This window comes from Brenneria sp. g21c3, assembly GCF_040240345.1.
In the GTDB taxonomy this organism is placed as follows: domain Bacteria; phylum Pseudomonadota; class Gammaproteobacteria; order Enterobacterales; family Enterobacteriaceae; genus Brenneria.
This window is the reverse complement of sequence record NZ_JBEIAB010000003.1, coordinates 28,544-467,808: the sequence shown is the minus strand read 5'-3', so window position 1 is coordinate 467,808 and position 439,265 is coordinate 28,544. Positions and strand designations below refer to the sequence as shown.

Sequence of the window (439,265 nt, the reverse complement as noted above, 5' to 3'; positions counted from 1 at the left end):
GGGCTGTTTTTTTATGGTGACTATAAAGCGTATGCGGGAACTGCCTGCAAACTGGCGGAGGAAATATTTCAGGTATTCGGCTGGCGTCATCCCAAATGGATAAACTTAAAGAAAATAACGGCGAAGCGGGAAAAGGAATTAATGCGTCAGGGGAAATGGTATTCGCCGAAGGATACCAGCAAGCCGCCGCTGCCCAGCGCGAAATTATTATGGGATGATGAGTATTGGCATTATTACTGACATTTGGCTACAGCATAAAAATATCACCCGCCGCCAGAGAGTCTGGCGCTGAAGGGGGAAGAGCCGATTTTAAACGACGCGGATTATGTGCAAGGGATGATAGACGGCCAGCCGTTTATGGGTTGGGTAGGGAATAGCGACGTATGGCATTCGATATTGAAAATATCGACGCTAACTCTTCATCCACCGCTCGCGCGACAGCCGATATAACATTATCGATTTAAGCGGATGTCCGTCCGGCACCCGTGGATAGTCGAAATCGTCGGCGGCATCATGCGTCATGCCCAGCTTGCTCATGACGCGGCGTGAGTTCACATTGGCGGCGACGGTGGTGGCGACGATTTCATCCAGCTTCAATTGCTGAAAGCCGAATGCCAGCGCGGCGCGCGCGGCCTCCGGCGCATATCCTTTTCCCCAGTATGGACGGGCAATGCGCCAGCCTATCTCGACGGCGGGCGAGAAGTGCGCTTCATAGCCGACACGGACAAGGCCCGTCGCTCCGATAAAATCGCCGGTGGTTTTATCCTCCAGCGCCCAAAAGCAAAAGCCGTGGGTCGCCTGATGCGCGATTTGCCGATCAATCCATCCGTTGCTGTCGTCTGGCGTCGGTAGCGGCAGAAGAAATTCCATCGCCTGCGGATCGGCGCAAATCGCGGCGAAGGGGGCGCGATCGGCCGCTTGCCACTGGCGCAGAATTAATCGTTCTGATAACAAGGGTTGCATCATTTGAATGTCCAATTGAGTTCGTACAGCTTATTCATTCACGCTGATGTCATGTTTTTTCAGCAAACCGCGTAGCTGATGATAGGTGAGTCCCAGCAATTCCGCCGCTTTACGCTGATTGAAGCGCGCTTTGGCCAGCGCCTGTTCCAGCAGCGTCTGTTCCTGAACGCGCTGCCACTGTTTCATATCCAATGGGAAATCAGGTAAATCGCCCGTCAGCGCCGACGGCGCGTGATCCTCGCTCAGCGGCGTCTTTTTGCGAAAGGGATTGATAATAATGCTGTCCAGCGGCAGTTCGCTGCCGCCGTGCCGATAAACCGAACGTTCAACCACGTTCTTTAGTTCGCGGATATTGCCCGGCCAGGGGTAGGCGAGCAGCGTGTCGCGCGCATGCGGGGTGAAGCCGGGAAACAGGGGAAGATGCAGCTCACGGCACATCTGAATGGCGAAATGTTCAGCCAGCAACATGATGTCTTGCTGACGTTCACGCAAAGGCGGTAGCTGGACGACATCAAACGCCAGCCTGTCCAAAAGATCGGCCCTGAACTTTCCGCTGGCCGCCAGCGCGGGCAGGTCGTCATTGGTGGCGCACACCAGCCGGACGTCCACCTGTAACGATTGCCCGCCGCCGACGCGTTCCAGTACGCCATATTCAATCACGCGCAGCAGCTTTTCCTGTACCAGCATAGGCGCGGTGGCCAGTTCATCGAGAAACAGCGTGCCGCCGTCGGCGCGTTCAAAACGACCCAGATGGCGTTTCTGCGCGCCGGTAAAGGCGCCCGCTTCATGACCGAACAGTTCCGAGTCCAGTAGATTCTCGTTCAGCGCGGCGCAGTTGAGCGAAATAAAAGGGCCTTGCCAACGGGGCGAGAGATAGTGGAGACGGCTGGCGATCAGCTCTTTACCGGTGCCGCGTTCGCCAATGACCAGCACCGGCTTATTGAGCTGCGCCAATTGCGAAACCTGTTCCAGCACTTCAAGAAAACTGTTTGCTTCGCCTAAGAGATTCTCTTTTTCCTGCGCCATGAGCATCCACCGTGTGATTTTTACCAACAGTTGGTTTATTTGACTAATCTATCGGGTATTGAAAAATAGTCAAAACTTTCCATCCCATATTTTTCAACACGTTATGAACAAATAAAAATTGGCACGCTTCTTGAAAGACTCTGTGCGACTTAAGTTTGCCATATCACCACTGACGGTTGACCGCGGGGTGAGAATAAAATCAGGCGTCATCAGACGCCGGAAATCATTAAGAGGATGTGATTATGGGTATTTTTTCTCGTTTTGCCGACATCGTGAACGCCAACATTAACGCCTTGCTGGATAAAGCCGAAGATCCGCAGAAGCTGGTGCGGCTGATGATTCAGGAAATGGAAGATACGCTGGTTGAGGTGCGTTCCACCTCGGCTCGCGCGCTGGCGGAAAAGAAACAAATCGCCCGCCGCATCGAACAAGCCCACACGCAACAGGCGCAATGGCAGGAAAAGGCCGAGTTGGCGCTGCGTAAGGATAAAGACGATCTGGCCCGCGCCGCTCTGATTGAAAAACAGAAGCTGACGGATCTGATCGCGGTGTTGCAGCACGAAGCGGAAAGCGTGGAAGAAACGCTGGAGCGGATGAAGCGCGAAATCGGCGAGCTGGAAAATAAACTGAGCGAAACCCGCGCCCGTCAGCAAACGCTGACGCTGCGCCACCAGGCGGCATCCTCGTCACGCGATGTGCGTCGTCAGTTGGACAGCGGTAAGCTGGACGAAGCGCTGGCGCGTTTTGAACAGTTCGAACGCCGTATCGATACTATTGAAGCGGAAACGGAAAGCGTAGGGCTGGGTAAGCAAAAATCGCTGGATCAGCAATTCGCCGAATTGAAAGCGGATGATGAAATCAGCGCGCAACTGGCGGCGCTTAAAGCTAAAGTAAAACCAGCAGAATAACCGGGCGGGCTGTCGTCGAGGTCGGCGGCAGCCATACCTTGTCCGTCGCTTTCATGCCGTCGGCGAATATCGTCAGCGACGCGAAGGGTGACGGGCGACCCGGCAACATAATAATTAAGGAGACACGATGAGTGCTTTGTTTCTTGCCATACCGCTGACCATTTTTCTGATTTTTGTGGCGCCGATATGGCTTTGGCTGCACTACAGTCAGCGTAAGCAAAACAATGCTCAACTGGGACAAGGCGACATGCAGCGTTTAACGAAGCTGACGGAAGAGTCCCGTCGCATGCGTGAACGTATTCAGGCACTTGAAGAAATTCTGGACGCGGAACATCCGGACTGGAGAAAATCACAATGAAAAATACATGGTCAGGTAAAACCTTATATCGCATACCGGAAGAGGGGATGTTGAAAGGCGTCTGCGCCGGGCTGGCCCGCTACTTCGACGTGCCGGTTAAATTGCTGCGCGTGATTGCGGTACTGTCGCTGTTTTTCGGCCTGTTTTTCTTTACCATCGTGGCGTATATCGTCCTGACTTTCGTGCTGGATCCCGCGCCGGCGGGCAGTTTCAATGACGAGACGCCATCCCGGACGCCGAACCAACTGCTGAATGAGGCCGATGCCACGTTGAGCGCCAGCGAACAGCGTTTGCGCAATATCGAACGTTACGTCACCTCCGATACGTTTGGCGTAGAGAATCGCTTTCGCCAGCTTTAATACTCGCTCATGGCCGACGGCGCCATGGCGTCTTGAATATGACGACGTCGATATTATCCGCTTGTCCAACGGGCCGAATGTCAGACGATAATATCGCGTCGTATCTTATCTTGCCTGCAACATCGGCGGCGACGCCGGATTGTGGGCTATCCTAAATTCGTGTACAACCGCATCATTCGTTTCAACTCATTTAAGAAGGTGCTTCATGGATGATTCATGGTTTGCGATCGGCCTGGTTATTGTGCTGCTCTACGTCATCTTGATGCCGATCATCGTGGCGGCGGCATACAGGCGCGGTACGCATAACCAGCGGCAAACCGAGCGACTGGAACAAACCGTCGCCCAACTGCGTGCCGAACTGACCCGCGTCTCGGCGCGGGTTACGCAGTTGAACCAGCCGTCTGTCGCAGTTAAAGGCGCGGAAGATGCGCAGGCGAAGGCGGCGGCGCTGGTGAAATCGGCGATGGCGATGAGCCGGCCGCCGATGCAGCGGATGACGAAAGCGCCTGAAAACGCTGCGATCATCGCCGAGCGCAGCGACATTCAGCCTGTCGCCGCCGTGGCGGCGGCGCAGGCCGACGATGCGCCGACTCGTGATGTCGAATCGCATTCCGGCGTGATTGCTGCTCTGGCCGGCTGGCTGTGGCGCGGCAATCCGTTGGCCAAGATTGGTATTTTGCTGCTGTTTTTCGGCCTGGCGTATTTGATGAAATACACCATCGAGCGCGATATGCTGGCGCTTGAATGGCGGCTTGGGATCGCGGCGTTAATCAGCGGCGGTTTGTTGGCGTTTGGCTGGCGCCTGCGTCATCGACAACGGCTATATGCCCTGATATTACAGGGCGGCGCGGTCGGGGCGCTGTATATCACGGTCTTCGGCGCATTTCGTCTCTATCTGCTGCTGCACTATACGTCGGCTTTCGCGCTGCTGTTAGTGATTTGCGCCGCCAGCGTCGGGCTGGCGGTAGTACAGCGCTCATTAAGTCTGGCCATGTTGGCCAGCGCCGGCGGTTATCTGGCGCCGCTCCTGTTATCGGCAGGCGACGGAAGCCATGTCGTGCTGTTTTCCTATTATCTGCTGCTGTCGCTGGGCATTCTGGCCATCAGCGCGCGTCAGTCCTGGCGAGAGCTAAATCTGCTGGGGCTGATTTTTACCTTCGGCGTGGCGATGCTCTGGGGCGCGGGTCATTATCAGCCGGATGACTACCTCAGCAGTCAGCTATTTCTGATCGTCAATATTCTGATCTTCGGCGTGGGCGCGCTGCTGTTTTCCCTGCGTCAGCAGCAGGCGGGCAAGCAGATTGTCGATGGCATTTTGCTATTTGCGCCGCCGTTGCTCGGTTTCGGCATTCAATATCTGATCACGCAACGCTGGACCTATGGCCCGGCGCTGTCGGCGCTGGGCTACGGGCTGTTTTATCTGGCGTTGGGCGCGCAGCGCCGGGCCGGAACGCCGCGCATGGGATTGTTCTCGCTGGCGCTGGGCGCGTGCTTTCTGACGCTGGCGGTGCCGTTGGCTTTTTCCGCCCAATGGACGTCAATGACCTGGCTGTTGGAAGGATTGTGCGTATTGTGGGCCGGGCTGTACCAACAGCAGCGGCGTATGGGCTGGAGCGGCGCGGCCATTATGCTGCTGGGGGTACTGTCCGCCGGGTATGCGCTGTTTTTCGAGACGCTGTCGACCTCGTCATTTTTGTTCATCGCCGGCATTATGGCGATCGCCGCGCTGTGCGCCAGCCTGTGCTGGCTACGCCATCGTCAGGTGGAAACGCACTGGCGCGCGCTGAGCCAGGGATTTTTTATTCTGGGTATCGTTAGCTGGCTAGCCTGGCTGCTGTATGCGGTCGACCGCTCGCTGACGGCCTGGCAGTTACATTCGTTGCTGTATACGCCGCTGGCGCTGCTGAGCGTCGCGGCTTCCGCGCTCGTCTGGCACGCCGTGGGGAAACGTCTCGACTGGGCGGCGCTGCGTCACGGCTGTTGGTTGCTGTGGGGCGCCATCGCCCTGGCGCTGTCACAGCAAATTATCGATGTCGATTATCCGTCGTTCCTGCAACTGAATTTCGGCGGACAGCTTATCGCGCTGGGAAGCTGGCTGATCAGTTTCGCAATCGCCTACTGGCTGCTTTATCGCCATGAAAAAACGCTGCCGTTACGGCTGACGCAGGGATTTCACCTTTCGCTGTTCTGGCTGCTGGTCGGTTTTCTGTTTTTGCTGGCGTCGCAGTATCTGTATCCGTTAATCCCGGCCTCGGTGGAAGAAGGGCGGCCGGTGCTGACGTTTGCGCTGCTGTCGGTCATCATCATCGCGTCACCGCTTGTGGCCGCTGACCGTCTGGGCTCCGTTGTATAACCGGATCGGTCTGACGCCGCTGGTCGCGGTGCTGTTTACGCTGTTGGCCGCCGCCAATCTGCTGGACGGACAGATTGCCGGGTCCGCGGGCAACGCATTTTATCTGCCGCTGGTTAATCCATTGGAGGCCGGCATGGCGCTTAGCGTAGCCGCGCTGATCCTCTGGCAGCGCCGCATGCCGGCCGCGTCCGCGCCGGATAGCGTTCTGCGGGCGCGATGCCGTTTGGCGCTGTGGCTATTGAGTTTCTGGTTGCTGAACGGCGTGCTGCTCAGGTCGCTGGCCTGGTATGGGCCGATCCCGTGGTCGGGCGACGCGCTGTGGGATTCTCGTCTGGCGCAAACCAGCTTCGCGCTGTTGTGGACGCTGTCGGCGCTGGTCTGCATGGTATGGTCGACGCGCCGACAGCTCAGAGGCGGTTGGTTAGCCGGGGCGCTATTGCTGGCGATCACCATCGGCAAACTGTTTCTGGTGGATAGCGCCGGGGGCGGCGGTCTGGCGCGCGCGGTAGCCTTTATCGGCGTGGCGATCCTTATCTTGATTGTCGGCTATTTTGCGCCATTGCCGCCTAAACAGCGGCCAACCGCCGAATAAAACCAAAAAAGGGGTCATGGTTTATCCAATGAAGCGATTACAAAATGAGATTAATTCACTGGTTAACCGCAGCGTGGATCGCCATCTGCGGCTGGCGGTCACCGGGTTAAGCCGCAGCGGAAAAACCGCGTTTATTACGGCGTTCGTCAATCAGTTGCTCAATGTACACAGCGGCGCGCATTTACCGCTGTTCTCCGCCGTGCGCGAAGGGCGCTTGCTGGGCGCGAAACGCGTGCCGCAACGCGATCTCGGCATCCCGCGCTTCGCCTATGACGAAGGCATGGCGTCGTTGTACGGCACGCCGCCCAGTTGGCCGACGCCGACGCGCGGCGTCAGCGAAATTCGCCTGGCGCTACGCTATCGCTCCAATGATTCGCTGCTGCGCCATTTCAAAGATACGTCCACGCTGTATCTGGAAATTGTGGATTACCCGGGAGAATGGCTGCTGGATTTGCCGCTGCTTGAACAGAACTATCTGGGCTGGTCGCGCCAGATGGCGGGGCTGCTGCAAGGGGATCGCGCCGAGTGGGCCAAACCCTGGCTGACGCTGTGCGAATCGCTCGATCCGCTGGCGCCGGCGGATGAAAATCAACTGGCGGCGATTGCGCAGGCTTATACCGACTATTTGATTCGCTGCAAGCAGGAAGGGTTGCACTTCATTCAGCCTGGGCGTTTTGTCCTGCCGGGCGATCTGGCCGGCGCGCCGGTGTTGCAATTTTTCCCGTGGCCGCAGGTGGATAAATTAGGGGAAGCCAAACTGGCGCAGGCGGACGTCAAAACCAATATCGGCATGCTGAGACAGCGTTTTGATTATTATTGTCAGTCGGTGGTGAAAGGATTCTATAAACATCATTTCATCCGATTCGATCGCCAGATCGTCCTGGTGGATTGCCTGCAACCGCTGAACAGCGGTCTGCATGCCTTCAATGATATGCGTCTGGCGTTAACCCAGTTGATGCAAAGTTTTCATTACGGCAAGCGCACGCTGTTCCGCCGCTTGTTTTCGCCCTGCATCGACAAGCTGATGTTCGCCGCCAGCAAATCGGATCACATTACCGCCGATCAACATGCCAATCTGGTGTCGCTGCTTCAGCAGTTGGTGCAGGAGGCCTGGCAGAATGCCGCTTTTGAAGGCATCAGCATGGACTGCGCCGGCATTGCTTCGGTTCAGTCGACGCAAAGCGGCCTGGTTGATCATCAGGGGCAGAAAATTCCGGCGCTGAAGGGCAACCGCCTGAGCGATGGTCAGCCTTTGACCATTTATCCCGGCGACGTTCCCGCCCGACTGCCCGGCGCCGCGTTCTGGCAGGATCAGGGCTTTCATTTTGATCAGTTTCGTCCGCGGGAAATGACGGTGGACACCCCGTTGCCCCATATCCGTCTGGATTCGGTAATGGAGTTTTTATTGGGAGATAAATTGCGATGAACGAACCACTGAAACCGCGTATGACTTTTGATCAGGCCTCGCCGGCGGAGCCTCAGCCGCAGTTGCGCGCCGGCGTAGCGTTTGACGAACAGGATGCGCAACATTTCGCGCCGGTCAGCCGCGAGCAGGAAGTGCCGGAAGAAGGGGCGGCGGAAGAGGCGGTCAGCGTGGCTTTGCGTCCGAAACGCAGCCTGTGGCGGCGCATGGTGATGGCCGGGGCGGCGCTGTTCGGCGTCAGCGCCATCGCGCAGGGGGTGCAATCGCTGCATTCTTCCTGGGTTCAGCAGGACTGGATCGCGCTCGGCGGCATTGCGGCCGGCGGCCTGATTGTCGCCGCCGGCGTGGGATCGATCGCCGTTGAGTGGCGGCGCCTTTACCGTCTGCGCCAGCGCGCGGAAGAACGGGATGTCGCCCGCGATCTGCTGCATAGCCACGGTATCGGCCGCGGGCGCGAGTTTTGCGAAAAACTGGCGCGCCAGGCGGGATTGGATAACGGACACCCCGCGTTGCAGCGCTGGCAGGCGTCATTGCACGAAACGCACAATGACCGCGAAGTGATTGAGCTGTACGCCCGTCTGGTTCAGCCGGTGCTGGATAGCCAGGCGCGGCGGGAAATCAGCCGTTCCGCGGCCGAATCAACCCTGATGATTGCGGTGAGTCCGCTGGCGCTGGTCGATATGGCCTTTATCGCCTGGCGAAACCTGCGCTTGATCAACCGTATCGCATCGCTCTACGGCATCGAACTGGGTTATTTCAGCCGTATCCGCCTTTTCCGGCTGGTGCTGCTGAATATCGCTTTCGCCGGCGCATCCGAACTGGTGCGGGAGATCGGCATGGACTGGATGTCGCAGGATCTGGCGGCCAGACTGTCGGCGCGCGCCGCGCAGGGGATCGGCGCCGGCTTGCTGACCGCCCGCCTGGGTATAAAAGCCATGGAGCTGTGCCGGCCGCTGCCCTGGCTGGACGACAAACCGCGTCTGGGCGATTTCCGACGTGAACTCATCGGGCAGGTGAAGGCCACGCTGCAAAAAACAAAATAGCGGCTATCCGGCGCTGGGGGGTGAATCATAAAAGCGCTGACGGCAAAGATCAGCGCCAGACGATCGCCGCCAGCAATTCCAGCGCCGCGCACGCCAGCAGCGCATAATCGCCGCGATTAAAGCGATAAATTCTTATCGGCGTGCGGCCTTCGTCGCCCCGATAGCCGCGTGACTCCATGGCGACGGCCAGATCTTTCGCCCGCAGGATCGAGGTGACAAACAAGGGCATCAGCATCGGAAAAACGCCCTGAAAACGGATAAACAGATTTTTACGGTGAAACCCGCCGCCCCGCGCCAGCTGCGCCTTGCGGATTTTATCGAACTCTTCCAGCAATCCGGGCAGGAAGCGTAGGGCGATCGAGAACATCATCACCGCCTCGTGTACCGGAAAGCGCCACTTCTTCAGACCGCCGAGCAATATTTCCAACCCTTCCGCCAGTTGCACCGGGGCCGTTGTTCTGACCAGCAGCGCCAGCAGCAGCACGATACCGGCTATCTGTTCGCACATCATCACGCCGCGCCACGCGCCCGGCGAGGAAAACGTGATCCCGCCCCATGTCACCAGTTCTTCGCCCGGCAGCGGCGTCAGCATGGCCTGATAAATCATGGTGGACACAAAGAACATCGACAAAGACAACAGCGTCAGCAACAGCATTTTCCAGGGGAGTCTGGCGATCCCCCATAGCGTGAGCAACAGCAGGATCTGGAGCGTCTTAATTCCCGGATGTTGCGTGAGCAGCAGCGCCGTACCGGCCAGCAGAACGGCGATAATCTTCATGCGCGGATCCCGCCGATCCAGCCAGGAGGATTGCTGCTGATAAAGCAAACTGTAGGCGTTCGACATTACGGCTCCTGTACGAGGTTTTCGCGGCGCACGTTGCGGCTGCGCAGCCGGATTATGGCCTCCGCCGCCTGCTCGGGCGTCAACCAGCCCGCCGACGGATGCCCGGCCTCCCGCAGCATCCGGGCGACAATCAGCGCGGGCGGCTCCTCCCAGCCGAAAGTCCGGCGCAATCGGGGATCGGCGAACAGCGCGTCCGGCGAGCCGTCAGCCTGGATCGTGCCGTTTTTAATGCATAGCAGCCGTTCGGCATGCCGGGCTATTTCCTCCAACTGATGGCTGACCCAGATCACCGTCAGATTCTCATCCCGATTGAGGCGATGCAGCAATTGAAACAACGCGCTGCGCGATTGCAGATCCAAACCGGCGGTGGGCTCATCGAGAATCAGCACTTCCGGCTCCAGCACGACGACGCCTGCAATAGCCACCCGGCGTTTTTCCCCGCCGCTCAGTTCGAACGGGCTGCGTCGACTGAACGCGGCGTAATCCAGTTGGACGGCTTCCATCGCCTGGCGCACCTTCTCGGCTTTTACCTGTTCATCAAGGCGCAAATGCCGTAATCCAAAGGCGATATCATCGAACACCGTCGAGGCGAATAACTGGTGTTCGGGATACTGGAAGATAAACCCGATACGGTCGAAATATTCCATTCGGCGCCCGGCGTGGGGATCGACGTCCCCCAGCAGGATCTGTCCGGCGCTGGGCGGCATAAAACCTTTCAGCAACTGCAACAATGTCGATTTTCCCGATCCGGACTGACCGGCCAGCGCCAGCATTTCTCCCTGCGCAATGGTCAGCGAAATATGCTCCAGTACGGGAGCGCCGCTCATGGGTTTATTTCTGCGCCGTTTGCCATAGCCGAAGGCGACATCGTTTAACGTGATTTTCATAATAGCCCCGACAGTTGCCGCTCGTTCATATCAGGCGGCGCCGACAGCCCGCGCTGTCGCAGCAAGGCGGCGAGATGGAGATAGTAGGGCAGTTCCAGCCCGCAGGTCTGCAACAGCGCGAGTTGCGTTTGCAGCGCCGACGGCGGCGCGTCGGCCAGCAATCGTCCCTGTTCGAACAGCAGCCAGCGATCGGCATCCAGCACTTCCTCAAGATGATGAGTGATATAAATCAGCGCAAAAGGCGTCTGTTTTCTCACTTCATGCAGCGTGGCGACAAACTGGCGTCTCGCCACCGGATCGAGCATCGACGTCGCCTCGTCCAGAATCAGATAGCGCGGCGCCAGCGCCAGGATGGCGGCCAAAGCCAGTTTCTGTTTCTCGCCGCCGGAAAGCTGCGACACCGGCCGATCCTCCTCCACATCCAGACCCGTCAGCCGGATAGCCCAGGCAATCCGGCCGGCGATCTCCGGCTGGGGCCAGCCGATATTCGACAGGCCGAAAGCGATATCCTCGCCCACGGTGATGCCCACCTGCTGGTTTTCCGGGTTCTGAAAAACAATCTGCACGGCGCGGCGGATGGCGGGGATCGCCTCGCGATCCGCGGTGGAATGACCGTCGACGGTCACCTGTCCCTGCGTCGGCAGTTCGATCCCGTTCAGTAACCTGGCCAGCGACGATTTTCCTGAGCCGTTGCGGCCGAGCAAGGCGACGAACTCGCCGGGATGAATCGCCAGCGAAGTTTGCGACAGCGCGGCCTGCGGCTCGCCATAATAGTGAAAAGCGACATCTTGAACGTCAATCATAGGGACTCATCTTGCGGCGTCAGACGGGCGATAAGCCTTTGCCCGGCATGGCGGGAACGAGGGTCGACCGGCCCGTAAACGCTATCCGCGATGGCCGGATTGAACACGCCGTCTGCGGTTTTCGGAATTTGCCAGAAGAAATCGAGGCGTATTCCGGCTTCGCTAATCAGCGTCTGGAACTCCTGCATAAACACGCCCTGACCCGGATCGCAGGAGGGGCTGCCGGCAATCGCCAACCCGCCGGCGATGGCATAACCGTTATCCTGATAAACCTTCAGTTGCTCAATTACCGGCGACAGGATTTTACGGCTATGAGCCCGGAACTCGGGGGTGTCGTATCCCTCTACGGTCATCGGCGGGCGCGTCGGGCCGAGAAAGGTAAACTCCGGGCAGGGAAGCTGAATAATGCCGTAGCCCTGTTCATACATCCAATCCACGGCCGATTTCATCATACCGCGGCTGCGCGCCAGACTGCCCACCACGGCATTCTGGTTGATGACGCAGTGGGAAGTGACGATCACCGTTCTACTGCGTTGCACGAGGCTGATCCTTAACCGGTGAGACGGGACGTCTGAGCAACGACGGCGGCAGGTTTTTCACTACATAATAAACCAGCAGCGCCGAGAGGATTTTATCCACCAGGTTTTCCGCCAGACGGGGCAGAAACGCCGCGGTGAACAAACTGGAACCGGCTTGTTTCAGCCACAGTACGGCGACATCGTGCAGTCCGCCGGTGAGGCCGCCGAACAGGCCGATGGCGATGACCGTCCCCACGGCGGGGCATAGGAAGCCGAGCAGAATGCCGGAAAACAGCGCGGATGAAAGTTGAAAACCTTTTTTCCGCGCGCTGTAGCCGACAACCACGCCGACGAGAATATTGACCAGCGCAAAAGGAATGGCGGTATAGCTGGTTGTCACGCCCAGCACCAGATTGGTCAGCAGCCCCACCAGTCCTCCCCACAGCGGCCCGAATAGCGCGGCGATAAACATGGTGCCGATCGTATCAAGAAACAGGAAAGGAATTTTCAAATGGTCGACGACGCTGCCGGCGATAACGTTAATCGCGACGGCCAGCGCGCCGAAAGTAATGGCAAGGTTTTTTTGATTCATGCTTAACGCCCCTGGTAGGAATGACCTTGATGACAAAGATATTCAGTGGAATAACGCGCGCGATAACGGCGCACGACATTGTTTGGTTGTTGTTGTTATTTCGCCGTTCGCGGAAAAAACGGCTGAACGACATTAAGCGCGATTCTATGAATTGCCCGTTGGGCTGACAAATACAAAAACCGGCATAGGTTATGCGTCGTTTTATAAAGCCAGACCAGGGTTATTCGCCTGCAATGGGAGCACGGCGTTGCCGTGGGATTGAGGAAGTGCTTCAGTCGGTATCGCCGCGGGCGAAACTTTGCCGACGCGGTTATTTTCCGTTCTCTGGACGATTATTTTCGGCGTAATGTTTCCGGTATTGCAAAGGGGTATGGCCGATCATTTTCTTAAAGCAGGTAATAAAATAGGGGCTATCGGAAAAGCCGGCCTGATGTGAAATTTCGTCAATCGATTTATTACTGTGGCGTAATAATTCACTGGCGGCTTTTATTCTTCTGGTTAGCAGATATTCATGAATCATTTCTCCGGTTTGTTGTTTAAAACGCCGGGAAACATAACTTCTGGATAAATTTAAAGAGCCTGTCAGCGTTTCCAGACTAAATTTTTCCGTATAATGTTCTTCAATCCATTGCATGACTTGCGCCGAGATACTGTCGTCGATGATGTCCTTATTGACCGCTTGGGACGGCAACAGTGTGAGGATTTGCAACATCAGGCAGGCAATCTCTTCCAGTGAATAATTACCGTCTGCGCCCATGCGGCTAAAGCGGGAGAACAGGGTATCCAGTACGCTGCCGATATCCGCCAGTTCGTAGACCGAGGCGCGGCTATCCGAATGACAGAGCTGCTGCAACTGCGCACGTTTTTGCGGGAAATCATGCAAAAAGTTATATAGCACGACATTGTCCAGATGGATAATGGTTCGTCGATAACGATCGCGCTGGCTATCTTCCACCATAACCTTGTGCAGCTTAAACGGCGGGAAAACGAAAAGCCGCCCCGGCTTCATAGTATATTGTTGATTATCAACAATAATAATTCCATACCCTTCCTCAACGAACAGCATTTCCAGACACTGATGCCAGTGATGATAACGCACCGAATTCGCATAAAGTCGGCTGAATGAAATGTAACGATCAAAAAGCGAGATCAGTTCAAGATGTTCAGGTGAGTTGAAAAGCGTCATAGGACAATATAATGAAGTTTTTTGTCGAATTATTTTAAATTGATTCACTATTTGTTTTTTCCATCCGACAGTCAATCAGACAGAATATCGTTATGTGACATTGCTAACATTTGATGGATAAAAAAAGCCGCTAAGCTCTTTTCGGACTAGTCATTATCGCGCAAAAAAACAGGTATTTTTTACGTCGGTTATCCTATTTCCGTAGCGTAAAAATTTATTTCCTTTTTTAGATTCTATACGAATCAACGGTATTCTTATGCGTAAAGAAAATAGTGCGGCACAGGCTTGCCGGTCGCAACGGCAGTCCGTCATTGACTCATTAAATTCGATGCTGGCGGCGGTTGATAACTATTTTATCAATGGCGAAAGCGGCATTCTTTTCGGGCGGACCTGCGCCCATTACGGTCCTGAAATCGCGAAAATGGAAGGATTATCCCGAATTCTCTGGGGCATATTTCCGTTACTGTCTTCCGGGGAGCCTTGTCCGTACTGGGAAAAATACCTGACGGCCATTCGTCATGGCACCGATCCGTCACATCCTGAGTATTGGGGCGAAACCGGACCTTACGATCAGCGGCTGGTGGAAATGGCCGTCTATGGCCTGGGATTATCCCTGATGAAAGATCGTCTGACCGGGCAACTGAGCGAGCAGGAACGGTTAAATCTTTATCGCTGGCTTAATCAAATCAGCCAGGCAGAAATGCCGGATAGCAACTGGAACTATTTTGCCATCATGGTGCAACTGGGGTTTAAGCAGGCGGGAATGCCCTGGGATAAAGCGGCGATTGAGATGCGTTTCGCCAAAATGGAAGCTTACTATCTGGGAAACGGATGGTATTCGGATGGGCCTGGACGGCCAAAAGATTATTATATTTCAATGGCTTTTCATTACTACGGTTTGATTTACGCCACGCTGATGCGCAGCGACGATCCTGAGCGGGCGAAGATGTTACGATCGCGCGCCGCCACCTTCGCCGATGATTTTATTTACCTGTTTTCAACCGACGGTCTGGCCGTCCCCTTTGGCCGCAGCCTGACTTATCGGTTTGCCGAAGCCGCGTTCTGGAGCGCGGCGGCCTTCGCCGATTTAGCGGTACTGCCTGCCGGCGAAATGAAAGGTCTGATCCTGCGCCACCTGCGCTGGTGGATGGCTCAGCCCATTTTTGATCGCGATGGCATTCTCACCATTGGCTATGCCTACCCGAATCTGGCGATGGCGGAAGATTACAATTCGCCCGGATCGCCATACTGGGCATTTAAGCTTTTCCTTATTCTGGCATTGCCGGAGGCGCATCCTTTCTGGCAGGCCGATGAACAGCCGTTGCCGCCTTTAGATCTTCAGCGAACGATCAAAGAGGCCGATCAAATTCTGGTGCGGGACGAACATTCCGCGCATGTTTATATGCTCACTTCCGGCCAGCTTGAATTGAATAACTACGTCAATACTGAAGCGAAATACACCAAATTCGCGTATTCCAGTCATTTTGGCTTCACCGTGGAGCGGGGGCGTTACGGCATCAAGCATGCGGCCTGCGATTCCATGTTGTTATTGGCGGACGGCGACGACTATTTCAGAGGACGACGCGATTGCAGCGAGGTAATTACCAATGATGATTTTATCTTCTCCCGCTGGTCACCGTGGGCGGACGTACGCATCTCGACCTGGCTGATCCCCTGTCAGGGTTGGCATGTTCGGGTTCACCGCATCGAAACCGCCCGGACGCTGGATTCGGTGGAAGGGGGCTTCGCGGTGATGGCCAATCAACGCACCCGGATTAACGCCGGCGCGCGGGAATGCCGTATTCAGGCTGAAAACGGCATTAGCCTGATAGCGGACCTCAGTCAGGCGGTTTTACGCCGCGCAGACCAGCTTATTACGCCCCCCAACAGCAGCATCATGTTCGCCGAATGCGCCGCAATCCCGATATTAACCGCACAACTTAGCCCCGGCGTTCACTGGCTATGCGCCGCCGTGGCGGCTCAGCCGCGGCAGGAGGCGTGCTTGCCGCTGCCGCCGGAAATCGCCATTTCCGCTACCGCGCTGACCGTGCGTCAGAGGTCGATGGAAAAAAATATCGCTATTCGCTGAGCGCCGCCGACCGAGTCGGTTTACCACTAACCTATTGCAGGTGGATATAAAAATGATCACTGCCGAAAATAAAGCAAGTTATTACAAGATGAGCGCGGTTATATTCCTCTATTTTTTTACCTGGTCGGCGAGCGTGGGGCTATTAGCCATCTGGCTGGGCGAAAAGTCGGGCTTAAGCGGTTCCGTCATCGGAACGGTGTTTGCCGTTAATGGCATTTTCTCGGTTATCTTAAAACCGGTATACGGCTACATCATGGATAAAATCGGCATGAGCAAAGCCTTGCTGTATTTCATCGTCGTGATGTCCGCATTGATGGCGCCGTTTTTTGTGTATGTTTATCAACCGCTGCTGCTCAGCCACACCATGCTGGGGATTATTGTCGGGGCCATCTATCTCAGTTTTGCCTGGTATGCCGGGGTTGCCGCCTGTGAGTCCTATGCCGATCGCTACAGCCGGATGAATGGTCTGGAATTCGGTCAGGTGCGGATGTGGGGATCGCTCGGCTGGGCCATCGCCGCGTCATTCTCCGGCGTGCTGTTTAATATTTCCCCCGCCTATAACTTTATCCTCGGCAGTATTGCGTCCGTCATTATGCTGCTGGTGCTGCTCACGCTGAAAGTGGATAGCGCCAGCGAACAGGCGCTTACCGTGTTATCCAGGGAAAAAATTGTATTTGCCGATGTGGTGGCGCTGGTGCGTACCGGTAAATTCTGGGCCTTCTGTCTGTATGTGGCGGGCGTCGTCTGGATGATGTTTATTGCCGAGCAGCAATTCTCACGTTTCTTTGTGACGTTTTTCAGCACCAGAGAGCAGGGGAACGCCATATTCGGCTATCTCAGCACCGTTCAGTCCGGGCTGGAATTTCTGATGTATATGGTGATCCCTTTTATTGTTAATTACTTCGGCGCCAAGAAAGGGCTGCTGTTTGTCGGCGTACTGGTCGGCGCGCGCCTGATCGCCTCCGGATTAAGCGACAGCCACCTGATTATTTCGGTCATTAAACCCCTCTATGGCCTGGAGCAGTCCATGCTGCTGGTTTCCGTCTTCAAATATATTGCCGAGCATTTTGATAAACGGATCAATTCCACCATGTATCTGCTGGGCTACCAGGCGATGATTTATGTCGGCAACGTGGTGATCTCCTCGCCGGCCGGCATCCTCTACGACCGCATCGGTTTTGAGCGAACCTACATCATTATGGGCGCGATTGCGCTGGTCTTTACGCTGATTTCCGCATTCACGCTTTCCGCCTGTCATAGCCGACGTCATCCGGCGGTGCTTCCGGAGCAGGATGAGGTTATCGATAAGCCTCCGGTGCTCAAACATTAATCTCTATTTTATTCAACGTGAAAGGGGAGAAACCCATGGCTGTTGATGTGACTAAAGAGCCGCTGAAAACCGCGACATCCGCGGAGATTGACCGTACTGCCTTACAAAACGACCTGAATCGCGCACGCGCGCGGGTACTTGGCATTATCGACCGTAATATGCAGCGCTTCGGCGAGCGTTTTCCCGCTGAAACCGGCGCCGACGGCTACTATCCGCTGACTGAAAATGTTGAATGGACGACCAGTTTCTGGACGGGGCAACTCTGGCTGGCATGGGAAATGACGGGGGATGAAAAATATCGTCATCTGGCGGAAAAGCATGTCCGCTCTTTCGGCGCCAGGATCGCAGGGCGCCGGGATACGGAAACGCACGATCTCGGCTTTTTGTATACCCTGTCCTGCGTGAGCGCCTGGCGGCTGACCGGCGATCGTGAAGCGCGCGGATTCTCCCTGCTGGCGGCGGAAGCGTTGCTGGAACGTTTTCACCCTAAGGCGCAGATTATCCAGGCCTGGGGCGACCTACAGGATCCCGAACTGGCGGGAAGGATGATTATCGACTGCAATATGAATCTTCCTCTCCTGTACTGGGCCTCGGAACAAACCGGCGACAGACGCTTTGCCGATGCCGCGACGGCGCATGCCCATCAGGCCGCCCGTTACCTGATACGGCCGGATGCCTCGACTTATCATACCTACTATATGGACACCGCGACCGGGAAACCCCGCTTCGGCAATACACAGCAAGGCTATGCCGACGACTCCTGTTGGTCGCGCGGGCAGGCGTGGGGAATTTACGGCTTTTTGCTCAGCTATCGTTATACCGGCGAGAAAGAGATGGTCGAACTGGCAAAATGTCTCGCCAATTACTTTCTCAACCGCTTGCCGGAAGACGGCGTCTGTCATTGGGATCTGGCGCTGCTAGGCACCGAGGCGTTGCGTGACAGCTCATCGGCGGCCATCGCGGTGTGCGGTTTGCTGGAATTGGTGAAACAACTGCCGGTTTCCGATCCTGACCGGGCGGTCTATGAACAGTGGGCGCTGTTTATTATGACGTCGCTTAACCGGCATTATCTGGCGCAGGAACATGATCCCTGCGACGGCGTGCTGAAACACTCGGTTTATCATCTGGCCAGCAATAAAGGCGTGGATGAATGCAGTAGCTGGGGAGATTATTTTTATGTGGAGGCCCTGACCCGATTGTGCATGCCATGGAAGCCCTATTGGTGATGTTTTTTTCAACCGCATTGGGAAACGCGGCGCACCGGGCGTGCGCTGCTTGCCGGGTTGTCAACTTTTGCTGACACTTTACTTCATCCGAAGCGGATGAAAGGGTATTATCGGTAATTATTGCCCTGTCGCATAAGTTGAGGAAGGTAGTCATTGATGCGTCTGGAAGTTTTTTGTGAAGACCGTATTGGTCTGACCCGCGAATTGTTGGATCTTCTGGCGTCACGCAATATTGATTTGCGCGGCATAGAAATCGATCCTATCGGCCGGATTTACCTTAATTTCGCTACGCCGGATTTTGATGATTTTCGTGTATTGATGGCGGAAATTCGCCGTATTAAAAGCGTCAGCGATGTTCGCACCGTGGCCTTTATGCCTTCGGAACGTGAACACCGGGCGTTGAACGCGCTATTGGAATCAATGCCGGAAGCGGTGTTATCCCTCGACATGAAAGGTAAGATTGAGTTGTCTAATCCCGCGGCTGTCCGTCTGTTTGATAGTACGGCGGAAAAGCTGCGCAATCTGACCATATCAAACCTGGTCGCCGGATATAATTTCACCGATTGGCAGGAGCAGGGTAGCCAGTCTGTTACGCAGCGCGTGGTGATCCACGGACAGGATTTCCTGCTGGAAATCACGCCGATTCATCAGCAAGACGATGAGGGTAAAAAATCGCCGGCCGGCGCGCTGGTTATGTTGAAATCCGCAGCGCGGATGGGACGGCAATTACAGGATTTATCCGTCAATGACGATGGCGCATTTGATCATATCGTGGCGGTCAGCCCTAAAATGCGCCAGGTGGTCGAACAGGCGCGTAAGCTGGCGATGCTGGATGCGCCGTTGCTCATCGTCGGGGAAACCGGCACCGGTAAAGACATGCTGGCCCAGGCCTGTCACTTGCGCGGCCCGCGCGGCAAGCAGCCGTTTTTGGCGTTGAACTGCGCGGCATTGCCCGATGACGTCATGGAAAGCGAACTTTACGGATACGCGCCGGGCGCCTATCCCAACGCGCTGGAAGGTAAAAAAGGCTTTTTCGAGCAGGCGAACGGCGGGTCGGTGCTGCTCGATGAAGTCGGCGAGATGTCGGCGCAGATGCAGATCAAACTGCTGCGTTTTCTCAATGACGGGACGTTTCGCCGGGTCGGCGAAGATCACGAAATCCATGTCGATGTCCGGGTCATCTGCGCGACGAAGAAAAATCTGCTGGAAATGGTGCAACGCGGCGAGTTTCGTGAAGACCTCTATTACCGCCTCAATGTGCTGACCCTGACGCTGCCCCCGTTGCGTGAACGTCCGGCCGACATCATGCCGCTGACGGAACTGTTCGTGGCGCGCTTTGCCGATGAGCAAGGCATTGCGCGGCCAAAACTGACCGCCGATTTGCGCCACGCGCTGCCGCAATACGGCTGGCCGGGTAATATTCGTCAGCTAAAAAATACCCTCTATCGCGCGCTGACGCAGTTGGAAGGCCATGAACTGCGGATGCGGGATATTGAATTGCCGGCGTTTTCGGTTGATATCCCGCAAAGCGAGGAACTCCTGGAGGGATCGCTGGACGATATCAGCAAGCGTTTTGAACGTTCGGTGTTAATCCGCTTGTACCAAACCTATCCCAGCACGCGAAAACTGGCGAAACGGCTGGGCGTCTCGCACACGGCAATTGCCAATAAGCTGCGGGAATACGGCCTGGGCGGACGAAAAGCCGCCGGCGACGAAGAGGAATCAAACGACTAGAGCGTCGGTATAACGCGTCGGGCAAAAGGCTTGCCCGACGCGATGACGACGGAAGAGGAAACCTCACGCCGGATTTCGACGTTACGCTGTAACTTAATCCTTGTTGCCGATATCGGCGGGAATCAGAGAGTACATGGCGGCGTCGATCGGACGTCCGCCGACAATAAGCCGGTTTCTGGCGATACCCTCGAAGCGCGCGCCGACCTTTTCCGCAATGCGGCGACTGGGGCGGTTATGTTCTCCCGCCACAATTTCCAGACGGGTTAGCCCCAGTTGGCCGAAACCGAAGCGAATGATGATTTCCGCCGCTTCCTGCGCGATCCCTTGCCGCTGCGCGGATTGCCGCACCCAATAGCCGATATTGCCCATCTGATAGATTGGCTGAATATTATTGATGCTGACAGCGCCGACCAGTTCGCCTGATGTCTGATTAAATATGCCGAAGTCAAAGGCGGTTCCGGCCTGAATATGACGCTGGCTTTGCATCACCCACTGCGTGCATTTGGCGGCGTCATACTCCTGGCTGCACCAGGACAACCAACGGCCCACGGTTGCCAATGATTCCTGCGTCGCGTTCACAATATGCGGAATATCATCGGCGGTATAAGGACGGATGAGCAACCGTGGCGTGGTTAAAGAAAACATAGAGCTAATCTCCATTGATAAAAAAGAAATAACCTGCCGGGGGATCCATTCGTTCAGGCAGGAAAATCAAGCTGCGACAACTTTTCCAGTAGCTGTTTATCTTGCTCTTCGCTCGGCATATATACCAGCATACGATCGCCATTGTTCGACGCGCTCCACCAGTTAATCTGTCGCAACGAAATCATGCCCAACTGCGGATGCAGGAAACGTTTTAATTTATCGTTGACGCCTTGAATCTCGTAGCGCTGATGCCATAACTGGCGGAAAGTTTCAGATTCATCCAGATAGCGTTGCAGTTGTTTTTCCCACACGGGATCGCCGCTGTGCTCCGCCATCCTGGCTCGAAACATGGCGACCATATCGCGTAAAAAATCTTGTAAATCAACCAGCTTAGACTGCCAGTCGGCATTTTTGAACGCCAGATAAATGCAGTTGCGATCTTCCGGCGGGATGTTGGCCAGATCGATATTCGACAATCGGCACCAGGCGTCATTGAACCCCAGAATGCTGAAGCGGGCATTGACGATCACGGCGGGAAAGGGATTGAGCCGATCGAGAAGCAACTGATGGTCTTCCGTGAGTTTTTCACAACTGGCGCGCACCGTCGGCGAATAGGGCAGACTGGCCAGCATAAACAGATGGCGCGTCTCTTCCTCGTTGAACTGCAACGCTTTGGCGATAGACGACATGGTCTTGGCGGAGGTGCGGATAGGGCGACCCTGTTCCAGCCAGGTGTACCAGGTAATACCCACATCCGCCAATAGCGCGACATCTTCCCGCCGCAGCCCCGGCGTGCGCCGCTTGCGCGGGATCGATAAACCGAGTCGCGCCGGGTCAAGGCTTTCGCGGCGCGTGCGTAAGTAGGCGCCCAGAATTTTGCGATTATCCTGGCCCGCGCTGTTGGCGGAGGACTCGCTTAGGGTCGTCGTCATCAAGGTTCTCCTGATTAGACAGGTAGTATTTATACCAGGATAAACAAGAACTGGTACCCGTTTAATTTACCTGTGATGCTAGCGCTCAAGGGTGATGAAAACAATGGCGATGAAATACAATGGGTACGAAAGAATGAAACAGCTTCAACTTGCGCCAGGCCTGGGCCGTATCGGCCTGTTCGTGTTATTAATCGGGCAGCTGTTGCCGATGATTGATTTTTCCATCGTCAACGTGGCGTTGGAGTCGATGGCGCGAAGCCTGTCTGCCAGCCCCGCGGAGCTTGAGCTGGTGGTGTCGGTCTATGGGGTGGCTTTTGCCGTATCGCTGGCGATGGGCGGTCGTCTGGGCGATAACCTGGGGCGCCGGCAGGTGTTTATGTTCGGTATCCTGGTGTTTGCCGTCGCATCATTACTCTGCGGGGTGGCGCAAAGCGTGTGGCTGCTGCTGCTGGCAAGAACGTTGCAGGGGATCGGCGCGGCGCTGATCGTACCGCAAATACTGGCGACCATTCATGTGTGCCTGCGAGGGCGGAAACATGCCCGCACGCTGGGGATCTACAGCGCTATCGGCGGGTTGGCGTTTATTATTGGTCAGGTGCTGGGCGGCGTACTGCTGAAACTGGATATCGGCGGCTATGGCTGGCGCAGCGTTTTTCTGGTGAATTTACCCTTTTGCTTGCTGATATTGCTCTGCTCGCCGCTGTGGGTGCCGGATACCCGGGGTGAAAAACGCGTATCCATCGATCTGCCCGGCACGGTTTTACTGGCATTGGCGATTGCCTGTCTGTTGTTCCCGCTGGCGTTAGGGCCGCTCTGGCACTGGCCGTGGCCCTGTATCGCCGCACTGATGGCGAGTATCGGTCTGTTTCCTCTGTTGTGGTGGGTGGAGCGCCGGCAGGAACAGCGGCGGCAGACGCCGTTGCTGCCGCCGACGCTGTTGCGTTTGCCCAATGTCCGCTTTGGACTGGGGATCGCGGTGCTGTTTTTCTCCGGCTGGAGCGGCTTCATGTTCACCGTCGCCTACGTATTGCAATCCGGCGCCGGTTTTTCGCCGTTGCAGTCAGGCAACAGCTTTATCGGTCTTGGACTGGCTTATTTTATCTCGTCATTTCTTAGCGGCCGGGTGACGGAACGGCTGGGGAAAACCCGCACGCTGCTTATCGGCTGTGTTATTCAGATGAGTGGTTTGCTGATACTGATGGCGACGTTAGCGATAATGTGGCCGACGCCGACGATTTTCGGCCTGCTGCCCGCGACGATGCTGGTCGGCTTCGGCCAGGCGTTTATCGTCAGCAGTTTCTTCCGTATCGGCTTATCCGATATCCCGCGCTCGCATGCCGGTTCCGGCAGCGCGCTGTTGTCCACGGTGCAGCAGGCCTCGTATGGCATGGGGCCGATCATATTAGGTACGGTGCTGGCGCAGATGCTGCATGCCACCCATGGCGACTATGCGACGGCGCTGATTGCCTCGCTGGGCGTCGAGTGGGGCATGATGTTGGTTTTGGCGGCGGGCGCAGTACTAATGCTGCGTCGGGAGCAGCGGTTATCGCAAACGGCGTGCAGGCTGACGAATCTTTAAGCGTCTAGGCATTCAGGCGCACTACGGCATAAAAAAATCCGCTAGCCTTGCGGCCGGCGGATTTTTAGCGGTCGGAAACAGAGCTGAGGCTTTACGGGATTATTTCAATGCCGCCAGCGCGTTATCATAATCCGGCTCGGTGGTGATTTCGTTCACCAGCTCGCTATAGATGACATTGTCGCTCTCATCCAGGATGATCACGGCGCGAGCCGTTAACCCTTTCAGCGCGCCGTCGGCAATGGCGACGCCATAGTTTTCTTTGAACTCAGCGCCACGCAGCGTGGAAAGCACCACGACGTTGTTCAATCCTTCCGCCCCGCAAAAACGGGCTTGCGCAAACGGCAGGTCGGCGGAGATGCACAATACGACCGTGTTATCCAATTCCGAGGCCAACTGGTTGAATTTGCGCACGGACGCGGCGCAAACGCCGGTGTCGATGCTAGGGAAGATATTCAGGATTTTACGTTTGCCAGCATAGCTGCTGAGAGAGACGTCTGACAGGTCTTTGGCAACCAGTGTGAAGGCTTGGGCTTTGTCGCCTTTTTTCGGGAAAGTGCCGGCCAGCGGCACTGGATTGCCTTGAAAATGTACGTTCTGTGACATGTATGCGTCCTCTAATTACAGGTGGTTAACATGCTGCTCAGTTTAAGGTAACGTCGGCAACATTGGTATCAAAATTATGACATAACAATGTGACCATTGCATTGAGGTAACATTCGCTGGCGGCATCCGACGATATCGGCGGCAGCTCCGCGGTAACACAGGGCAGCCGCCGATCGGCGCACCAACTGCCGAAAGAGCCGGGCGTGTCGTAACCGACGTCGCGAACCAACGGCAAGTCGAACTGCCGCGCCAGCCACTGCCCCAAAGGCGAAAGGTTCGGATCATCAATACACGCGAGAGGCTCATGAAAAGAGACAACCCAGGCGGGATTAAGTTTCTCAATCAGGTCGCAAAGCGCCTTTGTTTCCGGTTCGGAAGCCGGCGTTTGCCCGGCGGATAACGTCACATCCCGTTGGTCGGCGTCGCTATTCCAGCGATATACGGTATCACCCGGCCGCCAGTTGCCGGCGGGGAAATTGCGATTCAGATCGACGCCGTTGGCATTGGATCGTAAGCCCAACTGACAGCCATCGGGGTTAACCGCGAGCACCACATGATGTTTACGCTGCCCCGGCAACAGGGTGCGCAACGCACAAGACAGCGTGATGATGGATGCCGTTTCTTCCCCGTGCGTTCCCGCGATTATCAGTCCGCTGTCGCGCTGCGGCAATTCGGCCGGAAAATAGAGTAGCGGCGCGCCCAGCAGCGATTTCCCATAAGGCTCTCCCAGCGAAAGAAGATTGCCGCGCAAATGGCGAGCACGCAGGGCGATAGTGTTATTGGCCATATCTCCGCCTATTGATGTCTGCAACCCTCTCATCATAACGGCTGAGATTGAAAATAGCATCTATGCCGCGGATTTCGCCGAATACGGCGATATGCATGGTTAGCGCTGGCCGCTATGCGGGTTTTCTGACTATTATATTATTTAGTAACCTCATCATTCTCCGAGATAAATTATTATGCGATTTGCTCATTCTGCATTATATGCCGCGCTGTTGGCGGCCGCCGCGAACGCCGGCGCGGCGCAGGTTCCGGCTGGCACCCAGTTGTCCGAAAAACAGGAAATAGTTCGTCACATTAAGGATGAGCCCGCATCGCTGGATCCGATAAAAGCGGTAGGTCTGCCGGAAGCGCAGGTCGCGCGCGATCTGTTTGAGGGGCTGGTCAATCAGGATGAGCACGGCAATATTATTCCGGGCGTCGCTCAACGTTGGCAAACCAGCGATAACCGCACCTTTATCTTTACCTTACGTAATGATGCGCGCTGGTCTAACGGCGATCCGGTGACGGCGCAGGATTTTGTCTATAGCTGGCGGCGTTTGGTCGCGCCTGAGAATTCGTCGACGTTCGCCTGGTTTGCGCGTTTGGCCGGAATAACGAACGCCGGCCAGATCATCGATGGCAAACTACCGGCCGAACAACTGGGCGTGACGGCGATTGACGACCATACGCTGAAAGTACAGCTCAGCAGACCGGTGCCTTATTTTGTCAGTCTGACGGCCAATTTCAGCCTGTTCCCGGTTCATCAGGCGACGATAGAAAAATACGGCCGCGATTGGACGAAGCCCGGTAATCTGGTGGGCAACGGCGCATTCAAATTACAGGAGCGGGTCGTCAACGAAAAACTGGTGCTGGCGCCGAATGCGTATTATTGGGATCACGCCAACACCCAATTAACCAAGGTCACTTTCGTGCCGATTAATCAGGAGTCGAATGCGACCAAACGCTATTTGGCCGGCGATATCGACATTACCGAGTCGTTCCCCAAGAATCAGTATCGGAAGCTGTTGAAGGATTTGCCTGGTCAGGTCTATACGCCGGAGCAACTGGGAACCTATTACTACGCCTTTAATACCCAGCGCGCGCCCACAAGCGACGTGCGCGTGCGCAAAGCGCTTTCCTATACGATCGATCGCAAAATCATTGCGGAAAAGGTATTGGGAACCGGTGAAAAACCCGCCTATCACTTAACGCCCGACGTGACCGCCGGTTTCAAGCCGACAAAGAGCCTGTTGCAACAATATTCTCAGGCGGAACTGGATGCGCAGGCCAAGGCGCTGATGGCCGCCGCCGGCTACGGCCCCGGTAAACCGCTGAAACTCTCGCTGTTGTATAATTCATCGGAAAGCCACCAGAAGATCGCTGTCGCCGTGGCGTCAATGTGGAAAGCTAAATTGGGCGTCGAGGTAAAATTAGCGAATCAGGAGTGGCAGACATATATTGATAGCCGCAACAGCGGTAATTTTGACGTAGTGCGCGCGTCATGGGTCGGGGACTACAATGAGGCCTCCACTTTTTTGTCGCTACTTACCTCGCAGCACAGCGGCAATCTGTCCCGATTCAAAAGCGCCGATTATGACCGCTTGCTGGAAGAAACGAGCAATCAAACCAATGCGCAGGCGTTGAATGATGATTACAACCGGGCCGAACAAATTCTGATGGAAGAGGCGCCGATTGCGCCGATCTATCAATACACCAACGGACGTTTGATTAAGCCCTGGGTTAAAGGTTATCCCATCGCCAACCCTGAAGATGTGGCGTACAGCCACACGCTTTATATCATCAAGCACTGAAATAAACGCCTTGCCCCGTCTCTCCGCTTCGTTCCCTGATGGGGGATGAGGTGGGAACTGCGCTTTTTCGGTTTGGTGCCGGAGGAGAGATCCGAGGCGCGTATTACTGTGAATCAGCGAGAAAATAACGGACAAGATGTATGGATCCTCACCGGAGGCGAATGTGGAACCCTTTGAAGGAAAAGAACTGCAAAATACCGGTGCCGTTTACGCCTATCAGTTAAACGGCAAAGGCGGGATCGTCCCGATAGGCCATGATGAGGTCGTGACCAGCGCCACGCCTTGCTGGTTGCACCTTGATTCGACGAAACCGGATAGCGCGAACTGGCTGACTGAAACCAGCCTGGTGCCGGACAGCGTGCGCGATGCGCTGTTGGGCGAGAGCGTTCGGCCCAGAGTGACGCGTCTGGGCGAGGGGACGATGATTACGTTGCGCAGTATCAACCGCAATGAAAACGCGCGGCCGGACCAACTGGTCGCCCTGCGAATTTTTATTACCGATACGCTGATCATTTCTACCCGCAGACGCAAACTCTCGGCTATCGATGAAGTGCTGGAGGATTTGCATGCAGGACATGGTCCGACCGATAGCGGAAGCTGGCTGGTTTCCATTGCGGAGGCGCTGACCGACCACGCCAGCGATTTTATCGATGATTTGCATGAAAGCATCATCGTGCTTGAGGAAGATCTGCTGGAGCAGAAAACGCCGCAGCAGGGCGAACTGGCGCTGATCCGCAAACAATTAATCGTATTACGGCGTTATATGACGCCGCAGCGCGATGTTTTTTCTCGTCTTTCCGTGGAGAAATTCCCCTGGATACAGGATGACGATCGTCGCAGAATGCAGGAAATCTCCGACAGATTGGGCCGCGGGTTGGAAGATCTGGATGCCAGCATTGCGCGCACCACCGTGTTATCGGATGAAATCACCACGCTGATGACCGACGCCATGAACCGGCGAACCTATACCATGTCGCTTATGGCGATGGTTTTTTTACCCACGACCTTTTTAACCGGCTTATTCGGCGTCAATTTGGGCGGAATGCCAGGCAGCAGTTCCCCGTTTGGATTCGGCGTATTTTGTCTGATGTTGGTAGGATTAGTCGTGGGCGTTGCCTGGTGGTTAAAACGTAGTAAATGGTTATGAGAATAGGATAAGCGTTATTGTGTAATCCCTCACAGATGTCCTGCGGGAATTGAAAAAAAGCCGTCTATATTGAGCGATATCAACATTTTTCGCGCTATTGTACGGCACTATCATTCCCGCAGGTGAATGCAACGTCAAGCGATGGGCGTTGCGCTCCATATTGTCTTACTTCCTTTTTTGAATTACTGCATAGCACAATTGATTCACACCATGCCGACGATTTCGTCGGCATTTTTTTACGTGCCAATTTCCCCCCAGTCGCCGCGTTTTGGCGATTTTCCGCACAGCTTCTATGCTTAATGGGTAAGCGCCGGATCCGCTAAGCCAGTCTGACCGAGATTGCAGTAGCGGAATTTGACGTCATTTCATCCAACGCCGAGGAGAGAGGTATGTCTATTCAGAGCGCGGCTGAATATCCGCTTGTTGATACGATCCCCACCGACCCGATCCCTATCCCGGATCCATTGCCTAAGCCGCCGCCGATCCCGGATCCCGAACCTAAACCGATTCTCGACCCGCCGCCGCACCGCTGATCAACGCGTTATTCCCGGGCCTGCGCCGGCATTCCGCGCGCAGGCAACCGGTCGGTTTGCTCAAGGCTATTTGATTTCCAGCACGTCGAGCCGGGTCGGCGCCGCCGCTTCGTCGTCGTCATCGGGTTGCCAGCCCGCCGGTTGCAGGGGGAGCTCTTCACGGTCAAAGGCCAGGTCGCCGCCGTCAATGACTTCGCCGCCGTGATGGATGCTTTTGAAATCAAACAGCGCGTGATCGGCAAGGTGGGAAGGCACCACATTTTGCATCGCGCTGAACATGGTTTCGATACGACCGGGATAGCGTTTATCCCAATCGCGCAGCATGTCTTTGATTACCTGGCGCTGTAAATTGGGCTGCGAGCCGCAAAGATTACAGGGGATAATCGGATACTGGCGCGCTTCGGCAAAACGCTCGATATCCTTTTCACGGCAATAGGCCAGCGGACGAATAACCACATGTTTGCCGTCGTCGCTCATCAGCTTGGGCGGCATACCTTTCAATTTCCCGCCGTAGAACATGTTCAGAAACAGCGTTTGCAGTATGTCGTCACGGTGGTGGCCGAGTGCGATTTTGGTGGCCCCCAGTTCGGTCGCCGTGCGGTACAAAATGCCGCGACGCAGGCGTGAGCACAGCGAACAGGTGGTTTTGCCCGCCGGAATTTTCTCTTTAACAATGCCGTAGGTGTTCTCTTCGACGATCTGGTATTCAATGCCGATGCCGTCAAGATACTGCGGTAAGACATGTTCAGGAAAACCGGGCTGCTTCTGGTCAAGATTGACGGCAACCAGTGAAAAGTCGACCGGCGCGCTTTGTTGCAGGTTCCGCAGAATCTCCAACATGGTAAAACTGTCCTTACCGCCCGACAGGCAAACCATAATGCGGTCGCCTTCTTCAATCATGTTGAAATCGGCGATAGCCTCACCCACGTTACGACGCAGACGCTTTTGAAGTTTATTCAAATTGTACTGCTGCTTTTTGTTAACTTGCTGCTGTTCTTCCATTTTTACGTGCTCGTTTTGGCCGGTGCGCCACTGGGTCGATAGTTGTCGTGCAGGTTTTTAACCAACATGCATAAGTATGGCGTGTATGGTACGGATTACGACGACGAATGCCAGATCGTTTTACTTTTGGCGCGGCGGTTAGCTGTTCATCAGCCATGCATCAAAAACCGCATCGGCTGTTTTTTCGGCGGCGTAATAGACCAGCCGCAGGTGCCGTTCTTCGTCAATGGTGAGCGTTGTGTGCTCAAAGACGATCTCGCCAATATCCTCGATCATCAAGGCGCGCGCTCCGGTACATGACCCCTGAACGTCCTGCTGGTGCCAGTCACGCTTAAAATCAGGTGAGATCTTCTCAAGATTTTTAACCAATTCATGAATGTCATGCGCTGCCGGCGCGCGGGCGAAGTCGCGTTTGAAACTGGCTAAAATAAGCGGCGCCTGCTGCTCCCAGGGATAAAACAGCCTTTGCGTCTCCGGATTGATGTACAGCATCCACAGTAGATTTCGCTGCTCCGCGGGTTGAGATGAAAAATGAAAAACGCGGTCCGCGGCGTGGTTCCATGTCAGCACATCCCAGCGCAGATTGAGTACATACACCAAACGGAGGGGTAAATCGGCAATCAGACGATGTACCAACGGGGGAACCTCGCAAACCGTTTTACCATTTTCGGCCGGCGGGCGCTGATGGGCGAGCAGGTACAAATGGCGACGCTCTGCGGCATCCAGTTTAAAAATAGTCGCCAGGCGGTCCAGAAAATAACCGGAAGCGCCAATGTCGCGGCCTTGTTCCAGCCATGTGTACCATGTCAATCCGACGCCCGCCAATGCCGCGACTTCTTCCCGTCGTAATCCCGGCGTTCGACGACGAGCGCTCGTCGGCAGCCCGACATCAAGTGGGGAAATGCGTTCTCTGTGTTTGCGCAAGAATTCTGCCAAATCGGCGCGGGTACGTGGTGCCGCCATCGTATTACCTTTAGTAATAGCATAATTGCTTAAATTGTAACCCTATAAGCGTTCGCGGAATATAGCGTCTACGTTATTGGCGAATCTATATTCGGAGAGAATTATGCAGCAAAAAAACCATCAAACGCTGGTTTACTTCATTTCGCTGGGAGCGTTCGCGCTGGGTATGGCGTCGTATGTAACGGCCGGACTAATCCCGTTGATTGGGCAAAGTTTTTCAATTCCTGTAGCCATTGCCGCCCAGTTGGTTACTGCATTTACGCTGGCTTATGGATTAGGTTCGCCATTAGTGGTCGCCATTCTCCCGGCGGGCAGACAACGAGAAGGGCTGCTGTGGTCGCTGGCGTTATTTGTCTGCGCGAATGCGGCGAGCGCGCTGGCCGCCAATATGACGATGTTACTGATATTTCGCGCGCTGGCCGGTATCGGCGCCGGCGTCTACCTTGCGACCGGCATTGCAACCGCAGCCGCGCTTTCCGGTGCTAATGCGCGCGGTAAATCGATTGCGATTCTGATGGGCGGAATGGCAAGTGGCACAGTGCTGGGCGTGCCGTTAAGTTTGATCGTGGCGAACAGGGCCGGATGGCAATCTGCGCTGTGGCTGATTGCCGGATTAGGCTTGATAACGTTGATCGGGCTTTGGCGCAAACTGCCACCGGTTTTTCCTGCGACCGCAGAGGTATCCATCAGCCGGAAATTGTCGATTTTACGCGATCGCAACGTGTCGGCGATTTTACTGGTGTCTTTTCTGGCCGCGATCGCCAGCCTGGGAATGTATACCTTTATGGCGCCGTTCATGATGTCCTATCCTGATGTGCGCTCGGTCGTTCCGTGGCTCTGGCTATGGGGCGTCGGCGGCATCCTGGGAAGCGTTCTTATTGGCGCGCTGACCAATCGAATAGGCGGGCCAACGCTGACTCTGGCCATCATGGGAATCTTAACGCTTTCGCTGTTTGCAATGCCCATCGTGATGCAGTGGAGCCTGTGGCTGATGATTATTCCCGTGACGCTTTGGGGCATGGTAGGGTGGGCATTGCAGGTTCCGCAAAATCATGAACTTATTCGCGTCAGAGAAAACACCGGCGACGGCAATTTGGCCGTGGCGCTGAATGAATCCGCGCTTTATCTCGGCAGCGCGGTCGGGGCGTCGGCCGGCGGTCTGATATTATCCTTTAATCTGGACGTGTTCCTGTTGCCGATTATAGCGGCGGGATTGGCGTTTATCGGCATGCTGATTCAGATTGGCATCAGAAAAAAATCGGCGCCCGACGCGCTTTATTGATCTTTTACCGTATTCTCGCATTTATCGGTGTGACAGTGAAATAAGGTGTGATAAATAGGGTGGGTCAAAGCCATTAATCGCTTCACACAATAAAACGATCCGGAGCCAGAGAATGAAATATTATCACTGGTTATTCACTGCCGCTGTCCTGGTATTGGCTGGTTGCAGCAATAGTGAAGAAACCACCGCCGTCACGCCGCATCATTCTACATTGAATAATAACGACGCCACCCTGTCGCTGAAAAGCGATTCGCCTGCGGATGCGAGTTGTTCATTAATGGGCGGCACGATGGCGCTATCCAGGCAGTTAAACGGCGCCAGCGTGGGAACCTGCCAGTTGGCCAATGGCAAACGTTGCGATGAGCGGTCATTAATCAACGGTACCTGTCCCGCCGGTTGATCCCTGCGAAAGCGCCAGGCCGCCGCAGGGAGGGTAACGTCTACGGATTCAACAGGTTAGGGCATTCCTCATCCTTGCTTATCTGACGCAGGTTTTGCAGTGTGGTCTGCGAAATACTGGTCAGCGCCTCTTCCGTCAGGAAAGCCTGATGGCCGGTAAACAATACGTTATGACAGGCGGACAGACGGCGGAAGACATCATCCTGAATCACGTCGTTGGATTTATCCGCGAAGAACAGGTCGCGTTCGTTCTCATAGACGTCCATTCCCAGCGCGCCGATTTTCTGTTGCTTCAGCGCGTCAATCGCGGCCTGCGAATCGATTAAGCCGCCGCGGCTGGTATTGACGATCATCACGCCGTTTTTCATCTGCGCGAACGCGCTCTGATTCAGCAGATGGTGGTTTTCCGGCGTCAGCGGGCAGTGAAGCGAAATCACATCCGAGCGGGCATACAGCGTTTTCAGATCCACGTATTCCGCGCCCAACTCCAGAGCCTGTGGGTTCGGATAGGGATCGAACGCCAGCAGACGCATACCAAAGCCCTTCAGGATCCGCATGGCGGCGATACCGATTTTCCCGGTGCCGATGATGCCCGCGGTGCGGTTGTGCATATTGAATCCGATCAATCCTTCCAGCGAAAAGTTGGCGTCGCGGGTACGCTGATAGGCGCGGTGGATGCGGCGGTTCAGACACATCATCATCCCCACGGCGTGTTCGGCGACGGCTTCAGGCGAATAGGCCGGCACCCGAACCACTTTTATGCCCAGTTCTTTGGCGGCATCAAGATCGACGTTGTTAAAACCCGCGCAACGCAATGCCAATATTTTTATTCCCAGCTCGGCCAGTTCAGTCAACACCTCGCGGCCGCCGTCGTCGTTAACGAAAATGCACACGGCCTGACAGCCCGCAGCCGTCGTGGCCGTACGCGTGGTTAACATAAAATCAAAAAATTCGATTTGATAGCCAAACTGCTGGTTAACCTGCTCTAAATACTTACGATCGTATTGTTTAGTACTGTAAACTGCCAATTTCATAGCGTGTTTCTCCGCAAAGTCCTTTGGTTAAGCTATCAGAAAATACTGAAGAGACAAACTATTGCTTGACTAACAGTCACCCGACAACAGTGATAGAAGGGCAATAAAATTCGCCAGGCCGCCAAACGGCTGTCTACTATAGGAAGGGAACGGGATTAACGCCCTATAATTTAGCGGAAAATTATCGATTTTGGTTTTGCCTGAAACAGGATGCTCAACATTTCCTAATGACTAAAAAACACTCGCTGGTCGGCTTTGCGCTGGTCGTTCTGCTGCTGATGGTTTCCTGGCGAACCCTGCCGCAATGGCTGCCTCGTTTGCTGGAGATCTGGCTGCCGCCGGAGATGTCGCTAACGCTCAATTCCCCTCCCGTCTGGCATGACGGCGGGTTGCAAAGCGATGGCTATAGCCTGAACGTCGGCGACTGTCGGCTGGTCGACGCGCGCAATATCACGCTGCACCGGCAAGCCGGGCGCTGGCGCGTCGGTATGGATGCGGTCACGCTGGACAGCGATTGCCTGTCGCAGCTCTCTTCAGCGGAGGATCCCGCGCCCTCGCTGCTCTCACAATGGCAGCGTCGGCTGCCGGCGGCGGATATCGCGATCGACGTTTTCACGCTGCTGCCCTGGCGGGAGTATGCGGGACGGATACAGTTAAGCACCGACGGCGATAGGCGCCAGACGCTTAACTATCAGGGCCAGCGGCTGTCCTTGCAGGCTGAGCTGAATAATCGACGCCTTATTTTGCGCGACGGCATGTTGGCGACCCCGGCAGGCGATTCCCGGCTACAGTTCGCCGGCGAGTTGGATCTGGCCGATTCGCTGGCGCAGCCCCCCGAACAAGGCGCGCTGACGGGGCGACTGGAGACCGGGCAAACGCCGGAGTCGGTATCGGCGTCGCTGCGCTGGCAAGGCGCGCAGGGTTCGCTGGCATTGAACGCGATCGGCGACGATGAACCTTTGCTGCTGTTGCCGTGGCGACTGACGCAGGAAACCATTCAGATTGATAACGGCGTTTGGCGCTGGCCGTATGCCACGCAACCGCTGTCCGGCCAGGTATCTGTCTCATTGCAACACTGGCGTCAGGGATGGGATAAAACCCAGATCGGCGCGCGGATGAATATGCTGACGCAGGGACATAACGGGAAAGCCAACGCGGTACTGGTGCTGGGGCCGGGCAATCTGGGGTTGATAAATAGCCAACTGCGTTTTCAGTTGACCGGACAGGCTAACCTCGCCGACCTGTCGCTCACCGCCACATTACCGGGCATGATCCGCGGATCGGTGTTAAATCCTGAATTGGCGATTGCGCCGGGCGCGTTATTACGCGCCTGGGGGATGCTGGCGCCGCAGGTACGGCTTGAGGAGGCGCGTTGGCCATTGGCCGGCGTGCGGGTAAGCTCGGCCGGGGTTAATGGCCGGCTACAGGCCATCGTCAAAGCGCGGGACGCGTATTGGGGACGGGGCAACCTGCATCTGGACGGGCTGGCGCAGGATTTCTGGCCGGATCGGGGACAATGGCAGTGGCGTTACTGGGGACGCGGACAATTGCCGCCGTTAAAAGCCAAATGGGACGTAGCGGGACGCGGCCGCTGGCAGGGGACGCTGATTGAGGTTCAACAGCTTTCCAGCGGGCTGGATCGACTGAGCTATGGATTGGTGACGGCGCATCAGCCCCGGCTGACGATTACGGAACCGCTGCGCTGGCAGCGTATTCCGTCGGACGCGCATTTTCAGGGCGCGCTACGGCTGGCGACGGAGCAGGTGGATTTCAGCAACGGCGGTTATCTGCCGCCGTCACGGGTCACGCTTAAGCTGGATGGACGCAGTCCCGACGATTTTCTTATGCAGGGACAGTTACAGGCGCAGGATATTGGTCCGGTTACGCTGCGCGGCCGCTGGGACGGCACGCGTCTGCGCGGAGGCGCATGGTGGCCGCAGCAACCGCTTACCGTCTTTCAACCGCTGCTGTCGCCACGGCTGAAAATGAATATCCGGAGCGGGCGGTTTTACGCGCAGTCCGCCTTTTCCGCGGCGCGCGGAGAAGGGTTCCGCGCCGGCGGACACTGGGTGGTGAAAAATGGCGGCGCCTGGTTGCAGGACGGCGAAGTGCGCGGCGTCAATTTCATTCTTCCTTATCGCCTACAGGATCAGCGTTGGCAATTAGGCGTAAAACAGCCGGTCACGCTGCGCATCGATACGTTGGATAACCTGTTTCGGATGACCGATATTCGTGTCGACCTGCAAGGGTTTTATCCCTACGGCGAAAAGCGGCCGCTGCGGCTGTCGCAGGCGCGTATGGACGTCTTGGGCGGTCATATCGGGTTATCCGATTTGCGGTGGCCGCAACATGAAGACGCTATATTGAAAGTGGAAAGCGTTGAACTCAGCGAACTGATGACGGCGTTAAAACAAAAGCAGATCGCCATGTCCGGCAAGGTGAGCGGCGTATTGCCGCTTAATTTTAATCACCCGACCATGCTGGTTCAGCAAGGGCGGGTCACCAACGACGGCCTCCTGACGCTGCGCCTGGATCAACAGTTGGCCGACGAGTTGGAAAGTAAAAACATGGCCAGCGGCGCCGCCATCGGTTGGCTGCGCTATCTGGAAATCGGCCGTTCCTATGCCGACGTCGAACTGGATAACCAGGGCGCGTTGCGCTTGACTGCGCAGATTCAGGGGAAAAACCCGACGCTCAGCGCCGACCGGCAGGTCGTGCTTAATTACCGCCATCAGGAGAATATTTTCCAGCTATGGCGCAGTTTACGTTTCGGCGATAACTTACAGGAAACGCTGGAGCAGCAGGCGAATGAATAACTTCAGGATTGGATGATGAAAACGCTGTATACATTGCCGGGAACATTCTGTGTCCTGTTTTTACTGGCGGGTTGCATACCGCGCATAGAAGTGGCGGCGCCGAAGGAGCCGATAACCATCAATATGAATGTGAAAATCGAGCATGAGATTCATATCAAGGCCGATAAAGAGGCCGCTCAACTGCTGGAAAAATCGACCCGGACTTCCGGGGAAGAGATCAAAAATCGACGGGAGTGATTTTGACGGACGCCGGGTAGCGGGCGGGATAATCGGCGAAAAAAAGCGCGCCGACCGGCGCGCAATAACATGCTAAATAGGAAAAAGAGCTAAGGTAACAATGATGATTTTGGCGTTAAGCGCCGGCTAACTGCGCTAGCTGCGCTTTAGCGTCGGCAACGGCTTTTTCCGCGACGTCCGGACCGTAAGCGATGCCTTCGGCGAAAACAAAGTCAACATCGGCGATACCGATGAATCCCAGGAACAAACGCATATACGGCTCCAGCAGATCGGTCGGCGCATCTTTATGGATGCCGCCGCGGCTGCTCAGCACGATAGCGCGTTTGCCGCTGACCAGACCTTCCGGCCCTTGCTCGGAGTAGCGAAAGGTCACGCCGGCGCGGGCAATCAGATCAAAGTAGTTTTTCAACTGGGTCGGGATGCTGAAGTTATACATCGGCGCCGCAATAACAATGATGTCGTTTGCCAGCAATTCGGCGATCAGCTCATCAGACAACGTCAAGGCTTCCTGTTGACGCGGCGTCAGCGGCGCATCGGACGGGCGCAGCGCGCCGACCAGTTCGCCGTCAAGTACCGGAATCGGCTGGGCGGCTAAATCACGCACAGTGATGCTATCGCCGGGGTGAGCGGACAGCCACTGCGCGCTGAAATAATCAACCAATTGATTTGATTGAGAAAGACTCGCCATAATACTTGATTTTAAAACCAATACGTTGCTCATGCCAATTCCTTATCGATTGAAGTCGGTCTCATTACTGTCAGTTGCCGATGGCGCTTATCTTATGCGGCCGTTTAATCGCTTGAAAGTGCAATATTTCGAGTGCGTCGTTCGAATTTATTGAATGAGGGCGAAAGCCCGCCCGGTTATAGCTCCGGTCGCGAATGTGCTACCATGCCCGCCGAAAAACTGAAAGACATCATGGCGTAAGATCATCCCGCCGATGAAGCAAGCAATAAGGAATAGCAACGTGAAATCACCTCTCAACGCATTATCTTCGCAGCTCAGTGAGTTAATGCTCCGCGATGGGCATCGCCTGCGCCGTCGATTACAGGGCGCCGGGAAAGTCGGCGACCCGAAAACGCAGCTCGCCATCGCACAGGAAATTGAAGGTGAGATCGCCGTCGCGCGCCAGCGGGTGGAAAACCGGCGAGCCAGCCGTCCCGCCATCCGTTATCCGGAACAGTTGCCCGTCAGTCAGAAAAAAGACGATATCCTGAATGCGCTGCGCGAACATCAGGTCATTATCGTGGCGGGGGAAACCGGATCGGGTAAAACCACGCAGCTACCGAAAATATGTCTGGAGCTGGGACGCGGCGTGCGCGGGCTGATCGGCCACACGCAACCCCGGCGTCTGGCCGCCAGAACGGTGGCCGATCGTATCGCCGCCGAACTGGAAACGCCGCTGGGCGGCTGCGTGGGTTACAAAGTCCGTTTTAACGATCAGGTGGGCGACAATACGCTGGTGAAACTGATGACCGACGGTATTCTGCTGGCGGAAATTCAGCAGGATCGATTGTTGATGCAGTATGACACCCTGATTATCGATGAAGCGCACGAACGCAGTCTGAACATTGATTTCATTCTGGGCTATTTACGCCAGTTGCTGCCGAAACGCCCTGATTTAAAGATTATTATTACCTCGGCCACCATCGATCCCCAGCGTTTTTCGCGCCATTTCGCCAATGCGCCGATTATCGAGGTTTCCGGACGAACCTATCCGGTCGATGTCCGCTATCGTCCGGTGGTGGAAGAGGCCGAAGACAGCGACCGCGATCAGCTACAGGCGATCTTTGACGCGGTGGATGAACTGGGGCGCGAAGGGCCGGGCGATATCCTGATTTTTATGAGCGGCGAACGGGAAATCCGCGATACGGCCGATGCTTTAATCAAGCTGGATTTGCCCCATACCGAGATCCTGCCGCTGTATGCGCGTCTCTCGAATCAGGAGCAGAACCGGGTATTCCAGTCGCACCACGGCCGCCGCATCGTGCTGGCGACTAACGTGGCCGAAACCTCGCTGACCGTGCCGGGCATCCGCTACGTTATCGATCCCGGCACGGCGCGCATCAGCCGTTACAGTTTTCGCACTAAAGTACAGCGCTTGCCGATCGAACCCATTTCCCAGGCTTCGGCCAATCAGCGAAAAGGGCGCTGCGGGCGTGTGGCCGCCGGGGTCTGTATCCGGCTCTATTCCGAACAGGATTTTCTGTCGCGCCCCGAGTTTACCGACCCTGAAATTTTGCGCACCAATCTGGCGTCCGTCATTCTGCAAATGACGGCGCTGGGGTTGGGCGATATCGCGGCGTTTCCTTTTGTGGAAGCGCCGGATAAACGCAATATCCAGGATGGCGTGCGGCTGCTCGAAGAGCTGAGCGCGATTACGCTGGACGAAAATGGCCACTATCGCTTAACACCGCTGGGACGGCAGTTGTCGCAGTTGCCCATCGATCCGCGTCTGGCGCGCATGGTGCTGGAAGCGCGTCGCACCAGCTGCGTGCGCGAGGTGATGGTGATTACCGCCGCGCTGTCCATTCAGGATCCGCGCGAGCGGCCGCTGGATAAGAAACAGGCGTCGGATGAAAAACATCGGCGTTTCGCTGATAAAGAATCCGATTTCATGGCGTTCGTCAAGCTGTGGGACTATCTGCGCGAACAGCAAAAAGCCTTGTCTTCCAGTCAGTTCCGCCGTTTATGCCGCAGCGATTATCTGAACTATCTGCGCGTGCGCGAGTGGCAGGATATTTACACGCAGCTGCGTCAGGTGGTGAAAGAGCTGGGCTTGCCGATCAACAGCGAACCCGCCGATTATCGCAGCATCCACTGCGCCTTGCTGACCGGCCTGCTGTCGCACGTCGGCCAGAAGGATATCGACAAACAGGAATTCAGCGGCGCGCGCAATGCGCGTTTCGCCATCTTCCCCGGTTCAGGGTTATTCAAAAAACCGCCTAAATGGACGATGGTCGCCGAGCTGGTGGAAACCAGCCGACTGTGGGGACGTATCGCGGCGCGCATCGAGCCGGAATGGATTGAGCCGTTGGCGCAGCATCTGATTAAACACAGCTATAGCGATCCGCACTGGGAAAAAGCGCAGGGCGTGGTGATGGCGCAGGAAAAAGTCACGCTGTTCGGCTTGCCGATTGTAGCTGCGCGCAAGGTGAATTACAGCCAGATCGACCCGGTATTGGCGCGAGAGCTGTTTATTCGCCATGCGCTGGTGGAAGGCGACTGGCAAACCCGGCACGCATTTTTCCGCGCTAATTTGAAATTGCTGGCGGAAGTGGAAGAGCTGGAAAATAAATCCCGCCGTCGCGATATTCTGGTGGATGATGAAACGCTGTTCGCCTTTTACGATCGGCGTTTGCCGCACGATATTATTTCGGCGCGACATTTCGACAAGTGGTGGAAAACCGCCAGCCATGAGGATGCCGATCTGCTGAACTTTGAAAAAAGTATGCTGATCAAAGACGGGGCGGATAGCGTCAGCGCGTTGGATTATCCGAACTTCTGGCGTCAGGACAGTCTGAAACTGCGTTTGTCCTACCAGTTCGAGCCAGGAACCGACGCCGACGGCGTCACGGTGCATATTCCGTTGCCGATCCTTAATCAGGTGCGGGAAGAGGGATTTGAGTGGCAGATCCCCGGCGTGCGGCGCGAGTTGGTTATCGCCCTGATCAAATCCTTACCCAAACCGATACGGCGTAATTTCGTGCCGGCGCCGAATTATGCCGACGCGTTTCTGGCACGGGTCGAGCCATTGCAAAAAGGTCTGCTGGATGCGCTGGAGCGCGAGCTTCGACTGATGACGGGCGTCACCGTGCCGCGTGAAGAGTGGCATTGGGAACAGGTGCCCGATCATCTCAAAATGACGTTCCGCGTACTGGATGATAAAAACCGTACCCTGCGGGAAGGTAAAGATCTCAATGCGCTGAAAGAGCTGCTTAAAGACAAGGTGCAGCAGACGTTGTCCGAGGTGGTTGACGACGGGCTGGAGCAGCGTGATTTGCATGTCTGGAGCTTCGGCTCGCTGCCGGATTGCTTCGAACAGAAGCGCGGCGGCTATTCCGTGAAGGCTTATCCGGCGCTGGTGGATGAAAAGGACAGCGTGGCGATCCGCTTATTTGATACGCCGCATCAGCAACAGCAGGTTATGCGTCAGGGATTGCGGCGCTTGCTGCTACTGAATATTCCGTCGCCGATTAAGTATCTGCACGAAAAACTGCCGAACAAGGCGAAGCTGGGTCTGTATTTCAATCCTTACGGCAAAGTGCTCGATCTGATTGATGACTGTATTGCCTGCGCGGTCGATAAACTGATTACCGAGTTCGGCGGGCTGGTCTGGCAGGAAGATGAATTCACGCGTCTGCATGAAAAAGTGCGCGCCGAGCTTAATGATACGGTGGTCGACATCGCCAAACAGGTGGAGCAGGTCCTGACGGCGGTCTTCGCGATCAACAAGCGGCTGAAAGGTCGGGTTGATATGGCGATGGCGCTGGCGCTGAGCGATGTAAAGAGCCAGCTCGACGGCCTGGTATTCCGCGGTTTCGTTACCGCCAACGGCTGGCGGCGCCTGCCGGATGTGCTGCGTTATTTGCAGGCGATCGATCGCCGGCTGGAAAAGCTGGCGCTGGATGTGCATCGCGACCGAGCGCAGATGCTGAAGGTGGAGCGGGTACAGCAGGCCTGGCGGCAGTGGTTGAATAAACTGCCGGTCGAACGCCGTGACGACGACAACGTCAAAGCGGTGCGCTGGATGATTGAAGAATTGCGCGTGAGCTATTTCGCCCAGCAGTTGGGAACGCCGTTCCCGATATCGGACAAGCGGGTGTTGCAGGCGATGGAGCAGATTGACGCCTGACCGCGCGGCTTAAGGCGACGCCTGTCGATTTTCGTGGTATGGCGCATTGCCCGTGAATGAACGGGCAATGCCGGGTGTACTCAGGGACGTTGTGCGGCGCCGTTGTCGAAATTGACGACAGGCGCCTGTTTGATGGCGGCTTCATTTTCCGGCTGGAAGCTGGGTTTCGGGCTGTAGCCCATTATCTTGGCGACCAGCACGCCGGGGAACTGACGAATCTGGGTATTGTAATGCTGCACGGCTTCAACGTAGCGACCGCGGGCGACCGCAATGCGGTTTTCCGTGCCTTCCAACTGCACCATCAGATCTTTATACAGGCTGTCTGCTTTCAGTTCGGGATAGCGTTCGCTGACGACCAGCAGACGGGAGAGCGCGCCGCCCAACTGGGCCTGCGCCTGTTGCCACTGTTGCAGCGCGGCGGGATCGTCCGGTTTCTGATTGATCTGCTGGGTCGCGCCGGCCACTCGGCTACGCGCCTCGGTGACCTGGATCAGCACCTCTGACTCATGATTGGTATAACCTTTTACCGTAGCGACCAGATTCGGCACCAGGTCGGCCCGCCGTTGATACTGATTGAGCACTTCCGCCCAGGCGGCGGTCACTTTTTCATCACTGCTTTGTATGTCGTTATAGCCACAGCCTGAGAGCAGGAAAACGCTGAGGACAAGCAAAAAAATACGGCGCATATCACTATCCTTGCTAAGAGAATTAAAATGGAATCCGCTGTGAAGTTTATCTTATCTGGCGAAAAAGGTTCAAATAACCCACATCATCCCCCAACAGGGGCATCGTGCCGCGCGATATGCCGCCGTTGATTGCAATGCCGCACCGCGCTGGAGGATAATGCCGCCTTCTGATGGACGCTTTTGCCGCTCCCGGCAGAGGAAGGTTCGCTCGCCCGTAGCCAAAAAGGAATGCGTTACGTGATTGTAAAGATTCGAGTTTTACCCGCCGGTTTATTTTTTCATGCACTGGTGTTGCTGCTGCTGAGCGTGGTGTGGCTGCCGGACGCGAACGCCGCCGAAGACAAGATCCTCGATTTTAACGTTCGGGTCGATATCAACATTGACGGCAGCATGCTGGTAACCGAATCGCTGCACTTCAACCATGGCGGCGAGCGGATTCGGCACGGTATTTTACGTATACTGCCTTCTCACTGGCGACCCCCTTACGGCGAGCGACTATTGGCTGACTATCAACTGCTGGACGCCACGTTGGACGGACACTCCGAATCCCATCATGAAGAGCGGAACGCTGAGAGCGTCATCTGGCGTTTTGGCCACGCAGATCGTGAACTGGCGAAGGGAGAGCATACCTATGTAATTCGTTACAGTGTAACGAATGGGCTTATTCGCCGTGACGGCCGGTATGAACTGATGTGGCATGTAACCGGCGATGGCTGGCCGTTTACCATTGAGCGGGTTAATTTCCATATCAATCTGCCGGAAGCTCAATGGTATATCAATCGTGAAGGGCGGGACCGACGATTACAGGTTCTCGAATCCGGTACGCGATTCGATAATGTGACCGTGACGCCATCCGGCGCTATCACCAACAACAATTTTCTGGCGCCGCATCAGGGCATGATCGTTCATGTAGCATGGCCTGAAAAGGATTTTCCCACCCCGCCAAGTTTCACGATAAACGATGCCGTGGCGTCATTAATCGCAACGCTGACATGGGTATTGGAATTTTTGCTGCAAATACCGACCATTATCGCGTTGGCGCTGAGACATGCTCTGGTGCCTGATCGCGATATGCTCTATCTGTTTATTCCAACAGGCCTGCTGATGATCTATTGCCTGGGTTATCGATTGTCCCGTCCTATGCCTCGCGTTGTCAGGTTACCGCTGGATAAAAAACATCTGCCGCCGGAAGTGACGCCGGGACTGGCGTCGTATGTGATGGAGGACATTCATTGCATGAGCGCCTTTACGGGCGATCTGCTCTGTTTGGTGGATAAGGGACTGCTGCGCTGGGAACCGGGCAGCGAAGAGCGGGCGAAAGCTCGCCTGATCGTTCTTCCGGACCGGAATGAAACGGTCGCCGCGCTGACGCCGGCGTTGCAATTATTATGGCGAACCTTGCAAAAGCAGAAAAATGGCGTGATCGAACTGTCCGTTCGAAATCAACTGGTACCGGCCAATCAGGCGATGAACGAGTATTACTCCCAACATTACGCCCGCAAGCTGTTTTATCGGCGCAGCCGATTCAGTTGGGGAGGCTTCTTCTCCGCGTTGTTATCGTTGTGTATCAGTCTGTTTTACGCCGACGACTTTGACACTACCCTGATGATGCTTTTCGCCCTGGTGGTTGTCGGCATTCTGTTTGCGCTGCTGCATATCTCTCTGCATGAATGCGAACAAGAGGCGCGCATTCCCGGCGGCAGTCCCTATTCGGCGTGGGGTAAAATGAGCCTTCTCCTGCTGAGGAACATACTTTTGACGCTGCTGTTTTGTTTTATCTTTATCGACAACCAGCTTGCCAATATGCCGGCCGGCGCGCTATTAGGGATGCTGTCACCGCTGTATTTTTCCTTGTTCTATTATTATTTCATACTGCCGCCCTATACCCCGGAAGGTGAACGGTATCTGGCCAAGGTGGCGGGATTGAAGGCGCTCTTGCGGGAACTCACGGCAACATCGGCGGCGGGGGCGCTTTCCGCGGCGATGGCCGAACAACGGCAAAGCCTGTTGCCTTATGCGCTGGCGCTGAATCTGGATAATGCGGAGCAATCCGAGCTGGTGCGTCAACTGGGGGAACATTGCCGCTGGGCTGACCAGAATGGCCCGCTGACCTGGGCGCAACTCAGCGCGCTTAACGTAATGGTGACTTCGGCCGCTGTCACCGATTCAGACTCGCCGATGAGCAGCGGCGGGGACGGTGGCGGTGGCGGCGGCGGTGGTGGCGGCGGTGGTGATGGTTGGTAAGACGTGTCGCCGGATCATGGCATATACATTATTCAGGAGAGAATATAAATGAAATGGATAGGCGCGTTGCTGTTATGTTGCCTGACCCTGTGCGTAGCCAGAGCGGAAACCGTGCCGGTGCCGGCGTTGCATCAGCGCGTAACGGATTTGACGCAAACCCTGAGCGCAAGCCAGCGACAGCAGCTTGAAAGCGAACTGAGGCAGTTGGAACAAACGACTCACGCCCAGTTGGCGGTGCTGATATTGCCTACCACCGGCGATGACTCCATCGAACAGTTCGCCATTCGGGTGTTTGATCAGTGGAAACTGGGGGATAAAACGCGTGACGACGGCGTGTTGCTGCTGGTGGCGCTTCAGGATCGAACCCTGCGTATTGAGGTCGGTTATGGTCTGGAAGGCAAAATCACCGATGTGCAGGCCGGACGCATTATTCGCGATACGATGACGCCGCTCTTTCGCCAGAACGATTATTTCGGCGGCATTCAGCAGGGCGTGCAGTCCCTGGGCGCGTTGATTAACGGCGAACCGCTGCCGGCGTCGTCTGAATCACCGGCCGACGACTATTATCCGCCATACAGCGACGTCGGTTTCAAACTGTGGTGTATCGGCATGATAATGTTGCCGCTGTGGGTTTTCCCGAGGAGTAATTATTTTTTACGCGCCTTGAAGTCGGCAGTGACGCTAACCGTCGTCGGCGTACTGTTCAGCCTGATTTTCGGCCGGGGGATCCATAACGCCTACGATATCTTCCGTTTTATCACCATGCTGATTGCCTCTTTTGTTCTCCTGCTGATAGGACAGCCGCTACTGAGCCTGCTTGCGCAGATGAAGATAAAAGGCGGCGGAAGCGGCGGGGGCCGCAGAGGAGGAGGCGGCGGCGGCGGGTTTAGCGGCGGAGGTGGATCCAGCGGCGGCGGCGGCGCCTCCGGCCGGTGGTAAAGAATATGGATGAGCGCGCAGAGCACGCCATGACGCGATCTGTGCGGAACGAAAAAAAATCTCCTTAGCGCGGGAACCAAACTGGACTTGATGCCACACACTCAGCGTTAATCATCAATCCGGACGTCGCCGCGCAGGACTATTCCCCCGTGAACGGGAGAGTCGGTGTCCTGTCGTTGCGCGTTGTTTCTCAGTAAAATAAGGAGAGAGTTATGGGATGTATATCCTCCACCAGCCGTACTTACAGTCCACCGGTCGGCAACACGCCGACGGCCACGCCGGCCAGAGCCGCCGCGCAGCAGCATGCGGATCCTGCCCGTACGCAGCAATGGAATGCGCTCTATCGTGCTAGCGGGCAGTTGGCTGATGAAATGAAAGATCTTTTCAAAGATCATAGAAATTCCGAAACGGCGGATCAACTAAGACTCAGAGCGAATGATTTACACATTGCCGTCGCCAACCGGGAAATGCCGCTGGATACATTTTGGCAAGAGATAAACAACATACGCAGAGAGGCGGAGCGCATTAGAGCCCCGGATGCCCAGACCAGCGGCGATAACCTGGATAATATGGATTACGGCTCACGCCGTTTTGATTTTTCCGGCCCGCTCAGTCTGGACATGATGGCCAATAGCCAACTGGGACGGTGATGACAGGCGGCGACGGCTTGTCACGCCGATAAGCCGTCTTGCCGCCCCGCGTATCACGGCTTGCCGCTTACTCAGACCGGCTGAATATCTCCCCTGAAACGCAGATAGACCGCCTTGATTTCATCTTCGCCATACTTTTGTTCCAGACGTTTAACGATGAAATGTCCTTTCGCCATGTTTTGATAATGGTTGATAAACAGCGTATTAATGGCGGCGCCGCTCGCCGCGCCGATAACCGGCACGATTTGCGCGGCCATTTTTTCCGTAATGGTGATGCCCAGTCGCGTGGCTACCGCATCGATCACCCTGGCCAGCGTTTTCCCCGCCTGCGAGGTCGTGATTTTCGCCGATGCTTTTTCCGCGCCTTTTTTACTGGCGATATCGATAAGCTCACGCGAGGCATGTTTGGTGATGTCGGCCAGCACCGCGCGCGAAGCATAATAAGCGGACTCGGCGGCGTCATCATTACTGGCGCGACCGCCAAGCGCAAACACTTCCACACAGGCGGCCTTGACCGACAGATCCGCCAGCGAAAAACCTTCGCCGCGGGCGATATCGGCGACTGAACGCATCATAATCGTGGTGCTGATAGGCAGTTCGATAAGTAAGCCGGCCGCGCCAAAAAAACCGCTGACGGCGCCGGACGTGGCGGCGGCCAGCTTATGCGTTTTAGGCGACGATGCTCTTTTCGGATCGTCGTTCATGGTATAGAGCGCGGCATCAACCGATTTATGCAATGCGCTATGCACCACGCTCTGCACCTTATTTTTCACCAGGTTAGGCAGTTTGGACAAACTCCATTCAATCGGCCCGCCCACCAGATTCGCCAGTTGTATGGCGATTGAAGGCGCCTCAAGCAGGGTAATGGCCTGTTGCAGGTCATTGATATCTTGTTGATTGTCAAAAATGCTCATAAAAAGCCTACGCAACTGAATTCAGGGTGTCTGGTTTCACCCTTTATACTCTTCTTGCGCTCATCTATATAGGTTTGGTTTTTATGCCGTTATCCGCGCTTCATGATGATGGAGCCACGCGATGAAATCCTCCGGCAGCAGCGGCCGGGAGAAATAGTAACCTTGCACCTCATCGCAGCCGAAACTGTCGAGGTAATCCAGCGTCTCGTTATCTTCCACGCCTTCGGCGAGAACCTGGTAATTTAATTTGTGCAGCATGTCGATAATCGATTCAACAATGGTGCGACTATCCAGATCGTTTTTAATATCCTGAATCAGCGACTTATCCAGCTTGATTGTCGTGGCCGGAATATTCTTCAGGTAATTTAAATTACTGTAACCGGCGCCGAAATCATCCAGAGATAGGGTAAAGCCATGTTGTTTGAGTTCGATAATGGTGGCCAGCGCCTTAGAGCTTTCCACAATTTTTTGCGTTTCAAGACATTCCAGTTCAATATCCGACGAGGTTAAACCATGAGCCTCAAGGTTGTTAATTAACCGCGCAGTGAAATTTTCTTCAGCGAAATTACTGGCGGCGACGTTGACGGATATGGGAAATAATATCCCGGCCCGACGCCATATTGTTACCTGACGCGCGGCTTGCCGAATAACCCATTCCGTTAATGGCTGCATTAAAGTGGTGCCTTCCGCCAACGGAATAAACCTATCTGGAAAAACGTTGCCTAACTCAGGTTGATGCCAGCGCAGCAGCGCTTCCGCGCCAATCACCTTGCGGGTGCGGATATGCAGTTTCGGCTGATAAACCAGATATAGTCCGGGCTTATCATGCTGTAATACATCGGTAAGCTCGTTGAGCAGGGTAAAAGCCAACTGCTGAGCCTTGTCGCTGCTTTCATGATAAGCGCGCTGGCGCGTATTGTTGTTAATCGCATCGTACAGCGCGCTCATTGATTCACGCAGGATGCGCTGCGGATCGCTCACCGGAATTTTAAATTCCGTATAGCCGACGAATAATTCCAGTTTCAACGGAATATGGCTGATAATGCTTTCCTGGATACGGTCGGCGCACTCGTCGAGTTTCGCCAGGATCTGTTCTTTCCGCTCCGCTTTGATCAGCAATGCATAGCGGCCTAATGCCGTACAATAAACATTTTCCCGGAAATTGAAGGACAAACGCAAAAACATGCCGATGTCTTTCAACATGGCTTCCACCGTCGGCATTCCCAGCGCGCGGCTCATCTGATACGCATAAGAAACATCAATGCATTCAATGAGAAATAAAAAATAATTCTCATGGATGTCCGTCATGTGGTTAATGTCTTCAATCAACTGCTGACGATTTGGCAGCATCGTCACCGCATCAACCAGGCCGATCGCATTACGGTAATTAATCAATGACATGGCGATGTTTGCTAAATTTTTAAGCGTGTGCAGTTGGAACATGCTGAAAGTACGGGGTACGTAATCGATGACGCACAACGTACCGATGGCGTAACCTTCTTCGGTGAAAAGGGGAATGCCGGCATAAAAGCGAATATAGGGCGCGCCTGAAACGTAAGGACTTTTTTTAAAGCGCTCGTCCCTCATCGCATCCTGACAGATAAGAAAACAGCCGGTCTGCGCCGTGAATTGATCGAAGGAGCCTAATTTTTCCATTTCCTGCAAGGCGAAATTGGTTTTCGCCTTGACGTGCTGTTTGTGGGAACCGCTCAATGTCACCAATGACGTGGGCATTTTCAATACCTGGCAAGCCAGCGCGGTGAGCTTATTAAGAATCTCATCTTGAGAGATATCAAGATCCTGTAATGTATCTAGAGTCTGCATGCGTTTTTTTTCATCATGGCTCAAATGTCTCAACATGCTGGCTCCTCCTGTCCTGCAACCATAGCTATTGTAAAATTAAATTAAAGCTATCCTTACACAATAACATGTATGGATAATAATAGGGTAGTCGATTCCAGAGCTATAGCGGACAGGGGTCTCTTTAACGGAATAAATAAAAGAAAATTTTGCTTAATGGCAATGAAAATAAAGTTAAATCAATAATTTCCTTGCTGATAATAATTGGCATTAATATTTATTTTTTATATAAACCGTTATGCATTAATGAGTTGCGTGTTAATGGTTCGTGCGTTTTTCGACACTCGTCGGACGTCGTTATTTACGGCGATAATAATGCATAAAATAGGGGGTTATTCGGACGAATGATTTATCCCTGGTTGTGCATCAGTGAAAAAGAATTTATTTGAGTTGTAAAATATATTGCGCTACGGCGTTAATAATGTAGCTGAGCTCGCCTGTTTTTCCAACGTATCGCGAATGGCTGTAACGGAAAGCGCGTGATTATCCGCACTGGCGCGATCGCTGGGCGCGGGCGCGGAGCTTTGAATGGCGACGATAACCCATCCCGATGCGGCGTGCAGCATCAAGGGGGAACCGCTATCGCCGGGTAACGTATCGCATTGGTGCGATAACACTGCTGGTTGCGCCCAGCCGGTTATCAGACAATCCTGATGACGATAAAGAGTGTCCTGATGATCTTCCGGATAGCCGGCCTGTGTGACGCGCTGACCATAGAGACCCAATGACAGCGCTAATTCACGGCGGCTGCCAGACCATAGGGGGAGCGGCGCAATATCCGGCGGCGTGTGTTTAAGCCGAATCAAGGCATAGTCCCACGGCGCCGCCGGCGGGGGAACAATCCAGCCGTCGCCATCCGCTTCCAGCGTTCGGGCGAGTTTCTGGTTTACCCATGCCTCAATCTCCGTTGTTTCATACTGCCAGCCCTTGTCCGTGGCGAGAAAACGCAGCGCGACAGGCCGGTCTGCTTTGCCGTCAGGCGGCACCAGCATGCAATGACCGGCGGTCAACGCCAGATGCGGCGAAATTAAGGTGGCGGTACACAGATTACCGCTGGCGGTTTCTAGCTGGCCGATGGCCTGCCAGGGCCACTGCGCCGCATTGGGTACCGGATCCCGATCGTCATGATTAAAAAATAGCATTTGCTGCGCGGCATCGGCATCGGCATCGGAGTCAGCCCGACAAAAGAAGGCGATAAAAGGTAATGAACATAACAACCAGGCTGATATGCGCATGTTGAGCCTTACGTTAAAAGTCAGCGTATTACACAAATTAAGTTAAATAACTATAGATGCATTTTATGAGAAAGCGGTCAGGTCCAATGCTGTTTTTTTAACGTGGAGAGCGGCCGTAACCTAATGAACTATAGAAAGAAGAGCAGGGTGATAAATCCACAGACGAGCACCAGAGATAACGTGATTTCAAATGAGTAACGACGTGGCATCATCTGATATCCCATGAAAGACAGACCCGGCCGATATTAATACCGTGGCGGGTTTTGATATTAGCTGAAACGGTTATCGGATCGGCGCGGCGATCGGAACCTCATCATGGGATGAGGCTATTGTCCGTCACCGCGCAATGACGCCAATGATCTATCAAGCAGCCGGCGTGGTCGTTGCTGGTTTGGCCGTTTTCGCTTTCTTCGCTGCTTTTTTAGCCGCTTGCGCCTTTTGTTCGGCGGGTTTGGCCTTCTTCACATGCTTTTTCGTCGCCTGCGCCTGCTGTTCTGTCGCCTTGGCTTTTTTCACATGTTTTTTATGCGCGGCTTTAGCCGGCGCGGAGGTGGTCGACGTCGCCGTAGCTTGAGCGGGAACGCTGGATTCGGTGCCGGCGGCAAAGGCGACAGAGGACAGACCCAGAGCAGCACCCGCGATCATAACCAATACTTTATTCATTATCATTTCCTCATTACTCGTTCAGGTTTCGTGACCCGAATCCGGGTCGGTGAAGAGAGAATAGAGAGAAATTAAATTCGCTTCCGTAAGTGATTGGTTTCGGCTTGTAACCGAATGTACAACCGCCGGTTGAGCGGAGAGGCGCGGATTATGCATACCAGAAGGGTTCCGACCGCCGGGCGTGCGCGGCGGTCGGTATCCGGCTGAGATTATTGCACTTCGACCAGGCGAAGCAGGATGGCGGATTCAGGATCGAGGATGGGCAAGGCGATACCGGCTTTTCCCAGCCAGTCGCCGCTCAAGGTCATCGGCTGCTTCAGCCAGGCCGGATATGTTTTCATGGTGTTATTCCGGTCCTTGTGCATACTCTCGGGCATATCCAACACCTCAAGACGGTATTGCGCCTGCGATTTCAGTCCGGGGATTTGCAAACTGCCGCACAAGGCATATTCCGGCAGGGCGAGCTGGCTGATCAGTACGACCGCCTGTCGCTGATCCTGCGCGACGACCGCATTGATCAGGGTGCTTTTATCGGCATGATCGATACGCAGTTGAACGCCGCTATGCAACAGGGAACGTAACTGCTTATGCAAGGCGATATAGCGGGCGAAAGCCTGCTGTTCCGACTGCGGTTCAGTGACCGGGTCAAGTTCAACGCCCATATGCCCGAACAATGCGGTCAAACCGCGGAAATTGATGCTGTGTCGCCGGGACGTGGTGTGACAGGGGCTGCCGCCGATATGCGCGCCCATCACTTCGAGCGGGAAAAAGTAACTCATTCCGCGCTGGATTTGCAGCCGATCGAGCGCATCATTACTGTCCGACGGCCAGAAGCGATGGCAACGCTGCAATATTTCATAATCGACCCGACCGCCGCCGGACGCGCAGGATTCAAACTCCACGTCCGGGAAGCGGCTATTGAGTTGATCAAATAACCGGTACAACTGTTCGGTTTGCCGTACCTGCGAAGGATGGCCTAAATGTCCGGGCTGCACCACTTCACGGTTGAAGTCCCACTTGACGTAATCTATGCGGTGTTCGCTCAATAGCCAGTCCAGACGAGCCAGCAGATAGTCGTAAACCTGTGGATTGGACAGATCGAGCAACATTTGGTTGCGCCCGACCAACATCGGATAACCCTCCAGCTTCAATACCCAGTCCGGGTGAGCGCGGAACAGATCGGAGTCTTCATTGATCATTTCCGGCTCCACCCAGATGCCGAATTCCATGCCGTGCGCTCTGACCGCATCAATCACCGGTTGCAGCCCGTGAGGATATTTTTCCGCGTCGATGTACCAGTCGCCCAGCGAGCTGAGATCGTTATTGCGGCCTTTAAACCAACCGTCATCGATGATGAAGCGTTCAATACCGATTTTGGCGGCGTTCTCCACCATGCGAATGATGTAATCCGGGTCGTGCTTAAAGTAGATCCCTTCCCAGGTATTCAAATGAACGGGGCGGGGCTTATTCGCCAGCGACGGCACAATCCGGCGGCGAACATATTGGTGAAAATGCCGGCTCATGCCGTTCAGGCCATCGGCGGAATAGGCGGCATATACCCAGGGCGTGCTGACGCTTTGATCGGTTTCCAGCGTAATTTCACCGGAAAAATAGAGCGCCTCCGCCTGTACCTGACGACGGCCGTCGCTTTTGCTGTCGGCGCGCAAACGATGGTTGCCGCTCCAGGCCAGATGCAGCCCCCAGACTTCGCCTTGCTGTTCGCTGAACCCGCTTTTGCCCACGACAAGCCCCGGAAAGTATTCGTGCGAGGTTCTGCCGCGGCGGTTTTCCTGAATATAACCGCCGTGCTCCAGCTTAAGCGAATGGCGCTGGAACTCTTTAATCCAGCGGCCGTTAAACGCCATGATTTCATTGGCGCGCGCCGGCAACGGCAGCGTAACGGCCAGACGGTCGACGCGATACGGCCCGGGACGAATATTGGTCAACGTATTGCGGGTTTTCAACACGCCGCTATCCGCACAAAGCTGTAATTCGCTGACCAGCCGCAAACCGGCGATCGCATCCTCGCTGATAATCGTCAGCCCGTTATCGGTAATCGAATGGCTCAGCGTGGTGAAAACCGGCGACCAGTCTTTACCGTTACGGTTGCCTTCCATCCCCGGCGAGCTGAATAGCCCGCGCCCGGTTTCAGGACAAATCGTCAATGGCGCGTCGTTATCCAAACGGCTGTTAGGCACCGGACGGGTTAAGGCTTCTATCATCTCCGGTCGATAATTTTCCAGATGTTTGCCCCAATAGATAATTTCCACATACGGATGGCAGCGTAAAATAACATCTGAATCATGACTGGATAACCTGACAATATTATTCATAACAGCTCCAAAGAAAATTAACGCATTTGTCAGCGGCGGACGCTGGTTTTTTCGTCATAGAGATGGATGTGTTAAAAACGGGATTTATCCGCCGTCTGAACCATCTGCTTATCACTTTTGCAATAAGAACGAATAGTTTCAACGACGCCATGCCCGGAAAGCGTAAAGGCTGAAATCACGGTAAACGCCAACACAATGCAGCCCAGAACCAGATAGGTATCCTGGAAGCCCATATGGTCGTACATACGACCGGCAAAAACGGACATGAAAATCATTGATAACTGCTTGCTGAAGCAGAAACCGATTAAATAAACCGTCGCGGAAAAGCGGACTTCAAATACCTGGGTAATATATTTAAAAGAGCCGACCAACAGGAACGGCACTTCAAACATATGCAATATTTTCAGAATGACGACTTCGACGGCGGAGGTGGCGAACGCCGAGCCGATAATGCGTATCGACATAATGGCGCCGGCGAGCAATAGCGCGTTTTTACTGCCGATGCGAGAAATGATGACCGGCGCGAAAAACATGACGGTCGCATTCAGTAATTCACCGCCGGTCGTGACAAAACCGAATATTTCAGTACCTTGCTGCTTGGTGGCGAAGAAGGAGGTGAAAAAGTTGGCGAACTGCTGATCGAACACATCGTAAATGCAGGGTACGCCCACGATATAGAGAATGAAGAACCATAATGCCGGTTTTTTCAGCAGCTCAACGGCATTTTTCAAATTGAATGCGGGTTTATTGGCGCCCAGTTGATCGACGACATAGGCCGTCGACTGCTCATCGGGGCGGGATAAAAACAGCAATACGGCCAGCACCAGCGCACAGCCGGAAGCCATCCAGAAGATCAGTTCATTATTGACGGTATAGAGCATCCCCACAACGGTGGCGCACAATGCCCAGCCGATGCAGCCGAACATGCGGGTACGGCCGTATTCAAAATGACTGTGCCGGCTGACCTTTTCGATATAGGCCTCGATCGCGTGAGAACCGCCGGTGAACACAAATCCCAGGTAGCAGCCGCCAATCAACGCGCCAATAAAAATATTGTATTTTAACAACGGGCTGAAAACATAAATAAAGAAAGGCGCGAACAGGATCAGCAACCCGACGATGATCCACATCAGGTTTTTTCTCAGGCCGAGCTTGTCCGACAATGGCCCCATAATGGGTTGGAAAGCCAGAGCGAATAAGGAAATACTGCCGAAGACAATCCCGGTGTCGGTCTTGCTTAAATTATTAATATCATGCAGCCATATGGGAAAAAACGGATAGTAGGAGGCCATGATAAAAAAATAGAAGAAGAAAAAGAGCCCGAACAACCAGAAATTGCGGTTCCCCCGATAGGATTTTTCTTCGCTTACTTCGTTCATAAACACCTCATGATGTAGCTGGTCGCGCAAGGGTAAGAAGGCCGGCGCTTTCATCGTGGCGAAATGTGCGCGGCATTGGTCATTCTAAGTACGATTTCGCCGTTTATGCGCATGTCGCCGTTGGCAACGTTCGGCATTAAACATACATCCGAAACGTTTAGATTTTGAATCTAAACGTTTCGGATCTGTGATGAGCTTAAAAAATTTGGCTGTTTTGTTATTTTGGGCGACCGGGGTCAGTGCGGAAAATGCTAGAATTGGCCGCAGTCGGGCTTCTGGCGGCAAGAGAAAGGGCGGCGCCGGTCGCAGACGCGGTAACCTATTGAGCTTATTTATATTGAATGGTATATCAAGAGCGTTTTCCTTCCCTTAAACATCGGATGCCGGGTTGAATATGTCATTAAAAAAGATCGCCAGCGAACTGGGAATTTCCTCTACCACGGTCAGCCGCGCACTGAATGGTTATGATGACGTCGCGCCCGCGACGCGGGAACGGATCGTGGAAGCCGCCAAACGTTTAGGCTATCAGCCCAACCTGACGGCCCGGCGGCTGAAAATGGGGAAAACCGATGCGGTGGCGCTGGCGTATCCGTCCCGCCCGCGGGTGCTGAACAATTCGACCTTTCTGGAAATGATTGGCTGGATCAGCATCGAACTGGCGAAATTCGGTATCGATTTGCTGCTTATTCCTGACGAACCCAACGAAACGCACCAGTCATTGACTCGTCTGGTGCAAACCCGACGGGTAGACGCGCTGTTGGTTGCCCACACCAGGCCTGACGATCACCGGCTGAAGTATCTCCAGGCGCAAAATTTTCCTTTTCTGGCGCTCGGGCGCAGCAATTTATCCCAACCTTATGCCTGGTTTGATTTCGACAACTACGCCGGTTCCGTCATGGCCGTAGAGCGGCTGGTTGAATTGGGACACCAACGCATCGCCTTTTTAAGCACCAACGCCCAGCTCGCCTATGTGGAGCAACGCCTGCAAGGCTATTCGGATACGCTGGCCCGTTGTTTATTGCCGCAACCGGAGAATTACATCCAGAAGGCCGAGCCTAATCGGCCCGGCGGTTACTACGCCACTCAGCGGCTGTTGGCGCTGGATGAGCCGCCGACGGCCATCATCACCGACTGCAATATGCTGGGTGAAGGCGCGGCCAGCGCGCTACAGCAAGTCGGCCGGTTGGGCAAGCAGGGCGTATCCCTGATCGTTTATGACGGTCTGCCGGATGATAACCTGATCGACGTCGCGATAACGCCGATTATTCAAAACACCCGTACCAACGTGGGTAAACAGATCGCCGCCATGATCCGGCGCCTGCTGGACGGCGCCGATCCGCAGCAGGTTCAGGTTCTATGGCAGCCGGAACTGGGGCGGGGCGATACCGATTGTCCGCCTGTCTGAGCCGTCAGCTATGCGCCGCAGTCTGCGGCGCGGCGGCATGTTTGATCGGCCAGGAAAAGCAAAATCCGGCGCCGCCCAGCGAGCTATTATCCACGCTGATGGTGCCTTCGTGCGCCCGGACGATGGCGTGAACAATAGCCAGACCGAGTCCGCAACCGCCGCTGCTGTTTTCAATTCCCGCTTCCAGCCGGACGAAAGGCTCAAAGATTTGTTCCCGCCGCGCCGGGTCGATGCCCGGCCCGTCGTCCTCAACGTAAAGACTGGCGGTATGGTGGCCGTCCGACAGCAGACTGATGTGCAGGCGGGTGCGGCAGAAACGTAATCCGTTGTTGACGAGGTTATTCAACACGCGCTCCATCAAACGCAGGTCGAGATAGCCGAAATTCGTCCGATTGGGGATAGCCAGCGTGATGCGTTTATCGGGATGGATAAGCCGGAAGTCATCGACTTTGGTTTGTAACCAGCCGGGGAGGTCGATTTCGCTGAGGTGCAGCGTCACCTGCGGCCGGTCTAATCGGGCATAGGTCAGCAGTTCGTCGATCAGCGCTTCAAGCTGGCCGATATCCCGATTTAATGCCTGCTGTTCTTCTTCGGTTAAATTTTCACTGATGGCGAGCCGATAGCGTAAACGCACCAGCGGCGTACGTAATTCGTGAGCGATGTTATCGATAAGCTGCTTTTTACTGGCGATCAGTTGATTCAGGTTATCCGCCATCAGATTAAATGCGATACCGAGACGAAACAGGCTGGAGGTATCGTCAAAATGGATACGCTCTTCAAGATGCCCATCGCCGAAGCGCTGCGCCGCATTTTCCAGTTGCAGCATCGCCTTCCAGTGAGGCCGCATCCACAAGAACACCGGCAGCGCCAGCGACAAACCAATCAGCATGACCAGCAACAGATCCAGCAGGCGCATTTCATGCAGAAAAAACAGATAGGGGATCGGCCCGACCGCCAGCACATAATGGCTGCGGGGAATGCGTTGAATAAACGTATATTCATTGTCGAGCGCGACGATCTCGCCCTGATTCAGCCGCTGTTGCGCGCCGGGACTCAACGCATATTTATTCAATGGTTCGATTTGCAATTGAAACGACAGGTTTAAATCCAACTGGCTGATGGTCTTGTGCCAATCGCGCGGCGGGATGGTGCGCAGTTCATTGCGGATCAGATAGAGCGAGCTTTTCATCAGATCGTCCATGGACTGTCTTCCGGCGCGTTCAGCGGTGACTTTGTAGACCAGCCCGACCAGCAGCGTCATGACCACAAAACAGGCGAACAACAGCAAAAAAAACTGGATAAACAGTTTTTTCATGACGCCACGCTTTCCCAGGTATGGGGCGCGAACAGATAGCCCTTGTTGCGCACGGTCTTGATACGGAACGGCTCCGTCGGATTGTCGTAGAGCTTTTTACGCAGGCGGGAAACCGCGACATCGATGCTGCGATCCATGCCATCGTAGCTGACGCCGCGAAGATTTCTCAGCAGCGCATCGCGATCCATGATATTTCCGGCATGGGTCGCCAGTTGCCAGAGTAGGTCGAAATCAGCGGTTGATAACGCGATGTTTTCCTCCCCCAGCGTCACTTCACGGTTAACGGGGTCGATGCATAGCAGACCAAAGTGCAAAGGTTTGTGAACCTGCAACGGCGCGGCGACTGGCTCTATCCCCGCCTGCGGCGCATTGCCGTACTGGCGGAAATGCAGACGCAGGCGAGCGAGCAGAACCGCGGGCGGGGTGGTTTTCAGAATATAATCATCGGCGCCCATTTCCAGCGCCAGAATATGATTCATATCGCTATCCAGCGAGGTCAGCAGGACGATCGGGCCGCGGTATTGCGGACGCAATTCACGGCAGATCGTCATGCCGTCCTTGCCCGGCAGCATGATATCCAGCAGCACCAGGTCGGGCCGCTGCTGTTCGATAAACGCCAGCGCCCGATCGCCGCGCGCTTCGACCCTGACCTCAATATCATGCTTGCCGAGATAAGCGGCGATCAGCTTACCGACTTCTGCATCGTCTTCTATAAAAACAATTTTATACATGGCGCCCGTGTTCCCCAAAACCGCTGCGGCTAGCATAGATCGATGACCTGGCAAGCTCCAGCCATGAAGCGTAAACGGGTGTTAACTGCCTGGCGATTAATGCATCAACGCAGCGCGCGGCCGCCATCCAATCCCAGGGTCTGGCCGGTGATATAACGGCTGGACATCAGGTAATCCACCAGTCGGACCACTTCCTCTTCGCCCGGCGCGATTTTCATCAGCGATTTATCCAGCGCCTGCCGTCGATATTGCTCATTATCATGCTCATGAAACATGATCAGCGCGGGCGCGATCGCATTAACTTTCACTTCCGGCGCCAGCTTGCGGGCAAAAGAACGGGTCATATTGTCCAGCGCCGCTTTACTCGCGGCATACGCGATATGCTTATCGCTGCCTTTTGCCGCCACATAGTCGGTGAGATGAATGATATCGGCGCCGGCGACACCCTGACCGCGCAGGCAGGACTCCAGTAACTGGTTGAGCAGGTAGGGCGTGTAAACGTGGATTTGCAACATTTCCGCCAGCGTCTTTTCCGGTGGTATCGCCGAACTTTCCGCCTGCCAACTACTGGCGTTGTGGATAATCCCCCGCAGTTGCGGCGCCAGCGCTTTCACCTGTTCGGCAAAGGCGTAAATTTGCTCTGTTGTGGAAAAATCGGCCGGCAAACAGACGGCGCCCAGTTGCGTTAATTCCTCAAGCTCGGGATACGGCGTACGCCAGCTGACGATCACCGGAATGTTTTTCGCCAGAAATGAACGCGTCAGCGCCAGTCCGATGCGCCTGATGCCGCCGGTAATCAATACGGGAGCGGAAGAAAAAGTTGCCACAATCAATACTCCAAACTGACTGGTAAAATCGCACTAAACCATGCCACTATACTGGAATAAACGGTTTCGCATGCTAAGGTTTTATCGCAAAACCGTGCGCGGCAAAGAGGAGATAGGGGATGGCGAAGTATCACCCCGACGAGCCGGCATATTTCAACGAAAGAATATGCATCGACTATACAGATTATCTGGCAGCATTGTGTAAGAAGCACTGGCGTTTTATTGACGCCATCTACGGCGTTTGGCCGTTTTTCGGCATGGTGACCAAGACACCGTTATCCCGGCAAAAAGTATCCTTCAAAGATCGTCTTAAAATGCTTGCCATGCAAGTTCTCTCCACGCAGGTCAGCGATGAGATAAATATCGCCAGACTGATCGAGCTGGCGCGGCAGCAAGGCCTACAGACATTTGATATTCAACTGCCTTATCCGTTGACGAATGAGCAATTGGGCGTCATTGATGAGGAGTGTCATGATTCGCTGGCATTGACCCAGCAGGATGAGTGTTTGTCCGTGCGGATTGTGACGGAGCCTAACGCGCTGGTGAAATAAACCGGCACGCCTGTCAGAGGCGTGCCTTTTATGCTGCTAACCTCGCCGGTAGCGTCTCACTTACCTATTTCGGCGCGTTCAACGCCTTCGTTTCCCCAACGGCGTCCAACGCCTGAGCCAGAGAGCCGTAAAAACTGAGGCGGCCGTCAATCGGATGAACATTGGCGCGCGCCAGCGTTTTCAGTGGTTGAAATGGAATATCGGTGATAATCAGATGTTTTCCTTCCGGCAACGCGTCGCTGAAACGCAGCAGGGCATTTAACCCACCGGCATCCAGCACCGGGACGGCATCCCACTGGAGGATGATCGTTTGGTAATCCTGACAACGATTCATTAAGTCGCTGAAGATACGCTCGGCCGCGGCAAAGAACAGCGGGCCGTTGACGCGCAGCACCAGTTGATCGGGTGACTGGGTACCCGGCAGTTCGCTCAGCCTGGTCATTTGCGCAATGCGGCGCATAAACAGCAGCGACGCCAGTACAATCCCGATGGTGATGGCGACGACCATATCAAACAGCACGGTCAGCGACATGCAGAGCATCATCACGATAATATCGTCTTTCGGCGCATGGCGCAGCAGATCGACCACCTTGTGCGCTTCGCTCATATTCCAGGCGACCATCAGCAACAATGACGCCATGGCCGCCAGCGGCAGGTAGGACAGCCAGGGGGCCAGAACCAGCAGCGCCAGCAATACCAGCAGGGAGTGGACGATGGCCGAAACCGGCGATGTCGCGCCCGCGCGCACGTTCGCCGCGGAACGCGCGATAGCGGCGGTGGCCGTAATCCCGCCAAAGAACGGGGCGATGATATTACCGAAACCCTGACCAATCAGTTCGGCATTGGAGTTGTGTTTCTTACCCGTCATGCCATCCAGCACCACGGCGCACAACAGGGACTCAATCGCCCCCAGCACCGCCATCGAAAAGGCCACCGGCAGCAGGGCGGAAATGCTTTGCCAGCTCAGTTCCATCGCCTGACCGCCCGGCGCGGTCACATTCCAGGGCAGCACCAATTGCGGCAGAATCGGCGGGATCCCTTGCCCCTGCGTGCCGTCGGCCAGCAGGTAGCTGAAACGGGAACCAATGGTGGCGACATGAACGCCGAATAACGACAGGATGCCCATGACGGCGACGCCCGCCAATAATGCGGGCAAATGCCCCGGCAAACGAATCCCCAATTTGGGCCAGCCAATCAGCACCGCCAGCGTGACGATGCCGATCAGCGTATCGCCGATGTGCAATGTGGGCATTGACTGCGCCAACGCAACCACTTTGCCGACATAGTGCTCGGGCACCACTTCCATATGCAGACCGAAAAAATCTTTAATCTGCATCGTCCCGATGGTAATGGCGATCCCGGAAGTAAAGCCCAGCGTCACCGACAGGGGAATGTATTCGATCAAGCGCCCGAAGCGGCATATTCCCATCAGCAACAGGAAGACCCCGGAGAGCAGGCTGGCGATCAGCAATCCGGAAAGCCCGTATTGTTGGGAAACCGGATAGAGGATCACGACAAAAGCGGCCGTCGGCCCGGAGACGCTATAGCGGGAACCACCGCTGATCGCAATGATAATCCCGGCGATTGCCGCGGTATACAAGCCGTATTGAGGAGGGACGCCGCTGGCTATCGCCAGCGCCATGGCTAAAGGAATAGCGATGATACCAACCGTAATGCCGGCAATAATATCTTGGGTGAAGCGTTGTAATGTATATTTTTCGCGCCAGCACGCGTCAATAAGCGCGCTGAACGGTTTGATGCCGTTAATTCCATGCGTTTTCATCTAAGGAAGAACCACGTAAAAAAAGAAAAACAAAATGGCGGGCCGGCTGGGTCCGTCGTAGATAGATAAGCACTATATACGATACGCCTGATGTTCCTGGAAAATCCAGATATACATCAAGAGATGCTTGTTATGATGGCCGGCAATGCAAAAATGCAATGCCGGCAAAAAAGAAGGGGTTAAAGCATGATGGTCATCAGGTAGGCGGCGAATAACGCCAGATGCGCGCTGCCGCTCAAGACGTTGGTTCTGCCGGTTGAAAACGTAATATGGCACAGCACCAATACCGCCAGCATTACGACGATATGCGGTAAATCCAGTCCGAAATTCAACGTGCGGCCGGTCAGCATGGCGATAACGGTGACGGTAGGCACCGTCAATGAAATGGTCGCCAACACAGAACCGAAGAACAGATTCATGGCGCGCTGTACCTGATTTTTCAGCACGGCGCGGATAGCGCCCAGTCCTTCAGGCGACAGGATCAACAGAGCGACCAGGAAACCGGTGAACTGGGCCGGCGCATTCATCTCCGTCAGCAGGGCTTCCAGCGGTTGAGAATCCATTTTGGTTACGCTGATAACGGCGATCAGGTGAATCAATAACCACGCCGTATGCCATAACGAACTGTGTCCGGACGGCTTACCATGATGCGGATCGTCGGCGTCGCCTTCATCTTCATGTTCGTAAACAAACAGACTTTGGTGGGTCCGGGTTTGAATCAGCAGAAACACGCCGTACATCGCGGCGGAAATCAGCGCCACAATCAGCGATTGAGCGACGCTGAAGTTCCCCTCGGGCAAGGCGCTGGGGAAAACCAGCACAATCACCGCCAACGGGAAAATGGCCATCAGATACTGTTTGATGCCGCTCAGGTTAACGTACTGCGTTGCAAATTTGCGTCCGCCCAGCAGCAGCGCGAAACCAACCAGACCGCCGGTGACAATTACAATAATCGAGTAGAGCGTATCCCGCATGAGATCGGGACCGGCATCGCCGGTCGCCATTAAGGCCGAAATCAGGCTAACCTCAAGAATGACCACCGACAGGCTGAGGATCAATGACCCATAGGGTTCACCCAGGCGGTGGGCGAGCACATCGGCATGACGAACAACGCTAAAGGCGCTGAACAGAATACCGGCCAGAGCCAGCATGTTGATACCCAGAATAGAGAGGAAATCTTGCGTGTCCCCCCACAGGAACAAAACGATCAATGCGACGATCGGCAGAATAAGTGAATATTCCTGATGGCGGGTTTTGACAACCTCAGAGTGAGACTTCATTACGGGGGTTCTCCTTATCCAGCGGAATTATGCGCTATGGCGAAAACAAAATGTCATCAAAAATTTATTTTTAGCTATCAGGTTACAGAAAAGTAGTCATATCGTAAAAAGAAGGTATAGATTAACAGATTCTGCGGCTTCTCGCGGTTTTTTTACGGATTTTTACGCTTGGGGCCGGTAATTAAAGCGAACGGTCGGGATATTGTTATCTTCTTTCTATCGCAATAATATTAAATATGTTTTTTGTGGTTAATTTTTATGATTAATCCTGCCAGCAGGGAATTTATCGCAAGGTTTCTTTTGATTTGGCCCATTTCATTAAAAACCATCACTCTAACGGCTATTAGGATTATGTTTTTCATCTCAACCGGCATGATGACGGCGCTGAACGGCGATTCGCTGTTGCCCCGCGTTCCGACAAAGCCCGACATTCGGACCGACATCCGAAAATAGTCAAATCAGTTTCCGCCGTTACCAGTGTAGATTAATTCGGAGAACTCTGACTGAAACGACAGTTTTCTCTGGGTTCTGCCGTATTGTTCAGCTTTCTCCTCTATTTCCGGCGTGTTAGAGGCATTTTGATCTCTGTTGGGTTGCGAACGCCGGGCATGAATTATCATAACGGCCCCCAGCCGTGCGCTTTTTCATTTTTTGCGGACGAGATCAAACTTGATTGCTGCACAGGAAATGAATAATCTCGTGTCATTACTGCCTAAAAAGCAGTCAAGCAACAGTGTTGGGTTTTAAGGATGGAACGATAACATGCCTGATGGGCGGTAAATAGAATGATCTGGGAGTGGTAAGTCGTGTTAACACGTGATTTTTTGCAAAAAGCAGATTGTAGAACAGCGTTTGGATGTATTGAGGATACGTTATTACTCACGCCGCAACAGCGCGCGGAATCGCTGGAAAAGACGTTGGCCTGTCGTCCCGACAATGGCCCGATCTGGGTATTCGGCTATGGTTCTCTGATGTGGAACCCGGTTTTTGATGCGGAAGAAGCCTGTCTGGCGACGCTGCATGACTGGCATCGGGCTTTTTGTCTGCGCCTGACGGTCGGGCGGGGGACGACGAATCGCCCAGGCCGCATGTTGGCATTGGTGCCGGGCGGAAAAACCACCGGGCTGGCTTTTCGTTTATCTGAGTCTTCGTTGCGTGAAGATTTGGAGCTGTTATGGAAGCGGGAAATGCTGACGGGGTGCTATCGTCCCGGCTGGTTTGAGCTACAGCAACAAAATGGTGACACTGTCACTGCACTGGTTTTCGTGTCCGCCCTGGATCATCCGCTCATGGAAGACGACATCTGCATTAAACAGGTGGCTCCGCTTATTGCCCAGGCCAGCGGACCGCTGGGTACCAACGCGCAGTATCTGTTTGCTCTGGAGCGAGAATTGAAAACCTACGGCATGGAAGATGACGGGCTATGCGAACTGGCCCGGCAGGTTCGTTTGCTGCAACAAGCGGCGGAGAACGACGAGGCAAAGCCGCGTTAACACGGGTTTTCAATCTTTACGTTGAGGTTGGGATAGCTGCGCACTAAAAGAGTCTCAGACTGATGGCAAAGCCGATAATACGCCATTGTCATCCACCTCTACGTCCCGTCATGCGCCGGTGACGATGGTCAACTGATGGCTATCCTCTGATGTTCCCGGATGGCCATTCTGATGCGGGCGTTACCGACGAGCACGGTGTGACGCAATGGCATTTTGCTGAATCCGACGAATAATGTTACATATATTAATGGATTAATTATGGCTGTTTACCATCTCAGTACGCGAATTAACTCTAATGTCCCGGCAAGTTCCCTGCTGTATGATCTGTATATTTATCGCATGGACTCCGACAGAAATAAATATCCCCTGGTGGATGTGAAGCAACAGCCGTTTCAGGCTAATTACGAAACACAGAGTCATATGACCGGAAATATCAATGAGTCGCTCTCGACCATTTATATTATGGAAGTCAATATTTACCGGAAAACCATGTTACATACGCACTGTGTTACCCCTATTCCGTTTACTAAAATGTACACACTGGAAGAATTTTCATCAGGCAAAGCCTGGTCTCCGGTTAAGCGTGAGAACCCTTGTTATTTTGTGTCAAATGGCACAATGAAGCCTGAGAGCCAGGGTGGTGAAACAAAGAAAATTAAAATTACCATCCCGGAGCGTCCATTTATTGCGAAAGAGTATCCAATAGGGTCACCACAAGATCCGTTTGAAAAGAATAAAATTGAGTCTGATATTAATAACCGATTTTATCATCAGTCTTATCCATTTCAGGCGAGTGCCAGTGTGTGCGGTCCAGCTGCATTTTTTTACTGTCTGCAAATGGATCGCCCTGATGTGTATGCACAAGCTGCGAGGGAGTTGTGGCGATACGGGAAAACTAAAATCGGTAAACTTGAGATAGCCCCCGGTGAGGGATGTCGCAATCCTGAGGGTAATTTTTATGATAACATATCAGGTCTTGATTGGATGACTCTGGCAGGACTCAGGGATTCAGAGAACGCGATATTTAGTTTTGATACCCTTGATTCTCCTGTTGCCGGTGTCACTTTGTGGCAAGCGTTGACGGAATGGTTTGAGAAAGCTGGTTATGAAAAGGTATTCAGTAATGTCGGAATCACTCAGGCAGGCACTCAGGGTATTAGAGATTTAAATAAATGCGTAGAGCAAGGCTATAAAGTCGTTACGTTAATAAATGATGGGCTTCTTGAAGGTAGTACAAACTATACAACGTTACCTACACACTGGATTGTATGGGATGGTTCTGTAACGCAAGATAGTAATGGTCATGTTCATTTGAAACTATTTTCCTGGGGAAAATCAATCAATTGGGTTAAAAAAGGGGAAAGCTTACAGTTTTTTATTAATAGGTTCTTTGGGGGGATGGTTTTTAAACCATTAAAATAGCCATGAAGATAGTTGTTGTGGTTTTCATCTTATTTATATTATCAGCGTGTGTTTTACATGCTGATGTTACTCCTGATGGTAATGTTCTCAATGATGCGATAGTCGGAACGCCTTATGTCAGTGAAATAAATATAAATGGTGGGGCTGTATTTTCTCTGGATTCTAACAGAAAAGAAAAGTTTGTAGGTGAAATAATCCCATCCGATACAGGATTAACTTTGAAGTATTGCAATGACTCTCCTGCTCACAATTGCGTCAGGGTTCAGGGTGTACCTGTTAAATCCGGCGTTGTTAACGTACGAGTATCTGGCGGGTTGTTTGGTACTAATGTAGCGATAGGCGGTAGGTTTGATAAAACCTATAAAATTTTGATCAAGCAACCAAGTAGATCTTTTTGAGATCGTTTGTATGTAAACTCAAGATACGAGCCAAATATCCGTAAAAGAATACCGGTCACCTTAAGTAATCAGTATTATCCTGTAGCGGTACTCACTGGATTATATGAGAAGATCCAGTCATGCAAGATTCTAATGGAAGCCCATCATAAAAAAGCCAGCGAACCATCGTTATCCACGCGGTTCGCTGACGGTATTTCATTCTTGACGCGGCGAATTACCAGCCTACGCCCACGCCCATGGTGTACAGCGTATCGTTGACATTACCCTGTTTGCTTTCGGTTCGGGTGCGCGTCACCTTCATATTCATCGAAGACCAGTCGGTCAGCTTGAAACGCAGGCCGGCATCGGCTTGCAAATAAAGCGGCGCGGTAGCGTCGAAGGAGCGACCCAGTTCACCGCTGGTGAAGGCTTCTACCGATTTACTAAACAGGAAACGGTTGTAAGCCCATTTAATACCGCCTGAGTAGAAGTCGTCTTTATCGTTATCCTGATAAATATAGGCCTGAGTACCGACCAGCGTCGTCAGCGAGAAGGCGCCTAGGTCGTTATCCCAGAACTGATAACCAGGACCCAGCGCGAATGAACGGTTGATCTTGATATTCTCAATCCAGTCACGCTTGTATTGGTAACGTCCCTGCCAGTACCAGTGTTCGTCGATGAATTTATCCAACGCATATTCGCCGCCGGCATTCTTGGTGCTTTCGACCTTGTTTTCTTTTGCCAGGTGGTAGCTGGCGTCAATATTGTGGCGCCAGGTTCCGTGACGGGCTTGCGTGCTGAGCGTGGCGTCATAGTTATCCGTTGTCGTCGAACTTTTCTTGTGCGACATCCCGGCATCAATATTGCCTTTCCAGGATAAGTCCGTTACCAGCGGCTTCTGGGCAACGATGGATTTGATCTCAGAAAGCTGCAATGTTTGCGGCCCGGCAGCGTCGTTGGCAAGCGAGGGCATGGCGATAATCGCGCGATTTTCCCCAGCCTTAACCACCGGATACAGCGAGCCTTCCTTATAGCGTTCGCCCTGAATCACCAGACCGTGATCGGTTTCGAAGGTTTTTACCTTATCCCATGAAACAGAGATTGAACCGGCATAATCGGTGGTAATGAACAATTTACCGCCGTCGAGCAGTGTGATCTTACCGCTGATCTGGTCGCCATTGGTCAGCCAAATGGTGTCGGCATGGCTTTGGGTAATACCTGCGGAAGCAAGCGTGATAACCAGACTCAGGGAAGATATTGCGTGTTTGGATAGTGTCATTTTGCCAGATAAACAGTAGTGACAAGTGTTGGAAAGCCGTCATTTAAGACGTACCGCCGATGATTCATTAACCGGTTCAAACCGGAATGGGGAACATTAACAGGAATTGAAAGGATGCTCTAGCCCAAAACGGGGGTTGATTAGAATGTAAATAGTTATAAAAGATGCGATTGATTATTAACAGCTATAACGCGAGGTCTATCACATTTCACGTTATAGCTGCTACAAGACTCAGGTTGCGCTCTGTGAGCAGGATGACACATTGCGATTCAGGTAACGCTCAGTCAGACATTGTCGAACACGAAGAACAATCTGTTCCTGGAACAGTACGCACAGCGCTACGGTGGACAGCAGGAAAATAATATAGCCCGTCATCGATAGCTGAACCTGCCCGGCGGCGGCGACACAGCGATCCCACTCGCTGAAACACGCCAACGGATTGCCGCGCACCAACTGTTCAACCGTACGGAATAAGTTAAACAGCGGCACATGCAGTGCGAAAATGGATAACGACGCGGCGCCCAAGCGTGGCGACCAGTGGCGCAACCATTTGCTGTCGGGTTCCCGCGCCAACGCGCAGAGGCAGACCAGCATGACCTGCGCAGGCAACAGCAACCCGTTATGCAGCAGAAAGTACCAGTAGGCTTCGCCATGGGTGTACAACCAGGTGCCGATAACAAAGTTGACCACGATAAACAGGACCAGGCCGTAATACCGTCCTCTGGTCAGCGGTTTTGTGCTTTTTTGACGATAATTGCGAAAGATGGCATAGCCCAGAATACCAGCCAGAAACTCAGGCAGACGGAAGATCGGTCCGCGCTGTAACAAGCCGGTATAAGGCATCCCATATTGCTGTTGCCAGATCACCCAAATCGGCGGCAGCAGATAGAGCAGGAACACGATCCCCATCCACACCCAGGGATGAAGGCTTCTTAGCAGCCGGGGCGCCAGCAGGGGAAACGTCAGATAGAAAAAGAAAAGCGTAGAAAGCGACCACAGCGGGGCATTGAAGGTCAGGAAGTAGGGGTTCCACGCTTGTAGCATCAATAACTGCAACAGACTGTTAAATGCCAGTTGGGTGTTTGTCATGTAGTGGCGCAAGGTTTGCGGATCGACATTCGGATCATTGGTGTCGTAAATCACGAAACGGGCGCTGGCCACTTGCCCTTCCGGCGGAATAGCGAGCCATTGCATCAGGGTCACAACGGCGATGGACGCCAGCAACGCGATAATATGAATCGGATAGAGATTAAAGAAACGTTTTGCCCAGAACCGGCGGGCGGGTTCACGTAAGCGGCCGTCCCTGATATAGACATGCGCCAATAAAAAACCAGACAGTACAAAGAATGTGCTGGTGGCAAAAAATCCCATGCTGGTGAGCTCATCCAGAAACGGCACGCGCGCGCGTTGAGGATAAGTATGGATCGTATGATAAATCATCACATAGCAGCCGAGCAGAAATCGCAGCCATTCCAGCCCGATAAATCGTTCTTTACTGACTTCCTTCATGTTGTTCCTCAGTCAATCCTGTTGAAACAGCGACAAAGTGCTGTAATAAACAGTTTAGCCGAGGGGCATATCGCCTTACTTAGGATTACTTCTATAATCAACGGCAAATAACCACTTCGTTTAGGAAAGGTTTACAATTGGATAACAGCTATCGCGGGAACATCCATAGTCGATAATATAATCAACCGGTTAGTTAAACGCCTTCTCGTCTCCCCGAATGATAATTCTTGTCTATACTTACAACCGCGTGTCCTGCACCAATAATTTTGTAGATAAACTCATCGGTGCTGTTTGCTGTTGTCCGACGGAGGGCGGGGAGTAGAGCCCTCCATAATAAAAGCGAGGTTAATATGGGAATTTTGTCCTGGGTTATTTTTGGGTTGATTGCAGGTATTTTGGCTAAGTGGATCATGCCTGGTAAAGACGGAGGTGGTTTTATCCTGACGGTGGTGCTGGGGATTATCGGTGCCGTGGTCGGGGGCTATATCAGCACGTTCTTCGGTTTTGGTCGCGTCGACGGTTTCAATTTCGGCAGCTTTATCGTCGCGGTGATTGGCGCGATTGTCGTACTGTGGATATACCGTAAAATCCGCGGCTAAGTCAGTTCGTTCCGTGAGAAAACGCACGCCACTTCGGCGTGCGTTTTTTGTCGGTCTTGTATCAGTGGGTTTTTACCACATCCAGCGCGCGCAGATGTTCCGGGTGCCAGGATAACGTCACTTCGCTACCGGCTTTCCAATGCGGTTGAATTTCACTGGCGGGCAGTTTCACCATAAACTGCGGCTGACCGGCGACTTCGGTCATCATGCGTACATGATCGCCCAGATAAATAAACTGTTGGATGCGCGCCTTTACCTGTTGGGCGCCGGCGCCGGGGTTGTCCGCATTAATCCGAATGCGTTCCGGTCGAATACATAGCGTGATTTTTTTACCGGGCGAGCTAGGGCGAACCTTCAGCGCCTGAAGCTGGGTACCGTCATCCAGCGTGGCGCGATAGAAATTACCGTCCGAACCGGACTGAGTGGCGATCAGCGTATTGTTTTCACCAATAAACTGCGCCACAAAAGCATTTTCCGGTTTTTCATAAATATCGCTCGGGCTGTCCATCTGCTGAATCACGCCATCGTTGAAGACGGCCACGCGGTTGGACATGGTCATCGCTTCGCTCTGATCGTGGGTCACATAGACCACGGTTAGCGCCAACGACTCATGCAATTCTTTGATTTCCAACTGCATATGTTCACGTAACTGTTTGTCCAATGCGCCCAGCGGTTCATCCATCAGCACCAGTTTAGGTTCGAAAACCAGCGCGCGCGCCAGCGCCACGCGTTGCTGCTGGCCGCCGGACATTTGCGCAGGGTAGCGATCGGCCAGACTGGTCAGCTTGACGCGATCCAGAACGCGGTCGACTTTCTCTTTGATGTCAACCTTGCTCAAACGGCGGATAGACAAGGGAAACGCCAGGTTTTCGGCCACGGTCATATGTGGAAATAGCGCGTAGTTCTGAAAGACCATCCCGATGCCGCGTTGGTGCGGCGGCAGATTATGCAAGGGCGTATCGCGCAGGAAAATCTCTCCTTGCGTCGGCGTTTCGAACCCGGCAAGCATCATCAGACTGGTGGTTTTCCCCGATCCGGAAGGGCCGAGCAGGGTAAGAAATTCGCCTTCTTGAATATCCAGGTTCAGGTTTTTTACTACCAGGCGATCACCGTCGTAGGTTTTCTGAATGTTCTTGAAACTGACATAGGTTCTCATTATTCCATTTCTCGCGGTAACGTGTCTTAACCTGACTTATGCATAAATCATGCCTGTTTGGTTAAATCGAGCGTGGCGAATGAGTTAAAACCGATAGGGCAAAAAAAGGCCGCCTGCTTTGCCCCATTATGGTGATGCAAGCCAACAGCAAAGCACTATGATGGTGCGTGGAAATAAACCGCTTAACGGGGCGGATTTGTGGATATTTGTGCATGAATGCAGTCGACAATCACCGCGAATGACTCGGCCATTTTACGCTCTTCCACACAGGCATATCCCAGCAGCAGCCCCCGATCTCGGGTTTGGCGCAAATAGTAGCTGGAAAGCGGTCTGACCATGACGCCGCGTCGCAGAATCTGCGCGCTCAGCAGCACATCATCGATGCCGGCGGGCAGTCTGAGCAGCATATGCAGTCCGGCGTTGCTGTTATCGCCGATATAGTCCGCGCCGAGATGTCGTTCGATAAGCTCGGTCAATATGGCCCGACGTCGGGCGTAGAGTAACCGCATGCGGCGGATATGGGCGGCATAGTGTCCCTCGCGGATAAACTGACCGAGCGTCGCCTGCGTCAGCCAGTGGCCGCCGCGGTAAAGCTCCGAGTGCGCGACTTTCAATTCTCTGGCCAGCTGCGGCGGCAGCACCATATAACTGACGCGCAGCCCCGGATATAGCGTTTTGCTGAAGGTGCCGATGTAGATCACCGGGGATTGGGTTTGCAGTCCTTGCAGCGCGGGGATGGGATTGCCGGAGAAGCGAAACTCGCTGTCGTAGTCATCTTCCACCACCCAGCAGCCATGTTCCTGCGCCAGCGTCAGCAGACGCTGCCGCCGCGCCAGGCTCATCACCGCGCCCAACGGGTATTGATGCGACGGCGTCACGCAGATCAGGCGCGGGATCGACTGGGATGAAACGGTATCCGGCGGCGCCATTCCCAGCTCATCCACCTCAATTGGCGCGACGCGCAGCCCGTTAATCGTCAGCAGATTACGCGTCCCCCAATAACAGGGATCTTCAATCCAGGCCAGATCGCCGGGATTACAAAGCATCTTCGCCAGCAAATCCATCGCCTGGTGCGTCCCTTCGGTAATCAGAATCTGTTCGGGGGTACATTCGACGGAACGCGCGACGCGCAGGTAATCCACTAGGGCCAATTGAAGCTCGGGACAGCCGCCGACGGGCGAATATGACAGTTGTTCAGGCTGCACCCGGCGGGTCAAACGGGTTTGTATCCGGCGCCACAGGTCATGGGGAAAACTGGCGATATCGGGAATACCCGGCATGAAGGCTCCCCATTGGCGGGCGGAAGCGCCGGCATACCCCAACAGATGCGTTCCGCGGCGCGACAGCTCCTGCATGGGCTGACGCGGAAAAATTTCGCTGTCATCGCGCACGGGCGCCATATTGCCGTCAGGCAATTGCTGCGTGACAAAGGTACCGCTTCCGGTTCGCGCCTCCACATACCCCTCGGCCAACAGTTGTTCATAGGCCGCCAGCACGGTATTGCGGGATAGCGACAGCTCATGCGCCAGATCGCGTGAAGAGGGCAACCGGCTGCCGGCGGTAATGGCGCCATCGAGAATGGCCAGTCGGATACTGTCATAAAGGCGCTTATTCAGCGTGCCTTCCTGCTGATTACTCAAACGCTGAAGTAATAAATCGGTTAAGAGCGAACGCAAAAGTGGATCCCTTAAATATTAAAAACTGGCTCTGGATTATAGAACCATCTAGCGCATAAATAGCAACAGAAAGATGTGAGGCGACCAATCACATCACGGTCATAGCGCCGTCATCGGTGAGTTGGGTGAGTTCTTTGAATCGGAGCAGAAAATGAGTAATAGCGAATTAAATCAACGACGTCTGGCTGCCACTCCGCGTGGCGTGGGAGTAATGTGCGATTTTTATGCCGCGCGTGCGGAAAATGCCACGTTATGGGACGTCGAGGGACGCGAGTTCATCGATTTCGCCGCAGGGATCGCTGTGCTGAATACCGGTCATCGCCACCCGAAAATCCTGGCGGCGGTGCGTGAGCAATTGGATCGCTTTACTCATACCGCCTATCAGATTGTGCCTTACGGCAGCTATGTCGAACTGGCTGAGCGCATCAACGCGCTGGCGCCGATCAAAGGAGCGGCGAAAACCACGTTCTTCACCACCGGAGCGGAAGCGGTGGAAAATGCGGTAAAAATCGCCCGCGCCTATACCAAACGTCCCGGCGTCATCGCCTTCGGCGCCGCATTCCATGGCCGTACGCTGCTGACCCTGACGTTAACCGGCAAAGTCGCGCCGTACTCTACCGGCTTCGGCCCGTTCCCCGGTTCTATTTTTCACGCCTTGTACCCGAATGCGCAGACGGGCATTACCGTTGAACAGTCGCTGGAAAGCATCGACCGCCTGCTGCATACCGATATCGCCGCCGATCAAGTGGCGGCAATTCTGCTGGAGCCGGTTCAGGGCGAAGGCGGATTCAACGTCGCGCCGCCTGAATTCATCAGCGCGTTACGCAAACTATGTGACGAGCACGGTATTCTGCTGATCGCCGATGAAGTACAAACCGGTTTTGCCCGTACCGGCAAGCTGTTTGCGATGGACTATTACGCAGAGCAGGCTGACCTGATTACGATGGCGAAAAGCCTCGGCGGCGGCTTCCCGATTTCCGGCGTAGTAGGCCGCGCCGACGTGATGGATGCGCCCAGTCCCGGCGGATTAGGCGGCACCTATGCCGGTAATCCGCTGGCGGTGGCCTCCGCGCTGGCGGTACTGGACGTCATCGAAGAAGAGAAGCTGTGTCAGCGCTCGCAACATCTGGGCGCGGCGCTGGTGGAAACGCTGGAAAAGGCAAAACAGCAGTGTCCGGCATTGGTGGCGATTCGTGCTCAGGGTTCAATGGTGGCGGCCGAGTTCAACGATCCGCAGACCGGCAAACCTTCTGCTGAAATTACGCGCAAGTTCCAGAAAGAAGCGCTGGATCAGGGGCTGCTGCTGCTGACCTGCGGCGTACACGGCAACGTCATTCGTTTCCTGCATCCGCTGACCATTCCTGACGATCAGTTTAGTAAAGCACTAAGCATTCTGACTCGGGTGCTTACTCAGTAAGAGGAATATATGCAACTGAATCAAAAAACATTATTTCGCCAACACTGTTTAATCGACGGTGAATGGCATGACAGCCAGAGCGGCGAACATCTTGAAGTGGTCAACCCGGCCAACGGCGAGGTGTTGGGCGTCATCCCGCTAGTGACCGCGTCACAAACTACCCAGGCGATCGCCGCCGCACAACGGGCGCAGGCCGAGTGGCGCAAGCGTACCGGGAAAGAACGCGCGGCCGTGCTGCTGGCCTGGTCGCGCCTGATTACAGAAAATCAGGAAGATCTGGCGGCGCTGTTGACCGCGGAACAGGGCAAGCCGCTGGCGGAAGCGCGCGGTGAAATCGGTTATGCCGCATCGTTTATCGACTGGTTTGCCGAAGAAGCCAAACGCGTTGAAGGCAGCGTACTGCAATCCCCGCAGGGTCAGCAGAGACTGCTGGTGATTAAACAGCCGATCGGCGTTTGCGCGGCCATTACGCCGTGGAACTTCCCGGCGGCGATGATCACCCGCAAAGTGGCTCCCGCGCTGGCGGCGGGCTGCGCGATGATTGTCAAACCGGCCGAACAAACGCCGTTTACCGCACTGGCGCTGGGGGAACTGGCGCAACAGGCGGGGATCCCGCGCGGCGTGCTCCAGGTGATCACCGGGGATGCGCAGTCGGTAGGCAAAACGCTGTGCGACAGCCCGGTGGTGCGAAAACTGAGCTTTACCGGCTCAACGGAAGTCGGCCGTATTCTGATGGCGCAAAGCGCGCCGACGGTGAAAAAGCTGTCGCTGGAACTGGGCGGCAATGCGCCGTTTATCGTGTTCGACGATGCCGATGCGGATCTGGCGGTGAAGGGCATTCTGGCTTCGAAATTCCGCAACAGCGGACAAACCTGCGTCTGCGCCAACCGCATTTATGTACAAAAAGGCATTTACCCGACGCTGGTTGAAAAGCTGGTTGCCGAGGTCGAAAAACTCAAGGTGGGCGACGGCACCCAGCCCGGCGTGACGCAAGGCCCGTTGATTGACGACGATGCCATCGACAAGGTACAGCAGCATATCGCCGATGCGCTGGCGAAAGGCGCAACCTTGCTGCTCGGCGGTAAGCCGCATGAGCTGGGCGGAACCTTCTTCACCCCGACGATTATCGGCGATGTCACGCGCGATATGCGTTTTGCCCGCGAAGAAACATTCGGCCCGGTGGCGCCGCTGTTTCAGTTTACCGATGAAGCCGAGGTGGTCGCTCTGGCCAACGATACGGAATTCGGGCTGGCGGCATATGTCTATACGCGCGACGCCGTGCGCCAATGGACCGTACCCGAAGCGCTGGATTACGGCATGGTCGGTATTAACACCGGGTTGATTTCAAATGAAGTCGCCCCCTTCGGCGGTGTGAAACAGTCGGGACTGGGACGCGAAGGATCGCGTTTCGGTATCGAGGAGTATCTGGAAATGAAATATCTTTGCGTCGACCTTTCCAGCTAGTCCGGGTAACGGCATGAGGGGGGATAACAGCTACGATGAGGATTTTATTGTATTTGTTTAGCAAACCCCTCATGCACTTTAACGGTGCGGACCGATAAAGGTAACGCACTGTTAAAGGGAGATACTGGCAACAGAAAAATTGTCCAAACGTCGGGTTGCTTATTCCCACGCGTTGTTCAGCCATCCTCGCCAGCCATTACGCCAAACCTTCATAAACACCCAATGTGGCACAGTTTATGCTTAATCGTTATGTATGCTGCATCAAGGATTTGGTGCTTGCTTGCCTGCTTTACGTTGACTAACACACATCAGGAGCCGAACTATGTTGAAGAAAATTGCCGTATCCGCGTTTCTCGTCGCAATGGCCTGTCAGGCGCAGGCGGAATCCATCACTGTGATCTCCTTTGGCGGCACCAATAAGGACGCACAGGACAAAGCATTTTACAAACCGTTCGCCGCCGCCGGTCTGGGGACGGTTCAGGCCGGCGAATACAACGGCGAAATGGCGCGTATTCGCGCCATGGTGGAAACCGGCCAGATTGGTTGGGACGTGGTAGAAGTGGAAGGCCCGGAATTGCTGCGCGGCTGCAACGAAGGTCTGTTTGAACCGCTGGACTGGAAAAAACTGGGCGATGAGTCGCAGTTCGTCAAAGGTTCGGTATCAGAATGCGGCGCGGGGATCTTCCTCTGGTCAACGGTATTAACCTATAACGCGCAAAAACTGCAACAGGCGCCGAAAAACTGGGCGGATTTCTGGGATGTGAAAAACTATCCGGGAAAACGCGCGCTGCGTAAAAGCGCTAAATTCACGCTGGAAATCGCTCTGCTGGCCGACGGCGTAAAACGTGAAGACCTGTATAAAGAACTGGCGACGCCGGCCGGCGTTGACCGTGCGTTCAAAAAACTGGATCAGATTAAATCCAATATCCAATGGTGGGAATCCGGTGCGCAGCCGCTGCAATGGCTGGTTTCCGGCGACGTGGTGATGAGCTCGGCCTACAACGGTCGGGTTGCCTCCGCGCAAAAAGAAGGGCATGACTTCCGCATCGTCTGGGCCGACAGCATTTACGATCTGGATAGCTGGGCGATTGTGAAAGGTACTAAAAACAAGGCGCTGGCTGAAAAATTCATCGCCTTCGCCAACCAGCCTGAAAACCAGAAAATCTTCGCCGAAAACATTCCTTATGGTCCGACCAACATCAAAACCACCAGTCTGATCGCGCCGGAAATCGTCAGCAACCTGCCCACCGCGCCAGAGAACCTGGCTAAGGCGCTGCAAGTTGATACCGAGTTTTGGATCGATCACGGTGAAGAACTGGAACAGCGCTTTAACTCATGGGCTGCTCAGTAATTAAGTAATAGTTCTACCCGTAAAAAGCATAAATGGAGATACAGGCTATGACCCAGAGCGAAATGGCGGCGACCATGCCGCCAGCCGACGAAAAAGAAGGGAACGCCAAACTGAAACAGCAATTACATCAGGCGCAGGCGGTATATAAAAAACGATCCCTGCTGCTGATTGCGCCTTTGTTTCTGTTCATTATGGTCAGTTTTCTCTTCCCGATTATTTCGATTCTGGGGAAAAGCGTCGCTAATCCGGAACTGAGGGAAAATATGCCAGCCACCATCGCCGCAATGCGGCAATGGTCTGGCAACGAAGTACCGGATGAACGCGTATTTCAGGCCGTGATTGACGACTTACGCGCCGCGCGCAGCGGCGGTAAGCTTTCGCAGATTACCAAACGTTTGGGGTATGAAGGCGCCGAGTACCGCACGCTGATTACCCGCACAATACGCAGTCTGCCTGCCGAGGGCAGCGGCGACGTGCGCGGCAAACTGATCGGCGATCAGCCGCTGTGGGGCGAATTATCGACCTGGCAGACGCTGGATCGCGCATCCCGACCCTTTACCAGTTATTACCTGCTTGCGGTTTTTGATCACAAGGTGGATGCCAAAACCCAGGAGATCGTGCGCCAGTCGCCCGATCAATCTCTGTATGTCGATGTGTTATTGCGTACATTGCTCATGGCCGGCGTCGTCACGCTGCTGTGCGTCGGTCTGGGCTATCCGCTGGCGTATTGGCTGGCGAAACAGCCGTCCAACCGGGCCAACCTGTTGCTGATTCTGGTGCTGTTGCCTTTCTGGACGTCATTGATTGTGCGCACCGCCAGCTGGATTGTGTTGTTGCAGTCCGGCGGGTTGATTAACCGCGCGCTGATGAATATCGGCCTCATCGATCAACCGCTGGTGCTGGTATTCAACCGCATCGGGGTTTATATCTCGATGACGCATATCCTGTTGCCGTTTTTTATCCTGCCGCTGTATGCCGTGATGAAGGGGATTTCGCCAAACTACGTTCGCGCGGCCGTTTCACTGGGCGCGCATCCGTTTATCGCCTTCTGGCGCGTCTATGTGCCGCAAACCTATGCCGGGGTAACGGCGGGAGCGCTGTTGGTATTCATGATGGCGATTGGCTACTACATCACGCCGGCGCTGTTGGGCGGGCCAAGCGATCAAATGCTGAGTTACTTTGTCGCCTTCTTTACCAATACCACCATGAATTGGGGAATGGCCGCCGCATTGGGAACGCAGTTGCTGATCATCGTCACGCTGCTGTATGTGGTTTATATCCGCGTGACAAAAACCAATGCCGAAGTTGCGGCGCGTTAATATCCGCGCCGCGTAATAACGCTTTTTGATGCGATTGATATATCTGATGGCGTTCAAGGGCGGTAAGCCTTGCCGTTTCGCTGCCGCGACTTGATTGATAACGGGTATAGATAAAGGGAAAACGAATATGAGACAGCAGGGTGAGACAGTTATCCGCTTGTGGAATACGTTCTTTAATTTTTACGGCGCGGCCATGCTCCTGTTTCTGATTGTGCCGGTGCTGGTCATTGTGCCGCTTTCATTTAACGCCGGGTCATTCCTGAGCTATCCGTTGAGCGGCTTTTCACTGCGCTGGTACTATGAATTCTTCAACTCAAGCGAATGGCTGGGCGCATTAGGCAACAGTTTGCTGATAGCGCCGCTGTCGACGCTGCTGGCGACCGTTCTTGGGGTATTGGCGTCGGTCGGGCTGGTGCGCGGCGAGTTCAGGGGGAAATCCCTGGTGATGGCGGTGCTGATATCGCCAATGATCGCGCCGGTGGTTATCGTCGCCGTCGGCATGTTTTTCTTTTTCGCCAAACTCTCTTTGCTGAACAGTTATATCGGCCTGGTGCTGGCGCATGCCATGCTGGGCGTGCCGTTCGTCGTCATCACCGTGACCGCCGTGCTGAAAAACTATGATCAAAACCTGACGCGAGCGGCGGCCAGCCTGGGCGCGCCGCCGTTACTGGCTTTCCGTAAGGTGACCTTTCCGCTGATTGCGCCAGGCGTGTTTTCCGGCGCGCTATTTGCGTTCGCCACCTCGTTTGATGAGGTGATCGTCACGCTGTTCCTCGCCAGCCCGCGCCAGCGTACGCTGCCGTTGCAGATGTTTGCCGGTATCCGGGAAAACCTTGACCCGACGATCGCCGCTGCGGCCTCCATGATGGTCGGCGCGGCGTTGATCTTGCTGATTGTGATGGAAATCTTACGTCGCAGATCGGAACGACTGCGCGGCGGCCACTAAATCCGACCCGTATCAGGGCGCGCGGATCCGCGTTAATGGCGGTCGGCATGCCGACACGGAGTCGAATGGAGTCTTTATCTATGAGCCGGCAAAAAACAGCGATTGCTGATGATTTGATGACGCAGCCGGTACCGCAGATGTCTTGCCGGCAGGCGGCGGAGATTGTCTGGCGGTTGTACGGCCTGCGCGGCCATATCGAACTGTTGCAGGGCGAGCGCGATCTGAACTTCCGCCTGACGGTAACGCCCGAACGTCGCTACATGCTGAAGGTCATTAATGCGGCGGAACCTGCCGGGGTCAGCCACTTCCAGACAAACATCTTGTTGCATATCGCCCAATATGCGCCGGATCTGCGGGTTCCGCGCATCGTCATTACGCAGCACCAACTGGCCGAACCGCAGGTTGAAGCCAATGGCGTTTCTCTGCGGGTGCGGTTGGTCAGCTATCTGGATGGCATTCCGCAACATGCGGCGTCGCCGTCGGTTGAACTGATGCGCGAGTTGGGGAAAAATCTGGCGCGACTGGATCTGGCGTTACAGGGGTTTTCGCATCCCGCCGCGCATCGTCCGCTGCTGTGGGATATCAGCCGGGCAGAGCAGGTACGGCCTTATCTGGCCTTTGTCGACGATCGGCGGCAGCATCAACACATCACGCGTATTTTTGATCGTTACGACGAGTTTGTGGCGCCGCGGTTAAAAATGCTGCGTCAGCAAACCATTCATAACGATCTCAATCCGCACAACGTATTGGTGACCCGGAATAATCCGCAACAGGTGGCGGGAATCATTGATTTTGGCGATGCTCTGCATGCGCCGCTGATTGCCGAACTGGCTACCGCGCTGGCTTACCAGATCGGCGACGGCGACGATCCGTTGGAATACGTGCTGCCGTTTCTCGCCGCCTATCATCAGCAGTTGCCGCTGTCGGCGGAAGAAATCGCCTTGCTGCCCGATCTGATCGCGACGCGTATGGCATTGGGTATCGCCATCCCGCAGTGGCGTTCGTCGTTATACCCTGAAAACCGCGCTTATCTGCTGCGCAACCAGTCGAGATGCTGGGGCGGTCTGAGCCGGCTGGCTAATTATTCCTATGAACAATGTTATGCCCGTTTGCAGCAGGCGGCATCATGATCTGACCTGGCGGCAAAATCCTCGTCGCTTGCCGTCAACGCCGATACGTAATCCGGCTGCCCGACCCTCATCGCGGCCATTGCCGCGAGCGCAAAAATCACCTCATCATTTCTAAAAAATAGAAAGCTAACTTGCTTTTTTTATCATTGACGCAAAGCTCGTTTCTCTCTACCTTTTAGAGAGCGATTATTTTATTATTAATTGATTTATAAACATATTTAGTCTTTTGTTGCCACAACGGCATCTTAAGGCAACGCAATGCGCAATGTTTTTAACTCCATTAGCTGTGTTATGAATAGGGATCTTGCCACATTCAAGGCGTTATCAGGACTATGTCATGAGAATCGATAAAATTGTTTTGCGCAAGATGAAAATGGCGTTGAAGACGCCATTTACCACCAGCTTTGCCACACAAACCGAAAAACATTTCTCCATTGCTGAAATTCACGCCGCAGGGCAGGTCGGTTACGGCGATTGTTCCGCCATTGCCTTACCGTTTTATAATGAAGAAACCAATATCACCGCCTGGCATATTATGCGGGATTTTCTTATTCCGATGCTTAAACAGGCCGGCGATATTCAGCATCCTTCACAGGTAAGAGAAATTTTTTCCCCGGTAAAGCGAAATAACTGCGCCAAGGCGGCGATTGAAGGCGGAATATGGGATCTCTACGCCAGGATTAAGGGTATTCCGCTGCACCAGGCCATCGGCGGCACAAGAAATAAAATAGAAACCGGCGTCAGCATCGGTATTCAGGAAACGCCCGATAAACTGGTGAATGTCGTCGACGATTTTCTACGCGAAGGCTATAAGCGGATAAAGATAAAAATAAAGCCCGGTCAGGATTATGACTATATTCTGGCGCTGCGGCAGGCTTTTGGCGATATTACGCTGATGGCGGACGCCAATTCGGCTTATACGCTGAATGATATCGACTTATTTAAACGTCTGGATAAATTCAATCTTATTATGATTGAACAACCGCTGGCGCATGACGATATCGTCGATCATCGCAAACTTCAGGCAGCCATCACGACGCCAATTTGTCTGGATGAAAGTATCGCGTCGGTTGAAGATGCGCGCAAAGCGATTGAGCTGGGCAGCGCGAAAATTATCAATATCAAGATCGCCCGCGTCGGCGGCATTACCGAAACCATTCTGATTCATGATTATTGTCAGGCGCACGGTATTCCGGTGTGGTGCGGCGGTATGCTGGATACGGCGGTGGGCAAAGCGCACAATATCGCCGTGGCCACCTTACCCAATTTTATCTACGCGCACGATATTCCGCCATCCTCCCGCTATTGGCACCAGGACTTTATGCTGCCGTTGGTGGAAATAGACCCGGACAGCTGCGTGGCGGTGCCGGATAAACCGGGGATCGGATTCGAGATTAATCCGCCGCTGTATGAAAAATACAGTTACGGACAGGAAACCTTTTTATTTTGATGACGGCGAATTATCCCGACACCAGGGGAAAATAACGCTTAAAATGGACGGATGCGCAATGGCGTTTTTTCTTGCCGGCAATTAATTCAGGCAGAGCGCCGCTTAGCGCGGAAATTCAATATAACGATAAAACACGACTCAAACAGGACGAAGGGTAACCCATCATGATATTAAGAAAAGTTATTCCATTGCTGCTGGCGCTGGGCATATCCCAAACGCTGGCGGCTGAACAACCGAAAGAGATTACCATTGGCGTTTCGCCCGGCCCTTATGGCGATATGGTTACCAAGGCGATTAAACCGCAACTGACGGAAAAAGGGTATGAGGTCAAGGTGCGCGAGTTCAGCGACTATATTCAGCCTAACCTGGCGTTGGCGAATAAAAGCATTGACGCCAACCTGTTTCAAAACCGTCGTTATCTGGACCGTTTCAGCGCGGATAAGGGGCTGAAACTGGCGGAAGTGATTACCGTACCGACCGCCAGCATGGGTTTTTACTCCAATAAAGTCCGCTCGCTGAACGAACTGAAAGCCGGGGATGTGGTGACGCTGCCTAACGATCCCTCCAATCTGGCCCGTTCGCTGGATTTTCTGCAAAAATATGGTCTGATTAAAATCAACCCGGCCATTACCCCGACCAAGGCGTCACTGCGGGATATCATCGACAATCCTAAAGGATTGGTCTTCAAACCGCTGGAAGCCGCGCAACTGCCACGCGCGCTGGGGGGCGTTACCGGTTCATTGATCAACGCTAACTTCGCCATTTCCGCCGGCCTGAATCTGTCGGATGCCATCCAGCTGGATGTCTTGCCCGAAGACCTGAAAAATATGATTGTGGTGCGCGCGGAAGACGCCGATAAGCCTTTCGCCCATGATCTGAAAGCCGCCGTGCAATCGCCGCAGTTCGCCGCGTTCTTTGACGATAAAGACTCCATGTTTCATGCCTTTCAGAAACCTGAATGGATGAAAGCCGCGCAGGCGAAATAAGCCGTTAGCCCAGGCGAGGCCGGATGGCCTCGTCACGCCGCACCCTTTATTTTCCCGCCGTTGCCCAGCCTGGTTCCCCCAACTCCCACAACAGCCCGGTCATGATGGCCAACCCTTCGCGCGCCACCGATTTCAGCAGATGTTCATTCACCGCATGTTGTCCGCAAGCCGGATAAGAATGCGGGATCCATAAGGTGGGCAGGCCGAGGATATCGGCAAAAACGTCATTGGGCAGCGAGCCGCCCAGATTAGGCAGCAGCGCCGGCGGCTTGCCGCTGATCTGCCGCATCACCGCCAATGTGCGGTTTACCAGCGGATCGTCCGGATCGAAGCGGGTGGCCGGCGAAGCGCTGAGCATCTCAATGTCCACATTGGCGCAGCCATGCTTATCCAGATGCGCCCGCAGATGCTCGGTCAGCCGCCGCCAGTCGGTGCCTACCACAAAACGTAGCTGGCATAGGGCCGTCGCGTCGGCCGGGATCGCATTAACCGGTTTATCAGGATTGCCGGCGATAAACGAGAGCACTTCCAGCGTATTCCAGCCAAACAGGCGCTCGGCGGGGGTGAGTCCTTCGGCGCCCCAATCGCGATCAATCTCAGGGTCGCCCGCGCTGCCGCCCGGCGCGACCGAGCTGAGAATGCGTCGCATCGATGGCGTCAGCGGCGGCGGCAACAGCGTTTCGATGCGCATTCGCCCCCGGCCGTCCACCAGACTGCTGATGGCGTTCGCCAGTTGGGTGGCGGGATTGCTTAACAGCCCGCCCCAGTTGCCGGAGTGATAAGCCTGATTACGCGCACGAATGCTGAGTCTGAAATTGATGCAGCCGCGCGAGCCGAGAAATAAGGTCGGGCGGTCGGCATTAAGCCGGGGGCCGTCGGAGGCGATAAAGATATCCGCGGCGAGCTGCGGTTTATAACGCCGACAGATAGCGGCCAGGCCCGGCGAACCAATCTCTTCGCCCATTTCAAACAACAGCTTGCAGTTGAATCCCAACTGGTTGCCGCGCGCCTGATAAACCTGCTCAAGCGCCATCAGGTTAATGGTGTGCTGACCTTTATTGTCGGCGCTGCCGCGGCCGTACCAGCGGTCGCCTTCTTCCGTCAACGTCCAGGGGTGCAGCCCCTGACGCCAGTTTTCGCCATCGCCGAACACCACGTCGCCGTGACCGTATGACAACAGCGTGGGCAGATCGGGGTGTTCTATGCGTTCGGCCATCAGGAACGGAATCGGCGGATCGAGCGGGTGTTCGACCAGGGTGACGGTAAACCCCATCGCCTCAAGGGACGGGCGGATCTCATCGTCCAGATAAGCGCGCAGTATGGCGCGACTGTGCGGATCCTGACTTTCACTGGCGCAGGCGACGCGGCGGGCCAGAATATGTTTAAACTCGCCGCGATCGAAACGATCGCAGGCTTGTTGGATAATGTCAGCGCGGGTCATGGCTTCCTTGACGGATAACAGCGGAACTGGCGGGTAATAAAGGGATAAGCTAGTTAAAGGAAAAAAGACCTTTGCAACAATAATAAAATTTGCAACCAAGCTTTGCTTTTAATATAAACCTCATACCTTTTCCGGCAGAGAGCGACTTATCACGATGCTGCACAGTTCTGAAATCCGTTATTTTCTGGTGGTGGCGACGACCGGTTCGCTCAGCGCGGCCAGCGAACACCTATTTGTAGCGGTATCGGCAATCAGCCGGCAAATCCAGCGGCTGGAAGAGCGGCTCGGCGTGCCGCTGTTCGAGCGCCATGCCCGCGGCATGGTGCTGAATGACGCCGGCCGAATTCTGGAAAACCATGTGCGTAAAAGCATGATGGATATGGATTTGGCGGTGGCGGAAATTCAGGGGCTGAAAGGCAGCCGCCGCACGCTGCTGAGGATTGGCTGTACCGAAGGCATGGCGTTTGACTCGTTGCCGACGTTGTTTTCCCGCTTTCGCCGACACGACGCCGATATGACCTTTCATCTCAGCGTAGGGTCGGCAATGCAGGTATCCCAGATGATCCGCAACGGCGAGGTGGACATCGCCCTGCAATTCTCGCTGGCGCCGGAGCAGGGGGTTAACGTCGAGCTATCGCTGCCGGCCCCGCTGATGCTGCTGATGTCGGCGCAACACCCGCTGGCGGAGAAAGCGGTTCAACTGGCGGATTTGGAGGGCTTTCCGCTGGCGCTGCCGGATTCGTCTACCACGCTGCGGCAGTTGTTCGATCTTTCGTGTCGCATGAGCGGAACCTTTCTGGAGCCTGCGCTGTGTTGTAATAATTTCACCACCCTCTATCACTATGCGCTGCAAACGCCGCTGGCCGTCACCGCCTGTAGTTTCTACTCGGTGATGTATAAATATTTACAGGATCCCATCCGGCTGAAATTGTTAAATATCAAACAGCTCGATCAGCGCTCGTTACAGATACAAACCCTGGCGGGAAAGCACCATCCTGCGCCGATGCAGACGTTTCTGGATTTTATGATAAGCGAAATGCAGCAGGGCGAAGCCCATTACCTGAATACGCCGGAGCGCTAGTCAGTCAGGAGAATGCAGGGTAGATTTCTCTTATCGCGGACAGATTTGTCCGCAATGGGAGAAAGAATGGATAGCCTGAGTAGTTTAACCGTGTTTGTACAGGTGGCCGAAGCGCGTAGCTTCGTGCTCGCCGGTCGTTCGTTAGGCATTTCGGCGTCGGCGGTGGGAAAGAGTGTCGCGCGTTTAGAGGCCCGGCTGGGCGTACGCCTATTTCACCGCAGTACCCGCAGCATGACCCTGACCGCCGAAGGATCGCTTTTCCTTGAGCGTAGCCGGCGCATTCTGTCAGAAATTGAGATTGCGGAGCAGGAGCTGTCGCAGGTCGCGGCGGTTCCCAGCGGAAAATTGCGCGTCAGCCTGCCCGTGGTGAGTTCGCTGCTATTGCCGGTGTTGGGCGACTTCATGCGGCAATATCCTGAAATTGAACTGGATCTGGACTTCAGCGATCGTCAGGTCGATGTGGTCGAAGAGGGATTTGAAGCGGTGGTGCGCACCGGCAACTTAACCGATTCCCGCCTGCTGTCTCGTAAGCTGGGTGATTTTAAGATGCTGCTGGCCGCTTCGCCGGATTACCTCGCTCGGGTCGGCATGCCGCAGCTACCCGCCGATCTGGCGCGACATACCTGCCTGCATTACCGTTTTCCCAACAGCGGCAAGCTGGAAACCTGGCCGCTGGCCGATGAAAACGAACTGCAAATCCCCATCTCGATGGTGTGCAATAATATTGAAACCCGCGTGTGTTTCGCGTTGCAGGGACTGGGCATCGCCTGTCTGCCCGACTTTTCCGTACAGAAAGCGCTGGCTGACGGCCAACTGCGCACCGTGCTGGACGACCATGTCGAACGCTCGGTCAGTCTGCATGTCGTCTGGCCCTCCGGCCGCTACATGACGCCCAAACTGCGCGTCTTTATCGATTTTCTCTGCGCAAACGTCTTTATTCCACGCCAATCAGTCTGCGCAGGCGCCGACTAAACGCCTCCCGTCGCCGTTCCCCTCTCACCGCCAACCGGCCGTTCGCGCGCGCCGGTTGGCGGAACCAGCGCGCTCCACGATGGCGCAACGTTGCTCGTTCGTCGTGCAAATTACCGTGCAATCGGCTGAGAAAATAAAAATAACATAATTAAATCAAATTGTTAAAAACTGGCATGATTTTAGCTTACTTGAATTCAATCTTGTATACTAGATGGGATTCAAACTATGTCACCAACGACAGGGCTTACTCTTCAGGCGTGGAGACAGTACCATCAGCAGCACGCCGAGGCGGTCGGCGAAACGCTGGAAAATCTGCTCGCGAGCCTTTCCACCACGGATCCGGCCTGGATCTATCTGATCACCCCGCAGCAATTACACGACCAGATTGCGCCGTTACTGGCTATTTACGCGGAAAATCCGGCTTCATTGCCGCTCTTCGGCGTGCCTTTCGCGGTCAAAGACAATATCGACGTGGCCGGCTGCCCGACCAGCGCCGCTTGCCCGGATTTCACCTACGTCGCGCAACAGGATGCGACCGTCGTCGCCAGACTCAAAGCGGCAGGGGCGGTGGCGATCGGCAAAACCAACCTTGATCAATTCGCCACCGGCTTAGTCGGCACCCGCTCGCCGTTTGGCGCCGTCGCCAATACCTTTAACGCGCAATACGTCAGCGGCGGTTCCAGCTCCGGCTCGGCGTCGGTGCTGGCTCGCGGCCTGGTCGGTTTTTCGCTGGGAACCGATACGGCCGGTTCCGGTCGCGTTCCCGCCGCGTTCAATAACATTGTCGGCCTGAAACCGACCAAAGGCTGGCTATCCGCCGCCGGCGTGGTGCCGGCCTGTCGTTTGAACGACACGATTTCCATTTTCGCCTTAACCGTCGAGGATGCTTTTCAGGTTGCCGACATCGCCGGAGGATACGACGCCAGCGACGCTTACTCGCGGGTTAACCCGGCGTTGGCGCCGGCCGCGTTGTCCGCCGCGCCGCGTTTCGCCGTCCCCGCCACGCCGATCTTCTTTGACGACCATCTGGCGCAGCGCGCATGGGAAAGCGCCTGCGACAGGCTGAAAAGCATGGGGGCGACGCTGCATCCCGTTGACTTCGCGCCATTCGAGCGGCTTGCCGAGCAACTTTATCAAGGCCCCTGGGTGGCGGAGCGCACCGCCTCGGTCGGCGACATGCTGCAACAGCCGCAGAAGATGGATCCGGTGGTCTACAGCATCATCGCCAGCGGCGAACGCTTCAGCGCGGTCGACGCGTTTAAGGCCGAATACCTGCGGGCGGAATTAACCCGCCGCATTCAGCAAACGCTGCAACCGTTCGACGCGCTGGTCGTGCCGACCACGCCGACCATCCATACCCTCGCCGAGATAGCCCAGGAGCCAATTCGCTACAACTCGCAGTTTGGCGTTTACACCAATTTCACCAACCTTGCGGATCTGGCGGCGCTGGCGCTGCCCGGCCCCTTCCGGGCGGACGATTTACCGGCCGGCATTACACTGATCGCGCCCGCCTGGCACGACCGCGCGCTGGCGGCGTTCGGTCAGCAGTGGCAAGCCGGCCAGACTCTCGGTCTCGGGGCGTTAGACCACGCACAACCGGCGAACCCTCAACCGTTGCCGCCGTCGCCGCACCATGTTCGCGTGGCGGTGGTCGGCGCCCATCTGAGCGGAATGCCGCTTAATCATCAGTTAACCAACCGCGACGCGGTTTGGGTCGAAGAAACGCAAACCGCGCCCTGTTACCGACTGTACGCGCTGGCTGATACGCGGCCGGCGAAGCCCGGTCTGGCGAAAGCGGCGCAGGGCGGATCGATCGCCGTCGAGCTGTGGGATATCCCGCTGGCGCGCTTCGGCGAGTTCGTCGCGGAAATACCGGCGCCGTTGGGCATAGGCACGTTAACGCTGGCCGACGGTCGTCAGGTGAAAGGGTTTATATGCGAACCGGCGGCGCTGAGCGATGCCGTGGATATTACCGGGTTCGGCGGCTGGCGCAATTGGCTGGCTCATCAGGAGACGTCTCATGTTTAACACCGTATTAATCGCCAACCGTGGCGAAATCGCCTGTCGGGCCATTCGTACCCTGAAACGCCTGGGCGTAACCAGCGTCGCGGTTTATTCCGACGCGGATAAAAACGCGCAGCATGTCAAAGATGCCGATATCGCTATCCCGCTTGGCGGCGAGAAGGCCGCCGACAGCTACCTGCGCATTGACAAAATTCTCGCGGCCGCGCAACAGACCGGCGCGCAGGCCATCTGGCCGGGATACGGTTTTCTGTCGGAAAGTCTGCCTTTTGCCGCCGCCTGCGAAGAAGCGGGGATCGTGTTCGTCGGCCCCACCGCGCAACAGATCGGCGAGTTTGGGCTGAAGCACCGGGCTCGCGAACTCGCCGCGGCGGCGGGCGTCCCCATGACGCCGGGTACCCCGTTGCTCGCATCTTTGGATGAGGCGCTGGCCGCGGCGGAAAATATCGGCTATCCGGTGATGCTGAAAAGCACCGCCGGCGGGGGCGGCATCGGACTGACCCGCTGCGCCGACGCCGAGGCGCTGCGCGCCGCCTGGGAAAGCGTTCGCCGTCTGGGTGAGCAATTTTTCAGCGATGCCGGGGTTTTTCTCGAACGTTGCATCGATCGCGCCCGCCACGTGGAGGTGCAAATCTTCGGCGATGGCAAAGGAAAGGTGGTCGCGCTGGGAGAACGGGACTGCTCGCTGCAACGCCGCAATCAGAAAGTGGTTGAGGAAACGCCGGCGCCGAATATCCCCGCCCGCACGCGGGCGGCGTTACTGGCATCCGCCGTCAAGCTGGGCGAACTGGTCAACTATCGCAGCGCCGGCACGGTGGAATATATCTACGACGCGCAGCACGACGCGTTCTTTTTTCTGGAAGTGAATACCCGTCTACAGGTTGAACACCCGGTGACGGAGTGCGTCACCGGTCTCGATCTGGTGGCCTGCATGCTGCAAGTCGCGGCCGGCGATCCGCTCGACTGGCGACGACTGGCTCAGGCGCCTCGCGGCGCGGCGATAGAAGTGCGCCTTTATGCGGAAGATCCGCTGAAAAACTTTCAACCCAGTCCGGGCGTGCTGACCGACGTCCATTTCCCCGACGACGTGCGGGTCGATGGTTGGGTCAGCACCGGTACCGAGGTCTCCGCCTACTACGATCCGATGATCGCCAAGCTGATCGTTCATGGGGAAAACCGCGAGCAAGCGTTGGCGAAAATGCAACAGGCGCTGAGCGCCACGCGACTGCACGGCATCGCCACCAATCTTGATTACCTGCGTCAGATTGTCGCCGCCGAGGCTTTCCGCAGCGGCAATATCTGGACGCGCCTGCTCGACGGTTTTACGCCCGCGACGCCGATTATCGAAGTGATTCAGCCGGGAACCTGGAGCAGCGTGCAGGATTATCCCGGACGTCTCGGCTATTGGGATATCGGGGTGCCGCCGTCAGGCCCGATGGATGATTTCGCTTTCCGTCTGGCGAATCGCATTGTGGGCAACGACGCCGGCGCCGCCGGTCTGGAGTTTACCTTGCAAGGCCCGACGCTGCGATTTCACAGCGATGCGGTGATCGCCTTGACCGGCGCGGATTGTCCGGCCGAACTGGATGGCGCCGCCGTGGCCTACTGGCGGCCGATTGCGGTCAAAGCCGGGCAAACGCTGACGCTGGGGCGAGCGCAATCCGGCTGCCGGACTTATCTGGCGGTGCGCAACGGCATCGATGTGCCGCAATATCTCGGCAGTCGTTCGACCTTTGCGCTGGGGCAGTTCGGCGGCCACGCCGGCAGAACGCTGCGCGTCGCGGATATGCTGGCCATCTCGCAGCCGGCACTGGCGGCCTGCGCCACGCCGGCGCCGGTCAGCGCGCCGCAGGCCATCGATGCGGCGTTGATACCGACATACGGTAATGAATGGCGCATCGGCGTCCTTTACGGGCCGCACGGCGCGCCGGACTTTTTCACCCCGGAAGCGATCGACGAATTTTTCGCCAGCGAATGGCAGGTTCATTACAACTCCAACCGCCTGGGCGTACGGCTGGTCGGGCCGAAACCAAGCTGGGCGCGCGCCGACGGCGGCGAAGCGGGGCTGCATCCGTCCAATGTGCATGACTGTGAATACGCGGTCGGCGCGGTGAACTTTACCGGCGATTTCCCGGTGATCCTGACGCGCGACGGGCCGAGTCTGGGCGGTTTTGTTTGCCCGGTCACCATCGCCAAAGCCGAACTGTGGAAAGTCGGGCAGGTGAAGCCGGGGGATCGCATTCGTTTCCATCCGATCGGTTTTGATGAAGCGCTGGCGCTTGAGACCGCGCAGGCCGACAGCATTAAAACCTTAACCACCGCGCCGTCGCCGGTGTTTGACGCGCCCTCGCTGCAAGCGACTGCGCAGGGCTCGGCCGCTGTGCTGGCGGCCATCAAGGCGACGGACGCCGCGCCGACCGCGGTTTACCGTCAGGCCAGCGACAACTATGTGCTGATCGAGTACGGCGACAACGTGTTGGATCTGGCGCTGCGGCTGCGCGTTCACCTGTTGATGAACGCCCTGCGCGAAGCGAACGCGCCGGGCATTGAAGAACTCTCTCCCGGCGTGCGTTCGCTGCAAATCCGCTATGACAGCCGGATCCTCAGCCAGCAACGATTAATGGCGCTGCTGCTGGAGCTGGAGCAAGGTCTGGGCGACGTAAGCCGGATGAAAGTGCCGTCGCGTATTGTGCATCTGCCGATGGCCTTTGAAGACAGCGCCACGCTGGGCGCGGTGGCGCGTTATCAAGAAACCGTGCGGGCAAACGCCCCCTGGCTGCCGAATAACGTCGACTTCATTCAACGCATCAATGGATTAGCCGACCGCGAGGCGGTGCGCGACATCATTTTCGACGCCAGCTATCTGATCCTCGGGCTGGGGGATGTGTATCTTGGCGCTCCCTGCGCGGTGCCGATCGACCCGCGCCATCGTCTGTTGAGTTCCAAATACAACCCCGCGCGCACCTTCACCGCCGAAGGCACCGTGGGGATCGGCGGCATGTACATGTGCATCTATGGCATGGACTCGCCGGGCGGCTATCAACTGGTGGGGCGCACGCTGCCTATCTGGAACAAATTTCTGAAAAACGATCGCTTCTCGGCGGGCGAGCCCTGGCTGCTGCGCTTTTTCGATCAGGTGCGTTTTTACCCGGTCAGCGAAACCGAACTGGACGCGCTGCGCGAGGATTTCCGCGAAGGCCGCGCCGACATCGTGATTGAAGAAAGCGAATTCGATTTCGCCGCGCACAACCGTTTTCTGCAACAGCACGCGACGGATATCGCCGAATTTCGTCAGCGTCAGGCGGCGGCGTTCGAAACCGAAGTGGCGCTGTGGCAACAGGCAGAGGACGCGGAAGCGCCGCCTGATGACGCGCCGTTAATGGCGGCGGAAGACGATGACGACGCGCAACAGATTAGCGCCGATATGAACGGCAACGTCTGGAAAGTGCTGGTGAAACCCGGCGATACGGTCGATATCGGCCAGCCGCTGATTATCGTCGAGGCGATGAAGATGGAATTGACGATCCACGCGACGCAATCCGGGCGGATTAAACGCATCGCCTGCCAGCCGGGACGTCCGGTGAGCCCCGGCGATCCTCTATTGTGGCTGGAACAGGAGCAAAGCCAATGAAAACCGATACGCGTAAAGGCGGCAAGGGGCGGCCCGAAGCCCTGGCGGAACGCGTCTATCAGACGCTGAAAAACGACATTTTCGACTTTCGTCTGATGCCGGGCGATCGCTTCAGCGAAAGTGAAATCGCCGAACGCATGGAAGTCAGCCGTACGCCGGTGCGCCAGGCGCTGTTCTGGCTGGAGCGTGAAGGGTATGTCGAAGTTTACTTCCGCAGCGGCTGGCAGGTCAGACCGTTCGATTTCGAATATTTCGAGGAACTGTATGATTTTCGTATCGTGCTGGAGCGCGAAGCCGTACGTCGCCTGTGCGGCATGCCGCCGGGACGCTGCGCCGAATTGCTGGCCGATCTGAAACGGTTCTGGATTGATGACCCGCGGCTGGATGACGGCCAGACCGTTTCCCGCCATGACGAAGATTTCCATATGCGCATGGTGGCGGCGGCCGGGAACCGTGAAATGCAACGGGTTCACGCCGAACTGACCGAAAAAATCCGCATTATCCGCCGTCTCGATTTCACCCGCGAGGATCGCGTTGACGCCACCTACAGCGAGCACGCCCGTATTTTGCTGGCGATATTGCAGCAACACACCGAGGAAGCTCAGCAAATTCTGACCGCCCACATCTCCGAAAGTAAGGCCGAGGTGCGGAAAATCACGCTGCATATGTTGCAGCAGGCAAGACCACTGGCTGTTTCACATCAATCTTCCAACACTTTTTAAGGGCCAAAAGATGAAAAGACGTTCATTGATCAAAGTATTCGCGCTCTCCGCCACGGTCGCCGGTATGGGGCTCGCCTGGGGCGCGCAGGCGGCGGATACCATCAAAATCGGCATCATGCATTCGCTCTCCGGTACGATGGCGATCTCTGAAACGCCGCTGAAAGACGTAGCGCTGATGACGATTGACGAGATCAACGCCAAAGGCGGCGTGCTGGGTAAAAAGCTCGAACCGGTGGTGGTCGATCCGGCCTCCAACTGGCCGCTGTTCGCGGAAAAAGCTCGGCAACTGCTCACGCAGGATAAGGTCGCCGTGGTGTTTGGCTGCTGGACCTCGGTATCGCGTAAATCCGTCCTGCCGGTCTTTGAAGAATTAAACGGCCTGCTGTTTTACCCGGTGCAGTATGAAGGCGAAGAGATGTCGCCGAACGTGTTCTATACGGGCGCGGCGCCTAACCAACAGGCGATCCCCGCGGTGGAATACCTGATGAGCGAAGACGGCGGCGCGACAAAACGCTTCTTCCTGTTGGGAACCGACTACGTCTACCCGCGCACCACCAACAAGATCCTGCGCGCCTTCCTGCATGCGAAAGGCGTTCAGGACAAAGATATCGTGGAGGTGTATACGCCGTTCGGCCACAGCGATTATCAGACCATCGTGTCCGATATCAAGAAATTCTCGACCGGTGGTAAAACCGCCGTGGTTTCGACCATCAACGGCGATTCCAACGTACCCTTCTATAAAGAGCTGGCCAATCAGGGCATCAAGGCGACCGACGTTCCCGTGGTGGCCTTCTCGGTCGGGGAAGAAGAGCTGCGCGGGATCGACGCCAAACCCCTGGTCGGGCATCTGGCGGCGTGGAACTACTTCCAGTCGGTCGATAATCCGACCAACGCCAAATTCGTCGACAGCTATCGCGCCTACGCCAAAGCCCGCAATCTGCCGAATGCCGATACCGTGGTGACCAACGACCCGATGGAAGCGACCTATGTCGGGCTGCATATGTGGGCGCAGGCGGTGGAAAAGGCCGGTTCGACCGACGTGGATAAAGTTCGCGCGGCGATGGCCGGACAAACGTTCGCCGCGCCCGACGGCTATACGCTGACCATGGATCAGACCAACCATCACCTGCACAAACCGGTGATGATCGGCGAGATAGAAGGCAACGGCCAGTTCAACGTGGTGTGGGAAACGGAACAGCCGATTCGCGCTCAGCCGTGGAGCCCTTACATCGCGGGTAACGATAAGAAGCCCGATCACCCGGTGAAATCAGCGCAATAGCGGCAATGCTGAAGGGAAATAAGGTTAAACACTCTCTTTTTACATGACGGGCATTGCGATGATCATTCGTCAATTACGTAATTTGTTTCTGTCACTGTGCTTAGCGACGCCACTGGCGGCGCTGGCCGGCCCGGCGGCCGACTTTGCGGCGGCCAGCCGCAGCCAGCAGGCGGAAATGCTACAACAATGGGCGATTGCGCCGGACGCCGCTCGCCTGCCATTGTTGCAGGCGCTGCATCGCGAATCGGTGGTGATCGACCAAAACAAACGGCCGTTCAGCGAGACGCAGGGCGAACTTGTCCCGCTGGAAGGCGATGCGCAGCCGGCGGGCGGCACCAAAAAGCTGTTTATGAACAACCGCCTGCGCGTGCTGATCGCCGGCGCGCTGGCGTCCCATCGACTGGTAAGCGATAACGCGGCGACCCGCCTGCATGCCGCGCGGATGCTGCAAAACGAAGCCGTGGCCGCGCAACTGCCGCTGTTGACGCAACGTTTAAGCGCCGAGCAGGACGGCGCCGTCTCCGCCGCGCTGAAAATCGCCATCGCCAGTTTGCAGTTGACGGACGCTAACCCGCAGGCGCGTCTTGACGCGGTGCGGCAGTTAGGCGAAACCGGCGATCCGCAAATGCAGGCGCGCTTACTGAAACTCACCCAGCCGCAGAACGAGCCGGATGCCGACGTCAGGGCGGCGGCGCTCGAAAGCGTGGGAAAAATCAAACGCAGCCTGATTCTGGGCGATCTGCTCGGGCAGGCGTTCAGCGGCTTATCGCTGGGGTCGATTTTGCTGTTGGCGGCGCTGGGGCTGGCGATCACTTACGGTCTGCTGGGCGTGATTAACATGGCGCACGGCGAAATGCTGATGCTGGGCGCCTACGCCACCTGGCTGGTGCAAGCGCTGTTTCAACGCGTTGCGCCCGAATGGCTGGCGTATTACCCGTTATTGGCGCTGCCGGCCGCTTTCTTTATCACCGCCGCCATCGGCATGGCGCTGGAACGCACCATTATCCGCCATCTTTATGGCCGTCCGCTGGAAACGCTGCTGGCGACCTGGGGAATTAGCCTGATGCTGATTCAACTGGTGCGGGTGTTGTTTGGCGCGCAAAACCTGGAGGTGGCCAATCCGACCTGGCTGTCCGGCGGCTTACAGGTGCTGCCTAACCTGGTGCTGCCTTATAACCGTATCGCGGTGATCCTGTTTGTGATCGGCGTGCTGCTGCTCACCTGGCTGCTGCTGAATAAAACCCGTCTCGGCCTTAACGTGCGGGCGGTGACGCAAAACCGGGCGATGGCCGACTGCTGCGGCGTGCCGACCGGACGCGTCGACATGCTGGCTTTCGGGCTGGGCTCGGGCATTGCCGGACTGGGCGGCGTGGCGCTGTCGCAATTGGGCAACGTCGGGCCGGAGCTGGGACAGGGTTATATCATCGACTCCTTCCTGGTGGTGGTGCTCGGCGGCGTGGGGAAACTGGCCGGAACGGTGGTCGCCGCCTTTGGACTGGGCATCATCAATAAAGTGCTGGAGCCGCAGATCGGCGCGGTACTTGGCAAGATCCTGATTTTGATCCTGATCGTATTGTTTATTCAGAAACGACCGCAAGGATTGTTTGCATTCAAAGGGCGGGTAATTGACTGATGAGACAACCCATTACGTTAACCATCGCGAAAAAAGCGCCGCGGCTGACCACCGGCATCGGTATCGCCGTACTCTCAGCGCTGTTGATACTGCCGTTTTTCTCCCTGTTGCCGCCGGATCACGCGTTGGCGCTGTCCACCTACACCCTGACGCTGGTCGGCAAGATCCTCTGCTATGCGATTGTCGCCGTCGCGCTGGATTTAGTGTGGGGATACGCCGGGCTGCTTTCCCTCGGCCACGGTCTGTTTTTCGCGCTGGGCGGCTATGCCATGGGCATGTACCTGATGCGGCAGGCCACGGGCGACGGGCTGCCGGCCTTTATGTCGTTTCTGTCATGGAGCGAGCTGCCGTGGTTCTGGATCGGCACTCAGCATTTCGCCTGGGCGCTATGCCTGATTGTGCTGGCGCCCGGACTGCTGGCGCTGGCGTTCGGCTGGTTTGCCTTTCGCTCTAAAATCAAAGGCGTTTATTTCTCCATTATGACGCAGGCGCTGACCTATGCCGGCATGCTGCTGTTTTTCCGCAATGAAACCGGTTTTGGCGGCAATAACGGATTCACCGGTTTTACCACGCTGCTCGGCTTTCCGGTGACGGCGACCGGAACGCGTATCGGGCTGTTCATCGCCACCGTACTGCTGCTGTTTCTCAGTCTGGTTATCGGCTTTGCGCTGGCGCGCAGCAAGTTCGGCCGCGTATTGACGGCGGTGCGCGATGCGGAGAACCGGCTGATGTTTTGCGGCTACGATCCCAAAGGCTTCAAACTGTTCGTGTGGACGCTGTCTGCGGTGCTGTGCGGTCTGGCGGGGGCGCTCTATGTGCCGCAGGTGGGCATTATCAACCCCAGCGAAATGTCGCCGACCAACTCGATCGAGGCCGCCATCTGGGTGGCGCTGGGGGGCAGGGGAACGCTGATCGGCCCGCTGCTTGGCGCCGGGATCGTCAACGGCGCCAAAAGCTGGTTTACCGTGGCCTTCCCCGAATACTGGCTATTCTTTCTCGGGCTGATTTTCATTCTTGTCACGCTGTTCCTGCCGCGCGGCGTTATTGGCTTGCTCAACCGGAGGAAACATGACTGAGCCACTGTTTACCCAGCCGCAACCGTCGGATCGCCATCGTCATCAAACCGACCCGGTGCTGCAACTGGATAAAATCAACGTCAGTTTCGATGGTTTTCGCGCCCTGACCGACCTGTCGTTGCAAATCGGCGTCGGCGAGCTGCGCTGCGTGATTGGGCCGAACGGCGCCGGCAAAACCACGCTGATGGATGTCATTACCGGCAAAACGCGGCCGGACGACGGGCGGGTGTTCTACGATCAGCAGACCGATCTCACTACGCTCTCGCCGGTGGAGATTGCCCGTGCCGGCATCGGGCGAAAATTTCAAAAACCGACGGTATTTGAGGCGTTAACGGTGTTTGAAAATCTGGAAATCGCCTTAAAAGCGGAGAAATCGGTATGGGCCTGTCTGCGCGCCACGCTCAGCGGCGAGCAGCGCGACCGTATCGATGACATGCTGACGCTGTTGCGCCTCGGCGCTGAACGACGCCGTTTGGCCGGATTGCTGTCGCACGGTCAAAAACAGTTTTTAGAAATCGGCATGCTGCTGGTACAGGAGCCGCATCTGCTGCTGCTTGACGAACCTGCCGCCGGCATGACCGATGCCGAAACGGAATATACCGCCGAGTTATTTCGCAATCTGGCGGGGAAACATTCCTTAATGGTGGTGGAGCACGATATGGGGTTTGTCGAAACCATCGCCGATCGCGTCACCGTATTGCATCAGGGGCAGGTACTGGCGGAAGGTTCACTGCGTGAAGTGCAGGCCAATGAGCAGGTTATCGACGTTTACCTGGGACGCTAAAATGTTACAGATATCTGAACTCAATCAATATTATGGCGGCAGTCATATTCTGCGCGGCTTATCGTTCGAAGCCAGAACCGGCGAGGTAACCTGCCTGCTGGGGCGCAACGGCGTCGGTAAAACCACGTTGTTAAAGTGCCTGATGGGCTTGATTCCCGCCAAATCGGGCAGCATTCGCTGGCAGGGGAATGCGATCAATCACCGCAAACCGCATCAGCGGGTACAGGCGGGCATCGCCTATGTACCGCAGGGACGGGAAATTTTTCCACGGCTGACGGTGGAAGAAAATCTGCTGCTTGGCTTGTCGCGTTTTTCCGGCGCGCAGGCCAGAAGCGTACCCGACGAGATCTATCAGCTTTTCCCGGTGCTGCAAGAGATGAAACAGCGGCGCGGCGGCGATCTGTCCGGCGGTCAGCAACAGCAGTTGGCCATCGGACGGGCGCTGGCCTGCAAACCGCAACTGTTGATTCTGGACGAACCGACGGAAGGCATTCAGCCGTCGGTGATCAAGGAAATCGGCGCGGTGATCCGCAAACTGGCGCAGCGCGGCGATATGGCGATCCTGCTGGTCGAACAGTTTTACGATTTCGCCGCCGAACTGGCGGACAGCTATCTGGTGATGTCGCGCGGGGAGATCGTACAGCGCGGACGCGGCAAGGATATGGAAAAAGACGGCGTTCGCCATCTGGTCGCGATTTAACGCCATATCAGGCGCGGGAGCAGAAAAAACGCCGTTCGTTGCGTGGGCAATGAACGGCGTCATCCTGGCGATTAGAGATAGATGGCATCGCGCAGTTCGGTTACGAAGTCGCCGTCCATTCCTTCATACAGGGTATTGGTGAGCGCCACAACGCTAAGCCCCTGTTGCGGATCGACAAACCACGAATGCCCGTAAACGCCGCCCCAGCGCCAGGTTCCCACCGATTCCGGCGAGTCCGCCGCCGCCGGATCGCGCAGTACCGAAAATCCCAGCCCGAAGCCAAGTCCGGGCGAGTCGGGGATCGCATAGCCGCCGGTCTGATCGCGTCCCATCTCCGCCGCCAGCTCGGCGGAAATCAGCGGCGCGCCGCCCTGACGCAGGGTATCCAGCAATGTCATCACATCATCGGCGGTGCCGACCAATCCGGCGCCGCCGGAGGGATAGGCCTGCTGGTTAAGCGCGCGGGCAGGGGAATAACGCACGCCGACGTTCTCTTCTGAGAACGGCACGATTTCCCCTTCCTGAAGACGATGGGGGACAGGCGCGTCATTGACATAGGGCGTGGCCAGACGCTGCGCATCGCGGCAATAAAAATCGGTGTCGTCCATATGCAGCGGGCCGGTAACCAGCGCGCGTACGGCGTCGCCGAGCGGCTGGTTGCAAACACGCTCTATCACCGCGCCCAACACATCAATCGCCAGCGAATATTGCCAGGCGCTGCCCGGCGCAAACGACAGCGGCACGCTTGCCAGGCGACGAAGATTTTCCGCCAGCGTGATATCCGCGTCATCCAGACCGTCGGAAATACCGGCGCGGGCGTAAGGGCCATTTTCATCGCTTTCATGAAAACGGTAGTTCAGCCCGGCGGTGTGACTGAGCAACTGACGCGTGGTGATTTCAGGGGCTTCGCCGCTTGCCAGCCGCGGCTGAAAATCCGGCAACCAGCGACGGATATCTTCATCCAGTCCCAGCTTGCCTTGCGCCACCAACGCCATGGCCGCCGTCGCGACAATCGGCTTGCTGACGGACGCCAGGCGAAACAGCGTATCCTCCGTCATCGGCCGCCCGCTTTCCCGGTCGGCCAGACCGGCCGCGCCGCGATAAGCCTCTTTACCCTGTTGCCGAACGATAACCACGGCGCCGACAAGGCGCTGTTCGGCAATGGCTTGTTCTATAACGGTATTCAGACGCGCGGACAACGCGCTAGCCGACGGCGATATCTCTGACATATTAAGCTCCTGACATAGACTGTAATAGCGATAACGCACTATAGATTAGTGGGAAATCGGAGAAAAGAGGAGGGTGTTCCGTTGTCAGCGGACAAAGTTATCCGCAATAACAACGGCGAGAAAGTCTTCGCTCGTCTGCGCGCCGCCTATAGCTAGAGTTCAAAACCCGGCGCGACGACTTTCGGCTTACATTCCGCTGGCTTCGGGGTGCCGGCAGGAATATTTTTACAATCCGTCGCAAAAGGATTAAGGGCATCGCGATTGAGATAGAGGATAAACAGCACCAGAATAATCAGAGGGATCAGGATACGTTTTCTTTTCATGGTTACGCTTCATGCGGGATGCAACGGGATCGGCTGTGTTGCATAATTGATGTAAATGTTAATCGTCTGGGTAAATCCTACCGCGTTAACCCGCTTTTGTCTTTAATACATTAGTTTCAATAGCGGCCGGTCGGCGTGTCGAATCCGACGCGCGCTTCTGTCGCCTTTGTCTCTTTTACAACAATTAGTCGCGTTATTGTCCCCAACCCCTCGCGCCGCTTCAGAGCGAGGTTAGTAATTTTCTCTATTTATCAAATTATTACCTTTTCCCCTGAGAGTGGTATGCCCCCTGCAAGATATAGCGGGACATTCACTGTAAAGAGGAAGACACCATGGCAATACGTCAGTGTGCGATTTATGGCAAAGGCGGGATCGGTAAGTCCACCACCACGCAAAATCTGGTGGCGGCGCTTGCTGAACTGGGTAAGAAAGTGATGATTATCGGCTGCGACCCGAAGGCCGACTCCACGCGCTTAATCCTGCATGCCAAAGCGCAAAACACCATTATGGAAATGGCCGCCGAGGTGGGATCCGTCGAAGATCTCGAACTGGAGGATGTGTTGCAGATCGGCTACGGCGGCGTGCGCTGCGCTGAATCCGGCGGCCCGGAACCCGGCGTCGGCTGCGCGGGGCGCGGGGTGATCACCGCCATCAACTTTCTGGAAGAAGAGGGCGCCTATGAAGACGACCTGGATTTTGTCTTCTACGACGTGCTGGGCGACGTGGTCTGCGGCGGGTTCGCCATGCCGATTCGCGAAAACAAGGCCCAGGAAATCTACATCGTCTGCTCCGGCGAAATGATGGCGATGTACGCCGCCAATAACATTTCCAAAGGGATTGTGAAATACGCCAAATCCGGCAAGGTTCGTCTGGGCGGCTTGATTTGTAACTCCCGTCAGACTGACCGGGAAGATGAGTTGATCATCGCGCTGGCCGAAAAACTGGGTACCCAGATGATTCACTTTGTGCCGCGCGACAACATTGTGCAGCGCGCTGAAATCCGCCGCATGACGGTGATTGAATACGATCCCACCTGTACCCAGGCCGACGAGTACCGCACGCTGGCCAGCAAGATCGTCAACAACACCAAGATGGTGGTGCCGACGCCGGTCACCATGGATGAGTTGGAAGCCTTGTTGATGGAGTTCGGCATTCTCAGCGAAGAAGACGAATCCATCGTCGGTAAAACCGCGGCAGAAGAGGCGCAGTCCGCCTGAGGAAACAGCTATGACAGACACCATCATACAGCAGAATCAGGCGCTGATTCAGGAAGTGCTTGAAGTCTTCCCGGACAGAACCCGGAAAGAACGCGCCAAACACATTATGACCGTTGAGCCGGGCATGGAGTCGGTAGGCAAATGCATTATCTCCAACCGCAAGTCGCAACCGGGCGTGATGACGGTGCGCGGCTGCGCCTATGCCGGCTCCAAAGGGGTGGTTTTCGGGCCGATCAAGGACATGGCGCACATCTCGCACGGCCCGATAGGCTGCGGCCAGTATTCCCGCGCCGGGCGACGCAATTACTACACCGGGATGAGCGGCATCGACAGTTTCGGCACGGTGAATTTCACCTCGGATTTTCAGGAGAAGGACATCGTATTCGGCGGCGACAAAAAGCTGCGCAAGCTGATTGACGAGCTGGAACTACTGTTCCCGCTGACCAAAGGCATCAGTATCCAGTCGGAATGCCCGGTCGGGCTGATCGGCGACGACATTGAAGCGGTGGCGCGCGAAGCCAAAGGCGAAATCGGCAAGCCGGTGATCCCGGTGCGTTGCGAAGGATTCCGCGGCGTATCGCAGTCGCTGGGACACCATATCGCCAATGACGTGATCCGCGACTGGATTTTACCCGCCCGGGACGACCAGCCCTTTGCCGCGACGCCGTACGACGTCGCCATTATCGGCGATTACAACATCGGCGGCGATGCCTGGTCTTCGCGTATTTTACTGGAAGAAATCGGGCTGCGGGTCGTTGCGCAATGGTCCGGCGACGGCACGCTGATGGAAATGGAAAAAACGCCCAAGGTGAAGCTTAATCTGGTGCATTGCTATCGCTCGATGAACTATATCTCGCGCCATATGGAAGAAAAATACGGTATTCCCTGGATGGAATACAACTTCTTCGGCCCCACGCAAATTGCGGCGTCGCTGCGCAAAATCGCCGGCCAGTTCGACAGCGTCATTCAGGCGAACGCCGAAGCGGTGATTGCCCGCTATCAGGCGCAGACGGAGGCGGTGATCGCTAAATATCGGCCGCGGCTGGAAGGGAAAAAAGTGTTGCTGTACGTCGGCGGCTTACGTCCGCGCCACGTTATCGGCGCCTATGAAGATCTCGGTATGGAAATTATGGCCGCCGGTTATGAGTTCGCCCATAACGACGACTATGACCGCACTTTGCCCGATCTTAAGGACGGCACGCTGCTGTTTGACGATCTCAGCACCTATGAACTGGAGGAGTTCGTCAAAAGGTTGAAGCCGGACCTGGTGGGGTCGGGCATCAAGGAAAAATACGTGTTCCAGAAGCTGGGGATGCCGTTTCGGCAGATGCACTCCTGGGACTATTCCGGTCCTTATCACGGCTATGACGGCTTTGCGATTTTCGCCCGCGATATGGACATGACGCTGAACAACCCTTGCTGGAACCAGTTAACCGCGCCCTGGCTGAAATCCGCCTGAGGCCTGATGACCCTTTGTCCCGTCAGTTCACCGATTTGTGGCGCGGGAGGAGAATACGATGAGCCAGAATACCGAAAAAGTGAAACCCTGTTATCCGCTGTTCGAACAACCGGAATACCAGGCGCTGTTCGCCAGCAAAAGCGAGTTGGAAGAAGGACACAGCAAGGAACGCGTACAGGAGGTTTTTGCATGGACCACCACCCCCGAATACGAAACGCTGAATTTTCAGCGTGAAGCGCTGACGGTCGACCCGGCGAAAGCCTGTCAGCCGCTGGGAGCGGTGCTGTGTTCGCTGGGATTTGAGAAAACCTTGCCCTATGTACACGGCTCTCAAGGGTGCGTCGCCTATTTTCGCACCTATTTCAACCGCCACTTTAAAGAGCCGGTGGCCTGCGTCTCCGACTCCATGACCGAAGACGCCGCCGTATTCGGCGGCAACAACAATATGAATCAGGGGCTACAGAACGCCGGCGCCTTATATAAACCGGAGGTGATCGCCGTGGCCACCACCTGTATGGCGGAAGTGATCGGCGATGATTTGCAGGCATTTATCAGCAACGCGAAAAAAGACGGCTTTGTGGCCGAGGGCATTGAAGTGCCTTATGCGCATACCCCCAGCTTTATCGGCAGCCATGTGACCGGCTGGGACAATATGTTCGAAGGGTTCGCCCGCACCTTTACCCAGGGCGTCGAAGGATACCAGGTCGGCAGCAACGGCAAAATCAATCTGGTCGCCGGTTTTGAAACCTACCTCGGCAATTTCCGCGTACTGAAACGTATGATGGCGCAGATGGCGGTGCCGTGCTCGCTATTGTCCGACCCGTCGGAGGTGCTGGATACCCCGGCGGACGGCCATTATCGCCTGTATTCGGGCGGCACCACGCAGGCCGAAATGCGCGATGCGCCCAACGCCATCGATACGCTGCTGCTGCAACCCTGGCAGTTGGTCAAAAGCAAAAAAGTGGTCAGGGATGACTGGCAACAGCCTTGCACCGAGGTCGCCATTCCTATGGGGCTGGCCGGCACCGACGACTTTCTGATGACCGTCAGCCAGCTCACCGGCAAACCCATTCCGGAAGCCTTGACGCTGGAACGCGGCAGGCTGGTCGACATGATGCTGGACTCGCACACCTGGCTGCATGGCAAACGTTTCGGCATCTACGGCGATCCCGACTTCCTGCTGGGGCTGACCCGTTTTTTGCTGGAGCTGGGCTGCGAACCGGCGGTGATCCTCTGCCATAACGGCAGCAAGCGCTGGCAGAAAGCGATGAACAAGCTGCTGGCGTCATCGCCGTACGGCAAGGAGAGCGAAGTGTTTATCAACTGCGATCTGTGGCATTTCCGCTCGCTGATGTTTACCCGACAGCCGGACTTTATGATCGGCAATTCTTACGGCAAATTCATCCAGCGCGATACCAAGGCCAAGGGCGACCAGTTTGAAGTTCCGCTGATCCGCATCGGCTTTCCGATCTTCGATCGCCACCACTTGCACCGGTCGACGACCTGGGGGTACGAAGGGGCGATGACGATGTTGACCACGCTGGTGAACGCGATTCTGGAAAAACTGGACGATGACACGATGGCGCTGGGTAAAACCGATTACGGTTACGACCTGGTGCGCTAACCGGGTTAGCGCTTCCCCCGGCAAGGGGGAGGCCGGTAAAGGCGCTTTTTCCGCTCCGCAGGAGGACGTATGGCCAACATCATTCTTCGTCAGCGCGCTGACGGTATCCACTGTTATATCGCCAAAAAAGATCTGGAGGCCAGAGTCACTTTCCTGGAGTTCGACCAACCCGACCGCTGGGGCGGTCGGATTGAGCTGGAGAGCGGGCAGGCGTGGTTTATTGCGCCGCTGGACGCGAAACCGACGCTGCCCGTCACCTTGCGCGCCAAAAAATATGAAGACTAACCGTCGATGACGACAAATACCGGAGATGCTCATGAGCCTGACTCGGGATGATTTACTTTTCTGGCGGCTATTCGCCCTCGCGCAACTGCTGCCGGAAATCGCGCCCGCAACGTTACTCAACTGGCTGGAAACGACCTGCGACGAGTCCCTGACGCTGGAGCGGCTGTCCGCGCTGTCGCTTGAGGAACTGTCCCGCCATTTACCCGTTGATAACGGCGTACTCACCGTTGCCCGCTGGCAGCAAATCATGGATTGCCTGCACGGCAACCTTCCGCCTCATTTAACCGCACAGTTCGAACGTAAGCAGGGGCAGCAGTTACAGGTAGCCTTTGCTTCCAGCAACGGTCTGACGATTAACGGCCATTTCGGTCAATGCCGCCTGTTCTTTATCTACGCCTGGGATCGCCAGGGGCCGTTCCTCAGCGGATTACGGCGTTATCAGCCGCGGGAGGGCGACGACGGCAATGAAGGAAGATTGCGGCTGCTGACCGACTGCCACCTGCTATTTTGCGAGTCGATCGGCGGGCCGGCCGCGGCGAAAGTGATCCGGCACAACATCCACCCGATCAAGGTTCCCCCGGCGACCGCTATCGACCAGCAACTCCAGGCGCTGCATAGCATGATTACCGAGCATATGCCGCCCTGGCTGGCGAAACGATTGGGAAAAGATAATCCGCTGCAACAGCGGCAGTTTGGTTTTTGATCTGACGGCGGGCGAGGCCATCGCTCGCCCGTTATTCTTACGACCATCGATAAGGAGGCTGTTCTCAGGAACCGTCGCTGCCGTTGCCTCGTCAGTCGGCGGGAATGACGGCGATCGTCAATATCAAAACGGCAAAAAATTACTTTTACATGGCTAGCGTTACGGGAAACGAGTGAGCTAATTAATACTATCAGGAAAGGATATTGATAGTTCACATGGCTTTTCCGTTGAAAAGGCAACTGTCTCGCCATGTTTGTTGCTCAAACCTTCGTAAGTTTTACCATCACACTCATTTGTTAATAGATATCTGACGAGAGGCAATGGATTGCCATCCGGATCGCCGACCGTAAATCGCTCGACATAGTCATAGCCATTAACTTGGGGTAATAAAACAACATCGTTGAGCGAAATGTCACCTTTCACAACAAACAGCCCGATTTTATCGTTTACGCCTATAGCGCCAACGGCCTGATCTTTAGTTCCTTGAACAATATGAGCGCCTGGCGGTATTTTTATTATTTCATGGCCATTAAAATCAATGCGGTAGTAACCTGTATCCACATAGAATCCCTTGTCTTCAATGTCTTTTTTGGTTAAATCAAAAGAAGACGTACACCCGCTTATCAATACAACCAATAAACATATTATTTTTTTCATCGACTAAATCTCGCTAGATCGGCGGGCAAGTCCGTCGCGCCGCCTGTTATTATGACAAAGTTCGTATCATCTTTACTATGGCTTTATTTTTATAATAAAAACCTTTTTAAATGGCGGCACATTCTACATCATCGAATAGTCAAAAGGTACTCTTTGCTAAGGACCTCGCTGGGCGTAAACATCGTATTGACTGTTTGAACATAGACCCCTATTCGCAGATCACCTTTATTATGTGGAATCCCGGATATGACAAAATTATTGTGATACCCGCAGTCCCTGGCACATTGAATGTTAAAATCAGGAGAAACCTTTAATCCCGTATTTGACGGTGTCAATCTTACTTCCGTGTTTTTTTTAGTAAAATAGAACATATCGCCACTAGAGAAATTAGCATGTATTTCTACAGAGTAATGTTCGCCAACTTTTGCGTCGGGTAACTTATCCGTCTCGGGATGAAAAGTTACATTATTTGAACAAGAAGATATAAAAAATGAAAACAAAAAAACAAGAATTATATTCATATTATTAACTCATTGGTTTGAAAACCAACGCTCCAAAAAATCGTTTAACCAAAAACGAAATATCTGAATTATCTTTCACTTGATTATCAATAGATCCCCATGAAAATAGCCTTAACTGTATATTCCTAATATCGCTAAATCGGCGGGCAAGTCCGTCGCGCCGCCTGTTATTATGACAAAGTTCGTATCATCTTTACTATGGCTTTATTTTTATAATAAAAACCTTTTTAAATGGCGTTGCCTTGGTATACATTCCGCCAATTACCCCACCAGTTAAATTAATTTTTATCTCGCCAGCCATAACTGGGATTCCTTTAACATCCACACAATTATAATCTACAAATAGCCTTGTGTTTTTGTTTGTTTTTTCATTTGATAATTTACACGGAGTCGCCAGCAATCCAGAATCACCAGGTTCCAATGGAATAATATCGGGAAGGTTGATTACATGGCCACCATCAATCGTCACTCTCGATGAATATATCTTCCCCACCTGAGCATCCTCCAAACGACCTCCCTCTGGCATAAACGACAGATTTGTACTGCATGCAGAAAGAAATAGAGATACAAAGGTGTAAAAATATTTTTTCATAATTATGTCAATGGTTTAAAAACCAACCCTCCAAAAATTCGACTAGCAAACATATCCATTGTCATATTTGGCCTTACATAATTTTTAATTTGCCCCCAAGAAAATAAATCAAGAGACACGTAACCATTGTTTACCTTTGCCTCCCCATCCCATACAACCCAGTGGGTTGGATAAATAATTGGGTTGGATGAACCACCAACTAATAAATTATCACAAATTAAAGTAACAACTTTACATCCTTTTTGAATATAGTTGTTTAATAAAACCACTTCCTGAGTCTTTATCCTATTTATACTCACGTTGTCAAAGATTTTTTCATAGCCTATTTTTTCAAACCACTCAGCTAATGCATTCCACATAGTTACTCCGGCTACAGGGGAACTAATAGAATTATAGCTGAGAATCGTATTTTCCGAATCCCTAAGGCTCGCCAGTGTTATCCAGTCTACTCCTAAAATCATAGGGTATGGTATCTGGGACATGGTATCGTAGAATGAGCCTGATGGATGACGACACTCATCACCCGGAGCTATTTCTAATTTTCCTATTTTTGCCCTTCCGTATAGCCACAAATCGCGCGCTGTTTGTGCGTAAACGTCAGGACGATCCATCTGGAGACAATAGAATAAAGCGGCGGGTCCACATAAGCTTCCCCATCCTTGAGTAGGGTAGTTCATCTTATTAAATCGGGCTTGTATCTGCTCTTCAATTAGATTTTTCTCGAAAGGATCTAGATAACTACCGACTGGATATTCTTTCGCGATAAAGGCTCTTTCATGTCTTGATATTTTTAAAATTTTTGTATTATCCCCCTCACTGACTGGCCGAGGTTGTCCGGCTGTTTCAAAATAGCAGGGGTTTTCACGCTTAATTTCTGAATATGCTTTATTCATACTCAGTTCCTGCAATGTGTACATTTTCCTGAAAGGTGTTGGAGATACACACATCGTTTTCAACATAGTTTTCCGATAAAGTACGACCTCCATGATATATATAGTGGATAGTGCGTCTCTGGTTTCCTGCGTTGCATGCTTTTGCGTTTCATAGTTTCTCGTCAATGGTTGTAGCTTTACATCAAGAAGAATATATTTATTCCTCTCGGAATCCATCCGGTAAATGCACAAATCATACAAAATTGAATCAGGAGAAACATTAGAATTTATTCTGGTGCTTACATTGTAAATTGGCATAAATCAATCCATTAAAATATGCAGGTTAATGTTGTCAGTTGTTTCAGCGAAGTGCCACCTGGTGTATCCCTGCTCGTCAGTAATATCCGCTTCGACGCTACCGTCAGGGAAAATAATGGTGTATCGACAGCCCGCCAGAACTTGGCCATTATCATCTACGCACAAGTGACGAATATGGTGACGAGAATCCCTATTCTGAATTTTCTGTAACTGTAAGGAGGAAGTATTTGTGTTACGGGATATCAGAGAACCGGGTGCAGTACTGGTGTACTGCGAGGCAGATCCATACACATAATGATCGGAGCAACCGCAGGCCACTCGGTCACCTGTTGCCGCATAGGGTTGTTTTTCACCCCAGTCAACACCTGACGCAATAATTGGGAAAGCCCCTTTACACTTGCTGCATGTGGCCTTGTCACCTGTCTGCGCAATGGGTTTATTACCCTCATACCAACTCGCTGTCGCTAATACCACAATCCCATAACTAGTTTTGTCTCCCAGACACACCAAAGCTCTCGCCATTACTGATCCCTCATTAATGAAATGGTTATGTAACCAAGAGCATCATACATTAATCACGACTTAACCAAAAGCGCCTGTCGATAACCCCATATTTCCCCTTTTCCGTCATATCGAAAGCCGAACACAACCGATTGAACAGGCGACACATTCAACGCACGCTCTGCGCCTGTTCAAGGAAGTTATGCGGCCAATTAGCCCTCAATCCCCCGAGTGATGTTCATTGCCGCAATCGCAGCCCCAGTTTTTCAGTTTGGACGTTTTGCCAATGCCGGGATTCAGGCTATTGGTCGGATCGTTTTGCTGATAAAACGCCTTCAACTGCGGCTTGGCTTTGTACAGATGACCGACGTTATGTTCGGCCGGGTACTCCGCGCCGCGCTGGTCGAGCAGGGCCAGCATTTTCTCTTTCAGCTTATGGATATCCACGCCTTTCTTCACGATGTAATCCTGATGGAAAACGTGGCACATGAAGTGGCCGTAATACAGCTTATGTACCAGCATGTCGTTGATTTCCGCCGGCAGGTGCTCAAACCATTCCCGATCGTTGCGCCGCAAAGCGATATCCAGCGGCAGGATATTTTCCACCTCTTTGCTGTGTACCGCGTGATAGCGGATCGCGGCGCCCGCCGCGGCAAAACGATGCAGAAAGGCCTTGGCGCCTTCTTCCTGCGTGCAGACGAAAAATTCGCCGTCGGCCTCGCGGAAATAGTGTTCCAGCCAGCGATGCGCTTCATCAATGCCGTCGCCGGCCATTTTCAGCATCAGATGGTGTTCAAAGCGGTCGCGATAGGTTTTCATCCGGGCCGGCAGCGGGGAAGGCAGCAGACGACTAAGGAACTGCATGGTGCGATCCACCAGATGCGACGGCAGAAAAGGCATTTTTCCGAAGATGGCGTCCATCCGGCCTTTCAGGTTAAAGAACATCGGCATTTTGTCGGTGCCGAGTTTGTCGATCATCAGAAAGGTGTCTTTACCGTATATTTCTGCGATATCAAACATATCGCGGTGCAGATATTCGCCGGCGATCGGCAGGTTTTTAAACTCGGCGAGGATATGACGACGCAACTCGGTCAATACCTGCGGCTGATTGGTGCCGATATAGAACACCTGCTGGGATTTTTCCGCCGGAAAGGTATCCAGTCGAACGGCGAAAACCGACAGTTTGCCGGCGCAGCCCGCGGCCTCAAACAAACGCCGTTCATCGGCATTAAAACGGGAAGGGGTATCGGCATCCACATCGCGGACACGCTCGACGTACTCATGGTCGGATGCCTGCCGTTCGTCGTAAGTCACATCCTGAGGCTGGTATTGCTGCGACTCCAGTCGGGTCAGGATCTCTTCCGGCGAATCGCCCAGATTAATCCCCAAATGGTTAATCAGTTCGACCTGTCCCTGTTCGTTAACCCGACCGTAAAGCGCCATTTCGGTGTAGGCCGGGCCGCGATGCACCAGCGAACCGCCGGAGTTGTTGCAAATGCCGCCAATGACCGAGGCGCCGATGCAGGAAGAACCGATAACCGAATGCGGCTCGCGTCCCAGCGGTTTCAATACCCGCTCCAGATGCCACAGCGTGCTGCCCGGCAGCGCCACAACCTGTCGCCCCTTATCCAGCAACTGGACTTTATCCAGCCGCAGGGTGTTGATGATCACGATTTCTCGGTCATAACCGTCGCCGCTCGGCGTGGAGCCTTCAGTCAGGCCGGTATTGGCCGCCTGCATCAGCACGATACGCCCGGCCTCGATGCTGGCTTTGAAGACCTTCCACTGTTCAAGCAGCGAGGCGGGAGAGACCACCGCCAGCGCATCCCCCTGACCGGAACGGAAGCCTTTGCGATAACGCTCGGTTTTATTTTTATCGGTCAGGATATGAGATTTGCCGACAATGCCGGTCAGGGTGCGGATGAGCGTCTGGGAATCAACGGAAGAGGAATTTACCGGGGATGTTGCATAGTCCTGCATGACAGTCTGTCCTGTTGTTTAATCTAATGAATACGATAAAAAGCATAGTATTAACTGTGAATCTTGCTTATAGATATTCCGCTTACCGGTTACATACAGCATCTTATTCTGTCGGCGATGCCGACGACTCGCTCAGCGCATTCCACCTGACAATCATTGTTGGTTTTGTCGGACAACCGACAATGACAATTCATTTAAAATCAATTGACTAACATCTGGCGCGCCAATTGCAGCAGGGTTTACCGAGCCACATTACGTGCCGAGGTGAATCATGAGAAGTAGTGAGATTGCGGCGTTAATGGATCAACCCGCCTGCGATCATAACGGCGGTCATAAATCCGGCTGTAGCGCGCCCAAACCCGGTACCGCAGCGGGCGGCTGCGCGTTCGACGGCGCGCAGATCGCGCTGTTGCCGATTGCGGATGTCGCCCATCTGGTGCATGGGCCGATCGGTTGCGCGGGCAGCTCCTGGGATAATCGCGGCAGCCGCAGTTCCGGGCCGCTGATTAACCGGCTGGGTTTTACCACCGATATGAGCGAGCAGGATGTGATTATGGGTCACGGCGAGCGGCGCTTGTTTCATGCGGTGCGCCACATCGTCGAGCGTTATCATCCGGCCGCGGTGTTTATTTACAACACCTGCGTTCCCGCGATGGAGGGCGATGATATCGAGGCGGTATGCCGGGCCGCGGAACATGTCAATCATATCCCGGTGATCGCCATCGATGCCGCCGGGTTTTATGGCAGCAAGAATCTGGGCAACCGCATCGCCGGCGAGATGATGGCGAAAAAGGTGATCGGTCGGCGCGAACCCGCGCCCTGGCCGGACGATTTCGCCATCCCGGCCTCGCAAGGTCACAGCATCGGTCTGATTGGCGAGTACAACATCGCCGGCGAGTTCTGGCATGTGCTGCCGCTATTGGATCGGTTGGGGATCCGCGTGCTGGGCAGCCTCTCCGGCGACGCGCGTTTCGCCGAGATTCAGACCCTGCACCGCGCCGAAGCCAATATGCTGGTGTGCTCGCGCGCGCTGATCAACGTCGCCCGCCATCTGGAAATGCACTATGGCACGCCCTGGTTTGAAGGCAGCTTCTACGGCGTGCGGGAAATGTCCTCCTCGCTGCGAACGCTGGCCGGCCTGCTGGACGATGATGCGTTGCAGGCCAGAACCGAGCAGTTGATCGCCCGGGAAGAGCAGACCGCCAGGCTGGCGCTTGAACCCTACCGTCAACGGCTGAAAGGCAAGCGCGCCCTGTTGTATACCGGCGGCGTGAAATCCTGGTCGGTGGTGTCGGCCTTACAGGATCTGGGACTGGACGTGGTGGCGACCGGCACCAAAAAATCCACCGAGGAAGATAAAGCCCGTATCCGCGAACTGATGGGCGACAACGCCGTCATGCTTGAGGACGGCAACGCCCGTCTGTTGCTGGATACCGCCTATCGCTACAACGCCGACATCATGATTGCCGGCGGACGCAATATGTATACCGCCTATAAAGCCCGCCTGCCGTTTCTGGATATCAATCAGGAACGGGAACATGCCTTTGCCGGATATCTGGGGATCGTCGCGCTGGCTCGTCAGCTTTGCGCGACGCTGGAAAGTCCAATCTGGCCGCAGGTCAATCGCCGGGCGCCCTGGTATAGCTGAAGAAGGAGATCGTCAATGGCTCATGTTTTAAAATCGACAAAACCGCTGGCAACCAGTCCGATAAAAAGCGGACAGCCGCTGGGGGCTATTCTGGCCGGCATGGGGCTGGAAGGATGCATTCCGCTGGTTCACGGGGCGCAAGGGTGCAGCGCCTTCGCCAAGGTATTTTTCATTCAGCATTTCCATGATCCCATACCGCTGCAAACCACCGCCATGGATCCGGTCACCACCATTATGGGTTCGAACGATAATATCCTGGCGGCGCTGGCGTTGCTGTGCGAACGCCATAATCCCAAAATGATCGTGGTGCTGAGCACCGGTCTGTCGGAAGCGCAGGGCGCCGATCTGGCCTTCGCGCTGCGTCAGTTCAGAGCCGAATATCCCAAATATGAGTCCGTCGCCGTGGTCACGGCCAGCTCGCCGGACTTCTACGGTTCAATGGAGAACGGTTACGCCAGCGTGCTGGAGAGCGTGATTGAACAGTGTGTGCCGGCCGCGCCGCCCGCCAGCGTCATACGCAAAAAGCGGGTGAATCTGTTGCTGGGGCATATGCTGACGCCCGGCGACCACGAACAAATCCGCAGCTATGTGGAAGCGTTCGGCCTGCAACCGATCGTACTGCCCGACCTCGCGGCATCGCTGGACGGCCATCTGGCGGCAGGCGATTTTTCGCCATTGACCCAGGGCGGTACGCCGGTTCGTCTGCAGGAACAGATGGGGCAGAGCGCGTCGACCATCGCCATCGGCGTGTCGTTGCAACGGGCTGCCAGGTTATTGGAAAGCCGCAGCCACGCCCCCGCGCTCTGGCTGCCGCATCTGATGACGCTCGATCGGTGCGATGCCTTTATCCATCATCTGCACAAGCTGTCAGGCCGCGACGTGCCGTCCTGGATTACGCGTCAACGCGGTCAATTGCAGGATGCGATGATCGATACCCATATCTGGTTACAGGATAAGCGGCTGGCGATCGCGGCGGAAGGCGATCTGCTGGCCGCCTGGCTGGACTTCGCCATCAGTCAGGGCATCCGGCCTGAGTGCGTGGTCGCCCCGGCGAACCAACCGGGCCTGTCGTCCTTGCCGGTGGCGGAAGTGCAGATTGGCGATCTGGAAGATGTCGATAAAAAGTTACAATGTCACTCATTCGACATGCTGTGCGCCAACTCGCACGCGGCGTCGCTGGCGCAGAAATATCATCTGCCGCTGGTGCGTATCGGTTTCCCGCTGTTCGACCGCATCGGCGAATTTCGCCGTCTGCGCCAGGGCTATGCCGGCATGCGCGATACGCTGTTTGAGCTGGCGAACGCCATGCGTCAGGCGCATCACGAACTCCCGGTTTATCACTCGCCGTTAAAGCAGATATTCCCGCCGGCCGCCACGCAGGAACCCGTCATGGAGATAAAGCCATGAAACATTTAACCCGCCAGTTGGCGATCCCGTCGGCCGACAGCTGGATTATCCGTATCGCCTTCGCCAGCGTTGATTTGCGCGTCGTCGATCAACATTTCGGCTCCTCGCCGCGCCTCGCCATCTATGGCGTGCGTCGTGAGGAGGTGCAACTGCTGGAGGTGGCGGATTTCACCGTTTATCAGGGCCACAACGCGGACAAACTCATTAGCCGCATCAGCGCGGTCGAAGGGTGCTTCACCCTGTACTGCACGGCCATCGGCGATACGGCGTTCAGGCAACTGCTGGGGATCGGCGTACGCGCGGTCAACGTGGCGCGCAATACCCCGATTGCCATGCTGCTGGCCGATGCTCAGGCTTTGTGCGACGACGGCCGGGTCAGAAAATCGCGGCGTAAAAAAGACGCCAACCGTTTCAACGCGATGATGCAGGAAAGCGGCTGGTTCGAAGAGGAGTAAGGCTTGTCGCCTGTGCGACAAAACCGACAATTACCGCCGTTTATGCAACAGCGCAACAATAACGCTCAGCGCTATCCTGTTGATAAAAGATGATTTTGTGACTGGCATCACATTTGCTCAATGATAAACGTCAGGTACAGGAGCCCAATCATGATTCACATCGATGCAACGACCTTAAGCCAACTCCGACAACGCCAGTCGCAGCGTCGTCCGGCAACCGCCGGTCTGGCGCTGATTGTCAGCGGCGATGCCTGTCGAGGCTGGTCGCTGCGGATGATATGGCGCGATCGGGCATTACCCGGCGATGAATGCCGCGAAATAGACGGTATGCGGTTTTTCGCCTCGGCGTTGCACTGGCGGCAGTTGGCGCAGGCGCGCATCAGTTCGGATACGCAAGGTGTCTGGGTTGAATTTCAGCCGCCGGGATGTCGGTGTGAAAGCGGGTCGTGCGCATAGCCGCATTATAAATGCCGTACATAAACGGGAGTAAGAGCATGTGGAATTATTCTGAGAAGGTAAAAGAACATTTCTTTCATCCGCGTAACGCCCGTGTGGTTGAGCAGGCGAACGCGGTCGGCGATGTCGGTTCGCTCAGCTGCGGCGACGCCCTGCGGCTGATGCTGCGGGTTGATCCCGGCAGTGAAGTGATTCAGGAAGCCGGATTTCAAACGTTTGGCTGCGGCAGCGCGATTGCCTCCTCATCGGCGTTGACCGAATTGATTATCGGCAAGACGCTGGACGAAGCGTCTCGCGTCACCAACCGCGAGATCGCCGATTATCTGGACGGTCTGCCGCCGGAAAAAATGCACTGCTCGGTGATGGGACAGGAAGCGCTGCGGGTGGCGATAGCCAACTATCGCGGCGAGACGCTGGAAGACGACCACGAAGAGGGCGCCCTGATCTGTAAATGTTTCGCCGTGGATGAAGGGCAAATCAAGCGCGCGGTGCTCACCAACGGGCTGACCACGCTGGAAGAGGTGATCCATTACACCAAGGCCGGCGGCGGCTGTACCGCCTGTCACGAAAAAATCGAACAGGCATTGAGCGCCATTCTGGCCGACGCGGCGGCACAGGCGCCGGCCGGGCAGCCGCCGCAAGCGCAAAAAAACGAACGCCGGCTGACCATTGAAGAGGTGATTAACAGTCTGCGGCCGCATATCCAGATGGACGGCGGCGATATCAGGCTGGTCGACGTCGCCGACAACGAGGTGCGCGTGGCGCTGTCCGGCAGTTGCAACGGCTGCATGATGACCGACATGACGCTGGGCTGGCTGCAACAGAAACTGCTGGAGCGGCTGGGTTACTTCATCCGCGTGACGGCGGATACGCCGGCTCCCGCCGAAGTCATTTTTCAGACGTCAGACAGCTAAGGAGCCGCACATGAAACCGATTTATCTGGATAACAACGCCACCACCCGCCTGGATCCGATGGTGCTGGAGGCCATGCTGCCGTTTTTACGGGATCAGTACGGCAACCCGTCGTCGATTCACGACTTTGGCGAACCTTCCCGCCGGGCGCTGGCCAGAGCGCGCGAACAGGTGGCCAGCTTTCTCGGCGCCCGCCACGACAGCGAGGTCATTTTCACCTCCTGCGCGACGGAAGCCACCTCCACCGCCATTCTTTCCGCGGTGGAAGCCTTTCCCGCGCGGCGGGAGATCATCACCACCGCCGTAGAACATCCCGCCACGCTGGCGGTGTGCGAACATCTGGAGCGGCAGGGCTACAAAATTCACCGTCTGGGCGTTAACGAGCAGGGCGCGCTCGATCTGGACCTGTACCGGGCTTTACTGCATGACGGCGTCGCGCTGGTGACCGTTATGTGGGCGAATAATGAAACCGGGGTGTTGTTCCCCGTCGAACAGATGGCGCAGTCGGCGCACGAGCACGGCATTCTGTTTCACTGCGATGCCGTGCAGGCGCTGGGGAAAGTGCCGGTGGCGCTCGCCGACTCAAGCATCGATATGCTGTCGTGTTCGGCGCACAAAATTCACGGTCCGAAGGGTACCGGCTGCCTGTGGCTGCGGCGCGGAACCCGTTTTCGCCCGCTGTTGCGCGGCGGACATCAGGAACGCGGCCGCCGGGCCGGTACGGAGAACATCGCCGGCATCGTCGGCATGGGGATGGCAAGCGAATTGGCCGCGATCCATTTGCCGATGATGGCGGCCAGCATCGCGCCGCTGCGCGACCGACTGGAAAGCGGATTACAGACCATCGCCGGCACCCGCGTGATGGGCGGCGGCCAGCCGCGCACGCCGAATACCCTCAACATCGCGTTTGAATTTATTGAAGGGGAAGCCATTCTGCTGATGATGAATCAGGTCGGGATTGCGGCGTCCAGCGGCAGCGCCTGTACCTCCGGTTCGCTGGAGCCGTCTCACGTCATGCGCGCGATGAACATTCCCTATACCGCCGCGCACGGCAGCATCCGCTTTTCTCTGTCGCGCTATACGCGTGAAAAAGAGATCGACTACGTACTCGCGCAGCTTCCGCCGGTGATCGATCGTTTGCGTGCGTTATCGCCATACTGGCAGCAGGGAAAACCCGGTGAATTCACGCCGGCCTGGGGTTAACCGGGGAGATTCCGCCGATGAAAACCATCGTCGTTAATGACACCACGTTGCGTGATGGCGAGCAAAGTCCCGGCGTGGCCTTCAGCGCCGCAGAAAAACTGGCGATAGCCGTATCGCTGGCGCAAGCGGGCGTTCCCGAGCTGGAAGTGGGGACGCCCGCCATGGGCGAGGAAGAGTGCGCGCGCATTTATCAGATTCGCCAGGCGCTGCCGGATATCACGCTGATGGCCTGGTGCCGGCTCGATGAAAGGGATATTCGGCAGGCCGCGCGTCTGGGCGTGAACTGGGTGGATATTTCGCTGCCGGTTTCCGCCTGTCTGCGCCAATTCAAAGTCGGCCTGCTGTGGTCGGAAATGTTGCAGCGGCTCAGCGACCTGATCCAGTTCGCCCTGGCGCAGGGGCTTCAGGTTTGCGTCGGCGGCGAAGACGCCTCGCGGGCCAGCGAGGAAGACATGTCCGCCGTCGCCCAGGTGGCGACGGCGGCGGGCGCGGCGCGAATGCGCTTTGCCGATACCCTGGGATTGCTCGATCCGTTTTCAACCACGCAACAGATCCAGCGGTTGCGGCGCCATTGGCCGGGCGAGTTGGAAATTCATGCCCACAACGACTTTGGCATGGCGACGGCCAATACGCTGGCGGCGGTGCGCGCGGGCGCCACCCACGTCAGCACCACCATTCTCGGGTTGGGCGAGCGGGCGGGCAACGCCGCGCTGGAGCAGGTGGTGCTGGGGCTGTCGCATACTCAGTTGGGCGAAACCCATGTGGATACCACGCAACTGACGGCCTTGTGCCAGCGGCTGGCCGCCGCCGCCGGCGAAAATATTCCCTATCGGCAGCCGCTGGTCGGCGAGCGGGTGTTTACCCACGAGTCCGGCGTCCATGTCGCGGGACTGCTGCAAGGCGTGGAAAGCTACCAGAGCATTCCTCCCCGGCTACTGGGGCGAGAACACCAGTTGGTGCTGGGAAAACATTCGGGCCGGCGCGCGCTGGCGGCGATTTTTTCTCAGCTTGGCCTGCCGGTCAGCGACGCGCAGATCCCGCAGATTCAGCAGGCGCTGCGGCTGTTTGCCGAAACGGGCAAGCGCCCGCCCACCCGGGACGAGCTTTGCCGACTTTATCAGGGAATAAGCGAGATACCGGTCAGGGCGCTTAACGTTGTTTGACGGAGGAAAAGTATGGACTGGTTTAATGAACTGCCCGGAATAAGCCAGTTGGAGAGCGCGGAGGATTTCCTGCGTTTCTTTGCCATTCCGTTTGATGAGCAGAGCGTGCGGGTTAAGCATTTGCATATTCTGCATGCCTTCAACCGCCGTTTACGGCAATACCGGCCGGCCGACGAGCCGAATATCACGCCGCCGCAACGTCGGCGCTATCGGCTGGATCAGGTGCGTTCTATGCTGCTGGCGAGCTATGCGCACGTCGTCGGCGGCGAACTGCGGGAACGCTCGGAATTGCAGATCTATCAGCGCACCGCCCGCTGTTTTATCCCCTGGTTGTTACTGGATGAAGGAGAAAACGCATGAAGCCGCGTTTTGAATTTGGCGAAGCGGTGCGGGCGATCCGCACGATACGCAATGACGGAACCTTCCCGGATAGGGCGCGCGGCGAACTGTTGGTGCGACGCGGTACGGTGGGATATGTACGTGAGTGGGGAACCTTCTTGCAGGATAACATCGTCTATCAGGTTCATTTTCTGGCGGACGATCGCATCGTCGGTTGCCGGGAGCAAGAACTGCTGCCCGCGTCGGCGCCGTGGGTCGATGGCGCATTTCAATATGGCGACTGGGTTTGCGCCGCCATGATGCTGACCACCGACCGGCAAATCCGCGTGCAAATCGGGGATGTCGGTCAGGTGATGGGGGTAGAGCGCGACAAGGATCCCATGCAGTTTATCGTGCTGTTCGGCGGCACGCTGTTACAGGTGCCGGAACATGCGCTGGAGGCGGTTGACCATGACAACAATCTGTAATCCGCATGTCCTGGCGATGTGGCAACGCTATTGCCGACTGAAGCTATCGCTGTCTCTGTATCATTGCCTGCCCTGGCAGCTTGGAAGTGAACAACAAAGAGCGTTTAGCGGACAACTGGCGCGGCAATATCGGCTGGAAGCGGCAATCCGTGAGCAGGCGGAACGGCTGGGGATTAAGGCGGATCAGGACGATATGATGACGGCGCAGTATGTGTTGCGCAGCGTCTTCGATGATGAACCCTCCTGGCATGCTGCGCTGAACCGCGCCGGCATCGACGAAGCCGGGCGGCGGCAGGCGCTCGCGCATGAAGCGATCCTCGCCGCCACGTTGGAAAATGTGGCCGACCGGGCGCCCAGGGTCAGCGAGCGGGAAATTGATGTGTGGTATCAACACAATAGGCATCGTTTTCAACATCCGGAGAAACGCCTGGCGCATCATTTGCTATTGGTGGTTGATGAGGCGCAGGCCGATTGTGACAGTGTCACGGTAACCGAGCGCATCACCGCGCTGCAACGCCGTTTACAGATCGATCCGCGCCGTTTTCCCCGTTTGGCCGGCCGATTTTCTGAATGTCCGACGGCGACGGAAGGGGGAAAGATCGGCTGGGTGACCCGAGGCGTGCTCTATCCGGCGTTGGATACGGTGTTATTTTCCCTTGCCGCCAACGATATCAGCCCGGTGGCGGCAAGCCCGATGGGGCTGCATGTTTTATGGTGCGAAGCGATTCGGCCGGCCGGCGAACTGCCGAAAGCGGACGCGCTGGCGCAAATCCGCCGACAGTGGCAGGAAAAGCGCCGCCAACAGTATCAGCGCCAGTGGCTGGCGGAGATTTTGCGCTAATGCTTTTCGCCGGCGCAAGGGATAACGGCTATCCGCAGGTAAGCCGTAACTGGCGGACAATCTGGATGAACAGGTAAACAGTCAAGCCTCTACTACAGGCGTACCATGCTTGCTAATTTCCACCGGCTCACGCTGAGCTTTCATCAGCAAATCACCAAATTGGTTCTTAGCGAGTTGTGCGGGAATCGTTTCCATACCTCACCTACCGTCTAAAATGGCTCGAATAGCCATTTTGGCTAAAAGTGCATAAAGTCACCAGTAATCAAAAAAGGGGCGACCGTTTCTATCAATGCGCAAGAAATTTGCCCCGTAGTAGGCAGATACGGGGTTTGCATCAGCTCATGAAATCAAATCGCCGCCTGAAGCTCGCTGACCCAGCGGGTGACGCGCTCTTCCGTCATAGCCTGCTGATTGTCCTGATCCAATACCAGCCCGACGAAACGACCGCCCTCCAGAGCGCTGGATTCGGTGAAGGCGTAGCCTTCCGCCGGCCAGGCGCCGACCACCGTGGCGCCGGCTTCGCTGACGATGTCATACAGCTCGCCCAGCGCGTTGACGAAGGCGTCGGGATAGCTTTCCTGATCGCCCAGGCCGAACAGCGCCACCGTTTTTCCGCTCAGGTCGGCGTTCGCCAGCTCGTCGGCAAATTCGGCCCATGACTCGCTCATGCATTCCGCCTCCAAACCGGGAAGCTGCCCGTCCCCCAGCGTCGGCGTGCCGAGGATCAACACATCATAAGCCAACAGGTCGGCTAATGACGCCCGATTAATGTTCACCGGGTCATCCGCCCGATCGCCCAACTTTGCCTTGATAAGCTTCGCTACTTTGCGGGTTTTGCCGGTGTCGGTACCGAAAAAAATGCCGATAGTGCTCATGGTTACATTCTCCTTAAAGGACGCCTGAAAAGGCCATTCAACTACTCGTCGTCGTCCGCCTCTTGGGCGGCGCGTTCAATCGGTAGATAGATTTCCACCCGATCGCCTTCGTGTACTTCGCTGTCGGCGGGGCAAAGACGGCCATAAATCCCCATGCGGTGCTTGTCAGGATCCAGCCACGGATACAGCGCGGACAGCGGCGAAGCCAGAAAGGCTTCGCGCAACGTGACGGGGGCCGCCATCTCCATCTCGACGCAGCGGCTTTCGTCACCGCTGGCGTGGGCTATGGTGAATTTCATCCGTGGCAGCCTCCGCATCCCGTAGAGCAGCCCAAACCGGCCGCGGATTCTTTCTTGAGAACGTCGCGGCCATAGCGCAGCACCTTCACGCCGCGGATCCCGGCCAGCATGAAGCCCATGACCAAAAAACCGCCCGGCGGCAACAGCATCAGCAGAAAACCGCCGTAGTTCGGCAACAGGTGAACTTCCAGAAAATGGAAATGCGGCCCCAGCAGTTGTTCCGCGCCGCTAAACAGCGTGCCGCTGCCGATAATTTCCCGAATCGCGCCCATCGAGGTGAGTCCGAGCGTAAAGCCCAGGCCCGTCGCCATGCCGTCCAGCGTGGCGGCAAACGGCGGATTATGCGCGGCGAAGGATTCGGCGCGGCCGAGCAGGGCGCAGTTCGCCACAATCAGCGGAATAAACAGGCCGAGGATCTTATGCAAATCGTGCATCCAGGCGTTCATCGACAGGTCGAGCAGCGTGACCAGGCTGGAGATAATCAGGATATACACCGGGATACGGATCTGATGCGGGGTAATTTGACGCAACAGCGATACCAGCAGATTGGCGCCGGCCAGCACCGCCATGGTCATCACGCCCATGCCGAAACCATTGGTGGCGGTGGTCGTTACCGCCATCAGCGGACACAAGCCCAGAATCTGTACGAACGTGACGTTATTGGTCCAGATCCCGCTGATGAGAATATCCCGATAGGCGGGGCGCGCCGCCGGCGCGGTTGCAGTAATTTCACTCATTGGCTTTTTCCTCCGTCAGACCGAGCAATTCGGCGCGATGGCGTTGAAACAACAGCAGCGTTTGATGAACGCTTTTCACGACCGCGCGCGGGGTAATGGTGGCGCCGGTGAAAGCATCGAATTCGCCGCCGTCTTTTTTGACATGCCACTGCTTCTCCGCGGTGTTTTGCAGCGATTTCCCGTTAAAACCCAGGATCCAGCCGCTGTGGCTCAGTTCGATTTTGTCGCCCAATCCGGGCGTTTCGGTATGCGAGATAGTGCGTACGCCGGTAAGCTCGCCGTTGGCGTTGACGCCAATCAACAGGCTGATGACGCCGCTGTAGCCTTTTTCGGCGCCGAACATCACTACGCCGCTGGGCCGGCCTTGCAGCGTGGCGCGGTAAACCCGCACCGACTGCCCCTCCAACTGCAAGGTGACGTCGCTGTCGCTCAGCGCATTGTCATGCAATTCAGAGGGGAAGACGGCCGCGAGCTGGCGCTGGGTATCTTCCTGATGACGCAATTCAATCTCGTTATAGGTCGCCCACCAGACGCCGCCGATCATCAGGCTGATCAGCAGGGTAAAAACGCCAAGTAATAAACTCAGGTTCAGCGGATGGCTGCGCGGCGGCCAACGCAGCCCGCCGTAAGAGGCTGAAGCCATGTTATTTCTCCTTCTGAGTTTGATATCCGTAGGCGCGCGGGCGAGTCCAGCCATCAATCAACGGGGTCACCGCGTTGACCAGCAATACCGCAAACGCCACCCCTTCGGGATAGTTGCCGAAGCTGCGGATAGCCCAGACCAGCAGTCCGGCCAACGCGCCGTAATAAAGCCGACCGCGCGGGCTGCCGGGGCCGGTGACCGGATCGGTGATGATGAACACCGCGCCCAGCATCAATCCGCCGGTGGTCAGCTGCGCCAGCGGCGGCAAGATGGATTGCGGCGCGATCAGCCATTGCAGCGTGCCGGGCAGCAGGCAGCCAACCAGCATGGCGACCGGCGCATGCCAGCTAAAGACCCGTTGTTGTAATAACCACAGGCCGCCCAGCGCCAGCAACAGCGTGGAGGTTTCGCCGAAACTGCCGTTGTGGATGCCGATCAGCGCATGTTGCAGTGAAAACGGCGCCTGCGCGTGTTCCCGGAACGCGCCGAGCAGCGTGGCGCCGGTCGTCCCGTCGGTGCTCAGGGAGTACACCGCGCCGTGCCAGAATTCCGTCGGGAGCACCCAGTGAGTCATCTGAACCGGAAAGGCGATTAGCACCACTACGCGCGCCAGCATCGCGGGGTTGAACAGATTTTGCCCCAGTCCGCCGTAAATATGTTTCCCCAGCAGAATGGCGATCGCGCAACCCAGCGCGCCCAGCCACAGCGGGGCATGCGGCGGCAGGCTGAGGGTAAACAGCAGCGCGGTCAGTAATGCGCTGCCGTCGAAAACATGGCCGAGCGATACCGGATTGACGCGCAGACAGATGGCTTCGCACAGCAGGGCGGTAACGATGCCGGCGACCATCAGCATCAGCGCCGGCGCGCCGAACTGGATAATACCCAGCAGCACGGCGGGCATCAGCGCCAGATTGACTTTGACCATCAGGTTTTGCGTGCTGAGGCCCTGATGGACGTGAGGAGATGTCAGCATGAAGAGCCCTCCATAGGAGCGTCAGGGGTGGTCTTACGGCGGCGGGACGGTCTGGCCGCTTTCGCGGCGGCTTTTTCCGCCGCCTCGCGCGCCAGGCGTTCCTGTCGCCGCAGGCTATTGGCGCTGGCGCGCAGCAATTTCTGTTGCTGGCGTTTTTCCAGCCTGAGCTGCTGTTGCCCCCAGTCAAAGAACTGCGTCAGCGGCAATACCGCCGGGCAAACCCATGAACAGGAGCCGCACAGCAAACAATTGTTCAATCCCAGATCGCGCGCGTTATTCAGCGCGTCTATTTTCAGTTCGGCCAGCATGGCCAGTGGCGCCAACCCCATCGGACAAGCATCGACGCAACGGCCGCAGCGTAAACAGGCGCTGGCGTGGGGCTGGGGAATTTCGTCTTCGGTCAGCAGCAGCAGACCACTGGTGCCTTTGGTGATGGGCGCATTGATGTCGGTCGTCGCGCGTCCCATCATCGGCCCGCCGAGAATGATGCGCGCCGGGCTGCTCTTCATCCCGCCGCAGGCGGAGATAATGGCGCTGATGGGCGTGCCGATGGGTACCAGCAGGTTGCCCGGCTGCTCAATCGCCCGGCCGCTGACGGTGATGACCCGATGGGTTAACGGCTGACGAAAACGAATGGCATGGAAAATAGCGATGCAGGTGCCGACATTCTGCACCAGTACGCCCATTTCGGGGGAACGTCGGTTATGCGGAATCTGTCGGCCGGTTACCGCTTCAATCAGCTGTTTGGACGATCCCATCGGATAAAGCGAAGGCAGGGCGACCACATCGATGTCCGCCTCATCCCGACACAAGCCATCGAGACGCTGGAGCGCCTCGCGTTTGTTGTCTTCAATGCCGATGTAGACATGCCGGGCTTTCGTCAACTGCTGCAAATAGCGAATACCGCCGAGCAGAAACTCGGCCTGCTCCTGCATCATTCGTTCATCGGCGGTGATATAGGGTTCGCATTCGCCGCCGTTGATAATGAGGTATTTGATTTCATGACGCATCGCCAGCCGCAGCTTATCCGCCGCCGGGAACATCGCGCCGCCCATGCCGACGATGCCCGCCTGCGCGATTAACGACAGCATCCGTTCTTCAGGCGTGTCCTCCGCGATCTCCAGCAGCGAGGCAGGGGCGGCGGACGGCATAACCTGCAACTGAATATAACCGGATTCGCCAGCGACGATTTTGGCGACGACGGCATTCGCCGGGCTATGCAATGGGGCGGACATCCGCCCGAACGGTTGCGCCAGGCGCTGGCCTTGAGTGACAACGTCACCCAAGCTCACCTCGGGGATGGCGGCGGCGCCGGTATGCTGGCGTAAGGGCAGCGTCAGCTTGTCCGGCATCGGCAGGTGACGGATCGCCAGATCGCGCGTTAATGATTTGTGGCTGTAAGGACGAATGCCGCCGTGAGGCGTCGTGAGGGCTTTAAGCATAATCAGGCTCCTGCCGGAACGGTAAACCCGGTTTGGCGACGGTAGGGGTAAGATGAGGATCGGCGCAAAGCTGAATACAGTGGTTCGGACAGGCGCTGACGCACGCCGCGCATCCGGTGCAGTCTTCGCTGAGCACGCCGTGTAACTGACGGGTCGCGCCGACGATCGCGTCAAAGGCGCATTGTTTTAAACAGCGCCCGCAACCGTCGCAGTCGGACGCGGCGATCACCGCCACCCTCGGCCCCTGAACGCTGTTTTCATCCAGGCTGACGCCCATTAACGCGGCGATACGCTGCGCCACCGCGCCGCCGCCGGGCGAGCAGATGGTGACCGCCGCTTCGCCGCTGGCCATGGCGACGGCGGCCTGACGGCAGCCGGGATAACCGCATTGGCCGCACTGTCCGTTCGGCAATAGCGCGACGATGTTATCCACCATCGGGTCGCTTTCTATCTTCAGATAAATCGCGGCATAACCCAGCAAAGCGCCAATCAGCGCGGATACCAGCGGGATGGCGAGTAAGGTCAGTATCAGCATCTCCGTCCCCCTTATGACGACAAGCCGGCAAAGCCGGTGAAGGCCAGCGCCAGAATGCTGGCGGTAATAAAGTTGAGCGGGGTGCCTTTAAACAGCAGCGGGGGCAATGCGACGGCCTGCCGTTCGCGCAAACCGGCAAAAATGATCATCACCAGCGAATACCCCAGCGAGGCGCTGAAGCCGAACAGCACGCTGTGGGTGAAGCTGAGATGATCCTGAAGGACCAGCAGCGCCACGCCGAGCACGGCGCAGTTGGTGGTAATCAGAGGAAGAAAGATACCCAGCGTGCGATAAAGCGTCGGACTGTATTTCGCTATCACCATTTCGATTAGCTGGACCAGCGACGCAATCACCAGAATCACCGACAGCAGACGCAGATAGCCGAGATCGAGCGGCATCAGGATCCAGGTTTCAATTACCCAACCCAGCGCGGCGGACAGGGTGATCACCACGGTGGTCGCCATCGACATGCCGATGGCGGCCCTGACCTGATTGGTTACGCCCATAAAGGAACAGAGCCCCAGAAAGCGCGCCAGCACAACATTATTGACCAGAATATTGGTCAGCATGATTAACAGTATCTCTTTCATTTATCCCCCTGAGGTCGTGATAACCCATGGGGTATTGCGAAAGCCGTGCCAGTTTATGCGGCACAATAAATGTTCAATCAGCGTGCAGAAACCTGCGCCAAAAATGCGCAAACCCATCAGTATCCCTGATGTGATTGCACTCACAGACAACGCGAAATCCGCCGGATAAGGCCCAAAACCCCCATCAAGATCAAGGTTTATGGCTTTTTCCGCACGGAAGGAATGATTCTTGCAATTTTTTTATGGTTATTTCGTGTCGTCGGCTGGCTGTCCTGCAATCTGACAATTTGTCATGAAGCCGACAGAATCCGTAATGCAAACCGGAGGGGCCCGGATGAGTTCATCATTAATCCTGGACGATGTGCAGTTGATTACCTCCTCTTTCGGGGGAAAAGGGTTGCATGCGACCGTCTTTCATACCGTGGTCGAGCAATCCTCCGTCGCGATTTCCATCACCGATCCGCAGGCGAACATCCTGTATGCCAACCCGGCGTTCGCTGAAATGAGCGGTTATACGCTGCAAACCCTGATCGGCGCCAATCACAACCTGTTGTCCAGTCATCAAACGCCGGAGTCGGTTTATCGCTCCATGTGGGAGACGATTACCGCGGGCGACTCCTGGAGCGGCCAGTTGATTAACCGCCGTCGTGATTCGTCGCTTTATCTGGCCGAGATCACCATTTCGCCGATCGTCAATGCGCAGGGTGAAATCGAACACTATCTCGGCATGCACAAGAATATCAGCGAGCGTTACGCGTTAGCGCAGCGAGTGCGTAATCAGATGACGCTGATTTCCGCCGTGCTGAACAATATTCCGGCGGCGGTGGTCGTGGTCGACGGCCAGCAAAAAATCGTCATGGATAATCTGGCCTATAAAACCCTCAGCGCCGACTGCGAAGGCCGGGAGCCGTTGGTATTGCTCGATTGCCTGAACCAGACGGAACCTTCCGCCATGCTGCCGCTGACTATCCGCGGCGCCCGGCGCTGGTTTACGGTAAGCAGTTGGCCGCTGCACGCGGTTAATGAGGAAGCCAGCCTCTATTTCACCGACAACGCGCCCCCGCGGCAACTGGTGGTGATCGTCGATTGCACGGAGCAGCAGCGGCAAATGACGCAGGAGCGACGCACCCAACTCGAACGACAAATTAATATGAACAAGATGATGGCGGCGATCCGGGAAACGCTGGATGCGGCCTTAATTCAGCTCAGTTGTCCGCTGAATATGTTGTCCGCTGCCCTGCGCCTGAATCCCAACGCCGACAGTATCGCGCTGCGCTCGGCATGGAATGAAGGAAAAGAAGCCATCGCGCGCCTGACGGCATGCCGCCCCGCGATGGATCATGAAGCGCCGGACAGTTGGCCGGTGAGCGGCATGCTGACCGATCTGGCGGAACTCTACCAATCTCGTCTGAACAATGCCGGCCGGCTGCTCTGGTCCTGTTCCGACCCCGATTTAACCCTGCGCGCTCAGCGCACCTTGGTGCTTACCGCGCTCAGCCTGTGGCTTGACCGCTGCCTGACGCTGCCCCCGCGGGAGGACGGCGAAGCGGTGATCGAAATCCGCGCCGGCCGGCAATGTCATCGCCTGTGTTTTTCCATCAGCGACAACCTGCCGGTAGCCGTGCAGGATACCCCGCATCCGATGGCGGAAATTCTGGCGACGGGACAGTGCATGGAGCTGCGTCTGATTCAGATGATCGCGTCGCAGCTGCGCGGCGCCGTCAGCGTAGAGAATGTGTCATCGGGCGCCACACGGATGACGCTCGCCCTGCCGCTTGAGGGTTTATGCCTCGCCGGCGCCGAGAATTTGGGGGGATGAAAAAATGACTCACTTTCCAACGACAGAACGCATCGCCCGCCGCCTGGATCTTCAGCAACAGGTGGTCGCGCTGCATAAAATCAGCGTGGCGCTCAGCCATTCGCTGGATTTGCAACAAACGCTGGAGTCGATGATTGAGGCGCTGCACGATCATGCCTTTATGCAATACGGCATGGTGTGCCTGTTTGATAAAGATCGGTCGTCGCTGTTTATCGAGGCCTTGCAGGGCGCGGACGCCCAGGTTATCAAAGGCGGGCGCGGCGTGCGCTATCGGGTGGGCGAAGGGATTTTAGGTTCCGTCATGAGCCAGCGTTCTTCTCTGGTTCTGCCGCGCGTCTCGGACGATCCGCGTTTTCTCGATCGGCTAAATCTTTATGATTACGCCCTGCCTTTTATCTGCGTACCCATTCCGGGGCCGGACGAAATGCCATTGGGCGTGTTGGCCGCGCAGCCGATGGAGTTGCATGAAGATCGCCTGCCGTCCAGCACCCGATTCCTGGAAATGGTGGCCAACCTGATTGCGCAAACCGTGCGTCTGGTCAGCCATGCCAAAGGGGAGAGCGAGGCGCTGCGCACCGAACGCGACAGCCTGCGCAGAAAAGTGCAGCAGCAGTACGGTTTTGACAATATCGTCGGTAAAAGCCAGCCGATGCGGCACATTTTCGACATGATGCGTCAGGTATCGCGCTGGGACACCACGGTATTGATCCGCGGCGAGAGCGGCACCGGTAAAGAGATGATCGCCAACGCCATTCACTACAACTCACCGCGCGCCGGCACGCCTTTTGTGAAATTCAACTGCGCGGCCCTGCCGGATTCGCTGCTGGAAAGCGAACTGTTCGGCCACGAGAAAGGCGCGTTTACCGGCGCGGTTAAGCAGCGCAAAGGGCGTTTTGAACTGGCGGACGGCGGCACGCTGTTTCTGGATGAGATTGGCGAGAGCAGCGCCTCGTTTCAGGCCAAATTGTTGCGCATCCTACAGGAAGGCGAAATGGAACGGGTGGGCGGAGACGAAACCCTGCACGTGGATGTGCGCATTATCGCCGCGACCAACCGTAATCTGGAGGAAGAGGTGCGCGCCGGCAACTTTCGCGAAGACCTTTATTACCGTCTGAATGTGATGCCGATTTTCCTGCCGACGCTGCGGGATCGGCTGGAAGACGTGCCGGATCTGGCGCAGTTCCTGTTAACCAAGCTGAGTAAACGGCAGGGGCGCGAACTGCATATCAGCGACGGCGCGTTGCGGCTGTTGATGAACTATGACTGGCCGGGCAACGTGCGCGAACTGGAGAACTGCCTGGAGCGCGCGGCGGTAATGGCCGAGGACGGATTGATCGACCGCGATGTGATCCTGTTCAACTATAAGGAGAATGCGCTGATGCCGCTCAATCGCGGCAAAGCCAATGACCTGACGGCCAGCGCCGGCGGCGAACCCAATATCGAAAATATTCAGGATGAACGGCAGCGTCTGATCGCCGCCCTCGAGCGCACCGGTTGGGTTCAGGCCAAAGCGGCGCGGTTACTGGGAATGACGCCCCGGCAGGTGGCCTACCGTATTCAGATTATGAATATCAATATGCAGCGCATATGAGACGAAGCCGGCGTCCGCCGCGGCGACCACGGCGGAGGCGGCATCCCATACCCATGTCGTATTCGGTACATTGTCCGACAATGTCGGTTATGAATCAGCGACGCCAACGGCTAACGCTTTATTTAACCTCTGTTTTTTATTTTTTCCGCCCGGCATGGCGTTTGCACGAAAGTGATGAGGTTCGCTCATTACCGGGGTTTAAGCATATGGCAAACAACGCAGCATTTTCAGGCAAACGTTCATGCGGGCCGATGAACACCGCACACTTTACACCTTTACAGGCGGATAAGGTTTCCCGCCACCCGTGTTACTCGCCGCTGGCGCATCATCGCTATGCGCGCATGCATCTGGCCGTGGCGCCCGCCTGCAACCTTCAGTGCAATTACTGTAACCGGAAATATGATTGCAGTAATGAATCCCGTCCCGGCGTGGTCTCCGAGCTGCTGTCGCCGGAGCAGGCGATTGCCAAAGCCAGATATGTCGCCAGCCAAATTCCCCAGCTTTCGGTGATCGGTATCGCCGGCCCCGGCGATCCGCTGGCCAATATCGCCCGGACGTTCAAAACGCTGGAAGGACTGCGGGCGGAAATGCCGGATATCAAACTGTGTCTGTCGACGAACGGGCTGATGCTGCCTGATGTGGTCGATCGTCTGATCGACGTCGGCGTCGATCACGTCACGGTAACGGTGAATGCGATTGATGCGGTCATCGCCGAAAAAATCTACCCCCACCTGTGGTACGAGGGCGACAAACTGCACGGGCGCATTGCCGCCGACTTGCTGATAGAGCGGCAGGGCGAGGGCATCCGCAAGCTGGCCGAGCGCGGCGTCATGGTAAAGGTCAATTCGGTATTGATTCCGGACATCAACGCCGCACACCTGCATGACGTCAGTTTGCAGGCGCGCCAGTGGGGCGCGGTGCTGCATAACGTTATGCCGCTGATCGCCAGGCCGGAACACGGCACGCGCTTTGGTCTGGAAGGCATGCGCGAGCCGGATGCGGATGAGCTGGGCGAGGTGCGCAGCCAGTGCGGTCGCCATATGCCGCAGATGGCGCATTGCCGTCAGTGCCGCGCCGATGCCATCGGCATGCTGGGAGACGACCGCAGTCAGGAGTTCCCGCTCGCTTCGTTGCCGCAACACGCCGAACCCATGCTGTCGTCGCTGTTTCGCCGGGCCAGTATTCAGGCCAGCATCGCCTCGCAGGGCGAATCTGAAGAGCCGGACGCCTGTCTGGTGGCGGTGGCGAGCGGCAAAGGCGACGTGATCGATCAGCATTTCGGCCACGTCGATCGTTTTCATATTTTCAGCATTTCCCGCGCCGGCATCATCCCGCTTGGCGAACGGTTTACCCAACGGTATTGTCAGGGCGCCGCTGACTGCGGGGAAGAGGAGCCGGAAGCGCGCCTCGAACGGGTTATCGCGCTGCTGTCAGACGTCAGGGCGGTATTCTGCGCCCGCATCGGCATGACGCCCTGGCAACGTCTTGAGTCCGCAGGCATCGAACCTTATATCGACGGCGCCTGGCAACCGGTGCGTGAAACGCTGGAGCAGTGGCGCGCCGGACGCCTTTCGTCGGAGTCGGAGGCCGGTCGCAAGGGGGTGGCGTAATGGCGCTGATGCAGACCCCGGATGGCTGGTTACGCTATCTGGTCGACAATCACCTGCGCGGCCGATCCCGCTTTCCGACGCAGATGAATCTGGATGACGCCGCCTGGCAGGCGTTATTGCAGCGCGTCGGGCTGACTGAAACGCCGCGCCCGCCGCGCTGGCGCCAGCGGGATGAACTACTGAGCGGTTTACTGGCGCCGCGTCGGCAGGAGTGCGAGCAGCTTGCCGACTGGCTTGAGCAATATATGGCGCAGCCCGCCGCGCCGATGCACCGGTTAATCGCCGGCGCCTCCATGGGGTTTAATCACCTGTGGCAGGATCTCGGGTTGGCGTCGCGCTCGGAGCTGCGTCAGCTCATGAGCGTCTGTTTTGCACCGCTGGTGGATATGAATGCTAACAACATGCGCTGGAAAAAGTTCTTTTATCGTCAGATTTGCCTGGCCCAGGACGGCGAGTTGATTTGCCGTTCGCCCTCCTGCGAAAGCTGTAGCGAGATTAGCCTCTGCTTTTCACCGGAATAACGGAAAACAGGCATTTGGGTTGATAGCCGCGAAATCGTCGCGCTGGCAAATTTTGTTCTGCCACGCGAATAGATTAAAGTATCTATTCATCGCCAAGACTCAGGTAAATAGAATGTCGAATAAGAAGCATGTTAAATTAACCCTGTTTATTTTAACACTGTTGATACTACTCTTTATATGCATCTACTTTTGGCCGGCGTTGCTTGCCACAACATTAAGCATTCAAATTTATTTACACCGTTATTTGATCATGTATCTGTTACAGATACAAAATAACAATTTTTCTTACAGTATATTACTGTTGGTCGCCAGTTTCTTATATGGCGTTTTACATGCCATCGGACCGGGTCATGGAAAATTTGTTATCTCATCCTATCTGAGCGTTTCCGATGAAAATGCCGCGTCAGCCAGACTTATTTCATTTCTTGGCGCCATCGTGCAGGGGATTGCAGCCATTCTCTTTGTTTATGCGCTGGCGATATTATTTAATTTCACCATTGGCGATCTCAGTCAAAGCCGTTGGTATGTTGAGAAAATCAGCGCTGTGTATATCGGTATTTTTGGCGCAACTTTATTACTGCGAAGCTACAAAGCAAGACCGAAAACGGCCGCGCTTAAAATAAAAAAAATCATGCCGGCGTCGCGGCATCGCCCTGAAATACTGCTGATGAGAAAAACAGCCGGCGAGGCGGGTAACGGCTCGGCCTGCGGTTGCCGACATCATCATGGGCTGCCTTCGGGCATGCTCCCGCGCGATCTTAAATCCGCCCTGTGGGTTATTCTGGTTATCGGCAGCCGCCCTTGTACCGGCGCCATTGTTTTGCTGGTTTTTTCCAATGCCGTGGGGATTATTAATTGGGGCATCGCCGCTGTTATGTCGATGGCGTTGGGAACGTCGCTTGCGGTCACCATGCTGGCGACCCTGGTGATTAAATCCAGAGATAAAGCCATTTTATTATACGGCAGTGAAAATCACGCCGGTTTTGGCAAAATAAAATACCGGATGCTTGCGGTCTCGGGAGGGCTTTTGCTGCTTATGGCCGTTCTGCTCTTTTCATCCACGGTGCCGGTCAGTATGAACGGCGATTTTATCGCCGCCGGCTGCTGAATTTATTTCGCGTCTGGATATCAGGCTAAAGCCCGCGTTATTTACGCGGGTCAGACTGTTGACAAAACCTATAATACGCCTTGTCATCCTCCGTTACGCCCAGTCATTCCCGCCTTCGCAGATACTGTGTTAAGCATTTGGCCTATATTCACCTTGTTTTTCTCCTCCGTCATGCCCGCGCAGGCGGGCATCTCTGCAACGCAAGGCACACTGTGGAATAACGGGTTGGGGAGGGTTTGTCATTAATCTCACACACGTTATTTACGCGGGTTTTATTTATCAGACCAGGGACGAACGATTATTTTAGCGCTGATAAATTCATTAGCTTGGTAATAATATTTTTTGGGGCGCCAGCCGGCTCACGTCGCAGACGAGCTAATTTTATGCGGGTGTCAGCGCGGTGGTGTGTCACGCGCCGCCGCGAAGGCCTCGGTGTGATCGGCCGGCGCGGTGTTGATGTGAGTCTGGGCCTTAACAGGCTCGGCGATCCGCGGCCCGTACAGAGCTACGAGCCAGTGCCGACGCCGCCGCTGAGCACTCCTGCGCCGAGGGCGAGGAATAAGAGAAGTAATAAGTCAACCTGGGCCGTCGCTCGCAGCCGCAAGAAGTGGCACCAGGACATCGCTAATCGGCGTCGGGACGCCATGAACCCGACCGCGACGCGCGATAACACCGTTGCGGATATCCCATTCGAGTGGTCGGCCAGCTTCTCGATCCGTGAGGATTGAGGTACCCATGTCCGCAGGCGCCGCCTGGAACTTATCGAGGATCTCCTGCGGCACTTCGTCGCCAAGCTCAACGCCTTCTGCGCGGGCCACGGCCAGACATTCCTGCAAATAGGCGAGGGTGAGCTTAGCAATGTCAGAACGGCCGAACATTCCCGAGCGGCGATGCGTAAGCGCCATGAGTCCGGCCACCGCGTTCTGCAACAGCTTACGCCAAGCCAGGGAACTGAAGTTTGCCGCCAAGTCTACGGAGCACCGAGTGCCTTCTAGCGCTTCTGCCACCACGCGGGAAGCCGATGCGTCCGGCAGGCTGAGGCGCATGTCGCCGCGCAAGCGCACAGAGCCATCTGATTGTGCCTGAGCGGGAAACCACACAACAGCAGGAACGATTTGTCCGTAATGCGCAGCGATCTTATCCAACTGTTCGACTCCGTTCTGCAAAACGCACACAACTGTTTCTGGACCGGCCAACACCGAGAGCCATTCTTCTGCCGCCTCGATTTGTGTCGCCTTGACTGCCAGAAAAACAAGATCAGCGGTGCGAGCGATCTGTTTGGGATTCGTCTGAACCGGACCGGGGACGGTGATAAAGCGGTCGCCATCTTGCAGCGTTAAATGATCGCGGGAAGTACGTCCACACAGCAGCGGCATACGGCCGACTTCGTGCAGCGCCGCCGCGACCGTGGTGCCGATGGCGCCTGGGCCTACGACGGCGACAACAGTATTGATTTTAGTGTTCATGAAAGCGGACTCCTTTAACGGCATCTGTCCACGTGATGGTTGTACCCTTCACGCGGTGTAGGTAATATATTACACATGAAGAAAGATATTGGTAATATAGTTTCAGAAGGCCGGCAACGGTTGCAGCAGTGGCTCGGCGGCATTCAAGCCCGCAGCGGCGACCTCGCCGCAAGCGAGGCGAAAGTTGTCGACCTCTTGCTCGCCGATCCTTTATTTGTCGGGGAAAGTACGACCGCGCAGGTTGCCGCCCGTGCCGGCGTTTCTCCGCCGACGGTGATTCGCGCCGCGCGTGCGCTCGGATTCACCGGATTCACCGAACTCAAGATCGAGTTAGCTCGTGCTCGCGGCACTGCCCGGTTCTTCGCCCCCCCTGATGCGCTCACTGCCGATGCGACGTCAGCGTCAGTGCTGGACACATCCATTCGTGCAGGTACCGATGCACTGACCGCGCTCAGCGGGCCATCGAACTCTCCGCGCTTGATAAAGCGGTCGGTTTACTCCAGCACGCGCGCCAGGTATTTGCATTCGGTGCTGGTCCTTCCTCGACGGTTGCCGCCGATGCGGTCTTCCGTCTGCGTGCAATCGGCGTGATGACAATTGGCATTCCGGATTATTTGTCGGCGATGATCGCGGCGCGTCTCCTCGGCCCAGAGGATGTCGTTATCGCCGTCAGCTCGACCGGCCGCACGGCTTCAACACTCGCCATCGCCGATGCGGCATCCTCGGCCGGAGCCTCGCTTATCGCGGTGACCAACCAGTACGACACACCACTGGCGACACTCGCCGATGTCGCGCTTGTCGTCGGCGGCGCGCCACTACCGGCACAGATGGCCGCTGCCGGGAGTCGGTTGGCTCAGCTCGTCGTTATCGATGCGTTGGTCGCATCCCTGGCTCTGCGCGATCAAGAGCGGAGCCGCCTGGCCGAGCGGGCGGGCATCGATCTGCCCGACATTTCCTGATAACGGAAAAACACGCTTTTTGGTCGATGACCATGGAACCGTCGCATTCGCCGCTCTACTCAGATTGAAACGGATATAACGATCTTGAGCAGGAGAGAGGAATGGTTTTCGGCAGAATACATGGCGTGTCGACACAGCATATCGGTGCAGGCAGCGCCTCCGGCATGGAGAATACGGGACGCGCGTTGCAGCAATCTTCCGCGCAGCGGAGTTCCCGCGCCGCGGCGGGCTCGCTGGTAGAGGAGGGGCGGCATGCCCGCGCCCGCAAGGATATCAGCGCATCGCCGCCGCCCGCGCAGGATGAAAAACCGGCGCGTCAGCGCGGCCGCGGCAGCAAGCTCAGCAATCTGTTGCACAGTCTGCCGTTTACCCGAAAAAAGCAGGCCGCGCCTGAACCCTCGGTCAAGGCCGATAATACGCGAAAACCGGCCGACAACAGTTTACTGGCGAAAATGATGGACGAGCGGCCGACGAATTTGCTGCGTGAATTCGCCGAACGGCCCAGCAGGGAAGAAGTGCGGCATTATCAACAGAACTTCGATAAGGTGCGGCAAAACATTCTGGCGCGCATTGCGCAGACCTCATCCGCCGGGGAAAGCAGCGGGGAAAGCCGTCAGACCGAGGCGAGCGGTTCATCCCGCTATTATACGCCGCCGCTGTCGCCGAGTTCGTCCGGCTACCTGTCCGCCGAATCGCTGGATTTGTCCGACGAAACGCCGTTGGATGACGACGGCGAAGTGGATCGTCTGCTGCGAGAAATGACTGAGCGTCAGGCCGGCAAATCGCCAAAGGTGTTCGACCCGACGCTGGAACCGCCCAGACAAGAAAAATTCAAACCTCAGTTGTCCACTATCCGTGAAAAATCCTATGAAGGCGTGGAGAACGCCGCATCCAGCCGGACGGACGCGCCATCGCCGGGGATAAGGTTGAACGAAAAAGGCCGTATCGCCATCGACGAAACGACGCCGCCGACATTACGGCACCTGTTGCAGGAAACATTGGCCAAGGGCAATCCGCGTTTTCTCGCGCAGGCTGACCAGCAAACCGAGCGCGGGGAACACCGGCAGATGCTGCTGGGGGGCGAGGGCAAACTGTTCGCCCTGACGCGATCGGCCAATACCTTTACCGCCTTCCATTCCAGCGTTCCCGGTACGGATAAAAAAGCGCTGACGCATGGCAACGCCCGTTACAGCATCCAGATGGATGACCAGGACGAAACGGTCAGCATCCGCACGCAGCATAAACGTCATCCGACCGACGTGGCGACCTCATCCCTGCCGCTGCCGGGGCGCCTGCATGAGGGGGCGCTGACCGGCATCTATCGTCATCCCGCCACGGCGGAGCATCCGCAGGGCGAACAGGTACGTCTGCACGATGGCAAACTCCACGTGCTGAATGAAGATCTGGACGTCTGGCAGAAACAGAGCGACATCGCTTTCAATAAGCTTGCCGCCGGCGCGGATAACCGCCTTTATGCGGTGCGGGACAAGCATACGCTGACCAATCTGACCGATAACGTAAACACCAGGGCATTTGACGGCGATATCACCGCTTTCGCGGTGAACAAACGCGGTCAGGCGGCGGTACTTACCGATAAGAATGAGCGCGCCCAGCTATACTTTATGCCCTCGCTGGATGCGCCGCCGGCGCACGTTACCCTGCAACTCGCCGATCCGGCGCTGGCCCTGACGCGCGGCAGCGAACATATCGACGCGCAAACCATCGGCATGGCGGATAAACAGTTCTTTGTTTCGGACAGCGAGGGAAAACTGTTTGTCGGCGACTATCCGCCGCCCGGGCAACACGAACAGAAAATGACGCCGGCGCCTCAGCCGGCGCTGGAAAAGGCTTTTTCGGGACATTATCGCATCGACGGTTTCGCCAGCGATGAGAACGGCCGCTTGCACGCGCTGGTAAAGGACAACCTGAAGCAAACGCATGCCTGCCCGCTAGGCGCGGATAATCAGTTTACGCCCGGCTGGAACCTGACGGACGCCCTGGTGCTGGATAATCAACTGGGTCTGACGCACATTCAGCCAATGGAACAGGAAACCGTCGACCTTAAATACCAGGGTAAACTGACGTTGCAGGAAGGCGCGCTGTATTACCTGGATGACCTGACCCAGGCCTGGACCAAAGCCGAGGATGGCTGCGCCCAACTGAAGAAAGGGAGCGACGGGCAAGCCTATCTTCTGAAAGACGGCGAAGTAAAAAAAATCAGCATTAATCAACATAGCAATACGCTGAGGCAGGGAACGGATAACGTTTTCTCGCTGGCGCATGCGCGCAATAAACCCAACGTGGGCAACGCGCTGCTGCCCGAGGCGAAAAGCGACAAGGCCACGGCGATGGCGGTAATTAATCCGCATAAGTTTTTGCTGTTGTCCGCTCAGGGTGAGATCCACTTTCATCAGGTAAAACCGGATACCCGGCGATCGCAGCATCCGGTTCAGGTGCTGCCTAACATCGGCATCAACGGCGAAATAAAAGACATTGCGTTGGATCGCCGGCAAAATCTCTACGCGCTGACCCGACAGGGGGACGTTTTCACGTTAGCCAAATCTCAATGGCAGGATCCCGCCGGCCGCGAGCAGGCCACCTGGCAAATGGTGCCGCCTCCGCATGGGCGCCGCGGTGAGATAACCGATATCCGCAATGACGACTCGGGCAATCTGCTTGTCTCACGGGGAGAAAACAATCATAGGTTAACCGATACCGGCTGGCAGTCGTCGGATAGCGCGCAGCAGGCGGATCGATCGCCGATAGCGCCGCGCGCCTCGGATGCCGTTTACAACCGCCTGAATACCGCCAATAAGCGCCTTCGTCTTCCCGGCTCCGGTTTAACGGCCCAGGGCGCGGTAATGAAAGGCGGATTTTCCGGCGCGGAAAGCAGCGCGGTACAAAGCAAGTTCTCCTCCCGCCTTAGCGCGCATGTGTTTTCACCCACGCTATCCATCCCGAGGCCGGTTAAAAATCTGGCTTACGCCGTGCAGCATCAGTGGCAGGGGCGCGAAGGCTTAAAGCCGGTGTATCAGATGCAAAGCGCGTTGATCAAACAACTGGAAGGAACGAACGTTCGCAAAACGGGCGATGCGTCATCGACGGAAGACTTGCGCACGCGGCTGGAGCGTCTTGATTTAGGCGAGGCGGGCAAAGATCTGCTGACGCTGTTGCAACGTTTCCGCAACGAGCTGGAAGAGAGCGCGACGCAGGCGCTGACCCGGCTGGGACAGCATAAAGGCATCGTCAAAGACAGCGGCGAACTGAACGAAAAATTCAAACCGTCCGCGCTGAAATCCGTCGCGCAATCCCTGAATCCCAACCGTTCCGGCCACGATCTCAGCAAATCCCTGCTGCATGCCTGGCACTCGGCCCCGGCGGCCAAAGACAGTAAAGTGGAAAAGCTGTTGTCCGCTTTTGTAGATAAACAGGTGGCCATCAGTCATCAGAAGGCCGACGTCATGCTGGGGCGCCAGCGCGATCCGAACGATCGCAACGCATTGCTCAAGTCGCGCATTATTCTGGATACCCTGACGCTCAAAGATCTCCACCAGTTAGTCGACAAAGCTGAACTGTTGTCCGGCAAAGCGCCGGATGAACGACAGCTGCGCCAGCTGCGGCAAGATATTACCCGGTTGCGCGATGGCCAATACAACCAGAATCCGATTAAACAATTCACCGATATGGGATTTACCAGCAACGCGCTGCTGGAAGCCAACTATGACGGGGTGAAGGCATTTCTTAACGCTTTCCGCAAAGAAGATCACGGATTGAACGTCACGTCGCGCACGGTATTGCAGGCGGGGCATCAGAATGAATTGGAAACGAAACTGCTGGATACGCTGAAGTCGATGAAAACAGGCGACATCATCAGTTTTGATCGCAACTACGGCGGCGGCGCCAGTTCATCCTACGTCTTTCTGCTGAAAAATTCGCCGGTCCCCGTCGTGCCGGGCGGCGGCATGACGTTCAACCGCGCGTATGGGCTCAGCATCGCGCGCATGGATAACAGTTTCTACGTCGAATTCAACCGCCGGGGGGACAACGTCGGCAATCTGTCCATGTCGACCGGTTTTAACCTTCTGCCGACCTTTCTGCCGCAATCGATCAGAGAAAAAGTCAGCGCCATCAAGATTAACGACCATTACGACTTTATGCCCGACGTGCGTATTAACGGTTCGATAGCGGGTACGATGGCCAGCGGCGACCAGAAAGGACTGTCTTTCATGCTAACGGACGACGAACTGCCCGATTTTATTCAAGGCCTGACGCAGGGAACGTTGAATCCGACGGAGTTTATGCAGAAAGGCGCTCAGCACCTTGTGCGGGATGGGAACAAAATCAGCTTCAGCCTGGACATCAGCAGCTCGCTGGAAGCCCGTGCGGCGGTCAATCTGCGGCCGAATGTTATCGACCCGTCGACATCGCAAGCGTCGCCGCCGTTCCCAGAGATGGTAACGCGCGCGGCGGCGGGCATCGGCGGCAATCTGAACATTCTGTCCGCCAAACACGAGCGCTCGACGGCCGAAGGGGAAAACGCCATCAATAAAGCGTATACCGACAACCGGGTACGCTTCTTTAACCGGGTGGATGCCGACGCGCATGCCGGTATTAACGCGGGCGCTATTTTCCCGATTGAAGACGGCAATGCGCAAGATCCGAACGATCTCATGACGTTGTTTGTCGGCACCACGGCGTCGGCCAGCGTCTCTATAGATAGCTCGGTGAATAAAATGGTCGATATGACGATGAAACGCGCGGAGCCGGTTATCGACGCCGACGTTACCGAACTGGCCGCGCAGCTGGGAAATCATTTTAAAGACAGCGTCAGCCGTCAGGTGCTTGCCGCCTTACCCGAAATCAAGGACATCGGGGAAAAACTGCAAATCCTGAATAATCATTTCAGCGCGCAGGAAATCAACAGCGATGAGCGCTACGCCGCGTTGAACGGCGTCAAATCGGCATTGCTCCAGCACCAGCTCGCCCAGGATGGCGGCATGACGCTGGCGTCGGCCTCGATCAGCACCACCTATGGCAATCTGTCCCGGCTCGATAATAACGGCATCATCCATTCGCTGCGTAAATTCCTGGATTCATCGCTGCCGCCCAGCAACTCGGATCGGATTAAAGCCCTTATGACATCCACGCCAGAACTCAGCAGAGCCATTGAAAGCATCAAGTCATTGCCCGGCATCAGCGCCACGGTCAACCTGGAATTAAAAGAACCGCTAAAACAGCAACTTATTGAGGGGATTCAACAAAAGAAAATCGAGCATCAGGATATCGCCAACTTGTTCAACGACCGCAATAACCTGCGCTTGAGCGGCATCTTCTTTTATCAATCGGCCAAAAAACGGGAAGGTTTTGATACGCCGACGCTGGTCTTTGGCGGCAGCAGCAGCGCAAGCGTCTCCATGTCGAAAAACATCGGTACCATTGCCTTTCAATACGGCCGGGATCAGAGCGTGCCGCACGGATTTACGCTGGACGGCGATATCGCCAAAGCGAATCCGGCTCTGGCTGATGTGATGTATCAATTGAAAAACGAAGGCATGGAACTGAAGAGTTAACCCATCGCTCGAAAAACAGGAGGAGAGCAAATGACGCAGTATCAACAACGGGTTGAAAGCTGGTTGAAACACCTTTCTCAACGCTATCGGACGACTTTGACGCTGCGGGACGGCGTATGCGCGCTGTGCGACGCCAACGGCGGGGAGGCGGCGATTATTGAAGTGCCGGACCAGAGCGATAGCTTGTTATTGCATTGCCAATTGCCGGTATTGCCGGAAGAGATCACCGAGACGGTTTTGCGCTTGTGTCTGCAATTGAATTTTGAAATGAATGCCATGCGCGGCTGCTGGCTGGCGCTGGATGAGTATCAAACGCTGCGTCTGTGTTCGCAACACAGCGTCGATATGATGAACGAGCAGACATTTACCGCGCTGATTGAAGGATTTATGCAACAGGTCGACGAGGTGGGCGCGTTTTTACGCGACGTACTGATGCGTGTTGACGCGGCCTGATGATGCCGATGAATATCAAGCGCCAAAGCGATTCCATCCCGCGGCGGCGCTTATTCAGGCGGCGATGGCAATGGCGCTCGCCGCAATTTCGAAAGAAATAAGCCGTCCGCTGATATTTCCCGGATAAGGAATATTGACTGATTTAATGTTCATCTTTCTCGGAGATGTAATAAGAGACGTCGGCATTAACCATTTTTTCGGCGATACCGGTCGCCATTTTTTTCTCTACCGCCTGACCGGCATTGATCAGCGCTCTGTTATTTTCGCTATAGAGTATTTTTTTACGCTCATCCTCGCTATATGAGGTGCAGGTCTTATATATTGCATCAAACATATTGTTATAAGTATTATTCATTTGTTGCAATACATTTAATTCATCCGGTTTTATGTAATCACGATTGTTATTAGAGGTGGCCGACGGGTGGAGCATGAATGATGATCCCGCCATCGCCAGACGCTGTTGCGCGGCGCAATAGAAGATGGTCGCCGCCGAGGCGACCATTGACATATTCACCGTGGTGACCGGCGTTGGCGAGCTTTTTATCGCCTCATAGGTCATATAACCGTTATCCATATCGCCGCCGTAACTGTTGATATAAAAATAGATATTTTTCAGATTAGGGTAGGTGGCATTAATCTCATCCAGCGCGGACATGACATCGACGGTTTTACCTTCAGTGACATTGCCGATATAGACGATTTTGGCGTATTCCACATTGCCATTCTTGATATTGGGTTTTTTAATGACGGAAACATCCGCGAAGGCGGGCGATGGCAGTAAGGGCAATAAAAAAATAGAGATTGTTTTAAACAGGGACCAGGCGTAATTATTCTTCATAAGGGGGCTTTTCCGTTGGAAATTTTAAGTCAAACAAAAGTAACGATTATTGATCCTCAGCGAATGGCGCGCTAAATTGGCGTGATTGCCGATAGAAACGTCAGCAACGGGAATACTATCCGTATCCTGGAGCATGCGATCGTGCCGGCGATTGTACGCGCTTTATCACGTTAATGCTGGAAAAACGTATCGCCGAGTCAGTTGCAAGTATCGCCGCTCAGCTGGGCAAACGGTGGCGATGCGGATACTCTGCGGCACCATAATCACTTTTTATGAGGATGAATTAACGCTTGAACGCTCAGTGCAACAGATTCCATTCTCTGGCCTGATTGATCGCCTGAATTCGACCTCTGACCCGCAGTTTTTCATACACTTGCTTCAGGTGCCATTTTACCGTTTCAACCGAGATCCCCAACGAACGGGCAATCCCTTTATTGGAATAACCGTCGGCAATGAGCTGGAGCAATTGTTGTTCCCGTTCGGTCAGCCGGTGCGACAGCGATTGCGGGATATCCTCCGCCGGAAGTTCGCCGCCCCTGGCGGCCTGCTGCAATAACATGGCGGCCATTCTGGCCCATTCGGCGTACGGGGACGGCGTCTTGCATAATTCGCAGAGCAACGGCAACAGGTCAGGGCCGGCATCCAGCAGGCTGCGCTGAAGTTTTTGCTGCACAGCACGCTGTAACGCCGGTTTGAAGATCTCAGCCGCGCGGACTTCCTCGCCCGCGCGCAGCAGGGCGACGGTCTGCATAATTCTTAACCGCACGGCCGACAACCACTCGGCGCATTGCTCCTGTTCGCCGGCCAACGGATCGATGATATCGGCCGCCGCCAGGGGTTCGCCAACGGCAATCAGCAGGCGGCTGCGACTGATACGAAAATAATGGGAAATAGCGTTCAGGCCCGGAGCATTGTTTCCCGGCCCGGCTTCATCCGCCAACGTCTGCAACTGGTCGAGTAAAAGTCTGGCCCCGTCGATATCCCGCTGCCGCAGACGGACGGCCAGCCGTTCGGCCAGCAACGGCGCGCGCGCGCGCGACCAGCCCCGGCTAATCGCCAATTGTTCAGCATGCAGCAGCAGACGATCGGCATCGTCCGGCTGCTTGTTTAACTGCGCCTGGCGCGCCAGAACGATATAGCAACGGCTAAGGCCGTCAGGCGGGCAGAAATTATCGATCATCTCCAGTCGCAGGCTGAGCAATGCGTCCACCCGGTCCACATCCCCTTGCTCCCAGGCAATTTCAGCCAGAATCGGGGCGAGTGTCGCGCCGCTGCTGGAATTCTCCCCGGTATGCCGTTCGGCATACCGCAGCGCCTGGGATGCCAGACGCTCGGCCTCAGCCATATTGCCCTGACGCAGATAGCCCTGGGCCGCAACAAACGCACGGTAAACCTCAACGAACAGATTCCTGTTCGCCACGTTGGCGCCAGGCAGGCGGCGTTGCACATTCAAAGCCTGTTCCGGGCGTAAATCAACCAGATGGCAATAGCTGAGGATGTTGCACACCAGACCATCCACCCAAACATCGCCGCAGGGTACTTCGCGTAATAACGGCTCCGCCAGGGCGATACTTTGCGGAATATTTTCCGCAAAGGCTTCGCAAATGGCCCGCACCACCCGTAGCTTCACCCAGACGCTGTGCGCCAGACCGTCGCGGTTGGCCGCCGCCAGTACGTCGATGGCATCAAGTAACTGACGGGAATCGTTAAAACGAAAGTGATGCGCCAGCGCCCAGGCCAGATTGATCTGTAGATCGATGCGGGAAGGCTCCAGATTGGCGGGCAGATAGCGCATCCAGCGCACCAGCGTATCAATATCGCCTTCCTCCGCCAGCGACTGCGCCCCAATCTCGGCATGCTTGTTGCCGGTTTTGCCGGCGGCCAACGTGTGTCGCACCGCTTCGGACCATAAATTCTGAGCGGCGAACCAATTACCGGCCCGTTCGTGCAAAACCCGGATGTCTTTATCCGGCGAGTTTTGCAGCCGGTTGAGCAGCGTATCGCGCATCAGCGGATGATAACGAAACCAGGATCCGCCTTCGCCCAGGGCGCAGAGAAACAGATTATGCCGCTCTATCCAGGCCAACATGTCCTCGCTGTCGCTGCGCCCGGTGACGGCATTGCACAAGGCGGGGTTAAGACGGTTGAGAATTGCGGTGCATAACAGGAAGTCGAACACCTCCGGCGGCAGTGGTTTGAAAATGATCTCTTCCAGATAGCGGGTAAGGGTACGGGAACCTTCGCTCAGGCTACGTATAAAGCAACCGGGGTCAGTGCGCCAGTCGGCCGACAGGGTGGCTATCTTCATGCCGGCTATCCAGCCTTCGGTCAAGGAGATAAGCCGCTGAATATCCTGCTTTCTGACGGTTTTCGGCGCGGAATCCATAAAATAGGCGCTGGCTTCCTCAAAGGTGAAACGCAGATCGTTATCGTAAATTTCCGCCAGTTGATCCTGAATCCGCAGGCGGCTCAGCGCCAGATGCGGTCGGAAACGACTTCCGATTATCAGGTGCAAAGAAGAGGGCGCATGATTAAGCAGATACGTGAGCCCGTCGTGTATTTCGCGATGGCTGATGTTGTGGTAGTCATCCAGAATCAGGTACAGCGGATGCGGACATAGGTGTAATTGATTGATCAGCTCCGCCACAAACAGCGAAAAATCGGCGGGTAACTCACCCTCCAGATAACGTTGGAAAGCCGAACTCCAGTCGCAAAACAAGGGCCGCAGCGCTTCCAGCAGATAACGCATAAATAGCAGCGGCGTGTCGTCGTCTTCCTCAAGGCTGAGCCAGGCCGATGCGCCGCCCTGCCGCCGCCGGCAGTGATACCACTGCGCCAATAGGGTGGTTTTACCGAATCCCGCCGCCGCGCAAACCAGCGTCAGAGTGCGCGATTCCGCCTCGTCAAGCCGTTGCAATAAACGATCTCGCTGCAACGACATCCCCGATGAGCGCGGCGGCGTCAGTTTGGTGAGGATCAGCGGTAGCTTGAGAGTAAAGCGAAAAGGCTCTTCATTAACGAATTCCGCCAACGGGTAATGTATGGGGAGCAAAAACGGCATACGCGCCAATATCCCTTTATTTAATAAGTGTTTTCAAGGTGCTTAACGAGAATAAACCGAGCCGACCCGCTATAACGGGTCCCACCTGACGGCCCCCCCCAACCGGGGGGTATACCCTGTTTGTTCGCTCCTATACAGTAAACCTTCTTCCGCCAAGAGAGCAGGAACAGGGGTTCTGCGTTGCGAATGGCCGTACCGTCGGGAAACGACTGAGAGCGGAGCCGTTAAACAACGGCTGTTACAGGCTTAGCGCAAGATGCGCGAATCATGAACCTGAAGAACGTCTGCCCGCTGAAAACAGCAGCGGCGTATTCCCGGATTCAGACACACAGGACGTCGCAGTCAGCGTATGCGATAACCTGACCTATGCCGATTATATCGGGTCAACTCGCCAGGGTCACGACCATTGTGTCGCGCATCGACTTGGATTTGAGGCGACGAATGAACATGTCGCTCAGGGATTATCGCTCATCCCTGGCGGTCGAAAGTAATACACCCGGTCATTCCCACGACGAATGGCCGGGTATTGCATCAGTAACTATTGTTTTTTTTTTGATCTGCAAAGAGGTGAGTTCAGAGTATGGCTATCGAAAATAAAGTAGCGTTAGTAACCGGCGCCGGGCAGGGTATCGGCCGCGGTATCGCATTACGTCTGGCCAAAGATGGCGCATCGATAATGCTGGTCGACGTTAACCGTTCCGGTCTGGATGCGGTAGCCGCGGAAGTTGAAGCACTGGGGCGTAAAGCAGCAACATTTGTTGCCGATATTTCCGACCGTGCTCAGGTTTACGAAGCTATCGATCTGGCTGAGAAACAGTTAGGCGGATTCGATATCATCGTTAACAATGCGGGTATCTCCCAAGTTCAGGCGCTGGCCGATGTCACGCCGGAAGAGGTTGAACGCATCACGCGTATCAACATTCAGGGGACGCTCTGGGGTATTCAGGCCGCCGCGAAAAAATTCATCGACAGAAAACAGAAGGGCAAAATCATTAATGCCAGCTCCATTGCCGGTCATGATGGCTTCGCTTTACTCGGTGTTTATTCCGCCACCAAATTCGCCGTGCGCGCCTTGACCCAGGCGGCCGCCAAAGAGTATGCCAGCCGGGGCATCACGGTGAATGCATACTGCCCAGGGGTTGTCGGTACCGGTATGTGGGAACATATGGATCGCCGTTTCGCGGAAATTACCGGTACGCCGGTGGGTGAAACCTATAAAAAATACGTGGACGGTATCGCGCTTGGCCGCGCCGAAACGCCTGATGACGTGGCAGGTCTGGTATCCTACCTGGCCGGCCCTGACTCTGACTATGTCACCGGTCAGTCCATCCTGATCGATGGCGGCATCGTTTACCGCTAAGCCTTTTCCCAAGCCGCTTTCTTACGAAAGCGGTTTTTCCGCTACGCCACTCGCCATGTCTCGCTGATTTCGTCAAATACCCAGATTCGTCATACGCGCGGCGTTATTTCTGCTCGTCGCCATAATAAAGCTTGCCTATCTTGATCAGTTGCCGTCCCTGGGATTTACGGTGAAGGTTGGTATCCCTCAGCGAATAGACGCAGCCGCAATACTCCTGCTGATAAAACCGTTCGCGCTTGCTAATCTCAATCATGCGCGAAGATCCGCCTTGTTTGCGCCAGTTATAATCCCAGTACGTCATCTGCGGATAATGCGCGGCGGCACGCTGCCCGCACTCGTTGATTTGCTGCATATTCTTCCAGCGGGAAATCCCCAGCGAACTGCTGATGACGCTAAAACCGTTTTCCCATGCATAAAGGGCGGTACGCTCGAAGCGCATATCGAAACACATTGTGCAGCGAATACCTCTTTCGGGCTCCCATTCCATGCCTTTCGCCCGTTCAAACCAGTTATCCGTGTCGTAGTCCGCATCCACAAAAGGCACGCCGTTTTTCTCGGCGAACCGAATATTCTCGTCCTTGCGAATGAGATACTCTTTCTGCGGATGAATATTCGGATTGTAAAAAAAGATGGTGTATTCGATGCCTGAGGCCTGAATCGCCTCCATGACTTCACCGGAACAAGGCGCACAGCATGAATGCAGCAATAATTTGTCCGCGCCTTGCGGCAACTCGAGTTTTTGGCGTTTAAAATCGATCATAGTCCAACGATGCGCAACGGTAGAGAGTAGCGGGCCAGTATATCGTTGGATAAAAGCAAAGTCGAAAATGGCCGTTGCCGCACGGCAAAAATCCACGCAACTGCGTGGATTTTATGGGGTTTGTTAATCTTCATGAGACGCTCTGAAACCTCACGAGACAACAAAAGTGATTAGACGTTGAACAAGAAGTTCATCACATCGCCGTCTTTCACGATGTAGTCTTTACCTTCCGAACGCATTTTCCCTGCTTCTTTCGCGCCTTGCTCGCCTTTGTAGGTAATGAAGTCTTCATAAGCGATGGTCTGGGCGCGGATGAAGCCTTTTTCAAAGTCGGTATGAATTTTACCCGCCGCCTGCGGGGCGGTGGCGCCGACGGGGATTGTCCAGGCACGGACTTCTTTCACCCCGGCGGTGAAGTAGGTTTGCAGGTTCAGCAATTCATAGCCCGCGCGGATAACCCGATTCAGACCCGGTTCCGTCAAGCCCAGCTCAGCCATAAATTCGTCGCGATCTTCATCATCCAGCTCGGCGATATCGGATTCAACCGCCGCGCAAACCGGCACCACGACAGACCCTTCCGCGGCGGCGATGGCCCGAACCTGATCAAGGTACGGATTATTTTCAAAACCGTCTTCGTTCACGTTGGCGATGTACATGGTCGGTTTCAGGGTCAGGAAGCTCAGATAGCGGATCGCCGCTTTGTCTTCCGCGCTGAGATCCAGCGAGCGCAGCATTCCCGCCTTTTCAAGCTGCGGCAGACATTTTTCCAAAGCTTCCAACTCGGCTTTAGCGTCTTTATCGCCGCCTTTTGCTTTTTTCTGTACGCGATGAATAGCGCGTTCGCAGGTATCCAGGTCGGACAGGGCCAGTTCGGTATTGATAACGTCAATATCGTCGGCCGGGTTAACTTTGCCGGAAACGTGAACAATATTGTCGTTTTCGAAGCAACGCACCACGTGACCAATGGCTTCCGTTTCACGAATGTTGGTCAGAAACTGGTTGCCCAGGCCTTCACCTTTGGATGCGCCTTTCACCAGCCCGGCGATGTCGACAAACTCCATGGTAGTAGGGAGGGTACGCTGCGGTTTGACGATCTCGGCCAGTTTATCCAGACGCGGATCGGGCATCGGCACCACGCCGGTATTAGGCTCAATGGTACAAAACGGGAAGTTGGCCGCTTCAATACCCGCTTTGGTCAGCGCGTTGAACAGAGTGGATTTACCGACGTTAGGCAGACCGACGATGCCGCATTTGAATCCCATGTTTATATCACCTTAAATTACTTATTAATCAGACAATTATTTTCAATCGCCTGTCAGAATGACAACTATTCCGGCTGATTATACACGGAATGTCCGTTTATCTCGATCCGCCATCGGCATCAGGCGGTGATTTATGCCGCTTTAAATGCGTGTAAGCGGTTCATGGCTTTCATCATATCTTCTTTTAACAGAATGTCGGTGCAGCGGATCGCTTCGTCAATCGCGTCATCAATCAGCGTTTGTTCGCTGACGGGCGGTTTCCCCAACACAAAACCGGTGACTTTATTTTTATCGCCCGGATGGCCGATGCCGATGCGTAAGCGATGGAAGCCAGGATTATTGCCCAGCTTGCTGATGATGTCCTTCAATCCGTTGTGGCCGCCGTGACCGCCGCCGAGTTTGAGTCTGGCTACCCCGGGCAGCAGATCCAGTTCATCATGCGCCACCAGAATTTCATCCGGTTGAATCCGGTAAAAAGTCGCCAGGGCCGCCACGGCCTTGCCGCTCAGGTTCATAAAGGTCGTGGGGACCAATAACCGGATATCATGCCCGGCCAGATTGAGGCGTGAGGTATAGCCAAAAAATTTGCTTTCTTCTTTCAGCGGCTGACGATGAATTTCAGCCAGACGGTCAACGTACCAGGCCCCGGCATTATGGCGGGTCGCCGCATATTCGGCGCCGGGATTGGCCAAACCAACAATTAACTTAATGCTGCTCACGATAATATTCCAGATTGCGCGCGTATATCGATATCACGCCGCGTGATTTAAATAGCGTTGAGGGACGTTAGTTTACACATATCCTTTTCTGACTTGAAGTCGCGGCATACCCGGCGTCAGCGTCGTTGTAATAGAATTATGCAAAATAGTTCCGCTGGGTAATTATTAAAATCTTTGTCTGTTTATTGGTATAAATGTAAAAAAAGATTACTTTTACTCTGTTATCTGTGATCCCTCACGCAATCATCCGACCACGTACTTGTCTATAATTACATCAACACAGGGAAGCCTCATTCATCCACAGAGTTTTCTGGAGGTGACAAATGAAACGTAAAAGTGCAACCACGCTGGGTAATGCGTTGATGGGCATTGGTATGTTTTTAATGATCGGCGGCATTGCTTATTGCATCATCAGCCAGTTCGCCAAACTGAACCTACCGCAATTTATCGCCTATTTGGATCTGATCACTATTTTTGCCGGCGCGATATCCTGGTTGGTCGGTGCGCGTATCAGCGGTCGTGAAAAAGTGGCCGATCGTTACTGGTGGGTAAAACATTTTGATAAACGTTGTCAGCGCCAGCGCCATTCGTAGCGCAATATTGCTGACTTGTGCCGAATTTTAAAAATCCGCTATAAGCCTTGGCTGTGGCGGTTTTTTTTATTGCACATGATGGAAATAAATTAAGCCACCTTTTACGGGTGGCTTAATTTTGCGTAAATAGCCAATAACCAGCTAAAAACGATTAATGCTCAAACATGGCGGAGATGGACTCTTCATTGCTGATGCGACGAATCGCTTCAGCCAACATGCCTGACAGCGTCAGCGTACGAACATTTTTCAGCGATTTGATTTTATCTGTCAGCGGAATGGTATCGCAGACAATCACTTCATCAATAACTGAGTTTTTAATATTGTCGTAGGCATTACCTGAGAAGATCGGGTGCGTCGCATAAGCAAATACGCGTTTGGCGCCACGTTCTTTCAGCGCTTCCGCTGCTTTACACAGCGTGCCGCCGGTATCGATCATATCGTCGACCAACACGCAGTCGCGGCCGGCGACATCGCCGATGATATGCATCACCTGAGACACGTTGGCGCGCGGACGACGTTTATCGATAATCGCCATATCGGTGTCATTCAACAGCTTGGCAATGGCGCGGGCGCGAACGACGCCGCCGATATCCGGAGAAACCACAATCGGATTATCCAGCTCCTGTTGCAGCATATCTTCCAGCAGGATAGGGCTGCCGAAAACATTATCGACAGGGACGTCAAAGAAGCCCTGAATTTGTTCTGCGTGCAAATCGACGGTCAGTACACGGTCAACGCCGACGCTGGACAGAAAATCAGCCACCACTTTAGCGGTGATTGGCACACGGGCGGAACGAACCCGACGATCCTGGCGAGCATAGCCAAAGTAAGGAATAACGGCAGTGATACGCCCGGCGGAAGCGCGGCGAAGCGCATCCACCATGACAACCAGTTCCATCAGGTTATCGTTGGTCGGCGCACAGGTGGACTGGATGATGAAAATATCACCACCGCGTACATTTTCATTGATTTGCACGCTGACTTCACCATCGCTAAAACGACCGACAGCGGCGTCGCCAAGGCTAGTGTACAAACGGTTGGCAATACGTTGTGCTAGTTCCGGGGTGGCGTTACCAGCAAAAAGCTTCATATCAGGCACGAGAAGAACCTCAGGCTTGCGTCCAGAGAAATATTGTACCCGCTATAATATCCGTGAGCGGGGAGCAACAACAGGCACAATATGCATACGGGTGTATGAATTAGGCTTGATAAAACACAGCCCAAGCAGACTGGGTGTTATCAAAACCTAACATTGCCCGGAAAGCGTACGTTGCAACGGAGAGACGTTAACGCCTCGCGCCACAAAACCATTTAACCATTCCGGGGCCTGGTCAAGCACCTGGCGGGCTTCGGGCTCGGTGTCGAACTCAGCGAACACACAAGCACCTGTTCCGGTCAGGCGCGCCGGGGCGTATTCTAACAGCCATGAAAGTAGCTGTTCAACCTCACGAAAACGTTTTCTTGCGATAGTCTCACAATCATTGACGAAGGTCTGTTTTAGCAACTGGTCCAAAGATCGCACTGGCGAATTCCGTTTTAGCTGAGGATCGCCGAAGATCAACGGAGTAGGGATGCTGATCCCCGGATGCGCCACCAGATACCATTTTTCCGCCGGGAAAGCCGGCGTCAACTTTTCGCCGACGCCTTCGGCGAAGGCCGCATAGCCATGGATGAAGACCGGCACGTCGGCGCCGAGCCGCAGGCCGAGCGCCGCCAGCTCGTCCGCCCGCAGATTACAGCCCCACAGGTGATTCAGCGCAACCAGCGCCGTGGCTGCATTCGATGAGCCGCCGCCCAATCCTCCGCCCATCGGCAGGCGCTTATCAATACGGATATCCGCGCCCAAAGGCGCGTGGCGATCGTTACGGCTGCGGCAATGTTGTTGCAGCAGGCGCGCCGAGCGGATAATCAGGTTCTGCTCGTTATCCACGCCGGCTATCGGCGTGAGCAGTTCGATACGCTCATCCGCACGCGGAGTAATCGTGAGCGTATCGCCATAGTCCAGAAACTGAAACAGGGTTTGCAGCAGGTGATAGCCATCCGCCCGCCGCCCGGTGATATAAAGAAATAAATTCAGTTTGGCGGGAGAGGGCCATTTCTCAATCAGATTGGACTGCATAGGTTATTTTACCGTCCAGTTATCCATTTTTAACTTGATGCGCTGTTCGCCCTGAGTGAGCTCCAGACTCTGCGGCAGCGGCGGGTTCACCTTTCGGCTGTAACTCTGGTAGCTGACGTTCCAGCTTTGATCGCCCTGACGATAGGTCACTTTATTCAGCAGATATTGGTCGTCGAGGGTGAAATCGCTCGCATCGCCCGGCAAGCCGAGGATCCACTGGCGCAGATTATTCAGCGGGATCGCCATCCCCGTTAGCTGTTGCACCATCTCTTCGGCATCTTTGCCGACATAACGTTTACCCTGATTGTCCGCAATCTGCACGCTGCCCGGCTGCGCGCTCAATTCCAGCTCCGTGCTGCCGAGCGGATTGGTCAACAGCAGACGAAAGCGCTGGGATGACGACTCTTCCCAGAAAAAACGCGCATATAGTTTCTTGCTATCGGAGATATAGGCAAAGGAGCCGCGCGTCTGATATTGGCTCAATTGCTGCACTTTTTGCTGATGTTGCCGCCATTCGGGCGAGGTCGGATTCTTGCCCGGCGACACAGGTTGGTGAAGGCCGCAGGCGGTCAGCAATACACTGGCCAGAGGCAGTAGCCGCAGGCAACGGAGGGTATTTAATGGCATGTCGGTCAAATCCTATCAGGCAGATTGAATATCACAAAAAGGTCACGCTAACGGGCTTGTCGCTCAGCGTCAATGTTTGGCGTTTTCAGCGTAGAGTATACACCCAGGATGAACAGCATCACGCGCTGTCGCTTTTCTTGCTTCCCGGCATCAAGTAGAATGCGGGGCAAGAAATCCATACTAACACCGGTATTACTCAAGAATTGTTCAATGACGCTGCTCGCGCTTGGTATTAATCACAAAACGGCTCCGGTTTCTTTGCGGGAACGCGTTTCTTTCTCGCCGGATACGCTGGGGCAGGCTTTGAATAGCCTGCTACAACAACCTATGGTGCAGGGCGGCGTACTGCTGTCCACCTGTAACCGCACCGAACTCTACCTTAGCGTGGAAGAACAGGAAAATCAGCGTGAACGGCTGATTGACTGGCTGTGTGAATACCATCATCTGGATCCGGATGACGTCAGCGACAGTCTATACTGGCATCAGGATAACGCGGCCGTCAGCCATTTGATGCGCGTCGCCAGCGGCCTGGATTCACTGGTGCTGGGCGAGCCGCAGATATTGGGGCAGGTGAAGAAGGCCTTTGCGGAATCATTGCGCGGACATACGGTGTCCGGCGAGCTTGAACGCCTGTTCCAGAAATCGTTTACCGTCGCCAAGCGGGTGCGCACTGAAACCGACATCGGCGCCAGCGCGGTCTCCGTCGCGTTTGCCGCCTGCACGCTGGCTCGCCAAATCTTTGAATCCCTTGCAGATGTTAATGTATTATTGGTCGGCGCCGGAGAAACCATCGAACTGGTCGCCCGCCATCTGCGCGAACATCAGGTACACGGCATGGTGATCGCCAACCGTACTCGCGAACGCGCGCAGGCGCTTGCCGCTGAAGTCGGCGCGGAAGTCATCACGCTCGCCGAACTGGATGAGCAACTGGCTAATGCCGATATCGTCATTAGTTCCACCGCCAGCACATTGCCGATTATCGGAAAGGGGATGATGGAAAGAACGCTGAAAGCAAGGCGTAATCAGCCAATGTTGATGGTGGATATCGCCGTGCCGCGTGATATTGAACCGGAGGTCGGCAAATTACCCAACGTCTATCTGTATAGCGTTGATGACTTACATGCGATCATTCAGCATAACCTGGCGCAGCGCAAAGCCGCCGCAATCCAGGCGGAATCGATTGTTCAGCAGGAAAGCTCCGACTTCATGGCCTGGCTGCGGGCGCAGTCCGCCGTCGAAACCATTCGCGATTACCGGGAACAGGCTGAGGCGCTGCGTGCGGAATTGACGGCCAAAGCGCTTACCGCCATTCAGCAGGGGAGCGACGTGGAAACGGTCATGCAGGAATTGACGCACCGTTTAACCAATCGCCTGATCCATGCTCCCACCAAATCTCTTCAACAGGCCGCCCGTGACGGCGATCTGGACCGTTTACAAATTTTACGCGACAGCCTTGGGCTGGACTAGCATTTATCTCTCTTAACAGGATTTAACAGCCCGCATGAAGCCTTCTATTGTTGCTAAACTGGAAGCGTTGCAAGAACGCCATGAGGAAGTTCAGGCATTGCTCGGCGAGTCGAGCTTGATCGCTGATATGGATCGCTATCGCGCCTTGTCCCGTGAATATGCGCAGCTTACTGATATCACTCGCTGCTTCCAACAGTGGCAGCAGGTACAGGAAGATATGCAAACCGCTGAAATCATGCTCGACGATGCCGAAATGCGCGACATGGCGCAGGAAGAATTAAAACAGGCAAAAACCGCCGCCGAAGAGCTGGAGCAGCAGCTTCAGGTTCTGCTGTTGCCGAAAGATCCGGATGATGAGCGCGGCTGCTTTCTTGAAATCCGTGCCGGAACCGGCGGCGATGAAGCGGCGATCTTCGCCGGCGATCTATTCCGCATGTACAGCCGCTATGCGGAGACCCGCCGCTGGCAGGTGGAAGTCATGAGCGCCAGCGACGGCGAGCATGGCGGTTATAAAGAAATCATTGCGAAAGTATCCGGCGACGGCGTCTACGGCCAGCTCAAGTTCGAGTCCGGCGGGCATCGCGTACAACGCGTGCCGGCGACCGAATCACAAGGGCGTATTCATACCTCGGCGTGTACCGTCGCGGTGATGCCGGAAATACCGGAAGCAGAACTGCCGGAGATCAGTCCCGCCGATTTACGTATCGATACTTTTCGTTCATCCGGGGCCGGCGGTCAGCACGTCAACACCACCGATTCCGCCATCAGAATTACCCACTTGCCGACGGGCATTGTGGTCGAGTGTCAGGATGAGCGTTCCCAGCATAAGAACAAAGCTAAAGCGCTGTCGGTGCTGGGCGCGCGTATCCGCGCCGCCGAAATGCAGAAACGTCAGCAGGAAGAAGCCTCGACGCGCCGGAACCTTCTCGGCAGCGGCGATCGTTCGGATCGTATCCGCACCTACAACTTTCCGCAGGGAAGGGTGACCGATCACCGTATCAATCTGACGCTCTACCGGCTGGATGAGGCAATGGAAGGCAAGCTGGATATGCTGATTCAGCCCGTCGTCCAGGAATATCAAGCCGACCAGTTGGCCGCGCTTTCAGAGCAAGAGTAATGAATTATCAGGCCTGGCTGACATCGGCTATTACGCGTCTCGCAACGGGGGAAAGTCCGAAACGGGATGCGGAGATATTGTTGCGCTTCGTCACCGGTAAAACGCGAACCTTCTTGCTGGCGTTCGGCGAAACCCGGCTGACGGCGGAACAGTTGCAGCGATTGGATGCTTTACTGGCGCGGCGGATTAACGGCGAACCCATCGCCTATCTGACCGGAGAGCGCGAGTTCTGGTCGCTGCCGCTTGCGGTATCGCCGGCCACGCTGATCCCGCGTCCCGATACCGAGTGTCTGGTTGAACAAGCGCTGCAACGGCTGCCTGCCGCGCCGTCTTCCATACTGGATTTAGGCACCGGCACCGGGGCGATAGCGCTGGCGATCGCCAGCGAGCGGGCGGATTGCCAGGTCACCGGCGTAGACGCGCAGCCCGATGCCGTCACGCTGGCCAAACATAATGCCGAACGATTGGGCATAACAAATGTTCGTTTTTTATTGAGCGACTGGTTTTCATCGCTGCCGAACCAGCATTTCACGCTGATCGTCAGTAATCCGCCCTATATTGATGCCGATGACCGCCACCTGTTTCAGGGGGACGTTCGTTTCGAGCCAAGCAGCGCTCTGGTGGCGGCCGAGAACGGATTGGCCGATTTGCGCGCCATTATCGAACAGGCCGCAAGCCATTTACTGCCTGACGGCTGGTTATTGCTGGAGCACGGCTGGCGGCAGGGCGCCGCAGTACGGCAGCTATTGCAGGCTCACGGATTCGAGCGGATAGAAACCTGTCGGGATTACGGCAATAACGATCGCGTATCGCTGGGGCTGTGGCCAAAAGCGATCGATAAATAATTTTTCAGGAGGCTACGCGGGTGGCGCTATTTTTAGGATTTGCATATCTGCACATGGTGACGGTCGGCGTCAGCATTTGTTTGTTCGTGCTGCGTTTTTTTTGGTTATGCCGACAGTCCGCCCTATTGCGGCAACGATGGGTTAAGATACTGCCCCACATCAACGATACGTTATTATTGCTGACCGGCGTGGGTTTACTCGTCATTAATCATATTTATCCGTTTACTGTCGGACAAAGCTGGCTGACGGAAAAACTGTTTGGCGTTATTATTTATATTCTCCTTGGCGCGGTTGCCCTGGGGAAACGCCCGCGTAGTCAGAAGATACGCTGGCTGGCGTTTATACTTGCCTTGGTATGCTTCTGTCTGGTTATGCAGATTTCGCTGACCAAGTTACCGTTGCTGATGGAATAACTATGAGTTCTATTGCTGATTTTGAATTCAATCGTTCACAGTTAAGTGAAGGTGTCGTACTCGTTTCACAGGCGATTCGCCGTGATTTCCCCGCCCAGGATGTGCGGAAAAATCTGCAACAGTTGGTTGACGATGCCCGCGCGGTTATTCCCGAGGATCTTGAACAGGATTTGCAGCTTGAGAAGCTGATTGAGCTGTTCTTCCATACCTGGGGGTTCGGCGGCGCCAGCGGCGTTTATCGGCTTTCCGATGTCCTGTGGCTGGATAAAGTGCTGGAATCCCGGCAGGGCATGCCGGTGTCTCTGGGCGTGATATTTTTGCATATCGCGCACGCGATCGGGCTGCCGCTGATGCCGGTCATTTTCCCCACCCAGCTTATTTTACGCGCGGACTGGCTGGATGAGGAGATGTGGCTGATCAACCCGTTAACCGGCGACACCTTGAGCGAACATGTGCTGGACGTCTGGCTGAAAGGCAATATCGGTCCTTCATCGCAGCTGATGGATGAAGATCTGGATGAAGCCGAGAATATACTGATTGTACGTAAAATGCTCGACACGCTGAAAGTGGCCCTGATGGAAGAAAAACAGATGGAGCTGGCGTTGAAGGCCAGTGAAGCGGTGTTGCAGTTTGAGCCTGACGACCCGTATGAAATCCGCGACCGCGGCCTGATTTATGCCCAGTTGGACTGTGATCATATTGCGCTGTCCGACCTGAATTATTTTGTCGAGCAATGTCCGGAAGATCCGGTGAGTGAAATGATCAAAGTTCAGATTCACTCAATAGAGCAAAAACACATCGTCCTGCATTGATAAATGCCTATTTATACCCGCCCGATTGCAAGAGGTCGCCAGGCGAAAACTTGCCGGGCGGCGGGTATGTTCAACGTTGATTTATCCGATATTAAGGTAAAAGTATGAAGAACAAAGTGGTCAAGGTAGGGGACATTTCCGTTGCCAACGATCTGCCTTTTGTCCTGTTTGGCGGCATGAATGTCCTTGAATCACGGGATATGGCGATGCGCGTCTGCGAGCATTACGTTACGGTAACGCAGAAACTGGGTATTCCCTACGTGTTCAAGGCTTCCTTCGATAAAGCCAACCGTTCCTCCATTCATTCTTACCGCGGTCCGGGTCTGGAAGAAGGAATGAAGATTTTCCAGGAACTAAAACAGACCTTTGGCGTAAAAATCATTACCGACGTACACGAATCATATCAGGCGCAGCCGGTGGCGGATGTCGTCGATGTGATTCAGTTGCCGGCTTTTCTCGCTCGCCAGACCGATCTGGTTGAAGCGATGGCGAAAACCGGCGCCGTTATCAACGTTAAAAAGCCTCAGTTTGTCAGCCCCGGACAAATCGGCAACATCGTCGATAAATTTATCGAAGGCGGCAACGATCAGGTGATCCTGTGCGATCGCGGCAGCAATTTCGGTTACGATAATCTGGTCGTGGATATGCTGGGCTTCAACGTCATGAAGCAGGTTTCCAACGGTTCGCCGGTCATTTTCGACGTCACGCATGCGCTGCAATGTCGCGACCCGTTTGGCGCCGCATCCGGCGGTCGGCGCGCGCAGGTAACCGAACTGGCCCGCGCCGGTATGGCCGTGGGTCTGGCGGGATTATTCATCGAGGCGCATCCCGATCCGGCCAACGCGAAATGCGACGGTCCTTCCGCATTGCCGTTAGATAAGCTGGAACCTTTCCTGCAACAGATCAAAGCCATTGACGATCTGGTCAAAAGTTTCCCGGAACTGGATACCAGCAAGTAGATTTTCAGGCATAAAAAAACCCGCGTTATGCGGGTTTTTTTATTCGTTTGCGGTTACTTGTACAAATCAGCGCTAATGGTCATATTCGTGCCATTATTTTCCCGCTGTCTGGTGATGTGGTAGTATTTGGCGCCTTTTTTGGCTGCGCGTTTTGCCACTGCTTCGGACACCTGCGGCATTGTGGTAAAGCTGCCGCGGAAAGTAATGGAATCGAAGGGGATCATCTGCGCGGCGGTCGCTTTGTTAAGTTCTTCAATTTTAGTGCCGTCGGCAAGCGTGACGGTGTAACGCCCACCTCTTGACGACTGCGTTTCAAAGAAGTTGCCGATGTTGCGGCTTGGGCTATCCGAGTTTGCCACGCCTGGAATTTCCACCTTGGCGGCTTCTGTGCCGCCGGCAGCCAGCGCGGCTCTGCCGGCTTCGGAATCGGCCGGGATGGCATCCGGGCGTTGGAGCTGGCGCTTAGGCGCATCGGCTTTGTATATGTAGGCTGTTACCTTCTGGTTGCTCCCGCCGGCGTTAATATCAACCTGACGCACAATAAAGAAAGCGTCGGCATTTTTTTCTTTTGCCGCTTTGCCAATGGCTTCGTTAATCTCCGGCTGGTTGGGGAAGGAACCGCTGACGGTAACGGTATCGTACGGTTCCAACGCATAGGCGGTATCTTTTGGCAATTCTTTTACGCCATGAAAAGTGCGGTACTTCACTTCATTACTGGCCTTCGGCGCATCTTTATGATAGAGGTCGACGATAACGTTCCACCGGTCGTAGGAATTGGTGTCCATCATATCCTGAACATAGAATGCGTCGGCGCCGAGCTTATCCGCACGTTTTGACGCCGCGGCAACCGCTTCGTTGATGGCGCTGAACCGACCTATGAATGAAATTCTCTTAAAGGGCTGTAATGACGCGGCCTGTTCTGGGGTGAGTTCCCGGGCCGCCTGTACTGAAAATGCCGATAATGAGAGTAGTGCGGATACAATAACTGTCGTCTTGAACTTCATAAAAGGATCCTTTCGCCTGGCGCGTTTGGTTTATAACATGCTTGGCAATCAAGATGTAATGGAATAGCCCTGGATTATCGCACGGAATAACGACGCATGCTTTAGCATTTTGCAGGGTATCTCAACCTTCGTTTCCCAGGTCAGGATTAAAGAAAAACGTCAATAATAACGGTTAATGATTGTTTCACTATCATAAGGGATATTTATTCGGGCCTTGTGCTTAACAAGCCCGTAACACGCGATTTTTGTGAAACACCCCAGAATAATTTATCAATAATAATGCTACAAAAGCGGCAAGCGAACGTGATTTTCGACCAAAAAAAACCGATGCTGACTATAATAACTCGGCTTTTAGGTGAAATTCGTTTTATATATGGATCATCGCTCACATTTTCAGTAGGTTATATATCCACTTGATTTCAGGTCGCTCCTCTGGCGATGATGAACGCATCCTTGGTTGAGCGAATATAGGCTATTATCGCCATTGCAGTTTGCAAGATACCGGGTAGTCGGTTAATCAGGTCAAATATAGAGACAGGGTGAAATAAATCTCGGTCGATTCATACCACCGGAGTAGGGTGACTATAATAACCTTCGTTAAAAATAAGCAAAAAGGGAATCAGTATGCGTATTGGTGTTCCAAGAGAACGGTTGACCAATGAAGCAAGAGTTGCAGCAACGCCGAAAACGGTCGAACAGTTGCTGAAACTTGGCTTTGAGGTCTCGATAGAACGTGGGGCTGGGAAACTTGCCAGTTTTGAAGACTCGGCGTATGCGCAAGCGGGCGCCTCACTGGCAGACACCGGTGAAGTCTGGCAGTCCGATATTGTCCTGAAGGTCAATGCGCCGCTGGAGGAGGAAATTGAACTCACCCGCGCGGGGAGTACGATTATCAGCTTTATCTGGCCGGCCCAGAATCCTGAGTTACTGGAGAAACTGGCCGCGCGTCAGGTGACGGTGCTCGCAATGGACTCTGTTCCCCGCATTTCACGCGCCCAGTCGATGGATGCGCTTAGCTCAATGGCGAATATCGCCGGCTACCGCGCCATTGTAGAGGCCGCTCATGAGTTCGGTCGTTTCTTTACCGGTCAGATTACCGCGGCCGGCAAAGTGCCGCCGGCCAAGGTCATGATTATCGGCGCCGGCGTTGCCGGTCTGGCGGCTATCGGCGCAGCAGGAAGTCTGGGCGCGATTGTCCGCGCTTTTGATACCCGTCCTGAAGTTAAGGAACAGGTCAAGAGCATGGGCGCCGAATTCCTGGAGCTCGACTTTGAAGAGGAAGCCGGCAGCGGCGACGGTTATGCCAAAGTCATGTCGGAAGCCTTTATCAAAGCGGAAATGGAACTGTTCGCCGCACAGGCAAAGGACGTGGATATCATCGTCACCACGGCGCTTATCCCGGGCAAACCCGCTCCGCGTCTTATTACCAAAGAGATGGTTCTGAGCATGAAGCCCGGCAGCGTGATTGTCGACCTGGCCGCGCAAACCGGCGGCAACTGCGAGCTGACCGTCGCCGATCAGGTTACGATAACGGAAAACGGCGTCAAAATTATCGGTTATACCGATCTGCCCAGCCGTCTGCCGACCCAGTCTTCTCAGCTGTACGGCACCAATCTGGTTAACCTGCTGAAGCTGCTGTGCAAAGAGAAAAATGGCGAAATCGACGTTAATTTTGAAGACAACGTGATTCGTGGCGTCACGGTCATCAAAAATGGCGAAGTCACCTGGCCGGCGCCGCCGATTCAGGTTTCGGCTCAGCCGCAACAGGCCAAACCCGCCGCGGCTGCCGTCGCGAAAGAAGAGAAAAAACCGTCTTCTCCATGGAAGAAATACGCTTTCATCGCCATTGCCATCCTGCTGTTCGGCTGGTTGGCGAATGTCGCACCGAAAGAGTTTCTGTCTCACTTCACCGTATTCGCGCTCGCTTGCGTGGTAGGGTACTACGTCGTATGGAATGTCAGCCATGCGCTGCACACGCCATTAATGTCGGTAACAAACGCGATATCGGGAATTATCGTCGTCGGGGCATTGTTGCAAATCGGTCACGGTGGATGGGTGTCTTTCTTTTCCTTCATCGCCGTATTGATTGCCAGCATCAATATTTTCGGTGGTTTCACCGTCACTCAGCGCATGCTGAAAATGTTCCGCAAAAACTAAGGGGTAACACATGTCTGGTGGATTAGTTACAGCTGCATACATTGTTGCCGCGATTTTATTTATCTTTAGCCTGGCCGGTTTGTCCAAACACGAAACTTCCCGTCAGGGGAATATTTTCGGTGTGGTCGGGATGGCGATTGCATTAATCGCCACTATCCTGGGGCCGGATACCGGCAACGTCGCCTGGATTATCGTCGCCATGGTGATCGGCGGCGCAATCGGCGTTTATCTGGCGCGCAAAGTTGAAATGACCGAAATGCCGGAGCTGGTCGCCATTCTTCACAGCTTCGTGGGTCTGGCCGCCGTACTGGTCGGGTTTAACAGCTTTCTCGACCACGGCGAGATCACCGACCCGGTACTGGTGAATATCCATTTGACGGAAGTCTTTCTGGGGATCTTTATCGGTGCGGTAACCTTTACCGGTTCGGTTGTCGCTTTCGGCAAGTTGCGCGGCATCATTTCGTCCAAACCGCTGACGCTGCCTCATCGCCACAAAATGAACCTGGCGGCGCTGGTGGTCTCTTTCCTGCTGCTGCTGGTGTTTGTTAATTCCGACAGTGTGGCGTTGCAGTCCGTCGCGTTACTGTTTATGACGGCGATTGCGCTGGTATTCGGCTGGCATTTGGTGGCTTCCATCGGCGGCGCCGATATGCCGGTTGTCGTTTCCATGCTGAACTCCTATTCCGGTTGGGCGGCGGCGGCGGCGGGCTTCATGTTAAGCAACGACCTGCTGATCGTAACCGGTGCTTTGGTGGGTTCCTCCGGGGCCATTCTGTCTTACATCATGTGTAAGGCGATGAACCGCTCCTTCATCAGCGTGATTGCCGGCGGTTTTGGTACCGACGGTTCGTCCACCGGTGAAAGCGAAGAGATGGGCGAATACCGCGAGGCTTCAGCGGAAGAAGTCGCTGAATTACTCAAAAACTCAAGTTCGGTGATCATCACGCCCGGATACGGCATGGCGGTCGCGCAGGCGCAGTATCCGGTACACGATATTACCGCCAAACTGCGCGCTCGCGGGATCAAGGTTCGCTTTGGCATTCACCCGGTTGCCGGTCGTTTGCCGGGCCATATGAACGTTTTGTTGGCCGAAGCGAAAGTGCCTTATGACATCGTATTGGAAATGGACGAAATCAATGACGATTTCGCCGATACCGATACCGTATTGGTCATCGGCGCCAATGACACCGTGAACCCGGCTGCTCAGGAAGATCCGCACAGCCCGATTGCCGGAATGCCGGTGCTTGAAGTGTGGAAGGCGCAGAATGTTATCGTGTTTAAGCGCTCGATGAACACTGGCTATGCCGGCGTGCAGAATCCGTTATTCTTCAAGGAAAACACGCAGATGCTGTTTGGCGACGCCAAAGACAGCGTGGAGGCGATTCTGAAAGCGCTGTAATTCTTTGCGCTAGGCAGACTAAAAGGGGCGATCATCATCGCCCCTTTCTTTATTCCAGGCATTCAGAACGCCATACTAATTTTTATCCTCGTCGTTTTCCCCTTCCTGCGTGATCGGGCTGACGAAATCATCAGGTTTGATCGCCAGCAAATCGCATTTCAGATGGTCAATAACGTGCTCGACGGTATTACCGATAAACGCCGCGGAGAGTCCGGTTCGGCCCAGCGATCCCAGGACCACGACGCCGGCTTGCAGGTGCTCCGCCAAATCGGGGATCACCTCTTCAGGCAATCCTTTCTCCACATGTGTTACCCGTTCATCCAAATTGAATTTCTGACGCAACGCCTTCATCGCAATCAGGTGTTGACCGCGGATGGCATCGTTGTAAACGCTGGGGTCGAAATCGGGCAGTTCAATGGCGATATTGATCGGCGTGACCGGGTAGGCGCCGACAAGGTGGACCTCCGTCTGATTAACCTGTTTCGCCAGCTCCAGCGTTTCTGATACCAGCTTAATGTTCAAAGGATCGTGATAGGGATCTTCGCTGGAGAGGTTAACGGCGACCAACGCCCGGCTTTCTTCCGGCCAGGGCTGATCCTTCACCATCCAGACGGGACATGGACATTTACGCAATAGCTGCCAGTCGGTAGGGGTGAAAATAACGGCTTCCAGCCGATCGTGCTGATGCGCCATTTTCAGCAACAGGTCATGTTGCCCGGCAATCACCTCCTGAATAATGGCTTCAAATGGCTTATTGTGCCAGACCACTTTGATTTCTATCGGAACGCCGGCATCAAGATAATATTTGCATTGTTCCCTAATCCACTCGGTGCGCTGTAAAACCACGCCCTGACGCATTTCCGTCCGTTCGTCAGGGGACAGAAGGGTAGTCATTTCATAAGAGAAATCATAAATCGGCAGGAATGCCTTGATGCGCCCGCCAAGTCGCTGAACCAAATAAACCGCCCGCCGAAGCGCCGGTTGGTCATCCTGATTCGGGTCAATAGCTACAAGCAAGTTCTGATACTTTGCCATAGGTCCTCCAAACAGCTGTTAGTCCACAGTCTGTAAATCAAGAGTACCCCAAGGACATCGTTTTGAACAATATCGTTTTGAAAAACAGCGGTGAAAGGCCGGAACGATGTAATAAGCTATTCACCGCTCCGGCGGCAGGTCAGGCTCTGTTAGGCGAAGAGCCGGCGAGTTCGGAAAGCGCGCTAAGATTTTCAATGGTGATGTATTTACCTTTTACGGCAAGGATCTCACTTTTCTGAAAACGGCCCAGTAAACGGCTGATGGTTTCTACCGTCAATCCCAGATAATTACCGATATCGCCACGCGTCATGGTCAGGCGAAACTCGCGCGGAGAGAAACCGCGTTCGGCGAACCGACGAGACAGGTTATAAATAAAAGCCGCCAAACGTTCTTCGGCATTCTTTTTCGACAGCAGCAGGATCATATCCTGGTCGCCGCGGATCTCGCCGCTCATCAAGCGCATCATTTGCTGGCGCAGGTTAGGCATTTTCCCGGAAAGATCGTCCAGCGTCTCAAAGGGAATTTCGCAGACCATTGAGGTTTCCAGCGCCTGGGCAAAGCTGGGATGCTGCGCGTTGCCGATGGCATCAAAGCCGACCAGGTCGCCCGCCAGATGAAAACCGGTGATCTGCTCATCGCCCTGTTCGGTGATGGTATAGCTCTTGATGGTGCCCGAACGGATAGCATAGAGAGATTTTAACTCATCGCCGGCTTTGAAGAGCGCTTGTCCTTTCTGGATAGGCTTTTTCCTTTCAATGATATTATCGAGCTGATCGAGCTCGTGTTCATTCAAAGTAAATGGAATGCATAGTTGACTGATGCTGCAATCCTGACAGTGGATCGCACAACCGCCAGACTGGATGCGGCGGATAATTCGCTTTTCCGGGATCATAGACTTTGCTCAGGCGATAATTGATATTGGTCAATTTTAACAGCTTTTATCGCCGGTGATAAGTCCGATAACCTTTCCAATGGCTCAATAAGGCGCGAACTAAGGAGTAATTTAACTTTATGCCTGATAAAGATACATTTTCGCGCGCGGATTTTTGGCGTAACGATATCATTTATAGCGCGAATATATTCTGTTGCGGGAAATAGCCTTCATGCGTGAGCAACCACTGTTTACGATGAACGCCGCCGGCATAGCCGGTTAATGCCCCCTGCGCGCCGATAACGCGATGACAGGGAACCACAACGCCGATCGGATTGGCGCCATTCGCCATCCCCACGGCGCGGGAAGCCGTCGGTCGCCCCAGTCGCGCAGCCAGTTCGCCATAACTTATTGTTTCCCCGCAAGGGATTTGCCGTAACGCGCGCCAGACCTGTTGCTGAAATTCCGTGCCGACCGAGACAACGGGGATGGTATTAATGACATTTAAATCGCCGGCGAAATAACGTTGCAGCTTATCGGTTAATCCACCGGGATTATTCTCAGGCAGTAACGAGAAGGGATCATTCTTATAACATCGATTCAGCGAACGATATAATTTTTCTTCATATTCACGCCATTCAACCGCCCGCAGGCAATTATTTTCATCGGCAACCAGCATTAATTCCCCGATAGGGGTTGGCATCGTATCCAGAAAAAAAACCTGCACAATCATTCCTTACCGATTTAATCAGACGCGCATGCCGGCAGCGCTGAATGCCTTATGTGAACGCGCTATTCGGCCAATGCCGGAGCGGATGTCGTTGCCATACCGCCACGACATCCGCCCATCATAACGCGAGATGCGATAACGGGTTACTCAATCACGCCGCAGGCCAGACGTGCGCCGCCGCCGCCGAGTTTTTCCGGGCTGTCGGCGTAGTTATCGCCGCCGGCATGGATCATCAGCGCGTGGTTTTTCACCTCGGACAGCGATTTTATCCGCGGCGCCAGCACCGGATAGGAGGCGGAGCCATCGGCGTTAACCACCAGTCCGGGTAAATCCCCCAAATGACCCTGGTCGGTATATGGTCCCAGATGCTTGCCGGTTTTTTCCGGATCGAGGTGTCCGCCAGCCGCCAACGCAGGCACGGATTTGCCGTCCTGCTCCCCGGCGGCGCAACTCGATTTTTCATGAACATGGAAACCATGGATGCCCGGCGTCAGCCCGGTTAGCTTCGGCGTGAAGAGTAGGCCATAAGGGGTTTCCGTTATCGAGACCTCTCCCAATTCCTTGCCGTTGCCGTCCGGCAGCGCTTCGTTCAAGGTTACCGTAGTGCCGGCGGCGAATGCGGAACAGGAAAAGAACACGCCTGTCAGGATAAGTGCCTTCAGTTTCATTGTCTTTTGCCTCTGTTGTTATTAAATCGATTACGATTGAACCGGTTGATTGTCCCACGGCGCAATATCGCGCTACCGGAATAATCATCTTGGTATGAAATAATAGTTGAGCCGGGAAAGGCGTCAACTCAGGGAGGCGACCATGGGGATAAACTCGGCAAATTAGCATCATCGGCCAACGAACAACGGATTGCCCCCGGAAACGCCGGGGGCAGGCAGGGTTACTTCTCGACGGGTTTGATCAGCGTTAATATCTCGCCCAATTGTTGATGCTGTTCCGCACTGACTTCACGTCCGGCGGAATACCCGGTGTTTTGTATAATCATTTCATTCAGGCCGACCAGCCAGTCATAGATATAAAAAGCCGTATTGTTGGTCGGCGTTAGCGAAAGCTTGGTCAGGCGCTGTGACGCGCCCCAGTTCAGCGCCTGTTTTTCCGGCTTGGCGAAGATTTTATGACCGCGATTAATCCGGCTGGCGGGGCGCAGTGATTCATCCATTTGCTGGAACCCCAGCCAGGCGACAAAATCGCCCAGCACCGTCAGCACGCGTGACACCTGCCGATCCGCCTTATTTTCGCGGTGAATGCCCAGTTGATCCGAATCCACCAGCATCCCGATCAGCGCGTCTTCGATATTCATGCGAATGCTGGCGGTGATCAATTCTTCCACCAGCATTTCAATCGTCGCCTTCGTCACGCCCAACAGTTCGACCAGCGGACCGTTTTCCGGCAAACCGCGTAAATGATTTATCCAATAGCGATAAACGTTGTGCGCATATTCGGCTTCGTAACCATGATCAATTTCATGAATCGCAGATACGGGTTGATCGACCTCGACGGGTTCATCGGCAAACAGATCGATTTCGATCCCGACGCTAAAAGGATCGCCGCCGGTTAAAGGCGCGCTGAGCTCTTCCACATTCTGATGAGGATTGCCGTAGGGTTGAGCCTGCTGTAGCAGATAAAGCCGACGCAGCTCATCGCGCGAGGGCAACAGCCGTTCCAGCAACTCGCCGTGTACGCCGGTGCGGGTTTGCAATGATTTAAGCAACGTTTCGGCTATCTGCTGTTTCCTGGCCGGATCGTCGGCGCCCGGCGGCTGATACCAATTCCCCAACAGATTATCGCCCAGTTCGCGTTGTATTTCGCCGAGTTGCTCGCTGATGCGGCCGAGCTTCACCTCGCGGTGAACTTCCGCGCCCAGCCAGGCCGCCATACGGCTGACGCCACGTTTATCCATCGCCAGCATGGTACCCCAGGCATCGCCGGGATTGCCGACATAACGCTGCACGGCCGCGTCATGGTTCTGTCCATGAGTAATGCGGCGATCAAACTTGGTCACCGCCCAGATGAGGCCCGGTTTACGACGACTCCGAATCTGGGCGTTTTCGCCCTGAGTCTGTTTCACCCAGTGATCCAGCGCCTTGCCCACGACTTTGACATCGGAACGTCTGCCCGCGGCGGTGCATACCATCAGCAGATTCATTTCATGATTATCGGTATAGCGTTCAAGCAAATAGGCCCGTTTGGCGCGCAGCAACGTGGACGCCAGCGGATGCGCATCGGGGCTGCCTTGTTCTGCCGTTTGAGGCTCGTCGGCCATTTCCGGCGTATCGCCGAAACCCGGGAAATCCAGAATATCGACCTGCTCAAACAAGGGCTCGCGCGGGGGAGCATGCAACGGGATCAGCAATTCAGCGGTCAGCATGGCCAACTCGGCCTGCGACAGTTCGACCGCCTTTCCCGCCCGGCCATTCAAGATGGGACGAACTAACACGCCGGGATCGTTAGCCGAATTCAGTCGCGCCAATGCCGTGCCGTGAATGATGCCGTCAACCGGACGCAGCGCTTCATCGGCCAATATCCGCAGCGGGGCCAGTACCTTATGGGCGCCGGAAAGGTGTTGCAATGTATGGGAAAAGTGGCGATAGGCCGCCGTCAGCGCATTGTCGCTGCCCCAAAGCACTGAGAATAACTGGGCGCGATCGTCAACGCTCAGATAGGGCGCCAGTTCTATCGCCAGCGGCCAGAAGCGCGTTTCCAGTTGCTTTTGTCGTTTGGCGTCATGACGAGCCAGATAGTCCCACAACGCGACAACCTCATCCGCATTCATGCCGTCGACCGGTTCCGGCTGACGGTGCATCAACAAGGTTCTCAGGTGTTCGTCGATGAATTGCTCGTCTAATTCTTCAAACGCTTCATCCTGATTAACATCGTGCAGAAAAGCATTGGCGATAATCTTGCCAATATCGACCTCGCTGAGCAGCAGCAGTTGAACGGGAAAGGTTTTGTTTTTTACGCCCGTCTGACGGCTAAAGCGGGTGACCAGCGCGGCAGACCGGTTGGTTGGATTGATATGGGTAAGAAAATCAAGCTGTTGTCCTTCAAAAAACGTCTCCAGCTTGCCATTCTCTCCGGCGGCCAATGAAGAGATCAGATAAGATTTCCCGGCTTGCGACAGGCCGAAAAAACCAATGGCGATATCTTTCAGCGCCACATCCGACAAGTGCTTTGCCTTGTCGCGGTTACGGCGCAGTTTAACGATTAGCCGATCGGCTTCAATATCCAGCCGCGGCGCATTTTGTCGGGTAGTTTCGATCCAGTCGATCGCCCGCTCAACGCCTTGGGCTACGGCCTGTAGCTGGCTATTGAGTCGGCTTGACAGTTGTTTGGGCGTTAATGGTTTCATTTTCTAAATACACTCCCACTATCGATCCAATAATGGGTTGCTCCTGAACCGTTGTCGGCTAATGTGTTCAATTTGAGGCGCAAATGTTGGGGCGGCACGCGGCTACCGTCATCCAGAACCGCATCGGCAATCTCAAAGCGTTCCGGGCTGTTCTGGTCATCGCCTCCGGTCACCGACAGCCTGACGCGCAGGATACTGTCGCCGACCACTTTTCTTGCCAGCTCCTGATCGATAATCGACAGGGTATATAAAGGCGACGCCGGCCAGCGTTCGTTATCCAACTGGCGGAATCCCAGACAGAGCGATCCACGAATCTGGAAGCTGGCGTCCGGGTCAAGCGCGAAGGCCGGATCATCCAGATCGATATCGCTGTAGTAGACGTTATCGGCGGCCAGCGCGTTATTGCCGTCCATCATGCCGAGATAACGAATGGTCGAATAGGGCTGGAAGTCGCCGACTTTGAAATAGAAGCCCGGCAGACGCAGGTCGAGCGCCAGCAGGCAGAGCATGGCGCCCACCGCCGCGGTGGATTTCGGATTATCGATACGGCCCCGTTTATTAAACGGATACCAGTCATTGGTGTGATACCCATCCAGCGACAGCATGCGGTTAATCGGCAACGGTTGTAAATGGCGGAACAGCGCCTGGATCCCAGGGAAACGGGAAGGGCGTCCGGTTAACAACAGTACATCGCAGGAGTAGAGCGAAACGACCTCAGACATCAAACGCAGGTTTTGGGTGATATTCATCCGGTTGGATAAAAACTCCGCATGCAGTTTGCTCAACTTGAGGATAAGCGGCACCTGGAGAATATCAAACGACGTGTTATCCACCGGCAGTTCGCGCTGAACCTCGGTGTTGATGTACTCCAGCACTTTTGCCGTCGGATGCTGCGCCAGCAATTCGCCAAAGGTTGATTCTATTTCAGCGCTGATATCCAGCGGGTCGAATCCTTCGTAGGCTTCCAGAATCGCGCGGCCGATAGGGATGAAAATCTGCAACGTGACTTGCTGACGTAACGTCAGCTGTCCGTCGATGCGTCCTTCGTTGCCGAACAGCTTGGTCATCAACTCATCGGGATTAGCCAGACCGGCCGTTTTCAACTCGGCCTGCAATGCCGGTAAAACATACAGCTGGATGACATCCAGCAGAATATCGTCGCCCGCGACCTTAAACCCTTCGCGGAACAACAGACGTGGAATGATTTTGACATTATTGCCGATGCCGTCATCCAGCAGGTATTGGGTGATCGCCAGGTCCGTCGTGCCGCCGCCGATATCAATCGACGCGATGCGTAAGGTTTTTCCGGCGGGTTCATCCTCCGACAGCTCTTTATCCGGACGCGCCATGCTGGCGAAAAAGTCTTCGGCGCGACCGCCAAAATTGACCTGCGCTTCGTTATACAGATAGACCATTTGTCCGCAGGTGGCCTCGTCCCACTCGATTTGCACCTCCGGCACCGGCACCCGGCTGCGCAGCTTATCCTCCGGCGTGGTGAAATCGTCATCTAACGGATGCCAGCCCATTGATTTCCATACCAGACCGATAGCCTCATTCATCCGACGGCGAAATATTTCACGCTCCGGCTTCGGCATTGCCGAGGGCAGGGTAAGGATAATATTGCGAAGCTGACGAGGCGCCGCGGAGTGAATCATCTTCAGTCGCTGGGCGGCGCTGTTCATTTGCATCAGCGCCTGGAGCAACAGTTCAGACAACATAAATGTCATGACCGAACTGCGGCTATAGTGCGGCGAGAAAACCGGCAAGCGCTCTTCAAGCGGCTGATCGTACAGCGGCTGGCCTTCATCATTCAGCAAAATAGTCAGCGGCATCGCCGTCGCCAGCGGCTCGTTCATCGCAGTCGTTTCCGACGATTGACTGAAACGCCACCCCGGCGCATAGCTCTCTTCATCCCACAGATAGCGGCGCGGACTGGAAATGCCGGTGGAACCTTCAGAACCTTCACGCAGCAACGCCATTCGGCTGGCTTCGCGGCCTACGCGCGTCATCGACGGCCAGATAAACGCATCATCGCGGCCGCTTTCCACGGAGAAATTTTGCTTGCCGAATCTGGCCTGTGCAAATTCAACCCGGCTTTCAAACAGCTCGTTATACAGATAATGCGGCTGACTCAGATCACGCAGTTGCAGTTCGTATGTCTGTTTCAAACCATTGCTTTCATCCGCATGATCTTCAACTAAAATGCCGCAGGTATGCGAGTTGCCGACATCCAGAATCAGGTCAACGCTGACGGCCGGCTCCTGAAGCGTGCCGGTATTGATGCGGATTTCGGGGATTGATAGCTGATTGCCCAGCATATCCAGCAGGTTCATATAATGCGCCTGATACTCAAACCCGCGGATGGCGGCTTTGATCTCCCCGATAGTGCGACTTTCCCGTTCCGCCGCCTGCTGGGTAAAGACCTCTCTCAGCCAGCCATCCACCCAGGTCTGATCAAGAAACTCGCCCAACTCATCACTGTGATAGGCCAGCGCAAAGCTGCCGCCGGTTTTGATGTCATTGGCGTTCGGCGCCAATGATTCGTACGCGTGTCCCTCCGGATAAACCTTGGTGTCGAAGGCCAAACAGATCCGATGGGTATTGCCGTCCTGATCCGGGGCGTCCAGCGCCAATAGCTGCATCCGCGCCCAGTTATCCGGCCCTCCCATAAAGGTTCGCGGCGGGTTAAATCGGAAAAAGGGCAGCGGCAACCAGATTTTTTCCAGCAACTTCAGCGACTGCTCCAGCGGAATGCTCAGTTCCGGCCTGACCACTTCAGGCGCCGCGCCCGTCGGCGACGGAAGCAAATATTTATCCGTCTGGGGGTTATAGACCAAACGCAACAGCGGTCCATTGGCGCTTTTGCGCACATACTTATTAGGAGAGTCGGTAGATAATTCCGGTTTCAAGGCAAAATCCAGAAATTGAATGCCGCTGTCCTGAATAAGCGTAATTCTCTGTTTGTAATCGGTGATCGTCGCCAGCATTATCGTTTACTCTCGCGCTTTATCGTCATGGGGAAGACCGCATCAGCGTTATAGCGACCGGTACACTCAGCGATGTCCGCCGTACCCTGTTTACACACGATAGCAGGCATCTGATACCGCGTATTATCGCTGCACCGCGCTCTGTATCGGCTATTGATAACCAGATTGCCGGAGCTCATCAGTCCGGCTTCAATATCCGTCCGGCAGGTTACGCCGTCGCCGTGCGTAATTCTTGCCGTTCCCTTGCCATTTCTGATCTGATATATCAGGCTCGGCGGTCGACCGGTAACCGGCGTTTTCGCATCTATCGATACCCGCCAGCTTCCGTTAAGGAAGTTGACCGATCCCATTCTTACCGCATCCGCCGGCATGACCAACTCGCCTTTACGCGCCGTAACCGGCGTTTCCTGAATCACGGCCGGCTCCACGGGCGCGGCTTCAGCCGCTTTGGGCTCATCACTCGCCGCGGGAGCCGTCTCGTCCGGCTCGGCGACAGGTTCAGGCTGCGCAACGGCGGCAGCCGGCGCATCAGAATTTTTGCTTTCTACATCGGGCTTAGGCGGCTCTGCTTCAGGCTGTGCGACAGGCGCGACCTCGTTCACCGTCTGTGGTGCCGGTGTCGGCTCGGCGGGCGAAGCCGGCAACGCGCGTTTTTCAGGTTTGATAGTCGCGGCCAACGCTGGCGGCTTCGGGGTATCCTCCCGACCGGCAATCCATCCGCGGATTTGTTGAGAAAGCACGGCCAGCAGGGCCACGGCAGGAAGAACCCACCAGAAACGCAACCATGGATTGCGTCGCGCGGTAGTAACAGATTCGCGGGCAGGGCGCTGTTCCGGCTTGTCCGCCGGTTCAGGTTCTGTTGCCTGTTCGGTCAGCGGTTCTTCATAAGCGGAAAGCGGGGATGCGATCGGCTCCACCGCTTTTTCGACCTCACGTAAGCAATCCAGCGCATCAGCGCGGGATTTTTTATCCAGATTGACGAATCCCCAGAAGGTTAAAACCGGTTTGCCGTCAACCAGATAAACATGATTCGCGCCGGGGAACTGAATGGCTTTCGCCAACAGCACGCCGAAAAGTTTTTGGCCGGGTTTTTCCGCTTCTTGCGCCCGTTGACTGATGTCGGCGACGGCGGACTGATAGGTTTCCAGTAATTTCAGCGCGGCGGCACGTTCTTCTTCGCTGGCGGCGATCCAGGACGTGACCTTGCCGGCGATAGGCGCATACCAGTCAATACGGTCGCCACGCTCGTTAGGTTGGGGAATAGCCAGACAATCTGCAATCTGTTGCTGTTTTCTGAGACGTAATGTTTCCCGTAATTGAAGTGCGGAGGCATAAACTGGCTGTCCATTTTCGCCCAGAGCCAGAAAATCATCCAAACTCCCGCTACGTAAAAATAATTTTGTCACGCAAAAGAGACCTTTTGTAGTAGATACCCAGGGCAGAAAATAGTACGTAATCTGCGACAGGCTATACTTTAGTGCTAATGATGGCGAATCAAATGCTTAAAGAAGGGGCAAAACTGATAAATATTTAAGGCATAGATGATGAATCAGCGTTTTTTTCATCGCCAGATCAATGATTCCCCAGCCGTGCCGCGCGGCTATCGCTATTGATAACCAGACTCGTCGCATAAGCGAAAAGAGAACTTGGCGGGTTCCGACTGCCGCCGTAACGCGTTAGTATGAATAGGATTTTTATAGAAAAGGATAAACGATGTTCATAATCAGTCTTACTTATAATCAGCCGATTGAAACGGTGGAAGCACACCTGGAAAACCATATTGCCTGGTTGAAGAAATATTATGCGCAAGGCGTGTTTGTCGCCTCCGGCAGAAAAGTGCCGCGTACGGGCGGCGTGATTTTCGCTAAAACGATGGAACGTTCGGCGCTTGAGTCGGTGCTAGCCGAAGATCCGTTCAATGCGGTTGCCAGCTATGACATCATCGAGTTTGCGCCGTCGATGACGAGCGACGAACTGACCGGATTAAAAACCATCTGATTCGTGGTTTACTCAGGCGGTAACCTTGGTTGCCGCCTGAGTGCCACCGATTTGCTAAAGCCTCTTTCCGCTATAGGCTAGCGGCGTCCCCGGCAACTGGTGTTGGCCGACCAACTGTATGTAGCGGAAATATCCGGCTTGAATTTGTTTTTCTTCTTCTCGGCGCGAACCCGTTTAGCGGCGGCTTCCCGTTCTTTCATCAGATTATCAATGTAATCATCTTTAATATGATTGCTTTCCGAATTGGTCAGCGGACGGCCATGTTTTTTTCTTTCCTGGTCGAGCAAGGTTTTAAGTTGACGTTGTTCTTGTTCCGTCATGTCTTTCTGAGTCAGTCTTGGCATAGGAATCGACCTGATTGATGGCTGGAGATTTCATTGTAAAGGAAAACCGCGTCAGGCTCAGGAAAATCATGCAAGACTTCTAAGCCGCCGTAAATTAAGGCAAACTGACCCAGTGGTTTTGTCTGACGCTCGGGTGCGGACTGTCAGGCGCCATGATTCTCTCGCCGGCAATGGCTGCGTTATGCCCTTTGCGGGTTTGGTTCAATTGATAAAATAATATTCGGAATACTATTCAGCTATGCAAAATATCGCTTTTCGAGCCGATGTCGTCGGCAGTTTTCTTCGTCCCGCGGCGCTCAAACAGGCACGCGCCGACTTTCAGGCCGGTAAAATTTCTGAGGATCAGCTTCGCCAGGTGGAAGACGAGGCGATCATCGATCTGGTCGCCAAGCAGAAAGCTGTCGGCCTGAAAGCCGTTACCGACGGCGAATTTCGCCGCAGCATGTGGCACTCGGATTTTTTCTGGGGATTCGACGGCATCGAGCGCAAGTCGTCGGACTACCGCGTGAAATTCAATGAAGTCACCACCAAATTCGATACATCGCGGATTGTCGGCAAGATTCGCTTTACCAGCCATCCCTTTATCGAGCACTTCAAATTTCTGAAGTCCGTTGCCTGTGATGATGTTATCGCTCGCCAGACCATTCCCTCTCCATCGCAGTGTTACTGGGAGTTCTTCCGTCCGGACAACTTACAGGAAACGCTGCAACAATACCCGGACCTGGCCGATTTGCAGAAAGACATCATCCAGGCCTACCGCGATGTGGTTCGTGCCTTTTACGCCGCCGGCTGCCGTCATTTACAGTTTGACGACTGCACATGGGGATTCCTGGTCGACCCGAAGAAATTCAATGAAATGAAAGGGCTGGATATCGATTTTGATACCGTCGCCCAGCTTTATCTGGATATCAACAACCAGGTTCTCGCCGACAAGCCGGAGGATATGGTGATCAACACCCACATTTGCCGCGGCAATTACTCGTCGGACTGGTGGACTTCCGGCGGCTACGAGCCGGTCGCGCCTTACGTGCTCAACAAGGAAAATGTCGACGCGTTTTATCTGGAGTACGACACCGATCGCGCCGGCGGCTTCCAGCCGTTAGAAAAAGTGGGCGAGGGCAAAACCGTCGTCTTGGGCCTGGTAACCTCAAAATCGCCGCTACTGGAAGACAAAGAGCAACTCAAGGCGCGCATCAGCGAGGCATCGAAATTCGTTCCGCTTAAGCACCTTTGTCTGAGTCCTCAATGCGGCTTTGCATCGAACGAAGAAGGCAATACTCTGACGGAAGAGGAACAATGGGCCAAGATCCGCCTGATCGTGGAAGTCGCCAACGAGGTCTGGGGTGAATAATCCCGACGCAATTGTTCCAGACAACATATTAAAGTCGTAGCAATAATGGGCGTTGGCGAATTCTTTCGACTCGGCAACGCCTGCATGAATACATTCTCTTTCAGTCTGGTAGTTATACGAAGTTATTAATCACCAGATAGCTTATTAGAAGCCAGCGCCCCATTGCCCTCCGCACGATACGTTTTGAGATAAATATCACATAACACTTAATGATAACGTTAACATTGTGATTAACATTTACTTTCTCAAATTTAGCCATATGAGCCTTTCAAAGGTTAACGTTAACATGATTATGGAATCCCTAATTTGAGAGCTGGAAAATGAATAATACTTTTTACAAACCTAAAGGTGGTTGGGTAGGCGATCTTATTCCGTTTAGCCATGACAATAAATTCTGGCTTTATTATCTTCATGACGAAAGAAAAGGAAAACATGAAGATGATTATGGTTTTGGAACCACATGGAATTTATTAGTGACGACTGATGGAACCGATATTAAAGATCATGGCATTGTATTACCGACAGGGGGAATAGACGATATTGATCTAAGCTGTTATACCGGCTGCGTATTAAAAGGGCATGATAACCAATTTCATATGTTTTATACCGCGGTGAACTGCGATAACCCGAAATATTGTCATGAGGGCAAACCTCTTCAGTATGTAATGCATGCCACAAGTGATGACCTTATTCATTGGGAAAAGCACTACGAAACCGCTTTTGGCGCTGATGGCGACATTTACGAAATATATGATTGGCGCGATCCCTTTGTTTATTATGATGAAAAAGAACAATGCTACTATATGCTTCTCGCCGCGCGCCAGCAGGGTTCGAGTCAGAAAAACGGCGGGTGCATCGGTTTATGTAAATCAACCGATCTTTGGCATTGGGAAATTTGTCCTCCTTATTATGATCCTAAAGCCTATTTAACCCATGAGTGCCCAGACTTGTTCAAAATGGGGGATTGGTGGTATCTGATATATTCCACATTCAGTGAACGATTTGTCACCCATTATCGCATGGCAAAATCGCCAGATGGCCCCTGGACTGCGCCGGTCGAGGATTCTTTTGATGGTCGTGGATTTTATGCGGCTAAAACCGCAGAAATCAACGGCCAACGATGGGCTTTCGCCTGGGTTCCGTCACGTCGTGGCAATAATGATTACGGCCAGTGGGAGTGGGGAGGGCAGTTAGTCATGCATCAATTAACGCAACTTCCTGATGGCCGTTTAAGCGTAAATATTCCTTCTGCTATCTATAATAGTTTTTGTAATGAAAATGCCGTCATAAGTGACCTTGCTGAATTTTTACCGGAAGCGCAATTTATTCTAAATGGAGAGTATCAAAAAGATTTTCTCCCTTTAAAGCATATGCCTGAGAAATGTATCATTGAGGCGGACATCGCATTCAGTTCTGGCATCAGACATTTTGGTTTAGGCATCAGGCAGGATGACGAATACGCTAATGGATATTATTTCCGCATTGAGCCATTCTACAACAGGGTGGTTTTTGATATGTGGCCTCGTCGTGAAAAAGGGGTAAATCAATGGTATGTTGATGGGGATAAACCTTTTTTGATCGAACTAGAGCGGCCTTATCTTTTAACAGAAAAGAAGTGTATCCATCTTTGCTTAATGATAGATGATGAATCATGCACTTTATATATCGATAGAAGCGTGGCGTTAACGACGAAAATTTATAACCTCAAAGGGACTAATTGGAGTTTCTTTGCATTTGATGGAAATATTAAAGTTTCCAATATTAAGCTATTGACCAATTGAGATTTTATATGGTTTATTGAATCGGATTTTCTTTCTCCCCCTTCATGTTATTGAAGGGGCGGGTAAATAATTATCAATCCCAGGCGGATATATTATGTCTATTCTTAAAAACCCTCGATATATAGAGGCGGTAGGTTATTCTATATTTTTTTATGCCGCCCTAAGTTTTGCAACAACTTTTTATGCTATCTGGCTTAGCTCAAAAATAAACTTAACCGCATCACAGACCGGATTCGTTTATGCTTTAAATGCATTTGTCGCCTTGTTTTTCATGATCATCTATGGGTTAGGGCAGGACCGTCTTGGCGTTAAAAAACTATTACTTTGGGTGCAAAGCGTTGTGATATTGGGCTGCGGCCCCTTTTTTATATATGTCTATGAACCCTTGTTGAAGAGCCATTTTTATCTTGGCACGTTATTGGGTGCGATATATCTGAGCATCGCTTTCTTTTCTGGCATGGGATTAATCGATTCCTATGTTGATCGCCTAAGCCGTATTTACAAATTCGAGTTCGGCATGGCGCGTATGGGAGGAAGCCTATCTGCCGCTATTGTGGCATTTATCGCAGGAAGATTTATTGCGATCGATCCACACATCAATTTCTGGTGTATATCAGCAGCGGGCTTTGCATTGATTTGTATCAATTTGGTTTATAAAGCGGATACATCTTTGAAATATGAAAAAGAGGTGGAAAAACTAACATTAAAAGAACAATTTTCTATATTTAGACAGCGTCGTTTCTGGATTTTCGTTATCTATATTTTTGGCACTTACAGTCTATACAATGTGTATGATCAACAATTATTTCCGGTTTTTTATACTCATCAGTTCGAAGATATCAATACCGGTTACAGGCTTTACGGTTACCTTGGATCTCTTCAGGTTTTTCTGGAAGCAGGCATGATGTGCGCAGCGCCATTTCTGGTCAATCGATTAGGAGCAAAATACTCACTGGTACTGGCTGCGTTTTTTTCCGCACTGCGGATCATACTTTCCGGGTATTTTACGTCGATCGTCCTTATTTCATGCATGAAGTTATTTCACGCGTTTGAGATATCTATAATCCTTGTTTCAGCGTTTAAATATATCGCTATGAACTTCGACCGTCGTCTTTCTGCGAGTGTGTTCCTGATAGGATTTCAAATAGCAGGTTCCGTTGGAGTGATAAGCTTGTCGTCGTTTATTGGCGTTATCTATGACAGATATGGTTATCAGTTCTCATTTTATATCTTAGGCGCTGTTGTTTTAGCCTTTATGTTTTTTGCCATGTTCTTTTTGAAAAATGATCCGCATCCACAAGAGAAGTCTTTGCATAAAACGACAGCTTAGGCCATTGCATTACGGCATCGTAAAGTGCTCAAGTCAGTAACTAATGCTGCTACTGAAATTTGACCGGAGCAATACATAGCAATAGGATAAAAACAAGCCACGACGCGTTCAGAAAAAGCGCACAATATTAAGGGCTGGTTTCTGATAGAGGATCGTCATTTATGTCATTAAAAAATACGGGCTATGAACAATACGACATCTTCTAGGTAATTCATTTACTTAGAGGATTATTTATGTCTGTAAAGAGCAGGGCGCGCGACCGTCTTCCCAATGGTCGCATGAAGTCTTATCGTCGCGTTGGCCGTCGTTTTGCCAGTTGCGCAAGATGGTTTGATAAATCGCCGTCCTGGTATCGCAATCTGATGATGACCCGACCAGAACGTCGTGAAGTGAAACGACGATTGACCGAAGTCCGTCATGGCCGTGATCCTGACGGGATCGCATTTCCGGTCAGCAACAAGCCGTTTGCGTATTGGTGGTGACCACGAAGTTTTTAAAGACCAGATAAAAACCGACTAACCATTTACTTCAAACGATAACGCCGGTCAGTGACAAAACATGTTTTTGTTGCTGTCCGGAATTCGGCGCGGCAGCATTCCTGCGAGGCGAGTTTATGAAGACGTTCACGACACATCGCGAACTGAAGAAGAGTTATTAAAATATCCCGTGTTGCGGGCCGCTTATGAGGCTGAGAGCCAGAACCCGGATTTGGATTACCAAATTATCCGGCATCGCGATGACGGCACTGAGGAAGTCGTGTTTGATTCAGCGCATCGACACGACCAATGACAGCACCGGAATACCAGTTCCCGCCCAGGATTACCTGGGTTCGCATAATGTATATTATGTTAAATTAACTATGGCAGCCGATCGGCGGCGTCATATTTCACCGCTACTCCCTGTACCCTGTAAATCATTGTTGGAGTGATTTTTGACATCCCCTTAGGTGTATTAGCTCAGATTTGACCTGACACAGCTATGGCACAAAGCCAAACCTAATCTGACAGGTAGCTCTGTGCCAACAACGGACATTGCTGACAAATTGATTTTATTCAATCGAGAACAAGTCATATCATCATAAAACTTGTTAAAACAGATGGAAATTAACTTTTGGACATCACTATTAGCGCCGCGCAACCTGACCATTACTCGTCACTCCGCGCCATTGAATTAGCTGCTTTTGAAACACTTCGTGAAGCAGGTGCTGTTACAGGCCAAGCGGTCGCAAATAGCCTAAAGGAATTTTATGATTTCAGCCGCGACGGTTTACTGCTTGCAGCCTTTACGCCGGAGTCAATCCCTGTGGGATTTATAGCTGGCAATTTCGAAGACATATGGCTGCACATTGCTGAAATTGATGTACATCCAAACCTACAGGCTCGCATGCCCTGTGAGTATGTGACATCGTAGTACTCTTTCCGGGAAGATTCACCCTGCCTGATTTTTTCTAATATCATGCGGATATCATCACCTCCAGTACAAAATTTGATTGACGCATTTCATCACGCTCAGTACCATTAATTTACTTTCACGTCCGACCTCATTATCTGGCATGCAATGCCTACAGGGATTGATTCATAGCTATGGACTTTGATACTCCAATTTATATCGGCGCTTTTTATTTATCGATTATTTGCATTGCCCCTTTAGTTGTCGCTGTTTTGCACAAGTACCATCAAAAAACCGGCAAAAGCCATACTCCCTTTTATGTTTACAGGATATGCCAATTTTATTGGGCAATAGTAATGGTGCCATTTTTATTGGTATTTTTGTTGTTTTTGATTAATACATTAGGCTTAGTATGAAAGTAAAAAAACTGATGAAGAAAACAGGTGTTTGTCCCTTTTGCAAAAGCAGTCTTGTAAAAGATAATGCTTCTGAATGTGGCTGTGGCGCGCAAGTTTTTCAAAACACTGGGAAAACTGAATTCTTTTCATGGGTTGTTTTTAGTCTTATTGCTATAGGCGCATTTTTGCTGGCTGTGCAACTTCGTATCTATCTGAGCGCGACTGCGGGAATCATGTACCTCCTGCCTATCATTTACATGATAAAAAAACACAAAGACTTAACTCGTGAATATTACAAAAAAAGGTTGTTTTGGATAAGGTGAGGAATATACAGGCTGCATAGCATCGGTTCATAAAATGTTTGCAGAGCCGACGAAAACAAAATCTTTACATTTCCGCCTGCCCGGTCATTTTCACCCTCCATTCAAGCCATCGCCATGATGCTATAATGCTATAATGCATAGAATCGTATAGCGGACTCATCCTCTTTGCCGGGCAATTTGGGAAAGATATCTACGCGGGTAAAAACCAATATGTTCACTGGTCTTAACAAAAACGAAGAAAAAAAACTGGCTACTCTTGAGCAGCTTAGAATAGAAGACAAAACAAAAGATCAGGCATTGGGTGATTTCGCAGAGCTGGCCCGCAAAGTCATGAGCGTATCAGGCGCTTTCGTCACCGTTTTTGACGGTCAGTATCAACACGTAAAATTCGCGATTAATGCGCCCTTCCCGCTTGAAAGCATGCCGATAACCGAAACGATGTATCAACATGCCGTCGATACCGATAGCCCGGTGATATGTCCAGACACGCGCGCTGATACGCAGTTTAGCAATCACCGGCTGGTTAAAGAAGGCGCCATCGGATTTTATGCCGCGGCGCCATTGAAGACTCGGGATGGATTTGTGCTTGGTTCGCTCTGCGTTATCGATAAACATCCCTTTATGCCCTCTCAAGACCGCATTGACAACTTTCTGCACATCGCCAACCTGGCCGGTGTTTACCTTGAGGCCAGAAACTCTATTGGGTTTATTGACGCCTTGACCAATTTGCCCAATAGACGCCAACTCCTGCGCGATATTGAAAAACTAGCGGAAAAAAACGTCAATGACTCTTATAGCCTGATAATTTTCGACTGCATCGACATGCCTCAAGCCTATGAACTTTCTAGATATTTAGGGCTTTTCGCCGTTGAGAAAATGCTCAAGGACTTCAGTTCATTATTACGCCTTCGACTTAACCTGAAAAAAGAAACGGTGTTATATACCTTTGCGCCGGGTCGGTATGCGGTGCTGTTAAAATCGCGTAATGCGGAAAATCTCATCCAAAAAGCGGGCGCGTTGCCGCCAACGCAGAGCAAAATCACCACCGATATCGACATTACGCTTAATACGCATGCCGGCTATGTGTCGTTTAAACCTACCGCCGCCTCACCCGCGGAGATTTTTCGTCAGGCGATCAGCGCACTGCATGAAGCGATAAAACGGGACATTCCTGTACAAAAATTTGATATAGAGTTAGATAAAAGAAGAAATGATGAATTCAGGCTTTTGTACGACCTGAGCGAAGCAATAAAAACTGAAGGTCAGCTTTATCTGGTTTACCAGCCTAAAGTGTCGCTGTCAGACGGTCATATCGAAGGCGTGGAGGCATTGTTACGTTGGCAACATCCGTCCAAAGGCAATATTCCGCCCACAACGGTCGTCGCCCTGGCGGAAAAAACCAGTCTGATATCTGCGATTACCCATTGGGTGATTACCACCGCGCTTTCACAACTCAAAGAATGGAGAAAAGCCGGCATCGGTATTCCCATTTCAGTTAATGTGACCGTTCGCGATTTATCCAAAGCCGGCTTTGCCGACCGACTGGAGGAACAAATCCTCGCATCCGGCCTTACCACAGCGGATTTGCGTATCGAATGTCTGGAAACCGAAAAAGTACTGGAAAGCGATATCGCGCTGAATGAACTCGACGTTCTCAAACTGAGAGGCGTTAAGATATTGCTGGACGATTTCGGCGCCGGATATAGCAACATCAATTACCTGCGCCGTATCCCCCTTGATATCGTTAAACTTGACCGTTCCCTTATCAGCCTTATCACGACAGATACCGGTAGCCGAATTATCGTACGTAATATCATCGTGATGCTTAAGGAGTTGGATTACCTGGTTCTTGCCGAAGGGGTTGAAGATGAGGAAACGGCGTTGATGCTCAAAACGTTTGGCTGTGACGAAGCGCAGGGTTACTTTTTCTCAAAACCCGTTTCAGCCAAACAGATTGCGGCCATGTTTTCAGTTCATGAGTAGCCATTCTCACAAAACTACAAGGCCATCTTTTTGCTGGTCGCGCTTCAGTATTCAAGGCGCCCTGCCGTTACGTTTCTCATAAATTTGCCTAAAAGATAATTTATGCATACAGTTAAAGGTAAGGGTTAAGCCAATTTTCATCTTATTATCAGACTGATAGCGAGAATCAGTCTGAGATAACGACTCAACGCAGCGCGGTACACTCATCGTTATTATCTGTTTACCCCAATAACTTATGGAGCGCGAATGTCAGAATTGAGTTCCAATCTGATGATTTTCAGCGACCTCGACGGTTCGCTGCTGGATCACGATACCTACAGTTGGGAACCTGCGCGTCCGTGGCTGGAACGATTGGCGCAGCACAAGATCCCCGTCATCATCACCACCAGTAAAACAACGGCGGAGGTCGAACAATTACAATGCGATCTTGGACTCAGCCATCTACCTTACATTGCTGAAAATGGCGCGCTGATTGCACTACCGCCAGACTGGCATTGGCATCCGAATTATCCACGCAAGATTTTTGGCGCCGACTACGCTTTCATTTGCGCCCGGCTCAATCAATTACGCGACGAGTACGATTTCAGCTTCAGAGGCTTTGCCGATATGAATGCCGCAGAGGTCGCCAGGTTGACGGGCTTATCGGTGCAGGATGCCGAACTGGCCCGCCGACGTGAAGCCTCTGAGCCCATTCAATGGCTGGGCGATACCGATTCTCTGGCCCATTTTCGCCGGATATTGGCGCAGACAGGGTTATCCCTGACCCAGGGCGGACGCTTTTATCATGTCATGGGCGAAAAGGTCGGTAAGGGAAATGCCGTTAACTGGATAAAAAAACAGTACACGGATAAAAATGATAATCCCGTGCTGACGATGGGTCTGGGCGACGGGCCGAATGATGTTTCCTTGTTATGTGCAGTAGATAATGCAGTAATCATTAAAGGTAAAGTAAATCAAATTGTTACCTTGCCAGAAAACTTTACAGGCCGGTTATATCGCACGCGGGCCACCGGGCCGACAGGCTGGAGTGAAGGTCTTGCATACTTTATTGGTGATTAATTTCATCGACGATATCAGGCACATATAGCCTAAATTCAAGTCGCGGGAAGGCGGCGGAGACAGGCATACATTGTATGGGAGAGCATCATGAGTGAGTTTTATCAGGATGGAATAATTACCAACTTTCACAATCTGACCCAACGCAGCGTGGAAGAACTTGAATACGAGCTACAGGTCTTTTCCGGACAAAACAGCATGGGACTTATCCTTCCGTCCCTTTTTTCCGAGCTGGAAGGACCGGCGCTGGATAATATTATCGACCTGTTGTCCAAAGTGTCTTATCTCGGCGAGATCGTCATCGGTTTGGATCGCGCCGATAAAGAACAGTTTCAATTTGCGCGCCAGTTTTTCTCGCGCCTGCCGCAGCGTCACCGCATCCTATGGAATGATGGCCCCCGCCTGAAAGCATTAAGCGATGAACTGGCGGATAAATCGCTGGCGCCGACGGAGCCAGGCAAAGGCCGCAACGTATGGTTTTGCGTCGGTTATACGCTGGCGTCGCGTCGTACCACCTGCGTTGCGCTGCATGATTGTGACATTGTCACTTACAATCGCGGCATGCTGGCCCGCCTGCTCTACCCGGTGGCGAATCCGCATTTCCATTATGACTTCTGCAAAGGCTATTACGCGCGCGTCGCCGACGGCAAACTCAACGGACGCGTCGGTCGCCTGCTGGTCTTCCCATTGCTGAAATCTTTGCAAAAGGTTTACGGCAACTCAGACTATCTGGAGTACATGCGCAGTTATCGTTACCCGTTGTCCGGCGAGTTCGCCATGCGGACCCATATTTTGAACAATCTGCGTATTCCCAGCGACTGGGGCCTGGAAATCGGCGTTCTGTCGGAAATTCACCGGGGTACGGCAACCAGCCGTATCTGTCAGGTGGATATTGCCGACAACTATGACCATAAGCATCAGCCGATGTCGGAAAATGATCCCAGCGCGGGGCTGCAACGTATGGCGAGCGATATCACCAAAGCGCTGTACCGCAAGCTGGCGATTTTAGGCGTCAATATTACGACGGATTCATTCCGCGTCCTGCGGGCGACCTACTACCGAACCGCGCTGGATATGATTGATGCTTTCGAACACGACGCCCGGATGAATGGGTTGCATTTTGATCGGCATACGGAAGAATCCGCCGTCGAATTATTCTCTGATGTGATTACGCTTTCTGGTCAGGTTTATACCGAGAGCCCTGGGGATAAACCCTTTGTTCCAAGCTGGAACCGTGTCCAGTCCGCTTTCCCTGACATCCTTGAGCGGCTTTACGATGCCGTGGAAGCAGATAATAAAGATGCGTAAACGTCCTCGTCTCTATCTCTCATAATGAAAGAACAGCCGCTTCGCGGCGGCGGTTCATCGAAGGTCAATGAATATGCGGTTAGCATTCAAGCAGGATTGCTATCCTTCTTCTTTGCCTTCCATAGGGGTCGTGACTTTAACTATACTGGCTTTATCTATACTCACATTAAGCACAAGCAGCCGCCTTCCATTTGGCAACGCTGATTTGTCGCCTCACTCACTTAGTTGACGATTGAAACGCACGCAAAGGAAACTACAGCATGATTATTTTTGTTACCGGGGCAACGGCTGGATTTGGTGAAGCCATCACGCGCAGATTCATCAAAGAGGGCCATAAAGTTATCGCAACCGGCCGTCGTCAGGAACGTCTGGACGCGCTGAAAGAAGAATTGGGCGAATCGCTGCATACCTTACGACTGGACGTGCGCGAACAGAAGTCTATCGATCAGGCCCTCACCTCGCTTCCCGCCGAATGGCGTGATATCGATGTTCTGGTGAATAATGCCGGTTTGGCCTTAGGGCTGGAATCAGCGGACAAAGCCAATGTGAACGACTGGGATGTGATGATCGACACCAATAACAAAGGGCTGGTTTTTACGACCCGCGCGCTGTTGCCGGAGATGGTCAAACGTAATACCGGACATATCATCAACATCGGCTCCACCGCCGGAAACTGGCCTTACGCCGGCGGCAATGTCTATGGCGCGACGAAAGCGTTTGTCCGGCAATTCAGTCTTGGTCTGCGGGCCGATTTGTTCGGCACTCAGGTTCGGGTCACCAATATCGAACCGGGTCTGGTCGGCGGAACGGAATTTTCCGCCATACGCTTTAAAGGCAACGAAGACAAGGTGAATAAGACCTACGACAATACCCATCCGCTTACGGCTGAGGATGTCGCCGAATCCGTATTCTGGGTAGCGACGTTGCCAGGTCACGTCAACATCAACTCGTTGGAAATGATGCCGGTCAGCCAGTCTTTTGCCGGGCTGAATGTTTATCGCGAAAATTGAAACCGGTATGGCGCGAGGCCGTTTTTCGCGCCGCCCCTTCCTTCTCACCGCTTGCATCAGCGGTTATAGAGCCGTTGATGAGAAGAGTGATACACTCCATCGCACAGGCTGTTCTTCCCGAACCTTTCTCATGCGGCCATGGGATTGCCGCGAAGGGTTCCTTTTGTCTTTACCGGCAGAATTTGCCATAGTAATAAGGTTTTTGCACTGATACCCAATGGCTCTCCAGGTGCGCATCCGTAACCAGAATGATGTCGGGTATATCCTATTTTTCAAGGTGAAACATGAACCCATATTCCTTTACCGCTTTGATTCGGGCCTTGATCCCACTATCCCTGATAATGGTTTCCGCCGCCTGGCAACCCGCTCAAGCCGATACCCGTCATATCGTTATTGAGTCAGATAATACCTTATCCAAGGAAGCCGCTCGGCAGAGCAGCGAACAGTGGAATTCAACCCGTACCTTGCGCAATAAAGTCAACTCACGCGTCGAGAAAGAGTTCGATAAGGCTGAAAAGTCGATAGATGGTGAAGAGAAGTGTAACGCCAGCTATAACGTCAATGCCTATTGGGAAGCCAATACCTCACGTTGTCTTGATCGTCGGACAGGTCGCCCGGTTACGCCCTGATTTTTAGTCTACGCTTTTAATGTAACTTTCATCTGCCCGCACGGTATAACAATGGGCAGAAATTTATACAGCTAAAAGGGTGATAAAATGAAAAAAGCAATGGTATTTGGCGCGGCGATGTTGGTCATAGCGCCGCTGGCCGCGCAAGCGTCTTGCGAGAGCGTAAAAGCGGATATCGCACAGAAAATCATCAACAACGGCGTGCCTGAATCGGGTTTTACGCTTGATATCGTGCCTAACGATCAGGTCAATCAGGCTGGCGGTCAGGTGGTGGGTCATTGTGAAAACGACTCGCAAAAAATCATTTATATCCGCCACGCTGATGGCGAAACAAGCGCAGACAGCGCCACTTCCCCGGATGAGAGTCAGCCGGCGACCACCGAATAACCCCTTCGTGTTTTTTCTGTTTTCGTTTCAGAGCGCGTTTTTCTTCTCTCTGAAACGAAAATCCGTTCCCGTCTCAAGCACGCACGCTGATTAAACGCGGTGATTGGCGGGGATCATCCAGGCGGCAAACAGCGTCACGACCGCGATCAGCGCGGAAACAATAAAAACCCAATGTATTGAGAATGAAACCTGCCAGGCGATAGATTCCAACTGCGTCGCGCTCATCATGCCGCGGCTATGGACATCCATCAGCGTTTGCAGTGGATCGGCCATCTCCGGCAAACGAAAATGCAGGTTGATATTCAGCGTCGCCCCGAGAATGGCCGTTCCCAGCGCCGACCCGAGCATGCGGGTAAACATGGTTGACGCGGTTGCGATGCCGCGGATGGAATAGTCCACCGCGTTTTGTATCGAGACCAAAAAGGTGGTGTTGCTCAGCCCCATACCGGCGCCGATAGTAAATGCGGCGACGCGAGCCCAGTTCAGCGATTTATCCGGCGCGAGCGTTAACAGCATCAGACTGCCGGCTATCAGCAGCAATCCCCCGCAGACGGCGGTAAACCGATAGGATGTCCAGAGCATTAATCTGCCACCCAGCGTACTGGCCAAAGGCCAGCCAATCGACATCAGCGCCAGAATACTCCCCGCCTCCAGCGGCGAACGGCCCATCACGCTTTGAATAAAGGTCGGCAGAAAAGCGCTGACGCCCATCATGGTTGCGCCAATCAACAGCCCGCCCAGATTTCCGGCGACAATCACCCGGTTACGCCACAAGGCCAACGGGAAAAGCGGTTCCGGCGTTCTGGTTTCCTGTCTGAATAATAAAATGCCGCCGACCGCGGCGACCGCCAGTAACGGGATGACCCATACTCCCAGGATTTCAGCCTGCAATAACGCCATCAACAGGCTGGCGACGGTAATGGCAAGGTAGAATGCGCCAATCCAGTCCAACTGATGCTGCCGTACCTGGCTAATCGTCGGCAAGTAACGGGCTAATAAAAACATCGACAAAAATCCAATAGGCACGTTAACCCAAAACACCAGGGCCCAGGTGAAATGCTCAACGATAAATGCCCCCATCAGCGGGCCGACGATCGCCGAGATCCCCCATACGCTGGATAGATACCCTTGTATTTTAGGGCGCTCCCTCTTGCTATACACATCGGCGACGATGGTAAAGGCGATGGGCGTGATGGCGCCGGCGCCCAAGCCCTGTATGGTGCGAAACAGTATTAACCATCCCATATGGTTGGAAAAGCCGCACAGCACCGAGCCCAGCAGAAAAATAACCATGCCGATAAAGAAAATGCGCTTGCGGCCGAATAAGTCGGCCAGCCGACCATAAATAGGAATACTGATGGCCTGCGTCAGCAAATAACCGGCAAAAACCCATCCCAGGAGTGAGAAACCGCCTAAATCCGCGATAATCGTCGGTAGCGCGGTGGCGACAATGGTAACTTCAATTGCCGCCGTAAACATGGCCAACATACAGGCGATTAAAACCCAGTGGCGATGCTTTACAGGAGAGTGATCAGAATTATCGACTGTTTTCATTAAACTTTTTTGCCTGGCGGATAAACTCTGTTGTTGAGTATACCAGTTGTTGCCCGTCGGCGACCCTCTGCTTAAGGTCAGAAAAAATAGGACAGGGAAATTTAAAAAGGAGAGTGATGGGCGCAATATCGGAAATATAAGGTGCAGCGATGCTGACTACACCTTGAAATCATTCGGCGGACAATGCGCGGAACTAATAAGTTAATCCTGAAAGATCGATATAAGAAGATAAGTCACGCTGTTCGGCACGCGGTAAATAAGGCAATTCCCCTAATTGTGGCGCGGGAATTTTTTTACGCAATACGGTAATGATATCCGCGTAATTCGCTAACCCTGGATTAATTCTATTCGCCACCCAGCCGGCCAGCGGCAAACCATCATTAATAATGGCTTGCGCCGTTAATAACGCATGACTGATGCAACCCAATTTAATCCCCACCACTAAAACGACCGGCAGTTGTTCCTGAACCACCCATTCAGAATAAGGGCGCAGATCGTTGAGCAGCGTGCGCCAACCGCCGCTGCCTTCTACGACCACGACGTCGGCAAGCTCGCTTAAATGCTGCAATCCCTGAGTCATGGCGCTGTAATTAATCGCCTGTTCGCTGGCGCTGATTTCAACCTCGCGCAATGCGATGGGATTGATCATCTCGTAAGGAAGTTCGATAGACGACGCCGCCTGTAAAAGCTGCGCATCTTTATGATGTAATCCCTCTTCCGTTTCCACACACCCTTTTGCTATTGGTTTATAGCCCGCCACTGATTTTCCCGTCATTGCCAACTTTTGCAATAACGCTTTGGATACCACAGTTTTACCAACCGCCGTATCAGTTCCTGTGACAAAAACGCGTTTCAACATGAGAAAACTCCGGAGGGAACCTGAAAAATAACAAGCACTACAAAAAATGCTATCCAATAGCGAAAGTCTAGGCGATACGCCCTTCAGGCAGCTTGCGTTAGCTCAATGTTTTGTTGCTCTGCGCCGGCGGACGGGAAAATGCCAATATCAAAAGAGATTGAAAAATTAACCCTGCAACAATTTCACCAGTAGCGAGCCGTTATACAAGGCGTCTTTAACCAGCGCCGCGCCGGGCATGGTGCCTTGATTATAAAACTGCGTCGCTTCTACCTTAATGTTGTGGCTGTATGGCGGGAAAGATTGCTGATGAATGCATCCCATAATAGCCGGGTATAAAATATCCGCGGCTTTATTTAGCGGCGAACCGACCAGAATTTTATCGGGATTAAATAAATTAACCATAATGGCGACGATTCGGCCGACGTTATTACCCACATCATTAATAATATCTTTAGCCAACTGATCGCCTTTCAATGCCGCTTCGCAAAGGCTGTCGACCGTCAATGGCGTCCCATGCAGCGCCGAACTCATCGACACGCTCAGCCGCTGCTGCGCCAGATCTAACATGCTTTCCGTACTGGCGACCGTTTCAAGGCAACCATGATTACCGCAATAGCAGCGCTTGCCATAAGGGTCGACCTGCGTATGCCCTATTTCGACCAGGTTACGGCTGCCCGCATGCAAAATCCGTCCGCCGGTAATGACGCCCGCGCCGACATTATGGTCAATCACAATCTGAATGACATTCTGGCAACCGCGAGAAGCGCCATAGAGCGCCTCCGCCATCGTCCAGGCGCAGATATCATGTTGGACGAAAACGGGTAAACCGGTGCGCTGTTCCAGCGCCGGCCCGATCGCCATCTCCTCGACGTCATAAAACGGCATGCGATGAATAATGCCGGTGGCGGCGTCGATCATGCCGGGCGCGGTAATCGCAATGGCGGTAAGGCGTTCCAGACGATTTTGGTAGCGAATAAAAAACCGATCGATCTCCTGCAAAATACGTTGCAACAGCGGCTGCGGGTGTTCTGCGGGAAGCGGCAGGCTGTCTTCGACAACCAGCTGACTGCTCAGATCGCGCAGCGCCAGCGTAATCGTATTGTGACTGATGCGCGCGGAAAGGTAATGCCAAGCCTGAGTATCCAGAACCAGCCCGATGGCCGGACGTCCCCGACTGCCGATATCCTGGAATTCCGTTTCCTGCACCAGATGCGCCTCCAGCAGTTCGCGCACTATTTTGGTGATGCTGGCTGGCGCCAGCTGGGCGCGTTTAGACAGTTCAATACGTGATATCGGGCCATAATTATCGATCAGTCTGTACACCGCACCGGCATTCGTTTGTTTAATCTGATCGATATGTCCTGGCTGACCGTCGGCAATCACAAAACTGGCTCCTACTTTTCATCGCTGACACTGCTGATGGGGACCGGTTATACCCGCTATCCTTCAAGTTACAGCCTGGAGCGACAACTCGAAATCTATCAGGTATGTATAATCTATTTTTCACGCTGCAAAATAAAAAAACTGCGGTTATGTTGGGGCTTTTCGCCAAAGCCGTCAAATATTTGATTCGTTATGTGATTTAACGCACATATTGAAAATATTATCGATTAAGCATCAGCGAGATCAGCGTCTCCGCCGCCGTTTTTAACGCCCGGTGTTTTGCCGTAACCAGCCAGACTTCCGTAATCGCATCGCTTTCCGCTAATTGTAAATATTTCACGCCATCGACTTTGATGCGCATAAACGAAGCGGGAAGAATGGATACGCCCAGCCCGGATGACACCAGACCGACTATCGTCATCGCCTCGCCGACTTCCTGAGTAATGTAGGGCGTGATGCCGTATTTTTTCAGCAACGTCAGGGTTTCATCATACAAAGCCGTACCGACCTCGCGCGAGAAAAACACAAAAGGTTCATTCTCCAACTGACGAATGCTGATCGGCCCTTTGGCCTGCCTGGCCAGCGGGTGCTCCTCATGTACCACCGCAACCAGCGCTTCGTGCAGCAAGAGCTGATGGTCAAGCGCATCCGGCAACGGATTATTGCGCATCACCCCAATATCGAGTTTACCGTTCAGCAATGGCTCGATTTGCTGTTTGGTATTCAGCTCAATCATCTGGATATGCACTTGCGGAAAAGACTGGCGAAAACGAAGTAAACTGCGAGAAACCTTTTTAATAAAAGGCGCGGATGAAGTAAAACCGATGGTCAGTTCGCCGATTTCCCCGCGCTGAATGCGCGCGGCCCGCTCCGCCGCCTGATTAACCTGCGCAATGATTGACCAGGCTTCTTTTAAAAACATTTCGCCCGCCGGCGTCAGGCGGACATTCCGGTTATTGCGCTCTAATAACTTTGCGCCGACCTGCTCCTCCAAAATTTGTATTTGTTGGCTGAGAGGCGGTTGAGAAATAAGCAGTTTTTCCGCCGCGCGGCCAAAATGCAGCTCTTCGGCGACGGCAATAAAATAGCGAAGATGACGTAATTCAATATTCATATTTTATAAGTATTAATTATGATGATTAATATATTATACAAAAGAATATTGCTCTTCTATGATCGCGCCATCTTTTCCCTTCTTAACCTGGAATTATTTTGAGTACCCCCTCGACAACAGCATCAGGCAATATGTCTGTCTCGATCCTTGATGATGTAGAACCCCAGTCGCCAAAACCTACCGCTAACGGAAAAACACCTTATATCAAACGCGGCACGCCGCAGTTTATGCGCGTCACCCTGGCCCTGTTTTCGGCCGGACTGGCCACCTTTGCTTTGCTTTACTGCGTGCAGCCGCTGCTGCCGGTGCTTTCTGACGCGTTTTCCATTTCTCCGGCCGCCAGCAGCCTGTCGCTTTCGGTGGCGACGGCGACCATGGCCTTCGGCCTGCTGTTTACCGGCCCGCTGTCCGATACCGTCGGACGTAAAAACGTGATGGTCGTGTCGCTGCTGCTGGCATCCATTTGTACGTTAATTTGCGCCTTTATGACCAGTTGGCACGGCGTGCTGATCATGCGCGCCATGATTGGTCTATCGCTCAGCGGCGTGGCGGCCGTCGCCATGAGTTACTTGAGCGAAGAGATCCACCCTAGCGTGCTGGCCTTTTCCATGGGGCTGTATATCAGCGGCAACTCGATTGGCGGCATGAGCGGGCGACTGGTCAGCGGCGTATTGAGCGACTATTTTCCCTGGCGGGTCTCCGTCGGCGCCATCGGCGTTCTGGCGTTAATTTCGGCGCTGGTCTTCTGGAAGATTCTGCCGGAATCGCGCCATTTCCGGGCCGGTTCTTTGCGCCCCAAGGCGTTATTGCTGAATGCGAAACTGCACTGGCACGATGCCGGACTGCCGCTATTGTTTTTAGAAGGCTTTTTGCTGATGGGGTCGTTCGTCACCCTCTTCAACTACATCGGCTACCGGTTATTGGCTTCACCCTATCTGCTCAATCAGGCGATCGTCGGCCTGCTGTCAGTGGTTTATCTGACCGGCAGCTATAGCTCGCCGAAAGCAGGCGCATTAACCGCTCGCTATGGCCGCGGTCCGGTATTGATGATCTCCATCAGTATCATGCTGCTGGGTCTTCTTATTACCGCACTAAGTCCCATGCTGTGCGTTTTACTGGGCATGATGTTGTTTGCCGCCGGCTTCTTCGCCTCGCACGCGGTCGCCAGCGGTTGGATTGGACAGCGGGCTCGTCGGGCTAAAGGCCAGGCGTCCTCCATGTATCTCTTTTCCTACTATTTTGGCTCCAGTCTGGCCGGCACGGTCGGCGGCATGTTCTGGTACTCGTATGGCTGGGCGGGCATCACCCTATTTTTGGCCGCCTTACTGATCATCGCGCTACTGGTCAGCTTCCGTCTGAAACAACTGCCCTAACCTCGCCGATTCGCCATAAATCCCTGTTCAGCGACCAAAACACGGTTGCTGATGCCGGGGATTAGTTATATAACCATTAGTATGTTGTAACTAAAGGCATCGACAATGGGGAACGGTAAAACTATGGATCGCTACTCGCTGATTGACCGCATGAACCGCTGCTTCGCTTCGCTGGAGGAAAAATTGGCGCAGATGCCGCCTTTGTTTTCCTCCTTTCGCTTACTGGCCGGGCGCGTTTTTTCATTACCTGATATTGAAAAAGGCGCCGAGCACGACGCGATAGAACACATCATGGTTCAGCAGCATGTCGGCCAGGCGGCCTGCGAATCAGGGTTGGCGCATTTCCAGCGGCTGTTTATCCACCACTATCCGGAAACCATTAGCAGCAAAGCCGCGATTCGGCTCCCCGGCGCCCTGTGCTTTTCCGTCGACCTGCATCAGTATCAGCAGGCGCAACGGCTTATCGCCGAAATCAATGCGCTGAAAAAAGAACTGGAGCACATTATCACCGTTGAATCCGGCCTTGCCCCCGAACAGCGCTTTGAATTTGTTCACAATCACCTGCCGGGACTGATCACGCTCAGCGCCTACCGCTCGATAATGCTGGTCGTCAACCCGGCGTCCGTACGTTTCGGCTGGGCCAATAAACACATCATCAAGAATATGACCCGCGCCGAGCTGCTGAATAAACTGGAGAAAAGCCGGAAAGCCGGCAAGAGCGCGGCGCCGTACAGCAAGCAACAGTGGGCGGAATTCGTTGAACAGGAGATAGAGCAAGTATTGCGATTGCCCGAACAGGCGGTATTGAAGATAAAACGACCGGTGAAAGTCCAGCCGATCGCCAGAGTATGGTATCCGGAACAACAAAAGCAGGTGCAACATCCCTGTCCTTCCCCCCTGCTGGTCTTGTGCCGACAAGAATCCGCAGGCGCCGTTCCGGTTATCGGCGAATTGAATAACTACGATGCCGGCAACATAAAACATAAGCATAAACCGCAGGCGACACCGCTGAGATTGCTGATCCCCCGGCTGCATCTGTATACCGACGCCGTGTAAACGACCGCCGGGATCGTCACTGAGACCGCCTATCGCCAGCCGGCGATAGGCGGGATTAATCAGTTTTTCAGACTGCCGACCATATCCTGCGGTCGTACCCACTCATCAAACTGCGCATCGGTAAGATACCCGAGCTTCAGCGCCGATGCTTTTAAGGTCAGTCCTTCTTTATGCGCCTTTTTCGCGATTTCGGCGGCTTTATCGTAACCGATGTGGGGATTAAGCGCCGTCACCAGCATCAGTGATTCATTTAACAGCTGATCGATACGCTCGCGGTTCGGTTCAATGCCAACCGCGCAATGTTCATTAAAGCTTTTCATGCCGTCGGCCAGCAGACGCACCGATTGCAGGAAATTATGGATCACCATCGGGCGATAAACATTCAGTTCAAAGTTCCCCGATGCCCCGCCTATATTCACCGCGACGTCATTCCCCAGCACCTGACAACACAGCATCGTCAGGGCTTCGCACTGCGTCGGATTCACTTTGCCGGGCATAATCGAACTGCCGGGTTCATTTTCAGGAATACTCAGTTCGCCGATGCCGCAGCGCGGCCCGGAAGCCAGCCAACGCACGTCATTGGCGATCTTCATCAATGAGGCCGCCAGCCCTTTCAACGCGCCGTGTCCATGCACCAGCGCATCGCAGGTGCCTAATGATTCAAACTTGTTCGGCGCGGTGACAAACGGCTGCCCGGTCAGCTTCGCCAGTTCGGCGGCGACCCGGACGGCATATTCAGGGTGCGTATTTAATCCGGTGCCGACCGCCGTACCGCCCAGCGCCAGTTCGCACAAATGCGGTACGCTGTTTTCAATGTGCGTCAGGTTGTGTTGCAACATGGCCGCCCAGCCGGAAATTTCCTGACCCAGCGTTAACGGCGTCGCGTCCTGCAAATGGGTGCGCCCGATTTTTACGATATCTTTGAACCGTTCGGCCTTCGCCGCCAGCGTGCGCTGCAATACGGTCAACTCGGGAATAAGGTGCTCGTTAAGCGCCAGTACGGCCGCCACATGCATCGCCGTGGGGAAAACATCGTTCGAGCTTTGGCTTTTATTCACGTCGTCGTTGGGATGAACCAGGCGGTCGCTGCCCCGTTCTCCGCCCAATAACTCGCTGGCGCGGTTCGCCAGCACCTCATTCATATTCATGTTGCTTTGGGTGCCGGATCCGGTTTGCCAGATGGCCAGCGGGAACTCACCCGCATGCTTGCCCGCCAGCACCTCGTCGGCCGCCTGGACAATGGCGTTTCCGCGCTCGTCGGGCAGCAATTTCAAATCCATATTGACGCTGGCCGCCGCACGCTTTGTCTGCGCCAGCGCAAAGATCAGCGCGCGCGGCATTTTCTCTTCGGAAATACGGAAATGCTCCAGTGAACGCTGTGTCTGCGCGCCCCATAAATGTTCGGCAGGAACTTCAATCGGCCCCATTGAGTCTTTTTCAATACGCGTGGTTGTCATAACCATTTCTCCTTAGCATGACAGAATAATGAAGAGATCGGCATCGCCGTTCAAATGAAAATAAAAAGAATAATGACAATGCGAATCATTACGGCATGAGCTGACACAAACGCTGATTTAATGGTCAATTCTGCCGAAATCGTCCCGGAAAAGTGTTCCTTAAACGTCTGGGATAAGAGATTACCCCTACCGGCCCCGTCTGGAATAGTGGCACATAAAACATTAACATGATGTGAGCGAAAACCATTTATTTACCTGTTGCCGATTTGTTAACTATTTAAATTATGTTAATCAAAAGGTTACTTAACGTCAGGAAACCAACATGCAAAAAATGCTCAACCGTGTCCAGCACTACGCCTGGGGAAGCAAACACGCTTTAAGTGAGCTGTATGGTATTGATAACCCTAATAATTTACCAATGGCGGAATTATGGATGGGCGCCCATCCCAAGAGCAGTTCCCATGTCATTGACGAACAAGGCAACGATCGCAGCCTGCGTGAAGTGATTGCCGAAGACCTGACCGGGCATCTCGGCGCCGACGTGGCGCGGCGTTTTGGGGAATTACCGTTTTTATTTAAGGTTTTATGCGCCGACCAGCCTCTTTCCATCCAGGTTCACCCGAGTAAATCCTCAGCGGAACAAGGATTTGCGAAGGAAAATGCCGCCGGTATCGCGCTGGATGCGGCGGAAAGAAACTACAAGGACGCCAATCACAAGCCGGAATTGGTGTTCGCCCTGACCCCGTTCCAGGCCATGAATGGCTTTCGAGAATTATCTGAAATTGTCGCCTTATTGCAGCCGGTCGCCAGCGCGCATCCGTCGATTGCCGCCTTTTTACAGCAACCGGACGGTAAAAATCTCTCCATGCTGTTCGCCAACCTGCTAAGCATGGAAGGCCAGCAAAAAAGTCAGGCATTGGGCGTATTAAAAGCGGCGCTGAACAACCAGCAGGGCGAACCCTGGGCAACCATTCGCGATATTACCCGGTTTTATCCGGACGACAGCGGGTTATTTTCTCCGCTGTTGCTCAACGTCATTACGCTGCAACCGGGCGAAGCCATGTTCCTGTATGCGCAAACGCCGCACGCCTATTTGAACGGCGTGGCGCTGGAAGTGATGGCGAATTCGGATAACGTGCTGCGGGCGGGGTTAACGCCGAAGTATATCGATATCCCGGAACTGCTGGATAACGTGCAATTTGTCGCCAAACCGGCGGCAAATTTATTGACCGCCCCCATTCAACAGGGAAATGAGTTAAGCTTTCCGATTCCCGTAGACGACTTTGCCTTTTCCCTGCACCATCTGAACGGTGAGGCGCAAGCGCTCGGCCAAAATAGCGCCGCCATTGTTTTCTGCATTGACGGCGAGGCATTACTGCAAAAAGACGATCGGCACATCAGACTTAAACCAGGCGAGTCCTGTTTTATTTCAGCTAATGAAACACCGGTGTTGGTTCAGGGACAGGGGCGCATCGCTCGTGTATTTAATCGGTAATTACCGAGACAGATCGCTCGCCCGGAAGCATCCGGGCGAGTTTTAAAAAAGGATGAATAAAAATGAAGAAGTCATTAGTTGCCGCCGGCGTCATTATCGCTTTGGGCGCGGTCTGGACCGGCGCTTCCTGGTATACCGGTAAACAATTGGCTCAGAATATTGACGAGTTTACCGACAATATTAACGCGCAGATTAAATCCGCTTACCCCGATGCCGCGATAAAAGCGGTGTATCGTGATTATCAGGGCGGTATTTTCAGCAGTAAAGTCACTTTCGTTATGCAATACGACGGTTCGGACAAATGGCAAAAACCCCTGGCGCCGGGCGAGGAAATCGTCATCAACAATACCGTTTATCACGGCCCTTTCCCGTTGTCGCAACTCAAAAAGTTTAATCTGATCCCCGCGATGGCCGCCGTACATGCTGAACTGGGAGATACGCCGGTGATCAACCCGCTGTTCGAACTCACGCAGGGCAAACCGTTCTTCACCTCCGAGTCGCGCGTCGCCTACAGCGGCGCTATCGGTTCCGATATCAGGCTGTTGCCGATTGAATTTCAGGAAAACGATCAGAAATTTTCTTTCAGCGGCGCTCAACTCTTGCTGGACACCACCAGCGATTTTCGCGGTAACAAACTGTCGGGCGCTATCAACAATCTACTGATAGAAAAGAAAAATCCCTGGGATGAATTGGAAAGCTTCACGCTGAAAGATCTCGCGCTGAACGTCAACAATCACAAGGGCAAGTTTGACATCGGCATCGGCGACGGCAAAGTGACCGCCAAATCGCTGACGGTAGCCGTTGAAGGCCGCGAGCCGGTCGCGCTCAACAATATTTCGATACAAAGCACTGTGACGGAAGATGATAAAAACCTGGCGGGCAACACCACGATAGGACTGGAATCGTTAACTTTCGGCGATCGCAACCTGGGATCCGGCAACCTCAGCATTCACTTCTCCCAGTTTGACGGTGAAGGAACCAGGCAATTTGCAACCGATTATCAGAAAACGCTGCAACCGTTTTTGCAAAGCGCGGCCAAGGAAGATCCCCAGGCTTACCAGCATCAGGTGATGATCGCTTTCCTGCAAAATTTACCTAAATTGCTGAAAGGCAACCCCAGCGTCGCCATCTCTCCGCTTAGCTGGAAGAACAGTAAAGGCGAAAGCACCTTTACGCTGACGCTGGATATGACCGATCCGCTTCAGAACAGCGCCGCGGCCGCCGATCCGCAAGCGTCGGATGAAGAGAAAATCATTCTTCAGTCCGTCAAAAAACTCGATGCCAAATTGAATGTGCCGTTAGAGATGCTGGCCGAATTGATGGTTCAGGCGGAAAAACCGTCGGTAAATGCTGACGAGCAAGAACAGGCCCGGGAAATGGCGCTTCAGCAAGCGAATATGATGGCAAGCATCGGCCAGATGAATAGCGTGACCGTCACGAAAGATAATGCGATCACCAGTTCATTGCAGTATGCAGACGGTCAGATTGATTTTAACGGTCACAAGATATCATTATCAGATTTCATCGCCCCGTTTATCGGCCTTCCCGCTGAAGACGACAATTAAGCCTTTTATCCCCCGTAGATAGACAGCAGCCAGCGACGGTAATCGCGCCGTCGCTGGCTGTTCCCGCCCGAACCGGTTTTTATCGTTGAGCGACGCCGTATGCAAAAATTGAAGATATTGATGGAAGCGCGCCAAACGACGATCTACTTCATCGCCGTCGTCATGGCGATATTGATTGCGCTATTACGACCCGAAACCGCAAAGTTGGCGGCGGCGATCAATCCGGCGCTGACATTGATGCTCTTCGTGACTTTTTTACAGGTGCCGCTGGCGTCGCTAAAGCGGAGTTTGACCCAGCTACGGTTTCTTGCCGCGCTGCTGGTCGCCAATTTTATCGTTATTCCCCTGTTTCTCGCGCTCCTTGTGCCTTACTTGCCCGCCGATCCGCTGATTCGGCTCGGCATGCTGCTGGTGTTACTCGCGCCCTGTATTGACTACGTGGTGACCTTTTCTCATCTTGGCCGCGCGGATGCCTCACGCTTGCTGGCCGCCACGCCGCTGCTGCTGATGGTACAAATGCCGGCGTTGCCCTTTTATCTCAGCCTGTTTTTAGGTCAGGACGCCGCCGGGCTGATTCATATCGCGCCGTTTTTCCACGCGTTTGTCTGGCTTATCGCCATCCCCCTGTTGCTTGCCGGGCTGATGCAATGGGGCGCGCGCCGTTCTCCGGCGCTGGATAAATTGGCCGACGGACTCGGTTTGCTCCCCGTTCCCGCCACGGCGGGGGTATTGTTCGTCGTGGCGGCCGCCGTTATTCCGCAGCTAAAAACCAACTGGCCTCTCGTACTCACCGCGATCCCCATCTACCTGTTATTCGCCATCGTCGCGCCGGCGGCCGGCTGGCTGATCGGCAGACTCTTCCATCTGGCGCCCGCCGACGGACGCGCCGTCGCCTTTAGCGCCGCCACGCGTAATTCGCTGGTCGTGTTGCCGTTGGCTTTGTCCATTCCCGGCGCAATCCCGATACTGCCGGCGATTATCGTAACCCAAACGCTGATGGAGCTGTTAAGCGAGCTGGTTTATATCCGTCTGATCCCCAAACTGACCGGATATCAAGCCGACCGGCAACCTTCAGGCCGTTGATAAACTTGATGGGTTTGCAGACTTTTTTGCTTAACAATTGGCAATTTACCGCCATTTGTTTTTATACTTCACCGCATTCGGCCGGGCTGTTGTCCGACTTACCCATACCACGATGGTTATTAATACAACTAATTGCAAAGAGTACACCATGATTGATACGCGACTCCCACTGACGGATATTCACCGCCACCTTGATGGCAATATTCGTGCGCAGAGCATTTTGGAACTGGGCCGCCAGTTCAATATTTCACTCCCTGCCAACGACCTGGAGTCACTTCGCCCGCATGTGCAAATCACGAAACTTGAGCCGGATTTGCTGAGTTTTTTGCAAAAGCTGGATTGGGGAGTCGCCGTTCTCGGCTCACTGGACGCCTGCCGCCGTATCGCTTATGAAAATGTGGAAGATGCCGTCAATGCCGGGCTGGATTACGCGGAGCTGCGTTTTTCCCCCTACTATATGGCGATGAAGCATAACCTGCCGATTGCCGGCGTGGTCGAAGCGGTGATTGACGGCGTAACCGCCGGCTGCCGCGATCATGATATCGTGATTCGTCTGATCGGTATTTTGAGCCGCACCTTCGGCACCGACGCCTGCCAACAGGAGCTGGATGGCCTGCTGGCTCACCGCGACCACATTGTGGCGTTAGATCTGGCGGGCGATGAGCTGGGCTATCCCGGCGATCTGTTCTCATCGCATTTCAAACAGGCGCATGACGCCGGCTGGCATATTACCGTTCATGCCGGCGAAGCGGCGGGGCCGGAAAGCATCTGGCAGGCCATTCACCAGCTAAAGGCCGAGCGCATCGGTCACGGCGTCGCCGCCATTGTCGATACCGACTTGATGAGCTACATGGCCGAAAACACCATCGGCATTGAGTCCTGTCTGACGTCGAACCTGCAAACCAGCACGGTGACCGCGCTGGAGCAGCATCCGCTGGTGCATTTCCTGCGTTACGGCATTCCCGCGACGATTAATACCGACGATCCGGCCGTACAGGGCATCGAGATCAGGCATGAATACGAAGTGGCGGCGCCGCTGGCGGGATTAACCGCCGCAGAAACCCGTCAGGCGCAAGAAAATGGATTACGTATCGCGTTTATCAGCGAACAGGAAAAGCAACAATTGCGTGAGAAAGTGCTGCGTAAACGAGGTTTGGCTTCCTGATCCAGTCTGAAGGCCGGGAGGCGGGAAACACCGCCGGCCTTCAGCGGCACTATTGCTCGCTTGCCGGCGCCGCGGCACGCTCCGCTTCGGCGCGTTTTAGCCGGTTGGCGTAACGTTGAGCCAGCGCCGCACACACCATCAACTGAATTTGATGGAAAATCATCAACGGCAGCACCATCACCCCCACCGCCGATGCCGGAAACAGAACGCTGGCCATCGGAATGCCATTGGCCAGACTTTTCTTCGAACCGCAGAATACGATGGTAATCTCATCGGCGGTATTGAACCCCAGTTTGCGCGCCGCCAGCGTATTCGCCACCAGCACAATGGTCAGCAACACGATGGAACACACGACCACCGCCAGTAAAGACCAACCGTTGATCTGCCCCCAGATCCCCTGAACGACGGCCTCGCTAAAGGCGACGTAAACCACCAGAAGAATCGATGACCGATCGGTAATATTAATTAATTTGCGGTGACGATCGACCCATCCGGCAATCAGCGGGCGGGATAAGTGACCGATGACAAAAGGCACCATCAACTGCATGATAATCGAGCCGATGGCGTGCAACGTATCCGTCTGGGCCTCGCCCTGCGTATGCATCAGCAGGCCGACCAATATCGGCGACAGAAATACGCCCAGGATACTGGAGGCCGAAGCGCTACAGATGGCGGCCGCGACGTTGCCCCCGGCCATTGAGGTGTAGGCGATGGCCGACTGCACGGTCGCCGGCAAGGCGCACAGATAAAGAAAGCCGAGATACAGCGCCGGCGTTAACACCACCGGCACCAGCAGGCTCATGCCAACGCCCAGCAGCGGGAACAGGATAAACGTACTGGCGAATACCACCAGATGCAGCCGCCAGTGTCCCATCCCCGCCGTGATGGCCTCGCGCGACAGTTTGGCGCCGTGCATAAAAAACAGCAGCGCGATGGCGGCGGTCGTCAGGTACTCAAAAAAGATTTTTGCCGCGCCCTCGCACGGAAAAAATGATGCCGCCGCCACCACCGCAACCAATATCAGCAAAAACTTATCAATTCTTAATCGTTGTAACCACGCCATATTTACCCCTTTATCCCGGTATGTTCCCCGCCGCAGTCCAAATTTTCAACGTCTTGTCGTCCGCCGCTCAGCGCCGGCGAACATGAACACCCTATTTAAAACAATACAGGCGATCCTAAGATCGCCTCAGACTGTTAACAAACCTATCTGCCAAATCGGAACGGTGAGAATGGAATAGAAGAGTAAAGCGTCCGCGCCAGGGACGGCGCGGTTCGAGCTTACAGGGATGTACTTGCAGCGTCTTTACGATCTATCCATTCTCACCGCTCGACGCACTTGTCACCAACCTCACAGGCGATCCGGAGATCGCCTGCTTAAACCAAACAGTAATGTCTGTGGTAACAATTGGCAATGCTAATTATTTTTTAACGTCATAACCCGTTTCTGCTCGTGAGACGCCAGACCGAGTTCAATCAACTCCATCACCTGAATCGCCTGATGCACCGTCACCGGATTGTCCCCTTTGCCGGTTAACGCATCGCGGATGGCGGAATAGTAAGCGGCATAGTCGCCGGGAAGCGTCGATACGCGCTGCTCGACCGCCACGCCGTCGCGATGCAGGGTCAGCACCCCGTCCTCTTTGTCCTCGCCCCAATTGTCCAGCGGCGGACGCTGGCCGTTTTTCAACTGTTGTTCCTGCGTATCAAGGCCGTATTTCACAAAGCTGCCGCGCGAACCGTGGACGATATAACGGGCGGTTGGGGCGAGCGCCAGCATGCTGGCATGCAATACCACCCGCCGCTGGGGATAGATCAACACGGCGTGAAAATAGTCCGTCGCTTTACTGCCGGGCCTGAGCTGCGCCAGATCGACCTGAATCGCGACCGGCAAACCAAAAAGCTGCAACGCCTGATCCAGTAAATGCGGCCCCAAATCGTACCAGATACCGCTCCCTTCGCTGCCGTTCTCGCGCCAGCGCTCGCGAACCTCCGGACGATAGCGATCAAAATGGGACTCCATATAGACGACATCGCCTAACACGCCGGTGTGAAATAGCTGCTTCAATGTCAGAAAATCGCTGTCCCAGCGCCGGTTATGAAATACGGAAAGCAGTTTCCCCGCGTGTTCGGCCAGCAGATTCAACTCATGCGCCTGTGACAATGTCACGGTAAAAGGCTTGTCCACCACCACATGCTTGCCCGCCGCCAGCGCCTGTTTAGCTAATGGAAAGTGCGTGTCGTTCGGGGTGGGGATAACGATAAGATCGATCGCCTTATCGTTAAATAACGTATGGGGATCGCTCGCCACGTTGACATTGGCCCAGTCGGCATGGACTTTATCGGCGTCACGGCTGGAAACCGCGACCAGTTCCATACCCGCCGTTCCGGCAATCAATGGCGCATGAAACGTTTTGCTGGCATAACCGTATCCCAATAACCCAACACGAATTACGTCACTCATGAAGATTCCCCTTAGCATTGACGTTGTGATTTCATCACAAGTATATACCCAATAAATTTAGAGGAATCGGGTTATCTTGACGATATCTCCGCCGTGCGGTGAATGCCAACGGCGCCGGGGGCGGCCTCTTCCCATATCGGCGTCTCTTTTCTGGCCGCCGGATAGTTGATTTCGCTGCGGCTGCGACGGAAATCGCTCGGACTGACCCCCACGCGTTTGCGAAATACGCGGGAGAAATAGAGCTGATCGTCATAACCGACCACCCTGCCGATGTTGGCGATGGACTCCTGCGTGGTTTGCAGCAGCAGCTTGGCCCGGATCACCCGCTGGTCTTCACGCCAGCGCAAGATATTAATCCCGACCTGCTCGCGGAACAGATGCGCCAGCCGCGATGGCGACAGGCACACATGGCGGGCGACCTCATCAATGCGCAATTCGCCGGCCAGATTGCCGGTAATAAACTGGCAGGCTTCAATCACCCGCGGATCCATGATTTTTTGCGGACTCTGCGGATCTTCCTCCATCGCCCTCAGCAGCAGACGCTCCAGCAGGTTCATCCCCAACTCTTCCGAGAAACGCCGTCCCGAGCGCTGAGTCTGCTCAATATTGGCGAATAGCCGATCGAACTCCAGCAACAGCTGATTATTCGGCAGGCTCAAACAGCCGACGCCGCAGCGCCGGGTATGCCACTCCAGCCAATCGGCCCAGTACGCCCGCGGACGAAAATAGACCCAGCGGTGATACCAGCAGTCGCTGTCGGGCGCACGGCCGTAAAAGTGTTTTGATTTGGGCGGAAACAGCAGTAAATCGCCCGGACGGCAATAAAAGGCGTCGTCGCCGGCAAAAACCTGTCCTTCCCCCTTAATCGTGAGATTAATGATGTAGCCTTTCATGCCATCCGGGCGATCGATGAAGAAGTCGAGCGGTCCGCCCGCCAGGATGGGCGTTAATCCGGCGACCAGGTAGGCGTTAAACGAGTAGCCTGGCAGCAACGGATTAGACTGGGATTCCTGCGCCACACGGTGATACATCCAACCTCCGGAACACCTGGTGAGAGAATGAAATACAGGTTTTACCCCGTCACGCGGCTTATACCGTTTTCTTCGCCAGCTGTTTGTAGCGGTCGAAGATCACCGCGGCCAGCAGAATCAAGCCGCGCACCACGTATTGCGAGAACGGCGAAATATTCAGCAGATTCATGGCGTTTTCCACGGTCCCCAAAATCAGCACGCCGGCGACGACATAAGAAATTTTGCCGATGCCGCCCTTCAGCGACACCCCGCCCAGCACGCAGGCGGAAATCACGATCAGCTCATAACCGATCGAGGTCATCGGCTGACCGCTGGTCATCCGCGACGCCAGAATGATGCCCGCCGCCGCGGAGACCAGACCGGAAAGCGCAAAGATGATGATTTTGGTGCGGACCACCGGCACCCCCGCCAGACGCGCGGCCTCTTCGTTTCCGCCTATCGCCAGCGTATTGCGTCCGAAGGTGGTTTTATTGAGCAGCAGCCCAAACAGGATCATACAGGCCACGGTGATCCAGATCGGCGCCGGCAGCCCCAGCCAGTTGGCATAGCCCAGTTCAAAGAAACGCTCGTCTTCGATACCGACCGCTTTGCCGTCGGAGATAATGTAGGCCAGCCCGCGCGCGATCTGCATCGTCGCCAGCGTGGTGATCAGCGCGTTAATCTTCAGTCGCGCAATGATAAAGCCGTTAATCAAACCGAAAGCGATGCCCAGCAACAGCCCGGCGCCGACGCCGATCCACAAACTTTGGCTGATGTTGATCACCACCGCCGTGGTCACGCCGGCGCAGGCGATAATCGATGCGACGGACAGGTCAAAATCGCCGGACGCCAGGCAAAACAGCATCCCGCAGGCCACCATGCCTGACATGGATATCGCCAGCCCCAACCCTTTCATATTGATAAAGCTGGAGAAGTTCGGGACGAAAATCGCGCAAGCGACAAACAGCACGGCAAACACCACCAGCATGCCGTAGTTATCCCAAATACGCGCGATGCTCATCCCGTTTTGCCGCTTTCCAGCGCGCGCAGACGCGACCGTTGAATCCGTTTTACTTACTGGCATGGTTTGCTCCTTTACGGTCAGGCGACCGCAGCTTCAATATCAGGGGTTCGTAACATGGCCAGACTCAGCACGCTCTGCTCAGTGGCTTCATCGTGCATCAGCTCGCCGGAGACCGCGCCTTCACGCATCACGATGATACGATCGGCCAGCCCAAGCACTTCCGGCAGATCGCTGGAAGCGAAAAGCACGGCGATGCCTTGCTTCGCCAGTTCATAAATGACGTGATAGATTTCATGTTTGGCGCCGACGTCAATCCCGCGCGTTGGCTCATCCAGCAGAATGACTTTCATCTCTTCGGATAACCAGCGCCCCAGAATCGCCTTCTGCTGGTTGCCGCCGGAAAGATTCATCATCAGTTGTTGCGCGCTGGGGGTTTTGATGTTCAACGCCTGGATCCGTTGCCGCGCATTCTCCTCCTCCCAGCGATTGTTAATGATGAAGCCGGCCTTCAGACTCTTGCGCCGCGCGCTGATATTAATGTTGTCGCGTACCGAATGAACGGCGATGATCCCCTCCGCCTTGCGATCTTCAGGACACAGCATGATGCCCTGACGGATCGCCTCAATCGGCGAATTAACCGCTAATGGCTTGCCGTCCAGCAGTACCTGCCCGCTGGTGATGCGGGTCGCCCCGAACAGCCCTTTCAGCAGTTCGCTGCGTCCGGCGCCCACCAGCCCGAATAACCCGACGATTTCTCCCTGACGCACTTGCAGGGAAACCGTGGACTTCACCCCCGGCGCCTTCACATCTTTCAGGGTCAGCCGCGCTTCGCCGCAGGTACGCGGCGCGTAGCCATAGATATCGCCCAGGTTTCTGCCCACCATCGCCTGAACCAGCGATTCATGGTTCACCTGCGCCATATCGTCAAAGGTGCGGACATAGCGGCCATCCTTAAACACGGTGATGGCGTCGCTCAGGGCGAAAATCTCTTCCATACGGTGCGAAACGTACAAAATGACGCGCCCTTCGCTGCGTAACTCGCGGATTACCCGGAACAATTGTTCGATTTCCCGCGCGGACAGCGAACTGGTGGGTTCGTCAAAGGCGATGATTTTGGCGTTGCGCGCCAGCGCTTTGGCGATTTCCACCATTTGCCACTGGCCGATGGACAGGTATTTAAGCGGCGTATCGGGATCGATATCCAACCCCAGATGATCGAGTTGCAGTTGGCTTTCATAACGCATCAGCGAATAGTTAACCACGCCGTATTTATGCGGAAACTGGCCGAGATAGATGTTTTCCGCCACCGTCATTTCCGGCACCAGATGCAATTCCTGATAAATAATGGCAATCCCCTGATTCAGGGCATCCATCGTATTGTTGAACTGCGCCGGCTTACCCTGAATATGGATTTCCCCGGTAGAAGGCAAATAGTTACCGCTCAAAATCTTTAATAGCGTGGATTTACCCGCGCCGTTTTCCCCCATCAGGGCATGGATCTGCCCGGCATAACAGGAAAAGCTGATGTCCGTCAGCGCCTTCACGCCGGGAAACGCTTTGCCGATGCCATGAAATGATAAATAGGGTGACTGTGCCGTCATGGCCATTTCCTCATGGTTAAAACGGTTGCTGTCAAAACGGCGGAGACTCGCTCCGCCATCTCCTGACTTACCCGCCGCGCGGCCGAAACGATCGAGATATCATCACCGCGCCGGTATTACAGCAGGCCCTTTTTCTCCAGCTCGACTTTGAAGTTTTCCCGGGTGATCAGCACCACGTCGGTGACCTCGGTGAATTTTTCCGGCTCCACGCCTTTGGCGACCCAGTCGTTCAGCATCTGGATGCTCTTATAGCCGTGGATATCCGGGCTTGGCAGCAGCGAGCCATAAAAGCCGGTGGCCTGGCCCTTCGACAGTTCGCTCACCGCATCCACGCCGTTGATGCCGATACCGATCACGTTGGCCGCTTTAAAGCCCTGACCTTCGGTGGCGCGCACGCCGCCCAGCACGGTGTTATCGTTCATGCCGACGATCAGCCAGTTCTTCACCTGCGGATGCTGAACCAGCATGGAGTTGGCGGCGTCGAATGCGCCGGGGATATCGTTGGATTTGGTCGGCACCTGATAGATGTGTTTTTCCGGGAAACCGGCCGCTTTCAGGGCTTCCATCGAACCGGTTGTCCGACGGCGCGCGGTGTCCAGCTCATTGGAGGTAATCGCCATCACGGCGGTTTCATCCACCTTCCAGCCGCGGTTGTTCATCTCTTTCCACAGCTCCTGCCCCTGACGCTCGCCGATTTTGGTCGCCGCCATCATCACCAGCGGTACCGACGCCATCGGTTCGCCTTTGGCATTGACGAACTGGTCGTCCACCGCGATGACTTTCAGATCGTAACTGCGCGCTTTAGCCACAATGGCCGGCCCCAGTTTGGGATCGGGCGTACAGATAACGAAGCCTTTCGCGCCGCTGGCGGCCAGGCTATCAATGGCGTTAAGCGTTTTTTCGCCATCCGGCACGGCAATTTTGATCACGTCGAAGCCAAGATCCTTGCCGGCCTTATCGGCAAACTTCCATTCCGTCTGAAACCAGGGCTCCTCTGGTTGTTTAACCAGAAATCCCAGTTTCAGCGTTTCAGCGATAGCCGATTGTGACATAACGGCGGCCAGCCCAATCGTCGCCAGCACCTTAGTGAATTTATGCATGATGTTCTCCGGTGTATTTATCGTTTTACACGCCGATGACGCTGAAACGTGTAATCGTTTCCAGTAGGGCATTTCCGGTCTGGATAAAGGAAAAACACGGCGTTGATGCAATTCCTTTCCTCCACAGCATTCAGACGCCCTACCTTTTAGCTGTTATTTTTCACCAGAAGATAGAGCGTTATCACATCCCGAAATAATGACAGGTTTGTACATATATTTAGCGAATTTAACCGGTTGTTAACTTTTGACGGGCATCACAAAATGACCGACAGCGGCAGAAAAATGCATACTTCCAGCTAACGCCTCCTCACCCCCGGCGTTGTCTCTCTTTATCGTTACAGCACGACAAAGAGGACGAACAGGAGCAAGCGATGAGTGCGGATGCGATTACGATTGGACTCGACTTCGGCAGTGATTCGGTGCGCGCGTTGGCCGTGGACTGCCAGACCGGAGAGGAATTGGCGACGGACGTGGTTTATTATCCCCGCTGGCGCGCCGGGAAATATTGTCAACCGGCCGCCAACCAATTCCGCCACCATCCTCTGGATTATATTGAATCGCTGGAACAGGCCATTCGCGCCGCCGCCGGACGACTCAGCGCGCGACAGCGTCAACGGATCGTCGGCATCGGCGTGGATTCAACCGGCTCCACGCCCGCGCCTATCGACGCGCAGGGCAATATCCTGGCGCTGCGCCCGGAATTCGCCGATAACCCGAACGCCATGTTCGTACTGTGGAAAGATCACAGCGCGATAGAAGAAGCCGAGGAAATCAACGCGCTGTGCCGCAGCGGCCGGTTCCCCGACTACACCCGCTATATCGGCGGCGTCTACTCCTCGGAATGGTTCTGGGCAAAAATCCTGCACGTCTCGCGTGCGGATGCCGCGGTGCGTCAGGCCGCCGTCTCCTGGGTTGAACTCTGCGACTGGGCGCCGGCCCTGCTTTCCGGCACGCATGCGCCCGGCCAGATCAAACGCGGTCGTTGCAGCGCCGGGCATAAATCGCTCTGGCACCCCGACTGGGGCGGCGTGCCGCCGGAAACCTTCCTGCGCGCGCTCGATCCCTGTCTGAGCGAAAACCTGCAATACCCGCTGTTCACCGATACCTGGACCGCCGAGCAGCCGGTCGGCGTCATTACGCCGGAGTGGGCGCAACGGCTTGGTCTGCCGGAAAACGTGGTTATCGCCGGCGGCGCGTTTGACTGCCATGTCGGCGCCGTCGGCGCCGGCGCGCAGCCGTATACGCTGGTGAAAGTGATCGGCACCTCCACCTGCGACATTCTGATTGCCGAGGAAGATCGGATTGCCGGGCGAACGATTAAAGGTATCTGCGGCCAGGTGGACGGCAGCGTGGTACCCGGCTACATCGGGCTGGAAGCGGGACAATCCGCCTTTGGCGATATGTACGCCTGGTTTGGCCGGCTGCTGAACTGGTCATTGCAGCAGGCCGCCGACGATCATCCGGCGATTACGGCGCAGTTGCAGGCGACGCAGGCGCAACTGCTGGAGCGGCTGACGCAAGCCTGGGCGGCGAACCCGACGCTGGATCACCTGCCCGTGGTGCTCGACTGGTTTAACGGTCGCCGGACCCCCTTCGCCGACCAGCGGTTAAAAGGCGTGATTACCGATCTCAATCTGGGTACGGATGCGCCGACGCTGTTTGGCGGTTTTATCGCCGCCTCGGCCTTCGGCGCCCGCGCCATCATGGAGTGCTTTGAAAATCAGGGCGTGCCGGTCGAGAACATTCTCGCCCTTGGCGGTATCGCCCGCAAATCCCCGACCATCATGCAGGTTTGCACCGATGTGATGAATCGCCCGTTGCAAATCGTCGCCTCCGACCAGTGCTGCGCGCTGGGCGCGGCCATCTTCGCCGCCGTGGCGGCGGGCATTCATGCCGACATTCCCGGCGCGCAACGCCACATGGCCAGCGGTATTGAACGCACGCTGACGCCGGACGGCCGACGCGTCGCACAGTATCAGCGGCTCTACGAACGTTATCAGCAGTGGTGCCGCATCGCCGAGCCGGCTTACCGCGCGACCCGGCAGGCGCAAGCGTGAATCTCGGTTAATTACTTTCGCTTCCCGTTGGGAATAAACAGGAGTCATCATGGATCATTTCAAGCAGCTTGAAGTCTGGTTTGTTATCGGCAGCCAACACCTGTATGGACCGGAAACCTTACGTCAGGTCAAGGAGAACGCGGAAAACGTGGTCGCCGGTCTGAATCAGCAGGCCGGACTGCCGGTAAAACTGGTGCTTAAACCGCTGGTGAAAACGCCGGACGAAATTCTCTCGCTGTGCCGGGACGCCAATTATCAGGATAACTGTATCGGTCTGCTGACCTGGCTGCATACCTTCTCGCCCGCCAAGATGTGGATCGGCGGGCTGCGCGTTCTGCACAAGCCGCTGCTGCAATTTCATACCCAGTTCAACGCGGAAATTCCGTGGGACACCATGGATATGGATTTTATGAATTTGAATCAGACGGCGCACGGCGGCCGGGAGTTCGGGTTTATCGGCGCCCGGATGCGTCAGTCGCACCAGGTGGTTGTCGGCCACTGGCAGGATAAACAGGCCCATGAACGTATCGCCAAATGGATGCGGGTGGCGGCGGCGCTGCGGGAAAGCAAGCAGCTGAAACTGGCGCGTTTCGGCGACAATATGCGTGAAGTGGCGGTAACGGAAGGCGATAAGGTCGGCGCGCAGATCCAGTTCGGTTATTCCGTCAGCGCCTGGGGATTGGGCGATTTGGCCGGCGTGGTCGATGCCGTCGCCAAAGGCGATATCGATGCGCTGGTTGACGAGTATGAAGCCAGCTACCACTTGACCGATGCGGTAAAACTACACGGCCCGAACCGGCAAAATCTGCTGGATGCGGCGCAAATCGAGCTGGGATTGAAACGTTTTCTGGAACAGGGCGGCTATAAAGCCTTTACCACCGATTTTGAAAATCTGTATGGGCTGAAGCAGTTGCCGGGGCTGGCCGTCCAGCGATTAATGCAGCAAGGCTACGGGTTCGGCGGCGAAGGCGACTGGAAAACGGCGGCGCTGCTGCGCATTATGAAAGTGATGGCGCAGGGGTTGCCCGGCGGCACCTCGTTTATGGAGGACTACACCTACAACTTCCAGGCACACAATAATTTGGTGGTCGGCTCTCATATGCTGGAAGTCTGCCCCAGCATCGCCCGGGAGCAAAAACCGATTCTTGACGCCCAACATCTGGGGATCGGCGGCAAGGCCGATCCCGCGCGGCTGATTTTCTCCACGCCCGCCGGTCTTGCGCTCAATGCCAGCGTTATCGACATGGGCGATCGTTTCAGAATGCTGGTTAACGTGGTGGACGCCATTGAACAGCCGCGCCCGTTGCCCAAGCTGCCGGTCGCGCGCGCCATCTGGCAAGCGCAACCCTCGCTGGAGGTCGCCGCCGAGGCCTGGATTCTGGCGGGCGGCGCGCATCACTCGGTATTCAGCCAGGCGCTGGATGCGGACTATCTGCGTCTGTATGCCGAGATGCAGAATATTGAGCTGCTGGTAATCGACAACGATACCCGCCTGCCTGCGTTCAGGGACGCATTGCGCTGGAACGAGGTGTATTACAAACTCTGTAGCCGCTAACGGAAAAGCGCCGGGCCGCACGGACGCGGCGAACAAAGCGCGCAGGAAATAATGACGATTTGCGGATTAAAACAGTAGGTTAGAATTTATATTTCTTTTTTTATTATCCTATAGACAGCGCCTATCTCTTGCATATACTTAATCCCCCAACATCATAACTATTAGCTCATTAATTATGACTGCGCATGACTACTTGCTTAAGTTTCGGAAGGTCAGTACGATGGAAAGTCTGGAAAAACTCTTCGATCATCTCAACTACTCCCTGACCGACAGCCAGGAAATAATCAATATGTATCGGGCCGCGGATCATCGGCGGGCGGAGCTGGTTTCCGGCGGCAAGCTATTTGATTTGGGTTGCGTTCCCAAGTCGGTGTGGCGCTATGTGATATAAGTCCGAACGGTGATAATGCTAATGAATAATTATGCTTATTCACCGTTTTCCGTTGATATCGTCATGATCTTTCCGTTCCTTTATATGGGTTCAGCGCCCCTATTCATTCAGGTTTCGTCCATATCCTTACTTTAGGTGTGTTGTCGAAAGCCTGACAATACCTGATAATGTGCGGGTTTTGTTTTTTTAGGCAGAGTAATGACCGAATACGCACTGTTATTTGTTAGCGCCCTTCTGGTAAACAATTTCGTTCTGGTGAAATTTCTGGGGCTGTGTCCGTTTATGGGCGTATCCAAACGCCTGGAGACGGCTATCGGCATGGGATTGGCCACCACGTTCGTGATGACATTGGGCTCGATGTTTTCCTGGATAGTCAACGCGTTTGTCCTGGAGCCGCTCAATATCGTTTACCTGAGGACAATGGCGTTCATTCTGGTATTGGCCGTCGTCGTGCAGTTTTCGGAACTGGTGGTGCGTAAAACCAGCCCGGAACTTTACCGCCTGCTGGGCATTTTTCTGCCGTTAATCACCACCAACTGCGCCGTGCTGGGCGTGGTGCTGCTCAATGTCAACATGTCCCATGGTTTTCTTCAGTCGACGCTGTACGGTTTCGGCGCGGCGGCCGGCTTTTCTTTAGTGATGGTGCTGTTTGCCGCCATCCGCGAGCGTCTTACGGTTTCCGACGTTCCCGCCCCCTTCCGCGGTTCGTCGATCGCGCTGATTACCGCCGGGCTGATGTCGCTGGCTTTCATGGGCTTTACCGGTTTGGTGAAATTCTAATGACGGCTATTTGGATCGCCATTGCGGCTCTCAGTTTACTCGCCCTGTTTTTCGGCCTCGTTCTCGGCTATGCGTCGCGTCGTTTTCAGGTCGAGGAAGATCCTGTCGTTGAACAGGTCGAAGCCATGCTGCCGCAGAGCCAGTGCGGCCAGTGCGGTTATCCCGGCTGTCGCCCCTATGCCGAAGCCGTCTCGCTGAATGGCGAAAAAATCAATAAATGCGTACCCGGCGGCGAAGCGATGATGCTGAAGCTGGCCGAGAAGCTGAACGTCGATCCGCAGCCGCTCGACGGGGACGACGCCGTGCGCAAACCCGAGCGACAAGTCGCCTGGATTGACGAAGCAAACTGCATCGGCTGCACCAAGTGCATTCAGTCTTGTCCGGTAGATGCCATCGTCGGCAGCACCAAAGCGGTACATACCGTCGTCAGCGACCTCTGCACCGGTTGCGATCTGTGCGTCGCGCCCTGCCCCACGGACTGTATCGAACTGCGCCCCGTCGCGCCGACTCCCGACAGCTGGAAATGGGATCTCAACGCCATTCCGGTTCGTGTTATTCAAGTAGAACACCATGCTTAAGCTGTTTACCGCCTTGAAAAAAGATCGGATCTGGGATTTCAACGGCGGAATTCATCCGCCGGAAATGAAAACCCAATCCAGCCAGGTTCCGCTGCGCGCCATACCGCTACCGGAACAGTTTATCATTCCGCTCAAACAGCACCTCGGGCCGGAAGGCGAACTTTGCGTCCAGGTCGGCGAGCAGGTACTGCGCGGCCAGCCGCTGACGCGCGGCAAAGGCCGGACATTGCCGGTCCATGCGCCGACCTCCGGCACGGTGAGCGCGATTCGTCATCACATGACGGCGCACCCTTCGGCATTGCCTGAATTAAGCGTGCTCATCACCCCGGATGGCGAAGACCGCTGGTGTGAACGCCGCGCGCTCGGCGACTACCGCACGCAGTCCGCGGAGACCCTGCTCGCCCACCTGCATCAGGCGGGTATCGCCGGTTTGGGCGGCGCCGGTTTTCCAACCGCCGCCAAGTTGCAAGGCGGGATGCGCGGCATCGAAACGTTGATCATCAATGCCGCCGAGTGCGAACCCTATATCACCGCCGACGACCGGCTGATGCAGGAACATGCGGATGAAATCGTGCAAGGCATCGATATTCTCGCTTATCTGCTACAGCCGCAGCGTATTCTAATCGGCATCGAGGATAATAAGCCCGAGGCCATTGCCGCGCTGCGGCAGGCATTGCCCGCACATTCGACCATCGGTCTGCGCGTTATTCCAACCAAGTATCCGTCCGGCGGCGCCAAGCAGCTCACCAAGATTCTGACCGGCAAGGAAGTTCCCTTTGGCAAACACTCCGCCGCGATTGGCGTATTGATGCAGAATGTCGGCACCGCCTTTGCCATCAAACGCGCGGTTGTCGACGGCGAACCGCTGACCGAGCGCGTCGTCACGCTGACGGGCGAAGCCTTGCGACAGCCTGGCAATGTCTGGGCCAGATTAGGCACGCCCGTGCGTCATTTACTGAAACATGCCGGATTCCACATCAGCCGGCAGCCGATGGTGATCATGGGCGGTCCGTTGATGGGATTTACGTTGCCGTCGCTGGATGTACCCATCGTCAAAATCAGTAACTGTATTCTGGCGCCCTCCCATTCGGAGATGGAACCGGTCGCCGAAGAACAGTCCTGCATCCGTTGCAGCCAGTGCGCCGATGCCTGCCCCGCCGGGTTGTTGCCGCAGCAATTGTACTGGTTCAGCCGTGGCCAGGAGCACGAAAAAGCGCGCGATCACTATCTGTTTGACTGCATAGAGTGCGGCGCCTGCGCCTATGTCTGCCCCAGCAATATTCCGCTGGTGCAATATTACCGCCAGGAAAAGGCGGAAATCCGCGCCATTGACGAAGAAGCTCGACGTTCTGCGCAAGCCAAGCGCCGATTTGATGCGAAGAAAGCGCGGCTTGAGCGCGAAAAACAGACGCGGGAACTGCGCCATCAACAGGCGGCGGCCGGTATTTCAGAAGGTGATAAACAGGCGGTTCAGTCGGCGCTGGCGCGAGTGCGTGATACGAAGTCGTCGCCCGTCATTGAAGTGATCCCCGGCCAACAGCCGGATAACCGCGCGGCTATCGCGGCCCGCGCCGCGCGTAAGGCGCAGGCGCGCGCCAACCAGTCGGCTTGCGCTAAACCCCATACGGCAGACGAGACCGACCCGCGCAAAGCCGCCGTGGCCGCCGCCATCGCACGGGTAAAAGCCCGTAAAGCCGCGCAGCAGACCGCAGGCGACGATAGCACGCCGCCGACCGCCCCGGCGCAATCGCCCGAGCAACCCGCCGACCCGCGCAAAGCCGCCGTGGCCGCCGCCATCGAGCGGGTAAAAGCCCGTAAAGCCGCGCAGCAGACCGCAAGCGACGATAGCACGCCGCCGGCCGCCCCGGCGCAATCGCCCGAGCAACCCGCCGACCCGCGCAAAGCCGCCGTGGCCGCCGCTGTCGAGCGGGTAAAAGCCCGTAAAGCCGCGCAGCAGGCCGCAGGCGACGATAGCACGCCGCCGTCCGCCCCGGCGCAATCGCCCGAGCAACCCGTCGACCCGCGCAAAGCCGCCGTGGCCGCCGCTATCGAGCGGGTAAAAGCCCGTAAAGCCGCGCAGCAGGCCGCAGGCGACGATAGCACGCCGCCGTCCGCCCCGGCGCAAACGCCCGATCAGCCCGTCGACCCGCGCAAAGCCGCCGTCGCCGCCGCCATCGAGCGGGTAAAAGCCCGTAAAGCAGCACAAGCTTCATCGAAGTCTCAAGAGGAATAAATGGCTTTCAAGATTGCAAGTTCACCGTTTACACATAATCAGCAGCGCACTCAGCGCATTATGTTGCTGGTGATCATAGCCTGTATTCCCGGTATGCTGGCTCAGTACTCTTTCTTTGGCTACGGTAACCTGATTCAGGTTTGTCTGGCCGCGGTAACCGCCATTGCCGCGGAATCAGTGACATTGTCACTTAGGAAATTTAACGTTCGGGCGAATCTGGCTGATAATTCAGCGCTACTCACCGGCATTCTGCTCGGTATCAGTCTTCCGCCGCTGGCGCCCTGGTGGATGGTGGTTATCGGCACTCTATTTGCCATCGTGATCGCCAAACAACTCTATGGCGGTCTGGGACAAAATCCGTTCAATCCGGCCATGATCGGCTACGTGGTGTTACTGATCTCGTTTCCGCTTCAAATGACAAGCTGGCTGCCCCCGGCCCCGTTGCAAAGTCTGCCGGTCAGTTTCTATGACGCGCTGGTCGCTATTTTTACCGGGCATACGCCGTCCGGGCATTCGGTGCAACAACTGATGCAAAGCGTTGACGGCATCAGTCAGGCGACGCCGCTGGATACGTTTAAAACGGCGCTGCGCGCCGGTCATCAGCCAGAGCAAATTCTGCAACAGCCGTTATTTTCCGGCGCGCTGGCGGGGGTTGGCTGGCAGTGGGTGAATATCGGTTTTCTGGCCGGCGGGCTATTCCTGCTGCAACAGGGAACCATTCGCTGGCATATCCCGGTCAGCTTTCTGCTGACCTTGGTGCTGTGCGCCTCGCTGGCCTGGATGCTGTCGCCAGAAAGATATGCGCCGCCGATGTTGCATCTGTTCTCCGGCGCCACCATGCTGGGGGCGTTCTTCATCGCCACCGATCCGGTGACAGCCTCCACCACTAATAGAGGCCGGCTGATTTTCGGCGCGCTGATCGGCCTGCTGGTCTGGCTAATCAGAACCTACGGCGGTTATCCTGACGGCGTCGCCTTCGCGGTATTGCTGGCGAATATCACCGTGCCGCTGATTGATTATTACACCAAGCCCCGCGCTTACGGCCATCACCGCTAAGGAGTCGCTATGTTAACCACGATGCGCCGCCATGCGACAACGCTGGCGCTTTTCGCCGCCGGCACCACCGCCTTAACGGCGGTCGTCAACAGCTTGACGGCGCCGACTATCGCGCATCAGGCCGCGCTAGAGCAAAGAAAGCTGCTGGATCAGGTTATTCCGGCGGACAGATATGACAATGATCTGCTGCAAGAGTGTTACACCGTCACAGACCCGGCGCTGGGATCAGCGTCCGCGCACCGGGTATTCATTGCCCGCAAAGCCGGCGAACCCGTTGCGGCGGCCGTGGAAAGCACCGCCCCGGACGGCTATTCGGGCGCGATCAACCTGCTGATTGGCGCGGATTTTATGGGTAATGTGCTGGGGGCGCGCGTGACCGAACATCATGAAACGCCGGGATTAGGCGATAAAGTCGATGTGCGCATTTCAGACTGGATCACGCGTTTTAGCGGACAACGCGTACAGAATGACGCCGACCCCCGATGGGCGGTAAAAAAAGAAGGCGGGCAGTTCGACCAGTTCACCGGCGCGACCATTACGCCGCGGGCGGTGATTAATAGCATCAAACGCGGCGCGCTGTATCTGGAAACGTTGCCGTCCCAACTGTCTTCCCTACCTGCCTGCGGAGAGCGCCAATGAGTGAAGCGAAACGCCTTTTAGTCGAAGGATTGTGGAAAAACAATTCGGCGCTGGTGCAATTGCTTGGGCTTTGTCCCCTGCTGGCGGTGTCCTCCACCGCCACCAACGCGCTCGGACTCGGACTGGCGACGACCCTGGTGCTGGTGCTGACCAATGCCTCGGTTTCGGCGCTGCGGCGCTGGGTTTCCGCTGAAATCCGCATCCCGATCTATGTCATGCTGATCGCCGCCGTGGTCAGTACGGTACAAATGCTGATCAATGCTTATGCCTACGGCTTATACCAGTCGCTGGGCATTTTTATTCCGCTGATCGCCACCAACTGTATTGTTATCGGACGGGCGGAAGCCTATGCGTCGAAAAACCCGGTGGGACTTTCCGCGATCGACGGCCTGGCCATGGGCTTAGGCGCCACCAGCGCGCTGTTTGTTCTGGGGGCGCTGCGTGAGATTGTGGGTAACGGCACCCTGTTCGACGGCGCCGATTTATTGCTGGGCGACTGGGCCAAAGCGCTGCGCATCGAGGTCGTTCACCTGGACTCGCCGTTCCTGCTCGCCATGCTGCCGCCCGGCGCCTTTATCGGCTTAGGACTGATGTTGGCGGCGAAGTATGTGATTGATGAAAAAATGAAGCAACGTCAAGCCAGGATCGCCGCAGGCGCCGGGAACTCGCCTTCGAATGTGTCTGGGGAAACATTATGAACCAACAAAAACGGATTGAAATTTTAAGCAGACTGCGAGCCAACGATCCGCATCCCACAACCGAACTGAAATACACGACGCCGTTTGAACTGCTGATCGCCGTGCTGCTTTCCGCGCAGGCCACCGATGTCAGCGTGAACAAGGCGACGGCCAGGCTCTACCCCGTCGCCAATACGCCGGAAGCGATGCTCGCGCTGGGCGTCGAAGGGATAAAAAGCTACATCAAGACCATCGGGCTGTTTAACAGCAAAGCTGAAAACGTGATAAAAACCTGCCGCATGCTGATTGAAAAACATCAAAGCCAGGTACCCGAAGATCGCGCCGCGCTGGAGGCCTTGCCCGGCGTGGGGCGCAAAACGGCGAATGTGGTGCTCAATACCGCTTTCGGCTGGCCGACAATCGCCGTCGATACGCATATTTTTCGCGTCTGCAACCGCACCGGCTTTGCTCCCGGCAAAAACGTCGAACAGGTTGAAGAAAAGCTGCTTAAAGTGGTGCCGACCGAGTTTAAGGTTGATTGCCATCACTGGCTGATCCTGCACGGCAGATATACCTGTATCGCCCGCAAACCGCGCTGCGGCTCCTGCCTGATTGAAGATCTGTGCGAATATAAAGAAAAGGTCTACGCGTAGCGGTTATCTTGCAAGAAACGGATACCCGCCGGTTTAATGCCGCGCGGGGCCGGCTGGCCCCGCCGTTCCGCCGATTATTTGATCGGCAGCGTAATATCCTTGAACATGGCTTCGATTTCTTCGTTCGAACGCAGCGCCACGGCGGTATCCACCACATCGCGCGTCAGATGCGGCGCAAAGCGATGAATGAAGTCATACATATAGCTGCGCAGGAAGGTGCTGCGGCGGAAACCGATTTTAGTGGTGCTATAGCTGAAGATCTGACTGACGTTGATCTTCACCAAATCGGTTTCTATTTGCGGATCAACGGCCATATTGGCTATCACGCCGATGCCCAGCCCGAGACGCACATAGGTCTTGATGACATCCGCATCGGTTGCGGTAAACACGATACGCGGCGTCAGGCCGGCGCGATTGAAGGCGGTATCCAGTTCCGAGCGCCCGGTGAAGCCGAAGGTGTAGGTCACGATCGGATAAGCGGCCAGCTCCTCAATTGTGACTTCCGTTTTCGACGCCAAAGGATGATCGGGTTTGACCACCACGGCGCGGTTCCAGTGGTAACAGGGCAGCATGATTAAATCGTCATAGAGATGCAGCGCCTCGGTGGCGATGGCGAAATCCGCCGAACCTTTGGCCACCGCTTCCGCAATCTGCGTCGGCGAGCCCTGATGCATGTGCAACGATACCCGCGGATAACGCTCGATAAAGCCTTTGATCACGCTAGGCAATGCATAGCGAGCCTGAGTATGCGTCGTGGCGACATACAGCGAACCTTTGTCCGGGTAAGTATGCTCGCCGGCGACGGCCTTGATGGCATCGACTTTTGACAGGACTTCACGCGCGATACGAATGACTTCCTGCCCGGCAGGCGTCACCTGCGTCAGATGCTTGCCGCTGCGGGCAAAGATCTGAATGCCCAGTTCATCCTCTAACATTCTCACCTGTTTACTGATGCCAGGCTGAGAGGTGTACAACCCTTCCGCGGTAGAAGAAACATTCAGGTTGTGATTAACAACTTCAACAATATAACGAAGCTGTTGCAGTTTCATAAGTTATCCCATTTTCAATTGAATTATGCGCACGCCATCCAAAATTCTGACGATGTTTCATTTGCTGAAATCGTTTTTTGCACCTTAGTCATCTGGTGCATATTTTCATCAATTAATGTCATTTAATCATAAAAATAGTTTTTATATAACCACTATTGAATCGCATATAAGAAGAAACCATGACCAGTGAATAAAAAACGCTCGATTTCAGGCTATCCGTCAGTGATAAAACGAATCCCGACGCGCATCGCCCGCGGACAAGCGCAAAATCAACCTGCCGTAGGCCATAAGGATCAAGGGTATATCAACGAATCAATATCCTCCCGGGTAAATCGCCATCTCCTTACCCAGATCAAAAAAGCCAGCCTAAAAGGCTGGCCGAGGTTGATGACAAACCTTTCCAAATCCGTCATTCCCGCGCACAAAAACATCGGGAATGTTTTTGAACGCCACTCGCGACGGCCCGAAGGGCGAGTCCCAGGGATGGGGCGAATAACCGGGAATCAGCCAATGGCGGTTTACGGTTTCAGTAGGCGATTCCCGCCTACAACCGCGGGAATGACTGGACGTAACGTTTTACCGCCGCCGCTGACCTCGCGGCCATCGTCGTCCTCGCGACGACATGCCCGCGCGAATGCCCTATTTCTTTCCTTCGACCCATTTGCCGTCAACATAGAAAGCGGACCAGCCGGTCGCTTTGCCGTCTTTCTCTGAAGAGACATATTGCTGTTTGGTCTTACGGCTAAAGCGCACCATGGTCTTGTTGCCGTCTTTATCGACAACCGGCGCGTCGGCCAGATAACGCATTTTCTCCGGCAGACGATCTTTAAAGCGCACCAGTTCTTCCACCAACGGCGCGCGCGTCTCACGGGATTTCGGGAACGTATTGGCCGCCAGGAAGATACCCGCGGCGCCGTCGCGCAACACGAAATAGGCATCGGACTTTTCACACGGCAGCTCAGGCAAAGGAACCGGGTCTTCCTTCGGCGGCGCCACTTCGCCGTTACGCAGAATTTTACGCGTATTGCCGCATGCCTCATTGGTACAGGCCATGTATTTACCGAAGCGTCCCATCTTCATGTGCATTTCCGCACCACATTTTTCGCATTCGACGACCGGGCCGTCATAGCCCTTAATACGAAACTCGCCGCTTTCAATCTCATAACCGTCACAGGCGGGGTTGTTGCCGCACACATGCAGTTTGCGCTGGTTATCAATCAGGTAGCTGTCCATCGCCGTACCGCATTTGGGGCAGCGACGACGCGCGCGCAGCGCATTGGCTTCCGCCTCATCCCCTTCCAGCACGTTAAGCACTTCGGCTTCAGGAATCAGGTTGATGGTGGTTTTGCAACGCTCTTTCGGCGGCAGCGCATAACCGGAGCAACCCAGGAATACCCCGGTGCTGGCGGTGCGAATGCCCATTTTCCGGCCGCAGCTCGGACAGTCGATACTGGTCAGAATCATTTGATTAGGCCGCATACCGCCTTTTTCAGGATCCTGCTCCGCGGTTTCCAACCGCTGGCTGAACTCGGCGAAAAACTCGTCCAGCACCGCTTTCCACTGCGCCTGATTATTCGCTACCTGGTCCAGACTGCTTTCCATGCGCGCGGTGAAATCGTAGCTCATCAGCTCGCGGAAGTTCTCTTCCAGCCGATCGGTGACAATCTCGCCCATTTTCTCGGCGTAGAAACGGCGGTTTTCAACCCGCACATAGCCGCGATCCTGGATGGTGGAGATAATCGACGCATAGGTGGAAGGACGGCCGATGCCGCGTTTTTCCAGCTCTTTAACCAGAGACGCGTCGCTATAGCGTGCGGGCGGCTTGGTGAAGTGCTGACTCGGCAGCAATTTTTGCAGCGCCAGCCGTTCGCCGACGGCGACCGTCGGCAATGTGCGATCCTCATCATTTTTGCGCAGCGCCGGCATGACCTTCGTCCAGCCGTCGAAACGCAAGGTGCGGCCTTTGGCGCGCAACTGATAATCGGCGGCTTTGACAATCAACGTGGTGGAATCGTATTTCGCCGGCGTCATCTGACAGGCGACGAATTGACGCCAAATCAGTTGATACAGCTTCTGCGCATCCGCTTCCATATCCTTAAGATGCTCGGCAAGCACTTTCACATCCGAAGGACGGATCGCTTCGTGCGCTTCCTGCGAATTTTCTTTGTTGCTGTAGTGATTCGGCGCATCGGGCAGATAATTTTTACCAAATTCTTTGCCGATATAATCGCGAGCCATGCTCAGCGCATCCTGACTCAGGTTGGTCGAGTCGGTACGCATATAGGTAATGTGGCCCGCTTCATACAGACGCTGCGCCATCATCATGGTCTTTTTCACGCCGAACCCCAGACGGGTGCTGGCGGCCTGTTGCAGCGTAGAGGTGATAAACGGCGCGCCAGGCTTACTGCTGGTTGGCTTATCTTCCCGTTCCGCCACCGCATAGTCGGCTTTTTCCAACAGGCTGAGGGCGGCCTGCGTCTGCGTTTTATTGACCGGCTTGAACGGTTTGCCGTTGAAGTGGGTAACCTGCATCTGCAACGGGGTATCGCTGCCCGCCAGTAAATCCGCGTGCAGTTCCCAGTATTCTTCCGGCACGAACGCCTTGATTTCGCGTTCGCGGTCGACAATCAGACGCACCGCCACCGACTGCACGCGGCCGGCGGACAGCCCGCGGGCAATTTTTTTCCACAACAGCGGCGAAACCATATAGCCGACCACCCGATCCATAAACCGGCGGGCCTGTTGGGCATTCACGCGATCGATATTTAACTTATCCGGATTCTCAAACGCCTGCTGAATCGCATTCTTGGTGATTTCATTAAACACCACGCGACTGAAACGCTTATCGTCGCCGCCGATGATTTCCCGCAGGTGCCAGGCGATGGCTTCCCCTTCGCGGTCAAGGTCGGTCGCGAGATAGATATGATCGGCATTTTCCGCCAGCGTTTTTAACTCCGAGACCACCTTCTCTTTACCGGGCAAAATTTCATAGTTCGCTTTCCACCCGTGGTAAGGATCGACGCCCATGCGGTTCACCAACGCGGATTTCTCATCCTTTTTGACGGCTTTTTTGGTTTTGTCTTTGGTTGAGTCCGCGCTCTTTTTACTGGCTGAGCCACTGGTCGGCAAATCGCGCACATGGCCGACGCTGGATTTCACCACGTAGGCATTGCCTAAATACTTATTGATCGTTTTGGCTTTTGCCGGGGACTCAACTATAACGAGAGCTTTACCCATATGTACTATTACCTGCTGAATTCTTCTGAAAATCAGATATCTTTTGGGGGCATCCGCCAACATAAACAAGGGCGAATACTCGATTAATTGTGGATCACGGCGCAGTTCGCTCGATCATTACCGCTGAGTGGTGCAACTCAAAAAATCTTCCGTAATCCGCACGTTCGGTCTGAATAGTAACGCGTTTATTCCAATATCAGATAAATACCCACTGCCATGACGTAAAGAATTAATTCCACTGACCGCGCAAAATCCCACACTCTACCTGATAAATGACGTCACGCAACCTAATTAGCATGGAAAAGCCGTTTTATCCACCCCGCGATGAATGCGGTATCGGCAGGCAAGTGACTAAAACTTAGCGCATTTGCGATAAAATATATCGGAGAAGTACAATCAGGGGTAACACCGGCGTCGTTATGGCGTACTATCGCCCTAGCCAGAAGACCAACCTGATGTACGCTAAATCGCTTTGCACATATTTTGGAGTATGTAACCCATGTCCGATGAAATTCAGATGATCAAAGAAAGATCCCCGATCGACCGCAAAACCTTACTCGCCGAAGCCAATGCCATTATCCAGAATCACGGCGACTATCTGCATGGCATGGTGGCCGACGATGTCGAGCAAAAAAATAATGTGCTGGTTTTTCGCGGCGAGTTTTTCCTTGATGACAACGGCCTGCCCACGTTGAAAACCACCGCCGTGTTTAACATGTTCAAACATCTGGCTCACACGCTGTCGGAAAAATATTATCTGGTCGATTAAACGCCATCGCCCGCGGTGAACGCGGGCGATGAGCAGGGAAGCCATTCGACGGGCGGCATCACAACAGCGGATTGTTGCCTCGCTGCCACCAGCGCAGCATCAATCGCTCAAGGGTATCGCCCGTACTGCCCGTCAGACGCTCAATCAGGCGCTTACGGCGCGTATACCGCACGCTGAGCACGTCATGGTCAGCCATTTCGGCAATCAGCAAATCGTCGCTGGTGCCAATCTCGTCAACCAGTCCCAACGCTTTGGCCTGGGTGCCGAACCAGTGTTCGCCGGTCGCGACGGAATCAATATCCAGCGACGGACGCATCTGGTGAACAAATTGTTTAAACAGGTTGTGCGTCACGTTCAGCTCTTCGCGGAATTTCTCGCGCCCCTGCTCCGTATTTTCGCCGAACAGCGTCAACGTGCGCTTAAACTCGCCCGCGGTATGCAATTCAACATCGATATCCTTGTTCTTCAGCAGACGGTTGAAGTTGGGGATCTGCGCCACCACGCCGATCGATCCGACGATAGCAAACGGAGCGGCGACAATACGGTCGGCGACGCAGGCCATCATATAGCCGCCGCTGGCCGCCACTTTATCCACCGCCACGGTCAGTTTAATCCCGCCCTGACGCAGCCTTTGCAGTTGAGAAGCCGCCAGACCGTAACCATGAACCACCCCGCCCGGACTTTCCAGCCGCAGCAGAACTTCATCCTGCGGTTTGGCGACCGCCAGCACCGCCGAGACCTCCTCACGCAGAGATCTCACCTCGCCGGCATCCATACTGCCATTGAAATCCAGCACATACAGGCAGGGTTTCGTCGGTTTCGCCTCCCCGCGTTTGGCGCGCTGCTTTTCTTCTTTGGCCTTGGCTTTTTCTTTCTTCTTTTCCTGTTTGAACAGCTGTTTACGCTCTGCATCGCTCATGTATGCCGTCTGCATATCCTGCTGCATATCGCGATACTGTTCCCCCAGATTAACCACCTGCAATTCACCTTTACGCTGGCGTTTACGCTGCGCCGCGCCGAAGACTAAAACCACAATCGCACCGATCGCGATAACGATGGTGAGTGCTTTAGCCAGGAATAAACCATACTGAGAAAGTAATTCCACAAATACCGCCCTCATTAGCTGAGTGTTGACATATCAAACTGATTATACTGCCCCATGACCAGGCCAGCTTGGTGAACGAAACCTTTAACCTAACTGATGACATCCAGGATGGCGATGTTATTCGCGCTTTCTCCGCGTTTTCTGCTGCTTTTTAGCGCACCTGCGGTAAGAAATGGCGCCAGTCTCATTGAAAACCCCGCCTGTTTAAGGCATAAATCCGTCATCTTCATCCTGTTTGGATGCCTTTTCAACCAGATACCGGCATAGCGATATCGCATGTATTAATGAAGGTAGCCGGTACGTCTGTAAGAGGAATTGCCCGTGTATTACCAGCCCAAAAACGACCTGCTGCAACAGCGCATCATTCTGGTTACCGGCGCCGGCGACGGTATCGGCCGCGAGGCGGCGCTAACCTATGCGCGTTTCGGCGCGCGCCTTATTCTGCTGGGTCGAACTGAAAGCAAACTTCAGGCGGTTAAGCAACAGATTCAGGAAGAAAACGGCGCGCAGGCGCACATTATCGTCTGCGATATGTTGACGACGAACTCGGCGCAATTCTTTCAGTTGGCCGATGAGTTGGCCCAGGTGGCGCCCCGCCTGGACGGCGTACTGCACAATGCCGGGCTGCTGGGCGAGATAGCGCCGATGACGCGGCAATCGGCGGACGTCTGGCGCGATGTGATGCAGGTGAACGTCAACGCGACCTTTATGCTGACGCAGGCATTGCTGCCCCTGCTGCTGAAATCCGCCAGCCCGTCGCTGGTCTTTACCAGTTCCAGCGTGGGACGTCAGGGCCGGGCTGGCTGGGGCGCTTATTCCGTGTCAAAATTCGCCACCGAAGGCATGATGCAGGTTTTGGCCGATGAATATCGCCAGCAAAATCTGCGGGTAAACTGTATCAATCCCGGCGGCACGCGCACCGGCATGCGCGCAGCGGCATTTCCCGATGAAGATCCGGAGAAACTGAAGACCCCTGCGGATATCATGCCGTTGTACCTCTATCTGATGGGGGACGACAGCCGCCGTAAAACCGGCATGAGTTTTGATGCCCAGCCGGGCAGAAAATCAGGCCCGGCCGAATAGTCAGGAGAACACGCAGCATGAGTGATGAACGTCACCAACAACGTCAGCAACGTATAAAAGAGAAGGTCGATGCCCGGATTGCCGCCGCGAACGAAATACGCGGCATCCTGATGATTTTCACCGGCAATGGCAAAGGGAAAACCACCGCGGCTTTCGGCACCGTTACCCGCGCTATCGGCCATGATTTACGAGCCGGCGTGATCCAGTTCATCAAAGGCGACTGGCCGAACGGCGAGAAAAACCTGCTGCAAAAACACGGCGTCGAATTTCAGGTTATGGCGACCGGTTTCACCTGGGAAACGCAAAATCGCCAGACCGACACCGAAGCCGCGCAAAAAGTCTGGCGCCACGGCAAGCGCATGCTGGCCGATCCGCAGTTGGATCTGGTAGTGCTGGATGAACTGACCTATATGGTCAGCTACGGTTATCTTGAGCTGGAAGAGGTATTGAACGCGCTGCGCGATCGCCCGGCGGGACAAACGGTCATTATTACCGGACGGGGATGTCATCGTGATTTGCTGGAGATGGCGGATACCGTCACCGAGATGCGGCCGGTAAAACATGCCTTCGAAGCCGGCATCAAGGCGCAACAGGGTATCGATTGGTAACGAACCGGGCGGTTGCAGGCGAACCGTCGCCCTGTTCCCCTCCCGACCTTACCCTTGCCCTGTCTCTTAGTCACATATACTGTTAACGGTATATGTGAGTTCAGCGCTATTTCGTGCGCTAGAAGGCCGTCATTTCTCTGCTATGTCGCAGCATGCGCCCGACGCAGGGTGGTTCAAGCGCCACCACCCTCCGGACCCGGGCTTGTGGCTGAAATCACGTCGCTGACGCGATGCCTTCGGCGGTCGCCCCCTTTCCCGAACCGCCAGTGACGCGTTCCCGACGCGGCCCTGGCTTGCGCCGCCTCCCTGCGGCGCATTCGCGGGGTCGTCCACCTCAGCGTGATTTCTTACGCCGACGAAAAGCAAAGAACCAAGAACCAAGAACCAAGAACCAAGAACCAAGACCAGAATACACATGGCCTCTAGAGGTTCCTTGGATTTGTGTATAAGAGACAGCCCTTGCCAGGGGAGGAGCCTGACTCCCTCCCCTGCGAAGGGGAGGGTTGGGGTGGGGTCATAACGGCAGCGTTTCGAATTTCTTAAGATTGACCGCGACGCTTCGGTTTCGGCGAGGTGCGGCGCGTCGGCGCAACCTGGCTGCTGCGTTTTATCGCCCGGCGAATCTGATTGGCTTTTACCCGGCGGCGCTCGCGCTCAACCGGCAATTTACTTACCGTCTCCGGCGGCAACTGCACCAGTTCACGCAGATAGTTCAGGCTTTCCAACGACATTTCCGACCAGCCGCCGCGCGGCAGGCCTTTAGGTAACGGAATATCGCCGTAGCGCACGCGGATCAGGCGGCTGACCTGCACGCCGACCGCTTCCCACAGGCGGCGAACCTCGCGGTTGCGCCCTTCCGTCAGCGTGACGTTATACCATTGATTCAGCCCTTCGCCGCCTTGATAACGAATGGTGCGGAAAGAGGCCGGGCCGTCTTCCAACTGCACGCCTTTGCTCAGCTGTTTAATCTTCTCATCGTTGACTTCACCGAATACCCGCACGGCATATTCACGCTCCACCTCGCGGCTGGGGTGCATCAGACGATTCGCCAACTCGCCGTCGGTGGTGAACAGCAGCAGCCCTGAAGTATTGACGTCCAGCCGCCCCACCGCCACCCAGCGCGAACCCTGAATCTTGGGTAAACGGTCAAACACCGTCGGACGCCCGTCGGGATCGCTGCGCGTACACAGCTCGCCTTCCGGCTTATAGTAGATAAGCACGCGGCAAACGGTCTCTTCGGTTTCCTTAACGGATACCACGTGACCGTCAATGCGGATTTTGGTGGCTTTGGTCACTTCAACGCGATCGCCCAGCGTAGCGATTTTACCGTCGACGCTAACGCGGCCCGCCTGAATGATGCCCTCTATTTCACGGCGCGAACCATGACCGGCGCGCGCCAATACTTTCTGTAACTTTTCGCTCATCGAGCAACCTCTGAGTGCCGCCTTCACAGGCGTCATGTTATTCTTCAAGAACAACAGGTTATGTCGGGAACCCAACCTAACCCATTGATATAAAATATTTACCGACAAACGGCAGGGTAAGCAAATATGTCACGCGCACGACCGCGCGGGCGGACATACTACACGAATTTTAGAATAAATGGTTCTTCTAGTTTAATTAGAGGGTCGCGGGAAAATATCGCCGGGACCGCTCAATACACATCCCGCAGATAGCGTTTATCCTGAACCATCTTTGCGATATAGGCCGCCGCGTCCTCGGCGCTCATCGCGCCGTGCCGCTGCGCCACCAGCCTGAGCGCGGCGTCGACGTCCCTGGCCATACGAGCCGCGTCGCCGCAGACATAGAAGTGCGCCCCCTCTTGCAACCAGCGCCACAGCTCGGCGCCCTGTTCAAGCAGGCGATGCTGCACATAGATCTTTTCCGCCTGATCGCGCGAGAAGGCGGTATCCAGTCGATGCAGATAGCCGTCGCGCCGCATCGCCGCCAGTTCTTCACGATAGTAGAAATCGGTCGCCGCGCGCTGCTCGCCGAACACCAGCCAATTCGCGCCCTTCGCCCCCGTGGCCCGGCGCTCCTGCAAAAAGGCGCGGAAAGGCGCGATGCCGGTGCCGGGGCCGACCATAATCATGGGCGTATCCGGGTTGTTCGGCGGCCGGAAATACGCCGACCGGTGGACGAAAATCGGCACCGCGACGGCCTCTGCGCGATCGGCGAGAAAGGTTGAACAGACGCCGCCCCGCCGTTTGCCGTCGCGGCCGTAACGCACGGTCGAAACCGTCAGGTGAACCTGATCCGGCGTCGCTTTCTGGCTCGACGAGATCGAGTACAGGCGCGGCTGGAGGCGCTTGAGCACCGCCAGCCATTCATCGGCCCGCGGCTGAATCGGATATTCCTGGAGCAGGTCGATAATCTGCCGTCCCCACAGCCACCGTTTCAGATCGTCCTTGCACGCCTCCTGCAACAATTCGGCCAGCGCCGTATGCCCCGACCGCTCGGCGACGAACTGCAACACCTCCGGCGTGATGCGCGCTATCTCGCAATGTTGCGACAGCGCCTCAACCAGTGTCATGTCGCCGCGATCCCTGAGCGTGACCGGCGTCGAGGGCGCAAGCCTGAGCAGCGCCAGCATGTCATTCACCAGATCGGGGCAATTGGTCGGCCAGACGCCAAGCGCATCGCCGGCTTCATAGCTAAAATCCTGATCGGTCAGGTCGAAGGCGAGGTGTCTGGTCTCTTTCTGCCCGCCGGGCGCATTGAGCCGCCGATTAAGCACCAGACGCGTGCGCAGCGGCGCGCTGCGGCTGAACGTCGATGGCTGAGTCATCAGCGGCGCGCTGATTTTCTCCGCGCCCTCGCCTGCCGCTATCGCCGACGGGACGGCGGCCATCCCGGCGCGTGCCGCGAGCGCCGCGACCACCTGATCCAGCCAGTCATCGGCGGCGTCCTGATAGTCGGCGTCGCAGTCAATTCGCGCCGACAGCCGCCGTGCGCCCAGCTCTGCCAGTCGCGTATCGAGCCTGCGGCCGAAACCGCAAAACTGGTCATAGTTCGCATCGCCGAACGCCAGCACCGAGAACGCCAGCGTATCCAGTCTGGGCGCGGTATCCGCCTGTAGCGCCAACCAGAAGGCGGCGCCGTTGTCCGGGGGATCGCCGTCGCCGAACGTGCTGACGACAAACAGCACGCGCGCCGCCGAGCGCAGCGTCGCCACATTGCAGCCGTCCATGCCTGCAAGCGCGACGCAATGCCCCTGCGCCGTCAAGCGTTCGGCGCAGCGCGCGGCGAAGCCTTCGGCATTACCGGTCGATGACGCCCACAGCACCAGAATAGAAGACGATGCCGCCGTAAGGGCCGCGGCCGGCGACGATAGCGCGGGCGCCTCGCGGCCCGGCGCGCGCAATGACGCGGGTTGCGCGACGCGCGTCAGGGCCACGGCGCAAAACTTGAATTCCGGCTGCTGGGAAATCGGGTCAATCGCATCGCTGGTGACGGCGTTGATGGCCAGATTCTCGCCAAAGAGATCGTTCCAGTGGAATGGCGCAAAGCAGTTGCCGGGACGCACCCGATCGGTCACCGCCGCCGGCAGCACCGCGCGCCCGCGCCGCGAACGCACTTCCACCCAATCCTTATCGCAAATGCCGAGCGCGGCGGCGTCTTCAGGGTGTATTTCGATGAAAGGCCGCGGATTGAGCTTATTAAGCATCGGGATCTTGCCGGTCTTGGTCATCGTGTGCCACTGGTGCTGCAAGCGCCCGGTATTCAGCACCAGAGGGAAGGCGTCGTCCGGCATCTCGGCCGGTTGGCTATCCGGCCGGGGGAAAAAAACGCCTTTACCGCTTTGGGTGGCGAACACGATGCGCGGCCGCGCGCCGTCCGGCGTTTCTTTCAGCGTCTGGCTCACGCCGTCATTGAGATAGCGAATGGGATGGCGATCGCCGTCATCGTCGGGCGGACAGGGCCATTGCAAAGGCGTCCGGCGCAAACGCGCATAGCTTGCGCCGCGAATGTCGTAGCCGGTGTTCGGATTCCAGGCGCGCTTGATCTCTTCAAATACCTCCGCGGCGGAGCCGTAGCTGAATGCCTGTTCATACCCCATCTCGCAGGCCACGGCGGCGATGATTCGCCAGTCCGCCATCGCCTCGCCGGGCGGGTCGACGGCCTGGCGCATCAGCGTCAGATTGCGCTCGGAGTTGATCATCACGCCTTCGGCCTCGGCCCACAGCGCGCCGGGCAGCAGAATATCGGCGTAACGGTTGGTCTCGGTATCGAGAAACGCGTCCTGGGCGATGACCAGCTCGGCGGCCCTCAGCCCTTCGATCGCGTTCTGACGATTAGGCAGCGAGGCGACCGGATTGGTGCAGATAATCCAGCACGCCTTGATCTCGCCCGCTTTCATCGCCTCGAACATCGCCACCGTGCCGCCGCCCAGATCGGTGCGGAGCGTCCCGGCTTTTACGCCCCACAAGGCTTCGATAAAAGCGCGATCGTCATCCGCCAGCACCGAGCGCTGGCCCGGCAGCCCCATGCCCATATAGCCCATCTCGCGCCCGCCCATGGCGTTGGGCTGCCCGGTAAGAGAAAACGGCCCGCTGCCGGGGCGGCAAATCGCGCCGGTCGCCAGATGCAAATTGCAAATCGCATTGGTGCTCCAGGTGCCGTGCGTGCTTTGATTCAGCCCCATGGTCCAACAGCTCATCCATTCGGACGCGGCGCCAATCCACGCCGCCGCCTGGCGGATATCGTCCTCCGCCAGTCCCGTTATCCGCGCCACCCTCTCCGGCGGATAGTCGGCAAGAAACGTCGGCATCGCCTCCCACCCCTCGGTAAATTCGGCGATAAAATCCTGGTCGAGATGGCCGTTTTGCACAATCAGGTGCAGCAGACCGTTGAGCAGGGCCAGATCGGTACCCGGCTTGATCGGTAAGAACAGATCCGCCTTGTCGGCCGTGGCGTTGCGGCGCGGATCGACCACAATCAGCTTCGCCCCTGCGTTGACCCGGTCCATCATGCGCAGGAACAGTATCGGGTGACAGTCCGCCATATTGGCGCCGATGACGAAAAACAGATCGGCGCGGTCGAAATCCTGATAGGAGCCGGGCGGCCCATCCGAACCGAGCGAAAGTTTGTAGCCGCTGCCGGCGCTGGCCATGCACAGGCGCGAGTTCGACTCGATATTGTTGGTGCCGATAAAGCCTTTGGCGAGCTTGCCGGCCAGATACTGGGCTTCCAGCGACATCTGACCGGAGACGTAGAGCGCGACCGCATCGGGGCCGTGGGTATCGATGATGGCGCGCAGCCGGCGCGCGCTCTCCCTGATGGCCTGTTTTACCTCGACCCGCGCCGGTTCGCGCAGACGCTCCGCCCGCTGGTAGGCATGTTCCAGCCGCCCCGCTGCGGTGATAGCCTGAGCGCAGCTATTGCCTTTGGTACACAGCCGGCCGAAGTTGGCGGGATGCGTCTTGTCGCCCGTGACCTTAATCACGCGATTGTCCTGTATCTGCATCACCACGCCGCAGCCGACGCCGCAGTAGGGGCAAACGCTCTTTACCTGAGTGGTGGGTTTGGCATCCATCACATACTCCCCGCAGGACTGATGCCGTGGCCTCATCCGCGCATAAAAAAGGTTAAGCGTGCAAGCGTTCCGTTCATCAGGCTTGCGCAATGGTCTCAGATGTCGGCAGGGGCAACGGCCGGCGATTGACCCAGACCTGCCCCGCCACCACTTTTACCGGCCAGGCGCGTACGCGCAGCGCGGCGTTATCCGGGCAGACGCCGTCGCGCAGTCTGAAACGCTTCTTGTATAACGGCGAGATCACCACCGGTTCGCCGCCGACGTCGCCCAGCAGGCCGCGGGACAGAACGTTCGCCCCACTGCCCGGCTCGTGGTTTTCCAGCGCGAAAACCTGTTGCTCGCCGGCAGGAAGATGGAACAGCGCGATCTGCTGCCGGCCGAGGCGCGCCGCCATGCCGACATTGGCGGGAATATCCTGCAACGCGCCGATGCGAACCCACTCTGTTTCCAGCTCCGCCGGTTGCGGGCGGCGCGCCGTCGGCGGCTTTTCATGCTGCTGCGCCGGCCGGATCTGGCCGCGCGTCGGCACCATCACCACCGCTTCGTCCGGGCTATCGCTGTTGAGAAAGGCGCGGAACAGCGCCAGACGATCCGGGCTTTCCAGCGTGGTTTTCCATTCGCACTGGTAGGTATCCGCCACGCGCTGCATCTCCTTATCCAGTTCCTCAACGATATGCAGGCTGTCTTCAAGAACCACCTGTCGCAGGTAGTCGATACCGCCTTCCAGATTATCCAGCCAGCTGCTGGTGCGCTGGAGACGATCGGCGGTGCGGATATAGAACATCAGCACGCGATCGATGGTGCGGATCAGGGTTTCGCTATCCAGATCGCCGACCAACAAATCGGCGTGACGCGGCTTCATACCGCCATTGCCGCACACATACAGATTCCAGCCCTTATCGGTGGCGATGACGCCGATATCTTTGCCCTGCGCTTCCGCGCATTCGCGGGTACAGCCGGATACCGCCATTTTGATTTTATGCGGCGAGCGCAAACCTTTGTAACGGTGCTCCAGCGTAATCGCCAGCGCGGTGGAATCCTGCACGCCGTAGCGGCACCAGGTCGAACCGACGCAGGACTTCACCGTGCGCAGCGATTTGCCGTAGGCGTGACCGGTTTCAAACCCGGCGTCGATCAGTTCGCGCCAGATAGCCGGCAATTGTTCCAGCCGCGCGCCGAACAGATCCACGCGCTGACCGCCGGTTATTTTGGTATACAGGTTGTAGCGCTGCGCCACCTGGCCGATGGCGATCAGTCCCGCCGGCGTGATCTCGCCGGCCGGTACGCGCGGCACCACCGAATAGGTGCCATCCTTCTGGATATTGGCGAAAAAGCGATCGTTGGTATCCTGCAACGGCAAATGCTGCGGTTGCAGCAGATAGTCATTCCAGCAGGACGCCAGCATGGAGGCCGCCAGCGGTTTGCACACTTCGCAGCCCAATCCGCGCCCGTAGCCTGCGATCAACTCGTCGAATGAACGAATGTGATGCACGCGGATCAGGTGATACAGCTCCTGACGCGACCAGGGGAAGTGCTCGCAAACATCTTTTTTTACTTCCACGCCCATCTGCGTCAATTCGTATTCCATCACCTGCTTCAGCAGGGGAACGCAGCCGCCGCAGCCGGTGCCTGCCCTGGTGCAGGACTTAAGCGCACCCAGTTCGTTACAGCCGCCGGCCACCGCCGCCGCGATATCGCCTTTACTGACGTTATGGCAGGAGCAGATCGGCGCGCCGGCGGGCAGCGCCGCCACGCCCAGACCTTGCGGCGCATCGCCGGAACGGGCCGGCAGAATGAGGCTCTCAGGATGCGCCGGCAACGGTATGTCGTTAAGCATCATTTGCAGCAGCGTGCTGTAGTCGGCGCTGTCGCCGATCAGCACCGCGCCCAGCAGGCGTTTGCCGTCGGCGGACACCACGATTTTTTTATAAACTTCGCGCGGACCGTCCGTCCACTGATAGCTCTGGCTGCCGACGGCGCGGCCGTGCGCATCGCCGATCGACGCCACCTCCACCCCCAGCAGTTTCAGCTTGGTGCTCATGTCCGCGCCGCTGAACGGCGTATCGCGCCGCGCCAGCGTATCCGCCACGCTGCGCGCCATCTGGTAGCCGGGCGCCACCAGCCCGAATATTTGCCCGTTCCACAGCGCGCATTCGCCGATGGCGAAAATCGCGTCATCCGACGTCCGGCAGCGGTCGTCAATCACCATGCCGCCGCGCGGCCCTTTGTCCAGACCGCAGCCGTCCGCCAGATTATCCCGTGGGCGAATTCCCGCGGAAAACAGTATCAGATCGGCCTCCAGCGCGCCGCCGTCGGCAAAACAGAGCCGGTGCCGCGCCTGCTGGCCGTCGACGATTTCCCGCGTCTCTTTGCCGGTGTGAACCCGTACCCCCAGCGCCTCGACCTTTCGGCGCAGCATCGCCGCGCCGCCCTCATCCAGCTGTACCGCCATCAGCCGCGGCGCGAATTCGACGACGTGCGTTTCCAGTCCCAGCTGGCGCAGGGCGTTGGCCGCTTCCAGCCCGAGTAAGCCGCCGCCGATCACCACGCCGGTTTTGGATTTTTGCGCCTGCTCGGCAATGGCGTCCAGATCGTCCAGCGTGCGGTAAACCAGACAGCCCGGACGCGTATTGCCCGCAATCGGCGGGACGAACGCATAGGAGCCGGTGGCGATAACCAATTGGTCATAGGCGGTTTCGCCGCCCTGCGCATCAAGAACGCGCTTATGCGGGCGATCGATGGCGGTAACCTGACTGGCGCGGCGCAGTTCGATGCCGCTGGCGGCAAAAAATCCCGCTTTAACCAGCGACAGCGATTCCGCCGTCCGGCCGGAGAAATATTCGGAAAGATGGACGCGATCGTAAGCTTCCCGGCGCTCTTCGCCAAAGACCACGATGCGATAACGCTGGTGCAGATCGCGCTCGACCAGTTGCTCAAGAAAATAATGACCGACCATGCCATGGCCGATAACCACCAAAACTGGCTTGTTCATTAGATCAATCCCTACAGCCGCTGGCTGTGAATCAAAATCAGGGGAAAAAAGCCCGCAAAGCGGCGGCGCGGACGGGTTGCGCCTGTCCGCGGCGAATGCGCTTTCGTTATGTTGATTTACCGTTTCCCGTCAGGCGGCGTGCGACTGTTTTTCATATAAGAAATGCAGCACCTGCTGCCGGTACTGGTGATAACGGGGATCGTCCGCCAACGCGACGCGCGAGCGCGGGCGCTCCAGTTCCACCGTCACGATCTCCCCGACCGTCGCCGCCGGGCCGTTGGTCATCATCAGCACCCGATCCGACAGCAAGACCGCTTCATCCACATCGTGGGTGATCAGCACGATGGTGGTGTGCAGCCGCTGCTGAATGTCCATCACCGCATCCTGCAAATGGGCGCGGGTCAATGCATCCAACGCGCCGAACGGCTCGTCCATCAGCAGCACTTTGGGCTTTATCGCCAGCGCGCGGGCGATCCCTACCCGCTGTTTCATCCCGCCGGAGATCTCATTCGGCCGTTTGTCCGCCGCGTGCGCCATATTCACCAGCGCCAGATTGTGGGTGATCCACTCATGCATCTCGGTTTTGCTCATCCGGCCGCGAAATACCTGACGCACGGCCAGCGCCACGTTTTCATAAGCCGTCAGCCACGGCAGCAAGGAATGGTTCTGAAACACCACGCCGCGCTCCGGGCCGGGGCCGTCGATCTCCCGGTTGTCGCACAGCAGGCCGCCGCCGCTCGGCCGGGTCAGACCGGCGATCAAATTGAGCAAGGTTGACTTGCCGCAACCGGAGTGGCCGATCAGACTGACGGTTTCCCCGGCGTAGATATCGAAGCTCACCTGATCCAGCGCCAAAAACTCGCCGCTGGCGGTATGGAAACGCTGGCTGACCTGCTGTACCTGAATAATCGGATTCGCGCGCATCGTCGGCTCCTTAGCGGTTGTCATAGTTAAAACGTTTGGCGATTAACATCAGGCCCTGCTCCAGCAGCAGGCCGATCACCCCAATCACCACGATGGCGATAATGATGTTTTCCACGTTCAGGTTGTTCCATTCATTCCAAATCCAGAAGCCGATGCCGATGCCGCCGGTCAGCATTTCCGCCGCCACAATCACCAGCCAGGCGATGCCGATGGATAAGCGCACGCCGGTCAGGATGTTCGGCAATACCGCGGGCAGCAGGATCTTGCGCATCACGGTGAACTCGGACAGCTTAAGCACGCGCGCCACGTTCAGGTAATCCTGCGGAATCAGCCTGACGCCTTCGGCGGTGTTGAGGATCATCGGCCAGATGGAGCAGATAAAGATGGTCCAACTGGAGGCCGGTTCGGCGCGCTGAAACAACAGCAGGCCGATAGGCAGCCAGGCCAGCGGACTGACCGGTCGCAGCAGGGAAATAATCGGATTCAGCATGTCGGCCACGAAGCTGAAGCGACCAATCAGGAAGCCGGCGGGAATACCCACCAGCGCCGCCAGGCCAAAACCGATGCCCACGCGCTGCAACGAGGCCATCACGTTCCAGCCGATGCCCTGATCGTTCGGTCCGGCGATATAGAACGGATCGGCGAAAATCTCCAACGCCGCCAGCCAGGTGGCCCACGGCGTCGGAAAGTTTTCGCTGTGCAGTGCCGCGACCTGCCAGATACAGAGCAACAGGCCCACGCCCAACAATGCGGGGAAAATTCGCTGCGCCGCTTGGCGGAATAAAGGACGATAGCGGCGCGGCGCCGACACGGCCGAAGCCGCCGTTTTTTCCGCCGCCGCTCTGGCCGGCAGCGGCATAATCTCCGCGCCCTGTTCAGCGCCGGGTGCGTTATCCGCCGCGATGGGAATAACCTGAGCCTGGTTTTTCATCATTGCCTCGCTTATTTCTTCACGCTAAAACTGTCGGCATAGCCCGCCGGATCGCTGCCGTCCCAGCGCACGCCGTCGATCAGCACGCTGCTGCGCATCTCGCCGTCCGGCAGCGGGACAGCGCCTACCGCCGCGGCGGCCTGCTTATAGATATCAATCCGATTGACCTTTCTGGCGACGGCCAGGTAATCCGGATCTTCCGTCAGCAGGCCCCAGCGCTTATGCTGGGTCAGGAACCACATGCCATCGGACAGATAGGGATAGTTCACCGACCCGTCGTGGTAGAAACGCATCGCATGTTCGTCCTGCCAGCTTTTCCCCAGACCGTTTTCATACTGGCCCAGCATCCGGCCGACGATGGTTGCCTCTTTGGTATTGATGTAGGCGCGCCCCGCCACCACGCCGGCGGTTTCACGCCGATTGTCGTCGGAGGCATCAATCCAGCGCGACGCTTCCAGAATGGCGGCCGTCAGCGCGCGGGCGCTGTTCGGGTTGGCATCGACCCAGTCGGCGCGCGTGCCGAGCACTTTTTCCGGATGATCGGGCCAGATATCCTGCGACGTGGCGACGGTAAACCCGAGCTTGTCGCTGATGGCGCGCTGGTTCCAGGGTTCGCCGGCGCAATAGCCGACCATATTGCCGATCTTCATATTCATCACCATCTGCGGCGGCGGCACCACCACCGTGCGGACATCGTTCAGCGGATGAATGCCCGCGGAGGCCAGCCAGTAATAGAGCCACATGGCATGGGTGCCGGTGGGGAACGTCTGAGCGAAGGTGTAGGTACCCGCCGCACTGGCGGCGATATATTTTTGCAGCGCGTTCAGATCGGTGACGCCGCTTTCGCGTAGCTGGTTGGCCAGCGTGATGCCCTGTCCGTTCTGGTTGAGCGTCATAAGCGCCGCCATGTCGCTCTGCGCGCCGGATAAGCCCATTTGCAGGCCGTATAGCTGGCCGTACAGGATATGCGCGGCATCCAGCTCGCCGGATACCAGCTTATCGCGCACCGCCGCCCAACTGGCTTCCTTGCTGGGGATAATGCGAATGCCGTATTTCTTGTCGAAGCCTTTTATCGCGGCCATCACCACCGATGCGCAGTCCGTCAGGGGAATGAAGCCCACGCGGATTTCCTGTTTCTCCGGCGCGTCGGAGCCGGCGGCCCAGGCGCTGTTCATCAACCCCGGCAGCATAAAACCGCCGCCCAACGCCGCACCGCCCAGTAAAAACTGACGACGGGAAACCGTCATGCCCTTCGTTTTGGAATCACTCATTCACGACACCTTTCAGCCGATCGCCGTTTCCGGCGGTCAAAAAACAAAACGGCGTCCATAAGCCCATGCAAAAGATGCACGCTTATGGACGCCGTTATCCGGTTAACCCGCAACAAACCGCCGTTGGCTTATCACCGATTAATGATGTTGATCAGTTACTGTCAGTTTTAAAGCAAGGTGTGTGCCAGAAGTTATATTTCTGGGCGTGATGGTGAAAATTGGGCTGTAACCCCACCCCGGCCCTCCCCTTCGCAGGGGAGGGAGTTTGGCTCATCCCCCTGGCAAGGGGGCTCTTAGTCACAACTCAGGAAGAGGCTCCGGGCAACAGGTTGTTTTCCCTTTGGCGTAAAAGGGGCTGAGTCGGGAGAGTCCTTTAGGATGAGCAGCATGGATGCTGCTCAAGCCAGTGCCGCGTCGGGAACGCGTCACTGGCGGTCCGTCAGAAGGACTCTCCCGGCGAAGGCATCGCGTAGCGACCCCGTTCCGCCAAAAGCCATAGGTCAAGGAGCTGCGGCAATTGAGCGCTCCTTGTCGGGCGCGTGCTACGACGTGGCATAAATATACCTTTCTTTTCGCGCACGAAATAACACTGAGCTTACATATACCGTTATCGGTAAATTTGTGACTAAGAGACAGCCCTGGCAAAGGGCCAAAAGAGGATAAACCACTCTTTGCACTGCCGCCGGGCAAAGCACGCACCCTTTGTGTGCATATGACGCCTACGGCGTATCCTGAAAAACGTCGGCCACCGCCAGCATCGCCGTGGCGATTTCAATCAATTTTTTATTTTGATTCATCGCCATCTTGCGCAGGGTTTTGTACGCCTCTTCCTCGCTTAAACCGCGATGCTGCATCAGCAGACTTTTTGCCCGGTCGATATGTTTTCTTTCATTCAGCGTATCGCGCAACGCCGCCAGTTCGTGATCCAACGCCTGTAAACGCCGCGACTGCCGTTGAACCAAAGAGAGCAGCGAACGCCCGAGCTGAGGGCGGACCCCATCGCTATTCAGCCAGCCGTCCGACGCCGCGCTTGCCATATCATGACCGGCGATAAAGACCGAGTATCCCGGATCGTCGTTTTCCGTCGGCGACATCAGGCTTACTATATCCGCCATCTGCTCGCTGTTCGCCTGCTCGGCGGCGGCGATGCGATCGCGGCAAAGTTGCATCAGCGTCTGCTCCAGACTGTCTTCCAGCCGTTTCATTTCATCAATGCGCTGCGTGGCGATGGCGAACCAGCGCAGGCTACCCTCGTCTTCGCGCTTTTCCGCGCCGCCGCGGGTGCAGGCGATACGGCGCAAACGTTCAAACTCGCTATCCGTCGTCATCCGTAGCCAGCGCTGCCGGTTTTGCTCATCGGCGAAATCCGCAAAGGTGGCGAAACACCGCTCCTGTCGTTCGATCAAATCCAGCAACTTTTGCTGCGTATCCTCATTGAAGGCGCCGGAGGCAAAGGCGGCCGCGCCGATCGCCCGCTCCTGGCCGGCGAATTCCTTCCCCTGCATAAAGCTGAACATGGCGATCAGCGCCCGCGAAATCACCGGCTCCGCCGCCGTATCGGAGACCTCAAACACCAGCGAGAGCAGATTGCGGATAATGTCGTTAAAAAAGGTCATGGCCTGCGGCAACGGCAATATCCGCTGGCGAATATCCTGACGTAGCGAAGGCAGCAGGCTCAGCGTATAGACCACGCTGGCGACCCGGCTGAACAGACGGCTGGCCTGCGGCAAATCGGCCGTCATGCCTTCCAGGCGATCCAGATGCGCCATCAGCGGTTCCTGCGCCTGCGCCACTTCCGTTTCCCTCAGCCTTAACTCATCGGCAAACAGTCGGCCGTCAGAGCAGAGAAACAGGTTGGATGTGCCGCGCTCGCGTTGCAGCATATGCACCAGTTGACTGATCTTTCCCACCAGTTCGCCGCTTTGCAGCAAATAGCGCAGGCTATTCAACTCGCACTGACGCGAGGCCAGCAGGAAACGGATCGTTGTTGAAGGGTCTGCCGCCATGGTTCTCACTCCCGAAACATCACCGGCGGAAAGATGCAATTAACACGCCAGCGACAAAATGCGTCAATGGGTTCAGCGCCAATATCCGTCCGGCGTTTAGTCATGTTCCGTTACCGGATAATCCGCGCGCTCAATCTCTAAAGAAACGGCGTGATATCCCCGGTGCCTTCACGGACAATCTGCGGGGAGGAGTCGGTTAAATCGATAACCGTCGTGGGCTGCTGGCCGAGAAAGCCGCCGTGAATCACCAGATCGACCAGTTTTCCCAACCTTTCCTGAATTTCTTCCGGGTCGGATTCGGCAAAATCATTGCCCGGCAGCATCAAGGTGGTCGACATCAGCGGTTCGTTCAGCGCGGCCAATAACGAGAGCGCGATGGGATTGGAGGGAACGCGCAGGCCGATGGTTTTCCGTTTTTCGTTCATCAGGCGGCGCGGCACTTCTTTCGTGGCCTTGAGGATAAAGGTGTAGTTGCCCGGCGTATTGTTTTTGATCAACCGGAACGCCGCATTATCGACATAGGCATAGGTGGACAGCTCGGACAGATCGCGGCACACCAGCGTAAAATTGTGGTTGCTGTCCAGATCGCGGATACGACAGATACGCTCCATCGCATTTTTGTCGCCCAACATGCATCCCAGCGCGTAGCCGGAATCGGTGGGATAGACAATCACCCCGCCCTTATGCAGAAATTCCACCGCTTGTTTGATAAGCCTGGGCTGCGGATTCTGCGGATGAATATAGAAAAACTGACTCATGACACGACCTCTTGCATCTGCAATACGGGAGAAAACACCGCCTCTCCCGCCTAATCGGCAACGCCATTATTTTATGCCGGCAGGCGTTACCGTGATATTCAGTAAATTATTGCGCCAGCGCCCGGTGATGCCACACCGGCTCCACGTCGGCGGGCAGCCACAGCTTGCGCCCCAGTTCAATCCAGGCGCACGGCTGATGAAAATCCGACCCCTGCGACCCCAATAAGCCAAACTCTCTGGCGTAGCGGGCAAGCTGCGTGCGTTCATCCGGCGCCTGCTGGCATTGCGCCACCTCCATGGCGACGCCGCCGTGATCCGCAAACGCGGTCAACAGACGTTTCAGCCATTTGGCGGTCAAATCATAACGTCCGGGATGCGCCAATACCGCCACGCCGCCAGATTGATGAATAGCATCAATCGCTTGCTTTATTGTACACCACTGCGGCGGGACATATCCGGTTTTCCCTTTTGCCAGATATTTTTTAAACACCTGATTGATATTCGGCGCGGCGCCTTGTTCCACCAGAAAGCGGGCGAAATGACCGCGGGTGATCTGCCCGCCGGTCGCCAGGCGGCTGGCGCCGGCCAGCGCATCGGGAATACGCGCTTTCGCCAGACGCTGGGCGATAAGCTCCGCCCTTTCCCGCCGCGACTGCGCCTGACTGAGCAGCAGCTCGCACAGGGCCGGATGACGAATATCCATACCCAGCCCCACAATATGAATTTCATGATTTTCCCAGAGCGTCGATATCTCTACGCCGGGGATCAGCCGCAACGGCAATGCCTGCTCGTCAATGGCGCGTTGCGCCTCAGCCAGACCGCCGGTGGTATCATGATCGGTAATCGACAATACGCCGACGCGCATCGCCGACGCCCGGTTAACCAGTTCGGCAGGCGCCAATACGCCGTCGGACGCCGTGGTGTGACTATGCAGATCATAAAGCGGGAAAGACGATAGCGGTTGAGATTCTTGCGACACAAATATTCCCATCACTGGCAGAATTGGTGGTTTGAAGGCCACTATGATGCCATCAACGCGCCGCTAATTGTAATAATTAGGCAGATGACGAACATCTCGGCCGTTTTAAATCCGGCAATAAAATAATATTATTCCTGTTATTGACTTTCGGTCTGTGAACTAGTTTACTAGTACGCAGGCTCAGCACACAAACAGCGAGATGTTGATAATGGTCATGCATAGCACGATGAAATCAGGTTGGTGGCGCTCTTCCCTCACGCGGGCGGAGTAATCGCGCATAGCTATTATCATACATGCAGATATTCCCAGGCCCGCTTATCAAGCGGGCTTTTTCATATATGGGCAAAAATAACACGGGTAGCAACGATGCAAACAACACAACCAAAACTGGCGCTTCTGCGTACCGAGGCCATCTACCGAAATGACCCCAGCGCCATTTTCCATCAGCTCTGCGGCGCAAGACCCGCCACGCTGCTGCTGGAATCCGCCGCCATCGAGAGTAAGCAAAACCTGAAAAGCTGGTTAATTGTGGATAGCGCTTTACGCATCACCGCATTCGGCCAGCAGGTTTCCATTCAGGCGCTGACCGCCAACGGCGCCAACCTGTTGCCGTTGCTGGATGACGCGCTGCCGGCCGAGGTCGTCATCGAAACGCATCCCAACGGCCGCGAACTGACCTTCCCGCCGGCGGATAACATGCAGGATGAAGATTCGCGCCTGCGTTCGTTATCCGTGTTTGATGCGCTGCGCGCCATTCTGAAGCTGGTCGACAGCCCTGCCGATGAACGCGAAGCCATGTTTTTGGGCGGACTGTTCGCTTATGATCTGGTCGCCAGTTTTGAAACGTTGCCGGAATTAAGCCAGCAGCAACGCTGCCCGGACTTTTGCTTCTATCTGGCGGAAACGCTGCTGGCGCTGGATCATCAACAGCAGAGCGCCCTGCTTCAGGCCAGCCTGTTTACGCCGGACAACGCGGAACGGCATCGTCTGCAACAGCGTCTGGAACAGTTGCAGCAGCAGTTGAAGCAACCGGCGCCGGCGCTTCCTCATCAGACCATCGACAGCATGACGCTCAGTTGCAACCAGAGCGATGAAGCCTATGGCGACGTCGTCACCCAGATGCAGCAGGCCATTCGCGCCGGAGAAATTTTTCAGGTGGTGCCGTCTCGTCGCTTCTCACTGCCTTGCCCGTCGCCGCTGTCCGCTTATCAGGTGCTGAAAGACAATAATCCCAGCCCTTATATGTTTTTCATGCAGGATCAGGATTTCACGCTGTTTGGCGCGTCGCCGGAAAGCTCGCTGAAATACGACGCCGACAGCCGACAGATTGAAATTTATCCGATTGCCGGCACCCGTCCGCGCGGCCGCCGCGCCGACGGTTCGTTGGATCGCGATCTCGACAGCCGCATTGAGCTGGAAATGCGTACCGACCATAAAGAGATGGCCGAGCACCTGATGCTGGTCGATCTGGCGCGCAACGATCTGGCGCGTATCTGCAATCCCGGCAGCCGCTATGTGGCCGATTTAACCCAGGTTGACCGCTACTCTTTCGTCATGCATCTGGTCTCCCGCGTGGTAGGGACGTTGCGTGACGATCTGGACGCGCTGCACGCCTATCGCGCCTGTATGAACATGGGTACGCTGAGCGGCGCGCCGAAAGTCCGCGCCACGCAGCTGATCGCCGCCAGTGAGAAAACCCGCCGCGGCAGCTATGGCGGCGCGGTGGGTTACTTTACCGCCCACGGCGATCTGGATACCTGTATCGTTATTCGCTCCGCCTATGTGGAAGACGGCATCGCCACGGTTCAGGCCGGCGCGGGCGTGGTCCTGGACTCCATTCCACAGGCGGAAGCCGATGAAACACGAAACAAAGCGCGGGCCGTTCTGCGGGCCATCGCCAGTGCGCATAACGCGAAGGAGCTGTTCTAATGGCGGATATCTTACTGCTCGATAATATCGACTCATTCACTTACAACCTGGTAGATCAGCTACGTTCCAGCGGACACCGGGTGGTCATTTATCGTAACCATCTGCCGGCCGACACCATCATCGGCCACTTAAAGAAAATGGAACGGCCGGTACTGATGTTATCCCCCGGCCCCGGCACGCCGGCCGACGCGGGCTGTATGCCGGAATTGCTGCAACGCCTGCGCGGTCAGTTGCCGATTATCGGCATCTGTCTGGGACACCAGGCGATTGTGGAAGCCTACGGCGGCCATGTCGGCCGGGCCGGCGAAATCCTGCACGGCAAAGCCTCCAATATCGACCATGACGGCGAGGCGATGTTCGCGGGCTTGCCCCACCCGCTGCCGGTGGCGCGCTATCATTCGCTGGTCGGCAGCGATATTCCGGCCACGCTGACCGTCAACGCCCACTTTAATCAGATGGTCATGGCGGTGCGTCACGACGCCGACCGCGTCTGCGGTTTCCAGTTTCATCCTGAATCGATTTTAACCACCCACGGCGCGCGGCTGCTCGAACAGACGCTGGACTGGGCTTTGGCTTAATTAAAGGACACGATCATGCAAGAGACTTTTTCCATCTCCGCCATACTTGAGAAGCTGTATCAAGCGGAAATCATCAGCCGTGAGGAAAGCCAGGCGCTGTTCGGCGCCATCGTGCGCGGCGAGCTGGAAGCGACCCAGTTGGCCGCCGCGCTGATCAGTATGAAAGTTCGCGGCGAACATCCGCAAGAGATTGCCGGCGCGGCAGCCGCCCTGCTGGCCGATGCGCAGCCCTTTCCGCGTCCCGACTACCCGTTCGCCGATATCGTCGGCACCGGAGGCGACGGCACCAACAGCATTAACATTTCGACCGCCAGCGCATTCGTCGCCGCCTGTTGCGGATTGAAGATCGCCAAACACGGCAATCGCAGCGTATCCAGCCGCTCGGGCTCGTCCGATCTGCTGGCGGCGTTCGGCATCAACCTTAATATGCCCGCCGAACAAGCGCGGCAGGCGCTGGATGACTTAGGCGTATGCTTTTTGTTTGCGCCGCAGTATCATCCCGGATTCCGCCATGCGGTACCCGTGCGCCAGCAGTTGAAAACCAGAACGCTGTTTAACGTTTTAGGGCCGCTGGTTAACCCGGCCCGTCCGCCGCTGGCGCTGATCGGTGTTTATCGTCCGGAACTGGTTCGTCCTATCGCCGAAACGCTGAAAGTTCTGGGTTATCAACGCGCGGCCGTGGTTCACGGCGGCGGAATGGACGAAGTCGCTATTCATGCGCCGACGCAAGTCGCTGAATTGAACAACGGCAAGATTGACGAATACGAACTGACTCACAAAGACTTTGGTCTGGACGCCTTCCCGCTTTCAGCGCTGGAAGGCGGCTCGCCGGAAGAAAACCGCGATATTCTGACCGCGCTGTTGCAGGGAAAAGGCCAGCCGGCGCACGAAGCGGCCGTTGCCGCCAACGTGGCGTTGTTGTTGAAGCTGTTCGGACAGGAAGATTTGCGTCAAAATGCGCAACAGGCGTTAGCTGCGATTCATAGCGGACAGGCCTATCAACGCGTAACCGACCTGGCCGCAAGAGGATAAAGAAGTCATGCAGGAAACCATTCTGAATAAAATAGTGCGTGATAAAGCTATATGGCTGGAAGCGCGTCAGAAGCAACAACCGCTGTCGACGTTCCAGCATGAGGTCGTCCCCAGCGAGCGGGATTTTTATCAGGCTTTGCGCCAGAATAAGCCGGCGTTTATTCTGGAGTGCAAGAAAGCATCGCCGTCGAAAGGATTGATCCGTGATGATTTCGACCCGGCGACGATCGCCGGGATTTATAAAGACTACGCCTCCGCGATATCGGTACTGACCGATGAAAAATATTTTCAGGGCGACTTCGCTTTCCTGCCGCAGGTTAGCGCGGCGGTTCACCAGCCGGTGCTGTGCAAAGACTTCATTATTTCGGAGTATCAGATCTACCTGGCGCGCTATTATCAGGCCGACGCCATCCTGCTGATGCTCTCGGTGCTGGACGACCAGCAGTATCGCCAACTGTCCGATCTGGCGCATAGTCTGAAACTGGGCGTGCTGACCGAAGCCAGCAATGAGGAAGAGCTGCATCGGGCGATTAAACTTGAAGCCCGCGTGGTGGGCATCAATAACCGCAACCTGCGCGATCTGTCCATCGATCTGAATCGCACCCGTCAGCTTGCCCCGCTGCTGCCGGACGGCGTGACGGTTATCTGCGAATCGGGTATTCATCGCCATGCGCAGATTCGTGAGTTAAGCCGGTTCGCCGACGGTTTCCTGATCGGCAGCTCGCTGATGTCCGAACCCGACCTGACGCAGGCGGTGCGCCGCGTCATTCTCGGCGAAAATAAAGTTTGCGGCCTCACCCGCCCGGAAGATGCGCAGGCCGCCTATCAGGCCGGCGCCGTGTATGGCGGATTGATCTTTGTGCCGTCCTCCCCGCGCTGCGTGTCGCCGGAACAGGCTCGTCAACTGACCGCCAGCGCCCCGCTGCGCTATGTCGGCGTATTTCGCGACGATCCGGTCGAGCGGATTGTCAGCCTCGCCGGCGAATTAAAGCTGGCGGCAGTGCAACTGCACGGCAACGAAGACCAGCACGTCATTTCACAGTTGCGCGAACAACTGCCCGCCGACTGCCAAATCTGGAAAGCGCAGAGCGTAACCGGCCAGAGTCCGGCCAGAAACCTGCCGCATGTCGACCGCTATGTGCTGGATAACGCGCAGGGCGGCAGCGGTCAGACGTTCGACTGGTCGGTGCTGAAGGGACAAAATCTGGATAACGTGCTGCTGGCCGGCGGACTCAATGCCGACAACTGCGCACAGGCGGCGCAATTGGGATGCGCCGGGCTGGACTTCAATTCCGGCGTGGAAAGTCAGCCCGGCAAGAAAGATGCGCATAAAATCGCGGCGGTTTTTCAGACGCTACGGGCGATATGATCCCTTTCACCCTCGCGGCGCGGTTCAACATTCATACCCATCGCTCAGGCAGCCGACGCGCCTTGCGACATGAAATATGTAGGGTATTCGTGAATACAAAGACAGGAATATTATGACATTACTCAATCCATACTTTGGTGAATTCGGCGGACAATATGTGCCGCAGATCCTCATCCCGGCCCTGCGTCAGTTGGAAGAAGCGTTTGTTAGCGCGCAGCAGGATCCCGAATTCCAGGCGGAATTTACCGATTTACTGAAGAATTACGCCGGTCGCCCGACCGCCCTGACCCTGTGTAAAAACCTGACCGCCGGGACCCGCACCAAGCTGTACCTGAAGCGTGAAGACTTGCTGCACGGCGGCGCGCATAAAACCAATCAGGTGCTGGGTCAGGCGCTGCTCGCCAAACGGATGGGGAAAACGGAAATCATCGCCGAGACCGGCGCAGGCCAGCACGGCGTGGCCACCGCGTTGGCCTGCGCTCTGCTGGGGCTGAAATGCCGCATCTATATGGGCGCCAAAGACGTCGAACGTCAGTCGCCCAACGTGTTCCGTATGCGCCTGATGGGCGCTGAAGTCATCCCGGTTCACAGCGGTTCCTCCACGCTGAAAGACGCCTGTAACGAAGCGCTGCGCGACTGGTCCGGCAGCTATGAGAAGGCGCATTATCTGTTAGGCACCGCGGCGGGTCCGCACCCGTTCCCTACTATCGTGCGTGAGTTTCAGCGCATGATCGGCGAAGAAATCAAAGCCCAACTGCTGGAAAGAGAGGGCCGGTTGCCGGATGCGCTGCTGGCCTGCGTGGGCGGCGGCTCCAATTCCATCGGCATGTTTGCCGACTTTATCGATGACGCCGGCGTGCGCCTGATTGGCGTGGAGCCTGCCGGGTTAGGCATCGCCAGCGGACAACACGGCGCGCCGCTCAAGCACGGCCGCGTCGGAATTTACTTCGGCATGAAGTCCCCGATGATGCAAACCAGCGAAGGACAAATCGAAGAGTCCTATTCGATCTCCGCCGGACTGGATTTCCCTTCCGTCGGCCCCCAGCACGCTTACCTGAACAGCATCGGCCGGGCCGATTATGTTTCCATTACCGATGACGAAGCGCTGGATGCCTTTAAAGAACTCTCCCGTCATGAAGGAATTATCCCGGCGTTGGAATCGTCCCACGCCCTTGCCTATGCGCTGAAAATGATTAAGCAGGAGCCGGAGAAGGAACAAATCCTGGTGGTTAACCTGTCCGGCCGCGGCGATAAAGACATATTTACCGTTCACGATATTTTAAAAGATCGGGGAGAAATTTAATGGAGCGCTATCAACAGTTGTTCAAACGTCTCGACGAAAAGAAAGAAGGCGCGTTTGTCCCCTTTGTTACGCTGGGAGATCCTTCGCCGGAACAGTCGCTGAAAATCATCGATACGCTGGTGGCGGCCGGCGCCGATGCGCTGGAACTCGGCATTCCTTTTTCCGATCCGCTGGCCGATGGGCCGACGATTCAGGCCGCGACGCTGCGGGCGTTCGCATCGGGCGTCACTCTCAGCCAATGCTTTGAAATGCTTGCCGCTATTCGCCAGAAATACCCGGAGATCCCCATCGGCCTGCTGATGTACGCCAATCTGGTTTTCAGTAATGGCATTGATGCGTTCTATCAGCGCTGCGAGCAGGTTGGCGTCGACTCCGTGCTGATTGCCGATGTGCCGGTTGAAGAATCCGCGCCTTTCCGCGCCGCGGCGCAGCGTCATAACATCGCGCCGATTTTTATCTGTCCGCCCAATGCCGATGACGATTTGCTGCGTGAAATTGCGTCCTATGGCCGCGGTTACACCTATCTCCTGTCGCGCGCGGGGGTTACCGGTACGGAAAAACGCGCTCAGTTGCCGCTTCATCACCTGGTCGCTAAATTGACGGAATACCACGCCGCGCCGCCCATTCAGGGCTTCGGTATTTCAGAACCCGCACAGGTGCGGGAATCGTTGACCGCGGGCGCCGCCGGCGCCATCTCCGGCTCGGCGATCGTGCGGATTATTGAAAAAAATCAGCAAGATCCCAAAGAAATGCTGTCGCAACTGCATACCTTTGTCAGCAATATGAAGGCGGCGACACGCGCATAATGCGAAAACGGCAACGGCGGATGCATATCCGCCATTGCCGTTAAAAGCGCCGCTTCAGCAAATAACCGCAATCAGAAACGATAGCCGAAGCCGAACATAAAGACCCACGGATCCAGACGGGTGCTAATCGACTGCTGCTGGCCTCCGGCGTTAAACTTCACATCGGTATCGATATCCATCCACCACAACGATGCGTTAAGCAGCCAGTTATCAGCCAGATTAATATCCACACCGGCCTGCGCGGCGACGCCCCAGGAATTTTTCAGACTCAGGTCGGTTAAACCCAGGCTTTCGCCGCGGCTATTGAACTTTTCATCAAAGAACAGGGTGTAGTTCACGCCTACGCCGAGGTAGGGACGAAGTTTGTCGTTTTGATCGCCAAAGTAGTACTGCGCCATCAGCGCCGGGGGCAGATGGCTCACCTCGGCAAGCTCCCCGGTGCCGTTCAACCCGACCTTATGGGTAAACGGCGTCGCGGCCAATAGCTCCACGCCAATGTTATCCGTGACCAGGTAGCTGAACGTCAAACCCAGTTGGGTATTATTATTCACGTCGAATGAACCCAGGCCCAATACATTGTCGGAGCCTTCTACCGGACGAACCGTCGCGGTTCCACCACGGACAATGATATCTCCGGCCTGATGAGCCTGTGCGAATGACGGCAACAGCGTCGCCGCGATAAGTAAGAAAGACGCCTTTTTCATTATCCACTCCCTTTATATGGTTTAATTTCGAGCAAAATATACCTTTGCGCGGCTACTCTTGTTTTTAGCCAGATCACATCTTTTAAACGCATTTTGTAAAAAGTGAAAATTAATCAAATACAGCCAAATCATTAAAAACAAAGGAATTGATTTAGATCAAAATAACCAAAAATGCACATAACGTGCGATCCTGAAAAAATGCGCTGCCAGGGCGGTTATTTCGGCGCTAAATTTTCAGCAATATTTGTTTGGTTCCCGACAGATTTCAGCATTGGCCGACACTGCGCGGCTTGAAAAATGAAGGGGTTGATGCAATGCCGGTCGAGGACGGTAGAAGACAAATGAGTGATAACGCCTGTATGCATTGCGGCGCCTGCTGCGCCTATTTCAGGGTATCTTTTTACTGGGCGGAAGCGGATGATGGCGGCGGCGCCGTTCCTGTCCTCCTCACGGAGCCCGTTACGCCATTTTTGCGTTGTATGCAGGGAACCAATAGCAAAACGCCGCGCTGCGTCGCGTTAAAAGGCGATATCGGCGAAAATGTCAGTTGTTCTATTTATTCCGATCGTCCTTCCCCATGCCGTGAATTTATGCAATCAGGCGAAAATGGCCGGATAAATGAGGCCTGTGACCGCGCCCGGGCACGCTACGGATTGCCCCCGTTACCCGTCGGGATTGAAGCGCCGTCCGCCGAATCATGAGAAATCAGCGCATCGCTCGCCGGACGGGGTGCCACAGTCTGGCGTAACAGGTTACAATTAAAGGCTAATATGATTACCCATTTTTTCTCAAGGAGTTTGCATGTCCATCACGGCCAACACGTTGTACCGTGACACAATGAATTTTACGCGTAACCAGTTCGTCAGTATTTTACTGATGGCCCTGCTGACCGCGTTCATTACTGTCATTCTGAATCATGCCTTCGCACCCGGGGATGAAGAATTGCAAACGCTGAATAACGTGGGCGGCGATTTGTCTTCCTCCGTCGAGTTGGGCGTGATGGATATGATCCAGCAAATGACGCCGGAGCAGCAGGTGGTGCTGCTGAAAATGTCTGCCGCGGGTACATTCGCCGCCCTGGTCGGCAACGCGATTCTCACTGGCGGCATCCTGATGCTGCTTCAGATGGTGTCCGCCGGCAACCGCACCAGCGCCTTGCGGGCGATCGGCGCCGCCGCCCCCGCGCTGCCCCGCCTGTTCATACTGATCCTGCTGTGTACGCTGCTCGTGCAATTCGGCATGCTGTTTCTGGTCATTCCCGGCGTGCTACTGGCTATTGCATTGAGCCTGTCGCCGGTTATCGTCGTCACCGAAAAATACGGCGTATTCCGCGCCATCAAGGCCAGCGCCAAACTGGCTTATGCCAACCTGCGCGTCACGGCGCCGGCGGTGATCCTCTGGATACTGACTAAAATCGCCATCCTGCTGCTGGTAACGAAAATCCCGGTATTTTCACCCACCGTGCTGGCCATTCTGTTAAACGGCCTGAGCAACCTGATATCCGCTATTCTGCTGATCTATCTGTTCCGTCTTTATATGCTGCTGCGCGTTTAACCGCCGTCCGATGGATTTCAAGGCGCGTCCCGGGAAGTTAGCGAATAACCGATCGGGGCGATAAATCCGCGGGAGAAAGATCGCGCGGCTTACCGTCGCCCTGATAACGGTAAGCCGCCGGCGCGGCCAATCGTAATTTTCTGCAAATTATGGCGATATCAAGGGAACAGTACACCACAATAAAGGATAATGCGGCCAGTTATCGGATAGCCATTGCGGTTATCACCAACGAATTATTGAGCGACGGATTGATACAATGAAGCAACTTATTGATTTTATTCCACTGATTGTTTTTTTTGTCTGTTACAAACTCTATGACATTTATGTGGCGTCAGGCGCATTGGTCGCCGCGACCGCGCTGGCGCTGATCATCACCTGGGTGCTTTATCGCAAGATAGAGAAAATGATGCTGGTGACCTTTGCTATGGTCGCTATTTTCGGCACCTTGACGCTGGTGTTCCATAACGATGAGTTCATCAAGTGGAAAGTGACCATTATTTATACCCTGTTTGCCGCCGCACTGCTGTACAGTCAGTTCGTGATGAAGAAAACGCTGATCCAGCGCATGCTGGGTAAAGAGCTAACCTTGCCGGCGCCGGTATGGGGAAAACTTAATTTCTCCTGGGCCATGTTCTTTCTGGTATGTGGATTATTAAACATTTATATTGCTTTCTGGATGCCGCAAAGCGTATGGGTTAACTTCAAGGTGTTTGGTTTAACAGGATTTACCCTGCTGTTTACCCTGATCTGCGGCATTTATATTTACCGGCATTTACCCGGCGATCGGGAAAAGTCAGAGGAAAATGGAAACGAGCGCTGATGATGCCCGTTTGATAAAAACAATATGACTCAATGAGTCAACCTAATTTGATTGATACCACAATGAGCAAACAAGACGTTTTACCTCAGGGCGATCTGGTGCTTCGTACACTGGCGATGCCTGCTGATACCAATGCGAATGGGGATATTTTTGGCGGCTGGATCATGTCGCAGATGGACATGGGCGGCGCTATTTTGGCAAAAGAAATCGCAGAAGGCCGGGTGGTCACCGTACGCGTTGACGGCATGTCGTTTCTGAAGCCGGTAGCCGTCGGCGACGTGGTGTGCTGTTATGCGCGCTGCGTCAGCACCGGCCGCAGTTCCATCAATGTGAATGTCGAAGTCTGGGTGAAAAAAGTCTCGTCCGAACCGATCGGTCAGCGTTATCGCGCCACGGAGGCGCTATTCACTTATGTCGCCGTGGACAGCTACGGCCGTGCGCGCGAACTACCGCTGGGGAAAAGCCACTGCAATTATGATGAACCGGAATCAAATTGATATAGCGCGCCTTCCAGTCCAGCCCCGACCAAGCCAACAGACTCAAGCACCGCGATAAAGCGGTGCTTTTTTGTCGATAGCGAACTTACTCCATGGTTGAGCCGCCATTGATCCTGAAGACGAACGTCACCTCCAGATTTCTGCCGGGCTTGCTGGCTTCATAGCGCCATTTCCGCATCGCCTGTCGGATGTCCCGTTCAAACATGTTGCGCGGTTCTGCTGAAAGCACCCGAATATTCTCTACCCGGCCGGCATCATCAATATCAAACTGTATCTTCACCCGCCCTTCGACGCGCAGTGAAAACGCCCGAGCGGGATACTGCGGCTCAACCCGGCTCAGCGGACGAGGCCCTGCCGACTGCGTATTTGACGCAGGAGACGGCGCCTGCCTGACCGGCGCATTCTTCACATTTTGCGTCGGTTCTTCGCTGGTAAACGGCGACGGCGGCTGTTTTTCAACGGCCCTTTCCCGTTTCACCGGCTTCGGCTGCTCGACTTTCTTCACCGGTTTCGGTTTTGGCTTCGGTTTAGGCTCTGGTTTAGGTTCCGGCAGCGGCACGGGAACCGGTTCTGGAATCGGCTCCGGGATGGGTTCCGGCTCAGGTTCCGGAACCGGCTCGGGCGCGGCTTCCGGCTCTACTACCGGTTCCGGCTGTTCTACCGGTTCCGGCTCGGCCGGCGCTGATTTCGCCGCGGGCGCCGCTTCAAACGAGGCGGGATTGACCATAACGACGCTGATCGCTTTGGACTCTTCCGGCATTTCGAAAGCTTTATTGAACGACGCATACAGCAAACCCGCGATTAAAGAACCGTGAATACCAGCTGAAAGTATAAATGGCCATGAATAACGGCGGGTCAGAAAAAGCTTTTTTTGCGGCATAGTATTTCTTTATCCTCTTATGCCGCCCAAGTTTAAATGCAAATAGCAATCATATTCAATAATAACCCGCCAAATTGTTAAAATAATCCGGAATGGGATGCCATTTATCTGCTAAATCAACCTATTGCCCTGCTCACATCATCCAGTATGATAGGTTACCGCAGTTTTGCACTTGCTAATGAAAGAGGCCAATTATGTTATATGTTATCTATGCAGAAGATGTCGCCGGTTCGCTGGAGAATCGACTGGCGGCAAGACCCGACCATCTTGCCCGTCTGAAGAACTTGCAGGATCAGGGACGACTTATCACCGCCGGCCCGTTCCCCGCCGTTGATAGCGAAGATCCCGGTAAAGCCGGTTTTACCGGCTCCGTCATCATCGCCGAATTTCCCTCCCTGACGGAAGCGCAAACCTGGGCGAATGAAGATCCTTACGTCGCCGCCAAGGTTTATCACAAGGTCACGGTAAAACCCTATAAAAAGGTGTTTTAATTGCGCTGATAACGGTGGGTCATGGCGGCTATCGCGATGACCCGTCGCCCACACTCTTCAGGCGCCGACATCCGCCTCCCAACGGCTGAAAGCTGAAATATTTTAGTCATTTAACAATGATACGCTGATCGTTATTCATATGCAGGGAGTCAAATCATATGTTAACGTCCGCTACGCTACGATTAGGGATGTCAAAAATATTTCGCCGCCGGCCGGGTATTCTTTTGGGTTTATTGCTGGTCATCGGGCTGTTTTCATTATTGCAGCTGATCTCGGTCGGCATTCTTTCCCAAACCCTGACGCAGGTCCGACTGGATACGTCGATTAATGAGCGGTTGCGTCAACAGCAGGCGTTGATGGATAAAGCCAGAATGGAAGTCATGAACGCCAGCGATAAACTGAATCGGGCCGGAATCTATCTGCTGGTTGATAAAGAAACCGGCTCGGTCGGCAGTTGGCAAAGTTTGATGGACGAAGCCGAGACGTCATTAAAGCTGGCGCAAACCCATTACCAACAACTGGATACCGCATCCGCCTCCCCGGCCTTCGCGGCGCTGAAAACCAGCTATCAGCAATTGTATGCGGGACTGCTGGAACTGGCCGAAGGAATAAAAACGAGCAATCAAATTGATATCTTCTTTGCTATTCCGATTCAGGCCTACCAAAACGATTTCACCCAAAAGTACTCACGCTACCTGCAAGATAACGATATCCGGCAAAAACGGCACGGCCAGCAATTCCTCACCTCTCTCGATCGCGCCCATACTATTTTTATTGTTGTGCTGGCGTTATTGCTGTTGGTCGCGGTGCTGGTGTGGGTCGGCGTCAACAAAGTCATTATTCGTCCGCTAAAACGCATCATCGATCATTTACGCCTGATTGCGGCAGGCGATCTTTCGCATACCATCGATGCGGAAAAACGGGCGGCCGATGAAATAGATCAGTTGAATCACAGCGTTATTCAAATGCAGCGTGGTCTGGTTGTTTTGGTTAATCAGGTTCGCCAGAGCGTAAGGAGCATGAGCGCCCAGGTTGATAAGGTTGCTGAAGATAACCGAATCCTGTCGGCGCAGGCAAACCGGCAGTCTAACGAACTGAAAGCCGCCACCGAACATATCATTCAGTTGAGCCAGCATCTGGAACAGCATACGCAGCACACTCAACAGGCCGGTCTGCACGCCGAAGACACCAGCAATATCGCCTCGCAGGGCGAAGTCATGATGAATGAAGTGAAGACGGCCATGTCGGATATAGCGGGCAGAACAAGGGAAATGACGGATGCGATCGGCATGATTGAAAATGTCGCTTTCCAAACGCATATTCTGTCATTGAACGCGGCGATTGAAGCCGCCCGCGCCGGGGAGATGGGACGCGGATTTGCCGTCGTCGCGCGTGAAGTCGGTACGCTGGCATCGCAAAGCAGCCATTCCGCGCAAAATATCAATGCCTTGATCCGCGATTCCGATAACAGCGTTGAAATGGGCGCCAAAGTGGTTAACGATTTGAATGAGAGCCTGCAAGAGATCATTCAGGCAGCGAAAGGCACCAGCGCGTTTTTAAGTGAAATATCGGCAATATCACACCAGCAAAACCAGAGCATTCATGACGTCACCAGCCGCATTCGCACCCTGAATGATACCGTGCAACAGAATGCCGCGCAGGTTGAAACGACGGCATTGACCTTTTCATCGCTGCTGCAACACACAGAGCGGCTTAGTTCGACCGTATCGCTATTTCAGATGCCGTCCGATCCCGCGGAGTCGTCGCCGGCTGCCGATAAACCGCTGATACCCGTATTATCCTGAAACCCGTCGCCGTCGCCGTCGATTAAAAAATTAGCGGTCATATCAATGATGACCGCTAATTTTTTCGGCTAACTACCACTCATAGGCGACCGCATACAACAACGCGCGCCGTTTATGCTTTTGCTGCAAATAGCGGGCGTAGTGAATATGACGGTAAGTACGCGACTGCGCTTCCAGCCAGCGGCTTCTGCGACGCTGAACCTGACGCAACATTCGCCAGCGGCTAACTTCATTCCGGCTGCGTTTCATGGCATAACTCTTCTATCGACGATTTGCCGCGTCATTATAGTCCCTTCGTATTTCGATCCAAGCGATGTTTGACATTCCCTTTCCGCCAGGAAAGAGATATCAGGCTATTTTATTAAGACTAAAGGCGTTTCACCTTTCATCAAAGTATGCGTACACTTTAATTAATGACTTACAGAAGGGATTTGCGACGCCTTTATGACAACATTTTATACAGTAATGAGTTGGTTACTTGTTTTCAGTTACTGGTTGTTGATTGCAAGTATCACGCTACGTATTTTGATGAAGCGTCGAACGGTTCCCTCCGCAATGGCCTGGTTGTTGGTTATCTATATTCTGCCGCTGGTGGGTATTGTCGCTTACCTCTCCTTCGGTGAATTACATCTTGGCAAACGCCGGGCGGAACGAGCCAGTAAAATGTGGCCCTCAACGGCGAAATGGCTGCGCGAGCTCAAAGAGTACCGGCGAATATTCGCCACAGAAAACAGCGAGGTCGCCAGCGCATTATTTCAATTATGCGAACGCCGTCAGGGCGTCGGCGGCGTAAAAGGCAACCAGTTGCAATTACTGACCACCTTTGACGACACCATTAAATCGCTGATCCGAGATATTGAACTGGCTCATAATAATATCGAGATGGTGTTTTATATCTGGCAAGCCGGCGGCATTGTCGATCAGGTCACCTCGTCGCTGATTGCGGCCGCGCGGCGCGGCGTGCATTGCCGGATACTGCTGGACTCCGCGGGCAGCGTTAAGTTTTTCCGCAACACCTATCCGCAACTGATGCGAACCGCCGGAATTGAAGTGGCCGAAGCGTTAAAAGTGAATTTATTCCGGGCGTTTCTGCGACGCATGGATTTACGTCAGCACCGGAAGGTCATCCTGATCGATAACCGTATCGCCTATACCGGCAGTATGAACATGGTCGATCCCCGCTTTTTCAAACAGGATGCGGGCGTCGGTCAATGGGTCGATCTGATGGCCCGCATTGAAGGGCCGGTGGCGACAACGTTGGGAATTATTTATTGCTGCGACTGGGAAATGGAAACCGGTATACGGCTGTTGCCGCCGCCGCCCGACGTCAATACGATGCCGTTTGAAGAGGAAACCGACCATACCATTCAGGTGATTGCGTCCGGCCCCGGTTATCCGGAAGATCTGATCCATCAGGCATTGTTAACCGCGGTCTACTCGGCGCGTAAACAGCTGATCATGACCACGCCCTATTTCGTGCCAAGCGACGACCTGCTGCACGCCATCTGTACGGCCGCACAGCGCGGGGTGGATGTCAGCCTTATCGTTCCGCATAAGAATGATTCCGTACTGGTCGGCTGGGCCAGTCGGGCGTTCTATACAGAACTGCTGGCGGCCGGCGTCAAAATCTATCAGTTCAACGATGGCCTGCTGCATACCAAAAGCGTGCTGGTCGACGGTCAACTGAGCCTGATCGGCACGGTTAATCTTGATATCCGCAGTCTGTGGCTGAATTTTGAAATTACCGTGGTGATCGACGATGCCGGTTTCGGCACCGACCTCGCCTGCGTGCAGGAAGATTATATTGCCCGCTCCACTCTGCTCAGCGCCAAACAGTGGCAAAGCCGACCTTATTGGCAACGAATTATAGAACGGCTGTGCTACTTTTTCAGTCCCTTGCTATAAATACGGCTTTCCCCGTGTTTTAATAGTTCCACACGCATTAACAGGACACTTTGTATGGATTTGAATAACCGTCTGACTGAAGACGAAGCGTTGGAACAGGCTTACGATATTTTTCTGGAGCTGGCTGCCGATAATCTTGATCCGGCGGATATCTTATTATTTAACCTACAGTTCGAGGAACGCGGCGGCGCGGAACTCTTCGATCCGGCGGAAGATTGGTCAGAGCATGTCGACTTTGACCTCAATCCTGATTTCTTTGCCGAAGTGGTGATTGGGCTGGCTGAACAGGATGGCGGCGAGATTACCGATATTTTTGCCCGCGTGCTGATTTGCCGGGAAAAAGACCACAAGCTTTGCCATATTCTGTGGAAAGAATAAGCCGCGCGAACAGGAACCTCATCCCTGAGATTCGCCCTTTTTAGCGCGATCGTTATGACGAGCTCAGCGCTTGCGGATCGACCTTCAGGCAGGAGACGGCATGGGTAAAGCTCCCTTCCATTACCGGTCTGGTTTTCACACATTCAGGCCCGACGATCGGACAACGCGTGCAAAACACGCAGCCCGCCGGCGGGTTAATCGGCGAAGGCAGATCGCCCTCCAGTAGCTGTATCCGCTTATTTCTCTCTTTATCCGGATCGGGGATCGGTACGGCCGACATCAACGCCCGCGTATAGGGATGCTGAGGATTGCGATAAACCTGATCATAGGTGCCCAGCTCCACCGCATGCCCCAGATACATCACCAGAACCCGATCGGATATATGTTTCACCACCGACAAGTCATGAGCGATAAAAATCAGCGACAGTCGCATTTCATGCTGCAATTGCCGCAGCAGATTCACCACCTGCGCCTGAATGGAAACGTCCAGCGCAGACACGGGTTCGTCGCAGATAATCAGCTTCGGTTCCAGTATCAACGCCCTGGCGATGCCGATACGCTGACATTGGCCGCCCGAAAACTCATGCGGATAGCGGTTAATCAGGTTGGGCAATAACCCCACCTTCAGCATCATCGCTTTGACCTTTTCTTTCACCTCCTGACGCGACAGCCTGGGGTAATAGGTTTTTAACGGTTCCGCTATGATTTCGCCGATAGTCATGCGTGGATTGAGCGACGCCAGCGGATCCTGAAATATCATCTGGATATCGCCGCGCGCTTTACGCCACTCGGCCTCGTTCATACCCAGCAAATCGCGCCCCAGCCAGGTAATACTGCCGCCGGTTGCTTTCACCAGGCCGATAATGGCGCGCGCCAGCGTGGATTTGCCGCAGCCGGACTCGCCCACCACGCCCAGCGTTTCGCCCTCATACAGACGAAGCGTCACGCCATCGACCGCCTTTAGCATCTTGGGCGGCTGCCAGAACCATTGCTTATCATCGCTTACCGCAAAGTGGACTTTCAGATCGACAACTTCCAGCAACGCGTTTTTTTCCTGGACGGGACTCATAACACCTCCTCGATCGTTCTGAAACAGGCGCGCAGACGATCGTCGCCAAAGGGCGTCAAAGGCGGAGCTTCATGGCACCGTTCCATCGCATAGGGACAGCGCGGCTGGAACGGACACCCCTTCGGCAAGCGCAGCAGATTGGGCGGATTGCCGGGAATAGTCGCCAGGACGTCATCCTCGGCGTCCAGACGCGGAACCGCATTGAGCAATCCGACAGAATAAGGATGGCTGGGATGATAAAACACATCGCGCGCCGAACCGTATTCCATCGTCCGCCCGGCGTACATCACCAGCACCTTGTCGCAAATACCGGCCACCACGCCCAAATCATGGGTGATCATGATGATGGCGGTATTAAACTCACGCTTTAGCTCATTCAACAACGTCATGATCTGCGCCTGCACCGTTACATCAAGCGCCGTGGTCGGCTCGTCCGCAATCAGCAATTTAGGACGGCACAGCAACGCCATGGCGATCATCACGCGTTGACGCATGCCGCCGGAAAATTCATGAGGATACATGGTCATGCGTTTTCTCGCTTCCGGCATTTTCACCGCGTCGAGCATGCGGACCGACTCTTCAAAAGCCGCGCGTTTACCGAGCTGCTTATGCAGCATCAGCACTTCCATCAACTGTTCGCCGACGCGCATATATGGGTTCAGCGAGGTCATCGGATCCTGAAATATCATGGCGATCTCTTCCGCGCGCAGCTTATTCAACTGGCGCTCGGGCAAATTGAGGATCTCCCTGCCATGAAAACGTCCGGAACCGCTGATATGCCCATTGCCGGCCAACAATCCCATCAGCGCAAACGCCGTCTGAGATTTTCCTGAACCGGACTCGCCGACAATCCCCAGCGTTTCGCCGGCATTCAGGGTAAAGTTGAGATCGTTGACCGCCGTCACCTCGCCATCCTCGGTACGGAACGTTACCCGCAAATCCCGCACGCTGAGCAGCGGTTCATGTGTCCCGGTTGCATCATGTCTGTTCATCATGCCGCTCCTTAGCGATCTTTCGGGTCGAGGGCATCACGCAGGCCGTCGCCGATAAAGTTAAAACAAAACAGCGTCACCACCAGAAACGCCGCGGGATAAAGCAGCAGCCAGGAAGAGACTTCCATCGAGTTCGCGCCGTCATTCAACAAGGCGCCCCAACTGCTTAACGGCTCCTGCGTGCCTAATCCGAGAAAGCTCAGAAAGGATTCAAACAAAATCATACTCGGCACCAGTAATGAGGCATACACCACCACCACGCCCAACACATTGGGTACGATATGACGCAACACGATGCCGCGCGTCGAAACCCCGGACACCAGCGCCGCTTCAATGAACTCCTTACGTTTCAGACTCAGCGTCTGACCGCGCACAATCCGCGCCATATCCAGCCAGGACACCATACCGATGGCAACGAAGATCAACAGCATGTTCTGCCCGAAGAACGTCACCAGCAGAATGACGAAAAACATGAATGGAAAAGAGTTGAGGATTTCCAGCAAGCGCATCATGACGGAGTCGACTTTGCCGCCGAGATAACCGGATATCGCGCCGTACAAGGTGCCGACCACCACGGCGACCAGCGCGGCCGCCACGCCGACCATCAGCGAAATCCGCCCGCCGACGGCGACGCGAACCAGCAGGTCGCGCCCTGATGAGTCGGTGCCGAAATAGTGGCCGGACGTCATATCCGGCGCGGACGACATCATGTTCCAGTCCGTATCGGCATAATTAAAAGGCGACAGCCAGGGGCCGACAATCACAAATAAAGTAATCAGCGCCAGCACAAACAGGCTGGCAAGCGCGGCGCGGTTATGGATAAAGCGCCGGCGGGCGTCTTGCCACAGGCTGCGGCCTTCGACGTCCATCCTTTGGTTGAAATTATCCAGCGCCTCACTATTTTTTCGATGCCAAAACATACCGCCCCCGGTTTAGTAGCGAATTTTCGGATCGATAACGGCGTATAACACGTCAATTATCGCATTAAACAGAATGGTTAATCCGCCGACCAAAATCGTCAGGCTAAGCACTAACGAGTAATCACGATTCAGCGCCCCATTCACGAAAAGCTGCCCAATGCCGGGTAAGCCGAAAATGGTTTCGATAACCATTGAACCGGTAATGATGCCGACAAACGCCGGCCCCATATAAGAAAGCACCGGCAACAAAGCCGGTTTTAAGGCATGACGCAGAATAATGCGACGCAGCGGCAACCCTTTGGCGCGCGCGGTACGAATAAAGTTGGAATGCAACACTTCAATCATCGACCCACGGGTGATACGCGCAATACTGGCGATATAGGAGAGCGACAAGGCGACCATCGGCAGAATCATGTATTTGGGCGCCCCGCCGTTCCAGCCGCCGCCCGGCAACCAACGCAACGTAATGGCAAAGATCAACACCAGCAGCGGCGCCACGACAAAGCTGGGGATTACCACTCCGGTCATCGCAAAGCCCATTACCGTATAATCCCACTTGCTGTTTTGATTCAATGCCGCAATCACGCCGGCGCCGACGCCGAAAAATACCGCAAACAGAAACGCCGCCGCCCCCAATTTGGCGGAAACCGGAAATGAAGCCGCCACCAGATCGTTGACCGAATAATCTTTATATTTAAACGAAGGGCCGAAATCGCCCTGGGCCAGTTGCCATAAATAGTTGCCGTATTGCTTTAATATCGGATCGTTAAGATGGTATTTGGCTTCAATATTAGCCATCACTTCCGGCGGAAGGTTGCGTTCGCCGGTAAACGGGCTGCCTGGCGCAAGGCGCATCATAAAGAATGAAATGGTGATCAGGATAAACAGCGTCGGAATCGCTTCCAGACAGCGACGAAAAATGAATTTTAACATTGCCGTACCTATAAAACCTGCAAATAAGAGCGGGCGACGCTCTCGGCGCGGCCCGCAATATTATTAGTGTTTGATGATATAAAGATCTTTCACATAGATATGATCCATCGGATCTTTACCCGTCAAACCACCGACGTAAGGCTTCACCAGCCGGGTATTGGCATAGTAATAAACCGGCACGATAGTCGCGTCTTTGTCCAACTGAGATTCTGCCTGCTGATAAAGCGCAGTGCGCTCTTCATCGGAACCGACCTGCAAGGTTTTACTCATCAGCGCATCGTAAGCAGGACTTTTATAGTGCGAGGTATTATTGCTGCTGTCCGACGTCATGACATTGAGGAACGATGAAGGCTCATTGTAATCGGCGCACCAGCCCGCCCGGGCGAGATCGAAAGACCCCTGATGACGGCTATCAAGGAAGGTTTTCCACTCCTGATTATCCAACTTCACATTCACGCCGATATTCTGTTTCCAGATTGAGGCCGCCGCGATCGCCATCTTTTTGTGCAAGTCAGACGTGTTGTACAGCAGGTTGAGCGTTAACGGTTTATCCGCGCTATATCCGGCTTCCGCCAGTAATTTTTTCGCCTCCGCGTTACGTTTTTCCTGCGTCCAGCCAAACCATTCGGGCTGCGTTAGCGTTATCCCCTCGACATAAGGCGGTACAAAGCCATAGGCCGGAATATCCCCCTGATTTTTAACTTTATTGGTTAAGATATCCTGACTCAGTCCCAGGCGCAGCGCATTTCTTACCCGCACATCGGTAAACGGCGCCTTCTGGTTATTGATTTCGTAATAATAGGAGCATAAATACGGGTTTACCTTAACTTCCTGCGGGATCTCTTTTTTTAACTTCTGAAACAGTTCTATCGGCAGGTAATTGTAAGTCATATCAATTTCACCGCTGCGATAGCGGTTGACGTCGGTGACTTCTGAAGCGATGGGCAGGTAGGTGACCTGATTAACCACCGTATGGGCGTTATCCCAGTACTGCGGGTTGCGCTCCAGCACGATTTTTTCATTAACCACCCACGCTTTCAGCTTATAGGCGCCATTGCCGACCCAATTCTGCGGCTGCGTCCATTTTTCGCCAAATTTCTCCACGGCGGTTTTGTTTACCGGCGATAAGGAGGAGTGGATCGGCAATTTGTAAAAATAGGGAACGGCTTCACTCAGCGTCACCTCAAGCGTATGGTCGTCGAGTGCTTTAACGCCGAGCGTATCCGGGCTCTTCTTTCCGGCGATGATGTCATCAATATTCAGCAGATGACCGTATTGCAGATAGCTGGCATAGGGCGATGCGGTTTGCGGATCGGCCAGACGCCGCCAGCTATAGACAAAATCCTGAGCCGTGACAGGGTCACCATTTGACCAGCGGGCATCTTTTCGCAGATGGAAAGTCCAGACTTTAAAATCTTTGTTATCCCAGCTTTCCGCCACCCCGGGGATAACCTTGCCATTGGGATCCGTAATCACCAACCCTTCGAGCAAATCGCGGGATACATTGGCCTCGGGTATGCCTTCAATTTTATGCGGATCCAATGATGCGACTTCAGCGCCGTTATTCCGCACCAGTTCCTGTTTTGCCGCCAGTTCAACGTTTGCCGGCACCACCGCGGACCAGGCGGGAACGCCCGCCGCCAGACTCAATGCCGCAACGATGCCTGCGGTCAGCCTTTTTTTTGTCATGCGCGCCATTGTTTTCTCCTGTGTTGTTGATTATGCCTTTACGACATGCGCATTCCGATGACCAACAAAATGTCAGCGGAAAATTGTTTTTACCGTTCATGCCATTCACAGATAACCCGTAGCCTTGAGCATGAGGCAACCACGGACAGCTTCCCCGATTCGGACAGTGAGATAATTAATAAAATTTACTTATAGGTAATTGACAAAAAACTGTCCGAATCGACGTTAGCAAAAAGAGAATTCATTCGCCAAACATTTAAAATGACGCTGGACTGATTTTTTGTAAACGTTAGAAACATCACTAAAAATCACCTTTCATCCTGCCGGCCGATTCACAAGCAGCAATATTGTCTAAAATGTTTTGCGCGCTCCACAAGAAAAAAAACGTTAAAACAATCCATTTTAAGCACAAAAAACCATCACTTATCTCACCCCGGCACAAAACCACGCTAACAGGCAAGCGTGATAGCAATAACGTTATACGCGATAAATGTTATTAATTTAACAAATTAGCACATAAGAAAAGAGACCAGAAAGAGACCCCAGTCACAATTAGCAGACAAGGCGCGGGTAAAAAACAACCTGAAGAAATTAGTATTGCTTATGCGAAAAATATTTATGCGATAAAAAAGACGGGTAAATGCGATTAACGACGGCAGCGGTTGTTAAGGCATAATCCAGCGATAGGCCTTAATTTCAAATTCAATTTAACGCTTTCAAATCGTCATAATAAACCAGGGAAAAGCGCTTTAACGCCGGTCACAATAAACTCAATGCCCAATGACATCAGCAATAGCCCCATAATACGGGTAATGACGTTAATCCCCGTCTGGCCGAGAATTCTGACTAAAAGCGGCGCGCCCCGAAACAGCAACCAGCAGCAAAACGCAAACAGCGCGATAGTCAGGGACAGACCCGCCAGATTCTGCCACTCATGATAGCGGGAACTCCAGACAATGGTGGAACTGATGGCACCGGGGCCGGCCATCAACGGCAGCGCCAGCGGCACGACGCCGATACTTTCGCGGTTGGCGGTTTCCGTCTTTTCCTGCTTGTTTTGTTTGTCTTCCCCCAGCTTACCGTTGATCATCGACATGGCGATCGTCATAACCAATAAGCCGCCGGCAATGCGGAAGGAATCAATCGAGATGCCGAATAATCGCAAGATACTGTCGCCAAAGAACAGCGATATCCATAGGATCACCACCACGGAGAAGTTGGCCGTCAGGTTGGTTTTATTGCGCCCTTCCACCGCCAGATAGTTAGTCATACTGATGAACACCGGCAGAATGCCTATCGGATTGATCAGCGCAAACAGGCCGATAAAGAACTTGATATAATCTGAAACGCTCAACAATGACTGGACCACATACCACCCCGAATGGGTTACTGTTCACATGAGTGCCTTACCGGCGCTAATGTAGTGTAATCAGCCCTATTTATCCATGCCGGGAGGGTGGATTTTATTTCTCATTTCACAGCCAGATAGAATAAAAAATCACCGGCCTGCGTTTTCCTTAAGCAGGTAAAAGGCTGCATGGCCTATAACACTCCATCAATTGATAATGATTCTCATAAACAGCAATGCTGAATGGTGTCAGCATGAAAAAAACTAGATAAAGATCACAAAAAAATGTCCAGTAAGCGCGTATGCTCTTCCTCACCCGGTTAGTACAAATGAGTCGCGTCTGATCGGGTCGGTTGGCAGAATATCTTTTGCCTTGACGTTGCTGAAAATCTCAGGCGATGCCGTCGACAACCGTTAGGATGGCCGTGTGCGAGCTCTTTGAGTCAATGAATGCAGTAACGAGTAAGCTGGCCGGCGCTAGCCGCCGGACAAACGCAATATTCGCGCGTTTATCTATACTTTGTTACTTGGCAGACCATTGACTGAAAGAGTTTAACATTATCAGGAGAGCATTATGGCCGTAACCAATCTTGCTGAACTTAACGCACTGGTCGAAAGAGTAAAAAAGGCGCAGAGTGAATTTGCCAGCTTTACTCAAGAGCAAGTCGACAGAATCTTCCGGGCTGCCGCGTTAGCAGCTTCAGATGCGCGGATCCCGCTGGCCAAGATGGCCGTCGCTGAGTCCGGAATGGGTATTGTGGAAGATAAGGTGATTAAAAACCACTTTGCCTCCGAATACATTTACAACGCCTATCAGGACGAAAAGACCTGCGGCGTTCTCTCCACCGACGACACCTTCGGCACCATTACTATCGCAGAGCCTATCGGCTTGATTTGCGGTATCGTACCAACCACCAACCCGACCTCCACGGCGATTTTCAAGGCATTGATCAGCCTGAAAACGCGTAACGGCATTATCTTTTCTCCCCACCCGCGGGCGAAAAATGCGACCAATAAAGCCGCAGACATCGTGTTGCAAGCCGCGATTGCCGCCGGCGCGCCGAAAGACATCATCGGCTGGATTGATCAACCCTCCGTTGAACTGTCCAACCAGTTAATGCATCACCCGGATATCAACCTGATTTTGGCTACCGGCGGCCCAGGCATGGTAAAAGCCGCTTACAGCTCCGGCAAACCGGCCATCGGCGTAGGCGCCGGCAACACGCCGGTCGTTATTGACGAAACGGCCGACATTAAACGCGCCGTGGCCTCGATCCTGATGTCGAAAACCTTTGATAACGGCGTCATTTGCGCATCCGAACAATCCGTCGTTGTCGTCGACAGCGTTTATAACGCCGTCCGCGAACGTTTTGCCTCGCACGGCGCTTATATGCTAAAAGGCAAAGAGCTTCAGGCGGTTCAGGGCATTTTGTTGAAAAACGGCGCGTTGAACGCCGCGATCGTGGGCCAACCGGCGGCGAAAATCGCTGAGCTGGCCGGCATCAGCGTTCCCGAGAAAACCAAAGTGCTGATTGGCGAAGTGACGGATATCGACGAATCCGAACCTTTCGCGCATGAAAAACTATCGCCGACGCTGGCGATGTATCGCGCGGCCGACTTTGAAGACGCCGTCATCAAAGCGGAAAAACTGGTTGCGATGGGCGGTATCGGCCACACTTCTTGCCTGTATACCGATCAGGATAACCAGCCGGAACGCGTCGCCCACTTCGGCGACATGATGAAAACCTCACGTATTCTGATTAATACGCCGGCTTCGCAAGGCGGTATCGGCGACCTGTATAACTTCAAACTCGCCCCTTCGCTGACGCTGGGCTGCGGTTCCTGGGGTGGTAACTCCATCTCGGAAAACGTCGGTCCTAAGCACCTGATCAACAAGAAAACGGTAGCTAAGCGAGCAGAAAATATGTTGTGGCATAAACTTCCAAAATCTATTTATTTCCGTCGCGGCTCATTACCCGTCGCGCTTGAAGAGGTTGCTTCCGACGGCGCAAAACGCGCCTTCATCGTTACCGACCGCTTCCTGTTCAATAACGGTTATGTCGATCAGATCACCGACGTACTGAAACGGCAAGGTCTGGAAACCGAAATCTTCTTCGAAGTCGAAGCGGATCCAACGCTGAGCATCGTTCGCAAGGGCGCGGAACAGATGAATTCGTTTAAACCGGATGTCATCATCGCACTGGGCGGCGGCTCCCCGATGGACGCAGCCAAAATCATGTGGGTGATGTACGAACACCCGGAAACCCACTTCGAAGAACTGGCGTTACGCTTTATGGATATCCGTAAACGTATCTACAAGTTCCCGAAAATGGGTGTAAAAGCGAAGATGATCGCCGTCACGACGACATCCGGTACCGGTTCTGAAGTTACGCCGTTTGCCGTGGTGACCGATGATGCGACCGGTCAGAAATACCCGTTGGCCGACTATGCGTTGACGCCGGATATGGCGATTGTCGATGCGAATCTGGTCATGAATATGCCTAAATCACTGTGCGCATTCGGTGGTTTGGACGCGGTGACTCACGCACTGGAAGCCTACGTTTCCGTACTGGCGAATGAATACTCCGATGGTCAGGCTCTTCAGGCCGTGAAGCTGCTGAAAGAAAACCTGCCGGCCAGCTATCATGAAGGGGCGAAAAACCCGGTGGCCCGTGAACGCGTTCACAACGCCGCGACGATCGCCGGTATCGCGTTTGCCAACGCCTTCCTGGGTGTTTGTCACTCCATGGCGCATAAACTGGGTTCGGAGTTCCACATCCCGCACGGTCTGGCCAATGCCCTGCTGATTTCCAACGTTATCCGTTATAACGCTAACGATAACCCGACCAAGCAGACCACATTCAGCCAGTACGATCGTCCTCAGGCTCGTCGTCGCTATGCCGAAGTCGCCGACCATCTGGGACTGACCGCGCCGGGCGATCGCACCGCTCAGAAAATTGAGAAATTGCTGAACTGGCTGGAAGAAATCAAAACAGAGCTGGGTATTCCGAAATCGATCCGCGAAGCCGGCGTACAGGAAGCGGACTTCCTGGCGAAAGTGGACAAACTGTCTGAAGATGCGTTCGATGACCAGTGTACCGGCGCCAACCCGCGTTATCCGCTGATTTCAGAGCTGAAACAAATCCTGCTGGATACTTACTACGGACGTAAGTACTCTGAACACGCAACCAAGGAAGAGGCCGAAATTGCCGCGCCCGCGGTAAAAGCGGCCAAGCAGCCCAAAAAAGTGACTAGCTGATACTCTGTACAATAACCGCCTCCCCGGAGGCGGTTTCGCAGAAAAGCTGCCTGCCCCGCCCAACCGGCGGGGCATTTTTTTTCCCGGATTCAAGCCATGACGCCTCGCTCGCCGGGGCAAAAGCAAAGCGTGAAATCCGATAAGCCGGTTTCAGCGCGTCTAAACGCGCAGGCACGGCGATTTCCCACCTTGAATGAGTATCTGGCTGGGCAACCCTCTGTAGGCTCTCCTGACGCCGATAAACGCGATAACGCTTTCTTGTTTTGATGCCGCGCCCACCTGCCGCGGTACAGGCAAACTGTTTCACGCCGTCGAGGCTTATCGCAAAGGCTGGACGCGGTATCGGCAACGCCTTCGGTTCAATGACAACCGTTGTATAAGAACATAAATTCGGCTTGCAGCAAGGCGCCTGTGCACGGTCGACGCCCATACGGACAGCAGCATGACGAGCATAAGTCCAATATTGACTTTAAATGCTTTAATATCTGTTATAGCGGGTAATTTCATTAAAAATGGATAAGTCCTATCGCATTAAATTACACGACCGACTAACCTATTTAACACGCCGCGACGGGAATATGGCAAAAGGCGAAGACAGCGCTCCGCCTGGTTCACAAATACATTTAAACGCCGCGACGTTTTTTTATTCCGCTTCCGTTCTGACTAAACCCAATGCCGTTTTATAATGTTTTCTGCAAACGGAAACATAGTTTTCATTACCGCCGATAACCACTTGCGCCCCTTCTTGCAAAGGATTTCCTTCCGCGTCCAACCGTAATACGCAGTTGGCTTTCCGACCGCAATGGCACACGGTTTTAAGCTCGACCAGCTTATCCGCCCAGGCTAATAAATAGTGACTGCCGGAAAACAATTCGCCGCGAAAATCCGTGCGTAATCCGTAGCACAATACCGGAATATCCAGTTGGTCGACGACATCCGAAAGCTCGCTGACCTGTTCGCGGCTTAAGAACTGACATTCATCAATTAAGACGCAGTCAATAGGCTGGCGGCGGTGTTCTTTAGCCAGCAGACTAAATAAGGATGTCTGCTGATTAAACAATAACGCCGGCGCAGAAAGGCCAATCCGTGAACTTACCACCCCAACGCCGTAGCGGTTATCTATTTCTGCGGTGAAAATCACCGTTCTCATGCCACGTTCTTGATAGTTATATGATGACTGCAATAACGAGGTAGATTTCCCCGCATTCATTGCTGAATAATAAAAATAAAGTTGAGCCATGCTCAGATGCTCCCAAGGACGGGCTATATCATGCTATACAGTGTGCATTATTGTAACAACTCCCCATCAGACCATGCAATGGGCTATTACTTGCACAAAATCACCAAGTTTCATCTATTGATACGCAATATGGATATAATCATTCCTTATAACATTGGGCTGCGTCACAATATCTTCAGGCCGACAATGCTGGAAAAACGACAGGTTAAATGTATTTCCATTTGAGGTGTCCGTATTTATATTCATGTAACATGACATGTGATATCTGTTTTAAAATTGGTATTTTTTAACAAACTTACAAATTTCACTATTGCAGAAAAGAAAATAGCACTCTATTATCTCCCCACACGCCACCAATAATATGAATTTGAGATTATCACAATGAGCGAAGCACTAAAGATTCTAAACAACATCCGTACTCTGCGTGCCCAGGCCAGGGAATGTAGTCTGGATACTCTGGAAGAAATGCTGGAAAAACTGGAAGTCGTGGTAAATGAACGCCGCGAAGAAGAAAGCCAGGTTCAAGCAGAAGTTGAAGAACGCGCACGCAAATTACAACAGTATCGCGATATGTTGATTGCCGACGGTATTGATCCGAATGAACTATTACAGTCTTTAGGTTCAGTCAAATCAACTGGCAAAAGCAAACGTGCCGCTCGTCCCGCCAAATATCAATATACCGATGAAAACGGCGAAGTTAAAACCTGGACCGGCCAGGGCCGCACACCGGCTGTAATCAAAAAAGCGATCGAAGAACAAGGTAAATCTTTAGACGATTTCCTGATCTAATCGGTTTTTTTAATAAACAAATAGAAAATACCCTTGATTTTTATCAAGGGTATTTTTTTTGCAAAATAAACCCTGTGCGAACCAGAATTCATGCTCTCTATCTTTGTAATAAAACAGAGAGCAGTCTTTTCTAAATATTAATTTTCTTCTTCTTCAATAGTTTCCTGTAGCCACTGCGTCAGTTGCGGCCCCAAATTTTCATGGCGCAAACCGTATTCAACGAAGGCCTGCATATAGCCGAGTTTGTTGCCGCAGTCATGGCTCACGCCTTTGAGGTGATAGGCTTCCACCGTCTCTTTTTCCATTAACATTGCAATGGCGTCGGTTAACTGGATTTCATTACCTGCTCCAGGCGGTGTCTTCTCCAGCAGGGACCAAATGTCGGCAGACAGCACATAGCGGCCGACAACGGCTAAATTAGACGGCGCTTCGGACGCTTTGGGTTTTTCTACTACGCCGACCATTGGCGCGCTATCGCCCGGTTTTAATTCCACGCCTTTGCAATCGACAACGCCATAACTGCTGACATTCTCAACCGGCTCGACCATAATCTGGCTATGTCCGGTTTCTGAGAAACGATGCAACATTTCACTCAAGTTGTCTTTTGTCAGATCGGATTTATATTCGTCAATAATCACATCAGGCAAAATAACCGCGACAGGTTCATCCCCGACCAAAGGATGAGCGCACAATACGGCATGACCCAAACCTTTCGCCAGCCCCTGCCGAACTTGCATAATAGTTACGTGTTTCGGGCAAATAGATTGCACCTCTTCCAGCAGTTGGCGCTGAACACGTTTTTCAAGCATGGCTTCCAGCTCGAAGCTGGTATCAAAATGGTTCTCAATAGAATTTTTAGATGAATGCGTGACCAAAATAATTTCATTGATGCCGGCGGCAATACACTCATTGACAACATATTGGATCAGCGGCTTATCAACCAACGGCAGCATCTCTTTAGGAATGGCTTTCGTGGCCGGCAACATACGTGTTCCCAATCCAGCAACCGGGATAACCGCTTTTTTTACCTTTTTATTGATAATCGACATAAACAACCTCTTATATATCGTTCAAATAATGAACTTTAATTGTTTGGTCTAAAAACCGGATGAGTATACCAGTTTAACGCTGCCATGCTTGCCCAACGTCATAGCCCAAGAAAAATTAGGATGATGACTCAATAGTAGGAAATAAAGAATAACAACGGAAGGAGAACACCGTCAGACAAAGGGTATAACCCCAGCTATCGGACTATTCTGTAGAAAGCATCAGCCGTAAACGACCGCCGCCGCCCCAAATCTGACATTGCCAGGCATCGCAATCGTGATTTAACTGCTTAAGGTAAGCTTCATCGAGCGTGCCTAATGGTACGCCGCTATTCAACGCAATCTGATCTTCATTAACATTTAACGTGGCATTTAAACCGGCGGAGATCAGTATCAGCCGTTTTAATTCGCGATGATAATAACCGACCAGTAATGGGAAACGCCCTTCCAGACTGGCCTGACGGAATAGCTGGTTTACCTGTTTTAATAAAAGCGGCAAATGCGGCAGCCGGTGTTGTTGATTCGCCATGTGTTCTTGCAGAACGCTGTTGAACAATGTACGCAGTAATAGCGCCGCGAGCGTACCGTTATTGTTTACCGCCTGGGTAACATCTAAACAATAAAAAGCCAGATCTTCTTCTGAAAGCGCGGCAATATCCAAGACCAGCCCCGGTTGTTCGGCCGCGGTAAGCTGTCGATAATTAATACGACATCGCGCAAGCGTTTGCTGAACCGGCGGTTGTAATTGAGCCAACAGTTTTACCACCGCATCGGGAGATTGATTCAGGGAATCCATATCCTGCATTAATTGCTCAATTTCATTCACCGGCGAAGTAAACATATCCGGGTAAAGGCATCCCATCACCGCCTCGCGCAGGCGGCTATAATCACGGATCGGCTTGAGCAAGACATCCTGCACGCCAAGGCGCAAAACCTTCGCGACATCGGCCATCTGACTGGTCGCGGATATCACCAGTATCGGCGTATTGTTATCTTTTAAACGCAGGCGTTCGAGGAACTCAATGCCGCCCATCATTGGCATGATCAGATCGCAGATAATCAAATCCGGATGATGGTGCTCCAGAATACTCAATGCCTCCAATCCATGAACCGCCTCCCGAATTGAAGCGCCTAGCGAAGTCAGATAACCGGCAAGCACCGAGCGGAAAACGGCCTCATCCTCAATAATCAATACGTGTTTACCCGCTAATGGTTGTTCCATCAATCACCTCTTACTTCAAACGCTTAATATTCAATTTACTTTATCGCCCATGACGTTTTGCCGCCGCTTGCAACGCCTTGTTTCTCAACGCGCTCTGTTCGCCAGCGACAACAATTCATCACGTTTCTTTGCCACCGCCTGACGACCGGCTGCAATCGTTTCCTGCGCCCGATGAAAATCCAGCGTGGCTATCTGTGGGCAATAGGGTTGTACCAGCACATCAGGCGGATCCCCCGCCATCCTCGTCATCTTCAATCTGTTTTCAAGAATATGAATTGACGTACTCATGATCTCCATCGCTGTAGGCGACAACACGGTCTGTCGACGTCGCCCCTGTGACAAACGTTTGCGTATCTTACGGCGCCAGTCATCGACATCGGGTTCTACTTCAGAGTTCGGCGCCGTTGGTTTAATCGATAATAAATCATGGTGGTCGAGACTGGCGTCTTGTTGCAGATCGACCGCTATCACCACATCCGCCCCCATAGCCCGCGCCAACGACACCGGTACCGGATTCACCACCGCGCCATCCACCAGCCAGTAACCGTTGAACAGAACGGGAGAAAGTAAACCTGGAATGCTGCAAGAAGCCCGAATGGATTGATGCAGATCCCCTTCCGTTAACCAAAGCTCGCGACCCGTACTCAGGTTGGTCGCGACGACGCCATATTTAATCGCACAATCCTCAATTTGTTTCGTTCTTAACAGATTTTTTACGTTATTGAATACTTTATCGCCACGCAACAGACCGCCACGTTGCCAGGACAGGTCCATCAGACGGATAACATCCCAGTAGCCGAACCCGCTGACCCAGCGCTCCATGGCATCCAGCCGATGCGTCGCATATGCTGCGCCGACCAGTGCGCCAACGGAACATCCGGCAACGACATCAATCTCGATCCCCAGCTCCGTCAGCGCATTTATCACACCAATGTGAGCCCATCCCTTGGCAGCACCAGAACTTAATGCCAGACCAACTTTTATCCGTCTCATGGTTGACCTCGTGTGTTTTCATTCTAGCGCACATTGATACCTCCAGAGATTATTAGGTAACATATCGGCATCCTGATAAAGGATCCCACTATTATTTATCATTTTTTTTAAAATTAATTTTTTTTCAGGAGACGCAGTGTCGGAAATTTGCCCCTGTAACAGTGGATTACCCTATAGCGTATGCTGTCAGCCCTATCTCGGCAATCTCGTTGCCCCCGCCGACCCGGTTACCTTGATGCGCTCCCGCTATACGGCTTACGTCAAACAGGATGTGGATTACCTGATAGCGACCTGGCACCCCGACCATCAGCCGGAAAAATGGCGCGCAGCCATTCAGGAAAGCTGCCGGGATACGCGCTGGCAGGGACTGAATATTGTCGCGACCGCGCCGGGGAAAACGCCTGACGAAGGGTATGTGGAATTCGCCGCCCGCTATACCGCCACCACTGAGAAGCAACAGGCTGGATTAATGCGAGAACGCTCACGCTTCCTTCGCCATCACGATCGCTGGTACTATATGGACGGCATCCATCTGCAAACCGGCAGAAATGAGCACTGTCCGTGCGGTTCCGGCAAAAAATACAAAAAGTGTTGCGGACAGTAAAAACAGTGATAAACCGCGGTGAATTCCGGCACTGCGCAATATAAACATACGTACGCTATCAAGTTTTGGACAGGATCCACACGCCCATGCAACCCCAGAATACAGAAAGAAAAGTATTACGGACCATTTGCCCTGATGCTAAAGGGCTCATCGCAAAAATCACCAATATTTGCTACAAACACGAACTCAATATCGTACAGAACAATGAGTTTGTTGATCATCGCACCGGGCGTTTTTTCATGCGCACCGAGCTGGAAGGGATTTTTAACGACATCACCCTGCTGGCCGATCTCGACGGCGCGCTCCCTGAAGGCTCTGTTCGTGAACTGACGACCGCCGGCCGTCGCCGCATCGTCATATTGGTGACGAAAGAAGCCCACTGTCTGGGCGATCTGCTGATGAAAAGCGCATATGGCGGGCTGGATGTGGAAATTGCGGCCGTTATCGGCAACCACGATACGTTACGTACCCTGGTCGAGCGGTTTGATATTCCCTTCCATCTGGTCAGTCATGAAGGATTTACCCGCGAAGAGCACGATCAGCACATGATCGCCCAGATCGACCAATATCAACCGGATTTCGTCGTGCTGGCGAAATATATGCGTGTGCTGACGCCGGCGTTCGTGCAGCACTACCCGAATCAGGTTATCAATATTCACCACTCATTCCTGCCGGCGTTTATCGGCGCCCGTCCGTATCATCAGGCCTATGAGCGCGGCGTGAAGATCATCGGGGCAACGGCTCACTACGTGAACGACAGCCTGGATGAAGGCCCGATCATCATGCAGGACGTGATCAACGTCGATCATACCTATACGGCCGACGACATGATGCGCGCCGGGCGTGATGTCGAGAAAAATGTGTTAAGCCGCGCGCTCTACCGGGTGCTGGCTCAGCGTGTTTTTGTCTACGGCAACCGCACCATCATTCTTTAATTCGCCGCTGGCGCATCGCTGTATCCGTTAAATGTATAAGTATGCGCCATCTGGAATAAAAAATCGGCAAACGCATTCTTTTTTGATATATCAGGCTTTACAGGGGCGCAGCATTTGATATGATGCGCCCCGCTTGAAGCGAAAGCCTCTTGCAGCAAGGCCAGTGGTGGGGTTCCCGAGCGGCCAAAGGGAGCAGACTGTAAATCTGCCGTCACAGACTTCGAAGGTTCGAATCCTTCCCCCACCACCACTTCGAAATACTCTCCTGAATTGAATCCCAAAACATTACTTACAGATTCCCGTTAGGGGAAGGTGAGAACCTTCGACCAAGGTTCGACAAAACCGCAGGTTTTGCACAACGCGCCAGCGTTGGCCCGTAGGGCGAGCCGCGCAGCGGCGAGTCATCCTTCCCCCACCACCACTCCAAAATACACTTCTGAATCAAATCCCAAAAAATTACTTACAGATTCCCGTCAGGGGAAGGTGAGAACCTTCGACCAAGGTTCGACAAAACCGCAGGTTTTGCACAACGCGCCAGCGTTGGCCCGCAGGGCGAGCCGCGCAGCGGCGAGTCATCCTTCCCCCACCACCACTCCAAAATACTCTCCTGAATTAAATCCCAAAAAAATTACTTACAGATTCCCGTCAGGGGAAGGTGAGAACCTTCGACCAAGGTTCGACAAAACCGCAGGTTTTGCACAACGCGCCAGCGTTGGCCCGTAGGGCGAGCCGCGCAGCGGCGAGTCATCCTTCCCCCACCACCACTTCAAAATACTCTCCTGAATTAAATCCCAAAAAAATTACTTACAGATTCCCGTCAGGGGAAGGTGAGAACCTTCGACCAGGGTTCGACAAAACCGCAGGTTTTGCACAACGCGCCAGCGTTGGCCCGCAGGGCGAGCTGGCCTGACGGAACGTCTGTCGCTCACAACCTCACGCCGACATTCTCCAGGAAACTGTCAATACGGTTATCAACCTCAGCCTTCGTTTCTGCCCACGCCGGAACCGACTGAAGGAGATTGTCATGCCAGGCCATGAGGTTTGGATATTCCCGGAGAGGAGGCTTTGAACGATCGATCTGGGAGAAAGGCCCCGCAATATCGAAATCAGCAAGGGTCAGAGCCTCACCAACCATGAACTTGCGGCCTTCAAGATGCTGATCGAGCACCTTTGCAGCAGCGCGAAACTTCTCCTCGGCGAACTCAATCACCGGTTCATTCTTCGGCAGGCCCATGACTGTCTTCCCAACCCGCTCGTCGAAGAGAGTGGTTGCAAAGATGCGCCATTGCTCACCCGACCAGAACATCCACTGAAGAACTTGAAACCGATCTTTCTCCGTGGTTCCGATCAGCGGAGAATTTACCTTATTAGCCAGATAAAGATTGATCGCAGCGGCTTCATAGAGAATGAAATCGCCATCTTCCAGAACAGGCGTCAAACCGTGGGGATTGAGACGCGATTTGAACTCATCAGTCTGGCTTTCTCCCTTAAATAGATCGACATTCACACGTTCAATTTCAACGCCCATTATCTTTGCCGCAGTGGTCACGCGACGCAAGCTGCCCGAGCCGGGATCGCCATAAATCTTGATCGTCATTACTTATTCCTTTCCGTTGGGAGCCCGTCACCGGGCGGTCAAACGAATACTCACATATTCTCATATAGAATGTCATTGACGTTAAATGAATACCGCCTATTCTTTATTTGAATAAATAGTGAGGGAATATTGGTGCCGAGTCGTAGTCGGAACAGTCAGCTCGACCAACACCCTATCGGGATAAAAGTGAGAAAACCGACGATGTTGTCGCCTATGCGCATTCGAAGGTGGGCCTGGGCCTGAAGCGGGTGATAAGCTATCCTTTCTCCCGCAAATCAACGCCATTAATCAATCAGGTAAAACCGGAAACCATTATGTCTTCGATTGTTGTGCGGAATGAAAGCGGTGGATAAATTAGATGCAATGCGGATGTTCGTGCGCATCGTCGAAAGTGGCAGCTTTTCGCAAGCGGCGCGAGACCTCAACGTCAGCCAGCCGACAGTCAGCAAACAACTTGCAGGGCTTGAAGCGCGGCTAGGTACGCAGCTTCTCGCGAGAAATTCCCGTACCCTTTCCGTGACGCCGGCAGGACAGGATTATTACGAGACCACCGTCCGCATCCTTCAGGAGATCGACTCCGCAGAAGAGCGGATACTTCAAGGGCAATCGACTCCCTCAGGGCTGGTACGCGTAACGCTCTCACCCGCCTTCGGGCGGATGTTCATTATTCCCCGGCTATCCGATTTCAGGAAACGTTTCCCCGATGTCGCAATCGAGATGGAGGTCTCCGGGCGGCACGTTGACCTTATTGAGGAGGGTATAGACGTTGCGGTGCGCATCGGTCGGCTTTCGGATTCAGCGCTCGTTGCCCGGCACATTGGCGACATGCAGATGATAACCCTGGCCTCCGCAAGCTATCTTGCTCAAAACGGCACACCGCAAACATTGGATGAACTGCGCAGCCACCAGTGTATCAGCTATGTTTACCAGGGCGATGTCACCGGGTGGGATTTCCACGTAGACGGCAGACAGGTCACGATCAACGGTACGGGAGCATTCCGCACAAATGACGCCGAGCATGTCCGCAGCGCGGTCATTGCAGGTCTCGGCATCGCTCATCACGCGAGTTGGTTGTTCACGGATGTGCTGGCCTCCGGTGAGGTCAGACAAATTCTGAATCAGTATGCGCCACAGCCCCTTCCTATCAACGCTGTGACAACTGCCGGACGGCGCATTCCATCCCGTGTGCGGGAATTCATCCATTTTCTCGCTGCCATTTGCGCCGAAGAGCCGGAATTAAAGATAGGCGACGGCTAGCCGTGATGGAGCGGATAATGCCGGATTAGCCCTGAGCCTGACGGTACAAAAAAGTCATTTTAACGTACAATATGTCCCTTTCTCGAAACGACGCCCTGCTGAATCAAATCCCAAAAAAATCACTTACAGATTCCCGTCAGGGGAAGGTAAGAACCTTCGACCAGGGTTCGACAAAACCGACCCAGCGCGACGGATTAACTCTTCCAACTCCCCGGAACGTAGGAAAAAACCGGAAGTTGCCATGACCAGCGGATCGCGGCTAAGCGCACCGACAAGCCAATGCTGAAAGAAACCAACAGATTGATATCATGATCCACGTTCAGCGCCTTCAACCCGAGGTACAGCAGCGCCACTAATAATGATACGCAGGCGTAAAGCTCTTTTTTCAAAACCATCGGAGTTCGATTACAAAAGATATCGCGCAGAATTCCGCCGAAAATACCCGTCACAATCCCTGACATCACCACCACCGTGATGGAGTAATTCAGCCCCTGGGCGACATTGCAGCCGATAATCGTGAAAGCAATCAGCCCCATGGCGTCCAGCACCAGGAACAGGCGATGCAAATGGTGCATCACGCGCGCAATGACGATGGTAAACAGACCGGCGCCGATCGTAAGGTAAATATAACCGGGATGTTGAGTCCAACCGATGGGATAATGACCAAGCAGAATATCGCGTACCGTGCCGCCGCCAAGCGCGGTGATAAAAGCGATCATACTGACGCCGAAAATGTCCATATTGCGACGCCCGGCCGCCAGCGCGCCAGACATTCCTTCCGCCGTGATCGCGATCAGATAGATATAGGTAAGCACAAAAAGTTTCCTGTGAAATGTGCCCCTCCCTCTGTCCGTTTACCTGAGAGTTTACGCCGCTGACGGCGCTTGCCCCTTCGGTGGGTTGTCGCAACAACCTCTCTCCAGTTGGCTTTAATGAAATTCGCAGTATGGGTGACCTGAGCGATTATGGGAGTTTGCGCCTTCGGCGGAGCGTCAATTGACGCGCTCTCTCCTGCGAATTGCGGAGTATACGGGCTCCGTCGCCGCCGTTCAACTCATCATGAACGAGTCCCGAAATCAGCTTCCCGCGCCGCCGTGACTCCCGGCATGGAAATCTGTTACCATCTGGAAACATTTTTATCGAACGGCAGCTAACATGAAAGTTGTTTCTTTTAATATCAATGGACTACGGGCGCGCCCTCATCAGTTGGCCGCCATTATCGAACAGCACCAGCCCGATGTCATCGGCTTGCAGGAAACCAAAGTCCATGACGATATGTTTCCGCTGGAAGACGTCGGCCAGTATGGCTATCACGTTTTTTATCATGGCCAAAAAGGCCACTATGGCGTCGCGCTGTTGTGTAAAAACCCACCGATAGCGGTGCGCCGCGGTTTCCCAACGGATGAGGAAGACGCGCAGCGGCGGATTATCATGGCGGATTTTGCGACCGAACAAGGAACGCTTACCGTGGTGAACGGCTATTTCCCTCAGGGAGAAAGTCGCGATCATCCGATCAAATTCCCCGCTAAAACCCGCTTTTATCAAGATCTGCAAAACTATATCGAGCAGCACCATGCCGCCGATCAACCGTTGATTATTATGGGCGATTTGAATATCAGCCCGACCGACCTCGATATCGGCATTGGCGAGGACAGTCGTAAACGCTGGCTGCGCACGGGAAAATGCTCATTCTTGCCGGAAGAGCGCGAGTGGCTTGCCCGTCTGCAAAGCTGGGGCCTTGTCGATACGTTCCGGGCCGCCCACCCTGACTGTAACGATCGCTTTTCATGGTTCGACTACCGTTCCGCCGGCTTTGATGCCAACCGCGGTTTGCGTATCGATTTGATACTGGCGAGTCAGCCGCTGGCGGCGCGTTGCACCAATACCGGCATTGATTATGATATTCGGGCGATGGAAAAACCGTCCGATCATGCGCCGATATGGGCTGAGTTCGCGTTGTAATAACGAACAATCACCACTTCCCGAGGCGGTGGTTTAAGCTGACAAAAAAGGCGCAGCGCCGGCATACACCGCGGCTGCGCCTTTGAACCCCTTCAGTCAGCATTGATTACTGCTTAAGCGGTTGCCAAATCAGATCGTTGGTACCCACCGTCTGTTTATCCCGCACGCACTGGAGGATCGCGCCATCGACTTTCAACACCGCGCCTTCCGAATAGTTACGGTTCTCATACACGCAGCAGCGCAAACAATTGTTATTGCGTTCACGCGCGGCGGAACCCGAACTCCAGACCTCGGCAGGCACCGGCACCACGATGTCCGTCCCGCCGCGGTTCGCTAATACCACCGACGGCAACGCTAACGCCGCGCCCATCACCAACCAGCAAACCTGAGATTTCATTGATTCTGCTCCTTTACTTTGGGCTTGGCTTTACGCCGTTTTTTACTGTTCGCCTGAGGCGCGCTAATACCTTTGAACGCGCCCACGGCCCGGTTCTGCCTGGCCTGATGAATCAATTCCTGTAAAGAATGCGTCAGCGGCTGCATAAAATCCTGGTAACGACATTTTTTTTCGCTGATTTGCGTCAACGTCGCCTCCCAGTGCGCCGTCATATCCGGATGCGCGGCCATATCGGGCAGAGAGTGAATCAACGCCCGCCCCGCTTCGCTGGCATGGATATAACGCCCTTTCTTAAACAGGAAAGAACGCTTGAACAACAGCTCGATAATGCCGGCGCGCGTCGCTTCCGTCCCTAAACCATCGGTTGCCCGCAGGATTTTCTTGAGGGCTTTATCCTGCACGAAGCGCGCGATACCCGTCATCGCCGACAACAGGGTCGCATCGGTAAAAGGACGCGGCGGCTGCGTTTGCCGCTCGACCACCTCGCCGCGCTCGCACAGCAGTTCATCGCCTTTGGCGACCACCGGCAGCGGCGAACCTTCATTCTCTTCATCACGCTCTTTTCCCCCCAACAGCGTACGCCAGCCGGCTTCGGCCAGAAAACGCGCCTTGGCGACAAACTTCCCGCCGGCGATATCCAGATCGATCACGCATTTGCGGAATACGGCATCGGGGCAAAACTGCATGATGTACTGGCGGGCGATCAGCCCGTAGACCTTCTGCTCATTATCGGACAACGCCGCGTTCGCGCTGCGCGCCGTGGGGATAATCGCATGGTGGGCATCGACCTTGCCGTCATCCCAGCAGCGATTGCGCCGGTCGATATCCATCACCGGCTGAGGCAAGAGATCCGGCTGATGTACCGAAATCGCGTTCAGTACCGCTTGACGCCCGGCAAAATGCTCTTCCGGCAGATAGCGGCTATCCGAACGGGGATAGGTGATCAGCTTATGGGTTTCATAAAGCTTCTGACAAATATCCAGCACCTGCTGGGCGCTGAGCCCGAACCGCCTGGCGGCTTCAATCTGAAGCGTTGACAGCGAATACGGCAGCGGCGCGGTTTCTGATTCCCGTTTATCATTATACCCGGTCACCCACGCGGGCTGCCCGTCGATGCGCTTAACGACATGCTCCGCCAGGGCGCGGTGCAATAGGCGCCCTTCTTCATCCTGATAGGGTTCGCAGGACTCGCTCGGTTGCCAGACGGCGATAAACCGCTCCCCGGCCGGCGTTATGATGTGCGCTTTCACCTCGAAGTAATCTTTCGCAATAAAGTTCTCGATCTCTTCATCACGACGCACGACCAGCCCCAGCACCGGCGTTTGCACTCGTCCGACCGACAGCACGCCGTCATAGCCGGCATTGCGCCCCAGGATGGTATACGCGCGCGTCATATTGATGCCATACAACCAGTCGGCGCGGGAACGCGCCAGCGCGGAGACGCATAACGGGATGAACTCCCTGTTTTCGCGCAGCCTGGCCACCGCGCGCTCCACCGCCTGCGGGTTCAGGTCGTTAACCAGACAACGTCGCACCTGCTGACGTTTTTCTTCCGGCAGGGAAAGATATTCCAATACCTCGTCGACCAACAGTTGTCCTTCACGGTCGGGGTCTCCCGCGTGAATGATCTCGCTGGCGTCCGCCAGCAGTTTTTTGATGGTGTTGAGCTGTTTACTCACCGAGGGACGAGGCTGAAGCAGCCACTTCTGTGGGATAATGGGCAAGTCGGCCAATGACCAGCGCGCATAGCGCGCATCATAAACATCGGGTTGCGCCTGTTCGAGCAAATGCCCGACGCACCACGTCACGACATCGTGCTGCCCGCAGGCGATAAACCCATCGCCGCGGCGATGCGGTTTCGGCAATACATCCGCAATCGCCCGGGCCAGACTGGGCTTTTCGGCAATAAAAAGTCGCATTACGCACCATTGCGCTGAAAGATCGTGGCCCTGCGCGCCGGAAGCATAACGCACCGCAAGCGCAGAGAGGGACGAAAGTTTTTCACTTGGCGCTTATCAGAAATAATGAACGAATTTTTCGACATCAGGCGGCGTCACATTAGCCGGCGCCTTCAATTGCGGCGTACCCAGATAGAGGAAACCGACGATCGCATCCTGTTCGCGGCAATTAAACGCCGCGCGCACCCGTTGATTATACGTCCAGGCGCCGCTGCGCCAAATGCCGTTAAATCCCTGGGCCAGGGCCGCCATTTGCATCGCCTGAACGGCGCAGCCGGCGGAAACAAGCTGTTCCCAATGCGGCACCTTCGCATTTTTTTCGCAATGCGCCACCACGGTAATAATCAGCGGCGCGCGAAACGGCGCCTGCCGGGCTTTTTCGATACCGGCCTCATCCAGACCTTCCTGCTCCGCCGCTTGCGCCAGCAACGCGCTGAAACGCGCCAGACCGTCATTGGCCAGCACGAAGAAGCGCCAGGGCTGTAAAGCGCCGTGATCGGGGGCGCGCATACCGGCGCGAATAATGTTGTTCAACGCCTCACCGGAAGGTGCCGGCGCCGTCAGGCGTGAAGCCGAACGGCGATTAAGTAACAGTTCGAGAGCATCCATCGCACATCTCCTGTATGGCAATCTGATTTTTATGGCAAGACACGATGCGCGCCAAGGTAGCATAAGTAGAAGTTTTGTTACAAGATAGCCCCACCCAAGCGCTGCCTGGGCATCATTTAATGCTGACTTTTTACTGCCCGCTTATTAGGATATTAGAATAATAAGCTGTTTTCCCGTTTCCGGAGATATCATGCGCACATTGTGGCGAATTTTTAGCGGCATTTTTAAGTGGACCTGGCGTCTGCTTAATTTTATCAGAGAGTTTATTCTCAATATTTTTCTTATCGCGCTTATTCTGGTTGGCGTCGGGATTTACACACAGTTCACGAGCGCCCCTACCGATATTACCCGTGGCGCCTTACTGGTGGATCTGACCGGCGTGGTCGTCGACCAGCCCTCCATGAACAATAAATTGCGACAACTGGGACGGGAATTTTTCGGCGCATCCGGCAATCGCCGGCAGGAAAACTCCCTATTCGATATCGTCGACAGCATCCGTCAGGCCAAAACCGACGATAACATTACCGGTCTGGTGCTGGATCTGCGTGATTTTGCCGGCGCGGATCAGCCCTCTTTGCAATATATCGGCAAATCGCTGCGGGAATTCCGCGACAGCGGCAAGCCCATTTATGCCGTGGGCGATAGCTATTCCCAGGCGCAATATTATCTGGCCAGCTTCGCCAATACCATTGCCCTGACGCCGCAGGGCGAAGTCGACCTGCATGGTTTGGCCACCAACAATCTCTACTTCAAATCGTTGCTGGATAAACTGAAAGTCACCACCCATATTTTCAGAGTCGGCACCTATAAATCCGCCGTCGAACCCTACCTGCGAGACAACCTGTCCCCCGAAGCCAGGGAAGCCGACGGCCGCTGGATCAACACGCTCTGGCGACATTATCTGGTGACCGTCGCGGCGAACCGCCAGATTACGCCCGAACAATTGTTCCCCGGCGCGGCCGGCATCATTTCCGGCTTGCAGGCCGTACAGGGCGATACCGCCCGCTATGCGCTGCAAAACAAACTGGTTGACGAGGTCGCCTCCCGTTCGGTTATCGAACAAACGCTGATTAAAGCCTTTGGTTGGAATGACAAAACCAACAACTTTAATTTCACCAGCATTTATGACTACCAGCCTAAGTCTCCGGCGCCGAACAATAATCAGATTGCCGTGGTCTTTGCCAACGGCGCGATTATCGATGGTCAGGAAACGCCCGGCATGGTCGGCGGCGATACCACCGCCGCCCAACTGCGCGAAGCGCGTCTCGATCCCAAGATCAAAGCGGTTATCCTGCGCGTCAACAGCCCTGGCGGCAGCGTGACGGCATCGGAAATGATCCGATCGGAACTGATGGCGGTACGCCTTGCCGGCAAGCCGGTGGTGGTCTCCATGGGGGGAATGGCGGCATCCGGCGGGTACTGGATTTCAACGCCGGCCAATAGCATTATCGCCAGCCCCAGCACCCTGACCGGTTCTATCGGCATCTTCGGCGTGATCAATACGTTTGAAAACTCACTGGAAAGTATCGGCGTGCATACCGACGGCGTCGCCACCTCGCCATTGGCCGATCTGTCGGTAACCAAATCGTTATCGCCCGAGTTCAGTCAGATGGTTCAGCTGAGTATTGAGCGCGGATATAAGAACTTTATCGATATCGTGGCTCAGGCCCGTAAAAAGACGCCGGAGCAAATCGATCAGATTGCGCAGGGACACGTCTGGATCGGCAGCGATGCGAAAGAGAACGGATTGGTCGATCAGTTAGGCGATTTTGACGATGCGGTGAAGAAAGCCGCCGAGCTGGCGAAACTGGGCCAATACCAGCTTAGCTGGTTCGAAGAACAACCGAGCCTGTTCGACGCCATGATGAATCAGATCAACGCGTCGGTGTATGCCTGGTTGCCGACCGCCGTTCAGGCGCTGCTGCCCGCTCCGGTGGCGCAGTTGACGCATGCGGTGCAGGCGCAGCCCTCCATCGCCAATCACCTCAACGATCCGCAGCACCGGTACGCGCTTTGCCTCACCTGCGGCGAGGTAAAGTAAAGCCGTAACCATACAGCCCGGCGTTCCCCTTTCGGGGGGAATATGCCGGGCTGCTTTTCCTTCGGGTTATCTCTATAATCCTGCTTTTATCTGATTAATTTTACCCCATGCAAAAAAAATCCATCTACGTTGCCTATACGGGCGGCACAATCGGCATGCAGCGCTCCGCTAACGGCTATATCCCGGTCTCCGGGCATTTACAACAGCAACTGGCGCAGATGCCGGAGTTCCACCGTGCCGAAATGCCGGCATTCACCATTCATGAATATTCGCCGCTGATCGACTCCTCCGACATGAGCCCGGCCGACTGGCAGGCCATCGCGGATGACATTCAGCAAAATTATGACGATTATGATGGTTTTGTTATTTTGCATGGTACGGACACCATGGCGTTTACCGCATCGGCGCTATCGTTCATGCTGGAAAACCTGTCCAAGCCGGTGATCGTGACCGGATCGCAAATCCCTCTCGCCGAATTACGCTCCGATGGGCAAACCAATTTGCTTAACGCGCTGTATGTCGCCGCCAATCACCCGATCAATGAAGTCGCCCTTTTCTTCAATAACAAACTGCTGCGCGGCAACCGCACCACCAAAGCGCACGCGGATGGTTTTGACGCTTTCGCCTCGCCCAATTACCCGCCGCTGCTGGAAGCGGGTATTCATATTCGCCGGCTGGCGCCGTCGGCGGTCTGCGAGAATTGTCCGCCGCTGCGGGTACACGCCATTACGCCGCAACCTATCGGGGTGATTACCATTTATCCCGGCATTTCCGCCGATGTGGTAAGCAACTTTTTGCGTCAGCCGGTAAAGGCATTGATATTGCGCTCTTACGGCGTCGGCAATGCGCCCCAGAGTCCCGGTTTGCTGAATGAGTTGCGTCAGGCATCGGAACGCGGCATCGTGGTGGTTAACCTGACGCAATGCCTCTCCGGCCGGGTGAACATGGGCGGCTATGCCACCGGCAATGCCTTAGCCCAGGCCGGAGTGATCAGCGGTTTCGACATGACGGTGGAGGCGACGCTGACCAAATTGCACTATCTGCTGAGCCGGCAGGATCTTGACCCAGAGAAAATCCGGCACCTGATGCAGCAAAATCTGCGCGGCGAATTGAGCGACAAAGACTAAATTAACCACGAGGTCACCATGAAGAAGGCGCTGTTGTTAATTGATTTACAAAATGACTTTTGCCCCGGCGGCGCACTGGCCGTCAGCGAGGGCGACCGCGTGATTGAACTGGCAAATCGCGCTATCGCGGCCTGCGTCGCTTCAGATGTCGCGGTCATCGCCAGCCAGGACTGGCATCCCGCCAATCATGGGAGTTTTGCCGTCAATGCCGGCAAACCGGTGGGTGAAACCGGCGAACTCGACGGCCTGCCCCAGGTCTGGTGGCCCGTACACTGCGTTCAGGGTCAACCCGGCGCGGAATTTCATCCAACGTTAAACCGACAGGCGATAACCTGGGTGGTGCGTAAAGGCACGCAGGCCCATATCGACAGCTACAGCGCATTCTTTGATAACGGGCATCGGGCGAAAACCGATCTGGATGACTGGCTGCGCGCCCATGCCGTCACCCATCTGACCGTCATGGGGATCGCCACCGACTACTGCGTCAAATTCAGCGTGCTGGACGCCCTCGCCCTGGGCTACCAAACGGAGGTGCTGGCGGAGGGATGTCGCGGCGTAAATCTTAATCCGCAGGATAGCCAGCATGCGCTGCGGGAAATGCAGCGAAAAGGGGCGAATCTAATCGATCTGGACACTTTCATTTCCAGCCTGCCCGCACCTCGCTAAGCGAACGCTCGACTTTGCCGCGGAATTGACGCGTCGCCGATATTGCCCGGCCGACTGGCCGCTCAGCGGGGATAAAGCTTCGCAATGGCTGGCGCAGTGAACTGCTGCTTCAGCTCTTGCTTGCTTTTCATCACGATCTCCCCGTCGCTGCCGATGGTCATATGCTCCGCCTCGGTGTTGTGACGTGCTTGCCACAGCATCACCATTTGCAGACAGTTTGCTTTCTGTTCCTCAGACAAGGAGACCCCGTCCGGCCACTTCCCTAACTCCACCGCCGTCGCCAGACGTTGGTAAATTTCCGGCGTCATGGCATCAATCAGGTCATCAAGTTGCATAGCCTCTTCCTGCGCATTTTGCTGAAACGGTTAAGCTAATCATTCGCCACAAGCGGCGACATCTTCAAACTACCGGCATTAGCCGTCGATCCGCTTGCCGTCATCGGCATCGATAAAGCTTAATGACGCGGAATTGACGCAATAACGCTCGCCGGTAGTCTGCCGGGGGCCGTCAGGGAAGACATGCCCCAAATGCGCGTCGCAGTTGCCGCAGCGGATTTCAATACGGTGCATATTGTGAGAATCATCGTCGAGATAGCGGATGGCGTCAGGCGATACGGGTTGATCGAAGCTTGGCCAGCCGCAGCCTGAGTCAAATTTATTATCTGAATAGAACAGCGCTTTCTGACAACACAGGCAATGATAAATACCGGTGCGCTTGTTATGCAGCAGCTTGCCGGAAAAAGGCGGCTCCGTGCCGCTTTGCTGGGTGACATAGCGTTGTATTTCCGTCAATTCCGTCGCGTCTGCGGCGCTTTGCTGAGAGGATTTGCTAATCATAACGGTCTCGCTGGCACAGTCGGCAATCAAGTTATTCATTAATAATAACAAAAAATTAACAACTTTACAGGCCATTTTGGCTTAATATAATGAGCGTGGACAGGATGAGCATTTAATTGTGACATTCATCACAATTTCAGGCGGAATGAGCTTTATATGATACATAGCGCCCTATATCAGCCTTAAATGTTCTTTATTTACAGAGTCAGGTGGAATTTCGTTCAAAGGTTGGTCATAGGATTGACTTACAGCAACTATTGACACGATTCCGCTTGACGCTCAGCAAGGTTTTTGTAATTTTACAACCAACCTTTTATTCACTAACCAATATCTGGTGGAATATATGACTATCAAAGTAGGTATCAACGGTTTTGGCCGCATCGGCCGTATTGTTTTCCGCGCAGCGCAAGAGCGTTCTGACATCGAAATCGTTGCAATCAACGATCTGTTGGACGCCGATTACATGGCGTACATGCTGAAGTATGACTCTACTCATGGCCGTTTCAACGGCACCGTTGAAGTTAAAGATGGCCATCTGGTTGTTAACGGCAAAACTATCCGCGTTACCGCAGAACGTGACCCTGCTAACCTGAAATGGAACGAAGCGGGCGTTGACGTGGTTGCTGAAGCGACCGGTCTGTTCCTGACTGACGAAACCGCGCGTAAACACATCACCGCCGGCGCTAAAAAAGTGGTTCTGACTGGTCCGTCCAAAGACAGCACCCCGATGTTCGTCATCGGCGTTAACCACAAATCCTATGCTGGCCAGGACATCGTTTCCAACGCGTCTTGTACCACTAACTGCCTGGCGCCGCTGGCTAAAGTCATCAACGACAACTTCGGTATCGTTGAAGCGCTGATGACCACCGTTCACGCCACCACCGCAACTCAGAAAACCGTTGACGGCCCGTCTCACAAAGACTGGCGCGGCGGCCGCGGCGCATCCCAGAACATCATCCCGTCTTCTACCGGCGCAGCCAAAGCTGTAGGTAAAGTTATTCCTGAACTGAACGGTAAACTGACCGGTATGGCGTTCCGCGTTCCTACGCCGAACGTATCCGTTGTCGACCTGACCGCTCGTCTGGAAAAACCGGCTTCTTACAAAGAAATCTGTGCCGCTATCAAAGCAGCTTCAGAAGGTGAACTGAAAGGCGTTCTGGGCTACACCGAAGACGACGTTGTTTCTACCGATTTCAACGGTGAAAAACAAACTTCCGTGTTCGACGCTAAAGCAGGTATCGCGCTGAGCGACAACTTTGTGAAACTGGTTTCCTGGTACGATAACGAAACCGGCTACTCCAACAAGGTTCTGGATCTGATCGCGCACATCTCCAAATAAGTTCGAATGATGATTCAATGATGAAGGGCGGCCTCCGGCCGCCCTTTTTACTTGCTGATTAACAACAACCAAAATAGGCAACATCATGAATGACAAGATTTTCAAACTTCCCATCACCAAACAGATTACCCCGACCATCAGCCAGCGACAGTTGGAACAACTGCCGGCGATCGTGATTGAGCATCCTCAGGTTCGCGCCGCTATCGCCTTACAGGGCGCGCATCTGCTGAGCTGGCAACCTGCGAATGAAGCGCCGGTTCTCTGGCTGAGCGAGAATACCGCCTTCAGCGAGCATGTAGCGATTCGCGGCGGCATCCCTATCTGCTTCCCCTGGTTTGGCCCGTTTGCCCAACCTAGCCACGGCTTCGCCCGTCTGCTGCCGTGGGAGTTCACGTCCCATAGCGAAGACGAACAGGGCGTGGAGCTGGCTTTCACGCTGCGCGACTCGGCGCAAACCCGTGCGGCCTGGCCGCATGAATTTACCCTTATCGCACGCTTCAAGCTGGGTAAAACCTGTCATGTCGAGCTGGAAGCGCACGGCGACTACAGCATGACCAGCGCGTTGCATACCTATTTTCAAATTGGCGATATCGACAAAATCAGCGTCAGCGGACTGGGTGAGCGGTTTATTGACAAGGTCAATCAGGGTCAGGTTTCCCAACAACAAGGGGAGCTGGTCTTTACCGGCCGTACCGATCGCATTTACACGCACGCGCAGGATATTAGCGTTATTAATGATCCGGAATTGCAACGCACGATTGAAGTGCAGCACACCCACTATAGCGACGTGGTGGCATGGAATCCCGGCGCCGAATTATCCCATACCATGAGCGATATGACCGATGAGGGCTATAAAACGTTTGTTTGCGTGGAGACGGCCCGGATTAATCGGACGTTAAACGCAACGGTGCAGTCCCCTGCCCGTTTAGCCACGCATATCCGCATCAAGAAGCCGGCATAATGAAAAATGGCGTGTGAACCCAGGTTCATACGCCATGATTTTCCGCGTCTTACACGACATCCAGCGGCTGTTTATGCTTCGGCGCTGGAAAAGCCTGATCCAACAAGAGCAGTTCATCCGCGTTAAGCTCAATATCCAGCGCCTGCGCATTCTCTTTAACATGCTGTTCCGAACCGGCTTTCGGTATTGCGATCACCTCAGGCTGACGGATAACCCAGGCGAGCAACACCTGAGCCGGCGTGACGCCATGCTGTCGGGCGATTGAGTTAATCACAGGATGCGTGAACAACCCATGGCGCAGCCGCCCCGCCTGGGCAATCGGACAATATGCCATCACCGGTACATGATGTTGCCGACACCAGGGCAGTAAATCAAACTCTATTCCGCGTGACGCCAGATGGTAAAGCACCTGATCGGTCATGCATTCCCGGCCGCCTTCCAGCGACCAGAGCGTCTGCATGTCATCGGTATCAAGGTTGGACACGCCCCAGCGGCCAATCTTGCCCGTCCGCTGTAGCCCCTGCATGGCGGCGATAGTATCCATCAATGGAATACCGCCGCGCCAATGCAGCAAATACAGATCGATATAATCGGTTTGCAGTCGTTCCAGACTCTGCTCACAGGCTTTCACCGCATTTTCGCCGCTCGCATTGTGAGGATAAACTTTGGAAACCAGATAGACTTCGTCGCGCCGCCCGCGAATCGCCTCGCCGACAACCCGCTCCGCCCCGCCGTCCGCATACATTTCAGCCGTATCGATCAGAATCAATCCCTGGTCAATACCGGCCTGCAACGCTTTCACTTCCTGCGCTTTTGTCTGTGGGTTTTCCCCCATGAACCAGGTACCCTGCCCGATAGCAGGCACCGTGGCGCCATCAGGAAAACAGACTTCTTTTATCGCCATGGTCAGTCTTCCTCCCGAAAAAGAGAGCGCGTCTTCAAACGCACCATTACAAGGCAAACAAATAGCAACGCCCCATTTTAGAGCATCGGATGCACGTTTAAGAACCGATTTGCCTTAGAACCGATAACTCACGCCGACGCTCATCGCCGCGCTATAGCTGCTATCGACAATCGGACTCTCCTTCACTTCATCCGACAACCGGGTATAACGGCCAACGGCCCAGGCGCTCCAGCTTGGATTTATTTGATAGTTGGCGCTCAACTCGACATACGGCGACCATCCATCGCCCGGCTGATAACGGCCAAAACCGGATCGGGCGGACTCCCCGCGGCTGACGCCATAATAATAGCGGTTCATATTCTCGCTGAACCAGGTGACGCCGAACCCAGGCACCACCGTCAGATCGCCCGCCGTAAAGCGGTAAAGATAGGCGGTATCCCAGAGGAAGCCGTTGCTGTAATCCAGCGTATCGCCAGACAGAATGGTGCGAATCTCGCCCCAATCGGCAATATGCCGATAGGCGGCCCCGGCCATCAGCGTACCGCGTCTTTTATCCAATTGCCGCATCCGTTCGTCATCGTTGTCGCTCGGTTTAAGCCCTAACGGCAGGTAATACGCGCTCAGCGACAGCTTATTTTCTCCGTCATTCCATAAATAATAGCCGCCGCCCAACCCACGAAAATAGACGTTTTCGCTTTCGTAATTCAGCATCGGCAACGGATAAACGGCGTTATCGTCGCCTCGATAAACGGATGTCGCCCCTGCCGCGCCTAATCCCAGGGATACGTCGGCGGCATAGGCGGTCGGCAAGGCGGCGAGCGCCGATACCAGGGCGGATGACAGCAATATTTGCGATTTATTCACGGTTTTCGTTTCCTGTTTCGACAAACAGCGTTAAACACGATGACTCTGCGATTCACCGCTGTTCCTGGTTTAAATAAAAATAAGATAATCGAATAACTTATAGCAATATTATCTCTATTTCCCAAACCGCGGCGCCAGGCGGCCCGGACCGCCGCATCACGTGATATTACAGGTTATTGCCGAGAAGTGAGTCATTGAAATATCTTAAAAATATCTCCGCTGAGTAGAGGAAATTTTACGGATGCAAACTACGCTTTAATACAGAAGGCGAAGTTTTTCCGAGGCGGCGGTAATGGGTAAAACCATGATATTCTCTTCATACCACAAGTTGGCATAAGGGTTGCTGTACTCAGGGGGATTTCTTCTTTCGGGGAGCAATATTATAGGCAGTATGCACTCTACACGCTCTCTTAATCTGTGCTAATCGACGAAGGACGGGCATCGCTATGAACATATTTGATCACTACCGTCAGCGCTATGACGCTGCCAAGGATGAAGAGTTCACATTGCAGGAATTCCTTACTATCTGTCAGCAGGATCGGAGTGCGTATGCCAACGCTGCTGAACGATTGCTAATGGCCATCGGTGAACCCGTGATGGTGGATACCGCCCATGAGTCGCGCCTATCCCGTTTGTTTTCAAACCGGATCATTGCTCGTTATCCTGCTTTCGAAGAGTTCTATGGTATGGAAGACGCCATAGAGCAAATCGTGTCTTACCTGAAACACGCCGCGCAAGGATTGGAGGAGAAGAAACAAATCCTGTATCTGCTGGGACCGGTCGGCGGGGGTAAATCCTCGCTGGCGGAACGCCTGAAAGTGCTGATGCAGCGCGTCCCTATTTATATTCTCAGCGCGAACGGCGAACGTAGTCCGGTTAACGATCACCCGTTATGTCTGTTCAATCCACAGGAAGACGCGGCGATTCTTGAGAAAGAGTATGGCATACCGCGGCGCTATCTGGGCACCATCATGTCGCCGTGGGCGGCCAAGCGTCTTCAGGAGTTCGGCGGCGACATCACGAAATTCAAGGTCATCAAGGTATGGCCGTCCATCCTGGCGCAGGTGGCGATTGCCAAAACCGAACCCGGGGACGAAAACAATCAGGATATTTCGGCGTTGGTCGGGAAAGTGGATATCCGTAAGCTGGAACATTACGCCCAGAACGACCCCGACGCCTACGGTTACTCCGGCGCGCTGTGCCGGGCCAACCAGGGTATTATGGAGTTCGTGGAAATGTTCAAGGCGCCTATCAAGGTGCTGCACCCGCTGCTGACCGCGACGCAGGAAGGCAACTACAACGGTACGGAAGGCATCGCCGCTCTGCCGTTCAACGGCATTATTCTGGCCCACTCCAATGAATCGGAATGGGTGCAATTCCGCAACAACAAAAACAATGAGGCGTTCCTCGACCGTGTCTACATCGTGAAGGTGCCTTATTGCCTGCGTGTTTCCGAAGAGGTCAAGATCTATGACAAGCTGCTAAACCACAGCGAGCTCTCTCATGCGCCTTGCGCCCCCGGCACGCTGGAAACGCTGGCCCGCTTCTCGATTTTGTCGCGCTTGAAAGAACCGGAAAACTCCAGCATTTATTCCAAGATGCGCGTTTATGACGGAGAAAGCCTGAAAGATACCGACCCGAAAGCGAAGTCTTATCAGGAATATCGCGATTACGCGGGCGTGGACGAAGGCATGAACGGCCTTTCAACCCGTTTCGCCTTTAAGATACTTTCCCGGGTATTTAACTTCGATCACAGTGAAGTGGCCGCCAACCCGGTACATCTGTTCTACGTGCTGGAGCAACAAATTGAGCGCGAACAGTTCCCGCAAGAACAGGCGGAAAAATATCTTGAGCACCTGAAGGGATATCTGACGCCCAAGTACGCGGAATTCATCGGCAAAGAGATTCAAACCGCCTATCTGGAATCCTACTCTGAATACGGACAAAACATCTTTGATCGTTATGTCACCTATGCAGACTTCTGGATCCAGGATCAGGAGTATCGCGACCCGGATACCGGCCAATTGTTTGACCGGGAATCGCTCAATGCCGAGCTGGAAAAAATCGAGAAACCGGCGGGTATCAGTAATCCCAAGGATTTCCGCAACGAAATCGTCAATTTTGTTTTGCGCGCCCGCGCCAACAACAACGGCCGCAATCCGAACTGGACCAGTTACGAGAAATTGCGGACGGTGATCGAGAAGAAAATGTTCTCCAACACCGAAGAGCTATTGCCGGTGATTTCGTTTAATACCAAAACCTCAACGGATGAACAGAAGAAACATGATGACTTCGTCGATCGTATGATGGAGAAAGGCTACACCCGCAAACAGGTACGTTTGCTGTGCGAATGGTATCTGCGGGTGAGGAAATCATCATAATGATGCATGACGTTGGTAATGTCGCGTGGGGGAAGTATGGCCTATTTCATTGATCGACGGCTAAACGGCAAGAACAAAAGCATGGTGAACCGCCAGCGCTTTCTGCGCCGTTACAAGTCGCAAATAAAACAGTCGATTGCCGAGGCCATTAACAAGCGTTCGGTGACTGATATCGAAAGTGGAGAGTCCGTCTCAATTCCCAATGGGGACATCAACGAACCGATGTTTCATCAGGGACGCGGCGGACGACGCCACCGCGTCCATCCGGGGAACGATCATTTTGTACAGAACGATCGCGTCGAGCGGCCACAAGGAGGTGGCGGCGGCGGTTCCGGTCAGGGCGATGCCAGCAAAGATGGCGAGGGTCAGGATGAATTCGTCTTCCAGATTTCCAAGGATGAATATCTGGATCTGCTGTTTGAGGATTTGGCGCTGCCGAATCTGAAAAAAACGCAGCACCGCCAGCTTACCGAGTACAAAACGCATCGTGCGGGTTATACGGCTAACGGCGTTCCCGCCAACATCAGCGTCGTGCGCTCGTTGCAAAACTCCCTGGCCCGCCGTATGGCGATGACCGCGGGGAAACGCAGGGAGCTGCACGCGCTGGAAGAAACGCTGGAGCAACTGGAGCATAGCGAGCCGGTTCAGTTGCTGGAGGAAGAACGGCTGCGTCAGGATATCGCTGAACTGCGTCAGAAGATTGCCCGCGTGCCGTTTATCGATACGTTCGACCTTCGCTACAAAAACTACGAGCGGCGGCCCGAACCTTCCAGTCAGGCGGTGATGTTCTGTCTGATGGATGTTTCAGGCTCGATGGATCAGGCCACCAAAGATATGGCCAAGCGCTTTTATATTCTGCTCTATCTGTTTCTCAGCAGAAGTTATAAAAACGTCGAGGTGGTCTATATTCGTCACCATACCCAGGCGAAAGAGGTTGATGAGCAAGAGTTTTTCTATTCGCAGGAAACGGGCGGCACCATTGTCTCCAGCGCATTGAAGCTGATGGAAGAAGTGGTACACGAGCGTTACGATCCGGCGCAATGGAATATCTATGCGGCACAGGCCTCGGACGGCGATAACTGGGCCGACGATTCACCGTTGTGCCACCAGATCCTGGCGAATCAGCTGCTGCCCATCGTGCGCTATTACAGCTATATTGAAATCACCCGGCGCTCGCATCAAACGTTATGGCGTGAGTATGAGATGTTGCATGATGAGTTTGATAATTTCGCCATGCAGCATATTCGCGATCCGGATGACATCTATCCGGTATTCAGAGAACTGTTCCGCAAGCAAACCGTTGGCCATTAGCATGATATAAATCAGCCAGTTAACACCTTTCCCTGGCTGATTTTATGCTAACGGATCCCTTTCGCTCCAGCAATAACGCGGCAAGCTGTTCCCCGCACAAGGCCGATCGCGTTTTGATATCGTTACACCGTCACAAATATAACGCTTTCATTCCCTCCCGCCGGACATTACCCTAGCGGCAACGTCCATTCAGTATTCTGTTTTCTCATGCAAAAATTTGTTTTTCTCTTGCTGACGCTGGTATTGCTGGGGCCGCTGGGGATCGATATTTATTTACCGCTGATTCCCGCCATCGCTCAGGGGTTGAATAGCGGCGAAGCGCTGATTCAGTCAACCATCGCGCTTTTCATTATGGTCATGGGACTCGGCCAGTTGGTCACCGGCCCGCTGGTGGATATGTACGGCCGCCGTCCGCTGGCGTTGGCCGGCGTAACGCTCTACATCATCGGGGCGATGATGGCGGCATTGGCATCCGATGCGACCATTTTCGTACTATCCCGACTTTTTCAGGGCGTCGCGGTCTGCTGCACCGGCGTGGCGATTTCCAGTTGCGTACGCGACAGGCTGAATGGCGACGATGCCGCGCGCGCCTTTGGTTTTCTTAACGGAACGCTGAATATAGTCCCGGCCCTGGCGCCGTTGATCGGCGGACTTCTGGCGGAAATGTTCGGCTGGCGCGCGCCCTTTTGGTTTCTGTCGGGCTACAGCGCGATCGTGTTGCTGTTAACCTTTTTTTTCCTGCCGGAAACCCGGCCGGACTCAACGTTGCCGACCCGTTCGTTACCGCTGCGTCAATATACGCGCCTTCTATCCAATCCCCGCTTTTTAGGCTTCACCTTGGTTAATGCGGGCGCCATGGGCATGGCGCTGACCTATGTGACCTTCTCTTCCGTGGTATTGATGAATCAGGCCCGGTTAACCCCATTACAGTTTTCATTGGCCTTCGGCGCCAATGGCCTCTGGATCATGCTGGTCAGCTTCTTCGCCAACCGGATTATCCGAAAAGTCGGCCGGCCGCGATGCCTGAGCGTGGGAAGCCTGTTGATGGGCGCAGGGGCGCTGAGTCTGATTGCCGGCGTGGCCCTGCTGCCGCCCCAGCTACAGAATACCTGGCCGAGCTATATGCTGCCGGTCGCGCTGGCCTGCGCCGGGCTGGCGTTTCTTATCGGCCCCGCCACCAGCTACGCGCTGGAAGCCTACTCGAATGAAGCCGGGATCGCCTCGGCGCTGGCCGGCTTTATTCAGATGGCCGGCGGCGCGGCGCTGGGACTGGCGGCGATGGCGTTACCGCTGCCGGCGAAGATATCGCTGGCAATAGTCATGCTATGCGCGGGTTTGCTGGCCTTGCGGGCAAGGTTATTAACCCGTGGGTTGCAAGGCAGCCTTACCGAGCTGCCCCGGAATTAAACTTTGGCGTAACGGAATACGGATAAATCATCGTATTGAATCGCCGGCGCGTTACCTGAAATAATGTCGGCCAGCAATTGTCCGGAACCGCAGGCCATCGTCCAGCCTAACGTGCCGTGGCCGGTATTCAGATAAAGATTGTTCAGCGGAGAACGGCCGACCAACGGCGTGCCGTCCGGCGTCATCGGGCGCAATCCGCTCCAGAACGTCGCCTGCTCAATCGGCCCCACGTTCGGGTAGAGGTCGCGCACCACCATCTCCAGGGTCGCTCTGCGCTTTGCATTCAACCCGGTATTGAAACCGACGATTTCCGCCATTCCGCCGACGCGAATACGCTGATCAAAACGCGTGACGGCCACTTTATAGGTTTCGTCCAGTACCGTGGAAACCGGCGCCGCCGCTTCATTCGTCAGCGGAATGGTCAGCGAATAGCCTTTCAGCGGATACACCGGAATAGAGAACCAATGGCGCAACAGCCCCGCCGAGTAGGAGCCGCAGGCCATGACGTAGGCGTCCGCCGTTATCGTTTCATCGCGACATTGCACGCCGGTTACCCGTTGCCCCTCAACCTGTAGCCGACTGACTTCCTGACCGAACCGGAATACCACGCCGGCCTGCGCGGCCATTGTTGCCAGATGGCGGGTGAACAGCTGACAATCGCCGGTTTCATCATTCGGCAGGCGCAGACCGCCGGTGAGCTTATCCGTCACGTCGGCCAGCGCCGGCTCGACCGTCGATAACTGATGTTTCTCCAGCAATTGATACGGAACGCCCGCCTCCTTTAACACCGCAATATCGCGCACCGCGTTTTCATACTGTTGCTCGGTGCGAAACAATTGCAGCGTGCCGCCCTGTCGCCCCTCGTATTGAATAGCGGTTTTCTGTCGCAGCGCCTGTAAGCAATCCCGACTGTATTCGGCCAGTCTGACCATCCGGGCCTTATTGACTTTATAGTGCCGGCTGTCGCAATTCAGCAGCATCTGCCACATCCATCCCAACTGTTCAGTCGAAAAGTCTGGCCGGATGGCCAGCGGCGCGTGGCGTTGAAATAGCCACTTGACGGCTTTCAACGGTATGCCCGGCGCCGCCCAGGGAGCGGAATAACCCGGCGAGATCTGCCCCGCGTTGCCGGCGCTGGTTTCAAGCGCAGGCTCCGGCTGTCGATCGATCACGGTCACGTCATGTCCTGCTTGCGCCAGATACCAGGCGGTACTCACGCCAATAACGCCACTTCCCAGAATAGCAACCCGCATGCTTAGTTATCTCCCACTTATGATTCCGACTGACCATGTAATATGCTGGCTAACTGTTTATATATTGGAACAAAAGGCTACTCTAGCATTTAGGCGTAAATTGTCATCAGGCGTAGATATAGCATTTATCTATTGTTCGCGCGCCGTAATAACGTCATATTATGAATACCGATTCTGTAAATCTTTTCGGCCAACCTACCGTTTTTACGTCACTTTTATCAGATTGAGCTACGATTAATAGTGTCTGTACGATTTTGTGCAGGCCGATCACGTAAGGGGCGCGCTGATGGCTATATCGACTGATAACCCGGTAAAGAAAACCAATCGCCTGGATGACGGGCCAGACTGGTCGTTTGAGCTATTGCAGGTCTATCTTGATGAAATAGATCGGGTAGCGAAACTTTATCGTCTGGACACCTATCCTCATCAAATCGAAGTGATTACCTCTGAGCAAATGATGGATGCTTATTCCAGCATAGGTATGCCGATTAACTATTCTCACTGGTCATTCGGCAAAAAATTCATCGAGACCGAGCAGCGCTACAAACATGGGCAACAAGGATTGGCGTACGAAATCGTCATCAACTCCGATCCCTGTATCGCTTATCTGATGGAAGAAAACACCATGCCCATGCAGGCGCTGGTGATGGCGCATGCCTGCTACGGACATAACTCGTTCTTCAAAGGCAACTATCTGTTCCGCAGTTGGACCGATGCCGGCTCGATTGTCGATTATCTGATCTTCGCACGGCAGTATATTGCGCAGTGTGAAGAGCGCTATGGCGTGGAAGAGGTTGAACGTCTGCTGGATTCATGCCACGCCCTGATGAACTATGGCGTGGATCGTTACAAACGTCCGCAGAAAATATCGTTGGAAGAGGAGAAATCACGGCAGAAGAGCCGCGAGGCTTACCTGCAAAGCCAGGTCAACGATCTGTGGAAAACGCTGCCCCGCCGCGAACCAGACGTTGCGCATGAACGTACCCGCCGCTTCCCGCAGGAACCGCAGGAAAATCTGCTTTATTTTATGGAGAAGAACGCGCCGCTGCTGGAGCCCTGGCAACGTGAAATTCTGCGCATTGTGCGTAAGGTCAGCCAGTATTTTTATCCGCAAAAACAGACGCAGGTGATGAATGAGGGATGGGCCACATTCTGGCACTACACCATTCTTAATCATTTATACGATGAAGGCCGGGTTTCCGAGCGTTTCATGCTGGAATTCCTGCATAGCCACACCAATGTGATTTACCAACCGCCGTACAACAGCCCCTACTATAGCGGGATCAACCCTTATGCGCTGGGCTTTGCGATGTTCCAGGACATCAAGCGCATCTGTCAGGATCCGACGGAAGAAGATCGCTACTGGTTCCCGGAGATCGCCGGTAAAGACTGGCTGGATACGCTTCATTTCGCGATGCAGAATTTTAAAGATGAAAGTTTCATCAGCCAGTTCCTGTCGCCGAAAGTGATGCGGGATTTCCGCCTGTTTACCGTGCTTGACGACGATAGCAATAACTATCTCGAAATCGCGGCGATCCATGACGAAGAAGGCTACCGCTTAATCCGCGAGGAGTTATCCGCACAGTACAACCTGAGCTATCTTGAACCTAACATCCAGGTTTGGAACGTCGACTTACGCGGTAATCGCTCCTTAACGCTGCGTTATATTCCGCATAACCGTGCGCCGCTGGATAAAAGTAGTCATGAAGTGATGAAACATGTCCATCGTTTGTGGGGATTCGAGGTATTCATGGAACAGGCGAACGACGATGGCAGCGTCGACCTGCTGGAGCGCTGTCCGCCGCGAAACAACCCCGCGTAATGAATGCGCTTGCTTCAGACGCAGAGGGGAAGGTCGAGGTATTTCATCGGGGTATTCAGGCGACGGGCTGAATACCCTTTATTTTTAGCGCCGGATTTCCGCAATATCCTGTGGAATAGCGCTGCGCATGCTGTGCCAGATAGCGCCGCTTTCTTTACCGTAATGCCGAACGACATCCAGAACCTGCTCATACAATCCATCCCGGCACAAGGTTCCCAGCCGACCATAAAAATCCAGCGCCAGCTTGCGCGCTGCGGGATTGGAAAAGTAGTAACGCCCGACGCGCAGATACATGCCTTTCAGCCCGTTCAGAATCAGACCGTAAATCGGATTACCGGACGCAAACGCCAGACCGTGGAGTACGTTGTAATCAAGCTGCGCGAAGGCGTCCGCGTCATCGTCCACGGATTCGGTTTGCTTTAATACGTCATGCGTCTTTTCCGGATGGCGCCGCAACGCGGTCCGGATAAAAATGGCGGCAATGTTCGTACGCACAGACAGGAGATTATCGATAAGTTGCGGGACGCTGTCGTGATCGAGGCGAGCCAGCGTTTCCAGAATATTCAGCCCCGACGTTTCCCAGAAGTTATTGATTTTTGTCGGTTTGCCATGCTGAATGGTTAACCAGCCGTCACGCGCTAAACGCTGTAGCACTTCCCGCAACGTGGTGCGCGTCACGCCAATCAGTTCGGAAAGTTCTCTTTCCGCCGGCAAAATCGACCCCGGCGGGAAGCGGTTATTCCATATACTTTCAATAATATACTCTTCCGCGAATCCAGCCGGACTTTGCGCCTTTATGACCATGAGTTGATATTCCGTAGCGATATTTACCGATAAAAGCCGAACTCATCATACCAGATGAACCAGGCATGATATAGCGCCGCGGCCATACACGAAATAAATTCAAGATAAAATTGTGACTGCCGACAACGCCGCGGATCGCGATATCGATATACTTTGACGGATTATTAAAATACCGCGCCATAAGTCACGCCGCGCCGACACGCAGCATATCCGGCAGTCATTCGCGATGGCAATCGTGTATAGTAGATCCTGCGATGCAAAATCGCCCCTCAAAGGCCCACTTCAGATGAACGACGGTTGAACCATTGCTGAATAAAGAAGAGAATCAAATAAATACCTACGGTGTTTTGCACAGTGAAAAGATGGTGGTGAAGCCGATTCGGTTTACACTGCTGACTCGATCATTTTTAGCATGGAATACTTGTTATGTTGCGATTTCTTAACCGTTGCTCACGCGGGCGCGGTGCCTGGTTGTTACTGGCATTGACAGCCTTGATTTTGGAATTGGTCGCCCTTTATTTCCAGCATGTAATGCTACTAAAGCCCTGCGTGCTTTGCATTTATCAGCGCTGCGCGCTCTTTGGCGTTATGGGCGCCGGGTTGCTGGGCGCCATTGCGCCAGCCGGTCTGCTGCGTTATCCCGCCATCGCGCTTTGGCTATACAGCGCGTTTGAAGGGCTGCGTCTGGCCTGGGAGCACACCAATATACAGCTTCATCCGTCTCCCTTTACGACCTGCGACTTTTTTGTCAGTTTCCCGTCATGGCTGCCGCTGGAAAAATGGCTCCCCGCCGTTTTCAACGCTACTGGCGACTGTGCCGATCGCCAATGGCAGTTTCTGTCGCTGGAAATGCCGCAGTGGCTGATCGGTATCTTCGCGGCCTACCTGTTGGTCGGCGTGCTGGTATTGATCGCACAGCCCTTTCGTCCGAAGCGTCGCGATCTTTTCAGTCGCTGAAAAGTCAGCGAGTAAGCACAAAAAAACCCGGGAGAGTCAACCCGGGTTTTATTATCCGTCGGTTATTGCTGCGGTCCGTAAATATCCCTGTAATGATTCAATCTTTCTTTGAAATACTGCCTTTTCTCCGGCGGGATATTTTTCGAAATTTCCTCAGCATTAATCTGTTTTTTCTGGCTTTCCATGAATGCTATCGTGGAAGCAGCAAAATCAGCGTACTGATCGCTGTAGCCTAGAATCATCTTTTCAAAGTTAATCATCTGCCCCCCCTTTTATCCGTCCATTGCTGTATTCAAAGTATACAACACCCCCGGATTTTCACATCGGGAAAGCAAGCCGACTTTGGCTTATCGGGCTAAAGCCGACAGGTTTAAAATAAATATGTGACGCAGGCCGGAAAACACCGGCGCCTGCATACTTCATACGCTGTGATAACCATCAAAAAATATCAGGCGGAAACCCGGCGCAAATGAGTGGTTATCTGGCCCACTCGGGCTTGTTCAGAATATGGTCCTGCCAGTCAACCACTTCGCTTTCGCGCACGGCGATATGCCGAACGGAAATACGCTCGCCGTGCATCGCCGCTTTCGATCCCGTGAGCAGCGGATGCCATGAAGGCAGTCCCTTTTTCTCATGGATCAGACGATAAGCGCAGGTCGAGGGCAGCCAGTCAAAGGTCAGCAAGTTTTCCCGCGTGAGTTTGATGCAATCCGGCTCATACTCGAAGCGACGAGCATAATTACGGCATTGACAGCTCTTTATATTCAACTGATTACAGGCTACGTTGGTGAAGTAAATTTCTTCCGTATCTTCATCAATCAGTTTATTCAAACAGCACTGACCGCAGCCATCGCACAGCGACTCCCATTCGTCGTCAGTCATTTCAGACAACGTTTTTTGCTGCCAAAAAGGGCGTTCAGTCATTTTTCTTTCCGGTTAATTCTATTGGATGCTCTGTATAGCGGGTTTAGCTGACGGAGACAACGGTTACCGCCCGTTCTTGTCGGAACGGGCGGCGCGACATTCAGATAATGCGGGTGTTCAGCGTGCGATCGTTGATGGTGATTTTCAGCATATCGCCGGATTGAATCGGCCCTACGCCCTGTGGCGTGCCGGTCAGGATAATGTCTCCGGCCCGCAGAGTAAAGAAACGGCTCATGTAGGCAATCAATGGCAGGATCGGCGTAATCATGTCACGGGTATTCCCCTGCTGGCGAACTTCCTCATTCACCTTCACGCCCAGATCGGTCTGCTGCGGGTCGCCGAATTCGGCTACCGGAATAAAACCGGAGATGGGACAGGAACCGTCGAACGCTTTCGCTTTTTCCCACGGCTGCCCTGCCTTTTTGAATTGAGACTGCAAGTCGCGCAGGGTCAAATCCAGCGCGACGCCATAGCCCGCGATCGCGCGCGCTACGCGCTCTTCAGTGGCTTGTTTTAACGGCGTGCCGATCAGTACCGCCAGTTCGACTTCATGATGAACGGCGCCCAGGTTTTTTGGAATAGCCACGGGTTGACGCAAATCGCACAGCGAGGTTTCAGGTTTAATGAATAGCACCGGCTCCGCTGGCGTAGCGTTCCCCATTTCCTTGATATGCGCCGAATAGTTGCTGCCGACGCACACCACTTTATTCACCGGGAAGTCGAGCAGCGCGCCCTGCCAGTCTCTGTGTTGATACATGAATCATCTCCTGCCCCGTCAGTGGGGTAAAATTCCCCTTATCGCCATGAAATCGCGACAAGCGTCATCATTTAACATTAGGTTCCGTCGCGGTTATCAGCCGATGCCGATAACAAAGCCATCCGGACGTTTGGACAAATCAGTTTTTCGCATGCCGGCGCCAAACGCCCCTGAATCTCATCAGCCGACGCTACGCCAATCTACACCGCCGCGAAAGCAAACATCAAAATTTCTGTTGCCGACAATAGCGAGCAAAATGTTCGACGCAGGCCCGGAGCTTTGCAGACGCATATAATGGCGTCTGGTACACCGCCCAGATATTGGCACTTTGCGCATATGCCGGCAATACTCTGATTAATGAGCCATCTTTAAGCAACGGGGCGATATCCCACAGAGAGCGTAACATAATTCCTTTCCCCTCAAGAGCCCAGCGCAGAACAATTTCCCCGCTATTGGAAGATAAATGGCCGGACACCTTTACCGACTTCCGCCCTTGCTCGTTCTCCAATTCCCAAACCCCCACGGTTTGATCGCGTTCTTTCGTGATCAAACAGTCATGTTGTTGTAATTCGGCGAGCGACGCCGGCACTCCCCGCTGGCGTATATATTGCGGCGAAGCGCAAAGTATGCGTTGGTTTTTGGTTAGAAGCCGGGCGATACAACTGTCGGCGATGTCATCGTTAATGCGGATATCAAGATCGATATTGTCTTTATGCAAATCAATTTGCCGGTCAAAGAGTTCAAAATGTATCTGCAACTCCGGGTATTGCTCCATAAGCTGCGTAATCGCCGGCGCAATATAATTACGCCCGAAGCCGAAACTGCACCCGATACGAACCAGCCCTTTCGGTTCGGTCTTCACCTGAGAGACGGCGTCAAGCAAGCTCTGCAACTGCTCAAGGATATCGCCGCCGCGTTGGTATACCAGCTTACCGATATCCGTCAACGCGATGCCGTGCGACGAGCGGTGCAATAGTTTCACCCCCAGTTGATTTTCTAAAAACTGTATCCGTTTAGTGACAAAAGCAGGCGTTTGCCCTAACTCATCCGCGGCGGCGGCAAGGCTGCCTTTATCAACCACCGTAGTCAATACCTGCAAATCTTTGGGAATGGGAAATCGGCTGTTCATCAAAAACGTTATCCTGCGCAGGAAAGGTTATGCCACAGACCGTAATTCATGGTTATTTAAAATAACATGACAAAATCCGCTTATGTGAAACCTGTCACGCGGTATTGTTTATCCGCCATCGCCAGGTAAATCAAACATCAAAAAATTGTTCCATCATGGTTAACTCATGCCGTTGGATAAATCGAGCAACCACCGTCGAATCAAGCTAAGTCGCTTATAGCGTAGATAAATTCTGACTTCATGAATCGTGAATCCTATATTCATACTTCCATTCACCGATAAACCACACACTTTGTGTTAGCTTGCTGATGACCTTTGATAAAAATAGCCATTAATAGCACAACCTACCCGCGATTATTCATACTGGAGCATGTCAATGATCCGACAACAAGATAAATATCAAAATGTGGAAAAGCTGACCGATATTATCGCCCGGTTTACCGCCATGATTTCAACCCGCATGCCGAACGATGTCGTTAAAAAATTAGCGGCATTACGCAAGATAGAAAATGAGGGGATGGCAAAAACCATCTATGACACGATGTTCGAGAATATGGAAAAAGCCATAGCGCTGAATCGACCCGCCTGCCAGGATACCGGCGAAATTATGTTTTTCGTCAAGGCCGGTACGCGTTTTCCCTTATTAGCCGAATTACAATCTATTTTAAAAACAGCCGTTGAAACCGCGACGATAAAAGCGCCGCTTCGTCACAACGCCGTCGAGATTTTTGATGAATTCAATACCACGACTAATACCGGATCGGGCGTTCCCTGGGTGACCTGGGATTTAATTCCTGACGGCAATCAGGCCGAAATTGAAGTGTATATGGCGGGCGGCGGCTGTACTTTGCCAGGCCGTTCAAAGGTGCTGATGCCGTCCGAAGGTTATGAAGGCGTGGTCAAGTTCGTCTTTGAAAATATCTCAACGTTAGCCGTTAATGCCTGTCCTCCGGTGCTGGTCGGCGTCGGCATCGCCACCTCGGTAGAAACCGCCGCCGTACTTTCCCGCAAAGCCATCTTAAGGCCCATCGGCACGCATCACGCCAACCCCAAAGCAGCCGAACTGGAAAAAAGGCTGGAAGACGGGTTGAACCAACTGGGTATCGGTCCTCAAGGGCTGACCGGCAAAACATCCGTTATGGGCGTTCATATAGAGTCCGCCGCCCGTCATCCTTCAACCATCGGCGTAGCGGTTTCTACCGGCTGCTGGGCGCATCGCCGGGGAACATTATTGATTCACGCGGATATGACCTATGAAAATATTTCTCATCGGGGGGCTTCGCTATGAACAAGGTATTAACTACGCCCATCAAAGATGAAGATTTGGCTGATATCAAAGCCGGCGATGTGATTTACCTTAATGGCACCCTTGTGACCTGCCGTGATGTTTGTCATCGCCGTCTAATTGAAGCAAAACGTGAATTGCCGATTGATTTGCAGGGTAAAGCGATATTTCATGCCGGACCTATCGTCAGGAAAAACGGCGACAAGTGGGAAATGGTTTCCGTCGGCCCGACGACAAGTATGCGGATGGAAAAATACGAAAAAGATTTTATTGCCGCAACCGGCGTAAAACTCATCGTCGGCAAAGGCGGCATGGGGCCGAATACCGAACAAGGCTGTATCGCGCATAAAGCCTTACATGCAATATTTCCCGCGGGATGCGCAGTATTAGCGGCCACGCAGGTTGAGGAAATAGAAGAAGTCCATTGGATGGAATTAGGCATGCCTGAATCATTATGGGTTTGCCGGGTGAAAAATTTCGGCCCATTAATTGTATCCATTGATACCGCGGGGAATAATCTGATAGAGGAAAATAAAAAATTATTTGCGGAAAAACGTGATGAGATCGTGGAGGAAATCTGTCGGCACGTCCATTACATTAAATAACGCCATTCAGGCTGACGCGTCGACGGCCTTACCGCTGTGGATTTTCTCAACCGGTCTCAGGATGCCGTCATGTTGTCGACGCCGGCCAGATAGTTGGACGACGGCATCGGCATAAAATTGGCCGGGGAGATGACGCCGACCGCTAACTGCGACGCGTATTTTACGGCGGCGGGCATTGGATCGACGGCGATCGATGCGCCGACCTTTTCGCCCCGCCGCCGTTCACCGGTTTCACACGGCGGCCGCTGACGCGCAAATGTCCCGGCGATCAACGTCATTTGCAGCAAAACCCGGTTTTAAACACTGGATTTCTGTCCGGCATGATAAAATCAGGGATATTACCTTTGGGGAATTATCCGAAAATATACCCCGGTATTGTTTTTTTACATTTATAAGATCGTCTTTAATAAATTTTCCGGCGGCGGCGGAACCTGTAGATAAAAACCCTGTTCCTTGATCGCCTGTTTAACTTTTTCAATATCGGCATTGACCAATTTCTTGCTGCCGTCCAGCGGCAATAACATCGCTAAATGCGGCTTACCGAAACTCTTCATCAATTCTTCCGGCACGCGGGAAAAATCGTCTTTTTTTTCGACATAAAGATAGGTTTGATCGCGTTTGGAACTTCGATAGATCACACAAAACATTTTTTTTACTCTATTTAATGAGAATGGCGTCTTGCCTGTATATAATTGTGACTATAACATGCTTACAGCGCTCTGGAATATCATGCCTCAAATGTTACTCTAGGGATTAAAAGATGCTGAAACTGAGTCAGGATAGATGTCACAAACGCCAATTGAGCTAAAAGGCAGCAGCTTTACCTTATCGGTTGTTCATTTGCATGATTCCCAACCCGAGGTAATTTATCAGGCATTACAGGAAAAGATTGAGCAAGCGCCGGCTTTTCTGAAGAATGCCCCTGTTGTCATTAATGTCGCCGCCCTCACGGCGGAAACCGACTGGATAAAATTACAACAGGCTATTTCATCGACAGGACTGCGCGTCGTCGGCATCAGCGGATGCAAAGACCCACAGTTAAAACAGGCGATTACCCAGGCCGGGTTGCCTCTGTTAAGTGAAGGGAAAGCGCAACGTCGGGCGCTCGACCCTGTCGTCGCGCCCCCTTCCGTGGTGAAAACCAAAGTCGTTAATACGCCTGTTCGTTCCGGCCAGCAGATTTATGCCCGGAACAGCGATCTGATTATCACCAACGGCGTCAGCGCCGGCGCGGAAGTTATCGCTGACGGTAATATTCATATTTACGGCATGATGCGTGGCCGTGCCCTGGCGGGCGTTTCCGGCGATGTGCAAAGCCAGATTTTTTGCACGCATCTGGCCGCAGAGTTGGTATCCATTGCCGGCCGTTACTGGCTAAGCGATCAGATACCCGCTTCTTATTCCGGACAGGCAGTCAGGATCAACCTGAACCTGCTGTACAATGTATTGAACATACAACCTTTAGACTAAGCCCTTTGACAAGGAAACATTTATGGCACGCATCATTGTTGTTACATCGGGTAAAGGGGGCGTTGGCAAGACCACTTCAAGCGCGGCCATTGCTACCGGTTTAGCCCAGAAAGGAAAAAAGACGGTTGTCATCGATTTTGACATCGGTCTGCGTAACCTCGACCTGATCATGGGATGTGAGCGCCGGGTGGTTTATGATTTTGTTAATGTTATTCAAGGTGATGCGACGTTAAATCAGGCGCTGATAAAAGATAAACGCACCGATAACCTCTATATTTTGCCTGCGTCGCAAACCCGTGATAAAGATGCCCTTACCCGCGAAGGGGTTGAAAAAGTGTTGGACGGCCTGCACGCAATGGAATTTGATTTCATCGTCTGTGATTCGCCGGCAGGGATCGAAACCGGGGCGCTGATGGCGCTGTATTTTGCCGATGAAGCCATTATCACCACCAACCCCGAGGTTTCTTCCGTACGCGACTCCGACCGGATTCTTGGCATCCTGTCGTCGAAATCGCGCCGGGCGGAACGTTCGGAAGAGCCGATTAAAGAGCACCTGCTGTTAACCCGCTATAATCCAGGTCGGGTCAGCCGCGGCGATATGCTGAGCATGGAAGACGTGCTGGAGATTCTGCGCATCCCTCTGCTGGGCGTGATCCCTGAAGATCAGTCAGTGCTGCGCGCGTCCAACCAGGGCGAGCCGGTTATTCTCGATGACGCCGCCGATGCAGGTAAAGCCTATGCGGATACGGTGGATCGGCTGTTAGGCGAAGAGCGGCCCTTCCGCTTCGTTGAAGAAGAGAAGAAAAGTTTCCTTAAACGCCTTTTTGGGGGATAAATTATGGCATTACTCGACTTCTTTCTGTCCCGTAAAAAAGCGACGGCTAATATTGCCAAGGAACGGCTGCAAATTATTGTCGCGGAGCGACGCCGGGGAGATAGCGAACCCCATTATCTGCCGCAATTAAAGCGGGATATTCTTGAGGTTATCTGTAAATATGTACAGATAGATCCTGAAATGGTCAATGTTCAGTTAGAGCAAAAAGGAGATGATATTTCCGTGCTGGAACTGAACGTCACATTGCCGGAAGTGGAAGATACGCCCAAATGATTCTTCCGCTCGCACCCCCCGGCTTATTTCCGGGGGGGGGCTTATCGCTGAAAAGTGATATCGCGGGGGAAAGACGACTCGTCTTGAGCTTAATTGCCGCAGATGGCGATTAATATCCCTGAAGAATAACCCGCAGTTCATCACCGAATAAATCATTGCGCCAGCCTGACAGCATTTCTGGTTCAGCATTTCGTCCGTTTAATTTCCAGTGCCAGTTAAGCAGCCGGTTAATCTGACGCCGCGACGCCAACAGCTCGGTTGATAATCCACTACGTTCGCCGGCGCGCTGTACCATCGCTTTAATATCTTTAAACGCTTTTTTATATCCCGGATACTCGATCAAATTAATCACCGGCGCCGGACAGGCTTCGTCAGTCAAGTATTTAGTTTGCTCAACCATCGCCAGCAGCGTTTTGCCATGATAGCGAATTTCCGGGCCGCTCAGCCCCAGCGAATCCAGCTCGCCCAGCGATGCGGGCATAAAGCGCGCCACCTGCCACAGGTTCTCTTCACGCACGACAAAATTCACCGCGCTATCCCGCTCGCGCGCTTTACGCAAGCGCCACTCGGCCAGCCGCTGAAGGCAAGCCAGATGCCGTCCGCGCAACTGCCAGGCGTTGCCGATTTCGCGATAGGCCAACGCCGGCTCCAGGATCTCCTGCTTACGCTGACACAGCGAACGGCATTCATCCAACGCCGCGTTCATCCAACCGGCTGCCTGCGTTTCCTCCACCAGTTTGAGCGCCATCGGCAGCAGATAGAACACGTCCGCGGCGGCATAGTCACACTGTTTTTCACTCAACGGGCGAGCAATCCAATCCGTCCTCGACTCGCTTTTATCCAGCTCGACGTTCATATATTCCGCCACCAGCGCGGCGAAACCGTAAGACAACGGTTTCCCTAAAAAGGCCGCCAGAATCTGAGTATCGATAAACGGCTCCGGCGTCATGCCGAAAGCATTCAGAAAAACCTCCAGATCTTCACTGCCGGCATGCAGGAATTTGACGACCTGCTCATCGCGCAACAGAGCCTGAAACGGCGACCAGTCCGTTATCGTTAACGGGTCGATAAGCGAAAGCCGTTCGCCGTCATACAATTGGATCAGCCCAAGTTGCGGGTAGTAAGTACGCGTTCTGACGAATTCGGTATCCAGCGCAACCTGTTTATACTGGCGCGCCTGCGTGCAAATTTCTTTTAACCCGGCGTCGGTCGTGATCAACTGATAATTCAAAACATCATTCTCTCGGTTGTATTCGTATGAGCCTGGCCCATAGCGATAAAAATTGACGCCGGCTATACCGGCGTCCTGTACTGTCGGTGATGATAACGCGTCTTGGCGGCTTCTGGCAGAGGATTTATTGATAAATAATATGGCGCCTAAGCATTCACGGCGGCCCTGGACGGATTTTCAGCGCCGCGTAATTCCCGCCGCAGGATCTTGCCCACATTCGACTTTGGCAAGTCTGTGCAGAACTCAATTTCTTTCGGCACTTTATAGCCGGTCAGATTTTGGCGGCAGTGAGCGATCAATTCATCTTTAGTCAATGAACTGTCGCGCCGCACCACAAAAGCCTTCACCGCCTCACCGGATGACGCATTCGGCACGCTGATAACCGCCGATTCCGAAACTTTCGGGTGACGGGTAATAACATCTTCAATTTCAGTCGGATAAACATTAAATCCCGATACCAGGATCATGTCTTTCTTACGATCGACGATGCGCAGAAAACCCTCGCCGTCTAACGTGACAATGTCACCAGTGGTCAGCCAGCCGTCCTGCAAAACCTCATCGGTCGCGGCAGCCTGCCGCCAATATCCCTTCATCACCTGCGGACCGCGGATCCACAGCTCGCCGGCTTCGCCCGCCGGCACGTCATGCCCTTCATCATCAACGATTCTGATCTCCGTGGAAGGAACCGGTAAACCGATGCTGCCGCTGTAATATTTCAGATCGTAAGGATTGCCGGCAACCAGCGGCGAGCTTTCCGTCAGGCCATAACCTTCCAGCAGATGTTTACCGGTCAGTTTCTCCCATCGCTCCGCCACCGCCTGCTGAATGGATGCGCCGCCGCCAACCGAGAGACTGAGCGTCGAAAAGTCGAGTTTATGGAATGCCTCGTTATTCAATAGCGCGTTGAATAACGTATTGACGCCGACGATAACGGTAAAACGATGTTTATCTAACGCTTTGACCAACGAGGGAATATCTCGGGGATTGGTAATCAGCAGATTGCTGCCGCCAAACTCGATGAACAGCAGGCAATTCACCGTTAATGCGAAAATGTGATACAACGGCAGCGCCGTAACCACCAGCTCATGCCGTTCCTGCAAGACCGGTCCGTAAGCGGCCTTACACTGCGCCAGATTCGCCTGTAGGTTGCGATGCGTCAGCATCGCGCCTTTGGCGATGCCCGTCGTACCGCCGGTATATTGCAGAAAAGCCAGATCGGTATTGTCGATCTCCGGCCTGACGTACCGCATCCGGCGCCCGCGTTGCAGCACCTGACGAAAAGAAATCGCATCGGGCAACGCGAATTTGGGTACCCGTCGCTGGATGTATTTGACGACAAAATTGACCAGCGTTCCTTTGACCCGCGCAAGCTGATCGCCCACATGGGTCAGAATAACGTGCTTGACCGGGGTGTTATGCACCACTTTTTCCAGCGTATGGGCAAAATTGGCGACAATGACGATGGCGCAGGCGCCGCTGTCCTGCAATTGATGCTCCAACTCGCGCGGGGTATATAGCGGATTGACGTTAACCGCCACCAGTCCCGCCCGTAAAATCCCAAATAAGGCGACCGGATATTGCAGCAGATTCGGCATCATCAGCGCTACCCGATCGCCTTTTTGCAATTTAAGCTGATTTTGCAGGTAGGCGGCAAATGCCCGACTACGCGCGTCCAGCTCGCCGAAGGTCATCGCCTTCCCCATGTTGATGAAGGCGGGCCGGTCTGCATAGCGCGTTACCGCGAGCTCGAACATCTCAACCAGCGAGGAATAGCGATCGGGATCGATATCCGCAGGAACATCCGCCGGATAGCGGGATAGCCAGATTTTCTCCAAGTCATTACTCCCGGGATCTTTTGTTATTCGGTCACGAAAGTTTCAATCTCCGCCGGGCCGTACCAGCCGCCGAATCCCCACCCCGGCCCCCAGCCATAACCATAGCGGCCATGCCAACCCCAGGGACCGGGACCATAAGGGTTTACCACTCGCTGCGCGACGTTCCAGCGTTGATATCCCTGAACCTCGACGACGACGTAGCGGTAAGGCCGATCGCCGATAGTCCCCTGTTCCGTTCCGGTAATCGGGCCGACCACGGTAATCAAACGGTCTTGAAAATCAACCGGCTCCAGAAAACGATGTACGTAAGCGATAAACCGGCCTTCAGAGGGATAATTCAGTCGTGGTTTGGCGGCGCTGTCCAGCGGCAGGCTGGCGATTTCCAGACGCGTCCGGTCGGCTTCATTGCGAATACTGACCACCCGGCCGCCAAAGCGGGACGCCTGCCCGACGTAAAGCTGCGGCGCATTCATGACCCGAACCAGATCGTCCTGCGGGGTCGGCGAGGTGCCTTTGATGGCGTCCGGTACCGTTACGCAACCGGAAAGCGACAGGACGGCGGCAGCCAAAACGCCGCCCAATCCCGTGCGAAACGCTCGTCTTGGCTGAGCGCTCTGCGTCATACGCTGAGTAATCATTTTCATCGCATCCACCTTTTCCAATGTCTGCTCATTAGACTATAACGCACGGAATAAGTTGCTGTTATTCGCGACCGGGAAGTTTTTTCCAGGCGACTTCATTACGCAGATAGCGAGGCTGCGCCAGTTCGACGCTGATGGCCCGTCCCGCTTGCCATTGCCGACACGCCAGCGGCAACATGTCCTCCGCCTGCGGTAGCGGCGTCTCGCCATCTTGTAATGAAAGCGCCGGATGCTTCGCCAGGTCGGCATAGGTTTTCCAGCCCGTGCCGACCGTCGTCCATCGACCGCTTAATTGTTCCGTCAGCGACTGCACCTGTTGCGGCGTCAGCACCGCCTCTGAGGCATCGCCCTGCCAGCGCCCGTCGGCTTCTCGCTGATATTGCGCCCAGTAAACCTCGCCCATGCGGGCATCGATAGCCGCCAGCACCTGCGTCGCGCCAGTACGACGGAAAGCGCCCTGCGCCATGGTTGCCAGCGTGGAAACGCCGATCATCGGTAAATCGGCGCCCAGCGCCAGCCCCTGCGCGATACCAATGCCGATGCGCACGCCGGTAAAGCTCCCCGGCCCCTGGCCGAATGCCAGCGCGTCTAACGCATTAAGCGTCAGACCGCTTTCGGCCAGCGCCTGCCGCACCATCGGCAACACACGCTGAGTATGCTCACGGGGACAAACTTCAAATAAAGAATGAATTTCACCATCATTCCAGAGTGCGACGGAACAGGCTTCCGTCGCGGTATCAAGCGCTAGAATTCGCGTAGACATGCCAACCTCAGGCGGGATAAATAAACCTTAACGGCGCGCATCATAACATATATCCCGCGCTGACTTGAGTTAAGCCGATCGGGATCCTCGCGTTTTATCTGATTGATGCGGCGTGAATTAAACAGCGGTTCGGGCGCGCGCCCTGTCAATTAGCGCGCGGTTTCGCGGGTAAGAAAGGCAATCGCCCGACCCAGATCGCGCGTACGCGGCGCCGGCGGCAAACTGTTGAGAAAAACCTCGCCGTAGGGACGCATAACCAGCCGATTATCACAAATAACCAGCACCCCGCGATCGTCGATATCGCGAATCAGGCGACCCACGCCCTGCTTCAGGGTGATCACCGCATCCGGCAGTTGGACGTCGTCGAATGGCTCGCCGCCGCGCAGACGACAATCTTCAATGCGCGCTTTCAGCAACGGATCCTCCGGCGAGGTAAATGGCAGTTTGTCGATGATCACGCAGGACAGGGTATCGCCGCGCACGTCCACCCCTTCCCAGAAGCTGCTGGTCGCCACTAACAGCGCGTTGCCGGCGGACACGAACTGCGAGAGCAATTGCGCTTTACCGGTCTCGCCCTGCAATAATACCGGCAGCGTCAGCGTGGCGCGGAACTCGGCGGCCAGATCGCGCATCATCTGGTGTGAAGTACACAGCATAAAACAGCGCCCCTGGTTTGCTTCAATCAACGGGCGCAGCATGGCGGCGAGTTTTCGCGCCGCTCCCGGACGGTTGGTTTCCGGCAGGTAGCGCGGCACGCAGAGCAAGGCCTGACTGGCGTAATCAAACGGACTCGGCAGCAGCAAGGTTTGGGTATTGTTCTCGTCCAGGCCCAGTCTGTCGGTAAAATGCGTTAAGCGATCGTTGACGGACAAAGTGGCGGAAGTGAACACCCAGGCCGAGGGTTTCTCTTTCATCAGTTCACGAAAACGATCGGCCACCGAAAGCGGCGTCAGCGCCAGCACAAAGTGTCGGGAACTGCATTCGTACCAGTAGCTGTAGCCGGATTGCTGCACGTCCATCAGCCGCTTTAGGCGACCGCGATACAGCGTCGCCCGTTCAAAGGCGGCATCCAGCAACGCGGAACGCCCTAAAGAGAGCTTCGCCACGTCGTAGCACAGCTCCAGCGCATCATCCAGCAGCACCAGCGCGCGCTGGAGAGTCGGTTGCGCAAGGATCTCGCGCAGATTGCCGCGGTATCCCGGTTCGCCCAGCGCCAGACGAAAATCCTGCGTGCTTTGCGACAGACGGTCCGCGCTTTTTTGTAATTGCGCGGCATCGCGCACCTCTGTGCGATAGGCAATAACGATATCTTTCGCTAAATCCATCAGTTGACGGCTGGACAGTTGCTGACCGAAATACTGGCTGGCGATATCGGGAATTTGATGGGCCTCATCAAAAATCACCACGTCGCTGTCCGGGATCAGTTCGGCGAACCCGCTTTCCTTCACCACCATATCGGCAAGGTATAAATGATGGTTGACCACCACGATATCGGCATCCATCGCCTTGCGCCGGGCCTTGACCACAAAACACTCTTTATAGCGCGGGCAATCGCTGCCGAGGCAGTTATCATTGGTGCTGGTCACCAGCGGCCAGACAGGGCTGTCTTCCGCAACCCCGGCGCAGGTGGTGACATCGCCCCCCGTCGTTTCCGAAGACCATCCCCGCAGCCGGACGATGTCGCTTAACATCTCGGCCGGCAGATCGCCGCCCGCCAGCGATTGCTGATCGAGCCGCTCCAGACAGAGATAGTTGGATCGCCCTTTCAGCAGCGCCAGCTTGCCTTTGTATTTAAGCGCTTGCGCCACCATCGGCAGATCCCGGTTGTAAAGCTGATCCTGTAACGCTTTCGACCCCGTCGAAATGATGACTTTTTTATCCGCCCGCAGGGCCGGCGCCAGATAGGCATAGGTTTTACCTGTCCCGGTTCCCGCTTCCACCACCAGCGCCTGCTGCTTGCCGATGGCCTGCACAACGGCCTGCGCCATTTGCCGCTGCGGCTCGCGCGGCTTAAATCCGCTGATGGCCTTTGCCAGCGCGCCATCGGTTGCAAAATCATCTATTACGCGATCACTCGTCACACTGTCTCTCTTTGTAGGTGGGTTCCAACGGCCGACGCCGCGCTGATTATGCCAAGACTCCACTACCGCTACCACCCTAAATCAGGCTGACTTTGGCCGCGGAAATTAAAGACGAAGAAAAGATTATGTTACGCTTGGCGCTACCATTATCCCAAACTGGAAAGGCCGACACTCATGTCAATCATAAGAATCGAACCCGAAGCCCGCTGGTCCAACGCCGTTATTCATAACAATACGCTGTACCATACCTGCGTCGCGGATAATCTGGATGAAGACGCCCGGGCGCAGACAAAAAACGCGCTGGCGGCACTGGACGATGTGTTACAGCAGGCCGGCACCGATAAAAGCCGCCTGTTGGACGTCACCATTTTTCTGGCTGATGCCGAGGATCTGGCGGCGATGAATGCCGAATGGGACGCCTGGGTGGCGCCGGGCAGCGCGCCCGTACGCTGTACCGTACAGGCCAAATTGATGGATCCGAAATACAAGATTGAACTGAAAGTGATTGCCGCGCTGTAAACACGCCCAAAGAAGAGGAGAATTAGCGTTCTTCCTCTTCTTCACCATCATCAAAGGTACGATCCTCGTCGTCATCCATTTCATTGGTTTCTTCATCATCAAACATCGCGGAAACCCTATCACCCTGATGTTCCGCACGAATTTCAGCCGCCACCACGGCAATCGCCTGACCGCTGCTCATTCCCTGCGCCATCAGATCCTGAATACGCTCTACGGCTGCTTGCTGCTGCTCGTGCGTCAACGCGGGCATACCTGCAATCATGATAAACTCCTGCTGGTTGAAACGGCGCGTATCATCGCACGCTACCTTAGGCATACACCAGAACTTCCGGTTTGTGATACGCTCTGCGCCTGAAGAGACCAATCCCCAGGCCGGTACGAAAAATAGCCGCCTGCAAAGCATGAGATTATACAAAAAGACGATGCGCCCATCTCCCGTTTATCACCCGCTTCCCTATCAGCCGCAGGCGCTGTTGACGCTTTTTGCCGCCTTCTCTCACCAGCCGTGGGCGATGTTATTGCATTCCGGCTTTGCCGATCATCCCCATAATCGTTTTGACATCATGGTGGCCGACCCAAAAGCCACGCTATGCACCCGCGGCGGACAGACGGAAATCATTCAGGGCGACAGCCGACGGCTATCCGACGCCGATCCCTTTTGGCTGTTGCAGCAACAACTCGACAGTCTGGGGATCGCGGCGGACGCACAGCCGGATTACCCCTTTCAGGGCGGCGCGCTCGGGCTGTTCGGCTATGATTTGGGGCGGCGCATTGAAACGCTGCCCGCGCGGGCGGAACGGGATATCAATCTGCCCGATATGGCGGTTGGCCTGTATGACTGGGCGTTAATCGCCGATCATCGGCGCCAGACGTTAACCTTGATCGTACAGGATAATCTTCAGGCGCGTCTGGACTGGCTGGACAATCCCCCCGCTTGCCGGCAGAACACGGGTTTCCGGCTTAACGGCTCGTGGCGCGCCAATATGTCGCGCCACGAGTACGGCGACAAGTTTGCAAAAATACAGGATTACCTGCGCGCCGGCGATTGCTATCAGGTCAATCTGGCGCAGCGCTTTGTCGCCGACTATCAAGGCGATGAATGGCAGGCTTTTTTACGTCTGTCGTCCGACAATAAAGCGCCCTTTTCCGCGTTTCTGCGCCTGCCGGAAAACACGGTGATCAGCCTGTCTCCCGAACGTTTTCTGTGGCTGGAAAATCAACGGATCCAGACCCGCCCCATTAAAGGCACATTGCCGCGGCTGGCGGATAAAGACGCGGATGCCCGGCAGGCCGAACGGCTGGCCGACTCGGAGAAAGATCGTTCCGAAAATCTGATGATTGTCGATCTACTGCGTAATGATATCGGCCGGGTTGCGGCGCCCGGCAGCGTTCGCGTACCGGAGCTATTCGTCGTCGAGCCTTTTCCCGCCGTGCATCATCTGGTCAGCACCATCGTGGCCGAACTGCCGCTGCGCTGTCATGCCACCACGCTGCTGCGCGCCTGTTTCCCCGGCGGTTCTATCACCGGCGCGCCGAAAATACGCGCGATGCAGATCATTGAAGAGCTGGAGCCGCAGCGGCGCAATGCCTATTGCGGCAGTATCGGCTATCTGAGCATCTGCGGCACGATGGATACCAACATCACCATCCGCACGCTGTTAACCGAACAGGGGAAAATATACTGCTGGGCCGGCGGCGGCATTGTCGCCGATAGTCAGGAACAGGCGGAATATCAGGAAACCTTTGATAAAATAGATCGTATCCTGCCCGTATTAAGTCGGTCGGATAATCAGCCGCAGCCTCAATAATTCGAGTTAATATTCGTGACGCCTTTAGTGATTGAAACAGATTTGCCGACACCTTGCTCCGCCGCGCCGTTTAATCTGGCGGAGTTTATCACGCGTTTTCAATTACAAACGCTGCGCGCGTCTCCGCCGGCTCGCCAGTCGCGTCAGGCCGCCGTGCTGGTGCCGATTGTCCGTCGCACCGCCCCGACCTTGCTGTTGACCCGCCGTTCGTCCGAACTCAGAAAACATGCCGGGCAGGTCGCCTTTCCCGGCGGCGCCGCTGACTGCGGCGACCGTTCGTTAATCGAAACGGCCTTGCGAGAAGCGCAGGAGGAAGTGGCTATTCCGCCTGAGAACGTCCAGGTGTTGGGCGTATTGCCGCCTATCGACAGCATCAGCGGCTTTCAGGTCACCCCGGTGATCGGCCTGGTTTCCGCCCATACCTGTTTTTATCCGAATGAAAGCGAAGTCGCGGAGTTATTTGAGATGCCGCTGGACGTCGCATTGGCGCTCGATCGCTATCATTCCCTCGATATCGAGCGACAGCGAAAACCGCATCGGGTTTACCTCTCCTGGTACCAGCAGCAGTTTGTCTGGGGGTTGACCGCGTCGATCATCCGTCAGCTCGCGCAGCACGTCGCCAGTCAGCCCTAAACGCCTCGTCATGCCATTCTCGGATAAATTCCATTGCTCATTGGCATAAGTTTATTTCATGCGAAAAAGAAAACTTCACGACATAATTCCACACTACAATAGCGCATTCTGAGCGTTTTATTCTAGCCGTTAGGTATGGCGCGCTTTTAAGGAGTTTTTAGCGTGATAAGCGTTTTCGACATGTTTAAAGTCGGTATTGGCCCCTCCAGCTCTCATACCGTAGGACCGATGAAAGCCGGTAAGCAATTTGTCGATGAGTTGATAAACAAGGATCTTTTAACCCGCATCACGCGTATTGCCGTGGATGTTTACGGTTCTCTGTCGTTGACCGGAAAAGGTCACCATACCGATATTGCCATCGTTATGGGGCTGGCGGGCTATCTGCCGGACAGCGTCGACATCGATGCCATTCCAGGCTTCATCCGTGATGTGGAACAACGTGAGCGCCTGCTGTTGGCCGATGGTCGGCATGAAGTCGATTTCCCTCGCGAAGGCGGCATGGTGTTTCGCAGCGAAAATCTGTCGTTGCACGAAAACGGCATGACGATCACCGCGTTTACCGGCGACGAGGCCGTTTTCCGTAAGACCTATTACTCCATCGGCGGCGGCTTTATCGTTGACGAAGAAAACTTCGGTAAAAGCGTATTATCCGACGTCTCTGTGCCGTATGACTTTAATTCAGCGAAAGAGATGCTGGCGCACTGCAAACAAAGCGGTCTCTCTCTGTCCGGCATGGTGATGCGCAACGAACTGGCGGTACACAGCCGTCAGGATATCGACGATTATTTCTCGCATATCTGGCACACCATGCGCGCCTGTATCGACCGCGGCGTCAACACCGAAGGCGTGCTACCCGGCCCGCTGCGCGTTCCCCGTCGCGCCTCCGCGCTTCGCCGCATGCTGGTGGCGTCCGATAAACTGTCGAATGACCCGATGAATGTCATTGACTGGGTCAACATGTTCGCCCTGGCCGTGAATGAGGAAAATGCGGCCGGCGGACGCGTCGTCACCGCGCCGACGAACGGCGCCTGCGGCATCGTGCCTGCCGTGCTCGCCTATTACGACCATTTTATCGAGCCGATTGAACCGAACATCTATATCCGTTATTTTCTTGCCGCCGGCGCCGTCGGCATCCTCTACAAAATGAACGCCTCTATCTCCGGCGCCGAAGTGGGCTGTCAGGGTGAAGTCGGCGTCGCCTGTTCAATGGCGGCGGCCGGACTGGCGGAACTGATGGGCGCCAGCCCGGAGCAGGTCTGCGTGGCGGCCGAAATCGGTATGGAGCACAATCTCGGCTTAACCTGCGATCCGGTTGCCGGTCAGGTGCAGGTACCCTGCATCGAGCGCAACGCCATCGCCGCGGTGAAAGCCATTAACGCCGCGCGCATGGCGATGCGCCGCACCAGCGAGCCGCGCGTCTCCCTGGACAAGGTGATTGAAACCATGTACGAAACCGGCAAAGACATGAACGCCAAATATCGCGAAACCTCGCGCGGCGGACTGGCGATTAAGGTGCAGTGCGACTAGCGCCCGCTTCGCCATAATCGGCGGGCGGGCGACGCCCGCCGATCCGATATCTCGCAGCGAATCGTTCCGCTTCATCCTCGATCCCCCATACTCCCCCCCCTTTTGTCAAGGCGTAACAGAACAGAGATTGCAATAAATACATACAATTGGCGATCTCTTGCCGCTTGTTAACATCAGATGAAGGGCGCACACTTGTACTAGTCAACTGGATCAACAGAGGAGTGGTAATGTCAAATATCCTAATCGTCTACGGCATGGCATCGCTGGCCGTCACCGTCATCCCCGGCCCGACCACGCTGTTAGCGTTAACCAACGGGGCGACAAAAAATATCAACGTGATTTCTTGCGGGATTCTGGGCGCAGCCTTATCCGATTTTATTCTGATTGGCCTGGTAGCCATTGGCTTGGGATCATTGATGATCGCCTCCGAAACCCTCTTTTTGCTGGTTAAATGGATTGGCGTCGGTTATTTATTCTGGCTCTCGTTACAACTTTGGCAGGCAAAACCCTCTGCGTTGCTGACCACTTCGTCTGCCGATCGCGCTGCGCATTCGGCCAATCGCGCTTTTATGCGCAGCCTGCTGGTCGCCCTATCAAACCCCAAAGGTTTGCTGTTTTTTTCTGCTTTTCTGCCGCAGTTTATTATGGTGAATGAACCTCAATTACTTCAGTACGTGGCTTTTGCCTGCATTACGGTAGCCATTGATATCGCCATCATGGCGGGATACGCCTTTGGCGGTATGCAAGCCGCCCGTGCCTTTACCGCTGTTGGATTGAGAAGACTTAATCGCACCTGCGCCGCCATAATGGCATTTCTGGCGGGGGGATTGGCGATCTATCGCAGATAGCGGCAAGCAGTCCGCCCACAATAAAAAGGAGTGGTAATGGGATACAAACAAAAGAATGCGCCGGAAAACTGCGCGGACATGAATGAAATAAGAGCGGAAATCGATGCGCTGGACCAGGAAGTGATCGCCCTGCTTGCACAGCGTTTTGAGTATGTTAAGTCCGCCGCGAAATTCAAGAAGAATCCCGATCAGGTGCAGGCTAAAGCCCGCTTTGAGAGTATGCTCGCGCAGCGTCGGATCTGGGCGGAACATGCCGGGCTGAGTCCGGCGGTGATAGAAAAGATGTTCCGCGATCTGGTGACCTGGTTTATTGCGCAGGAAATGGCGCACTGGTCGCAGTCGCAAAGCGCATCTTGACGAAAAATCGCCGCCAACGTTATACGGCTTGCTCCATCCGGAGCAAGCCGTATTGTTCTGCCGCGCAACCGCCTCGCCAACAGGCGGCAAAACCGCGATTATTCGTCGTCGGCTTCAATCGGCTCGGCGATTTTCTCCACGCGCACCAGCTCGATACGGTATTCCGAGACCGCCATAATCTCGAAACGCAGTTGATGAACCTCGATGACATCCCCGACGTTGGGAAACTCGTCGCTGTGCGACAGCAACATCCCCGCCAGCGACGAGTAATCCTCTTTCGGACTGACCAGATCGCTGCTGTCGAGCACCTGCTGTAAAGAGTGCAGATCCGTACCGCCTTTTACCAGCCAACCATCGCCATCGGCGACAATTTCCAGCGTTTCATCTTCATCCGGGAACTCGCCGGCAATGGCTTCCAGCACATCCAGCGGCGTGACCAGCCCCTGCACCACGCCGAACTCGTTGGTAACCATCACCAGTCCGCCTTTGGCGCGCCGCAGCACCGGCAACAGGTTAATCACATCCAGCGTTTCCGGCACCACAATCGGTTGATTGGCCGCCGCGAAACTCTCTACATCGGTATGCTCTTCCAGCGCGACCAGCAAGTCCTTGGCGCGCACCACGCCGATTAACTCATCCAGCGAGCCGCGGCATACTGGGAACAGGCTGTGAGGCGTATCCAGCAACTGGATGCGGATCTCTTCGACCGAGCGCTCGCTGTCGACCCAGGAAATTTCAGTGCGGGGGGTCATCACGCTGCGCAAAGAGCGCGACGCCAGCGTCAGAACGCCGCTGATCATATAGCGCTCTTCTTCGGCAAAGGTTTCGGACATGACTTTTTGCGGTTCGTCGTCCTCATCGCGGTTCGTCTTTCTGGCGCCCATCAGTCGCAAAATAGCCTCGGCGGTACGCTCGCGCAGAGGCCGTCTTGACTGATGCTTCATAAAGTTATGTCGGGCAATCTGATTAAACAGCTCGATCAGAATCGAGAAGCCAATCGCCGCATACAGATAACCTTTTGGAATATGGAAGCCGAAACCTTCCGCCACCAAACTTAAACCGATCATCAGCAGGAAGCTGAGGCACAGCACCACCACGGTGGGATGCGCATTGACAAAATTGGTCAATGGTTTGGATGCCAACAGCATCACGCCCATCGCGATAATCACCGCGGTCATCATCACGCCAAGATGGTTCACCATCCCCACGGCGGTAATCACCGCATCCAGCGAGAATACCGCATCCAGCACGACAATCTGGGCGACGACGGCCCAAAAACTGGCGTGCGCGCGGTTGCCATGCTCATCATGCGATTTATTCTCTAACCGTTCATGCAATTCCATGGTGGCTTTAAACAGCAAAAACAGCCCCCCCGCCAGCAGAATCAGGTCGCGGCCGGAGAAACTGAACTCGCCCACGTGAAACAGCGGACGCGTCAGCGTGACCATCCAGGAAATCAGCGACAACAGCCCCAAACGCATTAACAAGGCCAGCGATAAACCGATAATACGGGCTTTATCTCGCTGCTTGGGCGGCAATTTATCGGCAAGAATGGCGATAAACACCAAATTGTCGATGCCCAGAACAATTTCAAGTACTACCAGCGTCAATAGGCCTGCCCAGATTGAAGGATCTAGCAAAAATTCCATGTCAGACTCCGAAAAATGAACGAGCAAATGACTTCAATGCGCTCATGGCATTGAATGGTAACGAAAAGAGTAGGTATGAATCAGAATGACTCTGAAGGTGGTCGGAATGACCAACCGGGTACAGAAAACCACCAGCGTTAGCAGGTACACAGAGAACGTTTTGTCGGTGACAGTCCATGGGAAGGGCTAAGGCCCGATGCTCCTAAGTAATTTAACAGAAGATTACTCTAACAGCTTGATCCCGATTTTCACAAAGAATTTCTTGCCCTGCAATTATCCAAAAGCGCGTAACATTTTTGTTATTTATTCCACATTTTCATAACAGCGCAAATTTTACGCGAGTGCCATCACACTATTTATTTTTTCGCTGAGTAAAATAAATCCGGCAATCCGTTAATTTATGGTTAACAGACAGGTCGTGAATTCATTAAACAGTATGAATTCATTGTGAATTTTCACCTATTGGACAAGCAGGTAAAATTTTTTCAGCCACACCAGATTGTAACGGCTAACGTTAATAGAGGAACGTTAACCCGCTATTCCGACACATTACACACTATTTGAACGTGAATAATGAGGAGGTAACAAGTGAGTATTGCGATAATGCTATGCACTCACGGTACCACCGCAGGGCCGCTGCTTAAAACAGCCGAAATGATTCTGGGTGAACAGCATAACGTCGCCTGGATAGATTTCGTACCCGGTGAGAATGCTGAAACGTTAATAGAAAAATATCAGGAGAAGCTATCCCAATTAGATACTTCGCTTGGCGTCCTGTTTTTAGTCGATACCTGGGGCGGCAGCCCGTTTAACGCCGCCAGCCGCATGGTCACGGATAAGGAGAACTATGAAGTCATTGCGGGGGTCAATATCCCCATGCTGGCGGAAACGTTTATGGCGCGCGACGACAATCCGGCCTTTGCCGATCTGGTTTCCATCGCCCTTGAAGCCGGACGGGACGGCGTAAAAGCCCTGAAGACGCAAGAGCGACAGAAAACCGCCGTCTCCCCGCCTCCCAAAGCCCCTGCCGCAGCGCCCGCCGCCGGTTCCGGCGAACATATGAAGATCGGACTGGCACGTATTGACGATCGTCTGATTCATGGACAGGTCGCCACCCGCTGGACAAAAGAAACCAATGTAAACCGCATTATTGTCGTCAGCGACGACGTCGCCGCCGACAACGTGCGCAAAACGCTGCTGACGCAGGTCGCGCCGCCGGGGGTTACCGCGCATGTGGTCGACGTGGCGAAAGCAATCCGTGTTTATAACAATCCTAAATACGCGTCCGATCGGGTCATGCTGTTATTTACCAATCCGACCGACGTGCTCGCGCTGGTGGAAAATGGCGTAAAAATAACCTCGGTCAATATCGGCGGCATGGCGTTCCGGCAAGGGAAAACGCAGGTAAATAATGCGGTTTCTATTGATGAAAAGGATATCGCCGCATTCAAAGAGCTGGACAAACGCGGAATTGAATTGGAAGTCAGAAAAGTTTCAAGCGATAGCAAACTCAAAATGATGGACTTAATCAATAAGATGGCCCGTTAGCGCCTTAAATAACGCTATGTAACGATTTATTTTATACCCAATAGATTTCAAGGCGCAGGCAGGCGGCAATCGAGTGAGGCCCCAGGAGCTTACTCATGTAAGTGACTGAGGTGAACGAGAGCGGCCAACGCATCTGCAACTTGAAAGATGAAGGGGATACTCAGAAACGTTTTTCATAGGAGAAGTACAATGGAGATTACCACGCTTCAAATTGTGCTGATATTCATCATATCTTGTGTTTCTGGGATGGGATCGATTCTTGATGAATTTCAGTTCCATCGTCCGCTTGTCGCCTGTACGCTCATCGGAGCGGTACTGGGCGACCTGCAAACCGGGATCATTATCGGCGGTACACTGGAAATGATCGCGCTCGGCTGGATGAACATTGGCGCGGCGGTAGCGCCCGATGCGGCGCTGGCTTCCATTATTTCAACCATTCTGGTTATTGCCGGCGGGCAGAGCGTCGGGGCGGGGATTGCGCTGGCGATCCCGTTGGCGGCGGCAGGCCAGGTACTGACGATAATTGTCCGCACCATTACCGTCGCCTTCCAACACGCGGCCGACAGCGCGGCGGAACGCGGCAACCTGAGCGCTATCAGTTGGCTTCACGTCTCGGCGCTGCTCCTTCAGGCCATGCGTATCGCCATCCCTGCCGTTATCGTCGCGATTTCCGTCGGTACCGATGCCGTGCATGCCATGTTGGGTTCAATTCCGGATGTCGTCACCAATGGTCTGAATATCGCCGGGGGCATGATTGTGGTGGTTGGTTATGCCATGGTCATTAATATGATGCGCGCCGGTTATCTGATGCCTTTCTTCTATCTCGGTTTCGTTACCGCCGCATTCACCGATTTCAACCTGGTGGCGCTGGGCGTGATCGGCGTTGTTATGGCCGTGCTGTATATCCAGCTCAACCCGAAATACAACAAGGCGCAGGGTCAACCTGCGGCGGCGGGCGGCAACGATCTTGATAATGAACTGGACTAACAGGAGTGAGAGAAATGGTTGAATCAACGAATGTCAAGAAACTCACTGCCGGCGATATCCGCGGTGTGTTTATTCGCTCCAATCTTTTCCAGGGGTCCTGGAACTTTGAACGTATGCAGGCGCTCGGTTTCTGTTTTTCCATGGTGCCGGTGATCCGCCGCCTTTACCCTGAAAACTCGGAAGAACGTAAACAGGCGATTAAACGCCATCTGGAATTTTTCAATACCCAGCCATTCGTCGCCGCTCCGATTCTGGGGGTAACGATGGCGATGGAAGAGCAACGCGCGAACGGCGCACCGATTGACGATGGCGCGATCAACGGGCTGAAAGTCGGTCTGATGGGGCCGTTGGCCGGGGTCGGCGACCCAATATTCTGGGGTACCGCACGTCCGGTATTCGCCGCTTTGGGCGCAGGGATCGCCATGAGCGGCAGCCTGTTGGGACCCGTTCTTTTCTTTGTGCTATTCAACCTGGTCCGACTGCTGGTTCGCTACTATGGCGTGGCCTATGGTTACCGTAAAGGCGTGGATATCGTGGGCGATATGGGCGGCGGTCTCCTACAGAAGATGACGGAGGGGGCATCCATTCTCGGCCTGTTTGTCATGGGGGCGCTGGTTAATAAATGGACGCACGTCAACGTCCCGCTGGTCGTTTCAAGGATAACCAACCAAAACGGAGAAACCACGGTCACCACGGTTCAGTCTATTCTGGACCAATTGATGCCCGGTTTGATCCCCCTGCTGCTCACATTCGGCTGTATGTGGCTACTGAGACGCAAGGTGAATGCTCTGTGGCTCATCATGGGATTCTTTGCCATCGGTATCTTTGGCTATTGGATCGGCCTGCTGGGTCTGTAGTCGGTTAATCTGCCGGGGGCCTTGCCGCCGGCAGACTTCGAGGTGGAATATCCTTCAACGCGGGAAACCTCAGCGTGATAACACGCCCCGCTTCCCTCACATGGAGTTATCTATGACGGTTACGGATACCGCCCTGATTGTCTTGCTTGCATTGGCGCTGATTTACGCTATCTATGACGAACTCATCATGGATCGCTTAAAGGGAGAAACCCGGCTACGCGTGTTGCTAAAACGCGTGAATCGACTGGATGCGCTTATATTCATTGGCTTAGTCGTTATCCTTATTTATCGTAATGTCATGAATAACGGTCCGGTAATAACCACATCGCTTTTGCTTTTTCTGGCATTTATGGCGATCTATCTTGCCTATATTCGGCGACCCAAATTGTTGTTTAAATCAACAGGTTTCTTTTACGCCAATATATTTATTTTGTATAACCGCATTAAGCATATGAATTTATCCGAGGACGGCATTCTGGTCATTGACTTAGAAAAACGTCGATTATTAATCCAGGTAAATCAGCTTGACGATCTTGAGAAGATATATAAATTTATGATTGAAAATCAATGATATACAATTTAAATACTATAAATTTAAAATATTATTAAACATTCCATTAACTTATTAAAGGTCTTTTATCCCTATCAATCTCGCCATTATTTTAAGCGACGACTATCACCTGACTTTAAATGAAAATCATTATCAATCGCATTGTTAACACATATGTTTTTTATTGTTGTTTACCGCATAAATAATATGTTAAGGTTGCGCCGTCATTGGGGAGTAGCCGGTTTCTGAAAATTAATTCAGAAATGTTCGTATCAACATACTCGTTTTATATCCTCGTCAGGATAATTTAAAACGTGGTGCGGACGGCCGATGGGCAGGCGAGACCATAGACACGATGATCATCATGAGGTTGGGGATGATCGCCGTGGATATGGAGAAGCACCCAGCCGAGGCTACTTACATGAACTTATCAGCGACCCTCATCCTTGCTTTTGGCATGTCTATGGATGCCTTCGCCGCGTCTATCGGTAAAGGCGCGGTATTGCACAAACCTAAATTTCGCGACGCCATTCGTACCGGTCTCATTTTCGGCATCATTGAAGCTATCACGCCGCTAATCGGCTGGACGCTTGGTTTTTTCGCCAGTCGCTTCATCCTTGAGTGGGATCACTGGGTGGCATTCACCCTGCTGTTGATTCTCGGCGGGCGCATGATTATGAATGGTTTCCAGGCCTCGCATGGCGATGAATGCGGACAAATCAAGAAACATAGTCTGCCCGTTCTGGTGTTTACCGCTATCGCAACCAGTCTGGATGCCATGGCGATTGGCGTGGGGCTGGCGTTTTTACAGGTTAATATTTTTCACACCGCGATGGCGATCGGTTGCGCCACCATGATCATGGTGACGCTGGGAATGCTGATCGGGCGCTATATCGGCCCTCTGCTGGGTAAAAAAGCGGAGATTTTCGGCGGTCTCGTGCTCATTGGTATTGGCTGCAATATTCTTTATGAACACCTCGGTTATGTCGCCTGAAACGCCACGATAACCCCTCATCAGATATGATGCGGCAGGACTCCACGCCCTGCTGCATCAAATCATTTTCCCGCAGAGTGAATATAGCCGCTACTCGCCGGCGTCATCATCCGCAACACGCTGGTGAAATCGAATAATAAAATCGGTCTCGCAGCTAAATTGCGCGGTTTGCTGCAATTTTTGCCTCACATCCGGCGTCGCCCGCCAGGCGAACGGCGTCATCTGCAACAGCGCTGCGCCCTCCGCCCCCGACAGTTGCATCGGGTATGCCAGCGTTTGTTGATCAAACAGATGAAAACCAGGCAGCGTTTCATCCCTGATGGGATGCAACTGCACCTGATCATAGACCTCGGCTTTCAGTTGATAAAGATGTCGTGGTCCCGGCGATACGGTAATAACCCAGCCGCCCGCTTTGACCGTACGCTGCAATTCGGCATCATTGCATGGCGCATAAATTTTTAATATCGCATCCAGCGATCGATGGTTAAACGGCAGCCGCTGACTTGATGCGACGCAAAAGTCGACGTCACGATAACGTTTCGCCGCGCGCTGTATCGCGGCTTTTGAAACATCCAATCCATAGACGGCGATCGCCGCCCGACGTTGCTTAAGGCAATCGGCCAGAGCCGCCGTGTAATATCCCTCTCCGCAGCCGATATCCAGCAAGGCCTCGGCGTTATCCGGTAATATCTCGTTAATGCGTCGTGTGACATATTCACGCAACGGCTGGTAGTGTCCGGCATCCAGAAACATCCTGCGCGCCTGCATCATTTCAGCGCTGTCGCCCGGCTGCCTGGAGCGTTTAAACTGCACCGGCAATAAATTCACATAGCCTTCTTTCGCGCAATCGAAGCTATGACTGCCGCATGACCATTGCTGTTTTATTCGATGTAAAGGTTGCTGACACAGCGGACATTGATAAGCTATCAGCATGTTTTCCTGCTTAAAAAATATTCTTCATAAAAAACAGACAACAAAAAACCCGCACCATGGCGGGTTTTGCAACGTAAGCGATGATTACAGCGCGGTAACGTTGACTGCAGATGGACCTTTCTGACCATCTTGGATTTCGAATTCTACGCTCTGGCCTTCAGCCAGGGTTTTGAAACCGTTGCCTTGAATTGCAGAGAAGTGTACGAATACATCTTTGCTACCGTCAGCAGGAGTGATGAAACCGAAGCCTTTAGACTCATTGAACCACTTAACCTGACCTTTAATCTTTGCCATTTCAGATATTTCCTTTAATTGTTTAAACCGCCAGAGGCGTTATACAGACAAACCAAAGTCGTTACTGCTTGAGGCACTAAGATAAGGATCGGCAGAGAAGTGGTATTCAACGCTAACGTTTGTACTCAAGTCTTCTTTACTGAAAATGCCATTCATATACAGAACTGTACCTCGTTTTACCTAATTGCGTTATTACACACTCTGTAGTCGATGGCAAGCCATTTTTTACCAGTCATCGACATGCCGCACAGATTGAGTCTTTTAATGAGCCAATAAATGCTCAGCAACGCACTAAATCACTATAAATGATAGGATTAAATTATTTCAGCAGCAAACCCCACCAGCAATTTCTCACTATAATGAACACTGTCTGCAATACAATTGCAACCATTACCCGCCCCTCTCATCATAGGAAAATTAGATAAGCTTATGATCAATCATTGAATTATATTGGGGTAAGAGAAGCTTCTGGAGGTAATGCATTGATTATTATGCAAGTTATCACCTCCACACCGGCAGGGCTTCCGATAAGGATTAGAACAAAAAGCGAGCAATCCTGTTCCGACTTACTTGCACCAGTTAATTACCCACCAGCATAATGATAAACAACGGAACGAGAAGTATCAGTAAAAGCCAACTGGCCAGTTTCCAACGTCTTTCTGATTTGGTACTCATATCGTTATGTTCCTTGCAGAAATAAGACCTATGCTTAAACCCCATTCATAATGGTATATCGGCAGACTCCAGCCTTTTTTTAGCCCATCTCTCATCTGTCGAATAATCTCTTTTTATTCCATATTAACAGTGCGAATATTGCCTGTTAGCGTTAGACTTACGTTGCAAGGTTGATTTTGTTTCATTAAATTAGATTAAATTTTTTGTTACCAGAGGAGCATTGTGGACCGTTTACTCCTGCCAATACAGCCAATTACCCGCCCGGTCGTCCGACGCGCCATAACGAGTCATCTGTCTCTTGACTTAAATGATATTGATAATTATTCTCATAAAACAAATCACTGCCTGTAAGGATATTTACATGAAACTTTCTCCGGCTCTGTTACCTCGTTTTTTGCAGCGAATCGTCTTGCCTTGCGCCCTGCTCTTCTCCTCCGTTTCCGGCGTTCAAGCGGCGGAAAAACTTAAAGTGGTCACCACATTTACCATTATTCAGGATATTGCGCAGAATATTGCCGGGGATGCGGCTACCGTAGAGTCCATCACCAAGCCAGGGGCGGAAATTCATGATTATCAACCCACGCCAGGCGACATCGTCAAGGCCCAGTCGGCCCAGTTGATACTGTGGAACGGTATGAATCTGGAGCGTTGGTTTGAACGTTTCTTTGAAAACGTCAAAGACGTCCCGGCGGTCGTGGTGACGGAAGGTATTGAACCACTCTCGATCCGCGGGGGCAGCTATAATGGGAATCCCAATCCCCACGCCTGGATGTCGCCGTCCAATGCGCTGATCTATATTGAAAATATTCGAGCAGGCCTGGTTAAATACGACCCCGCCAATGCGGAAACCTATAACCGCAACGCCAAAGCCTATGCCGAGAAGGTGAAAGCGATCGATGCGCCGTTAAGAGAAAGGTTATCGCGCATTCCCGAACAGCAGCGCTGGCTGGTGACCAGCGAAGGCGCGTTCAGCTATCTGACGAAAGACTATCAGTTCAAAGAAGTCTACCTCTGGCCAATCAACGCGGATGAGCAGGGTTCTCCTCAACAGGTGCGTAATGTGATTGACACCGTGCGCGCGGAAAAAATCCCGGTGGTATTCAGTGAAAGCACCATCTCGGATAAACCGGCAAAACAGGTGAGTAAAGAGACCGGCGCGAAATATGGCGGCGTACTCTATGTGGATTCTCTGTCGAACGAAAATGGCCCGGTTCCAACCTACATCGACCTGCTAAAAGTTACGGTCGAAACCATCGCCAAAGGATTTGATCAATGAGCAGTGATACGACGGCAACGCAATCATTAGAAGTCAATGATGTCTCCGTCATCTACAGCAACGGACATCAGGCGATACGGCATGCCTCATTCTCATTGAATGGCGGCACGATCTGCGCGCTGGTGGGGATTAACGGCAGCGGGAAATCAACCCTGTTCAAAAGCATTATGGGGTTGGTGAAACCCACGTCCGGTCAGGTGTTGCTGAATAAGAAACCCATTGTCCAGGCGTTGAAACAGAATCTGGTGGCCTACGTTCCGCAAACCGAAGATGTGGACTGGAATTTTCCAGTCCTGGTTTCCGATGTGGTGATGATGGGACGATACGGCAAGATGAATTTCCTGCGTATTCCCAGTCAACAGGATCGCAGCATTGTCGCTGACGCGTTAGAGCGCGTCGGCCTTTCGGCGCTACATCAACGCCAGATAGGCGAACTGTCCGGCGGACAGAAAAAACGGGTTTTCCTCGCGCGTGCGCTGGCTCAGCAAGGCAGCGTATTGCTGCTGGATGAACCCTTTACCGGCGTCGACGTGAAAACTGAAAATGCGATTATCGACCTGCTGCGCACATTACGCGACGAAGGTCACCTGATTCTGGTTGCGACGCACAACCTGGGCAGCGTGCCGGAATTTTGTGACAACGTGATTCTGGTGAATGGAACCGTGTTGGCCTCGGGGCCGACGCACAGTACCTTCACCCAGAGCAACCTTGAAAAAACCTTTGGCGGCGTATTGCGCCACATCAACCTCGGCGGGCCGCATCTGCACGACGACGACGACGTCAGGACGGTGACCGTACTGACCGACGACGAGCGCCCCGCCGTGTTCTATGGCTCCACCAAGAGCGATCCTCCCGCCGTCCGCAGTCCGCTGGAGGAGAAAAAAAGCTGATGATCGACATCTTATTGCAACCCTTCGGCTATAACTACATGGTCAACGCTATCTGGGTCAGCGCGATTGTCGGCGGCGTCTGCGCATTTCTTTCCGCCTATCTGATGTTGAAAGGCTGGTCGTTAATGGGCGATGCGTTGTCGCACTCGGTGGTGCCCGGCGTGGCGGGCGCCTATGCCCTGGGACTACCGTATGCGGCCGGCGCTTTTTTCACCGGTATGCTGGCGGCGCTGGCGATGACGCTGCTGCGTCATATCACCCGACTGCGTGAAGATGCGGTGATTGGCTTTATCTTTTCAACTTTTTTCGCCGTCGGCCTGCTGATTATCTCGCTCAATCCCACCTCCGTTAACGTACAGTCAATTATCTTCGGCAACATTCTGGGGATAGCCGAGGAAGATATTATTCAGGTTGAGATCATTATCGGCATCACCTTTGTGATTCTTTGTCTGTTATGGAAAGACCTGCTGGCGGTGTTCTTTGATGAAAACCACGCCAGTTCTATCGGCCTTTCGCCGCTGAAGCTGAAAATTCTTTTCTTTACCTTGCTCAGCGCCTGTACCGTGGCGGCATTGCAAACCGTCGGCGCCATTCTGGTTATCGCGATGGTCATCACCCCCGGCGCAACGGCTTACCTGCTCACCGATCGCTTCAGCCGGCTGGTGTTGATTTCCATCGCGCTTGGCGCGTTGACCAGCGCTATCGGCGCTTACCTGAGCTTTTTCCTCGACGGCGCCACCGGCGGCGTTATTGTGACGCTGCAAACGGTCATCTTCCTGCTGGCATTTCTGTTCGCGCCCAAACACGGCCTGTTGGCCTCGCGTCGCTTACGTCGACGCGTTCAAACGGAGGACGCGCGATGAGCATGATCCTGAGCTGGATAGTCGACCCGTTATCCTACCCGTTTATGCAACGCGCGCTGGTGGCGGCCATTGTGACCGGCGCGGTCTGTGCGGTGCTGTCCTGTTATCTGGTGCTGAAAGGCTGGTCGCTGATGGGCGATGCGATTTCTCACGCCGTCTTACCGGGGATTGTGGTGGCCTTTCTGCTGGGGATCCCGCTGGTTATCGGCGCCTTTATCTCCGGCATATTCTGTGCGGTCGCCACCGGATACGTGAAAGAGCATAGCCGGGTCAAGGAAGATACCGTGATGGGGATTATTTTTTCCGGCATGTTCGCGTTTGGCCTGGTGCTGTTCGCGCGTATCGATACCGATCAACATCTGAATCATATTCTCTTCGGCAACGTGCTGGGCATCACCGCCCAGGAACTGACGCAAATACTGCTGATCGCCTTCGTCACGCTGTTGGTGATCCTGCTGAAACGGCGCGATTTCATGCTCTATTGCTTTGATCCCAATCACGCCCGCGTTATCGGCCTGCCGGTGAAACTGCTGCACTATGGGCTGCTCTGCCTGCTGGCGTTGACTATCGTCGCCTCGTTGCAGGCCGTCGGCGTTATTCTGGTCATCGCCATGCTGATCGCGCCGGGTATCATCGCGTTTATGGTGTGTAAGAACTTTGACCGTATGCTGGTGGTGGCCACGCTGGTTTCGGTGGTGTCCTGTATCGCCGGTACGATAATCAGCTTCTATATCGACGGCGCGACCGGCCCCTGTATCGTCATCATACAGGCGCTGTTCTTCACGATTGCGCTGAGTTATCACCAGTTGAAACAGCACCGCCGCACCGCCGCCCAGATTTCGACCAACCTGTCATAATCACGCGAAACCGGCGGCGGACGCCGCCGGTTTATCTTACACAGCGCCAGCGCGTTTACGTTCAATCATGGCTATACTTCTTTGCTGTAAGTTTCGCTTTCTCGTCATCACCAATCATCATCACTGTGCTACAGGTTCAGTTTTTATAAAGTTCAATCAATTACCGTAACAGTGTACACCCGACTGCTGTCAGATGACGGGCGTCAGGCAACATCAACGGGAGGATGGTCTTATGTGGCAAGCTGTCAGCCGGCTTTTAGAAGAGCATCTCGGCGCTGCTGAAATTGAGGAACGCCGAGAACTGCCAGGTGGCGAGATCCACCCGGCCTGGTATATCCGTTATGGCGACCATGACGTGTTCGTGAAATGCGATGTACGTGAAATGCTGCCCAAATTTACCGCGGAAGCCGATCAGCTCGCCCTGCTGGCCCGCAGTAATACCGTCAGCGTGCCTGAGGTGTATGGCGTCGGCAGTTCCCGCGATCACAGTTTCCTGCTGCTGGCGTATCTGCCGGTAAAACCGCTCGACGCCCACAACGCCTGGTGTCTTGGCGAACAGCTGGCGCGCCTGCATCAATGGAGCGATCAGCCGCAGTTCGGTCTGGACTTTGATAATGACCTGTCGACCACCGTCCAGCCCAACTGCTGGCAGCGCCGCTGGTCTTCTTTTTTCGCCGAGCAGCGTATTGGCTGGCAATTGCAATTGGCGGCGGAAAAAGGCATGCATTTCGGTGACGTCGAAAGCCTGATCATGCGCGCGGAAGCGCGGTTGGCCGGACATCAGCCGCAGCCTTCATTGCTGCATGGCGATCTCTGGCCCGACAACTGCGCCAACAGCAGCCATGGCTGCTATCTGTTCGATCCGGCATGTTATTGGGGGGACCGCGAGTGCGACCTGGCGATGCTGCCGTTATACCCGACGCTTCCGCCCCAGATTTACGACGGCTATCAGAGCGTCTGGCCGCTGGATAAAGATTTTATCGAACGTCAGCCCATCTACCAGATTTACTACCTGCTTAACCGCGCCAACCTGTTTGGCGGGAAACACATTATTGAAGCCCAGCAGGCGATAGAACAACAGCTTTTCGACTGACGACGGTTAATCTGGCGCATGACTGCGCCAGGATATCGGCTACTAGACTAATAGTCCCAATAATCGCAGCGCCATATAACCGACGCCCGCAATGATGGCCGGTAAAATATAGAGCGGAAAGAATTGCAGGAAAATGGTGTGATGCGGCACGACGACGCGTGATTCCAGTTTCTCGCGTGAATGGCCTTCGCCGCCCTTCACTTGCTCCAGGATCATCTGATCCTCTATGCCCTCACGAATCGCCTTCACCTGCCGCGACATACGGGCGCCGGAACTCTGTAGCGCCAGGCCGACAAAAATCAGGATATAAATCAGCCAAAACATCAGGCTGGCGGACTTAAACAAGTTCGAAAAATCGGGGACCGGCGAGTTATACCAGAAGATATTCAGAAACGGCGTATTAAAGCGCGTCATATCGACCATCAGATGCACGAAGTCCAGCAGCACGGCATCAATACCTTGTTTTTTCTGAGTAAAAGCATACAGATAGTTGGCAAATGAAATGATGGTGGACAGCAATGCCGGAATAAAAATTATCCATCCCGCGATCCGTTTAATCACGGCTATGCGGCCAGCCTGTTGATACGTCATGAGTTCCCCTTCTGAACGACGCTATTTTTATCACAAACAGTATATACCCTAAACAATTCGTGTTGCGCGAAGGCAGCATTCATTGTTGCGGCTTGAAGTATCGCGGGCATACGCATAAAAATCGTTAGCAGCCTACGGTAAGTTTATTCTCAGTCAACGCTTTTTACTCGATGGTCTTTATAAGCAAGACATTAACTTATACCCTTTCTTTTCTGGTTGCTGGAGTATAGCCTTGCGCACATTGAAATCTATCAGGTATAGCTCAACGGATTTACCTGGCTAACTTTTTATCTTTTTTTACGGGGCTGATGGTATGACTTCGAATTCCTCTATCCGCGCGGCGATTTTTGATATGGACGGCCTGCTGATCGATTCCGAACCATTATGGGATATGGCCGAACTGGAGGTCATCGCATCATTGGGGATTGATACCTCGTTACGTGAATCCATGCGGGATACGCTGGGACTGCGCATCGATCTGGTGGTGGATCTCTGGTATCAGTTGGCGCCATGGAGCGCCCCCGGCCGGGAAACGGTCGTCAACCGGATCATTGAACGGGCGATTGAACTGGTGGATGAACGGCGGCCTTTATTACCGGGCGTCGAACAGGCGTTGCAACTCTGCCGCCGGCAAAATCTTAAGATCGGGCTGGCGTCGGCGTCCCCGTTGCATATGCAAAAGCGGGTCTTACAGATGTTCGATTTAACACGCTATTTTGACTTTTTAGCTTCGGCGGAACATCTGGCTTACAGCAAGCCGCACCCGCAAGTCTATCTGAATGCGGCGCAGGGGCTGGGTGTCTCACCGCTGCAATGCGTGACATTAGAGGACTCGGTGAACGGTATGATAGCGACCAAAGCCGCCCGCATGCGTTCCATCGTCATCCCCCAGGCCGAACTCAGCGAGGATCCCCGTTGGGTGCTGGCCGACCACAAACTGAGCTCGCTGCTACAGCTCAACGTCGAACATCTGGCATAACCCCCTCCAAGCGGCGGTCATCAAAACCGGAGTCCGGGAAAGACGGTTGACCGCCCGCTGCCTGCGACCACTCGCCTACCCGCCGCATTGCCGCCATCCCAGCCCGATCCTCCTCGGATAACGCTGTGTCATACAAAATCATGACCATCATCAAAAATAAATAAAACATTATTTCATTTTTATTGAATTAGCATCCCATCAGAACTATGATTTCCACATAAACAGAAATAGCCGGGCAGACCAAAGCTAAGGTGACATTGTCACTGCCACGCGATATCACCGGTTTGCCCGGTATTTTTCTTCAATGAATTCAGTAGGGTTCCTCACAGTAACGGCTAACGACAACCGATTGTCGCTTATAGAGAGAGTATGGCTATGATTTTAAATTCCTTCGATTTACAGGGTAAAGTTGCGCTTATCACCGGGTGTGATACGGGTCTGGGCCAGGGTATGGCTATCGGATTGGCGCAAGCCGGTTGCGATATTGTCGGCGTCAACATTGTCGAACCTAAAGACACCATAGAGAAAGTGACCGCTCTGGGTCGCCGTTTCCTGAGCCTGACCGCCGATATGAGCAATATTGCCGGTCATGCCGATCTGGTTGCCAAAGCCGTGGCGGAGTTCGGCAAGGTCGACATTCTGGTCAACAACGCCGGCATTATCCGCCGTGAAGATGCCATTGAGTTCAGTGAGAAGAACTGGGACGACGTGATGAATCTGAACATAAAGAGCGTGTTCTTTATGTCGCAAACCGTGGCCCGGCAGTTCATCAAACAGGGTCACGGCGGCAAAATCATCAATATCGCGTCCATGCTCTCTTTCCAGGGCGGCATTCGCGTACCGTCTTACACCGCGTCAAAAAGCGCGGTCATGGGCGTTACCCGGCTGCTGGCGAACGAGTGGGCTAAACATAACATTAACGTCAATGCGATTGCTCCTGGCTACATGGCCACCAACAACACCCAGCAGCTGCGGGCGGATGAAGAGCGCAGCAAAGAAATCCTGGATCGTATCCCGGCCGGGCGCTGGGGTTTACCGCAGGATCTTATGGGGCCGGCGGTGTTCCTCGCGTCCAGCGCGTCCGATTATATCAACGGCTATACCATCGCGGTCGACGGCGGCTGGCTGGCCCGCTAACCCGCATTCTTGCTCATTTCGTTCGCCAACGATGAGAAAGGCGCAATCCGCTGCGCCTTTTTCTTTAATAGTGACGGCGTAACTACTTCCTCAGTTCGGGTTAATCTCATATACTGTATAAAATAACAGTTCGATTTGAGACGTCTCATGACTGCGGAAGGACATGTCCTATTCTCTGTTGCCTGCGTAATCCTGGCTAAAAAAGTAGAGTTATCGCCAGAGCTGGCAACGGGAGACTGGTGGCATCTGATTCCTGGCGCGCTGCTCACGTCGCTCCTGCCGGATATCGATCACCCCAAATCTCTGCTGGGACAAAGGTTGAAATGGCTATCGGCCCCTATCGCCCGCGCATTTGGCCACCGGGGGTTCACGCACAGTTTACTCGCCATCATTGCCGGCGTTTACTTTATTCAGACGCGGATGCCTGCCGACTGGCTGCTGCCGACCGATGTCTACCACGCGATGATTGTCGGCTACTTAAGCCATATCGCCGCCGATATTCTGACCTCATCCGGGGTACCGCTGCTCTGGCCTTGCCGCTGGCGTTTTCGCCTGCCGATACTGAATAGTCAAAAAGGTAATCAGTTGGAGCGTTTTCTCTGTATCGCCTTTATCGGTTTTTCTCTGTATCAACCGCAAAAGAGTCTGAACTGCTGTAGCTACGAACAATCATTCAGGCTTATCCAGTCGGCGCAGGCGCGCGTGACCCAGCTATTAAAATAGCTCCCCGATATTGCGTAATCGACATTGCGTAATAAACCGCCGTCGCCGCAAAAATCACGCATTCATCAGCTATAATTTATAACTTACAACCATATAACAAACTTATGACAGAACTGATATTCTTGTCCGCGTTTTTCATCACTCAGAAAAATTTTCATCTAATTTATAGGGAGAAGTGGAGATGAACTTTCCGCTGCTATTCAATATTCTGGCATTTGCCGCCCTGTTGTTCCTGCTGGGGTACGCCGGCCGGAACAAATCGTGGAGTCTGGCAAAAAAGGTTCTGCTGGGTCTGGTTATCGGGGTTTTATTCGGTCTGGCGCTGCACCTGGTCTACGGCAGCGACAATCCGCTGATTAAACAATCCGTCGCCTGGTTTAACATCGTCGGCAACGGCTATGTTCAATTGTTGCAAATGATCGTCATGCCGCTGGTATTCGTCTCCATTCTGAACTCGGTCGCCAAGCTGCATAACGCCTCCTCATTAGGCAAAATCAGCATACTCACGCTCGGCACCCTGCTGTTCACGACGCTTATCGCCGCGTTAGTCGGGGTTTTCGTCACCAATCTTTTCGGCCTGACCGCCAGCGGATTGGTGCAGGGCGCGCAGGAAACCGCGCGCTTGTCGGCTATCGAAACTAACTATGCGGGCAAGGTTTCCGATCTGAGCGTTCCTCAGATCATCCTTTCCTTTATCCCCAAAAATCCTTTTGCCGAGCTGACCGGAGCCAACCCCACGTCAATCATCAGCGTGGTAATCTTTGCCGTGTTCCTCGGTGTCGCCGCGCTGCAATTGACCAAAGATGATGCGGCAAAAGGCGAACGCGTCCTGACGGCCATCGACACGCTGCAATCCTGGGTGATGAAGCTGGTGCGTCTGGTGATGAAACTGACCCCGTACGGCGTGTTGGCGCTAATGACCAAAATGGTCGCCGGCTCCAATCTGCAAGATATCCTTAAACTGGGTAGTTTTGTGGTGGCGTCCTACCTGGGACTGGCTATCATGTTCGGCGTACACGCGCTGATTCTGTCATTGACCGGCATCAACCCCGCCCGATTCTTTCGCAAGATATGGCCGGTGCTGACCTTTGCCTTTACCAGCCGCTCCAGCGCGGCGACCATTCCCCTCAGTATCGAGGCGCAAACCCGCCGCATCGGCGTGCCGGAATCCATCGCCAGCTTTGCCGCCTCGTTTGGCACCACCATCGGTCAAAACGGCTGTGCCGGGCTTTACCCCGCGATGCTGGCGGTCATGGTCGCCCCGACGGTCGGCATTAATCCGCTCGATCCGGTATGGATTGCGACGCTGGTCGGCATCGTCACCATCAGTTCGGCCGGCGTGGCCGGCGTGGGCGGCGGCGCGACCTTCGCCGCGCTGATTGTCCTGCCGGCCATGGGGTTGCCCGTTACGCTGGTGGCGCTGCTGATTTCCATTGAGCCATTAATTGACATGGGACGTACGGCATTAAACGTCAGCGGTTCGATGACGGCGGGAACCGTAACCAGCCAGTTATTGAAACAAACGGATAAAACGGTGTTCGCCGCGCAGGAAGAGGTGGAGTTGGCGCACCGATAGCGCGCACGTCATGCTGTATCGCAAGTAGACAGCCAATCTATAACGAGCCGGCAGGTAACTGCCGGCTCGTTAATCATTTTACGCTATCAGTTATTCAACACGCTGTTCAGAAGTATGGTCGTAATTATTCCGGTGGCGGCGGCAATCAATACATAGTTGCCGTCAATGTAGGCCCAATGTTGACCTGACGGCGGTTCACGCAGTCCACGGGCGCGCCAGTCATTAACCCGGTAATCATCGCCGCGAAAACGTTGCGGCACCGGATGCCCTTTCCTGAAATTATTGCCATGCGACACAAACCGCTCCCTCTCCTGGAAACGAGGCGCATTGCGCTGCTCACGGGGCGCCTGTTTTGCCGTTTGTCCGCGTTTTTCACCGTTGTGATTGGCGCCAGGGGCATTTCGTTGGTTGTTGTTGGCATTGGGCGAATTTCGTTGATTATTGTTGGCATTGGGCGCATTTTTACGCTCGCCGCCGTCTTGGTTATTGCGCGGCAGCATCCTCTGATCCTGCGGTCCGTTCATTCCTTGCGCAAAAGTGAAACCAGAGAAAGAACTGGTCGCCAGAAGTAACGACATCGTCAGTGCCAGTGTTTTTTTCGTCATTGCATTTTCCTCGACGCCTAAACAGTCTTACAAAGCGGGTTAAGCGCAATATCCGTTACAACGTCGTCGGACGAAAGAGAGAAATATCTTAAAACCCCCGATCTGACAAGATATTACCAAATCCAAACAAAATCTTAACACTATCGGCGGCGCGCGCTGATCTCATGCGCATCAAGGAAAGGTGAGCGCCCAGGGCGCTGAAAGGCAGGCAAGCGATCATGCTGGAAGATACGCTCAAAGGGTATGCGTATTCCAGCATGTTTTTTGACGATGAAAATTCAGAGATAACAACTAATCACGCAAGCCGTCGCTTACGTCATCACTCAATAAAGAGGTTTGTTATCGTTGTGGGGAGGTATCATATGCTTCGCAGCTTTGGAAGCCCTTGTTCAGCACATGCCCGGTTTCGTCATAGCTGACAAAGTAGTTTTGCGCCGTTCCGTCGCGGTTCTTCAACAGATAATTACTGCATGTCCCGCGCGCATTCTTCAGGCGGACTTCCGTTGAGGCCGTTCCGGCAATCTGATGAACCTGCTGCTTCGTCATTCCTGTTTTCACGTCCTTCACGACAGGTTCCGTCACCAGACTTTCCGCTTTATTGTAGGTTGTACACCCGGAAAGAAAGACTACGCCCGCCGCTGCCATACAGAGCAAGAGCCGATTATTTTTCATTGCATTACCTCATGTGAATGGGTCATTGTTAAGACTAGATGGCAAAAGGCGTTTTTTCAAATCATAACCCGCGTTATGCGCATATTAATCAAGCGCCGCGGTGATTTTATCCATAGGTAAAACTGCTGATGGCGCACTTGTTCTTTTTCTTCTCGCCAATTAGCTTTACACTCTGATGATTAAGGCAATTTTGGCAGGTTCAACAAGTTCGGAAGGGGAACGTTATGTCATTACAACAAGACATTATTACCGCGTTGGGCGTCAAAAGCAGTATCGACCCGGTAAAAGAAATCCGTGTCAGCGTAGATTTTTTAAAGCGTTATCTGACGGCACATCCGTTTGTGAAGTCCCTGGTTCTGGGGATCAGCGGCGGTCAGGATTCAACCCTGACCGGAAAGTTGTGTCAGACCGCCATCACGGAACTGCGTAACGAAACCGGCAATCAGGACTACCAATTCATCGCGGTGCGTTTACCTTATGGCGTTCAGGCAGATGAAGCCGACTGCCAGGAAGCCATCGCGTTTATCCAGCCGGATAAAGTGCTGACCGTTAATATCAAACCGGCGGTAGAAGCCAGCGAAGCCACGCTGAAGGCGATTGGCATCGAACTGTCCGATTTTGTGAAAGGTAATGAGAAGGCGCGCGAGCGTATGAAAGCGCAGTACAGCATCGCCGGGATGAATGCAGGTCTGGTGGTAGGCACCGACCACGCGGCGGAAGCGGTAACCGGCTTCTTCACTAAATACGGCGATGGCGGCACGGACATCAATCCGATATTTCGCCTGAACAAACGTCAGGGTAAAGCCTTGCTGCGCGAATTAGGCTGCCCGGCCAAACTGTATACCAAAGCGCCGACAGCCGACCTGGAAGATGACCGTCCCGCCCTGCCGGACGAAGTGGCGCTGGGCGTCACCTATGAAACGATCGACGACTACCTTGAAGGCAAGCAAATCGACGCGAAGGATGCGGCGATTATAGAAAACTGGAATCGCAAAACCGAACATAAACGTCGGCCGCCGGTTACCGTTTTTGACGATTTCTGGCGTTAACGCGCCATTAATGTCTCGGGGCGGATACCGCTAACGGTATCCGCTTTTATTCGTTCCGCATTTAAAGATCCCCCGTCATGAGCTTGACGCCACAACGCGCGACGCTTGCAGGTTTGTCGGCAATCATTTTATGGAGTATGTCCGTCGGACTGATCCGTAGCCTTACCGAGACGCTTGGCCCCATCGGCGGCGCGGCCATGATCTATTCTGCCAGTACGCTATGCCTGTGCCTGTTTTATGGTATTCCGCAGTTCAAAACGCTGCCTAAAATCTATCTGCTGATCGGCGGCCCCTTGTTTGTCTGCTATGAAATTTTTCTTTCCCTCGCCATCGGGCTGGCCAATAACCGTTTACAGGCGATGGAACTGGGCATGATCAACTATCTGTGGCCTTGTCTGACCATTCTGTTTGCTATCTTTATCAATCAGCAAAAAAGTCGCTTGCTGCTCTGGCTGGGTCTGGCGCTTTCTTTGGCCGGTATCGTCTGGATTATGAAAGGCGACGGCGCATGGTCTCCCGGACTGTTGTGGCGAAATATTCTCACGAATCCGCTGGCCTATGGATTGGCATTCTCAGCGGCGGCGGTATGGGCTTTGTACTGCAACATCACCAAACGTTTCGGTCAGGGGAAAAGCGGTATTTCCCTGTTTTTTCTCGTTGCCTCGTGCGTACTCTGGATACAATATGCGCTCAGCGCCGAAGGCCCGATTGTATTGACGCTGCCGTCTTCGCTTGAGCTTATTTTTATGGGCGCCTCAACCGCGCTGGCTTATTCCGCCTGGAACGTCGGGATTCAAGCCGGTAATCTGACCCTGCTGGCGACCGCGTCTTACTTCACGCCGATCCTTTCCACGCTGCTGGCCGCACTGTGGCTGAGAACCTCGCCGACAATCGCTTTCTGGCAAGGCGTACTGATGGTAACGGCAGGCTCCCTGCTCTGCTGGTTCGCGACCCGACGCGTCACGCGCTAAGCGACAGGTATGATTTGCACGTCCCTTACGGGAGGTTTACCTGCTATAGTAATCCCACGTTTTTCTACGCAAAAATCATACATGCTACGTCGATTCTTCTCTTACTACTCGCCCTATAAAGGCTTATTTATACTCGATTTTGGTTGCGCCATCATCGCCGGACTACTTGAACTGGGTTTTCCGATGGCGATCAAATCGTTCATCGATACGCTGCTGCCGGCGCAAAACTGGACATTGATTCTGCTGGCTTCAATCGCCCTGTTGGCCGTTTATCTGTTGAATACCGGGCTGATGGCGATCGTCAACTACTGGGGACACGCACTGGGCGTCGGCATAGAAACGGATATGCGGAGGCAGGCGTTTGAGCACCTGCAAAAATTGCCGTTCCGTTATTACGACAATATGAAAACCGGACATATCATCACCCATGTCACCAAAGATTTGGAAGAAGTGGGCGAAATCGCGCACCACGGCCCGGAAGATCTGTTTATTGCCGTAATGACCTTCATCGGCGCATTTATTCTGATGGCGACGGTACATCTGCCGTTGGCGATGCTGACCATCATCATCGTACCCTTCATGACCTATCTGGTGAGCCGCTATGGCGCACGGATGACGGAAACCTGGCGACAGTTGTTCGGCCAAGTGGGTAATTTCAACGCCCGTATCGAAGAGAGCGTCGGCGGCATCCGCGTGGTAAAAGCGTTTGCCAATGAAGCGCATGAACAGCGACTCTTTTCCCATGACAATGAAAATTACCGTCGCACCAAGCTTCAGGCCTATCGCATCATGACCGCCAGCCTGACGCTCAGCTACCTGAGCACACGCTTGATACAGCTTATCGTGATGTTGGCCGGGATCTGGTATGTGATTAAAGGCGAACTCAGCTATGGCGGTTTTATCGGCTTCCTGCTGCTGATCGAGGTCTTTTTCCGTCCGGTCGCCAAAATCACCTCCGTACTGGAAAGTTATCCCAAAGGGATCGCCGGTTTCAAACGGTTTACCCAACTTATCGATACCGAACCGGACATCACCGACGCGCCGAACGCTCGGCATATCGATAGTCTGAAAGGCGATATTCGTTTTAACCAGGTCAGTTTCGGTTACACAGCCGATCGCCCCATCATTCATCACGTCGACCTGTCTATCCACGCCGGGGAAACCGTCGCCTTCGTTGGTCCCTCCGGCGCAGGCAAAACCACGCTCTGCTCATTACTGCCGCGTTTTTACGATCTGACCGGCGGCAGCATTACCATTGACGGCATCGATATCCGGGAAATGACGCAGGTGTCGCTGCGCAGTCAGATCGGCATCGTACAGCAGGATGTCTTCCTGTTCGGCGGCAGCATTCGTGAAAACATCGCTTACGGCAAACTGAATGCCGGCGATGACGAAATCATGCAGGCGGCGCGGCGAGCACGATTGGATGAATTGATCGAAAGCCTGCCGGATGGTTTGGATACCGTGGTCGGCGAGCGCGGGGTCAAACTATCGGGCGGGCAGAAACAGCGTTTGTCTATCGCGCGGATCTTTCTGAAAAACCCGCCGATTCTGATTCTGGATGAAGCGACCTCGGCGCTGGATACCGCGACCGAACAGGCGATTCAGCAATCGCTGAACGAGCTTTCCGCCGGGCGCACCACATTAGTCATCGCACACCGTCTGGCGACGATACAGAACGCCGACCGTATTGTGGTGGTGGATAACGGCGGCATCATCGAACAGGGCAGTCATCAGGATTTGCTGGCTCACAGCGGTATTTACGCCAGTCTGCATCAGGCGCAGTTCAAATATGCCTGATAGGTTCCGGCACGGCCGCGCTGATAAGAGGGGCCGTGATATACATCTAAAAGCGAGATGACGCGTATATGGCCCGAAAACCAGCAGGAAAGCGAGTGCAGCGAGAAATCAAAACCGTCAGCCTGATGATAGACCTCTATCAAAAACGGCATCCTGCCCCGGCAGAAGACGGCGAGCGTTATACCCGTCTGCTCGATTACGCCGTCAATCGCCTGGCGCGTTGTTATTTCGGCGAAGAAAAACCGGCCTGTAAGCACTGCCCGATCCATTGCTATCAGCCCGCCCGACGGCAAGAGATCAAAGCGATTATGCGCTGGTCGGGACCGCGTATGTTGCTGCATCACCCTATTCTCGCCATCCGCCATTTGATCGACGATCGCCGGCCGGTGCCTGATTACCCGGAAAGAACCGGCAAAAAGCAATAGATCGTCGCGCCGGCGGCATCACCGCCGCTCGGATTCATCATTACGCGCTTTTAATCGGATATTCGTCATGCACACGCTTTGCTCCGTAACGAAACAACAATTCACGACGCTTACCGATATATGGGAAGCATCAGTTCGGCAGACGCATATGTTTCTCAGTGAACAGGATATTTTACTTTTGCGTCCCCACATCTTGCATGATTACCTGCCGTCGCTGGCATTACGCGCCTGTTGTGACCGCCATGGCCGGCCGCAAGGCTTTATCGGCACGTTGGATAATAAGATTGAAATGCTATTTGTCGCCCCCGAATGTCGGGGAATGGGGATAGGAAGCACGCTACTGAACTACGCCGTCAACACGGTAAAGGCGACCCGCGTCGATGTAAATGAACAGAATCCGCAGGCTAAAGGTTTTTATGAACATCATGGGTTTCGTGTGATCGGTCGTTCAGAACAAGACGGTTTGGGAAATAACTTCCCGTTGCTGCACATGTCGCGCAAGTAAGTTCACCAAGAAAAAAGGCCGCTTACGCGGCCTTTTGGGTTATCGCTTTTACTCTTTGGGAGAGGCGTTCTCTACCCGACTCTTTAACTTTTGCCCCGGACGGAACGTGACCACACGGCGCGCCGTAATCGGAATATCTTCGCCAGTTTTTGGGTTACGTCCCGGACGTTGGTTCTTGTCTCGCAAATCAAAGTTGCCAAAACCCGACAGTTTGACCTGCTCGCCATTTTCCAAAGCGCGACGAACTTCTTCAAAAAACAGCTCGACTAGCTCTTTGGCATCCCGTTTGCTCAGCCCAAGCTTCTCAAACAGGTATTCTGACATTTCAGCTTTAGTAAGCGCCATAGGTTCAATCCCTCAAGGATGCTTGGAATCGCTGTTTTAATGCTGCTACGCATTGTGCAACGGTAGCGGCAATTTCCTCTTCTGCCAGTGTACGGGAGGTATCTTGCAAGATCAGACTCACAGCCAGGCTCTTATACCCATCCGCTACGCCCTTCCCTCGGTACACGTCGAATAAGTTTACGCCAACTAACTGATTTGCGCCAACTTTCTTACATTCGGCTAAAATGTCGCCGGCAGGGACGTTTTCAGCCACTACAATTGCGATATCACGACGGTTTGCAGGGAAGCGAGAAATATTGCTCGCATCAGGCAGCACGCGGTCTGCGACCTTGCTCCACAACAGTTCAAACACCACGGTACGTCCATTCAGATCCAGCTTACGCTCTAGTTCCGGATGGATAACCCCAATAAATCCAATGCGTTCCCCGCACAGATAAATAGCAGCACTTTGCCCCGGATGCAATGCCGGATTACTTTCCGCTTTGAATTCAATGTCGGATAATTTACCGGTCAGCGCCAGTACGGCTTCCAAATCGCCTTTTAAATCATAGAAGTCGACGGTCTGACGCGCCAGATCCCAGTGTTCTTCGTAGCGGCTGCCGGTGATCACGCCAGCCAGCATCAGTTCCTGACGAATGCCCAGATCGGCGCTGCTGTCCGGCACAAAACGCAGGCCGCTTTCAAACAGGCGCAGGCGGTTTTGCTGACGGTTCTGGTTGTACACCACCGCGCTCAGCAGGCCGCTCCACAGAGACAACCGCATGGCGGACATCTCGGCGGAGATCGGGCTGGGCAGAATTAACGCTTCTTCGCCGGGATGAATTAACGCCTGAATTTTAGGATCGACGAAACTGTAAGTAATTGCTTCCTGATAGCCATGGTCGACCAATAACGTCTTCACGCGCTTAAGCGAAAGATTCGCCTCACGGTGAGACGTCATCTTCAACGGCGCCTGTGTGGCGACATTCGGAATATTGTTGTAGCCATAAAGACGGGCGACTTCTTCCACCAGATCTTCTTCAATTTCCATATCAAAGCGCCAGCTTGGCGCAATCGCCTGCCATCCGGCGTCGATCTTCGTCACCTTGCAGCCCAGACGCTGCAAAATATCACTGACCTGCTCGTCGGCGATAGGATGGCCGATTAAACGATCCAGTTTCTCACGACGTAGCGTAATCGTCGCGCGGGCCGGTAAATCCGCCTCGCTGACCACCTCGACCACCGGGCCGGCCTGACCGCCGCAGATCTCAATCAACAAGCGCGTCGCACGCTCCATCGCTTTGACCTGCATCTCCGGATCGACGCCTCGCTCATAGCGGTGAGAGGCGTCGGTATGCAGGCCGTGGCGACGCGCACGTCCGGTAATCGCCAGCGGATTAAAGTAAGCGCACTCCAGCAGGACGTTGCGGGTATTCTCATTAACGCCCGAATGCTCGCCGCCGAAAATCCCCCCCAGCGCCAACGCTTTCTGCTTGTCGGCAATCACCAGTGTATCGGATTTCAGCTTCACTTCGTTGCCGTCCAGCAGCGTCAACGCTTCATTTTCCTGCGCCAAACGGACAACGATGCCGCCGTCGAGACGATCAAGATCAAAAGCGTGCATCGGCTGGCCTAGCTCCAGCAAAACGTAATTCGTGACGTCAACGACAGGATCGATGGCGCGAATACCGCAACGACGCAGCTTTTCGCGCATCCACAGCGGCGTGGCGGCCTTAACGTTAATGTCTTTCACCACGCGGCCCAGATAACGCGGGCAGGCCTGCGGCGCTTCAACCTGAATGGGGAAGGTATCCGTAATCGTCGCCTCGACCGGGGTAATCGCCGGTTCCGTCAGCGGCTGCTGATTCAGCACCGCCACGTCGCGAGCAATCCCGATAATGCCCAGACAGTCGGCGCGGTTCGGCGTTACGCTGATATCGATGGCGTTATCGTCAAGCTTAAGATAATCACGAATATCGGTACCGACAGGCGCATCCTGCGGCAATTCGATAATGCCGTCGTGATCGTCGGAAACGCCCAGTTCAGAGAAAGAACACAGCATCCCTTCAGACGGCTCGCCGCGCAGCTTGGCGGCCTTGATTTTAAAATCGCCCGGCAATACCGCGCCGATGGTGGCGACCGCCACCTTCAAGCCCTGACGGCAGTTCGGCGCGCCGCAAACGATATCCAGCAGGCGATCGCCGCCCACATTGACTTTCGTTACGCGCAGCTTGTCCGCATTGGGATGCTGAGCGCACTCCATCACCTCGCCCACAACCACGCCGTGAAAAGCGCCGGCAACCGGCTCAACGCCGTCGACTTCCAGACCGGCCATGGTGATTTGTTCCGATAGTGCTTCACTGTCAATCGCCGGGTTTACCCACTCGCGTAACCAGAGTTCACTGAATTTCATGATGATATTCCCGCCTTACTTAAACTGTTTGAGGAAACGCAAATCGTTTTCAAAGAACGCGCGCAGATCGGTCACGCCATAGCGCAACATGGTGAGTCGCTCCATGCCCATACCGAAGGCAAAACCGGAATACACTTCCGGGTCGATGCCCACATTGCGCAGCACATTAGGATGCACCATGCCGCAGCCCAGCACTTCCAGCCATTTGCCGTTTTTGCCCATGACGTCAACCTCAGCCGAAGGCTCGGTAAATGGGAAATAGGACGGACGGAAACGGACCTGGAGATCTTCCTCAAAAAAGTTGCGCAGGAAATCATGCAAGGTTCCCTTCAGATTGGTGAAGCTGATGTTTTTATCCACGATCAGCCCTTCCATCTGATGGAACATCGGCGTATGCGTCTGGTCGTAATCATTACGATAAACCCGACCCGGCGCGATGATGCGAATCGGCGGCTGCTGTTTTTCCATGGTACGGATTTGCACGCCGGAAGTTTGCGTCCGCAGCAGGCGGGAGGCGTCGAACCAGAAGGTATCGTGGTCGGCGCGCGCGGGGTGATGTCCGGGAATATTCAGCGCATCGAAGTTATGATAATCATCTTCAATTTCCGGTCCCGTCGCCACTGAAAAGCCCAACTCGCCGAAAAAGGTTTCGATGCGGTCGATGGTGCGGGTTACCGGATGCAGGCCGCCGTTTTCAATCGTACGGCCCGGCAGGGACACATCGATGGTTTCTTCGGCCAGGCGGGCGTTTAACTCTGCGGATTCCAGCGCCTGCTTGCGCGCATTCAGCGCCTCCTGAACTTCCTGTTTAGCCTGATTAATCACCGCGCCCGCGGCGGGGCGCTCTTCAGCAGGCAGCTCGCGCAGCGTGGTCATCTGAAGGGTTAAGTGACCTTTTTTGCCGAGATATTCGACGCGCACGGTATCCAGCGCGGCAACGTCTCCGGCCTCTTCTATGGCTGTTCTGGCTTTGGCTACCAGCTCTGCGAGATGTGGCATTGCATTCCTCTTCTTCTGCCTGTATGGCCAACTGTCATGATTGGAAAATATTTACCCAATAACGCGCGATGCTTTTCGCGTATTGAAAATTATGCTCATTAAACAAAAAAGCCTCCCTATAGGGAGGCTTAGGCGCTGCTTTTCGTTTCTTTTCTTACGCGCGAAGCCCCCTGAATTCAGGCGCTAAAGTAAAAAAAGAAACGGAAAATAGCAGTATGCATACTTGCGTTACCTTGTCGTCATCGTAAAACGGGAAAATAGAACTGCTTTATTGAAAGATGAGACGCTAAAAATGTCAACAGTAATACTTATTTATCTGAACCTTATCACCGCTGAAACTAAAAGAGGGAGCAAAGCCCCCTCTTTTAACTGACTTATGCCAGAGCTGCTTTCGCTTTTTCGACCAGCGCGCTGAAGGCGACTTTATCGAATACGGCGATATCAGCCAGGATCTTACGGTCAATTTCAACAGAGGCTTTTTTCAGGCCGTTGATGAATTTGCTGTAAGACAAGCCATTTTGACGGGCTGCTGCATTGATACGTGCAATCCACAGCTGACGGAACTGACGTTTACGTTGACGACGGTCACGGTAAGCGTACTGACCAGCTTTGATTACTGCCTGGAAGGCAACACGATAAACGCGCGAACGGGCACCGTAGTAACCTTTCGCTTGTTTCAATACTTTCTTGTGACGTGCGCGAGCAACCACACCACGTTTTACGCGAGCCATATGCTCTCTCCTAAAGTCTTATTCTAAATTCAAAAAAGGTTACTTATGCGTACGGCAAGCATGCGATAACCAGGCCCAGATCCCCTTTGGAGACCATGTCCTTCGGACGCAGATGACGTTTACGTTTAGTCGCTTTTTTGGTCAGAATATGACGCAGGTTAGCATGCTTACGCTTGAAACCGCCGCTGGCGGTTTTTTTGAAGCGTTTAGCGGCGCCACGTACTGTTTTAATCTTTGGCATGTTAATTTCCACTTCGCATTGTTAATTACAATGAATCAGATAAGGCGAACAAAACCCGCACAGCGCAAGCGCGGCGCGGGTTTGGCTACTTGAATGCCTTACTGTTTCTTCTTAGGTGCGAGCACCATGATCATCTGGCGGCCTTCAATCTTCGATGGGAAGGATTCAACCACCGCCAGTTCACTCAGATCGTCACGAACGCGGTTAAGCATTTCGATGCCAATCTGTTGGTGCGCCATTTCACGACCACGGAAACGCAGCGTGATTTTGGCTTTATCGCCATCTTCCAGAAAGCGAACCAGGTTGCGTAGTTTGACCTGATAGTCGCCATCATCGGTACCAGGCCGGAATTTGATTTCCTTGACCTGAATGACTTTTTGTTTCTTCTTTTGTTCCTTTGTAGCCTTACTCTTCTCATAGAGGAACTTGCCGTAATCCATGATTCGGCAAACCGGCGGCTCGGCGTTCGGACTGATTTCAACTAAATCAACACCTGCTTCCTCGGCTTTTTCTAATGCTTCATTCAGACTTACAATACCAAGCTGTTCGCCTTCGACGCCGGTCAGGCGTACCTCTTGTGCGCGAATTTCTCTGTTGATGCGATTAGGACGCGCCGGTTGAACTCGTTTTCCGCCTTTAATACCTTATTCCTCCAATTGATGAAGACTACGGCTGCGAATCTCTTGCTGCAGCTTACTGATTACTTCATTAACGTCGATGCTTCCCAAATCTTTTCCTCGGCGGGTACGGACAGCAACTTTTCCTGCCTCTACCTCTTTATCGCCGCAGACCAGCATGTAGGGAACACGCCGTAAAGTATGCTCGCGGATTTTAAAGCCTATCTTCTCATTTCTCAAGTCTGCTTTTACGCGAATGCCTGCTTCTTGCAATTTTTTGGTCAATTCGCCGACATAATCAGACTGGCTGTCAGTGATATTCATAATCACCGCTTGTACCGGAGCTAACCAGGTTGGGAAGAAACCGGCGAATTCCTCGGTAAGGATACCGATGAAACGCTCCATTGATCCCAAAATAGCCCGGTGAATCATTACCGGCACCTGACGTTCGTTGCTTTCGCCCACATAAGAGGCATTCAGACGACCCGGTAATGAAAAGTCGAGTTGCACCGTACCACACTGCCAGGCGCGATCCAAACAATCATGTAAAGTAAATTCAATCTTGGGACCGTAAAACGCGCCCTCGCCCGGCTGATATTCAAATTCGATACCGTTCTCCGTCAGCGCGGCGGCCAGATCGGCCTCGGCCCGGTCCCAGGTTTCATCGCTGCCGATGCGTTTTTCAGGACGCGTAGACAGTTTCACCGCGATTTTTTCAAAACCGAAGGTGCTGTACATGTCGTACACCATTTTGATACAGCTATTGACTTCACCGCGAACCTGCTCTTCGGTACAGAAAATATGGGCATCATCCTGCGTGAAGCCGCGCACGCGCATCAGTCCGTGCAGCGAACCGGACGGTTCGTTACGGTGACAACTGCCGAACTCCGCCATACGTAGCGGCAGATCGCGGTAGGATTTCAATCCCTGATTGAAAATCTGTACGTGGCCCGGACAGTTCATCGGCTTGATGCAATATTCACGGTTTTCCGACGAAGTGGTGAACATCGCGTCTTTGTAGTTATCCCAGTGCCCGGTTTTTTCCCACAGCACCCGGTCCATCATGAACGGCCCTTTCACTTCCTGATACTGGTACGCTTTCAGCTTCATGCGTACAAAGGCTTCCAGCTCGCGGAAGACGGTCCAGCCGTCATTGTGCCAGAACACCATGCCCGGCGCTTCTTCCTGCATATGGTAAAGATCGAGCTGTTTGCCGATCTTGCGATGATCGCGCTTGGCCGCTTCTTCAAGCCGTTGCAGATAGGCGTTAAGCTGCTTTTTATCGGCCCATGCGGTACCGTAAATACGCTGCAACATTTTATTTTTACTGTCGCCGCGCCAGTATGCGCCGGAGGTTTTCTGCAACTTGAAATGATGGCAGAAACGCATATTCGGCACGTGCGGACCGCGGCACATGTCGATATATTCTTCATGATGATACAAGCCGGGGCGATCGTCATGACTGATATTTTCGTCAAGAATGGCTATTTTATAAGTCTCGCCGCGTGCGGCAAAAACGTCACGCGCTTCCTGCCAGCTGACTTTCTTCTTGATAACGTCATAATCTTTATTGGCAAGCTCATGCATACGCTTTTCAAGCAGATCGATATCTTCCTGGGTCAGGGTCCGATCGATGTCGACGTCATAATAAAAACCGTTGTCGATCACCGGGCCGATAGCCATTTTGGTATCAGGCCATAATTGCTTAATCGCATGCCCCAACAGGTGCGCGCAAGAGTGGCGGATAATCTCCAGGCCGGCGTCATCTTTCGCGGTGATGATGGCTAATTGCGCATCGTTTTCGATCTTGTCGCCGGCATCCACCAGTTCGCCATTCACACGTCCGGCGATACAGGCTTTCGCCAGTCCGGGGCCGATATCGAGGGCTACATCAAGGGGGGAAACGGCGTGGTCGTAATGACGCTGACTTCCATCAGGAAGCGTAATAACAGGCATTATAATTCCCTTATTTGCAGTGGTGACCCACACGAAAGATCACATACAAAATAATTTTCATTTAAATTCAATAAATTACCCATGCTATTCCTCTCTACTCTGCGGAATATGTACACATGGCGCTGCATAAATCAAAAATGCAGCCTGCGTGACATGGATAACGTCCCGGCAATAATACACCGTATAATGCTGGTGTTAAAGCAAAGCAGGGACGCTAATCATCGGCATGGCGCGCGACAAACGCGCCCCGGCAAGCCCTGCCGCACAGGCTTTTGAGTGAAAGCGGGTCTGATGTTGGCTCGACGGCCAATCAGTCTTCGTCTCGTTGGCGGATTCAGCTAATACATAACGCCGTCCACCCGACGAATGGGTATATCGTGATGACGACGACACCGCAGGAATTAAATGATATAAGCGGCTTTATTTTTCCTGACCCGTTCTCATCGCTATCTGTGCGTATACCGACTCATATCCCATCAAATCCTGTCTGGCGGCTGAAAATGAAGGATTCTGCGCATTGCGGAAAATGGTGTAATCGCCCTGTGGATAGAAATCACTGACGACGGTATGTCTTATTCCGCCGCTGTCATAGGTATAAATGTAGCTATATCGGCCATTGGCTTTTTCCCAGCCTCGGCACCTCACGTTGGTATCGCCGTATTTTTCCAAATAATGAATGGACTCGATCACCTGCTTGACGGTAAATCCCCCCACGTCATCAGCATCGGATCTCAGGATGATTTTACTGTTCATCACGTTTTCAGGGGGCGTTTCCTCAAGACATCCCGTCAAAAAGAAGGGGATAAACAGCATGATGAATGCCGGAGCTATTTTTTTACGCATAATAAAGACCCAGGTTACTTGACCTTACCTGGTCTATCGGTCGTTTCTGGTAAATCTTTAAAAATAGCGCCCGACTGAGGCTCAACCCACACATTTTCCCTGCCGTCTTTTTTATCTGACGTTGACTTACGCAGAGGTGGGTTACCGGTTACCGACGGGATAAACCTGTGATTCAGCCCGCCTATTACCATGCAAATAAATGCGGCGATGACGTAAATCTGTTAAATAGCCCGCTTTATTTAACCAAACGCTACGCTAACCTACCAACCATTCCCTGCAAATAATAACGTTGCCCATACGACTTTTTTCCATCGCGGTCATTGCCCATCCTTATTAAGGAATAACGTATGAAAATTAATCTGTTATCTATCATGCTGACGGGATTTTTTGCTGTTGCCGCCTTTGCCGCGGACGGCGTCATTCAAGATGGCACCTATAGGGCCGAGACCGTCAACTTTGACGATCATGGCTGGAAACCCTTTCTGGAACTGACTTACCAGGATGGAAAAATTGCGGCGGTAAAATTTGACTATACCAACGAGAAAGATGGTCGTCTGAAAACATCGGATCAAGCGTATGGAAAAAACATGGCCGCCGCGACAGGCACATCGCCGGAAATTTATACGGTAAAACTGGCCCAGAGCCTGGTGGCGCAACAAGATATTGAGCGCGTCGACGGCGTAACCGGGGCCACGCACTCGACGGAAGACTTTAAGATACTGGCCGGCGCGGCAATAGAGAACGCCAAAGCAGGTAAGACAGAGACGGCAAAAGTGGAATGAATGTCATCGTGAAGCGTAAAGTGCGACTATCTCGTATCGCGTTAAAACACGAGATAGTTTGCACTTACGCTATTCCGGACGGGATCGATCTGATGCCGGCAAAACATGCTTAAAGCCGTTTTCCGATGGCTTACCGCAACCACGTGAATGAATTTATTACCCGGTTGTCAGCAAGGATGACGTTAGCAGAGATTATCGCTCGGGAATGATGTCTTTAAAATCGAGCGCGACATCGTCTTGCTCCGGCGATTTCTCAGCCGCTTCGCTCGCCTGCTGCGGCGCCAATCGTTTCAACAGTTCCAACTGCTGTCGCTGTTGTTCGACTATCTCCCGTAACAGTCTGATTTGCTCATTGGCTCTGACGCTCGCCCGGTTGATAAAAAACCAAACCAGTAATACCAGCAGCGCGACCAATACGGCAAAAAGCATTTCTAATGTGTTCACACCTAATCCATTCATAACAGTCTGCCAAACGACAACTCACGAGGATCCATCTTAGCACCAAGCTCCGGGTAAGTTCGATATCCTTGCCATATCCGATACGGGCGATAAACCTCGACGTTGACATGTAAACGTCGCCGGCGAGGCCACAAAGGTATGGCTCGGAAAATCGTTCGCCAAGACAAGCGCCATCCCAGTATGCGTAATGGGTAGCTGAGGGGATAGGCTTAAGACCGGCTTGTCAGGCTATTCCCGGCTCAGAATGGGTAGTCATGATAACCCATTTGCTCAGAGATATTTCTGGCGGCGGTATGGAGTATATCGACGTATCCGATCTTGTTTTCTTCAGAGAAACGAATGGTTGGGAATGAAATACTCAGACCGGCGATAACGACCCCGAAGCGATCAAACACCGGCACGGCGATACAGCGCAGCCCTTCTTCCTGCTCTTCGTTATCTTCGCCGTAGCCCTGCTCGCGAACGACATCCAACTGCGCCAGCAATTCCTCAAGCGAGCCGAGGGTATGGGGAGTGCTGCGGGTAAACTCGACGTTCGCCAGGATTTCATGAACCTCTTCCCTGTCGCGCCAGGCCAGCAGAACTTTACCAATAGCGGTGCTGTATAACGGGTTGCGGCGACCGATACGCGAATGCATGCGCAGGTTATACATTGAGTCAATCTTGTGGATATAGACAATGCTGTCTTCATCCAATGCGCCCAGATGAATGGTTTCCCGCGTCAGCGCGGAAAGCTCGCGCATCTGAATATCCGCGCTACGGATTAAATCAACGTTCTGCAACGCTTTGGCGCCGAGTTCAAACAGCTTTAACGTCAGTGAATATTTTTCCGATTCACCTTCCTGCGCCACATAACCCAAAGATTTCATCGTCTGCAAGAATCGATAAACGGTGCTTTTAGACATCATCACGCGCTGGGAAAGTTCGGTAATACCGATTTCGCGCTCTTCACCCAATGCCTGCAAAATACCAAAAACCTTTAGCACGGATGACACGGAATCGGGCTGTTTATCTAAATCTGCAATGGCCATTTTGTGGTTTCCCTACTTATTTTTCTTGTTTTAAAAAAATAGAACGCGGGTTTTAGTATAAGGGGAACACTTTGCTTAAGGCAATGGAACAGCGGCGATAATCAAGCCGCTGTAATGGATATCCGGCTATAAATAATATTGTTAGCCGCTTGCCGGCAATGCATTCAAGCGGGATAACCATGATCGGCGGGAAACAAAAAACAAAGGCCCGACAAGGGCCTTTGGAAAAACAAGTAAGCTTACTTCAGATAGGCGCCAGAGCGCAGCGCTTCAATGCGTTTATCCAGCGGGGGGTGCGACATAAACAATTCGCTGAACGACTTGGATTTACCATTGATACAGAAAGCCATAATGCTGCCTTCTTCCTGCGGTTCATAACTGGTCTTCAAACGCTGTAAGGCCGCAATCATTTTTTCACGCCCGACCAGCTTCGCCGAACCGGCATCCGCATGGAACTCACGATAGCGCGAGAACCACATGGTTATGATGCTGGCAAGAATGCCGAACACCAGTTCCAGCACCGTCGCAACGGCAAAATAGATCAGCGGATTACCGTTGCTGCTCTCTCCGTCGCTACGATTGCCGGACAGGAAACCGGAAGCGAGCTGAGCGATGATACGGGAAATAAAGATGACGAAGGTGTTCACGACGCCCTGAATCAAGGTCATGGTCACCATATCGCCATTAGCCACGTGGCTGATTTCATGCGCGATCACCGCTTCCGCTTCATCACGGCTCATGTTTTGCAGTAGCCCGGTGCTGACCGCGACCAGCGACGCGTCTCGGCGGGCGCCGGTCGCAAACGCGTTAATATCCGGCGCATGATAAATCGCCACCTGCGGCATAACGATACCGACCTGCTGAGACTGCGAACGGACGGTTTCCAGCAACCAACGTTCCGTCTCATTCCGTGGTTGCTCAATCACTTCCCCACCGACAGATCGTAATGCCATCCATTTAGACATCAGCAGTGAGACAAAGGCACCGCCAAAGCCGAACAGCCCGGCCATGATCAATAAACCCTGGGCACTGCTGCCTTGGATTCCCGTCAGGCTAAGAATCAGCCCGAAAACCAACATCACCGCCAGGTTGGTGATCAGGAAAAGCGCAATACGCATCATAGAAGTCTGATTTCCTCTCGCAGAAAAATAAAAAGTTTGTAACGCATACATCGTATGGGCTGTGCCGCCATTTTCAAGCATTCTTAACTTTTCAGTTACTAAATCAACATAACTTTACATTTTATAAGGAGAAATCCCCAATGCCGGGGCCAGTTGAATGCGCGTATTGATAACAAATCCATTACAGAAGCTGACCGCCATACAGAAAACGGGAGCAATCATGCTCCCGTCAGAATAACGATACGCCGGCGGCGTTAAACAGCAACGCTGGCCTGGTTAACTTTGCGCATGCGCCACGGCGGTCTTCATTGAAGACGCCGGTTGGCGTTTCGGCGGTTTTATCCACAGCGCGATCAGCAACGATACTCCCGACATCACGATGATCGCCATAAAGGTCGCGTGGAAACCGCCCAACTGCGTGGCGATGAACGATCCGGACAGCGCGCCGATGCCGAATCCCTGATAAATCACGCCATAGTTCTTACTGTGATTTTCCAGGCCGAAAAAGTCGCCCACGATTGCCGGGAAGACGGTGATATTGCCGCCGAAGCAGAAAGCAATCGCACTGACGCAGGCAAAGAACAGGAGCGGATTAAGCGGCAGGAAGGTCATCACGGAAACCGCAATCATGGTAACCAGCAGGGTAAAGGCTATCACTCGCAGACGACCGACATTGTCTGAAATCGCGCCAAGCACGATGCGCCCTGCCGTGTTGAATACGGCAATCGCAGAAACCGCGTTAGCCGCCGTCGCCATGCTCATGCCGGCCATCTGCACGCCGATATCTTTTACTACGCCGATCAGATACAAACCACTCATGCAGGCGGTAAAAAAGATGATGAACAGCAGATAAGATTCTTTCCTCGCCAGCATCTCGCCCAATGAAAAATCAGGCGCGCGTCCTTGTTCCGACCGCCGATTTGCCGCCACGCTCAAATCCGGTTCTTTCAACAGCGCGCTGCCGGCAATAATCATTGCCATCACAATAACGCCCCAGTAAAAGAAAGTCGCTGAGACGCCGACTTCAGCAATCAGGAACTGATTGACATATTTGAACAACAAGCTGCCCGCGCCAAAGGCTCCGACAGAAATACCGGCGATTAAGCCTTTACGTTCGGGAAACCACTTAATCAGATTGGACAACGTCGTGATGTAGGCGGCGCCGTCGGCAAAACCGACCACCACGCCCATCAAAAGATAGACCAGCGCAATCGACGACGCGCCGGAGACGGCCATCAGACCTGATCCCAGAGCAATACCGGCTAACAAAGTCAAACGACGAATACCGACGCGTTCCTGAAATTTACCGGCAAACAATGTCGCCACGGCCAGACTGAAACTGGTAATGGAAAAGGTGGCGGCCACGGAGCTCAGCGACCAGCCGAACTTATCAACCATCGGTTGATTGAACAAGCTCCAGGTATAAATAGTACCCAGTCCCATTTGGGTAATGATGGTGCCTAAAACGATTAAACTGCGATTTGCCGGTTTCGCCTGCATGGGTTTTCCCCTACATCTGAAATATGGTCCGAATAGATCGGCACGCTAAAAAATATAAGCTGATGTGTGGAGAAACATATCGCCGAAAAACACTGTCAGCTTAGGTGCTGAAGCCAGTATACAAGCGGGCGGACAGGGGTTGTTCGAATAGGGAATGAAATGCCTGAAATGCGGAATGAAATGCATCTAAAGACGCATCAATGACCTGAATTCTTTTATCTTGCTGCGGCTCACCGGCACCTCGAACTCCTGATCGTTAAGACGCAGAATATAAGTGTTGTTGAACCAGGGAACGATTTCGCGGATTTTAGTCAGATTAACGCAGTAAGAGCGATGGCAACGAAAGAAATACGCCTCCGGCAAGCGGCTACAGAACTCGGTGATATTCATCGGCATGATGAACTCCTCTCGCCGGGTATAAACCAGCGTGACTTTCTCCTGCGCCGCCGCGTAATAGATATTGTTAATATCCGTCACGATAATACGCTCATCTTTCACCAGATTGATGGTTTTCTGCACGTTGCGCGCCGCGCCGATGCTGTTCCCCTGCTCGGTGATCGCCGGCGACAGTCTCTGTTGCCAGAGCGCCTCAAGTTTATTCAGCATGGTCACGATACGCGACTCGTGATACGGCTTGAGTATGTAGTCGAAAGCCTCTACTTCAAAAGCTTCAACGGCATGCTCCTTATAGGCGGTAATAAAAATAATATAAGGTTTATGTACGAATTTACTGATATTTTGCGCCAGACAAACCCCATCCAGAGAGGGGATATTGATATCCAGAAAAATGGCGTCGACTTCGTTATGTTGCAGATACTTTAATACATCCAGCCCGTCATCGAAGGCCGCCTCGATACTGATATTGCTGTGTGCTTTGATAAGGTAGCTCAGCTCTTGCTGAGCCAGAAATTCATCCTCGACAATAATCGCTTTCACTGGCCCTCTCCTGACTGCATAATGCCGGCGCTCAGTTTATCTGGCGAACCACCGGGCGGCGAAATAATCGGTTGTTCACTACGCCGCGGAATATAAAAATAAATTTCGGTACCGGGTTCCAACCGCCGGATGTGCAATCCTTCGCCGTACAATAAACGAACCCGATGATGAACATTCAACAGACCGATCTTATTGCCCGGCACTTCATTTCTTGCCACCCGGTCCATCGTTTCCTGGCTGATCCCATGCCCGGTATCTTTCACGGCGACCATGAGCCTATCGCCCAAATCTTTCACCGATACCACTACCGTACCTTTGCCGCGACAGGGTTGAATACCGTGGACGATGGCGTTTTCCACCAGCGGCTGAATCAGCAGACTGGGGATTTTATAGGACAGATCGTCATCAATGTCATAGATAACCGTTAATTTCGTGCCAAAACGCGCCTGTTCGATGGCGATATAGTCGCGGATTTGATAGAGCTCTTTCTTTACATCAATCAGCGAATCGTCATTCAATTCCAGGTTATAACGCAGGTAACGAGACAAATTGATCACTAACTGTCGGGCGGTATCCGGATTAATACGAATCGAGGAAGAGATCGCATTCAGCGCGTTAAACAGAAAATGAGGATTAATTTTACTCTGTAACGCCCGCAACTCCGCTTTGTTGGCCATATCGCGCAGTTGTTCCGTGCGCGAAACTTCAATCTGCGTCGACATGATCTGTGACAGCCCCACAGCCATCACGCGTAGTGAATAGGTAATTTTATGCGCGTGGCAATAATAAATCTTGAGTGTCCCGGTCACCTGTCCGTGCTCCCATAAGGGGATCACGATCATTGAGTGAATTTGCGGCGTCAGGTGCTGCTCATCATTATTTTTAATGATGATTTTGCCGTCATTAATCGCCCGCTGCGTCATCGGACTGATGATATCCTGTCCGATATTATATTTTTCTTCGCCGATGCCGACATAAGCCAGAATATGTCGGGTATTGGTAATCGCCACCGCATCCGCATTAATTTCAGTGCGGATGATATTACAAATGGTCGTCAGCGAATCACTATTGATATTCCGGAAATAAGGCAGCGTTTTATGGGCAATATCCAGCGCCAGTTTAGCCTGTCTGGCGGCAATCACTTCTTTTTCGTTCGCGACGCTTTGCACCAGTAAAACAATCAGCCCGATGCACACCGTACCCAGGATCATCGGCGTAGCGATTTGCGAAACGATATCAATCCCCAGCTCGATGGGCTTCGCCCAGACCACCACCAGCAGCATCGTCAGGGATTCACACAGCATGCCGCCCAGAATACCCACGCTCCACTGTTGCTCTTTTTTGACTTTCAGATTAATACAGCCCGCCATCACGCCGGCAATAACGCTGGTAATCAGGCAGGGAACGGAGGTAATGCCGTCGATATCGATTAAATAACGGTGGATCCCGGCAATCAATCCGGTGGCGATGCCGACCCAAGGCCCAAACAAGATGCCGCCGGACATCACCGCAATGACGCGCACATTGACCAGAGAGCCTTCAACATTGATACCTGAGTAAGTGCCAAACAGAGCGAACAACGAAAAAATGGCCGTAGCCAGTATGCGCTCTCTTGGCGAATGCTGTTCCTTTTGCAGCAACTGGCGAAATTGCCGCGTCCGGGTAAGAAAAAACAAACAAATCAGCATCAACGCCGCACGGTCAAACACCGCCAATAGCATCTCGAATATTTCGTGCACAGAACATTCCGCAGGTCAGACGACAGGCTGGCCACTATAGAAAAAATGCGATCTATATTCCACTTTTAGCTGTTATCACGGATTGCGGCGAGATTAGGGTTAAAAACAACGTCTGTTACTTGACTCAAGAACGATTGAGCTTCAGCAATCTGGTGAACGCCTTCGCGGGCATCGGATGCCCGAAGAAATAACCCTGCGCCTCATCGCAACCGCGATTTTTCAGCAACTCACTGGCTTCCTGCGTTTCAACGCCTTCGGCAATCACGCCGAGTCCAAAGCTTTTGCCAAGGTAGAGTACGGCCCAAACAATGGCCGCATCCGTATCGGATTCACACAAGGTGCGCACAAAGGTTTGATCGATTTTAAGGCGCGTGACCGGATAGTTTTTCAACACGCTGAGCGAGGCGTAGCCGGTCCCGTAATCGTCAAATGCGATGCCGATCCCCGCCTCTCGCAGTTCATGCAGCGGTTGCAACATGTTTTCATCATGGCGCAGGATGATATTTTCCGTAATTTCCAATTCCAGCGAGCCGGGCCGTAAACCGGTTTCCTTCAGGATACGCATAATCTGTTGCGCTAAAGCGCCTGAGCGGAACTGCGCGCTGAACAGATTGATGCTGATGCGAAAATCTTTCGCACCCGCGCGACACCATGCGGCGGCCTGTTTACAAGCCGTCCTTAAGACCCAGTCGCCGATATATTCAGCCCAGGGGCCGCACTCCAGCGCGGTGAGAAACGCACTCGGGGCAAGCAGGCCTTTATCGGGATGGCGCCAACGAAGCAGCGCCTCCGCCCCCACTATTTTGTTATTCGACAGGCAAACAAGCGGTTGATAAAACACTTCAAATTCGTGATTTTCATAAGCCCGGGCGAATTCTGACTGAAACGCCTGTCTGGCCTGAAAATTTTCCCGTAACGCATGCGTAAATAAACGATGGCAATTACCGCCCTCCGCCTTGGCCTGGTGCAGCGCCAAATCCGCGTTGGTCAGCAGCGCCTGCACGGTTACGCCGTTTTCGGGGTAGAGCGCCATGCCGATACTGGCGCTGATATTAATCAGGTGATCGCCCGTCACCATCTTCTGCGCTATGGCATGCGTAATCTGCCCGGCAATGTTGGCGGCCGCTTGCCGATTAGCCAATCCGGGCAATAACAGGGCGAACTCATCGCCCCCCATGCGCGCCGCCAGAACGTCGTTGCGCACATTCTCCCGTATTTTCCTGGCTACGTTGACCAGAATATCATCACCGCTGACATGTCCCAGACTGTCGTTGACATCCTTAAAACCATCCAGATCGATCAGCATGATGCAAACCGCCGTTTCGGTTTTCAGCGCCTGCGCCAGATTTGACGTCAATAAGGCCCGATTCGCCAGACCGGTTAACGGATCCAGATGCGCCAGCAAAAACAATCGTTCTTCATTACGGCGGCGCTCGTTTACATCGCGCAAGACAGCGCCGTAACTGACCCGATGCTTATCGCTCCAGATTGACGGAAACAGCTCGACGAGAAGTGAAACGCCGCTTTTGGTGTGAACATTCAACTCCAGCGCGGCGCCTTTCGCCAACGATGCGCCATCCGCAGAGCACTGTTGCAAACGGGTGACAAAAGAATCGGGGAAGATGCTATCGATGCCGCGGCCGATAAGCTCATGATCGGCGTAGCCGAGCATCTTTTGCGCGGCGGCATTGCAAAAAGTGATGGCGCCCTTCTCATTAATGCAGATAACGGTGTTGGAGGAGGTTTGGGCAATATCTTCAAAACGCGCCTGCCCCATCTGACTCGCCAGATTAAGCCGCCGCATCTCCAGCCGCTCCATAACCAGTAAAGCCAGATCCTGCAAACTATGTTCGTCTCTGGCGCTGAAAACAGGCCGCGGTTTGATATCAATAATGCATAGCGCGCCGATAGCATAGCCGGATGGCGTTCGTAAAGGGATGCCCGCATAAAAGCGAATGTAAGGCTCGCCCGTAACCAGCGGGTTGTCGCTGAAAAGCGGATCTTCTCTCGCATCGGGAACAACCAGAATGCCCGTTCCCTGCGTCGCATGCGAACAAAAGGCGATTTCAATTGGCGTTTCCTTTACTGAAAGCCCCATTCCCGCGGCAAACAACTGCCGTTCCGACTCCAACAGGGAGAGCAAAACAATAGGCGCATCGAAAATTTTTGCCGCCAGATCGATCAGGTCATTAAGGCCGGAATCAAACAATACGCCTTTAATGCCATACTCACGAAGAGCAGCAAGGCGATTCACTTCATCTTTACCTATCGGAGCACGACGCATGAAGCCCCCCTCTGGTATTCCTCTTTTTAATGCACAGGTTAAAACATAAGCTTTCAAATTATAAATCGAACGAACTATTTAATGTCACAAAGCAATATCAACAACAGGTGGAATAGCGCAAACTCGTAAGACGCGCGGCCAAGCTATATAAAAATATTATAAAGTATAGATTATTGTGACAAAAATTCGCGACTACCACGCCCTGATAAAAAGAATAACAAGGACGCTAAATATTAAAATATATAATATATTTTGGCATAACAGCGCAGCAAAATCCTGGCGTCAGGCTTGATAGCTATTTAAGATCGAGACGCACGATGCTTTCACTTGAGTCAGAGCTTCTTTCATTATGGTCAGGCGTGACTCAAAACGAAAGGAAGGTACGACAATGGAAATCGCATGGGGAGAGCAGCAATGCACTTGCAGCGGGATGCCGATGGCGCAGACCCCCTCGGCATGTTCCTGGTAATCAAAAGCGAAGCCGGTGGCTCTCACCCGATGGATATCCGCCAGTAGCTTGTCGAGCGACGTAATCGTATTTTTGGTCAGCGCGGGCATTCCATGCTTAAACAGACCGGCGATAGCGTCATCGTCCATACTGGATAAGATGGCCTTGCCATTCGCCATGGCATACAGCGGTTTCGGCCGATCGGCCGTCGGCACCACGCGAACGGTCTGGTCGGAGACGATACGATCGAGGCAATAAACCTCTGCGCCATAGAGTGTGGAAATATCCACCGTTTCGTGCGTCATCTCATATAACATCTCCATCGGGCGACGCAATTGGGCCGCGACATCCGAATAGGACATTTTGGCCAGTTCACTGATTCCCCATCCCAATCTGACGCCGGATTCGCTGCCCTCAACCAAATTTTCTTCTTTCAGCGCATCGACGATACGCTGTACCGTCGAACGGGGCAAATTGGTGCGTGACGCTAATGCGCCCAGGCTAATGCCTTCACATCCCAGGGCTCGCAGAATGCTTGCAGCCCTTGATATCACCTGGATCTTTTGGTTTTTTTTATGCATTGCCGCTCCCGGAAATATCTCAAAACCGTACCACGATGTGGCTAATATTGTATTGATATGAAATAAGCGTATTATGATTTTATGTTGACGCAAAGTTAAATTAACGTCAGAAGTTTGATGTAGCTTTGCAAAAATGCATAACGAAAAATCGGCGTTCGCTGCGCATCAAGGTAGGCAGACGAGGTTTATCTTGATACAACGTCTTGCCTGACCCATTGAATGTATTACAGCGTTCATGCTGCACCCTATCCACAAAGAAAGGAGAAATAACATGGCATACGCCACAACGAACCCGTACACCGGGGAACTGATCAAAACCTTTCCTGATGCCACCGATGCAGAAGTTTCATCAGCGATTGAACATGCGCATGCTACTTTTCTGACATGGAAAAACACATCGTTCGCCGAACGACGCGCCGTCATACAACGCGCGGCCGATTTGCTGCGTAAAGACAGCGATGAACATGCGAAACTGCTGACGCTGGAAATGGGGAAACTGTTCACTGAAGCGAAGGCCGAAGTCGAACTGTCTGCCCAGATTTTTGAATATTACGCCAAAAACGCCGAATCCCTGCTGGCGCCGGAAAAACTTCCGGTGGCCGATCCTGCCGAAGGCGACGCGGTGGTATACCATGACCCGCTTGGGGTTCTACTGGCGATCGAACCCTGGAACTTCCCGTACTACCAGATTGCCCGCATCATTGCGCCGCAACTGTCCGCCGGCAACACCATTCTGTTGAAGCATGCCTCGAACGTTCCACAGAGCGCGGCGCGTTTCGAACGCCTGATGCTTGAGGCAGGCTTGCCCGCTGGCGGATTCAAAAATCTGTATGCCACGCGCAGCCAGATTGAATTAATCCTCAACGATCCGCGCGTTCAGGGCGTGGCGCTGACCGGTTCCGAAGATGCCGGCGCGCTTGTCGCGCAGCAGGCCGCTAAAGCCCTCAAGAAATCGACGCTCGAACTGGGCGGCGCGGATGCATTTGTCGTTCTGGCCGATGCCGAACTGCAAAAAACCGCAAAATGGGCGGTATTCGGGCGTCACTGGAATGGCGGACAAGTGTGCGTATCGTCCAAACGCATGATCATCGTCGATGAAGTCTATGATGACTTCCTTAAGCTGTATACCGACGGCGTAGCGGGATTACGCGCAGGCGATCCGCTGTCGCCCGAAACCACGCTTGCCCCGCTCTCTTCACAGAAAGCCGCCGATGAAGTCAAAGAAAAGATTCAGTTCGCCGTGGATCATGGCGCGACGGCAACCGAAGTCGGTCCTAAAGTGCCGGAAAGCGGCGCGTTCGTCCAACCCACGATTCTGACCGACATCACGCCGGATAATCCGGCTTATTACATGGAGTTTTTCGGGCCGGTATCTATGCTTTTCCGCGCCAAAGATGAAGACGACGCCATCCGTATCGCCAATGACTCTCCCTTTGGTTTAGGCGGTTCCGTCTTTACTCAGGATGAGCAGCATGGCGCAGAAGTGGCGAAAAAAATCTCCACCGGGATGATCTTCGTTAACCATCCGACCATGGTTAAGGCCGATCTGCCGTTCGGCGGCGTACGCCGCTCCGGATATGGACGTGAATTAATTGGGTTGGGCATCAAAGAATTCGTTAACCACAAACTAATCAACATTGTTGATATTGATGCTGAATTCTAATTTTTTCCGTTCCTGACGCAACGACCTGTATGCGATATTTTCTCTGCGAAAAGTCAAAATACAGGTCTTTGCTTTTAATCAGCGAACTTAAATATAAGAGAATATTATGGCAACTATACATCTCGTCGGTATTGCCGGCAGTTTACGTCAGAAATCAACGAATAAAGGATTACTGCGGGCCGCGCAGTCGGTATTACCTGACAATGTATCACTGGATATCGCCGATTTAAGCGACGTGCCGTTTTATAATGCGGACATTACCGAGCAACCGGAATCGGTGCAACGCATCATTCAGCAGGTCAAAAAAGCAGACGGCCTGGTTCTCGCCTGTACCGAATATAATTATTCCCTGGCGCCGGCGTTAAAGAATATTCTGGATTGGCTGTCGCGTGTTGAAGACAACACATTACTGGCAGGAAAACCGGTGGCAATAATGGGTTCCGGCGGCGGTATGGGAACGTCTCGCGCTCAGTACCATTTGCGTCAGGTTTGCGTGTTCCTTGATTTACATCCCTTGAATAAGCCGGAAGTGTTCTCAAATGCCTATAGCGGTAGTTTCGATGCAGACGGCAATCTTATTGACGAAAAAATCAAGGGACTGATATCACAACAGATATCGGCGTTAGCAGGCACCATTAGCAAGGCATAATGGCGAGATCGGTTTCGATAAAACAGGCCAGCATATACCGCTTAAAAGCACAATCGACACAGGTAATACAACACCAATGATGCTAACCGAATATGCTGACCACTATGGACGCTTAAATAAAATCAAATTAAGCCGGAAAATAACTTATTGAGTGTTCGGGAGTATCATTCTTTGCATGGATGATTAAATCCCAATCGCCAGTATAAGGAACGGTTAAATAAACTTCATCCTCAGCACTCACGCTAATAGCGTCTTGTAAAGCGGCTTTATTCTGAGTATCCGTTGTATGTGAACCATTAATCATTTCAAGATCAAAAGCGTTGGAACAACGAACAATTAGCGTATCACCACCAAAAAGACTCATACACGTGCGAATTACAGACATACATCCTCCGCGGCACACAGCCATTAGCATGCCTTTATGAAACATAATCTATGGAGCAATTTTCCCTCAACGGGATTTTCATAAGAGCAAAATACATACCGACGGATTATGATTTAGATCAATTTATTTCCACGTTTCTACAGCATCGACAATAAAATAAGATGAAGCCATAAACGGCTAAATTTCATTAGGCTTTGTGATAATCAGCATAAATATAATCATAAACGGCCCATGCCCGGCATTTCACAGAAGAAAGTATGGCACACGTCACGGAATAGTATTTTTTACCAATGATAATCCCAATTTTGGCGTAAACCACCAGGTTGGTAAAATCTGATTCTCCCCTGCTTAACCCTATCGATATTTTATCGCGCCAGAGAAAATCGAACGCGACAACCTGACGGATGGAAAACAGCAACGCGTCTCGGTCATGGTCAGCCTGTTGTCTGCGCCTGATGTTGCTCGCTGACGGACAGAAATTGCGCCGCCAGAAAAATTACCCCTACGCCGACAAGGCAAAAAATCAGCCCGCCGTACCCCATAAGGGACACGACGCCGCCGGTCAGCGCCGGTCCCGTTACACTGCCGGCGCCCCAGACAACGCCGAAAACCGAATTGACGACAATGAGTTTCTGCCCGGCAAAACGTTTCCCAGCGCGCACAAGCGACAACGTATAGATAGCGCCGGCCGCCGCGCCCAGAATAAAGCAGTTAAGGAACATCATATGCAGGGAATTGAACGCCAGAGGCAACAGCGTCAGCAGGATACAGAATATGACGCCACAGCTGATATGAACGCGCCTGACGCCAAATTTATCCGCCATCCATCCCATAACGGGTTGCAGCAGCGCATCCCCCAGGAAAATAACGGTAACCAGAAGCGCAGCGGTTTGTTCCGTCAAGCCGTTTGCCATGCCATAAAGCGGAAATAGCGATAACACGCTGGCGTCAAAAAAGGAAAAACACAGTACGCCCACGGCAATGGCCGTCACGGTTTTCAATATGCGACGATAAACGATCGGCGTTTTCTCTTCCGAACGGACAAGGTCGCGACACGGAACAATCAGCAATGCACACACGGCGGTCGTAATACCGATCGACCAGACCGCCATCCCCGCGTAGGCATCACCGGCCACAATCAGCAACGGCCCAACCAGTTGAAATCCGGTAAATGCGGAGGTGTAAATACCGGTGAATGTCGCCTTGTAGCGATCCGATGCCGCCCCGGCGATCCAACTTTCGCCGATGACAATCACAATGCCGCTGGCAAGTCCCGTCACCAGACGAGGGAAAATCAATGTCAGGGGATCGCTCAACAGGCACGATGCCACCGTTGAGGCGGAGAGAAACATCAGACTCAACACCAGCAGTATTTTCACTTTCATCCGCCGGCTGAGCATCGGCGTAATAAACGATGAAATAAACATGCCCGCCGCCGGAAGCGCTGAAATCAGCCCCAGCAATGCCGCCCCATGCCCCAACGCAGCCAGGCGCAGGCTGATAAGCGGCAATGTGTAACCCGTGATCAATCCCACCAGCGATGCGGCGATAATCATCATCAAGGTGAAATAATGCTGCTGATGTTTGGAAGAAAAAATCATTGCGCGTTCAACTGCTGGCTGACCTGATGGATGAAGATAGCACGTCAGATTGCGCAAGAGATAGCCGGAAATGACCGGCCGCGCTTGAGAAAGAAAAGGCAAAAACAACGGGAGACAGGATTGGACAATGGTTAAATACAAAAACAGAACGATTTTTGCGCAAAAACGGTTTATCGGCAAACCAAAGGGGCCGCATGGCCCCTTTGGGGAGCAGCAAAAAAGTGATTACATGTTATCGATGATGTCCTGCGCGAACTCGCTACATTTCCGCAGCTTAGCGCCTTCCATCAGACGTTCGAAATCGTAGGTCACGGTCTTGTTCTTGATCGCCCCTTCAACGCCTTTAACAATCAGGTCGGCGGCTTCGAACCATTGCAGATGGCGCAGCATCATTTCCGCGGACAGAATAATGGAACCTGGGTTCACTTTATCCTGACCGGCATACTTCGGCGCGGTGCCGTGAGTGGCTTCAAACAGCGCGCATTCGTCGCCGATATTGGCGCCCGGCGCGATGCCGATACCGCCAACCTGCGCCGCCAACGCGTCGGAAATATAGTCGCCGTTCAGGTTCATACAGGCGATAACATCATACTCGGCGGGACGCAGCAGAATCTGTTGTAAAAACGCATCGGCAATCACGTCTTTAACGATAATGTCTTTACCGGTTTTCGGGTTCTTGATTTTAACCCAGGGTCCGCCGTCAATCAGTTCACCGCCGAACTCTTCGCGCGCCAGTTGGTAGCCCCAGTCTTTAAAGGCGCCCTCGGTGAATTTCATGATATTGCCTTTATGAACCAGCGTGAGCGAGTCGCGATCGTTGGTGATGGCATATTCAATCGCCGCGCGCACCAGGCGCTTCGTTCCTTCCTCGGAACAAGGTTTGATGCCGATGCCGCAATGTTGCGGGAAACGGATTTTATGCACGCCCATTTCATCGCGCAGGAACTTAATCACTTTATCCGCTTCCGCGGAATCCGCTTTCCATTCGATACCGGCATAAATATCTTCGGCGTTTTCACGGAAGATCACCATATCGGTCAGTTCCGGGTGTTTTACCGGGCTTGGCGTACCTTCGTAATAGCGCACCGGACGCAAGCAGATATACAGATCCAGTTGCTGGCGCAATGCGACGTTCAGAGAGCGAATGCCGCCGCCGACCGGCGTGGTTAACGGCCCTTTGATCGCCACCCGATATTCACGAATCAGATCCAGCGTTTCTTCCGGCAGCCACACGTCTTTGCCATAAACCTGCGTTGATTTTTCGCCGGTATAAATTTCCATCCAGGAAATTGCGCGTTTGCCTTGATAAGCTTTTTTGACTGCGGCATTAACCACGTCGATCATCGCCGGCGTAACGTCAACACCAATGCCGTCCCCTTCGATAAAGGGGATCACCGGATTATCGGGAACGTTCAATTTGCCCTGGCCATCAACCGTGATCTTTTGACCCGCTGTCGGTACCACTACTTTGCTTTCCATTAACCTCTCCTTCGAGCGCAATTTTGTTAATGACTTGTAAGATGTGAGTCGATACTACTTGAATATTTTGCCCGCGCCAATCGCAAACCTTTTCGAGTATAATGCTTTTGTTATCCGCGGCTATAAAGATGATGAATAAATTCCCTGTTAAAAATCACCGAGTTAAACGATTCAGCTCCCAACCTGCGAAAAAACGCGGGCATCAGGAGCCCCGGCGTATCGTCTTGTTCAATAAACCCTTTGATGTGCTGCCGCAATTCACCGATGAGGCCGGCCGATCCACGCTGAAAGACTATATCCCGATTCGCGGCGTTTACGCGGCCGGCCGTTTGGACCGCGACAGCGAAGGACTGATGATCCTCACTAATGATGGAAAACTTCAGTCTAAACTCACCGACCCCATCCATAAAACAGCAAAAACCTATTATGCTCAGGTTGAAGGGGTTCCGGATGAAAATGCACTTACCCAGTTCCGTAGCGGTCTTGAGCTTAAAGACGGTAAAACTTTACCCGCCGGCGCCGAAATCGTGCCGGAGCCTGACTGGCTGTGGGAGCGGGTCCCGCCTATTCGGCAGCGAAAAAGCATTCCCGTCTGCTGGCTAAAAATCACCCTGCATGAAGGTCGCAACCGTCAGGTGCGGCGCATGACGGCAAATATTGGCTACCCCACGCTGCGTCTGATCCGCTATGGCATGGCTAATCAGATTGTGGAAGGCCTGTTACCCGGAGAATGGAAGGAGATCGTCGATGTTTAAACCGCACGTTACCGTTGCCTGCGTGGTGCAGGCGGAAAACCATTTTCTGGTGGTCGAAGAGTTGATTAACGATAAACTGCTGTGGAATCAACCCGCCGGGCATCTGGAAGCCGACGAAACGCTCATTCAGGCCGCCGGCCGCGAGCTGTGGGAAGAAACGGGCATTCAGGCTGAACCACAGAGCTTCCTGCAATTGCACCAATGGATCGCGCCTGACCGCACGCCGTTCCTGCGGTTCTGCTTTGCCCTCGATCTGCCGTATAAAATGGCAACGCAGCCTCACGACAGCGATATAGAGTGCTGTCGCTGGTTGACGGCGGAGGAAATTATCCACTCCGGCCAATTGCGATCGCCGTTGGTCGCGGAGAGTATTCGTCGCTATCAGCAGCCTGAACGTTACCCGTTAACGCTGCTTGGCGCGTTTAACTGGCCGTTTTAGCGAATGATGCCGCAGGAATAGCGGTGCAGGCCCAGCCGCAACATGATAAAATGCGCGGCTTGTTTTTTGCTTCAAGTTCAGTTCGCGAGACGTCCATGTCAGATAACAGCCAGAAAAAAGTGATTGTCGGTATGTCCGGCGGTGTTGATTCATCCGTTTCCGCTTACCTGTTGCAGCAACAGGGCTACCAGGTTGAAGGCCTGTTCATGAAAAACTGGGAAGAGGACGACGACACGGAGTATTGTTCCGCGGCAGCCGACCTTGCCGACGCGCAGGCCGTCTGCGACAAGCTCGGTATGACGCTGCATACCGTCAATTTCGCGGCCGAATACTGGGATAACGTCTTTGAATTGTTCCTGGCGGAGTACAAGGCGGGCCGCACGCCCAACCCCGATATCCTGTGCAATAAAGAAATCAAATTCAAAGCCTTTCTTGAATTCGCCGCCGAAGATTTAGGCGCGGATTACATTGCTACCGGCCACTATGTCCGCCGTCAGGATGTCGAGGGGAAAAGCCGTTTACTGCGTGGCACGGACGGGAATAAAGACCAGAGTTACTTCCTCTACACCCTCAGCCACGAACAGATCGCGCAGAGTTTATTCCCGGTGGGCGAACTGGAGAAACCCCAGGTTCGCGATATTGCGCAACAACTGGCGTTGGCCACGGCCAAAAAGAAAGACTCCACCGGCATTTGCTTCATCGGCGAGCGTAAATTCACCGAGTTTCTCTCGCGCTATCTGCCGGCGCAGCCGGGCCCGATACTGTCCGTTGATGACAACAAACCCATGGGACAGCATCAGGGGCTGATGTATCACACCCTGGGTCAGCGCAAAGGATTAGGGATCGGCGGCGTCAAAGATGGCGGCGAAGATCCCTGGTATGTGGTGGATAAAGACGTAGAAAATAACATTTTGTACGTTGCTCAGGGACATGAACACCCTCGCCTGATGTCATACGGTTTAATCGCCCAGCAGTTGCATTGGGTCGATCGTCAGCCAGTCACCGCGGAATTCCGCTGCGTCGTCAAGACCCGTTATCGTCAGGCGGACATCCCGTGTACGGTTACCCCGCTGGGGGAAGATCGCATAACCGTTCGCTTCGATGAGCCGGTCGCGGCCGTGACGCCGGGACAGTCGGCCGTGTTCTATCTGGGCGACGTTTGTCTGGGCGGCGGCATTATTGAAGAACGTTTACAGGAGTAGTCGTGGCTAAGAATTATCATGATATTACGCTCGCGCTCGCGGGTATCTGCCAGTCCGCTCATCTGGTGCAGCAGTTGGCCCATACCGGCAACTGCGACCATGAGATTCTGCACACGTCGCTCAATAGTATTCTGATTGTAAACCCGGCCTCGACGCTGGCGGTTTATGGCGATGCGGAAAGCAATCTGAAAACCGGGCTGGAAACCCTGCTGGGCATATTGAACACCAACGGTAAAGGCCAGGGCGCCGAACTGTCGCGCTATGCTTTCAGCCTGATAACGCTGGAGCGGAAACTGCACGGCAAGAAAACGGCGCTCGACGAACTGGGCAAACGCATTGGCCAACTGGAGCGTCAGTTGGAGCATTTTGAACTGCTCTCTGATACGATCATCAGCGCGCTGGCCGGCATTTATGTGGATGTCATCAGTACGTTGGGGCCGCGTATCCAGGTTACCGGTTCGCCGGAGGTGCTGAAAAACAGCCAGATTCAGGCCAAAGTGCGCGCCGCGCTGCTGGCCGGCATCCGTTCCGCGGTGCTATGGCAGCAGATTGGCGGCGGACGCCTGCAACTGATGTTCTCCCGCAGCCATCTGGTGAAAGAAGCGAAACTTATATTGGCGCGTTGCTGATCAACGATGAATCTGCGGGCTTGCTATCCTCGTTAATCGCCGTATCCGCCGACGCAACACCATCGCTCAACAGCCGTTCCCCGCCGCGCGGGGATTGCGAAATGCGGGATGTTTGCCGTCGGCATGAACTATTATTTTTATTGAAACCAATCCCAGGAGTTGCTTGCGATGGAATTATCCTCACTGACCGCCGTTTCCCCGATAGATGGCCGCTACGGCGATAAAGTCAGCTCGCTGCGCGCTATTTTCAGCGAATTCGGTTTGCTGAAATTCCGCGTACAGGTTGAAGTACGTTGGCTGCAAAAGTTGGCGGCCTGTGCAGAAATCCAGGAAGTTCCTGCATTTGATGCCGACGCAAACGCTTTCCTCGACCGAATCGTCGCTGAATTCAACGAACAGGATGCGGCGCGCATTAAAACCATCGAGCGCACCACCAACCATGACGTGAAGGCCGTCGAATATTTTCTGAAGGAAAAAGTCGCCGCCGTTCCGTCGCTGCACGCCGTCAGCGAATTCATTCACTTCGCCTGTACCTCGGAAGATATCAACAACCTGTCTCATGCGCTGATGCTGGATACCGCCCGCCGTGAGGTGATTCTTCCCCAGTGGCGCAAAATCATTGACGCCCTGGCCGACTTGTCCCTGCAATATCGTGATATTCCCCTGCTGTCGCGCACCCACGGGCAACCCGCCACGCCGTCCACCATCGGTAAAGAGTTCGCCAACGTGACCTACCGGATGGAGCGCCAATATCGTCAGCTTCAGCAGATTGAAATTCTGGGTAAAATCAACGGCGCCGTCGGCAACTACAACGCGCATCTCGCCGCCTACCCGGAAATCGACTGGCATCGGTTCAGCGAAAGTTTCGTCACGTCGCTGGGCATCGCCTGGAACCCGTACACCACGCAGATCGAACCGCATGATTACATTGCGGAATTGTTTGACTGCATCGCTCGCTTCAACACCATTCTGATCGACTTCGACCGCGATATCTGGGGTTACATCGCCCTGAACCACTTCAAGCAGAAAACCATCGCCGGTGAGATCGGTTCGTCCACCATGCCGCATAAAGTTAACCCGATTGATTTCGAAAACTCGGAAGGCAACCTGGGATTAGCCAATGCCGTGTTGGGCCATTTGGCCGGGAAATTGCCGGTCTCCCGCTGGCAGCGCGACCTGACCGACTCCACGGTGCTGCGTAACCTGGGCGTGGGCGTGGGCTATGCGCTGATCGCTTATCAATCAACGTTAAAAGGCATCAGCAAGCTGGAGGTCAACCGCGACCACCTGCGCGAAGAGCTGGATCACAACTGGGAAGTGCTGGCTGAACCCATTCAAACCGTAATGCGTCGATACGGTATTGAAAAACCTTACGAAAAACTGAAAGAGCTGACGCGCGGCAAACGCGTGGATGCGGCCGGCATTCAGGCGTTTATCGACGGTCTGGACCTGCCCGAAGCGGAAAAGGCGCGGCTGAAAACGCTGACGCCGGCAAATTATATCGGCCGCGCCATTCAAATGGTCGACGATTTGCAATAAGGCTCATGCGACAGGCGGACCGCTCGTCCGCCTGTTACCCGGTTCCTTCGTTCTCCTGTTTATCCGTCGTTTATTATCCCTGTGGATAATTTGCCAGATAAAAATCAAATCATATAATTAATTCCGATTGCGTATGACTATGATACGTAAGCGGTGTTTACTTATAACCGTCTTACCCGTTTGACAGAGAAGCTGAGGAAATAGCGATGCGCATTCTGGTCGTCGAAGATAACGTTTTATTACGTCATCACCTTACCGTGCAAATGAATGAAATGGGACATCAGGTCGACGCCGCCGCGGGCGCCAAAGAGGCCGATTTTTTCCTGCACGAACACTCGCCGGATATTGCGATTATCGACCTCGGCCTGCCGGATGAAGATGGCATGAGTATGATTCGCCGCTGGCGCTCACAGCAGATCAAGCTGCCCATTCTGGTGCTGACCGCCCGGGAAGGCTGGCAGGACAAAGTGGCCGTGTTGGAAGCCGGCGCGGATGACTACGTGACCAAGCCGTTTCATATGGAAGAGGTGGTCGCCCGTTTACAGGCATTGATGCGCCGCAATAGCGGGCTGGCGTCGCAGATTATCAGTCTATCGCCGTTTGAAATCGATCTGTCGCGACGAGAAGTGATGATCAACGGCGCGCCGGTCAAGCTGACCGCCTTTGAATACACCATCATCGAGACGCTGATCCGCAACAACGGAAAAGTGGTCAGCAAGGAATCATTGATGTTGCAGCTCTACCCCGATGCCGAGCTGCGCGAGAGCCATACCATTGATGTATTAATGGGACGCCTGCGCAAAAAAATACAGAACGCCGGCTCTGCGGATGTCATTACCACGGTGCGCGGCCAGGGTTATCGTTTCGATCTGAACGCCGGTCAGGCCAAAAATGAGTGATCGAAAATCGCCGCAAGCCGTTTCCAACGACGCCCGCCATAACAAATTCCCCTTTTCGCTGCGCGTGCGTTTTTTACTCGCGACCGTCGCTATCGTTCTGGCGTTATCGCTGTCTTACGGCGTCGTCGCCATCATCGGTTACAGCATCAATTTCGATAAAACGTCATTCCGTCTGCTGCGCGGGGAAAGTAATCTGTTTTACCGACTGGCTCAGTGGCGAGACGGCCAATTAACCATCGCGACGCCGCCGGATATCGATAACAACTTCCCTACGCTGGTTTTAATTTACGACCAGCAGGGCAACATACTCTGGCGTGAACGAGAAGTCCCGCAGTTGGAAGCGATGATCAAACCCGAATGGCTGGAAAAAACGGCTTATCATGAGTTGGATATCGATACCAAGACCAGCAGCGCCGTACTGAAAGAAAATACGTTGCTGTTGAATAGTCTGCGGGCGCTCAACGGCGTCTACTCGCATACGCTGACCCACTCCGTCGCCGTCAATGTCTATCCGCGCACCGAACATCTTCCGCCTCTGACCATCGTGGTTGTCGACCGGATCCCGCAGGAATTGCAACAGGAGGATATCGTCTGGGAATGGTTCGGTTACGTTATTATCGCCAACCTGATTCTGGTCTTCCCGTTGCTGTGGCTGGGCGCGCACTGGAGTCTGCGGCCTATCAAACACCTGGTCAGGCAAATTGCCGAGCTGGAAAACGGCACGCGTGAACAATTGGATGAAAATCCGCCGCGGGAGTTATACAGCCTGGTGAAAAACCTGAATATCCTGTTGAATAACGAGCGCCGGCGTTATCACAAATACCGCACCACCCTGACCGACCTCACCCATAGTCTGAAAACGCCGCTGGCCGTGCTGCAAACCACGCTGCGGGCGTTACGCACCGGCAAGGAAATCAATATCGATCAGGCCGAGCCGCTGATGCTGGCGCAGATCAGCCGAATATCGCAACAGATTGGCTACTATCTGCACCGCGCCAGCGTACGTTCCGAACACCATATGCTGATGCGTGAGGTGCATTCCGTACCCGCCATGCTGGACGGCCTCTGCTCCGCGCTGAATAAAGTTTATCAACGTAAAGGCGTGGTGCTGACGCTGGACATCTCTCCCGAACTGACCTTTGTCGGTGAAAAAAACGACTTTATGGAGATACTGGGCAACGTGTTGGATAACGCCTGCAAATACTGCCTGGAATTTGTGGAGATCAGCGCCCAGTATTCCGACCACAAACTGCACCTGATCATTGATGATGACGGCCCCGGCATACCGGAAAGCAAGCGCGAACTTATTTTTCAGCGCGGGCAGCGCGCCGACCGGCTGCGCCCCGGTCAGGGCATCGGTCTGTCGGTCGCCGCCGAAATTATTGAACAATATCAGGGTGAAATCATTATCAGCGACAGCGCGTTAGGGGGCGCTCGCGTCGAGGCGATCTTCTCCCGTCAGAATCTTGCTTAGAATGAGCGATGAAAGTCAGTACAGCTCACCGGGCTTCCGCTATAATTGCCGCCCGTCTCGTTTTCTGGAAGATATGGCATGGACTATCAACTCAATCTCGATTGGCCGGAATTTTTAGCGCACTACTGGCAAAAAAAACCGGTGATTATCAAACACGGTTTTAATCATTTTATCGACCCTATCTCACCAGATGAACTTGCCGGTCTGGCACTGGAAAATGAAGTCGACAGCCGACTGATTAGCCATCAGGACGGGCGCTGGCAGGTCAGCCACGGTCCGTTTGAAAGCTTCGATCATTTAGGCGAAAACAACTGGTCGCTGCTGGTTCAGGCCGTCGATCACTGGCACGAGCCGTCTACCGCGCTGATGCGCCCTTTCCGACGGTTGCCTGACTGGCGTCTTGACGATTTGATGATCTCATTTTCGGTGCCTGGCGGCGGCGTTGGCCCGCATCTGGACCAGTACGACGTTTTCATCATTCAGGGAACCGGACGTCGCCGCTGGCGCGTCGGCGCCAAAGTGCCGATGAAACAGCATTGCCCCCACCCTGACCTGCTCCAGGTCGATCCCTTCGAGGCCATCATCGATGAAGAGATGGAGCCGGGCGACATTCTCTATATTCCGCCGGGTTTCCCGCATGACGGCTACTCGCTGGAAGAGTCGCTCAATTATTCGGTGGGTTTTCGCGCCCCGAACGGCCGCGAACTGGTGAGCGGTTTCGCCGATTATGTGCTGTCCCGCGAACTCGGCAGCCGGCGTTACAGCGATCCGGAGATTCCCGCCCGCGCGCACCCCGCCACGGTGCTGCCGCAGGAATTGGAGCGCTTGCAGAAAATGATGCTGGAACTGGTGCAACAGCCCGAGCATTTCCAGAACTGGTTCGGTGAGTTTATTTCGCAATCCCGCCATGAACTCGATGTCGCGCCGCCGGAACCGCCTTATCAGGCGGAAGAAGTCCGTGACTTCCTGCAACAGGGCGAACTGCTGCGGCGTTTGGGCGGATTACGCGTACTGTGCGTCGGCGACGGCTGTTTCGTCAATGGCGAAAAGATCGACAGCCCGCACAAACAGGCGCTTATGGCGTTGGCCGAGCATCACGAAATCAGCGCGGCCCTCCTGGCGGAGGCGCTGGACGATGCGGCGTTTCTCGCTAAATTGACCGCCTTGGTAAACAACGGCTATTGGTATTTTGCCGACTAAGGCGTTTATCGAATAAGGCGGGATAGCCCGCCTTAATTATTCGCTCACTGCGCTTTTGCGCGTAACGCCGTAAGTTCGGCGATGCGCATAATCACCGCCACGGCTTGCTCCATTCCTTCCAGCGTCACGAACTCATGCTTACCGTGATAGTTGTAGCCGCCGGTAAACAAATTAGGACAAGGCAGCCCCTGGAACGACAGATGAGCGCCGTCGGTACCGCCGCGAATCGGCTTTAATACCGGTTCGATATGGCAATCGCGCATGGCCTGCTGCGCCAGCGCAATAATATGCGGGTGTTGCTCTATCTGCTCGCGCATATTGTAGTAGCTGTCGGTTATCGTCACCTCGATATAACAATCAGGGTGCAGCCCCTTGCCGACTTTCTCGGCGATATCCAACATCTTCCGCTTACGTTTTTCAAACCCGTCGCGATCGAAATCCCGCACGATATAATGCAATTCCGCCCGCTCAACCACGCCTTTCATACTGTGCAGATGATAAAACCCCTGATAGCCGTCGGTATTTTCCGGCGTCTCATCAGCAGGGACTTCATAATGATATCGCGACGCCAGCGTCAGGGCGTTGACCATCACGCCTTTGGCGCTGCCGGGGTGGACATTATTGCCGACGATTTTCACCGTCACGGAGGCGGCGTTAAAGTTTTCATACTCAAGCTCGCCGAGGCCGCCGCCATCAACGGTATAAGCCCATTGCGCATCGAACGCGTCGACATCAAAAAAGTGGGCGCCCTTGCCGATCTCTTCATCCGGCGTAAAGGCAATCCGGATATCCCCGTGCGGAACCTGCCGTTTTTTCAGGCGCATCATCGCGGTAATAATTTCAGCGATGCCGGCCTTGTCATCCGCGCCCAGCAGCGTTTTGCCGTCGGTGGTAATCAGCGTATGGCCCAGTAGCTGGTGCAAGACGGGAAACATCACCGGCGAGAGCACTTCATCGCCGATGCCCAGCGCGATATCGCCGCCGCGATAATTTTCCAGAATCTGGGGGTTAACGTTCTTCCCGCTGTAGTCGGGAGAGGTATCCATATGAGAAATAAAACCAATAGCGGGTACCGACCAGGCGACATTGGAGGATAGCGTCGCCATGACGCAGCCATGTTTGCTTAACGTCACCTGCTCAAATCCCAGCTCAAGCAGTTCCTGTTGCAGCGCCCGGGCAAGTTTCAACTGTCCATCGGTACTCGGCACCTGCCGGACACCGGCTTTTGATTGAGTATCAAAAGAAACGTAATTTAAAAATCGATCGAGTAATTTATCCATCACTATGTGCCTCTTGAGCCCTGAATTTCATTATGGGGATGGCATCCATGGCAAATATTGCGTCAGGTCAGTTTTTACTGTGTTAACCCGCAGATGCGAAATGCCTGACCTCGCCCCATGCTCCGGTCAATTGCCGGATTAACGTCATAGTAAGGCACTTAATTGCCGTTTCTTCCAGTCGCGAGTTACAAAACCATCTCAATAAAATAACAATCACACAGCATAATGACCCGGCGTATTGTCCCGCCGATAAACTATTTACGCCTGTTCTCGATAAGTGTGGCGTCACAAGTTGGCGTTCAGTATGGTTTACCGTAGAATGCCGACCCTCAACTAAGCTCGTAGGCTGAAAGGTGATAACCCTTGGCATAGACCACGACGTTTCTCACGTGGATGCGCCATACTTGGAAACAGAGCAATAACCCTAAATGAAAGATAATCGTCCTGCTACTCCGGTCGTTGAACTGCTCGACGTCCATAAAAGTTTTGATGGCAAAGACATCATTTCTCACTTTAATCTCGCCATTAACAACGGTGAGTTTCTGACTATTCTCGGCCCTTCCGGCTGTGGAAAAACCACGGTGCTGCGCCTGATTGCCGGTCTGGAAAGCGTTGACGACGGCAATGTCATCCTGGAAAGCCAGGATATAACCCACCAGCCGGCCGAGCAGCGGCATGTTAATACCGTCTTCCAAAGCTATGCGTTATTTCCCCATCTGAGCGTTTTCGACAACGTCGCGTTCGGATTGCGGATGCAAAAAACGCCGGAAGCGGAAGTGCGGCCTCGCGTGCTGGAAGCGCTGAAAATGGTGCAGTTGGACGCATTGGCCCCGCGCCGCCCGCATCAGCTATCGGGCGGACAGCAACAGCGCGTAGCCATTGCCAGAGCGGTGGTGAATGAACCCAAGGTGCTGCTGTTGGACGAGCCGCTATCGGCGCTGGACTACAAGCTGCGCAAACAGATGCAAAACGAGCTGAAAGCGTTGCAGCGCACGCTGGGCATCACCTTCATCTTCGTGACCCACGATCAGGAAGAAGCGCTCACCATGTCCGATCGTATCGTGGTAATGCGCGAAGGCCGTATCGAGCAGGACGGCACGCCCCGCGAAATCTATGAAGAACCGCGAAACCTGTTTGTGGCCAGCTTTATCGGCGAAATCAATATTTTCGATGCGACCGTTATCGCCCCGTTGGATGCGCAACGCGTACGCGCGCACATTGAAGGCCGGGAATGCGTTATCACAGTCGGGTTTCCGGTCACTATCGGGCAACGCCTCAAGGTGTTGTTACGACCGGAAGATCTGCGCGTAGAAGAGATCCACGACAGCGCGCAGACCTCAGAGATCGTCGGCTATGTGCGCGAGCGCAATTATAAAGGGATGACGCTGGAGTCGAGCATTGAGTTGGAAAGCGGCAAACTGGTCATGGTCAGCGAGTTCTTTAACGAGGACGATCCCGATGTAGACCACTCGCTGAACCAAAAAGTGGCGGTGACCTGGGTTGAAAGCTGGGAGGTCGTTCTAAACGATGAAGACGTCGCGTAAACGCTTTCAAAATACCATTATCACCATCATTGTGGCCTGGCTGGTCTTGTTCGTGTTCATGCCCAATCTGATGATTATCGGCACCAGCTTTTTAACCCGTGACGATGCAAACTTTATCAGTCTGGTGTTTACGCTGGATAACTATACCCGGCTGGCCGACCCGATGTACGCCTCGGTGCTGCTGCATTCGCTGAACATGGCGGTGATTGCCACCTTGTGCTGCCTGATCCTCGGCTATCCTTTCGCGTTTATTCTGGCGCGCCTGCCGCAAAGGATCAGGCCGCTGCTGATGTTCCTGCTGATTGTGCCGTTCTGGACGAACTCGTTAATCCGCATTTACGGTCTGAAAGTGTTCCTGAGCACCCGCGGCTACCTGAACGAATTCCTGCTGTGGAGCGGTATCATAGAAACGCCGCTGCGCATCATGTATACGTCGGGCGCGGTGATCCTCGGGCTTATCTATATTCTGCTGCCGTTTATGGTGCTGCCGCTCTATTCCAGCATTGAAAAACTGGATAAGTCCTACCTTGAGGCGGCCCGTGATTTGGGCGCGAGTAAATGGCAGGCGTTTGTCAAAATCGTAATTCCACTGACCATGCCCGGCATTATCGCCGGCTGTTTGCTGGTTCTGCTGCCGGCGATGGGGCTATTTTTCGTCGCCGACCTGATGGGCGGCGCCAAAAACCTGCTCATCGGCAACGTGATTAAAAGTCAGTTCCTGAATATCCGCGACTGGCCGTTCGGCGCCGCCACCAGTATTTGTCTGACCTTGATCATGGGGCTGCTGCTATTTGTTTACTATCGCACCGCCCGGATGCTGAACAAACAAGGGGAACTGGAATGATAGGACGTCTGCTGCGCGGTGGATTTATGTCCATCATTTACGCCTATTTGTATATTCCCATCATCATTTTGATCGTGAATTCGTTCAATCAGGCGCGTTTCGGCATCAACTGGCAAGGTTTTACCCTAAGCTGGTATCAACTATTGCTGAATAACGACAGTCTGATCCAGGCCGCCCAGCACTCGCTCACCATGGCGGTCTTTTCGGCTACCTTCGCCACGCTGATCGGTTCGCTGACCGCGGTCGCGCTTTACCGCTACCGTTTTCGCGGCAAACCCTTTGTCAGCGGCATGCTGTTCGTGGTGATGATGTCGCCGGATATCGTGATGGCCATCTCCCTGCTGGTGCTGTTCATGCTGCTGGGCATATCGCTGGGATTCTGGTCGTTGCTTTTCTCCCACATCACCTTCTGCCTGCCCTTCGTGGTGGTCACCGTTTATTCACGGTTAAAAGGTTTCGATGTGCGTATGCTGGAAGCCGCGCGCGATCTGGGCGCCAGCGAGGCGATTATTCTGCGCAAAATCATTCTGCCGCTGGCGATGCCCGCGGTGGCGGCCGGCTGGCTGCTGAGTTTTACCCTGTCGATGGATGATGTGGTGGTGTCGTCATTCGTTACCGGGCCGTCATATGAAATTTTGCCGTTGAAAATTTATTCAATGGTGAAGGTGGGCGTCTCGCCCGAAGTGAATGCGCTGGCAACCATTCTGTTGATTCTTTCGCTGGTTCTGGTGCTCAGTAGTCAACTGATCCTGCGCGATCGCACCCAAAAATAATATTTGCCCTTTGGGAAAGGAGATACACAACATGAAAAAATGGTCACATCTGCTGGCGGCCTGCGCCCTGGTTTTCAGCATCAATGCCGCCCATGCCGATGATGGAAAAACGCTCTATTTCTATAACTGGACTGAGTATGTTCCTCCCGGTTTGCTGGAACAGTTCACTAAAGAAACCGGGATCAAGGTCATTTATTCGACCTATGAATCCAACGAAAGTATGTACGCCAAACTGAAAACCTATCAGGGCAGCGCCTATGATTTGGTTGTGCCTTCAACCTACTTCATTGCCAAAATGAGCAAAGAAGGTATGCTGCAAAAGATCGATACCAGTAAACTCAGTAACTTTCATAATCTCGATTCGAACTTGCTGCATAAGTCGTTCGACCCCAATAACGATTATTCCATCCCTTACATCTGGGGCGCGACGGCCATCGGCGTTAACCGCGATGTCATTGATCCGGCGAGCGTCACAGCCTGGGCCGATTTATGGGACAAGAAATATAAAGGCAGCCTGCTGCTGACGGACGACGCGCGCGAGGTGTTCCAAATCGCCCTGCGCAAGCTCGGCTACTCCGCCAATACCACCGACCCGCAGCAGATCGAGGCGGCCTACAAAGAACTACAGCAGTTAATGCCTAACGTGCTGGCGTTCAACTCGGACAATCCGGGTAACCCGTTTATGGAAGGCGAAGTCAATCTGGGTATGGTCTGGAATGGTTCGGCCTATGTGGCTCGTCAGGCCGGTACGCCGCTGGATATTGTCTGGCCGAAAGAAGGCGGGATCTTCTGGATGGATAGTCTGGCGATCCCGGCCAACGCCAAAAACGTTGACGGCGCCCTCAAAATGATCAACTTCTTGTTGCGCCCGGAAATTGCGGCGCAGGTTGCGGAAACGATCGGTTACCCGACGCCAAACCTGGCGGCGAAAAAACTGCTGCCGCCAGAAGTTTCAGGCGACAAAACCTTGTATCCGGATGACGACGTGATTAACAAAGGTGAATGGCAGAATGACGTTGGCGGCGCCAGCACGCTGTATGAAACTTATTTCCAACAGCTGAAAGCCGGACGCTGATATTGCTCAACCGACCGGCAGAGCTGCGCCTGCCGGTCATGTTTCACAGGCTAGCGATCGGCCCATTCATAATACTGACTCAGGCTTTTATCACACGAGCAGCAACTACCGCATTTGCCGTCTGATTCGGCCTGATGAAAGCGTATCTTTCCTTTCTGCACCCAGATATCCAGCATACCTTCGATAACGCCGGGATCGGCGTGAAATGCGCTGCTGACATCCTGTAAGGACACTTTCTTTTTCTGCCGCACATAATCGCGCAATTCAATTAAGGTCATATTTCCTCCAAACAGGCGGGTTTCCCCGCCTGCGGACTGAATAACTTAAAGACTCTCGTTGAGATTACTCACCGTAACGCGCGGTTTGGCGTCGCCGCTACGGCGCAGGAACAACAGGGTTATCAGCAACGCCGCCGCCACGCCGGCAATCGCCAGCGTTGAATAGAGCGGATGCTGGGCGAAACGACCGATCTGATAAACCACCACGGCCGAGCCGTAACCTAATTCGATGGTCCAAACCACGCAGAACAATGTCCACGCCGTCCCCACCTCGCGCCAGATGGCGGAGACCGCCGCCACGCAAGGGACATAGAGCAAGACCATCAGCAAATAGGCAAACGCGCCCAGTCGTCCGTCAAACATCTGGCTTATTACGGTCAACGACGAAACGGAAAACTCGTTCTCCTCCGCCACGGTTTCCGCATTGCTCAAATCGCCGACGTCAATGCCCAGCGGATCCAGGAACGCGCTACCCAACTTGCTGAAGTTTTCCGGAATGGTCGCCAACGCCTCGACGATCCCGGCTTGCAGACTGAAAGGTTCGTCCGGCTCCTCCGCCGCGTCATTTTGGGCATCCGCTATCGCGCCGTAGAGAGAGTCCAATGTCCCGACTACCGCCTCTTTGGCGAAAATACCGGTAAATACGCCCACGGCTGCCGGCCAGTTCTCCTGTTTTATCCCCATCGGCGCAAAGACCGGCACAATTTCCTGCCCGATAGCCGACAGAACCGATTTATCGCTGTCCTGATTGTCGAACGTGCCATCGGTCCCCATCGAGTTCAGGAAACCCAATACCGTGACGACGATGACGATCAGCTTGCCGGCTCTGAAAATAAAGTTTTTCAGTCGATCCCAGGTGCGGATCAACACGCTGCGCAAGCCGGGCAAATGGTAAGGCGGAATTTCCATCACGAATGTGGAAGCCTCGCCCTGCAACGCGGTTTTTTTCAGCATAAAACCGGTCGCGACGGCAGCGACGATGCCGATCAGATAGAGGCCGAACACCAGATTCTGACCGCCGCTGGTGAACAGCGCCGTGGCAAACAGCACATATACCGGCAGACGCGCGCCGCAAGACATGAAGGGCGCCATCATCACGGTGACGATGCGGTCGCTGTGCCTCTCCATAGTCCGGGTCGCCATCACCGCCGGTACGTTGCAGCCGAAACCCACGATCAGCGGGACGAATGCCTTACCGGGCAGACCGATACTGCGCATAAAGCGGTCCATGACAAACGCCGCCCGCGCCATGTAACCCGAGTCTTCCAGATAAGACAGGAACAGATAGAGACAGCCGATCACCGGGATAAACGTCGATACCGTCTGGATACCGCCGCCAATCCCGTCGGCCAGCAGCGTTTTCAGCCATACCGGCGTGTTGATAGCCAGCAGCAGTTCACCCAGACCGTCAACAAAAATCGTGCCGAAGAATTTATCGAAGAAATCGATAAAGGCGCTGCCGATGTTGATAGTGAAAATAAACATCAGGTACATCACCGCCAGGAAGATCGGTATCCCGAGAAAGCGGTGTAATACGATGCGATCGATTTTATCCGTCAGCGTCGCCGACATCTCGCCGCGGCGGGTAATCACCGATGTCGCAATCGCCGACACAAACTGATAGCGAGCGTCCGCCAGGAAAATATCCAGCTCATCTTCATAGTGTTCAATCAGTTCGGCGACTTTGGCGTCGGATTTCGCCAACAGTGGCGCAGGTATGGCCGCCCGCACCGTGCTGTCGCCCTCCAGCAATTGCAGCGCCAGCCAGTAAGGATTATTGATGCCGCCATGTTCGGAAAACTGCCGGGCAAGCGCTTTTGCCGCATTGCGCAGCGGCTCATCATAAGGGATCGCGATATTGGGGGCGACGGGATGAGAGACCGCCTCCGAACACGTCTGACGTAAACGGTCGATGCCTTTTTTCTGACTGGCGGTAATCGCGATGACCGGGCATCCTAATTTTTGTTGTAATGCCGCGATATCGATGTCCAGCTTACGTGATGCGGCGATATCCATCATATTGACGGCCACCACCATCGGCACATTCATATCCAGCAGTTGCGCGGTCAAATAGAGATTTCGTTCCAGATTGGACGCATCGACGATATTCAAAACCAGATCCGCCGCGCCGGATAAAATATAATCTCTGGCGACGCGTTCATCTTCCGAGCTTTCCGATGAAGGGTTGAGTGAATAAACACCGGGAAGATCAACCAGCGTAGTCTGCTGATTTTGATAACGGTAATAGCCAACCTTTTTCTCTACCGTCACCCCCGGCCAGTTGCCTACGGTTTGCTTACCGCCGGTAAGCACGTTGAAGAGTGTCGTCTTACCGCAATTAGGGTTGCCGACAACACAAATGACGGGTTGTGCATCCATAAAATTTTCCTACCTGACTTGGTTGATTCAGCATTTTTCGAGAATAAGAATTTGCGCTTCGCCCTTGCGAACGCTGATGGCGGCGCCGCGTAAACGTAATTCGATCGGGTCGCCCAGGGGCGCAATACGCGCGACGGAGAATTCCACTCCCGGCGTAACGCCTAACGCCAATAATCGCTTGCGGTAGTCCGCCGAACCTTTTTGAAAGCCAATGACACGCCACCTGGTCTCAACCGTTAACTCTTCCAAAGACATCGTCAGTCACCTTTTATTGTTAGTGTGCATATTTTGTTAGTGTGAGCGCTGTGGGGATACCCACACTTGTTTTCCCAAATCCCAGTTGATGGCGATGCGGCCATCGCCCGCGGCAAGCATTAGCGGCTGATTTTCTTCCCGTTGAATTACTCGGACATTACCGCCCACACGAATGCCTAACTCGGTTAAGCGCTGCTGGCTCTCTGCGTTCAGACGAATACGGGCGACGACCGCATTCATATTGAGTGGAATATCCAGTAACGTTTGAAGAAGTAACGCCATGTATCATTTCCTTTACTTTTACAATCTAATCAATGAGCTATAACAAAATCGCATCATAAGAAATGATGATTTTATAATGAACATAAGTAATAACTATTATCAATCATATTCCTACCTCCCTCTGTCCCATTGACTCACATCAAGCAAAGTGAAAATAACGGGCAGCCGGTCATCGCGCTGACGCCTTGCTGCATCGTCAGCGGATTAACAGGTATAAAAAAACCCCGGACGGCGCCGGGGTTTTGTTCAATATTGATACAGTTGCTGAATTATTCTTTTTCCTGCTGCGCCAAATCTTGCGCGATCTTCACCGTTTCATCCAGATAAGGATCGGGAGCCTGATAATCCTTCGGCAAATTCTCCAGCGACTTCAGCGGCTTTTTCCCTTCTCTGCTCAGACGATCGTTAATACGGTTCAGACGCATCGCTTCATCGTCATTATTCTCTTTCTCACGCTGAGCGAGATTGAGCGACACCGTATTACGCTTATCTTTCGTTGCGTTATAACGGGCGATATCCTCGGCGATATATTGGAACTCAGGATCCTTGGCAATACGCTCCTGATGCGTTTCGTTCAGCGCAGCGATAAGCGGTTTCAGACTGCCGCTCTTGGCGTAGTCCGCGGCTTTGATGCTATCCCACGGCAGCGCGTTGTCCTCGAATTTTTCTCCGGTGTCAACGGTTTCGGTGCCGGTAGGCATCATGATGTCCGGCGTCACGCCTTTCATCTGCGTGCTGCCGCCATCAATGCGATAAAACTTCTGAATGGTGTACTGAACCGAGCCCAGCGCCGGCCAGTCGGGACGCAACATCTGATCGTAAATACGGTTCAGGGAACGGTACTGCTGTACGGTGCCTTTGCCGAAGGTCGGCTCGCCGACGATCAAGGCCCGGCCGTAATCCTGCATCGCGGCGGCAAAGATTTCCGACGCCGAGGCGCTAAAACGGTCCACCAGCACCACCAACGGGCCTTTGTAGTACACAACGCCGTCGTTATCGCTGTCTTCGCGCACCTTGCCGTTGTTATCGCGGATTTGCACCACCGGCCCGCCGGGAATAAACAGCCCGGACAGACCGACCGCTTCGGTCAGCGCCCCGCCGCCGTTACTGCGCAGGTCGATCACGATGCTGCCGACATGCTGTTTTTCCAGTTTCTGGAGCTGAACTTTGACGTCATCCGTCAGGCCCACATAGAATCCCGGAATATCCAGCACGCCCACTTTTTCTTTGCCGACGTTTTTGACCGACATTTTGACCGCGCGATCTTCAAGGCGAATGCGCTCGCGAGTCAGCGTCACGATACGGGTTTTAGTGCCTTTGCCGGCGGGCAAAATTTCCAATCGCACCTTGCTGCCTTTGGGGCCTTTAATCAGCGCGACCACGTCGTCAAGACGCCAGCCGATGACATCGACTATCGGTTTGTCGCCCTGACCGACGCCGACCACGCGATCGCCTACGGCAATGTTTTTGCTTTTCCCCGCCGGGCCGCCGGGCACCATGGAATTGATCACGGTGTAATCGTCATCCATCTGCAATACCGCGCCGATCCCTTCAAGCGACAGGCTCATTTCGGTGTTGAACTGCTCGGTATTTCTCGGCGACAAATAGCTGGTGTGGGGATCGATTTCCCGCGCAAAGGCGTTCATGATCAGTTGGAAGACATCCTCGCTGTTGCTTTGCGCCAGTCGGCGAATCGCAAACTGATACCGCTTGGTCAGCGTTTCTTTGATGTCTTTATCTTCTTTACCGGTCAGTTTCAGGCTCAGCCAGTCGTATTTGACCTTCGCGTCCCATAACCGGTTCAGTTCGCCGGCATTTTGCGGCCAGGGCGCCTTGCTGCGATCAAGATCAATGGTATCGTCGCCGGTAAGAACCACCGGCTTGTCCAATAACGACAACGCATACTGAAAACGCTCAAAACGCCGTTTCTGCGCCAGATTATACAACGCATAGACGGCATCCAGTTTTCCGGATTTCAGTTCGTCATCCAACTGCGTTTTCTTATCAGAGAACTGGGCGATATCGGAGGCCAACAGCACATTATGGCTGTAGTCCAACATATTGAGATAGCGAGCGAAAATCTTCGCGGAGAATTCGTCGTCCAGCGTAAACTGGCGATAGTGGGAGCGCAGAAAGCGCGAAGTGACCCTGTCACTGACGGTGGCATGCTGAGACTCCTGACGCAACTGCGGAATTTGCTCAACACGCGTGATGTTCTCATTGGCAAAACTTGTACCCGCCAGCAGTAAACCTGCAATGGCGGTCATTTTAACTAAATTGTTCATGCCCAGGTTGGCCTCCGTATCAGAACTGCAAATGTTCTGCGCGTACAATCATAGCCAACCCAGAAGCCAACCGGACCCTGACCTCGCCTTTGGCAATTTCAAGCACGGTGGCATCCATCGCGTCTTTGCCGGCTCTGACTTTGATTTCCTGACCGATTTGCAGCTTGGAAACATCCGTAACCGCGACACGCTGCTGAGACTCGCGACTGGCAGGCTTTGCCTGACGGGACTGAGCTTTGGCGGGTTGCTGAGAAGAGGACGGCGACTGACGGAAAGAAGACGGGCGTGGTCGGCGCGGCGCGGCGTTAGCGCTATCGCGCTCGCGACGCGGCGCGCTTTTACCATTGGCCGGGCGGGTGCGCGCAGGTTCGGCGGTTTCTCCGGATTCGCGTTTTTTTGCTTGTTGCTCCGCGCGCTGAGCCTGAACTCGCGCTTTCGCTTCTTCCAGTTGCTTACGTGCATGATCAACATGCTGCTGTTCCAGCTCGCCACAGGGATTTCCATCCAAATCCACACGCTGAGCGCCCAGTTTTACACCGTACAGATAACGCCAGCTTGAGGTATAAAGCCTCAATGCGGAACGCAATTGCGTTTTACTGATGTTATCCAGTTCGGATACGCGCTCAACAAGATCTTGAAAAATACCGATCTTTAACGGGCGTGTTTCACCTTCAGTGGTGAAACAAAGCGGGAAATGCTTTGCCAAAAGGGCAATAACTTCTTTACTGCTGTTCAACTTAGGTTGATTTTCCATGAAATTTCCTGATTACAACGGGTTTGCCAACCGGCGCAGGCATGAACAGGCGTCATTATAATGACGCCATCGGCAATTGCTACGTTATCCTTATCTCAACGTGAGAAATTGATAAAAGTCAGCACATCGCTCGCTTCAAGTTGTGCGCAAAGTGCCTTCACCACCGCCTTGAGCCCTTCTTCATCATCTGCGTCAAACCGTTGATAAACAGTGCTATCAATATCTAAAACGCCGATTAAGCGACCGCTGACCACCAGCGGCAGTACGATTTCGGCGTTACTCGCGGCATCGCAGGCAATATGGCCGGGAAACGCATGCACATCGCCTATGCGCTGTATCTGATTTTCAGCCGCCGCCCGGCCACATACCCCTTTGCCCACCGGAATACGCACACAAGCGACTTTCCCCTGAAACGGCCCCAGAAATAGCGAGTCATTTTCCAGCAGATAAAAACCAGCCCAGTTAACCCCATCCAAACGTTCAAACAGCAATGCGCTGCTGTTTGATAAGATCGTAATGAAACGATTTTCTCCCGCAATCAGCGAGGATAAATCGCGGACCAGGTCCTGATAAAACTCTTGTTTGCTCATATAACACTAATTGTCTTGTCGGATCGAATTAACCACACATACCCAATAGATTTCAAGACACATTCAAGCCGCATCGCACAAACCTTGATGTCCTTACTCAAATTCGTTGCTTTGAGTAAGGGACAAACTCCGCCCGCAGCGAATTTGAACACTGTCCAACCTGAAAATGAAGGGTATAACGTGAAATTGTAATACAAAATCGCCGCAAGCGATGTTAAACCTCGCTGACCACGGCTCAGGGATAACGGGCGGCAAGCCCGGCATAAAAATGCCCGCTACAGCATGCCACAAGATGAATGCACGCGCGCCGCTTTCACTCGCCGGCGATGTACATATCGTGCTCTCGGCGGGCGTCGCGCGGCGAGCCGCCGCGTTTTCCGCTAAACCGGCATTATGTTACACTCGGCGTTTAATATTTTAGCTGTAACGGAACCCCGCCGTGGCCAAACAGACACCAGCCCATTTACCCCCAGCGTTTCTCTCCGCCATTCAGTCCATTATGCCCGCGCGCCTGTCGATGGATGACTTTATCGCCGCCTGTCAGCGGCCGTTGCGGCGCAGTATTCGCGTCAATACGTTAAAAATCAGCACCGAGGCGTTTCTACAGCTGGCGGCGCCTTATCAATGGCGCCTGGAGCCGATTCCCTGGTGCCGCGACGGCTTCTGGCTATTAAACGCGGATGACGAAATCGGCCGGTTGGGGAATACCCTGGAACACCTGAGCGGACTATTTTACATTCAGGAAGCCAGCTCCATGCTTCCGGTCAGCGCTCTTTTTCAGCATGATGCTTGCCCGCAACGGGTTTTGGACATGGCGGCGGCGCCCGGTTCCAAAACCACGCAAATCGCCGCCAACCTGGATAACCGCGGCGGCGTTATCGCCAATGAATACTCCGCCAGCCGGGTGAAAGTGCTGCATGCCAACATCAGCCGCTGCGGCGTCAGCAATACCGCGTTGACCCACTTCGACGGACGGGTATTCGGCGCGGCGCTGCCCGAGTATTTCGACGCTATCTTGCTTGACGCGCCCTGCTCCGGCGAAGGCGTGGTGCGCAAAGATCCCGGCGCGATGAACCATTGGTCGCCGGAAAGCATCGCCGGCATTGCCGCCACCCAGCGCGAACTGATCCTGAGCGCTTTTCACGCCCTGAAGCCCGGCGGCGTGATGATTTACTCCACCTGTACGCTGAACGAGCAGGAAAATCAGCAGGTGTGCCACTGGTTGCGGCAAACCTTCCCCGACGCCTGCGAGTTCGAACCCTTAACCGATCTGTTCCCCGGCGCCGACCAGTCCGCGACGGAAGAGGGTTTTTTACACGTCTTCCCGCAAATTTACGACAGCGAAGGTTTTTTCGTGGCGCGCTTGCGCAAAACAGCCAGCGTGCCGCCGCTGCCTGCGCCGGGCTATAAAGTCGGCAAATTCCCGTTCTCCCCGCTGAGCGCCCGCGATCGCGAGCTGGTGACGCAGGCGGCCAATCGACGGGGATTGACGTGGGACGACGACCAGTTACAACTATGGCAACGCGATAACGAAATCTGGCTTTTCCCTGCCGAACTGACGTCCGCATTCGGCAAAATCCGCTTCTCGCGTATCGGCCTCAAGCTGGCGGAACGTTTTGCCAAAGGTTACCGCTGGCAGCATGAAGCCATCATTGCGCTGGCGAATGTGAATGCCGGCCACGCCTATGCGCTGAGCGACCAGCTGGCCTGCGAGTGGTTTCAGGGGAAAGACTGCTATCCGCAGCCGGTCCCCGCTGACGACGAACTGTTGCTGACCTATCGCCACTCTCCGCTGGGACTGGCTAAGCGCATCGGCAGCCGCATAAAAAACAATCTGCCGCGCGATCTGGTGCGCGATGGCGCATGCAGCGCCGCACAGGATAACGGCTAATTCCCACGCCGTTGTTTATCAGGCGGTTCGGCGCCGCCTGTAAACACGCATCGCCTCATCTCTTCGCCATTTTCATCTACAATTGTCCCTATACCCAATGGCTTTTGCGTTGCAGGAAGGCGGCCGACGCACTGGCGACGTGAAAATAACGGGTATAGAAGCATGGAAAGAGAGCCGCACGAATGATTGGTGATAAGTGAGGGCATCATGTTCGCACTGGTAATATTTGTTTGTTATCTCGGCAATGGCTGCGATGAACTGGTGATCGGCGCGTACAATACGGAGAACCAGTGTCTCAAAGCGATGTCCGAACAGCGATTACGCCGCGCCGGGTGTTACCCTATCGACGAGTTTATCGACAGTTTCTGGTTGCCCGCGCAGGAATACGCCGATTTTTAATGCGACGCCGCTACCGACACACGCCAAAGCCGCGCATCCCCAGATGAAAATGATTGGCATGGGCCGCGTTATATTCCGGCCCCAACGCATTGCCGAAAAAGTCACAGCTTTGTTCAAACGTCGCCCGCAGATAATCCTGGGTTTCATCCGCCGCATTCCACTGATTCAATATGCTGATACGCCGACCGTCCGCTAACCGGAAAGCGGATATATCCCAGGCATCGGCCGTCGCATGTTCGCTCAGCCGGCCTTCCGGCCGGTGATACACATTGCGGCAGGCGTAGCTGCCGAGGTGATCGATACGCGTCAACGGCGCGCCCAGCCGCCGCGCCTGCGGGATCAAGGATTGCGTAACGAACATGACGCTGCTTAACGCCAGCGGACAACTGGCCAGAAAACTCGAACTGAGCGTGACGGCGCCGAACTGCCGTATGCGCACCGGCGAAGGTAACGGACACTGCCCGTCAACGGGGCCGGGCAACGAGAAGGCGATGCGCCCTTGCGCCTGCGCCTGCTGCAAGATGGCCAGGCAGGCGGCGGGGTCGTTCGCCAATTGTCTGAGTTTGAAGCGCGTCACCAGCGTCGGAGGATCGTCAACCGACAGCGGCGTAAACGGATCGTAGCCAGGCGGAAGATGGCGTTGAATCCATGGCGCTAACGCAACCACTCCGCCCGCTATCAGCAATACGACCAGCCATCTCCACATTTATTCCGCCACCCGATGATTACCATCCCTATGCAAGCGTAGGCGATATCAACCAGATGTCACTCCCGCCGCATTTTCGCCGCGGAAAATCGCTTACACGGCGAAATCCGCGGATGTCATGCCCAGCGATATCCCCGCCTCGACAATTTTTTGCCACTCCTGATCGGAAATCACGATGCCATCGGCCTGACGCCGCGCCCGGGTGTGAATTTCCGGCTCGCCGGCAATCAGGATCGGCTGTTGGGGATCCGGCGCGCGTGAAGAGCGCACATAGTCCAGCATCGCATCGTACTCTTTCTGCAACCACGTCAGCGACACCATATTGGCGGGATCGATCACAATGGTGGTCATGTTATTCACTATCGCGCCATGCCGCGGATTTTCCGGTTGGATGGTGCCGCCGCCGGACAGCAGCCCGGCCAGCATTTCCGCCGCCAGCACTAAACCGCCGCCTTTATGCCGGGCAATCGGCTTCAGGGCGCCGTGCTTTTCCCCTTCCCACATCACGCGCGGATCGTTGGTTGAATTGCCGTCGCTGTCGAGCATTACCTCCTCGTCAAATTTTTTGCCCGCCAGGTAAGCGACCCGGGTTTTGCCCAGCGCCACGATGCTTGTCGCGAAATCGAGCACAAAGGCGGCGTTATTGTCGCTCTGCGGAAAAGCGATACAGATGGGATTGGTGCCGAAACGCGCTTCGCTGCCGCACCACGGCGCCACAATGGGATCGAGGTCGTTAACGTTAACGAAATGAATCGATACCAGGCCCGCGGCGGCGGCCATTTCGCCGTAAGTGCCGATACGCCCCAAATGGCAGGTCGATGAGAGGGTCATCAGACAAACCCCGGTCGTTTTAACCCGCTCGATCGCCGCCTGCATGGCTTCTTTGCCGGTACGCTGACCAAAGCCCCGATCGCCGGAGAACTGCAACACCGCGCCGCCGTCGCGGATCATCCTGGCCGGGGTGTTCGGCTGCATGATGCCGTTGCTAATAAAACTCACGTAGTGCGGCAACATCCCCACGCCATGACTATCGTGTCCTTTCAGGTTGGCGCCGACCAAATGTTCCGCCACACAGGCGGCTTCCGACGCTTCGCTGCCCGCTTTCTGCAACAGCGCCCGGGCAATGGCAATTAAACGACTTTCTGAAATCTGCATGAGTCTTCCCTTCACCTATACGAATAAATACGTTATCTGTCTGCCTTTATCCTACTGCCGAACCCGGCGGCATTAAAACCTTTTCCCTTGCGGGAACCCCGCCGAACCTTTCCTCACTCATTTCATAGCGAACAGACGTTTCTGTTTCGCGTCGTTGATACGAGATCGACTGACACTCACTTTAACTTACGAGGTTAATCATGACAGATATTAGCATTACCCTGACCACGCCCTCGTCAGGCGCGGCAGCGTCGGATTTTAATCAGCAAGGCACCTCATCGCAGCGCACTTCTCAGCAGGATTCGCAACTGCTGGAAGCGCTGGGCGTGCTGCTGAACGCGCTGATGCCGAATAGTGCCGGCGGCAGTAACGCGTCACAACAGGGCGCCAATCCGCTGGGTCGCTCTGCCGATGCGCTTGGCGGCGGTTCAGACCAACAGGCGTTGGGCGAGGTATTGATAAAACTGCTTGAGCAATTGATGACATCCAACGGCGCGCAGAATGGACAAGCCGCGCAAAATCCGTTGTCATCGTCCGGCAATGCGGGTAATGCGGCATCCGGCGCCTCGCCGTCATCCGGCTTATCCCCTAGCGGTAGCGCGCAAAACCCGGAAAATCTGTCTCGTTCGCTGTTACAGGACACCGCTGGCGGCGCGTTGAATAACGCCATTACGCCAACCGCGGACGGCGGCGGGCAGATCGGTGAAAATAAACTGCAAACATTGCTGCTGGAGCTGATCGCCAATCTGCTGGATGCGCAAAATGGCGGAAATGGCGCATCCGGGCAGCCGCAAAGCGCAGGGTCAACCTCGCCGTCCGCTGCCGCCAATCCGTTCTCCGCCGGCAATTCGACCTCATCCCCCGCCTCTTCCGCATCGCCCTCAGGCGCCACTGACGGCGGCAAAGGCGTAACGCCCGCCGGAACCGGCGCTGCCGGCAACACCGGCCAGACCGGACAGGTGGCTTTCCCCACCGCCGGCAAGGATGTCACCACCGTGAATGACACGATAAAGGTCGGTCCGGGCGAAGTGTTTGACGGCGGCGGGAAAACCTTCGTCGCCGGCAACAAATTAGGCGACGGCAGTCAGAAAGAGGGTCAGAAGCCGATTTTTGAACTGGCTGAAGGCGCCACGCTGAAAAACGTGGTGTTCGGCGACAACGCCGCTGACGGCGTACATGTCCGCGGCGACGCCAAACTGGATAACGTCCACTGGACCAACGTCGGCGAAGACGCGCTGACCGTGAAATCCAACAATGGCAAACCCGCCAATGTGGAAATCACCAACAGCAGCGCTCAGGGCGCAAGCGACAAGATCTTCCAGCTTAACGCCGATGCCAATCTGACCGTGGATAACTTCAAAGCCAAAGATTTCGGCACCTTTGTCCGCACTAACGGCGGTCAACAGGGAAACTGGAACCTTAACCTGAATAATATCGATGCCGAAAACGGCAAATTCTCGTTTGTGAAAAGCGACAGCGAGAAACTGAACGTGACCGGCAATAACGTTAACCTGACGAACGTCAACAACCCCTATAAGACGCCGTCATCCGCTAACATTCAGGTGAACTGACATGCCGATATCCGTAACCGACGCGCATAACGCGCCCCAGCGCTGGGCCGATCTGGTCAAACAAGGCGGCTATCTGACGCCGGCGCAGCGTGAAGCCTTTGAAGGGGCGATACGACAGGTGACGAAAAATCTGCATCAGGTGTTGTCGCAGCAAGGGCCGCAACGCAGCGGCCGCTTCGATTTCGACGCCTTCGTCGACTCTCTGGAACAGGATTTTCTGCGCCACGACGCGCACCAGGCATCAATCGGCCGGCACAGCGACGTGGCGCAAACCGCGTTCTGGGTGGTACGTCTGATGGCCGATCATCTGATTGCGCTACGTCCGTCTCAGAAACCCGTCTTATAAAGCAATCAAGCCGGCTACGGCCGGCTGATCCCGCCTGACCTTCGCCGCGAACCGACAATAACGACCGGGACAAGCGGCTTTCCCGCCGGCGCAAAACGTCTTCAGGATGCGCCGTCCTTAAAAATCTCTCACCAGGCGACGGCGTTAAACCGAATGCGCCCATAACAATAACCGGCGGCGGGACGCGCGCCCCGCCGCCGGTTTTATCCAAACATGATGCGTATCTATTTCTCAGCTCGCCAGCTTTTCCAGCCCGATGTTGATAATCCGGTCGCCGATGGTCGCCGCATCGATCCCCAGGGATGAGCCGCCGTTGCCGCGCTGATGCAGATTGGCGTTGCCGCTATCCCCCGCCACGGCGCTTTTGATGATCCCCGTCGCCTGAAGGAATTTATCCATGCTGGCTTTCGTCATGCCATCGTCGTCCGGATTGCTCAGCGCCTCGGCCCAGGACTTGGTATCCGTCTTGGCTGACGGCCAACCATCCTTCTGGTACTCCGGCTTGCCAAATTTCTCGGGATATTGATCCATAAACTGACCGATTTCCTTGGCGAGCTCGCGATCCTCGGTATCGACGAAGTAACGATTGGGGCTGTCGTTATGGGTGCTGATATCGTTCAACGCCTGTAAACCGGCTTGCTGTCCCACGTTCAACCCCAGCGCGCCGCCCAGTTGATTGAAGGACGACTCGCCGTTCAGGCCGCTCAGTCCGTTGCCCTGCGTCAGCGGCGACGAATTACCGGCGCTCTGGCTGTAACCGTCGCCCAGAATGGCCGACAGCGCATCCTTAACGCCTTGCGTATAGGCCGATTTTTCCGTATCCGTCGGTTGTTTCTGACCAAACAGGCCGTTCTGCCCATTTTGCTGCGTGTCGTCGTCCAGGATATCGGACAGCGCCTTGAGCAGCAGATTGCCCAACTGGGCGTTAGGGTTCGCGGCATTCAGCCCGGCGCCCAGCAGGCCGGCGGAGTCGGACAGCAGACCCGAACCGTTTTGATCGAACAGACCGCCGCCCCGCGTCCCGCCCTGGCCCTGGCCCTGCGTCCCGAACAACAGCGCCGTCAGCACGTTGGCCAACTGTTCGGCGATCCCCGCCTGCTGACCGCCATAAGCGGAGGATGAAGACGACAAGCCATTACCGGAGGGCTGAAGCGGATTACCCGCTCCCGTTGATTTGATGGTGATCTGTAATGAAGAACTGTTATCCAGAGAGCTAACCGTACTAAGCATAATCTTTCCTCGTAATTGAATGAGTGGATCCCAAACACCACTATCCTTCGCGGCCGGTAAATTCCTGCCGGCTAGGGGGCGCATTTGTTGAGTAATCATCCGCGTCGTTCAGTTCCCGCCCGGCGGCGGTGAAAACGCTCACAACGGCGCTAACCCCGCCAGCCGCCACAGTTTGCTTATCGCCAGACGCCGTTCCGCATCCGCCGCGGGCAACGGGCAGCACAGCATCACCTCGCGCCGTTCATTGATGCTCAGGTAGCAGTCCGCCAGCGTTTCCGCTTCAAGAAAACGCCGTTGCAACAGTTGCTGCAACATGCCCGGATAGCGGCGCTCGGGCGCCAGCAACAGTTGCAGATGCGTTTCGCGCGCCGACCGGCGAAAACGCAGGCTAACGCCCGCCGTCGGCCGCCAGTCGCCGGCCGGCGTCATCGTCATCGCGGCAAGGAAATCATTTTGCGTCTGGAAAATAGCCGCTTCTTCAGTCATCGACGCTCACCCTGCTGAAATCCGCCGGGCCGGTGCGCAATGCCGGTTGCCACCAGATAACAAGCTGCCGGTCGTCGGACTGCGGACGACAGGCGACCGACGTGCAATTCGCCGTCTGTCGCGATGAGGAACAGGCGCACAGAAACAGCACGGCCAGAGTGAGCAAACCACGTTTATGCCACATCATCTTTCTCCCGCATCAATTAGCCGCCAGCAGCGAACGCCGGCCCGGCGACGTCGATAGCGCCGGTCGCAGCGCCAGAAAAATTTCGGCCGACTCGCCGGGCGCCAGCGTCGCTTTCGGCCAGGCGGCCACCGCCAGCGTGCGACTGCCGCCGCAAACCGCTTCATCAAACCGCTGTATTCGCGTCCCGTGGTTACGCACCACGCCGACGGTTAACCTGACGCTCTCATTGCCGTACCACTGGTAGCGGGCGCTGTCATACACCAGACCGGGCTGCGAACGACAGACTTCGCTCAGGCGCGCGCCGCGCGATTCGGGTTGAAAACCGGCCGGCAGTTGTTTGCCGGCCAGATCGCGCAGGGCATTTTCCACCAGACTGTAGAGATCGGTCGTGCCGTTACGCTGCGCAACGCGATTCATGGCATCGTTCAACTGATGGCGATTGTCCGCGGAGACATAGCGGGTCGGGTCGGTTTGATCGCCAATCAGATGCGGGGTCAGAATAAACAAGCGCTCGCGGCGCGACACCTCATGTCGTGTAGACGTAAAGGCCTTGCCCAGCCAGGGGATATCGCCCAGCAGCGGGATGCGATGATCGCGATCGCCGCTCTCTTCAACGTGGAAACCGCCCAGCACCAGCGCGCGATTTTCGCCAATCAGCGCCTGCGTGCTGACGTTGCCGCGCTTCACGCCGGTGGCTTCGCCGTCACGTCCGGTTTCGACCTGACCGTCTTCAATATCAATCACCAGTTGGATACTGCGCTCGCCGTCCTGTCCGATAACGCGCGGCGTCACCTGCAAACTGGTGCCGGCGGTGACCGGCTGAATCTCCGCGACCCGCTCGCCGGAGACGGTGATGAAGGCGGTGCGGCTGAAATCCACGATGGCCGGCTGATTCTCCAGCGTCAGTACCGACGGGTTGGCGACAATCGACGCGGTGCCTTCCCCTTCCAGCGCCTGAATATCGGCAAAGAAGCGTTTAAAATCGCTGACGAACAGCGTGCTGCGCCCCATCATCATGGTGCTGCCGGCGGTGACGTTGCCTAATGCGCCCTGCCAGTTGGCTTCCAGACGCGACAGCGCCGAACGATCCACATCCAGAATGATGGCGTCGATATTCACCAGGTTTTGCGGGATGTCGATCTGCTCGATCAGGCTCTGATACTCCTCGCGCCGCTTGTCATCATCCCGGATCAGCAGCGCGTTATTACGCACGTCGGCGGAAACCTTGCCATTCAGGGACAGCCTGCCGCGCTCATCGCCGTTGCGCGCCGGGTTGTTGCGCATGGCCATGCGAACCATCATCGCCCGCGTATTTTCCCGCATGGCTTCCATCCCGCTATCCGCCACGGCGGGCGTAGAACCGGCCGCGCCGGCCGGGGCGGCGCGCTGACCATCCATCAGTTCGTTGAGGATCGTCGCCACGCCAGGAATAACGATGCGCTGATCGCGATATTGCAGCGTCCGGTCCGACACCGAGGCATAGCGCAACGGAAAGATCATCACCTTGCGGCGTTCATCCTGTTTTTCCCGCTGCTGACTGAACTCCCGGATCAAATCGATATAAGCCTGCGGCCCCGTCACCAGCACCACCCCCTCCTCCGGCAGTTCGCCCCAGCCAAAACGCGGATCGAGCAATCCGATGCCGCTCAGCGCCTGTTTCAGGTCGGGGGCGGCATCCTGGGAAATTTCCAGACGCAGCGACGCCTGCTCATCCTGAGAACTGATATAGAGGGTATGGTTGTACACAAACCATTGGAAACGGTGCTCCAGCGCCAGACGATCGAGAAAGGCGGCGGGCGTTTCGGCCCTGATGCGAGCCTCGACCAGCGCGTCATTCAGCTTGCCCATGGACAATTCCACGCCATGGCTGTTGGCAAAATCGGTCAATATCGTCGACAGCGGCGTCTGCTCCGCCGCATAGGCATACGCCCCTTTATTCCACGCCGCCGGTATGCTGGCGTGCGCCGCAGGGATCATCCCCAGCAGCACCAGCGACCAGCAAAACCAGCGATATAACGTTAAAAAAAATACATACAGCGCGTTACGCATGCCGATCTCCTTGCAAAAAAGCCAGCGTATTCAAATTCAACGGGCCGGGGGCCGCCGCTGCGCGCGTCGACGCCAGCAGGCTTTGCCAGACATCCCGCTGATTAAGCAGCATCTCCAGACAGCGGCACAGTTGCAGGACATCATCCGGCTCTGGTTTCATCCACAGCCACAGTTGTTCATCCTGTGCCGACAGCGACAGGGCCGCGGCGTCTTCGCCATACTGCCGTCTGGCGACCGTCGCCAGTTGCAGCGCGCGTTCGAGCACGGCTTCGCCCGCGTCCCCCGGCAATGGAATAGCCGCGCAACAGGCAATTCCCTGAACATGTCGGTGGAGCGACACCGGTTCGTTGTCTATCTCAAGCCGGAGCGTGGCGGACATGCCGTTTAGCCAACCGTCCAGCAGTGCGGTCAGATCAGTTGAAGTCATTGATAATCGACTTCGCCAGACCGTGTTTTACGCTCAGCAATTGCCCCACCGCCCAATTGGCGTTGGAATAGTCCAGAGAGGCTTCAAAAAAGGCATAGCTGTCGGCCGGACCGGCGCCGCCGCCGGCGACATCCAGCGCCATATTATCCAGATCCCGTTGGGCGTTGACGAAATGCGCATCGAGACGACGTTGTATGGCGTTGTAGGACATGGTGAATTCTCCTTCTGCACGGTTACTAAGATTGGCAGCCATTGAGTGGCCGACGCGCGGCGGGAGTTCCACGAATAGTGCCGATCGCCGCGCCGCCGCTCAGCGGCACGACATCAGTAAGAGGGATGAATTCAACGCAGACCGCCGACAACCCTCTCGATGAAGGCAGAACGGCGAGAATGGGACAGCGGAGTAAAACGGGACGACGCGGCGTTAAGGCGCCGTGGTCGGCCGCGGCAGCGGCTTGTCAGGACGCTTTTTGACCAGAAACCACGGCAGGCAAAACTGGATCAGCGGTCCGATCGACAAGGCGTACAAGACCGTCCCCACGCCTAATGCGCCGCCCATCAGCCAGCCCGACAGCAACACGCCGACCTCAATCGCCGTGCGTACGCTGCGCACCGACCAGCCGGTACGGGCGTTAATGCCGGTCATCAGTCCGTCTCGCGGGCCGGCGCCGAACCCCGCGCCGATGTACATCCCGGTCGCCAGCGCATTGACGGCTATCGCCGCGGCCAACAGCGCGCTGCGCGCCAGGAGCGAAGCCGGCGGCGACATCAGCATCAGCGCCGCGTCCGCCGCCAGTCCCACCACAATAACGTTGCTGACGGTTCCCAGTCCGGGCCGTTGACGCAGCGGGATCCACAACAACAGCACCAGCGCGCCGACAATAATCATCACCATGCCGACATTGAGCGAAAAGATGCGCGCCGCCCCCAGATGAAACACGTTCCACGGATCCGCGCCCAGATTGGCGCGCACGAACATCGCCGTAGAAACGCCGTATAACGTCAGGCCGATATAAAGTTGAATCAAACGACGGACCATTTTTTTTCCTCGTACATCCTCTCAGGCATCGCTATACATTCACGCAAACCGGCCCTAATATTAAGGTCCAGTTTTCATAAAGTGGACTGCTATGACACCGCGAAGAATAGGTACGCCCTCGGTCGTTCGGCTACTGGGCCGCTGGCGCCAGGATTTGCCGCGGACGCCGGTTTATCGCCAACTGGCGGATGCCTTGCGGTTATTAATGCTTGACGGCCGCCTGCCGCAGGATAGCCGACTCCCCGGCGAACGGGCGTTGTCGGCGGCGCTCGGCCTCAGCCGCACAACGGTCGCGACGGCGCTGGCGCAACTGCGTGAAGAAGGTTATCTGGTCAGCCGTCATGGCTCCGGCACGGTCACCATCCTGCCGGAAAGCGCGCCCGCCGCCGCCGGTTCGCCGGGCATGACGCCGACGTTGGATCTCTCCACCGCCGCATTGCCCGCCGGCCCGGAGATCCATCAGGCCTACGCCAGCGCGCTGACCGCCCTGCCGGCGCACCTGAGTTCCACGGGATACGATCAGCAAGGCCTGCCGGAGCTCCGTCACGCGATCGCACAGCGTTACGCGGCGCGAGGGCTGCCCACCACGGCGGAGCAAATTATGGTGGTGAACGGCGCGGTCAGTGGTTTTAGCCTGATCCTGCGTTTGCTGACCGGCCCCGGCGACCGCGTCGTGATCGATCACCCCACCTATCCGGTTGCGCTCGCCGCGATTAAAGGCGCTTCCTGTCGGCCGGTGCCGGTCAGCCTGCCCGATCGCGGCTGGGACACCGACGGACTGGCGGCGACCATCGCCCAGACATCCCCTCGTCTGGCTTACCTGCTGCCCGACTTCCATAACCCGACCGGACGCTGTATGGACGCCCCGACCCGCCGGATAGTGGCGCAGATCGCCGCCCGAACCCACACCACTATCGTGGCGGATGAAACCATGGTCGATTTATGGTTTGACGCGCCGCCGCCACCGCCGCTGGCGGCATTCGACGAGGCCGATCAGGTGATCACCCTGGGCTCGGCCGGAAAAAGTTTCTGGGGCGGTTTACGGCTGGGCTGGATCCGCGCGCCGGTGCGGACTATCGCCTCGCTGGCTCAGGTACGCGACACGCTGGATTTGGGATCGCCGCTACTGGAGCAGTTGGCCGTCATCGCGCTGCTCGGCGAGGCGGATAACATACTGGCGCCGCGACGCGAGCGACTGCGCCAACGACGCGACGCCAGCGGCGCGGCAATACGCGAGCGGTTTCCCGACTGGCGCATGACCGTCCCCCAGGGAGGGCTGTCCTGGTGGATAGCGCTGCCGCAACCGTTAGCGACCATCTTTGCCGCCAGCGCCGAAACGATCGGCATCCGCATCGGCGCGGGGCCGCGCTTCGGCGCCGAGGGCGCTTTTGAGCGTTTTCTGCGTCTGCCGTTTGCGCTGGAAACGTCACAGATGAACGCGGCGCTGGATCGCTTACAGCCGCTGTGGACGCATCTGGCGCAGACCAGGCGCGATGGCGGACGCGGAATGGTGGTGTAAAACGCCGCCGCGACATTGCGGAGCGCCGCCTCGCGTTATGCCGGAGAAATCGCCTCCGCCTCCGGCATCAGCCGTTCGGCGGCGAGCCGCCAACTGAGCGACATCACGCCGCAGGGGGTAATCAGTTTTAGCTCGTCGCTCGCCAGCGACTCATCGCCGGCAAGTCGCCAGTCCAAATGCGCATGGGCTTGCAGCCAGCTTTCCACTTCATCCTTTTGCGCAGGATGACAATAGAGCGTGCCGCGCGCGTCATCCTGCCGCTGTCTGAGCAATTGTTTCAACAGCGCCGCCCGCCGACGATCGTCCGGGATCTCATCCAACAGCCGGCTTAACGCTTCGCGCAATAGCTGCCCGGATTGCATGAGCCAAATCTGCTCCAGCTTCTCCCGATCCTGTTGAAATCCCTGTAGCAGCGCATCCGCCTGCCGCCAGAAATCGGCTTGCGCCTGCTCGGTGGCCTGGCGGATTTGCTGCCGTACCTGACGTTCCGCCTGCGCCAGCAATTCCGCGGCTTGCGCCTGCGCATGTTCCATCAGCGAGCGGCTGTCGGCATGTTCCGCGACCCGCGCGGCGGGGATCACCACGCCTTCCCGCCGGGTTGCGCCGTTCAGGGTGGAAAACGTTTTTTTGGTCAGCATTTCCCGTTCCTTATGAGTGTGTGGCGATCCGTTCCGGCGCGGCGACTTTCCAGATCAAGGCATCGCACAGCGCGTTGAGCCGACCGGCCGGCAAGGGATGTTTAAAATCCGCAACGCGTTCGACCAGGCCGCGCGGATACAGCAGCCGCAGACGCGGCCAGCACGCTTCGCCATAACGGGCGCGCAGCAGCATAAGCGCGTCCGTTTCGTGCGCAAAGGTACAGCAATCAGGCAACCACAGGCCGGGACGCAGCGCTTTGGCCAGACGCCGGCACCAGATTTGCCGCTCGGCGCTGATTTCCCGCCGATGGCGCGACGGCAGACAGACCGCCGCCATCAGATGCAGTATCTGCGTCCGCTGCCCGACGTTAAGTTCGCCAATCCGCATCAGCGAAGGCTGCGGCTCGGGAGGGATCTGCATCGGCAGATCAAAACAACGGCAGACCGCCGCCGGGTTCGCATGGATAAACAGCTCGAGCCGGCGCGTCGCGGGCGTGAAGCCATGTTTATCATCCCAGCCGGGAGCGGCCTGCAACACACAGCCGCCCGCCCACCACGTTACCCAGTCGATGCGAGCGCGATCCGTCATCATTCCCCCTCGTCAATGCGGTTGCGAAGTCCCGGCCCGTTTTTGCCGCCACTGCCGTACGTAAGGCCCGCCCAGACGCCATGACAACAGGCTGGTGACCAGCAGCCCCAGCAGGGCGGCGCTCCACTGCCAACGCGCCGCCTCTTGCGGCGTCAGGGTAAACGGCCCGATGGTCACGACGGGGATGACGTCCCGGTATGGCTCGGCAGGCACAAAAACAATCGACAGGTCTTTATCGCTTTTGCCGGACAGCCCGGGAATACTGCTGGCGACCATACGCCGGATGCGCGGCTCGATGCCGTCCGGATCCAGCTCAGGCCGGTATTTGATAAAAACCGCCGCCGAGGCGGGCTGCACCGGTTCGCCGGGCGCGATCCGTTCGGGCAGCACGACATGCACGCGCGCCACCAGCACGCCGTCGATTTGCGTCAGGGTGGCTTCCACCTCCTGCGAAAGCGCATAAATGTATCGCGCCCGCTCTTCCAGCGGCGTGGAAATCACGCCGCTTTTCTGGAAGACCTGGCCCAGATTGGTGCGGGACTGTCGGGGCAATCCGGCGGCATTGAGAATATTGACAGCCCTTTCCATGTTTTGCGCATCGATAATCAGGGTGACCCCGGTCTTATCCACCCGTTTCTCCGCCGTAATCCGATGGCGGCCCAGCTCGGCGATCACCTCATTGGCGTCGTTTTCCGACAGACCCCGATTCAGCTCTATCGGATCGCCGCAGCCGCTCAGCGCCAGCAGAAGTACCAGCAGCCAGAGTGCTCGTAAGTCAGTTTTCATCATGCCGCTACTGTAAATTGGTCAGTTTTTCCACGCTCTGAACGCTTTTAGCCACCAGCTTGGCGCTAAACAGACTTTCCAGATAAAAAGAAGAGAGCGTCCGGGTTGAATCCAGCACGTCTTTAGGGTTACTTAAGCGTACCGCGCGGGTCACCTCGCGCTCGGCGTTTTTGAATTCGGCATTGAGTCCCTGAGATTTCTCGGCCAGCGCGCTTAGCCAGGCGCTATTGCCGCCGGCCGGCGGCGCGGAAGGCGGCTGCGTCAATGACGCGCTGAACCAGGCGATATCCTGTTGACTGAACGCCGAACCGGCTTCCGCCTCGATACTGATCGGGGTTGACGCATTCATTTGATTGATCTTCATGGGAATGTCCATTGCAACGTAATGATGACCTGCCAGCGCACGTTACCGGCAGGCCATTTCAGGATCAGTACTGGATGGTTTTCGACGCTTTGATCCCGGCATTCAACGACTTGGATGCGGAGTCCACCTGACTGTCCAGAATGGCGTTATCCGTATCCAGCGCGATTTTTTGCGCCTGAAAGGCCGCGGATTTAGTCAGTGAAGCCGACATAGCCCCATCCAGCGTTTGCGCGGCGGTCTGTGAAGCGATTTGTGAAAGTCCTAATGACATAATGTATCTCCAACGTGATTAACATTAATAAGAGAGGAACCGTGCTGCTGTTGCCACAGCTATCCAGTTCATTGGTTAAGTGGAGAAGCGACGGCGGCGGTTCCACGCCTGCCGAACTTTTTGTCTATCGCCGCGGGATAATTTGCCGAGCTTCCCTGCGGCGACGGCGCGGACACGCCGCCGTCTCCCTCCGTCGCGCGTCAACGCGCGCTCACATTCAGCACCTTTAACCGGTGATAGAGCGTGCGTTTGGGGATGCCCAGCTCCGTGACGACCCGGTCAATACAGTGACCATGGCGCCGCATCGCGTCCTGAATCAAAAATTTCTCAATGCGCCTCATGCGGTCTTTCAACTGCAACGGTTGATGAGCCGGTTCAGCGACCGACGCCAACGGCGATAACCCCAGAACCCAGCGCTCCGCGGCGGCCTTTAACTCGCGGATATTCCCCGGCCAGGCGTGAGCCAGCAGACGTTCATACAAATGCGTGGTGACCGCCGGGGGGGACACCTTCAGGCGCTGCGCCGCCTCGTTACAGAAGCGTTGGAACATGGGAACGATGAGATCGGTGCGGGAACGCAATGTGGGAAGCTGTATTTTGACCGTATCCAGGCGAAAATAGAGATCGCGCCGGAACAAGCCTTTATCCACCAGTTGATTGAGCGGGGTTTGCGTCGCCACAATCACCCGCATATCCAACGGTTTGAACAGCGTACTGCCCAGCCTCTCTACCCCCCTGTTTTCCAATACTCGCAGCATTTTCGCTTGCAGCATCAATGGCATACTGTCGATCTCATCCAGAAAGAGAATGCCCTTGTCCGCGGATTCCACATACCCCGCCCGTGAACGGCTGGCGCCCGTATAAGCGCCGGAAACCACGCCAAAGAGTTCACTTTCCGCCAGACTTTCGGGAATGGCGGCGCAGTTGACCGCCACCAACGGTCCGCTGCATCCCGATAACTGATGAATACGACGGGCCAGTCGATCTTTACCGGTTCCCGTCTCTCCCTCCAGAACGATATCAACGCTGAGAGGGGCGATAACATCGACAAGTGGAGATAATGTCGCGTGAATGTCTTCTGATATATAAGCCGCTGACGCGAACTCCGGGCATGAACCTGCCCAGTGGTAGGCGTCACTGTTTTTCCTAAACATTTGCCTGCTCCTGAGCCCCTTCGGGCTGACTTATCCCTTAAACGTTCAAACTGCCGCCGGCAGTCTGAAATCCTTTGGGTAATCCATCTTCCGAACGTTCTTACGGTAATTCCTCATCCCTGCGCGGCCAACGCGGCGTTAAACGTTCCGGTTAGCCAGGGACGGAGTGGGGCTAAGCATTGCCATCAATGAAAAGCGAAACCATCAGTTATGGCTGAACCTGAGGTAGGAATTATGGAGAAACCGGTCAGAAAATCCCTACCTCCGCCAGCGCGAACGCAAAGGGGCCTGAGTGAACGGTTATAAAATAAGGCGCTTATTCAGCACATACTTGACGATGTCGGCATTGGTGTTGAACTGCATTTTCTCCATCAGCCGCGACTTATGGGTGCTCACCGTCTTATTACTGATGGCCAGCGTTTTGGCGATGGCATTGATGCCCATACCCTGGGCAAACATCACCATCACCTGATGCTCGCGCTGCGTCAGCACCTCATGCTGCGCTCTTCCCCTCTCCTCACAGTCGAAAAAGACCAGCTGCTCGGCGATGGTGTGGTCGATATAACGCCCCCCCTGCGCGACCCGCCGGATCGCCGAAAGCAGGGTTTCCGGGTCCTTATCTTTGGTGATATAGCCTCTGGCTCCGCTTTTCAGCGCGCGCTGCGCGATTTGCGCTTCGCTGTACATACTCAGCACCAGAATCGGCAATAGAGGATATTGCGCCACAATCCGTAAAATCAGGTCTTCGCCGCAGATGCCCGGCATCGACATATCCAGCAGCAACAGATCGAGACTGCTGCTGCGCAGCTTCGTCAGCACCTGGGCGCCATTTCCCGCTTCCGCGACCACATTCAGCGTGTCGTCCAGAGCAAAAATCTGCTTAAGGCCTTCACGCATAATGACGTGATCGTCCGCAATCATTAAGCGGATCTGCTTATCCATCACGTACTCCTTTTCCCTGTTTAACGCCTATCCGTATCGTTCGGAAACGTAAGCTGCACCAGAGTGCCGCGACCCGGCGCGCTATCGATGACCACTTCGCCGCCCAGCATGCTGCCGCGTTCTTTCATGCTGATCAGGCCGAAGGTATCCGCTTTGTCGATCCCGGTGTTAAACCCTTTACCGTTATCCCTGATCCGCAACACCACATTGCCGGACTGGCTTTCAAGCGTGATGACCACCCTGGTGGCCTGCGCGTGCCGCGCGACGTTGGTCAGCGACTCCTGGGCGACGCGAAATGCCGCCGTGGCGCTTTCATCCTTCAGCGTCAGCTCCGGCTGCGCCGTTTTTAATACGCAGCCGCCGCTGTAGTTACGGTTGAATTCGTCGCACAGCCATTCCAGCGCGGGCGTCAGCCCCATATTGAGCACGTTGGGCCGCAGGCTGGTGGACACATTGCGCACCACCTGGATTGTCTGATCCGACAATTGCATCAGTTTTTTCAATTGCGCCTGCAAATCCGGATTATCCCGGGCATGGCACATGCGCATCAGCGACAGGCTCATACGGATGGTAGTAAGGTGTTGCCCCAGCTCATCATGAATCTCTCTGGAGATATGCTTGCGCTCCGCTTCACGCGAGATCTCGCGCTGACGCGCCAGCAGGCGCAGCTGCATATGCGAATCCGCCAGCTTTTTTTCCGCATAACGGATCGCGGTAATATCGCGCCCGACGGCAAGAATCGACACCAGCGCCCCATGCCGATCGAACTCGGGAACACAGCGAATATGGTGGATGGACAGGTGGCGCTGATCGCCCTTGCCGTTTTCTTCCGCCAGTTCCCCTTCGGCGCTGCTGCGGGTATCGACCACCTGTTGCAGCAGTTGCTGAATATGCATCGCGCAGCGGGCGCCGGGCATTGACTCCGTGAATTGACGACCCAATAGCTGTTCAAGGGCTAGCCCCAGGTGAACCAACGTTGCCGAATTGGCGTAAAGACACTTCAACTGCGGATCAAAGCGGGTTATCAGATCCGGCGTATTTTCAACCAGCGCGCGAAACTCTTGTTCCCGCGCATAGGCCAACTGCTCAATATGCTTCCGTTCCCTGATATCTCTTACTACACACATACAGTAACTACGTCCTTTATGCTTGAAGCGTGTCAAATTGACTTCGACAGGGACGATCATGCCGAAACGGGTGACGTGCCGCGTTTCAAACGTGACGCCGCTGTCCGATTTGTACGCTTTCCACCAGCTGTCCGATTGGGTTCTGCCGGTCCAGTCGGGGTCGATATCCGTGACGCGCAGTTGCAAAAGCGCCCGACTGCCGTAGTGCAGCATCTGGCATGCCGATGCATTGACATAACAGAAGCGTTCTTCTCCATTCACGATATAAATCGCATCTTTTATCCGACTTAGCGCAAAATCCACCAATTCCAACTGCGGCATATTGGTGTCTGACACGGACTGAAAAGGTTGCGTGAACATCATAGCCATCTCCTTGTTTAGTGAATAACGCCGCATGGCATGGCCGCGCGGCGTTTCGATACATCACAGGATCAGAGCGCAGAACCCAACGGCTACCGTACGGTCACGCGTGCTGACAGAAGGCGTTAACCTCTAGTTAATTGGCAGGATCAGGTCTCCACAGCCTGGCGGATAACCCCGCGCGCGCGGGATAGCCGTGAACGAACGGTTCCGATAGGAATATCCAACCGGAGCGCGATGTCCTGATAGCTGACGTCCGAATCGAGCAACATCAACAGCATATTGCGCGTTTCGTCCGGCAGGCGGGACATGGCCTCAGATGCCTTGGTCAACGTTTTCCGACTCTCTGTGATTATTAGCGGATCCGCATCACCCGTTACGTATTCCAGCGCCTCATCGCCGATTTCATACGATCGCTGACGCATCTGTTTGAAATGATTGCGCACCAGATTGAGGGCGATGCCGAATACCCAGGTTTCCGGGCGCGACGCGCCGAGAAATTTATCCTGATGCTTCAACACCTCCAGGTACGTCATTTGCTGTAAATCCTCCACATCGTCATGGTTACCGACACGTTTACGGATAAAGTTATGCAACTTGCTGCCATGTTGCCGAAACACTTGCTCCCAATCGACGGACGGTGCGCGAGGCAAGGTGTCTTTCTGGTCGGCATATGTCAGGGTAAAGGTTTCCATTTTTACTCACTCTCCGTTATTCGCCGTTATTGGCGCCAACGGTAGAGCAAGCTCTGTGCCACTCGTCCAAACGAATTATTTCATTGATTTATATAAATTTATTTCCTTTGCATTGGTTTTTTGCGCAAGATATTGCCGCGACATGCAAAAATCGACTGCAAGTTTTTGCAATACCACAAAAGTATAGGATTCCTTCCGCGATGAAATACCTATTACTCTGATTTATCACCGCAATCGAAATACCGATTTCAAACCGCCATCGCCAGTTGCCGCCGCGCCCGGTCAGCGTCGTGAAAATTCAGGAACCACTGCGCCTCCCAAGCCACACAACAACACCTTGTTGACTTACGCCGGACCGGATGATGATTAAAATTCAAAGTGTTACGCCCGTGCCAACACCGATAACCCGACCGATAGAGACCGATAACGATCCGGCCGCCCAGACGGCGGCGATCAAGGCGCCCGCACACCATGAAGCGCTGCGCCCGCCGCTGGCCACGTCGATGGAAGAAGTCGCCATGGCGTTCGGCGAGCAGGCGGAGCGGAGAAGCAAATCCCTTAATCGTCGTCATATCGCGCAAACCGGCGTGCGGACGCTGGCCAACGTCGAGCGGATCGAAAAACTCACCGAGCTGTTCAAACTGCTGGAAAACCCGGCCGAGGGTACCTACGCGCAGCAGATGGACCGCCTGTGCGACCTGCTGGGCCGGGAGAAAGCGCCGACCGTCGCGGCGATACTTCAGGCCGTGGGGAACGATGCGGCGCGCGGCGATGTGCTGCTCAGGCAGGTGCGGGCGAAACACCCGGCGCTGACCGCCGCCGCGCAGCAGGCGCTGCAACGGCTGCATCAGGAAAAAGAGCCGGAGATTCGGGCGGGCTTAAACACCGCCAGCGCCATCTCGCTGTTCAGCACCCTGCCGGAACACCGGCAAACCATGCGCGATCTCTACTATCAGAAAGTCGTACATCAACAGTCGGTCGGCGCGCTGCTGGACGCCCTGCTGGAACGCGTCGACCCGCAACACTTCCAGGACGGGCTGCGCACCATGCAGCGGGCGCTGGCGGCGGATATCGTCAGTCAGTGCTCGTCCATTCCCAAAACGGCGCTGCGAAAAATGCTCGGCAGCCTTAACGACTCGCTCCACCTGAGTCATACCCTGGCGACCAGCCGGGAAATGCTTGACCGGCTGTCGGCGAAATTGCCCGCGTTTACCCTCGGCGCCGTCGAACTGACCCGCCGCCTGATCGGCCTGAGCGCCAATGGCGCCTACGCGCGCGACCTGCATAATCTGGGGCGCGAGGTGGCGGGAACGGAACCGCCGCACCAGGCGCTGTTTTTCAGCGCGCTGCTGCCGCTGGTCAGCGGACTGCCGCAGCCGCTGTGGCGCGATCTGAAAAACCGGCAAACCGCCCTGCACCTCATCCGCGGGCTGATCGGCGACGCCACCCGCCATGAAAACAACAAAGTGACATTGTCACCAAAACCGGACGGGCTGGCGTGATGAATCTGCTGATTATCTGGCTCAATCGCATCGCGCTCAGCGCCATGCAGCGCTCGGAAGTGGTCGGCGCGGCGATCGTCATGTCGATCGTATTCATGATGATCATTCCGCTGCCGACCAGCCTGATTGACGTGCTGATCGCATTCAATATCTGTGTGTCGTCGCTGCTGATCGTGCTGGCGATGTATCTGCCCAAACCGCTGGCGTTCTCGACGTTCCCGGCGGTGCTGCTGCTGACCACCATGTTCCGGCTGGCGCTATCCATCTCCACCACCCGCCAGATCCTGCTGCAACAGGACGGCGGCCATATCGTCGAAGCGTTCGGCAACTATGTGGTGGGCGGCAATCTGGCGGTGGGACTGGTGATCTTTCTGATCCTGACCGTGGTGAATTTTCTGGTTATCACCAAAGGCTCCGAACGCGTGGCCGAGGTCGCCGCCCGCTTTACGCTGGATGCCATGCCCGGTAAACAGATGTCTATCGACAGCGATCTGCGCGCCGGGCTGATTGAAGCCCATCAGGCCCGCCAGCGGCGCGATAACCTGGCGAAAGAAAGCCAGCTGTTCGGGGCGATGGACGGCGCGATGAAATTCGTTAAGGGCGACGCGATCGCCGGTCTGGTGATCGTGTTTATCAACATGCTCGGCGGATTCGCCATCGGCGTGTTGCAGCATGATATGGCCGCCGCCGACGCCATGCACGTCTATTCCGTGCTCACCATCGGCGACGGCCTGATCGCCCAGATCCCCGCCTTGCTGATTTCGCTGACGGCCGGGATGATCATCACGCGCGTCTCCGCCGAAGGCCAGCCGATAGACGCCAACATCGGCCGCGAAATCGCCGAACAGCTCACCAGTCAGCCCAAGGCGTGGATCATCTCCGCCATCGGCATGTTTGGCTTCGCCCTGTTGCCGGGCATGCCCTCGCTGGTCTTTATGGCGATTAGCCTCGCCTCGCTCGGCAGCGGGGTGTTTCAGCTATGGCGCATCAAACAGCAAGGGATCCTGAGCCATTCACAGGCGGAGGCCGACAACCTGCCGGCCGAACAAAACGGCTACCAGGATTTGCGGCGCTTCAATCCTACCCGCGCCTATCTGCTGCTGTTCCATTCGTCCATGCAGGGAACCCCCGCCACGCTCTCGCTGGTGCAGCATATCCGTCGTTTACGCAACCGGCTGGTTTATCAGTTCGGCATGACGCTGCCGTCGTTTGATATTGAATTCAGCGAGCATCTGGATGAGGACGAATTCCAGTTCTGCGTATACGAAATTCCCCATGTTAAAGCCACATTGAACACCGAACGGCTGGCGGTACCCTGCTCTGCGATCGATCCGGACCAACAGGGAGACGCCATCGTCGGCTCCGCGCTGCGCGATGAGTCCGCCTGGTGCTGGGTTTCGCCTTCTCACCCGGCGCTTGCGCAGGAAGACTGCCCGCGCTGGTCGGCGCAAGCGTTAATCCTGCTGCGCATGGAAAACGCCATTCACCGTTCCGGCGCGCAGTTTATCGGCCTACAGGAAAGCAAAGCGATTTTGACCTGGCTGGAGAGCGAGCAACCGGAGCTGGCGCAGGAACTGCAACGCATCATGCCGCTGTCGCGCTTTGCCGCCGTATTGCAGCGGCTGGCGTCGGAGCGGGTGCCGCTGCGCGCGGTGCGGCCGATTGCCGAGGCGCTGATCGAAATCGGTCAGCACGAGCGAGACGTCCATGCGCTGACCGACTACGTCCGGCTGGCGCTGAAATCGCAAATCTGCCACCAGTACAGCCGGCAAAACTGCCTGCATGTCTGGCTGTTGACGCCGGAAACGGAAGAACTGCTGCGCGACTCGCTGCGTCAGACCCAGAATGAAACCTTCTTCGCCTTAACGCAGGACTATGCCGCCACCTTTCTCGAGCAGTTACGGCGCGCCTTTCCACTCTCCGCGCCCGCCGCCGGCCAGATATTGGTCGCGCAGGATCTGCGCAGCCCTTTGCGCGCCCTGCTACAGGAGGAATTCCATCATGTTCCGGTGCTCTCTTTCACCGAACTGGGATCTCATCTATCGATCAACGTCCTGGGGCGTTTTGATCTGTATGCCGACAACGCCGCTTTTAATGCATAGGAAGGAAATATGTTTGAGTTACGCGTACTGACGGGCTTGCATCGGGGGGCGGCATTACCGCTGAGCGGCAGCGCCTGGCGGATCGGCGCCGATGACGATGCCGATCTGACTCTCTATGATCCGGGTATCAGCGCGCGCCACGCGCTGCTGGAAAAACAGGAGAACGGCTGGCTGCTCAGCGCGCTGGACGGCGATCTCTGCGATACGGAAGGCCATAGCGTGACGCAAATCCCCGATCTGACGCCCGGCACGCCCTTTGCCCTTCATCACATCTGGCTGTGCGTGGTCGCCGCCGATACGCCCTGGGATAGCGAAGAGACGGAGCGACCCGACGCCGGTTCGCCTGCCGGGCAAGACGATATCCCGCCCCCGACGCAGGAACAACAGCCCGTCGCGGCGGCGGCCGCGACCGTTGCGCCCGCGCGGCTGCCGCTGTGGGCCAAGAGCTGCTATCTGCTGCTGAGCCTGTTGCTGGCGACGATGGTGGGCGGTTGGCTGTTGCAGGAAAGCGTCGCCATGCCGCCCGCGCCGCCGCCGCAGGACACGCGCCGCCAGCTCAATACCATGACGCAACTGGAGCACACGCTGAGAACCCTGTTGCGGGAGCGGGAGCTTACCGACGCGGTAAAACTGGCTTCCACCCATACGCTGGTCACGCTAACCGGCCAGTTAACGCCGCAAGAGCAAAAAAAGTTGGAACGGATGCTCATCCAATTCCACCAACGATATAACACCGCGCTCACGGTCGATAACCGCACGCAGATAAAGAGCGCTCAACTGCCGTTTCAGATTGTGCAGGTCACCAGCGGGCCGAGGGCCAATGTGGTGACCGCCGATGGCCGGCGACTGTTCGTCGGCGATGAAGTGGAACAGCTCAGATTGGTCAGCATCGACGATCACCAGATCGTGTTTGGCGGTCAACAGCAAATTAAGGTGAACTGGTAAATGAGGCAAACCGCAACGGACTTTCCACAGATGAAGCGCTGGTTTCAGCAACAGCGCCAGCGGTTGTCCGCTTACGCGCCGGTCGATATCAAAGGCCGGGTTATCGGCATCAGCGGGATTTTGCTGGAGTGCGGCCTGCCGCAGGCGCGCATCGGCGATCTCTGTCTGGTCGGGCGGAAAGACGGCGGCCAGGTAATGGCCGAAGTGGTGGGCTTCAGTCCGCAGAACACGTTTCTGTCGGCGCTGGGCGCGCTCGACGGCATCGCCCAGGGCGCCGTCGTCACCCCGCTTTATCAGCCGCACTGCATTCAGGTTTCGGACGCGCTGTTTGGCAGCGTACTGGACGGTTTCGGCCGCGCATTGCAGGACGGCGCCGCAAGCGCCTTTGTGCAGCCGGGCAGCCGTCATCATCAGGCGCGACCGGTACTGGGCGATGCGCCGCCGCCGACCGAGCGCCCGCGCATCGCCGCGCCGCTGCCGACCGGTCTGCGGGCGATAGACGGACTGCTGACGCTGGGCCAGGGGCAGCGCGTCGGTATCTTTGCCGGCGCCGGCTGCGGTAAAACCACTCTGCTGGCGGAGCTGGCGCGCAACACGCCGTGCGACGCCATCGTCTTCGGTCTGATCGGCGAACGCGGGCGCGAGCTGCGCGAGTTTCTCGATCATGAACTGGATGACGATCTGCGCCGCCGCACCGTTCTGGTCTGCTCCACGTCCGATCGCAGCAGCATGGAGCGCGCGCGCGCGGCCTTCACCGCGACGGCGATTGCCGAAGCGTACCGCGCCGACGGCAAACAGGTGTTGCTGATTATCGACTCCCTGACCCGTTTCGCCCGCGCCCAGCGTGAAATCGGCCTGGCGCTCGGCGAACCGCAGGGGCGCGGCGGGCTGCCGCCGTCGGTCTATACCCTGTTGCCGCGGCTGGTGGAGCGCGCCGGACAGACGCAGGAAGGCGCCATCACCGCCCTCTATTCGGTGCTGATTGAGCAGGACTCGATGAACGATCCGGTGGCGGACGAAGTGCGATCGCTGATTGACGGCCATATCGTGCTGACCCGTCGGCTGGCGGAACAGGGCCATTACCCGGCCATTGATGTGCTGGCCAGCCTGAGCCGAACCATGAGCAATGTGGTCGACCGGGAACATAACCATCACGCCGGAGCGGTGCGTCGCCTGATGGCCGCGTATAAACAGGTGGAAATGTTGATCCGGCTGGGAGAATACCAGCCGGGCCACGATCCGCTGACCGACTCGGCCGTCAATGCCCAGGGAGAAATCAACCGGTTTCTGCGTCAGGCCATGCGCGACCCGATGGCCTATGACGCGATTCAACAGCAATTAGCCGAGGTCAGCGCCTATGCCGCATAACGATAGCGACGCCCAGACATTGCAGGCCGCCCTGAATGTACTGATGCCCATCCGCCGCCAGCGCCTGATACGCAGCGAACGCCAGTTGCGACAGGCGGAGAATACGCTGAAGAGCATTAACGCGCGGCTGCAACAACATCAAACGCAGTTGCAAACCTTGCGCCGCGCCGGCCGGCAGCAGCGCGATGCGTTGAACGAAAAGCTAAAAGGCCGCGATCAGGGACTGGACGATCTGAAATCGCAACTGGACGCCGAGCGCCGGGCGCTCCACCAAATCGAGCTTGAAAGTCAGCGGGGCCATGAGCAGCGGCAACAACAGCGTCAGCAGCAACAGCAGGTCGGGCAAGCCCGCCAATTGGTGAATCAAAACCAGAAAGCCGTCGAAAAACTGGCGTGCCTGTTAACGCTACATCGGGAGAGCCTATGAATAACGCCGCCATACCCCAGCACAAACCGTCCAACGCTCCGGCCTCAGCCGCGGGCCTGCCGGAGAAATCGCCGCGGCGCGGCGAGGAAGCGCCGCAATACGGCTGGGAAGCGTTCAGCGTCGACCACGGTTTTGAGTGGGCGCTGCATCAGCCGGAAAACGTCTCGCCGCTCCCGAGCGCTTTTACGCCGCCGCAGCCGGCGCCGGCGGATGACTTACCCGCCAGCGTGACACCGTCACAATGGCCGCCGCTACAGTGCGAATTGCTCGAATCAATGGAGAATATCGGTCATCCGCCGTTTTCATTCAGTCTGCAACTGCCGCAACTGGGCGATATCGACGTCATGCTGGCGTCGCTGTCGCCGCAGGGCTGGGATATCGCGCTCCGTTTCAGCCGCGAAGCCTATCAGTTATTAAAACATCGCCGGGAGGCCTGCCGCCGCTCGCTCTGCGATGCGCTGGGCTGCCCGGTGCGGCTCAGTTTCGACGACCGGGAGGAACGATAATGGTCGCTCAGCCCCTGACGCTGCCGCGCCTGGCCGGCGATCGAGCCGATCTGCACAGCCGGTTGGCCGCCGGACTGACGCTGCCTTTCGAGCGCGACGGCCACGTCGGCGAGATCCGTCTGAGCCTGGCGGAAGAGCCGCCGGCGGACGAACAGCTCAGCTACTGGCGCTGCGATAGCGGCATCCTTGCGCTCTCCTCGCCGTCGCCGGTGCTGGGTCTGTTATCCGACTGTCCGCTATTGCCGGTCGGCGCGACGCAGGCGGAACAGGCATGGTACTGGACGCTGTATAACCAGTCGCTGGCCGCGTCGGTCATCGACCTGGTGGGACAGATTTATCCGCATCCCGCTCCCGACTCCGCGGAAATGCCGCTAGCGGCCTGGCTCACGGTCAGTTGGAACGGTATTCGCGCGCGCAGCCGGCTACAGGCCGCCGCGTCCTGCTGGCGGGCGTTGCTTGAACGCCCCGGCTGGCGGCCGGTTTATCGCTCTTTATTGCACCGTCTGTCATTTGCCGTCCCTCTGATTCTGGCCGATACCGTTCTGACGCCGGCGATGCTGCATCAGCTTCGCCCCGGCGATGTCATTGTGCCGACGGCGCCCTATTTTTCCCCTGACGGTCAGGGTTCCATCCTACTGGCGTCGTGGCGTTTGCAAGGCGCGATGCAGTTGACGGGACCGGCCCCTTACCATTTCGTCATCGCCGATATGGAGACATGTTCGATGAATGCCCCTTTTAACGAGATGCCGGCACGGCAGACTGACGCCGAGGATATTAGTGACGGCGTCACCAATGAAAACGCATCAATGCCAACTGATTCGTCAACTACGAACCGGTTGCCGCCGTTGCCGGTGACGTTCAACATCCGCTGCGGACAGATCGCCATCACCCTGCCGGCGCTTCAGCGGCTGACCCGCGGCGCGATCCTGACGCTGCGCGACGTAACGCCGGGCGAAGCCTGGCTGTGTCACGGCGATATGCCGTTGGCGAAAGGCGATCTGATCGATATCGAGGGCAAGCTGGGGCTACAGATTACGCAGATGCTGTCCACGCCGGACGCGGCGCACGACCAGGAGTCCGACGTATGACGTCCGGCGCCTTCGATCCCCTGATGTTCGCGCTCATGCTGGGCGCGCTATCGCTGATCCCTTTGCTGATGATCGTCTGTACCTGCTTTTTAAAAATCGCCATCGTGCTGCTGATCACCCGCAACGCCATCGGCGTACAGCAGGTTCCGCCCAATATGGCGCTGTACGGCATCGCCCTTGCCGCCACCCTGTTCGTCATGGCGCCGGTGTTTCAGGATATCTCCGCGCGCTTTAAGGAAAATCCGCCGGACACCAGCGACATTACCGCATTGCATGAGAGCGTGATGCCCGGACTGGCGCCGTTGCAGACATTTATGTCGCGCAATACCGATCCGGATATCCTCACCCATTTACATGAGAACAGCCTGCGCATGTGGCCGCCATCGCTGGCGGAAAAGGCGGATACCCAGAATCTGCTGCTGGTGATCCCGGCTTTCGTGCTGTCCGAGCTGACCGCCGGCTTCAAAATCGGCTTTCTTATCTATGTCCCGTTTATCGTTATCGATCTGATCGTCTCCAACGTCCTGCTGGCGCTGGGGATGCAGATGGTGGCGCCCATGACGCTGTCGCTGCCGCTCAAGCTGTTGCTGTTCGTGCTGGTCAATGGCTGGACCCGGCTGCTGGACGGCCTTTTTTACAGTTACCTGTGAGACGCGAATGGAAATTATCACGCTCTTCCGGCAGGCCATGGTGATGGTGGTGCTGCTTTCCGCTCCGCCGCTGCTGGTGGCGGTTATCGTCGGCGTTTTGATCTCGTTATTGCAGGCGGTGATGCAGCTACAGGACCAGACGCTGCCGTTTGCCGTCAAACTGATTTCGGTCGGCGTGGCGTTGGCCCTGACCGGGCGATGGATTGGCGTGGAGCTGATCCAGCTCGCCATCTCGGCATTTAACATGATCGAGCATACCTGACGGGGCGCGGCGATGATTTCCACCATCCAGCATGTTTATGACTTTATTATCGCCGTCACGCTGGGTATCGCGCGCATCTATCCCTGCTTTATTCTGGTGCCGGCATTTTCGCTCAACGTACTGAAAGGCATGCTGCGCAATGGGGTGGTGATCTCGCTGACGCTCTTGCCCGCGCCGATTATCCAACAGCAATTGCTGTTGTCGCCGCTCTCCTGGCCGATGTTGCCGGGGCTGCTGCTCAAAGAGCTGATCGTCGGCTTACTGATCGCGCTCGTCCTGGCGATGCCATTCTGGCTGTTTGAGTCGGTTGGCGCGTTATTCGATAACCAGCGCGGGGCGCTGATGGGCGGACAGCTTAATCCGGCGCTGGGGGTCGACAGCACGCCGATCGGCCATCTGCTCAAACAAACGATTATTTTGCTGCTGGTGATTGGCATCGGGATTAATGGGCTGACCCAATTGCTGTGGGACAGCTATCGTCTGTGGCCGGCCCTGGCCTGGCTGCCGCCCCTTACCGAACAAGGGTTTGAGGCTTATCTGATGCTGCTTGCCGAAACCTTTGCCCATCTGGCGATCTATGCCGGCCCGCTGGTGGCGCTGCTGCTGCTGCTGGAATTCAGCATTTCGCTGCTCAGCCTCTACAGCCCGCAGTTGCAGGTATTTGTGCTGTCCATTCCCGCGAAGTGCCTGGTGGGTCTGTCCTTTTTCATCATTTATCTGCCGGTGCTGCACTATCTGGCGGACGGCAAGCTTCAGGCTTTACCCGATTTAAAACACCTGTTTCCACTGTTTTTCCCCGCCTCGTCTTAATGGTCCGCACATGAGCGAAAAAACCGAAAAGCCCACCGATAAAAAACTTAAGGACGCCCGTAAGAAAGGGGAAGTGGGACAAAGCCAGGATGTCCCCAAGCTGCTGATTTGCGTCGGACTGCTGGAATGTATTCTGGCGCTGGCGGAACAGAGCATGGGCAAATTGCAAAAGCTGGTGCAGTTACCCCTCATGCGGCTGAATCAGCCGTTTGCTCAGGCCGCCAGAGAAGTCTTTCATGACGCCGTGACGCTGGCGCTGACCTTTTGTCTGCTGGCCGCAGGCATCGCGGTGTTGCTGCGCGTGATCGGCGGTTGGATCCAGTACGGTCCGCTTTTTGCGCCCGAAGCGTTAAAGATCGACTTCAACCGGTTGAACCCGGTTAATCAATTAAAACAGATGTTTTCCATGCGCAAGCTGACGGAAATGCTGACCAACGTACTCAAGGCCGTGGTCATCGGCGCGGTTTTTTATAAAGTGATCATTCCGGAACTGGAATCGCTGGTGGAGCTGGCTTCCGGTGATTTAAACGGTTTCTGGCATGGGGTAAAAGCATTACTGGCGCACATCGCCCGTACCACTCTCGCCGCGCTGCTGGTTCTTTCGGTGCTCGATTTTGGTTTGCAAAAATACTTTTTTCTTAAGCAGCAACGCATGAGCCATCAGGATTTACGCAACGAACATAAAGACGCCGAAGGGGATCCGCACATGAAAGGACAGCGTAAATCCCTGGCAAATGAGCTCATTAACCAACCCGCCTCCGCGCCGCCGCGGCAAAAACCGGTTGAAGACGCCGATCTGCTGCTGGTCAACCCAACCCACTATGCGGTGGCGCTCTACTATCGTCCTGGCATCACCCCGCTGCCGCAAATTATCTGTAAAGGCGAGGATCGGCAGGCGCAGAAACTGATCGAACAGGCTCAGCAAGCCGAGATCCCGGTGATCCGTTTTATCTGGCTGGCGCGAACGCTCTATCGCACGCCCGTCGGTCATTATATTCCGCGTGAAACCCTACAGGCCGTGGCGCAGGTTTATCGCATTTTGCGTCAGTTGGCGGAGGAATCGAAAGAGGAAATCATCGAGATGGAGTAGCGCGACGCCGCTTGGCGCAAACAACGCGGATAGCGGCCTTGTCGCGGCTTCAATCTCATTTTACACCCGATAAGGTAACCTTACTCGCGCCATACAGTTCTATACACTTAGGGTGCTATCTTTTTATCAACCCTTTGATGTTGTGTGTGTCTTTTAATATTGCGTTATCCATCCCTGCCAAAATAGTTTTCCCGCCCTTGAGGCGGGATTTTTTTTGCCTGCGTCCGGCCGGCGCCGCCTTCGGCGAAAACCTAGCACAGCAAATGCTTTCCCAGGCGCCGAAAACAGCGCGCCGACCAATAACAAAAGTCCTTATATTTAGTAACAAAAAAGACCTGTCACATCAAAAGGTTTATTGGTTTTTATTTTTAATTTTCAACAAATTAAACAGGATTACGCAAATTATTCCGCGCTGGTTATTGAGAGAATGGTTGAGGTAAAATGTTACGCAAGGTGAAGCAGGCTACGCATGTTTCACCGCGCACAGCATTTACATCATCAATAACAATATTTTTATAGGTTCTGAGTTAATGAAAAAATCTAAACTGCTTCTTTTGGCGCTCGCCAGTTTGTCCCTTCCCATCGCTGGGTATAGTGAATCCGGCAAAGCCGAAAACCACAGTGACGCGCGGATATCGGCAATCAAGCTGATTAACACCGCCGACAACCATTCCGCCTTTTTAACCGGCAGCATCCCGGCGCTGGAAAAAATTCCGGCCAAACAATTTTGGATCAGCAACTCCACTGAAGATTGGGAGAAAAATACCCATCCGGCGCCAAGAAAACAGTATGTCGTCACGCTAAAAGGCAAGCTGAAATTTAAAGTCAGCGATGGCTCCACATTCATCATTGCCCCCGGTACCGTCCTTCTTGCTGAAGACATTAAGGGCGAAGGGCATAGTTGGGAAATGATCGAAGGAAACGAATGGGTAAGAGCCTATATCCCGATCGTCGACAGCAACGATTACTTTACCTCCGACAAATAATCCTTAATTTTCTCAAAGCCCTGACCATAGGGCTTTATCGCCGCGATTGCTCAAGCCCGTTTTGGCGCGCCTACAAAGCCCCCTTTTAATCTATCGTCATCGTTCCATTGAAACCCGCCATTGATTACTGCACACTAAAAAATCATTAAATTGATACCCGCAGAGGTTATAAAATGGAATTAGCTGTTGCGAATATCACTGATATTGACGCGATTATGACGTTGCATAAAAAATACCATGTTCATTCGATAAAAGAAGATGATAAAACGGACGGTTTTGTAACAACCCTGTTAACCAAAGAACAGATAATCTCTCTGATTGAGGATGAACAAGGCGCATTTGTCGCCAAAGAAGATGGCAAGGTTGTGGCATTTGTTTTCGCTGCCTCATGGGCATATTGGTCAGCATGGCCATTCTTCCAATATATGATTGGGCGATTAGGCGAAGTGACTTATAACGACGAAATATTAAGCACGGAAAACTCATATCAGTATGGCCCGATATGTATCGACAAAGCGTATCGCGGCAGTGGGTTATTAAATATAATTTTTGATTTCGCCTTAAAAGAAATGTCAAAAAAATTTCCGTATCTGGTCACCTTCGTCAACCAGACGAACGGAAGGTCGTACACCGCACACGCGCAAAAACTCGCGCTTGATGTATTGCTCGAATTTGAATTTAACCAAAACCAATATTATTTTATGGTCTGTAAGACCAACAAATAAAATTTAATAATAAGACATTCATTATTTAATCAATAAGGCGGAAATTCATGGAAATCGATCATATCCTTATTTGTAGTAAAAACAGAGCGGTCGTTGCGGATACGCTGATAAATGCGGGTTTTACCGAAGGCGCGGGAAATACGCATCCGGGACAGGGAACGTCCAATCGGCGCTTTTTCTTCCATAATGCCTATATTGAATTCCTTTATCAGCAAGAGAACCCGCAATTAATCGATAATCAGGATAAGCTGGACATCTTAAAAAGGTTGAACTGCCCTGACGGCAGTTGTTCTCCGTTCGGGGTAGGCTTCCGTCCTTCCGAATTGAACGAGAAAGCCCGCTTTCCCACCTGGCGTTATAAACCGCCCTATTTACCGGATAATTATGAAATTAACGTGGGCGAAGCCCCGGTTAATGAACCCTTATGGTTCTTTCTGAATTTTTCTTGTCGGCCGGATCGCTTGCCATCGGCAAAACAACCGCCGCTGCGACACCAGTGCGGCGTCTCAGAACTGACGTCCGTTACATTGACGGTAAAAGAGGACGCGCCGCTTTCGCCGACAACACAAAATATTATCGCGTCGGGCATCGTTTCGCTCGAATTTGGATCGAATCCTTTCCTGACGCTTGTTTTCGATCATAATCAGCAAAATAAACGCATCAGCCTGTTACCTGAGTTGCCGCTAACCATTCACTATTAGCGACGTCCGGCCCGTCGTGGAACGGCATTATTTTCAAACGACCATCGTCGTCTTAAGTCGCCGCACGGGTTGAACGCGTCAAATAATTTTTCGCATTACAGAACGCTGCGCAGTCATGAGGAATGATATTGCAAAAATGCAACAATGATAAGCTATCGTGTTCATATAGGCGTACACTAAACAACCATCCCCTCTCAGGTGAAACAGATGTCTATCTTCGATGCTCTTCGGTTGTTTAGCGATGCATCCGTCAAGGTGACTTGTCCCCACTGTCTTTTCGTCACAAAACAAAGTAGCCGCAAACTGCGTAAAAATGTCACGCTGATATGCCCTAAATGCGGCCATTTTTTCCTGCCGGATGGCGATTGACGCCACTTTTTATCCGCTAAACCTGCTCACCGCCATTCCCCGTTGGGAATTCGACTCTGCCGTTAACTCACGCCTGACACCATCTCCAGACGAGAATCTTAAACATGGAGATAAAAACCGCCTGGCGGCAAGCTATTGGAAAACTTATACCTTGTTTACTTATCGACGGTTACAGGCAAAAAAAATGCCCGCAATCGACACAGGCCGCAGGCAAATAACGTTCAATTAGCAAAGGATAATCCTATATCAATTACACGCTTAACCTACTCCGTTTAATAGAATTAGCTATCGTTATAATCCTATAAGTTGTGGTTATTTTTTAACCCACTAATAATGTAAGAGATTTATTTAAAATAAGTTTTCATACCGAAGAATTTCACTGTCGCCCCCACGCCAAAGGGCGAAAATAAAAATCCCACTAGCGCAATCCTGTGCTATACCTTGATTAATTTTCACACAAAAAGAGTACACAATGAAAAACCGACACGAGATAATCGGCGCTGCCGTTGAGCAACTTATTAATGAACGCTACGGCATCGTTGACCGGGAATTATTGGCGCATCGATTAATGGAAGAATTTATCCGCGTTTCATTTTCAGATGCCTCAATCGAAGAAAAGCAGCTTTACGAAAGCGTGATGAAATTTGTAACCATGGATGATATGTCACAACAATTGGCTGATTAATCATTAACTAACTCATTATAATCCCCAAAAAACCGCCTCATTGTAATGTGTCGCGTTTTATTATCCTTTACAACATCTAAAATAGCCGCGATGCAACGCCCCCGCCAGATCCTACTTTTCATTCCAAACGGGCTCTGCCGGCACACCGTTGCGGCATGATAAAAATTGTCAGAAACGAACGTTAGGGATATCCGAGAGCTTTGTCGTGTATGCCGGAGAAAGCATCTCCCTTTTCATTGCCCATGCCCGACGCACGCCTTGTCCCGCAAACCACACTTTCCCGTTGCCGCTATGATTAATCTGATCAATCGCCGACATCAATGCTTCGCTATGCGGTCGCGGCTGATAGCGATCAAACAAATTGAGTTGTGCAATACCCTGGCTATAGAAATCGGTTAACATCACCCCTGCTTTCATATATCGGCAATTCGGTTGCCAAATCCGGTGTAAGGACTCCGCGGCAAGATGCACAATATCGCGCGTATCGTTTGTAGGGATGGACAACTGCCCCATGGCCTGATTGCTATAAAACGCTTCGTTCCCGGCATGAGGACTGGTTCTAATAAAAACGGAAACCTGCTTGCAATACTGCTCTTCCTGTCGCAATTTTTCCGCGGCCCGTTCAGCATACAGGCAAATCGCCTGCCGCATATCCTCGTATTGAGTAATCCGGGTGCTGAATGACCGGGAACTGATAATCTGTTGTTTCTTTGGGGCAAGCGCCTCAATGTCCAGGCAGGGAATGCCGCACAGTTCACGAACGGTGCGTTCCAGTACCACATTGAATGCTTTACGGATATATAACGGACTGCATTGAGAAAGCTTCAGCGCGGTATCGATGCCCGCGCTTCTTAGTCTGCGTGACAACCGCCGACCGACGCCCCAGACTTCCTCTACCGGCGCCAGGCTTAGCAGTCTCCGCTGGCGATCGAGATTGGAAAGATCAACAACGCCGCCGGTCTTCGGCCAATGCTTCGCGGCAAAATTCGCCAGCTTCGCCAGGGTCTTGGTTTGGGCGATACCGACGCCGACGGCCAGATGCGCTTCCCGAAAAACCCGCTGACGGATATCATGGCCGAATTGCGCCAAACCGACACCGTTGCCGAGTCCGGTTAAATCTAAAAAGGCCTCGTCGATGCTATACATTTCAACCGCCGGCGCCATCTCCTCCAGAATACTCATCACCCGGGACGACATATCGGCATACAAAGCATAATTCGAAGAAAACACGGCGACGTTATCGCGCCTGACGATGTCGCGGATCTGAAAAAACGGCATCGCCATTTTGATGCCGAGCCTTTTGGCCTCGACGGATCTGGCGATCACGCATCCATCGTTGTTGCTGAGCACGACGACCGGCCGCCTACGCAAATCGGGACGAAACACCGTCTCGCAACTGGCGTAGAATGAATTAACGTCGACTAAGGCGTACATCAGCGAACGGCGTGTATAACGAAGGTAACGACGCCAAAGATATCCAAAGTATCTCCCGGGTTAATATAAAGGGGTTTATAGACCGGGTTCATCGGCATCAATGCCAGATTGGGCGAGCGTTGCAAGCGCTTCACCGTAAATTCGCCGTCGACAGCCGCAATAACGATATCGCCATGCTTCGCCTCAAGAGAGCTATCGACCACCAGCAAATCGCCATCACTGATATGCCCGTCGATCATTGACTCGCCGCTGACGCGCAGAAAATACGTTGCGCTGGGATGCCGCACGCATACCTTATTTAAATCAATACGCTGTTCAACATAGTCCTGGGCCGGACTTGGAAAGCCGGCGGGAATCAGATCGCCAAACAATGGCAGAGACAGCGCTTCAGGGTTTTCAACCGGGCTCACAAATGACATAACTCACCAATACTGTTTTTTTATACAGTATAAATCAGCGTATCGGTAATGCAATTGGAATGATGAGGTGAGAGGAAGAAACTGGGGAGGCAATTGCCATCCGATACCTCATACTGTAACGTTGTGAAATCCGTGCGACTGACGCTAAAGATGGAAAACCATCGGGAAACACGGACCATAGCGCCGCGCGTCTGGGCAAGATAAGAGCGTATCTGCGATGAGGCATGGGTCTCGCTGTTAATCGCAGACGCCGTTCTGGACTCTATCCACGAATACTCTTGAGGTGCCCGATGCCTGATGTCGCTAATCTTGCCGCTTTTGCTCTTATCGCTCTCGGTCTGGTGCTTACGCCGGGACCGAACATGATCTACCTGATCTCCCGTTCTATCTGCCAGGGCCGGATCGCAGGGCTGATTTCCCTGGCGGGCGTCGCGCTGGGTTTTATCTTTTATATGCTTTGCGCGGCATTGGGCATCACCGCTCTGGTGATGGCCGTACCCTATGCTTACGATACCATTCGCATCGCCGGCGCGATTTACCTGTTGTGGCTGGCCTGGCAGGCTATTCGTCCCGGCGGTCGGGCGGTATTTCAAGTACGGGATTTACCTAAAGACAGCCCGCGCAAGCTGTTTCTCATGGGGTTATTCACCAACCTGCTGAACCCGAAGGCTGCGGTGCTCTATCTCTCGCTGTTGCCGCAGTTTATTGACCCGGCCAAAGGCAGCGTGCTAGCGCAATCCGTCATGCTGGGTTTTACTCAGATAACCATCAGCATAGTCGTTAATGCCTTGATTGCGATTTCCGCAGGCTCTATCGCGTACGCCCTGAAACGCCATGCCAAATGGGCTACGTTTCAACGCTGGCTGATGGGGATGGTGCTGGCATCGCTGGCAATAAAAATGGCAACCGAAGCCCGGCGCTAAGTTGAAAGAACGTGCTAATCGATAATAGGGTATTTCCCTTTATCGGGTTCCCAACTTCCACCGCTACCATGATAAGTTTCAGCCCCAAGCGAAAATCGTCGTCCACAGCGGTTACAGACGAACTGGTAGGCGACGATATCGCCCCAGCTCATCGTTTTCGCACATTCTTCAAAACTGAATTGATTCCAATCTGGATCAGCTTTTATTTCCGTAATAGTGCCATCTTGCACATTTTGAGCCGCTATGCGGATGGCTTTGCGCAAGTCGTTAGGGGTGCGGATCACATATTTAACGCAGAGGTCGGCGCAGGATTCACAACTCATCGCTTCCATATCTCCATCAGGCAGAACATCAATGTCGGAACATGATACCGATTATTAGGTAAATTTAGAGATTTTTAACCTAAGGCAGAGCGACGAACAGCCGTCCCTTACCTCCCGACCGCCCGGCGCTGTATGATTCACGGAAAAGAAAAAGGCCGCCGGAAGGCAGCCATAATTATTTTATCTTAGTTTTTTTTAGCAATTCAGACTTTATGGGAAGCCAGAATATATCTGAAACCCGGCATATACTATGTATCCGACAATACATAACAGCGGTATCAGAAGAAAACCCATAAACAATTTGACAATATCACTCTTACTTGTCCTAAGTCCGCGCAGTAGCGCGAAAATAGCAAACAGAGCTATCACAAGTATTATAGCGCCGCCAATAATTATCATTCCCATAAATTTGCCTTCCTAAGCATCACAATAGTCTTTAAGACTCACAAAGTAGATCAGACGAACATGTCTTAAAACTTCTTTGCGCTTTATTTTCGTGTCAGCTTACTATTACAACTGGGGTATAATTGCTGTTTTTACAGCCAACCTCCCATGTGTAGTATTTTCTCTTGCATTTAATACTACAGACATCACACTGAATTGATAAACGAAAAAACCCGCAGTTACGCGGGTTGGTTAAAGGCACTTCTAAATTTTTTCTCAGTGAAACTTATGCGTGATTTTCACAACCAGGCAGGCTCCGGTCAATAATCAGGTTACCTTCAGCCCGAACACCAATCTTGCCAATCAGGAAGGAATGATTTAATTGAGTTATTACTACGTTACTCAATCCAACAGCACACTGATCTTTCTCAATGGCTTTATCAATTGCCGTCTTCATGTTTGGGATACCCATAGGAAAGATAATCACTGGGTAAGAGTCTTCAGCCATAACGCGCTGACCAGTAAGAAACTTATTACCGTTAATATTGTAGTTTTTTGTACTACCTACTGTCAGATCAGCAACACGGATTGAACACCCAGAAAGTAGGAAAGTCCCCAGAACTACAGCTAAAATCTTCTTCATTAAATATATTCCACTTGATTGCAATCGGAAATATCCTAACATAAGAACAAAGTAATGCAAAAAAAAACTGAAGTGGCTATCAATCGTAGTTTTACGTTAGCTGTTATATCGCAGCACAGAGCATCATAAATACTCTGGCAACCCCTTTTTCCGTGATAAGCACCTGTCCGACAATTTTCTCGCGGCCATTCGAATTAGCCTAATAGAAACATTAACTGAATTATCTTATGTACAAATTTAACAGAGATCTGCAAAAAGATATCCTTGAAAAATGTGTAGCTGTTTATCCCGAGTTTACGTCATGGAACCAGTTTCCACCTGAAATAATTAACTACGGTGATGACGTATTAAGCGCAAACATTGTTTATCTGTCAGAACATAACCTCATATCAATTAGGGACAGAACAAGCGATGTGCCATATTCTTTCCTAGATCATATGCGCGCCACACACAAAGGCATAGATTTCATGCTGAACGATGGTGGCCTGTCAACAATGTTAAACGTGCAGACAATTAAGTTTCACAGAGAAGCTGTCGTAGTTCTCGAAGACTTAATTGCCCTATCTAACATAAGTGAAAAAGATAAAGAGAAGGCAAGATCAACGCTAGAAGATCTTTCAACCGAAGTGCTAAAAACAATAGTCCAGGCAGCTACTTCTGCCGGGATATCAATAATGAACGCCTAAAGCAAAAAAACCACCTGAATGCGATTTTCGAGGGAATTTCGGGATTTTTCGAGATCTTAAAAATAAAACAATTAAATATCAATAACTTAAAAAAGACCGAATACGATTCCTGTATCCGGTCTAGGGAAACGGCTCTTGGGAGAGAGCCTTGCGCTAAAAGTTGGCATTTTTACAAGCTGAACTAGCCTTGTCACCTAAGCGTAGCCAACTCCCTCGCATTTTCCAGTTTTCCATCTGTGGTAATGATTACATTTGGAACAAGTATCACACTAACAATTAACCTTAAACAACCGAGCTATTAACATTGAAATAAAAATCAATGGCTTTAAGGCTGGCTGCCGGGATCACAAAGTTGTTCGGCGCGTTCAACAAAAGGTTGCAAACTTTTCTTATGTCCCGGGTTAGCAGGATCATCCAACCAGATGGCGTCTATCGGCTGGGCGTTTACCAGCCCGGCTTTCATCTGTGCGGTTGCGACGTCGTTGAGCGGATATTGCATCAGCGTACCGGTATGCAAGGCATACAACGCTTTCCCCGGCCGACAAATCAGCTGCACCTCTTCCCGCGTGAAGGCCCATTTATCGCCATACTGTAACCGGCTGATATTCGCCAGTTTTGCTACAGCAAACGCATTCACCGATACGAAAACGAGAATAAGAGACAGCATTAGTTTCTTCATCATGATGTTCCTGAGCATGATTATTTAGACGCCTGCGCCTGTTGTTGCTGAACTTCAAAAGGCAGGCCTGATACCATATAAAACAGAAGGTTACTAAATATGTGCTGTCAGCGATCATAACGATAGTGATCGTTGAAGTCGAGCGGCAAAACTCTCGGCAAGGCGGATTATTTAAGGCTATGCGAATAAAGCGGTGGTAATAGAGGAATTCGTTCAAATCGCGGCAAATCTGCTCCAGACTTGCCGCGGTTTGACAGTTATCGGGGTGATATCGTTAGCCTGACGACGGAAAAACTCAGGCTGATTCGCTACCAGCAACGTTGGTCGACATCTTTTTCAGATCTTGATCGATAAAGAACAGGCCGCCTTCGCTGGTATTAACCAGTGCCAGCTTATCCAGGATAGATCTGAACAATTTTTCTTCTTCATGCTGTTCCGATACATACCATTGCAGGAAATTGAAGGTTGAATAGTCCTGTAACGTTATTGCCGCATGAGCCAGTTCATTAATTTTCGCCGTGATCAACTGCTCATGTTCATACGTCAGTTTGAATACGTCAGCCAAAGATGCGAAATCCACCGGCGGCGCAGGAATAGCGCCCAAAATTGGCAGGCTTCCGGTATCGTCCAGATAGTTGAACAGGCGTTGCATATGCTCCATTTCTTCCTGAGAGTGTACTTTCAGAAAGGCGGATGCGCCTTCATAACCTTTATCGCCGCACCAGGCGCTCATCTGTAGGTATAAATTGGCGGAATAAAACTCCAGATTAAGCTGTTCGTTTAGTTTTTGAATCATTTCTTTTTTTAACATAGCTATTCCTTATTTTTTTGGCAGGTAAATATGTTGCGGCTCATTATGCCTGAATATGAAAAATAAAAACATCTGATTAACTAAATTAACAATAAATATTTTTATATTTAAAATCATGCAGTTAATATTTAGTTATTGATATTGATTTTTATTTCCAATAAATATTTCGCTATTATTATTGATAATCATTTTTATTATCAATCATGCATATTAAATATCTATTTATCTTATTTTTTATTATTCGGTGACATTACAGAGACTTGCCATTTTTCAGACTCTGCTTTACCTTGACGCACAAAGCATCTTGGCAGGAGAACTTTCCCATGGGATATAATTTGGCCGATCTTTCCAAAGAAGAGATGGACAAAGTCAATGTGGACCTGGCGGCGTCAGGCGTCGCCTTCAAAGAACGGTATAACATGCCCGTGATCCCGGAGATGGTGGAGAAGGAACAACCGGATCAACTGCGTGGTTATTTCCGTGAACGCGTGGCATTTTACCGCCAGCTCTCTTTGCAATTTTCGCGCCTGCCCTACGAGCCGAAACCTAAATGACATCAGTTGGTTACCCGGCTGGCGACACATTTTGATATTAATAAAAAAGACGTTTCCCCTTGCATATCGGACAAAACAGGCGGTTAATGTATTGGCAAACCAACCTTTTACCAAGCGAGGTCAGAAATGAGTAAAGGAATGGACAGCAAAAAGAACAGCAAAAAGAAACCCCTGAAAACCGCAGCGGAAAAACGCGCGGAAAAAAAGGCTAAGAAAGCACAGCCACAGGCGGATGCCATTCATTAAAGTCAACAATGCTGATCGGTAAACCCGCAATCAGCGGGTTTACTCTCAAGAACTTAATCTTTTTCAAGCACCATCAGCAAGAATGCATATTCCAGCGCAATATCCTCGTAATGTTTAAAGCGTCCTGATTTCCCGCCGTGTCCGGCATCCATATCGGTATAGAGCAATAACAGGCGATCGTCGGTCTTCATTTCACGTAGTTTAGCCACCCATTTCGCCGGCTCCCAATACTGAACCTGCGAGTCATGTAATCCGGTGGTAACCAGCATGTGCGGATAATCCTGCGCCTTTACCCCATCGTACGGGCTGTATTGCTTGATATAGTCATAGTACGCGCGGTCGTTAGGATTGCCCCACTCGTCATATTCTCCGGTGGTTAAGGGAATGGACTCATCCAGCATCGTGGTCAGAACATCCACAAACGGCACCTGGGCGACCACGCCTTTGAATAAATCCGGCGCAAAATTGACGACCGCGCCCATCAGCAACCCGCCGGCGCTGCCGCCCATGGCAAACATTTGCCGCCGCTCTCCGTAGCCTTTTTCAACCAGCGCTTCCGAAACATCAATGAAGTCGGTGAACGAATGCATTTTATTCAGCAATCGTCCGTCGTCGTACCACTGCTGTCCCAGCTCGCCGCCGCCGCGAATATGCGTCAGCGCAAAGACAAAGCCTCTATCCAGCAGACTTAAGCGACTCACGCTAAAATCCGGATCCATGCTGCTGCCGTAGGCGCCATAGCCGTATATCAGGATAGGATTCCGACCCGGCTTGAAATGTTCGCGGTGATACACCAGGGAAACCGGAACCTCAACGCCATCCCGGGCGGTAATCCACAACCGTTCGCTGCAATAATTATCCGCGCTGAAATTCTTCACCTCAGCCTGCTTGAGTAGCTGTTGCCGGCCGGTGTCCATATTCAGTTCGTAAAGCGAACTTGGCGTGGTCATCGAAGCATAGCCATAACGCAACAGGGCGGTTTCCGGCGTCGGGTTATAGGATAACCAGGTGACATAGCTGGCATCATTGAAGGAAATCTTTTTTTCTTCCTGCGTCTGCCAGTGGATTTGCCTCAGGCTGGTTAACCCGCGCTCCCGCTCTTCCACCACCAGCCAGTCACGAAACAGCTCAAAACTTTCCAGCACGCGATGTGCCTGCGGCGCAATCAGCGTTTCCAGGCAGCCTTCGCCCACGTCTTGCGTGCGGTACAGGCCAAAGTTTTTCCCTTCCCGGTTGGAGCGCAGATAAAACGCGTCCCGATAGTGGTCTACGCCATACTCATGATCTTTACGCCGGTCGATGAATACCTGCGGCGCCGCATCGCACTGCGCCGCATCAATCAGCAGCACTTCCGTACTGGTGGTGCTGCTGAGATAAATCGTGATATAGCGTTCCGAAGTCGTCTTGCCCAGGCCGACATAGTAGGTATCATCCTTTTCTTCATAAACCAGCTCATCGCCTGCCGGATCGCTGCCCAGCCGATGGCGATAAACCTGGTAGGGCAGCAATGTTTGCGGGTGTTTGCGCACGTAGTAGAGAACGCGGGAATCGGCCGACCATTCCGCCCCGGAAGAGACTTTCTCAATAACGTCGGGCAACCATTCGCCGCTTTTCAGATCGCGAAAGCGAATGTCATACTGCCGACGAGAGAGAAAATCTTCCGATAACGCTAAAATCTGATTGTCAGGGCTGACTTCCAATAGCCCCAGGCTATAGAACTCATGATTTTCCGCCCGCTGATTTGCGTCCAGCAGCGTTTCCCATTCATCCGTCGCCTGCTCGGGCTGACGCCGGTAAATAGGGTATTCCTTCCCCGGTTCATAGCGACTCTGATAGCGGTAGCCATTTCTGACATAGGGAACCGACATATCCTCCGACGGTATTCGGGCGACCATTTCCTGATAGAGTGATTGTTTCAGTTCTTCCTGCGGCGCCATCACCGCACCGCTGTAGTCATTCTCCTGCTGAAGATAGGCCAATATATCGGGATCGGTCCTTTCGTCGTCGCGCAGCCAGTAGTAGTTATCAATGCGAGTGTCGTTATGGATAGTCAACGGATGCGGTCTTTTTGCTGCTTGCGGTGCGATCATAGTGGTCCTTCTGCTGTTAAGTAACGCCGGTGGTTCAGGGATAAAACCTTCTGAAATCAAGAGTGGCACGATTACCCGGCGATGCCAAGCCGAGAGGAATGATTGCCGTTGCGTATCTGCGACGGCGTGATGCGTTGCCGTCGCCTCGGATGCGTACGCAAACGTTTTCGTTTATACTGCGCCCATTTTTCACAATCAGATCAGGTATAGCACTATGTTAACGATTGGAACCGCCCTGCGTACTGATGCCACGCGCGTGATGCTGCTGGGCTCCGGCGAGTTAGGCAAAGAAGTGGCGATCGAGTGCCAGCGGTTAGGTCTGGAGGTTATCGCGGTCGATCGCTATGCCGATGCGCCGGCCATGCAGGTCGCGCATCGAAGCCATGTCATTAACATGCTGGACGGTGAAGCGCTGAAGGCATTGGTTGAAGCTGAACGCCCTGACTATATCGTGCCTGAAATTGAGGCGCTGGCCACCGATATGTTGGTAAAGCTTGAACAGCAAGGACACCGCGTCGTACCCTGCGCGCAGGCGACCCTGCTGACAATGAATCGTGAAGGTATTCGCCGCCTGGCCGCCGAAACGCTGGGCGTTCCCACCTCCCGCTACCGCTTTGCCGATAGCGAAGCGAACTTTCGCCAGGCCGTGGCGGAAATCGGTTATCCCTGCATCGTGAAACCGGTGATGAGTTCATCCGGCAAAGGGCAAAGTCTGATCCGGGAAGTCCGGCAGTTGGATAAAGCCTGGCAATATGCTCAGCAAGGCGGGCGTGCCGGCGGTGGACGGGTTATCGTTGAAGGTCTGGTTAATTTCGATTTTGAAATCACCCTGCTGACCATCCAGGCGGTGGATGGCATCCACTTCTGCGCCCCGATCGGCCACCGTCAGGAAGATGGCGATTACCGCGAGTCATGGCAACCGCAGCAAATGAGCGAATTGGCGCAGACGCGGGCGCGGAAAATAGCGGGCGACGTGGTTAAGGCGCTCGGCGGCTACGGGTTATTCGGCGTTGAATTGTTCGTCTGCGGCGACGAAGTGATTTTCAGCGAAGTTTCCCCGCGCCCGCATGATACCGGCATGGTGACGATGATCTCTCAGGATCTGTCAGAATTCGCGCTGCATGTGCGCGCATTCCTCGGGCTGCCGATCGGCGCCATTCGTCAGTACGGCGCCGCCGCCTCTGCGGTGATCCTGCCCGAACTGGAAAGCCGGAATGTTCGCTATCAGGGGTTAGAGAACGCGCTGCATCCCTATACGCAGATCCGTCTGTTCGGCAAGCCCGAAATCAGCGGTAAACGCCGTATGGGCGTTGCGCTGGCCAGCGCGCCGACCGCAGACGAAGCCGTGGCGTTAGCGAAAAAAGCCGCGTCCGCCGTGAAGGTCAGTGGTTAAGTTTTACTGAGAGGGTCAAAAGCCACCCATAGGACATGGGTGGCTTGCATCAAACGAGGAAGAACTGCCTTATGCTTGCGCGCCGGCTACCGCTTCACGCGCCAGCTCAGTAATGCGCGCATAATCGCCGCTTTCCAGCGCATCGTTCGGCACCAGCCAGGAACCCCCGACGCACAGGACGCTTTTCAGCGCCAGGTAATCACGGTAATTTTTCGGTGAAATGCCGCCAGTCGGGCAGAAACGAATCTGCGCGAACGGACCGGCAATCGCCTGCAATGCTTTCACGCCGCCGTTGGCTTCCGCCGGGAAGAACTTAAACTCGCGCAAACCATAATCCATACCCAGCATCAGCTCGGATACGGTGCTGATCCCCGGAATTAACGGGATGCTGCCGGCCGTCGCCGCTTTCAGCAAAGGCTCGGTCAATCCCGGGCTGATAGCGAACTGCGCGCCCGCTTCGGTCACCTCGGCCAGTTGCTGAGGATTGGTTACCGTACCCGCGCCGACAATCGCTTCCGGCACTTCCTTGGCGATGGCGCGAATAGCCTCTACCGCGCAATCGGTGCGCAGCGTCAGCTCCAGAACGCGAACGCCGCCTGCGACCAGGGCTTTTGCCATCGGCACCGCATGTTCCAGTTTGTTGACCACAATAACAGGAACGACGGGGCCCGCCGTCAGAATTTGTTCCGCGCTCGTTTGCCAGTTTTTCATCAAAAATTATCTCCAGTCATGCCATTCGGCGATCATTAATCATATAGCGCGCCCCTGCCACAGGGATCTGCATCAGTTGCAGACGTCCGACCGCACCGTTAGCCATACATTTAACTGCAATTACTGAAATGAGCGATCGCTTGCGTCAATCACTCAAAGACTACTCAAATTCGTTCCAGGAACGGCCGTCGCGGGTAATCATCGCAACCGAGGCCACCGGCCCCCAGGTACCAGCCTGATAAGGTTTCGGCGCATCGTTGTCCATGGACCAGGCATCCATAATCGAATCCACCCACTTCCAGGCTTCCTCGACCTCATCGCGACGAACAAACAGAGCCTGAATCCCGCGCATGGTTTCCAGCAGCAGACGTTCATAGGCATCTGCCAGGTGTTGTTGGTTGAATGTCTCCGAGAAGCTCAAATCCAGCTTCACCGTTTGCAGACGGTGTTTATGCTCCAGCCCGGGGATTTTATTCAGGATCTGGATTTCGATCCCTTCATCCGGCTGTAAACGAATAATCAGCTTATTCTGCGGTAGTTGCTGATAGGAATCGCTGAATAGATTCAAGGCAGGATTTTTAAAATAGACCACGACTTCCGAGCATTTCGTCGGCAGGCGCTTGCCGGTACGCAGATAAAAAGGTACGCCCGACCAGCGCCAGTCGTCGATATCAACCCGAATGGCGACGAATGTCTCGGTATCGCTGGTCTTATTGGCGCCCTCTTCTTCCAGGTAGCCGGGAACTTTGTGTCCCTGAACAAAGCCGGACGTATACTGACCCCGAACCGTTGTTTCATGCACGTTGCTGCGATCGATGCGGCGTAATGAACGCAACACTTTCACTTTTTCATCACGAATACGGTCGGTGGTCAGATCGGAAGGCGGCGACATGGCAATCATGGTCAGAATCTGCAACAGGTGATTCTGGATCATATCGCGCATCTGGCCCGCTTTATCAAAGTAGCCCCAGCGGCCTTCAATCCCGACTTCTTCCGCAACCGTGATTTGCACGTGATCTATCGTGCGGTTATCCCAGTTGGCGGAAAACAATGAGTTGGCGAAACGCAGCGCCAGCAGGTTCAGCACCGTCTCTTTACCCAGATAGTGGTCGATACGGTAAACCTGACTCTCATCGAAAAATTCGGCGACCTGATCGTTAATGACGCGAGAAGAAGCCAGATCCGTTCCCAGCGGTTTTTCCATCACCACGCGAGACGGCGCTTTGTTTAGCCCCGCGGTACCCAGCCCACGGCAAATCGCGCCAAAGGTGCTGGGCGGCATGGCGAAATAGTTGATCGTGGTACGACGTTCCTGGTCAAGCAAGTTGCCCAACTTGCCAAAACTTTGCGTATCGTCGACATCAAGCTTGCAGAATTCCAACCGGTTGCTTAACGTGTCCCACAACGTTTCATCAATCGGCTCTTTCATAAAAGTATCCAGCGCCTCACGGATTACACGGGTATATTCCGCTTTATCCCAATCAGCTCGCCCTACGCCGATGATCCGCGTGTCCGGATGAATATGACCTGCTTTTTCCAACTGATACAGTGAAGGCAGCAATTTACGGCGCGCCAAATCGCCCTTCGCACCGAAAATAACCAGGTCGCATGCCTGGGCTGTTGAAGTTACCGCCATGTTTATCTCCTCGTTGCGGGATTCTGTAATTTTATTACAGACGTAATGTACTCTTTTTGACGCCAGCCAGTAAACCCATAGGAAAACGTAAAATTCTCTTGATCTCATACGGAAATAAACGAAAAAGCTGGCTTGTTACAAGCACTAAGGCGCATGATGCATGGACCTGAAAGCGAAAATCCTCATCGTTTCTGACAGCGGATTACTTTTCTGAAAGTTAGACACATGTCATGTTCTGGCAAAAAAAGCGCGCAACATCACATTTTTCCCGCTGCCAACCGCCACCAGGTCGTAGTATATTTTCACGAAATCCATATCGGGTGCGCCTTTGGTTGTAATCGGGAAAAACTTACATGGCCCTTTTCATATGAATATGCTGGACAAAATTCAAAGTCACCTGGAACTGCTGAGCAAGTCGGAAAGAAAAGTTGCCGAAGTTATTCTGAGCGCGCCGCAAACGGCAATTCATTCAAGTATAGCGACCCTGGCTAAAATGGCCGCGGTCAGCGAACCCACCGTAAACCGCTTCTGTCGACGTCTGGAAACCAAAGGTTTCCCAGATTTTAAACTGCATCTGGCGCAAAGCCTGGCGAACGGCACGCCTTATGTGAATCGTAATGTAGAAGAAGATGATAGCGTCGACGCTTATACCAGCAAAATCTTTGAATCCACGATGGCGGGACTGGAGCATGTGAAATCCCGCCTCGATATTGCCGCCGTTAACCGGGCTGTGGATTTGCTGACTCAAGCGAAAAAAATTTCGTTCTTCGGCTTTGGCGCATCAGCGGCCGTAGCCCATGATGCCATGAACAAGTTTTTTCGCTTCAATATCCCCGTGGTTTATTTCGACGACATCGTCATGCAACGCATGAGTTGCATGAATTCCGCCGAAGGGGACGTCGTCGTGCTTATCTCTCACACCGGCAGAACGAAAAGCCTGGTTGAAATGGCTCGTCTGGCGCGTGAGAATGATGCGACAGTGATCGCGATCACATCCGAAGGTACGCCCCTCGCTCGCGAGTCCTCGTTGGTACTGCGCGTCGACGTGCCGGAAGATACGGATGTTTATATGCCGATGGTATCCCGTATCGCCCAACTCACGCTGATTGACGTACTGGCTACCGGTTTCACATTGCGTCGCGGCGCAAAATTCAGAGATAACTTGAAGCGAGTCAAGGAAGCATTGCGAGAATCGCGTTTTGATAAAGAAGAACCCTTTATTAACACCTTCAATTAGTTTGTTAATCGTGGTTCATGTTTAAACGGTCACGACTATTTGCCATAGCAAACATAACAAGACACCAGGTTCAATACGGAATTCGGGTAACTCAGATGAAATAGTTTTGTTGTAAAGTTACATTTCGCACCGTTACCTGACATTAATCGAAACACTACTGCTTCACAAGTCAACGGAGTTATACATGTCCAGACGGCTCAGAAGAACCAAAATCGTCACTACCCTGGGACCAGCTACCGATCGCGATAATAATCTGGAAAAGATTATTGCCGCCGGCGCGAACGTAGTACGCCTGAATTTTTCTCATGGCACAGCAGAAGATCATCAACTACGCGCCAATAAAGTTCGTGAAATTGCCGCCAAATTAGGCCGCCATGTTGCTATTCTTGGGGATTTACAGGGTCCAAAAATTCGAGTTTCTACCTTCAAGGAAGGTAAAATTTTTCTGAATATCGGCGATAAGTTTCTGCTGGATGCGAATCTGCCCAAGGGCGAAGGCGATAAAGAAAAAGTCGGCATTGATTACAAAGGCCTCCCTGCCGACGTTGTCGCCGGCGATATTCTGTTGCTGGATGACGGCCGCGTACAGTTAAAAGTCCTGCAAGTTGAAGGCATGAAGGTTTACACCGAAGTCACGGTTGGCGGCCCGTTGTCCAACAACAAAGGGATCAACAAACTCGGCGGCGGTCTTTCTGCGCAAGCGCTGACGGAAAAAGATAAAGCAGACATTATTACCGCCGCAAAAATCGGCGTGGATTATCTGGCGGTATCCTTCCCTCGCACCGGCGAAGATCTGAATTACGCCCGCCGTCTGGCGCGCGATGCGGGCTGTCACGCAAAAATCGTATCCAAAGTGGAACGCGCCGAAGCGGTCGCTTCCGATGAAGCCATGGACGACATCATTCTCGCGTCCGACGTCGTCATGGTTGCCCGCGGTGATTTGGGCGTTGAAATTGGCGATCCCGAACTGGTTGGGATCCAGAAAAAACTGATCCGGCGCGCCCGTAAGCTCAACCGGGCGGTGATCACGGCAACGCAGATGATGGAATCCATGATCACGAATCCGATGCCGACGCGCGCAGAGGTGATGGATGTGGCCAACGCCGTACTGGACGGCACCGATGCCGTGATGCTGTCCGCAGAAACCGCCGCCGGGCAGTATCCGGCCGAAACAGTGGCGGCGATGGCGAAAGTGTGTCTTGGCGCGGAGAAAATTCCAAGCATCAACGTGTCCAAACACCGTCTTGACGTGCAGTTCGATAACATTGAAGAATCAATTGCGATGTCGTCGATGTATGCCGCCAACCACCTGAAAGGGGTAACGGCGCTGATCGCCATGACGGAATCAGGACGCACCGCGCTGATGATGTCCCGAATCAGTTCCGGCTTGCCTATTTTCGCCATGTCGCGTCATGAGCACACGCTGAATCTGACGGCGCTTTATCGTGGCGTCACGCCGGTACATTTTGACAGCTATACCGATGGCGTCGCCGCCGCTAATGACGCGGTCATCCGGCTGCGTGATAAAGGATTTCTGATGTCCGGGGATCTGGTCATTGTGACTCAGGGCGATGTGATGGGAACCGTGGGAACCACCAACACCACGCGTATCCTGCGGGTGGAATAACCGGCGGTCCGTACTTACTGCCGCGGTTTGCTGCGACATGGAAAAAGCCGGACGATAAGCAACGCGTCCGGCTTGAGGTTGATGACAAACCTTTCCAAACCCGTCATTCCCGCGCCAGTGGGAATCAGCCAATGGCGATTTACGGTTTCATCAGGAGATTCCCGCCTACTAACGCGGGAATGACTGGACGTAGCGGAGGATGACAATGTCGTATTATAGGCTTTATCAACAGCCTGAGGCCGGACGATAAACAACGCGTCCGGCTTGGGGTTGATGACAAACCTTTCCAAACTCGTCATTCCCGCGCCGGCGGGAATCAGTCAATGGCGATTTACGGTTTCAGCAGGCGATTCCCGCCTACTAACGCGGGAATGACTGGGCGTAGCGGAGGATGACAATGCCGTATTATAGGCTTTATCAACAGTCTGAGGCCGGACGATAAACAACGCGTCCGGCTTGGGGTTGATGACAAACCTTTCCAAACCCGTCATTCCCGCGCCGGCGGGAATCAGCCAATGGCGATTTACGGTTTCAGCAGGCGATTCCCGCCTACTAACGCGGGAATGACTGGGCGTAGCGGAGGATGACAATGCCGTATTATAGGCTTTATCAACAGTCTGAGGCCGGACGATAAACAACG

At 54.4% G+C, this 439,265-nt stretch carries 400 protein-coding genes, 1 tRNA gene, 4 other RNA genes, 6 pseudogenes, 3 riboswitches and 2 other annotated features; of the genes and pseudogenes, 221 read left to right on the top strand and 190 right to left on the bottom strand.

Annotation, left to right across the window (positions count from 1 at the left end):
* A partial coding sequence (locus ABRZ28_RS07325) for a hypothetical protein (RefSeq protein WP_330519873.1) occupies nucleotides 1-240 on the top strand: 240 nt, incomplete at its 5' end.
* Between the two features lie 171 nt (nucleotides 241-411).
* Here ABRZ28_RS07325 and ABRZ28_RS07320 read toward each other — a convergent pair.
* A complete protein-coding gene (locus tag ABRZ28_RS07320) occupies nucleotides 412-966 on the bottom strand; it encodes a GNAT family N-acetyltransferase (RefSeq protein ID WP_330519872.1) in 555 nt (184 codons plus the stop codon).
* Nucleotides 967-993: 27 nt separating this feature from the next.
* A complete protein-coding gene (gene pspF / locus ABRZ28_RS07315) occupies nucleotides 994-1,989 on the bottom strand; it encodes a phage shock protein operon transcriptional activator (RefSeq protein WP_330519871.1) in 996 nt (331 codons plus the stop codon).
* A 242-nt stretch (nucleotides 1,990-2,231) separates the two neighbouring features.
* Between pspF and pspA the strand changes: the two genes are divergently transcribed.
* The 7 genes from pspA to ABRZ28_RS07280 all read left to right on the top strand — a co-directional run bounded on the left by pspA (nucleotide 2,232) and on the right by ABRZ28_RS07280 (nucleotide 9,025).
* A complete protein-coding gene (pspA, locus tag ABRZ28_RS07310) occupies nucleotides 2,232-2,897 on the top strand; it encodes a phage shock protein PspA (RefSeq protein ID WP_319602320.1) in 666 nt (221 codons plus the stop codon).
* 127 nt (nucleotides 2,898-3,024) lie between these two features.
* On the top strand, nucleotides 3,025-3,255 hold the full coding sequence (pspB, locus tag ABRZ28_RS07305; RefSeq protein WP_319602321.1) for an envelope stress response membrane protein PspB: 231 nt from the start codon (nucleotides 3,025-3,027) through the stop codon (nucleotides 3,253-3,255).
* Complete coding sequence (gene pspC / locus ABRZ28_RS07300; protein WP_319602322.1) at nucleotides 3,252-3,614, top strand: envelope stress response membrane protein PspC; 363 nt, start codon at nucleotides 3,252-3,254, stop codon at nucleotides 3,612-3,614. The genes pspB and pspC overlap by 4 nt, the downstream gene beginning before the upstream one ends.
* A 205-nt stretch (nucleotides 3,615-3,819) precedes the next feature.
* Nucleotides 3,820-5,967 (top strand): DUF2339 domain-containing protein, encoded by a 2,148-nt coding sequence (locus tag ABRZ28_RS07295; RefSeq protein ID WP_330519870.1) that lies wholly within the window; start codon nucleotides 3,820-3,822, stop codon nucleotides 5,965-5,967.
* Nucleotides 5,960-6,559: a DUF2339 domain-containing protein gene (locus ABRZ28_RS07290; protein ID WP_330519869.1), complete on the top strand. Its 600-nt coding sequence runs from the start codon at nucleotides 5,960-5,962 to the stop codon at nucleotides 6,557-6,559. The genes ABRZ28_RS07295 and ABRZ28_RS07290 overlap by 8 nt, the downstream gene beginning before the upstream one ends.
* A gap of 28 nt (nucleotides 6,560-6,587) precedes the next feature.
* A complete protein-coding gene (locus tag ABRZ28_RS07285) occupies nucleotides 6,588-7,985 on the top strand; it encodes a YcjX family GTP-binding protein (protein WP_330519868.1) in 1,398 nt (465 codons plus the stop codon).
* Nucleotides 7,982-9,025: a TIGR01620 family protein gene (locus tag ABRZ28_RS07280; RefSeq protein ID WP_330519867.1), complete on the top strand. Its 1,044-nt coding sequence runs from the start codon at nucleotides 7,982-7,984 to the stop codon at nucleotides 9,023-9,025. The genes ABRZ28_RS07285 and ABRZ28_RS07280 overlap by 4 nt, the downstream gene beginning before the upstream one ends.
* 49 nt (nucleotides 9,026-9,074) lie before the next feature.
* On the opposite strand, the gene ABRZ28_RS07275 is transcribed toward ABRZ28_RS07280, so the two are convergent.
* The 6 genes from ABRZ28_RS07275 to ABRZ28_RS07250 all read right to left on the bottom strand — a co-directional run bounded on the left by ABRZ28_RS07275 (nucleotide 9,075) and on the right by ABRZ28_RS07250 (nucleotide 13,855).
* Nucleotides 9,075-9,869 (bottom strand): energy-coupling factor transporter transmembrane component T family protein, encoded by a 795-nt coding sequence (locus ABRZ28_RS07275; protein WP_319602326.1) that lies wholly within the window; start codon nucleotides 9,867-9,869, stop codon nucleotides 9,075-9,077.
* Complete coding sequence (locus ABRZ28_RS07270) at nucleotides 9,869-10,756, bottom strand: ATP-binding cassette domain-containing protein (RefSeq protein WP_330519866.1); 888 nt, start codon at nucleotides 10,754-10,756, stop codon at nucleotides 9,869-9,871. The genes ABRZ28_RS07275 and ABRZ28_RS07270 overlap by 1 nt, the downstream gene beginning before the upstream one ends.
* The gene (locus ABRZ28_RS07265) at nucleotides 10,753-11,559 is read right to left on the bottom strand and encodes an ATP-binding cassette domain-containing protein (RefSeq protein ID WP_330519865.1); all 807 of its coding nucleotides are present in this window, start codon (nucleotides 11,557-11,559) and stop codon (nucleotides 10,753-10,755) included. Before ABRZ28_RS07265 ends, ABRZ28_RS07270 begins: the two co-directional genes overlap by 4 nt.
* Entirely contained in the window at nucleotides 11,556-12,098 is a 543-nt protein-coding gene (locus ABRZ28_RS07260) for a CD3072 family TudS-related putative desulfidase (protein ID WP_330519864.1), read from the bottom strand. The genes ABRZ28_RS07265 and ABRZ28_RS07260 overlap by 4 nt, the downstream gene beginning before the upstream one ends.
* Nucleotides 12,085-12,669: a CD3073 family putative ECF transporter S component gene (locus tag ABRZ28_RS07255; RefSeq protein ID WP_319602330.1), complete on the bottom strand. Its 585-nt coding sequence runs from the start codon at nucleotides 12,667-12,669 to the stop codon at nucleotides 12,085-12,087. The genes ABRZ28_RS07260 and ABRZ28_RS07255 overlap by 14 nt, the downstream gene beginning before the upstream one ends.
* A gap of 310 nt (nucleotides 12,670-12,979) precedes the next feature.
* Nucleotides 12,980-13,855, bottom strand: a complete 876-nt coding sequence (locus ABRZ28_RS07250) for a helix-turn-helix domain-containing protein (RefSeq protein ID WP_319602331.1) — start codon at nucleotides 13,853-13,855, stop codon at nucleotides 12,980-12,982.
* A gap of 256 nt (nucleotides 13,856-14,111) precedes the next feature.
* On the opposite strand from ABRZ28_RS07250, the gene ABRZ28_RS07245 reads away from it, so the two are divergent.
* The 4 genes from ABRZ28_RS07245 (at nucleotide 14,112) to tyrR (ending at nucleotide 20,234) form a co-directional block, all read left to right on the top strand.
* Nucleotides 14,112-15,944, top strand: coding sequence for a DUF2264 domain-containing protein (locus ABRZ28_RS07245; protein ID WP_330519863.1), 1,833 nt, complete (start codon nucleotides 14,112-14,114; stop codon nucleotides 15,942-15,944).
* Between the two features lie 46 nt (nucleotides 15,945-15,990).
* Entirely contained in the window at nucleotides 15,991-17,274 is a 1,284-nt protein-coding gene (locus ABRZ28_RS07240; RefSeq protein WP_319602915.1) for an oligosaccharide MFS transporter, read from the top strand.
* A gap of 35 nt (nucleotides 17,275-17,309) precedes the next feature.
* Nucleotides 17,310-18,500: a glycoside hydrolase family 88 protein gene (locus tag ABRZ28_RS07235; protein ID WP_319602333.1), complete on the top strand. Its 1,191-nt coding sequence runs from the start codon at nucleotides 17,310-17,312 to the stop codon at nucleotides 18,498-18,500.
* Nucleotides 18,501-18,656: 156 nt separating this feature from the next.
* Nucleotides 18,657-20,234 carry a transcriptional regulator TyrR gene (gene tyrR, locus ABRZ28_RS07230; protein ID WP_319602334.1) on the top strand — a complete coding sequence of 526 codons (1,578 nt, stop codon included), beginning with the start codon at nucleotides 18,657-18,659 and terminating at the stop codon, nucleotides 20,232-20,234.
* Nucleotides 20,235-20,327: 93 nt separating this feature from the next.
* Here the strand turns inward: tyrR and ABRZ28_RS07225 are convergent, their stop codons facing one another.
* Together ABRZ28_RS07225 and ABRZ28_RS07220 are read right to left on the bottom strand one after the other, a co-directional pair.
* Nucleotides 20,328-20,879, bottom strand: a complete 552-nt coding sequence (locus ABRZ28_RS07225; protein WP_330519862.1) for a GNAT family N-acetyltransferase — start codon at nucleotides 20,877-20,879, stop codon at nucleotides 20,328-20,330.
* Between the two features lie 53 nt (nucleotides 20,880-20,932).
* Nucleotides 20,933-21,811, bottom strand: coding sequence for a helix-turn-helix transcriptional regulator (locus ABRZ28_RS07220; RefSeq protein WP_330519861.1), 879 nt, complete (start codon nucleotides 21,809-21,811; stop codon nucleotides 20,933-20,935).
* Nucleotides 21,812-21,944: 133 nt separating this feature from the next.
* Between ABRZ28_RS07220 and ABRZ28_RS07215 the strand changes: the two genes are divergently transcribed.
* Nucleotides 21,945-23,390, top strand: coding sequence for an MFS transporter (locus tag ABRZ28_RS07215; protein ID WP_330519860.1), 1,446 nt, complete (start codon nucleotides 21,945-21,947; stop codon nucleotides 23,388-23,390).
* A gap of 99 nt (nucleotides 23,391-23,489) precedes the next feature.
* Here the strand turns inward: ABRZ28_RS07215 and tpx are convergent, their stop codons facing one another.
* The gene (gene tpx / locus ABRZ28_RS07210) at nucleotides 23,490-23,993 is read right to left on the bottom strand and encodes a thiol peroxidase (protein ID WP_319602338.1); all 504 of its coding nucleotides are present in this window, start codon (nucleotides 23,991-23,993) and stop codon (nucleotides 23,490-23,492) included.
* Nucleotides 23,994-24,030: 37 nt separating this feature from the next.
* Nucleotides 24,031-24,780 (bottom strand): murein tripeptide amidase MpaA, encoded by a 750-nt coding sequence (mpaA, locus tag ABRZ28_RS07205; RefSeq protein WP_330519859.1) that lies wholly within the window; start codon nucleotides 24,778-24,780, stop codon nucleotides 24,031-24,033.
* A 175-nt stretch (nucleotides 24,781-24,955) separates the two neighbouring features.
* Here mpaA and ABRZ28_RS07200 point away from each other — a divergent pair, with 175 nt between their 5' ends.
* From ABRZ28_RS07200 to ABRZ28_RS07190, 3 genes are all read left to right on the top strand, one after another.
* Nucleotides 24,956-26,569, top strand: coding sequence for a peptide ABC transporter substrate-binding protein (locus ABRZ28_RS07200; protein WP_330519858.1), 1,614 nt, complete (start codon nucleotides 24,956-24,958; stop codon nucleotides 26,567-26,569).
* A 163-nt stretch (nucleotides 26,570-26,732) separates the two neighbouring features.
* Nucleotides 26,733-27,716, top strand: coding sequence for a zinc transporter ZntB (gene zntB, locus ABRZ28_RS07195; protein WP_319602341.1), 984 nt, complete (start codon nucleotides 26,733-26,735; stop codon nucleotides 27,714-27,716).
* Nucleotides 27,717-28,105: 389 nt separating this feature from the next.
* Nucleotides 28,106-28,249, top strand: a complete 144-nt coding sequence (locus ABRZ28_RS07190; protein ID WP_319602342.1) for a hypothetical protein — start codon at nucleotides 28,106-28,108, stop codon at nucleotides 28,247-28,249.
* A gap of 66 nt (nucleotides 28,250-28,315) precedes the next feature.
* On the opposite strand, the gene ttcA is transcribed toward ABRZ28_RS07190, so the two are convergent.
* The 3 genes and pseudogenes from ttcA to ABRZ28_RS07175 form a co-directional block, all read right to left on the bottom strand.
* Nucleotides 28,316-29,251, bottom strand: coding sequence for a tRNA 2-thiocytidine(32) synthetase TtcA (gene ttcA / locus ABRZ28_RS07185; RefSeq protein ID WP_330519857.1), 936 nt, complete (start codon nucleotides 29,249-29,251; stop codon nucleotides 28,316-28,318).
* A 52-nt stretch (nucleotides 29,252-29,303) separates the two neighbouring features.
* Nucleotides 29,304-29,375: pseudogene (locus tag ABRZ28_RS07180) on the bottom strand (hypothetical protein); the annotation flags it as partial.
* 14 nt (nucleotides 29,376-29,389) lie between these two features.
* Complete coding sequence (locus tag ABRZ28_RS07175; protein ID WP_330519856.1) at nucleotides 29,390-30,214, bottom strand: helix-turn-helix transcriptional regulator; 825 nt, start codon at nucleotides 30,212-30,214, stop codon at nucleotides 29,390-29,392.
* 103 nt (nucleotides 30,215-30,317) lie between these two features.
* Here ABRZ28_RS07175 and ABRZ28_RS07170 point away from each other — a divergent pair, with 103 nt between their 5' ends.
* Both ABRZ28_RS07170 and ABRZ28_RS07165 read left to right on the top strand, forming a co-directional pair.
* The gene (locus ABRZ28_RS07170) at nucleotides 30,318-31,496 is read left to right on the top strand and encodes an MFS transporter (protein ID WP_319602345.1); all 1,179 of its coding nucleotides are present in this window, start codon (nucleotides 30,318-30,320) and stop codon (nucleotides 31,494-31,496) included.
* A 112-nt stretch (nucleotides 31,497-31,608) separates the two neighbouring features.
* Complete coding sequence (locus ABRZ28_RS07165; RefSeq protein WP_319602346.1) at nucleotides 31,609-31,896, top strand: putative hemolysin; 288 nt, start codon at nucleotides 31,609-31,611, stop codon at nucleotides 31,894-31,896.
* Nucleotides 31,897-31,936: 40 nt separating this feature from the next.
* On the opposite strand, the gene ABRZ28_RS07160 is transcribed toward ABRZ28_RS07165, so the two are convergent.
* Entirely contained in the window at nucleotides 31,937-32,929 is a 993-nt protein-coding gene (locus ABRZ28_RS07160; RefSeq protein WP_319602347.1) for a 2-hydroxyacid dehydrogenase, read from the bottom strand.
* A 227-nt stretch (nucleotides 32,930-33,156) separates the two neighbouring features.
* Here ABRZ28_RS07160 and ABRZ28_RS07155 point away from each other — a divergent pair, with 227 nt between their 5' ends.
* On the top strand, nucleotides 33,157-35,745 hold the full coding sequence (locus ABRZ28_RS07155; RefSeq protein WP_330519855.1) for a YdbH family protein: 2,589 nt from the start codon (nucleotides 33,157-33,159) through the stop codon (nucleotides 35,743-35,745).
* 15 nt (nucleotides 35,746-35,760) lie between these two features.
* Nucleotides 35,761-35,982 carry a YnbE family lipoprotein gene (locus tag ABRZ28_RS07150; RefSeq protein ID WP_319602916.1) on the top strand — a complete coding sequence of 74 codons (222 nt, stop codon included), beginning with the start codon at nucleotides 35,761-35,763 and terminating at the stop codon, nucleotides 35,980-35,982.
* A 115-nt stretch (nucleotides 35,983-36,097) separates the two neighbouring features.
* Here the strand turns inward: ABRZ28_RS07150 and ABRZ28_RS07145 are convergent, their stop codons facing one another.
* A complete protein-coding gene (locus tag ABRZ28_RS07145) occupies nucleotides 36,098-36,703 on the bottom strand; it encodes an FMN-dependent NADH-azoreductase (RefSeq protein ID WP_330519854.1) in 606 nt (201 codons plus the stop codon).
* 247 nt (nucleotides 36,704-36,950) lie between these two features.
* Here ABRZ28_RS07145 and hrpA point away from each other — a divergent pair, with 247 nt between their 5' ends.
* Nucleotides 36,951-40,838: an ATP-dependent RNA helicase HrpA gene (gene hrpA / locus ABRZ28_RS07140; RefSeq protein ID WP_330519853.1), complete on the top strand. Its 3,888-nt coding sequence runs from the start codon at nucleotides 36,951-36,953 to the stop codon at nucleotides 40,836-40,838.
* Between the two features lie 80 nt (nucleotides 40,839-40,918).
* Here the strand turns inward: hrpA and ABRZ28_RS07135 are convergent, their stop codons facing one another.
* Nucleotides 40,919-41,524: a LemA family protein gene (locus ABRZ28_RS07135; RefSeq protein WP_319602351.1), complete on the bottom strand. Its 606-nt coding sequence runs from the start codon at nucleotides 41,522-41,524 to the stop codon at nucleotides 40,919-40,921.
* Between the two features lie 237 nt (nucleotides 41,525-41,761).
* On the opposite strand from ABRZ28_RS07135, the gene ABRZ28_RS07130 reads away from it, so the two are divergent.
* From ABRZ28_RS07130 to ABRZ28_RS07120, 3 genes are all read left to right on the top strand, one after another.
* Entirely contained in the window at nucleotides 41,762-43,768 is a 2,007-nt protein-coding gene (locus tag ABRZ28_RS07130) for a DUF2207 domain-containing protein (RefSeq protein WP_330519852.1), read from the top strand.
* 48 nt (nucleotides 43,769-43,816) lie between these two features.
* On the top strand, nucleotides 43,817-44,707 hold the full coding sequence (locus ABRZ28_RS07125; protein ID WP_319602353.1) for a TPM domain-containing protein: 891 nt from the start codon (nucleotides 43,817-43,819) through the stop codon (nucleotides 44,705-44,707).
* A 212-nt stretch (nucleotides 44,708-44,919) separates the two neighbouring features.
* Nucleotides 44,920-45,357, top strand: a complete 438-nt coding sequence (locus tag ABRZ28_RS07120; protein ID WP_319602354.1) for a hypothetical protein — start codon at nucleotides 44,920-44,922, stop codon at nucleotides 45,355-45,357.
* 71 nt (nucleotides 45,358-45,428) lie between these two features.
* Here ABRZ28_RS07120 and ABRZ28_RS07115 read toward each other — a convergent pair whose 3' ends face one another.
* From ABRZ28_RS07115 to ABRZ28_RS07090, 7 genes and pseudogenes are all read right to left on the bottom strand, one after another.
* A complete protein-coding gene (locus tag ABRZ28_RS07115) occupies nucleotides 45,429-46,271 on the bottom strand; it encodes an EcsC family protein (RefSeq protein ID WP_319602355.1) in 843 nt (280 codons plus the stop codon).
* Between the two features lie 81 nt (nucleotides 46,272-46,352).
* The gene (locus ABRZ28_RS07110; RefSeq protein WP_319602356.1) at nucleotides 46,353-48,131 is read right to left on the bottom strand and encodes a sensor domain-containing phosphodiesterase; all 1,779 of its coding nucleotides are present in this window, start codon (nucleotides 48,129-48,131) and stop codon (nucleotides 46,353-46,355) included.
* A 407-nt stretch (nucleotides 48,132-48,538) separates the two neighbouring features.
* On the bottom strand, nucleotides 48,539-49,366 hold the full coding sequence (locus tag ABRZ28_RS07105) for a trypsin-like serine peptidase (protein ID WP_330519851.1): 828 nt from the start codon (nucleotides 49,364-49,366) through the stop codon (nucleotides 48,539-48,541).
* A 128-nt stretch (nucleotides 49,367-49,494) separates the two neighbouring features.
* Nucleotides 49,495-49,575, bottom strand: coding sequence for a hypothetical protein (locus tag ABRZ28_RS24280; RefSeq protein ID WP_502880284.1), 81 nt, complete (start codon nucleotides 49,573-49,575; stop codon nucleotides 49,495-49,497).
* Nucleotides 49,576-49,735: 160 nt separating this feature from the next.
* A pseudogene (asr, locus tag ABRZ28_RS07100) lies at nucleotides 49,736-50,029 on the bottom strand (acid resistance repetitive basic protein Asr); the annotation flags it as partial.
* Nucleotides 50,030-50,238: 209 nt separating this feature from the next.
* Nucleotides 50,239-52,362 carry an alpha-galactosidase gene (locus tag ABRZ28_RS07095; protein ID WP_319602358.1) on the bottom strand — a complete coding sequence of 708 codons (2,124 nt, stop codon included), beginning with the start codon at nucleotides 52,360-52,362 and terminating at the stop codon, nucleotides 50,239-50,241.
* Nucleotides 52,363-52,433: 71 nt separating this feature from the next.
* Nucleotides 52,434-53,741 carry an MFS transporter gene (locus tag ABRZ28_RS07090; protein ID WP_319602359.1) on the bottom strand — a complete coding sequence of 436 codons (1,308 nt, stop codon included), beginning with the start codon at nucleotides 53,739-53,741 and terminating at the stop codon, nucleotides 52,434-52,436.
* 394 nt (nucleotides 53,742-54,135) lie between these two features.
* Between ABRZ28_RS07090 and ABRZ28_RS07085 the strand changes: the two genes are divergently transcribed.
* Nucleotides 54,136-55,146 carry a LacI family DNA-binding transcriptional regulator gene (locus ABRZ28_RS07085; protein WP_319602360.1) on the top strand — a complete coding sequence of 337 codons (1,011 nt, stop codon included), beginning with the start codon at nucleotides 54,136-54,138 and terminating at the stop codon, nucleotides 55,144-55,146.
* A 4-nt stretch (nucleotides 55,147-55,150) separates the two neighbouring features.
* On the opposite strand, the gene rstB is transcribed toward ABRZ28_RS07085, so the two are convergent.
* The 3 genes from rstB to folM all read right to left on the bottom strand — a co-directional run bounded on the left by rstB (nucleotide 55,151) and on the right by folM (nucleotide 58,019).
* On the bottom strand, nucleotides 55,151-56,461 hold the full coding sequence (gene rstB, locus ABRZ28_RS07080) for a two-component system sensor histidine kinase RstB (protein ID WP_330519849.1): 1,311 nt from the start codon (nucleotides 56,459-56,461) through the stop codon (nucleotides 55,151-55,153).
* Nucleotides 56,458-57,192: a two-component system response regulator RstA gene (rstA, locus tag ABRZ28_RS07075; RefSeq protein WP_330519848.1), complete on the bottom strand. Its 735-nt coding sequence runs from the start codon at nucleotides 57,190-57,192 to the stop codon at nucleotides 56,458-56,460. Before rstA ends, rstB begins: the two co-directional genes overlap by 4 nt.
* 104 nt (nucleotides 57,193-57,296) lie before the next feature.
* On the bottom strand, nucleotides 57,297-58,019 hold the full coding sequence (gene folM, locus ABRZ28_RS07070) for a dihydromonapterin reductase (RefSeq protein ID WP_319602363.1): 723 nt from the start codon (nucleotides 58,017-58,019) through the stop codon (nucleotides 57,297-57,299).
* A 119-nt stretch (nucleotides 58,020-58,138) separates the two neighbouring features.
* Here folM and ABRZ28_RS07065 point away from each other — a divergent pair, with 119 nt between their 5' ends.
* Complete coding sequence (locus tag ABRZ28_RS07065) at nucleotides 58,139-58,570, top strand: hypothetical protein (protein WP_319602364.1); 432 nt, start codon at nucleotides 58,139-58,141, stop codon at nucleotides 58,568-58,570.
* A gap of 64 nt (nucleotides 58,571-58,634) precedes the next feature.
* Here ABRZ28_RS07065 and dauA read toward each other — a convergent pair whose 3' ends face one another.
* A complete protein-coding gene (gene dauA / locus ABRZ28_RS07060; protein ID WP_319602365.1) occupies nucleotides 58,635-60,353 on the bottom strand; it encodes a C4-dicarboxylic acid transporter DauA in 1,719 nt (572 codons plus the stop codon).
* Nucleotides 60,354-60,532: 179 nt separating this feature from the next.
* Nucleotides 60,533-61,633, bottom strand: coding sequence for a sodium-potassium/proton antiporter ChaA (chaA, locus tag ABRZ28_RS07055; protein ID WP_319602366.1), 1,101 nt, complete (start codon nucleotides 61,631-61,633; stop codon nucleotides 60,533-60,535).
* An 806-nt stretch (nucleotides 61,634-62,439) separates the two neighbouring features.
* On the opposite strand from chaA, the gene ABRZ28_RS07050 reads away from it, so the two are divergent.
* From ABRZ28_RS07050 to ABRZ28_RS07040, 3 genes are all read left to right on the top strand, one after another.
* Nucleotides 62,440-63,126 carry a gamma-glutamylcyclotransferase gene (locus ABRZ28_RS07050; protein ID WP_319602367.1) on the top strand — a complete coding sequence of 229 codons (687 nt, stop codon included), beginning with the start codon at nucleotides 62,440-62,442 and terminating at the stop codon, nucleotides 63,124-63,126.
* 258 nt (nucleotides 63,127-63,384) lie between these two features.
* Nucleotides 63,385-64,548 (top strand): hypothetical protein, encoded by a 1,164-nt coding sequence (locus ABRZ28_RS07045; protein ID WP_330519842.1) that lies wholly within the window; start codon nucleotides 63,385-63,387, stop codon nucleotides 64,546-64,548.
* 2 nt (nucleotides 64,549-64,550) lie between these two features.
* Complete coding sequence (locus ABRZ28_RS07040; protein ID WP_330519841.1) at nucleotides 64,551-64,946, top strand: hypothetical protein; 396 nt, start codon at nucleotides 64,551-64,553, stop codon at nucleotides 64,944-64,946.
* Between the two features lie 214 nt (nucleotides 64,947-65,160).
* Here the strand turns inward: ABRZ28_RS07040 and ABRZ28_RS07035 are convergent, their stop codons facing one another.
* Together ABRZ28_RS07035 and ABRZ28_RS07030 are read right to left on the bottom strand one after the other, a co-directional pair.
* A complete protein-coding gene (locus ABRZ28_RS07035) occupies nucleotides 65,161-66,204 on the bottom strand; it encodes a DUF481 domain-containing protein (RefSeq protein WP_319602368.1) in 1,044 nt (347 codons plus the stop codon).
* 231 nt (nucleotides 66,205-66,435) lie between these two features.
* Complete coding sequence (locus ABRZ28_RS07030; protein ID WP_330519838.1) at nucleotides 66,436-67,713, bottom strand: acyltransferase family protein; 1,278 nt, start codon at nucleotides 67,711-67,713, stop codon at nucleotides 66,436-66,438.
* 350 nt (nucleotides 67,714-68,063) lie between these two features.
* Here ABRZ28_RS07030 and ABRZ28_RS07025 point away from each other — a divergent pair, with 350 nt between their 5' ends.
* Complete coding sequence (locus ABRZ28_RS07025; RefSeq protein WP_319602370.1) at nucleotides 68,064-68,312, top strand: GlsB/YeaQ/YmgE family stress response membrane protein; 249 nt, start codon at nucleotides 68,064-68,066, stop codon at nucleotides 68,310-68,312.
* Nucleotides 68,313-68,373: 61 nt separating this feature from the next.
* Here ABRZ28_RS07025 and ABRZ28_RS07020 read toward each other — a convergent pair whose 3' ends face one another.
* Together ABRZ28_RS07020 and pdxR are read right to left on the bottom strand one after the other, a co-directional pair.
* The gene (locus tag ABRZ28_RS07020) at nucleotides 68,374-69,468 is read right to left on the bottom strand and encodes an ABC transporter ATP-binding protein (protein ID WP_319602371.1); all 1,095 of its coding nucleotides are present in this window, start codon (nucleotides 69,466-69,468) and stop codon (nucleotides 68,374-68,376) included.
* 182 nt (nucleotides 69,469-69,650) lie between these two features.
* Nucleotides 69,651-71,144: a MocR-like pyridoxine biosynthesis transcription factor PdxR gene (gene pdxR, locus ABRZ28_RS07015; protein ID WP_319602372.1), complete on the bottom strand. Its 1,494-nt coding sequence runs from the start codon at nucleotides 71,142-71,144 to the stop codon at nucleotides 69,651-69,653.
* Nucleotides 71,145-71,295: 151 nt separating this feature from the next.
* On the opposite strand from pdxR, the gene ABRZ28_RS07010 reads away from it, so the two are divergent.
* From ABRZ28_RS07010 to ABRZ28_RS06975, 8 genes are all read left to right on the top strand, one after another.
* On the top strand, nucleotides 71,296-72,561 hold the full coding sequence (locus ABRZ28_RS07010) for a 4-aminobutyrate--2-oxoglutarate transaminase (protein WP_330519834.1): 1,266 nt from the start codon (nucleotides 71,296-71,298) through the stop codon (nucleotides 72,559-72,561).
* A 9-nt stretch (nucleotides 72,562-72,570) separates the two neighbouring features.
* Complete coding sequence (locus ABRZ28_RS07005; protein ID WP_330519832.1) at nucleotides 72,571-74,025, top strand: NAD-dependent succinate-semialdehyde dehydrogenase; 1,455 nt, start codon at nucleotides 72,571-72,573, stop codon at nucleotides 74,023-74,025.
* A gap of 322 nt (nucleotides 74,026-74,347) precedes the next feature.
* Nucleotides 74,348-75,376: an ABC transporter substrate-binding protein gene (locus ABRZ28_RS07000; RefSeq protein WP_330519830.1), complete on the top strand. Its 1,029-nt coding sequence runs from the start codon at nucleotides 74,348-74,350 to the stop codon at nucleotides 75,374-75,376.
* Between the two features lie 47 nt (nucleotides 75,377-75,423).
* Nucleotides 75,424-76,695 carry an ABC transporter permease gene (locus ABRZ28_RS06995; protein ID WP_319602376.1) on the top strand — a complete coding sequence of 424 codons (1,272 nt, stop codon included), beginning with the start codon at nucleotides 75,424-75,426 and terminating at the stop codon, nucleotides 76,693-76,695.
* A 127-nt stretch (nucleotides 76,696-76,822) separates the two neighbouring features.
* On the top strand, nucleotides 76,823-77,641 hold the full coding sequence (locus ABRZ28_RS06990) for an ABC transporter permease (protein WP_319602377.1): 819 nt from the start codon (nucleotides 76,823-76,825) through the stop codon (nucleotides 77,639-77,641).
* A gap of 65 nt (nucleotides 77,642-77,706) precedes the next feature.
* Nucleotides 77,707-78,771 carry a phosphotransferase gene (locus ABRZ28_RS06985; protein WP_330519828.1) on the top strand — a complete coding sequence of 355 codons (1,065 nt, stop codon included), beginning with the start codon at nucleotides 77,707-77,709 and terminating at the stop codon, nucleotides 78,769-78,771.
* Between the two features lie 337 nt (nucleotides 78,772-79,108).
* Nucleotides 79,109-80,221 (top strand): o-succinylbenzoate synthase, encoded by a 1,113-nt coding sequence (menC, locus tag ABRZ28_RS06980; RefSeq protein ID WP_330519827.1) that lies wholly within the window; start codon nucleotides 79,109-79,111, stop codon nucleotides 80,219-80,221.
* A gap of 164 nt (nucleotides 80,222-80,385) precedes the next feature.
* The gene (locus ABRZ28_RS06975; protein ID WP_319602380.1) at nucleotides 80,386-81,207 is read left to right on the top strand and encodes a MetQ/NlpA family ABC transporter substrate-binding protein; all 822 of its coding nucleotides are present in this window, start codon (nucleotides 80,386-80,388) and stop codon (nucleotides 81,205-81,207) included.
* 46 nt (nucleotides 81,208-81,253) lie between these two features.
* Here the strand turns inward: ABRZ28_RS06975 and ABRZ28_RS06970 are convergent, their stop codons facing one another.
* Complete coding sequence (locus ABRZ28_RS06970; protein WP_330519824.1) at nucleotides 81,254-82,648, bottom strand: M20 family metallopeptidase; 1,395 nt, start codon at nucleotides 82,646-82,648, stop codon at nucleotides 81,254-81,256.
* A gap of 157 nt (nucleotides 82,649-82,805) precedes the next feature.
* Between ABRZ28_RS06970 and ABRZ28_RS06965 the strand changes: the two genes are divergently transcribed.
* From ABRZ28_RS06965 to urtE, 10 genes are all read left to right on the top strand, one after another.
* Nucleotides 82,806-83,729, top strand: a complete 924-nt coding sequence (locus ABRZ28_RS06965; RefSeq protein WP_319602917.1) for a LysR family transcriptional regulator — start codon at nucleotides 82,806-82,808, stop codon at nucleotides 83,727-83,729.
* Nucleotides 83,730-83,795: 66 nt separating this feature from the next.
* Nucleotides 83,796-84,701, top strand: coding sequence for a LysR family transcriptional regulator (locus ABRZ28_RS06960; protein WP_330519822.1), 906 nt, complete (start codon nucleotides 83,796-83,798; stop codon nucleotides 84,699-84,701).
* A gap of 225 nt (nucleotides 84,702-84,926) precedes the next feature.
* Nucleotides 84,927-86,729: an allophanate hydrolase gene (atzF, locus tag ABRZ28_RS06955; protein ID WP_330519820.1), complete on the top strand. Its 1,803-nt coding sequence runs from the start codon at nucleotides 84,927-84,929 to the stop codon at nucleotides 86,727-86,729.
* Complete coding sequence (gene uca / locus ABRZ28_RS06950) at nucleotides 86,722-90,354, top strand: urea carboxylase (protein WP_330519818.1); 3,633 nt, start codon at nucleotides 86,722-86,724, stop codon at nucleotides 90,352-90,354. The genes atzF and uca overlap by 8 nt, the downstream gene beginning before the upstream one ends.
* Nucleotides 90,351-91,076, top strand: a complete 726-nt coding sequence (locus ABRZ28_RS06945) for a GntR family transcriptional regulator (RefSeq protein WP_330519817.1) — start codon at nucleotides 90,351-90,353, stop codon at nucleotides 91,074-91,076. Before uca ends, ABRZ28_RS06945 begins: the two co-directional genes overlap by 4 nt.
* Nucleotides 91,077-91,086: 10 nt before the next feature.
* Nucleotides 91,087-92,355 carry an urea ABC transporter substrate-binding protein gene (gene urtA / locus ABRZ28_RS06940; RefSeq protein WP_330519815.1) on the top strand — a complete coding sequence of 423 codons (1,269 nt, stop codon included), beginning with the start codon at nucleotides 91,087-91,089 and terminating at the stop codon, nucleotides 92,353-92,355.
* A 58-nt stretch (nucleotides 92,356-92,413) separates the two neighbouring features.
* Nucleotides 92,414-93,988, top strand: coding sequence for an urea ABC transporter permease subunit UrtB (urtB, locus tag ABRZ28_RS06935; RefSeq protein ID WP_330519813.1), 1,575 nt, complete (start codon nucleotides 92,414-92,416; stop codon nucleotides 93,986-93,988).
* A complete protein-coding gene (gene urtC / locus ABRZ28_RS06930; protein WP_330519810.1) occupies nucleotides 93,988-95,064 on the top strand; it encodes an urea ABC transporter permease subunit UrtC in 1,077 nt (358 codons plus the stop codon). Before urtB ends, urtC begins: the two co-directional genes overlap by 1 nt.
* Nucleotides 95,057-95,848 carry an urea ABC transporter ATP-binding protein UrtD gene (urtD, locus tag ABRZ28_RS06925; RefSeq protein WP_319602389.1) on the top strand — a complete coding sequence of 264 codons (792 nt, stop codon included), beginning with the start codon at nucleotides 95,057-95,059 and terminating at the stop codon, nucleotides 95,846-95,848. Before urtC ends, urtD begins: the two co-directional genes overlap by 8 nt.
* A gap of 1 nt (nucleotide 95,849) precedes the next feature.
* Nucleotides 95,850-96,548, top strand: coding sequence for an urea ABC transporter ATP-binding subunit UrtE (urtE, locus tag ABRZ28_RS06920; RefSeq protein WP_319602390.1), 699 nt, complete (start codon nucleotides 95,850-95,852; stop codon nucleotides 96,546-96,548).
* A 71-nt stretch (nucleotides 96,549-96,619) separates the two neighbouring features.
* On the opposite strand, the gene ABRZ28_RS06915 is transcribed toward urtE, so the two are convergent.
* Both ABRZ28_RS06915 and ABRZ28_RS06910 read right to left on the bottom strand, forming a co-directional pair.
* Entirely contained in the window at nucleotides 96,620-97,777 is a 1,158-nt protein-coding gene (locus tag ABRZ28_RS06915; protein WP_330519809.1) for a serine hydrolase domain-containing protein, read from the bottom strand.
* Between the two features lie 152 nt (nucleotides 97,778-97,929).
* Entirely contained in the window at nucleotides 97,930-98,100 is a 171-nt protein-coding gene (locus ABRZ28_RS06910; protein ID WP_330519808.1) for a hypothetical protein, read from the bottom strand.
* Nucleotides 98,101-98,432: 332 nt separating this feature from the next.
* Between ABRZ28_RS06910 and nifH the strand changes: the two genes are divergently transcribed.
* The 5 genes from nifH to ABRZ28_RS06885 all read left to right on the top strand — a co-directional run bounded on the left by nifH (nucleotide 98,433) and on the right by ABRZ28_RS06885 (nucleotide 103,388).
* Complete coding sequence (gene nifH, locus ABRZ28_RS06905; RefSeq protein ID WP_319602394.1) at nucleotides 98,433-99,317, top strand: nitrogenase iron protein; 885 nt, start codon at nucleotides 98,433-98,435, stop codon at nucleotides 99,315-99,317.
* Between the two features lie 10 nt (nucleotides 99,318-99,327).
* Nucleotides 99,328-100,776, top strand: coding sequence for a nitrogenase molybdenum-iron protein alpha chain (gene nifD, locus ABRZ28_RS06900; RefSeq protein WP_319602395.1), 1,449 nt, complete (start codon nucleotides 99,328-99,330; stop codon nucleotides 100,774-100,776).
* Between the two features lie 58 nt (nucleotides 100,777-100,834).
* Complete coding sequence (nifK, locus tag ABRZ28_RS06895) at nucleotides 100,835-102,400, top strand: nitrogenase molybdenum-iron protein subunit beta (protein WP_330519807.1); 1,566 nt, start codon at nucleotides 100,835-100,837, stop codon at nucleotides 102,398-102,400.
* A 69-nt stretch (nucleotides 102,401-102,469) separates the two neighbouring features.
* Nucleotides 102,470-102,685 (top strand): putative nitrogen fixation protein NifT, encoded by a 216-nt coding sequence (nifT, locus tag ABRZ28_RS06890; protein WP_319602397.1) that lies wholly within the window; start codon nucleotides 102,470-102,472, stop codon nucleotides 102,683-102,685.
* A gap of 37 nt (nucleotides 102,686-102,722) precedes the next feature.
* The gene (locus tag ABRZ28_RS06885) at nucleotides 102,723-103,388 is read left to right on the top strand and encodes a NifB/NifX family molybdenum-iron cluster-binding protein (RefSeq protein WP_330519880.1); all 666 of its coding nucleotides are present in this window, start codon (nucleotides 102,723-102,725) and stop codon (nucleotides 103,386-103,388) included.
* 177 nt (nucleotides 103,389-103,565) lie between these two features.
* Here the strand turns inward: ABRZ28_RS06885 and ABRZ28_RS06880 are convergent, their stop codons facing one another.
* The 5 genes from ABRZ28_RS06880 to dld all read right to left on the bottom strand — a co-directional run bounded on the left by ABRZ28_RS06880 (nucleotide 103,566) and on the right by dld (nucleotide 108,829).
* A complete protein-coding gene (locus ABRZ28_RS06880; RefSeq protein WP_319602398.1) occupies nucleotides 103,566-104,045 on the bottom strand; it encodes a hypothetical protein in 480 nt (159 codons plus the stop codon).
* A gap of 717 nt (nucleotides 104,046-104,762) precedes the next feature.
* Nucleotides 104,763-105,158, bottom strand: a complete 396-nt coding sequence (locus ABRZ28_RS06875) for a hypothetical protein (protein ID WP_330519806.1) — start codon at nucleotides 105,156-105,158, stop codon at nucleotides 104,763-104,765.
* Between the two features lie 2 nt (nucleotides 105,159-105,160).
* On the bottom strand, nucleotides 105,161-106,051 hold the full coding sequence (locus ABRZ28_RS06870; protein WP_330519805.1) for a hypothetical protein: 891 nt from the start codon (nucleotides 106,049-106,051) through the stop codon (nucleotides 105,161-105,163).
* A 300-nt stretch (nucleotides 106,052-106,351) separates the two neighbouring features.
* Complete coding sequence (locus ABRZ28_RS06865) at nucleotides 106,352-106,870, bottom strand: PAAR domain-containing protein (RefSeq protein ID WP_330519804.1); 519 nt, start codon at nucleotides 106,868-106,870, stop codon at nucleotides 106,352-106,354.
* A gap of 198 nt (nucleotides 106,871-107,068) precedes the next feature.
* Nucleotides 107,069-108,829: a D-lactate dehydrogenase gene (gene dld / locus ABRZ28_RS06860; protein ID WP_330519803.1), complete on the bottom strand. Its 1,761-nt coding sequence runs from the start codon at nucleotides 108,827-108,829 to the stop codon at nucleotides 107,069-107,071.
* 271 nt (nucleotides 108,830-109,100) lie between these two features.
* On the opposite strand from dld, the gene nifE reads away from it, so the two are divergent.
* The 10 genes from nifE (at nucleotide 109,101) to nifM (ending at nucleotide 117,720) form a co-directional block, all read left to right on the top strand.
* Nucleotides 109,101-110,477 carry a nitrogenase iron-molybdenum cofactor biosynthesis protein NifE gene (gene nifE / locus ABRZ28_RS06855; RefSeq protein WP_330519802.1) on the top strand — a complete coding sequence of 459 codons (1,377 nt, stop codon included), beginning with the start codon at nucleotides 109,101-109,103 and terminating at the stop codon, nucleotides 110,475-110,477.
* 15 nt (nucleotides 110,478-110,492) lie between these two features.
* Complete coding sequence (gene nifN / locus ABRZ28_RS06850) at nucleotides 110,493-111,884, top strand: nitrogenase iron-molybdenum cofactor biosynthesis protein NifN (RefSeq protein ID WP_330519801.1); 1,392 nt, start codon at nucleotides 110,493-110,495, stop codon at nucleotides 111,882-111,884.
* Nucleotides 111,881-112,339: a NifB/NifX family molybdenum-iron cluster-binding protein gene (locus tag ABRZ28_RS06845; RefSeq protein ID WP_330519800.1), complete on the top strand. Its 459-nt coding sequence runs from the start codon at nucleotides 111,881-111,883 to the stop codon at nucleotides 112,337-112,339. Before nifN ends, ABRZ28_RS06845 begins: the two co-directional genes overlap by 4 nt.
* A gap of 150 nt (nucleotides 112,340-112,489) precedes the next feature.
* Nucleotides 112,490-112,795: a hypothetical protein gene (locus ABRZ28_RS06840; protein ID WP_330519799.1), complete on the top strand. Its 306-nt coding sequence runs from the start codon at nucleotides 112,490-112,492 to the stop codon at nucleotides 112,793-112,795.
* A 38-nt stretch (nucleotides 112,796-112,833) separates the two neighbouring features.
* On the top strand, nucleotides 112,834-113,709 hold the full coding sequence (gene nifU / locus ABRZ28_RS06835) for a Fe-S cluster assembly protein NifU (protein ID WP_330519798.1): 876 nt from the start codon (nucleotides 112,834-112,836) through the stop codon (nucleotides 113,707-113,709).
* A 10-nt stretch (nucleotides 113,710-113,719) separates the two neighbouring features.
* Nucleotides 113,720-114,910, top strand: a complete 1,191-nt coding sequence (gene nifS, locus ABRZ28_RS06830) for a cysteine desulfurase NifS (RefSeq protein ID WP_330519797.1) — start codon at nucleotides 113,720-113,722, stop codon at nucleotides 114,908-114,910.
* A 17-nt stretch (nucleotides 114,911-114,927) separates the two neighbouring features.
* Entirely contained in the window at nucleotides 114,928-116,073 is a 1,146-nt protein-coding gene (gene nifV, locus ABRZ28_RS06825) for a homocitrate synthase (protein ID WP_330519796.1), read from the top strand.
* Between the two features lie 12 nt (nucleotides 116,074-116,085).
* The gene (locus tag ABRZ28_RS06820) at nucleotides 116,086-116,433 is read left to right on the top strand and encodes a nitrogenase-stabilizing/protective protein NifW (protein WP_330519795.1); all 348 of its coding nucleotides are present in this window, start codon (nucleotides 116,086-116,088) and stop codon (nucleotides 116,431-116,433) included.
* On the top strand, nucleotides 116,430-116,879 hold the full coding sequence (locus ABRZ28_RS06815) for a nitrogen fixation protein NifZ (RefSeq protein WP_330519794.1): 450 nt from the start codon (nucleotides 116,430-116,432) through the stop codon (nucleotides 116,877-116,879). Before ABRZ28_RS06820 ends, ABRZ28_RS06815 begins: the two co-directional genes overlap by 4 nt.
* Entirely contained in the window at nucleotides 116,863-117,720 is an 858-nt protein-coding gene (nifM, locus tag ABRZ28_RS06810) for a nitrogen fixation protein NifM (protein ID WP_330519793.1), read from the top strand. Before ABRZ28_RS06815 ends, nifM begins: the two co-directional genes overlap by 17 nt.
* A gap of 93 nt (nucleotides 117,721-117,813) precedes the next feature.
* On the opposite strand, the pseudogene ABRZ28_RS06805 reads toward nifM, so the two are convergent.
* From ABRZ28_RS06805 to rsxA (ABRZ28_RS06765), 9 genes and pseudogenes are all read right to left on the bottom strand, one after another.
* Nucleotides 117,814-117,915 (bottom strand): annotated as a pseudogene (locus tag ABRZ28_RS06805) (type II toxin-antitoxin system prevent-host-death family antitoxin); the annotation flags it as partial.
* Between the two features lie 152 nt (nucleotides 117,916-118,067).
* Entirely contained in the window at nucleotides 118,068-118,595 is a 528-nt protein-coding gene (locus tag ABRZ28_RS06800; protein WP_330519792.1) for a flavodoxin, read from the bottom strand.
* Between the two features lie 41 nt (nucleotides 118,596-118,636).
* The gene (locus ABRZ28_RS06795; RefSeq protein ID WP_330519791.1) at nucleotides 118,637-118,894 is read right to left on the bottom strand and encodes an RnfH family protein; all 258 of its coding nucleotides are present in this window, start codon (nucleotides 118,892-118,894) and stop codon (nucleotides 118,637-118,639) included.
* Nucleotides 118,891-119,631: an electron transport complex subunit E gene (locus ABRZ28_RS06790; protein WP_330519789.1), complete on the bottom strand. Its 741-nt coding sequence runs from the start codon at nucleotides 119,629-119,631 to the stop codon at nucleotides 118,891-118,893. Before ABRZ28_RS06790 ends, ABRZ28_RS06795 begins: the two co-directional genes overlap by 4 nt.
* Nucleotides 119,624-120,274, bottom strand: a complete 651-nt coding sequence (gene rsxG, locus ABRZ28_RS06785) for an electron transport complex subunit RsxG (RefSeq protein WP_330519788.1) — start codon at nucleotides 120,272-120,274, stop codon at nucleotides 119,624-119,626. Before rsxG (ABRZ28_RS06785) ends, ABRZ28_RS06790 begins: the two co-directional genes overlap by 8 nt.
* 1 nt (nucleotide 120,275) lies before the next feature.
* On the bottom strand, nucleotides 120,276-121,247 hold the full coding sequence (locus ABRZ28_RS06780) for an RnfABCDGE type electron transport complex subunit D (RefSeq protein ID WP_319602415.1): 972 nt from the start codon (nucleotides 121,245-121,247) through the stop codon (nucleotides 120,276-120,278).
* Nucleotides 121,241-122,689 (bottom strand): electron transport complex subunit RsxC, encoded by a 1,449-nt coding sequence (gene rsxC / locus ABRZ28_RS06775; RefSeq protein ID WP_330519787.1) that lies wholly within the window; start codon nucleotides 122,687-122,689, stop codon nucleotides 121,241-121,243. The genes ABRZ28_RS06780 and rsxC (ABRZ28_RS06775) overlap by 7 nt, the downstream gene beginning before the upstream one ends.
* A complete protein-coding gene (locus ABRZ28_RS06770) occupies nucleotides 122,682-123,224 on the bottom strand; it encodes an RnfABCDGE type electron transport complex subunit B (protein WP_319602417.1) in 543 nt (180 codons plus the stop codon). The genes rsxC (ABRZ28_RS06775) and ABRZ28_RS06770 overlap by 8 nt, the downstream gene beginning before the upstream one ends.
* An 11-nt stretch (nucleotides 123,225-123,235) precedes the next feature.
* Nucleotides 123,236-123,814 (bottom strand): electron transport complex subunit RsxA, encoded by a 579-nt coding sequence (gene rsxA, locus ABRZ28_RS06765; protein WP_330519786.1) that lies wholly within the window; start codon nucleotides 123,812-123,814, stop codon nucleotides 123,236-123,238.
* A 334-nt stretch (nucleotides 123,815-124,148) separates the two neighbouring features.
* Here rsxA (ABRZ28_RS06765) and nifL point away from each other — a divergent pair, with 334 nt between their 5' ends.
* From nifL to ABRZ28_RS06740, 5 genes and pseudogenes are all read left to right on the top strand, one after another.
* Complete coding sequence (nifL, locus tag ABRZ28_RS06760; protein WP_330519785.1) at nucleotides 124,149-125,633, top strand: nitrogen fixation negative regulator NifL; 1,485 nt, start codon at nucleotides 124,149-124,151, stop codon at nucleotides 125,631-125,633.
* Nucleotides 125,634-125,637: 4 nt separating this feature from the next.
* Nucleotides 125,638-127,224 (top strand): nif-specific transcriptional activator NifA, encoded by a 1,587-nt coding sequence (nifA, locus tag ABRZ28_RS06755; RefSeq protein ID WP_319602420.1) that lies wholly within the window; start codon nucleotides 125,638-125,640, stop codon nucleotides 127,222-127,224.
* 206 nt (nucleotides 127,225-127,430) lie between these two features.
* A complete protein-coding gene (nifB, locus tag ABRZ28_RS06750; protein ID WP_330519784.1) occupies nucleotides 127,431-128,834 on the top strand; it encodes a nitrogenase cofactor biosynthesis protein NifB in 1,404 nt (467 codons plus the stop codon).
* Nucleotides 128,835-128,842: 8 nt separating this feature from the next.
* Nucleotides 128,843-129,355, top strand: coding sequence for a nitrogen fixation protein NifQ (locus ABRZ28_RS06745; protein WP_442878677.1), 513 nt, complete (start codon nucleotides 128,843-128,845; stop codon nucleotides 129,353-129,355).
* 358 nt (nucleotides 129,356-129,713) lie between these two features.
* Nucleotides 129,714-130,463, top strand: a pseudogene (locus tag ABRZ28_RS06740) (nickel/cobalt transporter); the annotation flags it as partial.
* A 575-nt stretch (nucleotides 130,464-131,038) separates the two neighbouring features.
* On the opposite strand, the gene ABRZ28_RS06735 reads toward ABRZ28_RS06740, so the two are convergent.
* Nucleotides 131,039-131,929: an oxidoreductase gene (locus tag ABRZ28_RS06735; protein WP_330519781.1), complete on the bottom strand. Its 891-nt coding sequence runs from the start codon at nucleotides 131,927-131,929 to the stop codon at nucleotides 131,039-131,041.
* Between the two features lie 75 nt (nucleotides 131,930-132,004).
* Here ABRZ28_RS06735 and ABRZ28_RS06730 point away from each other — a divergent pair.
* The 4 genes and pseudogenes from ABRZ28_RS06730 to ABRZ28_RS06715 all read left to right on the top strand — a co-directional run.
* Nucleotides 132,005-132,208, top strand: a pseudogene (locus ABRZ28_RS06730) (RpiR family transcriptional regulator); the annotation flags it as partial.
* 137 nt (nucleotides 132,209-132,345) lie between these two features.
* Nucleotides 132,346-132,888 carry a MurR/RpiR family transcriptional regulator gene (locus tag ABRZ28_RS06725; RefSeq protein WP_330519879.1) on the top strand — a complete coding sequence of 181 codons (543 nt, stop codon included), beginning with the start codon at nucleotides 132,346-132,348 and terminating at the stop codon, nucleotides 132,886-132,888.
* A gap of 101 nt (nucleotides 132,889-132,989) precedes the next feature.
* Nucleotides 132,990-138,458, top strand: a complete 5,469-nt coding sequence (locus tag ABRZ28_RS06720) for an AvrE-family type 3 secretion system effector (RefSeq protein WP_330519780.1) — start codon at nucleotides 132,990-132,992, stop codon at nucleotides 138,456-138,458.
* A 30-nt stretch (nucleotides 138,459-138,488) separates the two neighbouring features.
* Nucleotides 138,489-138,911 (top strand): type III secretion system chaperone, encoded by a 423-nt coding sequence (locus tag ABRZ28_RS06715; protein ID WP_319602426.1) that lies wholly within the window; start codon nucleotides 138,489-138,491, stop codon nucleotides 138,909-138,911.
* A gap of 142 nt (nucleotides 138,912-139,053) precedes the next feature.
* On the opposite strand, the gene ABRZ28_RS06710 is transcribed toward ABRZ28_RS06715, so the two are convergent.
* The gene (locus ABRZ28_RS06710) at nucleotides 139,054-139,749 is read right to left on the bottom strand and encodes an ATP-dependent Clp protease proteolytic subunit (protein ID WP_330519779.1); all 696 of its coding nucleotides are present in this window, start codon (nucleotides 139,747-139,749) and stop codon (nucleotides 139,054-139,056) included.
* Between the two features lie 298 nt (nucleotides 139,750-140,047).
* Nucleotides 140,048-142,810 (bottom strand): winged helix-turn-helix domain-containing protein, encoded by a 2,763-nt coding sequence (locus ABRZ28_RS06705; protein ID WP_319602428.1) that lies wholly within the window; start codon nucleotides 142,808-142,810, stop codon nucleotides 140,048-140,050.
* Nucleotides 142,811-143,390: 580 nt separating this feature from the next.
* Here ABRZ28_RS06705 and ABRZ28_RS06695 point away from each other — a divergent pair.
* Nucleotides 143,391-144,170 (top strand): acetoin reductase, encoded by a 780-nt coding sequence (locus tag ABRZ28_RS06695; protein WP_319602429.1) that lies wholly within the window; start codon nucleotides 143,391-143,393, stop codon nucleotides 144,168-144,170.
* A 103-nt stretch (nucleotides 144,171-144,273) separates the two neighbouring features.
* Here ABRZ28_RS06695 and ABRZ28_RS06690 read toward each other — a convergent pair whose 3' ends face one another.
* From ABRZ28_RS06690 to pth, 3 genes are all read right to left on the bottom strand, one after another.
* Nucleotides 144,274-144,930, bottom strand: a complete 657-nt coding sequence (locus ABRZ28_RS06690) for an epoxyqueuosine reductase QueH (RefSeq protein ID WP_319602430.1) — start codon at nucleotides 144,928-144,930, stop codon at nucleotides 144,274-144,276.
* Between the two features lie 170 nt (nucleotides 144,931-145,100).
* Complete coding sequence (ychF, locus tag ABRZ28_RS06685; protein ID WP_330519778.1) at nucleotides 145,101-146,192, bottom strand: redox-regulated ATPase YchF; 1,092 nt, start codon at nucleotides 146,190-146,192, stop codon at nucleotides 145,101-145,103.
* A gap of 131 nt (nucleotides 146,193-146,323) precedes the next feature.
* A complete protein-coding gene (gene pth, locus ABRZ28_RS06680; RefSeq protein WP_319602433.1) occupies nucleotides 146,324-146,911 on the bottom strand; it encodes an aminoacyl-tRNA hydrolase in 588 nt (195 codons plus the stop codon).
* A gap of 323 nt (nucleotides 146,912-147,234) precedes the next feature.
* Between pth and ychH the strand changes: the two genes are divergently transcribed.
* Nucleotides 147,235-147,504 (top strand): stress-induced protein YchH, encoded by a 270-nt coding sequence (gene ychH, locus ABRZ28_RS06675; RefSeq protein ID WP_330519777.1) that lies wholly within the window; start codon nucleotides 147,235-147,237, stop codon nucleotides 147,502-147,504.
* Between the two features lie 151 nt (nucleotides 147,505-147,655).
* Here the strand turns inward: ychH and prs are convergent, their stop codons facing one another.
* The 3 genes from prs to lolB all read right to left on the bottom strand — a co-directional run bounded on the left by prs (nucleotide 147,656) and on the right by lolB (nucleotide 150,250).
* Nucleotides 147,656-148,603, bottom strand: coding sequence for a ribose-phosphate diphosphokinase (gene prs, locus ABRZ28_RS06670; RefSeq protein ID WP_319602435.1), 948 nt, complete (start codon nucleotides 148,601-148,603; stop codon nucleotides 147,656-147,658).
* A gap of 147 nt (nucleotides 148,604-148,750) precedes the next feature.
* Nucleotides 148,751-149,623, bottom strand: a complete 873-nt coding sequence (gene ispE / locus ABRZ28_RS06665; RefSeq protein WP_330519776.1) for a 4-(cytidine 5'-diphospho)-2-C-methyl-D-erythritol kinase — start codon at nucleotides 149,621-149,623, stop codon at nucleotides 148,751-148,753.
* Between the two features lie 3 nt (nucleotides 149,624-149,626).
* Nucleotides 149,627-150,250, bottom strand: a complete 624-nt coding sequence (lolB, locus tag ABRZ28_RS06660; RefSeq protein WP_319602437.1) for a lipoprotein insertase outer membrane protein LolB — start codon at nucleotides 150,248-150,250, stop codon at nucleotides 149,627-149,629.
* Between the two features lie 210 nt (nucleotides 150,251-150,460).
* Between lolB and hemA the strand changes: the two genes are divergently transcribed.
* The 6 genes from hemA (at nucleotide 150,461) to kdsA (ending at nucleotide 155,863) form a co-directional block, all read left to right on the top strand.
* Nucleotides 150,461-151,717, top strand: coding sequence for a glutamyl-tRNA reductase (gene hemA, locus ABRZ28_RS06655; protein ID WP_319602438.1), 1,257 nt, complete (start codon nucleotides 150,461-150,463; stop codon nucleotides 151,715-151,717).
* Nucleotides 151,718-151,751: 34 nt separating this feature from the next.
* Nucleotides 151,752-152,834, top strand: coding sequence for a peptide chain release factor 1 (gene prfA / locus ABRZ28_RS06650; protein ID WP_319602439.1), 1,083 nt, complete (start codon nucleotides 151,752-151,754; stop codon nucleotides 152,832-152,834).
* Entirely contained in the window at nucleotides 152,834-153,679 is an 846-nt protein-coding gene (gene prmC / locus ABRZ28_RS06645; protein WP_330519775.1) for a peptide chain release factor N(5)-glutamine methyltransferase, read from the top strand. Before prfA ends, prmC begins: the two co-directional genes overlap by 1 nt.
* A 20-nt stretch (nucleotides 153,680-153,699) precedes the next feature.
* Nucleotides 153,700-154,092: a SirB2 family protein gene (locus ABRZ28_RS06640; RefSeq protein WP_319602441.1), complete on the top strand. Its 393-nt coding sequence runs from the start codon at nucleotides 153,700-153,702 to the stop codon at nucleotides 154,090-154,092.
* 2 nt (nucleotides 154,093-154,094) lie between these two features.
* The gene (sirB1, locus tag ABRZ28_RS06635; protein ID WP_319602442.1) at nucleotides 154,095-154,904 is read left to right on the top strand and encodes an invasion regulator SirB1; all 810 of its coding nucleotides are present in this window, start codon (nucleotides 154,095-154,097) and stop codon (nucleotides 154,902-154,904) included.
* A 104-nt stretch (nucleotides 154,905-155,008) separates the two neighbouring features.
* Nucleotides 155,009-155,863, top strand: a complete 855-nt coding sequence (gene kdsA / locus ABRZ28_RS06630; protein ID WP_330519774.1) for a 3-deoxy-8-phosphooctulonate synthase — start codon at nucleotides 155,009-155,011, stop codon at nucleotides 155,861-155,863.
* Nucleotides 155,864-155,916: 53 nt separating this feature from the next.
* Here the strand turns inward: kdsA and ydgH are convergent, their stop codons facing one another.
* On the bottom strand, nucleotides 155,917-156,867 hold the full coding sequence (gene ydgH, locus ABRZ28_RS06625; protein ID WP_319602444.1) for a DUF1471 family protein YdgH: 951 nt from the start codon (nucleotides 156,865-156,867) through the stop codon (nucleotides 155,917-155,919).
* A 624-nt stretch (nucleotides 156,868-157,491) separates the two neighbouring features.
* Between ydgH and pntA the strand changes: the two genes are divergently transcribed.
* Nucleotides 157,492-159,024 (top strand): Re/Si-specific NAD(P)(+) transhydrogenase subunit alpha, encoded by a 1,533-nt coding sequence (pntA, locus tag ABRZ28_RS06620; protein WP_330519773.1) that lies wholly within the window; start codon nucleotides 157,492-157,494, stop codon nucleotides 159,022-159,024.
* 10 nt (nucleotides 159,025-159,034) lie between these two features.
* On the top strand, nucleotides 159,035-160,423 hold the full coding sequence (gene pntB, locus ABRZ28_RS06615; protein WP_319602446.1) for a Re/Si-specific NAD(P)(+) transhydrogenase subunit beta: 1,389 nt from the start codon (nucleotides 159,035-159,037) through the stop codon (nucleotides 160,421-160,423).
* 75 nt (nucleotides 160,424-160,498) lie between these two features.
* On the opposite strand, the gene uspE is transcribed toward pntB, so the two are convergent.
* The 7 genes from uspE to ABRZ28_RS06580 all read right to left on the bottom strand — a co-directional run bounded on the left by uspE (nucleotide 160,499) and on the right by ABRZ28_RS06580 (nucleotide 170,810).
* Entirely contained in the window at nucleotides 160,499-161,458 is a 960-nt protein-coding gene (uspE, locus tag ABRZ28_RS06610; RefSeq protein ID WP_319602447.1) for a universal stress protein UspE, read from the bottom strand.
* Nucleotides 161,459-161,597: 139 nt separating this feature from the next.
* The gene (fnr, locus tag ABRZ28_RS06605) at nucleotides 161,598-162,350 is read right to left on the bottom strand and encodes a fumarate/nitrate reduction transcriptional regulator Fnr (protein ID WP_239782550.1); all 753 of its coding nucleotides are present in this window, start codon (nucleotides 162,348-162,350) and stop codon (nucleotides 161,598-161,600) included.
* A 172-nt stretch (nucleotides 162,351-162,522) separates the two neighbouring features.
* Complete coding sequence (gene ogt, locus ABRZ28_RS06600) at nucleotides 162,523-163,056, bottom strand: methylated-DNA--[protein]-cysteine S-methyltransferase (protein WP_319602448.1); 534 nt, start codon at nucleotides 163,054-163,056, stop codon at nucleotides 162,523-162,525.
* Between the two features lie 146 nt (nucleotides 163,057-163,202).
* On the bottom strand, nucleotides 163,203-163,727 hold the full coding sequence (sodC, locus tag ABRZ28_RS06595) for a superoxide dismutase [Cu-Zn] SodC (protein ID WP_330519772.1): 525 nt from the start codon (nucleotides 163,725-163,727) through the stop codon (nucleotides 163,203-163,205).
* A gap of 221 nt (nucleotides 163,728-163,948) precedes the next feature.
* Nucleotides 163,949-166,417, bottom strand: a complete 2,469-nt coding sequence (locus tag ABRZ28_RS06590) for a putative virulence factor (RefSeq protein ID WP_330519771.1) — start codon at nucleotides 166,415-166,417, stop codon at nucleotides 163,949-163,951.
* Nucleotides 166,414-169,404 (bottom strand): virulence factor SrfB, encoded by a 2,991-nt coding sequence (locus tag ABRZ28_RS06585; RefSeq protein ID WP_330519770.1) that lies wholly within the window; start codon nucleotides 169,402-169,404, stop codon nucleotides 166,414-166,416. Before ABRZ28_RS06585 ends, ABRZ28_RS06590 begins: the two co-directional genes overlap by 4 nt.
* Entirely contained in the window at nucleotides 169,404-170,810 is a 1,407-nt protein-coding gene (locus ABRZ28_RS06580; protein ID WP_330519769.1) for an SrfA family protein, read from the bottom strand. The genes ABRZ28_RS06585 and ABRZ28_RS06580 overlap by 1 nt, the downstream gene beginning before the upstream one ends.
* Before the next feature lie 307 nt (nucleotides 170,811-171,117).
* Here ABRZ28_RS06580 and ABRZ28_RS06575 point away from each other — a divergent pair, with 307 nt between their 5' ends.
* A complete protein-coding gene (locus tag ABRZ28_RS06575) occupies nucleotides 171,118-171,402 on the top strand; it encodes a YciI family protein (protein WP_319602453.1) in 285 nt (94 codons plus the stop codon).
* Between the two features lie 77 nt (nucleotides 171,403-171,479).
* On the opposite strand, the gene ABRZ28_RS06570 is transcribed toward ABRZ28_RS06575, so the two are convergent.
* Entirely contained in the window at nucleotides 171,480-171,746 is a 267-nt protein-coding gene (locus ABRZ28_RS06570) for a YjbD family protein (protein ID WP_319602454.1), read from the bottom strand.
* A gap of 238 nt (nucleotides 171,747-171,984) precedes the next feature.
* On the opposite strand from ABRZ28_RS06570, the gene ABRZ28_RS06565 reads away from it, so the two are divergent.
* From ABRZ28_RS06565 to ABRZ28_RS06505, 13 genes are all read left to right on the top strand, one after another.
* Nucleotides 171,985-173,097, top strand: coding sequence for a 5-methyltetrahydropteroyltriglutamate--homocysteine S-methyltransferase (locus tag ABRZ28_RS06565; RefSeq protein ID WP_330519768.1), 1,113 nt, complete (start codon nucleotides 171,985-171,987; stop codon nucleotides 173,095-173,097).
* Nucleotides 173,098-173,417: 320 nt separating this feature from the next.
* Nucleotides 173,418-174,878 (top strand): glycoside hydrolase family 32 protein, encoded by a 1,461-nt coding sequence (locus ABRZ28_RS06560; RefSeq protein ID WP_330519767.1) that lies wholly within the window; start codon nucleotides 173,418-173,420, stop codon nucleotides 174,876-174,878.
* A 94-nt stretch (nucleotides 174,879-174,972) separates the two neighbouring features.
* Nucleotides 174,973-176,208: an oligosaccharide MFS transporter gene (locus ABRZ28_RS06555; RefSeq protein WP_330519766.1), complete on the top strand. Its 1,236-nt coding sequence runs from the start codon at nucleotides 174,973-174,975 to the stop codon at nucleotides 176,206-176,208.
* A 233-nt stretch (nucleotides 176,209-176,441) separates the two neighbouring features.
* A complete protein-coding gene (locus tag ABRZ28_RS06550) occupies nucleotides 176,442-176,690 on the top strand; it encodes a hypothetical protein (RefSeq protein WP_319602456.1) in 249 nt (82 codons plus the stop codon).
* A gap of 76 nt (nucleotides 176,691-176,766) precedes the next feature.
* The gene (locus tag ABRZ28_RS06545; protein ID WP_442878678.1) at nucleotides 176,767-176,997 is read left to right on the top strand and encodes a hypothetical protein; all 231 of its coding nucleotides are present in this window, start codon (nucleotides 176,767-176,769) and stop codon (nucleotides 176,995-176,997) included.
* 321 nt (nucleotides 176,998-177,318) lie between these two features.
* Complete coding sequence (locus ABRZ28_RS06540; RefSeq protein WP_330519765.1) at nucleotides 177,319-177,618, top strand: GNAT family N-acetyltransferase; 300 nt, start codon at nucleotides 177,319-177,321, stop codon at nucleotides 177,616-177,618.
* A 391-nt stretch (nucleotides 177,619-178,009) separates the two neighbouring features.
* Nucleotides 178,010-178,318, top strand: coding sequence for a hypothetical protein (locus ABRZ28_RS06535; RefSeq protein ID WP_319602458.1), 309 nt, complete (start codon nucleotides 178,010-178,012; stop codon nucleotides 178,316-178,318).
* Between the two features lie 210 nt (nucleotides 178,319-178,528).
* Entirely contained in the window at nucleotides 178,529-180,301 is a 1,773-nt protein-coding gene (locus ABRZ28_RS06530) for a sensor domain-containing diguanylate cyclase (RefSeq protein ID WP_330519764.1), read from the top strand.
* A 246-nt stretch (nucleotides 180,302-180,547) separates the two neighbouring features.
* Nucleotides 180,548-181,360 carry a mannosyl-3-phosphoglycerate phosphatase-related protein gene (locus tag ABRZ28_RS06525; protein WP_319602460.1) on the top strand — a complete coding sequence of 271 codons (813 nt, stop codon included), beginning with the start codon at nucleotides 180,548-180,550 and terminating at the stop codon, nucleotides 181,358-181,360.
* A gap of 87 nt (nucleotides 181,361-181,447) precedes the next feature.
* Nucleotides 181,448-182,665, top strand: coding sequence for a glycosyltransferase family protein (locus ABRZ28_RS06520; RefSeq protein ID WP_319602461.1), 1,218 nt, complete (start codon nucleotides 181,448-181,450; stop codon nucleotides 182,663-182,665).
* A gap of 260 nt (nucleotides 182,666-182,925) precedes the next feature.
* The gene (ydfG, locus tag ABRZ28_RS06515; protein ID WP_319602462.1) at nucleotides 182,926-183,675 is read left to right on the top strand and encodes a bifunctional NADP-dependent 3-hydroxy acid dehydrogenase/3-hydroxypropionate dehydrogenase YdfG; all 750 of its coding nucleotides are present in this window, start codon (nucleotides 182,926-182,928) and stop codon (nucleotides 183,673-183,675) included.
* Between the two features lie 284 nt (nucleotides 183,676-183,959).
* Nucleotides 183,960-184,304, top strand: a complete 345-nt coding sequence (locus ABRZ28_RS06510) for a DUF1283 family protein (protein WP_319602463.1) — start codon at nucleotides 183,960-183,962, stop codon at nucleotides 184,302-184,304.
* Nucleotides 184,305-184,391: 87 nt separating this feature from the next.
* Nucleotides 184,392-184,691, top strand: coding sequence for a DUF1161 domain-containing protein (locus tag ABRZ28_RS06505; RefSeq protein ID WP_319602464.1), 300 nt, complete (start codon nucleotides 184,392-184,394; stop codon nucleotides 184,689-184,691).
* 90 nt (nucleotides 184,692-184,781) lie between these two features.
* Here ABRZ28_RS06505 and ABRZ28_RS06500 read toward each other — a convergent pair whose 3' ends face one another.
* From ABRZ28_RS06500 to ABRZ28_RS06485, 4 genes are all read right to left on the bottom strand, one after another.
* Nucleotides 184,782-186,245 carry an MDR family MFS transporter gene (locus ABRZ28_RS06500; RefSeq protein WP_319602465.1) on the bottom strand — a complete coding sequence of 488 codons (1,464 nt, stop codon included), beginning with the start codon at nucleotides 186,243-186,245 and terminating at the stop codon, nucleotides 184,782-184,784.
* Between the two features lie 193 nt (nucleotides 186,246-186,438).
* Nucleotides 186,439-187,104, bottom strand: coding sequence for a dethiobiotin synthase (bioD, locus tag ABRZ28_RS06495; protein WP_319602466.1), 666 nt, complete (start codon nucleotides 187,102-187,104; stop codon nucleotides 186,439-186,441).
* Nucleotides 187,105-187,269: 165 nt separating this feature from the next.
* Complete coding sequence (gene mlc, locus ABRZ28_RS06490; RefSeq protein ID WP_319602467.1) at nucleotides 187,270-188,487, bottom strand: sugar metabolism global transcriptional regulator Mlc; 1,218 nt, start codon at nucleotides 188,485-188,487, stop codon at nucleotides 187,270-187,272.
* Nucleotides 188,488-188,707: 220 nt separating this feature from the next.
* Nucleotides 188,708-189,601 (bottom strand): LysR family transcriptional regulator, encoded by an 894-nt coding sequence (locus ABRZ28_RS06485; protein WP_319602468.1) that lies wholly within the window; start codon nucleotides 189,599-189,601, stop codon nucleotides 188,708-188,710.
* Between the two features lie 131 nt (nucleotides 189,602-189,732).
* Here ABRZ28_RS06485 and ABRZ28_RS06480 point away from each other — a divergent pair, with 131 nt between their 5' ends.
* Entirely contained in the window at nucleotides 189,733-190,974 is a 1,242-nt protein-coding gene (locus tag ABRZ28_RS06480) for an MFS transporter (RefSeq protein ID WP_319602469.1), read from the top strand.
* Between the two features lie 123 nt (nucleotides 190,975-191,097).
* Nucleotides 191,098-192,030: a DNA replication terminus site-binding protein gene (tus, locus tag ABRZ28_RS06475; RefSeq protein ID WP_319602919.1), complete on the top strand. Its 933-nt coding sequence runs from the start codon at nucleotides 191,098-191,100 to the stop codon at nucleotides 192,028-192,030.
* A gap of 59 nt (nucleotides 192,031-192,089) precedes the next feature.
* On the opposite strand, the gene fumC is transcribed toward tus, so the two are convergent.
* Nucleotides 192,090-193,487: a class II fumarate hydratase gene (gene fumC / locus ABRZ28_RS06470; protein ID WP_330519763.1), complete on the bottom strand. Its 1,398-nt coding sequence runs from the start codon at nucleotides 193,485-193,487 to the stop codon at nucleotides 192,090-192,092.
* A 322-nt stretch (nucleotides 193,488-193,809) separates the two neighbouring features.
* Here fumC and manA point away from each other — a divergent pair, with 322 nt between their 5' ends.
* The 4 genes from manA (at nucleotide 193,810) to add (ending at nucleotide 198,795) form a co-directional block, all read left to right on the top strand.
* Nucleotides 193,810-194,982, top strand: coding sequence for a mannose-6-phosphate isomerase (gene manA, locus ABRZ28_RS06465; protein WP_319602471.1), 1,173 nt, complete (start codon nucleotides 193,810-193,812; stop codon nucleotides 194,980-194,982).
* A 62-nt stretch (nucleotides 194,983-195,044) separates the two neighbouring features.
* A complete protein-coding gene (locus ABRZ28_RS06460; RefSeq protein ID WP_319602472.1) occupies nucleotides 195,045-196,547 on the top strand; it encodes a YdgA family protein in 1,503 nt (500 codons plus the stop codon).
* 99 nt (nucleotides 196,548-196,646) lie between these two features.
* A complete protein-coding gene (locus ABRZ28_RS06455; protein WP_330519762.1) occupies nucleotides 196,647-197,630 on the top strand; it encodes an arsenic resistance protein in 984 nt (327 codons plus the stop codon).
* Between the two features lie 148 nt (nucleotides 197,631-197,778).
* Nucleotides 197,779-198,795, top strand: a complete 1,017-nt coding sequence (add, locus tag ABRZ28_RS06450) for an adenosine deaminase (protein WP_319602474.1) — start codon at nucleotides 197,779-197,781, stop codon at nucleotides 198,793-198,795.
* A 49-nt stretch (nucleotides 198,796-198,844) separates the two neighbouring features.
* Here add and ABRZ28_RS06445 read toward each other — a convergent pair whose 3' ends face one another.
* The 6 genes from ABRZ28_RS06445 to ABRZ28_RS06420 form a co-directional block, all read right to left on the bottom strand.
* A complete protein-coding gene (locus ABRZ28_RS06445) occupies nucleotides 198,845-199,858 on the bottom strand; it encodes a bile acid:sodium symporter family protein (RefSeq protein WP_330519761.1) in 1,014 nt (337 codons plus the stop codon).
* Between the two features lie 354 nt (nucleotides 199,859-200,212).
* A complete protein-coding gene (locus ABRZ28_RS06440; protein ID WP_330519760.1) occupies nucleotides 200,213-201,259 on the bottom strand; it encodes an oxidoreductase in 1,047 nt (348 codons plus the stop codon).
* Nucleotides 201,260-201,330: 71 nt separating this feature from the next.
* Complete coding sequence (gene araC / locus ABRZ28_RS06435; RefSeq protein ID WP_319602477.1) at nucleotides 201,331-202,290, bottom strand: arabinose operon transcriptional regulator AraC; 960 nt, start codon at nucleotides 202,288-202,290, stop codon at nucleotides 201,331-201,333.
* Between the two features lie 58 nt (nucleotides 202,291-202,348).
* Entirely contained in the window at nucleotides 202,349-203,353 is a 1,005-nt protein-coding gene (araH, locus tag ABRZ28_RS06430) for an L-arabinose ABC transporter permease AraH (protein ID WP_319602478.1), read from the bottom strand.
* Between the two features lie 17 nt (nucleotides 203,354-203,370).
* Nucleotides 203,371-204,894 (bottom strand): L-arabinose ABC transporter ATP-binding protein AraG, encoded by a 1,524-nt coding sequence (gene araG, locus ABRZ28_RS06425; RefSeq protein WP_330519759.1) that lies wholly within the window; start codon nucleotides 204,892-204,894, stop codon nucleotides 203,371-203,373.
* A 116-nt stretch (nucleotides 204,895-205,010) separates the two neighbouring features.
* Nucleotides 205,011-205,994, bottom strand: a complete 984-nt coding sequence (locus tag ABRZ28_RS06420) for an arabinose ABC transporter substrate-binding protein (RefSeq protein WP_319602480.1) — start codon at nucleotides 205,992-205,994, stop codon at nucleotides 205,011-205,013.
* A 371-nt stretch (nucleotides 205,995-206,365) separates the two neighbouring features.
* Here ABRZ28_RS06420 and ABRZ28_RS06415 point away from each other — a divergent pair, with 371 nt between their 5' ends.
* From ABRZ28_RS06415 to nth, 10 genes are all read left to right on the top strand, one after another.
* Nucleotides 206,366-208,051: a ribulokinase gene (locus ABRZ28_RS06415; RefSeq protein WP_330519758.1), complete on the top strand. Its 1,686-nt coding sequence runs from the start codon at nucleotides 206,366-206,368 to the stop codon at nucleotides 208,049-208,051.
* 49 nt (nucleotides 208,052-208,100) lie between these two features.
* Nucleotides 208,101-209,606: an L-arabinose isomerase gene (gene araA / locus ABRZ28_RS06410; protein WP_319602482.1), complete on the top strand. Its 1,506-nt coding sequence runs from the start codon at nucleotides 208,101-208,103 to the stop codon at nucleotides 209,604-209,606.
* A 175-nt stretch (nucleotides 209,607-209,781) separates the two neighbouring features.
* Complete coding sequence (ydgT, locus tag ABRZ28_RS06405) at nucleotides 209,782-209,997, top strand: transcription modulator YdgT (RefSeq protein WP_319602483.1); 216 nt, start codon at nucleotides 209,782-209,784, stop codon at nucleotides 209,995-209,997.
* Nucleotides 209,998-210,195: 198 nt separating this feature from the next.
* Nucleotides 210,196-210,777 (top strand): electron transport complex subunit RsxA, encoded by a 582-nt coding sequence (rsxA, locus tag ABRZ28_RS06400; protein ID WP_319602484.1) that lies wholly within the window; start codon nucleotides 210,196-210,198, stop codon nucleotides 210,775-210,777.
* Entirely contained in the window at nucleotides 210,777-211,355 is a 579-nt protein-coding gene (gene rsxB, locus ABRZ28_RS06395) for an electron transport complex subunit RsxB (RefSeq protein WP_330519757.1), read from the top strand. The genes rsxA (ABRZ28_RS06400) and rsxB overlap by 1 nt, the downstream gene beginning before the upstream one ends.
* Nucleotides 211,348-213,588, top strand: a complete 2,241-nt coding sequence (gene rsxC / locus ABRZ28_RS06390; RefSeq protein ID WP_330519756.1) for an electron transport complex subunit RsxC — start codon at nucleotides 211,348-211,350, stop codon at nucleotides 213,586-213,588. Before rsxB ends, rsxC (ABRZ28_RS06390) begins: the two co-directional genes overlap by 8 nt.
* A complete protein-coding gene (gene rsxD, locus ABRZ28_RS06385) occupies nucleotides 213,589-214,644 on the top strand; it encodes an electron transport complex subunit RsxD (protein WP_319602487.1) in 1,056 nt (351 codons plus the stop codon).
* Nucleotides 214,645-214,653: 9 nt separating this feature from the next.
* Nucleotides 214,654-215,283: an electron transport complex subunit RsxG gene (rsxG, locus tag ABRZ28_RS06380; protein ID WP_319602488.1), complete on the top strand. Its 630-nt coding sequence runs from the start codon at nucleotides 214,654-214,656 to the stop codon at nucleotides 215,281-215,283.
* Nucleotides 215,280-215,981, top strand: a complete 702-nt coding sequence (locus tag ABRZ28_RS06375) for an electron transport complex subunit E (RefSeq protein WP_330519755.1) — start codon at nucleotides 215,280-215,282, stop codon at nucleotides 215,979-215,981. The genes rsxG (ABRZ28_RS06380) and ABRZ28_RS06375 overlap by 4 nt, the downstream gene beginning before the upstream one ends.
* Nucleotides 215,978-216,613: an endonuclease III gene (gene nth, locus ABRZ28_RS06370; protein ID WP_319602490.1), complete on the top strand. Its 636-nt coding sequence runs from the start codon at nucleotides 215,978-215,980 to the stop codon at nucleotides 216,611-216,613. The genes ABRZ28_RS06375 and nth overlap by 4 nt, the downstream gene beginning before the upstream one ends.
* A gap of 74 nt (nucleotides 216,614-216,687) precedes the next feature.
* Here nth and cysB read toward each other — a convergent pair whose 3' ends face one another.
* Both cysB and topA read right to left on the bottom strand, forming a co-directional pair.
* The gene (cysB, locus tag ABRZ28_RS06365; protein ID WP_319602491.1) at nucleotides 216,688-217,662 is read right to left on the bottom strand and encodes an HTH-type transcriptional regulator CysB; all 975 of its coding nucleotides are present in this window, start codon (nucleotides 217,660-217,662) and stop codon (nucleotides 216,688-216,690) included.
* A gap of 639 nt (nucleotides 217,663-218,301) precedes the next feature.
* Entirely contained in the window at nucleotides 218,302-220,899 is a 2,598-nt protein-coding gene (gene topA / locus ABRZ28_RS06360; protein WP_319602492.1) for a type I DNA topoisomerase, read from the bottom strand.
* A 499-nt stretch (nucleotides 220,900-221,398) separates the two neighbouring features.
* On the opposite strand from topA, the gene ABRZ28_RS06355 reads away from it, so the two are divergent.
* Nucleotides 221,399-221,668 carry a YciN family protein gene (locus ABRZ28_RS06355; RefSeq protein WP_330519754.1) on the top strand — a complete coding sequence of 90 codons (270 nt, stop codon included), beginning with the start codon at nucleotides 221,399-221,401 and terminating at the stop codon, nucleotides 221,666-221,668.
* Between the two features lie 58 nt (nucleotides 221,669-221,726).
* Here the strand turns inward: ABRZ28_RS06355 and sohB are convergent, their stop codons facing one another.
* Complete coding sequence (gene sohB / locus ABRZ28_RS06350) at nucleotides 221,727-222,773, bottom strand: protease SohB (RefSeq protein WP_319602494.1); 1,047 nt, start codon at nucleotides 222,771-222,773, stop codon at nucleotides 221,727-221,729.
* A gap of 321 nt (nucleotides 222,774-223,094) precedes the next feature.
* Here sohB and ABRZ28_RS06345 point away from each other — a divergent pair, with 321 nt between their 5' ends.
* Together ABRZ28_RS06345 and cobO are read left to right on the top strand one after the other, a co-directional pair.
* Nucleotides 223,095-223,856, top strand: a complete 762-nt coding sequence (locus tag ABRZ28_RS06345) for a YciK family oxidoreductase (protein WP_330519753.1) — start codon at nucleotides 223,095-223,097, stop codon at nucleotides 223,854-223,856.
* 17 nt (nucleotides 223,857-223,873) lie between these two features.
* The gene (cobO, locus tag ABRZ28_RS06340; protein ID WP_319602496.1) at nucleotides 223,874-224,464 is read left to right on the top strand and encodes a cob(I)yrinic acid a,c-diamide adenosyltransferase; all 591 of its coding nucleotides are present in this window, start codon (nucleotides 223,874-223,876) and stop codon (nucleotides 224,462-224,464) included.
* Nucleotides 224,465-225,003: 539 nt separating this feature from the next.
* Here cobO and rluB read toward each other — a convergent pair.
* The 9 genes from rluB to rnm form a co-directional block, all read right to left on the bottom strand.
* Nucleotides 225,004-225,888 (bottom strand): 23S rRNA pseudouridine(2605) synthase RluB, encoded by an 885-nt coding sequence (gene rluB, locus ABRZ28_RS06335; protein ID WP_330519752.1) that lies wholly within the window; start codon nucleotides 225,886-225,888, stop codon nucleotides 225,004-225,006.
* Nucleotides 225,889-226,118: 230 nt separating this feature from the next.
* Nucleotides 226,119-230,000, bottom strand: coding sequence for a sulfite reductase subunit alpha (locus ABRZ28_RS06330; RefSeq protein ID WP_330519751.1), 3,882 nt, complete (start codon nucleotides 229,998-230,000; stop codon nucleotides 226,119-226,121).
* A 76-nt stretch (nucleotides 230,001-230,076) separates the two neighbouring features.
* Entirely contained in the window at nucleotides 230,077-232,992 is a 2,916-nt protein-coding gene (nirB, locus tag ABRZ28_RS06325) for a nitrite reductase large subunit NirB (RefSeq protein WP_330519750.1), read from the bottom strand.
* A 129-nt stretch (nucleotides 232,993-233,121) separates the two neighbouring features.
* The gene (locus tag ABRZ28_RS06320; RefSeq protein WP_330519749.1) at nucleotides 233,122-233,916 is read right to left on the bottom strand and encodes an ABC transporter ATP-binding protein; all 795 of its coding nucleotides are present in this window, start codon (nucleotides 233,914-233,916) and stop codon (nucleotides 233,122-233,124) included.
* A 10-nt stretch (nucleotides 233,917-233,926) separates the two neighbouring features.
* Nucleotides 233,927-234,847, bottom strand: a complete 921-nt coding sequence (gene ntrB, locus ABRZ28_RS06315) for a nitrate ABC transporter permease (RefSeq protein ID WP_330519877.1) — start codon at nucleotides 234,845-234,847, stop codon at nucleotides 233,927-233,929.
* A gap of 11 nt (nucleotides 234,848-234,858) precedes the next feature.
* A complete protein-coding gene (locus ABRZ28_RS06310; RefSeq protein WP_330519748.1) occupies nucleotides 234,859-236,118 on the bottom strand; it encodes a CmpA/NrtA family ABC transporter substrate-binding protein in 1,260 nt (419 codons plus the stop codon).
* A gap of 719 nt (nucleotides 236,119-236,837) precedes the next feature.
* Nucleotides 236,838-238,124, bottom strand: coding sequence for a nitrate- and nitrite sensing domain-containing protein (locus ABRZ28_RS06305; protein WP_319602507.1), 1,287 nt, complete (start codon nucleotides 238,122-238,124; stop codon nucleotides 236,838-236,840).
* A gap of 137 nt (nucleotides 238,125-238,261) precedes the next feature.
* Nucleotides 238,262-238,882, bottom strand: a complete 621-nt coding sequence (locus tag ABRZ28_RS06300; RefSeq protein WP_330519747.1) for an L-threonylcarbamoyladenylate synthase — start codon at nucleotides 238,880-238,882, stop codon at nucleotides 238,262-238,264.
* Between the two features lie 106 nt (nucleotides 238,883-238,988).
* Complete coding sequence (rnm, locus tag ABRZ28_RS06295) at nucleotides 238,989-239,873, bottom strand: RNase RNM (RefSeq protein WP_330519876.1); 885 nt, start codon at nucleotides 239,871-239,873, stop codon at nucleotides 238,989-238,991.
* A 220-nt stretch (nucleotides 239,874-240,093) separates the two neighbouring features.
* Nucleotides 240,094-240,197, top strand: a sequence feature (Trp leader region).
* 30 nt (nucleotides 240,198-240,227) lie between these two features.
* Here rnm and ABRZ28_RS06290 point away from each other — a divergent pair.
* The 5 genes and pseudogenes from ABRZ28_RS06290 (at nucleotide 240,228) to trpA (ending at nucleotide 246,878) form a co-directional block, all read left to right on the top strand.
* Nucleotides 240,228-241,790 (top strand): anthranilate synthase component 1, encoded by a 1,563-nt coding sequence (locus tag ABRZ28_RS06290; RefSeq protein ID WP_319602508.1) that lies wholly within the window; start codon nucleotides 240,228-240,230, stop codon nucleotides 241,788-241,790.
* A pseudogene (gene trpD / locus ABRZ28_RS06285) lies at nucleotides 241,790-243,400 on the top strand (bifunctional anthranilate synthase glutamate amidotransferase component TrpG/anthranilate phosphoribosyltransferase TrpD). Before ABRZ28_RS06290 ends, trpD begins: the two are co-directional and overlap by 1 nt.
* Before the next feature lie 7 nt (nucleotides 243,401-243,407).
* Nucleotides 243,408-244,769 carry a bifunctional indole-3-glycerol-phosphate synthase TrpC/phosphoribosylanthranilate isomerase TrpF gene (gene trpCF, locus ABRZ28_RS06280; RefSeq protein WP_330519746.1) on the top strand — a complete coding sequence of 454 codons (1,362 nt, stop codon included), beginning with the start codon at nucleotides 243,408-243,410 and terminating at the stop codon, nucleotides 244,767-244,769.
* Nucleotides 244,770-244,878: 109 nt separating this feature from the next.
* Entirely contained in the window at nucleotides 244,879-246,072 is a 1,194-nt protein-coding gene (gene trpB / locus ABRZ28_RS06275; RefSeq protein ID WP_319602922.1) for a tryptophan synthase subunit beta, read from the top strand.
* On the top strand, nucleotides 246,072-246,878 hold the full coding sequence (gene trpA / locus ABRZ28_RS06270; RefSeq protein ID WP_330519745.1) for a tryptophan synthase subunit alpha: 807 nt from the start codon (nucleotides 246,072-246,074) through the stop codon (nucleotides 246,876-246,878). The genes trpB and trpA overlap by 1 nt, the downstream gene beginning before the upstream one ends.
* 71 nt (nucleotides 246,879-246,949) lie before the next feature.
* Here trpA and ompW read toward each other — a convergent pair whose 3' ends face one another.
* The gene (gene ompW / locus ABRZ28_RS06265) at nucleotides 246,950-247,582 is read right to left on the bottom strand and encodes an outer membrane protein OmpW (RefSeq protein WP_330519744.1); all 633 of its coding nucleotides are present in this window, start codon (nucleotides 247,580-247,582) and stop codon (nucleotides 246,950-246,952) included.
* 341 nt (nucleotides 247,583-247,923) lie between these two features.
* Here ompW and ABRZ28_RS06260 point away from each other — a divergent pair, with 341 nt between their 5' ends.
* From ABRZ28_RS06260 to yciA, 4 genes are all read left to right on the top strand, one after another.
* Nucleotides 247,924-248,283, top strand: coding sequence for a YkgJ family cysteine cluster protein (locus ABRZ28_RS06260; RefSeq protein ID WP_330519743.1), 360 nt, complete (start codon nucleotides 247,924-247,926; stop codon nucleotides 248,281-248,283).
* Nucleotides 248,284-248,383: 100 nt separating this feature from the next.
* On the top strand, nucleotides 248,384-249,136 hold the full coding sequence (locus tag ABRZ28_RS06255) for a YciC family protein (protein WP_330519742.1): 753 nt from the start codon (nucleotides 248,384-248,386) through the stop codon (nucleotides 249,134-249,136).
* Nucleotides 249,137-249,392: 256 nt separating this feature from the next.
* Nucleotides 249,393-249,956 (top strand): septation protein A, encoded by a 564-nt coding sequence (locus tag ABRZ28_RS06250; protein ID WP_319602514.1) that lies wholly within the window; start codon nucleotides 249,393-249,395, stop codon nucleotides 249,954-249,956.
* Between the two features lie 62 nt (nucleotides 249,957-250,018).
* Complete coding sequence (gene yciA, locus ABRZ28_RS06245) at nucleotides 250,019-250,453, top strand: acyl-CoA thioester hydrolase YciA (RefSeq protein WP_319602515.1); 435 nt, start codon at nucleotides 250,019-250,021, stop codon at nucleotides 250,451-250,453.
* Nucleotides 250,454-250,538: 85 nt separating this feature from the next.
* Here yciA and tonB read toward each other — a convergent pair whose 3' ends face one another.
* Nucleotides 250,539-251,333, bottom strand: coding sequence for a TonB system transport protein TonB (gene tonB, locus ABRZ28_RS06240; RefSeq protein WP_319602516.1), 795 nt, complete (start codon nucleotides 251,331-251,333; stop codon nucleotides 250,539-250,541).
* Nucleotides 251,334-251,527: 194 nt separating this feature from the next.
* Here tonB and ABRZ28_RS06235 point away from each other — a divergent pair, with 194 nt between their 5' ends.
* Both ABRZ28_RS06235 and ABRZ28_RS06230 read left to right on the top strand, forming a co-directional pair.
* Nucleotides 251,528-251,824, top strand: coding sequence for a YciI family protein (locus ABRZ28_RS06235; RefSeq protein ID WP_319602517.1), 297 nt, complete (start codon nucleotides 251,528-251,530; stop codon nucleotides 251,822-251,824).
* Nucleotides 251,825-251,982: 158 nt separating this feature from the next.
* Entirely contained in the window at nucleotides 251,983-253,629 is a 1,647-nt protein-coding gene (locus ABRZ28_RS06230) for a methyl-accepting chemotaxis protein (RefSeq protein WP_330519741.1), read from the top strand.
* Between the two features lie 72 nt (nucleotides 253,630-253,701).
* On the opposite strand, the gene ABRZ28_RS06225 is transcribed toward ABRZ28_RS06230, so the two are convergent.
* Nucleotides 253,702-253,878, bottom strand: a complete 177-nt coding sequence (locus ABRZ28_RS06225) for a YciY family protein (RefSeq protein WP_319602519.1) — start codon at nucleotides 253,876-253,878, stop codon at nucleotides 253,702-253,704.
* Nucleotides 253,879-254,073: 195 nt separating this feature from the next.
* Between ABRZ28_RS06225 and cls the strand changes: the two genes are divergently transcribed.
* Together cls and ABRZ28_RS06215 are read left to right on the top strand one after the other, a co-directional pair.
* The gene (gene cls, locus ABRZ28_RS06220; protein ID WP_319602520.1) at nucleotides 254,074-255,534 is read left to right on the top strand and encodes a cardiolipin synthase; all 1,461 of its coding nucleotides are present in this window, start codon (nucleotides 254,074-254,076) and stop codon (nucleotides 255,532-255,534) included.
* Nucleotides 255,535-255,588: 54 nt separating this feature from the next.
* Nucleotides 255,589-255,912, top strand: a complete 324-nt coding sequence (locus tag ABRZ28_RS06215; RefSeq protein WP_048638944.1) for an HI1450 family dsDNA-mimic protein — start codon at nucleotides 255,589-255,591, stop codon at nucleotides 255,910-255,912.
* A 52-nt stretch (nucleotides 255,913-255,964) separates the two neighbouring features.
* On the opposite strand, the gene oppF is transcribed toward ABRZ28_RS06215, so the two are convergent.
* The 6 genes from oppF to ABRZ28_RS06185 form a co-directional block, all read right to left on the bottom strand.
* A complete protein-coding gene (gene oppF, locus ABRZ28_RS06210; protein ID WP_330519740.1) occupies nucleotides 255,965-256,981 on the bottom strand; it encodes a murein tripeptide/oligopeptide ABC transporter ATP binding protein OppF in 1,017 nt (338 codons plus the stop codon).
* Nucleotides 256,978-257,973 carry an ABC transporter ATP-binding protein gene (locus tag ABRZ28_RS06205; protein WP_319602923.1) on the bottom strand — a complete coding sequence of 332 codons (996 nt, stop codon included), beginning with the start codon at nucleotides 257,971-257,973 and terminating at the stop codon, nucleotides 256,978-256,980. The genes oppF and ABRZ28_RS06205 overlap by 4 nt, the downstream gene beginning before the upstream one ends.
* An 11-nt stretch (nucleotides 257,974-257,984) precedes the next feature.
* On the bottom strand, nucleotides 257,985-258,893 hold the full coding sequence (gene oppC / locus ABRZ28_RS06200) for an oligopeptide ABC transporter permease OppC (protein ID WP_319602522.1): 909 nt from the start codon (nucleotides 258,891-258,893) through the stop codon (nucleotides 257,985-257,987).
* Nucleotides 258,894-258,905: 12 nt separating this feature from the next.
* Nucleotides 258,906-259,826: an oligopeptide ABC transporter permease OppB gene (gene oppB, locus ABRZ28_RS06195; protein ID WP_319602523.1), complete on the bottom strand. Its 921-nt coding sequence runs from the start codon at nucleotides 259,824-259,826 to the stop codon at nucleotides 258,906-258,908.
* 63 nt (nucleotides 259,827-259,889) lie between these two features.
* Complete coding sequence (oppA, locus tag ABRZ28_RS06190) at nucleotides 259,890-261,524, bottom strand: oligopeptide ABC transporter substrate-binding protein OppA (protein ID WP_330519739.1); 1,635 nt, start codon at nucleotides 261,522-261,524, stop codon at nucleotides 259,890-259,892.
* Nucleotides 261,525-262,239: 715 nt separating this feature from the next.
* Entirely contained in the window at nucleotides 262,240-262,884 is a 645-nt protein-coding gene (locus tag ABRZ28_RS06185; protein ID WP_319602525.1) for a YchE family NAAT transporter, read from the bottom strand.
* 553 nt (nucleotides 262,885-263,437) lie between these two features.
* Between ABRZ28_RS06185 and adhE the strand changes: the two genes are divergently transcribed.
* Nucleotides 263,438-266,122 carry a bifunctional acetaldehyde-CoA/alcohol dehydrogenase gene (gene adhE, locus ABRZ28_RS06180; RefSeq protein ID WP_330519738.1) on the top strand — a complete coding sequence of 895 codons (2,685 nt, stop codon included), beginning with the start codon at nucleotides 263,438-263,440 and terminating at the stop codon, nucleotides 266,120-266,122.
* 643 nt (nucleotides 266,123-266,765) lie between these two features.
* On the opposite strand, the gene ABRZ28_RS06175 is transcribed toward adhE, so the two are convergent.
* Nucleotides 266,766-267,362 (bottom strand): thymidine kinase, encoded by a 597-nt coding sequence (locus ABRZ28_RS06175; RefSeq protein ID WP_330519737.1) that lies wholly within the window; start codon nucleotides 267,360-267,362, stop codon nucleotides 266,766-266,768.
* Nucleotides 267,363-267,743: 381 nt separating this feature from the next.
* Here ABRZ28_RS06175 and hns point away from each other — a divergent pair, with 381 nt between their 5' ends.
* Nucleotides 267,744-268,151: a histone-like nucleoid-structuring protein H-NS gene (gene hns / locus ABRZ28_RS06170; protein ID WP_319602528.1), complete on the top strand. Its 408-nt coding sequence runs from the start codon at nucleotides 267,744-267,746 to the stop codon at nucleotides 268,149-268,151.
* A 137-nt stretch (nucleotides 268,152-268,288) separates the two neighbouring features.
* Here hns and galU read toward each other — a convergent pair whose 3' ends face one another.
* The 3 genes from galU to rssA all read right to left on the bottom strand — a co-directional run bounded on the left by galU (nucleotide 268,289) and on the right by rssA (nucleotide 271,412).
* A complete protein-coding gene (galU, locus tag ABRZ28_RS06165; protein WP_330519736.1) occupies nucleotides 268,289-269,200 on the bottom strand; it encodes a UTP--glucose-1-phosphate uridylyltransferase GalU in 912 nt (303 codons plus the stop codon).
* 202 nt (nucleotides 269,201-269,402) lie between these two features.
* Nucleotides 269,403-270,419, bottom strand: a complete 1,017-nt coding sequence (rssB, locus tag ABRZ28_RS06160) for a two-component system response regulator RssB (protein ID WP_319602530.1) — start codon at nucleotides 270,417-270,419, stop codon at nucleotides 269,403-269,405.
* Between the two features lie 84 nt (nucleotides 270,420-270,503).
* Nucleotides 270,504-271,412: a patatin-like phospholipase RssA gene (rssA, locus tag ABRZ28_RS06155; RefSeq protein ID WP_319602531.1), complete on the bottom strand. Its 909-nt coding sequence runs from the start codon at nucleotides 271,410-271,412 to the stop codon at nucleotides 270,504-270,506.
* Between the two features lie 136 nt (nucleotides 271,413-271,548).
* Here rssA and ABRZ28_RS06150 point away from each other — a divergent pair, with 136 nt between their 5' ends.
* The 7 genes from ABRZ28_RS06150 (at nucleotide 271,549) to ABRZ28_RS06120 (ending at nucleotide 273,885) form a co-directional block, all read left to right on the top strand.
* Complete coding sequence (locus ABRZ28_RS06150; protein ID WP_319602532.1) at nucleotides 271,549-272,016, top strand: YchJ family protein; 468 nt, start codon at nucleotides 271,549-271,551, stop codon at nucleotides 272,014-272,016.
* An 86-nt stretch (nucleotides 272,017-272,102) separates the two neighbouring features.
* Nucleotides 272,103-272,951 carry a formyltetrahydrofolate deformylase gene (gene purU / locus ABRZ28_RS06145; RefSeq protein WP_319602533.1) on the top strand — a complete coding sequence of 283 codons (849 nt, stop codon included), beginning with the start codon at nucleotides 272,103-272,105 and terminating at the stop codon, nucleotides 272,949-272,951.
* Between the two features lie 165 nt (nucleotides 272,952-273,116).
* Nucleotides 273,117-273,201, top strand: a tRNA-Tyr gene (locus ABRZ28_RS06140).
* A 42-nt stretch (nucleotides 273,202-273,243) separates the two neighbouring features.
* A non-coding RNA gene (locus ABRZ28_RS06135) (RtT sRNA) lies at nucleotides 273,244-273,372 on the top strand.
* 42 nt (nucleotides 273,373-273,414) lie between these two features.
* Nucleotides 273,415-273,543: non-coding RNA, RtT sRNA (locus ABRZ28_RS06130), on the top strand.
* 43 nt (nucleotides 273,544-273,586) lie between these two features.
* Nucleotides 273,587-273,715, top strand: a non-coding RNA gene (locus tag ABRZ28_RS06125) — RtT sRNA.
* 43 nt (nucleotides 273,716-273,758) lie between these two features.
* A non-coding RNA gene (locus ABRZ28_RS06120) (RtT sRNA) lies at nucleotides 273,759-273,885 on the top strand.
* On the opposite strand, the gene ABRZ28_RS06115 is transcribed toward ABRZ28_RS06120, so the two are convergent.
* Nucleotides 273,877-274,548 carry a glutathione S-transferase family protein gene (locus ABRZ28_RS06115; RefSeq protein ID WP_330519735.1) on the bottom strand — a complete coding sequence of 224 codons (672 nt, stop codon included), beginning with the start codon at nucleotides 274,546-274,548 and terminating at the stop codon, nucleotides 273,877-273,879. The genes ABRZ28_RS06120 and ABRZ28_RS06115 overlap by 9 nt on opposite strands.
* 345 nt (nucleotides 274,549-274,893) lie before the next feature.
* Between ABRZ28_RS06115 and ABRZ28_RS06110 the strand changes: the two genes are divergently transcribed.
* Nucleotides 274,894-275,805 (top strand): LysR family transcriptional regulator, encoded by a 912-nt coding sequence (locus ABRZ28_RS06110; protein WP_319602535.1) that lies wholly within the window; start codon nucleotides 274,894-274,896, stop codon nucleotides 275,803-275,805.
* Nucleotides 275,806-275,999: 194 nt separating this feature from the next.
* On the opposite strand, the gene ABRZ28_RS06105 is transcribed toward ABRZ28_RS06110, so the two are convergent.
* Entirely contained in the window at nucleotides 276,000-276,620 is a 621-nt protein-coding gene (locus tag ABRZ28_RS06105; protein WP_319602536.1) for a trimeric intracellular cation channel family protein, read from the bottom strand.
* Nucleotides 276,621-276,641: 21 nt separating this feature from the next.
* A riboswitch (glycine riboswitch) is annotated at nucleotides 276,642-276,738 on the bottom strand.
* Between the two features lie 222 nt (nucleotides 276,739-276,960).
* Between ABRZ28_RS06105 and xthA the strand changes: the two genes are divergently transcribed.
* Nucleotides 276,961-277,767 carry an exodeoxyribonuclease III gene (xthA, locus tag ABRZ28_RS06100; RefSeq protein ID WP_319602537.1) on the top strand — a complete coding sequence of 269 codons (807 nt, stop codon included), beginning with the start codon at nucleotides 276,961-276,963 and terminating at the stop codon, nucleotides 277,765-277,767.
* Between the two features lie 106 nt (nucleotides 277,768-277,873).
* Here the strand turns inward: xthA and ABRZ28_RS06095 are convergent, their stop codons facing one another.
* The 3 genes from ABRZ28_RS06095 to ABRZ28_RS06085 all read right to left on the bottom strand — a co-directional run bounded on the left by ABRZ28_RS06095 (nucleotide 277,874) and on the right by ABRZ28_RS06085 (nucleotide 280,731).
* A complete protein-coding gene (locus ABRZ28_RS06095; protein ID WP_319602538.1) occupies nucleotides 277,874-278,164 on the bottom strand; it encodes a DUF1496 domain-containing protein in 291 nt (96 codons plus the stop codon).
* Entirely contained in the window at nucleotides 278,161-280,083 is a 1,923-nt protein-coding gene (locus tag ABRZ28_RS06090) for a DNA topoisomerase III (RefSeq protein WP_330519734.1), read from the bottom strand. Before ABRZ28_RS06090 ends, ABRZ28_RS06095 begins: the two co-directional genes overlap by 4 nt.
* Before the next feature lie 96 nt (nucleotides 280,084-280,179).
* Nucleotides 280,180-280,731, bottom strand: a complete 552-nt coding sequence (locus ABRZ28_RS06085) for an NAD(P)H nitroreductase (RefSeq protein WP_330519733.1) — start codon at nucleotides 280,729-280,731, stop codon at nucleotides 280,180-280,182.
* A 190-nt stretch (nucleotides 280,732-280,921) separates the two neighbouring features.
* Here ABRZ28_RS06085 and sppA point away from each other — a divergent pair, with 190 nt between their 5' ends.
* The 3 genes from sppA to pncA all read left to right on the top strand — a co-directional run bounded on the left by sppA (nucleotide 280,922) and on the right by pncA (nucleotide 284,565).
* Nucleotides 280,922-282,772, top strand: coding sequence for a signal peptide peptidase SppA (gene sppA / locus ABRZ28_RS06080; RefSeq protein ID WP_330519732.1), 1,851 nt, complete (start codon nucleotides 280,922-280,924; stop codon nucleotides 282,770-282,772).
* Nucleotides 282,773-282,879: 107 nt separating this feature from the next.
* The gene (gene ansA / locus ABRZ28_RS06075; protein WP_330519731.1) at nucleotides 282,880-283,899 is read left to right on the top strand and encodes an asparaginase; all 1,020 of its coding nucleotides are present in this window, start codon (nucleotides 282,880-282,882) and stop codon (nucleotides 283,897-283,899) included.
* An 18-nt stretch (nucleotides 283,900-283,917) separates the two neighbouring features.
* Nucleotides 283,918-284,565, top strand: a complete 648-nt coding sequence (gene pncA, locus ABRZ28_RS06070) for a bifunctional nicotinamidase/pyrazinamidase (protein ID WP_319602543.1) — start codon at nucleotides 283,918-283,920, stop codon at nucleotides 284,563-284,565.
* A gap of 62 nt (nucleotides 284,566-284,627) precedes the next feature.
* Here pncA and ABRZ28_RS06065 read toward each other — a convergent pair whose 3' ends face one another.
* Complete coding sequence (locus tag ABRZ28_RS06065) at nucleotides 284,628-284,900, bottom strand: YeaC family protein (RefSeq protein ID WP_319602544.1); 273 nt, start codon at nucleotides 284,898-284,900, stop codon at nucleotides 284,628-284,630.
* Between the two features lie 78 nt (nucleotides 284,901-284,978).
* On the bottom strand, nucleotides 284,979-285,401 hold the full coding sequence (msrB, locus tag ABRZ28_RS06060; RefSeq protein WP_319602545.1) for a peptide-methionine (R)-S-oxide reductase MsrB: 423 nt from the start codon (nucleotides 285,399-285,401) through the stop codon (nucleotides 284,979-284,981).
* A 343-nt stretch (nucleotides 285,402-285,744) separates the two neighbouring features.
* Between msrB and gapA the strand changes: the two genes are divergently transcribed.
* Both gapA and ABRZ28_RS06050 read left to right on the top strand, forming a co-directional pair.
* Nucleotides 285,745-286,740: a glyceraldehyde-3-phosphate dehydrogenase gene (gene gapA, locus ABRZ28_RS06055; protein ID WP_319602546.1), complete on the top strand. Its 996-nt coding sequence runs from the start codon at nucleotides 285,745-285,747 to the stop codon at nucleotides 286,738-286,740.
* An 85-nt stretch (nucleotides 286,741-286,825) separates the two neighbouring features.
* Entirely contained in the window at nucleotides 286,826-287,701 is an 876-nt protein-coding gene (locus tag ABRZ28_RS06050) for a D-hexose-6-phosphate mutarotase (RefSeq protein ID WP_330519730.1), read from the top strand.
* A gap of 49 nt (nucleotides 287,702-287,750) precedes the next feature.
* Here the strand turns inward: ABRZ28_RS06050 and ABRZ28_RS06045 are convergent, their stop codons facing one another.
* The gene (locus ABRZ28_RS06045; protein ID WP_330519729.1) at nucleotides 287,751-288,605 is read right to left on the bottom strand and encodes an aldo/keto reductase; all 855 of its coding nucleotides are present in this window, start codon (nucleotides 288,603-288,605) and stop codon (nucleotides 287,751-287,753) included.
* A 114-nt stretch (nucleotides 288,606-288,719) separates the two neighbouring features.
* Nucleotides 288,720-289,469 carry a MipA/OmpV family protein gene (locus tag ABRZ28_RS06040; protein ID WP_330519728.1) on the bottom strand — a complete coding sequence of 250 codons (750 nt, stop codon included), beginning with the start codon at nucleotides 289,467-289,469 and terminating at the stop codon, nucleotides 288,720-288,722.
* Between the two features lie 446 nt (nucleotides 289,470-289,915).
* On the opposite strand from ABRZ28_RS06040, the gene yeaG reads away from it, so the two are divergent.
* The 3 genes from yeaG to ABRZ28_RS06025 all read left to right on the top strand — a co-directional run bounded on the left by yeaG (nucleotide 289,916) and on the right by ABRZ28_RS06025 (nucleotide 294,568).
* Complete coding sequence (yeaG, locus tag ABRZ28_RS06035; RefSeq protein ID WP_319602550.1) at nucleotides 289,916-291,850, top strand: protein kinase YeaG; 1,935 nt, start codon at nucleotides 289,916-289,918, stop codon at nucleotides 291,848-291,850.
* A gap of 36 nt (nucleotides 291,851-291,886) precedes the next feature.
* Nucleotides 291,887-293,161 carry a YeaH/YhbH family protein gene (locus ABRZ28_RS06030; RefSeq protein WP_319602551.1) on the top strand — a complete coding sequence of 425 codons (1,275 nt, stop codon included), beginning with the start codon at nucleotides 291,887-291,889 and terminating at the stop codon, nucleotides 293,159-293,161.
* A 207-nt stretch (nucleotides 293,162-293,368) separates the two neighbouring features.
* Nucleotides 293,369-294,568, top strand: coding sequence for a multidrug effflux MFS transporter (locus ABRZ28_RS06025; RefSeq protein WP_319602552.1), 1,200 nt, complete (start codon nucleotides 293,369-293,371; stop codon nucleotides 294,566-294,568).
* On the opposite strand, the gene ABRZ28_RS06020 is transcribed toward ABRZ28_RS06025, so the two are convergent.
* Nucleotides 294,565-295,821, bottom strand: coding sequence for a D-amino acid dehydrogenase (locus ABRZ28_RS06020; RefSeq protein ID WP_330519727.1), 1,257 nt, complete (start codon nucleotides 295,819-295,821; stop codon nucleotides 294,565-294,567). The two genes, ABRZ28_RS06025 and ABRZ28_RS06020, sit on opposite strands and share 4 nt — an antisense overlap.
* A gap of 286 nt (nucleotides 295,822-296,107) precedes the next feature.
* Here ABRZ28_RS06020 and ABRZ28_RS06015 point away from each other — a divergent pair, with 286 nt between their 5' ends.
* Nucleotides 296,108-297,643, top strand: coding sequence for a SpoVR family protein (locus ABRZ28_RS06015; protein WP_319602554.1), 1,536 nt, complete (start codon nucleotides 296,108-296,110; stop codon nucleotides 297,641-297,643).
* Nucleotides 297,644-297,727: 84 nt separating this feature from the next.
* Here the strand turns inward: ABRZ28_RS06015 and fadR are convergent, their stop codons facing one another.
* Complete coding sequence (gene fadR / locus ABRZ28_RS06010) at nucleotides 297,728-298,447, bottom strand: fatty acid metabolism transcriptional regulator FadR (RefSeq protein ID WP_319602555.1); 720 nt, start codon at nucleotides 298,445-298,447, stop codon at nucleotides 297,728-297,730.
* A 426-nt stretch (nucleotides 298,448-298,873) separates the two neighbouring features.
* Here fadR and dsbB point away from each other — a divergent pair, with 426 nt between their 5' ends.
* On the top strand, nucleotides 298,874-299,404 hold the full coding sequence (gene dsbB / locus ABRZ28_RS06005) for a disulfide bond formation protein DsbB (RefSeq protein WP_319602556.1): 531 nt from the start codon (nucleotides 298,874-298,876) through the stop codon (nucleotides 299,402-299,404).
* A gap of 62 nt (nucleotides 299,405-299,466) precedes the next feature.
* On the opposite strand, the gene ABRZ28_RS06000 is transcribed toward dsbB, so the two are convergent.
* The 4 genes from ABRZ28_RS06000 to ttdR all read right to left on the bottom strand — a co-directional run bounded on the left by ABRZ28_RS06000 (nucleotide 299,467) and on the right by ttdR (nucleotide 302,214).
* On the bottom strand, nucleotides 299,467-299,664 hold the full coding sequence (locus ABRZ28_RS06000) for a DNA polymerase III subunit theta (RefSeq protein ID WP_319602557.1): 198 nt from the start codon (nucleotides 299,662-299,664) through the stop codon (nucleotides 299,467-299,469).
* 217 nt (nucleotides 299,665-299,881) lie between these two features.
* Nucleotides 299,882-300,328 carry a cysteine cluster protein YcgN gene (gene ycgN / locus ABRZ28_RS05995; protein ID WP_319602558.1) on the bottom strand — a complete coding sequence of 149 codons (447 nt, stop codon included), beginning with the start codon at nucleotides 300,326-300,328 and terminating at the stop codon, nucleotides 299,882-299,884.
* Nucleotides 300,329-300,428: 100 nt separating this feature from the next.
* Nucleotides 300,429-301,085 carry a fumarylacetoacetate hydrolase family protein gene (locus tag ABRZ28_RS05990; protein WP_319602559.1) on the bottom strand — a complete coding sequence of 219 codons (657 nt, stop codon included), beginning with the start codon at nucleotides 301,083-301,085 and terminating at the stop codon, nucleotides 300,429-300,431.
* Between the two features lie 223 nt (nucleotides 301,086-301,308).
* Nucleotides 301,309-302,214: an L-tartrate utilization transcriptional activator TtdR gene (gene ttdR / locus ABRZ28_RS05985; protein WP_319602924.1), complete on the bottom strand. Its 906-nt coding sequence runs from the start codon at nucleotides 302,212-302,214 to the stop codon at nucleotides 301,309-301,311.
* Nucleotides 302,215-302,590: 376 nt separating this feature from the next.
* Here ttdR and ttdA point away from each other — a divergent pair, with 376 nt between their 5' ends.
* The gene (ttdA, locus tag ABRZ28_RS05980; protein ID WP_330519725.1) at nucleotides 302,591-303,502 is read left to right on the top strand and encodes a L(+)-tartrate dehydratase subunit alpha; all 912 of its coding nucleotides are present in this window, start codon (nucleotides 302,591-302,593) and stop codon (nucleotides 303,500-303,502) included.
* Nucleotides 303,499-304,104 carry a L(+)-tartrate dehydratase subunit beta gene (gene ttdB, locus ABRZ28_RS05975; RefSeq protein ID WP_319602561.1) on the top strand — a complete coding sequence of 202 codons (606 nt, stop codon included), beginning with the start codon at nucleotides 303,499-303,501 and terminating at the stop codon, nucleotides 304,102-304,104. Before ttdA ends, ttdB begins: the two co-directional genes overlap by 4 nt.
* 56 nt (nucleotides 304,105-304,160) lie before the next feature.
* Here ttdB and ABRZ28_RS05970 read toward each other — a convergent pair whose 3' ends face one another.
* Both ABRZ28_RS05970 and ABRZ28_RS05965 read right to left on the bottom strand, forming a co-directional pair.
* On the bottom strand, nucleotides 304,161-304,382 hold the full coding sequence (locus ABRZ28_RS05970) for a hypothetical protein (RefSeq protein WP_319602562.1): 222 nt from the start codon (nucleotides 304,380-304,382) through the stop codon (nucleotides 304,161-304,163).
* Nucleotides 304,383-304,493: 111 nt separating this feature from the next.
* On the bottom strand, nucleotides 304,494-304,751 hold the full coding sequence (locus tag ABRZ28_RS05965; RefSeq protein ID WP_319602563.1) for a YcgL domain-containing protein: 258 nt from the start codon (nucleotides 304,749-304,751) through the stop codon (nucleotides 304,494-304,496).
* A 136-nt stretch (nucleotides 304,752-304,887) separates the two neighbouring features.
* Here ABRZ28_RS05965 and minC point away from each other — a divergent pair, with 136 nt between their 5' ends.
* From minC to minE, 3 genes are read left to right on the top strand one after another with little or no spacing between them, the layout of a single operon-like run.
* Nucleotides 304,888-305,574 carry a septum site-determining protein MinC gene (minC, locus tag ABRZ28_RS05960; protein WP_330519724.1) on the top strand — a complete coding sequence of 229 codons (687 nt, stop codon included), beginning with the start codon at nucleotides 304,888-304,890 and terminating at the stop codon, nucleotides 305,572-305,574.
* Between the two features lie 22 nt (nucleotides 305,575-305,596).
* The gene (gene minD / locus ABRZ28_RS05955; protein WP_330519723.1) at nucleotides 305,597-306,409 is read left to right on the top strand and encodes a septum site-determining protein MinD; all 813 of its coding nucleotides are present in this window, start codon (nucleotides 305,597-305,599) and stop codon (nucleotides 306,407-306,409) included.
* Between the two features lie 3 nt (nucleotides 306,410-306,412).
* On the top strand, nucleotides 306,413-306,682 hold the full coding sequence (gene minE / locus ABRZ28_RS05950) for a cell division topological specificity factor MinE (protein WP_239784647.1): 270 nt from the start codon (nucleotides 306,413-306,415) through the stop codon (nucleotides 306,680-306,682).
* Nucleotides 306,683-306,791: 109 nt separating this feature from the next.
* On the opposite strand, the gene rnd is transcribed toward minE, so the two are convergent.
* From rnd to yoaA, 5 genes are all read right to left on the bottom strand, one after another.
* Nucleotides 306,792-307,913, bottom strand: coding sequence for a ribonuclease D (rnd, locus tag ABRZ28_RS05945; RefSeq protein ID WP_330519722.1), 1,122 nt, complete (start codon nucleotides 307,911-307,913; stop codon nucleotides 306,792-306,794).
* 146 nt (nucleotides 307,914-308,059) lie between these two features.
* Complete coding sequence (fadD, locus tag ABRZ28_RS05940; RefSeq protein ID WP_330519721.1) at nucleotides 308,060-309,748, bottom strand: long-chain-fatty-acid--CoA ligase FadD; 1,689 nt, start codon at nucleotides 309,746-309,748, stop codon at nucleotides 308,060-308,062.
* A 23-nt stretch (nucleotides 309,749-309,771) separates the two neighbouring features.
* Complete coding sequence (locus ABRZ28_RS05935) at nucleotides 309,772-310,371, bottom strand: Slp family lipoprotein (protein ID WP_330519875.1); 600 nt, start codon at nucleotides 310,369-310,371, stop codon at nucleotides 309,772-309,774.
* Between the two features lie 79 nt (nucleotides 310,372-310,450).
* Complete coding sequence (gene tsaB, locus ABRZ28_RS05930) at nucleotides 310,451-311,152, bottom strand: tRNA (adenosine(37)-N6)-threonylcarbamoyltransferase complex dimerization subunit type 1 TsaB (protein WP_319602568.1); 702 nt, start codon at nucleotides 311,150-311,152, stop codon at nucleotides 310,451-310,453.
* A 149-nt stretch (nucleotides 311,153-311,301) separates the two neighbouring features.
* Nucleotides 311,302-313,233: a DNA repair helicase YoaA gene (gene yoaA, locus ABRZ28_RS05925; protein WP_330519720.1), complete on the bottom strand. Its 1,932-nt coding sequence runs from the start codon at nucleotides 313,231-313,233 to the stop codon at nucleotides 311,302-311,304.
* A 174-nt stretch (nucleotides 313,234-313,407) separates the two neighbouring features.
* Between yoaA and ABRZ28_RS05920 the strand changes: the two genes are divergently transcribed.
* Nucleotides 313,408-313,752 (top strand): RidA family protein, encoded by a 345-nt coding sequence (locus ABRZ28_RS05920; protein ID WP_319602570.1) that lies wholly within the window; start codon nucleotides 313,408-313,410, stop codon nucleotides 313,750-313,752.
* 22 nt (nucleotides 313,753-313,774) lie between these two features.
* Here ABRZ28_RS05920 and ABRZ28_RS05915 read toward each other — a convergent pair whose 3' ends face one another.
* Nucleotides 313,775-314,014: a YoaH family protein gene (locus ABRZ28_RS05915; protein WP_319602926.1), complete on the bottom strand. Its 240-nt coding sequence runs from the start codon at nucleotides 314,012-314,014 to the stop codon at nucleotides 313,775-313,777.
* 160 nt (nucleotides 314,015-314,174) lie between these two features.
* Here ABRZ28_RS05915 and pabB point away from each other — a divergent pair, with 160 nt between their 5' ends.
* From pabB to ABRZ28_RS05890, 5 genes are all read left to right on the top strand, one after another.
* Nucleotides 314,175-315,560 carry an aminodeoxychorismate synthase component 1 gene (gene pabB, locus ABRZ28_RS05910; RefSeq protein WP_330519719.1) on the top strand — a complete coding sequence of 462 codons (1,386 nt, stop codon included), beginning with the start codon at nucleotides 314,175-314,177 and terminating at the stop codon, nucleotides 315,558-315,560.
* Between the two features lie 27 nt (nucleotides 315,561-315,587).
* Complete coding sequence (locus ABRZ28_RS05905; protein ID WP_319602572.1) at nucleotides 315,588-316,193, top strand: CoA pyrophosphatase; 606 nt, start codon at nucleotides 315,588-315,590, stop codon at nucleotides 316,191-316,193.
* Between the two features lie 162 nt (nucleotides 316,194-316,355).
* Nucleotides 316,356-317,720, top strand: a complete 1,365-nt coding sequence (locus tag ABRZ28_RS05900; RefSeq protein WP_319602573.1) for an L-serine ammonia-lyase — start codon at nucleotides 316,356-316,358, stop codon at nucleotides 317,718-317,720.
* 227 nt (nucleotides 317,721-317,947) lie between these two features.
* On the top strand, nucleotides 317,948-318,568 hold the full coding sequence (locus ABRZ28_RS05895; protein ID WP_330519718.1) for a LysE family translocator: 621 nt from the start codon (nucleotides 317,948-317,950) through the stop codon (nucleotides 318,566-318,568).
* A 36-nt stretch (nucleotides 318,569-318,604) separates the two neighbouring features.
* The gene (locus ABRZ28_RS05890) at nucleotides 318,605-318,925 is read left to right on the top strand and encodes an isochorismate lyase (protein WP_330519717.1); all 321 of its coding nucleotides are present in this window, start codon (nucleotides 318,605-318,607) and stop codon (nucleotides 318,923-318,925) included.
* A gap of 98 nt (nucleotides 318,926-319,023) precedes the next feature.
* Here ABRZ28_RS05890 and ABRZ28_RS05885 read toward each other — a convergent pair whose 3' ends face one another.
* A complete protein-coding gene (locus ABRZ28_RS05885) occupies nucleotides 319,024-320,574 on the bottom strand; it encodes a TerC family protein (RefSeq protein ID WP_319602576.1) in 1,551 nt (516 codons plus the stop codon).
* A 588-nt stretch (nucleotides 320,575-321,162) separates the two neighbouring features.
* On the opposite strand from ABRZ28_RS05885, the gene manX reads away from it, so the two are divergent.
* From manX to mntP, 5 genes are all read left to right on the top strand, one after another.
* Nucleotides 321,163-322,122 (top strand): PTS mannose transporter subunit IIAB, encoded by a 960-nt coding sequence (gene manX, locus ABRZ28_RS05880; protein ID WP_330519716.1) that lies wholly within the window; start codon nucleotides 321,163-321,165, stop codon nucleotides 322,120-322,122.
* A gap of 189 nt (nucleotides 322,123-322,311) precedes the next feature.
* The gene (locus tag ABRZ28_RS05875) at nucleotides 322,312-323,109 is read left to right on the top strand and encodes a PTS mannose/fructose/sorbose transporter subunit IIC (RefSeq protein ID WP_319602578.1); all 798 of its coding nucleotides are present in this window, start codon (nucleotides 322,312-322,314) and stop codon (nucleotides 323,107-323,109) included.
* Nucleotides 323,110-323,123: 14 nt separating this feature from the next.
* Nucleotides 323,124-323,966: a PTS mannose transporter subunit IID gene (locus ABRZ28_RS05870; RefSeq protein ID WP_319602579.1), complete on the top strand. Its 843-nt coding sequence runs from the start codon at nucleotides 323,124-323,126 to the stop codon at nucleotides 323,964-323,966.
* Between the two features lie 112 nt (nucleotides 323,967-324,078).
* Complete coding sequence (locus ABRZ28_RS05865; RefSeq protein WP_330519715.1) at nucleotides 324,079-324,537, top strand: DUF986 family protein; 459 nt, start codon at nucleotides 324,079-324,081, stop codon at nucleotides 324,535-324,537.
* 196 nt (nucleotides 324,538-324,733) lie between these two features.
* A riboswitch (yybP-ykoY riboswitch) is annotated at nucleotides 324,734-324,927 on the top strand.
* 10 nt (nucleotides 324,928-324,937) lie between these two features.
* Nucleotides 324,938-325,510 (top strand): manganese efflux pump MntP, encoded by a 573-nt coding sequence (mntP, locus tag ABRZ28_RS05860; RefSeq protein ID WP_319602581.1) that lies wholly within the window; start codon nucleotides 324,938-324,940, stop codon nucleotides 325,508-325,510.
* 90 nt (nucleotides 325,511-325,600) lie between these two features.
* Here the strand turns inward: mntP and rlmA are convergent, their stop codons facing one another.
* The 3 genes from rlmA to ABRZ28_RS05845 form a co-directional block, all read right to left on the bottom strand.
* Nucleotides 325,601-326,437 (bottom strand): 23S rRNA (guanine(745)-N(1))-methyltransferase, encoded by an 837-nt coding sequence (gene rlmA, locus ABRZ28_RS05855; RefSeq protein ID WP_319602927.1) that lies wholly within the window; start codon nucleotides 326,435-326,437, stop codon nucleotides 325,601-325,603.
* Nucleotides 326,438-326,527: 90 nt separating this feature from the next.
* Nucleotides 326,528-326,737, bottom strand: coding sequence for a transcription antiterminator/RNA stability regulator CspE (gene cspE / locus ABRZ28_RS05850; protein WP_048639002.1), 210 nt, complete (start codon nucleotides 326,735-326,737; stop codon nucleotides 326,528-326,530).
* A 39-nt stretch (nucleotides 326,738-326,776) separates the two neighbouring features.
* Complete coding sequence (locus ABRZ28_RS05845; protein ID WP_009112961.1) at nucleotides 326,777-326,893, bottom strand: DUF2627 domain-containing protein; 117 nt, start codon at nucleotides 326,891-326,893, stop codon at nucleotides 326,777-326,779.
* 880 nt (nucleotides 326,894-327,773) lie between these two features.
* Between ABRZ28_RS05845 and ABRZ28_RS05840 the strand changes: the two genes are divergently transcribed.
* The 5 genes from ABRZ28_RS05840 to ABRZ28_RS05820 all read left to right on the top strand — a co-directional run bounded on the left by ABRZ28_RS05840 (nucleotide 327,774) and on the right by ABRZ28_RS05820 (nucleotide 332,391).
* Complete coding sequence (locus tag ABRZ28_RS05840; RefSeq protein ID WP_330519714.1) at nucleotides 327,774-328,688, top strand: metal ABC transporter substrate-binding protein; 915 nt, start codon at nucleotides 327,774-327,776, stop codon at nucleotides 328,686-328,688.
* Nucleotides 328,685-329,578, top strand: coding sequence for a manganese/iron ABC transporter ATP-binding protein (locus ABRZ28_RS05835; protein WP_319602583.1), 894 nt, complete (start codon nucleotides 328,685-328,687; stop codon nucleotides 329,576-329,578). Before ABRZ28_RS05840 ends, ABRZ28_RS05835 begins: the two co-directional genes overlap by 4 nt.
* Nucleotides 329,578-330,441: a metal ABC transporter permease gene (locus ABRZ28_RS05830; protein WP_319602584.1), complete on the top strand. Its 864-nt coding sequence runs from the start codon at nucleotides 329,578-329,580 to the stop codon at nucleotides 330,439-330,441. The genes ABRZ28_RS05835 and ABRZ28_RS05830 overlap by 1 nt, the downstream gene beginning before the upstream one ends.
* Nucleotides 330,438-331,298 carry a metal ABC transporter permease gene (locus ABRZ28_RS05825; protein WP_330519713.1) on the top strand — a complete coding sequence of 287 codons (861 nt, stop codon included), beginning with the start codon at nucleotides 330,438-330,440 and terminating at the stop codon, nucleotides 331,296-331,298. The genes ABRZ28_RS05830 and ABRZ28_RS05825 overlap by 4 nt, the downstream gene beginning before the upstream one ends.
* A 232-nt stretch (nucleotides 331,299-331,530) precedes the next feature.
* A complete protein-coding gene (locus ABRZ28_RS05820; RefSeq protein WP_330519712.1) occupies nucleotides 331,531-332,391 on the top strand; it encodes a fructosamine kinase family protein in 861 nt (286 codons plus the stop codon).
* Between the two features lie 42 nt (nucleotides 332,392-332,433).
* On the opposite strand, the gene ABRZ28_RS05815 is transcribed toward ABRZ28_RS05820, so the two are convergent.
* Complete coding sequence (locus tag ABRZ28_RS05815; RefSeq protein ID WP_330519711.1) at nucleotides 332,434-332,982, bottom strand: YniB family protein; 549 nt, start codon at nucleotides 332,980-332,982, stop codon at nucleotides 332,434-332,436.
* 313 nt (nucleotides 332,983-333,295) lie between these two features.
* On the opposite strand from ABRZ28_RS05815, the gene hxpB reads away from it, so the two are divergent.
* The 4 genes from hxpB (at nucleotide 333,296) to ABRZ28_RS05795 (ending at nucleotide 337,397) form a co-directional block, all read left to right on the top strand.
* Entirely contained in the window at nucleotides 333,296-333,961 is a 666-nt protein-coding gene (gene hxpB / locus ABRZ28_RS05810; RefSeq protein ID WP_319602588.1) for a hexitol phosphatase HxpB, read from the top strand.
* Between the two features lie 375 nt (nucleotides 333,962-334,336).
* Nucleotides 334,337-335,098 carry a 2-dehydro-3-deoxy-D-gluconate 5-dehydrogenase KduD gene (kduD, locus tag ABRZ28_RS05805; RefSeq protein ID WP_319602589.1) on the top strand — a complete coding sequence of 254 codons (762 nt, stop codon included), beginning with the start codon at nucleotides 334,337-334,339 and terminating at the stop codon, nucleotides 335,096-335,098.
* A 147-nt stretch (nucleotides 335,099-335,245) separates the two neighbouring features.
* Nucleotides 335,246-335,821, top strand: coding sequence for a metal-dependent hydrolase (locus tag ABRZ28_RS05800; protein WP_319602590.1), 576 nt, complete (start codon nucleotides 335,246-335,248; stop codon nucleotides 335,819-335,821).
* A gap of 181 nt (nucleotides 335,822-336,002) precedes the next feature.
* Entirely contained in the window at nucleotides 336,003-337,397 is a 1,395-nt protein-coding gene (locus tag ABRZ28_RS05795; RefSeq protein ID WP_330519710.1) for an L-cystine transporter, read from the top strand.
* An 86-nt stretch (nucleotides 337,398-337,483) separates the two neighbouring features.
* Here the strand turns inward: ABRZ28_RS05795 and ABRZ28_RS05790 are convergent, their stop codons facing one another.
* Nucleotides 337,484-338,002, bottom strand: a complete 519-nt coding sequence (locus ABRZ28_RS05790) for an RcnB family protein (RefSeq protein WP_330519709.1) — start codon at nucleotides 338,000-338,002, stop codon at nucleotides 337,484-337,486.
* A 339-nt stretch (nucleotides 338,003-338,341) separates the two neighbouring features.
* Complete coding sequence (gene osmE, locus ABRZ28_RS05785; protein ID WP_330519708.1) at nucleotides 338,342-338,674, bottom strand: osmotically-inducible lipoprotein OsmE; 333 nt, start codon at nucleotides 338,672-338,674, stop codon at nucleotides 338,342-338,344.
* 224 nt (nucleotides 338,675-338,898) lie between these two features.
* Here osmE and nadE point away from each other — a divergent pair, with 224 nt between their 5' ends.
* From nadE to ABRZ28_RS05760, 5 genes are all read left to right on the top strand, one after another.
* Nucleotides 338,899-339,723 carry an NAD(+) synthase gene (nadE, locus tag ABRZ28_RS05780; protein WP_330519707.1) on the top strand — a complete coding sequence of 275 codons (825 nt, stop codon included), beginning with the start codon at nucleotides 338,899-338,901 and terminating at the stop codon, nucleotides 339,721-339,723.
* An 83-nt stretch (nucleotides 339,724-339,806) separates the two neighbouring features.
* Nucleotides 339,807-340,694 carry an aromatic amino acid DMT transporter YddG gene (gene yddG / locus ABRZ28_RS05775; protein ID WP_330519874.1) on the top strand — a complete coding sequence of 296 codons (888 nt, stop codon included), beginning with the start codon at nucleotides 339,807-339,809 and terminating at the stop codon, nucleotides 340,692-340,694.
* 81 nt (nucleotides 340,695-340,775) lie between these two features.
* Nucleotides 340,776-342,494: an ABC transporter ATP-binding protein gene (locus tag ABRZ28_RS05770; protein ID WP_330519706.1), complete on the top strand. Its 1,719-nt coding sequence runs from the start codon at nucleotides 340,776-340,778 to the stop codon at nucleotides 342,492-342,494.
* Between the two features lie 68 nt (nucleotides 342,495-342,562).
* The gene (locus ABRZ28_RS05765) at nucleotides 342,563-342,919 is read left to right on the top strand and encodes a nitrous oxide-stimulated promoter family protein (protein ID WP_319602596.1); all 357 of its coding nucleotides are present in this window, start codon (nucleotides 342,563-342,565) and stop codon (nucleotides 342,917-342,919) included.
* A gap of 148 nt (nucleotides 342,920-343,067) precedes the next feature.
* On the top strand, nucleotides 343,068-343,424 hold the full coding sequence (locus ABRZ28_RS05760) for a GNAT family N-acetyltransferase (RefSeq protein ID WP_319602597.1): 357 nt from the start codon (nucleotides 343,068-343,070) through the stop codon (nucleotides 343,422-343,424).
* Nucleotides 343,425-343,472: 48 nt separating this feature from the next.
* On the opposite strand, the gene ihfA is transcribed toward ABRZ28_RS05760, so the two are convergent.
* The 9 genes from ihfA to ABRZ28_RS05715 all read right to left on the bottom strand — a co-directional run bounded on the left by ihfA (nucleotide 343,473) and on the right by ABRZ28_RS05715 (nucleotide 351,548).
* A complete protein-coding gene (ihfA, locus tag ABRZ28_RS05755) occupies nucleotides 343,473-343,769 on the bottom strand; it encodes an integration host factor subunit alpha (protein WP_009112984.1) in 297 nt (98 codons plus the stop codon).
* A gap of 4 nt (nucleotides 343,770-343,773) precedes the next feature.
* The gene (gene pheT / locus ABRZ28_RS05750) at nucleotides 343,774-346,161 is read right to left on the bottom strand and encodes a phenylalanine--tRNA ligase subunit beta (protein ID WP_330519702.1); all 2,388 of its coding nucleotides are present in this window, start codon (nucleotides 346,159-346,161) and stop codon (nucleotides 343,774-343,776) included.
* Between the two features lie 15 nt (nucleotides 346,162-346,176).
* Nucleotides 346,177-347,160 carry a phenylalanine--tRNA ligase subunit alpha gene (pheS, locus tag ABRZ28_RS05745; protein WP_319602599.1) on the bottom strand — a complete coding sequence of 328 codons (984 nt, stop codon included), beginning with the start codon at nucleotides 347,158-347,160 and terminating at the stop codon, nucleotides 346,177-346,179.
* Between the two features lie 101 nt (nucleotides 347,161-347,261).
* Nucleotides 347,262-347,387, bottom strand: a sequence feature (Phe leader region).
* On the bottom strand, nucleotides 347,337-347,381 hold the full coding sequence (pheM, locus tag ABRZ28_RS05740; protein ID WP_121514181.1) for a pheST operon leader peptide PheM: 45 nt from the start codon (nucleotides 347,379-347,381) through the stop codon (nucleotides 347,337-347,339). (Overlaps the previous feature by 45 nt.)
* 147 nt (nucleotides 347,388-347,534) lie before the next feature.
* The gene (gene rplT, locus ABRZ28_RS05735; protein ID WP_048639027.1) at nucleotides 347,535-347,891 is read right to left on the bottom strand and encodes a 50S ribosomal protein L20; all 357 of its coding nucleotides are present in this window, start codon (nucleotides 347,889-347,891) and stop codon (nucleotides 347,535-347,537) included.
* 43 nt (nucleotides 347,892-347,934) lie between these two features.
* Nucleotides 347,935-348,132, bottom strand: a complete 198-nt coding sequence (gene rpmI / locus ABRZ28_RS05730; RefSeq protein ID WP_048639028.1) for a 50S ribosomal protein L35 — start codon at nucleotides 348,130-348,132, stop codon at nucleotides 347,935-347,937.
* A 98-nt stretch (nucleotides 348,133-348,230) separates the two neighbouring features.
* Entirely contained in the window at nucleotides 348,231-348,773 is a 543-nt protein-coding gene (gene infC, locus ABRZ28_RS05725; RefSeq protein WP_072065893.1) for a translation initiation factor IF-3, read from the bottom strand.
* A 3-nt stretch (nucleotides 348,774-348,776) separates the two neighbouring features.
* The gene (gene thrS / locus ABRZ28_RS05720) at nucleotides 348,777-350,705 is read right to left on the bottom strand and encodes a threonine--tRNA ligase (RefSeq protein WP_319602600.1); all 1,929 of its coding nucleotides are present in this window, start codon (nucleotides 350,703-350,705) and stop codon (nucleotides 348,777-348,779) included.
* Between the two features lie 420 nt (nucleotides 350,706-351,125).
* Entirely contained in the window at nucleotides 351,126-351,548 is a 423-nt protein-coding gene (locus ABRZ28_RS05715) for a hypothetical protein (RefSeq protein WP_319602601.1), read from the bottom strand.
* A gap of 347 nt (nucleotides 351,549-351,895) precedes the next feature.
* Here ABRZ28_RS05715 and ABRZ28_RS05710 point away from each other — a divergent pair, with 347 nt between their 5' ends.
* The gene (locus ABRZ28_RS05710; protein ID WP_330519700.1) at nucleotides 351,896-352,330 is read left to right on the top strand and encodes an FMN-binding protein; all 435 of its coding nucleotides are present in this window, start codon (nucleotides 351,896-351,898) and stop codon (nucleotides 352,328-352,330) included.
* A 192-nt stretch (nucleotides 352,331-352,522) separates the two neighbouring features.
* On the opposite strand, the gene ABRZ28_RS05705 is transcribed toward ABRZ28_RS05710, so the two are convergent.
* The 8 genes from ABRZ28_RS05705 to ABRZ28_RS05670 form a co-directional block, all read right to left on the bottom strand.
* A complete protein-coding gene (locus ABRZ28_RS05705; protein ID WP_330519699.1) occupies nucleotides 352,523-352,789 on the bottom strand; it encodes a YebO family protein in 267 nt (88 codons plus the stop codon).
* Between the two features lie 239 nt (nucleotides 352,790-353,028).
* Nucleotides 353,029-353,820: a DNA-binding transcriptional regulator KdgR gene (gene kdgR / locus ABRZ28_RS05700; protein WP_330519698.1), complete on the bottom strand. Its 792-nt coding sequence runs from the start codon at nucleotides 353,818-353,820 to the stop codon at nucleotides 353,029-353,031.
* 239 nt (nucleotides 353,821-354,059) lie between these two features.
* On the bottom strand, nucleotides 354,060-354,941 hold the full coding sequence (gene htpX / locus ABRZ28_RS05695; protein ID WP_319602605.1) for a protease HtpX: 882 nt from the start codon (nucleotides 354,939-354,941) through the stop codon (nucleotides 354,060-354,062).
* 276 nt (nucleotides 354,942-355,217) lie between these two features.
* Nucleotides 355,218-356,441, bottom strand: a complete 1,224-nt coding sequence (locus ABRZ28_RS05690) for an L-lactate MFS transporter (RefSeq protein WP_319602606.1) — start codon at nucleotides 356,439-356,441, stop codon at nucleotides 355,218-355,220.
* A gap of 186 nt (nucleotides 356,442-356,627) precedes the next feature.
* The gene (locus ABRZ28_RS05685; protein ID WP_319602607.1) at nucleotides 356,628-357,377 is read right to left on the bottom strand and encodes a LytR/AlgR family response regulator transcription factor; all 750 of its coding nucleotides are present in this window, start codon (nucleotides 357,375-357,377) and stop codon (nucleotides 356,628-356,630) included.
* Nucleotides 357,374-359,116 (bottom strand): LytS/YhcK type 5TM receptor domain-containing protein, encoded by a 1,743-nt coding sequence (locus ABRZ28_RS05680; RefSeq protein ID WP_330519697.1) that lies wholly within the window; start codon nucleotides 359,114-359,116, stop codon nucleotides 357,374-357,376. The genes ABRZ28_RS05685 and ABRZ28_RS05680 overlap by 4 nt, the downstream gene beginning before the upstream one ends.
* A gap of 124 nt (nucleotides 359,117-359,240) precedes the next feature.
* Nucleotides 359,241-361,400: a putative bifunctional diguanylate cyclase/phosphodiesterase gene (locus ABRZ28_RS05675; RefSeq protein WP_330519696.1), complete on the bottom strand. Its 2,160-nt coding sequence runs from the start codon at nucleotides 361,398-361,400 to the stop codon at nucleotides 359,241-359,243.
* 282 nt (nucleotides 361,401-361,682) lie between these two features.
* Nucleotides 361,683-362,429, bottom strand: coding sequence for an IclR family transcriptional regulator (locus tag ABRZ28_RS05670; RefSeq protein WP_319602610.1), 747 nt, complete (start codon nucleotides 362,427-362,429; stop codon nucleotides 361,683-361,685).
* A 271-nt stretch (nucleotides 362,430-362,700) separates the two neighbouring features.
* Here ABRZ28_RS05670 and ABRZ28_RS05665 point away from each other — a divergent pair, with 271 nt between their 5' ends.
* Together ABRZ28_RS05665 and ABRZ28_RS05660 are read left to right on the top strand one after the other, a co-directional pair.
* Nucleotides 362,701-364,092, top strand: a complete 1,392-nt coding sequence (locus ABRZ28_RS05665) for an NAD-dependent succinate-semialdehyde dehydrogenase (protein ID WP_330519695.1) — start codon at nucleotides 362,701-362,703, stop codon at nucleotides 364,090-364,092.
* 106 nt (nucleotides 364,093-364,198) lie between these two features.
* Nucleotides 364,199-364,741 (top strand): NADPH-dependent FMN reductase, encoded by a 543-nt coding sequence (locus tag ABRZ28_RS05660; protein ID WP_319602612.1) that lies wholly within the window; start codon nucleotides 364,199-364,201, stop codon nucleotides 364,739-364,741.
* A gap of 127 nt (nucleotides 364,742-364,868) precedes the next feature.
* Here ABRZ28_RS05660 and ABRZ28_RS05655 read toward each other — a convergent pair whose 3' ends face one another.
* The 3 genes from ABRZ28_RS05655 to icd all read right to left on the bottom strand — a co-directional run bounded on the left by ABRZ28_RS05655 (nucleotide 364,869) and on the right by icd (nucleotide 368,206).
* The gene (locus ABRZ28_RS05655; RefSeq protein WP_319602613.1) at nucleotides 364,869-365,126 is read right to left on the bottom strand and encodes a hypothetical protein; all 258 of its coding nucleotides are present in this window, start codon (nucleotides 365,124-365,126) and stop codon (nucleotides 364,869-364,871) included.
* Between the two features lie 434 nt (nucleotides 365,127-365,560).
* Nucleotides 365,561-366,724 (bottom strand): MFS transporter, encoded by a 1,164-nt coding sequence (locus tag ABRZ28_RS05650; RefSeq protein ID WP_442878676.1) that lies wholly within the window; start codon nucleotides 366,722-366,724, stop codon nucleotides 365,561-365,563.
* Nucleotides 366,725-366,952: 228 nt separating this feature from the next.
* Complete coding sequence (gene icd / locus ABRZ28_RS05645; protein WP_319602615.1) at nucleotides 366,953-368,206, bottom strand: NADP-dependent isocitrate dehydrogenase; 1,254 nt, start codon at nucleotides 368,204-368,206, stop codon at nucleotides 366,953-366,955.
* A 101-nt stretch (nucleotides 368,207-368,307) separates the two neighbouring features.
* Here icd and rluE point away from each other — a divergent pair, with 101 nt between their 5' ends.
* From rluE to ABRZ28_RS05605, 8 genes are all read left to right on the top strand, one after another.
* Complete coding sequence (rluE, locus tag ABRZ28_RS05640) at nucleotides 368,308-368,961, top strand: 23S rRNA pseudouridine(2457) synthase RluE (protein ID WP_330519693.1); 654 nt, start codon at nucleotides 368,308-368,310, stop codon at nucleotides 368,959-368,961.
* Complete coding sequence (locus ABRZ28_RS05635) at nucleotides 368,954-369,400, top strand: NUDIX domain-containing protein (RefSeq protein WP_319602617.1); 447 nt, start codon at nucleotides 368,954-368,956, stop codon at nucleotides 369,398-369,400. The genes rluE and ABRZ28_RS05635 overlap by 8 nt, the downstream gene beginning before the upstream one ends.
* A 95-nt stretch (nucleotides 369,401-369,495) precedes the next feature.
* Nucleotides 369,496-370,602: a tRNA 2-thiouridine(34) synthase MnmA gene (gene mnmA, locus ABRZ28_RS05630; protein WP_319602618.1), complete on the top strand. Its 1,107-nt coding sequence runs from the start codon at nucleotides 369,496-369,498 to the stop codon at nucleotides 370,600-370,602.
* A 2-nt stretch (nucleotides 370,603-370,604) separates the two neighbouring features.
* Nucleotides 370,605-371,231, top strand: coding sequence for a high frequency lysogenization protein HflD (hflD, locus tag ABRZ28_RS05625; protein ID WP_319602619.1), 627 nt, complete (start codon nucleotides 370,605-370,607; stop codon nucleotides 371,229-371,231).
* Between the two features lie 168 nt (nucleotides 371,232-371,399).
* Entirely contained in the window at nucleotides 371,400-372,770 is a 1,371-nt protein-coding gene (gene purB / locus ABRZ28_RS05620) for an adenylosuccinate lyase (RefSeq protein ID WP_330519692.1), read from the top strand.
* Nucleotides 372,771-372,976: 206 nt separating this feature from the next.
* On the top strand, nucleotides 372,977-373,669 hold the full coding sequence (gene phoP / locus ABRZ28_RS05615) for a two-component system response regulator PhoP (RefSeq protein WP_319602621.1): 693 nt from the start codon (nucleotides 372,977-372,979) through the stop codon (nucleotides 373,667-373,669).
* Entirely contained in the window at nucleotides 373,662-375,143 is a 1,482-nt protein-coding gene (gene phoQ / locus ABRZ28_RS05610; protein ID WP_330519691.1) for a two-component system sensor histidine kinase PhoQ, read from the top strand. Before phoP ends, phoQ begins: the two co-directional genes overlap by 8 nt.
* Nucleotides 375,144-375,221: 78 nt before the next feature.
* Nucleotides 375,222-376,343, top strand: coding sequence for a ribosomal protein uL16 3-hydroxylase (locus tag ABRZ28_RS05605; protein WP_319602623.1), 1,122 nt, complete (start codon nucleotides 375,222-375,224; stop codon nucleotides 376,341-376,343).
* Nucleotides 376,344-376,387: 44 nt separating this feature from the next.
* Here the strand turns inward: ABRZ28_RS05605 and pepT are convergent, their stop codons facing one another.
* Nucleotides 376,388-377,623 carry a peptidase T gene (gene pepT / locus ABRZ28_RS05600; RefSeq protein ID WP_330519690.1) on the bottom strand — a complete coding sequence of 412 codons (1,236 nt, stop codon included), beginning with the start codon at nucleotides 377,621-377,623 and terminating at the stop codon, nucleotides 376,388-376,390.
* Between the two features lie 428 nt (nucleotides 377,624-378,051).
* Here pepT and potA point away from each other — a divergent pair, with 428 nt between their 5' ends.
* From potA to potD, 4 genes are read left to right on the top strand one after another with little or no spacing between them, the layout of a single operon-like run.
* Entirely contained in the window at nucleotides 378,052-379,167 is a 1,116-nt protein-coding gene (gene potA / locus ABRZ28_RS05595; protein ID WP_319602625.1) for a spermidine/putrescine ABC transporter ATP-binding protein PotA, read from the top strand.
* Nucleotides 379,151-380,011 (top strand): spermidine/putrescine ABC transporter permease PotB, encoded by an 861-nt coding sequence (gene potB / locus ABRZ28_RS05590; RefSeq protein ID WP_319602626.1) that lies wholly within the window; start codon nucleotides 379,151-379,153, stop codon nucleotides 380,009-380,011. Before potA ends, potB begins: the two co-directional genes overlap by 17 nt.
* A complete protein-coding gene (gene potC / locus ABRZ28_RS05585) occupies nucleotides 380,008-380,784 on the top strand; it encodes a spermidine/putrescine ABC transporter permease PotC (RefSeq protein WP_319602627.1) in 777 nt (258 codons plus the stop codon). The genes potB and potC overlap by 4 nt, the downstream gene beginning before the upstream one ends.
* 31 nt (nucleotides 380,785-380,815) lie before the next feature.
* Nucleotides 380,816-381,859, top strand: a complete 1,044-nt coding sequence (gene potD, locus ABRZ28_RS05580) for a spermidine/putrescine ABC transporter substrate-binding protein PotD (protein WP_319602628.1) — start codon at nucleotides 380,816-380,818, stop codon at nucleotides 381,857-381,859.
* A 50-nt stretch (nucleotides 381,860-381,909) separates the two neighbouring features.
* Here potD and ABRZ28_RS05575 read toward each other — a convergent pair whose 3' ends face one another.
* From ABRZ28_RS05575 to msrC, 7 genes are all read right to left on the bottom strand, one after another.
* Nucleotides 381,910-382,137: a FeoC-like transcriptional regulator gene (locus ABRZ28_RS05575; RefSeq protein ID WP_319602629.1), complete on the bottom strand. Its 228-nt coding sequence runs from the start codon at nucleotides 382,135-382,137 to the stop codon at nucleotides 381,910-381,912.
* Nucleotides 382,138-382,182: 45 nt separating this feature from the next.
* A complete protein-coding gene (feoB, locus tag ABRZ28_RS05570; protein ID WP_330519689.1) occupies nucleotides 382,183-384,516 on the bottom strand; it encodes a Fe(2+) transporter permease subunit FeoB in 2,334 nt (777 codons plus the stop codon).
* A gap of 27 nt (nucleotides 384,517-384,543) precedes the next feature.
* Nucleotides 384,544-384,771 (bottom strand): FeoA family protein, encoded by a 228-nt coding sequence (locus ABRZ28_RS05565; protein WP_319602631.1) that lies wholly within the window; start codon nucleotides 384,769-384,771, stop codon nucleotides 384,544-384,546.
* A 36-nt stretch (nucleotides 384,772-384,807) separates the two neighbouring features.
* Nucleotides 384,808-385,053, bottom strand: coding sequence for a FeoA family protein (locus ABRZ28_RS05560; protein ID WP_319602632.1), 246 nt, complete (start codon nucleotides 385,051-385,053; stop codon nucleotides 384,808-384,810).
* Between the two features lie 269 nt (nucleotides 385,054-385,322).
* A complete protein-coding gene (gene prc, locus ABRZ28_RS05555; RefSeq protein WP_319602633.1) occupies nucleotides 385,323-387,338 on the bottom strand; it encodes a carboxy terminal-processing peptidase in 2,016 nt (671 codons plus the stop codon).
* Between the two features lie 19 nt (nucleotides 387,339-387,357).
* Nucleotides 387,358-388,092: an RNA chaperone ProQ gene (proQ, locus tag ABRZ28_RS05550; protein ID WP_319602634.1), complete on the bottom strand. Its 735-nt coding sequence runs from the start codon at nucleotides 388,090-388,092 to the stop codon at nucleotides 387,358-387,360.
* Between the two features lie 95 nt (nucleotides 388,093-388,187).
* Nucleotides 388,188-388,682 carry a free L-methionine (R)-S-oxide reductase MsrC gene (gene msrC, locus ABRZ28_RS05545; RefSeq protein WP_319602635.1) on the bottom strand — a complete coding sequence of 165 codons (495 nt, stop codon included), beginning with the start codon at nucleotides 388,680-388,682 and terminating at the stop codon, nucleotides 388,188-388,190.
* 439 nt (nucleotides 388,683-389,121) lie between these two features.
* Between msrC and rsmF the strand changes: the two genes are divergently transcribed.
* Both rsmF and ABRZ28_RS05535 read left to right on the top strand, forming a co-directional pair.
* The gene (gene rsmF, locus ABRZ28_RS05540; RefSeq protein ID WP_330519688.1) at nucleotides 389,122-390,573 is read left to right on the top strand and encodes a 16S rRNA (cytosine(1407)-C(5))-methyltransferase RsmF; all 1,452 of its coding nucleotides are present in this window, start codon (nucleotides 389,122-389,124) and stop codon (nucleotides 390,571-390,573) included.
* Between the two features lie 207 nt (nucleotides 390,574-390,780).
* Nucleotides 390,781-390,972 carry a YdfD/YebW family protein gene (locus ABRZ28_RS05535; RefSeq protein WP_319602637.1) on the top strand — a complete coding sequence of 64 codons (192 nt, stop codon included), beginning with the start codon at nucleotides 390,781-390,783 and terminating at the stop codon, nucleotides 390,970-390,972.
* Between the two features lie 10 nt (nucleotides 390,973-390,982).
* On the opposite strand, the gene ABRZ28_RS05530 is transcribed toward ABRZ28_RS05535, so the two are convergent.
* Entirely contained in the window at nucleotides 390,983-391,678 is a 696-nt protein-coding gene (locus ABRZ28_RS05530) for an extensin-like domain-containing protein (RefSeq protein WP_330519687.1), read from the bottom strand.
* Between the two features lie 93 nt (nucleotides 391,679-391,771).
* Nucleotides 391,772-392,833: a malate/lactate/ureidoglycolate dehydrogenase gene (locus ABRZ28_RS05525; protein ID WP_330519686.1), complete on the bottom strand. Its 1,062-nt coding sequence runs from the start codon at nucleotides 392,831-392,833 to the stop codon at nucleotides 391,772-391,774.
* 200 nt (nucleotides 392,834-393,033) lie between these two features.
* Here ABRZ28_RS05525 and ABRZ28_RS05520 point away from each other — a divergent pair, with 200 nt between their 5' ends.
* Both ABRZ28_RS05520 and ABRZ28_RS05515 read left to right on the top strand, forming a co-directional pair.
* Nucleotides 393,034-394,404: a pectate lyase gene (locus ABRZ28_RS05520; protein WP_330519685.1), complete on the top strand. Its 1,371-nt coding sequence runs from the start codon at nucleotides 393,034-393,036 to the stop codon at nucleotides 394,402-394,404.
* Nucleotide 394,405: 1 nt separating this feature from the next.
* A complete protein-coding gene (locus tag ABRZ28_RS05515) occupies nucleotides 394,406-394,750 on the top strand; it encodes a DNA-binding protein (RefSeq protein ID WP_319602641.1) in 345 nt (114 codons plus the stop codon).
* A gap of 231 nt (nucleotides 394,751-394,981) precedes the next feature.
* Here ABRZ28_RS05515 and ABRZ28_RS05510 read toward each other — a convergent pair whose 3' ends face one another.
* The 7 genes from ABRZ28_RS05510 to yczE form a co-directional block, all read right to left on the bottom strand.
* On the bottom strand, nucleotides 394,982-395,980 hold the full coding sequence (locus ABRZ28_RS05510; protein WP_330519684.1) for a type III secretion protein HrpN: 999 nt from the start codon (nucleotides 395,978-395,980) through the stop codon (nucleotides 394,982-394,984).
* 138 nt (nucleotides 395,981-396,118) lie between these two features.
* Complete coding sequence (locus tag ABRZ28_RS05505) at nucleotides 396,119-396,466, bottom strand: type III secretion protein (protein WP_319602643.1); 348 nt, start codon at nucleotides 396,464-396,466, stop codon at nucleotides 396,119-396,121.
* Nucleotides 396,459-396,650: an HrpT family type III secretion system protein gene (hrpT, locus tag ABRZ28_RS05500; protein ID WP_413556081.1), complete on the bottom strand. Its 192-nt coding sequence runs from the start codon at nucleotides 396,648-396,650 to the stop codon at nucleotides 396,459-396,461. The genes ABRZ28_RS05505 and hrpT overlap by 8 nt, the downstream gene beginning before the upstream one ends.
* A gap of 15 nt (nucleotides 396,651-396,665) precedes the next feature.
* Nucleotides 396,666-398,702: a type III secretion system outer membrane ring subunit SctC gene (gene sctC / locus ABRZ28_RS05495; protein WP_319602645.1), complete on the bottom strand. Its 2,037-nt coding sequence runs from the start codon at nucleotides 398,700-398,702 to the stop codon at nucleotides 396,666-396,668.
* A complete protein-coding gene (locus tag ABRZ28_RS05490) occupies nucleotides 398,695-399,129 on the bottom strand; it encodes a type III secretion system chaperone (RefSeq protein WP_319602646.1) in 435 nt (144 codons plus the stop codon). The genes sctC and ABRZ28_RS05490 overlap by 8 nt, the downstream gene beginning before the upstream one ends.
* Nucleotides 399,116-399,340 carry a serine kinase gene (locus tag ABRZ28_RS05485; protein WP_319602647.1) on the bottom strand — a complete coding sequence of 75 codons (225 nt, stop codon included), beginning with the start codon at nucleotides 399,338-399,340 and terminating at the stop codon, nucleotides 399,116-399,118. The genes ABRZ28_RS05490 and ABRZ28_RS05485 overlap by 14 nt, the downstream gene beginning before the upstream one ends.
* Before the next feature lie 213 nt (nucleotides 399,341-399,553).
* Complete coding sequence (gene yczE / locus ABRZ28_RS05480) at nucleotides 399,554-400,168, bottom strand: membrane protein YczE (RefSeq protein ID WP_319602648.1); 615 nt, start codon at nucleotides 400,166-400,168, stop codon at nucleotides 399,554-399,556.
* Between the two features lie 91 nt (nucleotides 400,169-400,259).
* On the opposite strand from yczE, the gene yczR reads away from it, so the two are divergent.
* Nucleotides 400,260-401,687, top strand: coding sequence for a MocR-like transcription factor YczR (gene yczR, locus ABRZ28_RS05475; protein WP_319602649.1), 1,428 nt, complete (start codon nucleotides 400,260-400,262; stop codon nucleotides 401,685-401,687).
* 35 nt (nucleotides 401,688-401,722) lie between these two features.
* On the opposite strand, the gene sctL is transcribed toward yczR, so the two are convergent.
* From sctL to ABRZ28_RS05430, 9 genes are all read right to left on the bottom strand, one after another.
* Nucleotides 401,723-402,325 carry a type III secretion system stator protein SctL gene (sctL, locus tag ABRZ28_RS05470; protein WP_319602650.1) on the bottom strand — a complete coding sequence of 201 codons (603 nt, stop codon included), beginning with the start codon at nucleotides 402,323-402,325 and terminating at the stop codon, nucleotides 401,723-401,725.
* A gap of 10 nt (nucleotides 402,326-402,335) precedes the next feature.
* Entirely contained in the window at nucleotides 402,336-402,917 is a 582-nt protein-coding gene (locus ABRZ28_RS05465) for a type III secretion protein (RefSeq protein WP_319602651.1), read from the bottom strand.
* Between the two features lie 9 nt (nucleotides 402,918-402,926).
* Nucleotides 402,927-403,703, bottom strand: a complete 777-nt coding sequence (sctJ, locus tag ABRZ28_RS05460) for a type III secretion system inner membrane ring lipoprotein SctJ (protein ID WP_319602652.1) — start codon at nucleotides 403,701-403,703, stop codon at nucleotides 402,927-402,929.
* Between the two features lie 4 nt (nucleotides 403,704-403,707).
* Entirely contained in the window at nucleotides 403,708-404,064 is a 357-nt protein-coding gene (locus ABRZ28_RS05455) for an EscI/YscI/HrpB family type III secretion system inner rod protein (protein ID WP_319602653.1), read from the bottom strand.
* Nucleotides 404,065-404,128: 64 nt separating this feature from the next.
* Complete coding sequence (locus ABRZ28_RS05450) at nucleotides 404,129-404,335, bottom strand: type III secretion system major pilin HrpA (RefSeq protein ID WP_319602654.1); 207 nt, start codon at nucleotides 404,333-404,335, stop codon at nucleotides 404,129-404,131.
* 200 nt (nucleotides 404,336-404,535) lie between these two features.
* Nucleotides 404,536-405,489 (bottom strand): sigma 54-interacting transcriptional regulator, encoded by a 954-nt coding sequence (locus ABRZ28_RS05445; RefSeq protein WP_319602655.1) that lies wholly within the window; start codon nucleotides 405,487-405,489, stop codon nucleotides 404,536-404,538.
* A gap of 300 nt (nucleotides 405,490-405,789) precedes the next feature.
* Nucleotides 405,790-406,431: a response regulator gene (locus ABRZ28_RS05440; protein WP_319602656.1), complete on the bottom strand. Its 642-nt coding sequence runs from the start codon at nucleotides 406,429-406,431 to the stop codon at nucleotides 405,790-405,792.
* Nucleotides 406,432-406,451: 20 nt separating this feature from the next.
* Nucleotides 406,452-407,921, bottom strand: coding sequence for a PAS domain-containing sensor histidine kinase (locus tag ABRZ28_RS05435; protein WP_330519683.1), 1,470 nt, complete (start codon nucleotides 407,919-407,921; stop codon nucleotides 406,452-406,454).
* Between the two features lie 146 nt (nucleotides 407,922-408,067).
* On the bottom strand, nucleotides 408,068-408,613 hold the full coding sequence (locus tag ABRZ28_RS05430) for an RNA polymerase sigma factor (protein ID WP_319602658.1): 546 nt from the start codon (nucleotides 408,611-408,613) through the stop codon (nucleotides 408,068-408,070).
* A gap of 362 nt (nucleotides 408,614-408,975) precedes the next feature.
* Between ABRZ28_RS05430 and sctW the strand changes: the two genes are divergently transcribed.
* The 16 genes from sctW to ABRZ28_RS05350 all read left to right on the top strand — a co-directional run bounded on the left by sctW (nucleotide 408,976) and on the right by ABRZ28_RS05350 (nucleotide 422,829).
* A complete protein-coding gene (sctW, locus tag ABRZ28_RS05425; RefSeq protein WP_330519682.1) occupies nucleotides 408,976-410,115 on the top strand; it encodes a type III secretion system gatekeeper subunit SctW in 1,140 nt (379 codons plus the stop codon).
* The gene (gene sctV / locus ABRZ28_RS05420; RefSeq protein WP_330519681.1) at nucleotides 410,115-412,217 is read left to right on the top strand and encodes a type III secretion system export apparatus subunit SctV; all 2,103 of its coding nucleotides are present in this window, start codon (nucleotides 410,115-410,117) and stop codon (nucleotides 412,215-412,217) included. The genes sctW and sctV overlap by 1 nt, the downstream gene beginning before the upstream one ends.
* Before the next feature lie 9 nt (nucleotides 412,218-412,226).
* On the top strand, nucleotides 412,227-413,162 hold the full coding sequence (locus ABRZ28_RS05415) for an FHA domain-containing protein (protein ID WP_319602660.1): 936 nt from the start codon (nucleotides 412,227-412,229) through the stop codon (nucleotides 413,160-413,162).
* A complete protein-coding gene (sctN, locus tag ABRZ28_RS05410) occupies nucleotides 413,163-414,530 on the top strand; it encodes a type III secretion system ATPase SctN (RefSeq protein ID WP_319602661.1) in 1,368 nt (455 codons plus the stop codon).
* Nucleotides 414,520-414,957, top strand: a complete 438-nt coding sequence (locus ABRZ28_RS05405; protein ID WP_319602662.1) for a type III secretion protein — start codon at nucleotides 414,520-414,522, stop codon at nucleotides 414,955-414,957. The genes sctN and ABRZ28_RS05405 overlap by 11 nt, the downstream gene beginning before the upstream one ends.
* Nucleotides 414,954-415,463, top strand: a complete 510-nt coding sequence (locus ABRZ28_RS05400; protein WP_330519679.1) for a type III secretion system HrpP C-terminal domain-containing protein — start codon at nucleotides 414,954-414,956, stop codon at nucleotides 415,461-415,463. The genes ABRZ28_RS05405 and ABRZ28_RS05400 overlap by 4 nt, the downstream gene beginning before the upstream one ends.
* Nucleotides 415,463-416,551 carry a FliM/FliN family flagellar motor switch protein gene (locus tag ABRZ28_RS05395; protein ID WP_330519678.1) on the top strand — a complete coding sequence of 363 codons (1,089 nt, stop codon included), beginning with the start codon at nucleotides 415,463-415,465 and terminating at the stop codon, nucleotides 416,549-416,551. The genes ABRZ28_RS05400 and ABRZ28_RS05395 overlap by 1 nt, the downstream gene beginning before the upstream one ends.
* Nucleotides 416,548-417,201 (top strand): type III secretion system export apparatus subunit SctR, encoded by a 654-nt coding sequence (sctR, locus tag ABRZ28_RS05390; protein ID WP_319602665.1) that lies wholly within the window; start codon nucleotides 416,548-416,550, stop codon nucleotides 417,199-417,201. Before ABRZ28_RS05395 ends, sctR begins: the two co-directional genes overlap by 4 nt.
* Before the next feature lie 7 nt (nucleotides 417,202-417,208).
* Nucleotides 417,209-417,463: a type III secretion system export apparatus subunit SctS gene (sctS, locus tag ABRZ28_RS05385; RefSeq protein ID WP_319602666.1), complete on the top strand. Its 255-nt coding sequence runs from the start codon at nucleotides 417,209-417,211 to the stop codon at nucleotides 417,461-417,463.
* Between the two features lie 12 nt (nucleotides 417,464-417,475).
* The gene (gene sctT, locus ABRZ28_RS05380; RefSeq protein ID WP_330519677.1) at nucleotides 417,476-418,273 is read left to right on the top strand and encodes a type III secretion system export apparatus subunit SctT; all 798 of its coding nucleotides are present in this window, start codon (nucleotides 417,476-417,478) and stop codon (nucleotides 418,271-418,273) included.
* Nucleotides 418,274-418,283: 10 nt separating this feature from the next.
* Nucleotides 418,284-419,363, top strand: coding sequence for a type III secretion system export apparatus subunit SctU (gene sctU, locus ABRZ28_RS05375; RefSeq protein ID WP_330519676.1), 1,080 nt, complete (start codon nucleotides 418,284-418,286; stop codon nucleotides 419,361-419,363).
* A gap of 530 nt (nucleotides 419,364-419,893) precedes the next feature.
* Nucleotides 419,894-420,349 (top strand): cupin domain-containing protein, encoded by a 456-nt coding sequence (locus ABRZ28_RS05370; RefSeq protein ID WP_319602669.1) that lies wholly within the window; start codon nucleotides 419,894-419,896, stop codon nucleotides 420,347-420,349.
* A 173-nt stretch (nucleotides 420,350-420,522) separates the two neighbouring features.
* Nucleotides 420,523-421,074 carry a GNAT family N-acetyltransferase gene (locus ABRZ28_RS05365; RefSeq protein WP_319602670.1) on the top strand — a complete coding sequence of 184 codons (552 nt, stop codon included), beginning with the start codon at nucleotides 420,523-420,525 and terminating at the stop codon, nucleotides 421,072-421,074.
* A gap of 47 nt (nucleotides 421,075-421,121) precedes the next feature.
* Nucleotides 421,122-421,775 carry a VOC family protein gene (locus ABRZ28_RS05360; protein WP_330519675.1) on the top strand — a complete coding sequence of 218 codons (654 nt, stop codon included), beginning with the start codon at nucleotides 421,122-421,124 and terminating at the stop codon, nucleotides 421,773-421,775.
* 207 nt (nucleotides 421,776-421,982) lie between these two features.
* Complete coding sequence (locus ABRZ28_RS05355) at nucleotides 421,983-422,144, top strand: YnfU family zinc-binding protein (RefSeq protein ID WP_319602672.1); 162 nt, start codon at nucleotides 421,983-421,985, stop codon at nucleotides 422,142-422,144.
* Nucleotides 422,145-422,616: 472 nt separating this feature from the next.
* A complete protein-coding gene (locus ABRZ28_RS05350) occupies nucleotides 422,617-422,829 on the top strand; it encodes a hypothetical protein (RefSeq protein WP_319602673.1) in 213 nt (70 codons plus the stop codon).
* Between the two features lie 168 nt (nucleotides 422,830-422,997).
* Here the strand turns inward: ABRZ28_RS05350 and umuC are convergent, their stop codons facing one another.
* The gene (gene umuC, locus ABRZ28_RS05345) at nucleotides 422,998-424,263 is read right to left on the bottom strand and encodes a translesion error-prone DNA polymerase V subunit UmuC (protein ID WP_319602674.1); all 1,266 of its coding nucleotides are present in this window, start codon (nucleotides 424,261-424,263) and stop codon (nucleotides 422,998-423,000) included.
* The gene (gene umuD / locus ABRZ28_RS05340) at nucleotides 424,263-424,682 is read right to left on the bottom strand and encodes a translesion error-prone DNA polymerase V autoproteolytic subunit (RefSeq protein WP_319602675.1); all 420 of its coding nucleotides are present in this window, start codon (nucleotides 424,680-424,682) and stop codon (nucleotides 424,263-424,265) included. The genes umuC and umuD overlap by 1 nt, the downstream gene beginning before the upstream one ends.
* A gap of 124 nt (nucleotides 424,683-424,806) precedes the next feature.
* Nucleotides 424,807-424,886, top strand: a riboswitch (ZMP/ZTP riboswitch).
* Between the two features lie 86 nt (nucleotides 424,887-424,972).
* On the opposite strand from umuD, the gene ABRZ28_RS05335 reads away from it, so the two are divergent.
* Nucleotides 424,973-425,605 carry a LysE family translocator gene (locus ABRZ28_RS05335; RefSeq protein WP_330519674.1) on the top strand — a complete coding sequence of 211 codons (633 nt, stop codon included), beginning with the start codon at nucleotides 424,973-424,975 and terminating at the stop codon, nucleotides 425,603-425,605.
* Nucleotides 425,606-425,619: 14 nt separating this feature from the next.
* Here the strand turns inward: ABRZ28_RS05335 and ABRZ28_RS05330 are convergent, their stop codons facing one another.
* Both ABRZ28_RS05330 and ABRZ28_RS05325 read right to left on the bottom strand, forming a co-directional pair.
* Nucleotides 425,620-425,937, bottom strand: a complete 318-nt coding sequence (locus tag ABRZ28_RS05330) for a hypothetical protein (protein ID WP_319602677.1) — start codon at nucleotides 425,935-425,937, stop codon at nucleotides 425,620-425,622.
* Between the two features lie 661 nt (nucleotides 425,938-426,598).
* Nucleotides 426,599-426,955 carry a putative periplasmic lipoprotein gene (locus ABRZ28_RS05325; protein ID WP_330519673.1) on the bottom strand — a complete coding sequence of 119 codons (357 nt, stop codon included), beginning with the start codon at nucleotides 426,953-426,955 and terminating at the stop codon, nucleotides 426,599-426,601.
* Between the two features lie 227 nt (nucleotides 426,956-427,182).
* Here ABRZ28_RS05325 and ABRZ28_RS05320 point away from each other — a divergent pair, with 227 nt between their 5' ends.
* Complete coding sequence (locus tag ABRZ28_RS05320; protein ID WP_330519671.1) at nucleotides 427,183-427,641, top strand: hypothetical protein; 459 nt, start codon at nucleotides 427,183-427,185, stop codon at nucleotides 427,639-427,641.
* A 325-nt stretch (nucleotides 427,642-427,966) separates the two neighbouring features.
* Here ABRZ28_RS05320 and ABRZ28_RS05315 read toward each other — a convergent pair whose 3' ends face one another.
* Nucleotides 427,967-428,323 carry a YebY family protein gene (locus ABRZ28_RS05315; RefSeq protein ID WP_319602683.1) on the bottom strand — a complete coding sequence of 119 codons (357 nt, stop codon included), beginning with the start codon at nucleotides 428,321-428,323 and terminating at the stop codon, nucleotides 427,967-427,969.
* 292 nt (nucleotides 428,324-428,615) lie between these two features.
* Nucleotides 428,616-429,131: a non-heme ferritin gene (gene ftnA / locus ABRZ28_RS05310; protein WP_319602684.1), complete on the bottom strand. Its 516-nt coding sequence runs from the start codon at nucleotides 429,129-429,131 to the stop codon at nucleotides 428,616-428,618.
* 323 nt (nucleotides 429,132-429,454) lie between these two features.
* Here ftnA and ABRZ28_RS05305 point away from each other — a divergent pair, with 323 nt between their 5' ends.
* Nucleotides 429,455-429,685 (top strand): DNA polymerase III subunit theta, encoded by a 231-nt coding sequence (locus tag ABRZ28_RS05305; protein ID WP_319602685.1) that lies wholly within the window; start codon nucleotides 429,455-429,457, stop codon nucleotides 429,683-429,685.
* 299 nt (nucleotides 429,686-429,984) lie between these two features.
* Here ABRZ28_RS05305 and ABRZ28_RS05300 read toward each other — a convergent pair whose 3' ends face one another.
* Nucleotides 429,985-432,021, bottom strand: a complete 2,037-nt coding sequence (locus tag ABRZ28_RS05300) for a S9 family peptidase (protein ID WP_330519670.1) — start codon at nucleotides 432,019-432,021, stop codon at nucleotides 429,985-429,987.
* A 214-nt stretch (nucleotides 432,022-432,235) separates the two neighbouring features.
* Between ABRZ28_RS05300 and purT the strand changes: the two genes are divergently transcribed.
* A complete protein-coding gene (gene purT / locus ABRZ28_RS05295) occupies nucleotides 432,236-433,414 on the top strand; it encodes a formate-dependent phosphoribosylglycinamide formyltransferase (RefSeq protein ID WP_330519669.1) in 1,179 nt (392 codons plus the stop codon).
* 69 nt (nucleotides 433,415-433,483) lie between these two features.
* Here the strand turns inward: purT and ABRZ28_RS05290 are convergent, their stop codons facing one another.
* Together ABRZ28_RS05290 and zwf are read right to left on the bottom strand one after the other, a co-directional pair.
* Entirely contained in the window at nucleotides 433,484-434,125 is a 642-nt protein-coding gene (locus tag ABRZ28_RS05290; RefSeq protein ID WP_319602688.1) for a bifunctional 4-hydroxy-2-oxoglutarate aldolase/2-dehydro-3-deoxy-phosphogluconate aldolase, read from the bottom strand.
* A 160-nt stretch (nucleotides 434,126-434,285) separates the two neighbouring features.
* Entirely contained in the window at nucleotides 434,286-435,761 is a 1,476-nt protein-coding gene (gene zwf / locus ABRZ28_RS05285) for a glucose-6-phosphate dehydrogenase (RefSeq protein WP_319602689.1), read from the bottom strand.
* A 367-nt stretch (nucleotides 435,762-436,128) separates the two neighbouring features.
* Here zwf and ABRZ28_RS05280 point away from each other — a divergent pair, with 367 nt between their 5' ends.
* A complete protein-coding gene (locus ABRZ28_RS05280) occupies nucleotides 436,129-436,998 on the top strand; it encodes a MurR/RpiR family transcriptional regulator (RefSeq protein ID WP_319602690.1) in 870 nt (289 codons plus the stop codon).
* Between the two features lie 184 nt (nucleotides 436,999-437,182).
* Nucleotides 437,183-438,625: a pyruvate kinase gene (gene pyk, locus ABRZ28_RS05275; protein WP_319602691.1), complete on the top strand. Its 1,443-nt coding sequence runs from the start codon at nucleotides 437,183-437,185 to the stop codon at nucleotides 438,623-438,625.
* Nucleotides 438,626-439,265 lie beyond the last annotated feature (640 nt).

Bases quoted from the DNA above. Each gene is read 5' to 3' on its own strand.
- ABRZ28_RS07320 (WP_330519872.1), bottom strand. From the start codon at position 966: ATGATGCAACCCTTGTTATCAGAACGATTAATTCTGCGCCAGTGGCAA.
- pspF (WP_330519871.1), bottom strand. From the start codon at position 1,989: ATGGCGCAGGAAAAAGAGAATCTCTTAGGCGAAGCAAACAGTTTTCTT.
- pspA (WP_319602320.1), top strand. From the start codon at position 2,232: ATGGGTATTTTTTCTCGTTTTGCCGACATCGTGAACGCCAACATTAAC.
- pspB (WP_319602321.1), top strand. From the start codon at position 3,025: ATGAGTGCTTTGTTTCTTGCCATACCGCTGACCATTTTTCTGATTTTT.
- pspC (WP_319602322.1), top strand. From the start codon at position 3,252: ATGAAAAATACATGGTCAGGTAAAACCTTATATCGCATACCGGAAGAG.
- ABRZ28_RS07295 (WP_330519870.1), top strand. From the start codon at position 3,820: ATGGATGATTCATGGTTTGCGATCGGCCTGGTTATTGTGCTGCTCTAC.
- ABRZ28_RS07285 (WP_330519868.1), top strand. From the start codon at position 6,588: ATGAAGCGATTACAAAATGAGATTAATTCACTGGTTAACCGCAGCGTG.
- ABRZ28_RS07280 (WP_330519867.1), top strand. From the start codon at position 7,982: ATGAACGAACCACTGAAACCGCGTATGACTTTTGATCAGGCCTCGCCG.
- ABRZ28_RS07275 (WP_319602326.1), bottom strand. From the start codon at position 9,869: ATGTCGAACGCCTACAGTTTGCTTTATCAGCAGCAATCCTCCTGGCTG.
- ABRZ28_RS07270 (WP_330519866.1), bottom strand. From the start codon at position 10,756: ATGAAAATCACGTTAAACGATGTCGCCTTCGGCTATGGCAAACGGCGC.
- ABRZ28_RS07265 (WP_330519865.1), bottom strand. From the start codon at position 11,559: ATGATTGACGTTCAAGATGTCGCTTTTCACTATTATGGCGAGCCGCAG.
- ABRZ28_RS07255 (WP_319602330.1), bottom strand. From the start codon at position 12,669: ATGAATCAAAAAAACCTTGCCATTACTTTCGGCGCGCTGGCCGTCGCG.
- ABRZ28_RS07250 (WP_319602331.1), bottom strand. From the start codon at position 13,855: ATGACGCTTTTCAACTCACCTGAACATCTTGAACTGATCTCGCTTTTT.
- ABRZ28_RS07245 (WP_330519863.1), top strand. From the start codon at position 14,112: ATGCGTAAAGAAAATAGTGCGGCACAGGCTTGCCGGTCGCAACGGCAG.
- ABRZ28_RS07235 (WP_319602333.1), top strand. From the start codon at position 17,310: ATGGCTGTTGATGTGACTAAAGAGCCGCTGAAAACCGCGACATCCGCG.
- tyrR (WP_319602334.1), top strand. From the start codon at position 18,657: ATGCGTCTGGAAGTTTTTTGTGAAGACCGTATTGGTCTGACCCGCGAA.
- ABRZ28_RS07225 (WP_330519862.1), bottom strand. From the start codon at position 20,879: ATGTTTTCTTTAACCACGCCACGGTTGCTCATCCGTCCTTATACCGCC.
- ABRZ28_RS07220 (WP_330519861.1), bottom strand. From the start codon at position 21,811: ATGACGACGACCCTAAGCGAGTCCTCCGCCAACAGCGCGGGCCAGGAT.
- ABRZ28_RS07215 (WP_330519860.1), top strand. From the start codon at position 21,945: ATGAAACAGCTTCAACTTGCGCCAGGCCTGGGCCGTATCGGCCTGTTC.
- tpx (WP_319602338.1), bottom strand. From the start codon at position 23,993: ATGTCACAGAACGTACATTTTCAAGGCAATCCAGTGCCGCTGGCCGGC.
- mpaA (WP_330519859.1), bottom strand. From the start codon at position 24,780: ATGGCCAATAACACTATCGCCCTGCGTGCTCGCCATTTGCGCGGCAAT.
- ABRZ28_RS07200 (WP_330519858.1), top strand. From the start codon at position 24,956: ATGCGATTTGCTCATTCTGCATTATATGCCGCGCTGTTGGCGGCCGCC.
- ABRZ28_RS07190 (WP_319602342.1), top strand. From the start codon at position 28,106: ATGTCTATTCAGAGCGCGGCTGAATATCCGCTTGTTGATACGATCCCC.
- ttcA (WP_330519857.1), bottom strand. From the start codon at position 29,251: ATGGAAGAACAGCAGCAAGTTAACAAAAAGCAGCAGTACAATTTGAAT.
- ABRZ28_RS07175 (WP_330519856.1), bottom strand. From the start codon at position 30,214: ATGGCGGCACCACGTACCCGCGCCGATTTGGCAGAATTCTTGCGCAAA.
- ABRZ28_RS07170 (WP_319602345.1), top strand. From the start codon at position 30,318: ATGCAGCAAAAAAACCATCAAACGCTGGTTTACTTCATTTCGCTGGGA.
- ABRZ28_RS07165 (WP_319602346.1), top strand. From the start codon at position 31,609: ATGAAATATTATCACTGGTTATTCACTGCCGCTGTCCTGGTATTGGCT.
- ABRZ28_RS07160 (WP_319602347.1), bottom strand. From the start codon at position 32,929: ATGAAATTGGCAGTTTACAGTACTAAACAATACGATCGTAAGTATTTA.
- ABRZ28_RS07155 (WP_330519855.1), top strand. From the start codon at position 33,157: ATGACTAAAAAACACTCGCTGGTCGGCTTTGCGCTGGTCGTTCTGCTG.
- ABRZ28_RS07150 (WP_319602916.1), top strand. From the start codon at position 35,761: ATGAAAACGCTGTATACATTGCCGGGAACATTCTGTGTCCTGTTTTTA.
- ABRZ28_RS07145 (WP_330519854.1), bottom strand. From the start codon at position 36,703: ATGAGCAACGTATTGGTTTTAAAATCAAGTATTATGGCGAGTCTTTCT.
- ABRZ28_RS07135 (WP_319602351.1), bottom strand. From the start codon at position 41,524: ATGCGCCGTATTTTTTTGCTTGTCCTCAGCGTTTTCCTGCTCTCAGGC.
- ABRZ28_RS07125 (WP_319602353.1), top strand. From the start codon at position 43,817: ATGAAATGGATAGGCGCGTTGCTGTTATGTTGCCTGACCCTGTGCGTA.
- ABRZ28_RS07120 (WP_319602354.1), top strand. From the start codon at position 44,920: ATGGGATGTATATCCTCCACCAGCCGTACTTACAGTCCACCGGTCGGC.
- ABRZ28_RS07115 (WP_319602355.1), bottom strand. From the start codon at position 46,271: ATGAGCATTTTTGACAATCAACAAGATATCAATGACCTGCAACAGGCC.
- ABRZ28_RS07110 (WP_319602356.1), bottom strand. From the start codon at position 48,131: ATGTTGAGACATTTGAGCCATGATGAAAAAAAACGCATGCAGACTCTA.
- ABRZ28_RS07105 (WP_330519851.1), bottom strand. From the start codon at position 49,366: ATGCGCATATCAGCCTGGTTGTTATGTTCATTACCTTTTATCGCCTTC.
- ABRZ28_RS24280 (WP_502880284.1), bottom strand. From the start codon at position 49,575: ATGCCACGTCGTTACTCATTTGAAATCACGTTATCTCTGGTGCTCGTC.
- ABRZ28_RS07095 (WP_319602358.1), bottom strand. From the start codon at position 52,362: ATGAATAATATTGTCAGGTTATCCAGTCATGATTCAGATGTTATTTTA.
- ABRZ28_RS07090 (WP_319602359.1), bottom strand. From the start codon at position 53,741: ATGAACGAAGTAAGCGAAGAAAAATCCTATCGGGGGAACCGCAATTTC.
- ABRZ28_RS07085 (WP_319602360.1), top strand. From the start codon at position 54,136: ATGTCATTAAAAAAGATCGCCAGCGAACTGGGAATTTCCTCTACCACG.
- rstB (WP_330519849.1), bottom strand. From the start codon at position 56,461: ATGAAAAAACTGTTTATCCAGTTTTTTTTGCTGTTGTTCGCCTGTTTT.
- rstA (WP_330519848.1), bottom strand. From the start codon at position 57,192: ATGTATAAAATTGTTTTTATAGAAGACGATGCAGAAGTCGGTAAGCTG.
- ABRZ28_RS07065 (WP_319602364.1), top strand. From the start codon at position 58,139: ATGGCGAAGTATCACCCCGACGAGCCGGCATATTTCAACGAAAGAATA.
- dauA (WP_319602365.1), bottom strand. From the start codon at position 60,353: ATGAAAACGCATGGAATTAACGGCATCAAACCGTTCAGCGCGCTTATT.
- chaA (WP_319602366.1), bottom strand. From the start codon at position 61,633: ATGAAGTCTCACTCTGAGGTTGTCAAAACCCGCCATCAGGAATATTCA.
- ABRZ28_RS07045 (WP_330519842.1), top strand. From the start codon at position 63,385: ATGGCTGTTTACCATCTCAGTACGCGAATTAACTCTAATGTCCCGGCA.
- ABRZ28_RS07040 (WP_330519841.1), top strand. From the start codon at position 64,551: ATGAAGATAGTTGTTGTGGTTTTCATCTTATTTATATTATCAGCGTGT.
- ABRZ28_RS07035 (WP_319602368.1), bottom strand. From the start codon at position 66,204: ATGACACTATCCAAACACGCAATATCTTCCCTGAGTCTGGTTATCACG.
- ABRZ28_RS07030 (WP_330519838.1), bottom strand. From the start codon at position 67,713: ATGAAGGAAGTCAGTAAAGAACGATTTATCGGGCTGGAATGGCTGCGA.
- ABRZ28_RS07025 (WP_319602370.1), top strand. From the start codon at position 68,064: ATGGGAATTTTGTCCTGGGTTATTTTTGGGTTGATTGCAGGTATTTTG.
- ABRZ28_RS07020 (WP_319602371.1), bottom strand. From the start codon at position 69,468: ATGAGAACCTATGTCAGTTTCAAGAACATTCAGAAAACCTACGACGGT.
- ABRZ28_RS07010 (WP_330519834.1), top strand. From the start codon at position 71,296: ATGAGTAATAGCGAATTAAATCAACGACGTCTGGCTGCCACTCCGCGT.
- ABRZ28_RS07005 (WP_330519832.1), top strand. From the start codon at position 72,571: ATGCAACTGAATCAAAAAACATTATTTCGCCAACACTGTTTAATCGAC.
- ABRZ28_RS07000 (WP_330519830.1), top strand. From the start codon at position 74,348: ATGTTGAAGAAAATTGCCGTATCCGCGTTTCTCGTCGCAATGGCCTGT.
- ABRZ28_RS06995 (WP_319602376.1), top strand. From the start codon at position 75,424: ATGACCCAGAGCGAAATGGCGGCGACCATGCCGCCAGCCGACGAAAAA.
- ABRZ28_RS06990 (WP_319602377.1), top strand. From the start codon at position 76,823: ATGAGACAGCAGGGTGAGACAGTTATCCGCTTGTGGAATACGTTCTTT.
- ABRZ28_RS06985 (WP_330519828.1), top strand. From the start codon at position 77,707: ATGGAGTCTTTATCTATGAGCCGGCAAAAAACAGCGATTGCTGATGAT.
- menC (WP_330519827.1), top strand. From the start codon at position 79,109: ATGAGAATCGATAAAATTGTTTTGCGCAAGATGAAAATGGCGTTGAAG.
- ABRZ28_RS06975 (WP_319602380.1), top strand. From the start codon at position 80,386: ATGATATTAAGAAAAGTTATTCCATTGCTGCTGGCGCTGGGCATATCC.
- ABRZ28_RS06970 (WP_330519824.1), bottom strand. From the start codon at position 82,648: ATGACCCGCGCTGACATTATCCAACAAGCCTGCGATCGTTTCGATCGC.
- ABRZ28_RS06960 (WP_330519822.1), top strand. From the start codon at position 83,796: ATGGATAGCCTGAGTAGTTTAACCGTGTTTGTACAGGTGGCCGAAGCG.
- atzF (WP_330519820.1), top strand. From the start codon at position 84,927: ATGTCACCAACGACAGGGCTTACTCTTCAGGCGTGGAGACAGTACCAT.
- uca (WP_330519818.1), top strand. From the start codon at position 86,722: ATGTTTAACACCGTATTAATCGCCAACCGTGGCGAAATCGCCTGTCGG.
- ABRZ28_RS06945 (WP_330519817.1), top strand. From the start codon at position 90,351: ATGAAAACCGATACGCGTAAAGGCGGCAAGGGGCGGCCCGAAGCCCTG.
- urtA (WP_330519815.1), top strand. From the start codon at position 91,087: ATGAAAAGACGTTCATTGATCAAAGTATTCGCGCTCTCCGCCACGGTC.
- urtB (WP_330519813.1), top strand. From the start codon at position 92,414: ATGATCATTCGTCAATTACGTAATTTGTTTCTGTCACTGTGCTTAGCG.
- urtC (WP_330519810.1), top strand. From the start codon at position 93,988: ATGAGACAACCCATTACGTTAACCATCGCGAAAAAAGCGCCGCGGCTG.
- urtD (WP_319602389.1), top strand. From the start codon at position 95,057: ATGACTGAGCCACTGTTTACCCAGCCGCAACCGTCGGATCGCCATCGT.
- urtE (WP_319602390.1), top strand. From the start codon at position 95,850: ATGTTACAGATATCTGAACTCAATCAATATTATGGCGGCAGTCATATT.
- ABRZ28_RS06915 (WP_330519809.1), bottom strand. From the start codon at position 97,777: ATGTCAGAGATATCGCCGTCGGCTAGCGCGTTGTCCGCGCGTCTGAAT.
- ABRZ28_RS06910 (WP_330519808.1), bottom strand. From the start codon at position 98,100: ATGAAAAGAAAACGTATCCTGATCCCTCTGATTATTCTGGTGCTGTTT.
- nifH (WP_319602394.1), top strand. From the start codon at position 98,433: ATGGCAATACGTCAGTGTGCGATTTATGGCAAAGGCGGGATCGGTAAG.
- nifD (WP_319602395.1), top strand. From the start codon at position 99,328: ATGACAGACACCATCATACAGCAGAATCAGGCGCTGATTCAGGAAGTG.
- nifK (WP_330519807.1), top strand. From the start codon at position 100,835: ATGAGCCAGAATACCGAAAAAGTGAAACCCTGTTATCCGCTGTTCGAA.
- nifT (WP_319602397.1), top strand. From the start codon at position 102,470: ATGGCCAACATCATTCTTCGTCAGCGCGCTGACGGTATCCACTGTTAT.
- ABRZ28_RS06880 (WP_319602398.1), bottom strand. From the start codon at position 104,045: ATGAAAAAAATAATATGTTTATTGGTTGTATTGATAAGCGGGTGTACG.
- ABRZ28_RS06875 (WP_330519806.1), bottom strand. From the start codon at position 105,158: ATGAAAAAATATTTTTACACCTTTGTATCTCTATTTCTTTCTGCATGC.
- ABRZ28_RS06870 (WP_330519805.1), bottom strand. From the start codon at position 106,051: ATGAATAAAGCATATTCAGAAATTAAGCGTGAAAACCCCTGCTATTTT.
- ABRZ28_RS06865 (WP_330519804.1), bottom strand. From the start codon at position 106,870: ATGGCGAGAGCTTTGGTGTGTCTGGGAGACAAAACTAGTTATGGGATT.
- dld (WP_330519803.1), bottom strand. From the start codon at position 108,829: ATGCAGGACTATGCAACATCCCCGGTAAATTCCTCTTCCGTTGATTCC.
- nifE (WP_330519802.1), top strand. From the start codon at position 109,101: ATGAGAAGTAGTGAGATTGCGGCGTTAATGGATCAACCCGCCTGCGAT.
- nifN (WP_330519801.1), top strand. From the start codon at position 110,493: ATGGCTCATGTTTTAAAATCGACAAAACCGCTGGCAACCAGTCCGATA.
- ABRZ28_RS06845 (WP_330519800.1), top strand. From the start codon at position 111,881: ATGAAACATTTAACCCGCCAGTTGGCGATCCCGTCGGCCGACAGCTGG.
- ABRZ28_RS06840 (WP_330519799.1), top strand. From the start codon at position 112,490: ATGATTCACATCGATGCAACGACCTTAAGCCAACTCCGACAACGCCAG.
- nifU (WP_330519798.1), top strand. From the start codon at position 112,834: ATGTGGAATTATTCTGAGAAGGTAAAAGAACATTTCTTTCATCCGCGT.
- nifS (WP_330519797.1), top strand. From the start codon at position 113,720: ATGAAACCGATTTATCTGGATAACAACGCCACCACCCGCCTGGATCCG.
- nifV (WP_330519796.1), top strand. From the start codon at position 114,928: ATGAAAACCATCGTCGTTAATGACACCACGTTGCGTGATGGCGAGCAA.
- ABRZ28_RS06820 (WP_330519795.1), top strand. From the start codon at position 116,086: ATGGACTGGTTTAATGAACTGCCCGGAATAAGCCAGTTGGAGAGCGCG.
- ABRZ28_RS06815 (WP_330519794.1), top strand. From the start codon at position 116,430: ATGAAGCCGCGTTTTGAATTTGGCGAAGCGGTGCGGGCGATCCGCACG.
- nifM (WP_330519793.1), top strand. From the start codon at position 116,863: ATGACAACAATCTGTAATCCGCATGTCCTGGCGATGTGGCAACGCTAT.
- ABRZ28_RS06800 (WP_330519792.1), bottom strand. From the start codon at position 118,595: ATGAGCACTATCGGCATTTTTTTCGGTACCGACACCGGCAAAACCCGC.
- ABRZ28_RS06795 (WP_330519791.1), bottom strand. From the start codon at position 118,894: ATGAAATTCACCATAGCCCACGCCAGCGGTGACGAAAGCCGCTGCGTC.
- ABRZ28_RS06790 (WP_330519789.1), bottom strand. From the start codon at position 119,631: ATGAGTGAAATTACTGCAACCGCGCCGGCGGCGCGCCCCGCCTATCGG.
- rsxG (WP_330519788.1), bottom strand. From the start codon at position 120,274: ATGGCTTCAGCCTCTTACGGCGGGCTGCGTTGGCCGCCGCGCAGCCAT.
- ABRZ28_RS06780 (WP_319602415.1), bottom strand. From the start codon at position 121,247: ATGCTGACATCTCCTCACGTCCATCAGGGCCTCAGCACGCAAAACCTG.
- rsxC (WP_330519787.1), bottom strand. From the start codon at position 122,689: ATGCTTAAAGCCCTCACGACGCCTCACGGCGGCATTCGTCCTTACAGC.
- ABRZ28_RS06770 (WP_319602417.1), bottom strand. From the start codon at position 123,224: ATGCTGATACTGACCTTACTCGCCATCCCGCTGGTATCCGCGCTGATT.
- rsxA (WP_330519786.1), bottom strand. From the start codon at position 123,814: ATGAAAGAGATACTGTTAATCATGCTGACCAATATTCTGGTCAATAAT.
- nifL (WP_330519785.1), top strand. From the start codon at position 124,149: ATGAGTTCATCATTAATCCTGGACGATGTGCAGTTGATTACCTCCTCT.
- nifA (WP_319602420.1), top strand. From the start codon at position 125,638: ATGACTCACTTTCCAACGACAGAACGCATCGCCCGCCGCCTGGATCTT.
- nifB (WP_330519784.1), top strand. From the start codon at position 127,431: ATGGCAAACAACGCAGCATTTTCAGGCAAACGTTCATGCGGGCCGATG.
- ABRZ28_RS06745 (WP_442878677.1), top strand. From the start codon at position 128,843: ATGCAGACCCCGGATGGCTGGTTACGCTATCTGGTCGACAATCACCTG.
- ABRZ28_RS06735 (WP_330519781.1), bottom strand. From the start codon at position 131,929: ATGAACACTAAAATCAATACTGTTGTCGCCGTCGTAGGCCCAGGCGCC.
- ABRZ28_RS06720 (WP_330519780.1), top strand. From the start codon at position 132,990: ATGGTTTTCGGCAGAATACATGGCGTGTCGACACAGCATATCGGTGCA.
- ABRZ28_RS06715 (WP_319602426.1), top strand. From the start codon at position 138,489: ATGACGCAGTATCAACAACGGGTTGAAAGCTGGTTGAAACACCTTTCT.
- ABRZ28_RS06710 (WP_330519779.1), bottom strand. From the start codon at position 139,749: ATGAAGAATAATTACGCCTGGTCCCTGTTTAAAACAATCTCTATTTTT.
- ABRZ28_RS06705 (WP_319602428.1), bottom strand. From the start codon at position 142,810: ATGCCGTTTTTGCTCCCCATACATTACCCGTTGGCGGAATTCGTTAAT.
- ABRZ28_RS06695 (WP_319602429.1), top strand. From the start codon at position 143,391: ATGGCTATCGAAAATAAAGTAGCGTTAGTAACCGGCGCCGGGCAGGGT.
- ABRZ28_RS06690 (WP_319602430.1), bottom strand. From the start codon at position 144,930: ATGATCGATTTTAAACGCCAAAAACTCGAGTTGCCGCAAGGCGCGGAC.
- ychF (WP_330519778.1), bottom strand. From the start codon at position 146,192: ATGGGATTCAAATGCGGCATCGTCGGTCTGCCTAACGTCGGTAAATCC.
- ychH (WP_330519777.1), top strand. From the start codon at position 147,235: ATGAAACGTAAAAGTGCAACCACGCTGGGTAATGCGTTGATGGGCATT.
- ispE (WP_330519776.1), bottom strand. From the start codon at position 149,623: ATGCAGTCCAATCTGATTGAGAAATGGCCCTCTCCCGCCAAACTGAAT.
- lolB (WP_319602437.1), bottom strand. From the start codon at position 150,250: ATGCCATTAAATACCCTCCGTTGCCTGCGGCTACTGCCTCTGGCCAGT.
- hemA (WP_319602438.1), top strand. From the start codon at position 150,461: ATGACGCTGCTCGCGCTTGGTATTAATCACAAAACGGCTCCGGTTTCT.
- prfA (WP_319602439.1), top strand. From the start codon at position 151,752: ATGAAGCCTTCTATTGTTGCTAAACTGGAAGCGTTGCAAGAACGCCAT.
- prmC (WP_330519775.1), top strand. From the start codon at position 152,834: ATGAATTATCAGGCCTGGCTGACATCGGCTATTACGCGTCTCGCAACG.
- sirB1 (WP_319602442.1), top strand. From the start codon at position 154,095: ATGAGTTCTATTGCTGATTTTGAATTCAATCGTTCACAGTTAAGTGAA.
- kdsA (WP_330519774.1), top strand. From the start codon at position 155,009: ATGAAGAACAAAGTGGTCAAGGTAGGGGACATTTCCGTTGCCAACGAT.
- ydgH (WP_319602444.1), bottom strand. From the start codon at position 156,867: ATGAAGTTCAAGACGACAGTTATTGTATCCGCACTACTCTCATTATCG.
- pntA (WP_330519773.1), top strand. From the start codon at position 157,492: ATGCGTATTGGTGTTCCAAGAGAACGGTTGACCAATGAAGCAAGAGTT.
- pntB (WP_319602446.1), top strand. From the start codon at position 159,035: ATGTCTGGTGGATTAGTTACAGCTGCATACATTGTTGCCGCGATTTTA.
- uspE (WP_319602447.1), bottom strand. From the start codon at position 161,458: ATGGCAAAGTATCAGAACTTGCTTGTAGCTATTGACCCGAATCAGGAT.
- fnr (WP_239782550.1), bottom strand. From the start codon at position 162,350: ATGATCCCGGAAAAGCGAATTATCCGCCGCATCCAGTCTGGCGGTTGT.
- sodC (WP_330519772.1), bottom strand. From the start codon at position 163,727: ATGAAACTGAAGGCACTTATCCTGACAGGCGTGTTCTTTTCCTGTTCC.
- ABRZ28_RS06590 (WP_330519771.1), bottom strand. From the start codon at position 166,417: ATGAAACCATTAACGCCCAAACAACTGTCAAGCCGACTCAATAGCCAG.
- ABRZ28_RS06585 (WP_330519770.1), bottom strand. From the start codon at position 169,404: ATGCTGGCGACGATCACCGATTACAAACAGAGAATTACGCTTATTCAG.
- ABRZ28_RS06575 (WP_319602453.1), top strand. From the start codon at position 171,118: ATGTTCATAATCAGTCTTACTTATAATCAGCCGATTGAAACGGTGGAA.
- ABRZ28_RS06570 (WP_319602454.1), bottom strand. From the start codon at position 171,746: ATGCCAAGACTGACTCAGAAAGACATGACGGAACAAGAACAACGTCAA.
- ABRZ28_RS06565 (WP_330519768.1), top strand. From the start codon at position 171,985: ATGCAAAATATCGCTTTTCGAGCCGATGTCGTCGGCAGTTTTCTTCGT.
- ABRZ28_RS06560 (WP_330519767.1), top strand. From the start codon at position 173,418: ATGAATAATACTTTTTACAAACCTAAAGGTGGTTGGGTAGGCGATCTT.
- ABRZ28_RS06555 (WP_330519766.1), top strand. From the start codon at position 174,973: ATGTCTATTCTTAAAAACCCTCGATATATAGAGGCGGTAGGTTATTCT.
- ABRZ28_RS06550 (WP_319602456.1), top strand. From the start codon at position 176,442: ATGTCTGTAAAGAGCAGGGCGCGCGACCGTCTTCCCAATGGTCGCATG.
- ABRZ28_RS06545 (WP_442878678.1), top strand. From the start codon at position 176,767: ATGTTTTTGTTGCTGTCCGGAATTCGGCGCGGCAGCATTCCTGCGAGG.
- ABRZ28_RS06535 (WP_319602458.1), top strand. From the start codon at position 178,010: ATGAAAGTAAAAAAACTGATGAAGAAAACAGGTGTTTGTCCCTTTTGC.
- ABRZ28_RS06530 (WP_330519764.1), top strand. From the start codon at position 178,529: ATGTTCACTGGTCTTAACAAAAACGAAGAAAAAAAACTGGCTACTCTT.
- ABRZ28_RS06525 (WP_319602460.1), top strand. From the start codon at position 180,548: ATGTCAGAATTGAGTTCCAATCTGATGATTTTCAGCGACCTCGACGGT.
- ABRZ28_RS06520 (WP_319602461.1), top strand. From the start codon at position 181,448: ATGAGTGAGTTTTATCAGGATGGAATAATTACCAACTTTCACAATCTG.
- ydfG (WP_319602462.1), top strand. From the start codon at position 182,926: ATGATTATTTTTGTTACCGGGGCAACGGCTGGATTTGGTGAAGCCATC.
- ABRZ28_RS06510 (WP_319602463.1), top strand. From the start codon at position 183,960: ATGAACCCATATTCCTTTACCGCTTTGATTCGGGCCTTGATCCCACTA.
- ABRZ28_RS06505 (WP_319602464.1), top strand. From the start codon at position 184,392: ATGAAAAAAGCAATGGTATTTGGCGCGGCGATGTTGGTCATAGCGCCG.
- ABRZ28_RS06500 (WP_319602465.1), bottom strand. From the start codon at position 186,245: ATGAAAACAGTCGATAATTCTGATCACTCTCCTGTAAAGCATCGCCAC.
- bioD (WP_319602466.1), bottom strand. From the start codon at position 187,104: ATGTTGAAACGCGTTTTTGTCACAGGAACTGATACGGCGGTTGGTAAA.
- ABRZ28_RS06485 (WP_319602468.1), bottom strand. From the start codon at position 189,601: ATGAATATTGAATTACGTCATCTTCGCTATTTTATTGCCGTCGCCGAA.
- ABRZ28_RS06480 (WP_319602469.1), top strand. From the start codon at position 189,733: ATGTCTGTCTCGATCCTTGATGATGTAGAACCCCAGTCGCCAAAACCT.
- tus (WP_319602919.1), top strand. From the start codon at position 191,098: ATGGATCGCTACTCGCTGATTGACCGCATGAACCGCTGCTTCGCTTCG.
- fumC (WP_330519763.1), bottom strand. From the start codon at position 193,487: ATGACAACCACGCGTATTGAAAAAGACTCAATGGGGCCGATTGAAGTT.
- manA (WP_319602471.1), top strand. From the start codon at position 193,810: ATGCAAAAAATGCTCAACCGTGTCCAGCACTACGCCTGGGGAAGCAAA.
- ABRZ28_RS06460 (WP_319602472.1), top strand. From the start codon at position 195,045: ATGAAGAAGTCATTAGTTGCCGCCGGCGTCATTATCGCTTTGGGCGCG.
- ABRZ28_RS06455 (WP_330519762.1), top strand. From the start codon at position 196,647: ATGCAAAAATTGAAGATATTGATGGAAGCGCGCCAAACGACGATCTAC.
- add (WP_319602474.1), top strand. From the start codon at position 197,779: ATGATTGATACGCGACTCCCACTGACGGATATTCACCGCCACCTTGAT.
- ABRZ28_RS06445 (WP_330519761.1), bottom strand. From the start codon at position 199,858: ATGGCGTGGTTACAACGATTAAGAATTGATAAGTTTTTGCTGATATTG.
- ABRZ28_RS06440 (WP_330519760.1), bottom strand. From the start codon at position 201,259: ATGAGTGACGTAATTCGTGTTGGGTTATTGGGATACGGTTATGCCAGC.
- araC (WP_319602477.1), bottom strand. From the start codon at position 202,290: ATGTATCACCGTGTGGCGCAGGAATCCCAGTCTAATCCGTTGCTGCCA.
- araH (WP_319602478.1), bottom strand. From the start codon at position 203,353: ATGCCAGTAAGTAAAACGGATTCAACGGTCGCGTCTGCGCGCGCTGGA.
- araG (WP_330519759.1), bottom strand. From the start codon at position 204,894: ATGACGGCACAGTCACCCTATTTATCATTTCATGGCATCGGCAAAGCG.
- ABRZ28_RS06420 (WP_319602480.1), bottom strand. From the start codon at position 205,994: ATGCATAAATTCACTAAGGTGCTGGCGACGATTGGGCTGGCCGCCGTT.
- ABRZ28_RS06415 (WP_330519758.1), top strand. From the start codon at position 206,366: ATGAGTGCGGATGCGATTACGATTGGACTCGACTTCGGCAGTGATTCG.
- araA (WP_319602482.1), top strand. From the start codon at position 208,101: ATGGATCATTTCAAGCAGCTTGAAGTCTGGTTTGTTATCGGCAGCCAA.
- ydgT (WP_319602483.1), top strand. From the start codon at position 209,782: ATGACTGCGCATGACTACTTGCTTAAGTTTCGGAAGGTCAGTACGATG.
- rsxA (WP_319602484.1), top strand. From the start codon at position 210,196: ATGACCGAATACGCACTGTTATTTGTTAGCGCCCTTCTGGTAAACAAT.
- rsxB (WP_330519757.1), top strand. From the start codon at position 210,777: ATGACGGCTATTTGGATCGCCATTGCGGCTCTCAGTTTACTCGCCCTG.
- rsxC (WP_330519756.1), top strand. From the start codon at position 211,348: ATGCTTAAGCTGTTTACCGCCTTGAAAAAAGATCGGATCTGGGATTTC.
- rsxD (WP_319602487.1), top strand. From the start codon at position 213,589: ATGGCTTTCAAGATTGCAAGTTCACCGTTTACACATAATCAGCAGCGC.
- rsxG (WP_319602488.1), top strand. From the start codon at position 214,654: ATGTTAACCACGATGCGCCGCCATGCGACAACGCTGGCGCTTTTCGCC.
- ABRZ28_RS06375 (WP_330519755.1), top strand. From the start codon at position 215,280: ATGAGTGAAGCGAAACGCCTTTTAGTCGAAGGATTGTGGAAAAACAAT.
- nth (WP_319602490.1), top strand. From the start codon at position 215,978: ATGAACCAACAAAAACGGATTGAAATTTTAAGCAGACTGCGAGCCAAC.
- cysB (WP_319602491.1), bottom strand. From the start codon at position 217,662: ATGAAACTGCAACAGCTTCGTTATATTGTTGAAGTTGTTAATCACAAC.
- topA (WP_319602492.1), bottom strand. From the start codon at position 220,899: ATGGGTAAAGCTCTCGTTATAGTTGAGTCCCCGGCAAAAGCCAAAACG.
- ABRZ28_RS06355 (WP_330519754.1), top strand. From the start codon at position 221,399: ATGTCCGATGAAATTCAGATGATCAAAGAAAGATCCCCGATCGACCGC.
- cobO (WP_319602496.1), top strand. From the start codon at position 223,874: ATGAGTGATGAACGTCACCAACAACGTCAGCAACGTATAAAAGAGAAG.
- rluB (WP_330519752.1), bottom strand. From the start codon at position 225,888: ATGAGCGAAAAGTTACAGAAAGTATTGGCGCGCGCCGGTCATGGTTCG.
- ABRZ28_RS06330 (WP_330519751.1), bottom strand. From the start codon at position 230,000: ATGGATGCCAAACCCACCACTCAGGTAAAGAGCGTTTGCCCCTACTGC.
- nirB (WP_330519750.1), bottom strand. From the start codon at position 232,992: ATGAACAAGCCAGTTTTGGTGGTTATCGGCCATGGCATGGTCGGTCAT.
- ABRZ28_RS06320 (WP_330519749.1), bottom strand. From the start codon at position 233,916: ATGCGCGCGAATCCGATTATTCAGGTACAGCAGGTCAGCCAGCGTTTC.
- ntrB (WP_330519877.1), bottom strand. From the start codon at position 234,847: ATGAAAAACCAGGCTCAGGTTATTCCCATCGCGGCGGATAACGCACCC.
- ABRZ28_RS06310 (WP_330519748.1), bottom strand. From the start codon at position 236,118: ATGAGTGATTCCAAAACGAAGGGCATGACGGTTTCCCGTCGTCAGTTT.
- ABRZ28_RS06305 (WP_319602507.1), bottom strand. From the start codon at position 238,124: ATGGCGGCAGACCCTTCAACAACGATCCGTTTCCTGCTGGCCTCGCGT.
- ABRZ28_RS06300 (WP_330519747.1), bottom strand. From the start codon at position 238,882: ATGAGTCAGTTTTTCTATATTCATCCGCAGAATCCGCAGCCCAGGCTT.
- rnm (WP_330519876.1), bottom strand. From the start codon at position 239,873: ATGGGAATATTTGTGTCGCAAGAATCTCAACCGCTATCGTCTTTCCCG.
- ABRZ28_RS06290 (WP_319602508.1), top strand. From the start codon at position 240,228: ATGCAAACAACACAACCAAAACTGGCGCTTCTGCGTACCGAGGCCATC.
- trpCF (WP_330519746.1), top strand. From the start codon at position 243,408: ATGCAGGAAACCATTCTGAATAAAATAGTGCGTGATAAAGCTATATGG.
- trpA (WP_330519745.1), top strand. From the start codon at position 246,072: ATGGAGCGCTATCAACAGTTGTTCAAACGTCTCGACGAAAAGAAAGAA.
- ompW (WP_330519744.1), bottom strand. From the start codon at position 247,582: ATGAAAAAGGCGTCTTTCTTACTTATCGCGGCGACGCTGTTGCCGTCA.
- ABRZ28_RS06260 (WP_330519743.1), top strand. From the start codon at position 247,924: ATGAGTGATAACGCCTGTATGCATTGCGGCGCCTGCTGCGCCTATTTC.
- ABRZ28_RS06255 (WP_330519742.1), top strand. From the start codon at position 248,384: ATGTCCATCACGGCCAACACGTTGTACCGTGACACAATGAATTTTACG.
- ABRZ28_RS06250 (WP_319602514.1), top strand. From the start codon at position 249,393: ATGAAGCAACTTATTGATTTTATTCCACTGATTGTTTTTTTTGTCTGT.
- yciA (WP_319602515.1), top strand. From the start codon at position 250,019: ATGAGCAAACAAGACGTTTTACCTCAGGGCGATCTGGTGCTTCGTACA.
- tonB (WP_319602516.1), bottom strand. From the start codon at position 251,333: ATGCCGCAAAAAAAGCTTTTTCTGACCCGCCGTTATTCATGGCCATTT.
- ABRZ28_RS06235 (WP_319602517.1), top strand. From the start codon at position 251,528: ATGTTATATGTTATCTATGCAGAAGATGTCGCCGGTTCGCTGGAGAAT.
- ABRZ28_RS06230 (WP_330519741.1), top strand. From the start codon at position 251,983: ATGTTAACGTCCGCTACGCTACGATTAGGGATGTCAAAAATATTTCGC.
- ABRZ28_RS06225 (WP_319602519.1), bottom strand. From the start codon at position 253,878: ATGAAACGCAGCCGGAATGAAGTTAGCCGCTGGCGAATGTTGCGTCAG.
- cls (WP_319602520.1), top strand. From the start codon at position 254,074: ATGACAACATTTTATACAGTAATGAGTTGGTTACTTGTTTTCAGTTAC.
- ABRZ28_RS06215 (WP_048638944.1), top strand. From the start codon at position 255,589: ATGGATTTGAATAACCGTCTGACTGAAGACGAAGCGTTGGAACAGGCT.
- oppF (WP_330519740.1), bottom strand. From the start codon at position 256,981: ATGAGTCCCGTCCAGGAAAAAAACGCGTTGCTGGAAGTTGTCGATCTG.
- ABRZ28_RS06205 (WP_319602923.1), bottom strand. From the start codon at position 257,973: ATGAACAGACATGATGCAACCGGGACACATGAACCGCTGCTCAGCGTG.
- oppC (WP_319602522.1), bottom strand. From the start codon at position 258,893: ATGTTTTGGCATCGAAAAAATAGTGAGGCGCTGGATAATTTCAACCAA.
- oppB (WP_319602523.1), bottom strand. From the start codon at position 259,826: ATGTTAAAATTCATTTTTCGTCGCTGTCTGGAAGCGATTCCGACGCTG.
- oppA (WP_330519739.1), bottom strand. From the start codon at position 261,524: ATGGCGCGCATGACAAAAAAAAGGCTGACCGCAGGCATCGTTGCGGCA.
- adhE (WP_330519738.1), top strand. From the start codon at position 263,438: ATGGCCGTAACCAATCTTGCTGAACTTAACGCACTGGTCGAAAGAGTA.
- ABRZ28_RS06175 (WP_330519737.1), bottom strand. From the start codon at position 267,362: ATGGCTCAACTTTATTTTTATTATTCAGCAATGAATGCGGGGAAATCT.
- hns (WP_319602528.1), top strand. From the start codon at position 267,744: ATGAGCGAAGCACTAAAGATTCTAAACAACATCCGTACTCTGCGTGCC.
- galU (WP_330519736.1), bottom strand. From the start codon at position 269,200: ATGTCGATTATCAATAAAAAGGTAAAAAAAGCGGTTATCCCGGTTGCT.
- rssB (WP_319602530.1), bottom strand. From the start codon at position 270,419: ATGGAACAACCATTAGCGGGTAAACACGTATTGATTATTGAGGATGAG.
- rssA (WP_319602531.1), bottom strand. From the start codon at position 271,412: ATGAGACGGATAAAAGTTGGTCTGGCATTAAGTTCTGGTGCTGCCAAG.
- purU (WP_319602533.1), top strand. From the start codon at position 272,103: ATGCAACCCCAGAATACAGAAAGAAAAGTATTACGGACCATTTGCCCT.
- ABRZ28_RS06115 (WP_330519735.1), bottom strand. From the start codon at position 274,548: ATGACGATCAAGATTTATGGCGATCCCGGCTCGGGCAGCTTGCGTCGC.
- xthA (WP_319602537.1), top strand. From the start codon at position 276,961: ATGAAAGTTGTTTCTTTTAATATCAATGGACTACGGGCGCGCCCTCAT.
- ABRZ28_RS06095 (WP_319602538.1), bottom strand. From the start codon at position 278,164: ATGAAATCTCAGGTTTGCTGGTTGGTGATGGGCGCGGCGTTAGCGTTG.
- ABRZ28_RS06090 (WP_330519734.1), bottom strand. From the start codon at position 280,083: ATGCGACTTTTTATTGCCGAAAAGCCCAGTCTGGCCCGGGCGATTGCG.
- ABRZ28_RS06085 (WP_330519733.1), bottom strand. From the start codon at position 280,731: ATGGATGCTCTCGAACTGTTACTTAATCGCCGTTCGGCTTCACGCCTG.
- sppA (WP_330519732.1), top strand. From the start codon at position 280,922: ATGCGCACATTGTGGCGAATTTTTAGCGGCATTTTTAAGTGGACCTGG.
- ansA (WP_330519731.1), top strand. From the start codon at position 282,880: ATGCAAAAAAAATCCATCTACGTTGCCTATACGGGCGGCACAATCGGC.
- pncA (WP_319602543.1), top strand. From the start codon at position 283,918: ATGAAGAAGGCGCTGTTGTTAATTGATTTACAAAATGACTTTTGCCCC.
- ABRZ28_RS06065 (WP_319602544.1), bottom strand. From the start codon at position 284,900: ATGCAACTTGATGACCTGATTGATGCCATGACGCCGGAAATTTACCAA.
- msrB (WP_319602545.1), bottom strand. From the start codon at position 285,401: ATGATTAGCAAATCCTCTCAGCAAAGCGCCGCAGACGCGACGGAATTG.
- gapA (WP_319602546.1), top strand. From the start codon at position 285,745: ATGACTATCAAAGTAGGTATCAACGGTTTTGGCCGCATCGGCCGTATT.
- ABRZ28_RS06050 (WP_330519730.1), top strand. From the start codon at position 286,826: ATGAATGACAAGATTTTCAAACTTCCCATCACCAAACAGATTACCCCG.
- ABRZ28_RS06045 (WP_330519729.1), bottom strand. From the start codon at position 288,605: ATGGCGATAAAAGAAGTCTGTTTTCCTGATGGCGCCACGGTGCCTGCT.
- yeaG (WP_319602550.1), top strand. From the start codon at position 289,916: ATGAACATATTTGATCACTACCGTCAGCGCTATGACGCTGCCAAGGAT.
- ABRZ28_RS06030 (WP_319602551.1), top strand. From the start codon at position 291,887: ATGGCCTATTTCATTGATCGACGGCTAAACGGCAAGAACAAAAGCATG.
- ABRZ28_RS06025 (WP_319602552.1), top strand. From the start codon at position 293,369: ATGCAAAAATTTGTTTTTCTCTTGCTGACGCTGGTATTGCTGGGGCCG.
- ABRZ28_RS06020 (WP_330519727.1), bottom strand. From the start codon at position 295,821: ATGCGGGTTGCTATTCTGGGAAGTGGCGTTATTGGCGTGAGTACCGCC.
- ABRZ28_RS06015 (WP_319602554.1), top strand. From the start codon at position 296,108: ATGGCTATATCGACTGATAACCCGGTAAAGAAAACCAATCGCCTGGAT.
- fadR (WP_319602555.1), bottom strand. From the start codon at position 298,447: ATGGTCATAAAGGCGCAAAGTCCGGCTGGATTCGCGGAAGAGTATATT.
- dsbB (WP_319602556.1), top strand. From the start codon at position 298,874: ATGTTGCGATTTCTTAACCGTTGCTCACGCGGGCGCGGTGCCTGGTTG.
- ABRZ28_RS06000 (WP_319602557.1), bottom strand. From the start codon at position 299,664: ATGATTAACTTTGAAAAGATGATTCTAGGCTACAGCGATCAGTACGCT.
- ycgN (WP_319602558.1), bottom strand. From the start codon at position 300,328: ATGACTGAACGCCCTTTTTGGCAGCAAAAAACGTTGTCTGAAATGACT.
- ABRZ28_RS05990 (WP_319602559.1), bottom strand. From the start codon at position 301,085: ATGTATCAACACAGAGACTGGCAGGGCGCGCTGCTCGACTTCCCGGTG.
- ttdR (WP_319602924.1), bottom strand. From the start codon at position 302,214: ATGAACAGCCGATTTCCCATTCCCAAAGATTTGCAGGTATTGACTACG.
- ttdA (WP_330519725.1), top strand. From the start codon at position 302,591: ATGATCCGACAACAAGATAAATATCAAAATGTGGAAAAGCTGACCGAT.
- ttdB (WP_319602561.1), top strand. From the start codon at position 303,499: ATGAACAAGGTATTAACTACGCCCATCAAAGATGAAGATTTGGCTGAT.
- ABRZ28_RS05970 (WP_319602562.1), bottom strand. From the start codon at position 304,382: ATGACGTTGATCGCCGGGACATTTGCGCGTCAGCGGCCGCCGTGTGAA.
- ABRZ28_RS05965 (WP_319602563.1), bottom strand. From the start codon at position 304,751: ATGTTTTGTGTGATCTATCGAAGTTCCAAACGCGATCAAACCTATCTT.
- minC (WP_330519724.1), top strand. From the start codon at position 304,888: ATGTCACAAACGCCAATTGAGCTAAAAGGCAGCAGCTTTACCTTATCG.
- minD (WP_330519723.1), top strand. From the start codon at position 305,597: ATGGCACGCATCATTGTTGTTACATCGGGTAAAGGGGGCGTTGGCAAG.
- minE (WP_239784647.1), top strand. From the start codon at position 306,413: ATGGCATTACTCGACTTCTTTCTGTCCCGTAAAAAAGCGACGGCTAAT.
- ABRZ28_RS05935 (WP_330519875.1), bottom strand. From the start codon at position 310,371: ATGACGCAGAGCGCTCAGCCAAGACGAGCGTTTCGCACGGGATTGGGC.
- tsaB (WP_319602568.1), bottom strand. From the start codon at position 311,152: ATGTCTACGCGAATTCTAGCGCTTGATACCGCGACGGAAGCCTGTTCC.
- ABRZ28_RS05920 (WP_319602570.1), top strand. From the start codon at position 313,408: ATGTCAATCATAAGAATCGAACCCGAAGCCCGCTGGTCCAACGCCGTT.
- ABRZ28_RS05915 (WP_319602926.1), bottom strand. From the start codon at position 314,014: ATGATTGCAGGTATGCCCGCGTTGACGCACGAGCAGCAGCAAGCAGCC.
- pabB (WP_330519719.1), top strand. From the start codon at position 314,175: ATGCGCCCATCTCCCGTTTATCACCCGCTTCCCTATCAGCCGCAGGCG.
- ABRZ28_RS05895 (WP_330519718.1), top strand. From the start codon at position 317,948: ATGTCAAATATCCTAATCGTCTACGGCATGGCATCGCTGGCCGTCACC.
- ABRZ28_RS05890 (WP_330519717.1), top strand. From the start codon at position 318,605: ATGGGATACAAACAAAAGAATGCGCCGGAAAACTGCGCGGACATGAAT.
- ABRZ28_RS05885 (WP_319602576.1), bottom strand. From the start codon at position 320,574: ATGGAATTTTTGCTAGATCCTTCAATCTGGGCAGGCCTATTGACGCTG.
- ABRZ28_RS05875 (WP_319602578.1), top strand. From the start codon at position 322,312: ATGGAGATTACCACGCTTCAAATTGTGCTGATATTCATCATATCTTGT.
- ABRZ28_RS05870 (WP_319602579.1), top strand. From the start codon at position 323,124: ATGGTTGAATCAACGAATGTCAAGAAACTCACTGCCGGCGATATCCGC.
- ABRZ28_RS05865 (WP_330519715.1), top strand. From the start codon at position 324,079: ATGACGGTTACGGATACCGCCCTGATTGTCTTGCTTGCATTGGCGCTG.
- mntP (WP_319602581.1), top strand. From the start codon at position 324,938: ATGAACTTATCAGCGACCCTCATCCTTGCTTTTGGCATGTCTATGGAT.
- cspE (WP_048639002.1), bottom strand. From the start codon at position 326,737: ATGGCAAAGATTAAAGGTCAGGTTAAGTGGTTCAATGAGTCTAAAGGC.
- ABRZ28_RS05845 (WP_009112961.1), bottom strand. From the start codon at position 326,893: ATGAATGGCATTTTCAGTAAAGAAGACTTGAGTACAAACGTTAGCGTT.
- ABRZ28_RS05840 (WP_330519714.1), top strand. From the start codon at position 327,774: ATGAAACTTTCTCCGGCTCTGTTACCTCGTTTTTTGCAGCGAATCGTC.
- ABRZ28_RS05835 (WP_319602583.1), top strand. From the start codon at position 328,685: ATGAGCAGTGATACGACGGCAACGCAATCATTAGAAGTCAATGATGTC.
- ABRZ28_RS05830 (WP_319602584.1), top strand. From the start codon at position 329,578: ATGATCGACATCTTATTGCAACCCTTCGGCTATAACTACATGGTCAAC.
- ABRZ28_RS05825 (WP_330519713.1), top strand. From the start codon at position 330,438: ATGAGCATGATCCTGAGCTGGATAGTCGACCCGTTATCCTACCCGTTT.
- ABRZ28_RS05820 (WP_330519712.1), top strand. From the start codon at position 331,531: ATGTGGCAAGCTGTCAGCCGGCTTTTAGAAGAGCATCTCGGCGCTGCT.
- ABRZ28_RS05815 (WP_330519711.1), bottom strand. From the start codon at position 332,982: ATGACGTATCAACAGGCTGGCCGCATAGCCGTGATTAAACGGATCGCG.
- hxpB (WP_319602588.1), top strand. From the start codon at position 333,296: ATGACTTCGAATTCCTCTATCCGCGCGGCGATTTTTGATATGGACGGC.
- kduD (WP_319602589.1), top strand. From the start codon at position 334,337: ATGATTTTAAATTCCTTCGATTTACAGGGTAAAGTTGCGCTTATCACC.
- ABRZ28_RS05800 (WP_319602590.1), top strand. From the start codon at position 335,246: ATGACTGCGGAAGGACATGTCCTATTCTCTGTTGCCTGCGTAATCCTG.
- ABRZ28_RS05795 (WP_330519710.1), top strand. From the start codon at position 336,003: ATGAACTTTCCGCTGCTATTCAATATTCTGGCATTTGCCGCCCTGTTG.
- ABRZ28_RS05790 (WP_330519709.1), bottom strand. From the start codon at position 338,002: ATGACGAAAAAAACACTGGCACTGACGATGTCGTTACTTCTGGCGACC.
- osmE (WP_330519708.1), bottom strand. From the start codon at position 338,674: ATGAAAAATAATCGGCTCTTGCTCTGTATGGCAGCGGCGGGCGTAGTC.
- nadE (WP_330519707.1), top strand. From the start codon at position 338,899: ATGTCATTACAACAAGACATTATTACCGCGTTGGGCGTCAAAAGCAGT.
- ABRZ28_RS05770 (WP_330519706.1), top strand. From the start codon at position 340,776: ATGCTACGTCGATTCTTCTCTTACTACTCGCCCTATAAAGGCTTATTT.
- ABRZ28_RS05765 (WP_319602596.1), top strand. From the start codon at position 342,563: ATGGCCCGAAAACCAGCAGGAAAGCGAGTGCAGCGAGAAATCAAAACC.
- ABRZ28_RS05760 (WP_319602597.1), top strand. From the start codon at position 343,068: ATGTTTCTCAGTGAACAGGATATTTTACTTTTGCGTCCCCACATCTTG.
- ihfA (WP_009112984.1), bottom strand. From the start codon at position 343,769: ATGGCGCTTACTAAAGCTGAAATGTCAGAATACCTGTTTGAGAAGCTT.
- pheT (WP_330519702.1), bottom strand. From the start codon at position 346,161: ATGAAATTCAGTGAACTCTGGTTACGCGAGTGGGTAAACCCGGCGATT.
- pheS (WP_319602599.1), bottom strand. From the start codon at position 347,160: ATGCCACATCTCGCAGAGCTGGTAGCCAAAGCCAGAACAGCCATAGAA.
- rplT (WP_048639027.1), bottom strand. From the start codon at position 347,891: ATGGCTCGCGTAAAACGTGGTGTGGTTGCTCGCGCACGTCACAAGAAA.
- rpmI (WP_048639028.1), bottom strand. From the start codon at position 348,132: ATGCCAAAGATTAAAACAGTACGTGGCGCCGCTAAACGCTTCAAAAAA.
- thrS (WP_319602600.1), bottom strand. From the start codon at position 350,705: ATGCCTGTTATTACGCTTCCTGATGGAAGTCAGCGTCATTACGACCAC.
- ABRZ28_RS05715 (WP_319602601.1), bottom strand. From the start codon at position 351,548: ATGCGTAAAAAAATAGCTCCGGCATTCATCATGCTGTTTATCCCCTTC.
- ABRZ28_RS05710 (WP_330519700.1), top strand. From the start codon at position 351,896: ATGAAAATTAATCTGTTATCTATCATGCTGACGGGATTTTTTGCTGTT.
- ABRZ28_RS05705 (WP_330519699.1), bottom strand. From the start codon at position 352,789: ATGAATGGATTAGGTGTGAACACATTAGAAATGCTTTTTGCCGTATTG.
- kdgR (WP_330519698.1), bottom strand. From the start codon at position 353,820: ATGGCCATTGCAGATTTAGATAAACAGCCCGATTCCGTGTCATCCGTG.
- htpX (WP_319602605.1), bottom strand. From the start codon at position 354,941: ATGATGCGTATTGCGCTTTTCCTGATCACCAACCTGGCGGTGATGTTG.
- ABRZ28_RS05690 (WP_319602606.1), bottom strand. From the start codon at position 356,441: ATGCAGGCGAAACCGGCAAATCGCAGTTTAATCGTTTTAGGCACCATC.
- ABRZ28_RS05675 (WP_330519696.1), bottom strand. From the start codon at position 361,400: ATGCGTCGTGCTCCGATAGGTAAAGATGAAGTGAATCGCCTTGCTGCT.
- ABRZ28_RS05670 (WP_319602610.1), bottom strand. From the start codon at position 362,429: ATGCATAAAAAAAACCAAAAGATCCAGGTGATATCAAGGGCTGCAAGC.
- ABRZ28_RS05665 (WP_330519695.1), top strand. From the start codon at position 362,701: ATGGCATACGCCACAACGAACCCGTACACCGGGGAACTGATCAAAACC.
- ABRZ28_RS05660 (WP_319602612.1), top strand. From the start codon at position 364,199: ATGGCAACTATACATCTCGTCGGTATTGCCGGCAGTTTACGTCAGAAA.
- ABRZ28_RS05655 (WP_319602613.1), bottom strand. From the start codon at position 365,126: ATGTCTGTAATTCGCACGTGTATGAGTCTTTTTGGTGGTGATACGCTA.
- icd (WP_319602615.1), bottom strand. From the start codon at position 368,206: ATGGAAAGCAAAGTAGTGGTACCGACAGCGGGTCAAAAGATCACGGTT.
- rluE (WP_330519693.1), top strand. From the start codon at position 368,308: ATGCTTTTGTTATCCGCGGCTATAAAGATGATGAATAAATTCCCTGTT.
- ABRZ28_RS05635 (WP_319602617.1), top strand. From the start codon at position 368,954: ATGTTTAAACCGCACGTTACCGTTGCCTGCGTGGTGCAGGCGGAAAAC.
- mnmA (WP_319602618.1), top strand. From the start codon at position 369,496: ATGTCAGATAACAGCCAGAAAAAAGTGATTGTCGGTATGTCCGGCGGT.
- purB (WP_330519692.1), top strand. From the start codon at position 371,400: ATGGAATTATCCTCACTGACCGCCGTTTCCCCGATAGATGGCCGCTAC.
- phoP (WP_319602621.1), top strand. From the start codon at position 372,977: ATGCGCATTCTGGTCGTCGAAGATAACGTTTTATTACGTCATCACCTT.
- phoQ (WP_330519691.1), top strand. From the start codon at position 373,662: ATGAGTGATCGAAAATCGCCGCAAGCCGTTTCCAACGACGCCCGCCAT.
- ABRZ28_RS05605 (WP_319602623.1), top strand. From the start codon at position 375,222: ATGGACTATCAACTCAATCTCGATTGGCCGGAATTTTTAGCGCACTAC.
- pepT (WP_330519690.1), bottom strand. From the start codon at position 377,623: ATGGATAAATTACTCGATCGATTTTTAAATTACGTTTCTTTTGATACT.
- potA (WP_319602625.1), top strand. From the start codon at position 378,052: ATGAAAGATAATCGTCCTGCTACTCCGGTCGTTGAACTGCTCGACGTC.
- potB (WP_319602626.1), top strand. From the start codon at position 379,151: ATGAAGACGTCGCGTAAACGCTTTCAAAATACCATTATCACCATCATT.
- potC (WP_319602627.1), top strand. From the start codon at position 380,008: ATGATAGGACGTCTGCTGCGCGGTGGATTTATGTCCATCATTTACGCC.
- potD (WP_319602628.1), top strand. From the start codon at position 380,816: ATGAAAAAATGGTCACATCTGCTGGCGGCCTGCGCCCTGGTTTTCAGC.
- ABRZ28_RS05575 (WP_319602629.1), bottom strand. From the start codon at position 382,137: ATGACCTTAATTGAATTGCGCGATTATGTGCGGCAGAAAAAGAAAGTG.
- feoB (WP_330519689.1), bottom strand. From the start codon at position 384,516: ATGGATGCACAACCCGTCATTTGTGTTGTCGGCAACCCTAATTGCGGT.
- ABRZ28_RS05565 (WP_319602631.1), bottom strand. From the start codon at position 384,771: ATGTCTTTGGAAGAGTTAACGGTTGAGACCAGGTGGCGTGTCATTGGC.
- ABRZ28_RS05560 (WP_319602632.1), bottom strand. From the start codon at position 385,053: ATGGCGTTACTTCTTCAAACGTTACTGGATATTCCACTCAATATGAAT.
- prc (WP_319602633.1), bottom strand. From the start codon at position 387,338: ATGAACAATTTAGTTAAAATGACCGCCATTGCAGGTTTACTGCTGGCG.
- proQ (WP_319602634.1), bottom strand. From the start codon at position 388,092: ATGGAAAATCAACCTAAGTTGAACAGCAGTAAAGAAGTTATTGCCCTT.
- msrC (WP_319602635.1), bottom strand. From the start codon at position 388,682: ATGAGCAAACAAGAGTTTTATCAGGACCTGGTCCGCGATTTATCCTCG.
- ABRZ28_RS05535 (WP_319602637.1), top strand. From the start codon at position 390,781: ATGTTCGCACTGGTAATATTTGTTTGTTATCTCGGCAATGGCTGCGAT.
- ABRZ28_RS05530 (WP_330519687.1), bottom strand. From the start codon at position 391,678: ATGTGGAGATGGCTGGTCGTATTGCTGATAGCGGGCGGAGTGGTTGCG.
- ABRZ28_RS05525 (WP_330519686.1), bottom strand. From the start codon at position 392,833: ATGCAGATTTCAGAAAGTCGTTTAATTGCCATTGCCCGGGCGCTGTTG.
- ABRZ28_RS05520 (WP_330519685.1), top strand. From the start codon at position 393,034: ATGACAGATATTAGCATTACCCTGACCACGCCCTCGTCAGGCGCGGCA.
- ABRZ28_RS05515 (WP_319602641.1), top strand. From the start codon at position 394,406: ATGCCGATATCCGTAACCGACGCGCATAACGCGCCCCAGCGCTGGGCC.
- ABRZ28_RS05510 (WP_330519684.1), bottom strand. From the start codon at position 395,980: ATGCTTAGTACGGTTAGCTCTCTGGATAACAGTTCTTCATTACAGATC.
- ABRZ28_RS05505 (WP_319602643.1), bottom strand. From the start codon at position 396,466: ATGACTGAAGAAGCGGCTATTTTCCAGACGCAAAATGATTTCCTTGCC.
- hrpT (WP_413556081.1), bottom strand. From the start codon at position 396,650: ATGTGGCATAAACGTGGTTTGCTCACTCTGGCCGTGCTGTTTCTGTGC.
- sctC (WP_319602645.1), bottom strand. From the start codon at position 398,702: ATGCGTAACGCGCTGTATGTATTTTTTTTAACGTTATATCGCTGGTTT.
- ABRZ28_RS05490 (WP_319602646.1), bottom strand. From the start codon at position 399,129: ATGACTTCAACTGATCTGACCGCACTGCTGGACGGTTGGCTAAACGGC.
- ABRZ28_RS05485 (WP_319602647.1), bottom strand. From the start codon at position 399,340: ATGTCCTACAACGCCATACAACGTCGTCTCGATGCGCATTTCGTCAAC.
- yczE (WP_319602648.1), bottom strand. From the start codon at position 400,168: ATGGTCCGTCGTTTGATTCAACTTTATATCGGCCTGACGTTATACGGC.
- yczR (WP_319602649.1), top strand. From the start codon at position 400,260: ATGACACCGCGAAGAATAGGTACGCCCTCGGTCGTTCGGCTACTGGGC.
- sctL (WP_319602650.1), bottom strand. From the start codon at position 402,325: ATGCTGACCAAAAAAACGTTTTCCACCCTGAACGGCGCAACCCGGCGG.
- ABRZ28_RS05465 (WP_319602651.1), bottom strand. From the start codon at position 402,917: ATGATGACGGATCGCGCTCGCATCGACTGGGTAACGTGGTGGGCGGGC.
- sctJ (WP_319602652.1), bottom strand. From the start codon at position 403,703: ATGATGAAAACTGACTTACGAGCACTCTGGCTGCTGGTACTTCTGCTG.
- ABRZ28_RS05455 (WP_319602653.1), bottom strand. From the start codon at position 404,064: ATGAAGATCAATCAAATGAATGCGTCAACCCCGATCAGTATCGAGGCG.
- ABRZ28_RS05450 (WP_319602654.1), bottom strand. From the start codon at position 404,335: ATGTCATTAGGACTTTCACAAATCGCTTCACAGACCGCCGCGCAAACG.
- ABRZ28_RS05445 (WP_319602655.1), bottom strand. From the start codon at position 405,489: ATGTTTAGGAAAAACAGTGACGCCTACCACTGGGCAGGTTCATGCCCG.
- ABRZ28_RS05440 (WP_319602656.1), bottom strand. From the start codon at position 406,431: ATGGATAAGCAGATCCGCTTAATGATTGCGGACGATCACGTCATTATG.
- ABRZ28_RS05435 (WP_330519683.1), bottom strand. From the start codon at position 407,921: ATGATGTTCACGCAACCTTTTCAGTCCGTGTCAGACACCAATATGCCG.
- ABRZ28_RS05430 (WP_319602658.1), bottom strand. From the start codon at position 408,613: ATGGAAACCTTTACCCTGACATATGCCGACCAGAAAGACACCTTGCCT.
- sctW (WP_330519682.1), top strand. From the start codon at position 408,976: ATGATTAAAATTCAAAGTGTTACGCCCGTGCCAACACCGATAACCCGA.
- sctV (WP_330519681.1), top strand. From the start codon at position 410,115: ATGAATCTGCTGATTATCTGGCTCAATCGCATCGCGCTCAGCGCCATG.
- ABRZ28_RS05415 (WP_319602660.1), top strand. From the start codon at position 412,227: ATGTTTGAGTTACGCGTACTGACGGGCTTGCATCGGGGGGCGGCATTA.
- sctN (WP_319602661.1), top strand. From the start codon at position 413,163: ATGAGGCAAACCGCAACGGACTTTCCACAGATGAAGCGCTGGTTTCAG.
- ABRZ28_RS05405 (WP_319602662.1), top strand. From the start codon at position 414,520: ATGCCGCATAACGATAGCGACGCCCAGACATTGCAGGCCGCCCTGAAT.
- ABRZ28_RS05400 (WP_330519679.1), top strand. From the start codon at position 414,954: ATGAATAACGCCGCCATACCCCAGCACAAACCGTCCAACGCTCCGGCC.
- ABRZ28_RS05395 (WP_330519678.1), top strand. From the start codon at position 415,463: ATGGTCGCTCAGCCCCTGACGCTGCCGCGCCTGGCCGGCGATCGAGCC.
- sctR (WP_319602665.1), top strand. From the start codon at position 416,548: ATGACGTCCGGCGCCTTCGATCCCCTGATGTTCGCGCTCATGCTGGGC.
- sctS (WP_319602666.1), top strand. From the start codon at position 417,209: ATGGAAATTATCACGCTCTTCCGGCAGGCCATGGTGATGGTGGTGCTG.
- sctT (WP_330519677.1), top strand. From the start codon at position 417,476: ATGATTTCCACCATCCAGCATGTTTATGACTTTATTATCGCCGTCACG.
- sctU (WP_330519676.1), top strand. From the start codon at position 418,284: ATGAGCGAAAAAACCGAAAAGCCCACCGATAAAAAACTTAAGGACGCC.
- ABRZ28_RS05370 (WP_319602669.1), top strand. From the start codon at position 419,894: ATGAAAAAATCTAAACTGCTTCTTTTGGCGCTCGCCAGTTTGTCCCTT.
- ABRZ28_RS05365 (WP_319602670.1), top strand. From the start codon at position 420,523: ATGGAATTAGCTGTTGCGAATATCACTGATATTGACGCGATTATGACG.
- ABRZ28_RS05360 (WP_330519675.1), top strand. From the start codon at position 421,122: ATGGAAATCGATCATATCCTTATTTGTAGTAAAAACAGAGCGGTCGTT.
- ABRZ28_RS05355 (WP_319602672.1), top strand. From the start codon at position 421,983: ATGTCTATCTTCGATGCTCTTCGGTTGTTTAGCGATGCATCCGTCAAG.
- ABRZ28_RS05350 (WP_319602673.1), top strand. From the start codon at position 422,617: ATGAAAAACCGACACGAGATAATCGGCGCTGCCGTTGAGCAACTTATT.
- umuC (WP_319602674.1), bottom strand. From the start codon at position 424,263: ATGTACGCCTTAGTCGACGTTAATTCATTCTACGCCAGTTGCGAGACG.
- umuD (WP_319602675.1), bottom strand. From the start codon at position 424,682: ATGTCATTTGTGAGCCCGGTTGAAAACCCTGAAGCGCTGTCTCTGCCA.
- ABRZ28_RS05335 (WP_330519674.1), top strand. From the start codon at position 424,973: ATGCCTGATGTCGCTAATCTTGCCGCTTTTGCTCTTATCGCTCTCGGT.
- ABRZ28_RS05330 (WP_319602677.1), bottom strand. From the start codon at position 425,937: ATGGAAGCGATGAGTTGTGAATCCTGCGCCGACCTCTGCGTTAAATAT.
- ABRZ28_RS05325 (WP_330519673.1), bottom strand. From the start codon at position 426,955: ATGAAGAAGATTTTAGCTGTAGTTCTGGGGACTTTCCTACTTTCTGGG.
- ABRZ28_RS05320 (WP_330519671.1), top strand. From the start codon at position 427,183: ATGTACAAATTTAACAGAGATCTGCAAAAAGATATCCTTGAAAAATGT.
- ABRZ28_RS05315 (WP_319602683.1), bottom strand. From the start codon at position 428,323: ATGATGAAGAAACTAATGCTGTCTCTTATTCTCGTTTTCGTATCGGTG.
- ftnA (WP_319602684.1), bottom strand. From the start codon at position 429,131: ATGTTAAAAAAAGAAATGATTCAAAAACTAAACGAACAGCTTAATCTG.
- ABRZ28_RS05305 (WP_319602685.1), top strand. From the start codon at position 429,455: ATGGGATATAATTTGGCCGATCTTTCCAAAGAAGAGATGGACAAAGTC.
- ABRZ28_RS05300 (WP_330519670.1), bottom strand. From the start codon at position 432,021: ATGATCGCACCGCAAGCAGCAAAAAGACCGCATCCGTTGACTATCCAT.
- purT (WP_330519669.1), top strand. From the start codon at position 432,236: ATGTTAACGATTGGAACCGCCCTGCGTACTGATGCCACGCGCGTGATG.
- ABRZ28_RS05290 (WP_319602688.1), bottom strand. From the start codon at position 434,125: ATGAAAAACTGGCAAACGAGCGCGGAACAAATTCTGACGGCGGGCCCC.
- zwf (WP_319602689.1), bottom strand. From the start codon at position 435,761: ATGGCGGTAACTTCAACAGCCCAGGCATGCGACCTGGTTATTTTCGGT.
- ABRZ28_RS05280 (WP_319602690.1), top strand. From the start codon at position 436,129: ATGAATATGCTGGACAAAATTCAAAGTCACCTGGAACTGCTGAGCAAG.
- pyk (WP_319602691.1), top strand. From the start codon at position 437,183: ATGTCCAGACGGCTCAGAAGAACCAAAATCGTCACTACCCTGGGACCA.